Annotated in this window: 341 protein-coding genes, 2 tRNA genes, 1 other RNA gene, 6 pseudogenes and 2 riboswitches (1 of these 352 running past the window's edge); of the genes and pseudogenes, 190 read left to right on the top strand and 160 right to left on the bottom strand. The window is 67.1% G+C overall.

Translation table 11 applies throughout. The features are described from left to right. Window positions 1-869, bottom strand: partial view of an ABC transporter permease gene (locus ACLNGM_RS20660; RefSeq protein WP_416356398.1) — the start only. Its footprint begins 1,696 nt before the window's first position; 869 of the gene's 2,565 nt are visible here — the first part of the coding sequence; the start codon lies at window positions 867-869; the stop codon falls past the left edge of the window. After that, on the bottom strand, window positions 866-1,579 hold the full coding sequence (locus ACLNGM_RS20665; protein ID WP_090961571.1) for an ABC transporter ATP-binding protein: 714 nt from the start codon (window positions 1,577-1,579) through the stop codon (window positions 866-868). The genes ACLNGM_RS20660 and ACLNGM_RS20665 overlap by 4 nt, the downstream gene beginning before the upstream one ends. 95 nt (window positions 1,580-1,674) lie before the next feature. Here ACLNGM_RS20665 and ACLNGM_RS20670 point away from each other — a divergent pair, with 95 nt between their 5' ends. The 8 genes from ACLNGM_RS20670 to ACLNGM_RS20705 all read left to right on the top strand — a co-directional run bounded on the left by ACLNGM_RS20670 (window position 1,675) and on the right by ACLNGM_RS20705 (window position 7,231). Next, the gene (locus tag ACLNGM_RS20670) at window positions 1,675-2,328 is read left to right on the top strand and encodes an arylesterase (RefSeq protein WP_416356399.1); all 654 of its coding nucleotides are present in this window, start codon (window positions 1,675-1,677) and stop codon (window positions 2,326-2,328) included. Window positions 2,329-2,515: 187 nt separating this feature from the next. Beyond that, a complete protein-coding gene (thpR, locus tag ACLNGM_RS20675) occupies window positions 2,516-3,097 on the top strand; it encodes an RNA 2',3'-cyclic phosphodiesterase (protein WP_416356400.1) in 582 nt (193 codons plus the stop codon). An 83-nt stretch (window positions 3,098-3,180) separates the two neighbouring features. Next, window positions 3,181-3,642, top strand: coding sequence for a YkvA family protein (locus tag ACLNGM_RS20680; protein ID WP_416356401.1), 462 nt, complete (start codon window positions 3,181-3,183; stop codon window positions 3,640-3,642). Between the two features lie 258 nt (window positions 3,643-3,900). Beyond that, the gene (locus tag ACLNGM_RS20685) at window positions 3,901-4,401 is read left to right on the top strand and encodes an invasion associated locus B family protein (RefSeq protein ID WP_175526792.1); all 501 of its coding nucleotides are present in this window, start codon (window positions 3,901-3,903) and stop codon (window positions 4,399-4,401) included. Window positions 4,402-4,656: 255 nt separating this feature from the next. Next, on the top strand, window positions 4,657-5,823 hold the full coding sequence (gene rlmN / locus ACLNGM_RS20690) for a 23S rRNA (adenine(2503)-C(2))-methyltransferase RlmN (RefSeq protein WP_416358509.1): 1,167 nt from the start codon (window positions 4,657-4,659) through the stop codon (window positions 5,821-5,823). 31 nt (window positions 5,824-5,854) lie between these two features. Continuing rightward, complete coding sequence (locus ACLNGM_RS20695) at window positions 5,855-6,292, top strand: hypothetical protein (RefSeq protein ID WP_416356402.1); 438 nt, start codon at window positions 5,855-5,857, stop codon at window positions 6,290-6,292. 11 nt (window positions 6,293-6,303) lie between these two features. Further along, window positions 6,304-6,525, top strand: a complete 222-nt coding sequence (locus ACLNGM_RS20700; RefSeq protein ID WP_416356403.1) for a BrnA antitoxin family protein — start codon at window positions 6,304-6,306, stop codon at window positions 6,523-6,525. 46 nt (window positions 6,526-6,571) lie between these two features. Next, window positions 6,572-7,231, top strand: coding sequence for a glutathione S-transferase family protein (locus ACLNGM_RS20705; protein ID WP_416356404.1), 660 nt, complete (start codon window positions 6,572-6,574; stop codon window positions 7,229-7,231). Between the two features lie 6 nt (window positions 7,232-7,237). Here the strand turns inward: ACLNGM_RS20705 and ACLNGM_RS20710 are convergent, their stop codons facing one another. Together ACLNGM_RS20710 and ACLNGM_RS20715 are read right to left on the bottom strand one after the other, a co-directional pair. After that, a complete protein-coding gene (locus tag ACLNGM_RS20710) occupies window positions 7,238-7,657 on the bottom strand; it encodes an EamA family transporter (RefSeq protein WP_090961590.1) in 420 nt (139 codons plus the stop codon). After that, window positions 7,657-8,295 carry a LysE family translocator gene (locus ACLNGM_RS20715; RefSeq protein WP_090961593.1) on the bottom strand — a complete coding sequence of 213 codons (639 nt, stop codon included), beginning with the start codon at window positions 8,293-8,295 and terminating at the stop codon, window positions 7,657-7,659. Before ACLNGM_RS20715 ends, ACLNGM_RS20710 begins: the two co-directional genes overlap by 1 nt. Window positions 8,296-8,444: 149 nt before the next feature. Here ACLNGM_RS20715 and ACLNGM_RS20720 point away from each other — a divergent pair, with 149 nt between their 5' ends. Further along, a complete protein-coding gene (locus ACLNGM_RS20720) occupies window positions 8,445-9,665 on the top strand; it encodes an argininosuccinate synthase (protein WP_416356405.1) in 1,221 nt (406 codons plus the stop codon). Between the two features lie 136 nt (window positions 9,666-9,801). Next, window positions 9,802-10,818 carry an LLM class flavin-dependent oxidoreductase gene (locus tag ACLNGM_RS20725; RefSeq protein WP_416356406.1) on the top strand — a complete coding sequence of 339 codons (1,017 nt, stop codon included), beginning with the start codon at window positions 9,802-9,804 and terminating at the stop codon, window positions 10,816-10,818. Between the two features lie 4 nt (window positions 10,819-10,822). On the opposite strand, the gene ACLNGM_RS20730 is transcribed toward ACLNGM_RS20725, so the two are convergent. Beyond that, the gene (locus ACLNGM_RS20730; RefSeq protein ID WP_294641937.1) at window positions 10,823-11,311 is read right to left on the bottom strand and encodes a MarR family winged helix-turn-helix transcriptional regulator; all 489 of its coding nucleotides are present in this window, start codon (window positions 11,309-11,311) and stop codon (window positions 10,823-10,825) included. Window positions 11,312-11,460: 149 nt separating this feature from the next. Here ACLNGM_RS20730 and ACLNGM_RS20735 point away from each other — a divergent pair, with 149 nt between their 5' ends. The 3 genes from ACLNGM_RS20735 (at window position 11,461) to ACLNGM_RS20745 (ending at window position 15,815) form a co-directional block, all read left to right on the top strand. Further along, window positions 11,461-13,509, top strand: a complete 2,049-nt coding sequence (locus ACLNGM_RS20735; protein ID WP_416356407.1) for a M3 family metallopeptidase — start codon at window positions 11,461-11,463, stop codon at window positions 13,507-13,509. Window positions 13,510-13,634: 125 nt separating this feature from the next. After that, the gene (typA, locus tag ACLNGM_RS20740) at window positions 13,635-15,464 is read left to right on the top strand and encodes a translational GTPase TypA (protein ID WP_090961604.1); all 1,830 of its coding nucleotides are present in this window, start codon (window positions 13,635-13,637) and stop codon (window positions 15,462-15,464) included. A gap of 159 nt (window positions 15,465-15,623) precedes the next feature. Further along, entirely contained in the window at window positions 15,624-15,815 is a 192-nt protein-coding gene (locus ACLNGM_RS20745; RefSeq protein WP_416356408.1) for a hypothetical protein, read from the top strand. A gap of 113 nt (window positions 15,816-15,928) precedes the next feature. Here ACLNGM_RS20745 and ACLNGM_RS20750 read toward each other — a convergent pair whose 3' ends face one another. Then, the gene (locus ACLNGM_RS20750) at window positions 15,929-17,368 is read right to left on the bottom strand and encodes an Nramp family divalent metal transporter (protein ID WP_416356409.1); all 1,440 of its coding nucleotides are present in this window, start codon (window positions 17,366-17,368) and stop codon (window positions 15,929-15,931) included. Window positions 17,369-17,530: 162 nt separating this feature from the next. Between ACLNGM_RS20750 and ACLNGM_RS20755 the strand changes: the two genes are divergently transcribed. From ACLNGM_RS20755 to ppa, 4 genes are all read left to right on the top strand, one after another. Further along, complete coding sequence (locus ACLNGM_RS20755) at window positions 17,531-18,562, top strand: zinc-binding alcohol dehydrogenase family protein (protein WP_416356410.1); 1,032 nt, start codon at window positions 17,531-17,533, stop codon at window positions 18,560-18,562. Next, complete coding sequence (locus ACLNGM_RS20760; RefSeq protein WP_090961615.1) at window positions 18,562-18,945, top strand: PH domain-containing protein; 384 nt, start codon at window positions 18,562-18,564, stop codon at window positions 18,943-18,945. The genes ACLNGM_RS20755 and ACLNGM_RS20760 overlap by 1 nt, the downstream gene beginning before the upstream one ends. Window positions 18,946-19,102: 157 nt before the next feature. After that, the gene (locus ACLNGM_RS20765; RefSeq protein ID WP_416356411.1) at window positions 19,103-19,609 is read left to right on the top strand and encodes a GNAT family N-acetyltransferase; all 507 of its coding nucleotides are present in this window, start codon (window positions 19,103-19,105) and stop codon (window positions 19,607-19,609) included. Between the two features lie 104 nt (window positions 19,610-19,713). Continuing rightward, on the top strand, window positions 19,714-20,289 hold the full coding sequence (gene ppa, locus ACLNGM_RS20770) for an inorganic diphosphatase (RefSeq protein ID WP_055893033.1): 576 nt from the start codon (window positions 19,714-19,716) through the stop codon (window positions 20,287-20,289). 61 nt (window positions 20,290-20,350) lie between these two features. On the opposite strand, the gene ACLNGM_RS20775 is transcribed toward ppa, so the two are convergent. The 5 genes from ACLNGM_RS20775 to ffs all read right to left on the bottom strand — a co-directional run bounded on the left by ACLNGM_RS20775 (window position 20,351) and on the right by ffs (window position 24,910). Beyond that, window positions 20,351-21,574, bottom strand: a complete 1,224-nt coding sequence (locus tag ACLNGM_RS20775) for a lytic murein transglycosylase (RefSeq protein WP_416356412.1) — start codon at window positions 21,572-21,574, stop codon at window positions 20,351-20,353. A 77-nt stretch (window positions 21,575-21,651) separates the two neighbouring features. Continuing rightward, a complete protein-coding gene (gene recR, locus ACLNGM_RS20780; protein WP_055892726.1) occupies window positions 21,652-22,257 on the bottom strand; it encodes a recombination mediator RecR in 606 nt (201 codons plus the stop codon). A gap of 67 nt (window positions 22,258-22,324) precedes the next feature. Then, the gene (locus ACLNGM_RS20785; protein ID WP_090961625.1) at window positions 22,325-22,648 is read right to left on the bottom strand and encodes a YbaB/EbfC family nucleoid-associated protein; all 324 of its coding nucleotides are present in this window, start codon (window positions 22,646-22,648) and stop codon (window positions 22,325-22,327) included. Between the two features lie 25 nt (window positions 22,649-22,673). Further along, complete coding sequence (locus ACLNGM_RS20790) at window positions 22,674-24,605, bottom strand: DNA polymerase III subunit gamma/tau (protein WP_416356413.1); 1,932 nt, start codon at window positions 24,603-24,605, stop codon at window positions 22,674-22,676. A gap of 208 nt (window positions 24,606-24,813) precedes the next feature. Beyond that, an RNA gene (gene ffs, locus ACLNGM_RS20795) (signal recognition particle sRNA small type) lies at window positions 24,814-24,910 on the bottom strand. Window positions 24,911-24,940: 30 nt separating this feature from the next. Here ffs and ACLNGM_RS20800 point away from each other — a divergent pair. From ACLNGM_RS20800 to ACLNGM_RS20810, 3 genes are all read left to right on the top strand, one after another. Then, complete coding sequence (locus ACLNGM_RS20800; protein ID WP_416356414.1) at window positions 24,941-25,360, top strand: HIT domain-containing protein; 420 nt, start codon at window positions 24,941-24,943, stop codon at window positions 25,358-25,360. Beyond that, window positions 25,360-26,280 (top strand): NAD(+) diphosphatase, encoded by a 921-nt coding sequence (gene nudC, locus ACLNGM_RS20805; RefSeq protein WP_416356415.1) that lies wholly within the window; start codon window positions 25,360-25,362, stop codon window positions 26,278-26,280. Before ACLNGM_RS20800 ends, nudC begins: the two co-directional genes overlap by 1 nt. Window positions 26,281-26,423: 143 nt before the next feature. Next, window positions 26,424-26,570 (top strand): DUF1127 domain-containing protein, encoded by a 147-nt coding sequence (locus ACLNGM_RS20810; protein ID WP_082505848.1) that lies wholly within the window; start codon window positions 26,424-26,426, stop codon window positions 26,568-26,570. Window positions 26,571-26,634: 64 nt separating this feature from the next. Here ACLNGM_RS20810 and ACLNGM_RS20815 read toward each other — a convergent pair whose 3' ends face one another. Together ACLNGM_RS20815 and ACLNGM_RS20820 are read right to left on the bottom strand one after the other, a co-directional pair. After that, window positions 26,635-27,549, bottom strand: coding sequence for a prephenate dehydratase (locus tag ACLNGM_RS20815; RefSeq protein ID WP_416358510.1), 915 nt, complete (start codon window positions 27,547-27,549; stop codon window positions 26,635-26,637). A gap of 21 nt (window positions 27,550-27,570) precedes the next feature. After that, window positions 27,571-28,233, bottom strand: a pseudogene (locus ACLNGM_RS20820) (3-deoxy-manno-octulosonate cytidylyltransferase); the annotation flags it as partial. A 212-nt stretch (window positions 28,234-28,445) separates the two neighbouring features. On the opposite strand from ACLNGM_RS20820, the gene ACLNGM_RS20825 reads away from it, so the two are divergent. From ACLNGM_RS20825 to ACLNGM_RS20865, 9 genes are all read left to right on the top strand, one after another. Next, window positions 28,446-29,423: a c-type cytochrome gene (locus tag ACLNGM_RS20825; protein WP_416356416.1), complete on the top strand. Its 978-nt coding sequence runs from the start codon at window positions 28,446-28,448 to the stop codon at window positions 29,421-29,423. A gap of 205 nt (window positions 29,424-29,628) precedes the next feature. Next, window positions 29,629-31,620, top strand: coding sequence for an extracellular solute-binding protein (locus ACLNGM_RS20830; protein WP_416356417.1), 1,992 nt, complete (start codon window positions 29,629-29,631; stop codon window positions 31,618-31,620). A 10-nt stretch (window positions 31,621-31,630) separates the two neighbouring features. Continuing rightward, window positions 31,631-33,511, top strand: a complete 1,881-nt coding sequence (locus tag ACLNGM_RS20835; protein WP_416356418.1) for an extracellular solute-binding protein — start codon at window positions 31,631-31,633, stop codon at window positions 33,509-33,511. 38 nt (window positions 33,512-33,549) lie between these two features. After that, the gene (locus ACLNGM_RS20840) at window positions 33,550-34,635 is read left to right on the top strand and encodes a microcin C ABC transporter permease YejB (protein WP_090961640.1); all 1,086 of its coding nucleotides are present in this window, start codon (window positions 33,550-33,552) and stop codon (window positions 34,633-34,635) included. Between the two features lie 4 nt (window positions 34,636-34,639). Further along, window positions 34,640-35,863 carry an ABC transporter permease gene (locus tag ACLNGM_RS20845; RefSeq protein ID WP_416356419.1) on the top strand — a complete coding sequence of 408 codons (1,224 nt, stop codon included), beginning with the start codon at window positions 34,640-34,642 and terminating at the stop codon, window positions 35,861-35,863. Window positions 35,864-35,870: 7 nt separating this feature from the next. Further along, entirely contained in the window at window positions 35,871-36,929 is a 1,059-nt protein-coding gene (locus ACLNGM_RS20850; protein ID WP_416356420.1) for a cation diffusion facilitator family transporter, read from the top strand. 15 nt (window positions 36,930-36,944) lie between these two features. Continuing rightward, window positions 36,945-38,600, top strand: a complete 1,656-nt coding sequence (locus ACLNGM_RS20855) for an ABC transporter ATP-binding protein (RefSeq protein ID WP_416356421.1) — start codon at window positions 36,945-36,947, stop codon at window positions 38,598-38,600. Continuing rightward, complete coding sequence (locus tag ACLNGM_RS20860) at window positions 38,597-39,247, top strand: NUDIX domain-containing protein (protein WP_416356422.1); 651 nt, start codon at window positions 38,597-38,599, stop codon at window positions 39,245-39,247. The genes ACLNGM_RS20855 and ACLNGM_RS20860 overlap by 4 nt, the downstream gene beginning before the upstream one ends. Before the next feature lie 5 nt (window positions 39,248-39,252). After that, a complete protein-coding gene (locus ACLNGM_RS20865) occupies window positions 39,253-40,194 on the top strand; it encodes a 2-hydroxyacid dehydrogenase (protein ID WP_416356423.1) in 942 nt (313 codons plus the stop codon). On the opposite strand, the gene ACLNGM_RS20870 is transcribed toward ACLNGM_RS20865, so the two are convergent. The 3 genes from ACLNGM_RS20870 to ACLNGM_RS20880 form a co-directional block, all read right to left on the bottom strand. Then, entirely contained in the window at window positions 40,195-41,058 is an 864-nt protein-coding gene (locus tag ACLNGM_RS20870) for an NlpC/P60 family protein (protein ID WP_416356424.1), read from the bottom strand. Beyond that, complete coding sequence (locus ACLNGM_RS20875) at window positions 41,055-41,405, bottom strand: MarR family transcriptional regulator (RefSeq protein ID WP_090961655.1); 351 nt, start codon at window positions 41,403-41,405, stop codon at window positions 41,055-41,057. The genes ACLNGM_RS20870 and ACLNGM_RS20875 overlap by 4 nt, the downstream gene beginning before the upstream one ends. A gap of 73 nt (window positions 41,406-41,478) precedes the next feature. Beyond that, on the bottom strand, window positions 41,479-42,861 hold the full coding sequence (locus tag ACLNGM_RS20880) for a leucyl aminopeptidase family protein (RefSeq protein ID WP_416356425.1): 1,383 nt from the start codon (window positions 42,859-42,861) through the stop codon (window positions 41,479-41,481). Between the two features lie 98 nt (window positions 42,862-42,959). On the opposite strand from ACLNGM_RS20880, the gene ACLNGM_RS20885 reads away from it, so the two are divergent. After that, the gene (locus ACLNGM_RS20885; protein ID WP_416356426.1) at window positions 42,960-43,841 is read left to right on the top strand and encodes a tetratricopeptide repeat protein; all 882 of its coding nucleotides are present in this window, start codon (window positions 42,960-42,962) and stop codon (window positions 43,839-43,841) included. A gap of 77 nt (window positions 43,842-43,918) precedes the next feature. On the opposite strand, the gene ACLNGM_RS20890 is transcribed toward ACLNGM_RS20885, so the two are convergent. The 9 genes from ACLNGM_RS20890 to ACLNGM_RS20930 all read right to left on the bottom strand — a co-directional run bounded on the left by ACLNGM_RS20890 (window position 43,919) and on the right by ACLNGM_RS20930 (window position 52,702). Next, window positions 43,919-44,908, bottom strand: a complete 990-nt coding sequence (locus ACLNGM_RS20890; protein ID WP_090961663.1) for a type II secretion system F family protein — start codon at window positions 44,906-44,908, stop codon at window positions 43,919-43,921. Between the two features lie 65 nt (window positions 44,909-44,973). Further along, the gene (locus ACLNGM_RS20895; protein WP_090961666.1) at window positions 44,974-45,975 is read right to left on the bottom strand and encodes a type II secretion system F family protein; all 1,002 of its coding nucleotides are present in this window, start codon (window positions 45,973-45,975) and stop codon (window positions 44,974-44,976) included. After that, complete coding sequence (locus ACLNGM_RS20900) at window positions 45,972-47,435, bottom strand: CpaF family protein (protein ID WP_416356427.1); 1,464 nt, start codon at window positions 47,433-47,435, stop codon at window positions 45,972-45,974. The genes ACLNGM_RS20895 and ACLNGM_RS20900 overlap by 4 nt, the downstream gene beginning before the upstream one ends. Window positions 47,436-47,448: 13 nt before the next feature. Beyond that, window positions 47,449-48,723: an AAA family ATPase gene (locus ACLNGM_RS20905; RefSeq protein ID WP_416356428.1), complete on the bottom strand. Its 1,275-nt coding sequence runs from the start codon at window positions 48,721-48,723 to the stop codon at window positions 47,449-47,451. Between the two features lie 15 nt (window positions 48,724-48,738). Further along, on the bottom strand, window positions 48,739-49,446 hold the full coding sequence (locus ACLNGM_RS20910; protein ID WP_416356429.1) for a CpaD family pilus assembly protein: 708 nt from the start codon (window positions 49,444-49,446) through the stop codon (window positions 48,739-48,741). Further along, the gene (locus tag ACLNGM_RS20915) at window positions 49,443-51,020 is read right to left on the bottom strand and encodes a type II and III secretion system protein family protein (RefSeq protein ID WP_416356430.1); all 1,578 of its coding nucleotides are present in this window, start codon (window positions 51,018-51,020) and stop codon (window positions 49,443-49,445) included. Before ACLNGM_RS20915 ends, ACLNGM_RS20910 begins: the two co-directional genes overlap by 4 nt. A 2-nt stretch (window positions 51,021-51,022) precedes the next feature. Continuing rightward, complete coding sequence (cpaB, locus tag ACLNGM_RS20920; RefSeq protein ID WP_090961678.1) at window positions 51,023-51,844, bottom strand: Flp pilus assembly protein CpaB; 822 nt, start codon at window positions 51,842-51,844, stop codon at window positions 51,023-51,025. 129 nt (window positions 51,845-51,973) lie between these two features. Continuing rightward, window positions 51,974-52,465: an A24 family peptidase gene (locus ACLNGM_RS20925; protein WP_416356431.1), complete on the bottom strand. Its 492-nt coding sequence runs from the start codon at window positions 52,463-52,465 to the stop codon at window positions 51,974-51,976. 60 nt (window positions 52,466-52,525) lie between these two features. Beyond that, on the bottom strand, window positions 52,526-52,702 hold the full coding sequence (locus tag ACLNGM_RS20930; protein ID WP_090961680.1) for a Flp family type IVb pilin: 177 nt from the start codon (window positions 52,700-52,702) through the stop codon (window positions 52,526-52,528). A gap of 241 nt (window positions 52,703-52,943) precedes the next feature. Between ACLNGM_RS20930 and ACLNGM_RS20935 the strand changes: the two genes are divergently transcribed. The 6 genes from ACLNGM_RS20935 (at window position 52,944) to ACLNGM_RS20960 (ending at window position 57,804) form a co-directional block, all read left to right on the top strand. Beyond that, window positions 52,944-53,390: a pilus assembly protein N-terminal domain-containing protein gene (locus tag ACLNGM_RS20935; protein WP_090961683.1), complete on the top strand. Its 447-nt coding sequence runs from the start codon at window positions 52,944-52,946 to the stop codon at window positions 53,388-53,390. A gap of 72 nt (window positions 53,391-53,462) precedes the next feature. Further along, a complete protein-coding gene (locus ACLNGM_RS20940; RefSeq protein ID WP_416356432.1) occupies window positions 53,463-54,656 on the top strand; it encodes a phosphopentomutase in 1,194 nt (397 codons plus the stop codon). Window positions 54,657-54,737: 81 nt separating this feature from the next. Then, window positions 54,738-55,367, top strand: a complete 630-nt coding sequence (gene upp, locus ACLNGM_RS20945) for a uracil phosphoribosyltransferase (protein ID WP_416356433.1) — start codon at window positions 54,738-54,740, stop codon at window positions 55,365-55,367. Window positions 55,368-55,451: 84 nt separating this feature from the next. Continuing rightward, window positions 55,452-55,634 carry a hypothetical protein gene (locus ACLNGM_RS20950; RefSeq protein ID WP_090961691.1) on the top strand — a complete coding sequence of 61 codons (183 nt, stop codon included), beginning with the start codon at window positions 55,452-55,454 and terminating at the stop codon, window positions 55,632-55,634. Between the two features lie 339 nt (window positions 55,635-55,973). Beyond that, a complete protein-coding gene (locus tag ACLNGM_RS20955) occupies window positions 55,974-56,504 on the top strand; it encodes a retropepsin-like aspartic protease family protein (RefSeq protein WP_416356434.1) in 531 nt (176 codons plus the stop codon). A gap of 76 nt (window positions 56,505-56,580) precedes the next feature. Then, window positions 56,581-57,804, top strand: a complete 1,224-nt coding sequence (locus tag ACLNGM_RS20960; RefSeq protein ID WP_416356435.1) for a serine hydrolase domain-containing protein — start codon at window positions 56,581-56,583, stop codon at window positions 57,802-57,804. Here ACLNGM_RS20960 and ACLNGM_RS20965 read toward each other — a convergent pair. The 4 genes from ACLNGM_RS20965 to ACLNGM_RS20980 form a co-directional block, all read right to left on the bottom strand. Next, window positions 57,801-59,207, bottom strand: a complete 1,407-nt coding sequence (locus tag ACLNGM_RS20965) for an FAD-binding oxidoreductase (RefSeq protein WP_416356436.1) — start codon at window positions 59,205-59,207, stop codon at window positions 57,801-57,803. The genes ACLNGM_RS20960 and ACLNGM_RS20965 overlap by 4 nt on opposite strands. A 67-nt stretch (window positions 59,208-59,274) precedes the next feature. Continuing rightward, window positions 59,275-60,474: a mannonate dehydratase gene (gene uxuA / locus ACLNGM_RS20970; protein WP_416356437.1), complete on the bottom strand. Its 1,200-nt coding sequence runs from the start codon at window positions 60,472-60,474 to the stop codon at window positions 59,275-59,277. A gap of 37 nt (window positions 60,475-60,511) precedes the next feature. Continuing rightward, window positions 60,512-61,231 carry a GntR family transcriptional regulator gene (locus ACLNGM_RS20975; RefSeq protein WP_416356438.1) on the bottom strand — a complete coding sequence of 240 codons (720 nt, stop codon included), beginning with the start codon at window positions 61,229-61,231 and terminating at the stop codon, window positions 60,512-60,514. A gap of 89 nt (window positions 61,232-61,320) precedes the next feature. After that, window positions 61,321-62,013: a glutathione S-transferase family protein gene (locus ACLNGM_RS20980; RefSeq protein ID WP_416356439.1), complete on the bottom strand. Its 693-nt coding sequence runs from the start codon at window positions 62,011-62,013 to the stop codon at window positions 61,321-61,323. Window positions 62,014-62,118: 105 nt separating this feature from the next. Between ACLNGM_RS20980 and ACLNGM_RS20985 the strand changes: the two genes are divergently transcribed. Beyond that, complete coding sequence (locus tag ACLNGM_RS20985) at window positions 62,119-62,274, top strand: hypothetical protein (protein ID WP_175526795.1); 156 nt, start codon at window positions 62,119-62,121, stop codon at window positions 62,272-62,274. Window positions 62,275-62,287: 13 nt separating this feature from the next. Here ACLNGM_RS20985 and ACLNGM_RS20990 read toward each other — a convergent pair whose 3' ends face one another. From ACLNGM_RS20990 to ACLNGM_RS21000, 3 genes are read right to left on the bottom strand one after another with little or no spacing between them, the layout of a single operon-like run. After that, the gene (locus ACLNGM_RS20990; protein WP_416356440.1) at window positions 62,288-63,286 is read right to left on the bottom strand and encodes an Hsp33 family molecular chaperone; all 999 of its coding nucleotides are present in this window, start codon (window positions 63,284-63,286) and stop codon (window positions 62,288-62,290) included. Beyond that, entirely contained in the window at window positions 63,279-64,214 is a 936-nt protein-coding gene (argF, locus tag ACLNGM_RS20995; protein ID WP_416356441.1) for an ornithine carbamoyltransferase, read from the bottom strand. Before argF ends, ACLNGM_RS20990 begins: the two co-directional genes overlap by 8 nt. Beyond that, window positions 64,211-65,416, bottom strand: a complete 1,206-nt coding sequence (locus ACLNGM_RS21000) for an aspartate aminotransferase family protein (RefSeq protein ID WP_090961718.1) — start codon at window positions 65,414-65,416, stop codon at window positions 64,211-64,213. Before ACLNGM_RS21000 ends, argF begins: the two co-directional genes overlap by 4 nt. Before the next feature lie 400 nt (window positions 65,417-65,816). Between ACLNGM_RS21000 and ACLNGM_RS21005 the strand changes: the two genes are divergently transcribed. Further along, entirely contained in the window at window positions 65,817-66,416 is a 600-nt protein-coding gene (locus tag ACLNGM_RS21005; RefSeq protein ID WP_416356442.1) for a GcrA family cell cycle regulator, read from the top strand. 123 nt (window positions 66,417-66,539) lie between these two features. Next, window positions 66,540-66,788, top strand: coding sequence for a DUF3297 family protein (locus tag ACLNGM_RS21010; protein ID WP_090961724.1), 249 nt, complete (start codon window positions 66,540-66,542; stop codon window positions 66,786-66,788). A gap of 57 nt (window positions 66,789-66,845) precedes the next feature. Here the strand turns inward: ACLNGM_RS21010 and phoB are convergent, their stop codons facing one another. From phoB to ACLNGM_RS21050, 8 genes are all read right to left on the bottom strand, one after another. Further along, on the bottom strand, window positions 66,846-67,580 hold the full coding sequence (gene phoB / locus ACLNGM_RS21015) for a phosphate regulon transcriptional regulator PhoB (RefSeq protein ID WP_416356443.1): 735 nt from the start codon (window positions 67,578-67,580) through the stop codon (window positions 66,846-66,848). Window positions 67,581-67,582: 2 nt separating this feature from the next. Next, a complete protein-coding gene (phoU, locus tag ACLNGM_RS21020) occupies window positions 67,583-68,305 on the bottom strand; it encodes a phosphate signaling complex protein PhoU (protein WP_090961730.1) in 723 nt (240 codons plus the stop codon). Between the two features lie 53 nt (window positions 68,306-68,358). Beyond that, on the bottom strand, window positions 68,359-69,168 hold the full coding sequence (gene pstB, locus ACLNGM_RS21025) for a phosphate ABC transporter ATP-binding protein PstB (RefSeq protein WP_416358511.1): 810 nt from the start codon (window positions 69,166-69,168) through the stop codon (window positions 68,359-68,361). A 14-nt stretch (window positions 69,169-69,182) separates the two neighbouring features. Further along, window positions 69,183-70,511, bottom strand: a complete 1,329-nt coding sequence (gene pstA, locus ACLNGM_RS21030; protein WP_416356444.1) for a phosphate ABC transporter permease PstA — start codon at window positions 70,509-70,511, stop codon at window positions 69,183-69,185. Then, window positions 70,511-71,989, bottom strand: a complete 1,479-nt coding sequence (gene pstC / locus ACLNGM_RS21035) for a phosphate ABC transporter permease subunit PstC (RefSeq protein WP_416356445.1) — start codon at window positions 71,987-71,989, stop codon at window positions 70,511-70,513. Before pstC ends, pstA begins: the two co-directional genes overlap by 1 nt. A 103-nt stretch (window positions 71,990-72,092) precedes the next feature. Continuing rightward, window positions 72,093-73,136, bottom strand: a complete 1,044-nt coding sequence (locus ACLNGM_RS21040) for a PstS family phosphate ABC transporter substrate-binding protein (RefSeq protein WP_416358512.1) — start codon at window positions 73,134-73,136, stop codon at window positions 72,093-72,095. A 146-nt stretch (window positions 73,137-73,282) separates the two neighbouring features. Beyond that, entirely contained in the window at window positions 73,283-74,566 is a 1,284-nt protein-coding gene (locus tag ACLNGM_RS21045) for an ATP-binding protein (RefSeq protein ID WP_416356446.1), read from the bottom strand. 29 nt (window positions 74,567-74,595) lie between these two features. Beyond that, entirely contained in the window at window positions 74,596-75,579 is a 984-nt protein-coding gene (locus ACLNGM_RS21050; protein WP_416356447.1) for a hypothetical protein, read from the bottom strand. A gap of 206 nt (window positions 75,580-75,785) precedes the next feature. On the opposite strand from ACLNGM_RS21050, the gene ACLNGM_RS21055 reads away from it, so the two are divergent. Both ACLNGM_RS21055 and ACLNGM_RS21060 read left to right on the top strand, forming a co-directional pair. Continuing rightward, on the top strand, window positions 75,786-77,654 hold the full coding sequence (locus ACLNGM_RS21055) for a glycoside hydrolase family 15 protein (RefSeq protein ID WP_416356448.1): 1,869 nt from the start codon (window positions 75,786-75,788) through the stop codon (window positions 77,652-77,654). Beyond that, window positions 77,641-78,456 (top strand): SDR family oxidoreductase, encoded by an 816-nt coding sequence (locus tag ACLNGM_RS21060; RefSeq protein WP_416356449.1) that lies wholly within the window; start codon window positions 77,641-77,643, stop codon window positions 78,454-78,456. Before ACLNGM_RS21055 ends, ACLNGM_RS21060 begins: the two co-directional genes overlap by 14 nt. Before the next feature lie 58 nt (window positions 78,457-78,514). Here the strand turns inward: ACLNGM_RS21060 and ACLNGM_RS21065 are convergent, their stop codons facing one another. Together ACLNGM_RS21065 and ACLNGM_RS21070 are read right to left on the bottom strand one after the other, a co-directional pair. Beyond that, on the bottom strand, window positions 78,515-79,216 hold the full coding sequence (locus ACLNGM_RS21065) for a DUF1013 domain-containing protein (RefSeq protein WP_090961751.1): 702 nt from the start codon (window positions 79,214-79,216) through the stop codon (window positions 78,515-78,517). A 145-nt stretch (window positions 79,217-79,361) separates the two neighbouring features. Next, the gene (locus tag ACLNGM_RS21070) at window positions 79,362-80,363 is read right to left on the bottom strand and encodes an NAD(P)H-quinone oxidoreductase (protein ID WP_416356450.1); all 1,002 of its coding nucleotides are present in this window, start codon (window positions 80,361-80,363) and stop codon (window positions 79,362-79,364) included. Window positions 80,364-80,716: 353 nt separating this feature from the next. Here ACLNGM_RS21070 and ACLNGM_RS21075 point away from each other — a divergent pair, with 353 nt between their 5' ends. Beyond that, complete coding sequence (locus tag ACLNGM_RS21075; protein ID WP_090961754.1) at window positions 80,717-81,238, top strand: DUF1465 family protein; 522 nt, start codon at window positions 80,717-80,719, stop codon at window positions 81,236-81,238. Between the two features lie 130 nt (window positions 81,239-81,368). Here ACLNGM_RS21075 and rpmE read toward each other — a convergent pair whose 3' ends face one another. Beyond that, window positions 81,369-81,590, bottom strand: a complete 222-nt coding sequence (rpmE, locus tag ACLNGM_RS21080; protein WP_055892581.1) for a 50S ribosomal protein L31 — start codon at window positions 81,588-81,590, stop codon at window positions 81,369-81,371. A gap of 274 nt (window positions 81,591-81,864) precedes the next feature. Between rpmE and ACLNGM_RS21085 the strand changes: the two genes are divergently transcribed. Then, window positions 81,865-83,595, top strand: a complete 1,731-nt coding sequence (locus ACLNGM_RS21085; protein WP_416358513.1) for an ABC transporter transmembrane domain-containing protein — start codon at window positions 81,865-81,867, stop codon at window positions 83,593-83,595. 78 nt (window positions 83,596-83,673) lie between these two features. Beyond that, complete coding sequence (locus ACLNGM_RS21090) at window positions 83,674-84,897, top strand: PLP-dependent aminotransferase family protein (protein WP_416356451.1); 1,224 nt, start codon at window positions 83,674-83,676, stop codon at window positions 84,895-84,897. 38 nt (window positions 84,898-84,935) lie between these two features. Here ACLNGM_RS21090 and ACLNGM_RS21095 read toward each other — a convergent pair whose 3' ends face one another. From ACLNGM_RS21095 to ACLNGM_RS21130, 8 genes are all read right to left on the bottom strand, one after another. Next, window positions 84,936-85,304, bottom strand: a complete 369-nt coding sequence (locus ACLNGM_RS21095; protein WP_416356452.1) for a drug:proton antiporter — start codon at window positions 85,302-85,304, stop codon at window positions 84,936-84,938. 48 nt (window positions 85,305-85,352) lie between these two features. Beyond that, complete coding sequence (locus ACLNGM_RS21100) at window positions 85,353-86,045, bottom strand: helix-turn-helix transcriptional regulator (RefSeq protein WP_416356453.1); 693 nt, start codon at window positions 86,043-86,045, stop codon at window positions 85,353-85,355. Next, window positions 86,042-87,076: a peptidoglycan -binding protein gene (locus tag ACLNGM_RS21105; protein WP_416356454.1), complete on the bottom strand. Its 1,035-nt coding sequence runs from the start codon at window positions 87,074-87,076 to the stop codon at window positions 86,042-86,044. The genes ACLNGM_RS21100 and ACLNGM_RS21105 overlap by 4 nt, the downstream gene beginning before the upstream one ends. A gap of 4 nt (window positions 87,077-87,080) precedes the next feature. Beyond that, window positions 87,081-88,127 (bottom strand): flagellar motor protein MotA, encoded by a 1,047-nt coding sequence (locus ACLNGM_RS21110; protein ID WP_416356455.1) that lies wholly within the window; start codon window positions 88,125-88,127, stop codon window positions 87,081-87,083. A gap of 147 nt (window positions 88,128-88,274) precedes the next feature. Next, on the bottom strand, window positions 88,275-89,129 hold the full coding sequence (locus tag ACLNGM_RS21115; RefSeq protein WP_416356456.1) for an inositol monophosphatase family protein: 855 nt from the start codon (window positions 89,127-89,129) through the stop codon (window positions 88,275-88,277). A gap of 147 nt (window positions 89,130-89,276) precedes the next feature. Then, entirely contained in the window at window positions 89,277-90,311 is a 1,035-nt protein-coding gene (locus tag ACLNGM_RS21120) for a tetratricopeptide repeat protein (protein ID WP_416356457.1), read from the bottom strand. Further along, entirely contained in the window at window positions 90,308-90,967 is a 660-nt protein-coding gene (locus tag ACLNGM_RS21125; protein WP_416356458.1) for a thiamine phosphate synthase, read from the bottom strand. The genes ACLNGM_RS21120 and ACLNGM_RS21125 overlap by 4 nt, the downstream gene beginning before the upstream one ends. Before the next feature lie 160 nt (window positions 90,968-91,127). Then, window positions 91,128-91,301, bottom strand: a complete 174-nt coding sequence (locus tag ACLNGM_RS21130) for a YdcH family protein (protein WP_082505842.1) — start codon at window positions 91,299-91,301, stop codon at window positions 91,128-91,130. A 290-nt stretch (window positions 91,302-91,591) separates the two neighbouring features. Here ACLNGM_RS21130 and ACLNGM_RS21135 point away from each other — a divergent pair, with 290 nt between their 5' ends. The 5 genes from ACLNGM_RS21135 (at window position 91,592) to ACLNGM_RS21155 (ending at window position 94,409) form a co-directional block, all read left to right on the top strand. Next, the gene (locus ACLNGM_RS21135) at window positions 91,592-91,795 is read left to right on the top strand and encodes a YdcH family protein (RefSeq protein WP_055893011.1); all 204 of its coding nucleotides are present in this window, start codon (window positions 91,592-91,594) and stop codon (window positions 91,793-91,795) included. Further along, window positions 91,792-92,295: a 5-(carboxyamino)imidazole ribonucleotide mutase gene (gene purE, locus ACLNGM_RS21140; RefSeq protein WP_416356459.1), complete on the top strand. Its 504-nt coding sequence runs from the start codon at window positions 91,792-91,794 to the stop codon at window positions 92,293-92,295. The genes ACLNGM_RS21135 and purE overlap by 4 nt, the downstream gene beginning before the upstream one ends. A 25-nt stretch (window positions 92,296-92,320) precedes the next feature. After that, complete coding sequence (locus ACLNGM_RS21145; RefSeq protein ID WP_416356460.1) at window positions 92,321-93,403, top strand: 5-(carboxyamino)imidazole ribonucleotide synthase; 1,083 nt, start codon at window positions 92,321-92,323, stop codon at window positions 93,401-93,403. 152 nt (window positions 93,404-93,555) lie between these two features. After that, a complete protein-coding gene (ykgO, locus tag ACLNGM_RS21150) occupies window positions 93,556-93,681 on the top strand; it encodes a type B 50S ribosomal protein L36 (RefSeq protein WP_019998227.1) in 126 nt (41 codons plus the stop codon). A gap of 71 nt (window positions 93,682-93,752) precedes the next feature. Beyond that, the gene (locus tag ACLNGM_RS21155) at window positions 93,753-94,409 is read left to right on the top strand and encodes a tetratricopeptide repeat protein (protein ID WP_416356461.1); all 657 of its coding nucleotides are present in this window, start codon (window positions 93,753-93,755) and stop codon (window positions 94,407-94,409) included. 4 nt (window positions 94,410-94,413) lie between these two features. Here the strand turns inward: ACLNGM_RS21155 and pyk are convergent, their stop codons facing one another. Beyond that, a complete protein-coding gene (gene pyk, locus ACLNGM_RS21160) occupies window positions 94,414-95,850 on the bottom strand; it encodes a pyruvate kinase (protein ID WP_416356462.1) in 1,437 nt (478 codons plus the stop codon). Next, window positions 95,847-96,317, bottom strand: coding sequence for a DUF1036 domain-containing protein (locus tag ACLNGM_RS21165; RefSeq protein ID WP_090961782.1), 471 nt, complete (start codon window positions 96,315-96,317; stop codon window positions 95,847-95,849). The genes pyk and ACLNGM_RS21165 overlap by 4 nt, the downstream gene beginning before the upstream one ends. Window positions 96,318-96,504: 187 nt before the next feature. On the opposite strand from ACLNGM_RS21165, the gene ACLNGM_RS21170 reads away from it, so the two are divergent. Beyond that, the gene (locus ACLNGM_RS21170; RefSeq protein ID WP_090961784.1) at window positions 96,505-96,804 is read left to right on the top strand and encodes a DUF1244 domain-containing protein; all 300 of its coding nucleotides are present in this window, start codon (window positions 96,505-96,507) and stop codon (window positions 96,802-96,804) included. Between the two features lie 100 nt (window positions 96,805-96,904). Then, window positions 96,905-97,165: a DUF2312 domain-containing protein gene (locus tag ACLNGM_RS21175; protein ID WP_055892534.1), complete on the top strand. Its 261-nt coding sequence runs from the start codon at window positions 96,905-96,907 to the stop codon at window positions 97,163-97,165. A gap of 86 nt (window positions 97,166-97,251) precedes the next feature. Here the strand turns inward: ACLNGM_RS21175 and ACLNGM_RS21180 are convergent, their stop codons facing one another. After that, on the bottom strand, window positions 97,252-97,677 hold the full coding sequence (locus ACLNGM_RS21180) for a MucR family transcriptional regulator (protein WP_090961786.1): 426 nt from the start codon (window positions 97,675-97,677) through the stop codon (window positions 97,252-97,254). Between the two features lie 348 nt (window positions 97,678-98,025). Then, on the bottom strand, window positions 98,026-99,777 hold the full coding sequence (locus ACLNGM_RS21185; RefSeq protein WP_416356463.1) for a DUF882 domain-containing protein: 1,752 nt from the start codon (window positions 99,775-99,777) through the stop codon (window positions 98,026-98,028). 315 nt (window positions 99,778-100,092) lie between these two features. Between ACLNGM_RS21185 and ACLNGM_RS21190 the strand changes: the two genes are divergently transcribed. Next, a complete protein-coding gene (locus tag ACLNGM_RS21190; protein ID WP_416356464.1) occupies window positions 100,093-101,922 on the top strand; it encodes a M3 family oligoendopeptidase in 1,830 nt (609 codons plus the stop codon). A gap of 4 nt (window positions 101,923-101,926) precedes the next feature. Here the strand turns inward: ACLNGM_RS21190 and ACLNGM_RS21195 are convergent, their stop codons facing one another. Next, window positions 101,927-102,898, bottom strand: a complete 972-nt coding sequence (locus ACLNGM_RS21195) for a small ribosomal subunit Rsm22 family protein (RefSeq protein WP_416356465.1) — start codon at window positions 102,896-102,898, stop codon at window positions 101,927-101,929. 126 nt (window positions 102,899-103,024) lie between these two features. Between ACLNGM_RS21195 and ACLNGM_RS21200 the strand changes: the two genes are divergently transcribed. From ACLNGM_RS21200 to hemH, 4 genes are all read left to right on the top strand, one after another. Next, on the top strand, window positions 103,025-104,470 hold the full coding sequence (locus ACLNGM_RS21200) for a homospermidine synthase (RefSeq protein ID WP_416356466.1): 1,446 nt from the start codon (window positions 103,025-103,027) through the stop codon (window positions 104,468-104,470). Window positions 104,471-104,600: 130 nt separating this feature from the next. After that, window positions 104,601-105,077 (top strand): nuclear transport factor 2 family protein, encoded by a 477-nt coding sequence (locus ACLNGM_RS21205; RefSeq protein ID WP_090961797.1) that lies wholly within the window; start codon window positions 104,601-104,603, stop codon window positions 105,075-105,077. Window positions 105,078-105,164: 87 nt separating this feature from the next. Further along, window positions 105,165-105,542, top strand: a complete 378-nt coding sequence (locus ACLNGM_RS21210) for a hypothetical protein (RefSeq protein ID WP_090961799.1) — start codon at window positions 105,165-105,167, stop codon at window positions 105,540-105,542. Between the two features lie 132 nt (window positions 105,543-105,674). Beyond that, window positions 105,675-106,739 carry a ferrochelatase gene (gene hemH, locus ACLNGM_RS21215; RefSeq protein WP_416356467.1) on the top strand — a complete coding sequence of 355 codons (1,065 nt, stop codon included), beginning with the start codon at window positions 105,675-105,677 and terminating at the stop codon, window positions 106,737-106,739. A 37-nt stretch (window positions 106,740-106,776) separates the two neighbouring features. On the opposite strand, the gene ACLNGM_RS21220 is transcribed toward hemH, so the two are convergent. After that, window positions 106,777-107,775 carry a KpsF/GutQ family sugar-phosphate isomerase gene (locus ACLNGM_RS21220; protein ID WP_416356468.1) on the bottom strand — a complete coding sequence of 333 codons (999 nt, stop codon included), beginning with the start codon at window positions 107,773-107,775 and terminating at the stop codon, window positions 106,777-106,779. A 149-nt stretch (window positions 107,776-107,924) separates the two neighbouring features. On the opposite strand from ACLNGM_RS21220, the gene ACLNGM_RS21225 reads away from it, so the two are divergent. Beyond that, the gene (locus ACLNGM_RS21225) at window positions 107,925-109,679 is read left to right on the top strand and encodes an outer membrane beta-barrel protein (protein ID WP_416356469.1); all 1,755 of its coding nucleotides are present in this window, start codon (window positions 107,925-107,927) and stop codon (window positions 109,677-109,679) included. Between the two features lie 65 nt (window positions 109,680-109,744). Here ACLNGM_RS21225 and galU read toward each other — a convergent pair whose 3' ends face one another. Then, window positions 109,745-110,662, bottom strand: a complete 918-nt coding sequence (galU, locus tag ACLNGM_RS21230; RefSeq protein WP_416356470.1) for a UTP--glucose-1-phosphate uridylyltransferase GalU — start codon at window positions 110,660-110,662, stop codon at window positions 109,745-109,747. 228 nt (window positions 110,663-110,890) lie between these two features. Between galU and ACLNGM_RS21235 the strand changes: the two genes are divergently transcribed. Beyond that, window positions 110,891-112,114: a lytic murein transglycosylase gene (locus ACLNGM_RS21235; RefSeq protein WP_416356471.1), complete on the top strand. Its 1,224-nt coding sequence runs from the start codon at window positions 110,891-110,893 to the stop codon at window positions 112,112-112,114. A 5-nt stretch (window positions 112,115-112,119) separates the two neighbouring features. Beyond that, complete coding sequence (locus ACLNGM_RS21240; protein ID WP_416356472.1) at window positions 112,120-113,508, top strand: DUF459 domain-containing protein; 1,389 nt, start codon at window positions 112,120-112,122, stop codon at window positions 113,506-113,508. A gap of 4 nt (window positions 113,509-113,512) precedes the next feature. Here ACLNGM_RS21240 and ACLNGM_RS21245 read toward each other — a convergent pair whose 3' ends face one another. Both ACLNGM_RS21245 and ACLNGM_RS21250 read right to left on the bottom strand, forming a co-directional pair. Then, the gene (locus ACLNGM_RS21245) at window positions 113,513-113,977 is read right to left on the bottom strand and encodes a YqaA family protein (RefSeq protein ID WP_416356473.1); all 465 of its coding nucleotides are present in this window, start codon (window positions 113,975-113,977) and stop codon (window positions 113,513-113,515) included. Window positions 113,978-113,985: 8 nt separating this feature from the next. Further along, window positions 113,986-116,163, bottom strand: a complete 2,178-nt coding sequence (locus ACLNGM_RS21250; RefSeq protein WP_416356474.1) for a malate synthase G — start codon at window positions 116,161-116,163, stop codon at window positions 113,986-113,988. 173 nt (window positions 116,164-116,336) lie between these two features. Between ACLNGM_RS21250 and ACLNGM_RS21255 the strand changes: the two genes are divergently transcribed. Then, the gene (locus ACLNGM_RS21255; protein WP_416356475.1) at window positions 116,337-117,944 is read left to right on the top strand and encodes a bifunctional metallophosphatase/5'-nucleotidase; all 1,608 of its coding nucleotides are present in this window, start codon (window positions 116,337-116,339) and stop codon (window positions 117,942-117,944) included. Window positions 117,945-117,977: 33 nt separating this feature from the next. Here the strand turns inward: ACLNGM_RS21255 and ACLNGM_RS21260 are convergent, their stop codons facing one another. Next, a complete protein-coding gene (locus tag ACLNGM_RS21260) occupies window positions 117,978-119,216 on the bottom strand; it encodes an ROK family transcriptional regulator (protein WP_416356476.1) in 1,239 nt (412 codons plus the stop codon). Between the two features lie 209 nt (window positions 119,217-119,425). Here ACLNGM_RS21260 and ACLNGM_RS21265 point away from each other — a divergent pair, with 209 nt between their 5' ends. From ACLNGM_RS21265 to ACLNGM_RS21280, 4 genes are all read left to right on the top strand, one after another. Then, window positions 119,426-120,451, top strand: coding sequence for a sugar ABC transporter substrate-binding protein (locus ACLNGM_RS21265; protein ID WP_416358514.1), 1,026 nt, complete (start codon window positions 119,426-119,428; stop codon window positions 120,449-120,451). Between the two features lie 165 nt (window positions 120,452-120,616). Beyond that, on the top strand, window positions 120,617-121,693 hold the full coding sequence (locus ACLNGM_RS21270; RefSeq protein WP_416356477.1) for an ABC transporter permease: 1,077 nt from the start codon (window positions 120,617-120,619) through the stop codon (window positions 121,691-121,693). Further along, window positions 121,693-122,484 (top strand): ATP-binding cassette domain-containing protein, encoded by a 792-nt coding sequence (locus tag ACLNGM_RS21275; RefSeq protein WP_416356478.1) that lies wholly within the window; start codon window positions 121,693-121,695, stop codon window positions 122,482-122,484. Before ACLNGM_RS21270 ends, ACLNGM_RS21275 begins: the two co-directional genes overlap by 1 nt. A 130-nt stretch (window positions 122,485-122,614) precedes the next feature. Then, window positions 122,615-123,346, top strand: coding sequence for a glutathione S-transferase (locus ACLNGM_RS21280; protein ID WP_416356479.1), 732 nt, complete (start codon window positions 122,615-122,617; stop codon window positions 123,344-123,346). A gap of 99 nt (window positions 123,347-123,445) precedes the next feature. On the opposite strand, the gene ACLNGM_RS21285 is transcribed toward ACLNGM_RS21280, so the two are convergent. Further along, complete coding sequence (locus ACLNGM_RS21285; protein ID WP_090961825.1) at window positions 123,446-124,261, bottom strand: lytic murein transglycosylase; 816 nt, start codon at window positions 124,259-124,261, stop codon at window positions 123,446-123,448. 292 nt (window positions 124,262-124,553) lie between these two features. Between ACLNGM_RS21285 and ACLNGM_RS21290 the strand changes: the two genes are divergently transcribed. Continuing rightward, on the top strand, window positions 124,554-124,883 hold the full coding sequence (locus tag ACLNGM_RS21290) for an antibiotic biosynthesis monooxygenase family protein (protein WP_416356480.1): 330 nt from the start codon (window positions 124,554-124,556) through the stop codon (window positions 124,881-124,883). A gap of 16 nt (window positions 124,884-124,899) precedes the next feature. Here the strand turns inward: ACLNGM_RS21290 and ACLNGM_RS21295 are convergent, their stop codons facing one another. Next, window positions 124,900-126,078, bottom strand: a complete 1,179-nt coding sequence (locus ACLNGM_RS21295; protein ID WP_090961829.1) for an NAD-dependent epimerase/dehydratase family protein — start codon at window positions 126,076-126,078, stop codon at window positions 124,900-124,902. A 119-nt stretch (window positions 126,079-126,197) separates the two neighbouring features. Between ACLNGM_RS21295 and ACLNGM_RS21300 the strand changes: the two genes are divergently transcribed. Next, window positions 126,198-127,259: a glycosyltransferase family 4 protein gene (locus ACLNGM_RS21300; protein ID WP_416356481.1), complete on the top strand. Its 1,062-nt coding sequence runs from the start codon at window positions 126,198-126,200 to the stop codon at window positions 127,257-127,259. A gap of 72 nt (window positions 127,260-127,331) precedes the next feature. On the opposite strand, the gene ACLNGM_RS21305 is transcribed toward ACLNGM_RS21300, so the two are convergent. Together ACLNGM_RS21305 and ACLNGM_RS21310 are read right to left on the bottom strand one after the other, a co-directional pair. After that, window positions 127,332-127,574: a hypothetical protein gene (locus ACLNGM_RS21305; protein WP_090961832.1), complete on the bottom strand. Its 243-nt coding sequence runs from the start codon at window positions 127,572-127,574 to the stop codon at window positions 127,332-127,334. A gap of 143 nt (window positions 127,575-127,717) precedes the next feature. After that, window positions 127,718-129,628 (bottom strand): potassium transporter Kup, encoded by a 1,911-nt coding sequence (locus ACLNGM_RS21310; RefSeq protein ID WP_090961834.1) that lies wholly within the window; start codon window positions 129,626-129,628, stop codon window positions 127,718-127,720. A gap of 374 nt (window positions 129,629-130,002) precedes the next feature. Between ACLNGM_RS21310 and ACLNGM_RS21315 the strand changes: the two genes are divergently transcribed. From ACLNGM_RS21315 to tenA, 7 genes are all read left to right on the top strand, one after another. After that, complete coding sequence (locus ACLNGM_RS21315) at window positions 130,003-130,173, top strand: DUF2934 domain-containing protein (RefSeq protein ID WP_090961835.1); 171 nt, start codon at window positions 130,003-130,005, stop codon at window positions 130,171-130,173. Between the two features lie 34 nt (window positions 130,174-130,207). Next, window positions 130,208-130,459, top strand: a complete 252-nt coding sequence (locus ACLNGM_RS21320) for a DUF2171 domain-containing protein (RefSeq protein WP_090961837.1) — start codon at window positions 130,208-130,210, stop codon at window positions 130,457-130,459. A gap of 102 nt (window positions 130,460-130,561) precedes the next feature. Beyond that, window positions 130,562-130,666, top strand: a riboswitch (TPP riboswitch). Window positions 130,667-130,804: 138 nt separating this feature from the next. Continuing rightward, the gene (locus ACLNGM_RS21325; RefSeq protein ID WP_416356482.1) at window positions 130,805-131,596 is read left to right on the top strand and encodes an ABC transporter permease; all 792 of its coding nucleotides are present in this window, start codon (window positions 130,805-130,807) and stop codon (window positions 131,594-131,596) included. Window positions 131,597-131,598: 2 nt separating this feature from the next. After that, the gene (locus tag ACLNGM_RS21330; RefSeq protein WP_416358515.1) at window positions 131,599-132,546 is read left to right on the top strand and encodes an ABC transporter substrate-binding protein; all 948 of its coding nucleotides are present in this window, start codon (window positions 131,599-131,601) and stop codon (window positions 132,544-132,546) included. After that, a complete protein-coding gene (thiD, locus tag ACLNGM_RS21335; protein ID WP_090961844.1) occupies window positions 132,543-133,364 on the top strand; it encodes a bifunctional hydroxymethylpyrimidine kinase/phosphomethylpyrimidine kinase in 822 nt (273 codons plus the stop codon). Before ACLNGM_RS21330 ends, thiD begins: the two co-directional genes overlap by 4 nt. After that, entirely contained in the window at window positions 133,361-134,002 is a 642-nt protein-coding gene (locus tag ACLNGM_RS21340) for a TenA family protein (RefSeq protein ID WP_416356483.1), read from the top strand. Before thiD ends, ACLNGM_RS21340 begins: the two co-directional genes overlap by 4 nt. 2 nt (window positions 134,003-134,004) lie before the next feature. Continuing rightward, a complete protein-coding gene (gene tenA, locus ACLNGM_RS21345; protein ID WP_416356484.1) occupies window positions 134,005-134,670 on the top strand; it encodes a thiaminase II in 666 nt (221 codons plus the stop codon). 64 nt (window positions 134,671-134,734) lie between these two features. On the opposite strand, the gene ACLNGM_RS21350 is transcribed toward tenA, so the two are convergent. After that, window positions 134,735-134,810: transfer RNA gene (locus ACLNGM_RS21350), tRNA-Phe, on the bottom strand. A 163-nt stretch (window positions 134,811-134,973) separates the two neighbouring features. Between ACLNGM_RS21350 and ACLNGM_RS21355 the strand changes: the two genes are divergently transcribed. Beyond that, window positions 134,974-135,048: transfer RNA gene (locus tag ACLNGM_RS21355), tRNA-Thr, on the top strand. A gap of 171 nt (window positions 135,049-135,219) precedes the next feature. Here ACLNGM_RS21355 and ACLNGM_RS21360 read toward each other — a convergent pair. From ACLNGM_RS21360 to ACLNGM_RS21370, 3 genes are all read right to left on the bottom strand, one after another. Continuing rightward, complete coding sequence (locus ACLNGM_RS21360; RefSeq protein WP_416356485.1) at window positions 135,220-135,669, bottom strand: DUF4126 domain-containing protein; 450 nt, start codon at window positions 135,667-135,669, stop codon at window positions 135,220-135,222. A 372-nt stretch (window positions 135,670-136,041) separates the two neighbouring features. Beyond that, a complete protein-coding gene (locus ACLNGM_RS21365) occupies window positions 136,042-136,917 on the bottom strand; it encodes an SDR family oxidoreductase (protein ID WP_416356486.1) in 876 nt (291 codons plus the stop codon). A gap of 82 nt (window positions 136,918-136,999) precedes the next feature. Then, window positions 137,000-138,130 (bottom strand): L-dopachrome tautomerase-related protein, encoded by a 1,131-nt coding sequence (locus tag ACLNGM_RS21370; protein ID WP_416356487.1) that lies wholly within the window; start codon window positions 138,128-138,130, stop codon window positions 137,000-137,002. A 312-nt stretch (window positions 138,131-138,442) separates the two neighbouring features. Between ACLNGM_RS21370 and ACLNGM_RS21375 the strand changes: the two genes are divergently transcribed. Further along, a complete protein-coding gene (locus ACLNGM_RS21375; RefSeq protein WP_090966472.1) occupies window positions 138,443-139,231 on the top strand; it encodes a hypothetical protein in 789 nt (262 codons plus the stop codon). A gap of 213 nt (window positions 139,232-139,444) precedes the next feature. Here ACLNGM_RS21375 and rfbA read toward each other — a convergent pair whose 3' ends face one another. Continuing rightward, window positions 139,445-140,320, bottom strand: a complete 876-nt coding sequence (rfbA, locus tag ACLNGM_RS21380) for a glucose-1-phosphate thymidylyltransferase RfbA (RefSeq protein WP_416355161.1) — start codon at window positions 140,318-140,320, stop codon at window positions 139,445-139,447. A gap of 165 nt (window positions 140,321-140,485) precedes the next feature. On the opposite strand from rfbA, the gene rfbC reads away from it, so the two are divergent. The 3 genes from rfbC to ACLNGM_RS21395 all read left to right on the top strand — a co-directional run bounded on the left by rfbC (window position 140,486) and on the right by ACLNGM_RS21395 (window position 142,525). Beyond that, a complete protein-coding gene (rfbC, locus tag ACLNGM_RS21385) occupies window positions 140,486-141,061 on the top strand; it encodes a dTDP-4-dehydrorhamnose 3,5-epimerase (protein ID WP_416355162.1) in 576 nt (191 codons plus the stop codon). Beyond that, complete coding sequence (gene rfbB / locus ACLNGM_RS21390; protein ID WP_090966019.1) at window positions 141,058-142,119, top strand: dTDP-glucose 4,6-dehydratase; 1,062 nt, start codon at window positions 141,058-141,060, stop codon at window positions 142,117-142,119. Before rfbC ends, rfbB begins: the two co-directional genes overlap by 4 nt. A 97-nt stretch (window positions 142,120-142,216) precedes the next feature. Then, on the top strand, window positions 142,217-142,525 hold the full coding sequence (locus ACLNGM_RS21395) for a hypothetical protein (protein ID WP_416356488.1): 309 nt from the start codon (window positions 142,217-142,219) through the stop codon (window positions 142,523-142,525). 145 nt (window positions 142,526-142,670) lie between these two features. On the opposite strand, the gene ACLNGM_RS21400 is transcribed toward ACLNGM_RS21395, so the two are convergent. Then, a complete protein-coding gene (locus ACLNGM_RS21400; protein ID WP_416356489.1) occupies window positions 142,671-144,146 on the bottom strand; it encodes an oligosaccharide flippase family protein in 1,476 nt (491 codons plus the stop codon). Further along, entirely contained in the window at window positions 144,143-144,865 is a 723-nt protein-coding gene (locus ACLNGM_RS21405; protein WP_416356490.1) for a hypothetical protein, read from the bottom strand. The genes ACLNGM_RS21400 and ACLNGM_RS21405 overlap by 4 nt, the downstream gene beginning before the upstream one ends. A gap of 939 nt (window positions 144,866-145,804) precedes the next feature. Between ACLNGM_RS21405 and ACLNGM_RS21410 the strand changes: the two genes are divergently transcribed. Continuing rightward, window positions 145,805-146,203 (top strand): DUF1761 domain-containing protein, encoded by a 399-nt coding sequence (locus ACLNGM_RS21410; protein ID WP_090965602.1) that lies wholly within the window; start codon window positions 145,805-145,807, stop codon window positions 146,201-146,203. 21 nt (window positions 146,204-146,224) lie between these two features. Here the strand turns inward: ACLNGM_RS21410 and ACLNGM_RS21415 are convergent, their stop codons facing one another. Continuing rightward, window positions 146,225-147,196 (bottom strand): DUF808 domain-containing protein, encoded by a 972-nt coding sequence (locus ACLNGM_RS21415; protein WP_416356491.1) that lies wholly within the window; start codon window positions 147,194-147,196, stop codon window positions 146,225-146,227. Window positions 147,197-147,329: 133 nt separating this feature from the next. On the opposite strand from ACLNGM_RS21415, the gene ACLNGM_RS21420 reads away from it, so the two are divergent. Then, window positions 147,330-147,767: a pyridoxamine 5'-phosphate oxidase family protein gene (locus ACLNGM_RS21420; protein WP_416356492.1), complete on the top strand. Its 438-nt coding sequence runs from the start codon at window positions 147,330-147,332 to the stop codon at window positions 147,765-147,767. A gap of 70 nt (window positions 147,768-147,837) precedes the next feature. Here the strand turns inward: ACLNGM_RS21420 and ACLNGM_RS21425 are convergent, their stop codons facing one another. The 4 genes from ACLNGM_RS21425 to ACLNGM_RS21440 form a co-directional block, all read right to left on the bottom strand. Beyond that, window positions 147,838-147,981, bottom strand: coding sequence for a hypothetical protein (locus ACLNGM_RS21425; protein ID WP_175526908.1), 144 nt, complete (start codon window positions 147,979-147,981; stop codon window positions 147,838-147,840). A 210-nt stretch (window positions 147,982-148,191) separates the two neighbouring features. Beyond that, window positions 148,192-148,440, bottom strand: a complete 249-nt coding sequence (locus ACLNGM_RS21430; protein WP_139224697.1) for a hypothetical protein — start codon at window positions 148,438-148,440, stop codon at window positions 148,192-148,194. Between the two features lie 82 nt (window positions 148,441-148,522). Further along, window positions 148,523-149,188: a helix-turn-helix transcriptional regulator gene (locus ACLNGM_RS21435; protein WP_416356493.1), complete on the bottom strand. Its 666-nt coding sequence runs from the start codon at window positions 149,186-149,188 to the stop codon at window positions 148,523-148,525. A gap of 85 nt (window positions 149,189-149,273) precedes the next feature. Then, entirely contained in the window at window positions 149,274-151,325 is a 2,052-nt protein-coding gene (locus ACLNGM_RS21440) for a PAS domain-containing protein (RefSeq protein WP_416356494.1), read from the bottom strand. A 269-nt stretch (window positions 151,326-151,594) separates the two neighbouring features. On the opposite strand from ACLNGM_RS21440, the gene ACLNGM_RS21445 reads away from it, so the two are divergent. Next, window positions 151,595-151,801, top strand: coding sequence for a hypothetical protein (locus ACLNGM_RS21445; protein WP_416356495.1), 207 nt, complete (start codon window positions 151,595-151,597; stop codon window positions 151,799-151,801). Window positions 151,802-151,869: 68 nt separating this feature from the next. Here the strand turns inward: ACLNGM_RS21445 and ACLNGM_RS21450 are convergent, their stop codons facing one another. Continuing rightward, a complete protein-coding gene (locus ACLNGM_RS21450; RefSeq protein ID WP_090965589.1) occupies window positions 151,870-152,274 on the bottom strand; it encodes a host attachment family protein in 405 nt (134 codons plus the stop codon). 384 nt (window positions 152,275-152,658) lie between these two features. Then, on the bottom strand, window positions 152,659-152,952 hold the full coding sequence (locus tag ACLNGM_RS21455) for a hypothetical protein (RefSeq protein ID WP_090965587.1): 294 nt from the start codon (window positions 152,950-152,952) through the stop codon (window positions 152,659-152,661). Between the two features lie 296 nt (window positions 152,953-153,248). Between ACLNGM_RS21455 and ACLNGM_RS21460 the strand changes: the two genes are divergently transcribed. The 8 genes from ACLNGM_RS21460 (at window position 153,249) to ACLNGM_RS21495 (ending at window position 159,348) form a co-directional block, all read left to right on the top strand. Beyond that, window positions 153,249-153,683 carry a curlin gene (locus ACLNGM_RS21460; protein ID WP_294642095.1) on the top strand — a complete coding sequence of 145 codons (435 nt, stop codon included), beginning with the start codon at window positions 153,249-153,251 and terminating at the stop codon, window positions 153,681-153,683. Between the two features lie 49 nt (window positions 153,684-153,732). Continuing rightward, the gene (gene csgH / locus ACLNGM_RS21465; RefSeq protein ID WP_416356496.1) at window positions 153,733-154,122 is read left to right on the top strand and encodes a curli-like amyloid fiber formation chaperone CsgH; all 390 of its coding nucleotides are present in this window, start codon (window positions 153,733-153,735) and stop codon (window positions 154,120-154,122) included. Between the two features lie 64 nt (window positions 154,123-154,186). Beyond that, entirely contained in the window at window positions 154,187-154,600 is a 414-nt protein-coding gene (locus ACLNGM_RS21470) for a curlin (protein WP_416356497.1), read from the top strand. 203 nt (window positions 154,601-154,803) lie between these two features. Continuing rightward, the gene (locus ACLNGM_RS21475) at window positions 154,804-155,583 is read left to right on the top strand and encodes a DUF1796 family putative cysteine peptidase (RefSeq protein ID WP_090965581.1); all 780 of its coding nucleotides are present in this window, start codon (window positions 154,804-154,806) and stop codon (window positions 155,581-155,583) included. A 110-nt stretch (window positions 155,584-155,693) separates the two neighbouring features. Beyond that, complete coding sequence (locus ACLNGM_RS21480; protein ID WP_416356498.1) at window positions 155,694-156,017, top strand: HNH endonuclease; 324 nt, start codon at window positions 155,694-155,696, stop codon at window positions 156,015-156,017. A 67-nt stretch (window positions 156,018-156,084) separates the two neighbouring features. Continuing rightward, entirely contained in the window at window positions 156,085-156,549 is a 465-nt protein-coding gene (locus tag ACLNGM_RS21485) for a MarR family winged helix-turn-helix transcriptional regulator (protein ID WP_416356499.1), read from the top strand. A 113-nt stretch (window positions 156,550-156,662) separates the two neighbouring features. Continuing rightward, a complete protein-coding gene (locus tag ACLNGM_RS21490; RefSeq protein ID WP_175526909.1) occupies window positions 156,663-158,258 on the top strand; it encodes an MFS transporter in 1,596 nt (531 codons plus the stop codon). A gap of 34 nt (window positions 158,259-158,292) precedes the next feature. After that, the gene (locus ACLNGM_RS21495) at window positions 158,293-159,348 is read left to right on the top strand and encodes an HlyD family secretion protein (RefSeq protein ID WP_090965573.1); all 1,056 of its coding nucleotides are present in this window, start codon (window positions 158,293-158,295) and stop codon (window positions 159,346-159,348) included. A 28-nt stretch (window positions 159,349-159,376) separates the two neighbouring features. Here ACLNGM_RS21495 and ACLNGM_RS21500 read toward each other — a convergent pair whose 3' ends face one another. Next, a complete protein-coding gene (locus ACLNGM_RS21500) occupies window positions 159,377-160,492 on the bottom strand; it encodes a matrixin family metalloprotease (protein WP_416356500.1) in 1,116 nt (371 codons plus the stop codon). Window positions 160,493-160,711: 219 nt separating this feature from the next. On the opposite strand from ACLNGM_RS21500, the gene ACLNGM_RS21505 reads away from it, so the two are divergent. Next, on the top strand, window positions 160,712-160,906 hold the full coding sequence (locus tag ACLNGM_RS21505; RefSeq protein WP_055892390.1) for a hypothetical protein: 195 nt from the start codon (window positions 160,712-160,714) through the stop codon (window positions 160,904-160,906). 10 nt (window positions 160,907-160,916) lie between these two features. Here ACLNGM_RS21505 and ACLNGM_RS21510 read toward each other — a convergent pair whose 3' ends face one another. Next, window positions 160,917-163,586 carry a GNAT family N-acetyltransferase gene (locus ACLNGM_RS21510; RefSeq protein ID WP_416356501.1) on the bottom strand — a complete coding sequence of 890 codons (2,670 nt, stop codon included), beginning with the start codon at window positions 163,584-163,586 and terminating at the stop codon, window positions 160,917-160,919. A 174-nt stretch (window positions 163,587-163,760) separates the two neighbouring features. Here ACLNGM_RS21510 and ACLNGM_RS21515 point away from each other — a divergent pair, with 174 nt between their 5' ends. Further along, window positions 163,761-165,770 carry a diguanylate cyclase gene (locus ACLNGM_RS21515; RefSeq protein WP_416356502.1) on the top strand — a complete coding sequence of 670 codons (2,010 nt, stop codon included), beginning with the start codon at window positions 163,761-163,763 and terminating at the stop codon, window positions 165,768-165,770. Window positions 165,771-165,841: 71 nt separating this feature from the next. Here ACLNGM_RS21515 and ACLNGM_RS21520 read toward each other — a convergent pair whose 3' ends face one another. From ACLNGM_RS21520 to ACLNGM_RS21540, 5 genes are read right to left on the bottom strand one after another with little or no spacing between them, the layout of a single operon-like run. Further along, window positions 165,842-166,756 (bottom strand): branched-chain amino acid ABC transporter permease, encoded by a 915-nt coding sequence (locus ACLNGM_RS21520; protein WP_416358516.1) that lies wholly within the window; start codon window positions 166,754-166,756, stop codon window positions 165,842-165,844. 52 nt (window positions 166,757-166,808) lie between these two features. Continuing rightward, window positions 166,809-167,696, bottom strand: a complete 888-nt coding sequence (locus ACLNGM_RS21525; RefSeq protein ID WP_416356503.1) for a branched-chain amino acid ABC transporter permease — start codon at window positions 167,694-167,696, stop codon at window positions 166,809-166,811. Between the two features lie 4 nt (window positions 167,697-167,700). Continuing rightward, window positions 167,701-168,405 (bottom strand): ABC transporter ATP-binding protein, encoded by a 705-nt coding sequence (locus ACLNGM_RS21530; RefSeq protein ID WP_416356504.1) that lies wholly within the window; start codon window positions 168,403-168,405, stop codon window positions 167,701-167,703. Next, window positions 168,398-169,219: an ABC transporter ATP-binding protein gene (locus ACLNGM_RS21535; protein ID WP_090965562.1), complete on the bottom strand. Its 822-nt coding sequence runs from the start codon at window positions 169,217-169,219 to the stop codon at window positions 168,398-168,400. The genes ACLNGM_RS21530 and ACLNGM_RS21535 overlap by 8 nt, the downstream gene beginning before the upstream one ends. A 14-nt stretch (window positions 169,220-169,233) precedes the next feature. Next, window positions 169,234-170,442 carry an ABC transporter substrate-binding protein gene (locus ACLNGM_RS21540; protein WP_055892378.1) on the bottom strand — a complete coding sequence of 403 codons (1,209 nt, stop codon included), beginning with the start codon at window positions 170,440-170,442 and terminating at the stop codon, window positions 169,234-169,236. 258 nt (window positions 170,443-170,700) lie between these two features. On the opposite strand from ACLNGM_RS21540, the gene ACLNGM_RS21545 reads away from it, so the two are divergent. Beyond that, window positions 170,701-171,612: a LysR family transcriptional regulator gene (locus ACLNGM_RS21545; RefSeq protein ID WP_416356505.1), complete on the top strand. Its 912-nt coding sequence runs from the start codon at window positions 170,701-170,703 to the stop codon at window positions 171,610-171,612. A gap of 43 nt (window positions 171,613-171,655) precedes the next feature. On the opposite strand, the gene ACLNGM_RS21550 is transcribed toward ACLNGM_RS21545, so the two are convergent. Beyond that, window positions 171,656-173,239: an aldehyde dehydrogenase (NADP(+)) gene (locus tag ACLNGM_RS21550; RefSeq protein WP_416356506.1), complete on the bottom strand. Its 1,584-nt coding sequence runs from the start codon at window positions 173,237-173,239 to the stop codon at window positions 171,656-171,658. Window positions 173,240-173,495: 256 nt separating this feature from the next. On the opposite strand from ACLNGM_RS21550, the gene ACLNGM_RS21555 reads away from it, so the two are divergent. From ACLNGM_RS21555 to yjfF, 6 genes are all read left to right on the top strand, one after another. Continuing rightward, window positions 173,496-173,936, top strand: a complete 441-nt coding sequence (locus ACLNGM_RS21555) for a MarR family winged helix-turn-helix transcriptional regulator (RefSeq protein ID WP_416356507.1) — start codon at window positions 173,496-173,498, stop codon at window positions 173,934-173,936. A gap of 96 nt (window positions 173,937-174,032) precedes the next feature. Continuing rightward, complete coding sequence (locus tag ACLNGM_RS21560; RefSeq protein ID WP_416356508.1) at window positions 174,033-175,505, top strand: mannitol dehydrogenase family protein; 1,473 nt, start codon at window positions 174,033-174,035, stop codon at window positions 175,503-175,505. A 507-nt stretch (window positions 175,506-176,012) separates the two neighbouring features. Next, window positions 176,013-176,981, top strand: coding sequence for a galactofuranose ABC transporter, galactofuranose-binding protein YtfQ (gene ytfQ, locus ACLNGM_RS21565; protein ID WP_416356509.1), 969 nt, complete (start codon window positions 176,013-176,015; stop codon window positions 176,979-176,981). A 156-nt stretch (window positions 176,982-177,137) separates the two neighbouring features. Further along, entirely contained in the window at window positions 177,138-178,652 is a 1,515-nt protein-coding gene (locus ACLNGM_RS21570; protein WP_416356510.1) for a sugar ABC transporter ATP-binding protein, read from the top strand. After that, entirely contained in the window at window positions 178,649-179,683 is a 1,035-nt protein-coding gene (locus ACLNGM_RS21575; protein WP_416356511.1) for an ABC transporter permease, read from the top strand. The genes ACLNGM_RS21570 and ACLNGM_RS21575 overlap by 4 nt, the downstream gene beginning before the upstream one ends. 5 nt (window positions 179,684-179,688) lie before the next feature. Next, the gene (yjfF, locus tag ACLNGM_RS21580; RefSeq protein ID WP_416356512.1) at window positions 179,689-180,651 is read left to right on the top strand and encodes a galactofuranose ABC transporter, permease protein YjfF; all 963 of its coding nucleotides are present in this window, start codon (window positions 179,689-179,691) and stop codon (window positions 180,649-180,651) included. Between the two features lie 191 nt (window positions 180,652-180,842). On the opposite strand, the gene ACLNGM_RS21585 is transcribed toward yjfF, so the two are convergent. From ACLNGM_RS21585 to metH, 3 genes are all read right to left on the bottom strand, one after another. Continuing rightward, window positions 180,843-183,122, bottom strand: a complete 2,280-nt coding sequence (locus tag ACLNGM_RS21585) for an NADP-dependent malic enzyme (protein ID WP_416356513.1) — start codon at window positions 183,120-183,122, stop codon at window positions 180,843-180,845. Window positions 183,123-183,401: 279 nt separating this feature from the next. Further along, window positions 183,402-184,652: a porin gene (locus ACLNGM_RS21590; protein ID WP_090965546.1), complete on the bottom strand. Its 1,251-nt coding sequence runs from the start codon at window positions 184,650-184,652 to the stop codon at window positions 183,402-183,404. Between the two features lie 349 nt (window positions 184,653-185,001). Continuing rightward, window positions 185,002-188,766, bottom strand: coding sequence for a methionine synthase (gene metH, locus ACLNGM_RS21595; protein ID WP_416356514.1), 3,765 nt, complete (start codon window positions 188,764-188,766; stop codon window positions 185,002-185,004). A gap of 272 nt (window positions 188,767-189,038) precedes the next feature. On the opposite strand from metH, the gene efeU reads away from it, so the two are divergent. Genes efeU through efeO (ACLNGM_RS21615) form a run of 4 tightly spaced genes read left to right on the top strand, consistent with a single transcriptional unit; the run spans window position 189,039 to window position 193,221 of the window. Beyond that, a complete protein-coding gene (efeU, locus tag ACLNGM_RS21600) occupies window positions 189,039-189,884 on the top strand; it encodes an iron uptake transporter permease EfeU (protein WP_416356515.1) in 846 nt (281 codons plus the stop codon). A 10-nt stretch (window positions 189,885-189,894) separates the two neighbouring features. Beyond that, entirely contained in the window at window positions 189,895-191,085 is a 1,191-nt protein-coding gene (gene efeO, locus ACLNGM_RS21605) for an iron uptake system protein EfeO (RefSeq protein ID WP_416356516.1), read from the top strand. Next, a complete protein-coding gene (gene efeB / locus ACLNGM_RS21610) occupies window positions 191,082-192,383 on the top strand; it encodes an iron uptake transporter deferrochelatase/peroxidase subunit (RefSeq protein WP_416356517.1) in 1,302 nt (433 codons plus the stop codon). The genes efeO (ACLNGM_RS21605) and efeB overlap by 4 nt, the downstream gene beginning before the upstream one ends. Before the next feature lie 16 nt (window positions 192,384-192,399). Further along, window positions 192,400-193,221 (top strand): iron uptake system protein EfeO, encoded by an 822-nt coding sequence (efeO, locus tag ACLNGM_RS21615; RefSeq protein ID WP_416356518.1) that lies wholly within the window; start codon window positions 192,400-192,402, stop codon window positions 193,219-193,221. 208 nt (window positions 193,222-193,429) lie between these two features. Here the strand turns inward: efeO (ACLNGM_RS21615) and ACLNGM_RS21620 are convergent, their stop codons facing one another. The 9 genes from ACLNGM_RS21620 to ACLNGM_RS21660 all read right to left on the bottom strand — a co-directional run bounded on the left by ACLNGM_RS21620 (window position 193,430) and on the right by ACLNGM_RS21660 (window position 206,890). Continuing rightward, a complete protein-coding gene (locus tag ACLNGM_RS21620; protein ID WP_416356519.1) occupies window positions 193,430-194,218 on the bottom strand; it encodes an ABC transporter ATP-binding protein in 789 nt (262 codons plus the stop codon). Beyond that, entirely contained in the window at window positions 194,215-195,261 is a 1,047-nt protein-coding gene (locus ACLNGM_RS21625; protein WP_416356520.1) for a FecCD family ABC transporter permease, read from the bottom strand. Before ACLNGM_RS21625 ends, ACLNGM_RS21620 begins: the two co-directional genes overlap by 4 nt. Then, window positions 195,258-196,277 (bottom strand): ABC transporter substrate-binding protein, encoded by a 1,020-nt coding sequence (locus tag ACLNGM_RS21630; protein WP_416356521.1) that lies wholly within the window; start codon window positions 196,275-196,277, stop codon window positions 195,258-195,260. The genes ACLNGM_RS21625 and ACLNGM_RS21630 overlap by 4 nt, the downstream gene beginning before the upstream one ends. A 204-nt stretch (window positions 196,278-196,481) precedes the next feature. Beyond that, window positions 196,482-196,758, bottom strand: a riboswitch (cobalamin riboswitch). Between the two features lie 544 nt (window positions 196,759-197,302). Next, window positions 197,303-199,651 carry a transposase gene (locus ACLNGM_RS21635; RefSeq protein WP_416356522.1) on the bottom strand — a complete coding sequence of 783 codons (2,349 nt, stop codon included), beginning with the start codon at window positions 199,649-199,651 and terminating at the stop codon, window positions 197,303-197,305. A 219-nt stretch (window positions 199,652-199,870) separates the two neighbouring features. Next, window positions 199,871-201,649 (bottom strand): TniQ family protein, encoded by a 1,779-nt coding sequence (locus tag ACLNGM_RS21640; RefSeq protein ID WP_416358517.1) that lies wholly within the window; start codon window positions 201,647-201,649, stop codon window positions 199,871-199,873. A gap of 79 nt (window positions 201,650-201,728) precedes the next feature. Further along, entirely contained in the window at window positions 201,729-202,901 is a 1,173-nt protein-coding gene (locus ACLNGM_RS21645) for a TniB family NTP-binding protein (RefSeq protein ID WP_416356523.1), read from the bottom strand. After that, a complete protein-coding gene (locus tag ACLNGM_RS21650; protein ID WP_416356524.1) occupies window positions 202,898-205,264 on the bottom strand; it encodes an integrase catalytic domain-containing protein in 2,367 nt (788 codons plus the stop codon). Before ACLNGM_RS21650 ends, ACLNGM_RS21645 begins: the two co-directional genes overlap by 4 nt. Continuing rightward, window positions 205,264-205,812 (bottom strand): hypothetical protein, encoded by a 549-nt coding sequence (locus ACLNGM_RS21655; RefSeq protein ID WP_416356525.1) that lies wholly within the window; start codon window positions 205,810-205,812, stop codon window positions 205,264-205,266. Before ACLNGM_RS21655 ends, ACLNGM_RS21650 begins: the two co-directional genes overlap by 1 nt. Before the next feature lie 778 nt (window positions 205,813-206,590). Further along, window positions 206,591-206,890, bottom strand: a complete 300-nt coding sequence (locus tag ACLNGM_RS21660) for a helix-turn-helix transcriptional regulator (protein WP_416356526.1) — start codon at window positions 206,888-206,890, stop codon at window positions 206,591-206,593. Window positions 206,891-207,298: 408 nt separating this feature from the next. Here ACLNGM_RS21660 and ACLNGM_RS21665 point away from each other — a divergent pair, with 408 nt between their 5' ends. From ACLNGM_RS21665 to ACLNGM_RS21715, 11 genes are all read left to right on the top strand, one after another. Beyond that, a complete protein-coding gene (locus ACLNGM_RS21665) occupies window positions 207,299-207,739 on the top strand; it encodes a hypothetical protein (RefSeq protein ID WP_416356527.1) in 441 nt (146 codons plus the stop codon). Window positions 207,740-207,850: 111 nt separating this feature from the next. Further along, window positions 207,851-208,552: a TnsA endonuclease N-terminal domain-containing protein gene (locus ACLNGM_RS21670; RefSeq protein ID WP_416356528.1), complete on the top strand. Its 702-nt coding sequence runs from the start codon at window positions 207,851-207,853 to the stop codon at window positions 208,550-208,552. Between the two features lie 200 nt (window positions 208,553-208,752). Continuing rightward, on the top strand, window positions 208,753-209,049 hold the full coding sequence (locus ACLNGM_RS21675) for a hypothetical protein (protein ID WP_416356529.1): 297 nt from the start codon (window positions 208,753-208,755) through the stop codon (window positions 209,047-209,049). Window positions 209,050-209,283: 234 nt separating this feature from the next. Then, window positions 209,284-209,841 (top strand): MucR family transcriptional regulator, encoded by a 558-nt coding sequence (locus ACLNGM_RS21680; RefSeq protein WP_416356530.1) that lies wholly within the window; start codon window positions 209,284-209,286, stop codon window positions 209,839-209,841. Between the two features lie 1,186 nt (window positions 209,842-211,027). Next, the gene (locus ACLNGM_RS21685) at window positions 211,028-212,866 is read left to right on the top strand and encodes a dipeptide ABC transporter ATP-binding protein (RefSeq protein ID WP_416356531.1); all 1,839 of its coding nucleotides are present in this window, start codon (window positions 211,028-211,030) and stop codon (window positions 212,864-212,866) included. A 35-nt stretch (window positions 212,867-212,901) separates the two neighbouring features. Next, window positions 212,902-214,434: an ABC transporter substrate-binding protein gene (locus tag ACLNGM_RS21690; RefSeq protein ID WP_416356532.1), complete on the top strand. Its 1,533-nt coding sequence runs from the start codon at window positions 212,902-212,904 to the stop codon at window positions 214,432-214,434. A 104-nt stretch (window positions 214,435-214,538) separates the two neighbouring features. Continuing rightward, window positions 214,539-215,462, top strand: coding sequence for an ABC transporter permease (locus ACLNGM_RS21695; RefSeq protein ID WP_416356533.1), 924 nt, complete (start codon window positions 214,539-214,541; stop codon window positions 215,460-215,462). A gap of 5 nt (window positions 215,463-215,467) precedes the next feature. Beyond that, entirely contained in the window at window positions 215,468-216,304 is an 837-nt protein-coding gene (locus ACLNGM_RS21700; protein ID WP_416356534.1) for an ABC transporter permease, read from the top strand. Window positions 216,305-216,307: 3 nt separating this feature from the next. After that, entirely contained in the window at window positions 216,308-218,053 is a 1,746-nt protein-coding gene (locus ACLNGM_RS21705) for a M14 family metallopeptidase (protein WP_416356535.1), read from the top strand. 216 nt (window positions 218,054-218,269) lie between these two features. Then, a complete protein-coding gene (locus ACLNGM_RS21710; RefSeq protein ID WP_416356536.1) occupies window positions 218,270-218,782 on the top strand; it encodes a hypothetical protein in 513 nt (170 codons plus the stop codon). Next, window positions 218,779-219,393, top strand: coding sequence for a hypothetical protein (locus tag ACLNGM_RS21715; RefSeq protein ID WP_416356537.1), 615 nt, complete (start codon window positions 218,779-218,781; stop codon window positions 219,391-219,393). Before ACLNGM_RS21710 ends, ACLNGM_RS21715 begins: the two co-directional genes overlap by 4 nt. Here the strand turns inward: ACLNGM_RS21715 and ACLNGM_RS21720 are convergent. The 3 genes from ACLNGM_RS21720 to ACLNGM_RS21730 form a co-directional block, all read right to left on the bottom strand. After that, complete coding sequence (locus ACLNGM_RS21720; protein ID WP_416356538.1) at window positions 219,375-220,241, bottom strand: hypothetical protein; 867 nt, start codon at window positions 220,239-220,241, stop codon at window positions 219,375-219,377. The genes ACLNGM_RS21715 and ACLNGM_RS21720 overlap by 19 nt on opposite strands. Before the next feature lie 86 nt (window positions 220,242-220,327). Continuing rightward, the gene (locus ACLNGM_RS21725; RefSeq protein ID WP_416356539.1) at window positions 220,328-221,257 is read right to left on the bottom strand and encodes a hypothetical protein; all 930 of its coding nucleotides are present in this window, start codon (window positions 221,255-221,257) and stop codon (window positions 220,328-220,330) included. 284 nt (window positions 221,258-221,541) lie between these two features. After that, a complete protein-coding gene (locus ACLNGM_RS21730) occupies window positions 221,542-221,973 on the bottom strand; it encodes a winged helix-turn-helix transcriptional regulator (RefSeq protein WP_416356540.1) in 432 nt (143 codons plus the stop codon). 109 nt (window positions 221,974-222,082) lie between these two features. Here ACLNGM_RS21730 and ACLNGM_RS21735 point away from each other — a divergent pair, with 109 nt between their 5' ends. From ACLNGM_RS21735 to ACLNGM_RS21750, 4 genes are all read left to right on the top strand, one after another. Continuing rightward, a complete protein-coding gene (locus tag ACLNGM_RS21735; protein WP_416356541.1) occupies window positions 222,083-222,847 on the top strand; it encodes an SDR family oxidoreductase in 765 nt (254 codons plus the stop codon). Between the two features lie 338 nt (window positions 222,848-223,185). After that, entirely contained in the window at window positions 223,186-223,617 is a 432-nt protein-coding gene (locus ACLNGM_RS21740) for a DUF930 domain-containing protein (protein WP_416356542.1), read from the top strand. A 97-nt stretch (window positions 223,618-223,714) separates the two neighbouring features. Further along, window positions 223,715-224,404 carry an MgtC/SapB family protein gene (locus tag ACLNGM_RS21745; RefSeq protein ID WP_416356543.1) on the top strand — a complete coding sequence of 230 codons (690 nt, stop codon included), beginning with the start codon at window positions 223,715-223,717 and terminating at the stop codon, window positions 224,402-224,404. Window positions 224,405-224,436: 32 nt separating this feature from the next. Further along, window positions 224,437-224,694, top strand: a complete 258-nt coding sequence (locus ACLNGM_RS21750) for a PepSY domain-containing protein (protein ID WP_416356544.1) — start codon at window positions 224,437-224,439, stop codon at window positions 224,692-224,694. A 417-nt stretch (window positions 224,695-225,111) separates the two neighbouring features. Here the strand turns inward: ACLNGM_RS21750 and ACLNGM_RS21755 are convergent, their stop codons facing one another. Next, a complete protein-coding gene (locus tag ACLNGM_RS21755; protein ID WP_416356545.1) occupies window positions 225,112-225,981 on the bottom strand; it encodes an alpha/beta hydrolase in 870 nt (289 codons plus the stop codon). 179 nt (window positions 225,982-226,160) lie between these two features. On the opposite strand from ACLNGM_RS21755, the gene ACLNGM_RS21760 reads away from it, so the two are divergent. Then, the gene (locus ACLNGM_RS21760; RefSeq protein ID WP_416356546.1) at window positions 226,161-228,341 is read left to right on the top strand and encodes a TonB-dependent siderophore receptor; all 2,181 of its coding nucleotides are present in this window, start codon (window positions 226,161-226,163) and stop codon (window positions 228,339-228,341) included. Window positions 228,342-228,687: 346 nt separating this feature from the next. After that, window positions 228,688-229,056, top strand: coding sequence for a hypothetical protein (locus ACLNGM_RS21765; RefSeq protein WP_416356547.1), 369 nt, complete (start codon window positions 228,688-228,690; stop codon window positions 229,054-229,056). A gap of 28 nt (window positions 229,057-229,084) precedes the next feature. On the opposite strand, the gene ACLNGM_RS21770 is transcribed toward ACLNGM_RS21765, so the two are convergent. Continuing rightward, on the bottom strand, window positions 229,085-231,613 hold the full coding sequence (locus ACLNGM_RS21770) for an EAL domain-containing protein (RefSeq protein WP_416356548.1): 2,529 nt from the start codon (window positions 231,611-231,613) through the stop codon (window positions 229,085-229,087). A 581-nt stretch (window positions 231,614-232,194) separates the two neighbouring features. On the opposite strand from ACLNGM_RS21770, the gene ACLNGM_RS21775 reads away from it, so the two are divergent. Both ACLNGM_RS21775 and ACLNGM_RS21780 read left to right on the top strand, forming a co-directional pair. Further along, window positions 232,195-233,202: an RCC1 domain-containing protein gene (locus ACLNGM_RS21775; RefSeq protein WP_416356549.1), complete on the top strand. Its 1,008-nt coding sequence runs from the start codon at window positions 232,195-232,197 to the stop codon at window positions 233,200-233,202. A gap of 6 nt (window positions 233,203-233,208) precedes the next feature. Then, window positions 233,209-233,655, top strand: coding sequence for an RCC1 domain-containing protein (locus ACLNGM_RS21780; protein ID WP_416356550.1), 447 nt, complete (start codon window positions 233,209-233,211; stop codon window positions 233,653-233,655). A 123-nt stretch (window positions 233,656-233,778) separates the two neighbouring features. Here ACLNGM_RS21780 and ACLNGM_RS21785 read toward each other — a convergent pair whose 3' ends face one another. Then, window positions 233,779-238,656, bottom strand: coding sequence for a putative Ig domain-containing protein (locus ACLNGM_RS21785; protein WP_416356551.1), 4,878 nt, complete (start codon window positions 238,654-238,656; stop codon window positions 233,779-233,781). 363 nt (window positions 238,657-239,019) lie between these two features. Here ACLNGM_RS21785 and ACLNGM_RS21790 point away from each other — a divergent pair, with 363 nt between their 5' ends. Beyond that, window positions 239,020-239,547 carry a hypothetical protein gene (locus tag ACLNGM_RS21790; protein WP_416356552.1) on the top strand — a complete coding sequence of 176 codons (528 nt, stop codon included), beginning with the start codon at window positions 239,020-239,022 and terminating at the stop codon, window positions 239,545-239,547. Between the two features lie 589 nt (window positions 239,548-240,136). On the opposite strand, the gene ACLNGM_RS21795 is transcribed toward ACLNGM_RS21790, so the two are convergent. Both ACLNGM_RS21795 and ACLNGM_RS21800 read right to left on the bottom strand, forming a co-directional pair. Beyond that, window positions 240,137-240,499 (bottom strand): hypothetical protein, encoded by a 363-nt coding sequence (locus ACLNGM_RS21795; protein ID WP_416356553.1) that lies wholly within the window; start codon window positions 240,497-240,499, stop codon window positions 240,137-240,139. A 350-nt stretch (window positions 240,500-240,849) separates the two neighbouring features. Next, window positions 240,850-241,212, bottom strand: coding sequence for a hypothetical protein (locus ACLNGM_RS21800; RefSeq protein ID WP_416356554.1), 363 nt, complete (start codon window positions 241,210-241,212; stop codon window positions 240,850-240,852). Window positions 241,213-241,453: 241 nt separating this feature from the next. On the opposite strand from ACLNGM_RS21800, the gene ACLNGM_RS21805 reads away from it, so the two are divergent. From ACLNGM_RS21805 to ACLNGM_RS21830, 6 genes are all read left to right on the top strand, one after another. Beyond that, a complete protein-coding gene (locus ACLNGM_RS21805) occupies window positions 241,454-242,902 on the top strand; it encodes a sensor histidine kinase (RefSeq protein WP_416356555.1) in 1,449 nt (482 codons plus the stop codon). 11 nt (window positions 242,903-242,913) lie between these two features. Then, the gene (locus ACLNGM_RS21810) at window positions 242,914-243,276 is read left to right on the top strand and encodes a response regulator (protein ID WP_416356556.1); all 363 of its coding nucleotides are present in this window, start codon (window positions 242,914-242,916) and stop codon (window positions 243,274-243,276) included. Window positions 243,277-243,562: 286 nt separating this feature from the next. Beyond that, entirely contained in the window at window positions 243,563-244,066 is a 504-nt protein-coding gene (locus ACLNGM_RS21815; protein ID WP_416356557.1) for a MarR family winged helix-turn-helix transcriptional regulator, read from the top strand. Window positions 244,067-244,186: 120 nt separating this feature from the next. Next, the gene (locus tag ACLNGM_RS21820; protein ID WP_416356558.1) at window positions 244,187-244,843 is read left to right on the top strand and encodes an SOS response-associated peptidase; all 657 of its coding nucleotides are present in this window, start codon (window positions 244,187-244,189) and stop codon (window positions 244,841-244,843) included. Window positions 244,844-244,956: 113 nt separating this feature from the next. Next, window positions 244,957-245,079, top strand: a complete 123-nt coding sequence (locus tag ACLNGM_RS21825; RefSeq protein ID WP_416356559.1) for a hypothetical protein — start codon at window positions 244,957-244,959, stop codon at window positions 245,077-245,079. 352 nt (window positions 245,080-245,431) lie between these two features. Then, entirely contained in the window at window positions 245,432-247,216 is a 1,785-nt protein-coding gene (locus ACLNGM_RS21830; RefSeq protein ID WP_416356560.1) for a PAS domain S-box protein, read from the top strand. 623 nt (window positions 247,217-247,839) lie between these two features. Here ACLNGM_RS21830 and ACLNGM_RS21835 read toward each other — a convergent pair. After that, complete coding sequence (locus ACLNGM_RS21835; protein ID WP_416356561.1) at window positions 247,840-248,721, bottom strand: oxidoreductase; 882 nt, start codon at window positions 248,719-248,721, stop codon at window positions 247,840-247,842. A gap of 83 nt (window positions 248,722-248,804) precedes the next feature. On the opposite strand from ACLNGM_RS21835, the gene ACLNGM_RS21840 reads away from it, so the two are divergent. Beyond that, the gene (locus ACLNGM_RS21840; protein WP_416356562.1) at window positions 248,805-249,737 is read left to right on the top strand and encodes a LysR family transcriptional regulator; all 933 of its coding nucleotides are present in this window, start codon (window positions 248,805-248,807) and stop codon (window positions 249,735-249,737) included. A 113-nt stretch (window positions 249,738-249,850) separates the two neighbouring features. On the opposite strand, the gene ACLNGM_RS21845 is transcribed toward ACLNGM_RS21840, so the two are convergent. Both ACLNGM_RS21845 and ACLNGM_RS21850 read right to left on the bottom strand, forming a co-directional pair. Further along, on the bottom strand, window positions 249,851-250,744 hold the full coding sequence (locus tag ACLNGM_RS21845) for an alpha/beta fold hydrolase (protein ID WP_416356563.1): 894 nt from the start codon (window positions 250,742-250,744) through the stop codon (window positions 249,851-249,853). Next, on the bottom strand, window positions 250,741-251,382 hold the full coding sequence (locus ACLNGM_RS21850; protein ID WP_416356564.1) for a pyridoxamine 5'-phosphate oxidase family protein: 642 nt from the start codon (window positions 251,380-251,382) through the stop codon (window positions 250,741-250,743). The genes ACLNGM_RS21845 and ACLNGM_RS21850 overlap by 4 nt, the downstream gene beginning before the upstream one ends. Before the next feature lie 118 nt (window positions 251,383-251,500). Here ACLNGM_RS21850 and ACLNGM_RS21855 point away from each other — a divergent pair, with 118 nt between their 5' ends. Continuing rightward, the gene (locus tag ACLNGM_RS21855; protein WP_416356565.1) at window positions 251,501-252,454 is read left to right on the top strand and encodes a LysR family transcriptional regulator; all 954 of its coding nucleotides are present in this window, start codon (window positions 251,501-251,503) and stop codon (window positions 252,452-252,454) included. On the opposite strand, the gene ACLNGM_RS21860 is transcribed toward ACLNGM_RS21855, so the two are convergent. The 4 genes from ACLNGM_RS21860 to ACLNGM_RS21875 all read right to left on the bottom strand — a co-directional run bounded on the left by ACLNGM_RS21860 (window position 252,441) and on the right by ACLNGM_RS21875 (window position 256,114). After that, on the bottom strand, window positions 252,441-253,700 hold the full coding sequence (locus ACLNGM_RS21860) for a TRAP transporter large permease subunit (protein WP_416356566.1): 1,260 nt from the start codon (window positions 253,698-253,700) through the stop codon (window positions 252,441-252,443). The genes ACLNGM_RS21855 and ACLNGM_RS21860 overlap by 14 nt on opposite strands. Beyond that, entirely contained in the window at window positions 253,697-254,278 is a 582-nt protein-coding gene (locus tag ACLNGM_RS21865) for a TRAP transporter small permease (protein ID WP_416356567.1), read from the bottom strand. Before ACLNGM_RS21865 ends, ACLNGM_RS21860 begins: the two co-directional genes overlap by 4 nt. Further along, on the bottom strand, window positions 254,275-255,279 hold the full coding sequence (locus tag ACLNGM_RS21870; protein ID WP_416356568.1) for a TRAP transporter substrate-binding protein: 1,005 nt from the start codon (window positions 255,277-255,279) through the stop codon (window positions 254,275-254,277). The genes ACLNGM_RS21865 and ACLNGM_RS21870 overlap by 4 nt, the downstream gene beginning before the upstream one ends. 82 nt (window positions 255,280-255,361) lie before the next feature. Continuing rightward, a complete protein-coding gene (locus ACLNGM_RS21875) occupies window positions 255,362-256,114 on the bottom strand; it encodes an SDR family NAD(P)-dependent oxidoreductase (RefSeq protein WP_416356569.1) in 753 nt (250 codons plus the stop codon). Window positions 256,115-256,303: 189 nt separating this feature from the next. Here ACLNGM_RS21875 and ACLNGM_RS21880 point away from each other — a divergent pair, with 189 nt between their 5' ends. From ACLNGM_RS21880 to ACLNGM_RS21895, 4 genes are all read left to right on the top strand, one after another. Continuing rightward, complete coding sequence (locus ACLNGM_RS21880) at window positions 256,304-257,227, top strand: LysR substrate-binding domain-containing protein (RefSeq protein WP_416358518.1); 924 nt, start codon at window positions 256,304-256,306, stop codon at window positions 257,225-257,227. Window positions 257,228-257,355: 128 nt separating this feature from the next. Then, entirely contained in the window at window positions 257,356-258,243 is an 888-nt protein-coding gene (locus ACLNGM_RS21885) for a sugar phosphate isomerase/epimerase family protein (RefSeq protein ID WP_416356570.1), read from the top strand. Between the two features lie 98 nt (window positions 258,244-258,341). Next, window positions 258,342-259,199: a transketolase gene (locus tag ACLNGM_RS21890; protein WP_416356571.1), complete on the top strand. Its 858-nt coding sequence runs from the start codon at window positions 258,342-258,344 to the stop codon at window positions 259,197-259,199. After that, entirely contained in the window at window positions 259,196-260,233 is a 1,038-nt protein-coding gene (locus tag ACLNGM_RS21895; protein WP_416356572.1) for a transketolase family protein, read from the top strand. The genes ACLNGM_RS21890 and ACLNGM_RS21895 overlap by 4 nt, the downstream gene beginning before the upstream one ends. 9 nt (window positions 260,234-260,242) lie before the next feature. Here ACLNGM_RS21895 and ACLNGM_RS21900 read toward each other — a convergent pair whose 3' ends face one another. Further along, window positions 260,243-261,208: a LysR substrate-binding domain-containing protein gene (locus ACLNGM_RS21900; RefSeq protein ID WP_416356573.1), complete on the bottom strand. Its 966-nt coding sequence runs from the start codon at window positions 261,206-261,208 to the stop codon at window positions 260,243-260,245. A 186-nt stretch (window positions 261,209-261,394) separates the two neighbouring features. Between ACLNGM_RS21900 and ACLNGM_RS21905 the strand changes: the two genes are divergently transcribed. The 4 genes from ACLNGM_RS21905 to ACLNGM_RS21920 are packed head-to-tail and all read left to right on the top strand — an operon-like array spanning window position 261,395 to window position 265,854. Further along, a complete protein-coding gene (locus ACLNGM_RS21905) occupies window positions 261,395-262,882 on the top strand; it encodes an ATP-binding cassette domain-containing protein (RefSeq protein WP_416356574.1) in 1,488 nt (495 codons plus the stop codon). An 11-nt stretch (window positions 262,883-262,893) separates the two neighbouring features. After that, window positions 262,894-263,883 (top strand): ABC transporter permease, encoded by a 990-nt coding sequence (locus tag ACLNGM_RS21910; protein WP_416358519.1) that lies wholly within the window; start codon window positions 262,894-262,896, stop codon window positions 263,881-263,883. A gap of 23 nt (window positions 263,884-263,906) precedes the next feature. Further along, complete coding sequence (locus ACLNGM_RS21915) at window positions 263,907-264,872, top strand: substrate-binding domain-containing protein (RefSeq protein WP_416356575.1); 966 nt, start codon at window positions 263,907-263,909, stop codon at window positions 264,870-264,872. 19 nt (window positions 264,873-264,891) lie between these two features. Further along, window positions 264,892-265,854, top strand: a complete 963-nt coding sequence (locus ACLNGM_RS21920; protein ID WP_416356576.1) for an SMP-30/gluconolactonase/LRE family protein — start codon at window positions 264,892-264,894, stop codon at window positions 265,852-265,854. 396 nt (window positions 265,855-266,250) lie between these two features. On the opposite strand, the gene ACLNGM_RS21925 is transcribed toward ACLNGM_RS21920, so the two are convergent. Then, entirely contained in the window at window positions 266,251-266,748 is a 498-nt protein-coding gene (locus tag ACLNGM_RS21925) for an alpha/beta hydrolase family protein (protein WP_416356577.1), read from the bottom strand. A gap of 238 nt (window positions 266,749-266,986) precedes the next feature. Here ACLNGM_RS21925 and ACLNGM_RS21930 point away from each other — a divergent pair, with 238 nt between their 5' ends. From ACLNGM_RS21930 to ACLNGM_RS21940, 3 genes are read left to right on the top strand one after another with little or no spacing between them, the layout of a single operon-like run. Then, window positions 266,987-267,580 (top strand): hypothetical protein, encoded by a 594-nt coding sequence (locus ACLNGM_RS21930; protein ID WP_090964271.1) that lies wholly within the window; start codon window positions 266,987-266,989, stop codon window positions 267,578-267,580. Window positions 267,581-267,639: 59 nt separating this feature from the next. Beyond that, on the top strand, window positions 267,640-267,975 hold the full coding sequence (locus tag ACLNGM_RS21935) for a hypothetical protein (protein WP_416356578.1): 336 nt from the start codon (window positions 267,640-267,642) through the stop codon (window positions 267,973-267,975). After that, window positions 267,968-269,914 carry an AAA family ATPase gene (locus ACLNGM_RS21940; protein ID WP_416356579.1) on the top strand — a complete coding sequence of 649 codons (1,947 nt, stop codon included), beginning with the start codon at window positions 267,968-267,970 and terminating at the stop codon, window positions 269,912-269,914. The genes ACLNGM_RS21935 and ACLNGM_RS21940 overlap by 8 nt, the downstream gene beginning before the upstream one ends. Window positions 269,915-270,096: 182 nt before the next feature. Here ACLNGM_RS21940 and ACLNGM_RS21945 read toward each other — a convergent pair whose 3' ends face one another. The 3 genes from ACLNGM_RS21945 to ACLNGM_RS21955 form a co-directional block, all read right to left on the bottom strand. Then, window positions 270,097-271,320, bottom strand: a complete 1,224-nt coding sequence (locus ACLNGM_RS21945; RefSeq protein ID WP_416358520.1) for a glycerate kinase type-2 family protein — start codon at window positions 271,318-271,320, stop codon at window positions 270,097-270,099. Between the two features lie 77 nt (window positions 271,321-271,397). Further along, entirely contained in the window at window positions 271,398-272,477 is a 1,080-nt protein-coding gene (locus ACLNGM_RS21950; RefSeq protein WP_416356580.1) for a tartrate dehydrogenase, read from the bottom strand. Between the two features lie 69 nt (window positions 272,478-272,546). Beyond that, complete coding sequence (locus tag ACLNGM_RS21955; RefSeq protein WP_090964280.1) at window positions 272,547-273,518, bottom strand: tripartite tricarboxylate transporter substrate-binding protein; 972 nt, start codon at window positions 273,516-273,518, stop codon at window positions 272,547-272,549. Window positions 273,519-273,831: 313 nt separating this feature from the next. On the opposite strand from ACLNGM_RS21955, the gene ACLNGM_RS21960 reads away from it, so the two are divergent. Continuing rightward, entirely contained in the window at window positions 273,832-274,746 is a 915-nt protein-coding gene (locus tag ACLNGM_RS21960) for a LysR family transcriptional regulator (protein ID WP_416356581.1), read from the top strand. 373 nt (window positions 274,747-275,119) lie between these two features. Beyond that, the gene (locus ACLNGM_RS21965; protein ID WP_416356582.1) at window positions 275,120-277,153 is read left to right on the top strand and encodes a DNA cytosine methyltransferase; all 2,034 of its coding nucleotides are present in this window, start codon (window positions 275,120-275,122) and stop codon (window positions 277,151-277,153) included. 281 nt (window positions 277,154-277,434) lie between these two features. Here ACLNGM_RS21965 and ACLNGM_RS21970 read toward each other — a convergent pair whose 3' ends face one another. Beyond that, a complete protein-coding gene (locus tag ACLNGM_RS21970) occupies window positions 277,435-278,283 on the bottom strand; it encodes a GGDEF domain-containing protein (protein WP_416356583.1) in 849 nt (282 codons plus the stop codon). A gap of 688 nt (window positions 278,284-278,971) precedes the next feature. Beyond that, the gene (locus tag ACLNGM_RS21975; protein WP_416356584.1) at window positions 278,972-280,009 is read right to left on the bottom strand and encodes an IS110 family transposase; all 1,038 of its coding nucleotides are present in this window, start codon (window positions 280,007-280,009) and stop codon (window positions 278,972-278,974) included. Window positions 280,010-280,158: 149 nt separating this feature from the next. Between ACLNGM_RS21975 and ACLNGM_RS21980 the strand changes: the two are divergent. Both ACLNGM_RS21980 and ACLNGM_RS21985 read left to right on the top strand, forming a co-directional pair. Then, window positions 280,159-281,369 (top strand): annotated as a pseudogene (locus ACLNGM_RS21980) (IS3 family transposase). An 82-nt stretch (window positions 281,370-281,451) separates the two neighbouring features. Then, window positions 281,452-282,273 (top strand): metallophosphoesterase family protein, encoded by an 822-nt coding sequence (locus ACLNGM_RS21985; RefSeq protein ID WP_416356585.1) that lies wholly within the window; start codon window positions 281,452-281,454, stop codon window positions 282,271-282,273. A gap of 237 nt (window positions 282,274-282,510) precedes the next feature. On the opposite strand, the gene ACLNGM_RS21990 is transcribed toward ACLNGM_RS21985, so the two are convergent. The 3 genes from ACLNGM_RS21990 to ACLNGM_RS22000 all read right to left on the bottom strand — a co-directional run bounded on the left by ACLNGM_RS21990 (window position 282,511) and on the right by ACLNGM_RS22000 (window position 285,468). Further along, complete coding sequence (locus ACLNGM_RS21990) at window positions 282,511-283,512, bottom strand: TRAP transporter substrate-binding protein (RefSeq protein WP_416356586.1); 1,002 nt, start codon at window positions 283,510-283,512, stop codon at window positions 282,511-282,513. A gap of 70 nt (window positions 283,513-283,582) precedes the next feature. After that, window positions 283,583-284,908, bottom strand: coding sequence for a TRAP transporter large permease subunit (locus ACLNGM_RS21995; RefSeq protein WP_416356587.1), 1,326 nt, complete (start codon window positions 284,906-284,908; stop codon window positions 283,583-283,585). Then, on the bottom strand, window positions 284,905-285,468 hold the full coding sequence (locus tag ACLNGM_RS22000) for a TRAP transporter small permease (protein ID WP_416356588.1): 564 nt from the start codon (window positions 285,466-285,468) through the stop codon (window positions 284,905-284,907). The genes ACLNGM_RS21995 and ACLNGM_RS22000 overlap by 4 nt, the downstream gene beginning before the upstream one ends. A gap of 171 nt (window positions 285,469-285,639) precedes the next feature. Between ACLNGM_RS22000 and ACLNGM_RS22005 the strand changes: the two genes are divergently transcribed. The 3 genes from ACLNGM_RS22005 to ACLNGM_RS22015 are packed head-to-tail and all read left to right on the top strand — an operon-like array spanning window position 285,640 to window position 288,716. Next, window positions 285,640-286,332 (top strand): GntR family transcriptional regulator, encoded by a 693-nt coding sequence (locus tag ACLNGM_RS22005; protein WP_416356589.1) that lies wholly within the window; start codon window positions 285,640-285,642, stop codon window positions 286,330-286,332. Window positions 286,333-286,386: 54 nt separating this feature from the next. Then, window positions 286,387-287,538, top strand: a complete 1,152-nt coding sequence (locus tag ACLNGM_RS22010; RefSeq protein ID WP_416356590.1) for a mandelate racemase/muconate lactonizing enzyme family protein — start codon at window positions 286,387-286,389, stop codon at window positions 287,536-287,538. Between the two features lie 23 nt (window positions 287,539-287,561). After that, window positions 287,562-288,716: a mandelate racemase/muconate lactonizing enzyme family protein gene (locus ACLNGM_RS22015; protein ID WP_416356591.1), complete on the top strand. Its 1,155-nt coding sequence runs from the start codon at window positions 287,562-287,564 to the stop codon at window positions 288,714-288,716. Window positions 288,717-288,946: 230 nt separating this feature from the next. Here ACLNGM_RS22015 and ACLNGM_RS22020 read toward each other — a convergent pair whose 3' ends face one another. Both ACLNGM_RS22020 and ACLNGM_RS22025 read right to left on the bottom strand, forming a co-directional pair. Next, complete coding sequence (locus ACLNGM_RS22020) at window positions 288,947-290,032, bottom strand: tartrate dehydrogenase (RefSeq protein ID WP_416356592.1); 1,086 nt, start codon at window positions 290,030-290,032, stop codon at window positions 288,947-288,949. 67 nt (window positions 290,033-290,099) lie between these two features. Then, a complete protein-coding gene (locus ACLNGM_RS22025) occupies window positions 290,100-291,068 on the bottom strand; it encodes a tripartite tricarboxylate transporter substrate-binding protein (RefSeq protein WP_416356593.1) in 969 nt (322 codons plus the stop codon). Window positions 291,069-291,205: 137 nt separating this feature from the next. Here ACLNGM_RS22025 and ACLNGM_RS22030 point away from each other — a divergent pair, with 137 nt between their 5' ends. Further along, window positions 291,206-292,108, top strand: coding sequence for a LysR substrate-binding domain-containing protein (locus ACLNGM_RS22030; RefSeq protein WP_416356594.1), 903 nt, complete (start codon window positions 291,206-291,208; stop codon window positions 292,106-292,108). Window positions 292,109-292,157: 49 nt separating this feature from the next. Here ACLNGM_RS22030 and ACLNGM_RS22035 read toward each other — a convergent pair whose 3' ends face one another. After that, on the bottom strand, window positions 292,158-293,321 hold the full coding sequence (locus ACLNGM_RS22035; protein ID WP_416356595.1) for a mandelate racemase/muconate lactonizing enzyme family protein: 1,164 nt from the start codon (window positions 293,319-293,321) through the stop codon (window positions 292,158-292,160). A gap of 206 nt (window positions 293,322-293,527) precedes the next feature. Between ACLNGM_RS22035 and ACLNGM_RS22040 the strand changes: the two genes are divergently transcribed. Continuing rightward, window positions 293,528-294,415, top strand: a complete 888-nt coding sequence (locus ACLNGM_RS22040) for a LysR family transcriptional regulator (RefSeq protein ID WP_416356596.1) — start codon at window positions 293,528-293,530, stop codon at window positions 294,413-294,415. A gap of 20 nt (window positions 294,416-294,435) precedes the next feature. On the opposite strand, the pseudogene ACLNGM_RS22045 reads toward ACLNGM_RS22040, so the two are convergent. From ACLNGM_RS22045 to ACLNGM_RS22055, 3 genes and pseudogenes are all read right to left on the bottom strand, one after another. Continuing rightward, a pseudogene (locus tag ACLNGM_RS22045) lies at window positions 294,436-294,600 on the bottom strand (IS481 family transposase); the annotation flags it as partial. Between the two features lie 124 nt (window positions 294,601-294,724). Continuing rightward, window positions 294,725-295,183: pseudogene (locus ACLNGM_RS22050) on the bottom strand (ATP-binding protein); the annotation flags it as partial. A gap of 141 nt (window positions 295,184-295,324) precedes the next feature. Beyond that, window positions 295,325-296,950, bottom strand: coding sequence for an FAD-binding protein (locus tag ACLNGM_RS22055; protein WP_416356597.1), 1,626 nt, complete (start codon window positions 296,948-296,950; stop codon window positions 295,325-295,327). Between ACLNGM_RS22055 and ACLNGM_RS22060 the strand changes: the two genes are divergently transcribed. Then, window positions 296,855-300,325, top strand: coding sequence for a beta strand repeat-containing protein (locus ACLNGM_RS22060; RefSeq protein WP_416356598.1), 3,471 nt, complete (start codon window positions 296,855-296,857; stop codon window positions 300,323-300,325). The two genes, ACLNGM_RS22055 and ACLNGM_RS22060, sit on opposite strands and share 96 nt — an antisense overlap. Before the next feature lie 143 nt (window positions 300,326-300,468). On the opposite strand, the gene ACLNGM_RS22065 is transcribed toward ACLNGM_RS22060, so the two are convergent. Both ACLNGM_RS22065 and ACLNGM_RS22070 read right to left on the bottom strand, forming a co-directional pair. After that, complete coding sequence (locus ACLNGM_RS22065) at window positions 300,469-300,804, bottom strand: hypothetical protein (RefSeq protein WP_416356599.1); 336 nt, start codon at window positions 300,802-300,804, stop codon at window positions 300,469-300,471. Between the two features lie 228 nt (window positions 300,805-301,032). Next, a pseudogene (locus tag ACLNGM_RS22070) lies at window positions 301,033-302,099 on the bottom strand (spore photoproduct lyase family protein). Window positions 302,100-302,456: 357 nt separating this feature from the next. Between ACLNGM_RS22070 and ACLNGM_RS22075 the strand changes: the two are divergent. The 6 genes from ACLNGM_RS22075 (at window position 302,457) to ACLNGM_RS22100 (ending at window position 308,175) form a co-directional block, all read left to right on the top strand. After that, window positions 302,457-303,944 carry an ABC transporter substrate-binding protein gene (locus ACLNGM_RS22075; RefSeq protein ID WP_416356600.1) on the top strand — a complete coding sequence of 496 codons (1,488 nt, stop codon included), beginning with the start codon at window positions 302,457-302,459 and terminating at the stop codon, window positions 303,942-303,944. Window positions 303,945-304,033: 89 nt separating this feature from the next. After that, complete coding sequence (locus ACLNGM_RS22080; protein ID WP_416358521.1) at window positions 304,034-304,975, top strand: ABC transporter permease; 942 nt, start codon at window positions 304,034-304,036, stop codon at window positions 304,973-304,975. After that, a complete protein-coding gene (locus tag ACLNGM_RS22085) occupies window positions 304,972-305,814 on the top strand; it encodes an ABC transporter permease (RefSeq protein ID WP_416356601.1) in 843 nt (280 codons plus the stop codon). The genes ACLNGM_RS22080 and ACLNGM_RS22085 overlap by 4 nt, the downstream gene beginning before the upstream one ends. Continuing rightward, window positions 305,811-306,620, top strand: coding sequence for an ATP-binding cassette domain-containing protein (locus ACLNGM_RS22090; RefSeq protein WP_416356602.1), 810 nt, complete (start codon window positions 305,811-305,813; stop codon window positions 306,618-306,620). The genes ACLNGM_RS22085 and ACLNGM_RS22090 overlap by 4 nt, the downstream gene beginning before the upstream one ends. Continuing rightward, window positions 306,617-307,378 carry an ABC transporter ATP-binding protein gene (locus ACLNGM_RS22095; protein WP_416356603.1) on the top strand — a complete coding sequence of 254 codons (762 nt, stop codon included), beginning with the start codon at window positions 306,617-306,619 and terminating at the stop codon, window positions 307,376-307,378. The genes ACLNGM_RS22090 and ACLNGM_RS22095 overlap by 4 nt, the downstream gene beginning before the upstream one ends. Then, window positions 307,375-308,175: a DUF1684 domain-containing protein gene (locus ACLNGM_RS22100; RefSeq protein WP_416356604.1), complete on the top strand. Its 801-nt coding sequence runs from the start codon at window positions 307,375-307,377 to the stop codon at window positions 308,173-308,175. Before ACLNGM_RS22095 ends, ACLNGM_RS22100 begins: the two co-directional genes overlap by 4 nt. A 139-nt stretch (window positions 308,176-308,314) precedes the next feature. Here ACLNGM_RS22100 and ACLNGM_RS22105 read toward each other — a convergent pair whose 3' ends face one another. The 4 genes from ACLNGM_RS22105 to ACLNGM_RS22120 form a co-directional block, all read right to left on the bottom strand. Beyond that, window positions 308,315-309,601: a four-carbon acid sugar kinase family protein gene (locus tag ACLNGM_RS22105; protein ID WP_416356605.1), complete on the bottom strand. Its 1,287-nt coding sequence runs from the start codon at window positions 309,599-309,601 to the stop codon at window positions 308,315-308,317. Next, on the bottom strand, window positions 309,601-310,866 hold the full coding sequence (locus ACLNGM_RS22110) for a ribulose-bisphosphate carboxylase large subunit family protein (protein WP_416356606.1): 1,266 nt from the start codon (window positions 310,864-310,866) through the stop codon (window positions 309,601-309,603). The genes ACLNGM_RS22105 and ACLNGM_RS22110 overlap by 1 nt, the downstream gene beginning before the upstream one ends. A gap of 5 nt (window positions 310,867-310,871) precedes the next feature. Further along, entirely contained in the window at window positions 310,872-311,411 is a 540-nt protein-coding gene (locus ACLNGM_RS22115; protein ID WP_416356607.1) for a VOC family protein, read from the bottom strand. 87 nt (window positions 311,412-311,498) lie between these two features. Further along, window positions 311,499-312,515, bottom strand: coding sequence for a TRAP transporter substrate-binding protein (locus ACLNGM_RS22120; protein WP_416356608.1), 1,017 nt, complete (start codon window positions 312,513-312,515; stop codon window positions 311,499-311,501). A gap of 104 nt (window positions 312,516-312,619) precedes the next feature. On the opposite strand from ACLNGM_RS22120, the gene ACLNGM_RS22125 reads away from it, so the two are divergent. The 8 genes from ACLNGM_RS22125 (at window position 312,620) to ACLNGM_RS22160 (ending at window position 322,772) form a co-directional block, all read left to right on the top strand. Further along, window positions 312,620-313,672 carry a LacI family DNA-binding transcriptional regulator gene (locus tag ACLNGM_RS22125; protein ID WP_416356609.1) on the top strand — a complete coding sequence of 351 codons (1,053 nt, stop codon included), beginning with the start codon at window positions 312,620-312,622 and terminating at the stop codon, window positions 313,670-313,672. An 88-nt stretch (window positions 313,673-313,760) separates the two neighbouring features. After that, window positions 313,761-315,632 (top strand): TRAP transporter large permease subunit, encoded by a 1,872-nt coding sequence (locus ACLNGM_RS22130; protein WP_416356610.1) that lies wholly within the window; start codon window positions 313,761-313,763, stop codon window positions 315,630-315,632. Between the two features lie 274 nt (window positions 315,633-315,906). Further along, window positions 315,907-316,665, top strand: a complete 759-nt coding sequence (locus tag ACLNGM_RS22135; protein ID WP_416356611.1) for a FadR/GntR family transcriptional regulator — start codon at window positions 315,907-315,909, stop codon at window positions 316,663-316,665. A gap of 56 nt (window positions 316,666-316,721) precedes the next feature. Continuing rightward, window positions 316,722-317,624, top strand: a complete 903-nt coding sequence (kdgD, locus tag ACLNGM_RS22140; RefSeq protein WP_416356612.1) for a 5-dehydro-4-deoxyglucarate dehydratase — start codon at window positions 316,722-316,724, stop codon at window positions 317,622-317,624. 65 nt (window positions 317,625-317,689) lie between these two features. Then, entirely contained in the window at window positions 317,690-319,198 is a 1,509-nt protein-coding gene (locus ACLNGM_RS22145) for an ABC transporter substrate-binding protein (RefSeq protein WP_416356613.1), read from the top strand. Window positions 319,199-319,271: 73 nt separating this feature from the next. Continuing rightward, on the top strand, window positions 319,272-320,186 hold the full coding sequence (locus tag ACLNGM_RS22150) for an ABC transporter permease (protein ID WP_416356614.1): 915 nt from the start codon (window positions 319,272-319,274) through the stop codon (window positions 320,184-320,186). A gap of 4 nt (window positions 320,187-320,190) precedes the next feature. Further along, window positions 320,191-321,117, top strand: a complete 927-nt coding sequence (locus ACLNGM_RS22155; protein ID WP_416356615.1) for an ABC transporter permease — start codon at window positions 320,191-320,193, stop codon at window positions 321,115-321,117. Then, the gene (locus ACLNGM_RS22160) at window positions 321,114-322,772 is read left to right on the top strand and encodes an ABC transporter ATP-binding protein (protein WP_416356616.1); all 1,659 of its coding nucleotides are present in this window, start codon (window positions 321,114-321,116) and stop codon (window positions 322,770-322,772) included. Before ACLNGM_RS22155 ends, ACLNGM_RS22160 begins: the two co-directional genes overlap by 4 nt. 358 nt (window positions 322,773-323,130) lie before the next feature. Here the strand turns inward: ACLNGM_RS22160 and ACLNGM_RS22165 are convergent, their stop codons facing one another. From ACLNGM_RS22165 to ACLNGM_RS22180, 4 genes are read right to left on the bottom strand one after another with little or no spacing between them, the layout of a single operon-like run. Beyond that, entirely contained in the window at window positions 323,131-324,396 is a 1,266-nt protein-coding gene (locus ACLNGM_RS22165; RefSeq protein ID WP_416356617.1) for an aspartate aminotransferase family protein, read from the bottom strand. Between the two features lie 5 nt (window positions 324,397-324,401). Then, window positions 324,402-325,688, bottom strand: coding sequence for a TRAP transporter large permease (locus tag ACLNGM_RS22170; protein ID WP_416356618.1), 1,287 nt, complete (start codon window positions 325,686-325,688; stop codon window positions 324,402-324,404). Then, window positions 325,685-326,206 carry a TRAP transporter small permease gene (locus ACLNGM_RS22175; RefSeq protein WP_416356619.1) on the bottom strand — a complete coding sequence of 174 codons (522 nt, stop codon included), beginning with the start codon at window positions 326,204-326,206 and terminating at the stop codon, window positions 325,685-325,687. The genes ACLNGM_RS22170 and ACLNGM_RS22175 overlap by 4 nt, the downstream gene beginning before the upstream one ends. Window positions 326,207-326,210: 4 nt before the next feature. Further along, the gene (locus tag ACLNGM_RS22180) at window positions 326,211-327,200 is read right to left on the bottom strand and encodes a TRAP transporter substrate-binding protein (RefSeq protein ID WP_416356620.1); all 990 of its coding nucleotides are present in this window, start codon (window positions 327,198-327,200) and stop codon (window positions 326,211-326,213) included. Window positions 327,201-327,427: 227 nt separating this feature from the next. Here ACLNGM_RS22180 and ACLNGM_RS22185 point away from each other — a divergent pair, with 227 nt between their 5' ends. Further along, window positions 327,428-328,312, top strand: a complete 885-nt coding sequence (locus ACLNGM_RS22185; RefSeq protein ID WP_416356621.1) for a LysR family transcriptional regulator — start codon at window positions 327,428-327,430, stop codon at window positions 328,310-328,312. A gap of 416 nt (window positions 328,313-328,728) precedes the next feature. Here the strand turns inward: ACLNGM_RS22185 and ACLNGM_RS22190 are convergent, their stop codons facing one another. Next, window positions 328,729-329,352 carry a hypothetical protein gene (locus ACLNGM_RS22190; protein WP_416356622.1) on the bottom strand — a complete coding sequence of 208 codons (624 nt, stop codon included), beginning with the start codon at window positions 329,350-329,352 and terminating at the stop codon, window positions 328,729-328,731. 190 nt (window positions 329,353-329,542) lie between these two features. On the opposite strand from ACLNGM_RS22190, the gene ACLNGM_RS22195 reads away from it, so the two are divergent. The 8 genes from ACLNGM_RS22195 to ACLNGM_RS22230 all read left to right on the top strand — a co-directional run bounded on the left by ACLNGM_RS22195 (window position 329,543) and on the right by ACLNGM_RS22230 (window position 336,667). Further along, window positions 329,543-329,731, top strand: a complete 189-nt coding sequence (locus ACLNGM_RS22195; protein ID WP_416356623.1) for a hypothetical protein — start codon at window positions 329,543-329,545, stop codon at window positions 329,729-329,731. Between the two features lie 188 nt (window positions 329,732-329,919). Next, window positions 329,920-331,008 (top strand): catalase family protein, encoded by a 1,089-nt coding sequence (locus ACLNGM_RS22200; protein ID WP_416356624.1) that lies wholly within the window; start codon window positions 329,920-329,922, stop codon window positions 331,006-331,008. Window positions 331,009-331,179: 171 nt separating this feature from the next. Further along, window positions 331,180-331,749, top strand: a complete 570-nt coding sequence (locus ACLNGM_RS22205; RefSeq protein WP_416356625.1) for a type 1 glutamine amidotransferase domain-containing protein — start codon at window positions 331,180-331,182, stop codon at window positions 331,747-331,749. Further along, entirely contained in the window at window positions 331,749-332,522 is a 774-nt protein-coding gene (locus ACLNGM_RS22210; protein ID WP_416356626.1) for an SDR family NAD(P)-dependent oxidoreductase, read from the top strand. The genes ACLNGM_RS22205 and ACLNGM_RS22210 overlap by 1 nt, the downstream gene beginning before the upstream one ends. Window positions 332,523-332,668: 146 nt before the next feature. Beyond that, the gene (locus ACLNGM_RS22215; protein WP_416356627.1) at window positions 332,669-333,757 is read left to right on the top strand and encodes a catalase family protein; all 1,089 of its coding nucleotides are present in this window, start codon (window positions 332,669-332,671) and stop codon (window positions 333,755-333,757) included. Then, window positions 333,754-334,215 carry a hypothetical protein gene (locus ACLNGM_RS22220; protein ID WP_416356628.1) on the top strand — a complete coding sequence of 154 codons (462 nt, stop codon included), beginning with the start codon at window positions 333,754-333,756 and terminating at the stop codon, window positions 334,213-334,215. Before ACLNGM_RS22215 ends, ACLNGM_RS22220 begins: the two co-directional genes overlap by 4 nt. A gap of 50 nt (window positions 334,216-334,265) precedes the next feature. Further along, on the top strand, window positions 334,266-335,414 hold the full coding sequence (locus tag ACLNGM_RS22225) for an epoxide hydrolase family protein (RefSeq protein ID WP_416356629.1): 1,149 nt from the start codon (window positions 334,266-334,268) through the stop codon (window positions 335,412-335,414). 167 nt (window positions 335,415-335,581) lie between these two features. Further along, window positions 335,582-336,667: an alpha/beta hydrolase gene (locus ACLNGM_RS22230; protein WP_416356630.1), complete on the top strand. Its 1,086-nt coding sequence runs from the start codon at window positions 335,582-335,584 to the stop codon at window positions 336,665-336,667. A gap of 189 nt (window positions 336,668-336,856) precedes the next feature. Here ACLNGM_RS22230 and ACLNGM_RS22235 read toward each other — a convergent pair whose 3' ends face one another. Beyond that, complete coding sequence (locus ACLNGM_RS22235) at window positions 336,857-337,831, bottom strand: GlxA family transcriptional regulator (protein WP_416356631.1); 975 nt, start codon at window positions 337,829-337,831, stop codon at window positions 336,857-336,859. Between the two features lie 123 nt (window positions 337,832-337,954). Here ACLNGM_RS22235 and ACLNGM_RS22240 point away from each other — a divergent pair, with 123 nt between their 5' ends. After that, the gene (locus ACLNGM_RS22240) at window positions 337,955-338,713 is read left to right on the top strand and encodes an alpha/beta hydrolase (protein WP_416356632.1); all 759 of its coding nucleotides are present in this window, start codon (window positions 337,955-337,957) and stop codon (window positions 338,711-338,713) included. 580 nt (window positions 338,714-339,293) lie between these two features. Next, on the top strand, window positions 339,294-340,244 hold the full coding sequence (locus ACLNGM_RS22245) for an SMP-30/gluconolactonase/LRE family protein (protein WP_416356633.1): 951 nt from the start codon (window positions 339,294-339,296) through the stop codon (window positions 340,242-340,244). A 163-nt stretch (window positions 340,245-340,407) separates the two neighbouring features. Here the strand turns inward: ACLNGM_RS22245 and ACLNGM_RS22250 are convergent, their stop codons facing one another. Further along, entirely contained in the window at window positions 340,408-340,854 is a 447-nt protein-coding gene (locus ACLNGM_RS22250; protein WP_416356634.1) for a winged helix-turn-helix transcriptional regulator, read from the bottom strand. 170 nt (window positions 340,855-341,024) lie between these two features. Here ACLNGM_RS22250 and ACLNGM_RS22255 point away from each other — a divergent pair, with 170 nt between their 5' ends. Genes ACLNGM_RS22255 through ACLNGM_RS22270 form a run of 4 tightly spaced genes read left to right on the top strand, consistent with a single transcriptional unit; the run spans window position 341,025 to window position 344,805 of the window. After that, window positions 341,025-342,044 carry a zinc-dependent alcohol dehydrogenase family protein gene (locus ACLNGM_RS22255; protein WP_416356635.1) on the top strand — a complete coding sequence of 340 codons (1,020 nt, stop codon included), beginning with the start codon at window positions 341,025-341,027 and terminating at the stop codon, window positions 342,042-342,044. Further along, window positions 342,041-343,021, top strand: coding sequence for an LLM class flavin-dependent oxidoreductase (locus ACLNGM_RS22260; protein ID WP_416356636.1), 981 nt, complete (start codon window positions 342,041-342,043; stop codon window positions 343,019-343,021). Before ACLNGM_RS22255 ends, ACLNGM_RS22260 begins: the two co-directional genes overlap by 4 nt. Window positions 343,022-343,036: 15 nt before the next feature. Continuing rightward, window positions 343,037-343,537, top strand: a complete 501-nt coding sequence (locus ACLNGM_RS22265; RefSeq protein WP_416356637.1) for a DUF1993 domain-containing protein — start codon at window positions 343,037-343,039, stop codon at window positions 343,535-343,537. Between the two features lie 50 nt (window positions 343,538-343,587). After that, entirely contained in the window at window positions 343,588-344,805 is a 1,218-nt protein-coding gene (locus ACLNGM_RS22270; RefSeq protein ID WP_416356638.1) for a multidrug effflux MFS transporter, read from the top strand. A 364-nt stretch (window positions 344,806-345,169) separates the two neighbouring features. Here ACLNGM_RS22270 and ACLNGM_RS22275 read toward each other — a convergent pair whose 3' ends face one another. The 7 genes and pseudogenes from ACLNGM_RS22275 to ACLNGM_RS22305 all read right to left on the bottom strand — a co-directional run bounded on the left by ACLNGM_RS22275 (window position 345,170) and on the right by ACLNGM_RS22305 (window position 353,234). Next, window positions 345,170-345,559, bottom strand: a complete 390-nt coding sequence (locus ACLNGM_RS22275) for a response regulator (protein WP_416356639.1) — start codon at window positions 345,557-345,559, stop codon at window positions 345,170-345,172. 17 nt (window positions 345,560-345,576) lie between these two features. Beyond that, complete coding sequence (locus ACLNGM_RS22280) at window positions 345,577-348,777, bottom strand: PAS domain S-box protein (protein WP_416356640.1); 3,201 nt, start codon at window positions 348,775-348,777, stop codon at window positions 345,577-345,579. Between the two features lie 335 nt (window positions 348,778-349,112). Further along, window positions 349,113-349,511, bottom strand: a pseudogene (locus tag ACLNGM_RS22285) (tyrosine-type recombinase/integrase); the annotation flags it as partial. 98 nt (window positions 349,512-349,609) lie between these two features. Further along, window positions 349,610-350,709, bottom strand: a protein-coding gene (locus ACLNGM_RS22290; protein ID WP_416356641.1) for an IS3 family transposase whose coding sequence is annotated in 2 segments (ribosomal slippage) — window positions 349,610-350,448 and window positions 350,448-350,709 — 1,101 coding nt in all. Because the reading frame shifts where the segments join, the coding sequence is not laid out codon by codon here. Window positions 350,710-350,976: 267 nt separating this feature from the next. After that, a complete protein-coding gene (locus ACLNGM_RS22295; protein WP_416356642.1) occupies window positions 350,977-351,612 on the bottom strand; it encodes a hypothetical protein in 636 nt (211 codons plus the stop codon). A gap of 211 nt (window positions 351,613-351,823) precedes the next feature. After that, window positions 351,824-352,195 (bottom strand): hypothetical protein, encoded by a 372-nt coding sequence (locus ACLNGM_RS22300; RefSeq protein ID WP_416356643.1) that lies wholly within the window; start codon window positions 352,193-352,195, stop codon window positions 351,824-351,826. Window positions 352,196-352,757: 562 nt separating this feature from the next. Beyond that, window positions 352,758-353,234 (bottom strand): hypothetical protein, encoded by a 477-nt coding sequence (locus ACLNGM_RS22305; protein ID WP_416356644.1) that lies wholly within the window; start codon window positions 353,232-353,234, stop codon window positions 352,758-352,760. Between the two features lie 510 nt (window positions 353,235-353,744). Here ACLNGM_RS22305 and ACLNGM_RS22310 point away from each other — a divergent pair. Both ACLNGM_RS22310 and ACLNGM_RS22315 read left to right on the top strand, forming a co-directional pair. Beyond that, window positions 353,745-353,966 (top strand): hypothetical protein, encoded by a 222-nt coding sequence (locus ACLNGM_RS22310; RefSeq protein WP_416356645.1) that lies wholly within the window; start codon window positions 353,745-353,747, stop codon window positions 353,964-353,966. Beyond that, on the top strand, window positions 353,966-354,436 hold the full coding sequence (locus tag ACLNGM_RS22315) for a hypothetical protein (protein WP_416356646.1): 471 nt from the start codon (window positions 353,966-353,968) through the stop codon (window positions 354,434-354,436). Before ACLNGM_RS22310 ends, ACLNGM_RS22315 begins: the two co-directional genes overlap by 1 nt. Before the next feature lie 421 nt (window positions 354,437-354,857). Here ACLNGM_RS22315 and gyrB read toward each other — a convergent pair whose 3' ends face one another. Beyond that, window positions 354,858-357,308, bottom strand: a complete 2,451-nt coding sequence (gene gyrB, locus ACLNGM_RS22320) for a DNA topoisomerase (ATP-hydrolyzing) subunit B (RefSeq protein WP_416356647.1) — start codon at window positions 357,306-357,308, stop codon at window positions 354,858-354,860. Between the two features lie 198 nt (window positions 357,309-357,506). Between gyrB and ACLNGM_RS22325 the strand changes: the two genes are divergently transcribed. Beyond that, window positions 357,507-358,886 carry a cytochrome P450 gene (locus ACLNGM_RS22325; protein ID WP_416356648.1) on the top strand — a complete coding sequence of 460 codons (1,380 nt, stop codon included), beginning with the start codon at window positions 357,507-357,509 and terminating at the stop codon, window positions 358,884-358,886. A gap of 233 nt (window positions 358,887-359,119) precedes the next feature. Next, window positions 359,120-359,374, top strand: coding sequence for a 30S ribosomal protein S21 (gene rpsU / locus ACLNGM_RS22330; RefSeq protein ID WP_055893455.1), 255 nt, complete (start codon window positions 359,120-359,122; stop codon window positions 359,372-359,374). 74 nt (window positions 359,375-359,448) lie between these two features. On the opposite strand, the gene ACLNGM_RS22335 is transcribed toward rpsU, so the two are convergent. Both ACLNGM_RS22335 and cysK read right to left on the bottom strand, forming a co-directional pair. After that, window positions 359,449-360,399, bottom strand: a complete 951-nt coding sequence (locus ACLNGM_RS22335; RefSeq protein WP_416356649.1) for a mechanosensitive ion channel family protein — start codon at window positions 360,397-360,399, stop codon at window positions 359,449-359,451. A 131-nt stretch (window positions 360,400-360,530) separates the two neighbouring features. Then, a complete protein-coding gene (cysK, locus tag ACLNGM_RS22340) occupies window positions 360,531-361,559 on the bottom strand; it encodes a cysteine synthase A (RefSeq protein ID WP_416356650.1) in 1,029 nt (342 codons plus the stop codon). A gap of 272 nt (window positions 361,560-361,831) precedes the next feature. Here cysK and ACLNGM_RS22345 point away from each other — a divergent pair, with 272 nt between their 5' ends. Beyond that, entirely contained in the window at window positions 361,832-362,671 is an 840-nt protein-coding gene (locus ACLNGM_RS22345) for a GGDEF domain-containing protein (RefSeq protein ID WP_416356651.1), read from the top strand. An 11-nt stretch (window positions 362,672-362,682) separates the two neighbouring features. Here the strand turns inward: ACLNGM_RS22345 and ACLNGM_RS22350 are convergent, their stop codons facing one another. The 7 genes from ACLNGM_RS22350 to ubiE form a co-directional block, all read right to left on the bottom strand. After that, window positions 362,683-363,300: a LysE family translocator gene (locus ACLNGM_RS22350; RefSeq protein WP_416356652.1), complete on the bottom strand. Its 618-nt coding sequence runs from the start codon at window positions 363,298-363,300 to the stop codon at window positions 362,683-362,685. 6 nt (window positions 363,301-363,306) lie between these two features. Further along, window positions 363,307-363,762 (bottom strand): dUTP diphosphatase, encoded by a 456-nt coding sequence (gene dut, locus ACLNGM_RS22355; RefSeq protein ID WP_416356653.1) that lies wholly within the window; start codon window positions 363,760-363,762, stop codon window positions 363,307-363,309. Then, the gene (coaBC, locus tag ACLNGM_RS22360; protein WP_416356654.1) at window positions 363,759-364,970 is read right to left on the bottom strand and encodes a bifunctional phosphopantothenoylcysteine decarboxylase/phosphopantothenate--cysteine ligase CoaBC; all 1,212 of its coding nucleotides are present in this window, start codon (window positions 364,968-364,970) and stop codon (window positions 363,759-363,761) included. The genes dut and coaBC overlap by 4 nt, the downstream gene beginning before the upstream one ends. Then, the gene (locus ACLNGM_RS22365) at window positions 364,967-365,374 is read right to left on the bottom strand and encodes a type II toxin-antitoxin system VapC family toxin (protein WP_416356655.1); all 408 of its coding nucleotides are present in this window, start codon (window positions 365,372-365,374) and stop codon (window positions 364,967-364,969) included. Before ACLNGM_RS22365 ends, coaBC begins: the two co-directional genes overlap by 4 nt. Then, entirely contained in the window at window positions 365,371-365,631 is a 261-nt protein-coding gene (locus tag ACLNGM_RS22370) for a FitA-like ribbon-helix-helix domain-containing protein (RefSeq protein ID WP_416356656.1), read from the bottom strand. Before ACLNGM_RS22370 ends, ACLNGM_RS22365 begins: the two co-directional genes overlap by 4 nt. Before the next feature lie 73 nt (window positions 365,632-365,704). Then, window positions 365,705-367,291: a 2-polyprenylphenol 6-hydroxylase gene (ubiB, locus tag ACLNGM_RS22375; RefSeq protein WP_416356657.1), complete on the bottom strand. Its 1,587-nt coding sequence runs from the start codon at window positions 367,289-367,291 to the stop codon at window positions 365,705-365,707. A gap of 3 nt (window positions 367,292-367,294) precedes the next feature. Next, window positions 367,295-368,074, bottom strand: a complete 780-nt coding sequence (gene ubiE, locus ACLNGM_RS22380; protein ID WP_416356658.1) for a bifunctional demethylmenaquinone methyltransferase/2-methoxy-6-polyprenyl-1,4-benzoquinol methylase UbiE — start codon at window positions 368,072-368,074, stop codon at window positions 367,295-367,297. Between the two features lie 140 nt (window positions 368,075-368,214). Here ubiE and mutM point away from each other — a divergent pair, with 140 nt between their 5' ends. The 5 genes from mutM (at window position 368,215) to ACLNGM_RS22405 (ending at window position 371,866) form a co-directional block, all read left to right on the top strand. Next, the gene (gene mutM / locus ACLNGM_RS22385) at window positions 368,215-369,114 is read left to right on the top strand and encodes a bifunctional DNA-formamidopyrimidine glycosylase/DNA-(apurinic or apyrimidinic site) lyase (protein ID WP_416356659.1); all 900 of its coding nucleotides are present in this window, start codon (window positions 368,215-368,217) and stop codon (window positions 369,112-369,114) included. Beyond that, the gene (locus tag ACLNGM_RS22390; protein ID WP_416356660.1) at window positions 369,111-369,449 is read left to right on the top strand and encodes a hypothetical protein; all 339 of its coding nucleotides are present in this window, start codon (window positions 369,111-369,113) and stop codon (window positions 369,447-369,449) included. The genes mutM and ACLNGM_RS22390 overlap by 4 nt, the downstream gene beginning before the upstream one ends. Window positions 369,450-369,507: 58 nt before the next feature. Next, the gene (locus ACLNGM_RS22395) at window positions 369,508-370,281 is read left to right on the top strand and encodes an enoyl-CoA hydratase (RefSeq protein ID WP_416356661.1); all 774 of its coding nucleotides are present in this window, start codon (window positions 369,508-369,510) and stop codon (window positions 370,279-370,281) included. 204 nt (window positions 370,282-370,485) lie between these two features. Then, complete coding sequence (rpsT, locus tag ACLNGM_RS22400; RefSeq protein WP_055893495.1) at window positions 370,486-370,755, top strand: 30S ribosomal protein S20; 270 nt, start codon at window positions 370,486-370,488, stop codon at window positions 370,753-370,755. 676 nt (window positions 370,756-371,431) lie between these two features. Then, entirely contained in the window at window positions 371,432-371,866 is a 435-nt protein-coding gene (locus tag ACLNGM_RS22405; RefSeq protein WP_416356662.1) for a rhodanese-like domain-containing protein, read from the top strand. Window positions 371,867-371,982: the final 116 nt, after the last annotated feature.

Raw genomic sequence — 371,982 nt, forward strand, 5'->3', positions numbered from 1 at the left:
TTGGCGATGCCGACGCCGCCGACCACCAGCGCGGTGAGGCCGACAAGCGTCAGGAACTGCGAGAAGCGCTCGATGTTGCGCTGGAGCGAGGGTGCGGCCTCGCTGGCGTCGCGGATGCTCCAGCCGGCCTGCGGAAAGCGCTGGTTGGCCTCGGCCTTCACGGCGTTCGGGTCGGTCGCCAGGTCGGTGAAGCGGAGCTTGTAGTCGTATTCGACGAGCGACCCCGGCTGGACGAGGCCGGACGAGGCCAGCGCATCCAGAGAGACCAGAAGGCGCGGGGCGAAGTTGAAGCCGTCGGACAGAACGTCCGGCTCGCCCGTCAGGACGCCGCTCAGCTCGATCTCGATGTTGCCGAGCCGGATCGTCGCGCCGGGGGCGATGCCGAGGCGATCGAAGAACTCGGGTGCCGCGAGCGCGCCGAAGCGGCCGTTCCGCTCGGCGAGGAGATCCGGCAGCGGCGTGGCCGGCTCCGAGCCGATCGCACCGTAGAGCGGGTAGAGCCCGTCCACCGCCTTGACCTCGCTCAGCGTCTGGTTGGAGCCGTCGGGCAGGCGCGCCATCGAGCGCAGCGAGCCGATCTCGGTGACGGTGCCGTAGCCGGCGATCCAGGCCCGCTCCTCCGGGCTCGCCTGGCGCTGGTTCAGGCCGAAGCGCATGTCGCCGCCCAGGATCGTGCGGCCCTCACGCTGGATGCCGGTCGTCATCATCTCGGACACGGAATTCACCGCGGCGATCGAGGCGACGCCGAGCGTCAGGCAGGCGAGGAAGATGACGAAGCCGCGCAGGCCGCCGCGCATCTCGCGCAGGGCGAAGCGGAGCGCGAGCGCGACACCGGCCCGTGAGCGCGCGGAGGGCGCGGCTGCACTCACTGCGCGGCTTCCGCGAAGGCTGCGGCGGCGGGGGCCGACCCGCGCTCGATCACGCCGGACCGCACGGCGACCTCGCGTCCGCAGCGCGCGGCGAGCGTCTTGTCGTGGGTGACGAGGATCAACGTCATGCCGCGCCGGGCCTGCTCGGAGAACAGGAGATCGGCGACCTGACCGCCCGTCTCGCCGTCGAGATTTCCGGTCGGCTCGTCGGCGATCAGGATGTCGGGCTCGGGCGCGAGGGCCCGGGCGAGCGCCACGCGCTGCTGCTCGCCGCCCGAGAGTTCGCCGGGATAGTGGGTGACGCGCTGGCCGAGACCGACGGCGGCGAGCTCCCGCTCGGCCCGCGCGAAGGCGTCGGGAACACCGGCAAGCTCGAGCGGCACGGCGACGTTCTCGAGCGCCGTCATGTTGGGGATGAGGTGGAACGACTGAAAGACGATGCCGACATGGCGCCCGCGGAAGGCGGCGAGCTGGTCCTCGCTCATCGGCCCGAGCGCCTGGCCCGCGATCTCGACGAGGCCGTCGTCCGCGCGCTCGAGGCCCGCCAAAACCATCAGGAGCGTCGACTTGCCGGAGCCCGAGGGGCCGACGATGCCGACAGACTCGCCCCGCGCGACGTCGAGGTCGATGCCTTTCAGGACATGCACCGCGCTGCGGCCCGTTCCCAGCGTCAGTTGAACATTTCGTAACCGGACCGCTGCTTCAGCCAAGGCGACGTCCTTCCTATATCGTGCTCGGACACGCGTCTCGGGCCCTCATTCGGGCGAGCGGGGCGTCGTGCCGCAACGCGGAATATGGGTGGCCCATGCAGCGCTTCCAATCGCTTCTCGCCTTCGTGACGATCGGTCTCGGCCTGGCGCTCTGCGCGCCGGCGCGGGCGCAGGAGACCGCACCGCAGGTGGTGGCCTTCGGCGACAGCCTGTCGGCCGGTTACGGCGTCGGGCCCGGCGAATCCTTTCCCGACCAGCTCCAGGCAGCGCTGAACGCTGCCGGGCATCCCGCCCGCGTCGTCAACGCGGGTGTGTCGGGCGACACCACGACCGGGGGCCTTGCCCGGCTCGACTGGTCGGTGCCGGCGGACGCTCAAGTCGTGATCGTGGAGCTCGGGGCGAACGACGCCCTGCGCGGCGTCAGCCCGGACGTCACCCGCAACAATCTCGACGCCATCCTGACCAAGCTGAAGGCGCGGCCGAACACGCAGGTGCTTCTCGCCGGCATGATCAGCCCGCCCAACATGGGTCCGGACTACGCCGCGAAGTTTAACCCGATCTACGGCGAGCTCGCGGCCAAGCATGGTGTGCCGCTCTATCCGTTCTTTCTCGAGGGTGTCGCAGGCAACGGCAGCCTGAACCAGGCCGACTACATGCACCCGAACGCGCAGGGCGTGGCCGTGATCGTCAAGGGCATTCTGCCGCAGGTGATCGAGGCGCTGAAGGCGAGCGCCCGCGCGCAGGGCTGACGCCGCCGTCCCCCACGGCGCGGTGCATCGCAGCAACGCCGGGACCGCTTCTGTGCAGAAGCCTCGGCCAAGCCTTGAAGTCCACGATCCGTGATGAAAGTTTCGATCGGGTAAGGCACTTGGTCGCGTTTGCGTGACAGGCAGGCGCCTGGTCTCGAGCGTGGCCCCGAACGGGAAGGATCGTCCAATGCCGAGACTGTTCACCGCCCTCGAAATTCCGCGTGACGCCGCAATGTCCCTGTCCTTCCTGCGCGGCGGCCTGCCTTCCGCCCGCTGGATCGACGCCGAGAACTATCATCTGACGCTGCGCTTCATCGGCGACATCGAGGCGCGTCTCGCCGACGAGATCGTCGCCGCGCTCGACCGCGTCTCGCGCGCGCCCTTCCCGGTGACGCTGCGCGGTCTCGGCGCCTTCGGCGGCAAAAAGCCCCATTCGGTCTATGCCGATGTCGAGCCGTCCCAGCCGCTCGACCTCCTGCAGGGCGAGATCGACCGCATCCTGCAGCGCCTCGGCGTTCCCGCCGACCCCCGCCGCTTCACGCCCCACGTCACGCTGGCGCGCCTGCGAAACGGCAAGAGCGAGGAGGTCGCGCACTATCTCGCGCTGCGCGGCGGCTTTCGCGCGCCGACCTTCCAGGCCTCGCGCTTCGTGCTCTTTTCATCGAAGGAGTCGGTCGGCGGTGGGCCTTACGTGATGGAAGAGGCCTTCCCGCTCGACGCCCTGCCCAGCCAGCGCGACACGGGCACCTTGGCGATGGCCGCCCGCTGACGGCCGACCCGGCCGGTTTGAAACCCGGCCGGGACCGCGCCATATCGGCGGGCGCGGAGGCCATCGATTTCGAGGAGACGGGCATGACGAGCGAAGGCGGGCCGATCGCCGGCAACACGACGAGCGAGACCGGCACAACGACCCTCGGTGCCCCGGACAAGGTGCTGGTCGGCGAAATCCTCCTGCCCGGCGACGAGGCCGAACAGGCCCGGCAGGAGCGGCGCGTCCGCAAGGGCTTCTTTTCGACGCTCAAGCGCGCCGCCCGGCACATCCCCTTCATGGAGGACGTCGTCGCCTCGTATCACTGCGCGCTCGACCCGCAGACCCCGGCGGCCTCGCGCGGCATTCTTCTGGCGGCCCTCGCCTATTTCGTCCTGCCGTTCGACGTCGTGCCGGACTTCATCGTCGGCCTCGGCTTCACCGACGATGCCGCGGTTCTCCTCGCCGCCTTCACGGCCGTGCAGAAGAACATCCGGCCCGAGCATTACGAGCGCGCCCGCGACACGTTGCGCGACGAGGGCGACGAGGCGACGCGCTCGGCCTGAGGCTTGGGCCGGCCAGCCCCGGCGTCCCACTATCGCCCCATTCGTTCCGTCCACGTCGCGATGGTCGCTCGTGAGCGGGCCGCAGCCGCGCACGGTCGTTTGCCGGGACGCGATGAAGTTTCGAATGCCCGTTCGGAACTTTCCGGTTCGTTTACCCTGTGGAAAGGCTTATCGCCCAACCTGCGGCCACGAGCGCGTTCGGCCTCTCGAAGGTCGTGCGTCCAATGGCATTCCGGACCAAGCGGGGACACGAACTCCATGAAACATGCTCTGACGGCAGCGGTGGCGATGGTGGCGCTCTCCAGCGTGGCGTCTGCCGCCCAGACCCCGACCCGCGTGAACCAGTTCAACGACTGGGGCAGCTACTCCTACGACTCCAGCGGCTCCAAAGTCTGCTACATTCTCTCGACGCCGAAGACGAAGCAGCCGGCGAGCGTCGATCACGGCGACATCTTCTTCCTCGTCTCCCAGAAGCCGAGCAACAAGAAGGCCTACGAGCCGCAGGTCGTCATGGGCTATCCGATGAAGGACGGCTCCAAGGTCATGGTCGACATCGACGGCAAGAAGTTCACGCTATTCACGCGCGGCGAGAGCGCCTGGGTCGAGAACGCCGCCGAGGAGCCGCAGCTGGTCGCCGCCCTGAAGTCCGGCAAGGCGATGAAGGTGGATGCGGTGTCGCAGCGCGGCACGCAGACCAACTACACCTATTCGCTTTCTGGCGTGACGGCCGCGATCAACTCGCTGGCGAACTGCAAGTAAGCCATCGGCCGCGACGGCCCGAAACGATCCGAGGCGCCGGGCTGACCGGCGCCTTTTTCGTGTCCGCGCATGGCTGCATGGCAGGCAATCGCGCCCAAGCTCTTGCGAAACCGCGCGTTTCGGATCATTTGAAACCGATCCAGACGAAACGCAGAACGAAAAGCGGGGCCGATCGCAGCCTCGCGCGGGCAAGGTGCATCCATGAGCGTGTCGATCGATCTCACGACCTCGGCGCAGGCCGTCCGCCCGAGCGCGATGCCGGCCCCCGCCCCCGCCAAGCGTTCCCTTCTCGGCCTGTCGCGCGAGGACATGGGCGTGGCGCTGATCGAAGCCGGCATCCCCGCCAAGCAGGCCCGGATGCGCGTCCAGCAGCTCTGGCACTGGCTCTATGTCCGCGGGGTCAAGGACTTCGACGAGATGCGCAACGTCTCGAAGGACCTGCGTGCGACGCTGGACCAGCATTTCGAGATCGCGCGGCCGGAGATCGTCGAGGAGCAGATTTCCGTCGACGGCACGCGCAAGTGGCTGTTCCGCTTCCCCTCGCGCGGCGCCGGACGCCCGGTCGAGATCGAGACCGTCTATATCCCCGAGGAAGGCCGCGGCACGCTCTGCGTCTCCAGCCAAGTCGGCTGCACCCTCACCTGCACCTTCTGCCACACCGGGACGCAGCGCCTCGTGCGCAACCTCGAGCCGTCCGAGATCGTCGGCCAGGTGCTGACGGCGCGCGAGCGGCTCGGCGACTTCCCCGACGCCTCGACGCCGCAGGGCGCGATCGTGCCCTCCGAGGGGCGCCTCGTGTCCAACGTCGTGATGATGGGTATGGGCGAGCCGCTCTACAACTACGACAACGTGAAGTCGGCGCTGGCCGTGGTGTCGGACGGCGACGGTCTGGCGCTCTCCAAGCGCCGCATCACCCTGTCGACGTCCGGCGTCGTGCCGATGATCGAGAAGACCGGCGAGGAGATGGGCGTGATGCTCGCCATCTCGCTCCATGCGGTGACGGACGAGCTACGCGACGTGCTCGTGCCGATCAACAAGAAGTACCCGATCAAGGACCTGATGGACGCTTGCCGCGCCTATCCCGGCCTCTCCAACGCCCGTCGCATCACCTTCGAATACGTTATGCTAAAGGGCGTCAACGACAGCCTTGCCGATGCGCGCGAACTCGTGCGGCTGCTGAAGGGCATCCCGGCCAAGATCAACCTGATCCCCTTCAACCCTTGGCCGGGCAGCCCCTACGAGTGCTCGGACTGGGACCAGATCGAGCGCTTCGCCGATCTCGTGAACCAGGCCGGCTACGCCTCGCCGATCCGCACGCCGCGCGGGCGCGACATCTTCGCCGCCTGCGGCCAGCTGAAGTCGGAGTCGGAGCGCATGAGGCGCGGCGATAGGCTGGCGCTGGAGGCGGCGGTCGCAGGGTGACGTCCTGCTCGGCCGGCTCGACGCGTCTCCGGTGATCCAGGTCCTGCGCTTCCTGTTCCTGATCCCGACCGGCTTCGTGCTGGCGTGCTTTGCTGCGAGCTTCGCGCTCCTGTGGCCGTTCATCGATCTGCCGGCGTCCGCGAGCGTCGATCCGTTCGTCTGGACGGAACTGGTCTTCGGCTTCTTCGCGCAGGCCGCGCAGGTGGGCACGCTGGCGCTGATCCCCTGGGGCCTTTTCATGGTACTGACCGAGGCGCTCGGGCAGCGCTCGCTGATCCTGCATGCGGCGGCGGGGCTGGCCGGCGGCTTTGCCGCTGCGCGTATTCCGCCGGGCGCAGGGAGCGCGGCGCTCGAAACCGCCATGATCGTCGCAGGCCTTGCCTTCGGCCTCGTCTACTGGATCGTCGCCGGGCATGGCGCAGGCCGCTGGCGTCGGCGCGACACCCCTTCCCTTCCCCCGCAGACGTGAGAGCTCGCCGCATGGCCCGACGCCCGACCAATCCCCGCGATGCCGCCGAGGCCGCCTTCAAGGCCGCGACCACCAAGGCGCCCGAGCGCGTGCGCGAAGCGGTCGCCATTCCCGGACGGCGCGAGCAGGTGACGCTGCGCGTCGATTCCGAGGTGCTGGAGTGGTTCCAGGAGGAGGGTCCCGGCTGGCAGGACCGCATGGCCGACGCCCTGCGCAAGGCGGCCGGCAAATAGACCCGCCGACCTTGGCAAAGGGGGCGATCGTGCCAGTTCGCCGGGCATGATCACCATCCATCACCTGAACAACTCGCGCTCGCAGCGCGTCCTGTGGCTCCTCGAGGAGCTAGGCGTACCCTACGAGGTCAAGCGCTACGAGCGGCTGAAGAGCCTTCTTGCGCCGCCCGAACTGAAGCGGGTCCACCCGCTCGGCAAATCGCCCGTCCTGACCGAGGGCGAGCTGACGCTGGCCGAGACCGGCGCCATCGTCACCTACGTCGCCGAGACCCATGGCGGCAGCCGGTTCCAGCCCGAGCGTGGCTCGGCCGACTGGTGGCGGATGCAGCACTTCCTCCATCACGCGGAGGGCTCGGCCATGCCGCCGCTCTTCATGAAACTCGTCTTCGCGCGCATTCCCGGCCAGGCGCCGTTCATCGTCCGGCCCGTGGCCAAGGCGCTGATGAAGGGCGTCGACACCCACCTTCTCGCCCCGCGCCTCGCCGATCTTCTCGACAACTGGGACGCGTCGCTCGCCGAGACCGGCTGGTTCGCCGGCCCGGAGCCGACGCTCGCCGACGTCATGATGAGCTTTCCGCTCGAGGCGGCCGGCGCGCGCATCGGTTTCGGACAGCGCCGGCATCTGGCCGCCTTCGTGGAGCGGGTCCACGCGCGACCGGCCTTCCGGGCTGCGCTGGAGCGCGGCGGCCCCTACGCCTATGCGTGAGGCGCATCAGCGCCAGGCGACGAGGATCGTCCCGCCCGCGATCAGGGCGATGCCGGCCCAATTGGCGGCGCTCAGCCGCTCCTGAAGAAAGGCGACGCCGAAGACGGCGACCAGCACGACCGACAGCTTGTCGATCGGCGCGACCTGCGCCGCCTGTCCGAGTTGCAGCGCGCGGTAGTAGCAGAGCCACGACGCCCCGGTCGCCAGCCCCGACAGCCCCAGGAACACGAGCGAGCGGCCGGGAAGATCAGCGGGCGAGCGCCAATGGCCGCCCGCCGTCACCATCGCCGCGATCAGCGCGACGATGACGAGCGTTCGAAGGAAGGTCGCGTAGTCCGACTGGACGCCGGCGACGCCGACCTTGCCGAACACCGCCGTGAGGGCCGCGAAGGCCGCCGAGGCCAACGCCCAGCCGAGCCAGCCCATCAGGCGCGGGCAAGGAGGATGTGGATCGCGAAGGCGGAGAAGACCGAGGCGAACAGCCAGTCGATGAAGCGCATCACCGCGGGCTTGCCCTTCAGGGTCGCGGCGATCCGGTCGGCCGCGAAGATCATCGCGACCGTGATCGGCGTCGCGACAAGGATGAAGTAGACGCCGAGGAAGAAGAGCTTCGAGCCCGCATGCGGGTCGCCGACGGCGACGAACTGCGGCAGGAACGTCACGAAGAACAGGATGATCTTGGGGTTCAGGAGATTGATCCCGATCCCCGTCGCCCAGTTGGCCGCAAAGGACTGCGGCGGCGCCTTGGCGCGCTCGACGGAGAGCGACGAGCCGTGGCGGATCGCCTGCACCGCGAGCCAGACGAGATAGGCCGCGCCGACGACCTTCAGCGCCAGGAACGCCTCCGGCGATGCGGCGATGAGCGCCGACAGGCCGACCGCGGCGAGCGTCGTGTGGATGAGCGAGCCGGTGCAGGCGCCGCAATAGGCCGCAAAGCCGGCGGTGCGCCCTTGCGCCAGCGTTCGCCCGAGAAACAGCGTCATGTCGGGGCCGGGCGTGATCGTCAGCACGACGGCGGCCACCGTGAAGGCGAGAAGGGCGGACAAGTCCGGCAGGAACGTCATTGGCTCTCGAACCCGTGAGCGGCGGATGCTTCTCCATACCGCCGAACGGGAGGAACGGCCAGACGGCCGGCGCGCAATCCGCGCTTGCGCCTGCGGCCAAGTTCCGTCAGATCGGCCGCAACGGCATCCGAACTGGGATCACGATCAGCATGGCTCTTCCGCGCGACGTTAAGAAGGTGGTTCTCGCCTATTCCGGCGGTCTCGACACCTCGATCATCCTGAAGTGGCTCCAGACGGAGCTCGGCGCGGAGGTCGTGACCTTCACGGCCGACCTCGGCCAGGGCGAGGAACTGGAGCCGGCACGTCGCAAGGCCGAGATGCTCGGCATCAAGGAGATCTTCATCGAGGACGTGCGCGAGGAGTTCGTGCGCGACTTCGTGTTCCCGATGTTCCGCGCCAACGCGGTCTACGAGGGCGTCTATCTGCTGGGCACCTCGATCGCCCGGCCGCTGATCTCCAAGCACCTGATCGACATCGCCCGGAAGACCGGCGCCGACGCCATCGCCCACGGCGCGACCGGCAAGGGCAACGATCAGGTCCGCTTCGAGCTGTCGGCCTATGCGCTGAACCCCGACATCAAGATCATCGCCCCGTGGCGCGACTGGGCGTTCAAGTCTCGCACCGACCTTCTCGACTTCGCCGAGAAGAACCAGATCCCGGTCGCCAAGGACAAGAAGGGCGAGGCGCCCTTCTCCGTCGACGCCAACCTCCTGCACTCGTCCTCGGAGGGCAAGGTGCTGGAGGACCCGAGCGTCGAGGCGCCGGAATACGTGCACATGCGCACGATCTCGCCCGAGGCCGCGCCCGACAAGGCAACAGTCATCACCGTCGGCTTCGAGAAGGGCGATGCGGTGTCGATCAACGGCGAGCGGCTGTCGCCGGCCACGTTGCTGGCCAAGCTCAACGATTATGGCCGCGACAACGGCATCGGCCGCCTCGACCTCGTCGAGAACCGGTTCGTCGGCATGAAGTCGCGCGGCGTCTACGAGACGCCGGGCGGCACGATCCTGCTGGCCGCGCACCGCGCGATCGAGAGCATCACGCTCGACCGGGGGGCCGCGCACCTCAAGGACGAGCTGATGCCGCGCTACGCCGAACTCATCTACTACGGCTTCTGGTTCTCGCCGGAGCGCGAGATGCTGCAGGCCCTGATCGACCGGAGCCAGGAACACGTCGAGGGCGAGGTGACGCTGAAGCTCTACAAGGGCAACGTCATGGTCACCGGCCGCACCAGCCCGAAGTCGCTCTATTCCGACAAGCTCGTCACCTTCGAGGACGATCAGGGCGCCTACGACCAGAAGGACGCCGCCGGCTTCATTAAGCTGAACGCCCTGCGCCTGCGCACGCTCGCCAAGCGCAACGGCCTCTGAGCCGCGCCGGACAGACATGAGGAGGGCCGGCGGAGCGATCCGCCGGCCTTTTTCGTTGCGGCCCGTTCCGGCCGCCGCCCCTTTCCATCGGCCCGGCGCACCCCCACCTTGGGGAAAATCATATGGAAGGCGAACGATGATCCCCTATTCCGTTCTCGACCTGTCGCCCATTCCCGAAGGCGGCACGGCAGCCGATGCGCTGGCGAACTCGCTGGATCTCGCGCGCCACGCCGAACGGCTCGGGTACGACCGCTACTGGCTGGCCGAGCATCACAACATGACGGGCATCGCGAGCGCCGCGACGGCGGTGGTGATCGGCCATGTCGCGGCCGGCACGAAGACCATCCGCGTCGGGTCGGGCGGCATCATGCTGCCGAACCATGCGCCGCTGGTGATCGCCGAGCAGTTCGGCACGCTGGCGACGCTCTATCCCGGCCGGATCGACCTCGGGCTCGGCCGCGCGCCCGGCACTGACATGATGACGGCGCGCGCCCTGCGCCGGAACCTCGAGAGCGCCGACAACTTCCCGCAGGACGTCCTGGAGCTGATGGCCTATTTCGCCGATGCCGAGCCGAACCAGCGGCTGCGCGCGGTGCCGGGCGCGGGGACCCATGTGCCGGTCTGGATTCTCGGCTCCAGCCTCTACGGCGCGCAGCTCGCCGCCCATCTCGGCCTGCCCTACGCCTTCGCCTCGCACTTCGCCCCGCAGGCGCTGGACGATGCGGCGGAGGTCTATCGCCAGACGTTCCGCCCGTCCGAGGAACTCGACAAGCCGCACTTCATGCTGGCGATCAACGTGTTCGCGGCCGACACGGACGCCGAAGGGCGACGTCTCCAGTCCTCGATGCAGCAGGCCTTCGCGCGGCTGCGCTCGGGCCAGCCGGGGCCGCTGCCGCGGCCGGTGGACGATATCGATGCGGTGCTGGAGCCCGGTGCGCGGGCGATGGTCGACGAGGCTCTGCGGGTGTCGGTCGTCGGCGGGCCGGATCGCGTACGCGACGGACTGAAGCAGCTGGTCGACCGCTATAGGCCGGACGAGGTGATCCTGACCGGCCAGATCCACGATCACACGTCGCGGGTGCGCTCCTTCGCACTGGCCGCCGAGGCGATGCAGGCGATCGGCAGCCGGCCGCTGGCTGCGGCCGCCGAATAGGCGATCAGGCGGCGGCGTCGGGCTTCGGCGCCGTCGTGCACAGGAGGTTGATCGGCTCTTCCAGCTGGGGGTCGTTGCTGAGGTTGGCGCGGATCGCCCGCAGCACCTCGCCGGCCACCTGGATCTGGTCGGGCGACAGCCCCTGCATCGCGGAGCCGTAGATCTGGTCAAACAGCGGGTCGAGCTCGCGCATGATGCGGAACGCCTCGTCGGTCGGCTCGATCAGCTTGGCCCGGCGGTCGTTCGGGTCCATGGCGCGGCGGATCAGCTGGCGCGCCTCGAGGCGATCGAGATAGGCCGAGAGGGTCATCGGCTCGACGCCCATGCGCTCGGCGAGGATCGCCTGGCGCGAGCCGCGGAAGCGGATCACGTGGCCGAGGGCGCGGATTTCACCGGGCGTGAGACCAAGGCCGTTTTCCGCGATGGTCTTTTCGAAATATTGTCGAAAGAGTCGCGACGTGTCGCCGAGAAGAAACCCGAACGCATTTCCCATCGTCAAGTCTGGCACTGACCGCCGCCTTCTTCATAACCCAACGTCCGGCCCTGCTTTTGCCGGGGCGGGAAGTCCTTGTATCTCTTGAGACCGTGTCCTTCATTCGATGGCTACGGGCAAGGGACGATTCTTCTAAAATGGTTCTAACAATGACAGAATCCCAGATTGAAGCGTTCGATTCCCGCTTCGTTTTCCCGGGCGACCACAGACTTCCGGACTTCGACGCCCTCTCGCCACAAGATTTTGCCACATCATTCGATCGCGCGATGGAATCGCATGCGAGCGAAATCGATGCAATCGCCGAAGACCCGGCGAGCCCGACTTTCGACAACACGATCCTCGCTCTGGAGCGCGCCGGACGCCCGCTCTCGCGCGTCGCCAGTCTGTTCTTCACGCTCGCCGGCGCCAATACCAACGAGGGCATCCAGCAGGTCGAGCGCGAGGTCTCGCCGAAGCTCTCCCGCCATGGCTCGCGCATCTCGCTGAACGCCAGGCTGTTCGCGCGCATCGACGACCTCTACGAGCGTCACCATGACTTGGGTCTCGACGCGGAGGCCCTGCGCCTTCTGGAGCGCACCCATGCCGGCTTCGTGCGCTCGGGCGCGAGGCTCGAAGGCGAGGATCGCCAGCGGTTCGCCGACATCAACGCCCGGCTCGCCGAACTCGGCACGCGCTTCTCGCAGAACGTGCTGGCCGACGAGAGCGCCTATGCCCGGCCCGTCGCGGAGAGCGACCTCGCCGGCCTGCCGCCGTTCCTCGTCTCGGCGATGGCGGACGCGGCGGAGGAGCGCGGGCTCGGTGGACATGTCGTCACCTTGTCGCGCTCGATCGTCGTGCCGTTCCTGACCTACTGCCCGGACCGCGCGCTGCGCGAGGAGGTGTTCTCGGCCTGGACGCGGCGAGGCGAGCGCGAGGGGGCGACCGACAACCGGCCGGTGCTTGCCGAGATCCTCGCGCTGCGGGCCGAGAAGGCGAAGCTCCTAGGGTTCGCGTCGTTTGCGGACTACAAGCTCGACGACACGATGGCCAAGACCCCCGACGCCGTGGAAGCGCTGCTGCGCCGGGTCTGGGACAAGGCGCGCGAGCGCGCGACGGGCGATGCGCAGACGCTGGCGGCGCTTGCTGCCGGCGAGGGCGACAACGCGCCGCTCGCCGCCTCCGACTGGCGCTACTATGCCGAGAAGCGGCGGCAGGCCGAGTTCGCGATCGACGAGGGCGCGCTGAAGAGCTTCTTCCAGCTCGACCGGATGATCGATGCCGCCTTCGACGTCGCGGGACGCCTCTTCGGCCTCACCTTCGAGCCGCTGCCGGACGCTCGCGCTTGGCACCCGGACGCGCGCGTCTGGCTGGTGCACGACCGGGACGGCGCGGAGCGCGGCCTCTTCATCGGCGACTATTTCGCCCGCACCTCCAAGCGCTCGGGCGCCTGGATGAGCGCGCTTCGCTCGCAGCACAAGATCGACGGCGGCCAGACACCGGTGATCTACAACGTGTGCAACTTCGCCAAGCCCGCCCGGGGCCAGCCGGCGCTCCTGTCGGTGGACGACGCGCGCACCCTGTTCCACGAGTTCGGCCACGCGCTGCACGGGCTCCTGTCGGACGTCACCTACCCCTCGCTCGCCGGGACGGCGGTGGCTCGCGACTTCGTCGAGCTGCCCTCGCAACTCTTTGAGCATTGGCTGGCGGTGCCCGCGATCCTCGAGCGCCACGCGCTGCATGCCGAGACCGGCCAGCCGCTGCCGACCGAAGAGGTGAAGAAGCTCGAGGCCGCGCGCACCTTCGATGCCGGGTTCGACACGGTGGAGTTCACGGCCTCTGCGCTCGTCGATCTCCTGTTCCACCGGGAGGGCGAGGCGCCCACCGATCCGATGGCGCGCGAGGCCGAGATCCTCGACGGGCTCGGCATGCCCCGGCAGATCGTCATGCGCCACCGCTCGCCGCACTTCGCCCATATCTTCTCGGGCGACGGCTATTCGGCGGGCTACTACTCCTACATGTGGTCGGAGGTTCTCGACGCCGACGCGTTCGAGGCGTTCGGCGAGGCCGGCGATCCGTTCCATGGTGAGACCGCGCGTCGCCTGCGCGAAAATGTTTACGCCGCCGGCAATTCGGACGACCCGGCCGCGCTCTACGAGCGTTTCCGGGGCCGTGGGCCGGACCCGGACGCCCTGATGCGAAAGCGCGGTTTCGCCGCCTGACAAGGGGCACCTTTCGCAATCGCGAAAAATTCGTTATGGACGGCCCAATGACCGCGACGTCCTTGGGCCGTTTCTTTCGAGACGCGCCTCCAAACGCGTTTCAACCCCTTTCGGTGACCTGACACATGAAGCTCCGCAACATCGCGATCATCGCGCACGTTGACCATGGCAAAACGACCCTGGTCGACAAGCTCCTCGCCCAGTCGGGTTCGTTCCGCGAGAACCAGCGCACCGAAGAGCGCGCGATGGACTCCAACGACCTCGAAAAGGAGCGCGGGATCACGATCCTCGCCAAGGCCACCTCGGTGGAGTGGAAGGACACGCGGATCAATATCGTCGACACCCCGGGCCACGCCGACTTCGGCGGCGAGGTGGAGCGCATCCTGAACATGGTGGACGGCGCGGTGATCCTCGTCGACGCCTCGGAAGGCCCGATGCCGCAGACGAAGTTCGTGCTCGGCAAGGCGCTGAAGGTCGGCCTGAAGCCGATCGTCGCGATCAACAAGATCGACCGTCCGGACGAGCGCCACGAGGAAGTGCTGAACGAGATCTTCGATCTCTTCGTCAACCTCGACGCCACCGACGAGCAGCTCGACTTCCCGGTCCTCTACGGCTCGGGCCGCGGCGGCTGGATGGCGGAAGCCCCGGACGGCCCGCAGGACAAGGGCCTCGAGCCCCTCTTCGACCTCATCGTCAAGCACGTTCCCGAGCCGGACACCGCCGGCAAGGACGAGCCTTTCAAGATGATCGGCACGATCCTCGAGGCCAACCCGTTCCTCGGCCGCCTCATCACGGGCCGCATTCAGTCCGGCTCGATCAAGCCGAACCAGACCATCAAGGTCCTGAACGGCGAAAGCCAGCAGCTGGAAACCGGCCGCATCTCCAAGATCCTCGCCTTCCGCGGTCTCGAGCGCACGCCGATCGACTACGCCGAGGCCGGCGACATCGTGGCCATCGCGGGCCTGCAGAAGGGCACCGTCGCCGACACGTTCTGCGATCCGTCGGTGACGGAAGCGCTGAAGGCGCAGCCGATCGACCCGCCGACCGTGACCATGAGCTTCATCGTCAACGATAGCCCGCTTGCGGGCACCGAGGGCGACAAGGTGACGAGCCGCGTGATCCGCGACCGTCTCCTCAAGGAAGCCGAGGGCAACGTCGCGCTTAAGATCGAGGAATCGGAGGACAAGGACTCCTTCTTCGTGTCGGGCCGCGGCGAACTGCAGCTCGCCGTCCTGATCGAGACCATGCGCCGCGAGGGCTTCGAGATCGGCGTCTCGCGCCCGCGCGTCGTGATGCAGAAGAACGAGGAGACCGGCGAGACGCTGGAGCCGATCGAAGAGGTCGTGATCGACGTCGACGAGGAGCATTCGGGCGTCGTCGTGCAGAAGATGAGCGAGCGCAAGGGCGAGATGAAGGAGCTGCGCCCGTCGGGCGGCGGTCGCCAGCGTCTCGTGTTCCACGCGCCGACGCGCGGCCTGATCGGCTATCAGTCGGAACTCCTGACCGATACGCGCGGCACGGCGATCATGAACCGCCTGTTCCACTCCTACGCTCCCTACAAGGGCGCGCTGGCGGGCCGCACCAACGGTGTTCTCATCGCCAATGCATCCGGCGAGGCTGTGGCCTACGCGATGTTCAACCTCGAGGACCGCGGCCCAATGATCATCGATCCGGGCGTGAAGGTCTACGAAGGCATGATCATCGGCATCCACAGCCGTGACAACGACCTCGAGGTGAACGTCCTCAAGGGCAAGCAGCTCACCAACATCCGCGCCGCCGGCAAGGACGAGGCGGTGAAGCTGACGACCCCGATCCGCATGACGCTCGACCGCGCCCTCTCCTGGATCCAGGACGACGAGCTGGTCGAGGTCACGCCGAAGAACATCCGCCTGCGCAAGCTCTATCTCGACCCGAACGAGCGCAAGCGCTTCGAGAAGAGCCGCAAGGTCGCCTGACCGGCGGACGAACGAGACGGACAAATTCGAAGGGGACGCGGGCGACCGCGTCCCCTTTGTCGTGATGGCTGTTCACGACTTCATCATTTTGATGATTCCTTCATCATTTCGCGGAACGGCGACTGCTGCCTTCCGTTCTTGCGACAAGGAGGAAGCGCCATGTCGTACCTGTCGCCCGAAGGCCGCGAGATCACCGCCAGCAACGACCGCCAACCCACGGACATGAACCGTGACGCCTGGACCTCGATGCTCAACACGCACGGGTCCGATCCGTCCCTCCATCCGACGCAGGGCATGCCCTGGCTCTTCCGCCAGCCGCCGCGCCTGCGCCACCCACACGCCAAGCTGTGAGCGCGCAGCCTCTGCGGCCGGCCGATAGCACGAGCTGATCATCGCCCGCAGCGCACGAGTGCGGGAGGCCTTATGAAGGGCGGAGCCGGAACCGGCGCCGCCCTTTTGTCATGTCAGCCGGCGCCCCAGAGCTTCGGGATCTGCTGGCCGAGCGTCAGGATCGACAGGAAGCCGAACAGGAGAAAGCCCCAGGCGAGCGCCGCGATGCGGCCGACGCCGGGACGAAGCTCCGGGACCAGAAGCCTCCGGTTGAGGAGGATCAGGAGGCCCGAGTAGATGAACATCATCAGGCCGCCCGTGCAGGCCGAGATGACGAGCAGCACCAGCGGCTGCGTCAGCCCGAAGAGCAGCACCGCGACGCCGATCGCGACGAGACCCCACACGATCCAGAAGTAGAGACGGCTCTCGTTCGCACCACGCACGTACGTTGTGCGCAGAACGTCGGCGGCGAGGCGCGCCGTGTAGTCGACGATGCCGGTCGCCGCCCCGAAGAGCGAGAAGGCGCCGATGAACCAGAACAGCGCGCCGAACCAGCCGCCGACCTTGTCGGCGAGCACGAGCCCCTCGCTTTGCACGAACGCCACCGAGTTCGGAAGACCCTCCTGCCCGTAGACCGTGGCGTAGGCGAGAAGCGAGGTGAAGGTGATCGTGATGAAGGTGATCAGCACGAAGGTGACGAGCTGCTCGACATTGGCAAAGCCCCACCAGCGTTGCCAGCGCGCCATGTTCTCAGGGGTCGGCTCGAACACGAAGCCGGTCGAGGGGGCAGCTTCCGGCTGACCGGTGACCGGGCTCATGATGCGCGGCACGTACTTGCCCATGCCGAAGCCCTTGTCGCGGATCCAGTTGGACTGGCAGAGGTTCTGCCCGCCGCCTGCGCCCGCAAAGGCCAGCGCGCCGAGAAGAAGCGCGAAGCCGAGTTCGGTCGGGATCGTCGCGGTGGTCACGATCTGCGGCAACGCCGCCCAGTCCTCCGCCGTGATCACGAAGAAGGCGGCGATCAGGATCAGGACGCCGACGGCGGCGACCTTCACCATCTGCAGCCGCTCGAGCATGACATAGACGACAGGCGCGAGCGTCAGGATGAGGCCGATGGAGGCGAGCATGCAGATCGCGATCCAGCGCGGCTCGCCCCCGACGATGTAGGACAGCATGGTCGCCGAGCTCGTCGCCCAGCCCGGCCAGAGGTTGGCGAAACAGGTCATCAGCGCGAACACGAGACCCCAGTGCCGCCAGAAGCGGCTGAAGCCGGTGAGCACCGTCTCGCCGGTCGCCAGCGTGTAGCGCTCGATCTCCATGTTCAGGAAGAACTGCGTCATGACGCCGACGAGCGCCGCCCAGACGAAGGCCATGCCGACCTGGCTGGCGATGTAGGGGTAGAGGATGAACTCGCCCGACGACAGGCCGACGCCCGCGGCTACGATGCCCGGCCCGATGAGCTTGGCGGTGTTGGCGGGCGCAGGCGGCAGTTCGCGCACCTCCGGCCGGCCCAGCACATGGGTCGGGAAGAGATCGGCTGCGGAGCCGTGCCCTCCCCTTTTGAGATCGCTCATTGTCCCTCCTGCTTGCGTATCCTCGCCGCGTGTGCGGCAGACGGTCCCCACCGTCAACACGAGGGACATAGGGCGCCGCGCGCCGGAGGCCGGTCTCTCGCGATCTTGATGCCGGCGGCCGATGCCTTAGGTCAGCCGGGCACAACGGGGCGGAGGTGATCCATGAGAGCGGTGGGATACGCGGCATCGCCTCCCGACAAGTCGGTGGACCATCTCGTCGACCTCGACCTGCCCCGCCCGAGGCCCGCCGGGCGCGACATCCTGGTGCGCGTCGAGGCGGTGTCGGTCAATCCGGTGGATACGAAGCAGCGCGGCCCGGTGGCCGACCCCGCTCGCATTCCGCGCGTCCTCGGATTCGACGCAGCGGGCACCGTCGAGGCGGTGGGCGAGGACGCCACGCTGTTCCGGCCGGGCGACGCGGTGTTCTATGCCGGCGCGGTGGACCGGCCGGGCTCGAACCAAGAATACCAGCTGGTCGACGAGCGGCTGGTGGCGCGCAAGCCGGCGAGCCTCGACTTCGCTGATGCCGCCGCCCTGCCGCTGACGGCGATCACGGCCTGGGAGACGCTGTTCGATCGCTTCCGCATCCAGCCGGACCGCAGCGAGAAGGGCACGCTGCTGGTCATCGGCGCGGCGGGCGGCGTCGGGTCGATCGCCACGCAGCTCGCGCGCGAGCTGACCGGCCTGACGGTGGTGGGCACCGCCTCGCGCGAGGAGACGCGCGCGTTTGCGCTCGATCACGGCTGCCACCACGTCGTCGACCATGCGCAACCGATGGCGCCGCAAATCGAGGCGCTCGGCCTCGGGCCGGTCGACTACGTCTTCGGCGTCACCCAGACCCCGAGCCACATGGCTGACATCGGCGTTATGATCCGGCCGTTCGGTCATCTCTGCGTGATCGACAGCGCCGACCTCGAGCTCGCGCCGATCCGCACGAAATCCGTCTCGCTGCATTTCGAGTACATGTTCACGCGGCCGGTGTTCCAGACGGCCGACATGATCGAGCAGCATCGCCTGCTCGCCGAGGTCTCGCGCCTCGTCGACGCCGGGCGCATCCGCACGACGCGCACACGCACCCTCCGGCCGATCTCGGCCGAAACTGTGCGCGAGGCGCATCGCCTGGTCGAAACCGGGCGCACGCTCGGCAAGACCATCATCGCCGGCTGGCCGGCCACGCCTGAAGGAGCCTCATGATGGGACTGTTGTCCGGACTTCTCGGCCTTGCCAGCGACCTCGACGTCGGCGCGCTCGCGCGCGAACTCGACCCTGTGCTCCTGCCGGACGAGACGATCGAGGTCGCCTTCCAGATCCTGCGCGACCAGATGGTCTTCACCGACCGCCGCATCATCCTCGTCGACAAGCAGGGCATGACGGGGCGCAAGCGCGCCTACCATTCCATTCCCTTCCGCGCGATCACGATGTTCTCGGTCGAGACCGCCGGCTCCTTCGACACCGACGCGGAGTTGCGCATCTGGGTCTCCGGGCAACCGCAGCCCTTCCTGCAGAACCTGTCGCGCGGCACCAACCTTGCCGGCATCCAGAAGGCGCTTGCGCTCGGCGTCCTCGGGCGGGGGTGATCCCGCCTGTGAATGGAGCCGTCGAAATGCGCGGCGGGCATTGAGGGTCTCCGCCCCCTCGGGTTACGACCCGCCGCATGGCATGGCATCGACACATCCGGTCCACATTTTCGTCGCCTTCGATGGATCGTCCCGCAGCGTTTATAGTTAACGCGATATGAAGACGATCGCCGCAGATGTCCGACTTGCCGAGGCCGCCGATGCCGGCGCGCTGTCGATCGTCCACGCCGCCGCCTGGACGGCGGCCTATCGGGGGCTGATCCCCCACAAGGCCCTGTCCGCCATGGTGGAGCGCCGGGGACCGGACTGGTGGTCGCGGGCGATCGCCAACCGGGCGACGATCCTGGTCATGGAATATGGCGGCGAGATCGTCGGCTACGCGACGGTCGGGCGCAACCGCACCCGAGGCCTGAGCGTCGACGGCGAGATCTACGAGATCTACCTCAAGCCCGAGTTCCAGGGGGTCGGCTTCGGCCGCCGCCTGTTCGACGCCTGCCGCACGCTCTTGCGTGCCCGCGGGCTGAAGGGCGTCGCGGTCTGGTCGCTTGCCGACAACGAGAACGCGGTGCGCTTCTACGAGGCATCCGGGGGCGTCGACGTGGCGACGGGTTCGGAGACCTTCGAGGGCGTCGCCCTTCACAAGGTGGCTTACTGCTTCATGTGAAGCGACGCGAACGATCGAACACGGCGTTCACCGTTCCGCCTGACCTCGATTGCCTCTCGCGCGACGATTGGCTAGGAACCGCCGAGTTCAACTCGGAGATCCCCATGCGCATCGACGCCATCGCTCGCGGCAAGAACCCGCCCGAGGACATCAACGTCATCATCGAGGTGCCGGTCGGGGGCCATCCGATCAAGTACGAGATGGACAAGGATTCCGGCGCGCTCTTCGTCGACCGCTTCCTCTACACGCCGATGACCTATCCCGGGAACTACGGCTTCGTGCCGCACACGCTCTCGGACGACGGCGACCCGATCGACGTGCTGGTCTGCTCGACCCGCCCGCTCTTCCCCGGCTGCGTGATCAACTGCCGCCCGATCGGCGTCCTCAAGATGGAGGACAACAAGGGCCTCGACGAGAAGGTGATCGCGGTCCCCTCGCCCGAGCTGACGCAGCGCTACACCAAGGTCTTCGAGCACACCGACCTGCCGGAGATCACGCTGAAGCAGATCGAGCACTTCTTCGAGCACTACAAGGATCTGGAGCCCGGCAAGTGGGTGAAGATCGGCGGCTGGGCCGGCTCAGCCGAGGCCAAGCAGATGATCCGTGAGGCGGTCGAGCGCTACGACAACGCCAAGGAGTCGGAGAAGAACCCGACGCCGGTCGGCCAGGAAAACGCCTGAGCCATCGCGCTCCGACAAGATGACGAAAGGGGGCCTCGCGGCCCCCTTTTCCGTTTGCGCCTCAGCGGATGCTGGCCGCGAGCTCTTTAGTCGGCCAGCAGGTCGCCGGCTGGCCTGCCTTTTCCTGGACCGCGCCGATCGAGCGACGCGTCTTGAAGCCCGCCAGCCCGTCCGGCCGGCCGACGTCGTAGCCGCGCGCGACAAGCTTTTCCTGAAGCCGGGCGACGTCGCCGCGCGTCAGCCCGGAGACCTTGCGCCAGTCGCCAGAAAACGGACCCGCGCCGCCCATCCGGTCGGCGAGATGGCCGATGAACAGGGCGTAGAGGTCGGAGTTGTTGTATTCCTTGATGACGTAGAAGTTCGGCGTCGCGATGAACGCCGGCCCGAAACGGCCGGCAGGCATCAGGAGATGGCCGGTGGCGCGCGTCTCGCCCGCCGGAAAGGCGCGGCCGGAAGCGCGTGTCACGCCGGCCTTGGCGAAATCGGCGATCGGGCGCCCCTGATCCGGCCCCTCCAGCGTGCATGAGACGGACGCGGGGACGCTCGCCTCGTATCCCCAGTCGCGGCCCGGCTGCCAGCCGGACTGGCGGAGGTAGTTCGCGATCGACGCCAGCGTGTCCGGCACCGAGTTCCAGATGTCGCGGCGGCCATCGCCGTCGAAGTCGACCGCCAGTTTCCGGAACTTCGTCGGCATGAACTGCGGCTGCCCGAGCGCACCGGCCCAGGACGACTTCATCTCTTGCGGCGTGAGATCCCCATCCTCGACGATCTGGAGGGCCGCGATCAGCTCGGCGCGGAACATCTCATTGCGACGCGCGAGATAGGCCTTGGTGCCGAGCACCTCGAAGGCGTCGTAGGGGATCTTGGCCGCTCCATAGCCCGACTCACGCCCCCACACGGCGACGAGGATCGGCCCCGGCACGCCGTAGCGCGCCTCGATCCGCTTGATGGGGCCGGCATACTGCTGGAGCATCGCGCGGCCCTTGGCGGCGGTCGCGGCCATCTTGGCCTCGTCGAAATAGGCGGTCGGGCTCTGGAACTCGGCCTGCCGGTTCACCTCCTCGACCTTGGCCTTGTCGCCGGGAAGCTGGAGGTCCGGGAGCTTGGTGTTGGCCTTCACGCCGTCGAAGGCGGCGTCGAAGGTCTGGCGCGAGACGCCGGCAGCGCGTGCTTCCGGCCAGATGTCGTTCTGGAGAAACGCGCGGAAGCCGGCCTGCACGTCCTGCGCCTGCGCCAGGCCGCTGCCGGCCACGAGCGCCGCCAGCGCCCACGTGATCGTCTTCATCTTCCGCACCCCCGGCAGATCTCGTCCTGCCGGAAGGCTATAGGAGCGACCTTGCGCCGATCTCGTGGCGGGAGCGGTCAGATCTTCGTGCGCGAGCGCATGGCGGCCGACAGGGTGCCCTCGTCGAGATAGTCGAGTTCGCCCCCGACCGGCACGCCGTGAGCGAGACGGGTCACCGACACGTCGAAATCGGCGAGCTGGTCGATGATGTAATGGGCGGTCGTCTGTCCCTCGACCGTGGCGTTCACGGCGATCACCAGCTCGCGGATCGTCCCTTCCGCCACGCGCTCGACGAGGCGGCGGATCGTGAGGTCGTCGGGACCGACGCCCTCCAGCGGCGACAGGACGCCGCCGAGGACGTGATAGGCGGCGTTCAGCGCCTTCGCCCGCTCCAGCGCCCAGAGGTCGGACACGTCCTCGACCACGATCACCGTCGTCTGGTCTCGGGCCGGATCGCAACAGATCGTGCAAGGGTCGCGAGTGTCGATGTTGCCGCAGTTCGAGCAGATGCGCACCTTCTCGGCCGCTTCCGCCATTGCGTCGCCCAAGGGGCGGAGGATCTGCTCGCGCCGCTTGACGAGATGGAGCGCCGCGCGCCGGGCCGAGCGGGGCCCCAGCCCCGGCAGCTTCGACAGGAGCTGGATCAGCCGCTCGATCTCGGGGCCGGCGATGGTCTTGGACATGGAAGGCGGCCTCGGGGCAAGCGGGACCGGGCGCAGGGCGCCCGGCCTTTCGGAACGGCAGGAAGGTCTAGAACGGCAGCTTCATGCCGGGAGGCAGCGGCAGGCCGGCGGTGAGGGCCTGCGTCTTGTCCTGGATCACGGCGTCGAGCTTGCGCTTGGCATCGGCATGGGCAGCGACGAGGAGGTCTTCCAGAATGTCCTTCTCGTCGGCCTTCAGGAGCGAAGGATCGAGCTCGACGGCGACAAGCTCGCCCGTGCCCTTCAGCGTGACGGACACGACGCCGCCGCCGGCCTGGCCGCTCGCCGTCGTCTCGGCGATCTCGGCCTGCAGCCCCTGCATCTTCTCCTGCATGGCCTTGGCCTGCTTCATCATGCCCATGATGTCTTTCACGCGCGCGGTCCTTCAGCTGTTGCGATCAATCGTCGTCGGGTTCGGCGTCGGCATCGAAGGCGACGCCCTCCTCCATGTCGTCATCCTCGCCGCCAAAGCCAAGGTCGGACGGGTCGATGTCGATGCGCTCCGGCAGGCCGTCGTCCTCGGCGAGCGGCGGGCCGTCGTCGTCCGCCGCCTCGGGCTCGGGCTCGCCGCGAAGGCGCACCTCGCGGACCTTGGCGCCCGGCAGCGCGGCGAGGATCGCGGCGACCTCGGGATCGGCCTCGGCCTCGGCGATCAGCTGCGCCCGGCGCGCGGCATCGACCTCCTCCAGCGTCTGCCCGCCGCCCTTGCCGGCGACCGTGACCACCCAGCGCAGCCCGGTCCAGTCGAAGAGCTTCTTGGTGAGTTCGCCCGACAGCGTGACCGGCGCGCCGCCGGCCAGTTCGATCTCGATGCGGCCGGGCTCCATGCGCACGAGGCGGAGGTAGCGGCGGATCCAGGCCTTCATGCGCGAATCGCGACGCTCGCCCGCGAGCTTCTCGAGATCGCGCAAGGACGCCGGCATCGCGTCCGCCTCGATCGTCGGCGCGGGTGCGGCGGTCGGGGCCATCGGCTGCGGTGAGGATGCCACCATGCGGGCGGCGAGCGACGGGCCGGAGGAGCGCATCTGCGGGACGCCGGCGGCCGGAACGGCGGACGCCATGACCGGCGGCGGCGAAGGCGCAGCGCCGGACGGCGCATCGCCGCGCGAGGACATCGCCGATCCGTTCGGCGGCGGCGCCGAGGGGAGCCCGCCCGCTCCGGCCAGAAGACGCGCGAGGTCCTCCGGCGAGGGCATCGTCGCGGCGTAGGCGATGCGGATCAGCGCCATCTCGGCGGCCTGCCGCGGCGAGGCGGCCGCGCGGGTCTCCTCGATCGCCTTCAGGAGCATCTGCCAGACCTCCGACAGCGTCTTCACCGACAGGCGCTCGGCGAACTCGCGCCCGCGCTCGACCTCGACCGGCGAGAGCGACGCGTCGCCCGCCGTCTCCGGCACGAAGCGCAGGGAGGTCACGAGGTGGGTGAAGTCGGCGAGGTCCGTCAGCACCACAAGCGGATCGGCGCCGAAGTCGTACTGCCCGGCGAACTCGCGCAGCGCCGCCGCCCCGTCGCCGCGCATCAGGAGCTCGAACAGGGTGACGATGCGGGCTCGGTCGGCGAGCCCCAGCATGTCGCGCACCGTCCCTGCGTCGACATGGCCCGCACCATGGGCGATCGCCTGGTCGGTCAGTGACAGCGCGTCGCGCACCGAGCCCTCGGAGGCGCGAGCGAGGAGGCGCAGCGCGTCGTCGTCGGCCTCGACATGCTCGGCACCGAGCACGCGGCGCAGATGTGCGATCATGGTCGAGGGATCGACGCGGCGCAGGTCGAAGCGCTGGCAGCGCGACAGGACCGTGATCGGGACCTTCCGGATTTCGGTGGTCGCAAACACGAATTTCACGTGCTCGGGCGGTTCCTCCAGCGTCTTCAGCAGGCCGTTGAAGGCCTGCGTCGACAACATGTGGACCTCGTCGATGATGTAGACCTTGTAGCGCGCCGAGACCGGCCGGTAGCGCACCTGCGCGATGATCTCGCGGATGTCGTCGATGCCGGTGTGCGAGGCGGCGTCCATTTCGACAACGTCGACATGCCGCCCTTCCATGATCGCCTGATCGTGGATGCCGGGCTCGATCATGTGGATCGTCGGCTGGTGGATCGTGTCGGTCTCGTAGTTCAGGGCGCGCGCCAGGATGCGGGCGGTCGTCGTCTTGCCGACGCCGCGCACCCCCGTCAGCATCCAGGCCTGCGCGATGCGGCCGGCCTCGAAGGCGTTGGTCAGCGTGCGCACCATCGGCTCCTGGCCGATCAGGTCGTCGAAGGAACGGGGACGATACTTGCGCGCGAGGACCCGGTAGGGCGTCGCGGCGGTCTGGGGATGGGGGTCCTCGGCCATCGGCTCCATTCGAATGCGGGGCGCGGAGATCCGGGCCACCGGGCGCGCCGGCGCGACCCTACGCGGCTTTTCGCTGAATGCAATCGGCGGGGAGCCCCGGAGAGTCGATGTCGCAGCGCTTAGGCGAAGGCTTGGAGACCTCGCAGCCGGGCGGCGCATCGCCTATGACAGGCGAATCGCTATCAAGCACCGGAGACGGGACGAAAGGGTGGGAGGCTGGCACGATGACCCGTGCCGGATTCGTTGGGGCTGCTTCCTTCCGGACCTGACCCGGTTGGCGAGCGGCTCGTCCACCACCAACCTCCCGCAGTCCATATCGTGGAGAACGCATCGAAATGCAAGCCGAACCGTCCGCCTTCGTGCTCGATCCCCGCCTGGAAGCGGACACGACACCGGTCTGCGATCTCGCGCTGTGCCGGCTCCTCCTGATGCGCGACGCGCGCTGGCCCTGGCTGATCCTCGTGCCGCAGCGCGCCGGTCTTGTGGAGCTCTTCGATCTGGACGACGCCGACCGCCGGCAGCTCCTCGACGAGGCGAACGCGGTGGCCAGGGCGCTCGATGCCGCGACGCGCCCGGAGAAAATCAACATCGGCGCCCTCGGCAACGTGGTGCGGCAGTTCCATCTGCATGTCGTCGCGCGCTCGTCCGGCGATCCCAACTGGCCAAGGCCGGTCTGGGGCTTCGAGAGCGCCCTCCCCTATGGCTCCGGCGCCGACGAGGCGCTGATCCGCTCCGTCAAGCAAGGCCTCCGCTGATGTCCGACGCCCCCATCCGCCTCGGGTTTGCCGCCAACGCGCTGCGCCGCGACGGCGAGTTGCGCACCGACGCCTCGCTCGAGGAGGCGCTCGACCACCCGCAGGCGCGCGTCTATCTGGCCTCCAAGGGTCAGTGGCTGTGCCGCGGCGGCGACGCCCCCAATCCAGTCTTCGGCGTCGCGGAGGCGCAGGCGCTTCTCGCGTCCTCGCCGATCGAGATCCTTCTCGGCCACGACGAAGCCGGCGTGCCGAGGCTGGCGGCCGGCATCGATGCGCCCGAGCCGCCGGAGGGGATCGCCCTGTGGGACCTGCGCACGCTCGCCATGCGCGAGCTTCTGCGCCCCGACATGGAGGGCGAACTCGCGCAGGGCGCCCATCTTCTGAACTGGCATGCCTCCGCCCGCTTCTGCGGCCGGTGCGGCACCCCGACCGTGTCCGAGGCCGCCGGTTTCCGCCGCCGCTGCACGGGCTGCGGGCATGTCGTGTTCCCCCGCACCGATCCCGTCTCGATCATGCTCGTGCACGACGGCGAGGGGCGCTGCGTGCTCGGTCGCCAGCCGCATTTCGCGCCGGGCATGTGGTCGTGCCTTGCCGGTTTCATCGAGGCCGGCGAGACGCTGGAGGATGCCGTGCGCCGCGAGACGCTGGAGGAAGCCGGCCTCGTGGTCGGCGCGGTGCGCTACCACTCCTCGCAGCCCTGGCCGTTCCCCGGCTCGCTGATGATCGGCTGCATGGCGGAGGCTCCTCAGGCGCCGATCACCTTCGATGCGGCCGAGCTCGAGGCCTGCCGCTGGTTCGACCGGACCGAGGTTCAGGCGATGCTGGAGCACCGGCATCCCGACGGCCTCGTCGCGCCTGCCCGTTTTGCGATCGCCCACCATCTTCTGGCTGCCTTCGCAAGCGGCAGAGAGCTGCCCTGAACCGAGGCATTAAAATTTCATGAACGACAAATTGGCTGAGTTATGCACGCGTTGCACAACAGGCGTGCTAAACCTGCTCTCCTTTTAGGCACCTGCGAGGCGTATATCGGGGTCAACGAATTCTGTTGTTCTCCGAGGCTCCCATGCTTAACTCCATCGCCAAACGCTTTCAGTCCTTCCGCTCGCACCGCCGCACCGTCATCGAACTCAACAGCATGGACGACCGCATGCTGAGCGACATCGGCGTGATGCGCGGCGACATCGAGCGCATGGTTCGCATCGGTCGCTGAACCGAGACACCGCACCGGACATGAAAAAGGCCCCGCTCTCGCGAGGCCTTTTTTCATTGGCAGCCTACTCCGCGGCGCCGGGATGCGTCGGTCGGTCGGGCGAGGCGGGATAGACGCCCATGATCGAGACGCGCTTGGAGAAGAAGCGCAACTCGTCGAGCGCACGGGCGACGCCGGGGTCGCTCGGATGCCCCTCGATATCGGCGAAGAACTGCGTCGCCACGAACTTGCCCTCGAGCTGATAGCTTTCGAGCTTGGTCATGTTGATGCCGTTGGTGGCGAAGCCGCCGAGCGCCTTGTAGAGCGCGGCCGGCAGGTTTCGGACCTCGAAGACGAAGGTGGTGACCACCATCTCGCCGGACCGCGGCGCCCAGAGCTCCTCGCCGCGGCCGGGCCGCGACAGGACCACGAAACGCGTCGTGTTGTGCTCGGCGTCCTCGACGTTCTCGGCGAGGATGTCGAGGCCGTAGAGCTCGGCGGCCAGCCGGGGCGCCAGCGCTGCGACGTCGCGCTCGGCCATCTGCGAGATGATGCGCGCCGCACCCGCCGTATCGCCGGAGATGATCGGCTTCCAGCCGTTGCGCCGGAGGATCCCGCGGCACTGGCCGAGCGCGTGGATGTGGCTGTGCACCTCGCGGATGTCGGCAAGGCCCGTGCCGGGCTTGGCCATCAGCTGGAAGCGGATCGGCAGGAAGAACTCGCCGACGATCTGGAGGCCCGAGACCGGGAGGAGATGATGGATGTCGGCGACGCGCCCGGCGATCGTGTTCTCGATCGGGATCATCGCAAGGTCCGCCTCGCCGCGCGTGACGGCCGCCAGCGCATCCTCGAAGGTCGGGCAGGGCAGCGGCTCGAGGCCGGGATACATCGTGCGGCAGGCCGTGTCGGAGTTGGCGCCGGGCTCGCCCTGGAACGAGATGCAGTTCGAGCGCGTCACGGGCTCGAAGAAGCGGCGGGCCTCCTCCAGCTGGTGGGGCATGTCGACGCCGAGCGGCACGGCCTCGACGATCTCCGCGTCGATCCGCATGCCGGCCTCGAGCGCGCGCAGCTGCTCGAGCTTCTCGCGCGTCTCCAGCGGCGACGGCGGCAGCGCCACGAAACGCGCGAGCGCCGTGCGGCGATAGGCGTAGATGCCGACATGGTGATAGAGCGGCCCGTCGCCCGTCGGGGCGGTCGCGCGCGTGAAGTAGAGCGCGTTCAGCCGGTTCTCGGCGAGCGGCGTGCCGATCAGCTTGACGACGCTCGGATCGGCCCGGTCGGCGGGGTTCTCGATCTCGACGGCAACGGTCGCGATCTCGCAGGCGGGATCGGCGAAGGGCCGCAGCACGGCCCGGATCGTCTCCGGCTCGATCGTCGGCAGATCGCCTTGCAGGTTGATGATCGTCTCCACCTCGCCGGCGGGATCGAGGGCTTCCAGCGCCTCGAAGATGCGGTCGGACCCGGACTGGTGGTGCGAGCCCGTCATCACCGCCTCGAACCCCGCAGCCGTGACCGCATCGCGAATCGCGGCGTCGTCGCACGCCACCACGACGCGACCGATCCCGGCATCACGGGCCCGCTCGGCCACGCGCACGATCATCGGACGTCCGCCGATGTCGGCCAGGGGCTTCATGGGAAGCCGGGTCGAGGCCAGCCGGGACGGGATCAGGATTAGGGTGGACATGGGTCGGAACTCTGGTGCGGCCGCAGGAAATTTAGGCGAAGCTGTGACAGGAGGGCGCTTGATCGATTCCGATCGGAATGTCAGAACGCTTCCAATTGACGGGCTTGAGCCAGGCTGCCGGGAACCGGCGGGTCGCGCTCCGTGTCCGTGGAACGTCGAAAGCGCGTGTCGTCGGCCCCTTGCGCCGGCTGCAGAGGGAGCCGCCCTTTATCATGAATTCGTTCGAGGCCAACAAGATCTTCGGTGCCCTCCTCGGCACCGTGTTCGTTCTGTTCGGCGGCAGCCTTCTGGCCGAAGGCATCTTCCATGCCGAGGCGCCCGAGCAGCCCGGCTTCGCGATCGCCGTGCCCGATGCTCCCGCCGGCGGGGGTGCCGCGCCCGCAGCCAACGAGGTGACGCCGGTCGGCCAGCTGATGCAGAACGCCAATGCCGAGGCGGGCGCCGCGATCTTCAAGCGCTGCCAGGCGTGCCATTCCGGTGAGAAGGGCGGACCCAACAAGGTCGGTCCCGATCTGTGGGACATTGTGAACCGCCCGATCGCCTCGCACGAGGGCTTCAGCTACTCGGCCGCGATGACCGAGTTCTCGCAGGGCAAGACGGTGGTCTGGGACTGGGATCACCTCAACCACTTCCTGCATGGGCCCAAGCAGTACATCAAGGGCACGGCGATGGGCTTTGCCGGCATCGCGAAGGATCAGGAGCGCGCCGACCTCCTCGCCTATCTCGGCACCCTGTCGGACAACCCGCCCGCACCGCCCGCACCGGACGCCGGCGCGCCGGCCGGCGGCGAAGCGGCGGCGGCTCCGGCCGAGACCGCCCCGAACGCCACGACCAACGCCAACGCCCTGCCGAACGACGCGGTGACGCAGCCCCAGGGCGCCGGCACGACCGACCAGACCACCGGCGGCGCGCCGACCGCGCCGGCTTCCGGCACGGTTCCGGCCACCGGTACCAACGCCGAGAACCGCCCCGCCGGCGCGCCCGTGCCGCCGACCGAGCCCGGACAGGCCGCGCCCTCGCAGCCCGGCACGCAGGCTCCGCAGGAGAACCCGGCGCCTTCCACCCCTCCCGCCACGGCGCCGGCTGCACCCGCTCCGGCCGAGCCCGCAGCTCCGGCTCCGGCTCCGGCCGCTCCCGCCCCGGCCGCTCCGGCGAACAACGCGGCTCCAGCGCCGGCACCGGCCCAGTAAGGCCGTCCGAGACCGCAACCCTTCGTGAAAGCCGGGCCGCAAGGTCCGGCTTTCGTCGTTCCGGGCCCTGCGAACGCGGCCGCATCTCTGGACAGGGGCGAGGCGAAGCTTACACTTTCGTCACCACGGCCTTTTGCCCGAGGAAGGCCACAAAGCTCGGGCGGGGTCCGGGCATCCGGTGCACGCGCCGCGCCGGCCCTGCCAGATGGAGATCGATTTGCCGCCAGTCTCGCGCGCCCTGTCCGCCCTGACCCTGACCGCTCTCCTGGCCGTCGGCATTCCGTTCGCAGCGGCGCAGGACCAAACCGCCCCAGCCGCTCCCGCTGGCGCGGCGGCACCGGCCGGGATGGAAGCAGGGGAATGGCGCACCTGGTCGTCGCTGATCCGGCCCTCGAAATACGGCAACGACTTCCGGCACTATGATTTCGTGAACCCGGATGCCCCGAAGGGCGGCCGCCTCAATCTGCAGGCGGCGGGCACGTTCGACAGCTTCAATCCGTTCCCCGTGCGCGGCACGCCAGCTGCGGGCTTTGCCGCATTCGGCGGCGGCATCGCCTACGATACCCTGATGGATCAGGCACTGGACGAGCCGGGCGTCAGCCACGGGCTGATCGCCGAGGCGATGCGCTATCCCGCCGACTTCTCGTCCGTGACCTTCCGCCTCGACCCGGCAGCCAAGTTCCACGACGGCCAGCCGATCACCGCCGAGGACGTCGTCTGGACCTTCCAGACCGTGACGCGGCTGTCGCCCCTCTATGCCAACTACTATCACAACGTGACGGGCGCCGAGGTCACCGGCGAGCGCGAGGTGACCTTCCGCTTCAACCAGACGGGAAACCGCGAACTGCCCAACATCATGGGCGATCTCGTGGTGCTGCCCAAGCATTTCTGGGAGGGCACGGACGCGCAGGGCGCCAAGCGCGACATCGACAATCCGACGCTGGAGATCCCGGTCGGGTCCGGCCCCTACCGTGTGAAGGCCTACCAGCCGGGCTCAACCATCACCTGGGAGCGGGTGCCGGACTACTGGGCCGCATCCAAGGGTCCGCGCGTCGGGCGCTATAACTACGACGAGATCCGCTACACCTACTTCCGCGACCAGAGCGCGGGCTGGGAAGCCTTCAAGCGCGGGGGCTTTGCCGACTACCGCTCCGAGAACAGCGCCGGTCGCTGGGCGCAGGGCTACGACTTTCCCGCCTTTCGCGACGGCCGGGTGAAGAAGGAGGCCTTCCCGTCCGAGACCGGCGAGCCGATGCAGGGCTTCGTGATGAACACGCGGCGCGACAAGTTCGCCGACCCGCGCACGCGCCAGGCCCTGACGCTCGCCTACAATTTCGAGGAGATGAACCGGTCGCTGTTCTACGGCCAGTACAAGCGCACCACGAGCTACTTCCAGGGCACCGAGCTCGCCTCGTCGGGCCTGCCGAGCGAGGCGGAGCTGAAGATCCTTGAGCCGCTGCGCGGCGAGGTCCCGCCCGAGGTCTTCACGACGCCCTTCACCCTGCCGGACTATTCGGACCCGGCCGCCGAGCGCACGTATCTCCGGCAGGCCTTCGAGCTCCTGACGCAGGCCGGCTGGAAGCGACAGGGCTCGCAGCTGGTGAATGCCAAGGGCGAGCCGTTCCGGATCGAGTTCCTGGCGGCCGACCCCTCGTCGAGCCGCGTCATCGACCCGTTCGCCAACCAGCTGAAGCGCCTGGGCATCGAGACCTCGACGCGCATCGTCGACGCCTCGCAGTATCAGGCGCTGACCAACAACTTCGAGTACGACATCGTCACCGACGTGATGGCGCAGTCGCTCTCGCCGGGCAACGAGCAGCGCGACTTCTGGTCGAGCGCGGCGGCGAACCAGCCGGGCAGCCGCAACGCGGCCGGCATCCGCAACCCGGCGGTGGACGCGATCATCGAGAAGATCATCTACGCGCCCGACCGCAACAGCCTCGTCGCCGCGACCCATGCGCTCGACCGGGTGCTGCTCTGGAACTTCTACGTCGTGCCGCAGTACCACAACCCGTCGATCTGGCTGGCCTGGTGGGACAAGTTCGGCATGCCCGCGACGCGCCCGGCCTATGCAGGCATCGATCCGTTCTCGTGGTGGGTGAAGGGCGAGGTCGCCGTGAACACGCCGGAGGACCAGGCGGCCGCGGGCGCGCCCGACCCGGCCACGGCCCCTGCCATTCTGCCGCAGCGGCCGTGAGGCGCCGCGCGTGACCGAAAGCTTCATCCGCATCAGCCGCCGACATTTCGGCAAGCTGGCGCTCGGCGCGGCGGCCAGCGCCGCCCTGCCCCGCCTGTCCTTCGCCGACAACCCGGCCGACACACCGCTCTACGGTCTTTCGGCGTTCGGCGACCTGAAATACCCGGCCGGCTACACGCAGTTTGACTATGCGACACCGGACGCGCCGGTGGGCGGGCGGTTCACCTTCACCGTGCCATCCTGGTACTTCAACCAGTCGCCCGACACGTTCGACACGTTCAACACGCTCGTCCTGCAGGGCAACGCTCCGCCGCGCATGGAAATGCTCTACGAGGGCCTGATGCTCTCGACGCTCGACGAGCCCGACAGCCTCTACGGCCTCCTCGCTGAAAGCGTGTCGATCTCGCCCGACGGCAACCGCTTCACCTTCCGGCTGCGTCCCGAAGCCCGCTTTTCGACCGGCGCGCCGGTCACCGCGGCCGACGTCGTGTTCTCCTACGAGACGCTGAAGCGGGAGGGCCATCCGAGCCTCGCGATCCAGCTTCTGGAGGTGCGAGAGGTCGTGGCCGAGGACGAGCGCACGGTGCGGATCGTCTTTTCCGGGCGCCAGACCGTGCCGACCGCGCTCGCCACCTTCTCGATGCCGATCGTCCCCGCCGCGTTCTTCCAGAACCGCCCGTTCGGTCAGGGCGGCTTCGACGTGATCCCCGGCTCGGGTGCCTGGGGCGTCGGGCGCTATGCCGCCGGCCGCTACATCGAATACGAGAAGCGCGCGGACTACTGGGGCCGCGATATGCCGTTCGCCAAGGGGCTCGGCCATTTCCAGACGATCCGCGTCGAGTGCTTCCGCGATCGGCAGGCCTCGCTCGAGGCCTTCAAGAAGGGCGACGTCACCTATCGCGAGGAGTTCACGACGAGAGCCTGGGCGAGCGAGTACAACTTCCCCGCCATCCAGGACGGCCGGGTGAAGCGCGACACGTTCCCGGAAGAGAAGTGGCCGAACTTCCAGTGCTGGGCGCTGAACCAGCGCCGCGCGCAGTTTTCCGACGCGCGGGTGCGCCGCGCGATCAACCTGTGCTTCGACTTCGAGTGGACCAACGCCAATCTCCTGTTCGGCCTGCGGCTGCACTCGCAGTCCCCGTTCGAACTGTCGGACTATGTCGCGACCGGCGCGCCCTCTCCTGAAGAGCTCGCCGTGCTGGAGCCGCTGCGCGCCGACCTGCCGCCGGAGGTCTTCGGCGAGGTCTGGACGCAACCCGTCACCGATGCGTCGGGGCGCGACCGGCGCATCCTGCGCGAAGCCTCCGAGCTCTTCGCCGCTGCCGGCTGGACGCGCCGGGGCTCGGCGCTCGTCGACGCCGCCGGCCAGCCGTTCCGGCTCGAATACCTCCTGAACGACCCCGAGCAGGGCCGCGTCTACGGCAAGATGGTCGAGAACATGAAGCTATTGGGCGTCGACGCCTCGATGCGCGTCGTCGATGCCGCCCAGTACCAGGACCGCCTCAGCCGCTTCGACTTCGACATGATCCTCTGCCGCTTCGGCCTCAACGGCACCCCGACGCGCGAGAGCCTGACGAGCTTCTTCGGCTCCACGTCCCGCGACCGGCCGGGGTCCTACAACTATCCCGGCATGGCGAGCCCGGCGGTGGACGCGCTTCTCGATCGCATCGGCGAGGCGAAGACGCGCGACGAGTTGACCGTCCTGATGCGCGCGCTCGACCGCGTGCTGCGCTGGCGGCTCGACTGGATCCCCAACCTTCACGCCCGAGGCCACAACGTCGCCTGGTGGGACATGTTCGGCATGCCGGCCACCAAGCCCGATTACGGCTTCCCGGTAGAACAGCTCTGGTGGTACGACGAATCCAAGGCCAAGGCGGCCGGGCGGGCCTGACCGCGCCCACCGACGCTTTCGCACAACGGGACCGCTGAATGGCAGCCTACATCCTCCGACGTCTGCTCCTGATGATCCCGACCCTGCTCGGCATCATGGCCGTGTCCTTCGTGGTCATTCAGTTCGCACCGGGCGGGCCGGTGGAGCAGATCGTGGCCGGGCTGCAGGGTCAGGGCGGCGGCGCGGCCGATCGCCTCGGCGGCGGCGGCGGCGACATGGCCGCGCAGGGCGGCGACACGTCGGGCTATCGCGGGGCGCAGGGGCTGGACCCCGAGTTCATCCAGCGGCTCAACGAGCAATTCGGCTTCGACAAGCCGGCCTGGCAGCGCTTCGGCGAGATGATCTGGAACTACGCCCGCTTCGACTTCGGCACGAGCTTCTTCTCGAACGCCACGGTCGTCGACCTCATCATCCAGAAGCTGCCGGTCTCGATCTCGCTCGGCCTTTGGATCACGCTCCTGTCCTACGCGATCTCGATTCCGCTCGGGATCCGCAAGGCACTCCACGAGGGCTCTCGCTTCGACACCTGGACGAGCGCCGTCATCATCGTCGCCTATGCCATCCCCGGCTTCCTCTTCGCGGTGCTCCTGATCGTCCTCTTCGCGGGCGGCTCGTTCCTCGACTGGTTCCCGTTGCGCGGGCTCACCTCCGACAACTGGGCGCAGCTCTCCTGGCCGGAGCGCATCGTCGACTACTTCTGGCACCTGACGCTGCCGCTGATCGCGCTGTCGCTCTCGGCCTTCGCCACGACGACACTACTGACGAAGAACTCGTTCCTCGACGAGATCCGCAAGCAGTACGTGACGACCGCGCGCGCCAAGGGGCTGACCGAGCGCCGCGTCCTCTACGGCCACGTCTTCCGCAACGCGATGCTGATCATCGTCGCGGGCTTTCCCGGCGCCTTCATCTCGGCCTTCTTCGCCGGCTCGCTGCTGATCGAGACCATCTTCTCGCTCGACGGGCTCGGCCTCCTCTCCTTCGAGAGCATCTACAAGCGGGACTATCCGGTGGTCTTCGCCACGCTCTACATCTTCTCGCTGATCGGGCTGCTGACGACGCTGATCTCCGACCTCACCTACACCTGGATCGATCCGCGCATCGACTTCGAGCGGCGGGAGGTCTGATCCGATGACCGACACGATCGAGGATCGCAACGCGAAGGATCGCCCGCCCGAGCCCGCGACGCTGCGCGAGGCGCAAGGGGGCGCGAGCGGCGTGGCCCAGAACGCGCCGCCGGTCGTCGCCCTCGGCACGCCCTCCCGCCTGTCGCCGCTCAACCAGCGCCGCTGGCAGAACTTCAAGGCCAACCGGCGCGGCTGGTGGTCGCTCTGGATCTTCGCGATCCTCTTCGTCGTGACGCTGTTCGCCGAGTTCGTCGCCAACGACAAGCCGATCCTGATCTCCTACAAGAACGAGTACTACGCGCCGATCTTCACCGACTATCCGGAGGAGGTCTTCGGCGGGTTCCTGCCGGTGACGAACTACCGCGACCCGTTCATCCAGGACGAGATCGCCGCCAACGGCTGGATGATCTGGCCGCCGATCCGCTACTCCTACCAGAGCGTCAACAACGAAATCCCGACGCCCGCCCCGTCGCCGCCATCCTGGACCTTCTCCGAGGAGGAGCGCTGCGCGCGCTACAGCCAAGGCGTCAACGACCCCAACTGCACGGTCGGCAACTGGAACTGGCTTGGCACCGACGACCAGGCGCGCGACGTCCTCGCTCGCCTGATCTACGGTTTCCGCATCTCGGTCCTGTTCGGCCTGATCCTGACCGCCGCCTCGGCGGTGATCGGGGTCTTCGCGGGTGCCGTGCAGGGCTATTTCGGCGGCTGGGTGGACCTTCTCTTTCAGCGCTTCATCGAGATCTGGTCCTCGATCCCGGTCCTCTACCTCCTCCTCATCGTCGCCGCGATCCTGCCGCCGGGCTTCTGGATCCTCCTCGGCATCATGCTCCTGTTCTCGTGGGTCGCCTTCGTCGGCGTGGTGCGGGCCGAGTTCCTGCGCGCGCGCAACTTCGAATACGTCAACGCCGCGCGGGCGCTCGGCGTCGGCGACTGGACGATCATGGGCCGACACCTCCTGCCCAACGCGATGGTCGCGACCTTGACCTTCCTGCCGTTCATCCTGAACGGCTCGATCACGACGCTGACCTCGCTCGACTTCCTCGGCTTCGGCCTGCCGCCGGGCTCGCCGTCCCTCGGCGAACTCCTGGCGCAGGGGCGCAACAACCTGCAGGCGCCCTGGCTCGGCATCTCCGGCTTCGTGGTCCTGTCCTTGATGCTCTCGCTTCTCGTTTTCGTGGGAGAGGCGGTGCGCGATGCGTTCGACCCCCGCAAGAGCTTCCGGTGACCGCGTCATGAGCGACCATCACGGCCATTCGCACGATCACGGCGACCACGATCACCACGACCATGCCGCGCATGCGAGCCATAAGCGGCTCGGTATCGCCGCGGCCCTCACCGGCCTTTTCATGCTGGCGGAGATCGCGGGCGGCCTGATCTCCGGCTCGCTCGCGCTACTGGCCGACGCCGGGCACATGTTCGTAGACTTCGCCGGCCTCGTGCTCGCCTTTGCCGCCGCGCGCCTCGCGCTTCGGCCGGCCGACGCCAAGCGGTCCTACGGCTACGACCGGTTCCAGATCCTCGTCGCCTATTCCAACGGCCTCGTGCTCTTCGGCATCACCGCCGTGATCGTCTACGAAGCGTGGCGGCGGTTCACGGAGCCCGTCGAGATCCTCGCCGGCCCGATGCTGGTCGTCGCTGTCGCCGGTCTCCTCGTCAACATCGCGGCCTTCTTCGTGCTCCACGGGGGCGACAAGGAAGACCTCAACATGCGCGGCGCGCTGCTGCATGTCCTGGGCGACCTTCTCGGCTCGGTCGCCGCGATCGTCGCCTCGCTGGTGATTCTGGCCACCGGCTGGACGCAGATCGATCCGATCCTCTCCGTTCTCGTCTGCCTGCTGATCCTCACCAACGCCTGGCGGCTGGTTCGCGAATCCGCGCACGTCCTCCTGGAAGGCGCACCGGCCGGCGTCGACGGCCAGGAGGTCGGTCGGCATCTACGTGCCGCAATTCCCGGCATCGAGGACGTCCACCACGTCCATGTCTGGATGATCACGCCGCGCCGGCGCGCCGCGACGCTGCATGTCTGCGTGCCCGAGGGCGCCGACGGGACGGCCGTGGTGCGCCGCGTGAAGGCGATGCTGAGCGCCGATTTCCGGATCGAGCACGCGACGGTGGAACTCGAGCATGGGCACTGCGCCGATGCCGGAAGCGCCTGCGGCGGCGACCACGTCCATGACCACGCGGGTCATGACCACGCGCACCATCACCACGCCCATGACCACGGACATCGTCACGACCATGGGCATCACGGGCACGACCACGCCCATGGCACCCTGCCCCGTCCGGCCTGAGAGGATGAGAGCCGCTTGAGCCAGATCGCTCCCCGCCCCGACGCCAGCGCACCGCTTCTCGACGTACGCGACCTGAAGGTCGCCTTCCACCAGAACGGCGAGACGAGCCTTGCCGTCAAAGGCGTGTCCTTCGCGATCCACAAGGGCGAGACGGTGGCGCTCGTCGGCGAGTCCGGGTCTGGCAAGTCCGTCTCGGCGCTGTCGATCCTGAAGCTCCTTCCCTATCCGTCCGCCAGCCATCCCGGCGGCGCGGTGGTCTTCGAGGGGCAGGATCTCATCGCCGCCGACGACAAGGCGCTGCGCGGCGTTCGCGGCAACAAGATCTCGATGATCTTCCAGGAGCCGATGAGCTCGCTCAATCCGCTTCACACGATCGAGCGCCAGATCGGCGAGGTGATGAAGATCCACCGCGGACTGTCCGACCGGGCCGCGCGCGAGCGCACGCTGGAGCTTCTTCATCAGGTCGGCATCCGCGAGCCCGAAAAGCGGCTCGGCTCCTACCCCCACCAGCTGTCGGGCGGCCAGCGCCAGCGCGTGATGATCGCGATGGCGCTCGCCAACGAGCCGGACCTTCTCATCGCCGACGAGCCGACGACGGCGCTCGACGTGACGGTGCAGGCGCAGATCCTGGAGCTCCTGAAGCGGCTGCAGGCCGAGCGGGACATGGGCCTCCTCTTCATCACCCACGACCTCGGCATCGTCCGGCGCATCGCCGACCGCGTCTGCGTGATGTATCGTGGCGAGATCGTCGAGACCGGACCGACGGCCGAAATCTTCGCCAACCCGCAGCACGCCTACACTAGGCACCTTCTGGCGGCCGAGCCGAAGGGCCGCCCGCCCGCCGCCAACGCCAATGCGCCGCTCGTCACGGAAGGCAAAGGCGTGAGGGTCTGGTTCCCGGTGCGCACCGGCTTGATGCGGCGCGTCACCGATCATGTGAAGGCGGTGAACGGCATCGACATCGCCGTGCGCGCCGGGCAGACGGTCGGCGTCGTCGGCGAATCCGGGTCGGGCAAGACGACGCTCGGCCTCGCGCTCTGCCGGATGATCGCGAGCGAGGGCGAGATCCGCTTCGACGGGACACGGATCGACACCAAGTCGTCGCGCGAGATGCGCGACTGGCGCGACCGCATCCAGATCGTGTTCCAGGACCCCTACGGCTCGCTTAGCCCCCGCATGCCCATCGCCGACATCGTGGCGGAAGGCCTGCAGGTGCACCAACCGAAACTGTCGAAGGCGGAGCGCGACGCGCGCGTCGTCTCGGCGCTGGAGGAAGTGGGTCTCGACCCCGCGACGCGCTTCCGCTACCCGCACGAGTTCTCCGGCGGCCAGCGCCAGCGCGTCGCCATCGCCCGCGCCATGGTGCTCAATCCGCGCTTCGTGATGCTGGACGAGCCGACCTCGGCGCTCGACATGAGCGTGCAGGCGCAGGTCGTCGACCTCCTGCGTGACCTCCAGCGGAAGCACGACCTCGCCTATCTCTTCATCAGCCACGACCTCAAGGTCGTGCGCGCGCTCGCCAACGAGGTGATCGTGATGCGGGGCGGCGAGGTGGTGGAGCGGGGGCCTTCGGAAGAGATCTTCGAGCGACCGAAGACCGACTACACCAAGGCCTTGATGGCTGCCGCCTTCCGCATCGAGACGGCTGCCGGCGAGGACGTCGCTCAGTGAGCGCGCCGACCTACCGCTCCCGCCTGGAGGACCAGGCGCTGGACTTCACCGTCAGCGAGGAACGGCGCGTCTTCGACGGTTTCCGGCCGCTCGACGTCCTGACGCTCAGCCACGAGCCGCTCGGCGACGCGCAAGGCGCCCGCGTGCGACGCGAACTCGTGCGCGGCGGGCGCTGTGCGGTGGTCATCCCCTACGATCCTGCGCGCGACGCGATCGTGGTCATTCGCCAGTTCCGCATCGGCGCGGCGCTCGCCACCCCGCATGCCGCGCCGCTGGAACTGCCGGCCGGCGGCATCGACGAGGGCGAGGACCCGTCGAGCGGCGCGGCCCGCGAGCTGACGGAGGAAACGGGGCTGGTGCCGCGCGCGGTCGCCCATTGCTTCTCGATCCTCTCGACGCCCGGCCTCACCGACGAACTCGCCATGATCTTCCTTGCGATCGTCGATACCGGACAACTCTCCGGCCGCGGCGGCAAGGCCGATGAGGACGAGGACATCCTCGCCATAGCCGCCCCCTTCGAGGACCTCCTGGCCGCGGTCGACCGCGGCGCCGTGCAGAACGGGTTCCTCGTCGCAGCGACACATTGGTTCGCGCGCCACGGCCGCGCCCATGCGAAGCTCCTCGCCGATTCGACGCAAACGGACTGAGACACGTGAGCATCCTTCTTTCCGTCACCGGTTTCGATCCCTCGCGCTGGACGGAGGCGTTGCTCGCCGCCGCGCCCGACGAGACGATCGTGCTGCGCCCCGCGAGCGCGGCGGACGACAGCATCGACTACGCCGTCGTCTGGAAGCAGCCGCCGGGCGTCCTGTCGAACCTGCCCAACCTTCGCGCCGTCTTCTCGCTTGGCGCAGGCGTCGACCACATCCTGCGCGACAAGACCCTGCCGGACGTTCCGATCCTGCGCATCGTGGCGGACGACCTCACCGCGCGCATGAGCGAATACGTCGTCTGGCGCGTCCTCGACCATCATCGCCGCGGGATGACCTACCGCGCGCAGCAGGCGGTCCGGATCTGGAACGAGCGGCGCCAACCGGCGGCGTCCGAGATCGAGGTCGGTATCCTCGGGCTCGGCGAACTCGGGCGCGACGCGGCCGAGAAGCTGAAGGCGCTGGGCTTTCGGGTCTCGGGCTGGAGCCGTCGGCCGAAGACGATCGAGGGGGTCGAGTGCTTCGACGGCGACGCGGGCCTCGATACGATCCTCTCGCGCGCCGACATCCTCGTCGTGCTTCTGCCCCTGACGCCGGACACGACAGGCTTGATCGACGACGGCTTCCTGTCGAAGCTGAAGCGCGAGACGCCGCTCGGTACGCCCTCGCTGATCAATGCCGGTCGCGGCGGCCTTCAGAAGGATTCCGCGATCCTGCGCGCCCTCAACGACGGGCGGCTGATGGAAGCCTCGCTCGACGTCTTCGAGCGCGAGCCGCTGGCGTCCGACTGCCCGCTCTGGCGCCACCCGCGCGTGTTCGTGACGCCGCATGCGGCGGCCTCCTCCGACCCGGCGGCGCTGGCGCCGATCATCATGGCCCAGATCGCCGCGCACCGGCGCGGCGAGAGCCTTCACAACATCGTGGACCGCAGCGCGGGCTACTGATCAGCCGAGACGCCGCCGGACAGTGACGGGCGAGCCCTTGGCGAGCGCCCGCGCCTCGGCCGACGCCAACGGCTCGGCGGCCGTCATCATGTGATGGGCGTTGGCGTGAAGCAGCGTTTCCGCATCCACCATGATGCCGACATGGCCGCGCCAGAACATGAGGTCGCCGCGGCGCAGAGACTCGTCGGGGCCGAGCGCCTGCCCGAGCGATGTCGCCTGGAGATCGGTGTCGCGGGGCGCCTCGATCCCCGACAGCTGGAGCGAGAGCTGTACGAGAGCGGAGCAGTCGATGCCGGACGGCGACTTGCCGCCCCATAGATAGGGCACCCGCAGAAACCCTTCCGCCACCGAAACGAAGTCGGGCGCGACGGCGTCGATCGGCTCAAGATGCTGCGAGACGATCGCGCCGAACGGTGCGATCAGCGTGTAGATGGCGTTGGGGTCGGTCGCTTGGCCCTGCGCGGCGACGCTCGCGCCGAGCATCAGCTCGCGCATCGGCGGGCGCTTGATGTCCGGTCCCGGAAACACGAAGGTGCGGGGCACGCAGACGCGATGGGTCGCATCACGCGCCGGGCCGGAGAGGATCGCGGCGGTCGGCATCCAGCCGACATAGCGGTCGCGCTCCAGCTGGACCCAGCACCAGCCCTCCGGCGTCTCCTCGAAGATCATCACCGCCTCGCCGTGCAGCGCCTGCGTCTCGAGCGGCGCGTCGGGCGAAGGATAGCGGCGCAGGTCGGCGAGCGGGGCATCGACATGAGCCGGTTCGCCCGCCACGAAGCGGTCGGCCTCGACGCGCCCGCGCAGGCGTTCGTCGGCAAGGTCCGGCCGTGCCGCGTGGAGGCGCCGATCGAGAGCCACGGTCATCGCGCCAGTCCTCCGGCCTCGTCGACCAGCCGGTCGGCCATCTGCGATACGAACAGGCTGCCCTTCACCGTCCGACGCACGAGGACGTTGCGAAGATCGGCCGGGTCGCGGCGGCGCTCCAGAAGTTCGAGGCGCCCCATCGTGTCGAGCGCGCGCGTGACGACCGGCTTCGTCACCTTCAACCGGTCGGCAAGACCGCGCACCGTGTGCGGGGGCGGTTCGAGATAGACGGTGAGGAGAATGGCGGTCTGCCGCGTCGTGAGGTCAGGCCCCGCGTCGCGCGCCTGCTTCAATGCGTTGCCATGCAACAGCCGAAGCGCCTGCGCCGGCCGGATTTCGATGCCCATTCTCGGTCCCCACCCCGAACCGGCCCTCGTTTCGGAGCCGGTTCGGTCACAGGACAGAGGAATTGAGGCCGTTTCAAGAGGACGGAAAGCGCTCGCGCAGAACTTTCGCGAGCGCGCGGATCGCCTGCGCCTCGCCGCCCGCCGGTCCCGTCGGCCCGGCCTGCGGGCGCCAGCCGAAGACGTCGAAATGCACCCAGGATTTCGCCTGCGAGACGAAGCCCTGGAGGAACAGGGCGGCGGTGACGGAACCGGCGAACCCGTCGGTGGTGACATTGTTGATGTCGGCGATCTTGGAGGCGAGGTTCTTCGTGTAGGGCTTCCAGAGCGGCAGGCGCCAGAGCGGATCGTGCACAGCGGCGCTGGCATCGGCGATCGCAGCGGCCAGCGCCTTGTCGTCGGTATAGAAGGGCGGCAGGTCCGGCCCGAGCGCGACGCGTGCGGCCCCTGTCAGCGTCGCCATGTCGATCAGAACCTCGGGCGCCTCCTCGTCGGCGAGCGACAGGGCGTCGGCCAGAATCAGCCGCCCCTCCGCGTCCGTGTTGCCGATCTCGACCGTCTTGCCGTTGCGCGAGCGCAGGATGTCGCCGGGACGGAAGGCGTTGCCGGCGATCGCGTTCTCGACGGCGGGGATCAGGACGCGAAGGTTGACGCGCAGTTTCTCGCCCATCACGATGCGCGCGAGGCCGAGGACGTTCGCCGCGCCGCCCATGTCCTTCTTCATCAGAAGCATGCCGGACGCCGGCTTGATGTCGAGCCCGCCCGTATCGAAGGCAACGCCCTTGCCGACCAGCGTCACGCGTGGGCCGTCGGTCGGGCCCCAAGTCATGTCGATGAGGCGCGGGGCGACGGCGCTCGCGCGGCCGACCGCATGGATCATCGGGAAGTTCTCGGCCAGCAGCGCATCGCCGGTGATCACCGACACCGCGGCGCCGAACTCCTCGGCCAGCGCGCGTGCGGCCGCCTCGATCCCGTCGGGTCCGAGATCGTTGGTCGGGGTGTTGATGAGGTCGCGCACCATCGCAACGGCGTCGGCATGCAGGCGCACCCGCGCCTCGTCGGCGCCTTGGGGCAGCGCCAGACGCGCGCCCTCTTCGCCGGCCTTGGAACGGTAACGATCGAAGCGATAGGCGCCCATCAGGAAACCCAGAGCGGCAAGGTCCGGGTCGAGCCCGTGCCCGTCGGCGAGCGCCCAGTCGCCGGCCGGCAGCGCGTTCGCGAGCGCGCCCACGAGAAGCGCACGCTCGGCCGGGCTCGCGCCCGCACCGCCGAGGCCGAGCGCGGCGGAGCCGGGTACACCCTCAGCGCCCGGAGCCACGAGGACGCCGCCCGCGCCCCCCTTCCAGCCCATCGCCTGCGCCCAGGACCCGAGCGGCGCGGGCAGGCTGCCGAGGTCGCCCTCCCCCACCGGATGGACGGGGCGGGGGTCGTGAGCGGCGGACAGGAGGCGATCGGTCATCTCACACGGTTCCTCGCGTGCGCTCCAGAGGATTAAGGGAGCGGTAAGGTTAACGATTTATGGCTTTGACGACAGACAGCACAGCCGGATCGGGACCCATGCGCGCCTTCGAACCTTCCAACCGGTCCGCCGCCTCGCTCGAGGCTGGGGCCTACGCCCGCTCCGGCACTCGCGCAAGGCGTCTGGCGCTGGCAGGCTGTTTCCTGACGCTGGCGCTCCTTGCCGGATGCAACCAGACGTCGCGCATGCACACGGGCTCGATCGGCCCATCGACTGCCTCCAGCACCACCACCGCGCCGCGCGGCGAACCGGCCCTGTCGGAAATGACGACCGACCAGTTGGCGAATGCGGTGCGCGCCTATGGCGCACGCTACGAGGGCAATCCGAAGGACAAGGCGAACGGCCTCGCCTTCGCCTCGGCGCTGCAGATGACCGGGCGCAACGAGCAGTCGCTGGCCGTGATGCGCCAAGTGGCGATCGCCCATCCCGACGATCGCGACGTGCTTGCGGCCTACGGCAAGGCCTTGGCGGCGGCCGGCGACCTGCCGAAGGCGTTGGAAACCGTCCGCCGGGCCCAGACGCCGGACCGTCCGGACTGGCGCCTCATGTCGACGGAAGGCGCGGTCCTCGACCAGCTCGGCCAGCCGGAGAAGGCGCGGGTCCTCTACGAGCGAGCCCTTGTGCTTCAGCCGAACGAACCCTCGATCCTCTCCAACCTCGGCATGTCCTACCTCCTGTCGAAGGACCTGCCGAAGTCCGAGACCTATCTCGCACGCGCCGTGAAGCTGCCGGGCGCGGATGCACGCGTGCGCCAGAACCTGGCGCTCGTGATGGGTCTGCAGGGTCGCTTCGACGAAGCCGAGCGCACGGCGTCGGCCGTGCTCAGCCCGGACGAGGCGAAGGCCAACGTCGCCTATCTCCGCCAGATGCTGTCGCAGAAGAACACGTGGTCGGAACTGGCTGCCGAGGATCGCGGCTAGGCGGTCGACCAAACGAATTGAAGGCGAGGTGAAGAGGCCCACGCTCCGCAAGGAGGCGGGCCTTTCGTCGTTCGGCTTCAACGCTGCATGATCTGGATCACGGCGGGGCCGATGATCACGGCAAAGAGCACCGGCAGGAAGAACAGGATCATCGGGACGGTGAGCTTGGGTGGCAGGGCCGCCGCCTTCTTCTCGGCGGCCATCATGCGCATGTCGCGGCTTTCCTGCGACATGGTGCGCAACGCGACGCCGAGCGGCGTGCCGTAGCGCTCGGCCTGGATCAGCGCGGTCGAGACCGAGCGCACCGATTCCATGCCGGTGCGCGAGACGAGGTTCTCGTAGGCCTGCCGGCGCTCCGGCAGATAGGACAGCTCGGCGCAGACCAGCACCAGTTCCTCGGCGAGCTCGATCGACTGGATGCCGATCTCGTCGGCGACGCGACGGAATGCGGCCTCGATGGAGTTGCCCGATTCGACGCAGATCAGGAGAAGGTCGAGCGCATCCGGCCAGGCGCGGCCGATCGACTGCCCGCGCTTGGCTGCCCGGTTCTTCACATAGAAATTCGGTGCGTAGAAACCGGCATAGGCCGCCGAGATGCAGGCGAAGATGCGGGCCGGCAGCTTGTAGCCGTCCATCAGCCCAAGGCCGAAGATGTAGAAGGCGGCCAGAAGGCCGAAGACCAGCGGCAGCGCCACGCGGCAGAACAGGAAGAGCGTGGTGGCGCGCTGCGTGCGAAGGCCCGCGACCTTGAGCTTCGTGAGCATCGCGTCGTCGAGCAGCGCGTTGCGCAGCTCGAGCTTCTCGACGACGCGCGCGGCGAAGGAGCGGTCCTGCTCCTTGCGAAGCCCCTTGCCCCGCCCGGCATCGCGCTCGCTCGCCATGCGCGCGCGCTCGCGGGCGCGCAGCTCGTCCCGCTCCAGCGCCACCGATCGCATGCGCGTCTTCATCTCGCGCCCGCTCATCAGGGGAAGGGCGATCGACAGGAAGGTCGCGAACACGGCGACCGCGACGAGGAGCCCGAGCGCTGCCTCCGGCGAGAGACCGAAAAGTTTCAGGACTGCGTCCATGGGCGCTGCACCTTGCGGGAAAACGGAGCGTCGCGCAGCGCCGCGAGCGGCGCCGGGTGCGAGCGTCAGAAGTCGAAGTTGATCATGTTGCGCATGACCATGACGCCGATCGACATCCAGAAGCCGGCACATGCGAGGACGACGTTGCCCATCGAGGTCGTGAACAGGATCGAGATGTAGTCGGGCGACGTCAGGTAGACGAGGAAGCCGACGATGAACGGCAGGGCGCCGATGATCGCGCCGGACGCCTTGGCCTCCATCGACATCGCCTGGATCTTGCCCTTCATGCGCTTGCGCTCGCGAAGAACGCGCGACAGGTTGGACAGCGCCTCGCCGAGATTGCCGCCCGCCTGGCTCTGGATCGAGACCACGATGGCGAAGAAGTTCGTCTCGGGCAGCGGCATGTTTTGGTAGAGCCGCTCCACCGCCTCGGTCATCGACAGGCCCATCTGCAGACCTTCCACGACACGGGCGAACTCGGAACGGACGGGCTCGGGCGTCTCGAAGGCGACCATGCGCAGCGTGTCGTTCAAAGGCAGACCGGATCGGATGCCGCGCACCACGACGTCCACGGCGTTGGCGAACTCCTCGGTGAACTTCTTCTGCCGGCGCTTGCGCAGGAACGTCAGGGCCCATCGCGGCACGCCGAAGCCGCCGACGAAGCCGAGGCCGACGGCCAGAAGAAGCGGTGCGCCCATGATGAGCGTGACCAGCATCATGACGAAGCCGAGCCCGATGCTGGCCAGGACGAAGCTGCGCATCGACAGCTTCAGGCCGGCCTGCGTCATGCGTCGCTCGATCGACAGGTTCCGGGTGTGGCGGTTGCGGGCCCGCTGCTTGCCGTCAAGCTCGTCGAGCGAGCTCTGGATCGACTTGCGGCGCTTGGCTACTTCCTGGAGGCGATCACGCGCGACGCGCTTGGCGTTCGCCTCGCTTTCGCTTTGCTTGTAGAGACCGAGACGGCTGCGGGCGTTCTTCTCGGTCTGAAGCCTCGGCTCCAGGATCGCATAGGTCAGGGCACCGAGCGAGACGGCGACGAGAAGCGCGAAGAGAAGGCCGACGATCATTGCGGCCCCGCGCCCTTGACCTCGGCAGCGTCGAGCGCGCGGGCCAGCCTCTGCTCCTCGCCGTAATAGCGCGCGCGGTCCCAAAAGGCGGGACGGCCGACGCCGGTCGAGCGGTGCCGGCCGAGAAGCTTGCCGCGCGAGTCCTCGCCGAGGATGTCGTAGACGAAGAGGTCCTGCGTGGTGATGACGTCGCCTTCCATGCCCAGCACCTCGGTGATGTGGGTGATGCGGCGCGAGCCGTCGCGCAGGCGCGCGGCCTGGACGATGATGTCGATCGAGCCGGTCACGATCTCCTTCACCGTGCGCGAGGGGAGCGAAAAGCCGCCCATGGCGATCATGGATTCGATACGGTTGAGGCACTCGCGCGGCGAGTTGGAGTGGATCGTGCCCATCGATCCGTCATGGCCGGTGTTCATGGCCTGCAGGAGATCGAAGACCTCCGGGCCGCGCACCTCGCCGACGATGATCCGCTCGGGGCGCATGCGCAGACAGTTCTTGACGAGGTCGCGCATCGTGATCTCGCCCTCGCCCTCGATGTTGGGCGGGCGGGTTTCGAGGCGCACGACATGGGGCTGCTGCAGCTGGAGTTCTGCCGAGTCCTCGCAGGTGATGATGCGCTCGTCCTCGTCGATATAGCGCGTCAGGCAGTTGAGGAGCGTCGTCTTGCCCGAGCCCGTACCGCCGGAGATCACGACGTTGCAGCGCACGCGGCCGATGATCTGGAGGATCTCCGCGCCCTCCGGCGAGATCGCGCCGAAGCCGACCAGCTGGTCGAGGGTGAGCTTGTCCTTCTTGAACTTGCGGATGGTGAGCACCGTGCCGTCGATCGCGAGCGGCGGCGCGATGACGTTGACGCGGGAGCCGTCCGGCAGGCGCGCGTCGCAGATCGGCGAGGACTCGTCGACGCGGCGCCCGACCTGGGATACGATGCGCTGGCAGATGTTGAGGAGCTGCTGGTTGTCGCGGAAGCGCACGCCGGCTTCCTGCACCTTGCCGTTGACTTCGATGAAGGTCTGACGGGCGCCGTTGACCATGATGTCGGCGATGTCGTCGCGCGCCAGAAGCGGCTCCAGCGGGCCGTAGCCGAGGACGTCGTTGCAGATATCGGCGAGCAGGTCCTCCTGCTCGGCGATCGTCATCGCGAAGTTCTTGATCGCGATGATGTCGTTGACGATGTCGCGGATTTCCTCGCGCGCCGCCTCGGTCTCGAGGCGCGCGAGCTGGCTGAGATCGATCGTGTCGATCAGCGCCGCGAAGACCTTGCTCTTCGTCTCGTAGTAGCTGTCGGGCCGAACCTTGGCGGCCGGCGCCGGCGCGGGCGCCGCCTCCGGTGCGCGTCGCATGGGAGCGGGCGCGGCGGCAGGGGGTGTCGGCGCCGCGGCCGGCGCGCGAACGGCTGCGAGCGCGACGGCCGGCGCGGGAGCCTTGGCCGGTGTATCGGGTCCGCGCTTTCCGAACATGTTCCCTCCGGGACTAACGGCGGCGCATCAGGCCGAACAGGCCCGACCGCACGGACTTCGGGGCGCGCTTTGCGGACGCGCGTCCCGTCACGGCATGGGCGATGGCGGCAAAGGCTTCGACCGACGGGTGCTTGGGCTCGGCCTCGCAGACCATCCGGCCCGTGTTGGCGGCGGCGCCGAACACGGCGGGGTCGAAGGCGATCGTCGCGAGCGGCGTGAGGCCCAGCGGTTCGGAGAACTCGGCGATGTCGATCTCGGGACGCTTGGGCATCGCCGTCTGATTGAGCACCAGCCGCGGCGGCCCATCGTTGGGGCGCAACCGCTTCAGCGTCTCGACGAGGTTCTTCGCGTTGCGAAGGTTCGCCAGATCCGGCGTCGCCACGAGCACGATCTCGTCGATCCGCTGCAGCACGTCGCGCGTCCAGTCGTTCCATGTATGCGGCAGGTCGAGCACCACGGAGGGCGTCACCCGCTGGGCGGCCTCGATCAGCGGCGTGAAGGCCTCCGCCGAGAAGTCGTAGGTCCGCTCGAGCGTCGACGGCGCGGCCAGGAGCGACAGATGGTCGGCGCATTTCGCCAGAAGGCGGTCGAGAAACACGTCGTCGAGCCGGTCGGCCGAGAACACGGCCTCGGCGATGCCCTGCGGCGGGTCCTTGTCGAAGTTGATGTTGGCTGTGCCGAAGGCCAGGTCGAAGTCCGCGAGGATCACGTCGGAGGAAAACAGCTTGCCGATGGACCAGGCGACGTTGTGGGCGATCGTGGAGGCACCGACGCCGCCCTTGGCGCCGACGAAGCCGACGGACCGGCCAAGCGGGGCGGCATCGGGCGCGGCAAAGAGCTGGGAAACGAGGCCGATGAACTCGGACAGGGTCAGCGGTGCCAGAACGTATTCCGAGATCCCGCGCCGCGTCAGCTCGCGGTAGAGAGACACGTCGTTGCAGTGGCCGACCACCACGACCTTGGAACCGGGATCGCAGACGTCCGCCAGCGTGTCGAGTTCCGCCAGAAGCTCGGTCGGCGTCAACTGCGATTCCAGGATCACGAGATTGGGCGTCGGAGCCGAAGCGTAGTGCTCGGCAGCCGCGCGGATGCCGCCGGTGTGGACGCGCAGGTGCGCCTTGGCCATACGCCGATCGGAGCCTGCCGCCTCGATCGCACCCGCAACCTCGGGCGTTTCGCAGAAGGCCTGGATCGAAATGCGCGGGATCGGCCGCAAGGCCTCGAGCCGTTCGCGCAGCGTCTCGTCGTCGAGGTGGTAGGTCGTCTCGGATGGGGCGAGGAGCGACATGGCGTCTTGGCCTTCCTACCAGTTGTAGCTGGATTCGGTGGTGGTGCTGTCGGAGGCCGTCGACCGGCCCTGCCGGTAGTCGTTGATCACCGTCGTGCGGCGCTCGGCGTCGATCTCGCTCATGCCACGGGGCCCAAGGAGGTCACGCGGGTCCGAGATCTGCGCGGCGAGGTTCGCCTGCGTCGCGCAGCCGAAGTTCTCGTAATTGCGGTTCTGGTACGTGTCGCCCAGATCGCTCGGCCACTGCCCGCACGGATGGTCGAGACCGGCGGCAAGGCCGGTATAGGACAGCCGGATCGGGTAGGCGTCGTCGCCGCCCGCGACCTCGTAGGAGGAGAAGACGATGCGCGAGCGCGGCACGCCCTCGCGATGGAGGACGCGCAGCGTGTCCTTGGCCACGAGGCTGGCGGCGGCGGCATTGCGGGTGCGCACCGGCACCTGGACGCTGATCGCGGCGGCGCGCGACGCCCGGAAGCGCGCCGCGAAGCTTTCTACGCGCGTCGTGTCGGCATGGGTCAGCCGCGTTTCGGACGAGGACGGGAGGATGTCGAGGTCCTGCGTCGCGTCGGCCACGATGATCGGGTGGCGCGCCCGGTAGTCGTCGGGCACGAAGTTCAGCCTGGCGTCCGGACGCTCCGCGCAGCCGGCAAAGCCGAGGGTCGCCAGGATCAGGCCGGCCGTGACGAAGCGGCGGGCGGCGGGGGCATTCGCGAGCGCGCTCATTTGTAGATATATCCAACGGTGCCGTGATAGCGGCCGGACGGAAGGGCGGATTCGGACTGGCCGTAGACGCGGTTTATCCGGCCGAGGAGGTTGCCGGAGCCATCGGAGGTGAAGGCGAGATTGTCGTCGGGCCGGGCGAGGTCCTGCCGCGCCACGGGCCGCACGAGGTAGGGCGTGACGATCACGACAAGCTCGGTCTCGTAGCGCTGGAAGTCGCGCGAGCGGAACAGCGTGCCGAGCACCGGGATTTTCGAGAGGCCGGGATAACCGGAGATCACCTGACGCATCTCGTCGCGCACGAGCCCGGCGATCACCATCGAGCCGCCGGAGGGAAGCTCGACGGTCGTGTCGGCGAGGCGCTTGCGGATGCCGGTGAGATTGATGCCGGGCGCGACGCCCGCAGGAATGGAATAGGGCGACTCGAATGTCGGCTCCGACACCGCGGTGCGGATTTTCAGGCTGATGCGACCCGGCGAGAGGACGACCGGCGTAAAGTCGAGACCGATGCCGTAGTCGATTTCCTTGTGTTCGTAATCGACCGACGCAGGAGTGTTGTCGAAGCCGACAATCGCGCCGTTCGGCCCAAGAATGGGTGTGCGTTTCGCAGGCGTTTCCGACTTGCCACTCGCGACAGAGAATTCGCCGCCCACCTTGAATGAGGCGCTTTCGCCCGAGATCGCGGTCAGGCTGGGTTCGGCCAGCGTCCGCATGACGCCGGCCTGCTCCATCGCGCGCAACTGCGCGGAAATGCCGTTCTCGCTGTTGCCACCATTGAAGAGATCGGCGCCCGCAGACGAGATCGCCTTGCCAAGGCCAAACGGGTTGGAACTGGCCGCAGCGAACGCGATGCCATCGGACGACGCAACGCCTATGCCGTCGATGCCGAGTTGCTTGACGACCGAGCGCTGGACCTCGGCGACCGTCACCTTGAGCGTGACCTGATCCTCGCCCTGGATCTGCAGGAGATTGACGATCTGACTGCGCTGCAGCGAGGGGCTGATCTGCGAGACGGCAGATGAGGAAACGCTGCCGGCCGACTGCGAGGTCGTTGCCGTCCGCACGAACTGACCGGTCGTCGCCTCGCCGCCGCGCGTGTAGATCGTTGCGAGATCGACGGCGCGGGCCGCGTCCTGGGCATTCTCCACCGTGCCGGTCAGGATCACGTTGTCGTTCAGCATCTCCGCCTTCACGTCGGCGGTCGGGATGAAACGGCGGATGGTGGCTGCGAGGCCGGCGATGTCGCGTTCGATCCGCAGGTCGAGGACCGCGATCTCGCGCCCTGCCGCGTCGAAGACGAAGATGTTGGTTTGCCCGACCCGCTTGCCGAAGAGATAGATGCGCCGCGCGGTCCGCGTCACCGCATCGGCGACCGAAGGATCGGCGACGACGATGTCATGGGCGTCGCGCGGCAGGTCGATGACCTTGGACTTGTTCAACCCGAGCGGGACCGACTGATTGAGGCGGGTGACCGAAATGATCGCGTCGTTCGAAGCAGCGACTGCCATCTCGGGCAGCCCCGCGGCGGTGACGGCCAGCGCGAGATGGGCCAGGGGGCGCAGGATGCGTGTCGCCATGGTCAGTTCCCCGCGGTCAGATTGGTCGTCTTGCCGTAGCGGACGAGGCGGATTTCGGTGTTCGTGGTTCGCTTCTGCTGCTCGAGGAGGAAGGCCGCGTAGCCCGGCGAGCCGGGTACGGAATCGGCGAGCGAACGGAGCGACAGGACCAGCCGATCGGCCATGCGCTGTGCGGCCGTCAGCGCCTCGGCCTGTGCCGCGTCGACTTCGAGCGTCGCGGTCGTGCCCACGACGACGCGCTCGCCCTCCTTCTCCTCCACCGACTGGTCGATGGCGAGGACGCGCAGGTTCTTGAGGACGGTCTGCGTGTCGTAGGTCACCGCCTGCCCTTCGACCGGCGGCCGGGCACGCGTCATGATGACGTCGACATGGTCGTTCGGAAGGATAAAGCCGCCGGCCGATGTATCAGGTGCAATCTGGACCGCGACCGCGCGGCTGCCCGATGGCAGGATGGCCGACATGAATCCGCGATCGGAGCGGATCAGCTTGGCCTCGCGGATCGGCTCGCCGGCAAAGAAGCTCTGGCGAGCGATGGTGCCCTTCAATTCTGCGATGGCGTCGGGGCGCTGGTCGCGGCGGATCAGCGTCGCTGAAACGCCGTCCTCGGGCCACTTCATCCAGTCGAGGCCACCTTCGGTGCCCGCGCCCATGCCGATGTCGTGCGAGGCGACGAGCACCTCGACGAGCTTGATCGGAGGTTGCACAGGCTGGGCGGAGATGATGATCGGCTCGGACGCAGGCCCGCCCAAATGCAGCGCGAGGAAGCCGGCACCCACTGCTGCCACGGCTGCGACGCCGAAGATCGCCAAGCGCGAAGCCTGCATCCTCTCAACTCCTCCTGCGGTCCTTTGGAAATCGACCGATGAGGCGTTATGGAGGATAAATCCTCAAGGCATGGTTAACGGTTTCCTGCCGAGGGCTTCCCGTGCGTCAGAATCCGGAAACCATCGCTGTCAGGCTGTCATGGACGCGATGAGGGCTGGCGTGATGGCGAGGCCCGCAAGGCCGATCGCGACGCCGTAAGGAATGCCCGTGGAAGGCTCGAGCAGGCGATCGACCGCCGGACGGCCGGTGGTGGGAGAAAGGCAAGTGCGCGCCAGAAGAAACATGAGCGTCAGCGCGCCGCCGAAGATCGACGTCCAAACGACGAAGGTCAGGAGAAGGGGCGTGGGTCCGAGCCACAGGCTCGCTGCCGCCAGGAGCTTGGCATCGCCGCCCCCCATCCAGCCGGCGGCAAAGCACCCGAAGGTGATCGCGAGAACGGCCAATCCGGCCGCCCCATGGAGCGCGATCGCACCAGGGGGCATGCCGGCGGCGAAGGCGAAGAGCGGAAAGACCGCGGAAAGAAGCACGACCAGCCGGTTGGAGATCGTCATCGACGCAAGGTCGCTCGCCGCAGCGGCGACCATGGCCAGCGGGAACGCGAGAAGGAGGACCATCGCCATGGAACCGATCCCCCTTCGCCGCGAGCCGATTTCCGGGTTTCCGCAGACTACGAACCTGCTTTACTTGGTAGCGTCCTTCAACTCGCCGGAAATGAAGTTGAAGGTCGAGCCGAGCTGCGTGCCGAGGGCCGACGCGCCGGTGATGATGGCGATGCCGACGAGAGCGGCGATCAGGCCGTACTCGATCGCGGTCGCGCCGGACTCGTTCTTGCGAAAACGCTTGATGAGCTTGAACATGGAAACTCCTGCCCGTTCGATGGAAACCCGTCCCGACGACCCGACATCGTCCGTCGTTCGGTGGTCTTCAAATTACAGAGGAGCGTTTGCCGGCGGCTTAAGGAACAGCCCTAACGATCGATTAAGTCGGCGACATCCAACTTAGGGTGAATGCATTGCAAACAGGAACCGGCAACTTTCCTTTAAGCATCCGCAAATTAAGAATGGCGGCCGGCTGCGTGGTTCCGGCGGAGTTCTTTCGATGCGTCACCTCGTTCTTGCCTCGATCCTGGCTCTCGGCTCCCCGTCCCTTGCCTTGGCAGACAGCGCCGATCCTCTGACCGTCCCGATCGATCAGGCTCGCATCCTGCGCATCCCGCGGCAGGCCGGAAGCGTCATCATCGGCAATCCCTCGATCGCCGACATCACGATCCATGACGCGCGGACGCTGGTGCTGACCGGTCGCTCGTACGGCCTGACCAACCTTGTCGTTCTCGACACGAATGGCGATGTGGTGCTCGACGACAGCGTCATGGTCTCGACGGTCGAGGACCATTCGCTTCGGGTCTATCGTCAGGGATCGCGCCAGACCTTCGCCTGCGCCCCGACCTGCGAGCCGAAGGTGACGATCGGCGATGATCCGATTACGTTTGAAAGCACCACTTTGCAGGTGCAGAGGCACGACGCGCTCTCTCAGTCCAGCAACTGACAGCTACGACGCCCCTCCTCCCGCTCGCCGCCTTTTCGTGACAGAAAGGGCTGCGTCCAGAGGAGAACATGCTTGCCCCGCGCCATCCTGATCGTGCTCGACAGCTTCGGAATCGGCGGCGCGCCGGATGCGGCAGCCTATGGTGACGAGGGGGCCGACACGTTCGGGCACATCCGCGGGGCCGCATCGATCGGACACGCCGATCGCGCCGGGCTGCGGCAGGGTCCTCTCCGCATCCCGTTTCTGGAAGGCCTCGGGCTTCTGGCCGTGGCCGGCATTACCGGTGGGCCTGATCCGCGCGGCCTGTTCGGATCGGCCGAGGAGACCAGCCGCGGCAAGGACACCCCGTCGGGACACTGGGAGATCGCGGGCGTTCCGGTCCCGTTCGACTGGGGCTACTTCCCGCGCACGCAGCCCTGCTTTCCCGCCGAACTCATCGCTGCCATCGTCGAGGAGGCGGGCCTCCCCGGCATCCTCGGCGACCGCCATGCCTCCGGCACCGAGATCATCGAGGCCGAAGGCGAGGCGAGCATCCGGACCGGCCGGCCGATCTTTTACACCTCGGCCGACAGCGTCCTCCAGATCGCCGCGCACGAGGATGCGTTCGGCCTCGACCGCCTCTACGCCCTTTGCGAGATCGCCCGGCGCCATGTCGATGCGCTCGCCATCGGCCGCGTCATCGCGCGGCCCTTCGTCGGCCGCGACGCCGCAAGCTTCCGGCGCACGGCCAACCGGCGCGACTACGCCGTGCCGCCGCCCGAACCGACCGTCCTCGACCGGACGATCGACGCCGGCGGCCGCGTCATCGCGGTCGGCAAGATCGGCGACATCTTCGCCCATCGCGGCATCACCGAGGTGCGCAAGGGCGACGGCAACATGGCGCTGTTCGACAAGCTCCTCGGCGCGGTCGAGGATGCCCGCGACGGCGATCTCGTATTCGCGAACTTCGTCGATTTCGACACGCTGCACGGCCATCGGCGCGACGTCGCGGGTTACGCGGCCGAGCTCGAAGCCTTCGACGCGCGCCTGCCAGAACTTGCCGCGTGCCTCAAGCCCGGCGACCTCGTGATCCTCACCGCCGACCACGGCTGCGACCCGACCTTCCCCGGCACCGACCACACGCGCGAGCGCGTGCCCGTCCTCGGCTTCGGCCCCGGCATCGCCCCCTCGGCGATCGGCCTGCGCCCGACCTTCGCCGACATCGGGGAAAGCGTCGCGGCCCATCTCGGGCTCGCGCCCGGCCCGCACGGAACGAGCTTTCTCTAAGGCTTCTCGCCCGTGATCTTGGCGGCGGCGTCGCCAGGCACTACACGCTCTGCCACGACATCAGCCGAAGGAACTGCCCGCATGGACGGCGTCACCGTGATCGATCATCCGCTGGTCCAGCACAAGCTGACCCTGATGCGAAAGCAGGAGACCTCGACGGCGAGCTTCCGCCGCCTCCTGCGCGAGATCTCGACGCTCCTCTGCTACGAGGTGACGCGCGATCTCGACATCACGACGATCGACATCGAGACGCCGATGGGGCCGATGTCGGCACCGATCCTCGAGGGCAAGAAGCTCGTCTTCGCCTCGATCCTGCGCGCCGGCAACGGGCTACTGGAGGGCATGCTCGACCTTGTGCCGGCGGCGCGCGTCGCCCATGTCGGCCTCTATCGCGACCACGAGACGCTGCAGCCGGTGGAATACTACTTCAAGGCGCCGGAAGACCTCGAGAACCGCCTCATCATCGTGGTCGACCCGATGCTGGCGACGGCCAATTCGGCCGTCGCCGCGATGGACATGCTGAAGAGCCGCGGCGCGCGCAACATCCGCTTCCTGTGCCTCCTCGCCGCCCCGGAAGGTATCCGGCGCTTCCGCGAGGCCCATCCCGACATTCCCGTCTTTACCGCCTCGATCGACCAGGGGCTGAACGAGAAGGGCTACATCATCCCCGGCCTCGGCGACGCGGGCGACCGCATGTACGGCACCAAATAGCCGTCCATCCAAGCCGTCTCTACGCCGAGGAACCGGCCGATTCCGCACGGGTTCACCTCTCGACACCCCATCGAGGAGAGACCCATGAGTGCCAAGGCACCCCCCGTCCCGGCCGAGAACCGCAGCCCAAAAGGCACCGGCGAACCCGCCGTTGCCGACATGTCGCAGGTCTCGGCCGGAGGCGTTCCCGGCAATCTCGACGAGCAGGACCGACAGGGCAACATCAAGCAGAACACGACGCATCAGGGCTTTCAGCAGGATCGGTGAGCGCCATGTCGAGTTCATCCAAGATCGAGGAAACCAACCGCCATCACGGCGGCCCCGGCTCCAGCCATCAGCGAGCCGACCGGCCCGACCCGACCCGACCCGACCGAAGGCCGCGGACCGAAACCCGGCCAGCCGACCAACGGCCAGCAGGCCCGCGTGTCGGGTGGCGGCGGTGAGCAGGACAGCCACCACACCCACGATCCGCGCGGCAAGTAGCCGTTTCCGAACCCCGCCCTGGCGGGGTTCTTTCGTTTTCCACTCTTCAACCCTTTCGCAACCCGGCTCCGTCAGGCTGTTTCCGGCGCCTCGTCCCGTCGCGCTCCTTCCGGATGCCGGCCGATGACGAAGCTCCTTCCCCTCCTGATTGGCGCAACGGCCGTCGCGCTCGTCTTCCCCTCCGCCTTCGAGCGCTACCGGGCGAGCCTCGTGTCCGAGGGCGAGGTTGAGCGCCTGGAGCCGCCGGTCGCAGTGGTGGAGGCCGCCGTTCCCCGACCGAGCGGCCGGATGGTCCGGCTTCACGCCGGCGGCGACGGTCATTTTCGCGTCGAGGCACGGTTCGACGGACGGAACGAGGAGGTCATGGTCGACACGGGAGCGACCTATGTCGCGCTCGGGCAGGAAACCGCGCGCCGGCTCGGCGTCCGCGTCGACCCGTCTGACTTCGTGCATCGCGCCCAGACCGCGCAAGGGACCGTGCGCGCCGCGCTCGCCAAGGTCCGCCGCCTGTCGATCGGCCCGGTCGAGGCCGCCGATGTCGACGTCATGGTCCTTGAGGGCCAGGGTCCCGGCGTGACGCTTCTCGGCATGAGCTTCCTGACGCGCCTGTCGCGGTTCGAGGTCTCCGACGGCCGGCTGACGCTGGTCCAATAGCCAAATCGCCATCGGACGGGTTGCCCCGCCGGTCCTCTCGCGAAACACTCCCCCGACTGATTTGGGGAGACGTTCCATGACGAAACGGTTTGCAACGACGGGCATTGCCTTTGCCGCGGTCTCGGCCTTGATGGCCGCCCTGCCGGCCGACGCCGCCGACAATCCTCACGGCGGCGAGCGCATCGGGACCGTCTCGCAGATCTACGACGGCAAGCTCCTGCCCGATGACGCGGTCTCGACCTTTCGCAACATCGACCGCCTCTTCCCGACGCGCACGATCCGGGCCGGCGGTACGGTGCGCGAGCTGCGGCCGGCGGACAAACCGCTCGGCGAGGTCAGCTTCCGCTTAGGCGAGGAAACCTTTGACCTTTACGACGTCATGGCGCTCGACAGCTTCACCGCGATGATCGTCCTGAAGGACGGCAAGGTCGCCTACGAGACCTACCAGCGCGGCAACACGCCGGAAACGCGCTGGATGTCGATGTCGGTCGCCAAGTCGATCACCTCGACGCTCGCCGCGATCGCCATCAAGGAGGGCAAGCTCTCGGGCCTCGACGCGCCGGTTACCCAATATGTCGAGGCGCTGAAGGGCAGCGCCTACGAGGGCGTCACCTTGCGCGACATCCTGATGATGAGCTCAGGCGTGCGCTGGAACGAGACCTACACCGACCCCGCCTCCGACCGGCGCGCTCTTCTGAAGGCGCAGATCTCGCAGGAGCCGGGCTCGGCGATGAAGCTGATGGCGAGCCTGCCGCGCGCCGCCGAGCCCGGCACGGTCAACAACTACTCGACCGGCGAGACGCAGGTGCTCGGTGAGATCGTGCGCGGCGCGGTCGGCAAGCCGCTCGCCGAATACCTCTCAGAGACGATCTGGGTGCCCTACGGCATGGAGGCCGACGCCAACTGGTGGCTGGATTCGCCGGACGGCCACGAGATCGGCGGCTCCGGCCTGTCGGCGACACTGCGTGACTTCGCGCGCTTCGGCCAGTTCTTCCTGGAGAACGGGGTGATCGGCGGCGTCTCCATCCTGCCGGACGGCTGGGTCCGGCAAGCGGCCGGCCCGACGACGCTGAAGGACGGCTCGAAGCTCGACTACGGCTACATGTGGTGGACCGGCTGGACCGAGCCCTCGATCGCCGACGGGGCGTTCGCCGCGATCGGCATCCAGGGCCAGAACATCTACATCAACCCGAAGCGCAACGTCGTCATCGTCACCTTCGGCGCGCAGCCCAAGCCCACCGGCAAGGAGCCGGTGGACCCGCTGGTCTTCTTCGACGCGGTCGCTGCCGCGCTCGACTAGTCGCGCGCCGGCACCACGGCCCATGGATTCAGGACGGCCGCCGGGTCGAGCGCCCGGCGGATCGAGCGCATGAGCTGGCGCTCGACGGGCGAGCGAAGCGCGTCGGCAAGCGCGATCTTGGCCTGCCCGAGACCATGCTCGGCGGCGAAGCTGCCGCCCATCTCGGTCGCGAGGCCGGCGATGGCCAGCCCGAGCTCCTGCGCCTTGCCGCCAAAGTCGGCGACCTCCTCCGGCGGCGACAGGTTGTAATGGATATTGCCGTCGGCGAGATGCCCGAACGGGTTGATCCGCACGCCGGGCAGGATCGCCTCGCAGCGGGCACCGGCCGCCGCGACGAACTCGGCGATCCGGCCGGGCGGCACGGCGACGTCGTGCTTGAGCTGCGCGCCCTCGAGCCGCTGGCCCTCCGGCTGCTCCTCGCGCAGCCGCCAGAAGGCGCCGCGCTGCGCGTCCGAGGCCGCGATCGTTCCGTCCAGAACGAGGCCCTCCTCCATGCCCCATTCGAGCGTCGCGGTAAGGATGTCCTCCAACGGCATCCGCTCCGAGGCGCTGGCGATCTCGACGAGGAGATAGGTGCCGCCGCGCGTCTCGAGCGGATAGTCGAGCGAGGTCACGTGACGCAGCGCGAGGTCGAGGCCGAGTTCGCAGAAGAATTCGAGCCCCGTGAGCACCTCGCCGGCCTCGGCGCGAAGCCGTGTGCCGAAGGCGACGGCCGCCGCCTCGTCCGGCAGGACGAGGAGCGCGGTGGCGCGCTGGCGGGGCGCGGGATGAAGCTTCAGGACGGCCCGCGTGACGATGCCGAGCGTGCCTTCCGAGCCGCAGAAGAGACGGCGGAGCTGGTAGCCCGCATTGTCCTTCTGGACCGCGCGCATGCCGTTCCAGACCGTGCCGTCGGCCAGCACCACTTCGAGGCCGAGCACCAGATCCTGCATCATGCCGAAGCGGAAGGCGTGACTGCCCCCGGCGTTGGTGCCGATCAGCCCGCCCACCTGCGCGCTGCCTTCGGCGCCGAGATGCATCGGGAACATCAGGCCGGACCCGTCGAGACGATCGTGCAGCACCTGCAGCACCAGCCCCGCCTCGACCTCGATGGAACCCGAGGCTGCGTCGGGCACGCCGCAGGCGTTCATGCGCCCGAGCGATAGGATTACGCCGCCGGGGCTGCCCAGCACAGCGCCGCCGCAAAGGCCCGTATTGCCCCCTTGCGGGACGACGGCGACGCCGGCGGCATGCGCCGCCGCCAGAACCGCCGAGACCTCGGCGGTGGAGGCGGGCCGCGCGACGCCGAGCGGCGGCGCCCCGTAGCGATCCAGCCAGTCCCGCTGAAAGGGCCCGGCCTCGGCCGCCGGCATCCAGCCCTTGGGCCCAAGGATATCCGACAGCCGCTCCGCCAATTCCGTCATGCCCGTCCCGCTCCTCTCATCGATCCGACGACGTGTAGAGGCTGGCGGGGCCCGAGCACAACCGGGCTTAGGCGGCAGGGCGCTCCGGCGGATGGCCGAGGGCGTGAAGAATGCCTCGCAGTTCGGCAAGGCCCCGCATCCGCCCCGTCGCGGGATAACCGGGCGTTACGTCCTTGCGCAGGTCGTCCAGCATCCGGTGCCCGTGGTCGGACCGGAACACGATCGTCGCGCCCTTGTCGCGGCGCCGGTCTTCGGCGACGAGTTCCCTGAGGACGGCGACCATGTCGACGTCGCCTTCGAGATGGGCCGATTCGTGGAACGTGCGCGGGTCCGCCTCGCGCTTGGTGGCCCGCAGATGGGCGAAGTGGATGCGCGACGCGAAACGGCGGGCGATCGCCGGCAGATCGTTGTCGGCGCGCACCCCAAGGCTTCCCGTGCAGTAGCACATGCCGTTGGCGGCGGACGGTACGGCGTCGAAAAGAGCCGCATAGTCGCTCTCCGTCGAGGCGACGCGCGGCAGGCCGAAGAGCGGGCGCGGCGGATCGTCGGGATGCAGCGTGAGCTTGACCTTGAGGGCTTCGGCCGCGGGCGTCACCGCCTCCAGGAACTCGACGAGGTGACGGCGCAGGCGTGCGGCGTCGACGTCCCGGTACTGGTCGAGCTTGTCGCGGAAAGCCGGGATGGTCATCGGCTCGGTGGTCGAGCCCGGCAGAGCGCTCGCGATGTTGCGCGTGAGATCGGCGACCTCGCCCTCGCCCATCGCCTCAAAGCGTGTGCGGGCCCGCGCCTGCTCCTCCGCCGTGTAGTCGCGCTCGGCGCCCTGCCGCTGAAGGATATGCAGCTCGAACGCCGCAAAGGTCTCGAAGTCGAAACGCATCGCCGTCGCGCCGGTGTCGGTCACGAAATCGAGGTCGGTGCGGCACCAGTCCACCACCGGCATGAAGTTGTAGCAGACGATGCCGATGCCCGCCTTGGCAACGCTCTCGAGGCTGGCGATCCAGGCCTCGATCTCGGGTTTCGCAGCGCCTCCGGTGCGCTTGACGGCATCGGGGATCGGGATGCTCTCGACCACCGACCACGAGAGCGGCGCACGGCCGGCAGGCGTCGTCTCGATCATGTCGCGGCGTGCCTCGACGGCCTCGCGCGTCCAGACCGCGCCGATCGGCACCTCGTGCAGGGCGGAAACGATGTCGGTCGCCCCCACCTGCCGCACCTCGTCCAGCGTCACGTTGGCCCGTGGTCCGAACCATCTCCAGCCCTGGCGCATCGATACTCCCCCTTGCCCGGCGCGATGCCGGCAGTCCTCAGATGAAAAAGTCGGGATGGCGGCTGCGTATCTCGGCGACATCCGGAATGACGGCGCCGAGATGCCCCTCCATCGCGCTCCGCGCGCCCGCCGCATCGCCGGCCGCGATCCGTGCAAGGATCGCCTCGTGCTCGACGATCACCTGCTCGGCCCTGCCGAGGATCGGCAGCGTCAGGCGGCGAGCGCGGTCGAGCTGGATCTTGGCCTGCGTCACCAGCGCCCAGATGCCCGGATGCCCCGCGAGATCGGCGATCGCCGCGTGGAAGGCTTCGTCGGCCTCGTGGAATCCGTCGTTGTCGCCGACCGCGGCACAGGCTTTCTGGCGGCGGATCGCGTGCTCGAGGGTATCGAGGCGCCCGGTACCCGCCCGCTCGGCCGCCTTCTCTACTGTCACGCCCTCCAGCGCCTTGCGGATCAGCACCGCTTCGGGAATCGCCGAAACCGCGATGCGCGACACGAAGGTTCCGAACTGCGGCCGCACGTCGACCAGTCCGATCTCGGCCAGACGGATCAGCGCCTCGCGCACCGGCGTGCGGCTGACGCCGAAGCGCTCGACGAGGCCGCGGTCTGCGAGCGGCGTTCCCGGCGGCAGCCGTGCGGCGACAATCTCCGCCCGCAGCGTCTCGAAGACCTGCGTCGCCGATGTGACCCGTCGCGCCGGCCGCGATGCAACTGCGGTGCTTTCATTCAACGGAGAGAAGGGAAGATCGGGCGCCATCAGACAGCAACAGTAGAACAGGTATCTGGCATACTAGTATGCCAGTGGATCCCCTTTGCCAATGGTGCTCTTGCCTGCGAGCGAGCCACCTATGGTTTTGGTCGGCGATAGCGGTCCGCATGGCGTTCGAACGTTTCAAGCTGCGAAGCGAGCGCCCGCTGGAACGCCGGGCGTTCCTCGTGCCGTGCGACATAGGCGGCGAGCCGCGGAAACGGGTCGAGGCCTTCGGCTTCCGCATCGCGCAGCACAGAGGTCATCATCAGGTCGGCAACCGTGAAGCGGTCGGCGACGAGATGTGGAGCGTCGCCCAGCGCGTCCGACAAGCGACCCATCCGCTCATGGAGAAGCGCCTGGATGTCGGGTTCGACGCCCGCGGCGGCCGCCTTGTCCGTCGTGAAGAAGCGCAGCATCGCCAGCATGGCGATCGGCTTCTCGACCGTATCGGTCGCGGCGAAGACCCAGGCGAGGCAGTCGTCGCGGTCGCCGGGCGCCTGAGGCAGAAGGGCGTCGCTCGCCGCCGCGATGCGCCAGACGCAGGCGCCGGTCTCGAACAGGGTGTCGGCGCCGATGATGAGGGTCGGAACCTGGCCGAAGGGCTGACGGGCGAGGTTCTCGGCCTGCCGCTGGCTGCCCTGCGCCACGAGATCCACCTCGTAAGGCAGCCCGGTCTCCTCGAGCGCCCAGCGCAGCCGAAGGTCGCGTACATGACCTTGCGCGAAGCGCGGGACCCAATCGAAGGCGGTGAGACGGATCGGTCGCCCGCGCAAGGTGTCGGCATCCATGCGTTGATCCCTCGGATGGTGCGATCACGCAAGGATGATGCGAAGCGCCCACATCGGCAAGGCGATCGGCCGGAACCGGCCGGCCGCTTCGATCGTAACTCCGGCATGACGGACGAGACCCGCACCACCCCGGAAGAAAGCCCGCGCGACCGCCTCACCACGGCATTTCTGCTGACGGCGATGGTGGTAGGCGGCGGATTTGCGACAATCGCGCTTGCGATCGGGGCGTGGGACCTTCTGCAGCGCTACGGCGGGCTCTAGCCCGCCGATCCCGTCAGGCCTGCGGCTCGAACTCGTCGGGCGAGAACTCGTAGGCCTCGCCGCAGAACTCGCACGTCACCTGGATGCGGCCGTCCTGCGTGCTGTGGGCAAGGTCATCGGCCGAGAAGCCCTGCAGCACGCCGCGGATCTTCTCGCGGTTGCACGAGCAGTCGTCACGGACCGGCGTCGCCGGGAAGACCCGTACGCCCCGCTCGTGGAACAGGCGGAACAGGAGACGCTCGACCCCGACATCGGGATCGGCGAGTTCCGAGGGCTCGACGGTGCCGACGAGCGCCTGCACCTCCGTCCAGGCATCGTCCTCGGCATAGGCCTCGACCTCGGCGCCTTCCGGCGCATCGCCGCCCGGCAGGTCCGCCATGCGCATGCGCTCCGGGGCCTCGGGCAGGAACTGCGCGATGAGGCCGCCGGCGCGCCAGCCCTGCGAGAAGCCGCCGCCGTCCTGCCGGCGCGCGATGCGCGCGACCGCCAGACGAACCGTGGTCGGGATCTGCTCGGACTGGCGGAAATAGGTCTCCGCCACCGCCTCCAGCGAGGCGCCGGACAGTTCCACGATGCCCTGGTAGCGCTGCATGTGGGGGCCCTGGTCGATCGTCAGCGCGAGAACGCCGTTGCCGAGCAACTCGGCGGATTCGACCCGCTTCGCCTCGATCGCCTGCGCGAGGCGATCGGCGTCGAAGCGCGCATAGGCCCGCACGCTCGACGGCATGGTGAAATCGACCACGAGGAGGTCGACCGGCCCGTCGGTCTGCGTCTGCGCGATGAACTTGCCGTCGAACTTCAGCGAGGTGCCGAGAAGAACGGTCAGGACGATCATCTCGGCCAGCAGCCGGGCGACCGGCTCGGGATAGTCGTGACGCGCCAGGATCGCCTCGACCATCGAGCCGAGCTGCACGGCACGCCCGCGCGCATCGAGCGCCTCGACCGCGAACGGCACAACCGCATCGTCGCCGGCAAAGCCGAATTCGCCGAGTTCGGGGCTATGGTCAGCCATGCGCGGCCACCTCGCCGAAGGCCCAGGCCAGGATCGACTTCTGGGCGTGGAGGCGGTTCTCGGCCTCGTCGAACACCACCGACTGCGGTCCGTCGATCACCTCGTCGGTCACCTCCTCGCCGCGATGGGCGGGCAGGCAGTGCATGAAGAGCGCCTGCGGGTTGGCGCGGCTCATCAGCGCCGCGTTGACCTGATAGGGCATGAAGACGTTGTGCCCGCGCGCCTCGGCCTCGCGGCCCATCGAGACCCAGGTGTCGGTGACGACGCAGTCGGCGCCCGACACGGCGTCCTCGGGGTCGCGCGTCAGATGCAGGCGCGTGCCGGCGGCGCGCGCACGCTCGACATAGCGCGGATCGGGGTCGGAGCCCTCGGGGGTCGCGATGCGCAGCGAGAAATCGAAGGCGCCCGCCGCCTCGATCAGCGAGTTGAGGACGTTGTTGCCGTCGCCGGTCCAGGCGAAGGTCCGGCCCTTCACCGGCCCGCGATGCTCCTCGAAGGTGAGGAGGTCGGCCATGATCTGGCAGGGATGCGTGTCGTCGGTCAGAGCGTTGATCACCGGCACGGTCGCCGCCTCGGCCATTTCCAGAAGGCGGGCGTGCTCGGTGGTGCGGATCATGATCGCGTCGACATAGCGCGACAGGACGCGCGCCGTGTCGGCGATCGTCTCGGCGCGGCCGAGCTGCATTTCCGATCCCGAGAGGAACAGCGTCTCGCCGCCGAGCTGGCGCATGGCGACGTCGAACGACACGCGGGTGCGCGTCGAGGGCTTCTCGAAGATCATGGCGAGCACCCGCCCGTCGAGCGGCTTCGGCCCGGCGCGGCCGAGCGCCTTGCGTTCGCCCGCATCATCGAGGATGGCGCGCAGATCGCCCGCCGACATGGCCGACAGGTCGAGGAAGTGCCGGGGCGACTGGATCAGGGCGCTCATGCCGCGGAGCTTTCGCTGGAGCCGGCCGACAGTTCGGCGCAGGCCGCCTCGATCCGGTTCATCGCCTCGCGCACCTCGTCCGCGCTGACGACCAGCGGCGGCAGGAAACGCACGACGTTGTCGCCGGCGGGGGCCGCCAGCATCTGATGGCGGCGCAGCGTCTCGACGAACTGGCCGTTCGGCACGCGGGGCTTGAGGCCGATGAGAAGCCCCTCGCCGCGCACCTCCTCGACGATATCGGGGAAGCGATCCTTCAGCGAGGCGAGGCTCTGCTTGAAGAGGAGCGCCGTATGGCGCACCTCGTCGAGGAAGCCGTCGGCAAGGATGACGTCGAGCACGGCATTGCCGACCGCCATGCCGAGCGGGTTGCCGCCGAACGTGGTGCCGTGGGTGCCGGCCGTCATGCCCTTGGCGGCTTCCGCCGTGGCAAGGCACGCGCCAAGCGGAAAGCCGCCGCCGATGCCCTTGGCCGAGGCCAGGATGTCGGGCTCGACCCCTGCGTTCTCGTAGGCGAAGAAGCGGCCGGTGCGCCCGACGCCGGTCTGCACCTCGTCGAAGATCAGCATCAGGCCCTGCTCGTCGCAGAGCGCGCGAAGCTGGCGGAGGAACTCCGGCGCAGCGGACCGCACGCCGCCCTCGCCCTGGATCGGCTCGATCAGGATGCCGGCCGTCTCCGGCCCGACGGCGGCGCGCACCAGCTCGATGTCGCCGAAGGCCACCTGGTCGAAGCCCTCGACCTTCGGGCCGAAGCCCTCGAGATACTTCTTCTGGCCGCCGGCCGCGATGGTCGCGAGCGTCCGGCCGTGAAAGGCGCCCTCGAAGGTCACGATGCGGAAGCGCTCGGGATGCCCCGAGACGTACTGGTAGCGCCGCGCGGTCTTGATGGCGCACTCCAGCGCCTCGGCGCCCGAGTTGGTGAAGAACACCTTATCGGCGAAGGACGCCTCGACGAGACGCGCGGCCAAACGCTCCTGCCCCGGGATCTGGAAGAGGTTCGAGACGTGCCAGAGCCGGGCGGCCTGCTCGCTCAAGGCGGCCACGAGGTGCGGGTGCGCATGGCCCAGCGAATTGACGGCGATGCCGCCGGTGAAGTCGAGGAACCGCCGGCCGTCCTCGGTCACGAGCCACACGCCCTCACCTCGCTCGACGCGCAGGTCCGCACGGGCGAAGGTGGCGAAAAGCGGGTTGTCGTGCTCGGACATGGGGCTGACTTCTTCGGTTTTCCCGGAATGGGTTCGGGGCGACGGCACATGGCGGCCCGCATGGGGGCTTGCCGCCGTGCCGCCCTCACGGTGGACGGGCCCTCGGCAGCGGCCCGCTATACCATGTCGCAACGCGGGATTGTCAATCGAAACCCCGGATTTGCGGCCGTTTCGCCCGCTCGCGCCGATGCATTGACCTGTTGAAAAACCGCAAAAGCGATTCGTGCAACACTGTGCGCACCTTGCCACAGCGCCCCGCCACGCGTTAAATTGGGTCTGGACACCATATTTCGTGCGACGAGACCGGCTGTCTACCAGATCTGGTGGTTCGAGGATCGTCCTCTGTCATGCTGCGTGGATCGGTGGCGCGTCGCATGGGTCAAGAATTAGGAGTCAGTTCATGAGCTGGACCGACGAGCGGATCGATCTTCTCAAGCAACTGTGGGGCGATGGCCTGAGCGCCAGCCAGATCGCCGCGCAACTGGGCGGCGTCACCCGCAACGCCGTGATCGGCAAGGTCCATCGCCTGAAGCTCGACAGCCGCCTCAAGGCCTCTGCGCCGCTCGAGGCGGTGGTCGCCCCGCGCGCCGTCCGGCCGGTTCTCGTCGAGACGATGCCGGACGAGGTGCCGGCGCCGCGCGTCCTGCCGGTGCAGGCCCCGACGGTCGCCGTGATCACGCCGGCCGTCGCCGCGGCTCCGCGCCCCGTCCGGCCTGCGACGCTCGGCGCGACCGCGCTGAAGATCGAGGTCGAGCCGGAAGAGCAGGAGGAGATCGTCGGCCGCGCCACGGTGCCCCACGGTCCCGGCGAGGTGGTGCCGATCTCGCGCAACCTGACGCTCGTCCAGCTGTCGGACCGCACCTGCAAGTGGCCGCTCGGCGACCCGCTGTCGGACGAGTTCCGCTTCTGCGGCAACAACGCGCCGGACGCCTCGCCTTACTGCCAGTATCACGCGCGCATCGCCTTCCAGCCGGTCTCGGAGCGCCGCCGCGTCCGCTGACGGGTTCGCCGTCCACGAAAAAGGCCCCGCCATCGCGCGGGGCCTTTTCGTTTTCAGGGAACCCTTGAGTCATTCATGGCCGCGGACTGGCATGGGCCGGGCGCTTGCGCTATGGGGGCGCCCATGACCCAGGACACTCTCCCCGACCGCCTCGCCATCGATCCCGACAGCCCGTTCCACAACGAGGAACTCCTGTCGCAGGGCATCGGTATCCGCTTCAACGGCTCCGAGAAGACCAATGTCGAGGAGTATTGCGTCAGCGAAGGCTGGATCAAGGTCGCGGCCGGCACGGCGCGCGACCGCAAGGGCAAGCCGATCCTCCTCAAGTTGAAAGGGACCGTGGAGCCCTTCCTGAAGGGCGACGCCGCCTGACGATCCGATGCGGGACGGCCGGAACCCGGCCGCCCGCCGAACTGCCTCGTCAGGCCGTCAGACGGCTTCCGGGCGAACGCTCGACGCGCGCGGCGCGGCGGCCGTGAACGTCTCGTCCAGCGCATAGCCCGCGCCGCGGACGGTGCGGATCGGATCGCGCTGGCGACCGCGGTTCACGGCCTTGCGCAGGCGTCCGACATGGACGTCCACGGTGCGCTCGTCGACATAGATGTCGCGGCCCCAGACGCCGTCGAGCAGCTGCTCGCGCGAGAACACGCGGCCCGGCGACTGCATCAGGAATTCCAGAAGCTTGAACTCCGTCGGCCCGAGCTTCAGCTCGCGGCCCGCCCGGCGAACGCGATGCGTCTCGCGGTCGAGGTCGATGTCACCGGCGACGAGCTGCGAGGAGATCCGCTCCGGCTTCACCCGGCGAAGCATGGCGCGCACGCGGGCCATCAGCTCCGGCGTCGAGAAGGGCTTCACGACATAGTCGTCGGCACCGGTCGACAGGCCGCGCACGCGCTCGGACTCTTCGCCCCGCGCCGTCAGCATGATGATCGGCAGCCGTTCGGTCTCGGGCCGCGCGCGCAGGCGCCGGCAGAGCTCGACGCCCGAGAGGCCCGGCAGCATCCAGTCGAGGAGGAGGAGGTCGGGCACCTGCTCCTTGAGCCGGAGGTCCGCCTCGTCGCCGCGCGCGATCGTGTCGACGGCATATCCCTCGGATTCCAGGTTGTAGCGCAGGAGGATCGAGAGCGCCTCCTCGTCCTCCACCACCGTGATGCGCGGCGCCATGGTCAGGCGCCCCGCAGGCCGACCGGCGCGACCAGGGTCGGGGTCGAGTCGCCCTTGGGACGCTCGATCTCCATCTGGCTGCCGGTCTTGATGTAGAAGATCGTCTCCGCGATGTTGGTCGCGTGGTCGCCGATGCGCTCGATGTTCTTGGCCGAGAAAAGCAGATGGGTGCAGGCGGTGATGTTGCGCGGATCCTCCATCATGTAGGTCAGGAGTTCGCGGAAGATCGAGGTGTAGAGCGCGTCGATCTCCTGGTCGCCCCGGCGGATCGCCTCGGCGCGCAGATGGTCGCGCGTCGCATAGGCGTCGAGCACCTCCTTCAGCTGGCCGAGCGCCAGTTCGGACATGTGCTCGATGCCGCGCACGAGCTGCACCGGCTGGGTGTGCTCCTGCGTGGCGAGGACACGCTTGGCGATGTTCTTGCCGAGATCGCCGATGCGCTCGAGATCGTTCGAGATGCGGATCGCGCCGACGATCTCGCGCAGGTCGTGGGCCATCGGCTGGCGCTTGCCGATGGTCATGATCGCGTGCTCGTCGATCTCGCGCTGGGCGGCATCGAGGAGGACGTCGTCGGCGACCACCGACTGGGCGAGCCCGGCGTCCGAGCGGATCAGCGCCGAGACGGCCTGCTCCACCATGCGCTCCGCCTGGCCGCCCATCTCGGAGATGCGGCGCAGAATGAACTTCAGTTCCTCGTCGTAGGACGTGACGATATGGTGTTCCATGACGCGTCTCCCTTCATGGATTGGGGCCGCCGCCCGGTTGTGCCTCGATCCGGTCAGCCGAAGCGGCCGGTGATGTAGTCCTGAGTCCGCTTGTCGTCCGGATTCTGGAACATCTTCTCGGTCGGGCCGACCTCGACGATCTTGCCCAGGTGGAACATCGCGGTGCGCTGCGAGACGCGGGCCGCCTGCTGCATCGAGTGCGTGACGATCACGATCGTGTAGTTCTGGCGCAGCTCGTCGATCAGCTCCTCGACGGTCGCGGTGGCGATCGGGTCGAGCGCCGAACAGGGCTCGTCCATGAGGATGACCTCGGGGCTCACGGCGATCGCGCGGGCGATGCACAGGCGCTGCTGCTGGCCGCCCGACAGGCCCGTGCCGGGATCGTGGAGCCGGTCCTTCACCTCCTCGAAAAGGCCCGCCTTGCGAAGCGAAGTGACGACGATTTCCTCGAGGTCCGTCTTGGACTTGGCAAGACCGTGGATCTTCGGGCCGTAGGAGATGTTCTCGAAGATCGACTTCGGGAACGGGTTCGGCTTCTGGAACACCATGCCGACGCGGGCGCGGAGCTCGACGACGTCGATGCCCGAATTGTAGATGTCCTCGCCGTCGAGCGCCACGAGGCCCTCGACGCGGGCGCCGTCGACCGTGTCGTTCATGCGGTTGAGCGTGCGCAGGAAGGTCGACTTGCCACAGCCGGACGGGCCGATCAGCGCGGTCACCTGCCGATCGTAGACATCGAGATCGACCGAGAAGAGCGCCTGCTTGGGGCCGTAGAAGACCGAGACGCCCTTGCCGCGCATCTTGGCGGCGGGGGTCTTGCCCGCGGCCGCCGGGGCGGCCGCCTTGATCGGAAGCTGTTCCATCATGAGTTTCGCCTCTACCAGCGCCGCTCGAAGCGGCGGCGAAGAATGATCGCCGTGATGTTCATCACGGCCAGGAAAAGGAGCAGCACGATGATCGCGCCGGAGGTGCGCTCAACGAAGGCGCGCTCGGCCTCGTTCGCCCACATGTAGATCTGAACGGGCAGCGCGGTGGCCGGGTCCATCGGCGTCGCCGGATAGTTGGCGACGAAGGCCACCATGCCGATCAGGAGAAGCGGCGCGGTCTCGCCGAGCGCGTGGGCAAGGCCGATGATCGTGCCGGTGAGAATGCCGGGCATCGCGAGCGGCAAGACATGGTGGAACACCATCTGCATCTTCGAGGCGCCGAGGCCGAGCGCCGCGGCGCGGATCGAGGGCGGCACCGCCTTGAGCGCCGCGCGTGTCGCGATGATGATCGTCGGCAGCGTCATCAGGGTCAGCACCAGGCCGCCGACCAGCGAGGCCGATCGCGGCAGGCCCATGTAGTTGACGAAGATCGCAAGGCCGAGGAGGCCGTAGACGATCGAAGGCACGGCCGCGAGGTTGTTGATGTTCACCTCGATGAAGTCTGTGAAGCGGTTCTTCGGCGCGAACTCCTCGAGGTAGATCGAGGCGGCGACGCCGATCGGCAGCGCCAGCGCCAAGACGATCGCCATCATGTAGAGCGAGCCGATGATCGCCACGCCGACACCAGCCGTCTCGGCCCGCGACGAGGCGCCGAAGGTGAAGAGGCCGGTGTTGAAGCGCTGCTCGAGATCGCCCGACTGCTCGAGCGTGCGGATCCATTCGAGCTGCTTGTCCTTGATCGGACGGCGCTCCTCGGGGATCGACAGGTCGAACTGGCCCTTCACGGCCGAATCCACGGTCGAGTTGGCGTAGAGCCAGACGTCCTGCGTGGTGCCGATGACGGACAGATCCTCCATTACCATGCCGCCGAGCTGCGTGCGCACACCCTGCGAGACAAGCTGGGTCGCGGCCGCGACGTCGGCGCGGTTGTTCGGGTCGATGCCGAGACGCTGGACCAGCGCGTCCTGAACGAGCTTGGGATAGTTGGCGAGGCGCAGGGCCTGCATGTCCTTGCCGCCCGTGTTCTTCGGGTCGATCACGCTTGCCGAGAAGGTGATCGGCAGGCGGATCTGCGTCTGCCAGAAGGCCGTGTAGCCCTGGCTGATCACCGTATAGAGCAGCGTCGCGAGGAAGATCATGCCGATCGCGATCGCCGAGATGCCGTAGGCCTTGAAGCGACGCTCGGCGGCGTAGCGCTTTTTCAGGCCGATGTCGCGGCGCGGCGGCGCCTTGGCGTCGGCGACCGCACGGCCGCCGGTGGGGAAGGTCGCGTCGCTCATCAGTCGTACTGCTCCCGATACTTGCGCACGATCGCCAGCGCGATGACGTTGAGGACGAGGGTGATCGCGAACAGCGTAATGCCGAGCGCGAAGGCGACGAGGCTCTGCGGCGAGGTGAAGTCGAGATCGCCGGTCAGCTGCGAGACGATCTTGATGGTGACCGTCGTCATCGCCTCGAACGGGTTGGCGGTGATGTTGGCGGCGATGCCCGCAGCCAGCACCACGATCATGGTCTCGCCGATGGCGCGCGAGGCGGTGAGGAGGAGCGCCGAGACGATGCCCGGAAGCGCCGCCGGAAGCACCACTTTTTTCACCGTCTCGGACGGCGTCGCGCCGAGGCCCAGCGAGCCGTCGCGGAGCGAGCGCGGCACGGCGGTGATGATGTCGTCCGACAGCGACGACACGAAGGGGATCAGCATGATGCCCATCACGAGGCCGGCGGTCAGGATCGACTGGGCCTGGATGAAGCTCGAATAGTCGCCCGTCAGGAGGCCGTTGATGTCGGCCGAGAGGTCGCGCAGGAACGGACCGACCGTGATCAGGGCGAAGAAGCCGTAGACGATGGTCGGGATGCCCGCGAGGACCTCTAGGAGCGGCTTCACCACCGACCGCACGCGGTTCGAGGCGTATTCCGCCATGTAGATCGCGGCGAACAGGCCAACCGGCACCGCGAAGAGCATCGCGACGAAGGCGATGTAGAGAGTGCCGAGAAGAAGCGGGATGAGGCCGAACTGGCCGGTCGCGGTCGACCCGGCGGCCGCGAAGCGCGGCTCCCAGACGGTGCCGAAGAAGAAGCTCGACGGCGGCACGCGGCTGAAGAAGTCGATCGATTCGAACAGCATCGAACAGACGATGCCGACCGTCGTCAGGATCGCGATCGAGGAGCAGAGGACGAGGAACGACTTGACCACCCGCTCGACCTGGTTGCGGGCGCGAAGGCGCACGGCGACGCGCCGCAGCGCGAAGACGAGGCCGGCGACGGCGACCGCCAGGACGAGAACCGTCATCGCGAGGCGGCTCGTGTCTTCCAGCCGATTGCGCTCGAGCGCCTGGCGGATCATCGAGTCGGTCGCCTCGGTCGGCACCGGAATGCCGCGCCGGGCGAGCATCGGGCGAAGGTCCGCGACGTTGATCTGGTCGAGGTTCTCGCGCTCCTCGGGCGGAAGGAGGCGGATGCCCTCCCCGATCGAGCGCACGAGGCTCGCGCGGAGCGTTGGCGCCAGGTTCGTCTCGGTCGCGGTCGCGTCCGGCACGACGACGAGGCTCGTCACCACGACGGGCGAGACGGCGAGCCAGATCGCCATCAGGAGGAGCGCCGGGATCGTCGTCGCCATGGCGGCGTAGACCCCGTGATAGATCGAGCGGGAATGCAGCTTGTCGGTGGACGCGGCGGCGAGCATGGCGCTTCGTCGGCGTGCCAACACGAAACCGACGGCGCCCAGCGCCAGCACGGTCAGAACGATTGCAAGGATGGACACCGTCCCGCGTCTCCCGACAGGATGAACGAACGAAACGGCCCGGAAGTCCGGGCCGCCGAGAAGAACGACGCGGCCCGCATGAGGCCGCGTCGCGAAAGTCCGGTCAGCCGCCGATCGTGGTGCCGGCCGCGAACTTCTGGCGGGCTTCCTCGCGCTGGGCGTCCGGCGCCGGGACGAGGCCGTACTGGGCGAGCGGGCCGTCCGGGCCGATCATCTGCTCGGACAGGAAGAAGTCGACGAACTCGGACAGGCCCGGAACGACGCCGATATGCGCCTTCTTCACGTAGAAGAAGAGCGGGCGCGACACGGGGTACTCGCCCGAGGCGACGGTGGCGACCGAAGGGGTCACGCCGGCGACGGTCGCGACCTTCAGCTTGTCTTGGTTCTGCTCGTAGAAGGCGAGGCCGAACACGCCCATGCCCTGCGGGTTGGCGGCGATGCGGGCCAGGGTCTCGGTGTAGTCGCCCGCGATGTCGGTCGCCTTGCCGTCGTTTCGGACCTGGTGGCACTGCGCGGCGGCCGCCTTGTCGTCCATGCCGGCGGCCTTGAAGGCCTCCAGGGCGCCCGAGGCCTTGCAGCCGGCGTCGAGGACCTTCTGGTCGAAGACTTCGCGCGTACCGTGGTTCTCGGCCGGGATGAAGGCGGCGATCGGCTGGCTCGGCAGCGACGCGTCGGCCTCGTTCCAGGCGGCGTTCGTGTTGTCGACGACCTTGCCGTCCTTGACGATCTTGGCGGCGAGCGCGTTGAAGACCGCGGTCGGGGTCAGCGCGAAGCCCGGGCCCTGGGCGGCCGAGGCGAAGACGATGCCGTCATAGCCGAAGCGCACTTCCTGGATGTCGTTGACGCCGCCGTCCATGCAGGCCTTCTTCTCGGAGTCCGAGATCGGGCGCGAGGCGTTGGCGATGTCGACGGTCGCCGGGCCGACGCCCTGGCAGAACTGGCGGAAGCCGCCCGAGGTACCACCCGACTCGACCACCGGGGTCGGGAAGTCGGGATAGACCTCGCCGAAGTTCTCGGCGACGATCTGCGCATAGGGCAGAACCGTCGAGGAGCCGGCGGCCTGCACGGGCTCGGCGGACTGCGCGAAGGCCTGGCTGGAAAGGGCGAAGGCAGCGCCGAGCGCGAGGCCGGCAAGCGTCTTGTTCAACACGAGGTTGTCTCCGTCATGGAGTTTCAAAAGCGAACCGCCCGACTTCGTCGAGTCTGCGGTACCGGTTCGCCGCTTGGTCTATCGACCCCGCGCAACTCCTATATGACAACAGCATATGCAATTTATGACAGTGCAACCCGCTGTTATCGCTCGGGTTTATCGAACGCATCCAGAAAACGGACGAAACGGACCGAGAAGGTCGCGCCCTTTCCGGGCTCCGAGGTGATGGCGAGCCGCGTGCGGTGCCGGGTGAGGACATGCCGCACGATCGACAGTCCGAGACCGGTGCCCGGCTTCCCGGTACTCCCCTCCTCCACGCGGTAGAAGCGCTCGGTGAGGCGCGGCACGTGCTCGGCCTTGATGCCCTTGCCGAAGTCCCGGACATAGGCCTCGACGCCTTCGCCGTCGCGCCGCAGGCCGATCTCGACGCGTCCGCCGTCGCTGCCGTACTTGCAGGCGTTCTCCATGAGGTTGGCGAAGACCTGGATCAGCTCGTCCCGGTCGCCATTGACGAGCACGCCGTCGCCGTCGAGCCCGACGAGCTGGATCGCCAAACCGCTCTCAGTGGCCTGAGGCCCCAGCTGCCGCGCGACGGTGCGCAGGACATCGGCGATGTCGGCCGCCTCGTTGGCCCGCAGGCGCCGCCGCGTCTCGATGCGCGACAGGGACAGGAGGTCGTCGATCAGCCGCGACATGCGCCGCGCCTGATCCTGCATGATATCGAGAAAGCGGGCGCGCGCGGCGGCGTCGTCGCGAGCCGGCCCCTTCAGCGTCTCGATGAAGCCGGTGAGCGAGGCGAGCGGCGTGCGCAGCTCATGGCTGGCGTTGGCCACGAAGTCGGTGCGCATTCGTTCCAGCCGCCGCGCCTGCGTGAGGTCGCGCAGGAGGAGCAGGAAGAACGGCGGACGCGCCTCGCCGGCAAGGCGCAGCGGCAGGATGTCGATGCCCCAGGACCGGTCGGTTGGCAGGCGCTCGGTCAGTTCCTCCTGCTCGGCTTCGTCGTTCTCGACCGCCCGCTCCAGGGCGGCCAGAAGATCGGGCGCGCGAAACCGCATGGCGATCGGATCGCCGAGCACCAGCGGCCCGAAGGCGCGTATCGCGCCGGCATTGGCATAGCGCAGCGCCAGCGTGCGATCGACGACGAGGGCCGGCTCGCGGACCGCCTCGACGACGCTCTTGACGCTCGCGTCCGGCCAGTGCGGCTGGCGCCGCGTGCGCGCGCCTTGGGTGCCCTTCGGCAACGTCCGGTTCGCGCTACGCAGGAGAAGATGGAATACGAGACCCGCGACGACGAAGACGATCGCCATCGGTCGCACCGCGGGCGTGGTGACGGCCGCCGCCACGAGGCCGGCCGCCCAGATCAGCGCCGGCGCGTATCGCAGCCAGCGCCGCGCGGTGTCCCTGGCGGAGCGTCCCGTCTCGTCCACGCGTCACCTTGTGCGTTTGAAAGGGAGAATCAGCCGACGCGGCGAAGGCGCAGCGAGAAGACGTCGACGTCGTTGGTGGTGCCGTTGACGCCCGGCTCGATGGCGATCGAGGCCGGCGAGCGGGCATCGGCCGGCACGGGAACGTCGAAGATGAAGGCTTCCTCGGTCATCGTCGTGGAGAAGCTCTGGCGCTCGCAGAGGCTCGTGCCGCCGAAGAGGCAGCGCACCGAGAACTCGCGCGGCGAGCCGTCGGGCGAACCGGCCGTCACCTCGATGCGGACGTTCGAGCCCGCGATCTCGCCGACGACGCCGGGACCGATCGCCATCAGGACCTCGCCCTCGCCGGTCGTCGGCCCGGAGACGCGCACGGCGTCGCGCCCGCCCGAGCGGGGCGCCGCCTCGATGCGACCGCCTTCCGGTGTCGACAGGCTTTCGAGGTCGTCGCCGTCGAACACGGTGATCCATGACAGGGCCGACGTCTCGGGGGACGCCGAGGACGTCTCCGGACCGGAGCCACGGATCATGCCGCCGACGAGATAGGCAAGAAGCGCCAGCACCACCGCGAACGCGACCGCCGCCACCAGCACGGACCGGGCGGAGCGCACAGGCCTTGCGGGTTCCTGCAGCGGCCGATCGCCGCCCGGCGTCCAGGCGCCCTCGCCCGCTTCGGCGTCGGATCGTGCGGGGTCGAAGGCCCGTGGGTCGCGAGGTCCATCGCCGAACGCGGCCTCGTCGTGCGTGGATGGGGGCATGGGCGGGATGAAGCCCGGATCGGCCTCGGCTTCCGCGATGGCCGACGTCGACGGCCAGTCGGCATAGTCGGCCTCGACGCGGTCGATCGTCTCGGCGAGCTTGGCGCGCTGGGCGCCCGCTTCCTCCTCGCTGCCGCCGCGCGTTTCCAGCATCCGCTCCAGCGCGCGCTCGGAGGCGGCATAAATGCTTTCCCGGAAGGCCGGATCGCTCGCGTCGCCACCCGCGAGGGCGCGTCGCAGGCTGTCTTCCATTGCGCTCATGACATCTCCCGGCCGATCGAGGCGACACCGTCGCGACGGTGCCTCGGCATCGCATCTGGATAGCGAATGCGGCGGAATGGAGCAATCGCATGCCGCGGGGCGCTCCGGTGCGGCGCAAGGCCCCGGACCGCTTCGGCCTTTCCTTTCCGCCGGCGCGCCCGACCTTTTGCCGACGAACCAGCCAACAGCGTGCGAAATCGACCCTCATGCCGCCCTCGAACGCCACGCCCAACCCGATCGGCCAACATGGCGTGATCGGCGACCTGAAGACGCTCGCGCTGGTGGCGCCCGACGGGCGCATCGACTTCCTGTGCCATCCCAACGTCGATTCGCCGACGCTCTTCGCCAGCCTGCTCGACCCCGAGAACGGCGGCGAGTTCCGGCTCTGGGCGATGGCCGAGGGCATGGGCCAGAAGCAGATCTACCTGCCCGACACCAACATCCTGCTCACGCGGTTTCTCGGGCCGAACGGCATCGGCGAGATCTCGGACTTCATGCCGCTCGACGGATCGGGGCGCATCGTGCGCCGGGCGAAGGCGATCATGGGCCGCGTCACCTTCGCGCTGCGCCTCGACCCGCGGCCGGAATATGCGAGCCTGCGACCGGCCATGTCGATCGACGACGGCACGGCGCGGATCGCCTGGTCGCGCGACGACGGGACGCCCCAGACCATGTGGCTCCACACCTCGCTTCCCCTGCGGATCGAGGACAACACGATCGTCGGCGAGATCACGCTGAAAGAAGGCGAGACCGTCTTTGCCATCCTCTGCCCGGGCCACGAAGGCTGGGACGCGCCCGACATGGACTACGTGCGCGCCTCGTTCCGTGAGACGCGGGCCTACTGGCACGACTGGGTGTCGCGCGGACAGTATCCGACCTTCTGGCGCGAACTCGTGGTGCGCTCGGCGCTGACGCTGAAGCTTCTCACCTCGGCGGAGCACGGCTCGATCGCGGCCGCCGCGACCTTCGGCCTTCCCGAGGTCGTCGGCGGCGAGCGCAACTGGGACTACCGCTTCTGCTGGGTTCGTGACTCCGCCTTCACGCTCTATGCCCTGTCGCGCCTCAACTACTACGACGAAGCGGAGGCCTTCATCCACTTCCTGATGGAGCGGGTGACGGTCAGCGACGGCGACCGGTCGGGCCTGCAGATCATGTACGGCATGGACGGGCGCGCCGAGATACCGGAGGCGGAACTCCCGCACCTGTCCGGCTACGGCGGCTCGAAGCCGGTGCGCGTCGGCAACGGCGCCTTCGACCAGCGCCAGATGGACATCTTCGGTGAGTTCATGGACGCGGTCTACATCGCGACGCGCGCGCGGGGTAAGCCGAGCTATTCGGTCTGGGCGAAGCTCGAGGGCCTGATCGACTGGCTCTGCGTCAACTGGCGCCTGCCCGACCGCGGCATCTGGGAAAGCCGCGGCGAGGACAAGGAATATCTGTCGTCGCGCCTGATGTGCTGGGTGGCGATCGACCGCGCCATCCGCATCGCCACGCGCGAGTCGATGCCGGCCGATCTCGTCGCCTGGCGCCAGCAGCGCGACGCGATCCAGAGGACCATCGTCGAGGAGTTCTGGAACCCAGAGATCGGCGCGTTCACGCAGTTCCGGGGCGGCGACACTTTGGACGCCGTCGTGCTCCTGATGCCGCTCGTGCGCTTCATCAACCCGCGCGATCCGATGTGGGTGTCGACCTTGAAGGCGGTGCGCGAGAACCTCGTCCACGACTGCCTCGTGAAGCGCTACGTCAACGGCCCGGAGAACGACGACGGGCTGGAGGGCGAGGAAGGCTTCTTCTCGATCTGCTCGTTCTGGTACGTCGAGGCGCTGGCACGCACCGGCTACGTCGCGGAGGCGCGGCTCCTGTTCGAGAAGCTGCATTCCTACGCCAACCATCTCGGCCTCTACGCCGAGGAACTGTCCACCGACGGGCAGCATCTCGGCAACTTCCCGCAGGCGCTCACCCACCTGTCGCTGATTTCGGCCGCCATCTGGTTGAACCGGGCGCTGACGGCCGACAGATCGGACCCCCACCATGCCGGCTTCCAGATGATCGAGGACCCCGATGGCATCTTCTGACCTTCTTTCGCTCGCCGGCCAGGTGGCCGTCGTCACGGGCGCTTCGGCCGGCATCGGCCAGGCCTGCGCGGTCGAACTGGCGCGCGCGGGCGCCGACGTCGCGGTGAACTACCACGGCTCGCGCGAGGGCGCCGAGGAGACGGTCGCCCTGATCGAGGCGCTCGGGCGACGCGCGATCCCGGTGCAGGGGGATGTCGGCACGGAGGGCGACGTCGCGCGCCTCTTCGACGAGGCGGAACGGCAGTTCGGACCGGTCGACATCGCCGTGTCCAACGCCGGGCGCCAGAAGGACGCCGCCCTCACCGACATGACGCTCGACGACTGGAACGCGGTGATCGGCACCAACCTTACCGGCGGCTTCCTGATGGCGCGCGAGGCCGTGCGCCGGTTTCGCGCCAAGGGACGCCGCCCGGAGGTCAGCCGCGCGCTCGGCAAGCTGATCTTCGATTCCTCCGTGCATCAGCGCATTCCCTGGGCGTTCCACGTCAACTACGCGGCGTCCAAGGGCGGGCTGAAGCTCCTGATGGAATCGGTCGCCCAGGAGGTCGCCTCCGAGGGCATCCGCGTCAACGCGGTCGCGCCCGGCGCCATCGCCACCGCGATCAACCAGTCGGAGCGCGAGAAGGCGGGAGGCATGGACGCGATGCTGAAGCTCATCCCCTACGGGCGGGTCGGCGATCCCGAGGATGTCGGACGCGTCGTCGCGTTTCTCGCCTCCGATGCCGCGGACTACATCACCGGGCAGACGCTGTTCGTCGACGGCGGCATGGCGCTCTATCCCGGCTTCAAGGGCAACGGCTGACACGAAAAAGGGCGGCTCAGGGCCGCCCTTCACATCGCTCGAACGAGGGGACCTGCGTTCAGCGCAGTTCGTCCTCTTCCTCGTTCTCCTCCGGCTCGGTGCGGCGCATCGAGGTGAGCTTGGCGAACACCGCGGCAGCATCGAGCTCGCCGTCCTCGCGCGCGCCGGAGCGGTAGTTCTGGGTCTGCGCGGCCGACAGCAGGCGCTCCTCCTCGGCCACCTCCTCCGGACGCGGCATGCCGCGCGAGGCCTTCTCGACCTCGAGGTCGAGATCGATCTGCGAGCAGAGGCCGAGCGTCACCGGGTCCATCGGCTGGAGGTTGGCCGAGTTCCAGTGGGTGCGCTCGCGGATCTGCTCGATCGTGTGCTTGGTGGTGCCGACGAGCCGCGAGATCGCCGGGTCCTTCAGCTCGGGATGGTTGCGCACCAGCCAGAGGATGGCGTTCGGGCGATCCTGGCGCTTGGAAACCGGCGTGTAGCGCGGCCCCTTGCGCTTGGCTTCCGGCACGCGCACCTTCGGCGGCGCGAGCTTCAGGCGGTACTTCTCGTCCTTCTCCGCCCTGACGATCTCGTCGCGCGTGAGCTGGCCCGTGATGATCGGATCCATGCCCTTGATGCCCTGCGCCGCTTCGCCGTCCGCGATCGCCTTCACCTCCAGGGGGTGCAGGGTGCAGAACTCGGCGATCTGGTCGAAGGACAGGGACGTGTTGTCGACGAGCCAGACGGCCGTGGCCTTGGGCATCAGAAGCTGCTGAGCCATGGATATAGGTCTCCTGTAGGCCGGCCCCGGTCAGGCAGGCTGTGGTCACGCCACGAATTCCGGAAATCGACGCTGACTATAGGCATGCGCCGCGCGCTTCGCAAGGAACGATGCGCGGTACCAGGGCCAGCGGTCGTTGTCCGCCCTACTCGGGCGACGCGACGAGGACGATCTTGCCGATATGGTCGACGTCCATATGGGCATGCGCTTCCGACGCCTTCTCCAGCGGATAGGTCGTGTCGATCAGCGGCTTCACGCGCCCCTCCGACAGGAGCGGCCAGACCTTCGCCTCGAGCTCGGCGGCGAGCGCCGCCTTGAACGCCTTGTCGCGCGCGCGCAGCGTCGAGCCGGTCAAGGTCAGGCGCTTGCGCATGATGGCGAAGAGATCGACCTCGCCCTTGCGCCCGTTCAGATGGGCGATCTGGACGATGCGGCCGTTGACCGCCGCCACCTCGATGTTGCGGGGCAGGTAGTCGCCGCCGATCATGTCGAGCGTGAGGTCGATGCCGCGCCCGTCCTGCCAGTCCTTCAAGGCGGTCGCGAAATCCTCCTGCCGATAGTTTACCGCGCGGTCGGCCCCGAGGCGACGCGCGGCCTCGGCCTTATCGTCGCTGCCGACCGTCGTCGCGACGTGGGCGCCGAAGGCGTGGGCGAGCTGGATCGCCACCGTGCCGATGCCCGACGTGCCGCCGTGGACGAGGAACGTCTCGCCGGCCTTCAGCGCGCCGCGCTGGAAGACGTTGTGCCAGACCGTGAGGAAGGTCTCGGGGATCGCCGCCGCCTCGACGAAGCCGATGCCGCCCGGAATCGACAGCACGGCCCCCTCGTCCGCCAGGGCGAACTCGGCGTAGCCGCCGCCGGACAGGAGCGCCATCACCCGGTCGCCCTCGCGCCAGCGCGACACGCCCGGCCCGACCGCCGCCACCGTGCCGGCGACCTCGAGGCCCGGCCAGTCCGGCGCGCCGGGCGGCGGCGGGTAGGCGCCCATCCGCTGGAGAACGTCCGGCCGATTGACCCCGGCCGCCCGAACCGCGATCAGCACCTCGCCTGCGCCGGGTTGCGGCACTGAGGCACGGCGGGGTTTCAGGACCTCGGGACCGCCGTGGCCGTCGAGGGCAACGATCGTCATGTCGGTTTGGGTCGTCATCGGGCGTGTCTCCTTCAACGGGCACGACACTTAACGCGGCGTTGGCAAATGTCTGTCCCCGGTTAACCCCTCGTTCACCATTCCGGCGCATAGTCGGGGCAGTCCAGATTGCTTTGGATGGCGACCTTGCCGGTTGTCGAATCTCCCTGTTGAACTTCAAGAGCCGCCCCGTGCGGCTCTCTTTTTGTCCGCATCGTGGACTTTCCACATGCTTTCCGGCCGTTAACTATCCTGAGGCAGCGCGGCTTGCGGAAGGGAGCCGGGCAGTGGATTCTAGCGGTAACAGGGCAGCGACGCGCGTTCGGACGAAGCGTCGCCTGCAACGATTCGCTTCCAGATCGGTTTTCCCGCGCATGACACATTCAGTTCTCGATCACAGCGATTCAGCCCGGACGATCAAGCTGGCGGAGCGGCTTGCGTTCTCCTCCAACTTCCAGCCGATCTTCGACGAGGGCATGACGCTGGTCGACGAGACCGCGGCCTATCTCGACGGCGACGGACGGCGCGACGCGCGCACGATCTCGCGCGGCGCCTCGACGCTCTATGCCGCCGAATCCATGCGCCTTACGACACGGCTGATGCAGGTGGCGTCGTGGCTTCTCCTGCAGCGCGCCGCCAACCAGGGGGACATGTCGCGTGCGCAGGTCGAGGCCGAGAAGGTCAAGGTGCGGCTCGACGGGATCGGCGGCGGCGCCGACTCGCCCTTCTACGACGAACTGCCCGAAGCGTTCCGCGACCTCGTCGAGCGCGCGGTGATGCTGGAGCGCCGCGTCGCGATCCTCGACCGAGAGATTTACGGCGAGCCGCAGCCCGAGGCCTCGAGCAACCCCGTGGGCGAGCAGATGCACCTCCTGCGGACGGCCTTCGCCGTCTGAGCCCCTTTCCCCGCGAGATACGCGAGGGCGCGTCGGATCACGGTCCGGCGCGCCCTTTTCGTTTGCGCTGCGGGCAACAAAAAACCCGGCCGGAGCCGGGTCTTTCGAGAACTCGCAGACAGGTCGGCAATCAGATGCCGAGGCCCTCGTAGCGCTTCTTGAAGCGCGACACGCGGCCGCCGCGGTCCAGCATCTGCTGGTTGCCGCCGGTCCAGGCCGGGTGGCTCATCGGGTCGATGTCGAGGTTGAGCTTGTCGCCCTCGGCGCCCCAGGTCGAGCGGGTCTGGTACTCGGTGCCGTTGGTCATCACGACCGTGATCGTGTGGTAGTCGGGGTGGATGTTCTGCTTCATCTCTTTGTTCCCAGCTTCACGCGCTCGCACCCACTGAGGTCCCAAGTGATTGCCGCCGGCGGGGTGCCGGGTGGACATTTCGACCAAGGACCGGAATGAGGAGCGCGATCGCTTTCAAATTCAAGGGCGAGCCTATACATCAGGGCCCGATAGCGCACAAGGGCCGCGCAGGCGGTCGCAAGGGACAGCCGATTTGCGAAACGGAACCGCCGAGAAAGCCGGCAGCGGGGCGTCCCGCCGCACGCTGAAGCCGCTGGCGCGCCTGTGGCCCTACATGATGGAGCACCAGGGCCATGTGGCCGCCGCGCTCTTCTTCCTGGCGCTCGCCTCGGTCACCACCCTGTCCCTGCCATTGGCCGTGCGCCGCGTGGTGGACCACGGCTTCGCCTCCGCCGACGCCGGCTTCGTAAATACCTATTTCGGCATGCTCGGCGTTCTGGCGCTCGTCCTCGCGCTGGCGAGCGCCGGGCGCTACTACTTCGTCATCACGATCGGCGAGCGGGTGGTCGCGGCGCTCCGCAAGGACGTGTTCGCCCATGTCCTGACGCTGTCGCCTGCCTTCTACGACAAGAACCTGTCGGGCGAGATCGTCTCGCGCCTCACCGCCGACACGACGCAGATCAAGTCCGCGGTCGGCGCCACCGCCTCGCTCGCGCTGCGCAACTCGATCCTCTTCATCGGCGCCGCCGCCATGATGGTGGTGACGAGCCCCGGCCTGTCGGCCATCGTGCTCGGCGCCATTCCGCTCATCGTCCTGCCGCTCGTCGCCTTCGGCCGTCAGGTGCGGGCCCGCTCGCGCGCCGCGCAGGACGTTCTTGCCGGCGCCAGCGCCTATGCCGGCGAAGCGATCGGCTCCGTGCGCGCCGTGCAGGCCTTTACTGCCGAGGGCGAGGCGCGCGGCCGGTTCGATGCGGCCGTCGACGACGCCTTCGAGGCGGCCCGCCGCTCGGTCTCGGCGCGCGCCGCGCTGACGGCCTTTGCGATCTTCCTCGTCACCGCCTCGATCGTCGCCGTGCTCTGGGTGGGCGCGCAACAGGTGATCGGCGGCACGATGACGCCGGGCACGCTCGGGCAGTTCCTGCTCTACGCCGTCTTTGCCGCGTCCAGCCTCGGCCAGCTGTCGGAGGTTTGGGGCGAGCTGACGGCGGCGGCAGGCGCCACCGAGCGCCTGTCAGAGCTTCTGGAGGACCGGCCGGAGATCGCCGATCCCACGGCGCCCCTCCCCCTCCCCGCGCGCGCGCTCGGCGCTGTGCGCTTCGAGGACGTCGCCTTCCACTATCCGACCAGCCCCGGCCGCGAGACGCTGCGCGGCCTGTCCTTCGATGTGCGGCCCGGCGAGACCGTGGCGCTGGTGGGCGCCTCGGGTGCTGGCAAGTCGACGATCTTCTCCCTGCTCGAGCGCTTCTACGATCCGACCGCCGGCCGCATCACGGTCGACGGGATCGACATCCGCCTTGTCGGGCTCGAAGCGCTCCGTCGCCGCATGGCGCTGGTGCCGCAGGACGTGACGGTGTTTGCGGGAACGCTCGCCTCCAACATCGCCTTCGGCCGGCCGGAGGCGAGCCGCGCCGAGATTGAGGCGGCGGCCGACGCCGCGCTCGTGACGCCCTTCGTGCGCCACCTGCCGGACGGCTTCGACACGGCGGTCGGCGAGCGCGGCATCACCCTGTCGGGCGGCCAGCGCCAGCGCGTGGCGATCGCCCGCGCGATTCTGCGCGATGCGCCGATCCTCCTCCTCGACGAGGCGACCTCCGCGCTCGATGCCGAAAGCGAAGGCCTCGTCCAGAAGGCGCTGGACCGGCTGATGCAGGGCCGCACGACCCTCGTGATCGCCCATCGCCTCGCGACCATCCTGAAGGCCGACCGCATCCTCGTGGTGGATGCCGGGCGGATCGTCGAGGAGGGAACGCATGCCAGCCTGATCCAGGCGGGCGGCGCCTATGCCCGCCTCGCGCGCCTCCAGTTCGGCGCGGCGGAAGCCGCGCTGCGAGGGGCCGCCGAATAAGGTCCCGTCCGAGAAAAATAGGTCAGCATTATTGACATATTTTCTCGCCGGGTGTGAAGCAGGGTCAGGAGGACAGACATGACCCTGACCGATCTCTTCGCCACCCGCTCCAGCCGCATGAAGGCGTCCGAAATCCGGGAGTTGCTGAAGCTCCTCGACCAGCCGGACATCATCTCCTTCGCTGGCGGCATTCCCGACCCGTCGCTGTTCCCCCACGATGCGTTCCGCCGGGCCTACGCCGAGGTTCTCGGCGGCGCCGCGGCCAACGCGGCACTGCAGTATCAGGTGAGCGAAGGCTATCTGCCGCTGCGCCGCTGGCTGGCCGCTCACATGACCGATCTCGGCGTGCCGTGCGACGAGGGCAACATCTTCATCACCTCCGGCTCGCAGCAGGGGCTCGACTATCTCGGCAAGCTGATGCTGTCGCCCGCCGATACGGCGCTGGTGACCTGGCCGACCTATCTCGGCGCGCTGCAGGCGTTCAACGCCTACGAGCCCACCTATGCGCGCCTCCAGCCGAATGGCGGCAACACGACGCCGGCCGAGTACGCAGAGGCCGCCGCCGCGGCTGGCGGCCGCGTCAAGTTCGCCTATCTCGTGCCCGACTTCGCCAACCCGACCGGCGAGACGCTGACCCGTGCGCAGCGCGAGGGGGTGCTCGACCTCGCCGCCGAGCTCGATTGCGCCGTGATCGAGGACGCCGCCTATCAGGCGCTGCGCTACGACGGCGAGCCCGTGCCGCCGATCATCGCGCTCGACTGCGCCCGCTCCGGCGGTCTCGACGCCGCGCGCACCATCTATTGCGGCTCCTTCTCCAAGATCCTCGCGCCCGGCCTTCGGATGGGCTGGATCTGCGCGCCGCGCCGCATCGTGGAAAAGCTCGTCCTGATGAAGCAGGCGGCCGACCTCCACAGCCCCTCGATCAACCAGATGGCGATCCTGCACGTCGCCGAGACAAGCTACGCCGCGCAGGTCGAGACGGTCCGCCGCATCTACGGCGAGCGGCGGAACGCCATTCTCGCCGCGCTTGAGGCGGCGATGCCCGTCGGCGTCGAGTGGAGCCGGCCGGAGGGCGGCATGTTCATCTGGGTGACGCTGCCGGACGGCATCGACACGACGGCGCTTCTGGCGCGCGCAGTGGCGGAGGAGCGCGTCGCCTTCGTGCCGGGCAGCGCCTTCTTCGCCGACGGCTCCGGCCGCAACACGCTCCGCCTGTCATTCACGCTGGCGGACGAGCGCGCGGTGACGGAAGGCATCCCCCGCCTCGGCCGCCTGATCCGCGACGAGCTGGCGCGTCGCTGAGGCCGCGCCAGGCCCCGACGACGCCCCAGTCCGCCCCATCAGCCCGACATCTCGCCGGGCCGGAACACGCGCAGGCGGAACGGACCGGGCAGCGAGGCGACGGCGGTGTAGCCGAAGTCCATCTCGGTCGGCGCCTGAAGGACGGCAAGCCCCTTCTCCTGCCAGCCGGCATGGTGTTGGTCGACCGCCTCGCGCGTGTCGACGCTGATCGACAGCTCGCTGTTCTCGCCGCGCGGCTGCGGTGCCGGCTCCACGCCGTCGGCGCGCCAGAAGCCGAGGCGCATGCCGTCCAGCACGAAGAGGACGAAGGTCGGCGACCGCTCGACGGGCGCGAGGTCGAAGAGGGCTTCGATCGCTCGGGCCGAGTCGGCAGGATTTTCGACGTAGAAGAGGAGGTAGGGGGTCATGACGGGCTCCGTTCGGGTTGAACGTCCCCTGCCTAGACCGTCCTCCTGTCAGCCCATGTCAGCAGCACAGCGCTCGGCGTCGCGCATCAGGCGCCAGTCGGCCAAGAGCACGCGGTGGCGCCGGCCCATGCGACGCCCGGCCGACACGGCGTCGGCGATCCGGTCGAGGCGGAAATGGCGAAAATCGCCGCGCATCTCGCACCACGCGGCGAGCACCTCCGCCTGGTCGAAGAAGCCCACGATGATCGGCCAGACGACGCGGTGCGATGCGGCGCCCGCCTTGTCCGTGTAGCGGATCGCGAGCGCGTCCTCCGCCCGGATCGCCTCGCGGATCGTCCCGAGACAGGCGAACTCCTCGGCCGCCGCGCCGCCTGCGAAGAGTTGCACCGCTTCGGCCGAACGGTTCGCGGGCAGGACCGCCTCGATCTTGGCGAGCGCACCGGCCGCGCCCGGCCCGAGCGTCTCGGGAAGACGCCGCGTGACGAGGCGCAGGCCGAGCACCAGCGCGTCGATCTCGTCCTCGTCGAACATAAGGGGCGGGAGCGTGAGGCCGGGACGCAGGACGTAACCGAGGCCTGCCGCGCCCTCGACCGGCACGCCCTGCCCCTGAAGCACGGCGATGTCGCGGTAGAGCGTCCGGAGACTGATGCCGAGTTCGGCGGCGAGCGTCTCGCCCGCCACCGCGCGCCTGTGACGACGCAGAAGCTCCACGAGATCGAGGAGCCGTGCGGCGCGCGTCATCGCTCGGTGAGCTTCAGCTCGATGCGCCGGTTGCGGGCGCGCGCGTCCGGCGTGTCGCCCGCGACCAGCGGCTGGAACTCGCCAAAGCCGGTCGCGGCGAGGCGGTTGGCCGGAACGCCGGCGCCGACGAGGAAGCGCACCACGGCAGCCGCGCGGGCGGTGGAGAGCTGCCAGTTGTCGGCGAACCGCCCGCCGGTGATCGGCACGTTGTCGGTGTGGCCGTCGACACGGATGATCCAGTTGATGTCGGAGGGGATCTCGCGGTTCAGCTGGATGATCGCCTCGGCGAGCTTTTCCATCTCGTCGCGCCCCGCCGGCTGAAGCACGTCGGCGCCCGACGAGAACAGGACCTCCGACTGGAACACGAAGCGGTCGCCGACGATGCGGATATTGTCGCGGTCGGCCAGAATCTCGCGCAGGCGGCCAAAGAAGTCCGAGCGGTAGCGCGCGAGTTCCTGCACGCGCTGGGCAAGCGCGACGTTGAGCCGGCGACCGAGATCGGCGATCTGCGTCTGCGATTCGCGGTCGCGGCTCTCGGAGGCACCGAGCGCGTCCTCAAGCGCTGCGATCTGCTGGCGGAGTGCGGAAAGCTGCTGGTTCAGGAGGTCGATCTGGGTGCGCGCCTGCGCCGACACCTGCCGCTCGGAAGCGACCTGCGCCTGCAGCGTGCCGATCTGCGAGCCGGCGTCGCCAGCACCGGGGCCCGAGCGCGTCCCGTCGAGCGCCGCTTGGAGCCGCGTGCGCTCGGTCTCGGCGCCGGCAAGCGAGGCCTGCAGCGCCGAGATCTGGTCTTGGAAATCGGTCGAGTTGGAACGCTCCAGCGCGAGCAACTGGTTGAGCTCTGCGATCTGCGAGTTCAGGCGGTCGAGCACCGTGTCGCGACCCGACAGGTCGCGGCTGAGCAGGAACTGCGCGATCACGAAGACCGACAGAAGGAACATGATGGCCAGAAGGAGCGTCGACAGGGCGTCCACGAAGCCCGGCCAGTAGTCGACCTCGCGCCGCAGCCGGCGTCCGCGCCCGAGCGCCATCGCGTCAGTTCCGCTCGATCTCGGTCAGCGACCGGTTCAGCCGCTCCAGAACGCGCCGCATCTCGCGCTGCTCGCCGGCCTGCGCCTCGACGAAATCGCGCAGCGTCTGCTGCTCGCCGCGCATGTGCTGGACGAGGCCCTGGATGCTTTCGGCAAGGTTCGCCATCGCCGCCGAGGTGCGCGGGCTGGTGGAGTGCTCCAGAACCAGCCGGTTGATCCGGTCCGACAGGAGGCGGAATTCCTCGCCGCTGGAGCCGACGGCCGCCCCGTCGGGCGCGGCGACGGTCGCCGGCACGGCTTGGCCCGCCTCGACCGCGACGGTCGAGAGCCAGTCCTCGAGCTCGGTGTAGAAGCGGTTCTGCGCACGCCCGACCTGAAGGTCGAGGAAGCCGAGCACAAGCGAGCCGGACAGGCCGAACAGCGAGGACGAAAAGGCCGTTCCCATGCCCGACAGCGGGGCGGACAGGCCGTTCTTGACGGAATCGAGCACGGTCGCCGCGTCGCCCGCCGCCGGGTCGAGCGACTGGATCGTCGCCGAGATCGAGCCGATCGTGGTGAGAAGGCCCCAGAACGTGCCGAGAAGGCCGAGGAAGACGAGGAGGCCGACGAGATAGCGCGACACGTCACGCTGCTCGTCGAGGCGCCCGCCGACGGAATCGAGGATGGCGCGCACCGAGGGCGCGGGGAGCGTGCGCGGCATCGCGCCGTGGCCGATCATCGCCTCCATCGGCGCGAGCAGTACCGGCGAGCGCGCGCGGCGCTCGCGGTCGTTGTCGCGAAGCGCGTTCAGCCAGCGCACTTCGCGCGCCAGCCGCGCGATCTGCAGGACCGCCATCAGGATGCCGACGGCAAGGACGCCGAGGATCAGGCCGTTGAGGCCGGGATTGGTCGAGAAGGCCTGAATGACCTGCCGGCCGAGGATCATCGCCACAAACCCGGCGAGCGCCAGAAAGACGAGCATCGCCCACAGGAAGACCAGCGGGCTGGAGAACCGTTCCGGCCCCCCGTGCGGGAGGGGGCGGCCGTCGGGAGGAGAACTCGAAACCTGCATCGATACGGCACCCGCTTGGCGAAGTCGCTGGCTGGCCGCGAAGCTAGCTGAGCGGGCGCGCGCTGCAAACCGGTTTTTCGGCAAAAGCGCGCGGCTCACAAGGCTTTGGCGGCCCGGAACCGGACCACCGGACGACGCCTTCCGGCGTTACGACGCCGCTTCGGTCGCGTCGGCGCCCTCGGCTTTCGGCTTCGGCGTCCCGCGCATGGCGGTCGCCGCCTTCTTCAGCTCGCCCACCAGCGCCCGGTGGATGATCTCGTTGCCGCAGGCGATGTCGCCCTCCACGAACTCGAACTTCGAGCCGTCGGAATGGGTGACGAAGCCGCCGGCCTCGCGTACCAGCATCGAGCCGGCCGCGACGTCCCACGGCTGGAGCGAGTGCTCCCAGAAGCCGTCGATGCGGCCCGCCGCGACATAGGCAAGGTTCAGCGACGCCGAGCCGAAGGCGCGGATGCCGGCCGCCTCGCCCATCATCTTGCGGGCCTCGAAGAGGTAGCGCGCGTGGTCGGCATGGCCGAGATGGGGAATGCCGGTCGCCACGACGCACTCGGCAAGTTTGGTGCGCGCGGCGACGCGGATGCGCCGATCGTTCAGGAAGGCGCCGCCGCCCTTTTCGGCCGAGTAGAGCTCGTCCGTCGCGGGGTTGAAGATCACGCCGGCGACGATCTGGCCGTCGCGCTCCAGACCGATCGAGATCGCGAAATGCGGGATGCCGTGCAGGAAGTTGGTGGTGCCGTCGAGCGGATCGACGATCCAGCGGTGCTGGGGATCGCGGCCTTCGATCGCGCCGCGCTCCTCCATCAGGAAGCCCCAGTCGGGCCGCGCGCGCGACAGTTCCTGGAAGACGATCTCCTCGGCCTTGCGGTCGGCGTGCGACACGAAGTCGGCCGGCCCCTTCATCGAGACCTGGAGGTTCTGCACCTCGCCGAAATCGCGCGTGAGCGAGCGCCCCGCCTTCATGGCGGCCTGCGTCATCACGTTCATCAGCGCCGAACGGGCCATGGCTTCAACTTTCCTGACAACAATCGAAAGAACGGGCAGAGGCCGCCGGGGCGGACACCGCACTCCCGCAGCCGGATACGGCGCAGGACGAAATGGGGAACGGGGGCCTTGGAACCACAAAACGCCGGTCGGTTCAAGTCCGGCGCGTCAGCTGGCGCGGAAGCGGTTGGCGGCTTCGAGCGCCCCCTTCTGGTCGGCGTCGGGCAGGGTGCGGAACCAACCGTCCAAAGTCGCATCGGAGTTGGAGGCGCGCCGCGCGAGCACCGTCCACATCGCCGCCTGGGCCCGGTCGCGCGGGGTGCCGACGCCGTCCTTGTAGAGATGGGCCATGCGGTTGACGGCGATCGGATTGCCGCGCTCGGCCGCGCCCTTCAGCCAGCGGAAGCCTTCCACCGGGTCCGGCGCCCCGCCCCGGCCGTTGATCAGCCAGATGCCGAGCTCGATCTGCGCGGTGTCGCTGCCGCCCTTGGCGGCTTCGGCCAGCCAGCGGCGCGCCTCCGCGTCGTCGGCCTTCTCGACGCCCTTGCCGTAGGCGTAGAGCTGGGAGAGCGCGTACTGCGCGTCGGGCAGGCCGGATTCGGCCGCCTTGCGGAAATAGCCGGCGGCATCGCCGAAGCCGCCGGTCGGCGCGGCGCGGATCAGCATCTGGCCGTAGTTGTAGGCCGCGAGCGGGTTGCCGGCATCGGCCGCCGCCTTCATCAGATCGCGGGCCATGGCGTCGTCGTGCACGACGGCGCGCCCCTCGATCAGGAGCATCGCGTAGCGGAACTGGGCTTCCGGCACGCCGGCCTTGGCCGCGACGCCGTACCAGCGCGCCGCCTCGGTCTCGTCGCGCGGCACGCCGAGCCCGCGCCCGTAGATCTCGCCGAGCAGCGTCTGCGCGGCCGGATCGCCGAGATTTGCGAGCGGCTCGGCGATCCGGAGCGCCGAAAGGTAGTAGCCGCGCTGGAAGGCGCCGTAGGCCTGTGCACTGGCCGAGGTGCCGTCAGCAGCACCGGGGTCGTCGGTCGCATTGGCGACCGGCGTCGGCAGGAGGTTCGATGACAGCGCCGGCGCCGGTGGCGTGCCGGCGGATGGCGCGGCGGTCACAGCGTTGGGTGCCGGGGGCGCCGGGGCGGCCGCATCCTGCGCGACGGCCGGCGAGCCGAGGAGAAGCGTGGCGAGGAGCGCGGCGCGCTTCATGCCGTAGCCTCCTCCATCGCCCGGTCGATCATCCGGTTGGCCGCCTCGACCTGCACCGCCGCGGCGCCGAGATCGGCAAAGACGGCACTCGACACGGCAATGAACTCGGCGCGCGTCTCGATGGCGCTGCCGAGCGTCGCCAGATCCGATCCGCCCTGCACGATGCAGGGGATCTCGACGATCGAGGCCCACCATTCGGCGAGTTCCAGATTGCGTCGCAGCGGCTCGGCCGCGCCGTCGGCGCCGAGCTTGCCGAAGAACATGTAGTCCGGCATGCACTCGCCCGCCTCCAGCGCGTCGTGGCGCGTCGTGAAGCCGGAGCCGCCGACGATGAGGCGCGGCGAGAAGCGGCCCACCGCCTCGCGCAACGCGGCGACGCTGCCGGAGGCGTCGTGGAAGCCGTCGGCGCGCACGCGGCCGGCGCAGCGCGTGTCCTCGGCGACGATCGCGGCCGCCCCCGCTTCCTGGATCAACGGCACCAGACGCTCGGCGAAATCCTGGAACGGGCCGGGCTGGCGGCCGGCCGGATCGATCAGCACCGAAGCGACGTCGCCCGCGCCGAGCGCGGCCCTCAAGGCAACCTCGCCGGCATCGCCATCCGGAAGGAGGGTCGTCGCCAGGACAAGTCGGGGGCGGATACGGTCGTCTTCGGTCATGAGAAACATCTGCGCAGCGGGCGCCGGAGGCGCCGGATCGGGGCCGGATCGGCCGGCGGGCTGCTGTAGATACCGATTGCGGCGAGACTACAAGGGTCGCGGCGGGATCGGAAAGGACGCGGCCCCTCGTGAGGCCGCGCCCAAGAATGTTGATTGGCGGTCAGTGGGTCGATTGACGCAAACGCTCGATCTCGTCCTTCAGCTGCAGCTTGCGCCGCTTCAGGTCCTGTATTTCCGCATCGCTCATGGCAGGCTTGGTGTGGGCCGTGGCGATTTCCTCGTTCAGGGCCGAATGGCGCTGCTCCAGGGTCGCGAGATGGGCATCCAAGGACATTCTTGAGCTCCTTCTGGGTCTCTAGTCTCCCTCCATCGACGCCCGGACGACCGAAGCGCCGTGGACGACATGAAGGTGTCACATAAGTTTTGGCCTGTCGAATGCGGATCAAGACCCGGGTTTTTAAATTCCCTCCATCCTGATAACGAGGAGGTGGGGTCGGAGCGTCCGGGGTCAGGGTTTGCGCGGGTTTCGCGCAAGTCCAAGGGCGCGGGGTCGATTTTTTGTGATGCCGCGGCCCGTCGACCGGGCGCCGGGGCACGACGGGTATCGCGTTCGAGGGGACCTTGGTGGCGGATCAGGAACAGGCCGAACTCAGGCTGCAGCTCGCCAGGCTGCGCCAGGAACACGCGGATTTCGATGCCGCGATCGAGGCGATGGAGACGACCGGCTGCGACCGGCTTCAGATCCAGCGCATGAAGAAGAAGAAGCTCCTGATCAAGGACCGTCTCCAGGACCTCGAGGATCAGGTCCTGCCGGATATCATCGCATGACGGTGCCGCCCGTCGCCGTCATCATGGGCAGCCAGTCGGACTGGGCCACCATGAAGCACGCGGTCGAGACGCTGGACGCGCTCGGCATCGCGCACGAGGCGCTGATCGTCTCGGCCCACCGCACTCCCGACCGGCTCGTCGAGTTCGCCAAGGGCGCGCGCGACAAGGGCTTCAAGGTGGTGATCGCAGGCGCCGGGGGGGCCGCCCACCTGCCGGGCATGACGGCCTCGATGACGCCGCTGCCGGTCTTCGGCGTGCCGGTGGAAAGCCGGGCGCTGTCCGGTCAGGACAGCCTCCTGTCGATCGTGCAGATGCCCGCCGGCATTCCCGTCGGCACGCTCGCCATCGGCCGGGCGGGCGCGGTCAACGCCGCGCTTCTCGCCGCCAGCGTCCTCGCCCTCACCGACGCCGGCCTCGCCGGGCGTCTCGACGCCTGGCGTCAGCGCCAGAGCGAAGCCGTCGCCGAGCGCCCGGTCGACGACGCGGCGCCCGCGCATTGACCCTCCCCCTATCGAGGCGGACCGTATGACAGCCCCCCTCCCCTTCGGCTCCACCATCGGCATCATCGGCGGCGGCCAGCTCGGCCGCATGCTGGCCTCGAGCGCCGCGCGTCTCGGCTTTCGCACGCTGGTGCTCGACCCGGACGCGGACTGCCCGGCGGCGCAGGTCGCGAACGACCTGATCCGCGGCGCCTACGACGACGCGGCCGCTCTCCGCCAGCTTGCCGACCGCAGCGACGTCGTCACCTACGAGTTCGAGAACGTGCCCGTCGCGCCGTTGCGCGCGCTGGGTGGGCCCAAGCCGATCCATCCGCCGATCGAGGGGCTGGAGGTCGCGCAGGACCGGGTGGTCGAGAAGGCCTTCCTCAACGGCATCGGCATCGCCACGGCGCCCTGGCGGGCGGTGGACGACCCGCAGGAGCTCGACCACGCGCTGCTCGATCTTCGCGGCGACTGCATCCTGAAGACGCGCCGCCTCGGCTACGACGGCAAGGGCCAGGCGACGATCGCCGAAGGCGGCCCGCACGACGACGTGTTCGAGAGCCTCGGCTCGGTGCCGGCGATCCTCGAGAAGAAGGTGCCGTTCGAGCGCGAGATCTCGGTGATCTCGGCGCGGGGGCAGGACGGCTCCTTCGTCGCCTTCGATCCGGCCGAGAACGTCCACCGCATGGGCATCCTCAGCCGCTCCACGGTGCCGGCGGAGGTACCGCAGGAGATCGCCGAACGGGCGGTCGAGACCGCGCGCGCGATCATGGACAAGCTCGGCTATGTCGGCGTCATCGGCGTCGAGTTCTTCGTGGGCGCGGACGGCACGCTGCTGGTCAACGAGATCGCGCCGCGTGTCCACAATTCGGGCCACTGGACCGAGGCGGCGTGCACGATCTCGCAGTTCGAGCAGCATATCCGCGCGGTCGCAGGCCACACGCTGGGGGCCGCCAACCGCCATTCCGACTGCGTGATGGAGAACCTCATCGGCCACGACGTCGAGCGGGCCGAGGCGCTGCTCGCCGAACCGGACACGCTGGTCACCCTCTACGGCAAGCGCGAGGCAAGGCCCGGCCGAAAGATGGGGCACGTCACCCGGCTGAGCCCGCGAAAGGCCATCTGAAAGGGCGGGCGGGGCGCCGTCACATGGTTGACATCGCACCCCGCCTGCCGTTATTGCCACCCTCAGGTCGACGCGCCCCCACGGCGCGTTTTTCATTATGCGGCGGAATGGGACTAGGCCCGATCGTCGCCTCGCAATCGACGGTCGAAGTCATGAAGATCAAGAACTCGCTGAAGTCCCTCAAAGGCCGCCACCGCGCCAACCGCCTGGTTCGCCGCAAGGGCCGCATCTACATCATTAACAAGCTGGCCCCGCGCTACAAGGCGCGTCAGGGCTGACGCTTCGGGCCGCTACGGCGGCTCATCGGAAATTGTTTGGAAGGCGCGCTGGGACGACGTAAGTTCGTCTCATGCGCGCCTTTTCCCGTTTCAAGACCACCCTTCTCGCCGCCGCTCTCGTCTCCGCCGCAGTAGTTGCGCCCTCGATGGCGCAGGATGCAGCGGCGCCCGGCGCGCCTCCGGCCCCCGAGACACCGGCCGCAGCGGCGGACAAGGCTCCTGCCGCGCCGCCTGTCGCCGAGACGCGCGAGGCTCGTCTCGACGGTCTGTTCGAACGGCTGAAGCGCGAGCCGGACGCCGAGAAGGCGACCGGGATCGCCAACGAGATCCAGTCCGTCTGGCTGGAAAGCGGCAGTGCGACTGTCGACCTCCTCATGCTGCGCGCGACGCAGGCCATCGCCCGCAAGGATGCGGCGGCGGCGCTGGACTTCACCGACCAGGCGATCGTCCTCGATCCCGACTACGCGGAAGCCTACAACCGACGCGCGACGCTGCACTACACGCAGAATCGCTACGCGCTTTCGATGGCCGACGTCGAGGAGGTGCTGAAGCGCGAGCCGCGCCATTTCGGCGCGCTGACGGGGCTTGGCGCCATGCTGGAAGAGCTGGGCCGCGACCGGGAGGCGCTGGACGCCTACAGCCGCGCGCTCGCCATCTATCCGACACTGAAGGCCGCGCAGGACGCGGCGGGCCGGCTGGCCGAGGAACTCTCTGGCCAGCCGGCCTGATCCGTCAGATGGCCGAGAGGCCGTCCGAACCGATATAGGCGATGCGGATCATGTTGGTGGCGCCGGGCGTGCGCAGCGGCACGCCGGCGGTCACGATCACGCGCTCGCCGACCCGCGCATAGCCCTGCTGGACCGCGAGGCGACAGGCGCGGTTGACCATGTCCTCCATGTCGGAGGCGTCGTCCGTCACCACGCAGTGAAGGCCCCAGACGAGGCTGAGGCGACGCGCGGTCGCCTCGATCGGCGAGAGCGCGAGGATCGGGATCTGCGGGCGCTCGCGCGCCGTGCGGATGCCCGTCGTGCCGGTCGAGGTGTAGGTGACGATCGTCGCGACCTGCAGCGTCTCGGCGATCTGGCGCGCGGCCAGCGACACGGCATCGGCGCCGGTCGCCTCGGCGGCGGGGCGCTGCGCGAAGATGATGCCGGGATAGAGCGGGTCCTTCTCCACCTCGACCGCGATGCGGTCCATGGTCTGCACCGCCTCGACCGGATAGGCGCCCGCCGCCGACTCGGCCGACAGCATGATCGCGTCGGCACCCTCGAAGACGGCGATCGACACGTCCGACACCTCGGCGCGTGTCGGCACCGGCGCGGTGATCATCGATTCCAGCATCTGCGTGGCGACCACCACGGGCTTGCCGGCGCGGCGGGCGGCACGGGTGATGCGCTTCTGGATGCCCGGCACCTGCTCCAGCGGCATCTCGACACCGAGGTCGCCGCGCGCCACCATGATCGCGTCGGAGAGCTCGATGATCTCGTCGAGGCGCTCGACGGCTTGCGGCTTCTCGATCTTCGACAGGAGGCCGGCGCGCCCGCGCGAGAGCTTGCGGGCCTCGGCGAGGTCCTCCGGGCGCTGGATGAAGGACAGGGCGAGCCAGTCGACCTCGGCCTCCAGCACCGCGTCGAGGTCGCGCCGGTCCTTGTCGGTCAAGGCGCCGCTCGTCAGCAGCGTGTCGGGAAGGCTGACGCCCTTCTTGTCGGAGATGCGCGTGCCCGCGACGACCTCGCAGCGGATCGCAGTGCCGGTGGTCGAGAGGGCGCGAAGCTGCAGCTTGCCGTCGTCGATCAGGAGGCGATGGCCGGGCTGGACGGTCTCGAGGATTTCGGGATGGGGCAGGTAGACGCGCGTCGCGTCGCCCGGCTCGGGATTGTTGTCGAGCGTGATGATGTCGCCCGGCTTGAGGTCGACCTTGCCTTCCGCGAACTTGCCGACGCGAAGCTTCGGTCCCTGCAGGTCGGCCAGGATGCCGATCGGCCGGTCGACGGCGGCTTCCACGCGACGGATGCGGGCGACGAGCTCGCGCATCGAATCGTGGTCGGTATGGCTCATGTTGATGCGGAAGACGTCTGCGCCCGCTTCGTGCAGCTTGCGGATCATCGCCTCGTCCGACGAGGCCGGCCCGAGCGTTGCAAGAATCTTCACGCGGCGATTGCGTTTCATGGCTGGTCGGTCCCTTCGCGTGCCGCTTCCGTCAGCTGGACCATCCAGCTGCCTTGCCCGCCGGTGTCGTACTCCCGAAAGCCCATCTTCTGGTACCCTCGGGCGAAGCAGTCCTTGACCCCGACGATTTTGAACTCGTTCTCGGCGATGCACATGTCGATGTCGCCCGCCCACCGACCGACACCCTCGGCGTCCTCGGCGTAGATGTAGTAGTAGCGCGACTGAAGCTCACCCTCGATGACAGAGCGGCAGGTCGTCGCCGGAATGCGCCACCAGCCCTCGCTGACCCACCCTTCCGCCGTTCGCTGGCCGACCGCGACGCCGACCAGCGCCTGCGTGCCGTTGCACACCCGGAAATCGGCATGGGCGGCGGCAGCGAACAGGGGCAGCGACAGGACGGAAAGACCAAGGGTCAGAACGGCGGCGGCGATCGGGGAACGAAGCCCCAGGATCGGGCGAGACGGCATGGGCGACCCTTTGGATAAGGACAGCGGCGGGCCCTTCTCGCATAGTCGGTAAAACTGTCAAAGACGCGGCGGGCCGGATGGCCCATTCTTTTTATTAAATCGATACGATCGCACACGTGAGCCCGCTTGCGGCGCGCGGCGCCGGGCCCGATATCGATGCCGAACGCCTGATGAAGGGACCTCGCGAATGGACCGCGCACCGACCACCACCGAACTGGAAGCCGCCGCCTTCCGGCGACTTCGCGACCACCTGCGCGAGCGCACCGACGTGCAGAACATCGACCTGATGAATCTCGCGGGCTTCTGCCGGAACTGCCTGTCCAACTGGTATGCGGAAGCCTCCGCCGAGGCCGGTCGGCCAATCGGCAAGGAGGAAGCGCGCGAGATCGTCTACGGCATGCCCTACGACGAGTGGCGCGCGCGCCACCAGCGCGAGGCGAGCGCCGAGGCGCAGGCTACGTTCGACGCATCCAAGCCGCACGATTGAGGCCGGCGTAACGCTCGGGTAACCATTCGGCGTCATCGAAGAGGGGAAAGCGGTCGCCGGTTCCGGCGCCCTGCCCCAGTCGTCCGTTACGAGGTTCCCCATGTCCAACGCCACCGAGGAAGTCGCCCAGGATCAGCTCCGCTCTTTCGTCGAGCGCATCGAACGCCTCGAGGAGGAGAAGAAGCAGATTTCCGACGACATCAAGGACGTCTATGCCGAAGCCAAGGGCAATGGCTTCGACGTCAAGGTGCTGCGCAAGGTGATCTCACTGCGCAAGCAGGACGCCAACGAGCGCGCCGAGATGGACGCGATCCTCGACCTCTACCTTCAGGCGCTGGGAATGATGCCGTCCGGCGAGTAAGCCGCCCCCCCCGAACAGCCTATCGAAACGCAGAACGCCTCCGGCTCGCGCCGGAGGCGTTCTGCATTCGGCTGGCGTCCGAAGCTTCAGCGGCCGCGACGGCGCTTGTGGCCGAGACCCATCTGCTTGGCGAGGCGCGAGCGCGCCGCGGCGTAGCTCGGCGCCACCATCGGATAGTCCGCCGGCAGGTCCCACTTCTCGCGGTATTCCTCGGGCGACAGGTTGTAGTGCGTCATCAGGTGACGCTTCAGCGACTTGAACTTCTTGCCGTCCTCGAGACACACGATGTACTCGTCGGTGACCGACTTCTTCACGGAAACAGCGGGCTTGGGCTTCTCGGCCGGAGGCGGCTCCGGCTGCGCGCCGGTCATGCCGAGGGCGCCATGGACATCCGCGATCAGGGCGGGCAGGTCGGCAACCGGCATGGAATGATTGCTGACATAGGCCGCGACGACATCCGCCGTCAGCTCCATCAGATCATCATTGTCATCCGGCAGGTTCAACTCGTCCATGTCTTTTCCGATCCGATCGTCAGGCGCGACAGTTGGCAAAGTCCCTTGCGCCCGGCGATTGCGACAAATCGCGAATCGTCTTCCGGGCCCAGCGAAGCAACTATGCACCATCGTTGATTCAAACGGTATCTGAGAAACCATCTGATTTTTGTCAAGCTCGGATCGGTGTACGGCAAGTTCAGTGCGCCGACGTCCCGCGACCTCTGCCGCATTCAACTTGAGATGTGGGCATGGGACCCGACACAACCGGCCGCGAAAACTTGGGCCTTCGGGCCTGATGGCGCCTCGACTGCACAAACGCGAACGCCCGCACCGAGGGTGCGGGCGTCGAGTGATCGAAGCGTCCGGTCAGTTGATCTTGCGGACCGGCATGAAGTTGACGGCCTTGCCCTCGAAGCGGCCCGCGGCCGACGGGGAGCCGGTCTTGCGCGAGAAGCCATGCGCGAACACCGTGTCCGGCACGTTGCCGATCAGGCTGTGGGCGACGGGACGCTGGAGGTCGGCCTCCAATGCGCGGCGCTCAGGATTGGCGATCAGCGCGGCCACCTCGACGCGCTCGGCGATGATGCGCGCCGACGGCTGCGCGGCGCGGCGGGCGGCGGCCATCGCCGCCTCGTCGCCGACGACGCGCCCGCCCTTGGCGGACACGGCCGGCCGGGCAGCGGACTTCGACACCGCCGGCGTGGCCAGTGACGCGACGCGGACCGGCTGTGACGAAGCCGGGATCGGCGCTGCGGCGGCAAGGGCGGCGATCGCCGTCGCTTCCACCGGACGATGCGACGGCGTGACGGCAGGACGCGCAGCCGGCTCTGCACCGGCGGCGGCCACGGTGCTCTCGGCCATGGCGGCGGCGATGATGGATTCGGGCGTCAGTTCGGGCTCGGCGCCGATCATGCGAGGTGTCGGCAGGGCGGCCTGGTCGGCGCGCAGCACCGCCTCGAACGGCGGCCGGGCACGGGGCATCGGCACGGCATAGGCGAGCTGGGCGGGAGCGCCGGGCGCGACTTCGGCCTCGGCTTCCAGCGCGGCGACGAGGGTCGTCGCGGGATCGACGGCATCCGGGCGGACCGGCGCACTGGTGGGCAGCGGCACGCGGGCCGGAACCAGGGCGGCGACCGCGGTCTCAGCCGCGGGGATGCCGGCGGGCGGGGCCGTGCGAGCCGGGCTCGACCCGTCGAACGTGTCGCGCTCGGGCATGGCGACGCCGGCGGGCAGCGCGGCAGGCGGCAGAGCGCGCGCCGGGCGGACCGCAGCGACCTGGACCTCGGGCTCGGGCGCCGTCCGCGCCGGACGCGCGGCCGGGGTGCGGCCGACGGGTGCAGCCGTGGCCTCGGCCTCGTCCTCAGCCTCGTCCGCGCCGCCGCCAAAGATCGCCGCCAGAAGCGAACGGCCGCCGCCGCTACGCGACGAGGACGCTATCTGCACGTCGTTCGCGCCCTTGCGCTTGTTGTAGGAGGCGAGAGCCGTCTCATAGCCGGCCAGCGGCTTTCCGTCGGAAGGCACGTGGATCGTGTTGCCCTTCGGGAAGATGCTGGCGAGCTCGCTGCGGCTCATGCGCGGCCAGTAGCGGCCCTTTCCGGTGTCGAAATGGACGAAGGGCGAGCCGGAACGCGGATAGTAGCCGACGCCGCCGAGCTGCATGCGAAGGCCGATATCGCGCACCTTCTTCAGCGGCACGTCGGGCAGGAAGAAGTCCACCGCCTTGCCGGACATGTGGAGGCTGGAGCCGGCGACGCCGCTGGAGCGCGACCGCAGCATCTTGTTGGTGCCGGGCGAACGGTAGCCGCCGATGACGTGGATATAGCCGCGCGAGCCGGACTGCTTGTGCGCCTCGTAGAGAAGGTCGAGGAGCTTCGGGTCCATCGTCGTCGGCTTGTTCTCGCGCCAGTCGCGCAGCGCCCAGTTGGCCTTCTTCAGGCCATCGGGCAGGAACTTGCCGTCACGCTTGTAGACGATCTCGGACTTTTCCTTGAGATGGACGTGATAGAGCTTGAGGGTCCGCGTCTCGGCCTCAGCCGCCGTTGCGGCCAGTAGGCCCATCAGGACGACCGCCGCACGCTTGAAGGCGCGTGGCGATACGCATTCGGTCCATCCGAACATGCGGTATTTCCCCCGGTGCGTCGTCCCGCTGATGGATGTCCCCACCAGATTTCTATGGCCCCCGATCAGGCTGACAAGCCTCATCGGGAAAGAGTGCGGCACGAAAATGACACTTGGTCCATTGTTTCGCCAATACACAGGATTTTGGTTAACGGCGAGTGAAAACCGGGTCGATCTCGCTGCCTGCCTCCGGACCGTCTTCCGACGCATGCCCAAGCGCGAAGGATGCGCCGACGCTGCAGGCGTCCTATATGGCCGGTCGAGCCGGCCTTCCCGAAGGTTTGGCCTTGCGTCGTTCCCCGGAGTGTCCCGCCCATGAGCCCAGCGTCGCCGTCCCCGTCCAGCCCCTCGGCCGTCGAGGGAGCCGCGCTTCCCGAGTGGAACCTGTCCGATCTCTACGCGGGCATCGATGCGCCCGAGATCAAGCGCGACCTTGACGAGGCAAGCCGCCGCGCCGCCGCGTTCCAGGTACGCTGGAAGGGACGCCTCGGTGAAGCGGCCGACCTGACCGGCGAGAACGGCCTCGGGGCGGCGATCGCCGAGTTCGAGGCGCTGGAGGAACTCCTCGGCCGCCTGATCTCCTATGCCGGCCTCGTCTATTCCGGCGACACCGCCTCGTCCGCCAACGCCAAGTTCTATGGCGACATGCAGGCGCGCGTCACCGACATCTCGTCGCTCCTCCTGTTCTTCACGCTGGAGCTTAACCGCATCGACGAGCCGGCGATGGACGCCGCGATGGAGCGCGACGCGCAGCTGGCGCACTACCGTCCGTGGGTCGTCGATCTGCGCCAGGACAAGCCCTTCCAGCTCGAAGACCGGGTGGAGGAGCTGTTCCTCGAGAAGTCGGTGACCGGCCACGGCGCCTGGAACCGCCTCTTCGACGAGACGATGACGGCGCTGCGCTTCACGGTGGACGGCAAGGAACTGGCGCTGGAAGAGGTGCTGAACCTCCTGCAGGACCCCGACCGCGCCCGGCGCGCCAAGGCCGGGGCGGCGCTCGCCGAGGTGTTCCGCCGCAACCTGCGCACCTTCGCACTGGTCACCAACACGCTTGCCAAGGACAAGGAAATCTCCGACCGCTGGCGCGGGTTCGAGGATGTTGCGGACTCGCGCCACCTCGCCAATCGCGTCGAGCGCGAGGTGGTCGACGCGCTCGCCAAAGCGGTGTCCGAGGCCTATCCCTCGATCGCCCATCGCTACTACGCCCTGAAGGCGAAGTGGCTCGGCCTCGACGCGCTGGAATTCTATGACCGCAACGCGCCGCTGCCGGGCGCCGCCAAGTGTGACATCGGCTGGGACGAGGCGCGCGAGACGGTGCTGTCGGCCTATCGCGACTTCGCACCCGACATGGCCGAGATCGCCGGCCGCTTCTTCGAGCGCAACTGGATCGATGCCGCGGTGCGCCCCGGCAAGGCGCCGGGCGCCTTCGCGCATCCGACGGTGCCGAGCGTGCACCCGTACGTGCTCGTCAACTATCTCGGCAAGCCGCGGGACGTGATGACGCTCGCGCACGAGCTCGGCCACGGCGTCCATCAGGTGCTGGCGGGCGACCAGGGCGCGCTGATGGCCTCGACGCCCCTGACGCTCGCCGAGACGGCCTCGGTGTTCGGCGAGATGCTGACCTTCCGCTCGCTGCTCCAGCGCGCGACCTCGCTGCCCGAGCGGCGCACCCTGATCGCCTCGAAGGTCGAGGACATGATCAACACGGTGATCCGCCAGATCGCCTTCTACGAGTTCGAGCGCGAGATCCATATCGAGCGCCGGAAGGGCGAGCTGACGGCCGAGCGGATCGGCGAGATCTGGATCACGGTGCAGCGGCGGAGCCTTGGTCCCGCGGTGAACCTCGGCGAGGGATACGAGACCTTCTGGACCTACATCCCGCACTTCATCCATTCGCCCTTCTACGTCTACGCCTATGCGTTCGGCGACTGCCTCGTGAACTCGCTCTACGCGGTCTACCAGAATGCGGAAGAGGGCTTCCAGGACCGGTATTTCGCGATGCTGCGGGCGGGCGGCACCAAGCACCATTCGGAGCTTCTCGCCCCGTTCGGGCTCGATGCGACCGATCCCGCCTTCTGGCGTCAGGGTCTGTCGATGATCTCGGGGCTCATCGACGAACTGGAGGCGATGGACAAGGCGGACTGACAGCTCACCCTTCGAGGCGGTCGCCCCAGTCGGCCCGCCTCGCCTCCCGGAAACGATCCCCATCGCGCTTGGTCACCAGCGCGTCGGCGATCGTGCCGTCGGGGCGGCAGAGCTTGAGGCGCACCTTGCCGCTGCCCGCGCGCGGCGGGGCGAGGACGCGCTGATAGCTCGGCCTCGCCGGCGCGTCGCGCGCGAGGGCGACATAGGCGAACTTCTCGTCCTCGTAGGGCACCTCGGCCTCCTTGGCGCGCAGGTGAAGGCGCGAGCGCGGCAGGCGCTGGGCGAAATGGCACCAGTCGGGCGCGACGATCGGACAAGAATGAGCGTGCGGACAGGGCGCCACGACGCAAGCGCCAACCGCGATCAGACGGTCCCGCACCGCGAGGACGCGGGCCCAACCGGCGGGGGTCCCCGGTTCGACGACGAGGAGGACGCCGTCGGTCTTCGACCAGAGCGTGTCGGCGAGCGGCGCGATCTCGGCCGGCGCGATCTCGTCGAGGACATAGGAAAGGGTCACGAGATCGGCGCGGGGCATGGCGGCAAGATCGGACGCGAGGTCGCCCGCCCGCCAGTCCGGCGTGAACGCGAAGGCGCCCACGCCCAGCCGATGCCCCAGCCGGCGGATCGGTGCGGAGGCTTCGAGCAGCGTCGCGCCGATGAGCGTGGGAAACGCGTCCGCGGCGGCCCACATCACGGTGCCGGGGCCGGCGCCGACATCGAGAAGCGTTGCCGGCGCGAAGTCGGGGCGCCCCTCGACCAGCGAAGCGAGGGCGGCGCGAAGGGCGGCATAGGTCGCCGGCAGGCGCGCGGCCGCATAGGCCTTGGCGAACAGGTCGTCGGACAGGTGCATGCGACCGTCCCGGGTCTCGGCGCGGTATCGCCCGGACAGCACCTCGCCGGCCCGTCGAAGGTCCGCGAGCGGGGTGCCGGCGATCTCCGCCTCGATCGCGGCACGCAAGGGGGTCGGCAGGTCCATGGATCGATGCGCGGGCGTCCCACGGTCCAGCGCTTCCGCCGACCTCCGAACGCCAAGCCCCTTTTATTTGACAGCGTTCTGCTCTAGCCCGGCGCTTCCAGACACGTCCAGACCGAAAGGGACCCCATGGCAGACGAGAACTTCCCGATCCATGCCGAGATCACCGGCCCGATCGTGATGATCGGCTTCGGCTCCATCGGGCGCGGCACGCTGCCGCTGATCGAGCGCCACTTCAAGTTCGACAAGTCGCGTTTCACCGTGATCGACCCGCGCGACACCAGCCGTCACCTCCTCGACGAACGCGGCATCCGCTTCATCCAGGAAGGCGTGACGCGGCAGAACTACCGCGATCTGCTGACGCCCCTCCTGACGGACGGCGGCGGCCAGGGCTTCCTCGTCAACCTGTCGGTCGACACCGGTTCGGTCGATCTCATGCGCATGTGCCGCGAGCTCGGCGTCCTCTACATCGACACGGTGGTCGAGCCCTGGCTCGGCTTCTACTTCGACGACACGATGTCGAACGCCGACCGCACGAACTATGCGCTGCGCGAGACGCTGCGCAAGGAGAAGCGCAAGCATCCGGGCGGCACCACGGCGGTCTCCACCTGCGGCGCCAATCCGGGCATGGTCTCCTGGTTCGTCAAGCAGGCGCTCGTCGACATCGCGCGCGACACCAACCTCGACTTCGAGGAGCCGGGCCCGGACGACCGCGAGGGCTGGGCGAAGCTGATGAAGAAGGTCGGCGTCAAGGGCGTCCACATCGCCGAGCGCGACACGCAGGTCGCCGCCAAGCCGAAGCCGCGCAACGTGTTCTGGAACACGTGGTCGGTCGAGGGCTTCCTCTCGGAGGGCATGCAGCCGGCCGAGCTCGGCTGGGGCACGCACGAGAAGTGGATGCCCAAGAACGGCAAGACTCACAAGAAGGGCTGCCAGGCCGCCATCTATCTCGAGCAGCCCGGCGCCAACACGCGCGTGCGCACCTGGTGCCCGACGCCGGGCTCGCAATACGGCTTCCTCGTCACGCACAACGAGTCCATCTCGATCGCGGACTACTTCACCCATCGCAACAAGGAGGACGAGGTCACCTATCGGCCGACCGTCCACTACGCCTACCACCCGGCGAACGATGCGGTGCTGTCGCTGCACGAGCTGTTCGGCGCGGCCGGCAAGATCCAGCCGGAACACCACGTCCTCGACGAGAACGAGCTGGTGGAAGGCATCGACGAGCTTGGCGTCCTCCTCTACGGGCACGAGAAGAATGCCTACTGGTACGGCTCGCAGCTGTCGCTCGAGGAAACGCGCCGCATCGCACCCTACCAGAACGCGACCGGCCTGCAGGTCACCTCGGCGGTGCTCGCCGGCATGGTCTGGGCGCTCGAGAACCCGGAAGCCGGCATCGTCGAGGCCGACGAGATGGACTATCGCCGCTGCCTCGAGGTGCAGCGCCCGTATCTCGGACCGGTGAAGGGCTACTACACCGACTGGACGCCGCTGACCGACCGTCCGGGCCTTTTTCCCGAGGATCTCGACGAGAAGGACCCCTGGCAGTTCCGGAACATCCTCGTCCGATAAAGTCGGATAACCAAAATCAACAGTGGAAAAGCCGCAGGTCATCCTGCGGCTTTTTCGTTATAGTCTGGCGCATCGGTTCGCCCGCCCTAACATTCAGCCCCAAGTGCTTGATGCGCTTGAGGAGTGTCTGATGGGCGAGTTCTTGTCCGAAGCCCAGCGTAAGCGCAGTATCATCCGCGAAATCATGGACGCGGCCATGTCCGGCTCGCCTGGTTCGATCGCGCGCCACTTCGCGCCCGGCGCCATGTTCTCCAACCGGAACAATGCCGGCATCATCGACGCGCCCTGGTTCAACCGGATGGAGGGCGAGTATCGCCTGCAGGGCGAGGAGGAGGCGAAGTCCTTCCTGAACGAGCTCCTGCGCCGCGCGACCTACATTTCCTACAAGCCGCGCGGCATCGTGGTCGAGGACGACGAGGGCGCGAGCCGCTGCGACTGGACGCGGCAGGACGAGACGAACGGCTCGCTCGTCACCGGCAGCACGATGTACTGGTTCTCCTTCACCACGGACGGGCGCATCCGCTCGATCGAGACGATCGGCACGATCCATTCGGTGATTTCGCCGAAGCGCGAGGAAGCGTTCGCGGGATCCGGCACACGCGGCTGAGGATAGCGCGACGGGCGCCCATGACTCCGGGCGGCATCTGCCTTAAACTTCTTTCAACTTTCATCGTTTGCCCCTCCGGAGTCGTCGATGCGTTCCTTCACCCGCGCCTTGCCCGTCCTTGCCGCCGCGCTCGCCCTGTCGGCCTGCGAGACCATGGCGCCGCCGCAGCAGATGGCGGTCGCCCCGCGCCCTGCGGGTCTCGAAGGCGAGTGGTCGTCGGTCGGGGGCCCGGTCGCCTATACCGCGACCTTCGCGGGCGGGCGCTTCACCTCAAAGGAAGCGGCGACCGGGGCCGTTCTCGCCGAGGGCAACTACACCAAGACGGGTCAGGCGCAGGCCAGCATCATTTACACCTCGCGCTCGCGCAACCAGCAGGTCTCGGTGAACTGCGCGCAGATGTCGGCCGACCGGCTGGCTTGCGTCAACGCAGACGGCAGCCGCTTTGAGTTCAGCCGCAAGGCCTGACCGGGTCCTGAGCGGGGCGGACGCTTTGTCCGCTTGCCCGCACGCCCTCCCCTGTCCATATCCGACCGCGGCGGCGGCCCCAAGCGGCCCGTCGCCGCAGTCGTTTCCGGTTCCTTGCAAGCGAACGCGCCCATGCTGACCAGCCCCCATCCCGCCGCGTCCTCGACCGCGATCGGCCCGCTGCCGCCGGGCCATCCACCGGTGAAGCCGAAGAAGGTGGGCGTGCTCCTCGTCAATCTCGGCACGCCCGACGGGACCGATTACAAGCCGATGCGGCGCTATCTCAAGGAATTCCTGTCCGACAAGCGCGTCATCGAATGGCCGCGTGCTGCGTGGTTCCCGATCCTCTACGGCATCGTCCTCAACACGCGGCCAAAGAAGTCCGGCCACGCCTACGAGCAGATCTGGAACAAGGAGCGCAACGAGAGCCCGCTACGCACCTTCACCCGCTCGCAGGGCGAGAAGCTCGCACAACGCATGTCGGGCGAGCGCAACGTCGTCGTGGACTGGGGCATGCGCTACGGCAATCCGTCGATCGCGACCCGCGTCGAGGCGCTTCGGGCCGAGGGGTGCGAGCGCATCCTCTGCTTCCCGCTCTACCCGCAATATTCGGCCTCGACCACGGCGACGGTGAACGACAAGTTCTTCGAGCACCTCATGGCGCAGCGCTGGATGCCGGCCGTGCGCACGGTGCCCGCCTATCACGACGAGCCCGTCTACATCGAGGCGCTCGCGCGCTCGATCGAGACACATCTCGCCTCGCTCCCCTTCGAGCCCGAGCGCGTCATCGCCTCCTATCACGGCATTCCACAGAGCTACTTCCGCAAGGGCGACCCGTATCACTGCCACTGCCAGAAGACCTCGCGCCTCGTCGAGGAGCGCCTCGGCTGGGAGAAGGGCCGCTTCATGACCACCTTCCAGTCCCGTTTTGGGCCGGAAGAGTGGCTGCAGCCCTATACCGACAAGACCGTCGAAGCGCTCGCCAAGCAGGGCATCAAGCGCATCGCCGTCCTCAACCCCGGCTTCGTCTCGGACTGCCTGGAAACGCTCGAGGAGATCGCGGGCGAGGCCGGCGAGATCTTCCGCGAGCACGGCGGCGAGCACTTCAGCCACATCCCATGCCTTAACGATTCCGAGGACGGGATGGACGTGATCGAGCACATGGTCCGCCGCGAGCTGCGCGGCTGGGTGGACTGACGCGGAGCGCTCGCCCGGCGGCAGACCGCCGCCGCCCTCAGGCGACGCCGATGCGCAGGAGGTCGTGGAGGTGGATGATGCCCACCGGCCTCTCGTTCTCCACCACCATCAGCGCCGTGATGTTGGCACCGTTGATGATGTCGAGTGCCTTGGCCGCCAGCGTGTCGGGCCGGATGGTCTTGGGCGAGGGCGTCATCACCTCGTCCACCGTGCGCGACAGGAGGTCGGAGGCGAGGTGACGGCGTAGGTCGCCGTCGGTGACGATGCCGAGCAGCCGCCCGGCCTCGTCCACCACCGCGACGCAGCCGAAGCCCTTGCGCGAGATGGCGAGGATCGCCTCGCCCATCTTCGTGCCGCTCGCCACCAGCGGCAGCGCCTCGCCCTTGTGCATGACGTCGCCGACATGGCGAAGGCTCGCGCCGAGCTGCCCGCCGGGATGGAAGACGCGGAAGTCGCTGGGGCTGAAGCCCCGGCGCTCCAGAAGCGCGACGGCCAGCGCGTCGCCGAGCGCCAGCTGCAGCGTCGTCGACGTCGTCGGCGCGAGGCCGTGCGGGCAGGCCTCGGTGACGCGCGGCAGCACGAGGCGCTCGTCGGCGGCCGAGCCGAGCGCCGAGGTCTCGCGCGAGGTGATGGCGATCAGCGGGATCCGGAAGCGCCGGGTGTAGGAGACGATGCCGGTGAGTTCGGCCGACTCGCCCGACCACGACATGGCGAGTACCGCGTCGTCGCGCCCGATCATGCCGAGATCGCCGTGATTGGCCTCGACCGGATGGACGAAGAAGGCCGGCGTGCCGGTGGAAGCGAAGGTCGCGGCGATCTTCGAGGCGACATGGCCGCTCTTGCCGATGCCGGTAACGACGAGCCGTCCGCGCACGCCGGCGATGAGGTCGAGGCTGCGCTCGAAGGCGGCGCCAAGATCGCCCGCCAGCGCGTCGGCCAGAAGCGACAGGCCCTCGGCCTCGGTGCGGACGGTGCGGATCGCCGATCGGGTACCGGAGGCGGGGTCGGCGGCGAGCGGAAGAGCGTTCAGGGTCATTCGCTTCCCTTACTCCCGCGGCGCGATGCGCGCCAGCGCCCCCGCCCCACGTGCCGTTCGGTCAGCCCGGCTCCATGATGGGCGCCTACGAATCGAGACATCGATGCCCTCCGGCCGGCCGACGCGCTGCGCCCATCACCCGATCGGACATGACGCCCCTCCTTCGCCCCCTCCTCGCCTCGCTGCTCCTGAGCGCCGGACCGGTCGCAGGACTTGCGCTGGCGCAGGATGCCGGCGACGTGCCCCCGATCCGCGGGCGTGCCGACGAGATGCGCCTGTCCGACACGGTGGACCTTCGCACGCAGACGCAGGATTCCCGAGAGCGCGAGGCGGTGCAGCCGCTCGATCCCGCGCAGCGCGAGCTGTCGAACGACCTTGACACGCCCCTCGCCGACCCGGCCGAAGCGCAGCCGCCCGCCCGGCCGGACGCCGACGCCGCCGATCCCGCCGAGGCGCTCGACCTCTTCGCCGGCCCGCCGGAGCCGCGCCGCGAGAACCTGCCGCATTCGACGCGGCAGGCCGCTCCGGCCCAACCGGTCGATGCCGGCGTCCGGCCGGCGCGCGCCTCGCGCACGGGCGCCGCAGCCGCGCTCGACGGGATCGCTTCCGCCGACGCCGAGTTGGCCGCGGATGAAACGGAACTGCGCCCTGCCGCCGCCGACCTGCCGCCCGATCTGTTCCGCGCCGTCGGCCCTGTGCGCAGCCCGACGCAGGACACGCAGCTCGGCCGCCAGGGCGGTGCGGGCCTCGACGACCTCCGCCGCGCCCTGCCCCGGACGCAGGACGACCCGTTCGCGCCGCTCGGCCTGCGGCTCGGCTCCTTCACGCTCTATTCCGCGCTGGCGCAGAGCTTTGGCACGTCCGACAACCTGACCAACACGCTCGACGGGGTGCGAGGCGCGTTTTCCGAGACCTCCGGCTCGGTCCGCCTCCTCTCGAACTGGGATCGCCACGAGGCGGAGATCAACGCGCTCGCAAGCTTCCGCCGCAACGATTCCGGGCCCTTGCAGGACGTTCCGCGGATCGACGTCGACGCGCGCCTTCGCCTCGACATGAGCCGCGACTGGACGGCGACGCTGCGGGGCGCGCTGCGCTTCGACCGCGACGATCCCCTGGTGAGCGGCCCGGCCACCGCGGAAGCCTCGACGCGCGACATTCTCGCCTATTCCGCCGGCGCGACGCTCGCGCGCGATGTCGGCCGCCTCCACAACCAGCTCGACCTGTCGGCGGTGCGCGAGGACCGCGACGACGGGCTGTTCGACGGCGCCGTGCGCCGCCTCGACGACAGCTTCACCACCTGGAGCGCGGGCCTGCGGACCGGCTACGACGTGACGCCCGCGCTGCGCCCCTTCGTGTCGGCGAGCGTCGGACGACGGCTGTTCGACGAGACCCTTCTCGGCTCGCCCTCGCGCGACAGCGTCATCCCGGCGCTTCGCGGCGGGGTTGGCTTCGACTGGGGCGAGAAGCTGTCGGGCGACGTCGCGGTCGGCTACGCCTGGAACGTGCCGGACGACGACCGGCTCGGCACGGAGGCGAGCCCGACCATCGACGCAAGGGTGAACTGGTCGCCTCGACGCGGCACCGATGTCCTTCTGCAGGCCGAGACGTTCTTTGAACCGGACACGTCGGGTCTGGCAACTTCGACGCTCTACCAGGCTTCGCTCGGCCTTCGCCATCGCGCGACGGCGCGGATCGATCTCGAAGGGCGCCTGATCGCCGGCCTTCGCGACGGAGCTGTGGCGGGCGACGAGAACCTCTATGCGGCCGAAACGGGCCTCACCTACTGGCTGAGCCGATACCTCGCGGTGACCGCGCGCTACCGCTACGACCGGTTCGATTCGCCGCTGCCGGGGCTCGACTACGACGCCAACACGTTCCGGCTCGGGGTGCGGCTCCAGCGCTGAGCACCGAATATGAGAAAGGGGCGCCCTGCGGCGCCCCTTTCTCATATTCGGTGCTCGTGGAGCCCTTACTCGGCCGCCGTGCGCGGCGCAGCGCGGCGCTCTTCCGGCTCCACCGTGCGCATCAGCTCCTCGAGGTCGTCGAAGACCTTGTGGCGGATGTCGTGGCGCCAGAGGGCGAAGGCGACGTTGGCCTGGATGAAGCCTTCCTTGGAGCCGCAGTCGAAGGTGCGGCCGGCGAACGGGTAGGCGAAGAAATCCTGCTGCTTGGCAAGCTTCAGCATGCCGTCGGTCAGCTGGATCTCGTTGCCGGCGCCCTTCTCCTGCGTCGACAGGATGTCGAAGATCTCGGGCTGCAGGATGTAGCGGCCGGAGATGAAGAAGTTCGAGGGCGCCTCGTCGGCCTTCGGCTTCTCGACCATGCCGTCGATGCGGAAGCCCGAACCGACCTCGGCGCCCTTGCCGACGATGCCGTACTTGTGGGTCTCGGCCGGATCGCACTGCTCCACCGAGATGACGTTGCCGCCGGTCTCCTCGTAGAGTTCGACCATCTTCTTCAGGCAGCCTTGCGTGTCCTGCATGATCATGTCGGGCAGGAGGAGGGCGAAGGGCTCGGGGCCGACGAGGTCGCGCGCGCACCAGACCGCGTGGCCGAGGCCGAGCGGGGCCTGCTGTCGCGTGAAGCTCGCGGTGCCGGGCGTCGGCTGCAGGCTGTCGAGGAGCTTCAGCTCGGTCTGCTTGTTGCGGTCGGTCAGCGTGTTCACGAGCTCGACCTGGATGTCGAAGTAGTCCTCGATCACGCCCTTGTTACGGCCCGTGACGAAGATCAGGTGCTCGATGCCCGCCTCGCGGGCCTCGTCCACGACGTACTGGATCACGGGGCGGTCGACGACCGTCAGCATCTCCTTGGGGATTGCCTTGGTGGCCGGCAGGAACCTCGTTCCAAGACCCGCCACCGGGAAGACGGCCTTCCTGACCTTGCGCATTCGTGATCCTTCCTGCCGGTTACGAGATCGTGACTATATGCCCGATCGAAACGCCGCGTCGAGCGAATCGCCCGCGAGCGCCGTGATTTCGCCCAAGAAGATGCTGATTAGATGACACCTCACACATCGAAAAGCTTTTCGTGTCCGGACGTGGTAAAGGAAGCGTTCACATCCGCCCTCTAGACTCGAGGCCCTCGCTAACGTTCTGTCCTTCCAAGGAGTAGACCCATGCCTGGACCGATCCACAAGCGCCTCCTCAGCCTGTCCGCGGGCTGCCTCGCGCTCTTGGTCGCCACGGCCTCGACGCCCGCTCTCGCCGACGCCGGTTTCCGCAGCTGGATCTCCGGCTTCGAGAAGACGGCGGTGGCGAACGGCATCAGCCGCAACACCTATCGCGCCGTGTTCGCGGGCGTCAGCGAGCCCGATCACGACGTGATCGAGAAGGCGCGCTTCCAGCCCGAGTTCCAGGACAAGATCTGGGACTATCTCGACAACCGCGTGAACGACGAGTCGGTCGCCGAGGGGCGCCGGATGCTGGTCGAGTACAAGCCCTGGCTCGACCGGATCGAGAAGCGCTTCGGCGTCGACCGGCACATCCTCCTCGCCATCTGGTCGATGGAATCGAACTACGGCCGCATCCTCGAGCGCGACGACGTGATGAAGAGCGTGCCGCAGGCGCTGGCGACGCTCGCCTACATGGATCCCAAGCGCGCCAAGTTCGCCCGCACGCAGCTTCTGGCGGCGCTGAAGATCGTGCAGGACGGCCACGTGACGCCTAAGGGCCTCACCGGCTCCTGGGCCGGCGCGATGGGCCACACACAGTTCATCCCGACGAGCTACCAGGCCTATGCCGTGGATATGGACGGCAACGGCCATCCCGACATCTGGAACTCGATCCCCGACGCGCTGGCGACCGCGGCCAACCTGCTCGCCAAGAACGGCTGGCAGACCGGCAAGAGCTGGGGCTACGAGGTCGTGGCGCCCGGCGGCTCGGCCGACATGCGCGGCTCCAACCGCAAGCTGTCGCAGTGGGCCGCGAGCGGGTTCAAGCGCGTCAGCGGTCGCGCCTTCCCGAACCCGGGCGACAACGCCAACCTCCTGATGCCGGCGGGAGCCTCGGGCCCGGCGTTCCTGATGACCAAGAACTTCTTCGTCATCAAGCGCTACAACAACGCCGACAAGTACGCGCTCGCCGTCGGCCACCTCGCCGACCGGATCGCCGGCTACGGCGACTTCGCGCGGCCCTGGCCGCGCGGCTACACGCCCCTCTCGATGGAGGAGCGCTACGAGGTTCAGCAGCGGCTGACCAACCACGGCCTCTACGACGGCAAGATCGACGGCAAGATCGGCTCGGGCTCGAAGGCCTCGATCACGGCCTACCAGCGCCGGGCGGGCGTCGCCGAGGACGGCAACGCCTCGAAGGCCCTCCTCGACCTCCTGCGGAAGCACTGAGCATCATGGCGGACACGATCCACGCGCGGGCGTCCCGCGCCTTCCTGTCCGCCATCCTGGCCCTTTGCGTCGTGGGCGCCGAGGCCTCGCACGCGCCGAGCGCCGAAGCCCAGCAGCGGCGCGGCCTCCTCGACATGCTGTTCGGCGGCGGGCGCACGGAAACGCGCCAGTCGCCGCAGCGCGTCGAGCAGCCGCCACAGCGTCGGCAGGTGAAGAAGGTCCGCAAGGCGAGGAACCCCGGCGCGTCGGTCCAGCGGCCGAAGGCCGGCAAGGCGCTCGCCGCCGCGGGCGGCGCCGCAGCCGCCGCGGCCGTCACCACCGCGCCGGTCGAGAAGAGCGAGACGGCGCGCACCGTTCTCGTCGTCGGCGACTTCATGGCCGGTTCGCTCGCCAAGGGGCTGGAAGAGGCCGTCTCGCAGAACCGCGAGATCCGCGTCGTCTCCAAGGTTGACGGCTCCTCCGGCCTCGTTCGCGAGGATCACTTCAACTGGCCCGCCGAGATCGGCAAGACCATCGCCGAGACCAAGCCGTCGGTCGTGGTGGTCATGCTGGGAGCCAACGACCGGCAGGCGATCCGCGAGGCCGGGTCCTCGCTCGGACTGCGCACCGCCGAGTGGAGCGACCGGTACACGGCACGCGTCGAGGCGCTGGCCTCGGCCGTGCGCGCCGCTGGCGCCTCGCTGGTCTGGGTCGGCGCCCTGCCCTTCGACATCGATCGCGCCAGCGAAGACATGGTCTACTTCAACGACCTCTACCGGACGGCGGCGCTGAAGGCCGGCGGCGAGTTCGTCGACGTCTGGGGCGGCTTCACCGACGCCAACGGCGCCTTCGTCGCGTCCGGGCCCGACATGGCTGGCCAGACGGCGCGGCTGCGCAACTCCGACGGCATCACCCTGACCGGCGCGGGCTCGGACAAGCTCGCCTACTTCGTCGAGAAGCCGGTCACGCGCATCTTGGGTCTCAGCGTCGACGATCTCGTGGCGAGCCTCGGATCGCAGCAGATGTCGGCTGCCGACCTGCCTTCGGCGGGCGACCTCGCCTCGGCCACGACCACCCCGCCCGTCAGCTTCTCCGACCCCAGCCTCGACGGCGGCGACAATCTCCTCGGCGGCGCGGTGGCACCGGGCGTCAAGCCGCATGGCGACGCCAGCCCGCGCGCCAAGCTCGTCGTCGCCGGCGCGCCGATGGACCCGACCGAAGGTCGCGCCGATCACTTCAACTGGACAGGTCGCAGCGGCGCGGTATCGCCGACGACGCAGGGCAATGCGATCGTCTTCCGCGGGTCGACGACGCTGGACGAGTTGCGCCGTCAGGCGAAGGATGCCGGCGCACCGGAAACCGAGGGCGCAGCGGATGCCGCCGCGCGCGGCCTGCCCGATCCCACCCGGCCCTGAACCGTCAGAGCGATAGGACGCCGAGCGCCGTCGCGGCCACCACGCCGTAACGCGCGAGCTTGCCGAGCCCGACGAGGGCGAGGAACGGCGCCCAGCGCACGCCGAGAAGACCCGCGACGAGCGTCAACGCATCGCCCACCACCGGCACCCAGGCGAGAAGCAGCGACGGCAGCCCGAAGCGCTGGAACCAGCGACGGGACCGGGCGAGATGCCGTTCCGAGACAGGGAACCAGCGCGCGTCGCTCCGGTGCATCAGCCAGCGCCCGCAGGCCCAGTTGAAGAGGCTGCCGAGCGTGTTGCCTACGGTGGCGATCAACACCAGGAGCATAGGATCGAGGCCGCCCTTCAGGATCAGGGCGACGAGCAGCGCCTCCGACGAGCCCGGCAGCAGCGTCGCCGACAGGAAGGCGGAGACGAAAAGGGCCCCATGGACGACCAGGGGACCCGCATCCGGCAGAAGGTCGCTCAATCCGAGGCTCAGGCGGCGCGCGCCGCCGCCTTTTTCTCCAGCCGGCGACGGTGGAGGACCGGCTCGGTGTAGCCGTTCGGCTGCTCGCGGCCCTTCAGGACGAGTTCTAGCGCCGCCTGGAAGGCGATCGAACGGTCGGGATCGGTCGCCATCGGCTCGTAGGCAGGGTCGCCGGCGTTCTGCTTGTCGACCACGGCCGCCATGCGCTTCATCGTCTCGACGACCTGCGCCTCTGTCACCACACCGTGGCGCAGCCAGTTGGCGATGTGCTGGGACGAGATGCGGCAGGTGGCGCGGTCCTCCATCAGGCCGACATCGTGGATGTCGGGCACCTTGGAGCAGCCGACGCCCTGGTCGACCCAGCGCACGACGTAGCCGAGGATGCCTTGCGCATTGTTGTCGAGTTCGGCCTGCACGTCCTCCGGCGTCCAGTTCGGGCGAACGGCGACGGGGATCGTCAGGATGTCCGCGAGCTCCGTGCGCGGATGGCCTTCGAGGCCGGCCTGCACCTTGGCGACCGAGATCTCGTGGTAGTGCGTCGCGTGGAGCGTGGCGGCCGTCGGCGAAGGCACCCAGGCCGTGTTGGCGCCGGCCTTCGGGTGGCCGACCTTCTGCTCCAGCATCGCGGCCATCTTGTCGGGCATCGCCCACATGCCCTTGCCGATCTGGGCATGGCCCTTGAGACCGCAGGCGAGCCCGGTGTCGACGTTGCGGTCCTCGTAGGCCTTGATCCAGGTGGACGCCTTCATGTCGCCCTTGCGGATCATCGGTCCGAGTTCCATCGAGGTGTGCATCTCGTCGCCGGTTCGGTCGAGGAAGCCGGTGTTGATGAACACGACGCGTCGGCGTGCCCGGCGGATGCATTCCTTGAGGTTGACGGTGGTGCGCCGCTCCTCGTCCATGATGCCCATCTTCAGGGTGTCGGGCGCGAGGCCGAGCGCCGTCTCGACGCGAGAGAAGATCTCGTCGGCGAACTCCACCTCGTCCGGCCCGTGCATCTTCGGCTTCACGATGTAGACCGAGCCGGCGCGGCTGTTGCGCGGCCCGTCCGTCTTCTTGAGATCGTGCATCGCGATCAGCGAGGTGAACATCGCGTCGAGGATGCCCTCCGGCGCCTCGCGGCCGTCGGGCAGAAGAACGGCCGGGTTGGTCATGAGATGCCCGACATTGCGCACGAGCATCAGCGAACGGCCGGGCAAGGTCAGCGCCCTGCCGTCGGGCGTCGTGTAGTCGCGGTCGGGGTTGAGGCGGCGCGTCATCGCGCGCCCACCCTTCTCGAAGGTCTCGGCGAGGTCGCCCTTCATCAGGCCGAGCCAGTTGCGGTAGACGGCGACCTTGTCCTCGGCGTCGACGGCGGCGACCGAATCCTCGCAGTCCTGGATCGTGGTGACGGCGCTCTCCAGCACCACGTCGGAAATGCCGGCGCGGTCGATCTTGCCGATCGGCGTCGAGGGATCGATCACCACTTCTGCGTGGAGGCCGTTGGTCGCAAGAAGGATCGCCTGCGGAGCGTCCGCCGCGCCGCGATAGCCCGCGAACTGCTCCGGCTTCGCCAGCGCGGTCTCGCGGCCGTCGAGGCGCACGACGAGCCGGCCGGCCGTCACGGCAAAGCCGGTGGTTTCGCTCCAGGACGCGCCGTCGAGCGGCGCCGAGCGATCGAGGAAGTCGCGCACCCAGGCGACGACCTTGGCGCCGCGCGCCGGGTTGTAGTCCCGGCCCCGCGTCGCGCCCCCGTCCTCGGAGATCGCGTCCGTGCCGTAGAGGGCGTCGTAGAGCGAGCCCCAGCGCGCGTTCGCCGCATTCAGGGCGAAGCGGGCGTTGAGGACGGGCACGACGAGCTGCGGCCCGGCGATCGTCGCGATCTCGGGATCGACGTTGGCGGTCTCGACTGAGAACGCCTCGCCCTCCGGCACGATGTAGCCGATCTCGCGCAGGAAGGCTTCGGCCTCCGCGCCGTCCACCGCCCGCCCCTGCCGCTCGGCGCACCAGCGGTCGATCCGCCCCTGCATCTCGTCGCGCACTGTCAGAAGCTCGCGGTTGCGCGGCGCGAGATCGGCGAGGATCTCGGCCAGCGAGCGCCAGAACGCATCGGCCTCGACACCCGTGCCCGGCAGAGCCTCGGTCTCGACGAAGCTCTTCAGCGCGGAGGCGACCTTCAGGCCGTGAATCTCGAGGGTTTCGGTCATGGCGCGGGGCTCCTCCTGTCAAGCGATGGTGTGTCTGGGTTTGGGGGATGGAAATACCCCTGTCAAACGGGATCGGTAGGGAGAGGGCTGCCGGGGTTGCCAAAGCCGCCCCGTGCCCGGACACTCCAGCCCATGGCGAAGCGCCAGCCCGTTTTAGAGCGAAGGAGCCCTTGATGCGATCCGCCCTCCTCGGCCTCGTTGCCTGCGTTTCCGTCGGCATCGCCCTGCCTGCCCGCGCGTTCGACCTCACGATCCTGCACATCAACGACTTCCACAGCCGCGTGGAGCCGATCTCGAAGTCGGACGGGCCCTGCTCGCAGAAGGACGCGGCCGAGAACGCGTGCTTCGGCGGCGTCGCGCGGATCGCGAGCGCCGTGAAGGCCGAGCGCGCGGCGGCCGGGAGCACGCCGACGCTCCTCCTCGATGCGGGCGACCAGAGCCAGGGTTCGCTCTTCTACACGCGCTACCGCAACGACGACGCGGCCGAGTTCATGAACACGATCGGCTTCGAGGCGATGGCGGTCGGCAACCACGAGTTCGACGACGGCGTGCCGGTGATCGAGAAGTTCGCGGGCGCGGTGCGCTTCCCCATGCTGATGGCGAATGCCGATCTCGTGCGCGAGCCGGGGCTGGCCAAGGTGATCCGAGCCTCGACCGTGATCGAGAAGGACGGCGAGCGCATCGGGGTGATCGGCCTGACGCCGCAGGACAACCAGGAACTGACGGCCGCCGGCAAGTCGATCACCTTCACCGACCCGGTGGAGGCCGCCCGGCGCGAGGCCGAGACGCTGACCGCGGACGGCGTCACCAAGATCATCCTTCTTAGCCATTCCGGCTACGAGGTGGACAAGCGCCTCGCGGCCGAGGTGCCCGCGATCGACGTCATCGTCGGCGGCCACTCGCACACGCTTCTCTCCTCCACCGACCCGAAGGCGGCGGGGCCCTATCCAACGCTGGTGAAGGGACCGGACGGGCGCGACGTGCCGATCGTCCAGGCCTATGCCTATTCGAAATATCTCGGCAAGCTCACCGTCTCCTTCGACGACGAGGGGCGCGTGACGAAGGCGGAAGGGGCGCCGATCCTTCTCGACGCCTCGGTGCCGGAGGACGCGGCGATCAAGGCGCGCGTCGCCGAGCTTGCCAAGCCGCTGGAGGAGATCAAGGCCAAGGTCGTCGCCGAAGCCGCCGCCCCGATCGACGGCCAGCGCGACACGTGCCGCGTCGCGGAATGCCAGATGGGCAACCTCGTCGCCGACGCGATCCTCGACCGCACCAATGACCAGGGCACCACGATCGCGATCGGCAATGGCGGCAACGTGCGCGCCTCGATCGACCAGGGGCCGATCACGATGGGCGAGGTGCTGACGGTTCTCCCCTTCCAGAACACGCTGGCGACGTTCCAACTGACCGGGGCCGACATCAAGGCGGCGCTGGAAAATGGCGTCAGCCAGGTCGAGGAGGGTGCCGGCCGCTTCCCGCAGGTGGCGGGTCTTCAGTTCGACTGGTCGCGGAAGGGCACGCCGGGCGTCGATCGCGTGAAGGCTGTGCGCGTGAAGTCGGCCACCGGCGACTGGCAGCCGATCGACCCGGCCGCGACCTACACGGTCGTCTCCAACAACTTCCTGCGGCAGGGCGGCGACGGCTACTCGGTGTTCGCCACCAAGGCCGAGAACGCCTACGACTTCGGGCCCAACATGGAGGACGCCGTGGTCGCCTATCTCCAGGATGGCCGCTCGCCCTACACCGCCTCGACCGACGGGCGCATTCGCGAGATCGAATAGCCGTTGACCGGCGCGGCCCGTGGCGCTGCGTTGTCAGCGGTCGGCGAGCAGCACGCGGTGGTCGAGAAAGAACTTGGCGAAGAAGGGCAGGCTCGCCGAGCCGACCTCGCGGGCCGCACGGCCGATCGTGCCCTCGACGACGGTGACGGGCGGCAGGCCCTGCAGATCGATCCGACCGAGCGCCTGGCGCGTCGCCTCCGTCAGGCGTGCGCGCACCGAGGCGGGAAAACTGCCGTCGATCACCGCCTTCTCGAAGTCGTAGACCGAAACGGCCGAGGCGATCGCATGGGCGAGTCCCTCCGCAGCTTCCGCGATCCAGGCTTCGAGGAGATCCCCAAGCCCGGTCCAGTCGGCGTCCTTGCGCCAGAGCTCGACCGCCGAGCGACCGGCTTCCTCGACCCGGCGCTCGAGGACGTGGATCGAGGCGGCGTGGATCAGCTGGTGGCGACCGCCGCCCGGCGCGGGCACCGGCATCGAACCGAGCGCACCGGCATTGCCGGTGCGCCCCGACACCAGCGTCCCGTCGATCACGATGCCCCCGCCGACGAAGGCGCCGACGAAGAAATAGATGTAGTCGGCCGAATCGATCGTGCCGAACGCCTGCTCGGCACCGCAGGCGGCCGTCACGTCGTTGGCGATGTAGACCACCTCGCCGGTGAGCGTCTCCAGCTCGGCCGCCATGTCGAGGTGGCGCCACTCCTCCATCTCGCCGCTCGGCGCGCCGTTGGCCTCGCCCCAGGACCAGAGCTCGAACGGCATGCCGACCCCGAGCCCGGCGATACGCCGGCGAAGGGCCGGCGGCAGGCTGGCGCGCAGGTCCGCCACGCCCTCCTCCACGAAGGACTGGATCTCCGAGCGGCGGGGAAACCGGTAGAGGACGTCGCGCGAATCGCGCACCTGCCCCACGAAGTCCATCAGGACGATCTCGCTGGTGCGCCGCCCGAGCTTCAAGCCGAAGGCGAAGGCGCCGTCCGGGTTGAGGCGCATCGGCACTGAGGGCTGGCCGACGCGGCCGCGTCGCGGCTCGCCCGCCAGCACCAGACCCTCCGCCTCCAGCGAGCGCATGATGACGGACGCCGTCTGCGGCGACAGGCCGGACAGGCGCGCGATCTGCGACTTGGCGAGTTCGCCGTGCCGGCGGATCAGCGACAGCACCGCCCGCTCGTTGTGCGCCCGCAGGCCCGCCTGATTCGAGCCGCGCAGGCGCTCGTCGGTTGCTTCGCGAACGGAGCCAGCCGGCGACTCGAGGCCGGGCAGGTTCGCATCGTTCATGGATGTGGTCCCCTGGCCGCCAGACCGGGCGGCGATAGATCAACCTTCACCAACCTGAAAAACCTGTCAATAAATAAATCTTCGTGAGTTATCGATTGACAGGCCCGACCCGAGGCTGTTGGATGCCCCTCGTTCGGCGCGGACGTGGAGAGCCGCCCGACGGACGCCATGACGGGCGTCGCATCAGTTTCGGGAGATCGTCCTTGGCCATTCGTCGTTTTCTTGCAACCGCCACGATCGGCGCCCTCGGCCTCGCCGCCATGACGGCCGGCGCTTCCGCCCAGTCGCCGATGACCGTCTGCCTCATCACAAAGACGGACACGAACCCGTTCTTCGTGAAGATGAAGGAAGGCGCCGAGGCCAAGGCCAAGGAACTCGGGATCAACCTGCAGTCCTACGCGGGCCGCGTCGACGGCGACCATGACAGCCAGGTCCAGGCGATCGAGAGCTGCATCGCGGCCGGCGCCAAGGGCATCCTGATCGCCGCCTCCGACACGAAGGCGATCGCCTCCTCGACCCAGAAGGCGCGCGACGCCGGCCTGATCGTGATCGCGCTCGACACGCCGCTCGAGCCGCTCACCGCCGCCGACGCGACGTTTGCGACCGACAACTTCGAGGCGGGCGTCCTGATCGGCCAGTGGGCCAAGGCCAAGATGGGCGCGGACGCCGAGAACGCGAAGATCGCCTTCCTCGACCTCACCCCGCAGCAGCCGTCCGTCGCCGTCCTGCGCGACCAGGGCTTCATGCAGGGTTTCGGCATCGACTTGAAGAACAAGGACGTCGTCGGCGACGAGGACGACAAGCGCATCGTCGGCCATGACGTGACCAACGGCAACGAGGAAGGCGGCCGTCAGGCCATGGAGAACCTTCTCCAGAAGGACCCGACGATCAACCTCGTCTACACGATCAACGAACCGGCGGCGGCCGGCGCCTACGAGGCGCTGAAAGGCCTCGGCCTCGCCGACAAGGTGACGATCGTCTCCGTCGACGGCGGCTGCCCGGGCGTCGCCAACGTCAAGGACGGCGTGATCGGCGCGACCTCGATGCAGTATCCGCTGAAGATGGCGTCGATGGGCGTCGAGGCGGTGAAGACCTATGCCGAAAGCGGCAAGAAGCCGGAGGCTTCGGCCGGCCTCGAGATCACCAACACCGGCGTCGACCTCGTCACCGACCAGCCGGCCGAGGGCGTGAAGTCGATGGACACCACGGCCGCCGCCAAGGCCTGCTGGGGCTGATCGGTCCTTGAGAACGCGGGAAGCCTTCGGGCTTCCCGTTTTGACGTCGAGCGACCACACACCCACCGCTTTCTCGTCCCGACGGGCCACCCGCGTCGCTCAAGGGATCCACCAGGCGCACGCCGGCGCCAGAACCGGCCATCAGCCCCCGGGAGGCCTCGTTCCATGAGCGACACCACGTCCACGAAGGGTAGCGACTTCGAATCCGGCCTCGCCAAGAGCGATACGCGCGTCGCCGACTTCTCCAGCCACGGCCGGACGCCGCTGCAGCATCTCCAGCATTTCCTGCACGCCAACCCGACGATGGTGCCGATCATCGTCCTCCTCTTCGGCATCATGGTGTTCGGCCTTCTGATCGGCCAGCGCTTCTTCAACGCCTTCACGATGACGCTGATCCTCCAGCAGGTCGCGATCGTGGGCATCGTCGGCGTCGCGCAGACGCTGATCATCCTGACCGCCGGCATCGACCTGTCGGTCGGCGCGATCATGGTCCTGTCCTCGGTGATCATGGGCAACCTTGCGGTTGGTATGGGCGTGCCCGCCCCGATCGCGATCCTCGTCGGCTTCGCGGTCGGCACGCTCTGCGGCGCGATCAACGGCATTCTCGTCGCCAAGGTGAAGCTGCCGCCCTTCATCGTCACGCTCGGCATGTGGTTCGTCTACGAGGCGATCAACTTCATCTACACCCAAAATGCGACGATCCGGGCGCAGGACGTGACGGCGGAAGCCCCGCTCCTCCAGTTCCTCGGCAACACGTTCCAGATCGGCGGCGCGGTCTTCACTTATGCGGTGGTCAGCGTCCTCGTCCTCGTCGCGCTGTTCTACTACATCCTGAACTACACCTCCTGGGGCCGCCACGTTTACGCGATCGGCGACGACGAGGACGCGGCGCGCCTGTCGGGCATCCGCTCCAACAAGGTGCTGATCTCGGTCTACGCCGTGTCGGGCCTCATCTGCGCCTTCGCCGGCTGGGCGCTGATCGGACGCATCGGCTCGGTCTCGCCGACCTCGGGCTACGAGGCCAATATCCAGGCGATCACCGCGGTGGTGATCGGCGGCACCTCGCTCTTCGGCGGTCGCGGCTCCGTGCTCGGCACGCTGGTCGGCGCGCTCATCGTCGGCGTCTTCGCCATGGGACTGCGCATCTACGGCACCGATCCTCAGTGGACACGCCTCACCGTCGGTGCTCTCATCATCCTGGCCGTGGCGGCCGACCAGTGGATCAGAAAGGTCTCGGCGTAATGGCTCAGTACGGCACCCAACCCGTTCTCCAGGCGCGCGGCCTGAACAAGCGCTACGGCCGCGTGGTGGCGATCGACAACGCCGACTTCGACCTCTATCCCGGCGAGATCCTCGCCGTGATCGGCGACAACGGCGCCGGCAAGTCGACCCTCATCAAGGCCCTGTCGGGCGCGGTGACGCCCGATGCCGGCGAGATCCGCCTCGACGGCAAGCCCGTCACCTTCGCCAACCCGCAGGCCGCACGCGACGCCGGTATCGAGACGGTCTACCAGCAACTGGCGCTCTCGCCCGCCCTGTCGATCGCCGACAACATGTTCCTCGGCCGCGAGCTGCGGCGTCCGGGGCCGCTCGGCTCCTACCTGCGCATGCTCGACAAGCCGCGCATGCGCAAGATCGCTCGCGAGAAGCTGTCCGAACTCGGGCTGATGACGATCCAGAACATCGACCAGGCGGTGGAAACGCTGTCGGGCGGCCAGCGGCAGGGCGTCGCAGTCGCACGCGCGGCGGCCTTCGGCTCCAAGGTCCTGATCCTCGACGAGCCGACCGCGGCGCTCGGCGTCAAGGAATCGCGCAAGGTTCTCGACCTCATCCTCGAGGTGCGCGCGCGCGGCCTGCCGATCGTCCTGATCTCGCACAACATGCCGCATGTCTTCGAGATTGCCGACCGCATCCACATCCATCGCCTGTCGAAGCGCCTGTGCGTGGTGGACCCGAAGTCGATCACGATGTCGGATGCCGTGGCGCTGATGACGGGCGCCAAGGCACCGGAGCCGGAGATCCTCGCGGCCTGACCAGCCCCGCCCACGCAAGTTCCGAAGCCGGCCTCCGAGCCGGCTTCGTCTGTTTCCGGGTGCCTCTCGTCTTGACCTGCAGCCGGAACGGGCGAGCTTTCAGAGCGATCCGCCGCCGGAGACCGAGACCATGAGCGAACGCTACGACCTCTATTATTGGCCCGGCATCCAGGGCCGTGGCGAGTTCCCACGTCTGGTGCTGGAAGCGGCCGAAGCGCCCTATCGCGACATGGCGCGCCTCGACGAGGCGCAGGGCGGCGGCGTTCCCGCGATGATGCGCGTGCTGGAAACCGGCATCGGACACCACATCCCCTTCGCCCCGCCCTTCCTGGTCGTCGGCAACCGGCTCGTCGCGCAGTCGGCCGAGATCTCCGCCTATCTCGGCGAGCGGCTCGGCTTGGCGCCCGATACGGAAGCCGATCGCCTCTTCGCGCGCACCATCGCGCTGACGACGGCCGATCTCGTGACGGAAGCGCACGACACACACCATCCCGTCGCGACGAGCCTCTATTACGCCGACCAGCAGCCGGAAGCCCTGCGCCGCGCGCAAGAGTTCCGGGGCGAGCGCATGCCGAAGTTCCTCGGCTGGTACGAGTGGCTTCTCGAGATGAACGACCATGGCGTCCTCGTCGGGGATCGCCTGACCTATGCCGATCTCGGCCTGTTCCAGGTGGTGGAAGGCCTGCGCTACGCCTTCCCGCGCCGGATGGGTTCGATCGAAGGCCGGTACCCCCGTGTCATCGCGCTCCACGACGCCGTCGCGCAGCATCCGGCGGTCGCACGCTACCTCGCGAGCCCCCGCCGCCTTCCATTCAACGAGGACGGGATCTTCCGGCACTATCCCGAACTCGACGGAGAGTGAGCGGGATCGCCGCGCGGCCCGGCCTCATGAAAAAGGGGCGGCGGCATCGCTGCCGCCGCCCCTTGTTCTCGGTTGGACTACCGCCGCGACGGTGCTCGGTCAGTTCGCGAGCTTTGAGGCGAAGAGCGCGAGACCCTGCTGGTAGACCGTCGCCCGGTTCCAGTCGACGAGGCGCGCGAAGTTCGGCTCACCCGGGCCGTAGCCGGCGCCCGCGATCCAGCCGTGCTGCTTGAGGAAGTTGGCCGTGGAGGCAAGGACGTCCGCCTTGGAGCGGATGAGGTCGCGGCGGCCGTCGCCGTCGAAGTCTACGGCATAGCGTAGGTAGTTCTTGGCGAGGAACTGCGTCTGGCCGATCTCGCCGGCCCAGGCGCCCTTCATGTCGGCGGCGCGTTTGTCGCCACGGTTGACGATCTGGAGTGCGGCCATCAGCTCTTCGGTGAAGAAGTCCGAGCGGCGGCAGTCGTAGGAGAGGGTCGCCAGCGAGCGGAAGATGTTCATGTTGCCGGAGTTGGCGCCGAAGCCGGTCTCCATGCCCCAGATCGCGACGAGGATCTCCTTCTGGACGCCGTAGCGCTGCTCGATGCGGTTCAGGAGGTCGCGGTTCTGCGCGATGATCCCCTTGCCCTTCTTGACGAAGGATGCGGGCGCGCGGCGCTCCATGAAGGCGTCGAGCGACAGCTTGAAGCTCTTCTGATTGCGATCGAGGCTGATGACCTTGGGATCGTAGGTGACGTTGCCGAGCGCGGTCTGCAGCGTTTCCTGCGAGATGCCGCTGGCCGCCGCCTGCGCCTTGAAGCTCTCGAGCCAGGGCTGGAAGCCTGCCGAGGAGTTGCCGCAGCTCTGGGCGAGCGCGGGCGCCGCGAAGCTGACGGCGGCGGCGGCAAGGGCCGCCCGGAACAGCGGAAGTGTCTTCATGCGTTGGTCCCCTTGTAGTCTGGCCCGCCGCCGCGATCCCCCTCGAAGGCCCGGTCGGCGCTGGTTCATGTGAATGGGTGAAGTGGGTGCAGATGCACCACCGTCGATTGATTCTTCGGCCTTAAACAACAAGAAAGCGTTTGCGAAGTGGCGAGCGGACCGGCTTTGCGTCGCATGCAGCCGCGCCGCGCCGTCACGCTTTCGCGAGCCCCGGTCGACACGAGAGGGCTGGAAAGGCGAGATCGAGGCTCCAACTCCCGCCCATACGACCCACGTGATCGAAAGTCCGCCGATGTTCATTGCCATGAACCGCTTCAAGGTCCTGCCCGACGCCGCGCAGGAATTCGAGGAACTGTGGGCCAACCGCGAGACGCATCTCCACACGGTGCCGGGCTTTCGCGAGTTCCACATGCTGAAGGGGCCAGAGCGCGACGATCACCGTCTCTACGCCTCGCACACGATCTGGGCGAGCCGCGAGGCATTCGAGGGGTGGACGCGATCGGAGGCCTTCCGCGCCGCCCATCGCGGCGCGGGCGGCACGCGCCCGCTCTATCTCGGCCATCCCGAATTCGAGGGTTTCGAGGTGATCCAGACCGTGGACGCGGACGGCCGCCGCAGCTGACGGCGCGCTCCGCCCGCTACTCGGCCGCGATCGGTCGCACCCAGAGCGAGGAGCAGACGATGCGGCTCGTGTCGCACCGGTCCTTGTGACGCCCCGCGATCTCGACGACCTCCTCCATCAGCCCGTCCGACAGGCGGGTCGGCTCGAGACCGAGATTGATCAGCGAATCGTTGGCGACCACGAGATCGTTCTCGGCCATCTCCTTGCGGGGATTGTCGAGATGCTCGACCGGCACGCCGGTCATCCGCGATACCATCTGGGCGAGATCCCCCACCCGGTGCGTCTCGGTCATCTGGTTCATGATCTTGACGCGGTCGCCGCGCTTGGGCGCCGACTGGATGGCAAGCGCGATGCAGCGCACCGTGTCGCGGATGTGGATGAAGGCACGGGTCTGGCCGCCCGTGCCGTGGACGGTCAGCGGATGGCCGATCGCGGCCTGCGCCAGGAAGCGGTTCAGCACCGTGCCGTAGTCGCCGTCGTAGTCGAAGCGGTTGACGAGGCGCTCGTCGAGGTCGGTCTCAGGCGTCGAGGTGCCCCAGACGATGCCCTGATGCAGATCGGTGATCTTCAAACCGTCATTCTTGGCGTAGTACAGGAAGAGGAGCTGATCGAGGGTCTTCGTCATATGGTAGATCGAACCGGGATCCACCGGGTACAGGATCTCCACGGTCGCCTCCGCGCCCGCCGAGCGCAGGGTCGCGTCGATATAGCCTTCCGGGATCGTCATCCCCTTGGTCTTGCCGTAGCCGTAGACGCCCATCGTCCCGAGATGGACGAGATGCGCGTCCGGGCACGCCTCCACCATGGCGCACAGGACCGACGATGTCGCGTTGACGTTGTTGTCGACCGTGTAGCGTTTGTGCCACGGCGATTTCATCGAATAGGGCGCGGCGCGCTGCTCGGCGAAATGCACGATGGCGTCCGGGGCGACTTGGCGGAACAGCGCTTCCAGCCGGTCGTAGTCCTTGGCGACGTCGAGTTCGACGAAGTCGATCGGCGTGTTGCGCGTCTCGCGCCAGGCCTGCAGACGCTCCTCGATGGAGCGTATCGGCGTCAGGCTGGAGACGCCGAGTTCCTCGTCGGTCCGGCGGCGAACCAGGTTGTCGACGATCGTGACATGGTGCCCTTCGGCCGACAGGTGGAGGGAGGTGGCCCATCCGCAGAACCCGTCGCCACCCAGAACAATCACCTTCATGCGGACATCACTTTCGTCTCGTGGCGCGCCCCGGCGCACTCGGTCAGCGCAAGCTCTATCATTGCAAAAAGCATTCGGAAACGGACCTTCCGTTTCCCGGCATCGGGGGACTGTGAAACATGCGCATCCTGATCGGATCGGACGCGGCCGCGCCGCAGGTGAACGGCGTCGTCCGGGTTCTGGAAACCACGGCCGGCTGGCTCCGGCGGTTCGGCCATGAGGTCCAGCTTTTCGGACCGGACGACTGTCCGCACTCGATCCCGGCGCCGGGCTACCCGGAGGTGCGCCTCGCGGTCGCCCCGGGGCGCACGATCGCCAGCCGCATCGAGGCCTTCCGGCCCGACTCGATCCACATTCCGGTGGAGGGCACGATCGGCCTGTCGATGCGCCGCTTCTGCCGGACGCGCAACATCCCGTTCACGACCTCCTTCCACACGCGCTTCGGCGACTACTTCGACCGCAAGTTCGGCTTCGGCTCGGCCGCGGCCTATGCCGCGCAGCGCTGGTTCCACAACGGCGGGGCTGGCATGATGGTGCAGACCGACACGCTGGAGCAGGAGCTGTCGGCGCGCGGCTTTCGCAACATCTCGCGCTGGGGACGGGCGGTCGACACCGAACTCTTCCATCCCTGCCGCGGCGAGGCCGGCTTCAACGTGGACTTCCTGAACCTGCCGCGCCCGATCTTCTTGTATCTCGGCCGCGTCTCGGACGAGAAGAACCTGCCGGCCTTCCTCGGTCTCGACCTGCCGGGATCCAAGGTCGTCGTCGGCGATGGCCCGGCCAAGGCGCGGCTGGCAACCGACCACCCGGACGCGCATTTCCTCGGCTACCGCCACGGCGCGGATCTCGCACGTCATCTCTCGGCGGCCGACGTCTTCGTGTTTCCCTCGCGCTTCGAGACCTTCGGGCTCGTGGTGCTGGAATCGCTCGCCTGCGGCACGCCGGTCGCCGCGCTTCCCGTTCCCGGCCCGCGCGACATCGTCGGCGGCACGCCGCATGCCGTCCTGTCGGAGGACCTGCGCGCGGCCGCGCTCGGCGCCCTGTCGATCGACCGGGACGGGTGCCGACGGTTTGCGGAAGGGTTTTCATGGGAGCGCTGTTCGCGCGAGTTCGAGGCGAACCTCGTGCCGATCCCGCAGGTACTCTGGTCCTCGTCGGGGCAACTGGCCGAAGCGGCCTGAAACGCAAGCGCGTTTGCGTCTCTGTGAAGTCCGGCGGGTCGCATTCGACCCACCGGAACGATCTGCGGTTGGTCAGACCGCCTTGGCGGCGGCCTTGCGGGTCCGCTTCACCGGCTTGGCCGCGACGATCGCCGCCGCCGCCACGGCTTCCTCGGCCTCGCGCGCCAGGCGCAGCGCGCGCAGGCGGGTGGTCTTGTCGTTAGTCGCCTTGGCCTCGGCGCTGATCATGCGCATCGCCGATCCCTTTTCGGCGCGATTGGCGATGTCGCCGAGCTCGCTCGAGCGCGGCGTCTCGCTCCTGACTGGCATATCCATGATGCATGTCCTTCCCGGCCGGGACCTTGATCCGGCGGCACGGGACAAAGCCCCCGCGCGCGGAAAACCCGGCATGGCGGCCGGAGCGACCGCCTGAGGGAAGAACTAGAGCGCGAACGCCGGTTTGCGAGGGCGACGGGCCTTTACAGGGTGACGTAGGTGCCCAGTTCCACCACGCGGTTGGCGGGGATCTTGTAGTAGTCGATCATGTCGTAGGAGTGCCGCGCCATCTTGATGAAGAGCTGGCTCTGCCAGCGCGGCATGTCGGATCGGACCGCCGAGCGGATGCGCCGGCGTCCGACGAAGAACGTCGTCGACATCACGTCGAACTTGATGCCCTTCTCGCGCAGTTGGATGAGCGCCTGCACGAGGTTCGGCTCCTCCAGGAAGCCGTAGTGCAGCTCGATCCGGGCAAAGCCCGGCGCCAGCTCGCGGTAGTCGATGCGCTCGGCGAGCGGCACATAGGGCGTGTTCACCGTGCGGATGGTGACGATGACGTTGCGCTCGTGCAGCACGCGGTTGTGCTTGAGATTGTGCAGGAGCGCGGAGGGCACCGTCTCCGGCGTCGAGGTGAGGTAGAGGGCCGTACCCGGCACGCGCGAGACCGACGAGGTCTCCATCGCCTTGATGAAGGTCTCGAGCGACAGGTTCTGCTGCGCCGCCTTCGAGTTGAGAAGGCGAACGCCCCGCACCCACACGGCCATCAGCACGACGATGCAGCCGCCGATCACGAGCGGCAGGTAGCCGCCGTCGGCCAGCTTCAGGAGGTTGGCGGCGAGATAGGCCATGTCGATCATCAGGAACGGCGTGACCACCGCAATCGCAAGGCCAAGGCCCCACTTCCAGCCATAGGCGAAGACGACGACCGCCAGAAGGCTCGTCACCACCATCGTGCCGGTCACGGCGATGCCGTAGGCGGCGGCCAGGGAGGACGAATCCTGGAAGAAGAGGACGAGCAGCACGACGCCGATCAGCATCAGCCAGTTGACGGTCGGCAGGTAGATCTGTCCCTGCTCGGTCTCGGACGTGTACTCGATCTGCAGCCGCGGCAGGAGGCCGAGCTGGATCGCCTGCTGGGTCAGCGAGAAGGCACCGGTGATCACCGCCTGGCCCGCGATGATCGTCGCCATCGTGGCGAGGATCACGAGCGGAAGGCGCGCCCATTCGGGCGCCGACAGGAAGAAGAGGTTCGGCAGCACCGCCGGGTCGTGCAGCGCGTAGGCGCCCTGCCCGAGATAGTTGAGAAGCAGCGCCGGGCCGACGAAGCCGAGCCAGGCGATCTGGATCGGCCTCTTGCCGAAATGGCCCATGTCCGCATAGAGCGCCTCGGCACCCGTTACCGCCAGGAACACCGAGCCGAGCACGGTAAAGCCGATGATGCCATGGCTGGTCATGAACCAGAACCCATTGATCGGGTTCAGGGCATGCAGGATCTGCGGGGCGTCGCCGATATGCGAGATGCCGATCAGGGCCAAGGTGACGAACCAGATCGCCATGATCGGGCCGAAGAACCGCGCCACCTGCGATGTACCAAAGGACTGCACCGCATAGAGGCCGATGATGATCACCAGCGCGATGGGGACGATGTAGGGATCGAGCCCCGGCGCGGTGACTTTCAGACCTTCCACCGCCGACAGAACCGAGACGGCCGGCGTCAGGATCGCGTCGCCGTAGAACAGCGCGGCACCGACGATGCCAAGGCCGAGGATCACCTTGTTGGGCTTGGCGAGCGCCTTTTGCGCAAGCGCCATGAGGGACAGCGGACCGCCCTCGCCCTGGTTGTCGGCCCGCAGGATCAGCATCACGTATTTCACCGTGACGACGAAGATTAGCGACCAGACCAGCAGCGACACGATGCCGATGATCTCGCTTGCCGACGGCACGCCGCCGACATGAAGGAGCGATTCCTTCATGGCGTAGAGCGGGCTGGTCCCGATATCGCCATAGACGACGCCGATACTTCCAAGGATCAGAGGTCCAAGGCTCTTGGCGTGCGGGTTCTCGCGCGTCTGGATCTGCGTCTCGGCCGCTGGGGCCGCCTGACCGCTGGTCATTCCTCGAACGAGGCCTCCGGGATGGATCGGAACGGTGGGGTCAAGAGGCTCGACGCCTTCGCCTCTGTCTTGCGGCGCGCCCGGACGGAGCGGTACCACGGGGAATGATCGTCGCCCGCCCGCCGGAAAGCGCGCGGCACGTGCGGCAGCGGCCATAGCATGGAAACACGGTCCGGCAAATGACGCCGGTCGACGCATCGCCAAACCGGCGATGTCCAGCCAAAATTTGCCCTCGCCGCACCTGTGCCGACGCCTTCCCGGCGGGACGGGCCGTCATATGTACCCGGAACAAAAGGTCGAACTCCGGTCGGCCGGCGGGCAGAAGGCGCCGGTTCACGCAAACGGAGGACCGGAACGCGTGCGAGGAGACCGCGATGACGTCGGACAGGGATCAGGAAATCCGGAACCTGGCCTATTTCCTCTGGGAAAAGGCCGGCCGCCCGGCTGGGCACGAGCATGATTTCTGGGCCGCCGCCGCCCGCGAAGTCGAGGGCGACCAGCGCAAGGACGACGGCACGCACGAGAACCGCTTCGTCGCGCGCTGACGACGTAAAACTTCGCCAGGACGGGAGAAGCACCATGCGGCAGGACATCGCAGAACATATGGACGTGATCGGCGCCGACGGCGTGCATGTCGGCACGGTCGACCGCGTCGAGGAGCACCGGATCAAGCTGACGCGCCGAGACAGCGGCGAAGGCGATCACAAGGGCCACCATCACTACGTGCCGATCGGCCTCGTCGCCGAGGTCGAGGGCCAGACGGTGCGCCTATCGGCCAATGCCGACGTCGCCGTCTCGATGGAGGAAGAGGAGGACGGCTCGCCGGCCTGACCGACCGCCAGTCCGTGCGGCAGGCGGCGTCGCCGGCCGCCATCAGACGAGTGCCGGGTCTTCCGGCCTCGTTGACTCCGCAGCCCGGCTGCGCAATCATTTCGACATTCCGAGGGGTGCACCACACAGGTGCTGAGATGGCCGGCCGGCCGAACCCTTGAACCTGATCCGGGTCATACCGGCGTAGGAACGGGAATGGGCGTCACCGCCTTCGTTGTCTCCGCTCGAAATCCGGATCTCTTGTGGCCGCAGCCCGGCCGGGGAGATCGCATGCGCCGTTTCCACGTTCCAGACCGTCATCGATCCCCATCGAAGAGCCTGCGACCGCGCGCCTGACGCTCTCGCATGCGCGCGTTTCGCACCGTCGTAATGGGGCTCATCGCCGGGCTTCTCGCCTGGCAGGCGATCGTGCTTCTTCTCGAGCCGCCGCGCTACATGCTGCCGGCGCCCTGGGAAGTCGGTCGCACGCTCGTCGCGCAGTCAGGCCGGCTGGCGCGTGAATCGCTCGTCACCTTCACGGAAGTGGCGCTCGGGCTGATCCTCGGTGTCGCCACCGGCGCGGTCACCGGGCTCACCGCCGTCGCCTTCCCGCGTTTCGGGGCCATCCTCTGGCCGCAGGTCCTGATCCTTCAGGCGATGCCGGTCTTCGCCCTCGCCCCGCTTCTCGTTCTCTGGTTCGGCTTCGGCCTGGCCTCGAAGGTGGTTATGGCGGCCCTCATCATCTTCTTTCCCGTCGCCTCGGCCTTTGCCGACGGCCTTCGGCGCACCGACCCCGAGCTTCTCGATGCGACGGCGATGACCGAGGCGAGCCATTTCCAGGCGCTGCGGCACGTGCGCATTCCCCTTGCCATGCCCGCCCTCGTCAGCGGTCTGCGCGTCGCAGCCCCCCTCGCCCCGCTCGGGGCGGTGATCGGCGAATGGGTGGGCGCGTCGGGCGGACTCGGCTTCCTGATGATCCAGGCGAACGCGCGGATGCAGACCGACCTCCTGTTCGCAGCCTTGGCGATCCTCGCAGCCCTGACGCTGTCGCTGCGCGCCCTCGTCGACCAGATCGCGCCCCGCCTCTCGCCGTGGGCGTTCGAAGACCAGCCCCCGCCCTTCCTGAAACGACCGCCCCTCTCGAGGACCTCGACCTGATGATCCTTCGCCCGCTTCTTGCCGCCATCGGTTTCGCGCTCGCAGCGCTCGGCCCGGCCCCTGCGCTTGCAGCCGACAAGCTGACCGTCCTCCTCGAATGGTTCGTCAACCCGGATCATGTGCCGCTCGTCGTCGCGCGCGAGAAGGGGTTCTTCGCAGCGCGCGGGCTCGACGTCGACCTCGTCCCGCCGGCCGATCCGTCCGCGCCTCCGCGGCTCCTTGCTGCCGGCGAGGCCGACGTCGCCGTCCACTACCAGCCCAACCTGATGCTCGACGTGAAGGCCGGCCTGCCACTGGTGCGCTTCGGCACGCTGGTCGAGACCCCGCTCAACACCGTGATGGTGCGTGCCGACGGACCGGTGAAGACGCTCGTCGACCTCAAGGGTCGCAAGATCGGCTATTCCGTCGCCGGCATCGAGGAAGCCGTGCTCTCGGCGATGCTCGGCTCCGCCGGCCTCTCGCTCTCCGACGTCGAACTCGTGAACGTGAATTTCGCGCTGACGCCCTCACTTCTGTCGGGAAACGTCGATGCCACGATCGGCGCCTACCGGAACTTCGAACTCACGCAGATCCGCCTCGAGGGCCACGAGGGCCGGGCATTCTTTCCCGAGGAGAACGGCGTCCCCGCCTATGACGAACTGATCCTCGTCACCAGCCGTGACAAGCTCGGCGATCCGCGCCTGCCGCGGTTCCTGGCCGCCGTGGAAGAGGCGGCGATCTTTGCGACCAATCATCCGGACGAGGCGCTCGCTCTGTTCCTCAAGGCTTATCCCGATCTCGACGACGAGTTGAACCGGCGCGCCTTCGCCGACACCCTCCCGCGCTTCGCCAAGCGCCCCTTCGCGCTCGACGCCGGCCGCTACGCGCGCTTTGCCACGTTCATGAAAGACAAGGGCCTTCTCGATGCCGCGCCTCCGCTGGCCGACTATGCCGTGGAGCTGACCCCGTGACCGTGATCGCGCTCACGATCGCAGGCTCCGACTCGGGCGGCGGGGCCGGCATCCAGGCCGACCTCAAGACCTTTTCGGCGCTCGGCGTTTTTGGCGCCAGCGTCGTCACCGCCGTCACCGCTCAGAATACGCGCGGCGTGACCGCGATCGAGGACCTGTCGCCCGGCATCGTCGCAGCGCAGATCGACGCGGTCCTGTCGGACCTTGCCGTCGGTGCGATCAAGATCGGCATGGTGTCGCGCACCGAGACGATCCGCGCGATTGCCGAGCGCCTGCGCGCGCATGGACGGTGCGCCGTCGTCGATCCCGTGATGGTCGCAACCTCCGGGGATCGCCTCATGCGAGAGGAGGCGATCGAGGCGCTGCGCTCCGAACTCCTGCCGCTCGCCGACGTCGCGACGCCCAATCTTCACGAAGCTGCGCTTCTGATCGATCGGCCGATGGCTTCGGGCGAAGCCGAGATGGAACAGCAGGGCCGCGCGATCCTCGACTTCGGCGCACGCGCCGTTCTCGTGAAGGGCGGGCACGGAACGGGCTCGGACAGCGTCGATCTTCTCGTCCGACCGGAACGCGTCGAGCGCCTGTCGGCGCCGCGCGTCGCAACGCGCCACGATCACGGCACGGGCTGCACGCTCGCGGCTGCCATCACCGCCGAACTGGCGCGAGGATCGGAACTTCGGGACGCGACCGTCCGGGCCAAGGCCTACCTCACCGACGCCCTCGAAGCCGGCATGACGCTCGGCGTGGGCTCCGGCCGCGGTCCCGTCCACCATTTCCATCGCTGGTGGCCTGCTTCGATGCTTGGAGACGCTCCTTGAACCCCCGCTTCTCCGATGCGCTGCGCGAGGCCAGCGAACCCGACTGGAGCGCCGGCGTCGCGCATCGCTTCGTGCGCGAACTCGGCGACGGTTCGGTCGCGCCGGGCGTGATGGCGTCCTACCTCGTTCAGGACCATCGCTTCCTCGACGACTTCCTGGGGCTTCTCGGCGCGGCTATCGCCTCCGCCGACACGTTCGACGCCCGCCTGCGGCTCGCCCGCTTTGCCGGGACGATCGCGGGCGAGGAGAACACCTATTTCCTGCGCGCCTTCGAGGCGCTCGGGATCGACGTCGAACGGCGGATCGGCGATCCGGACAAGGCTGCGACCCGCGGCTTCCGCGCCCTGATGCGCGAGGCGGCGCAGGCCGGCTCCTATCCGTGCGCCATCGCGGTCCTGACGGTCGCCGAATGGCTGTATCTCGAATGGGCCCGACGCTGTCCTTATCCCCGGCCGCCGCATTTCCTGCATGCCGAGTGGATCACGCTGCACGACAATGCCGAGTTCGGCGAGTTCGTCTCGTTCCTGCGTGCCGAGCTCGATCGCGTCGGCCCGTCGCAAGCCGTGCGCGTCGGCGGGTTTTTCACCCGCGCCGTCCGGCTTGAACGCGCCTTCTTCGATGCCGCCTACGAGGGTTGACGATGGATCTCTTCGACCACCTGACCGCGACTGCCGGCTCGCACTGGACCGGTTACATCGACCACGAGTTCGTCCGGCGGATGGGCGACGGCAGCCTGCCCGCGCCGGCGTTCCGCCGCTATCTCGAGCAGGACTACCTCTTCCTGATCCAGTTCGCCCGCGCCAACGCGCTGGCCGTTTACAAGAGCCGGACGCTCGACGACATGCGCGCCGCACACAAGGCGCTCGGTGCGATCCTCGACGTCGAGCTGTCGCTGCATGTCAGGCTTTGCGCCGAATGGGGGCTGAGCCCGGCGGCGCTCGAGGCGGCGGAGGAGCACCCTGCGACGCTTGCCTACACGCGCTACGTCCTCGACTGCGGCCAGGGCGGCGACCTCCTCGACCTTCATGTCGCGCTGGCCCCATGCGTCATCGGCTATGCGGTGATCGCCCGTCGCCTCACGCCCTCGTGTGGCGCCCCGCACCCCTATCGAGACTGGATCATGGAATACGCGGGCGACGCCTACCAGGGCGTCGCGATGCGCGCGCGCTCGCATCTGGACCGGCTCGCACAGCGACATCTCACACAAAAACGCGCGGGCGAACTCGAAAAGATTTTTGCCACCGCCTGCCGGCTGGAGAGCGACTTCTGGCAGATGGGCCTCAACGAACCCGCGTCCCACGCCTGAGCGAAGGTCAGGCGATGTGAAACGTGCCGTAGGACGCTGATCGAGATTTAGAGACCGAGGGAAGTGGTGCCCAAGGGCGGAATCGAACCACCGACACTGCGATTTTCAGTCGCATGCTCTACCAACTGAGCTACTTGGGCGCCGTTCGGGAGCCGGCCCAGGCGGGTCGTTCCGTTCGGTCCGCGCCTTATAGTCAGGCCCTATCCGCCTGTCCACCCCCCTCAAAGCCCCCGTCGAAAAAACCGTCACACGACACGCCTTGCGCTCCCCGCCAGCCTATGGCAATAGAGCCGCCGTCGGCTTGCTGCGGTAGCTCAGTGGTAGAGCACTCCATTGGTAATGGAGAGGTCGAGAGTTCAATCCTCTCTCGCAGCACCATTTTCCTGGGCCGACGGCCGGGTCGGGCGACACCACTCCTTCGAAGCCTCTGAAGCGACGAGCCGTCTCCGGCACGGATCGATGATGGTGACCTACGTCCGCTTTCTGCGCGACGTTTCCGCTGCAATGGACGAGCCGAAACGTCCGGGATTGGATCGTCCGCGATGATCTTCACGTCTTGCGGGAGACGATCGCCCGCGCGAGCGCGGCGACGGCGGCGTCTTCGACAAGCCCCGTGCGCGTCTGACCGAAGCGGGCCATGGCTCGCTTTCGAATCGCGAGGCCGAGGAACGAGCTGCCGACCGCAGCGGCGACGGCGATCGCGGCACCTTCCGCGCGGCGGCCGGGTTCTGCAAGGACTGCGCCGGCAAATGCTGCCGTCATGCTGCGGGCGAGGAGGCCGGCGGCGACGGTGCGGTCCGGTGCGGTCCGCATCTTGTCGCCCGCCATCTCACCGCCGGCCAGCGCCATCGCGCCGGTCGCGACCAGCGGTACGGAGAGAAGCCGGACGCCGGGAACCGACGTCGGAAGAGCCCCGCGTCGCGCCGCCGCGGCGAGAACGGCAAGGGGCGTCATGGCGCGCTGTCCGGCCACGAGGCCGATGAGAAGAGGGGCGAGCATAGGGACCTCGAAAGCGGTAAGCAGGTCTTTCTCCAACTCCTCCAGCCTGCGGTTGGGTTCCGGTGATTGCGGATTTTCGAGATGGGCAATGGGCTTGTCGTGCCCTCCCCGCCGGGTTTCTGCCCCTATTGCGTCCCCTACGCCCGAATCTATCGGGAATGCGGGTCGGCCGACGCGCCATCCGCTGCGATTCGATGACGCAAATCGCTTGCCGATGCGGCACGCAAAGGCCCGTTCGATCCGATGACCGTAGAGACGCTTGCGCCCTGCCGTCTCCCTTGGCGATGCGATCGAGCCTCGTGGCGCTCTTCGATCGCAGGAGCATCACGGCGGAGCGACCGAAGCTCCCCCGTGATGCATCGTTACGTCGTGTCAGTACATCGGCATCCCGCCGGTGATCGGGATCACCGCACCGGACATGTAGCTGCCTTCGCGCGAGGCGAGGAGGACATAGGCGGCAGCCAGTTCCCCGGGCTGCCCGGCGCGACCGAGCGGCGTGTTCTGGCCGAGCGTCTCCAGCGTCTCCGCATCCTTGGCGATCGGCTGGATGGGCGTCCAGACCGGACCGGGTGCGACCGCGTTCACGCGGATGCCCTGTGGCGCGAGGAGGTTGGAGAGCCCGATCGTCAAGCTGGAGATCGCGCCTTTGGTCGCCGCGTAGACGATCATCTTTTCGGTCGCGACCTTTGCCTGCACGCTCGTCGTGTTCACGATGGACGAGCCGGGCTGCATGTGCGGAACGGCCGCCTTGGCGAGGCGGATCATCGCGAACACATTGGCCTGGAAGGCCGCTTGCATCTCATCGTCGTCGATGTCGGCAAGGTCCTCGTTGGTGGTCTGGGCCGCCGCGTTGTTGACGAGGATGTCGATGCCGCCAAACTCTTCGACGGTCCGTCCGACAAGCGACGCGCAGAGATCGCGATCGCGGATGTCGCCCGGCAGCAGCAGGCAGCGTCGGCCTGCCTTCTCGACGAGAGACCTAGTCTCGTCGGCATCGGCCTGCTCGTCCGCAAGATAGGACACGGCAACGTTCGCTCCCTCGCGGGCATAGGCGATCGCGACCGCCTTGCCGATACCGGAGTCCCCGCCGGTGATCAGGGCGACTTTCCCCTCGAGCAGCCCCTTACCGATATAGGTCTCCTCGCCGTGATCCGGCTTGGTGCGCATCTCGGTCTCGAAGCCGGGCTTTGGCTGGGGTTTTTCGCCGGGAAAGCTCGTCGGCTGGCTGGTGCGCGGATCATCGTTCATGCGGGAAGTCTCTCGGTTCGGATTGCGGGAGAAGAACGGGGCTTGCGCGGGATCGATCCGCACACGCACGTGATGCGTCGTCTCAGCGCACGATGCGCCAGAGCTGCGTCGGCAGCGCGGCCGGCGCGGCCGGCTTGAAGAAGGCGCTGTCCTGGATCCGAGAGGTCGTGACATAGACCGTACCGTCCGGTCCCTCGGACAAGGTATCCGGCCAACGCAGGCGCTCGTCCTCCACGAGGATGCGGGGCTCGCCAGACGCTCCGGCCGAAAGATCGCGGATCTTGACCGCATCGTCCTGCGGGGCGGTGACATACATGTCGCCGCTGTCGCGCCCGATCAGGAGGCCGTCGGCAACGCCGTTCCGGCCGAAAGCCTCGACCTTCTGCGCAAGATCCACGGTCCCATCCAAGGCCGCCACCAGCGCCGCCGTTTCGATCCGGTACAGCGTGTCGCCCTTGATGGCCTGCCAATAGAGGTGCCGACCATCTTTCGACAGCGCGATGCCGTCGGCCGAGAACTCGACGCCGCGCCCGTCGGGTCGACGCAGCGGCCTGCCGTCCGCTTCCACGACAAGGCCCTTCTTGACCTGTGTCGAGGGATCGCCGTCGAGGACGCGCACCGCCTTCCCGCTTTCGAGGTCGACCACGACGAGCGCGCCCTTTGCCCCGCTATCGGTGATGAAGGCGTGGCGTCCGTCGGACGAGAAGCGGACGTCGTTGAGATAGGAGCCCTGAGGGGCGACGCTCTCGTCGAAGGCGATGGTCCTCGTCGCGGTATCGGAGGCGAGGTCGAGGCGCACGAGCTTGGGCGCGCCGGGCACAAGGAGGCTCTGCGCCGGGGCACCGGCATCCAGCGCCCAGATCGCGCCGCGCCCGTCGGCGACGACGCTCTGGACGCAGACGAAGTGGTCCCCGGCGGACAACTCGTCCTTGCGCGCGTTGCGCCAGGCATTCCACTCGTCGTTCGGATAGGGCCTGATCGAGCCGTCCTTGCCGACCTCGGCGACGGAAACCGGCGAGTCCTCCGTCCAGCGCGGGAAGTTGACGAAGATGCGCCCATCCTGCGCGACGGTGACCCCGGTCACCTGGTGGGGAAAGTCGGCGACCTTTTCGATTCGCGCTTTCGCGTCCTGCGCAAGCGATATCGCCGGGACAAGGAGCAGGACGGAGGCGGACAGCGCGGAAGCTGCAAGACGCGACAGGAAAGCTGGCATGGGAATCTCGGGGTCGAGGCCGGATCGCCGGCCGTGAATCTTGATCCCCGAACGCGCGACCCGCGGAAACCGACCGATCGAGAGGCTGTCGGCGGTCGTTCTTTCATCAGCCGGCTGACGACCGGCGCCGCACCGCCTCGCCCAACGCAAGGCGTGGATCGTTCGGCGCTTACCGTTCACAAGCCGGGCTTCGCGTCGCCCCTGAGGCCGAATGCCGCTGGACGCACGGTGGCAGGCGCGAAGGCGCGCGGCGTCTGCTACCGGGGCGGTCGGGGTTCGTCTGGCGACGTCCCGCATCCAAGGGGAAGAGCTATGTCGATCGTCTCGCCGGACTGGATGCAACCGGCGCCGGGCCTGCGGCTCCTCAAACGCACGGCAGGTGCGATCCGCCACATCCAGATCTTCGGCCAGCGCTGCTCCGGAACGCACGCGATCGTCCGGACGATCGAGGCGAACTTCGGCATCGAGGCGCGAACCGAAGCCTACGGGTTCAAGCACTGGTTCGTGCCGGATCAGGTCCTGTTCAGGGACGATGTCCTGGTGCTGGTCATCGCCCGCAACGCCTTTGATTGGGTCCGCAGCCTGCACCGGCAGCCATGGCACGCGCATCCCGACATGAAGTCGCTCGCCTTCTCGGACTTCGTGCGCTCGCCCTGGCATTCCTACTGGGACGACGAGTTCTGGGGCATCACGGAACGCCATCCGCTTCGTGGGCAGGAGATGATGCACGAGCGCGATCCCGCAACCGGCCTGCGCTTTTCCAGCCCGATCGCCAAGCGGACCGCCAAACTGCGCCATTGGGCGGAGTTGCATTCGCGGGCGCCGAACCTCGCCCTTCTCTCGCACGACCTTCTGCAGAGCGACGCGCGGCGCGTCGTCGAGGTGCTTGCCGCCGCGACCGGCCTGCCGACCTCGCCGGACTTCAATCCGGTCTGGTCCTACAAGGGCAACGGCAACCGGGTCTTCGAGCCGACTCGCTACGACGCGCTCTCCCCGGAGGATGCGCAGTGGATCGCTGGCGAAATCGACCCGGACGTGGAAGCGCTCTACGGGCTTCCGACCACGGCCGGCGAAGTGGCGGAGGCCGCAAGAGCGGCATGACCTGTCGTGGCGCAGGGACCGGATTCGGGTTCATTCCCGTCGGTTCAGCCCCAAGCGGTTGGGGTGGCGCTCGGCGGCCGTTGCGCCGCTCTACGGTTCATCCAAGCGAGAGGGGCCAGCCCGCGCGCGCGTTCTCAAGCAATACCCGGCCCTGTCTTGCGGCCGGTCCTGATACCTTGCGGGCGTGCCGGCGCACAAGCCGGGTGGTGTCGGTCAGTCGCGGGACTGCCGGGCGATCTTCTGGAGGTAGATGCCGTAGGTGCTCTTGCCGAGTTCCCGGCCGAGGCGCTCCAGCTGGTCGGCGTCGATGAAGCCGAGGTTGAAGGCGATCTCCTCGGGGCAGGCGATCTTGAAGCCCTGGCGGTGCTCCAGCGTGCGCACGAACTCGGCCGCCTCCAGAAGCGAGTCCGGTGTGCCGGTGTCGAGCCAGGCAAAGCCCCGCCCCATGCACTGGACGCTGAGCGAGCCCTCTTCGAGATAGAGCCGGTTGAGGTCGGTGATCTCGAGCTCGCCGCGCGGCGAGGGCCTGAGGCCGCGCGCCAGCTCCGACGCCCGCCCGTCGTAGAAATAGAGGCCGGTGACGGCCCAGTTCGAGGCGGGGTTCTGGGGCTTCTCCTCGATCGTGGTGGCGCGGCCCGCCTTGTCGAAGGCGACGACGCCGTAACGCTCGGGATCGTTGACGTGGTAGGCGAAGACGCTGGCGCCCTGGCTCTTGCCCGCCGCCGCGCGCAGGAGTTCGGGCAGGCCGTGGCCGTAGAAGAGGTTGTCGCCGAGAACCAGGGCCGACGGCTCGCCGCCGACGAACTCTTCGCCGATGAGATAGGCCTGCGCCAGGCCGTCCGGGCTCGGCTGCTCGGCATAGGTGAAGCGCACGCCCCAGCGCTCGCCCGAACCCAGCAGCGCCTCGAAGCGCGGCAGGTCGTGCGGCGTCGAGATGATCAGGATGTCGCGGATGCCCGCCAGCAGGAGCGTCGACAGCGGATAGTAGATCATCGGCTTGTCGTAGACGGGCAGGAGCTGCTTGGAGGCCGTCAGCGTCATCGGGTGCAGCCGCGTGCCGCTGCCCCCTGCCAGGATGATACCCTTCATCGCTCTCCGCCTTCCTCGATACGCCACGCCCCAGGTCGTGCCGTTCTCTATCGCGCAAGGGCGGAACTTGCCAGATCGTTCTTGGCGGCGGGCCGGCCTCCCTTGCGGGCGGCCCGGCGATGACGCAAAAGCGTGGCCATCTCATCGATGCCGCAAGGGTGGCCCATGCTCGACGTCCGAAAGCTGGACATTCCGGAGATCCTGGAGATCGTGCCGCGCCGGTTCGGCGACGACCGGGGCTTCTTCTCCGAGACCTTCAACCGGGCGCGGCTCGGCGAGAACGGCATCGAGATCGACTGGATGCAGGACAACCAGTCCTACTCGGCCGAGGCCTTCACGCTGCGCGGCCTGCACTACCAGGAGCCGCCGTTCGCGCAGGACAAGCTCGTGCGCGTGCTGCGCGGGCGCATCCTCGACGTCGCGGTCGACATTCGCGAGGGGTCGCCGACCTTTGCCCGATGGGTCGCGCTGGAGCTGTCGGCGGACGCCTTCAACCAGATCCTGGTCCCAGCGGGCTTTGCCCACGGCTTCCTGACGCTCGAGCCCGACACCGAGGTCTTCTACAAGGTGTCGGCGCCCTACAGCGGCGCGCACGACCGCTCGATCCGCTTCGACGACCCGGACATCGCGATCAGCTGGCCGCTCAGGGGCCGGCACCCGGTCCTCTCCGCCAAGGACGAGGCCGCACCGCGCCTTGCCGACATCAGGACGCCCTTCCGCTTCGGGGAGAACGCAAAATGAAGATCCTCGTCACCGGCGGCGCCGGCTTCATCGGCTCGGCGGTCTGCCGCCACCTGATCCGCGACACCGACCACAGCGTCGTCAACCTCGACAAGCTGACCTACGCCGCGAGCCTGTCGTCGCTAGCCGAGATCGAGAACGACCGGCGCTACCGCTTCGTGAAGGGTGACATCGGCGACCGCGCCTTCGTCGCCGATCTCCTTGCTGAGGAGCAGGTCGACGCGATCATGCATCTGGCGGCCGAAAGCCATGTCGACCGCTCGATCGACGGGCCGGGCGACTTCATCCAGACCAACATCGTCGGCACCTACGAGCTTCTGGAAGCCGCGCGCGCCTACTGGATGCAGCTGCCGGCCGACCGGCGGGAAGCCTTCCGCTTTCACCACGTCTCGACCGACGAGGTCTACGGCGACCTGCCGCTCGACGACAGCCTCTTCACCGAGGACACGCCCTACGCGCCGTCCTCGCCCTACTCGGCCTCGAAGGCGGCGTCCGACCACCTGGCGATGGCCTGGTTCCACACCTACCACATGCCCGTGGTGCTCTCGAACTGCTCGAACAACTACGGTCCCTACCACTTCCCCGAGAAGCTGATCCCGCTCGTCATCCTGAACGGGCTGGAGGGCCAGCGCCTGCCGGTCTACGGCCGGGGCGAGAACGTGCGCGACTGGCTCTATGTCGACGACCACGCCCGCGCCCTGGCGCTCGTCGTCACCCGGGGCGAGCCCGGCCGGTCCTACAACATCGGCGGGCGCAACGAGCGCTCCAACCTTGCCGTCGTCGAGACGATCTGCGACACGCTCGACCGCCTGTCGCCACTCCCCAATGGCGAGCCGCGGCGCGAATTGATCGACTTCGTCACCGACCGTCCGGGACACGACCTTCGCTATGCGATCGACGCCAGCCGGATCGAGAACGAACTCGGCTGGCGCGCCGAGGAAACCTTCGAGACCGGCCTCGAGAAGACCATCCGCTGGTATCTCGACCATCCCGACTGGTGGCGCCCGATCCGCCAGAAGCGATACGCCGGCCAGCGCCTCGGGACGGCCAAGGCTTGATCGCCACCTCACCCCACAGGCCGTCGCCGCGAGGCCGGCAATGACGGGTGCGGCAGCCTGTGACGGGACTTAGCGCAAGACGGGCTCCAGGCTGCACTTGGCGATCGACACGCGCGGCCACCGTCTGGCCCTTCTTGTCACGCCGATAAACGTCGAGGATCGCGGCGAGATCGAGCGGCTGGCCAAGGTGGTGCAGGCGTCACGGGGGCAGAGCGTGGATTTCGCCCCTGTCGAGCGGGGCCAAGGCAATGCGCGAGCCGCTTCGGCGGCAAAGGCGCAAGGCATCGATCCGGAGGTCGCGAAGCTACCAGAGGCCGACCGCGGCTTCGCTCTCCAAGCTGCCGCTCGGATCCGGATGAACTGGACGCCGATCGGCCTCTCAGCGCCGTCTCGCACCGCAGTCTAACCGAGGCGATGGGTGCACGCGGTGTTCCGATCGATGCACGGCCGCGCCGGTGGCCTCCCCCCCCCCGACGCGCCATCCGCGCCATCGAACGCCGAGGCGTATTGACGGGTCCGCACCGGCATCCTCCGGGTCCTGGGGATGCGCCCTACCCGGTCGCTGCGAGCACCGGGGAGGCCTTGACGCTCTGAAAGGTGCTGAAGGCGCCAAGTCCCGAGACGACCAGCGCCGCGAGCACAAAACCAACGTCGACCCATGCCGAGACATCGACGGTCAGATGGTAGAGCACCTGAAGCCAGATCAGGCAGAACGGCAGGGCGAGGGTCTTCGCCACGGACTTCGCCATCCCTGCAAGGTAGAACATCAGGATCGCATCGATCGTCACCCGCAGGCTCCATGCGATAGCGGCTCCCTCGACCCCGATGACGGAGACGCAGAGCCAGAGCACCGCGATGAACGGCACGAGTTCGGCGAAATGGAGCTTGGCGATCCAGCTCGTCTGCCCTCGAGCCATAAGGATGTTGACCGCGACATAGGCAGAGGAATTGATCCAGACGCCGGCCAGGAGGAGTTGCGCCGTCGCCGAGGCTTCCACGGCGAACTCGGCCGAAATCCAGTGCGTAAAGAAGGGAGAGGCCCCTGCGATAGCGACCGACACCAGCGGAAACAGCATCCAGGCCGTCGCGCGCACGGACATGTTCGCCAGCTGGTCGAGATTCTCCGGCGATGCGGCAACCATGCGGGGAAAGGTCACCTTGGCGAGCGCACCCGGGAGAAGGAGCAGCTTGCTCGCGAGGTTGAAGCCGAGATTGTAGAAGGCGACGCTCTTCGGCCCCGCAACATATCCCAAGACAAACTGATCGGCGCTGACCAACAGGGGGCTGGCGATGTTGGAGACGGACACCCAGGCCCCGTATCGCAGAAGATTGCCGGCCTCCTGGCGGGAGAAGCGGCGCCTGGATTCCACGTGCCAGTCATGCACGACGTGGACGATCAGGAAGGCCGCGACGTTGATCGACCGGGCGGCGACGATGCCGTAGACCGCGGTCGCGATGCTGACGCCGAACAGGTGCACGAAGATGATCGGGGCGACTTGGACCAGCACGGCGCCGGGAAGACCTATCGCCGCCAAGGTCGCGAACCTTTGCTCAGCCTCCAGCCGACCGATGCAGGCGTTCGAGGCGAGCGTGAAGGGAAAAAGAATGGCGATGGGCACGATGGCATCCGCCATTTCCGACACGAACCATTGCCCGGTGTCGCGGTAGCGGAGAAACACCTCGGCACCGAAATAGAAGAGCGAGCCCAGCACCATGCCCAGAGCCAGGTTGAGCGCGATGGACGTGCGATAGACCGCGAGATAGTCGGCGCGATCGGCCGACTGCAGTTGCGACAGCCGGAACGTCGTCGCCCGCGACAACCCGAGATCGAGAAGGCCGAGATAACCGAAGAGAAGCAGGAGAAGCGCGATGACGCCGTACCGCTCGGTGCCGATCGCACTGATGTAGATCGGAACCGTCACCAGCGTGGTGATGAGCGGCAGACCCGAGGTCAGCAGGGTGATGAGGAAGTTGGTCGACATTCCCCGTTTGAGGAACATACGCAGCGGCCGCCGGAACATGTTCATCTGACGATCCTGGAACGGACTTTACCCAAACCTTCTTCCATCTGGTCGGCGATCTGGCCGATGGGCGAAACATAGGTGTGGAGGAACGACACTTTCGCATCGGCCAATAGCATCGACACGTAGCGCTCCTGCAGGATGGACCGCGCCTTCAGTGCCATGAACCGCCAGTTCTCATCGGTCAGCGGACGCGAACCGTACCACGCATCCGGATCACCCGAGAATAGCCACCATTCGAGGAAAGCCACGGCGACCGGATCCAGCGATGGGTCGAAGAACGTCCCTGACCCCGGATCGTCGCTGACCAGCTCGTCGATTTCCGGATAGTACAGTCTGCCGTCGACGGCCTCGAGCGCAACGCGATCGATAAAGAAGAGATTGGAGCGGATCCAATGCGAGGCATGTCGATCCTTCAGGACGATGCTCTGCTCGCCGCATTGAACATGACCAGCCACGACGCCGTTCTGGCGATGGTTGGCGACGACCCGGGCGAAGCATCTCAACTTGTTTCGACCCCAGTGGTCATGGGAACCGAGGGTGTCGTTCATGATGAGCACGTCGTCGGGGCCATGGGCTGCAACGCGATCCAGGCCAGCCTGATACCCCCCGAACTCCATTCCGGAATTATCGTGCGCAACGAAACTGAAGTCGCCGGGAACGAACCGCCTCACGTCGTCTTCCGACAGGGCGCCGTTGTTGCTGACAACGACAATACCGGTCAATCTTTCAGAAAATCTTTGCCTGATGCCGCTGAGTATTCTAGCCGTAGCCTTCATTCTGGCGGGCGAGTACACGAGGCAGATCAGCTTCACTTTGAACCTATCAGTGAACAGACGGAATTTTTATTGGTCGACAGGCGTACCAAGAACGATTGCGAGATAGCAGAGTGACCGCTTCACGTCTCGCTGCGGTTCGACCTGGGTCCACCCAGAATCCGCCCCCTCGAGATTTCGCCCGGCGGCTTTGGCTGCAGGATGGAAGAGGTGGTCCATGCCGGACAGCATCGCCTAGCTCCTTCTTACCGCATGGATAGCCGATCCGCGCCGAGATAGATGCGTCGGGCATCGGCATCCGAAGCTCCCGCGAACAATCGGTCGCCGCCAAAACGATCACAGCGCCCGGCGGTGCGAAACGAGGTTGACACACGCATTGTCCCGTCGACCTCTTTCCGATCGCCGCAGGAGATATCCTATAAATGAAAATTTGCAAATGAGCGGGGCGTCCCATTCGGATCGTCGGTGCGCGGCAAGGCCGCCGCCTGAAGAAAGGATCCGCGCCGCACTGTCGGCTCGATAATGTGGCGACCATTTCCAGCCTTCAAGGAGGGGCTCGTATGACTTCTCCGCCTTTGCGGACGGATGTCGCTGCTGAATGAATTTCAAGACCCGGTCGGCTACGCGGCGGACAAGCGTCTGCGCACCAGTTGTTTCCTTCGGTCGAGGCTTCCCCAAAGGATCGAGGCCTTCCTGACGCTCCACATCGAGCGCACCTCCGCCGGGCCAACGGGTGCTCTCGGTCCGGACAGGGTTCAAAGCCGGCCATTCAGGATCCAGCTTGGGCTGCCGAGTCTCCGGCAACCGACCATGTGCAAGATCGTGCCGATCGCACCGAGGGATCGCTTGGCTTCCCAACGCAGTTTCCACGCATTAAGGGAGCGCCCGATGGTCTATATCCTGCAGAACCTCTTCCCCATCCTCGCCGCTGCCGTCGCCGGGTTGCTGTTGGGCCTCGTCTGGTGGAAGGCGACCGATGGTTCGGCGGCCAGCGGGAGGCCATCCGGACGCTTCCTTGCCGTCGCCTTCGTGGCCGAGTTCTGGCTGGCCTGCATCCTGGCGGGCGCGCTGATTCTCGCACCGCCGGAGGCCGGAACCTGGGTGATGGCGATCGGCACGCCGATCGTGATCTGGGTCGGCTTCGTGCTCCCCGCGCTGGTCGTCAGCTTCGGGCGGCGCGCCGTGCCGGGACGAACGATCGCGGCCGAAGGCGGGCACTGGCTCGCCGTCATGGTGCTGCAGGCCGTCGTCCTCCAAGCGATCGGCCTCACGCCGCCGCCGACCTGACAGCGACCGTCAGGCGCCTGGCTAGGAAGCGCGCCGGTTTCTGACCGCGGACCAGAGCGGCGCGACGACCTTTCCGACGATCGGGATCAGCGCGAAGCCGAAGACGAGACCGACGATCCCCGACCCGACGGCGGTGACGATCCACTGCATCGCGCCGGCCGCCGCAGGGACGGCGTTGCCGACCGCGACCGCGGCGTCGTGGACGAGATGCTCCGGGGCTGCGAAGCCGAAGGTCGCGAGGCTGTGGACGATGATCCCGCCGCCGACCCAGACCATCGCAGCCGTTCCCACGACCGCCAGCGCCTTGAGAAACCCCGGCATGCCGCGCACGAGACCGCGCCCCATTGCCGCGAGCAGGCCGGTTCCGCGCCGGGCGAGTGCCAGTCCGGCATCGTCCGCCTTCACGATCAGCGCCACGGCCCCATAGACCGCTGCCGTGATGCAGACGGCGACCAGCGCCATGATCACCGCCTGCATCCAGAACGTCGTCGCTTCGAGGCTCGAGAGGGTGATCGCCATGATCTCGGCGGACAGGATGAAGTCTGTCCGGATGGCGCCGGCGACGCGCTCGTTCTCGAGCGTCACGGGGTCGACGGCGGTGGCAGTCGACGACGCCTCGTGGGCGTGCGCCTCATGCGGCACGACCATCTCGTAGATCTTTTCGGCGCCCTCATAGGCGAGATAGAGGCCGCCGACGAAGAGAAGCGGCGTGATCGCCCACGGGGCGAAGGCCTGCAGCAGGAGGGCGATCGGCAAGAGGATCACCAGCTTGTTGAACAGGGACCCGCGCGCGATGCGCCAGACGATCGGAAGCTCGCGGTCGGGCTTGAAGCCGACGACATATCGCGGTGTGACCGCCGCATCGTCGATCACCACGCCGGCCGCCTTGGTGCCGGCCTTGGCGGTCAGGGCGGCGACGTCGTCGAGGGACGCGGCCGCGACCTTCGTCAGGGCAACGACGTCATCGAGAAGGGCAAGAAGGCCGACGCTCACGTGCGCTCGCTCCGGTTGTCGTGTCCGGCGGGCATATGGGGCCGGACCGCGCGCAAGGAAGCCGTCGAGAACCCGATCGGCGGAGCCAGGTGGCCGGTCGTGCGTTGCCCTCGTCTCAACAGGGGAGACCAAGATGGCCGACATGACGCTCAAGGACATTTCCGACGCAATGGCCGACATCGACTTCTGCATGCTGTCGACCCGCACCGAGAGCGGCGACATTGCAGCGCGTCCGATGTCCAACAACGGCGACGTGGCCTATGAGGGCGACTCGTATTTCTTCACCTACGAGGAAGCCCGGACGGTGTCCGATATCGAGCGCGACCCGAAGGTCGGCCTCGGCTTCCAGGGCAAGAAGGGGCTCCTCGGCAAGCCACCGCTCTTCATCTCGGTGGAGGGTCGCGCCGAACTGATCCGCGATAAGGCCGCTTTCGAGGCACACTGGACCAAGGATCTGGAATACTGGTTCAAGGATGGGGTCGATACGCCGAACCTCGTGCTGATCAAGGTCCACGCGACGCGCATCCACTTCTGGAACGGCCAGGACGAAGGCGAGGTACCCATGCGCTAAACACGATGCCGGGGCGTTGCCGGAACCATCCGGCGCGCCGAGGGCGCCGCCGGATGGTCGATCCCGAGAGTTACTCGGGCGTCTGCGCCGGCACGATGCCGCCGGACGGGGTCGAGTTCTTGCCGGTCGGCGCCACGCGCCCGGGGCTGGCTGACTGGCAGCCTGCCACGGCGAGGGCCGAAATCAGCAGCGCGGTGATGGTGAAGGCTTTCATGGTCGTCTCCGTCATGTCCCGACGCTGCAAAGGCCCGGAAATGAGCGCTTCATGCCTTGCGGGTCCGTAGCCCCTCAAAGGTCTTCGCCGTCCGCTGGTTCCCAAGAACGGCTGGACGTCCGCGGGACAGGGGGACGCCGGGATCGAGCACACGCGGTGTCAGCCGATCGCCCGCACGCCGGCGGGGTCGATCACGGGCGCGGATGACCGCTAGTGCCGGACCTGCCCGAGCATGGAATGCAGAATGAGCTCGGCCGAATTCCGAACGTCGGGGAACTCGTGGATCACGCTGATCCTCAGGATTTCGAGAGCGAGTTCGCAGACGTCGACAGCCGCATCCCCGCTCTGGACCCGCGGGCGAGCGACGGTGCGCGGCATGGTCCCGGGTTCCGCCAGCCGAAGCGACTGGATGCTGGTCAGGTCGGGGCTCATGTAGCGGCAGCTGCGCCGATGTCGCATGGATCGTCCTTCGCGTTGTCCACCGACGTTCTTCGACCGGAACGCGGGTGTTTGAAAAGCCCGATCCGGCCTTTGCGTATTTCTACGTGCCGCCTCGCCCGCCGCCGGCCGCCCGGCCCAGGCGCCCGCCGTCCGTCCGCGTCAGGCGCCTCGCCGTACCGATGGCGGCCGCGTGCGCCGTGTTGCGCGCGCCGATCTTCTCGCGAAGCTGCGCGATCTGCGTCTCGATCGTGCGGAACGAGACCTTGGTCAGAAGGCCGATTTCCTTGGCGGAGTAGCCGGACGCCAGGAGATCGAGAAGCTGTTCCTCACGAGGGGCGAGTTGTTCTTCCGTGAACACGCGAAGCACCAGATAGGCTTGAACGAGGGTGACGTTGAGGGAGCCGACCTGGATGATCAGCTTGTCGTAGACGGCGACATGATCCTGGATCGTCGCCTTGAGGTGGAACACGGTCGGCGTGCGGCTCGCCATCACATCCAGCATCGGACGGATCACATCCCGCGCGATGAAGGGCTGGTCGGGATAATCCCGCAGGCGCTCCAGACTTCCACGCACGTTCATCGTCTCGATCGAGCCGAGCGAGCGAAAATCGAGGGGATCGGCCGGCGACGTGTCGGTGATCCACAAGTTGTGGTGCGCGCTCTCCTCGAGGGCGAGTTTCGATCCGATCCGCTGGATGTTCGCCAGAGAATCAAGTTGCCCGGCGGCGTGCTCTTGCAGAAGGAGCGGGATCAGGTTCTTTCGCACCCCGGCACTTTATCCGAGCACGATGATGCACGCTAGAGTTTAGCGGCTGGGGCGCCGTCACCTCGTGGCTTGATAAGAAAACGCTTCAATCGCCGACCATGCCCTGGATGCGGTTCGACAGGCCAGTCATGTCGAAGGGCTTGGTGACGACCTGCATGCCGGGATCGAGATGGCCATCGTTGAGAACGGCGTTCTCGGCATACCCGGTGACGAACAGCACCTTGAGACCGGGGCGCAATTCCCGTGCGGCGTCGGCGACCTGACGCCCGTTCATGCCATTCGGCAGGCCGACATCGGTGACGAGAAGGTCGATCGAAGCGCCCGAGCGAAGCGCCTCCAGCGCCTCGACCCCGTCCTCGGCTTCGATGGCGGAAAACCCGAGGTCCTCCACGGCGTCGACCACCAGCATGCGCACCAGCGGCTCGTCGTCGACGACGAGGACGGTCCGGCCGGCATTGTCGCCACGGTGCAGGGTGATCGGGGCGACCGCCTCGATCGCCTCCTCCTCGTCATGGCGCGGGAGATAGATGCAGACGGCGGTTCCGACGCCCACATCGGAGCGGATGCGGACCTGCCCGCCGGACTGGCGGGTGAAGCCGTAGATCATCGACAGGCCGAGCCCGGTTCCGACGCCGATCGGCTTGGTGGTGAAGAACGGGTCGAAGGCGCGCTCGACGACGTCGGCCGTCATGCCGGTGCCCGTATCGGTCACGCACAGTGCGAGATAGTCGCCGCGCGAAAGGTCGGTCTCGAGCGCCGCCTGTTCGTCGAGACGATGGTTGGCGGTCTCGATCTGGATGCGCCCGCCGTCGGGCATCGCGTCGCGCGCGTTGATGCACAGGTTGAGGAGCGCGTTCTCGAGCTGGTTGGGATCGACGAGCGCTGGCCAGAGCTGGGGCTCAGGCCGCGTCTCCACCGCGATCTGGGGACCAACGGTCCGGCGAACGAGATCCTCCATGCCCGCGACGAGCCGGTTCACGTTGGTGGGCTTGGGCTCCAGCGTCTGGCGCCGCGAGAAGGCGAGGAGGCGGTGCGTCAGGGCGGCCGCACGGCGCGCCGCCCCTTGCGCCCCGACGACATAGCGGTCGAGCTCGCCGACGCGGCCCTCGCGGATGCGCGTCTGGATCATGTCGAGCGAGCCGGAAATCCCGGCCAGGAGATTGTTGAAGTCGTGCGCGAGACCACCGGTCAGCTGACCGACGGCTTCCATCTTCTGGCTCTGCCGCAGCGCCTCCTCGGCGAGGCGAAGCGCCTCCGCGCGCTCCCTCTCCTCGGTCACGTCCCGCCCGAAGGCGTAGGTCACGTCGCCGTTCGGGATCGCCACCCAGGCGATCGAGCGGACCGATCCGTCCTTGTGACGGTAGCGGTTGACGATCCGCGGCGTGCCGCCCTTCGCCGCCAGCAGATAGGCGTCGACCGTCTCCTGATGGTCGCCGGCCAGCACGAACTCGTTGACGTGGCGGCCGACGAGCTCGTCCGGCTCGTAGCCGAGAAGCTGCGTCCAGGCCGGGTTCGCGCGGTGGAAGACGCCCTTGGCGTCGATCACCACCATCAGGTCCGGCGAGGCGGTCCACATCAGGTCGCGCTCGGTGGTCCGCGCCTCGACGAGCCGCTCCAGCGTCTCGTTGGCCGTCCGCAACTGGCTCTGGCTTTCGAGGAGCGCTTGGTCGGCAAGCACACGCGCCGTCGTCTCGTTGGTGAAGATGAAAAGTCCGGCGACCTCGCCCCGCGCATCGAGGACGCGCGAATAGGAGAACGACCACCACGTGTCGCGCACGCCGCGGTCGGTGTCGAGGGTCCAGGGCAGGTCGACGAAGCGCTGGCTGCGCCCCTCGAAGGCCGCGTCGATGATCGGCTTCGCCTGCGCCCAGGCGTCCGCCCACACCTTGTCGAAACGCTCGCCCATCGCCCAGGGCAGTCGCGGTCCGAGGAGCGGGAAATAGGTCTCGTTGAAGAAGAAGCTGAGATCTGGCCCCCAGGCGAGGATCATGGATTCCGGCGAATTGAGGATGAGGCTCAGCGCGGCGCGCAACTCGCTCGGCCAGCCCGCGATCGGCCCGAGCGGATGGTCGGACCAGTCGCGCTCGAGGATCATGCGCGAGGCGGCGCCGCCGCCGGCCAGGAATGCATCGGACATGCTCAAGTCGTTGGTCCATGAAGGTGACGGCGCCGCACGCCATCGCGCCGCCCTGCCGATCGAGCCGGTCGGAACGAACGGCACTGCCCGAAGGCTTAGCCGAACTCGTACGCGGCGAACAGCATGGCTTTGGCCTGTCTCGAGCCGGCCAAGGAAGGAAACACCGGTCGCTGCCGCACGCGTCCTCGGCCGCGATGGCCGCGGACTTCATGACCGGAACCAACGGTCGCTGCGATCGTCCTTCTCGGGAGCCATTCAAGGAGCCGACCATGTCGAACACGATCAATCAGCCCGGTCAGGATCTGCCGGCGCCCAACCTGCCCGGTCAGGGAGACCGCGACGTCGTCGGGCGCCCGGATGTGAGCCCCGGTTTCGGCAACGACCTGCCGACGAAGCCCGTCAGCCCCAATCCCGCGGGCGAGCCCGATCCGACGCGGCCGGGACCCTCGGTTCCCGGCATGCCCGGCAGCATCTGATCCCCGAGCGGACATCGGAGCCGGTGCGCAAGCCCGGCCCCGATGCGTATCCGAACAAACGCCAGCGATCAGGCCGACGCGATCGCCTTCTCGATGTCGGCCGAGGTCTGGCCCGTCAGGTCCTTCGACAGTTCGCCGACAAGGGCCTCCTTCAGCTTCACGTGGTAGTGCTTGCGCATCTCGCCGAGCGCGCGCGGCGCGGCGACGATAATGATGTCGGAAATCTTGCCGGCGATCGCCCGCTTGTTGAGGACGTCGACGACGCCCGCCACGAAGCCGTCCTCGTCCTGCGTATCGTCGTCGGGATTGGCCGCGCTGCTCGTGTGGCCGCTGCCGCCGCTCTTGTTGTCGGTGTTGATGTCACCCATCGGCAGGGCGTTCAGCTTGGGCGACGCCGCGTCCCCGCCGTTCTCGAACAGGCTGAGCTTCTGTCCGTCGACCACCGCGACCGTCGCGCCCTTGGGAATCTGCATCACTGTCTCCGTTCGTCGCAGCGGACGATCCGCTGCCTTTGGAGGATCGCAACGCTCGAACGTCGGGGAAGGCTCCCGGCGTCGACGGCACGAAAGCCCTTATCCCCGGATCACCGTGCGGCCGCGACGGATCTGCCACCAGAGCAGTGGAACGTACCTGAACTGCGACGTCGTGATCGACATCATGACCACGATGGAAAACCCATCCTGCGGCTAGCGCTCGAGGCCATCTCCAAAGTCGACCGCCCCCCGTCCGCTGCAGCTCCCACCACTTTTAGACGCCGAAGACGTGAAGGGCGAGCATCACCGCGCCTGAGAGGATCAGCCGGGTGATGCTGACGACCGCGATCCCGTCGCGCCCTGCATTCGTCATGCCGCCTCCCCTCACCCCGCCCCCCGCTTCATCCAGGGCGGCGGCTTCCATTGCGCCAGGTCCTGCCGGTCCATCTTCTCGATCATGACATATCTGGCGCTCTCGGCAGGCGTCCGGCACCAGGCACAGCGCCATCGCAGGGTCTCGATCTCGGCGGACGGCGCGATGTAGCCGACGAAGTCCTGGGCGCGATAGGTGACGCGCTTCCCGCAGGACCGGCATTCGATCACGATCCCGAGGCGCCGCCGGCACCCTTCGTCGAAGCTGCGGATCGGCTGGACCACGGCGTCAGCCGGCCGGCCCATGGCGCGCCCGCTCCGGCCGGGCGTGCGGACCGTCCTCCGCCCCGACTGGTTCCTCGTCCCCCGCACCATTCCACGAGCGTCCGCACGTCGCCGGCATTCCATCGCCTCCGGAATCGATTCCCACAATTGGAACAAAATAGGAACGAGTGCGCCACCGCAAGCGCCGATGCGAGACGCTCTCGGATGGCTCCCTGAAGGCGTGATGAATGCGCCCTTCAGAGTGGGTTCCGGCGGCGGGGCGCACAAAGGGGGCGTCGATACCCCGAGCCCCCTGGGCTCCTACCGGAGACGTTCCCATGGTCCGCCAGTCCCTCGCCGCCGCGCTTCTCGCCCTTGCCGGCCTCGCCGCGGTCGCCCCCGCCCACGCCAACGACGTGCGCATCGACCAGTACGGCTGGTCGAACGCGGCCGGCGGTGCGCAGACGGGCTTTCGCAACCGCATCCGCGTCCAGCAGGACGGCGTCTCCAACCGCATCGGCGCCCACCAGCGCGGCGACCGCAACCTTGCGGCCATCGGTCAGGACGGGCGCTACAACGACGCCGCCACCTACCAGCGCGGCAACGGCAACGCGGCCGGCATCGGCCAGTTCGGCTCGCACCACACCTCGATCCTGACGCAGGACGGCAACGGCAACATTGCGGCCGGTGTGCAGGTCGGTCGCGGCTGCGAGGCGAACGTCGCCCAAGGGGGCAGCGGCAACGTCGCGGCCTTCGTCCAGGCCTGCGACTGACCGCCATCCACGCCCCGTCACGAACCCGCCGCCGAACAGGAGCTACGCCATGCCGTCGATCCCATCCGCCACGCGCCGCGCCGGCGCGCTCCTGCTGGCCGCCGTCGCCTCCTTGGCGGCGGCGGGGCTGACCACGGCGGCCCCGCGCGAAGCCGGGCCCGCGCGCTGCGAGATCCGGCTCGATCGCACCGGCGGATCGGTGACGCTCACCGCGCTCGCCCATGCCGACAAGCGCGTGGCCGGTCGATACAGCCTCCGGGTGTCGGGAGCCGGCACCGACATCCGGCAAGGCGGTCCGTTCGAGGCCGCACCCGGCCGAACGACGACGCTCGGCACCGTCTCGCTCAGCCTCTCCGGCGGCAGCGCACGCGCCGATCTCGATCTCGATGTCGGGGGCGAGACGCTGTCCTGCTCGCAACGCATCGGCGACGGGATCTGATGCCCGCGCACGTCCCGTCCAACCCTGCTATCTGCCCGCGACAGGCGGGCCACCGGAGGTCGCCATGACCCGCCCTAAACTGCCCATCATCGCCATCGCCCTTGCGCTCGGGCTTGCTGCGGTCGGGCCCCTCGCCTCGCCGGCCGAAGCCGGCGGCCGCGTGTCCTGGACCTATGCGCCGTCCGGCCGCGAGGCCGGCGGGGCACTCGCAACGGGGCTTCGCCTCTATTCGATCTACAACGACGTGCGCGACGGCTCGATCCGCCAGACCGGCCGCGACAACGTCGCCGGCCTCGTGCAGCGCGGGCGCGGCAATCTCGGCCTCGTCGAGCAGCGCGGTACTGGCCATTCCGGCACCTTGGAGCAGGACGGCAACCGCAATGCCTACGGCCTCTTCCAGTTCGGACGGGGCACCGACGACCACATCGTCCAGCGCGGCAACGGCGGCAGCGGCGCGACCTTCAGCTACGGCTGGTGATGGCTGTTCGCTTCGGTGGCGTCCCGGGGCGAAGAGTTGTCGGCAGTCTAGCGTCCATTCGAGGCGGACGACGGCGGGGCTATGCGCGAATACACACCACAACCTGAAGGTTTGCGCACAACTTTCTGTCCGAATGCACGGTGCGGGTCTTCTTTCGACCCGAGAACGCAGTTAGCGTCGAGAGGTCAAACGAAAGTCATACCTTGTCCTTCGACGCGCATCGTTTCGAGAGCCTCGGCGCCAACTGCGAGTTCGGCTTCTTTCTGCAGGATCATGGAAACCACGAGACCTCCCTGTTCAAATGGGCGGAGGTGATCGGCATCGACGGGCTGACCCGCCTCCTGCGGAACGACTTCGAAGCGATGTTCGCCTATGAGAACGTGGTGCCGTTCAACGCCAGTATGGTGTTCGATCGCTCCTACTGGATCGCCTGGCATTCCAAGATGCAGGCGGAAGCCGCCGATCCCACGAAGCCGCTGAGCCGGATGAACGCAAGGTTTTCGACACCCGAGCCCGAACGTCGAAAGCTCTGGAATGACCAAAACGCCAAACTCCAGCACTTCGTCGGCAAGCTGAGGCAGGGACTTCGCACGGGCGAGCGCATCTTCGTCTACAAGCCCCGGCTGCAGGATGCCGTGACGGAAGAGGAGATCGTCACGCTCGGCAGAACCTTGCGGTCCTTTGGCAGCAACACCCTTCTTGTGGTGACGCTTGCTGAGCGTCCGGATGACGTGGGAACCGTCCGCAGGATCGAAGCCGGCCTTCTGCGCGGGTTCATTGACCGTTTTGCGCCGGGAGACCGGGCAAATGACTATTCCGGCGAGGTCTGGCTGCGGCTGTGTCGAGCGGCGCTCGAAGATGTCGATCGAGGTGCGGCCACCGAACCAGCGCCCAGCGTCACGGCATCCATTCCAGGCAAGGCGAAAAGTTCCGCCGTCGCAAAGGCGCTAGCCCGTCTCCGTCGCTGGACCGGATTGCGCTAGAACGGCTCGGCGAACCGGCGCTGCCAATCGCGGCCTGCGTCCGCTCGCCCCATTGAAGGGCTCGTCCACCGCCGCATCTCGCACGGAAGAACGGCGAGGATGGATCGACGGTGGCGAGGAAACGGCGGGACGAGGAGGTTGTCGAGCCACCGGCGGACTTGGCTCCGCAGGCCTGCTGGCTCTGCGGCCGGCCGCTCGGCGCCCGGGTCGAATGGCATCATCCGGTCCCGAAAAGCCGTGGCGGGCGCGAGACCGTGCCGGTCCATCCGATCTGCCACCGGACGCTCCACGCCTATTTTACGAACACCGATCTCGAGCGGCACGCCGAAGGCGGCATCCCGCTCGTGTCCAACCCAGACCTTGCCCGCTTCCTGAAATGGATCGGCAACAAACCGCCTGACTTCCATGCGCCGACGCGCAAGGCGCGCGCCTGACACCAGATACCGGCACGGCAGAGACGGGAAACGATCTCTTGCTTATTGGTAGGGTGCTATCTATATTATGTCGATGACGTCGATCGACCCCGATCTGAAGGCGGACTTCGCCGAAACCCTCGTGAAGAACGGGCGCAAGCTGCGCACGCGCTTCAATGCCGAGGTCGTGCGGCACGGGTTGACCTATCCGCGCGCGCGGGTCCTTGCCGTCCTCGCCGAGCGCCAGCCGCTGCGCCAGACGGAACTTGCGGCCGATCTCGAACTTGAGGGACCGACCGTGGTTCGCCTGCTCGACGGCATGGAGGCGCTGGGACTGATCGTGCGCCGCGCCGTACCGGGCGACCGGCGCGCCAAGCACGTCGAGCTGACGGAACACGGCTCGAGGCAGGCGGAGGTCGTGGCCGCGATCTCGGCGCGCCTGCGCGACACGATCCTGTCGACCTGCGAGGCGGCCGACGTGGCAACCGCGCTGAAGGTCCTGCGCAACATCGCCTCGGTTCTGGACGCGCCAGCGGAAGGGGATGGAGCATGAGCGACGACGCCAGCGCCCTGCGGGCGACCGCGCAGGTCGGCGGCCCTGCACCCGCCGACATCATGCCGGATGGATCGGCGGCGGCCGTCGCTCCGCGCCGCCGCGGCCAGCCGATGCCGGCGCCCGCGCCCTTCGTGCCCAAGCCAGCCTGGCTCGCGGCCCTCTACATCCTCGCCTCGACCCTGATCGCGATGACGCAAGGGCTCGGCCTCAACCTCGTGACGGCCAACCTCTACCAGATCCAGGGGCCACTCGGCGCCTCGCTCAACGAGACCGTGTGGCTCTCGGCGGCCTATCTCGCACCCAATGTCAGCCTGACGCTACTGCTCACCAAGATGCGCGCGCAGTTCGGCCTGCGCATCTTCGCGACCTATGCGATCGTCGCCTTCGTCGCGGTCGCCTCGCTGCATCTCGTCGTGGACGACATCCAGTCGGCGATCGTCGTGCGCTTCTTTGCGGGCGTCGCCGCCTCGCCGATGTCCTCGCTCGCCTTCCTCTATATGCTGGAGTCCTTCCCCCCGGAGCGGAAGATGACGATCGGCGTCAGCCTGGCCATGACCAACCTTTCGATCGCCGCCCCGCTCGCGCGGGTCGTCTCGCCGACGCTTCTCGATCTCGGCGGCTGGAACGGGCTGTTCCTGCTCGAGACCGCGCTAGCCCTCGTCAGCTTCGCCTTCATCCGTCTCCTGCCGCTCAACTCGCCGCCGAAGACGCCGGTGATCGAGCCGATGGACGTGGTGAACTACCTCTTCATCGCCGTCGGCCTCGGCTCGCTCGCCGTGGTCGCGACGGTCGGCCCATTCTACTGGTGGTTCGAGGCCCCCTGGATCGGCGGCCTGCTGGCGCTCGGTCTCGCCAGCCTGACGGTCGCCGTCGTGGTCGAGCTCAACCGCTCGAATCCCTTGATCGACATCCGCTGGATCACCTCGAAGGAGATCCTGCATTTCGCCGGCACGCTCCTCCTCTTCCGCCTTCTCCTGTCGGAGCAGGCGAGCGGGGCCACCGGCTTCTTCCAGGTGCTCGGCCTCAAGAACGAGCAGATGACGGTGCTCTATCTCGTGATGATCGGCGCGGCGATCGCGGCCGGCCTCCTGTGCACCGTGATCGTGCGTCCCGGCCGGGCGCCCTACATCCATATAGCGGCGCTGTCCTGCCTGATCGTCGGCTCGTATCTCGACTCCCGCGCGACCGTCCTGACGGGTCCGGAACAGATGTATCTCAGCCAGGGGCTGATCTCGGCGGCAGGCGTCCTCTTCCTGCCGCCGGCGCTCGCCGTCGGCTTCGGCTCGGCGATGAAGCGCGGGATGAACTACATCCTGTCCTTCCTGATCGTCTTCCTGACGACGCAGTCGCTCGGCGGCGCCATTGGTTCGGCCCTCTTTCGCACCTTCGTGACGATCCGCGAGAAGTTCCATTCGAGCCAGCTCGCGGAGAACATCGTCCTGTCCGACCCGATCGTCGCCGCGCGCATCACGCAGACCGGCGCGGCCTATGCCCGCGTCCTGCCGGACGCCGCCCTCCGGCAGGCCGAGGGACTGGCGACGCTCGGCACGCAGGCGACGCGGCAGGCCAATATCCTCGCCTACAACGACGCCTTCCTGGCCGTCTCGATCCTCGCCTCGGTGGGGCTCGCCGTCCTTCTCGTGCATCTTGCCGTCATCCACCTCAAGCGCTGGCGCGCCGGCCCGGCCGACGCGCAGACCGCCTGATCCGACCGTTTCCCGTTCTTCCGAAGCCCGATCGATGAAACTCCGCTCCCTGTCCACCCTCTTCGCCATCACGGTCGGCCTCGCTGGCGTCGCGCTGGTCCTCTACGCCTGGCGCCTGCCGCCCTTCGCCACCAGCATCGAGACGACCGACGATGCATATGTCCGGGGCCAGGTGACAGTGATCGCACCGCAGCTCGCCGGCACCATCGTGGAAGTCGCGGTGCAGGATTACGAGAGCGTGACCGAGGGGCAGCTCATCGCGCGGATCGACGACCGCATCTTCTCGCAAAGGGTGGCGCAGGCGCGCGCGACGCTGGCGGGCCAGAAGGCGCAGCTCGCCAATTCGCAGCAGGGCCGGCGGTCGGCTGAGGCCAAGGTCGCGGCAAGCGAGGCGGCGGTCGCGAGCGCGCAATCCGCTTTCGACACGGCGACCGCCAACTTCGCCCGCATCGCGCCGCTGGCGAACCAGGGCTACGTGCCCGGCAGCGACCTCGACGTGGCGACGCGCACGCGCGACCAGGCCGCGGCCGCGCTCGACCAGAGCAAGGCTTCGCTCGAAGTGTCGCGGCAGGACCTGCAGACCGTGATCGTGGCGCGCCAGTCGCTGGAAGCCGCCGTGGAGGGGGCGGAAGCCGCCGTGCGGCTGGCCGAGATCGACCTCGCCAACACTCGCATCCTCGCGCCCAAGGCCGGCCGCCTCGGCGAGGTCGGCGTCAAGCTCGGCCAGTTCGTGCAGGCGGGTACCCAGCTGACGAGCCTCGTGCCCGCGGCGGTCTGGGTGGTCGCGAACTTCAAGGAAACGCAGTTGCCGGGCATGACTGTAGGACAGCCCGTCCACTTCACGGTGGACGCGCTTCAGGGCACGCGCCTGTCCGGCCGCGTCGAGCGCTTCGCGCCGGCCACCGGCTCGGAATTTGCCGTGCTCCGTCCCGACAACGCGACCGGCAACTTCACCAAGGTGGCGCAGCGCCTGCCGGTGCGCATCGCCATCGACCCCGGCCAGCCGGCGGCGGAGAACCTCGTGCCGGGCATGTCGGTGGTGGTGCGGCTCGACACGGCGGCCGAGGCCGCGGTGCCGAGCCCGAACTGACGAAAGCGCAAAGGCTCGCGCGCGGCGCTCAGGCGAGCGCGGCGACGTCCAGGGGAGCGGTGCCGACGCCGAGGAGCGTGATCGTGCCCCCGCCCGACAGGGTGAGCACCTCCGAGCCGTTGACCTGCGCTGTCGTGTAGGTTTGGCCGGACAGGACCAGCCGGTCGCCTTCCGCCGCATTGAAGTCGACGATCACGTCGTCGCCCTGTCCGGCTTCGAAACTGAAGACGTCCGCGCCGGCCCGGCCCGCGAGCCAGTCGTTTCCGAAGCCACCGACCAGCGTGTCGTTGCCGAGGTCGCCCGAGACGAGGTCGTCGCCCCGGCCGCCATAGACGAGATCGTCGCCTTGTCCGCCATAGACGGTGTCGTTGCCGAGATCGCCGTAGACCGTATCGTTGCCGAGGTTCCCCGCGACGGTGTCCTGGTCGCGGCCGCCATAGACGACGTCGTTGCCCTGCCCGCCGAAGATCTGATCGTTGCCCTGGTTGCCAGAGATCAGATCATTGCCGGCATAGCCGAAGAGATTGTCCGCGCCCTCGTAACCGTAGACCGTGTCGTTGCCCGACGCGCCCATGAGAAGATCGGAAGCCGAGGTCCCGTAGACGAGGCGACCCACTTCCGGGGCGGGCCCGTACAGCGCCTGGATCGCAGCCAGATCCGCGTTGGAGAACGACATGTAGGCGCTGGCGATCGGATACATGATCGAGGCCGGATCGTCGGAGTGCTCCAGCCCGATCGTGTGGCCGATCTCGTGCACCATCATGCCATAGAAATTGGATCCGCCGGGAACGAACGGGCTCCAGGTCTCCGCACTGTCGACGGCGATCTCAGCGTGGGTAGTCACCGACCCTTGGTAATACCAGACGGCCTGACCAATAGTGCCGCCGCGCCCGTCGATAGCGTCCAACCCGACCTGAATGTCCGCAGGGCCGCTTCCGACCTCGACGAAGTCGATCGAGGCAACCTTCTCCCAGGCATCGAACGCCAGACGCACAAGGCTGCGATAGGCCTCGGACGCGATGATGTCGTCATAGGCGTAGTATCGCGACCCGGTGACGTCGAAACTCCAGGTCACGGTGCCGGCCGGCGTTCCCGCCACGCCGGAGTCACCCCATTTCGTTCCGGTCAAGGGAGTGGCGGCCATCGTCGGATCCTCGTTGCTTCGGCAACCTTCCCCAACGGAAGGTGGGGGACGTTTCTGGGATGCTCTGTATCAGACGACTTCCATATGACTCCATGAAATCGTGCCCGATCCTTGTGATGCCATAAATGTGAACGGCGGCGACGAATCGGTGGAAAGGGGGTCGAAGCCGGTTTCCCCCCTGCGGTCCGAGCGGCATCCTTCCACGATCGGGAATCGGGAATGCGCATCATGATCAACGCCGCCGTACGCCACGACGAACTCGACGCCGCCGTGGACGAGGCCGTGGCCCAGGCCGGGGGCGATCTCCTCGCCGCCATCCGCAACCTCGCCCGCCGTCAGCACGAGCTCGAGCACCGCTTCCAGGCGGACGTCTCGGCCGGCTTCGTGCGCCGGGGTCTCAAGCCCGCGCGCTGAGGCGGAAGCCTCAGGAACTGTTCACGGCGAGGTCGTATTCGAGGATCCGCAGCCCCGGATCCTCGGCATGGACCCGCTGGCGGAAGCCGATGCGGCGCGCCATCGCCAGCATAGCGGCGTTCTCGGCGAGCACCTCGCCGTAGACCATTCGCATGCCCTGCCCGCGCGCATAGCCGAGGATGGCGTCCATCAGGATGCGGCCGAGCCCCCGGCCCTTCTGGTCGGAGCGGACCATGATGCCGAACTCGGCGCGATCGCCGTCAGGATCGGCGATGAGGCGCACGACGCCGAGGATCGTCCCCGGCTCCGCGGCCGAGGCGTCCTCGGCGACGAGCGCCATCTCGCGCGAATAGTCGATCTGGGTGAGGCGCGCGGCGAAGGCGTGGCCGATGCGGCGCATCGGCGCGAAGAAGCGCAGGCGCACGTCCTCCGGATCGCTCGCCTCGACCATACGCACCAGGGCTGGCTCGTCCTCCGGCCGGATCGGCCGGAGCCGGAAGCGCGCCTTGCGCGAGGCGACCTCGGTCTCGAGATCCTCCGGGTAGGGCAGGATCGCAAAACGGGCTTCGCCCGCCCCCGCTTCGCCGCGCAGGACGATGCGCGCATCGAGCGCCAGGACGCCGTCGCTGTCGGCCAGAAGCGGATTGATGTCGAGTTCGGCAACCGCCTCGAGGTCGGCCGCCATCCGCGAGAGGGTGACGAGCGTCGCCACCACCGCCTCGAGATCGGCGGGTGGGCGGTCGCTGTAGCCCATGAGAAGACGCGACACCTTGGTCCGGTCGATCATGTCGCGGGCGAGCACCGCGTTCAGCGGCGGCAGGCCGACGGCCCGGTCGTCGAGAATGTCGGAGGCCGTACCGCCCTGCCCGAAGCGGACGATCGGGCCGAACACCGGATCGGTGGATATTCCGAGCCTCAGTTCGATCGCGTTGGCGCGCCGGATCATTGCCTGGACCGTGAAGCCCTCGATACGGGCGCCCGGCTGGCGTTCCGCCACCGTGCGGATCATGTGCGCGGCCGCCTCGCGCACCATGGCGGCATCGTCGAGCTGGAGGCGCACGCCCCCGACGTCGCTCTTGTGGTCGATGTCGGGCGACAGGATCTTGAGCGCCACGGGAAAGCCGATCCGTCCGGCGAGCCCTGCGGCCTCGGCCGGGTCGGCGGCGATCTCGGTCGGCACCGAGGCGATGCCGTAGGCCGCAAGAAGCGCCTTCGATTCGGGCTCGCTGAGCGCCGTGCGTCCCTCGGCGAGCGCCCCGCCGACGAGCCGGTCGACCGTTTCCCGATCGACGCCGAACGGGGCGACGACGGCGGGCGTCTGCATCAGGAGATCTTGGTTGCGCCGGTAGGTGACGAGCTGCATGAAGGCGCGCACGGTCTCGTCCGGCGTCTGGTAGGTCGGCACGTTGCTGGCGGCGAACACGCGCCGCGCCGTGCGCGCCGCGCGCTCGCCGAGCCAGCAGGTGAGGACCGGCGTGCGGCGGGCCTTGCGCGCGCCCTCGACCGTCGCATGAGCGGCCTGCGTGCCGTCGGCGATCGCCTGCGGGCAGTTCATCACGAGGACCGCGTCCTGGTCGCCCGCCTCGAGGATCGCCGCCAGCGCGTCGGAATAGGCGCTCGCCGAGGCGTCGGGCGCGAGCTTGACGAGCCCGAGCGGCGAGGGCGAGCCGGGCAGGACGGGTCGCAGCCGCTCCCACACCCCGTCGGAGAACCGTGCGAGCCGCCCGCCGAAGGCGCTGAGCGCGTCGAGCGCGAGGGTGCCGGCGGCGTCGCTGTTGGTGAGGATCGCCAGCCGGTCGCCGCTCGGCCGCAGACCCGTGGCGAGCGTCGCGACGGCTTCGAAGAGTTCGCGCAGCGTCTCGACCCGCAACATGCCGGCGCGCCGGAAGGCGGCGTCGTAGACGTCGTCGGCGCCCCGCCCGCCGCCGATCTCCGGCCGCAGCTCCGCCTGCAGCCCGGCATTGCGGCCCGCCTTGATCACGACCACCGGCTTCGTGCGCGCCGCGATGCGGGCGGCGGTCATGAACTTTCGCGCGTCGGTGATGGTCTCGAAGTAGAGGAGGATCGCCCGCGCCCGCGCGTCCAGCGCCAGATGGTCGAGAAGGTCGCCTATATCGACGTCGCTCATGTCGCCCGTCGCGACCACGTGCGAGAAGCCGATCTCGCGCACGTCGGCCCAGTCGAGCACCGTGGTCGCCATGGCGGCCGACTGGCTGACGAAAGCGAGATCCCCCTTGCGGGGCGTCAGGTGGGCGAAGCTCGCGTTCAGGGAGGACGGCGGCGACAGGACGCCGAGGCAGTTCGGCCCGACGACGCGCAGGAGGTGGGGCCGAGCGGCCTCGAGAAGCGCGCGCCGCCCGTCGGCGTCGAAACCGGACGAGATCACCACGGCGGCCCGGCAGCCCCGCTGCCCGAGGTCGGAGACGAGCGCCGGGACACCCGCGGCCGGCGTCGCGATCAGGGCGAGGTCGGGCACCATCGGCAGGGCATCGAGCGAGGGATAGCAGACCACGGACCGGATCGAGGTCTCGCGCGGATTGACCGGCATCACCGGCCCGTTGAACCCCGATCCGAACAGGTTGCGCGCGAGAACCGCGCCGACCGAACCGGCGCGGTTGCTGGCCCCGATCAGGGCGATGGAGCGAGGCTCGAACAGGGCATCGAGGTTTCGGATCGACATCGCCCATCCTTGGCGCGGGAACCGATCGCGGGCAAGGCCGGGGTGGGCGACTGTCGCGAACCTGAGAAAGCACGGGATCCGCCATCCGAATTGTTAAGCGGCGACAGGCTAGAACCCATGAACGAGGGCGCGGCGACGTTGCGTCAGCCAGAGCTTGGGACCGATCGAAAGGCCATGATGAACGTCCTCCGCAACATTGGCGTGCGCGCTCGCCTCTTGTTGTTGATCGCGGCAGCCATGCTGCCGCTGATCGGACTGATCGTGACCGGCCTCGTCATCTCCTATCGCGACACCGAATACGAGGCGCACCGGAACGTCGCCAACGAAGCACGCCTCGGCGCTTCCAAGATCGCCCATATCTTCGACGATGCCCAGGAGTTCCTGGCGACGCTGCGACACATGCCGCAGGTTCTCGAGGCCCAGCAGCCGACCTGCAACACGCTTCTGGCGGGCCTCAAGGCCGAACGCGCGCAGCTCCTGTCGATCGGGGTGATCGCGCCGGACCGGACGATCCTGTGCCACAGCCGCGGGGTTACGGGGTCGCTCTTCCACGACGAGGACCTGTTCGAGCAGACGATCAACTCGCGCGGCAACCGCTTCGTGGTCGGCGACTTCCTCGTCAGCCCGATCACCGGCCGCCCGACGATTGCGGTCGCGATGCGCCTTCCCCCGACCGCGGGCCGCGCTTCGGGCGGCGTCATCTTCGCCTCACTCAACCTGCCGATGGTCGAGCGCGACGTTCAGCTGCTCGCGGAGGAGAGCGGTCATTCATGGATGATCGTCCAGCCTCGCGCCTCGCGCATCATCCTCGGCTGGCCACACGCTGTCGAATTCGGCACCGTCACGCCCGGTTTCGAGCTGTTCCCAGTGATGCGCGCCGGCCGCACGGGCCGCACCGCGGCGGTTCGGGACCTCGGCGGACAGTCGATGATCTACGGCTTCGAGCCGATCCCGAACGCCAGCACCGGCGATCTCTGGCTGGCGGTCGGCATTCCGCCCTCCGAGGTCTTCGCCAAGGTGGAGCGCCGCCTCAACTGGACGCTGCTCGCCAGCGCCGGCGCCCTGATCCTGGCGCTCGGCGGCACCGCGCTGATCGCCTACTGGATGCAGCTGCGCCCGATCGCGCTTCTGTCGCGCTCGGCGCAACGCATCGGCGCCGGCAATTTCGACGTGCGCACCGGCATGGGCCAGTGGCAGGCACCCGAGTTCCGCCGTTTGGGACAGCTCGTGGACCGCGCCGCGCTGACGCTGGCGCAGGCCAAGGCCGCAGAAGAGGCCGTCGCAGCCGGCCAGCGTCGCTTCCAGCTGGTGGCGGACAACACGGTCGACATGATCACCTGTGTGAATGCCGAGGGCAAAAGAACCCTCGTCACCGGCGCGAGCCGTCGCCTCCTTGGCTACGAGCCGTCCGAACTGATGGGCCTCAGCCCCATAGAACTGGCCGTCGAGGACGATCGCGCGATCGTCCGTTCGCTGCTCGACACCTGTCGTTTGGGCGGCGAGGTCAGCGGGGCGAGATACCGCGTGCGCCGCAAGGACGGCGTGGTGATCTGGGTCGAGCTTTCGGGACGGCCGATCGACGAGATCGGCGGCTGCGTCGTTTCCATGCGCGACGTCGATCAGCGTCAACGCACCGAGGAAGCGCTGGCGGAGGCGACCCGCCAGCTGGAACTCCTGGCGGCGACCGACGAGCTGACGCGCCTTGCCAATCGGCGCACCTTCAACCGCCGGCTGGAAGAGGCGTTCGCGCAGACAGGCGACGGTGGGGACTTCAGCCTGCTCCTCTTGGACGTCGACCACTTCAAGGCCTTCAACGACCGTTACGGCCATCCCGCCGGCGATCGGTGCCTGAAGGCCGTCTCCGAGACCTTGGCCGCCTGCGTTCGCAGGGATGACGAGATCGGCGCGCGCTATGGCGGCGAGGAACTCGCCCTGATTCTGCCCGGCGTCGGCCCGTCCGAAGCGCTCCAGCGTGCCGATGCGATCCGCCGCGCGATCGCCGCGCTCGCGATCCCGCACAAGGACGCGGCGGGCGGGACATTGACGGTGAGCATCGGCGTCGCCTCGCGCTCGGAACTCCGTACCGGCCATCCGGGTCCGACCGAGATCATCCAGAAGGCCGACGAAGCCCTCTATGCGGCGAAGGCCGGCGGCCGGAACCAGGTCAGGGCGCTGGCCGCCTGAACGCTTGCCCAAGCGACAAGTCGAAACGTCCCGCGCTCTCGCCGTGTCCGCTGAAAGGCGGACGTGATCGTCTAGCCCCGCCGCCGGAGCCGGTGGGCGATCTCGCCGACGATGCCGCGGCGGAAGAGGAGCACGCAGACCATGAAGGTCAGACCCGTGATCACCGTCACCGGGAAGGCCGAGGTCGCGAGATAGTTCTGCAGCGAGACGACGAGCGCGGCGCCGACGAGCGGCCCCGCCACGGTGCCGATGCCCCCTAACAGCGTCATCAGGATGACTTCGCCTGACATCTGCCAGGACACGTCGGTGAGCGTGGCGAACTGGAAGACCAGCGCCTTGAGACCGCCCGCAAGCCCGGCGAGCCCCGCCGACATGACGAAGGCGGCGAGCTTGTAGGAGCCGACCGACAGGCCGAGCGAGGTCGCCCGCGTCTCGTTCTCGCGGATCGACTTCAGGATCATGCCGAAGGGCGAATGGACGATGCGCCAGATCGCGAACAGCCCGATCAGGACGACGGCGAGCACGTAGAAGTAGATCGCGAGCGGCTGGGAGAGGTCGAAGACACCAAGTCCGAACCCGCGCGGCACGCCCTGCAGCCCGTCCTCGCCCCCGGTGAAGGGGGCCTGAAGGCAGAAGAAGAAGAACATCTGCGAGAGCGCGAGCGTGATCATCGAGAAGTAGATGCCCTGCCGCCGGATCGCGAGAAAGCCGATCACGAGGCCGAGCAGCGCGCCCGCCGCGACACCTGCGAGAAGGCCGAGTTCGGGCGGCAGGCCCCAGACCTTGACCGCGTGGGCGGTGGCGTAGGCCGCTCCGCCGAAGAAGGCGGCGTGGCCGAAGGACAGGAGGCCGGTATAGCCGAGAAGGAGGTTGAAGCTCGCGGCGAACAGCGCGAAGCACAGGACCTTCATCAGGAAGATGGGATAGACGAGGAAGGGCGCGACGACGAGCGCGGCGAGGACGATCGCCGCCAGCGCGAAGCCCATCGCCTTGGCGGCCGGGCGTTCGCGCGGCAGGGACATGGTGGTTTGCGTCATCTCAAGCCGCCCTTCCGAACAGTCCGGCCGGGCGCACGAGAAGCACGATGGCCATGATGACGAAGATCACGATGGAGGAGGCCTCGGGGTAGAAGACCTTGGTCAGGCCCTCGAAGAGGCCGAGCATGTAACCCGTCAGGATCGCGCCGCCGATCGATCCCATGCCGCCGACCACCACCACCGCGAAGACCACGATGATGATGTTGGAGCCCATCAGTGGCGAGACCTGGTAGACGGGCGCCGCCATGATGCCGGCAAGCCCCGCCAGCGCCGAGCCGAGCCCGTAGGTGAAGGTGAGGAGGAGCGGCACGTTGATGCCGAAGGCGCGCACCATCACCGGGTTCTCGGTCGCCGCGCGCAAGGTCGCGCCGAGCCGCGTCTTCTCGATGAGCGCCCAGGTGCCGATGCAGACGACGAGCGAGGCCACGACGATGAAGGCGCGGTAGTTCGGCAGGAACATGAAGCCGAGATTGGTGCCGCCGGTGAGCGCGGCCGGGGGTGCGTAGGGCTGGCCCGAGGCGCCGTAGAGATAGCGGAACGTGCCCTCGATCACGAGCGCGAGGCCGAAGGTGAAGAGAAGGCCGTAGAGGTGGTCGAGGTCGTAGAGGCGCGAGAGGGCGAGGCGCTCGATCGCCGCCCCGATGATGCCGACGACGAGTGGCGCCAGGATCAGCGAGAACCAGAAGCCGATGCCGAGATTGGTCAGGAGCAGGTAGCCCACGAAGGCGCCCAGCATGTACTGCGCGCCGTGGGCGAAGTTGATGATGCGCAGGAGCCCGAAGATGATCGCCAGCCCCAGCGAGAGCATCGCGTAGAACGAGCCGTTGATGAGGCCGACGAGAAGCTGGCCGAGCAGCGCCTGAATCGGAATGCCGAAGACCATGGTCATGCGGTCAGACTCCGAGGGTTTCGGTGAGCTGGGCCATGCGGGCGGGAAGCTCGGAGACGGGGAAGCCGTCGAGCACCTGTCCGTGGTCCATGAGATAGAAGCGGTCGGCGACCTTGGCGGCGAAGCGGAAGTTCTGCTCGACGAGAAGCACCGTCATGCCTCTGGCCTTCAGCGTCGTCAGGATTTCGCCGATGCGCTGGACGATGACGGGCGCGAGGCCCTCGGTCGGCTCGTCGAGAAGCATGAGCTTGACGCCTGAGCGCAGGATGCGGGCGATCGCCAGCATCTGCTGCTCGCCGCCCGAGAGCTTCGTGCCGGGCGAGGCCCGGCGTTCCTCGAGATTAGGGAAGAGGCGATAGATCTCCGCGATCTCCATGCCGCCCGGTGCCACGACGGGGGGCAGGAGGAGGTTCTCCTCCACGGTCAGGCTGGAGAAGATCGCGCGCTCCTCCGGCACGAAGCCGATCCCATGATGGGCCGTACGGTGGAGCGGTACGCGGATCATGTCGCGGCCGTCGAAGCGGATCTCGCCGGTGCGCTTCGGGATGATGCCCATGATGGCACGCAGCGTCGTGGTCTTGCCGACGCCGTTGCGCCCGACCAGCGTTACCGTCTCGCCGGGCAGGATGTCGAGGTCGACGCCGTGCAGCGCGTGGCTTTCGCCGTACCAGGCATTGAGGCCGCGCACGCGCAGGAGGGGCTCAGCCATGGTCGGTCCCCATGTAGGCGGTGCGCACGCGCTCGTCGGTGGAGACGGTGGCATAGTCGCCCGCCGCCAGGATCTCGCCGCGCTGGAGCACCGTCACGCGGTCGCAGAGATCGGCGACCACCTTCAGGTTGTGCTCCACCATCAGGACGGCGCGCGTCTCGGCGACGCGCTTGATGATGGCGGCGACTGTGCCGACGTCCTCGTGCCCCATGCCGGCCATCGGCTCGTCGAGGAGGAGAACCTTGGGGTCGAGCGCAAGCGTCGTCGCGAGTTCGAGGACACGCTTTCGGCCATAGGACAGGTCGGCCGCCTGCAGGTGGCGGGCGTCCTCCAGCCCGACCTCGCGCAGGAGTTCCATCGCCCGCGCATCGAGGCGGTCGAGGGCGGACAGGCTGCGCCAGAACTGCGTGGCGAGCCCGGCCGGGCGCTGGAGCGCGACGCGCACGTTCTCCAGGACGCTCATATGGGGAAAGGTCGCCGAGATCTGGAACGAGCGCACGAGGCCCATGCGCGCGACCTTGGACGGCGAGGTCTTCGTGATGTCCTCGCCCATCAGCGTGATGGTGCCGGCGGTCGGCTGGAGGAACTTCGTCAGGAGGTTGAAGACCGTGGTCTTGCCCGCCCCGTTCGGTCCGATCAGCGCGTGGACCTCGGCATGGCGGACGTCGAGATCGACGTCCTTGACCGCGGTGAAGCCGCCGAAGTCGCGCCGGAGCCCCCGGCAGGCGAGCACGACCTCGCCTTTGGCTGCGATCGGGGAGGCGCCGGCCGGGACAGCGCCCGGCCGGTCGATGCGCGCCGTCGCGCCCGCCATCTCGGCCCCGCCCTTTACTGCGCCGCGACCAGCGGGCAGCCGCTCTTCGCCGGATCGATATAGGCCTCCGAGCCCGGCACGGTGGCGAGCACCTTGTAGTAGTCCCAGGGCTTGGTGCTCTCGGCCGGCGTCTTCACCTCCATGAGATACATATCGTAGATCATGCGGCCGTTGGCGCCGACCTTGCCGCCGCGCGCGAAGACGTCCTCGACGGGCATCTCGTGCAGCGCCTTGGAGACGGCCTCCGTCTCGTCGGTGCCGGCCTTCTGAATAGCCTTCAGATACTGCGTCACGGCCGAGTAGGTGCCGGCCTGGATCATGTTGGGCATGCGCTGCGTGCGATCGAAGAACTTCTGGGAGAAGGCGCGCGATTCGTCGTCGCGGTCCCAATAGAAGCCTTCGGTCAGCGACAGGCCCTGCGCCGCTTCGAGTCCGAGGCCGTGCACCTCGGCGAGCGTGAAGAGGAGCGCGGCCAGCCGCTGGCCGCCCTGCACGATGCCGAACTCGGCCGCCTGCTTCACCGCGTTGGCGGTGTCGAGGCCGGCATTCGCCATGCCGATCACCTTGGCGCCGGACGACTGGGCCTGAAGCAGGAACGAGGAATAGTCGGTGGTCGAGAGCGGATGGCGGACCGAGCCCAGCACCTGACCGCCATTGGCCTTCACGAAGTTGGAGGTCTGCTCTTCCAGCGAATAGCCGAAGGCGTAGTCGGCGGTCAGGAAGAACCACGTGTCGCCACCCTGCTTCACCAGCGCGCCGCCGGTGCCGACCGCGAGGGCATGCGTGTCGTAGGCCCAGTGGAAGCCGTAGGGGCTGCACTGCTTGCCGGTGAGTTCCACCGTCGCGGCGCCCGTCGTGATCGTGACCTTCTTCTTCTCCTTCGACAGGCCCTGTACGGCGAGCGCGACCGAGGAGGTCGTCAGCTCCATGATCGAATCGACCTGCTCCGTGTCATACCACTGGCGTGCGATGTTGGAGGCGACGTCGGGCTTGTTCTGGTGGTCGGCCGTGACGACCTCGATCGGCGCATCGAGGACCTTCCCGCCGAAGTCCTCCACCGCCATCTTCGCGGCCTCGAAGCTCCAGCGCCCGCCGAAGTCGGCATAGACGCCGGACTGGTCGTTGAGGATGCCGATCTTGACCTTGCCGTCCGAGACCTGGGCGGCGGCCGGCAGGACCGTGGCGGCGAGAAGAAGCGTCGAAAGCGCGGCAAGTCGGGTCATCAGGTGTCCTCCCAGGTTGCGACGAACGTCGGGAAGACGGCACGTTCGCCAGGGTGGATCTCGCCCGCCCCGGCTCTCGCCAACCTCCCCGTCCGTCCCGCGTCCTTCGATCGCGCGGGTTCGGACCATTCGCCTGCAGCACCCGGGGTCTCCCGCCCCGCGATGCTGCCGATAGGGGAACGCTAGCATCGCCTCGCCGGCAGATGAATGTTCATTTCCGAAAATGATCTGTACAAAAACGTACAGACGGAGACGAGAATGGCCGAATATTCCTGGGACGACCTGCCGTTTTTCCTCGCCGTCGCACGGACCGGCCAGCTGTCGGCCGCGGCGCGCGAGCTGCGCACCAATCACGTCACCGTGTCCCGCCGGCTCGATCGGCTGGAGAGCGACCTTGGCGTCCGCCTCTTCGAGCGCTCGCCACGCGGCTACCGGCTGACCGCGCTCGGCGAACGGCTGGTCGAGCGGGCCGGCGCGATGGAGCGCGATGCGGCTGTCTTTGCGGAAGCGGCGACCGAGGGCCCCGCGACGCCGCGCGGCACGGTGCGGCTGGCGACGCCGGAAGGGTTCGGCAATTTTTTCCTCGCCGACCACCTGCCCGCGCTCGCCCGCAGCCATCCCGCGCTCCTCATCGAGCTCGTGCCGATCCAGCAGATCATGTCGCTGTCGCGGCGCGAGGCGGACCTGTCGGTGGCGCTGCATTCGCCGTCGAGCGGGCCATACCGGCGCGAGCGCATCCTGCCGTATCGCCTCTTCGTCTATGCCTCGCGCGGCTATCTCGACGCGCATGGCCCGATCCGGCACGCAGGCCAATTCGCGGCCCATCCGGTCATCGGCTACATCGAGGACATGATCTTCACGCCGGGGCTCGACTATCTTCGCGAGATCCTGCCCGGCACGCGCGCGAGCTACCAGAGCTCCAGCATCCAGGCGCAGCTCGCTGCGACGCGCGCCGGCTTCGGGCTCGGGGTCCTGCCCTTCTTCATCGCCAGCCGCCATCCCGACCTCGTGCCGGTCCTGCCGCGCGAGGTGCATATCGAGCGGGCCTACTGGCTGATCTGCCACGACGATCTCGTCGCCGCACCGCGCATCCGCCTTCTGTCGGACTTCATCCGCGACGCCGCGCAGTCGGCGGCGGACACCTTCGCGGGCGCGCCGCTCCTCTCGTGAAAAAGGCCGCCCGGAGGCGGCCTTCTCATATGCGTCAGGCCGTTCAGGCCTTCGGTGCGGTCATCTTGCCGTCCATCCGGCGCCAGAGCCCGAGCGGGTTGGCGTCCTTCAGGGCGTCCGGCAGGAGGCCGTCCGGCAGATCCTGGTAGCAGACCGGACGCAGGAAGCGGTCGATCGCCTTCGAGCCGACCGAGGTCGAGCGGCCGTCGGCCGTGGACGGATAGGGACCGCCGTGGACCATGGCATGCGCCACCTCGACGCCCGTGCCGAAGCCGTTGACGAGGATGCGGCCGGCCTTGCGCTCCAGAAGCGGGAGCACGGCACGCGCCGCCTCGTGATCGCCTTCCGTGATGTGGATCGCCGCGGTGAGCTGACCCTCCAGCGCCGATACCACCGACTTCATCTCAGCGGCGTCCCGGCAGACGACGACGATCGAGGCCGAGCCGAACATCTCGTCCTGCAATTCGGCCGACTTGACGAAGTCGGAGGCCGAAACGCGGAAGAGCGCCGCCTGGCCGCGCAGCGTCTCGCCCGCCTGCCCCTTGGCGACCACCGACACGGAGGCGTGGCCCTCGACCGCCGCGACGCCCTTGGCATAGGCCGAGCAGATGCCCGGCGTCAGCATGACCGCGGCGGGCGCGGCGACGAGCGCTTCCTCGGCGCCCTTCAGGAAGGCGTCGAGCCCCTCGCCCTCGACCGCGATGATGAGGCCGGGATTGGTGCAGAACTGGCCGGCGCCGAGCGTCAGCGAACCGACGAAGGCCTTGCCGATCGCAGCGCCACGCTCCTTCAGCGCGCCCGGGAAGAGCAGCACCGGATTGATCGAGCTCATCTCGGCATAGACCGGGATCGGCTCCGACCGGTTCGCTGCGATCTTCATCAGCGCCGTGCCGCCGGTGCGCGAGCCGGTGAAGCCGACCGCCTTGATGCGGTGGTCGGCGACGAGGCCCTCGCCGATGGCGCGCTCGGCCGCGAACAGGAGCGAGAAGGTGCCTTCCGGCATGCCGCATTTCTCGACCGCCGCGTGCACCGCGCGACCGACGAGCTCGGACGTGCCGGGATGGGCCGAGTGCGCCTTGACGACGACCGGGCAACCTGCGGCGAGCGCCGAGGCCGTATCGCCGCCGGCGACCGAGAAGGCGAGCGGGAAGTTGGAGGCGCCGAATACGGCGACTGGGCCGACCGGCACGTTGCGAAGACGCAGGTCCGGGCGCGGCAGGGGCTGGCGGTCGGGCATCGCCGGGTCGATGCGCGCATCGAGATAGCCGCCGTCGCGCAGGACGCCGGCGAAGAGGCGCAGCTGGCCCATGGTACGGCCGCGCTCGCCCTCGATGCGCGGACGCGGCAGGCCGCTCTCCGCCATGCAGCGCTCGACGAGCTCGTCGCCGAGGGCCAGGATCTCGTCGGCGATCGTCTCCAGGAACCGGGCCCGGTCCTCGAGGCTGGTCTCGCGATAGGTGTCGAACGCGGCGTCCGCGAGCGCACAGGCCCGGTCGAGGTCGGCCTTGCTGGCACCGCCGAAGGCCGGCTCGAGCTTTTCGCCCGTCGCCGCTGCGATACCGTAGACCGTGCCCTGCCCCCCCTTGGAGATGGCCTGGCCGATGATCTGCTCGCCTTGAATGGTCATGATAGGTCTCCGTCGTGTCCCGACCCGGTGCGGCGCGCCCGCCGCTTCGCGCTCCGATTACAGCCTAGAGCCGGCGGAGGGAACCTCGCGAAGCCCGTTCGGGACGGTTTCCTCGGACAAATAGGGGCGCGAACATGCAAACGGCAGGGGGTCTTTGATGCCGCTGCATCAGATACGACAACCTAAGTGTTGCGTACGAAGACACATTGCGGCATGTGAGATTGGTATTCCTTTGTAAGAAGTGGCGGCAGCACCGATGAGCAAGGACCTTCTCCTCGACGAGCAGCTGTGCTTTGCGATCTATTCCGCGACTCACGCCTTCAACCGCTTCTACAAGCCGAAGCTCGATCGGCTCGGCCTCACCTATCCGCAGTACCTCGTCATGATGGTGCTCTGGGAGGAGGAGCCGCAGACGGTCGGCAGCATCGGCGAGCGGCTGCTCCTCGATTCGAGCACCCTGACGCCGCTCCTGAAGCGGCTGGAAGCGGCCGGCTACGTCAGCCGCAACCGCTCGCTGCGCGACGAGCGCGTGGTGGAGGTGACGCTGACGCCCGTCGGGCGCGCGCTGCGCGAGGACGCCTGCCCGCTGCCTGAGGCGGCGAAGGCTGCGAGCGGCTCGACCATGGCCGAGTTGAACGACCTGCGGCACCAGCTCGTGTCGATCCGCGACGCCCTCAATACGGCCGATCCGGCCTGACCCGACGCGCCCACTGGTGCGGAGCGGCGACTTATCCGCTATGAGATCGCCCGACTGCGGCGGCCGAGGACGGCGCCGCGCGAGGGAGGATCGACGATGGTGGCGCTCGGCAACGGCAATCTGGCGGAAATCTCGAAGACGGCCGACGTGCCGGCCTATGACCGCGGCGCGCTGACGCCCGGCATCGCGCATTTCGGCGTCGGCAATTTCCACCGCGCCCATCAGTGCGTCTATCTCGACGACCTGTTCGCGACCGGCGCGGACCACGACTTCGCCGTCATCGGCCTCGGCGTGCGCCCCGAGGAGAAGGCGGCCTTCGCCGACCTCACGGCGCAGGACGGCCTCTACACCGTGACCGAGGTCGACGAGGGCGTGCGGCGCACGCGCGTGATCGGCTCGGTGGTCCGCCTCGTCGAGCCGGGCGACCGCGCCGCCACGATGTCGGTCCTCACCGACCCCGCGATCCGCATCGTCACGCTGACGATCACCGAGGGCGGCTACTACCTGTCCGGCGACAAGCCGAACCTCGACCATCCCGACCTTGCTGCCGACGCCGCCGACCTATCCGCTTCGCGCACCGTCTTCGGCCTGATCGTCTCGGCGCTCGCCGAGCGGCACCGGGCCGGCATCGCACCCTTTACGGTGCTCTGCTGCGACAACCTCCCCCACAACGGCGACCTGACGCGCAAGCTCGTGACCGGCCTCGCCCGCAAGGCCGACCCGGCGCTCGCCGACCACATCGAGACGGCCGTCGCCTTCCCGAACTCGATGGTGGACCGCATCACGCCCGCCACGACCCCGGTGCAGGCCCAGTCGCTGCGCGACGAGACCGGCATCGAGGACAAGCGCCCGGTCTTCTGCGAGCCCTTCATCCAGTGGGTCATCGAGGAGAACTTCTGCAACGGCCGCCCGGCCCTCGAGACCGTGGGCGTCACCTTCGTCGAGGACGTCACGCCCTACGAGCTGATGAAGCTGCGCATCCTGAACGCGGGCCATGCGACCATCGCCTATCCGGCGGCGCTCCTCGGCCTGACCTATGCCCACGACGCCATGCGCGACGACCTCGTCCTGCGCTTCTTCCGCGATGTCGAGGAGAACGAACTTCTGCCGACGGCGCCTGGCATCGAGGGCGTCAGCCGCGAGGACTATCTCGCCACCGTGACGTCGCGCTTTGCCAATCCGGCGATCGCCGACACGCTGCGGCGCCTCGCCCTCGACGGGTCCAACCGCCAGCCGAAGTTCATTCTGCCCTCGGTGCGCGAGCGGCTGGCTCGCGGCGAGGACATCTCGGGGCTCGCGCTCGTCGGCGCCCTGTGGTGCCGCTACTGCTACGGCACGCTGGAGGACGGCACCGACATCGAGCCGAACGATCCGAACTGGGACGCGCTGCAAGCGGCTGCGCGCGCCGCCAGGGACGAGCCCCGGCGCTTCCTGGAACAGCGCGACATCTTCGGGGATCTGGCCGAGAACCCCGTCTATGCCGAGGCCTTCTCCGGCCACCTGAAGGCGCTGTGGCGCGACGGCGTGCGCCCGGTTCTGGAAGGATACCTCGCCCGCCGCGCAGGCTGATGCTCGGGCCGAAAGGCCCGTTTCAGCCGCGGAATCCGAAGGGCCGGACCTCATGGAGGTCCGGCCCTTCGTCGTTTCGGTTGGTCGCCAGCCCGATCGGCCGACGGAGCGGTCAGGGGAAGAGGATGGCGACGGCCAGCGTCGTGCCCGCGGCCAGCATGGCCAGCGCGGTCAGGTTCACGAAAACGGACACCATGGTCTCGATGCGCACCGGAATCTCTCCTCGTAGTCGGCAATTCGATCCTACAACGGCCTTGTTTCGGCCCGGTTTCATCAAATTGCTGAATTCGCCATTCCCCTCGAAATCCACAGGGAAACGGCAGCCGGACGCATCAACACGGGCGTGTGAGAAATCGAGTTGACAGACGCCCGGGTTTCGAACTTGTATGAGTTATTGCGGATCAGACGACCGCAAGGGCGGTTTCCGGCACGGCCGGACCCGCTCGCCGGCTCGGGAGGCCGGTTCGGATTCAGGCCGGCAGCGGTCCGGCTTCAGGGAGGAAGAACATGGGTAAGTTGGGCAAGCTGGCTGCGGCCTTGGCTTTGGCGACCGTGATGGGCGCGCCCGCCTTCGCGCAGGGCGGCATGGTGGTCGGCTTCTCGCAGGTCGGCTCCGAATCGGGCTGGCGCGCGGCCGAGACCGCGGTCACCAAGCAGGAAGCCGAGAAGCGCGGCATCGATCTGAAGTTCGCAGACGCCCAGCAGAAGCAGGAGAACCAGATCAAGGCGATCCGCTCCTTCGTGGCGCAGGGCGTCGACGCGATCCTGCTCGCCCCGGTGGTCGCGACCGGCTGGGATGACGTCCTCGAGGAAGCCAAGGAAGCCGAGATTCCGGTCATTCTTCTCGACCGCAACATCGAGACCACCGACGATTCGCTCTACCTCACCGCCGTGACCTCGGATCAGGTCCACGAGGGCAAGGTCGCCGGCGACTATCTCGTCGGTCAGGTCGGCTCCAAGCCCTGCAACGTCGTCGAGCTCCAGGGCACCACGGGCTCCTCGCCCGCGATCGCCCGCAAGAAGGGCTTCGAGGAGGCTCTCAAGGGCCACGACAACATCAAGCTCACCCGCTCGCAGACCGGCGACTTCACCCGCACCAAGGGCAAGGAAGTCATGGAAAGCTTCATCAAGGCCGAGAACGGCGGCAAGGACATCTGCGCTGTCTACGCCCACAACGACGACATGGCGGTGGGCGCGATCCAGGCGATCAAGGAAGCCGGCCTGAAGCCCGGCTCCGACATCATGGTCGTCTCGATCGACGCCGTGCCCGACATCTTCGCCGCCATGGCGGCCGGCGAGGCGAACGCCACGGTCGAGCTGACGCCCAACATGGCCGGCCCCGCCTTCGACGCGCTGGAAGCCTACAAGAAGGACGGCACCGAGCCGAAGAAGTGGATCCAGACCGAATCGAAGCTCTATACGCAGGCCGACGATCCGAAGGCCGTGATGGAATCGAAGAAGGGCCTCGGCTACTGAGCCGATCCGCCTGACGGGCTTCGTCCCGTCCGTTCGATCAGCCGCGCCGTCGCCTCCAGGGGCCGACGGCGCGGTCCTTTCGGGGCGAGACGGCCGCCGCGCGTTTGGCGCCGGCGGGAACGGACCGCCCCCGGCTCCCCCGATCCGAGCGACGCCATGCCCCACGACCTTCTGGCCATCCGCGGCCTCACCAAGACCTTTGCCGGAATGACGGCGCTCGACGGGGTCGACCTGACGCTGCGCGCGGGCGAGATCCACGCGCTTCTCGGCGAGAACGGCGCGGGCAAGTCCACCCTCATCAAGACGCTGACCGGCGTCTATCGCCGCGACGGGGGGCGCATCCTTCTTGACGGCGCCGAGATCCACCCGGCCGACAGCCGGCAGGCGCAGGCTCTGGGCATCGGCACCGTCTATCAGGAGGTCAACCTCCTGCCCAACCTGTCGGTCGCCGAGAACCTGTTCCTCGGACGCCAGCCCACCCGCTTCGGCTTCACCGACGGGCGCGCCATGCGCCGCCGCACCGCCGAGCTCCTGCGAGCCTATGGGCTCGAGGTCGACCCGTCCGCCACGCTCGGGCAGCTCTCGGTCGCCGTGCAGCAGCTCGTCGCGATCATCCGCGCCGTCGACATTTCCGGCAAGGTTCTGATCCTCGACGAGCCGACGGCCAGCCTCGACGCGGCCGAGGTCGAGCTCCTGTTCTCCGCCATGCGACGCCTGCGCGACCAAGGCATGGCGATCGTCTTCGTCACCCATTTTCTCGACCAGGTCTTTGCCGTCTGCGACCGTGCGACGGTGCTGCGCAACGGCCGCCTCGTCGGCGAGCGCGCGATCGCCGAGACCTCGCGCATGGACATCGTCACCATGATGCTCGGCCGCGAACTTGGCGAGGCCGTGCACCACGCCCCGCCCGCACGGGAGGCGGCCGGCGAGCCGCGCGTCGCCTTCCGCAATTTCGGCCGCCGCCGCAGCGTCGAGCCGTTCGACCTCGCGATCCGCCCAGGCGAAGCGGTGGGTGTCGCCGGCCTTCTCGGCTCGGGTCGCACCGAGACCGCGCGCCTTGTCTTCGGCGCCGACCGCGCCGACACGGGCGAGGCGATCGTCGACGGCAAGCCGGTGCGGCTCGTCAATCCGCGCGCCGCGATCCGCGCGGGCTTCGGCTACTGCCCGGAGGAGCGCAAGGTCGAGGGCATCGTCGGCGACCTGTCGGTGCGCGAGAACATCATCCTCGCCCTCCAGGCGCGGCGCGGATGGGCAAAACCACTGTCGATGCGCGAGCAGGTGCGCATCGCCGACCGCTTCGTGAAGGCGCTCGATATCCGCACCACCGACATCGAGAAGCCGATCCGCCTCCTGTCCGGCGGCAACCAGCAGAAGGCGATCCTCGCCCGCTGGCTCGCCACCGAGCCGCGCTTCCTGATCCTCGACGAGCCGACCCGCGGTATCGACGTCGGCGCCCATGCCGAGATCGTCCGCCTCATCGAGAAGCTCTGCGAGGACGGCATGGCGATGCTCGTCATTTCCTCCGAACTCGATGAGATCACGACCTACGCCTCGCGCGTGCGCGTCCTGCGCGACCGTCGCCACCTCGGCGACCTGACCGGCGAGGACGTCTCGCCGGGCGCGATCATGCGCACCATCGCCGGAACGCCGTCCGAGGAGATGCGCCCGTGACCCTCGCCCGCCTCCGCTCCGCCCTGCCGCAGCTTCTCGCCCTCGCTTTGGTGCTCGGCGTCAACGCCCTGGTGTTTCCCTCCTTCTTCGACCTTACGGTGCGCAACGAGCGCCTTTACGGCCCGCTGATCGACGTCCTCAACCGCGGCGCACCGGTGATGCTGCTCGCGATCGGCATGACGCTCGTCATCGCCACCAAGGGCGTCGATCTCTCGGTCGGCGCCATCATGGCGATCTCGGGCGCCGTGGCCGCGACGCTGACGGTCGCGGGCGTGCCGGTTCCACTGGTGATCCTCGCCTCGCTCGGCGTCGGCCTCGTCTGCGGCCTGTGGAACGGCATCCTCGTCGCCGTCCTCGACATCCAGCCGATCATCGCGACCCTGATCCTGATGGTCGCCGGGCGCGGCATCGCGCAGCTCGTCACCTCGGGCTTCATCGTCACCTTCAACGACCCGACGCTCTTCTTCATCGGCTCGGGGTCCTTCCTGTTCCTGCCGATGCCGGTGGTGATCGCGCTGGTGATGGCGGCGCTGGTCATCCTTCTCGTCCGGCGCACCGCGCTCGGCCTCCTGATCGAGGCGACCGGCATCAACCGCCGCGCCTCCGCGCTAGCCGGCATCGACGCCAAGGCCGTCCTGATCGCGGCCTACATGACCTCCGGCCTCTGCGCCTCCGTCGCGGGCATCATCGCGGCGGCCGACATTCGGGGCGCCGACGCCAACAATGCCGGCCTCTGGCTCGAACTCGACGCGATCCTCGCCGTCGTCATCGGCGGCACGTCCCTGATGGGCGGACGCTTCTCGATCCCGCTGGCCCTCGTCGGTGCGCTCATCATCCAGGCGATGAACACCGGCATCCTCCTGTCGGGCTTCCCGCCGGAGATGAACCTCATCCTGAAGGCGGTCCTGATCGCGCTGATCCTCGTCCTGCAGTCGCCGGCCATGGCGCGCTTTACCAGCCTCCTGACGGCCCGCCGCGCCTCGGCGCCCGGTCCGGCCGCGCCGACGGGCGCCAATCCCCGCAAGGTCTGATGCCGATGAACGCGCGCTTCCTGCCCCTCGCCATCACGATCGCCGTCTTCGCCGTCGCCTTCGCCCTGTCGACGGTCCAGTTCCCGGCGATGCTCTCGACTCGCGTCGTCGCCAATCTCCTGACCGACAACGCCTTCCTCGGCATCGTCGCGGTGGGCATGACCTTCGTCATCCTGTCCGGCGGCATCGACCTGTCGGTCGGCTCGGTGATCGCCTTCACCGGCGTCTTCCTCGCCGTCACCATCCGCGATGGCTACCACCCCTATCCGATGATCGCCGCGATCCTCGTCATATCGGCCCTCTTCGGGGCGCTGATGGGGGCGATGATCCACTATCTCGAGACGCCGCCCTTCATCGTCACGCTCGCCGGCATGTTCCTCGCGCGCGGCGGCTGCTATCTCCTCACCACCGAATCCGTGCCGATCGACCACCCGGCCTTCGACGCGCTGAAGCGCATCTACTGGACGATCCCGACCGGTGGTCGCCTCAGCTTCGTCGCCATGGTCATGCTCGGCGTCTTCGCCGTCGGCATGCTGATCGCCCACAAGACGCGCTTCGGCACCTATGTCTACGCGCTCGGCGGTGACCGAACCTCTTCGGAACTCATGGGCGTGCCGGTCGCCCGCGTCACCATCGGCATCTACGCCCTGTCGAGCCTCCTTGCCGGCGTCGCGGGCGTCGTCTTCGCGCTCTACACCTCGTCCGGCTATTCGCTCGCGACCGTCGGCGTCGAGCTCGACGCGATCGCCGCGGTCGTCATCGGCGGCACGCTTCTGACCGGCGGCGTCGGCTTCATCGCCGGTACCTTCGTCGGCATCCTGATCTCGGGCCTCATCCAGACCTATATCGTCTTCGACGGCACGCTCTCGTCCTGGTGGACCAAGATCGCCATCGGCATCCTCCTCTTCGCCTTCATCACCCTCCAGCGCGGCCTGACGAAACGCACCAGCTTGGCCGCCGCAGCATGAGGGGATGGCAGGGGCGCCGCCCCTGCACCCCGCCAGGGGACATGATGTCCCCTGGACCCCTCCTCACTCGAAGAGTGTCCAAAGACAAAGGGGGCCGCCGGCCCCCTTTGTCTTTGGAAAGATCGTCAAATGAAAAGAAGGGTTCGGGAATTCTTTTCCGAGCGGGGACCGGGGCGGCAGCCCCGCTATCCCTACCCCTCCGCCGAGAACGCCGCGAAGGCGGCCATGTTGACGATGTCGATATCGGTCGCGCCGAGCTTGACGATCTGCACCGGCTTCTCGAGGCCGACGAGGACGGGGCCGAGCACCGTCGCCTCGCCGAGTTCCTGCACCATGCGGGTCGAGATCGAGGCCGAATGGAAGGCGGGCATGACGAGGACGTTGGCGGGCCCGGTGAGACGGCAGAACGGGTAGAGCGCCATCAGCTCGGGGTTGAGGGCGACATCGGCGCCCATCTCGCCGTCGAACTCGAAGTCGACGCTGTTCTGCGCGAGCAGCGCGACGGCCTCGCGCACGCGCTCGGACCGCTCCGACGCCGGATGGCCGAAGGTCGAGTGCGCAAGGAAGGCGACGCGGGGGTCGTGGCCGAGCTTGCGGGCGAAGCGCGCAGCCTCCGTCGCGATGCGCGCGAGCTGCGGCGCGGTCGGCATGTCATGGACGGCTGTGTCGGCGACGAAGGTCGTGCGCCCTTTTGAGATCACGATCGAGATGCCGATCACGGCGCGGTTCGGCTTGGGGTCGATGACGTGGCGCACGTCGTCGAGCACCACCGAATAGTTGCGCGTGAGGCCCGACACCATCGCGTCGGCGTCGCCGAGCGCCACCATAGCGGCCGCGAAGTGGTTGCGGTCGGTGTTGATCAGGCGGTGGCAGTCGCGCTGCAGGTAGCCGTGGCGCTGGAGCCGGCCGTAGAGATGCTCGGAATAGGCGCTGGTGCGCTCCGAAAGCCGGGCATTGTTGATCGAGATCCCGTCCTTCAGCTCGACGCCGGCAAAGCGCGCCGTCTCGCGGATGCGGTCCTCGCGGCCGACGAGCACGGCCTGACCGAGCCCCTGCGTGACGTAGTTCGTCGCCGCCCGGATGACCTGCTCCTCCTCGCCTTCCGCGAAGACGACCTTGCGCGGACGCTGGCGGAGCGTGGCGAAGATGTTCTGGAAGGTGCCGGCGGTCGGGTCGCGGCGCGAGGCGAGCTGGTTGCGATAGGCGGTCCAGTCCGCGATGTCCTTGCGTGCGGCGCCCGATTCCATCGCCGCGCGCGCCACGGCTTCCGGGATGTGGGTGATGAGGCGCGGGTCGAAGGGCGCGGGGATGATGTAGTCGCGGCCGAACTTCGGCCGGCCGGAGCCCTTGTAGGCCGAGGCGACGGCATCGGGGACGTCCTCGCGCGCGAGCGCCGCAAGAGCCTCGGCCGCCGCGATCTTCATCGCGTCGTTGATCTGCGTCGCGCGCACGTCGAGCGCGCCGCGGAAGATGTAAGGAAAGCCAAGGACGTTGTTGACCTGGTTCGGGTAGTCCGAGCGCCCGGTCGCCACGATCGCATCGTCGCGGATGGCATGTGCTTCCTCCGGCGTGATCTCGGGGTCGGGATTGGCCATGGCGAAGATGATCGGATTGTCGGCCATTGAGCGGACCATCTCGGCCGTCAGCGCGCCCTTGGCCGACACGCCGAAGAACACGTCGGCGCCGCGCATCGCCTCCTCCAGCGTGCGCGCGTCGGTGTGGGCGGCGTGCGCCGACTTCCACTGGTTCATGCCGTCGGTGCGGCCCTGGTAGATCACGCCCTTGGTGTCGCACAGGATGACGCTGTCGTGCGGCACGCCCATCGCCTTGACGAGCTCGACGCAGGCGATGCCCGCCGCTCCCGCACCGTTGCAGACGAGCTTGATGTCCTTCATCTCGCGCCCCGTGAGGTGCAGCGCGTTGATGATGCCGGCGGCCGCGATGATCGCGGTGCCGTGCTGGTCGTCGTGGAAGACGGGAATGTCCATCAGCTCGCGCAGGCGCTGCTCGATGATGAAGCACTCGGGAGCCTTGATGTCCTCGAGATTGATGCCGCCAAACGACGGGCCGAGGTAGCGCACGGCGTTGACGAAGGTCTCCGGATCCTCGGTGTCGACCTCGAGGTCGATCGAATCGACATCGGCGAAGCGCTTGAAGAGGACCGCCTTGCCTTCCATCACCGGCTTGGAGGCGAGCGGCCCGAGATTGCCGAGCCCGAGGATCGCGGTGCCGTTCGAGATGACGGCGACCATGTTGCCGCGCGTCGTATAGTCGAAGGCGCGAGCCGGGTCCTCGGCGATCGCCTTCACGGGCACGGCGACGCCCGGCGAGTAGGCGAGACTGAGGTCGCGCTGGGTCGCCATCGGCTTCGTCGGCGCGATCTCGAGCTTGCCCGGCCGACCGTCGGCGTGGAAGGCGAGCGCTTCCGCCTCGGTGGTGCGGATGCCGCTGCGTCGCGTCGTTTCGGCCATGGGGAACCCTCGCTGGATGGGCCGGCTCAGCCTGCCGACCGGGGGGCCGTTGTTTCGCGTCGGCCCGGCCGCGTCAACGGGTCCGGCATGCGGCAGTGCAGCGAATCCCCGTCGGCGCAGGGCTTTGCGGAAGGGCCGTGCACGACGCTGGGGTAAGGCGAGCCGGAGCCGCCGAACCTGTCGCCAAAACGAAAAGGGAGAGACCTGGGACGACAGGTCTCTCCCCGAAACTGGAGGCAGGTGCGAAGGGGCCGAAGCCCCTTCGGTCTTGCGATCGGATTAGAAGTTGCGCTGGAAGCGCAGGAAGCCGTTGACCTGGTCGGTGTCACCGATCGGGCCGCCGAAGTCGACGTTCCGGTAGGAGACTTCGGCCAGCGTCGCGAAGTTGTTCGTGATCTGGTAGCCGACGTTGCCGACGAACGAGTAGTACTCGCCGGAGAGATCGACCGGGATGACGGTGCCGATCGGGCTGAGGGCGAAGAAGCGGGTGTCGAAGGTCTCACCGTACTGACCGGAGACCGCGAGACCAAGCTTGCCGAACGCCTGGGCGTAACCGGCGCCAGCGGCCCACTCGAGGAAGATCGGCAGCGAGCCCGGGGTCGGGTTCAGGATGTTCGGGTTGTTCGCGGCGAAGGTGTTGACCGTCGCGAGGCCCGAGATCGACGAGTAGACCGTCGGGTCGAAGGCGTAGTGACCTTCGATCTTCAGCTGCGAGCCAGCCGCGATCAGGTCCTTCAGGAGCACGCCGCCCTTCAGAGCGAAGGCGTCGTTGTTGCCGTCCTCGAGGAGCGTCGGGAAGTTGCCCGCGAGCGTCACGAAGTTGAAGTTGTTGCCGAAGGCGGTGCGGAGATCTTCGCGGTTGAAGGTCTCGTCGTAGACGGCCGAGATGTAGGCACCACCGAACGCGCCCGAGTAGACGAGCTTGCCGTGGATGTCCGGAACCACGTCGCCGGTGCCGTCGTCCTCGAGGCCGATCGAGGCCGAGAAGCCGGCGAGGGCGAAGGTGTAGGACACCTGGTTGGTGTTGAAGTCGCCGACCACGAGGTCGGTATCGGTCAGAAGGCCGTCCTCGATGCCGCCGATGTTCGACGACCACATCGTGTCACGGTAGCCCATGAGCAGGCCGCCGAGCTGGATGTAGGCCTGGTCCATCGCCACGCCGTTGTTGGCGCCCGAGGTGTTGGTCGCCTGGAGACGGGCGAAGGCGCGCAGGGTGCCGAGCTCGGTCTCTTCGCGAGCGTCGAAGTTCAGACGGGCGCGGACGCGGCTGGCGAGCTGGTAGTCGTCGCCTTCGAGGTTGACGGCCGGGTCACCGGCGACGTTCACCTGGAAGCGGACGTAACCGCCGACCGAAAGGCAGGTCTCGGTGCCCGGGATGTAGTAGAAGCCCTTGCCGTAGACGTCGCAAACGCGGACGTAGTCGACCGGCTCCGGCTCGACGGCCACGATGGCGTCGGCAGCGCGAGCGCCGGAAACAGCGACGAGAGCCGCAGCGGAGCCAAGAAGTACTTGGTGGAAAACGTTTTTCATTGTCCCGGACAAATCCTGGTTGAAGGCTAGGCAGCCCTTGCGGCGGCTACGCCTCACGAATGGCACCGAAGATGTTTGGACACAATTTAAAAACGCCAAGACCCCTTCCCGGATAGACGCTCAGACACATCGTTGTGCCGTTTTAGCCACATTTCGACTGCAGATATGGCTATTACTACTTACAGTAAGGACGTCTTACCATATTGCGCCGCGGTATATTCTTCGAGTAGCGGGCGATGCACCATCAGTTCGTGACAGCCGCCGCAACGAGAGACGCCGGCCGCATGTCGCGGCCGGCGTTCCGATCTGCGTCGATGTAGAGTGTCCGGGACGGACTGCCGATGAGGGCTCAGTCCCGCGTCGGCACGTAGTTGAGAACCGGCCCGAGCCAGCGCTCGACCTCGGCCGTCGCCATCCCCTTGCGGCCGGCATAGTCCTCGACCTGATCGCGCTCCACCTTGGCGACGCCGAAGTAAAAACTGTCCGGGTGCGCGAAATAGAGGCCGGAGACCGAGGATCCCGGCCACATGGCATAGCTCTCGGTGAGCGTGACGCCGGTCTGGACTTCCGCGTCGAGCAGGTTGAACAGCGTCACCTTCTCGGTGTGGTCGGGCTGGGCGGGATAGCCCGGCGCCGGGCGGATGCCGGCATAGGGCTCGCCGATCAGATCCTCGGGGGCGAAGGCCTCGTCCGGCGCATAGGCCCAGAGTTCACGCCGCACCACCTCGTGCATGCGCTCGGCGAAGGCCTCCGCGAAGCGATCGGCCAATGCCTTCACCATGATGGCCGAGTAGTCGTCGTTGGCCTTGGCGAAGCGGTCGGCGATCGCCTCCTCCTCGATGCCGGCGGTGACGACGAAACCACCGAGATAGTCGGAAAGGCCCGTCTCCTTCGGCGCGACGAAGTCGGCCAGCGCCACGTTCGGCCGCTCGCCGCGCTTGGCGAGTTGCTGGCGCAGCGTGAAGAAGGTCGCGAGCTCCGTGTTGCGCGCCTCGTCGGTAAAAAGGCGCACGTCGTCGCCGATCGCGTTCGCCGGCCAGAAGCCGACCACCGCGCGCGGCCGGAACCAGCCTTCCGCAACGATCTGCGACAGCATGCCTTGCGCGTCGTCGAAGAGCTGGCGCGCGGCCGCGCCCTGCGTCTCGTCGTCGAGGATCGCGGGATAGCGCCCCTTCAGCTCCCAGGTCTGGAAGAACGGCGTCCAGTCGATATAGCGGGCGAGATCGGCAAGATCCCAGGTGTCGAAGGTGCGCGTGCCGAGGAACGAGGGCCTCACCGGCCGGAAGCCCGCCCAGTCGATCGGCTGGCGGTTGGCGCGCGCCTTTTCGAGCGGCAGGCGTTGCTTCTCCGCCTCGGCCTCGGCGTGCTTCACCGCCACGCGCTCGTATTCGGCGCGCACGCCGGAGGCATAGGCATCGCGCCCCTCGGGCGACAGGAGGCTCGAGACGACGCCGACCGCGCGGCTGGCGTCGGTCACGTAGACCGTCTGCCCCTTGCGGTAGCGCGGGTCGATCTTGACCGCGGTGTGGACACGGCTCGTCGTCGCCCCGCCGATCAGGAGCGGCACGTCGAAGCCCTCGCGCTCCATCTCGCTCGCGACATGCACCATCTCGTCGAGCGAGGGCGTGATCAGGCCGGACAGGCCGATGACGTCGACCTTTTCCGTCCTGGCGGTCTCGAGAATCTTGGCGGCCGGCACCATCACGCCGAGGTCGATCACCTCGTAGTTGTTGCAGGCGAGCACGACGCCGACGATGTTCTTGCCGATATCGTGGACGTCGCCCTTCACGGTCGCCATCAGGATCTTGCCGGCGTTCTTGCGTTCGCCCCCGCCCGACAGGCGCTTCTCCTCCTCCATGTAGGGAAGGAGATGCGCGACGGCCTGCTTCATCACGCGCGCGGATTTGACAACCTGCGGCAGGAACATCTTGCCGGCGCCGAAGAGGTCGCCGACCGTGTTCATGCCGGCCATCAGCGGCCCCTCGATCACATGGAGCGGCCGCTCGGCCTTCTGCCGCGCCTCTTCCGTGTCTGCGTCGATGAACTCGGTGATGCCGTTGACGAGCGCGTGAGCCAGCCGCTCCTCGACCGTGCCCTCGCGCCAGGACAGGTCCTTGGCCTTCGCCTCCTTGCCGGCGGTGCCGCGATAGCGCTCGGCGATCTCGAGCAGCCGCTCGGTCGGGTTCTTGCCGTCCCGCCCCGGCCGGTCGAGCACCACGTCCTCGCAGGCGTCGCGAAGGTCGGGGTCGATGGAATCGTAGACCGCGAGTTGGCCCGCGTTGACGATGCCCATGTCCATCCCGGCCTGAATGGCATGGTAGAGGAAGACCGCGTGCATCGCCTCGCGCACCGGCTCGTTGCCGCGGAACGAGAAGGAGAGGTTCGACACGCCGCCCGAGATATGGGCGTGCGGCAGCGTTTCCCGGATCGTGCGCGTCGCCTCGATGAAGGCGACGCCGTAGCCGTCGTGCTCCTCGATGCCGGTCGCGACCGCGAAGACGTTGGGGTCGAAGACGATGTCCTCCGGCGGAAAGCCGTTCTCGGTGAGGAGCTTGTAGGCTCTTGAGCAGATCTCGACCTTCCGGGCGAGCGTATCCGCCTGCCCCTCTTCGTCGAAGGCCATGACGACCACGGCCGCGCCATAGAGGCGGCAAAGGCGTGCGTGATGCAGGAAGGCCTCCTCGCCCTCCTTCATCGAGATCGAGTTGACGATCGGCTTGCCTTGCACGCACTGCAGCCCGGCCTCGATCACCTCCCACTTGGAACTGTCGATCATCACCGGCACGCGGGCGATGTCGGGCTCCGAGGCCACGAGGTTGAGGAACTCGACCATCGCGGCCTTCGAGTCGATCAGGCCCTCGTCCATGTTGACGTCGATGATCTGCGCGCCGTTCGCCACCTGGTCGCGCGCGACGTCGAGCGCGGCCGCGTAGTCGCCCGCGGTGATGAGCTTGCGGAACTTCGCCGAGCCCGTGACATTGGTGCGCTCGCCGACGTTCACGAAGGGAATGTCCTTCGTCAGCGTGAAGGGCTCGAGGCCCGACAGGCGCATCATCGGGGTGGACTTCGGAAGGCCGCGCGGCTTGAGGCCCGCGACCGCGTCGGCGATGGCGCGGATGTGCTCAGGCGTCGAGCCGCAGCATCCGCCGACGACGTTGATCAGCCCTTCCTCGGCAAAGCCGCGCACCTGTCGCGCCATCGCGTCGGGCGTCTCGTCGTACTGGCCGAACTCGTTGGGGAGGCCGGCATTCGGATAGGCGCAGACGAAGGTGTCCGCGACGCCCGAGATCTCGGCGAGATGCGGGCGCATCGCCTCGGCGCCGAGCGCGCAGTTGAGGCCGATGGTGAAGGGCTTGGCGTGGCGCACCGAATGCCAGAAGGCCGTCGGCGTCTGGCCGGACAGGGTGCGCCCCGACAGGTCGGTGATGGTGCCGGAGATCATCACCGGGAGGTAGACGCCGGCCTCCGCGAACACTTCCTCGGCCGCGAAGATCGCCGCCTTGGCGTTCAAGGTGTCGAAGATCGTCTCGATGAGGATGATGTCGGAGCCGCCGTCGAGGAGACCGCGCACCTGCTGGGCGTAGGCGATGCGAAGTTCGTCGAACGTGACGGCGCGGTAGCCGGGATTGTTGACGTCGGGCGAGATCGAGGCGGTGCGGTTGGTCGGGCCGATCGCGCCCGCCACGAAGCGCCGGCGCCCGTCCGCCTCCTCGGCGCGCATGGCCGCGCGGCGCGCCACGGCGGCGCCCTCGCGGTTCAGCTCGTAGACCACCGCCTCCATCTCGTAGTCGGCCTGCGCGATCGTGGTGCCTGAGAACGTGTTGGTCTCGACGATGTCGGCGCCGGCCATCAGGTAGGCGAAGTGGATGTCCTCGATGGCCTTCGGCTGCGTCAGCACCAGGAGGTCGTTGTTGCCCTGGAGGTGGCAGCGGCAGTCGTGGAAGCGATCGCCGCGGAAATCGTCCTCCTGCAGGCCGAGCCCCTGGATCTGCGTTCCCATCGCGCCGTCGAGGATCAAAATGCGCTCGGAGGCCGCCTTGCGCAGCGCCGTCCAGACGTCGTCGCGCGGCTGCGTGACGCGGGAGGCGAAGAGCGTGTCGAGGGTGGAACTCATGGGAAGCACCTCAAGGCCGGGGCGCGGCCGCACCACATATAAGGATGTCCTTATATGATTTGACCGGCCGTGGCGAGGCATCGCCGTCGCCGGTCTTCCCAGGCTCGATCGGCGGCCCGCGCCGATGGGACGACACCCCGCAAACCGTTGTGCGGCAGGGGTTAGGCTGGAACAATTCCAAAACAAAACATTTGCTGACTTTTTCGTGAAGGATTATGGGGAGCCATCGGGCGAGGCCCGGCGCATTCATCGAACACCGCTGGGGTCCGACCATGCTCGTCCCGTTCCTCATCATGCTCCGCGAGGGGCTGGAGGCCGCCCTGATCGTCGGCATCGTCGCCGGCTACATTTCGCGCAGCGGCCGCGGCGCCTGGATGCCGGCGGTCTGGTCGGGCATCTTCCTTGCCGTCGCGCTGTCGCTGTTCGTCGGGGCCGGGCTGCAGCTGGCGAGCGCGGAGTTCCCCCAGCGCACGCAGGAGCTTTTCGAGGCTGTCGTCGGTTTCGTCGCCGTCGCGATCCTCACCTCGATGGTGCTGTGGATGCGCAAGGCGGCGCGTTCGCTCAAGACCGAACTCCAGGGCTCGATCGAACAGGCGCTCGGCGGCACGCGCGCGCAAGGGCTGGCGCTCGTCGGCCTCGTGTTCTTCGCCGTCGCGCGCGAAGGCCTCGAGTCGGTCTTCTTCCTTCTCGCCCTCTTCCAGCAGAGCCCCGGCGCCTCGGCTCCGCTCGGCGCACTTCTCGGCGTCGTCGTCTCCGCCCTTCTTGGTTACGCCATCTATGCCGGCGGCGTACGCCTCGATCTCTCGCGCTTCTTCCGCTGGACCGGCGTCTTCATCCTCGTGGTCGCGGCCGGTCTCCTCGCGGGCTCCCTGCGCCATCTCCACGAGGCCGGCATCTGGAACGCGCTGCAGACGACGGTCTTCGACCTGACGCCCGTCCTGCCGGTCGACAGCGCGCTCGGCAGCGTCCTGTCGGGTCTCTTCGGCTACATGGCCGATCCCAATGTGGGCGAGCTTCTGGCCTACGTCGCCTATCTCGCTGTCGCGTTGCGGCTGTTCCTCCGCCCGGCCGGGGTGCCCGTGCAGGCGTCCGCCCGCCCCGCCGCCGCGCTGCGCTGAGGTCAGTCCGATGACCGCCGTTTCCCCCGCCCCCGCCTCTCGCCGCGCCCTTCGCTGGGGAGCCGTCGCGTCCGCCGGCCTGATGGTCGCGGGCCTCGGGGCCTTCGCCTATGCCTCGCAGGTGGCCGCCCGCCGGGCGCCCGGCGGCGACGCCGTGACGGTGACGCTGCGCGGCGACGCCTGCCAGCCGAACGCCCTGACGGTTACGGCCGGTCGCGTGAGCTTCCGGATCGTCAACGAGACCGAGCGCGCCGTGGAATGGGAGATCCTCGACGGCGTGATGGTGGTGGAGGAGCGCGAGAACATCGCGCCCGGCCTGTCGCAGACGCTCGGCGCACGCCTGAAGCCCGGCGAATACGCGATCACCTGCGGCCTCCTGTCCAACCCGCGCGGGCGCCTCGTGGTCCTGCCGTCCGGGAACGGCGCACCAGTCGAGGCACCGCGCCTCGTCGCCTTCGTGGGGCCGCTCGCCGAGTATCAGGTCTTCACGCAGATGCAGGCGCGCGACCTCCAGCGCGCCGTGGCAGCGCTCGACGCGGCGGTGCAGGCCGGCGATCTCGCCAAGGCTCGCGAGCTTTATTCGCAGGCGCGCGCGCCCTTCGAGCGCATCGCGCCGGTGGCGGAACGGATCGGGGATCTCGCCGACCGGATCGATCCCGTCGCCGCCTATCTGGCCGCGCGCGAGGCGGACGGAGGCTTCACCGGCTTCCACCGCCTGGAATACGGCCTGTTCGCCAAGAACTCGCTCGCTGGCCTCGAACCGGTGTCGAAGCAACTCGTTGCCGACGTCGGCGCCCTGCGCGAGCGGCTGCGCGCCCTGAAGACCGGCCCTGCCGACATGACCGACGGCGCCGCGCGCGCGTTGCGCTCGCTGGCCGACACCACGGACGGCGGCGGCGAGAACGTCTACGCCCGCACCGATGTCGCCGATATCGCGGCCCGCGTCGCGGGCGTCGAGAAGATCGCAGCGCTCCTGAAGCCCGTCGCGGTGGATGCGGCCCCCGCGCCCTTCGGCGCCGTGGAAGCGCAACTCCAAACGTTGAAGACCGATGTCGCGGCGATCGCCGGCACGGGTGCCGCGCCCTCCTTCGACGCCGTGCCGGCGGCGGCGCTTGCCAAGCTGGCGACGGATGCGCGGGCCCTTGCGGAGGCGATCGAAACCCTTGGTGGTGCCATCGGCCTCGGGCAGGACGACGCATGAGCGACGCCGGCAAGGGCGGCTGCCCCGCCTTCGTCACCGACCGGCGCCGCCTGCTGAGGGGCCTTGCCGGGGGAGCCGCCGCCTCGATTGCCGGCATCGGCGCTGCGCGCGCGTCGGAGGCCGAGGTCGCCGACGCACCGCACAGCGAGGCGGCACGCCGGAGCCAGCCGTTCCACGGCCCGCATCAGAGCGGCATCGTCACGCCCCGTCCGGCAGCCGGCATGGTGGTCGCCTTCGACACGCTGGCTGAGACGCCGGACGAGGTCGAGCGCCTGTTTCGCACGCTCACCGAGCGCTTCCGCTTCCTGATGGCGGGCGGCCCGGTGCCGGAACTCGACCCGAAACTTCCGCCCGCCGATTCCGGCATCCTCGGCCCCGTGATCGCGCCCGACAACCTGACGATGACCCTGTCGCTCGGGCACAGCTTCTTCGAGGACCGCCCGTGGCTGCGGCCGCTGCGGCCGCGATGCCTCCAGCGCATGACGCGGTTTCCCAACGACGCGCTCGACCCGGCGCTGTGCCACGGCGACCTGTCGATCCAGATTTGCGCCAACACGCCCGACGCGACGATCCACGCGCTGCGCGACATCATCAAGACGCTGCCCGACCTTCTCGTGATCCGCTGGAAGCAGGAGGGCTCGGTGCCGATCCTGCCGCCAAGCCCGGACGGGCGCGAGGAAAGCGCCCGCAACTTCCTCGGCTTCCGCGACGGCTCGGCCAACCCGGATTCGCGCGATGCGAGCCTGATGGACGCGCTCGTCTGGGTGGGCACGGGAGCCGACGAGCCGGCCTGGGCAGAGGCAGGCACCTATCAGGCCGTGCGCATCATCCGCAATTTCGTGGAGCGCTGGGACCGCACGCCGCTCAGCGAGCAGGAGGCGATCATCGGCCGGCAGAAGCCGAACGGCGCGCCGCTTGGCCATCCCGGCACGGAAGCCGACGTGCCGGACTTCGCATCCGACCCGGACGGTACGATCACGCCGTTGGACGCCCATATCCGGCTTGCCAATCCGCGCCGGGCGGACACCGAGAAGAGCCGCATCCTGCGACGCCCGTTCAACTATTCGAACGGCATCACCCGGAACGGCCAGCTCGACCAGGGCCTCCTGTTCATCGCCTACCAGGCCGACCTCGACGAGGGCTTCATCGCCGTCCAGCGCCGCCTCGATGGCGAGCCGCTGGAGGAATACATCAAGCCCGTCGGCGGCGGCTACTTCTTCACCCTGCCCGGCGTGCGGGACGAGGACGATTTCCTCGGCCGCCCCCTGCTCCGGGCGGCATCCGACCTGAAAGCCTGACGACGGAGACCCCTTGATGACCCGTAAGACGCCCGCCCTCGCCCTTGCGGCCGCCCTCCTGTGCGGCGCGACGCCGACGCTTGCCGAGGTGTCGCCGCTCGATCTCGTCCAGCCGGTGGCCGAGTACAAGCTCTACGTCTCGGACAAGCTGGAAACGCTGGTGACCGACACGAAGGCCTTCACCGACGCCATCAAGGCAGGCGACGTGGCGCGTGCCAAGGCGCTGTTTGCGCCGACCCGCATGAGCTACGAGGCGGTCGAGCCGATCGCCGAGCTGTTCTCCGACCTCGACGCGTCGATCGATTCGCGCGCCGACGACCACGAGAAGCGCGAGGAGGACGAGGGGTTCACCGGCTTCCACCGCCTGGAATACGGCCTCTTCGCGAAGAACTCGACCGAGGGCCTCGCGCCCTTCGCCGACCGGCTGATGGCCGACGTCACCGATCTCGAGCAGCGCATCGCCGACCTCGCCCTGCCGCCCGAGAAGGTCGTCGGCGGCGCGGCCGCGCTGATGGAAGAGGTCGCCGCGACCAAGATCTCGGGCGAGGAGGACCGCTACAGCGGCACCGACCTTTGGGACTTCCGCGGCAATTTCGACGGCTCGCGCAAGATCTTCGACCTCGTCCAGCCGCTGATCGAGACGCAGGACGCCCCCTTCGTCGCCAAGGTCAACAAGAGCTTCGGCATCGTCGACACGACGCTCGACAAGTACCGCGAGGGCGACGGCTACACTCATTACGAAAAGCTCACCGACGCGGACCGCCGCGTTCTCGCCGCCAACGTCAACACGCTGGCCGAGGACCTCTCCACGCTGCGCGGCAAGCTCGGCCTGAACTGACCCGCGCCATACCGAGCAACGGCCGCACCGGAGGTTGGACACCTCCAGGGCGGCCGTTTTCGTCTCCGCCGGCTTCGTCCCCGATCGTCAGCACAACGCCCTCGGAGGCACGCGACAGACCGAGTGGATTGCGGATCGAAGGTGGCTCGAAGCAACCCGTGCGACCGGGCGCGCTTCGCATCCGGCCGGTCAAGGATGGGAGGCGTCTTCAAGCCCATCCGTCGCATCGCGGCATGGCGGGCGGGGCGAAGCGGATGAAGGGACGGCCGTCCGCTCCGATCTCGACGCTGGCGGCCACCTTGAAGACGGCGCCGATCAGCTCGGGCGTCAGCACGTCCGACGGCAGGCCCGCGGCGGCGAGCCGACCGCCCTCCATCACCGCGATCCGGTCGGCGAACATGGCGGCGTGGTTGAGGTCATGGAGCGCGGCGAGCACGGTGCCGCCGCGCCGCCGCACCAGCGCGAGGAGGCCGAGCTGGTGCTCGACGTCGAGGTGGTTGGTCGGCTCGTCGAGGACGAGCACCTTCGGCTCCTGCGCAAGCGCGCGGGCGATGTGGAGCCGCTGCCGCTCGCCGCCCGACAGCGAGTGCCAGAGACGGTCGCCCAAGGGCGCCATGTCGACGGCCTCGAGCGCGTCGGCGACGATCGCGTCGTCGCGTGTCCCCCAGGGCGACAGCGCGCCGAGATGGGGCGCGCGCCCAAGCTCCACTGCCTGGCGCGCGGTGAGCCGCTCCGTCGTCTCGGCCTGCTGTTCGACGAGGGCGAGGACGCGCGCGAGATCACGACGCGGCATCCGTGCGACCGATCGCCCGTCCAGCGTCGCCGCTCCGCCATGCGGGCGTTTCAGACCCGCCAGCATCGCGATCAGCGTCGTCTTGCCCGATCCGTTGGGGCCGACGAGGGCGAGGAATTCGCCGGGCCGCGCCTCCAGCGACACGCCGTCGACGATCGCACGCCCGCCTGCGCGGAATGTCAGGTCGTTTGCCGCCAGCCTCATCGCCCTCCCGCCCCGTTCGCGACCGGACGGTGGATGAGGATCAGCGCGAAGGCCGGCGCACCGACGAGCGCCGTCATCACCCCAATCGGCAGGACCTGGCCGGGGATGGCTGTGCGCGACAGGACGTCGGCGGCGATCATGAAAACGGCGCCGATCAAGGCGCTGGCGGGCAGGAGCGCGCCGTGGCGCACGCCGACGACGAGCCGCGCGGCGTGCGGGATGACGAGGCCCACGAAGCCGATCGAGCCGACGATCGAGACCATGACCGCCGTCATCAGCGCGGTCGCCCCGATCAGCACCGCCCGCACCCGGCGAACGGGTATGCCGAGCGCGGCGGCCGAGGCGGTGCCGAAGGCGAAGGCGTCGAGCGACCGAGCATGGAGGAGACAGACGGCGAGGCCGGTGAGCGCCACGGGAACGGCGAGCGCCGCGTCCGGCCAGCGCACGCCCGACAGGTTGCCAAGGAGCCAGAACATGATGCCCCGCGCCTGGTCGGCGGTGGCCGACTTGGTGACCACGAACGAGGTCAGCGCGTTGAAGAGCTGCGATCCCGCGATCCCGGCGAGGATGATCGCCGCCGGCCCGCGGCCCGCCAGAAGCGCGAGCCCCGACACGAGCGCGAAGGCAAGGAGCGCCCCTGCGAGCGCGCCGAGCGGCAAGGACAGGAGGCCGCCGCCGAGCCCAAGGATTGCGACCGCCACCGCCCCCGACGAGGCACCGGCCGAGATTCCGAGAAGGTAGGGGTCCGCCAGCGGATTGCGCAGCAGAGACTGGAGGACGGCCCCGGAGACGGCGAGCGCCGCGCCGCATGCGCTTGCTACCACCGCGCGTGACAGGCGGTAGTTCCAGACGATGCCCTCGTCGATCGGGTCGAGGACGTGGCCGCCGTGCCAGAGGCGGTTGGCGAGCGTCTTCGCCACCGTGTCGAACGGGATGCGCGTCTCCCCCACCGCCGCCCCGAACAGGAGAGCAGCGAGGAGGAGCGCGAGCGCACCGAGCGCGAAGCCGGCGGCGCGTGCCGAATGGGCGGCGGCTCGGCTCACCGGGCGAGGCCGGCCTTCGCGAGGGCGTCGGCCAGCACCTCGATGCCATCGATGGTGCGGATCGTCGGGTTCATCGTCTGCGCGTCCATCTCGACGACGCGGCCGTCCCTCACCGCGGGCATCAGGCTGGCGACCGGGTCGGTCTTCAGGAACTGGAGCTTCACCACGATGTCGTCGGCCGGAAAGCGGCGACGGTCCATCTCACCCGCCACGATCACCGTCGGGTTGGCGCGGGCGATCGTCTCCCAGCCGACCGTCGGCCACTCCTCCTGGCTGTCGATGACGTTCCGCACCCCGAGGAGGGACATGATGTAGCCCGGCGCGCCGCCCTGCCCGGCGACGTAAGGGTCGATGTCGAGTTCGGCGGAGGAGAACCAGAACACCGCCGAGGTGCCCTGCTTCAGGCCGGCAATCTTCGCCTTGGCCGTAGTCTCGCGCGCCTTCAGCTCAGTGACGAGTTCGGCGCCCTTGTCCTGGACGTCGAAGATGCGGGCGAGGTCCTCGACCTCCTGGTAGACGAGGTCCATGGTGAAGCGCGCCGTGCGGGTGCCGTCGCCGCCGCCCGAGTTGTCCTTGCCCTTGCAGTCGGCGGGCGAGGTGTAGACGGGAATGCCGAGTTCCTCGAACTGCTCGGGCGTCGCGACCACGCCCTGCGGACCCACCTGCCATTCGAACTGGGTTGTCACGAGGTCCGGCCGCTCGGCGACGACGCTCTCGAAGCTCGGGTCGTTGTCGGCAAGGCGCTTCACCGTCGCGTTCGCTTCTTCGTACCCCGGCAGGACGGGACCGACCCAGACGGCCGTCCCGGCAACGCGGTCAGCGAGGCCGAGGAGATAGAGGATCTCGGTGGTGGACTGGCCGATCGAGACCACGCGCGAGGGTGCCTTCTCGAAGCGTAGCGTGCGGCCGCAGTTCTCCAACTCCAGCGGATACTGCGTCGGGGCGGCGATGGCCGAGCCTGCGGAGAGGACGACAGCGAGGAGGCCAAGGGCGGCGGGGCAGCGGTAGGATGTCATCGACGGGTTCCTGATGGGAATGGGCGCGGCTTCGCCATGCCGCGGCGTGCGGCCTGGGTCGCCCGGATGGGAGAACGGGACGAGCGCGGCGCCTCAGCGGCGCGCGGACGCTCGCGGGCGGAAGCAGAAAGGGGGAGTGTGGGCGCGAACGCGCCGAGGGTGAGCCGTCATGGGCATCCTTTCCGGGCATCCCCGCCCGAACGTCATGGATCTATCGCTGACGGCAGGTCTCCTGGCTCGCGGAGGTCGCACCGATCATCTGCCTTCCCGCTTCGGCCCGTGGGCGCTTCGCAGTGGCATGGCGCCGGGGCGACCCGGCGGCCCGCCGCGCCCGTCCGAGGACCAGCGCGGGGATGATCGGCATCCGCTTACAGTTGCGGGGGCAGCCACGGTTTCGGCCCCGATTGGGTCGTCCTCACCGTGTTCCCTTTTAATCCCCCGGGCTCGTCGCCGCGGGGAAACCGTCGAAGCCTGCTTACGCGGCGCACGTCGGCAGCGTCAACGGCATGGGAGGTGGAGAAGTTCGATACCGCCACGCGGTCGGGATGACGGAGATACTCGATGCGAACGAGGCACAGCCCCAATAGCCGCTGGGAACGGCAGACCGGCGACGAACCGACGCCGAGGCCACCCGCGCCGAGGATATGGCGCCTCCTCGTTCTCGTGTCGGCGCCCCCATAAATCCCGCAGAGCAAACGCATTAATCAATAGGTTAGTGGCAACTTCGACCCATAAGTCCCGCAGAGCCACCCCATAAATCCCGCATTGACGTAGTCTTCCGACCCATAAATCCCGCAGCGTGTTCTAGCAGTGTCCAATGAGGCCGCTCGCCAGATCCCAGGGGATCGTACGAGCAGGCCTTCAACGACCCTGTCGCCGTCCATTCATCGGGACCAAACTGACAACCAGTGGCGATGGGAAATACAGCCGGCCCGAGGCAACGCCGCATGCCACGACGAGCGGCCCCGACGTTCGATCGACGACATTCGCCGCACGTCCGCGACGCCGCCCAAACGACCCACCGGCTATCCACGAGCCGGAGGCGTCCACCACGCGACGACCCTCAGGTCAGACCGGCTTCCCGTCCGAACGCCGCCCCACATCAGAACTCCGGGCCGTTCTATTGGAAGGAATCGGTCTGCCAGAGCGGCGGCCATCGCAGCGAGCACTCCGTTCCAAACTCCGGCGCGGTCCCATTTCGTCAGGCGGGCACGGACCGTGGAATGAGGGCCATACCTGTCGGGGAGATCGGACCAAGGCAGACCGGTCCTCAAGTGCCACAGGATGCCGTCGACGGTGCGCCGGTCGTTCAAGCGGGCGTAGCCCTGAACCGCGGTCGGCAGAAGGGGGGAGATGACGGACCATTCCTCGTCCCCCATGTCATCGTAAGCGGTGGACTTCCCGGCGTCCGGACTTCCAGAAGGCACCCGGTCGACAAGGCCATCCGACAGGACCCTCTGGACATCGCCGCGCTGGACCACGAACAGGTCGGCAAATCCGGCGACGGCATGCACCAGGCAACCACGAGCCTCGAGATCGGACCGCAGGCTTTCGCTCCAGGGCATCCCGTACTCCGACCTCAGACGGTTAGAGAGGACGTAACGTGCCGCGAACTCGTCGACATCCTTCTCCAGAAACCCCGACTTGATGCGCTTACCGTCTGACGCGCTTTGAAGAAGCCCTCCCTGGACGAGACCGATCAAGCTTGCCCAGGCCGTCCCGAGTCGGTTTGTGGTCGCGTGTGAGCTGAGAAGCTTCGGCTTGCTCTCGATCTCCCTCGCGCGCTGAGTTCGCATTTGCGTTTGACGTCTCTTCTCGCGCAGCTCCTTTGGGAGCTTGAGGTAGTCGCCTTTCTCCAGATCGCTTCGATCCAAGACGACCGACTTGAGGTCGCCAACCCTCGATGCTCCGAGCGGTACGAGGGTGCCGCCGACGATTGCCTGCAGGGCGAGCCAGGTATCGACCTCACCCGCGAACAGACGCAAGTGATCGCGCTCGTTCACCGTGACGAGCGGAGCGTCCAAGCGTACGAGGCTTGCGAAGCGCTCGACGTCCTCGACCCTCACGTACCTATGTTCCGCTGGTGGAGGCCCGATGACAACCGGTAGCATTTCGAGTTCGAAGATCCTGTTCAGGTGCTTCTTCGTAACTCCCAACCGCTTGCTGACTTTTCCCATAGGAAGGCGGTCCGTGCGGATCGACGTTATCTTTGGTATGTCGCCACGGAGGAATCTACCGAGCGAGACGTCTCGCTCTGTGATCATCCCGGCGTCCAGTGCCCGCCTGACGAATGTTCGGTACTGTGTCCCAGCCGCGAGCGACGCGGACTTGATGGACACGTAGCGGCTGCTGGTGCAGTCCTCGCGGAAGAGCGTGTCCGTCGTCATCATCGGAATTTCGGACATCGCATGGGTCCGCACGATCCCCCTGAGGGTCTCGACGTGCTTGGGCGTGTTGTCGTCATATCGGGGAGTGTCGAGCCATTTGAACAGCATGCCGTACGACTTCGTGGGGCCGTTGATGGAACCAGCCGATCGGTCGAAGAGGCTCTGGAGGAGGCGCTCGACTCCCTGCTTTCCTTCGAGGCAGACGGCAAACCCTCGGGAAGCCAGCCGACAGAAGTCCGCAGGCGCCAACGTCTCCACGAAGCGGTTCACGCGCTCGGTGCCCATCTCCGCAACGATGCCCAGCCGCCACATCGTCTCGTCCGCCTGATGCAGGCTCATCTGGTCCAGGAATGGCACGGACATGCGCTCGCGGATGCCCAGGCGTCCCTGGACGTAAGCCTCGGCAGCCATGTCCCCCTCGGACAATGCCGTCCGTGTCTTGGCGGCGAACGGCGCGCGGCAGACCATGCAGCGATGTGACGGGACATGCGAATGCTTCACGATCGCCCGGCATTGGGGCCGCGGACAGCGCGTCTCCAGAAGGATTCGATGTCGCGAGCAGGCGCGGACGAAGCGCAGGTCCCACCATGCACGGACATACGCACGCTGCTCTGGCGGTCCGCCCTCCCCGTCCGACGCGTCCTCCTCAAGGCATTCGGCGCAGTAGCGCCGACCCGCCTCGGCAAAATCCATGCAGCACCACTCGGACTTCATCCGAAGGGTCTCGCCCGCCAGCACGACGGTGGATTCGGACACCTGGTCGACGGACCATTCCGCGATGCCCGCTTCCGGCAGGCCGGAGAGGATCGACAGTTCCGCGGTATGATGGCCCCGCGACACGGCAACGGGATCGAGGCCCACCGAGCGGGCGAACCGCGCCGGATCGTCGGCCCCCCGACGCGAGGCCAGGCGGCCCAGCAGGCTCAGCGGCGTCTCGCCGATCCGTGGCCGGACTCGAAGGGGAAGCAGCGCGAGATTGTCTGGCATGACCGTTTCCGACAGGAATCGGCCGAGCTTCGGCGACGGTGCAATAAGATCGCGTTAGGATCGGATGCCAGAACACCGCCTTCGGCAACCTGAGTCCTTTTGAAGCTCTCGAACCCGGTTCCGCGATCCCTCACGAATTCCTGCGAATTGCGTCGTTGGCGCGCCGAGGGGCGCCGACGCATTGCGTCAACCCCCGACCAAGTTGCCCTGCCCCCGACGCTAGCGGCCCGATCGGCTCGATCGCATGGCTGGCCGCCTGCCGGACAGTTGCGCGTCACCGGCGCCGCGAAGGTAGACGACCTGGCGGCAGGCGGGCGGACCGATCACCGGATGCACGCCGACCCTCGCGAGACGGTTGATGAGCGCCCTGGGCGCCAGTTCCTGGCGGACGGCGAGCTTTGCCCCCGTGACGAACCGTTCCTCGAAGCGCGCGACCTCGGACCGCGGTATCATCCACGACGCTCCGGCGCGCCTCGCCGAGATCATCCCCTCGCGCAGCATCGTCGACACCGCCTCCGGATGCATCTCGATGGCTCCCGCGAACTGCTGGAGGTTCAGCGTCTCCGTGTCCTCAGCCGCACGCGGGACGAGATCGCTCTCCCGCAGAAGGCATGCGCCGAGACCTCGTCCACCGGGTAGCCGAGCCGCGGGACGGAGGCGCCCGGCCGCCAGTTCGGCGACGAGCGCCGTGGTGTCTGTCCTTGCCGACCGCGTGGCGCCGGCGAGCCGCACCAGGCCGCTTCCTTCCTCGGCCTCCCCCACGTCGCGTAGGATCCTCTCGACGAAGCCGTCCAGCCTCTCGCCGTCGAAGACCTTCTTTCCGTTCCCTTCGCCGAGCAGGCAGCCGTCGAGGACGCCGGAGGAGACCAGCGAGCGGACCTGCGGACGACCGATCCCCAGTCGCTGTGCGGCCGTGGCGACGCCGATCCTGCGGCGCCGATCCGAGGCGAGCGCCGTGACGGCCGCGGGGTCGACGGTACTCGACACGCCCCGTCTCGACCCGCGCGGCATGCGGCCCGCTGCGACCAGCAGGCTCCTCGTCCGGGCGACGTCGCTCCCGATCGCCCTCGAAGCGCCGACGAGGGTGAGACCCCGGGCCACCTTTTTCCCAAGCATGGCCTCTCCGTCGGCCATCACGCCGTTGGCGACGGCATGGCGCCGAAGTTCGGAGCGAAGGCGGTCGCCGACGGGTCCGTCGGGATAGGTAGACACGAACTGCTCGTAGACCCAGCCGTAGGTCGCAAGCACACCTCCCGAACGCTTGCCGCCCCGATCAAGAGCCGCCTTTCGGTCGAGCACCTCACGGAAGGAGTGGGGCCAACCTTCCAGGCAGGCCATTCCCGCGTCCCGGAGGTCGCCGTCCGCTTCGGTTCCCGCATCCGGCCAACGGGCGTGCCAGTCCGCACACTCGACGAGCCCCAAGAGCCGGGCAAGGGGAATGAGTTCGGCGACCACCAAGTCGTCCACGTTCGGCGAGGCGTGGCGCGGCAAACCGAGGAGCCGATCGTGGAGGTAGCGGGAGAATGCCCCGACGGGCTGCGGGCGCCCCTCCCCGTTCAGCTTCGCGCCGCACCGACAGGAGTGCAACGGCGCATGGTCCCAATTCGCCCGGGCGCCACACCGACGGCAGGCATGTTCGATACGGCAGCCGTGACGCGGACATGTCTCGATGGCGGCCACGTCCCACCAGAAGCGGTGACGGGCCATCGCAGCCCCTGACGACGACAGGTCGAGGTCTTCCGAAAGGCAGGCCGGACACCAGCGCCGCGACGCCACCGAGTGGTCGATCGTGCGAAGGGTCTCCCCGCGCAGTTTCACGATGCGCCGACGGATGTCGTGGGCCGGCGTCGAGAACCGGAGCACCTCATCATCCACCAAGGCGGCGGACGCGAGGTTGGATACGCCCCCGCCGGCGAGCAGTGACCTCAGCGGCAGCCCGCAGGACGAGGCAAACCCCCTGACGTCCAAGCGCCCGTGGCGCCAGGCGAGACGTGCCATCAAGCCGTAGGAGGGCTCGTCCGGTGCAAGCGGGACACGCAGCGCGAACCGACGGATGGGCGCCGGAGCCCTTCTCCGCTCAACGCCGTCCATCTGCTGCCTTGGGGCCGCGGAACGTGCCCTTGCGCTGCCCCTCGCGCTTCCTCGGCTTATAATCATTCTTTGTGGCGTCCGGCTTTGCAGGGGCAGCCTCGGTTTCCTCGTCGCCCGAGCCATCCTCTCCGACCGCGAGCCACGAGTTCCACATCCTGCGAAACTCGTCGACCTCCACGAGGAATGGGTTCCCCGCAACCGGGACGGTGCGGACGGCGGCCGCGACGGGAGGCGCGTCGAATTCGACCGGCGCGATGGCTGGCATCGGCTTGGGCCGGAACTCGTCGAAGATGACGCCCAGGTCGTAAGGGGTGATCTTTTCCAACTCACCATGCAGGACCTTGTCCAAGGCCGCGCTCATGTATTTCGAGACGAGGCCGATCCTTCCCTTGGTTGCGTAGTACATCCTAGCCTGCAGGACCGGATCGTCGAGCAGGGAGGGGACGAACGGCACGCCCACTTTGGCCTCCAATTCGACGAGAAGGGTCGCGAACTCTACACGACCCTCTTCCGTACCCCAGTCATAGGGAGCCAGGTAAAAAACAGGGGCCATGCGTCGTCCGACCTGTTCCTCAGGCTGGAGATCCAACACGCCCGGAAGCCCGGCCAGGACGAACTGGACCCCGGTTTGGTTCAGCAGCGACTTGACGAACTCTTGGATCACCTCGACCCGCTTGCCACCGCCTTTCGTCAACTCGTGGGCCTCGTCCAAGAGGATCACCTGTACGCCCATACGCCTGCAGAGATCACCGATCTCGAGGACGATGGCGGTGGAGTCGACGTCGGCTTGCGCCTTATAGCCCAAGGCTCCGACAATGGCCGACACGAACTGCCTTTTCTGCGCCGAGCTCGGCACTTGCAGTCGGACCACCGGCCGCACGTCGCCGTCCTGGTCACTCCGGAACGCTCCCGGCTTCATTCTCTCGTTGCGTTCGTACTGAGCGAGCAAGGTGCTCTTGCCCGCACCGGCGTAGCCGACGACGAAAAGCGCCCTTGCTTCGAGCGTCGTCTCGGGATTGGGAGTGTACCGCTTCCGCAGCCTGTCGATCGCCCCCAACGCCTTGTCGAGTTGCATGTGGTCGAGACACTCGCCCTCGAGTTGGAACAGCATCGCCTGGTGTTCCGCGGGCGACAGTTCGCTCTTCGGTACTTCGCTCATGACGCGCTCGCCCTCATGGCTGCCTTCTCACGCACGCGTCTCATGACGGTCTCCTTGTAGTCGGCGGCCACGTTCGGAACAGGTTGCACGATCTCGGGAGCTTCCATCTGAGGAGTCGGAGGATCTCGCACCTCGATGGCGGCAGGAGCTTCCGGCTCGGGCGCCGCATCCGGCAGGCGAGCCACGACACCGCTGTCGCCGGCGACCGGAGTGAGGAACTCGCCGTTCGCCAGACGGAACCTCGCTTCCGGCGCCGCGCCCCCCTTCCGCTTCTTGCCGGCAAGCCTTTCGTCCGCCCGGCGCTCGGATTCCAACATGAGTTCGGCCACCTGTTCGGGGGTGACCTTCCTGCCGTAACGCTTTCTCGCCTGCCGCCTGGCCTGAACCGCGTGACGGAAGCTGACCCCGACGCAAAGACGGGGATGCTTGGCGGGGATCACCACCGGCTGGCGTGCGCCGGGCGGGAAAAGCCAGATCTGCCCCGCGTCGAAGGGATCGGCCGACGCATGATACAGATGGCCGGGGCCATGGATGTTCTGCAACCTCTGAAGCTGGGGACCGGTGAAGAGCAGGCCTTCCACGCTGATGCCATCTCGACCGATCGGCACCAAGTACGCCTTGCCGAGCATGGAGTGCTTGTACCGGGCGTCAGGAGCGGGTTGGACGAACTTCTGGGCGGCCTTCTCATGCCATACGACAAGGGGGATACCGGACAGACCGTCATGCAAGGACGGATGATAATCGTCGACCACCCACTTCAGGAGCTTCCACTTCAGGTCGCGTAGAGTGAGTTTCGACTCCTTGTACGAATCGTATTCGTGACGTTGCACGTAAGACGAGAACGTCTTCCCTTCCTCGTAGGAGTAGACCTTCGCGTGCATGGTTCCGAAGAACCGTTCGATCTTCCCTTTCAGGTGCGGGCTACGCGCCGGCAGCGGCAAGATCCGAATGCGCAGGGACCAGCCGACCCTGTCGAGTGGGATCGAGAGGAACTCCTTGCCACGGTCCGTATAGATGACCTCGGGGATGCCATGGCACGGCCACGTGTGGAGAAGTTCGCGCTCGGGATCGAATTCGGGATGACCGGGCTTCCAGCGCCGAAGGTCCTTCGGCCAGAACGCGTGCATCAGGCAGCGCTGGACGGCGGCGTAGCCCGGGACCTCGAAGGACACGTGCATGCCGACGATCATCCGCGAGCAACGGTCCAGCACGACCGTTATCCATGGTCGTCCCAGGATGTCGCCGTTTTCGTCGCGGACAATGATGTCAGCGAGGCAGTGGTCGATCTCCACCTCGTCCATGACGTATTCGGGATCGGGATGCGCCTGAGAGACGCGATGGTTGTTCTTCGCCGTCCAAGCGCCGTATTGCCGTTTCTGGCGTTCGTACGATTCCGGGTAGAGTTTTTCGAGAAGCCGACCCAGCGGTTTCGCCGTCGTGAAGTAACTTTCGAATTCGGGATGCTGCAGCTTGATTGCGTCCCAGACCTGCCCGACGGACACCCTCTTTTTGTTTACGTTGAGCTTCCCGAGGAATTCCCCCATGACCTCGTAGATATCCTGCGCACCCTCCTTCGTCGTGACCAGCGCATGCACACGCTTGGTGCGGTTGCCCTTGTGCTTGTCGTCGGGCTGCAGGATTCCCTCGCTCCTGTTCGTCCGCAACCAGAGTTCGTGCCAATCCGAAACCGTTCGCCAGTGTGGGGGGCGGAGGAACCAAGGCATCTTCTTGAAGTCGTAATAGGTGTCGTCGTCTTCGTCGGGATCTTCGGGCGCCGTTTCCGGCAGTGCGCGGGAGGTTCTTTTTGCATCTTCCACAATCTCGATCTTCCTGAGCCGCTTGCGCCAGCCCCGGTAGTTCGCCGAGTGAACGCTGCGCTCCGTGGCCCCCTCGATCGGCACGCCGTCGTCGCCAACCCGCCCCAGTGATGCTTGGTCAGCTTGGTCGATCCCGGTAGTTCCACCCTCCCTGCTCGCGGGCACGACGGCGGCGCGACAGATCTCCTCCTTCGTCCGCCCTTTCCCGAGACGCTCATCGACGAAGCGGCAATAGGCGAGCTTCACGTCGACGACGAGCTCGACCCGTGCCGGCCAAAAGGCCCTGGGCGTAACCATCAGGTCCATCTGGCGTTCGGACACGAGCGCGGCGTTGGCCGGATAGTGGTGCAGGCGGCTGTCGAACCCCAGGAGTTCGATCATGACGTCGGAGAACGGAAGCACCTTCCCCGTCGCCGTCTCCTTCAGCTTCCACCCGCGGTCTGCCCGTTCTTGGACGGACCACAGGGTTTTCGCGCCTCCTTCGTCGATGATCTCGACATGCTCTCCCGGGTTCCAGCGGAGCGGTGATGCTTCGGGAAGCGACATCAGAAGCCGAACTCGTTGGGTACGGGACCGTTTGGACGGGGTTCGACATCCACCCAGACCTCGAACCGCGCCCCTCGGTGGCGGCATTCCTCGGCGATCGCGTCACGGCGACCGCGCAGGGTGGGGTCACGCAGCCAGACCCCACGCGGTTTCACCTCCCGGTAGGCCAGTCCGCCATCGGTCCCGAACACGGCGAAGTCTGGCGTGTAGCATCGACGGCGAGCGTGTTCCGACCAGATGAACGTGACGGGTTGCGGCCGGAAGTTCGCGACGTCGTCGTCCGCTTCCATCTGGTCCGCCATTGCGAGTTCCAGAAGACTCTCGACCGTGATCCGTCCGAAGGCCTTCTCGAAGTTGGCTCTCGGCGTGAAGGTTCGCTTGCCGCCGATCGCGAGCCGCCGGGCGGGTCCGACGCGGCGCGCGGCAGGCGAAGTGTCCGCCCTCCGGCGGCCTTCGAGCGGAACGTCGGGCAGCGCCCTGCGCGAGTTGCCGCGTGCGACGTCGCCATCCCCGTACGAGACGAAGACCCGATGAAGTTTGCTCGACATGCCGTCCCCGTCTTACTGCGTTGAATTCTCATTCGGCGGAGACGATCGTTCGATCGGTCATTCCGCCGTCACGACGGACTGCGCGAGACGCGCGAGCATCGTCCGGTGTGTTCGACCGTTCTGTTTCGACCGGATGCACGAACGCCCCCCCGATCGTTGCAAACGGTTGTCGGCGCTTCGTCTCCGCGCTGGGATCGTCGCGCGGAACTGCCCCGCCCCGCGCCAACCAAGCCCCTCGCCCCGTCTTCCCATCTCCGTCAGTCATCGCCGCTATCCCCCGACGGCTTGGTTCGAAGCATCCATAGGGACGCTTTCGATCGAACTGCGAATTTCCACACGATGCCCGGCGGAACTTCAGCAATCGTATCGATGGTGGGGAAACCAGATGATGATGGGACGACTTAGTCTACGAACCGTTTACGCGGATCGCGGAAGTCGAAACATCGAGATGGGATCGAAAATATTACGTTTGACTGACATTCAGGCCAACATGGAGCACGACGTCGGCGTCCCGAACGCCGGACCTCTTCGTCTGTCCTGATGTGCAGTTCGAAGGTTGCCGGACGACGGAGGCGTCTCAGCCTACGAATTCTGGAAATGCCGCCCGGCGTCCTGTTGGCGCCATCGACTGCAACCCACTTGCCCCGGGGACGGAGAACGTACGTCGCCGGACGCTTTCGACGCGGGTCTCGTGCCCAAGGACGGCTTGGCGGGACCGGAGGGACGGGGCCGACGAATGGTGGGGCCCGTGTAGATACCGGGGACGGTCCCCAAAAAGCTAGGACCCTCCCAACGATCTAGCCCTCGGCGTCCGCTTCGACGCCACCTCTGGATCGACGCCGACGGCCACCCTGCCCCGGCACTCCATGAACAACGCCCCGAGTTCCTCGAGCGCCTCGCGGATGCGCACGGCGTTGCCGACCCGGGGCACGCGCACCCCGTTCTCAAAATCGTTCAGGAGGTTCCTCCCGCAGTCGGCGGCTTCGGCCAGCGCGAGTTGCGAGACGCCCAGCATCGCACGGGCGCCGCGGCAGGCGACGCCATCGATCGGCAGCCCCGGGGAAAGCGGGACCGCCACCGAAGCGTCATCCCCACCCTCGCCATTCGATCGAATCGTCGTTGACTCTAGTCGGGCTTCATGTTTCATTTGGTCAACCGCAGAAGGGCTCGACCCACAACAAAGATGCGGGGGCCAGGGAGGCCCGGCACCAGTCGATCGATCGCTCGCTCTAACAGTGGATCCATCGCCTTGCCCACGTTCAAGTTCTATTGCGACCGGGACGTTCCCGGCACGTCCTGCATACCCATGCTCGCCGCGCTCGGCGCCGCGTCCCTGGGATTCGAGGTGTCTTACGGAAGGACGGATCCCGATCCGCCGACCCCGGGGCCGTCCGGCATGATGCCGGACTTCCTTGCGGGTGTCGACGTCGTACGGCCGTCCCATGAAACCGAAGCCTCGGATCCACCCGGCCGTCGCGGGACGCGCATGGTGAAAGGACTCGAGGACGGACGTGTCCTGCGAATCCTCGACGTGCCGCTGGCGGCACGGGACGGGCGCCGGCGCGGCGGCGCCGATGTCGACTGCCTCGTGGCAAGGTCGCTCCTGCTGTCTCGGCTCGAGCGCGATCCCGCGCCGATCCGGATCGCCTGCGACGCGATCGGCCGCAACGGCCTTTGCCGGACCTGGGACATCGCCTCCTCGAGTTGGCGCCTTGACGTCCCTGCCCTCACCAAGGCCGAGATGGCCTCGCTCCTGCGGGGCGTGCCGATGCCGAGGCCCCTGGCAACGGCCGGCGAACTCGCCCGCATGATCCTCGGCTCCGCAGGGATGCGGCATCCGGCGGCGCCCGCCCACGGATGGCCGATGGCGCTCCGCCGCCCGGCACAGGCCCGCAACAGGCCGATGGCCGCACACGCGGCCCGCTAGACCGCTTCCCCTGACCTTCGAACGCGCCGACGCCCGCCCCCCTTCGGCGGGGCAGCGATCTCGCGCGCCCGCATCCCCCTCATCAACCAAGCAATCACGAAAGGAACGCCCATGCACTTTGTCCGCCAACGCCCGGCCATCCGGACCGCCAAACGCTCCGCTCCCGACCGCGGAAGCGGCCGTCCCCGAAGGGGTTTCATCCCGACCCCCAAGGGAGGCGGCCTTGTACCGTTCGAGAGTTCGCTCGGAGCGGACCTCCTCAAGAGCATGGCCGCCGACCCGTTCGTCGCGTCCATACGCGCGCAGCCGGAGACCTTCGTCTGGCGTGACGCCGTCGACGGACGCCGCCACCGTTACACGCCGGACCTCCTCGCAGTCATGACCGACGGATCGAAGGTCTACCGATCCGTTCGGCCCAACGCCTTGCTGCTTCGCGACACCGAGCTCCGCGGGAGACGGACGAGGATCGAGCTGGAATGCGCGCTGAGGGGCGCGGCGTTCGAGATCTGGACGGAGCGCGAGATTCGCGAAGCCACGTGCGGCTGGCCGCTGCTGCGGGTCGCGACCGGTGCGGAGGCTTCGCTCTTGGCGAACCTGCCTCTGGAAGTGGACAGCGAGGCGTCGCCGGCGGCGCCGCCGAAGTTGGTGTTGCGAATAGCCGACAGGCTGGGCCTTCGCGGTCCCCTGCAAGCTGGCGACGTGTTCTTCGCCCGCTCGATGCTGACGGGCATCCTGATGGCGTTCCGGTGCAGGCTTGTCAGGGACCCGGTCACCGGACTGTTGGTCTGGAAGCCCGAACCTCGCGAAACTTGAGCGGAGCGCCCCTCGATCGCCTGCAAGGGTCGGCGGCACCCCCAAGGATCCGCCGACATTCCTCACACCCTCACCAATGCCGCGTGCTGTTCACCTCGAAAGGCAAGAAGATGCGCTCCATCCTACGTTCCTCCGCCTGTATGCCACTCTCCCACTCGGGTGATCGACACACTCCCAGTCCAAGCTTGGTCGACAGGTCCTTGGTCGACGACCGCACCGGGCTCATCGCAGCTCGCGCGTCCATCCGCGTCGATGTCTGTCCCCTCACGAAGACCATCGTCGGGTTCGCATTCACTTCGAAGCCGTTTTCCTCGGCACGGCCAGCAACGGTCGCCGTGCGCAATCTTGCGCGGAAGGCAAAAGCGGCGCCACGCAACGCAGGCGCTTGGTCGATGCCCGGGTATCCGAAAATCGTGGTGGTCGACTGCCCCGAGTTCGCGGCACCGACGCTGCGCAACTCGCGATCAGACCTACCTGCTTCCTCCGCCGACGACTGATTGAGAGACGGTCCGACGCGATGTCCAACATCTGTATCACGTCGAGCGTCTCGGTTCGGTCAGTCTCTCTCGATGGACAGTACCACTGCGCCTTCGAGCGGGACGTATTGAAATCTTCAACTACGATGTAACCACTGGCGAGGAACTCCGACCATAGACTATTGATGGTTTCACGAGTGCGGAATTCCGAATCATGGAGTTCCACTGCACTGATGTCGAAAACGGAGACGCGTAGTGGACGAGAAATCGAATGCGGTTGAACTGGCGGTTGAGATCACAACCGCGTGGCTCAGCAATCCGAATACCCGGGTCGCACCCGAGGACGTCCATACCTTCCTGAAGAACAGCCATGCCGCTCTTGTGGGCATGATCGACCCGCCGGCCGGTGAAGCGCAGGCGACTGCGGCGACACCGGAAGAATACCAGGGTGCGGTGACCGTCCGGAAAAGCCTTGCGGACCCCGAGGTCATCATCAGCATGATCGATGGAAAGCCCTACAAGGCGCTTCGTCGTCACCTTGCGACGCACGGCCTGACGCCGGAGACCTATCGCGAGCGCTACGGGCTAAAGTCGGATTACCCAATGGTCGCCCCGAACTATTCGAAGCGCCGTGCCGAGGTCGCCAAGCAGCTGGGGCTCGGGAGGAAGCGCCCGGTTGCTGCGGACGCCACGCCTGACGAAGCCGTCACATCGGAAGCGACGCCTGAATCTGCTTCGGCATCCGAGCCCACCCCGGCGAGCAAGCCGAAAGCCAAGCGGTCCGCAAAGGGCTCCGCGAAGGCGAACGCCTAAGGAGGCTCCCCGAGCCCGTCCTGCACAGGGACTTCCCACCGTGCAGGCGACGGGGGGCCGCTGCGTGCGGCCCCCGTCAGTCATCGGATCCGCCCACCAGATCCAGCCTCCGCGCTGCCGAACCCGCGGTTGGTTCGAAATCACGTGCACGGCGCGTTCGGTCGGGCCGCCCGCCGCATCTTCCCAAAGCATCTCAATGCCGAAGAACGCGCGGACGAAACCTCGACCGAACGTGGAGGCGAGCTTTCGCTTCGAGGCGGCTCCATCGGTCGCCTGCCCTCAGCCAGCATGGAGCGCGAAGCTCACCGCCCCCAGCATCGAGGTATCGGAAAACTTTTCGCTTCCGCTCCGGATCGAAGCCGCCTGACGACGGCGACCGCAGGCGGCCGCCCCCCTTCGCCGATATCGCGAAGAGGAGGATCGGCACCCCGACGCCACACCAGTCCGAAACCTGACGGCGCGCGTCGATCGAACAGCGGTCCCATCCAACCTCATGCCACGCCCTCCAGCCACCGGCATCCTTTGTGCATAAAGCACGTCAACGCGAAGCGTCTTGTTCAACAATATGGACGCGACTGTCGGTCATCGCTAACGTAGCCTTATCGAATGCAGGGCGCATACCGAGGGGGCCATCATCAACGGAGACGATTGGAGAAGCTTTGGACCTCGTACGCTGAGCGACGGAGGCCTCGTGCTCCCTACCCTGATTCCTGACGCTGCCGACAATCTTGGGGAGCGCGAACGGATGCGACCCTCCTCTCCACGCTTCCGACGCATGAGATCCAAGTCGTCTTGGAATGCATCGCTTCGACTGATGGTCGCTCCTCGTAACACGCTCCCAGGCAGGCTGGTAACAAGCACTTGCGCGGCTCTCCACGCTTGATGTCTCCCTCGACCCGATCGTTTGTGAGACGCTTTGCGTGAAGCATTTCCGCAATGGACGCGCGAGGGGCACCGCCCTCGAACGATCCGTCATCAGCACGATGGACCCTGCCAGCGCCCCCCGGCGGCAGTTGGGATCGGACGCCTTTCCCCGCGTGCGGACTGACCATGGCGACGATGAGTGAACGAAGATGGAAAACACGGTCGCCGTACCGCTCAGCGGCAACTTCATTCGGTTGACGAAACCAACGGCCCTCCAGGCGGCGGGTACGATCGTTGTCCGCATTCACACGGAGACGCTGGCATGACCGATCGAGGCAAGCCGCCATTGCCCGTTCTGAGGATTGAGAACCTTGGGGTCCGGTTCGGCACGACATCCGTCATCGAGGATCTCAGCTTCGCGGTGCCGGCCGGAAAGACCGTCGCGGTGGTCGGCGAATCCGGTTCGGGCAAGTCGGTGACGTCGCTCTCGGTCATGCGCCTCGCCGACATCGCGGGCGCGACCTTCCCCGCTGGGCGCATCCTCTTCGACGGCCCGAGCGGCGAGATCGACCTCCTGAAGGCCTCGCAGAAGGCGATGCGAGCCATCCGCGGCAAGGAGATCGCCATGATCTTCCAAGAGCCGATGACCTCGCTGAACCCGGTCTACAGGATAGGCGACCAGATCGGCGAGGTCCTGACGCTGCACGAGGGGATGACGAAGGCGGCGGCACTAGCCGAGGCGCGGCGCCTGCTCGACATGGTGCGCCTGCCCGACTCGGCCGACCTCCTGATGCGGTTTCCCCACCAGCTCTCCGGAGGCATGCGCCAGCGCGTGATGATCGCCATGGCGCTGGCCTGCCGCCCCCGGCTCCTGATCGCGGACGAGCCGACCACCGCGCTCGACGTGACGATCCAGGCTCAGATCCTGACGATCATGCGGGACCTGCAGCGGGACCTCGGCATGGCGATGGTCTTCATCACCCACGACATGGGCGTTGTCGCCGAGATGGCGGACGAGGTCGTGGTGATGTGGAAGGGCCGGAAGGTCGAGGAAGGCCCGGTGCGCCAGATCTTCGCCGCCCCGAGCCACGCCTACACACGCACGCTTCTCGCCGCCGTTCCGGCGCTCGGCAGGATGACAGGCGAGGACTTGCCGAAGCGGACGCCGCTGACCGTCCTCCAAGACGGCGAGCCGACGTTGGTCGGCACCGAGCGGGTGCAGGACACAGCGCGCTACGATGGCGCGCCGCTCCTCTCCGTCCAAGACCTCGTGGTCCGCTTCGACGTCAGAAAGACATTCCTAGGCCGGGTCACCCATCGCGTCCATGCGGTGGAGAACGTGTCCTTCGACATCCATCCTGGTGAGACGCTCGCGCTGGTTGGCGAGTCGGGATCCGGTAAGTCCACGATCGGGCGCACGATCCAGCAGCTCCAGGCTGCGACGTCCGGCAGTATTGCGTTCGGGGGCAAGCCGCTCGATCAAATGACCGCGGCCGAACGCCATCGGCTGCGCCAGGATGTCCAGTACATCTTCCAGGATCCGTTCGCCTCGCTCGACCCGCGCAAGACAGTGGGCTTCTCGATCGCCGAGCCGATCCGCACGCACGGGCTTCTTTCGTCGAGCCGCGAGATCGAAGCGCGCGTCCATGGCCTCCTCGAACGGGTCGGGCTCGGGTCCGAGCATGCCAAGCGCTACCCCCACGAGTTCTCGGGCGGCCAGCGGCAGCGCGTCTGCATCGCACGTGCTTTGGCCTGTGACCCGAAGCTGATCATTGCCGACGAGGCGCTGTCGGCGCTCGATGTTTCGATCCAGGCGCAGATCATCAACCTGTTCATGGATCTCCAAGCGGAGCGCGGACTCGCCTACCTCTTCATCAGCCACGACATGGCGGTGGTGGAGAAGATGAGCCATCGGGTGGCGGTTCTCTATCTCGGGCAGGTGATGGAACTCGGCAGCCGACGCCAGGTCTTCGAGACGCCGAGCCACGCCTATACGCGCAAGCTCCTGTCCGCCGTTCCCGTCGCCGATCCCACGAGGGCGCGCGACGCGTCCCTGATGGAGGGCGAGATCCCCAGCCCCGTGCGCGCCGTCGGCAATGAGCCGGCCATCCTGGCGCGGCGCGAAATCACGCCCGGCCATTTCGTGGCCGTAGGCGCCTGACGCGCTCCGAAGACCCAACGAGAAGGACCCAAGTTATGACGACACCGAAGACGATCCGTACTGCCTTCCTAAGCCTTGCGATGGCGGGCGTCGCTTTCGCCGCGGCGCCGGCGATGGCCGAGGGCAAGCTCACCGTGTCCTCGCCGCAGGATCCCGGCAGCTGGGACCCGGTCGACACGTTTCTTGTCAATTGGGCGGCCGTCGCCACCAACATCTTCGACGGCCTTACCTATCGCGGGCCGGACCTGAAGCTCGTGCCGGGACTGGCCGAGTCCTGGGAGGAGTTGGACGAGGGCAAGCGCATCCGCTTCAAGCTGCGGCAGGGCGTAACCTTCCACGACGGCGAGCCGTTCAACGCGGCGGCGGTCAAGTTCACGTTCGAGCGCCTCCTCGGCGAGCAGGGCTCCAAAGGGCCGCAGCGCTCTAACTACACGGCGATCGAAAGCGTCGAGATCATCGACGACTACACCGTGGACATGAAGCTGAAGTCGCCCGATCCGGTGCTCCTGACCAAGCTGGCCGGCTATGGCGCCATGATCGTGCCGCCGAAATACATCGCGGAGCACGGCGAAGACCATTTCAACACGAACCCGATCGGCACGGGCGCCTTCAAGTTCGTCTCCTACGCACCCAAGGTCGACATCAAGCTCGCGGCCAACCCGGACTACTGGGGCGGAGCGCCGAAACTGTCAGAACTCGAATACCGCTTCATCACGGAGCCGGCGACCGCCGTCGCCGAGCTCCAGGCGGGCCACGTCGACGTCGTGCTGCCGCCAACCATCCCCATCGGCATGATCGACGTGATCCGCAACGATCCCAAGCTCGAGCTGGTCTCGGTCCCCGGACCGACGGTGGATGCGCTCCGCTTCAACACGCGCGACGGCATCACCAAGGACGTCAACGTGCGCAAGGCGCTCATCATGGCGGTGGATCGCAAGACCATCGTCGAGCAGATCCTTGCCGGGCAGGCGACGGAGATCGCCTCCTTCCAGAGCGCGCTTTCCTTCGGGGACAACCCTGCCCTCAAGCCTCTTCCCTACGACCCGGAAGCCGCCAAGAAGCTCCTTGCCGACGCGGGCGTCCAGGAAGGTGCAAGCGTCCAGATCGACGTACGCGGAAACGACCAGACCATGAACGAGGTCGCGCAGGTCATCGCGAGCTACCTGCAGATGGTTGGCGTCACCGCGTCCATCAAACCCTACGAGACCAATGTCCTCCTCAACGACATCATCCCGCAGGGCAAGACCGGGGCGATGTTCCAGCAGAAGTGGGGCGGCTGGACCTTTGACTACGACAACACCGCCTATGCGATGTACCACTCGGGTGAGAAGTGGAACCCATACGAGAGCGATCCGGAGCTCGACAAGCTCCTCGAGTCGCAGCGCTCGTTGACCGACCGCGCCGAGCGCGAGCGGATCCTGCGGGAGATCGCCGCCACCGTCGCCGACCGGGCGCTTGAGATCCCGCTCTACAATTCGAACGCGATCTATGGCGTCAACAAGCGGGTAAAGGACTTTTTCGCGGCGCCCGACAACCGCACGAAGTTCGACACCGTGTCCGTCGAGTAGCACCGCTGCTTGAGGCCGCCCTCAGGGGCGGTCTCCTTCCGCGCTCGTCCGCGCAGGCCGCATCGCGCCAAGCGCATGCGCCCACGCTTCCGGAGAACGATCCCTTGGCCGGCTTTCTGATCAAACGCGTGTTTCAGGCGATCTTCGTCGTGATCGCCGTCACCCTCCTCGTGTCCTTCGCGATCCGCCTCACCGGCGACCCGGCGGTGACGATGTTCCAGGGTGGCGGGTCGATGACGGAGGAGGACCTGGCGCGCATCCGCCAGGCGCTCGGCGTCGACAAGCCGTTCCTCACCCAGTACCTCCTGTTCCTGAAGGGACTGCTGACGCTGGACTTCGGCCGCTCGTTCGCCGGGGGAGCGCCCGTTTCGACCCTTCTCGCCCAGGCGATGGGGCCGACGCTCCTTCTAGCCTTCCTGTCCATCGCCCTGTCGATCGTCGTGTCCATCCCACTCGGCATCAAGGCCGCGACCTCGCGCGGCCGGTGGAGCGACCAGATGATCCGCATCTTCTCGCTGATCGGCCTGTCCTTCCCGAACTTCTGGCTCGCGACCATGCTGGTGCTGCTCTTCGCCATCACCCTCGGCTGGCTCCCGCCTAGCGGCATGAGCACCTGGCAGAGCTACGTGATGCCTGCCTTCACGATGGGCCTGATCCTAACAGCGACCAATGTGCGCCTCGTCCGCACGACCATGCTCGAAACGCTGGGGTCGCAGTACGTCATGGTGGCTCGGGCCAAGGGCCTCAGCGAGCGTAAGGTCCTCTACAAGCACGCGCTGCGGAACTGCGCGATCCCGCTCATCACCTATTTCGGCATCCAGTTCGGCGGCCTTCTCGGCGGCATCGTCGTGGTGGAGCGCGTCTTCAACTGGCCGGGCCTCGGCACGCTCGCCTTCGATGCCGTTGCGGCGCGCGACTACCCGCTCCTTCAGGGCGTCATCACGGTGCTCTCGCTCCTGATCGTCGCCGTCAATCTTCTCGTCGACATCGCCTACGGTCTCGTCGATCCGCGCGTGCGTACGGAGTAGCCGCAGTGACCTCCCTCACCCGACGCTTTGCCAATCTCGAGTTCGTCCTCGGCGCGCTTCTCACCGGCGGCATCTGCCTGGCCGTCTTGTTTTCCGATTTCCTGTTTCCGGACGGAGGCTCCAAGATCAACCTGACGGCGCGTCTCGTGGCGCCCTTCAGCAATCCCGCCTTTCCGCTCGGCACGGATCCCCTAGGCCGCGACGTGCTCGCCCGCGTGGTGCAGGGCGGCAAGATCTCCCTCACCGTCGGCATTTTGTCGGTGGCCGGCTCGGTGGTCATCGGGGTCTTCATGGGTCTCGTCGCCGGCTATTATCGCGGCGTCTGGGACATGGTGGTGATGCGCTTCGCCGACGTGCAGCTCGCCATGCCCTTCATCCTCCTGGCGATCACCTTCATCGCGATCGTCGGCGGCAGCCTCACCAACACGATCATTCTCCTGATCGTCTCGCAATGGGTGCAGTACGCCCGCCTTGTGCGCGGCTCCGTCCTGTCGTTGCGAGAAAGGGAGTTCGTCCTGTCGGCCCGCGCCATCGGCGTGCGCGACCGCAACATCATCCTGCAGCACCTCCTGCCGAACTCGGTCGGTCCGGTGATCGTCCTCATGACGCTCAACATCGCCACCAACATCCTGCTCGAATCCTCGTTGACCTTCCTCGGCCTCGGGGTCGACCCGACCATCCCGAGCTGGGGCGGCATGCTAGCCGATGGACGGACCTACCTGCAGCTCGCCTGGTGGGTGTCGGTGTTCCCGGGACTGGCGATCCTCCTCACCGTGCTTGGCCTGAACCTGCTTGGCGACTGGCTGCGCGACACGCTCGACCCTACAGGACGGACGCGCTGAGCCATGACCGACATCTTCCATAGGACCTACCGCAGCACTCTCGATGCGCTGGTGGAGGACGCCATCCCCGGCCGCGCCTTCGAAGCATGGACCTTCGACGACCCCACGCGCCGCCGCGCCGCCGAAAGCCGTCTCCGGGACAAGGGCGTGTCCGCCCGCATCCACAGCGCCTACAAGCCGCTCGTGTTCGCCTTCCTCGAGGACATCGACCTCGACGGGGTCACGGCAATCGAGGTGCGCTATCCCGTCCACGAAAGCGCGCCGGCCAACCGTTTCCGCCTGGAGGCCTATCCCCTCGCCGCGCTTGTCGGCGACCGGCGGATCGACTTCGTCGCGCGTGAGGATGGCGCGTTCCAGTACGACGTCCTGCCGACACGAGGCGACACGACGGAAGCCTTGGTCGTCCCCGCACCCAACCGCGTCCATGCCGATCTGGTCGGGCAAACCAGTCTCTCCCCGACCGGCTGGTATCGGGTTGCGGGCGATGACGTTGGACAACGGCTCGAGACCGACTACGAGCGTCTCTTCCATGAGACGATGAAGGCCATCGCCGCGCACGACTGGGGTCGGGACGAGCCCTATTTCGAGGAGCTCAACATCGCCGTCGCCCTTCCGGCGGCGGACGTGCCGTTGCTCGTGGGCGACGAGGTCGTGAGCTTGCGCGAGGCCCTGCACGAAGATTTCTACTTCAGCCTCCTCGAGGTCTTCCAACACCGGTCAGCCCGCCCGCTCGGCGACCGGAGCCTGCGCCCCGGCCAGATCGTCCCCGAGATCGTGGCGAGCGACGGCGCCGTGTCGGTCCGCGTCGAGACGCGCCCGCTCACGGACGGCTTCCTCGACGCGCCGGATCAGGACCTCGGCACGGCGGGCGAGCCGATCGGCGTCGGGCAGGTCCAGCGGCTCCTTGCCGACTTCGGTGGCGAAATGTTCGCCGCGCGCTCGCGTGCGGGCCGACACGTGCAGGCCGTGCATGTGACAGGGCGAGACGCTCCGGTCATGGTCAGCGGCGGCCAGCACCCCAACGAGCCGACCGGCATCGTCGGCGCGCTGCGAGCGGCCGTACGGCTGGCGCAGCGGGAAGGCGCCCATTTCGTGGTCTCGCCGCTGGAGAACCCGGACGGCTACGCGCTCAGCCAGCGTCTCCGCCGCGACAACCCACGCCATATGCATCACGCTGCCCGCTACACCGCGCTCGGCGACGACCTAGAGTACCGCACGCGCGAGAACGCAGGCGCGGACCTTGGCGAGAAAGACATCCATCTCCAGGCCGAGGCGCGGGCCCAGGCCCGGCTGCACGTCAACCTCCACGGTTACCCTTCGCACGAATGGACGCGGCCCCTCTCGGGCTACCTGCCGCGCCACTTCGCCATGTGGACGCTGCCCAAGGGCTTCTTCCTGATCGTCCGCCATCATGAGGGTTGGGGGGACGCCGCCGAGCAGCTGCTCGATCACGTGACGCGCCGCCTTGCAGCCATCCCGGGACTTCTCGAGGCCAACCGGTCCCAGATCGCACTGTATGAGATCCACGCGGGCGAAACGGGTTTCCGCTTGATCAACGGCTTCCCCTGCCTCTCGTCTGTCGACGACCGGCACATCGCGCCAGTCACGCTGATCACGGAGTACCCCGACGAGACGATATACGGTGCGGCCTACGTTGCCGGGCATTCGGCGCAGATGGAGACGGTTCTCGCCGCGTACGACGCCTGGCAGACGATCGGAGGCTCAACAAGCGTCGTCGCTGGCGTCTAGGCTAGGATCGGTACAGGCAGGCGGCGCGTTCGATATCGACCGTTCCCGAGGCTCGCGCGTCGTGTTTCGGGGAGAACGACACCGTTCTCCAGCTCGGTGTCGTCTGGTATCGCGTCGCTCGAGAAGACGTGAGCGGAAACCCTTGATCTTCGAGGTCTCGAAGCGACATCGCTTTCACGCGTTGGAGGTGCCAACCGCAAAATGCCGAGGCTACGCATGTTCAACCGCACCATCCACTTCGGTTTGGTAGCTGCAGTCCTGCTCCTGCATTTTCCGCACCCGGCCCTCGCGCAGGATCCTGTCTTCCCGCCGGGTGCCGAGACGGCAGGCACCGCGCCGCCTAGCGAGATCATGCTGCGTGCGGCACCCTTGATGAAGGCGGGCAAGGGCGACGAGGCGACGTTCTGGTTTTATGCCGGACAACTTCGGTGGCGCTCGCGCCTGAACGCCAACCCGGATCAGGACCCGACCGGCGAACCCGCCCTGTTCTCGTCGCTGTTCGAAACGCTCGGGCCGTCTGTCAACGGCTGGGCATTCGGCGACATCCCCAAGCTCCAGCGCACGATCGACGCGGTGCTCCTTTGGGACGCGCGCTATCCTGACCCCTCGCTGGATCCCGCCGTACACCGGCGGATGCGGGCAGGACTCACAAACCTTCGCGACCAGATCGGTCGTGAGGCGGACACGATCCGGGCAGAGCGCGCCTCACGGGGGCTCGAGAATCGATGAGGCCACGTTCACGGTACTGCATCGACACAAAGCGCCTTTGCCACCTGCTGCTCGCATTCTGGATGCTGCTCGCGATCTCCGGTTCAGCATCGGCGCAGGATGGGCCTGTCGGAGACCCGCTGCGCAGTGGCTTGGAAGGCGCGCTGCGCGGATGCGAGATCTGGGTCCTCGACCCGTCGAGCTGGCTGGATGATCCGACGCGTTTCCTGGCGGCCGTCGATCTTGGCGGCGCGGTGTCCGAGACCGAGAGCCTGCCCGAGCCGCTTCTCCCGCCCGAGCCCTTCCGACGCGGCAACCGCTACTGGCGGATCAATGCGGGCCCCAGCGAGGGTTACGCGCTGGTGGTCTCTCGCGACATTCCGATGTGCCACATCACCGGCGGCGGCGAGGTGGACCTCCAGCCGGCGGCCGAAGCCGTTGTCGCCTCGCCGGATTTCGCCGAGCGCTGGGAGCGCATTGGTGAAGAGCGCCGGGACGGCATGGTCTCGACCTTCTTCAAACTGCGCGAGGAGCCCAAGCTCTCGCTGGTCATCAGCCGTGCCGACGCACCGGGTGCACGACGCGACCGCGCCCAAGTAATTGCGACGGCGACCTACGACCTCGGTCGCTGAGGCGGCGCAAGTTCGTCCGGCCAGCGTGGCGGAAATGGCTGCACGAGAACGGCACCGCCCGGCGGGATCGGTCCCAAATGGCGCAGGACACGGTCATAGTCCGGGTGGCTCGGGGGGTAGCGCAACTCGCCATGTCCGACAACGGACCCGTCTTCGCTTTCGGCTCGAAGCCATAGGACCAACGTGCCGTCGGGCTCGCGATGCGCCGAGCCGATCGGCGCCGGTGCGGAGGGAGGAGCCGGCGCACGCTCCTGCAAACGGGCCCGCCTCTCTGCGGACGCCGCCAACGCTTCCAGCAACGCGACGAAGCGTGGCCTCGGACAATCGGAGCCGACCTCGTGCAGGACATCGTCGCCATCGAACAGCGCGACGCTGCACAGGCGGTCCGTCGGCTCACCGAGCGCTGGCGGATCGAAATCCGGCATGCTCCAGACTTCGTTCGCAGACGCGATCACGTCGCGCCACTCATCATCCAGGATGGCGTCGGTGCGCTCGCTTTCGATCTCCACCGGCCCTCCCCGAACGGCCAGACGGGTCGTTGCCTGCCGGATTGCCATGAGGTCGAGATCGATGACGATCCAGCGAGCCAGCGGCGACAGGACGTTGCCGGTCGCAACCAGCATCCCGCGATGCGGCCACTCGTCGGGTGGCAGGGCAAGATGGACGCTTGCCCGGCTCGTGCGCGCGGCGGAGCCGACCTTCTCGCTCGCATAACCAGGGACGTGCGGTTCCGCTAGAACCGGGACGCTGAGCAGGAGCACAAGAACTGCGGACGGGCCTGTCGGTCGCAACGGGGCAAGCACCGCCCGTTTGCGCACGGTTTCGGCCGCTACGCGCCAGTTACGCATCCTGCCTCCTGTCGGGGCCGAACTCATCTCCGCCGATCACCTCCCCAATGCCATCGCCGCCGGCTTCAGCCCTCATCCGTACGCAGTCAGCAATCCGGGGCGTAGGGGCTGACCTTGACCGAACAACCGAGCCGCTCCCCAAGATCTTGCCCGAGTGCCGTCATGCCATCGGGATCGGCATGCTGCGCGAGGAAGATCGACTGGTCGTCGGCGCCAAGTGCGAGAGTGCGGCAGTGGGCGTGGATCGATGAGCCGCCGCCGCCCTTGGCCGGCGTCAAGCGGATCACCTCAAAACACAGGATCTCGATGCGGGGTATGACGTAGAGCTGATCGGACACCACGATCAGCGCCTCCCCGTCCGCAGACAGCCCGAGCATCCGTTGCCGGTCCTCGACCAGGTCTTCCGGATCGCGCACGTATTCTAGTTCCGTCTCGCCCGGCGCAAAGCGGCCGGCCCCTGCCATGCGCGCCGTCCCGACATGCCCGTCGATCGCAAGGAGCCGGAACCCTCGCACCCAATCCCGCTCTTTTTCGCTGAGAGGAAGGCGGAAGCCCGTCCTCAGGGTCACATGGCAGGCCGTCTTCAAGCGCGGCTCGCGATCTTCGGACGGATTTTGAAGACCGTGCGACTGCCAGCTCGGCGGCCATGCCACCAGCGACACCTCGGCCAGCCCCGAGCGCCACGCTGCGGCGACGGTGTTCCACCGCCGACCGACAGTCGCGGGCCCGAGGGATGCCGTCAGATGGTCGGCGACGCGCCGGAGGTTGGCATGTGCGTCGTCCTCGAACCACACAAGGGCAGTGAAGCGGGTGATCGGGAACTGGGATGGGATGCGCTCGGACGCACTGGCCGTCCAGGGCGCCAACGCACCCGGCAGGGGTTCCGCATCGGTCAGAACGAGCGCGGGCCATCGGTAGATCGGGTCTGGCCGAACGCCGCAGCGTGCCTCGACAACCACGCGCGTTTCCTGACGGGGTAGGCGCCACGCGTCCGCAAGGCGCAGGATCGGGTTCATGCCATCGGGACTTGACGGGACCTCTGTCGGTGCGGGGCCATCGGACGTGGAAGTCCGCGGGACCAAGGCAGCCTGTGGGCGACGGAAGAAACGGTCAAGGAATCTTATCGCACCCTCCACCCATGCTCGGTGGCCAGCGACAGATCCAAGCGGGACACAGGACATGCCCTGCCGCCGTCGGTGTCCCGACATCTTGCCCGTGGGCAGACCGAAAACTTTTCCGATCCGGAGGAAGGGCGCTCACGAAACGGATGAGACCGCTTTCGCCGCTCCCACCTCCCGACTTACCGCACAGCCGACTGATCGAACGCCTCCCGTGCGGCTTCGACACGGCGCAGGTTCTCCTCCGCCCAGATCCAGACGCCGCAGAAGGCCGCCCCAAGGCTCAGTCCGAGTTCCGTCAACCGGTAGTCGACCCGCGGCGGCACCACCGCGTGGACGGTGCGCGTCACCATCCCGTCGCGTTCCATCTGGCGCAACGTCTGCGTCAGCATCTTCTGACTGATCGTGCCGACATGGCGCGAAAGCTGCGTGAAGCGCAACTCGCCATGCTCGCTCAAAACCTCCAGAACGATCATCGTCCACTTGTCTGCCACGCGACCGATCAGGTCGTTCACCAGCGCCTCGACCTTGGGATCGCTCTCGGCAGGAGGCGGAGTTTCAGCGACGCGCCGAGCGCGGCTGAGGGTCGTGTCGTCGAACGGCAGACCGGACATGAGCCACACTCTCCTTTGGGTGCGTATGGATATTTCGGGTGCCTTCTTCCTATCACATCGCCGGTCAGCCAGTTGAGGTGCACAGACCCCAACGAGAAGGCTGCATCCCATGAAGCAAACCGGAAACACCATCCTCATCACGGGCGGTGGCTCGGGCATCGGCGAGGCACTCGCTCATCGTTTCCATGACCAAGGCAACACGGTGATCGTTGCCGGGCGTCGGCTTGACGCGCTGGAGCGTGCCTGCGCGGGCCGCGAGCGTATGCACGCCATCGTGTTGGACGTGGAAAGTGCCGCGGCCATCGATGACTTCGCTGGTCGCCTGCTCGCTGCCCACCCGGAGATCAACGTCCTCGTCAACAATGCGGGCATCATGCGCTACGAGGCGCTGGATCAGCGCCGCGACCTCGGCGATGCAGAGGCGACGATCACCACCAATCTGCTCGGGCCGATCCGGCTGACCAATGCCCTGATCGAACATCTCGGCGGCCAAGCCGACGCCGCGATCGTCAACGTCACCTCAGGCCTCGCCTTCGTACCCCTGATCTTCACGCCGACCTACAACGCCATTAAGGCCGCGATCCATTCCTACACTATCTCGTTGCGCGAGGTGCTACGCGGACGTGTCGAGGTGATCGAGCTCGCTCCGCCCGCCGTTCAGACCGAGCTGACGCCGGGCCAATCGACTCGCGCCGCCTATTTGCCGCTCGCCGAATTCACGGACGAGGTCATGGCCTTGTTCGCGCAGGAGCCGACGCCGAGTGAGATCTTGGTCGAGCGCGTCGGCTTTCAACGTTTCGCCGAGGCCGAGGGACGCTTCGACGAAACGCTGCAGAAACTGAACGAGATGGCTGCGAAGGCAAGGCAGGGCTGAACTTGTTGCTACGGTCCTGACGCTAATGTCCGCTTCCGCGCTTATGCGGTTGGAAGCGGACAGACCGGTTTCTACCCAGCCGGGTCGATCGGCGCTAGGAGAGAGAACACCCGAAAAAGGTCATTCTGCTTGCGAGCCCAGCCGGCCTTTCGTGAGCTAGTTACCATCACCGTATGGCGACATGTCGGATGGGGTGACGAGCAGTTCTCGGCAGCGGCCGAGAAGACCGCTCGGGTTGATCACGGCTCCGGGGTTTGCGGACATCCTAAGCGTTCAGCCGATCTCAAATGCCGGGTTGCGGGGTTGCTGGCAGCGGTTCGTCTGGCTTATCAACCCGGATGATCCAATACCGTCATGCCCTTACCCGGTCGACAATCTCGACCCTGGTGGTCGCCACCCTTTGCAGCATTTTTATCGTCGACAGTGCCCGTGCTCTATCGGCACGCGAGGCCGCTGAGTTCAAACAGCTCATGCCGACCGACAGGATGATACAGGTCTGCTCGCTGAAGCTGGAAAATCGCATCTCGAAGGAAACGCGATACCGCCATGTTGATCGCGTCGTACTCGATGCCTTCTCGCATGCGCGCCTCGCCGATCGAACCATACGCGCCAAAGGGGCGGCTTTCCGCAACGACGGTAAATGGTTCAAGCTTCAATTTAGGTGTGCCGTCACCGGGGACCGCCTTCACGTGGAGGCCATGGAGTACGAAATCGTCTCCACGAAGCCCGTTCCGCAGAAGGACTGGGAAGCTCATTGGCTGTTCCCGTAGGACGAGTTACTCGGCCTCTGGGCCGAGCCAAACGTCCCTTCAACCAGCCAAGCGAAAGCATTGAGCAACTTCACGCCGCCGTGATCGTTAGCCGTGAATGATTACGAACACCGATATCGTGGCGCGGCTCCTGACCGCGGCGGCTCTTGGCAGCCTTATTGGGCTTGAACGGGAGCGGCTGCTCTGGACTGCCGGCATCCGTACGCACATGCTGGTCTGCGTCGGCGCCTGCCTCTTCATGATCGTTTCGGCTTACGGCTTCCACAATGCGACGCAGATGGAGCACGTCGTGCTCGACCCGTCGCGCATCGCCGCCCAAGTCGTATCCGGCGTCGGGTTCCTTGGTGCTGGTGCGATCCTTTTGAAAGGGAATGTCGTGCGTGGGCTGACGACGGCTGCCAGCATCTGGGCGGTCGCGGCGCTCGGGCTTGCGGCGGGTGGTGGCCTCTATTTCGCTGCCGGAACGGCCACCCTGGTCATTCTCGTCATCCTCGCCGGCATTAAGCCGCTCGAAGACATGTATCGCAACCGGCTGCAATCCTGCGTCGTGCGCATAGGTCTCGGCGCCTATTCCCTCTCGTTCTCCGAGATCAAGACGGCTCTGCGGCTGCGCAGTGGACAGATCAAACGCGTCACGGAGACGATCGGACCGAACGGCGACATTGCTCTCGTCCTGCATCTCGTCCGCGTTGCACCCCAAAGCATCCGCAGCCGCACGGTTCGCCTGGCCGCACGCCCCGGCATCCGTTCGACAACCGTCGAACGCGAGAGCGGCCAGACAGGCTGAACAACTTGGTCACACGCAAAAGGAGAAAAGCGATGAAACGCATGGTGACGCTGGCAGGCCTGATCGCGGCCTCGACGACCGGTATGGCTCTGGCCGACACCCCGGGAGCAGACTGGATCGGTCGGGATCGCGTGGCGAGCATCCTGTCCCAGCAAGGCTACCAGATGACCAAGGTCGAGGCCGACGATGGTCATTGGGAAGGCGAAGCGACGCGCGACGGGGTGACGTATGAGTTCCATGTCGACCCGCGCTCCGGACAGGTCACCAAGATGGAACGCGACAAAGACTAGGGGGACGCGGTGGCGGCCATGAGGATGAGTTCGCCACCGTTCACTCACGACCGAGAGCCTGCAGGTACCCAGCGAACCTGATGGGGCCGTCGAGACCGGTTTGCCCGAAAGCGACCGCCGGGTTGTGCCCCGATCATGGGATCAAACAGGAACCTCCATCAAGTAGCAGCTCTTCCTGTTCGCCTAGATGAGAAGCGTCGTGCCCAAGTCTGCCTCGTGACGTCGCGCAGCACGGGACGGTGGATCCTTCCCGAGGGCTGGGCGATGAAAGGAGTGACTGGCGCGGAGGCCGCAGGGATCGAGCCGACGGAGGAGGCCGGACTTGTTGGTGCGGTCACGTCTTCTGTCCCACTACATAGCATCCCTGGCCTTACTGCCTGAAGCAGACGAACGATGCCCGCCGTACACAGGTCGCCCTTACCCTTCAACGGTATGGATCTCGAACGCTGTTCGGACCGCCCGCGAGACGGCGATCGGCAACATCGTCATGTGAGTTTCGCCCGGGTGGACCTCGAAAGACACTTGGGCACGAGGGAGCGCGGAGAGGCGCCCCGCCATCTCCCGCGTGAGTTCGAGCGTGCGGGCCGTCAGCGCATTGGCGAGACGCTTCTCCGTGTCCTCGCGTCCATACTGGAAAGGCGCGAGGGCTCCTCCCTCGTACTCGCCCGCAGAGAGATGAAGCACGATATCGCAGTCTCGCGGCAGGGCCGTGAAGCGCCGCTCGCTGTCGAGGAGGCCCGCGTCTTCCCAGTGGATGGTGGGACTGGCTGCGACGAAGCGCGAGAACGCTTCCGATCCTGAAAACAGGGTGTGCAGGGCGAAGAGCCCTCCGAAGGAATGACCAAACAGAGTGCGTCGTGTCGGATCGATCGCTGCGACGCCGTCCAGGAAGGGAAGCGCCTCGCCTTCGAGGAACTGGAGAAACCGATGCGCGCCTCCGGTGAGAACCTCCGCTCCGCCTTCTAAGAACGGCGGGTAGGAGCGTCCCGGAGGCGGCGACAGGTCGAAGGAGCGGCGCAACGGGTCGTAGGCGTCCCCCGTCGGATAGCCGATCGCTGCGATAACGCCCGGTCCAACATTGGTGCTCGCGGGGTAGCTCGACTGGACGCGCAATGCGTCGACCGCCGTTGCGATCATCGCGTTCCCATCGGTGATGACGAGAAGTGGCCATCCGCCAGGCGGCGGTTCGTCGAGGGGGACGTAGATGAAGACGCGCCAAACCTGTCCATCTCGCTCGCTCTTCAAATCCAGGAAACGAGTTTGGGCCAGACCGGCTGGGTGAAGCATAGATTGGAAGCTGTCCAAAACCCGTGTCCTTTATGCTGCAATTCGCCCACGCCGAGCGCCATCGACGGAAAGGATGGCGACCCACATGTGAATCCGTCGAATCGTAATGTTGACTCCCTTTGTCAACATTCCTTACGCGTGTGTGGCGGTCGCTTCCTTGAACCGTCGGATTCTTGTTCATGCCCTCCCGGTCCCTCGCCTCTGCCTTCCATCTCGGCCTCGTCGGCGCTTCGTTCGTTTCTCTTAGTGCCGGGTTGCCGGCATATGCGCAGGACGCCATCACGCTCGATACCATCGTCGTGGAAGGCTCAGGTGAGATGGCGGGGGAAGCGGCCGGGTCGAGCGGTGAAGGGGGGCTTCGCTCGGACGGCTATGTCGGAACCGAGGCTCGTGTAGGCACCAAGACCGACACGGATCTGCGCAAGGTGCCCCAAAGTGTCGCCGTCGTGTCGAAGAAGGAACTGGAGGATCGCAAGGCCCAGACGCTGGTCGAGGCCGCGCGCTACACGGCGGGCGTCCGGGCCGGCACGTTCGGCTACGATCCGGGTTTCGACACGTTGTACATCCGCGGTTTCAACGTGGCCGACACGGGTTACTACCGGGATGGCCTTCGTAGCCTCGGCGGTGTGTTCTCCGTGTATCGCAACGAGCCCTATGGCCTCGAGGGCGTGACGATCCTGAAGGGACCGAGTTCGGTCTTATACGGCTCGTCCGCGCCTGGCGGCCTCATCAACCTCGTTTCGAAGCGGCCAACCGATGCGCCGTTCCGCGAGATCGAGACGCAGATCGGCTCGCACAACCGGGCCCAGGTGGCCTTCGACGCATCCGGTCCGCTCGCGGGCAACGACAACGTCCTGTACCGCATCACCGGGCTCAAGCGCTCTGCCGACACCGAGCTCGTCGGCTCGCGGGACGACCGCGACATGATCGCGCCGGCGCTGACCCTTCGGTCCGACGACCGCAACACGCAGATCACGGTCCTTGGCGAGTTCGTCGACGTCACTACGGGCGGCGCCCGTGGCTATGTCTCGTTGACCGATCCCTTGACGGGCTTCGCCGTGCCGAGCGGCCTCCAGCAGGGCGACCCGAACCTGCGTCCCTTCGACAACCAGCAGGGTCGCATCGGCTACGAGGCTAGACACCGCTTCAACGAGACCGTCGAAGTGCGCCAGAACCTGCGCTACCAGCGGGGTCAGGTGGACACGAGCTACGTCTCGACGGGTGGCCTCAGTCCTGACGGCCGTCAGATCCTGCGATCGACCGGGCAGATCGTCGACGAGGGCGATGGCTTCGCGGTCGACAATCAGGTCCAGGTCAACCTGGACACGGGACCGCTGGCGCATACGATCTTGGGCGGCCTCGACTATGCGCAAGCCGACACGCGTTTGGCGTTCCGCTTCGGTACCGCGCCAAGCCTCGACGCCGCCAACGTGATCTACGGCTCGCTGCCCGTTCCCGGTCCGACCGGGCCCTTCTTCTCCGACACGGACTCGAGCCTCGAGCAGACCGGGATCTATCTCCAGGACCAGATCGAGTACCAGAAGGTCGTGCTGACCCTTGGAGGCCGTTACGACTGGCTCGACACCGACAGCCAAAGCAACCTTTCGCCCTTCACCGTGACCGAGCAGAGCGACGAGAACTTCTCGGGTCGGGTCGGGCTGTCCTACCTCTTCGACAATGGGCTGACGCCGTACGTCAGCTACTCGACGTCCTTCGCGCCGACCTCCGGTCTGTCGGCGGCAGGTTTGCCCTTTAATCCCACAGAGGGCGAACAGACCGAAATCGGCTTGAAGTACGCGCCTGCGGGACTGCCTCTCACGGTCGATGCTGCGATGTTCCGCATCCGGCAGTCTGGGCTGCTCGGCCAGGATCCGAACAACATCAACTTCCAGGTTCAGTCCGGTGAGGTGGAGTCGGAAGGCTTCGAGGTCCAAGCGACGGCCTCGATCGTGGACGGCCTCAACCTTGTCGCTTCCTACACCTACCTCGATCTGACGTTCCTCGAAGGAGACAACGAGGGCAACATCGTCACCGGCATTCCCCGTCACCAGTTCTCGCTCTGGGGGAACTACGAAGCGGTATCGGGTCCACTTGATGGGCTGGGGCTTGGGCTGGGCGCACGCTTCCTCGGCGTCACAGAGGGCAACGACGCCAATACGCAGCCGGAGAACAAGTCACGCATCCTGATCGACGCGTCGGCCTCCTACGACTTCGGAGCCGCGGACCAGCGGCTCGAAGGGGTACGCGCCCAGGTCAACGTCAACAACCTGTTCGACAAGCGCGACGCCCTTTGCAACAACGGCTGCTTCTATCGGGAACAAGGCCGTCAGGTCATCGGCTCGCTACGCTACCGCTTCTGATCGGGAGGACTAGGTGGGCAAAGCTCCCACCCGCCCCAGGACGGTAGTCGCAACAACCGGTTTGTGGTCTGTCGCGCGGCGTTCCCGATGCGACGCGACATGGCGAGATGATTAGGCCTCGAAGCGTATGGATCGGCGCCTCTCGTGGATCCGGTTCATAGGCAGGTTTCGACCCTTTCCCGACGCCCCACGACTGTCGGCCGTCTGCGAAAGGCGGACATTCAAGAACGGGTGAGCGCGCATCAAGCGTGGGAACAGGACCACATGCCACCTTGCAGCATGCACGCCTCTCACGATCCTGGGCTGGTGCGAACATTCTTGTGACGCTCAATCGAGGCAGAAGACCATGATCCCGCGCTGTTTCATCGCCTTGGCTGTCATATCGACAACGGCGTGTCCTGCTTTCGCTCAGGACTACCGATCGCTTTCCGGCGCCGAGATCGCCAAGATCATCGCCGGGAACACGGTACAGGGGACGATGGCGTCCGGCGGTCCGTATCGCGAGTTCTATCTTCCCGACGGCACCTTGCGGGGCTCGAACTACGACGGCCGCTGGAGCGTGGTCGGCGACACGCTGTGCTTCAGCTACGACCCGAAGACCGAGGCGCAGTGCTGGGGGGCCAGGATCTCGCGATCGGGCGAGATTTCATGGTTGAAGAACGACGTCGTGGACGGCAACGGCGTCGTCGAACCCGGCAATCCCGGCAACTTCTGACGCCGCCAGGGATCGGGACCGCCGAGGATCAAGCGACCTCGTCGGCTCGGGACGGGCGCTTGGCGCCGAGAAGCGCGGCCATCTCGGCAAGCGGCAGCGGGTGGCTGTAGAAGTAGCCTTGCACCTGTTGGCATCCTTCCCGGCGCAGGAACCGCGCCTGGTCGGCGGTTTCCACGCCCTCCGCGGTAGTCACCATCTTGAGGCTCTGCCCGAGACCGATCACCGACCGCACGATCGCGTTCGACTTCTCGACCGTGAGGTCCGCGATGAAGGACTTGTCGATCTTGATCTTGTCGAACGGGAAGGAGTTGAGGTAGCCGAGCGAGGAATAGCCGGTCCCGAAGTCGTCCATGGCGATGCGCACGCCGAGCGCCTTCAGCCGCACGAGGATGTCGCGCGCGGCGGCGCCGTCGTGGAGCAGGACGCCTTCCGTGATCTCGAGTTCGAGCCGCGCCGGCGGAAGGCCGGTCTCCTCCAGGATCCCCGCGACCACGGCTACGAGATCCCGGTGCTTGAACTGCATCGGCGACAGATTGACCGCGATCGTCAGGCCCGGCCACCGCGCGGCCTGGCTGCAGGCCGTCCGCAGCACCCATTCGCCGATCGGAAGGATTAATCCCGTCTCCTCCGCAAGGGGGATGAAGTCACCGGGTGGCACCAAGCCCCGGTCCGGGTGGCGCCAACGCACCAATGCCTCGGCGCCGATGATGCGATCGTCCTCCAGCGAGACGAGCGGTTGGTAGTGTACCTCGAACTGCTGGCCGGCCAATGCCTGCTTCAGGTCCTGCTCCAGCGACAGGCGCGCCTGCCGTTCCATGCCCATGAAGGCTTCGAAGACGCGTGCGACGCCGCGGCCAGCATCCTTGGCGCCGTAGAGGGCGATGTCGGCATTCTTCAGGATGCGGTTCGGCGTCTCGCCGTCCTCGTCCGGGAAGGCGATGCCGACGCTCGCTCCGATCGAGGTCTCGCGTCCGTCCACCATGAAGGGAGAAGCCAGATCGGTGATGATCCTGCGGGCGAGAGCCAGCGCATCGAGCGGCTGGTTCAGCCCGGACTGGACGACGGCGAACTCGTCGCCTCCGAGGCGGGCCGCGACATCGCCGCTTCCCAGACATGCGCGCAGGCGCTCGGCGACCTCCGTCAGCACCGCATCGCCCGCCGCGTGCCCGAACGTGTCGTTGATGTCCTTGAAATGGTCGAGGTCGATGCAGAGGACGGCGAGGCGCGTTTGCCCGAGGCAGTCCTCCTCGAAGGCGCCCCGGAGGCGGGTCTGGAACTGGACCCGGTTCGGCAGCCCCGTCAGGGCATCATGCAGGGAAAGATGGATCGCCTGCGCCTGCGCCTCGATCTCGCGGGTGATGTCGGTCGCGGTGCCGCGATAGCCGATCCAGGCCTCGTCCTCGCCCTGCACCGGCCGTGCCGAAAGCCGTGCGATGCGGCGACGGCCGTCGGCATCCTGATAGGTGCAGCGCAACTCGCGGATCGCCGGCGCGTCGTTTTCGGCAACAGTCGGGAACAACGCGTCGCCGCCATCCTCGGCGCGGAAGACGTCATTCAACGTCGCGCCGATGACGTCCGCTTCGTCCAGGCCCGTGACCTCGGCGAAACGCGCGGAAACGAAGGTGAGCCGCATGTCCCGGTCGCTTTCCCAGATCCAGTCCGAGGACGCCTCGGCAATATCCCGGAAGCGCGCCTCGCTCTGCCGAAGCGTGTCGGCATAACCGTCGATCGTCCGCGCCGCGGCATGCAGCTTGCCGTTCGAGCGCCGGAACGAGCGCAGGGCCAGCATGCCCATGATACCAAAGACAGCGAAGATGCCGATCATCACGGGCATGACCGCATGCAGGCTCTCGCTGCCCGGACGCTCCGGGATCCAGGTGACCTTGCCAATCACGTCCCCGAGCGGTGACCGGAGCGGCAGCGATGCGCCAAGGTCTACGTCTCCGTCCCTGATGAGGCGAAAGCGGTTCAGGAGATAGTCGCTCCCGAGCCTTGCCAGCAGCCGAGCGTCGATCCGCTTGGAAAAGACGAGGACGGACGGCGGCGCGTCCAAGCCCTCCGCTTCCTGCCCGCGACCCGCTTCCATCGCTCCGACGGCCACAAGGAGGACATCGTCGTTGGCCCGAAGGAGGCCGACGGCGGGATGGGAGTGGGCGGCGGCCCGCTTCACGAGGTGCCGCAGGCCTTCGGAGACGACGGCGAATGCGTCGACGGAAACGTTCCTGCCATCGATCATCGCATCGCGCGTGATCAGGTCCGGCGATATGACGAACGCCATCTCGTAGCCGAGGCTGGCGAAGATGTTCGGGCCGAGGATCGATCCTGCCGGGGGCGCCGCGCCGGCCGAGCGCTGGGCGAGATAGGCGCGAACGTCGGCCCGTTCGGTGTAGTCCTTCAGGTTGCGGGCGATTTCCCGCTGCTTCACCTGCAGGGCGGTCTCGGCAAGCTTCTTGGAGGCGGCGACCGCGAGCCGATCCTGATCGCGCGCATTGAACAGCACGAAGGCGACGACCAGCACCCCGACAGCGAGAAGCATCGCGACAAGCGCGGCGATCACACGCCGGTTCGGTCCCTTCCCTAGGGACTCGCTGGCTGACTGGCGCATGCGATTGAACATCTCCCCAATGCGGATGACACTCTCACACAAGCCAATGAAGCAATCATGATCAGCGATACTTTCTGAACACATAAGCGGGCGAAAATGACTGTCGCATTCTCCAGGCTGTAGGCGGGTTGGAACGCGCCCATGAAAATGCATCGCCTATAGCCAGAAGGAACCCGATACAAAGAGAGGTGCACGTAGAATTCAGGAGCCGCAAATCGAAGCTGCGGATTCCGGGCGCCGGGGTCAGCGAATTGCACAAGCGTCGATGATGCAACGTCCGCAGCTCAAAATGTCGACTATCATGAGAAGTCCGTGCAAAGCGGAACGACAGCTAACCGCCCGACGTAGCCGTTCATAATTGAATAAGCGGACTTCGGGCGGGTTAGACCGTCGTCGAAACTTGAATCGGTTTCGGCCTTCGGCGACAGCCAGCAGCGTACCTGAACCGAAGGGTTCGATCCCGCACCTCGTCGGTTGCGCCGTTCCCGCCGGCGCCTCACGCTTTCCTCTCAGTCCTGGGAGGTCCGGCGGAAATGACACGACACACGAGCAGCATACTGGCCGCCATCGCGCTGGCCTCGACGACAGGGACCGCCCTGTCGGCGGACGGCTACTTCTTCCGGGCGCGTCCGGCCACGTTCGGCACGGCAACGAAGCCCGCCCCTTCGCTTCAGCTCGGGCAAGCCGTCCTTCCCCCGGCGCGGGCCAACCAGCCCTGGACCTACGACTTCAACTCGGCGGCCACGCGCGCGAATTTGGGAACAGAATCGGTCACGTGGTCCGGCCGCGGCTTGCCGTCCTGGATGACGATCTCGCCCGCGACCGGGGTCGCGTCGGGAACGCCGACTGCGACGGGCGGCATGTCATTCGAGATCACGGCGTCCCACCCGGCCGTCAACGCGCGGCAGACGTACCGGATCGAGGTCGCGGAGAACGTCCTCGAGGTCACACGAATAGCCGTTGGTCAGGGCCAGACATGCGCCTTGGTCCAAGACGGTGCCGTCAAATGCTGGGGGCAGAACAACCTCGGCCAGCTCGGTGTCGGAAACACCGTGAACACGTCCTCGCCCGGCGTGGCAGCGGTGGCCTCTGGAGCGACCGCCGTCAGCCCGGGCTGGTTCCATACCTGTGCGCTGGCGTCCGGCGGCGCGGTCAGGTGCTGGGGAAACAATCAATTCGGGGCACTCGGCACCGGCGACACCGTGAACACGTCGGTCGCGGGCGTAGCAGCGATCGCCTCGGGCGCCGCCTCGGTCGCCGCCGGGTCCCAACACACCTGCGCCCTGCTCTCAGGCGGCGCCGTGAAGTGTTGGGGGCGCAACGACAGCGGCCAACTCGGGATCGGCGACACGACGAACACGACCGTCCCAGGGACCGCCGCGATCCCGTCGGGCGCGACGGCGGTCGCCGCGGGTGCCAGCCATACCTGCGCATTGCTCTCGGGGGGGCAGGTCAAGTGCTGGGGCCTCGACTCCTTCGGGCAACTGGGCGTCGGCAGCACAACGAACACGACGGCTTCGGGCGCAGCCGCGATAGCCTAGGGCGCGGTGGCCATCGCGGCGGGCGGCAACCACGTCTGTGCCCCGTTGTCCAACGGCGCCGTGCAATGCTGGGGCAACAACTCCTACGGGCAGCTCGGCGTCGGCGACACAACGGACCGGACCGCTCCCGGTCAGTTCGCGATCGCATCGGGTGCGACCGCGGTCTCGGCGGGCCTGACCCATACCTGCGCGCTGCTCGCCGACGGCGAGGTCAAGTGCTGGGGAAGGAACAACTCAAGCCAGCTCGGCGTCGGGGACACGACGCAAAGGACGGCTCCCGCCACGTCGGCGGTGGCCTCGGGCGCAACCGGCGTTGTAGCGGGAGCAGGCCATACCTGCGTGCGGATGTCCGACGGCACGGCAAAGTGCTGGGGCCTCAACGTCAACGGACAGCTCGGCGACAGGACGACCGCGACGCGCTCGACGCCGGTCGCCGTCCAGCCGCCCATGTGAAGCTGTCGAGGAAAACGGCTCCAGTTCGAATTTGTCCGGAAGGAACGGTCCAACCTACGTTCCCCTCAGACATCGCGATGCGCCCTGTCGCCTCTTGTCGGCTCGCGCCCGCCGGAACTTCCGTCAGAACCGCGTGCCGACCTTGAGTCCGAACGCATGGTTCTGCGTCTCCCGTCCGAAAGACGTGCGGTAGTCCAGCCCGGCCGACCAACGGGACGCGAAGTCCGCATCGAGCGACAGCCCGAGCGTAACGTAGTCCTGCTCGCTGGCGTCGGTTCGCACCGTGTAGGGGCTCGCGCCGATGTCCGCGTAGCCCAGAGCCACCTCGCTGTCGCCGGCGAAGTCGTGCGTGTACTCGGCACGGAAGCCCGGCTTCAGGACGCCCCAGTCCATATCGACGGAGTAGGAGCCGCGGACACCCAGTACGCCCGCGACGGTGTCGACCGACTGCTCGCCGTAAGTGAGGTTGAGCGCGCTCGGTCCGGCTTCCGTGAACTCGTCGAGCCACGAACGGGCGACCTCCACCCGTCCGTAGGGGGACAGGAGCCAGTTGTCGCGACGCCGCTCGTACGATGCCGTCAGGGATCCGAAGACCTGCCGCCCCTCGCGGGTGCCCGCGGCCAAGGCTCCCTCCCCGGTCACGAAGCGCAGGCTGTCGAAGTCGAGGCGGCTGCCGCCGAGGAGACCGTCGAGATAAAGCCCCTCGAGCGGCGTCCACGAGCCATACACCGCCGCGCTGTAGCTGTTGCCTCGGCTTTCCGTGCCCCGGTCGCCGACATCGGTCGCGTCCCGACCGTAGCCGACGCCGAAGCCAGCCACGAGCCCCGGCGAGAAGCGGTAGTCGATGCCGCCCGAGACGCCAACTGTGGTGTAGTCGAAATCGAGTCCCGCCTTGTCGCGGTCGCCGAAGTTCACGTAGCCGCCCGACCAGACCGCGAAGCGTCCAAGGTTCACCACGGGTGTCGATGGTTCGCTTGTCCCGCGGGCCGCCGCCTTCGGATCGCGTGGATCGCCCGCGACGGCATCAAGGCGCGAGCGGGGCCGCGGACCCTTGCCGTCCTCGGGACCGTATCCGGAGAGAAGGCCGGGCAAGGCCTCGTTCATCCGCCGGGCCTGTTCGGCATCGAGACGGCGCAGCGCGTCGACGCTCTGCTGGCCGACGCCCTGCGGTTCCTCGTCGGGTTGGTAGCCGAGCCGGACGTCCATCGAGCTATGGCGGCGATCGCCCTCGTCGTGGAGCTGCTCGAGGCGGTTGTTGAAGTTGCGGGTCTGGTCCTTGGCGAAGCGCCGGGCGGCGTCGACCTGGGCCGTGAGGAGACCCAGTACCTCGGAATCCCTCGAGGGGTCGGCGCGCGGCGCGACGAGGAAGGCGATCGTGGCAGGCGCCGAGGTGCCGACGGCGTTCGAGAGGGTGTAGGTGGCGACCGCCCGCCCCGCGAAGGATGGGTCGGGGGTGAACTTGAGGGTGTAGCGACGCTCCTTGATCACTTCCGCGAAGCTCGCGTCGTCGGCTGCGGCCGTCTCGCCGAGGATGATGACGGCGGTGCCCGCGTTCGGCGGGACGAGCGAGACGAGGCGCGCGTCGGTGAACGGACCGCCTGTCGCCCCGGCGGTGAGGTCCACCGTCGTCGTGCTTCCGGCCTCGATCGTCTCCGACCGCGAGACGGCGACGACGGGAGCCGCCTTCACGACCAGCCTGTAGGCGGATGTCCCGATAGCTCCCGAAGCGTCTGTCACGGCGATCGTGAAGTTCGCCTCCCCTGCCGCTGTCGGCGTGCCGGCGATGGTGCCCCGAGTGGGGTCGAGTGCAAGACCTGCGGGCAAGGATCCGGAAGTCAGGGCGAAAGCGTATGGAGCCGTGCCGCCGGACGGCGTCAGGACCAGGCTGTATGGCAAGCCGACGCCGATGTCCGGCAGTGGCCCTGCAGCCGGCGAAAGCGCGATCGAGGATCCTGCGCGCGTGACGGTCACGACGTAGCTGCGCGTCGTCGTGCCGTCCGCCGCGGTCACCAGGACGGTCAGCGTGTTGGTCCCGACCGCAAGCGCCACGGGTGCGATCGGGGCGCCGTTCACCGTGACCGTTGCCGAAGCGTCCGTCGGCGAGGGCGAAAGACGGAGCGTCGCGACCTCGTTGGGAACGGAGACCGCGTAGTTCGTGGTGCCGGGTGCGAAGGCGGGCGACAGGACGCCGGTGCTGACTCCAAGGCTGGCCAGCGAGGCATCGGCGGATGCCGTCCGGGTCACGGCGACGGTGTAGGTCTGGGTGGAAGACCCGTCCGCGGCCGTCACCACGACGGAGACCGTGGTCGTGCCGACGGGGACTGCGATAGCGGAGGAGGCTCCACCGGAGGCGACCGCGGCCCCGTTCACGCTGACCGTCGCCCCCGCGTCGGACAGGGTCGGGGTGAACGAGATCGACGTCTGCCCCGCCGGCAGCGCGAGCGTGTAGCTTGCCGTGCCGCTGGCGAAGGCCGCGTTGAGGCTGCCCGCGCTCGGCACGAGGTTCGCGAGCGTCGCCACAGATGATGCCGCGCGGGTGACCGTGACCGTGTAGGTGTTCGTGGAACCGTTCTGAGCGGTTACGACGACCGGAAGCGAAGTCGCTCCCACGGCCAGCGGGATCGCGGAGGACACGGAACCGGAGGCAACCGGGGTGCCGTTGACGGTCACGGTCGCGCCGGGGTCGGCCACGGTGGGCGTAAGCTCGATCGTGGCCTGCGCGTTGGGGACCGCGACGGCGTAGGCGTTGGTGCCGGGCGTGAAGACGGGCGAGAGCGTGCCGACACTGGGCACGAGGCCAGCCAGGTTGGCGTCCGTCGCGGGCGCGACCGTCACGCTGACGGTAGCGGGCGCGCTCGTCCCGGACGCGTTCGTGGCTGTGTAGGTGAAGCTGTCGGCGCCTGCGAAACCTGGATTCGGCGTGTAGGAGATCGCAATACCGGACGCCGTGGCGGTTCCGTTCGCGGCTTGGGCCGCTACCTGGACCGACGTCGCCGCACCGCCCGACAGTGTCAGCGGCACCGCGTTGGCGGACGAGTTCGCCGCGACGCCCAACGTGACGTTGGAAGCGATCGGCGGCGCGAGGACGGCATCGAGCGTGTACGTTCGGACGCCCGTAAAGCCGTTGGCGTCGGTCGTCGTGACGGTGAAGGTCAGGCTCCCCGCGGCCGTGGCGGTTCCGGCCAAGACGCCGCTTGAACTCAACGTCAGTCCGGACGGCAGCGCGCCAGCCGTAACGGTGAAGGTGTACGGGGCCGAGCCGCCCGACGCCGTGACGGTCTGGCTGTACGCTTGGCCAACGGTGGCGTCGGGCAACGCCGCGGGCGCGACGGTCACCGTCGGGGCGGCGACGGTGACGGTGTAGATGGCGCTGCCCGAACTGCCGTTGGCGTCGGTTGCAGTGACGTTGAAGTTCGAGGTTCCCGGGACCGTGGCCGTTCCACTGAGCGTGCCGCTCGAATCCAGCGTCAACCCGGCCGGCAGCGCGCCGGCCGTGACGGCGAACGTGTAGGGCGCGGAGCCGCCCGAGGCCGAGAGGGACTGGCTGTAGGGCAGACCCGCCGTGCTGCCGGGGAGCGTCCCGGGCGCCAACGTGATGGAGGGCGCCCCGACGCTGATGCTGTACCCACGGCTGCCGGTGTTGCCGTTGCCGTCCGTCGCGCTGACAATGAAGTTGAAGGTCCCGGCGCTCGTAGCCGTGCCGACGAGGGTGCCACCCGAACTGAGCGTCAGTCCCGTTGGGAGCGCCCCGGCAGTCACGGCGAAGCTGTACGGAGCGGTACCTCCCGTTGCAGTCAGGGACTGGCTGTATGCCGTACCTGCCGTGGTGTTGGGCAAAGACCCCGGCGCAAGCGTGATGGAAGGCGCGACAACGGAAATGGTGTATCCGCGGGAGCCGGTGTTGCCGAAGGCGTCCGTTGCGGTGACCGTGAGGACGAACGTTCCCGCGACTGTCGCCGTGCCGCTCAAGGTACTGCCGCCGCCCAACGAGAGCCCCGCTGGCAGCGCCCCGGCGGTTACGGCATACGTGTACGGTGCCGTCCCCCCCGAGGCGGCGAGCGTCTGGTTGTAGGCTTGGCCGACCGTCGCATCGGAAAGGGTCGTGGGCGAGAGGGCGATCGCCGGGACCGCGACGTTGAGGGTATACGAGCGTGATCCGGAATAGGGCGCTCCCGTTCCTGTCGACGCATCGACCGCATTGACGGTGAAAGTGTAGGATCCGGCGCTCGTGGCCGTGCCACTCAAGATGCCGCTCGAACTCAGCGTGAGTCCCGAAGGAAGCGCGCCTGCCGTTACGCTGAACGAATACGGGGCGGTACCGCCCGAAGCCGAAAGGGACTGGCTGTAAGCCTGCCCTCTCATCGCACCCGGTAACGAGGCAGGGCTCACGAAGATGGTGGGTGCGGCGATGTTCCAGCCGAGCGCCCTCGTCGCTGTCCTGTTGGCCGAGTCCGTCACGGCGAACACGGGATTGAACGATCCGGCCGCCGTCGGGCTGCCGCTAAGAAAACCTGAGGAAGACAGGGTCATGCCTGCCGGGAGCGCGCCTCCGGCGAGCGACCAGGTATACGGCGACGTGCCGCCGTTGGCCGCGAGGTTCAGACTATAGGCAACTCCGACCGTCCCTCCGGGGAGGGCCGGCGTCGTGACGCTCGGACCTGCGGGGACGATCGTCACGGTGAACGGGACGAAAGAAAGATCGTCGGCGTCCTGAACGGAAAAGCTGTCGCTCGTCGCGCCGTCACCGTTGTTCACGTAATAGACGGAGGTGTCGAATTGTGTGTTCCGGTTGTCGTAGGGGCCGTGCAACGGGCGGGTGCCGTAGTCGTAGAAGCCAGTAAGGCTGCAACTGCTTAGGTCCGTAATTACGGTGCCACCCGACGGCACGGTGATGCTTTGGGGCGGGCAATTGAAGGCTTGCGCCGCCCCGCCGGATCCGAGGAGCCCAGCCGCGACGAATGCGCAGGCCAGGAAGGCCCGCAGAGTACCCAGGCACGCCATGTCCGCCCCCAACGCGGGTCGGCGATCGCCGAGGATTCGCCCCTACCCAGCCTGAACTTGAAATTGCGCCGGCATCCCCTACCGACACGTGTGGCTATCCACTCAACATGGTCCCGGCCTGATGTCGATCGGTCTCGCCTGACGTTCGGGCATGGGACAGAAGATTTTCAATGCTGTTGCCCGATGGACATCCTGCCGCGGCGACGACTGGGGCCGCCGACATGCCTCCATCCAGGTTTCGCTTGAGAAGGATTGAAGGAATCGATCCTTGTGAGATGCGTCGCATCCGGCGACCATGATCCTGCAAGCTCTCGGATTGGCGCTACGCCGACCGTAGCGGCCAGTTGATGACGGGATCGGTACGTGCAGGCATCGGATCGCAGTTCAGTGGTGAAGGAAGATCAGACACGGGGGGTCGGTGCGGATGCCGGCGACCTTCGCCTGATTGCGCTGATCCTGCGCCACGACAGGGACCTCGAGGGGTCTGTGTCGCTCCTCCGCCGCGATCGGCTTTCGCGTGAGGCTCGCGTTCGAGTCCCCGAATGCGCCGAGCTGCCTCGCTTCGTGTCCTGCACCAACTGGGATCACCAGTTTCGCGAAGGCGAGCGGGAGGTGAAGACCAGGTGGGCCTTCGATCGGCGCCTCTGGTCGGTCGTCGTGCTGCACGTGCAGGAAGCGGACGGAGCTTGGCGGGACGGTGTCCCGAACGAGATGCTCGACGTCACCGAGAGCTTGGCCCTCGCCAACAGCGACGCGCTTCTCGATGTTGAAGGGTGGGGGTGCGTCGAAGGACTGACGCTGCCACTCTGGGCCAACGAGGCAGGAGTTCTGTGGAGCGCGTTTCCCCTGGGGATTGATCAGGGGAACGGCATGCCAACCGGAGGACGATAAACGACGAGCCCCTCGGAGCGCTGGTCGTTCCGGGCGAGATGCTCCATCCGGTTGGTCGGTCGGAAAAGTTTTCCGGTGCGTAAGGGACGCACCTCACCTTTCGCCGCTTTTAATTTCCCGATGCATACGCGCGGGGGAAAATCGAATCCATCAGAATGCCGGATCAATGGTGCCGATCGCGAAATGACCTGTCCGAGCGCATCGTCCGAGGGAGAACGCGACCTCTTTCGCCTCCGCATCGGACATGAGCGCGGGTTGCAAACTGATCGCCGACCGGGGTACAGCGACAAGAGGGTCAGGGCAGGATTGATAAGAGGCTTGGACTTCGAATCCTAGGCAGTCAGGCTATCGTCTTCGGGACGGACGACTTCGGGGCCGCGCTCGTTCCTGAAGTCGGTCCGGAAGGCTACGACCGGCTGCACGAGCTTGCCCGTCAGCGCCGGGAAGCGCGGGGCTACCGCACCGACGCGCTGCGGGAGGGGCTGCGCCCCCTCCTCGAAGCCTTGCGGTCGGGACCAGAGATCCCGTCGCTAAAAGGGTATGTTGTGATGGAAGTCAGCCTGCCGTTGAAAGACGCCGGGCTCTACCTCTACGACCCGAGCGGCACCCAAATCGCAGGCCCCTTCCCCGATGCCGAGGGCATTATCGCCGCGTCGGCCCGCCAGTCCGCATAGAACTTCGCCTTCGTCTCGCGGAACGCCTTTGCTGCCTCGACTTCCCGTTCGGTGAGGACTTGCCTGTTCCGTATCAGCGTTGCAACGTCCTGATGTTCGAGGTTCAACAAGGCACCCTTGCCGTAGCGGGATTCAAGGTCGCGAGCTTCGAAATAGCGCGACCTCAGATGCGAGAACGTCGCGAACTCTCCGACGCCATCGTCGGAGCCGGACTTCGGCGCCGGGAATGCGTGCTTGTGCACCCGGAGCAGGTGACCAAGACCGTCGTACATGCCCATCTGGTCGCACCGGACCATTCCTCCCATGACCAGCGTAGCAGCCGGAGTGATGGTTGGTACCGCGGTCGGGGGAAGCAATTCGAGAAAAGCTTGGGTCATCGTGGGTACAGCGAATGGAACAGTCGCTCGATCCATACACGATTGTCGAAAGTCCCGGAGCCCCGGACGTGAGACGTCGGGTGGAGAAGCCAGCGAAGTGCGCATCCGCACTCGACCGAAATGGGCGAACCACGCATCCAGAACATCCGATCTGAAGCGATCCCGATGGTGATCGACTGGTACCGGATGCCTCCAAGTCCGCCGGATCGCGGGGGTTCAGCGTTTCGTCGCGCTCCTCCTTGGGGCTTCCATCAATCCGCAGACCAAAACTCGATCCCCGTCGCCTGCCGGATCATGTCGAGCGCGGCCATGGTGTCGAGCGTTGCCTGAAGGGGCCGATACGGCGTTTCGAGACGCCCCTCCCCTATGCAGCGCGCAACCTCCGCCGCTTCGAAGCACAACCCTTCGAAATGGCGGCCCGGCGACTCCTCATAGGCGAGGCGCCGCCGGCCATCAGCGGAGAGCAGCTCGAACGGCCCCGGCAAGTTGAACTCGCTGCCAAACCGCAGCGTCGCCTCCGTTCCTACCACCGCGGCGTTGGTCGGAGTGAAACCGTAGAGCGTCGTTGCCATCGTCGCCAGGGCGCCGCCCTGGCCGGCGAGGGCGACCGCCAATTGACCGTGGACACCGGACGGATCGGGCTGCGCGAGACCGACGACCCTTGCGGGAGCCCCGATCAGCTTGGCGATGAAGGAGACCGGGTAGGTGCCGAGATCGAGCAGCGGGCCCCAGACCCCGTCGCGTCGCTTGAATCAGTTGTCCGCGACCATCGACACTCATTGAACCGTGTGCTTGGACGGCACCGGGCGATTGCTGAATGCTGGCAGTCCGACACGCGAAGGGGTGCCGCAACAGATGACCGCGACTTACGTCGGCGCCGACCATGCCGCGATCCTGGCGGGCATTCCGCAGCCCTACCTCGTGCTCGATGCCAATCTGACCATCGTCGCCGCGACGGACGCCTATCTCCGAACCACGGACCGAACGCGCGAGGACATAGTCGGCCGGCACATTCTCGAAGCGTTTCCCGAGAACCCCGAAGCGGCCGGGACCGTCGAGCAAGGGCCCCTGGAGGTGTCGCTCCGTCACGTTCTGAGGACCGGCGAGCCGCATGAGATGGCGGTCATCCAGTACGACATTCCGCGCCCCGCAAGCGAAGGCGGCGGCTTCTACCAGCGGTTCTGGACCCCAGTTCATACGCCCGTGAAGGACGCTGACGGATCTGTCCGCTACATCGTCCAAAACCCGATGGACGTGACGGAGAGCGTCAGGCGAACGCGAGAAGCCGACGCTCGCCTCCGGGTCGCTCTTCATGCAGCCGACCTTGGGTCGTGGGAGTACGAACCGGACACCGACATCTGGCGGCGCAGCGCGACGGTCGATGCGATCTTCGGCTTTGGCCCCGGCGAGGGCGGACCTGTTGCCTCTCCCTTCTTCGCCAAGATGCATCCCGACGACCTGCCGAAGGTCCTGAGTGCCGTGCAGGGCGCGCTCCAGAGCCCCGACCAGACGGTGCTCAACTTCGACTACCGGATCGTCGATCCCGCGACCGGCGCCATCCGGTACATCACGTCTCGTGGCGAGGTTCTTCGGACGTCTACGGGCAAGCCGCGGCTGATCGGCGTGATGATGGATGTCTCTACCGACCGCCTCCGCGAGGCAGCGCTATCCGACGCTCTGAAGGCGCAGGAGAGCCTTCTCGCGCAGAAGGATGTGCTGCTCGCTGAGGTAAATCACCGGGTCAAGAACAGCCTTCAGCTCGTGGTCAGCGCTCTCAGCCTACAGGCCCGGCGTCTGACGGATCCCTCGACGAAGGAAGCGTTCGAACAGGCAATCTCGCGGGTCCGCGCCATCACGTCGGTTCACGAGCGCCTCTACCGGACCGACAACCCGCTCGTCGTGGAAATGGGCGACTACCTCGCGGGCCTCTGCGCTGATCTCGCCGTGAACTCGGAACTTCGCGACCTCCTTCAAGTTGACGTCGAGCCTCTTCTTCTGAAGACGGAACGGGCGATACCGATTGCCCTCATCGTCAACGAGCTCGTGACCAACGCCATGAAGTATGCCTATCCGGAGGGGACTTCCGGCCCGATCGTCCTGTCGTTGAAGAAGGTCGCGGGCGGCATGCTGGAACTCAGCGTCGCCGACGAAGGCGTCGGCGTCTCCAGCGAGACGACGGCGCAGGGACTGGGCACGCGGCTGGTGAAGACGATGGCCTCACAGATCGGTGGCCGAGTCGAGACCTTGCCGTCAGAACGCGGTTACCGATCGGCGGTGATCTTTCCGGGTGAAGCCGCAGCATGAGCCTCTGCATCATGATCGTCGAGGACGAGATGCTGCTCGCGCTGGATCTCGAGGACATCCTGTTGGAGGCCGGACACACCGTCGCCGGCCAGGCCTCGGACATGAGCGAGGCGCTTCTTCTTGCGGAGCGTTCCGGCGGGCGGATCGATGTCGCCATCATGGACGTCAACCTCGCCCGCGGGTCCAACGGGGTTGAGACGGCCGCGGCGCTGCGCCGGCAATGGAACATTCCATCGCTCTTCGTCAGCGGGAACCTCGACGAGAAGACCCGGGCCATGGCGCTCGAGTGGAAGCCGATAGGTTTCGTCGGCAAGCCGTACTCGGAAAGGGAGGTGCTTGCCGCCATCTCCTCCATTACCAGAGCCACTGCCTGAACGATGACGCAGGCAAACTCCGGATCATAGAAGGCGACGGTCGCGATGAGCCATTCCACGGGACAGCCCCTCGATCACCCGATTGAGCCGTCTGGCGCCACAAAAGCGGATGGCCAGTAGCGGCAAATCCGCTTTCATCCCGACAAGCGGTCTTCAATCATACCAGGGAGCGGACGCGCCTCCCCAGGCGATGTAATCGCGCACGGCAGATAGTTAGACAGTTAAATACTGGATGGCAAATCGTCGCTCCCCGCACATGTTGTTCAAAGCAACTGGGAGTTTGCTCATGGAACATGCCACGCAACAAAAGGCGATCCATACTTCGCCTTTGCCACACCAGCAGAGTGCGAACGAGAGCGAGACGTCGCTTCTGAACGCTGCGATGTCGTCCGCACAGGCGCTACGAGCCTTGCTTGGTCTGAAACTTGCGCCGCTCGGGCTGGCGGCAGGACAGGACCGCCTATTGCTTGCCCTCGAGGAACATGGGCGAACAAGTGTCACAATACTTGCTGACGTCCTGAACGTACGCCCATCGACCGTCTCGAAGATGCTGGATCGGCTGGCGGAACGATCCCTGACGGTTCGGTCAGGTGACGACAACGACGCCCGCCGGACGAACGTCGAACTCACGGACGAGGGCAGAGCCCTTTGCCGAAAGCTCCGGGTGCTGTTCGAGAACCTCGAGGTCGACCTTCAGTCCGATGCTACGGACGAGGAAGCCAAGTGCATGAAGGAAGGAGCTGCCCTGCTCAACGAGGCCGTTGGGCGCCGTCTCCGCCGGCTCCGCTAACTTATCGGGTGCAAGGATACAAGGCGGGGGAGGAACAGGTCTCATGCCGCCGTTGCGCGGGTTAGTGGCCACACCTACCCGTTGTAGTTACGCTTCGTCCGCGACGAGTGACCCACCGACATGTGCAATCTCTACTCCCTGACGAAGGGCCAGGCCGCCATCGTGGCCTTCACCTGGGCGATGCGCGACAGGACGGGCAACCTCCCGCCCATGCCCAGTATCTTCCCCAACGCCGCGGCACCGATCGTGCGCGCCGTAGACGGCGAGCGCGAACTCACGCTAGCGCGCTGGGGCATGCCGTCTCCGCAGTTCGCCCTGAAGGGCCGCACGACCGATCCAGGTGTCACGAACGTCCGCAACACCAGGAGCCCGCACTGGCGCCGCTGGCTCGGGCCAGCGCATCGGTGCCTCGTGCCGTTCACGTCCTTCTCCGAGTACGACACGGTGGACGGCAAGAAGCTGCCCGTCTGGTTCGCGGCCGACGAGGACCGTCCACTGATGGCCTTCGCCGGGATCTGGACGGAGTGGACGTCGACGCGGAAGAAGTCCGAGGGCGAGATCACGACCGACGCCTACGGATTCCTCACGACGGACGCCAACGGCGTCGTCGGGCCGATCCATCCGAAGGCCATGCCCGTGATCCTGACGGAGCCCGAGGAGTTCGACGTTTGGATGCGGGCGGACTGGTCCGAGGCGTCCAAGCTTCAGCGGCCCCTGCCCGACGAAACCTTGAGAATCGTTGCACGCGGTCGCAGGAGCGATGGTGAAGCGGACTGAAGCAGTCTTAGTGGCTTGTCTGGGTTCGACGATCGATCGCCGGAACGACATCATTGCCGAAACGGCCCAGCTGCGCTCAGGGTTTACGACCAACCTGTGTTCGGAGCCCTACTATGCAGAGCCTGCGTGTCCTCATCATCGAGGACGAGATGCTGATTGCGGTGGATCTCAGGCAAAATCTCGAGGATGCGGGAGATACCGCCGTCGGGATTCCGGGTTCACTGAAAAAAGCCTAGTCGACGGCCGTGGACGCGACGCCGTTCGATCTGGCCATCTTCGACATCGACATCGCAGGAGCCGGCGATGGCATCGAGACTGGCGCGCGGCCCAGGTCGCAGCATCGGATGGAAGCTCTCTTCGTCTAGGCGCGGAACGACGAAATGGATCGAGCCTTGAACCTTGGTTGGGGGCCGGTTGGGTTTGTTGGGATGCCTTGCCTCATGAAACAGGTGCTGAGTGCGATCGAGCGGTTGGCCGAGAAATGACCTTTTCTGACGTTCTTCCCTTGCTCGTCAAAAACGAACTGCGCAAAGGTTGGATTTGATCAGTCGCTCGCGAAGGGTCGATCTGCGACCTTTGGTGCCTGCCATGAAACTCGACGAACCTCGACACAGTCCAACTCGCGACCGCCAGATTATCGAGAGCATCACCGAGTTCGCAATCATCGTGACGGATCGCGAGGGTATCGTCACGGATTGGAATGCGGGTGCCGAGCATATCCTCGGATGGTCCGCACGGGAGATGATCGGTCGCTCAGCGGAACTGTTCTTCACTCCGGAGGACCGCGAGATCGGACGGTGCCGCCGAGAGATGCGGACTTCGCTGGAGGCGGGCCGCGCCATCGACGAACGCTGGCATCTGAAGCGAGATGGCAGCCGCTTCTGGGCAAGCGGAGAGATGATGCCGTTGCGCGACGAGAACGATCGGCACGCGGGTTTCGTGAAGGTGCTGCGCGACCGGACCGAGCAATCGGTCGCCCAGCGGGCGAGCCGCGACAATCAGGAGCAGCTCGAAGCGATCTTCTCGCAGTCCCCGTCTTTCATGGCGCTGCTGCGCGGGCCCGAGCATCGGTTCGAGCGAGTGAACCCTGGCTACGTCAGGCTTGTCGGCGGACGAGACGTGGTGGGTCGAACCGTGGCGGAAGTTCTGCCGGAAACCTCAAGCCAGGGCTTCATAGACCTGCTTGACGATGTCTATCATCGTGGCGAGGCGCACCACTCCATCGATACGCCTATCACCCTTCAGTCGGGACCCGACGCCGAGCCTCAGCGATTGTTCCTGGATTTCGTCTACCAACCCATCCGCGACGCGGACGGGAACGTTGTCGGCGTCTTCGTCGAGGGGGTCGACGTGACACAGCGGATCATGTCTGCTCGTCGCCTGCGCGAGGCCGAGGATCGGTATCGGGCTCTCGCCGAGAACGTGAACGTCGGCATGTGTGTCGTTGAGATGAAGTTCGACGAGGATGGGAAAGCCATCGACTATCGGATCATCGACGGCAATCCAGCTTACGAGCGTCACACAGGGCTCTACGGATCGGTCGGCAAGTGGGTCAGCGAGATCGCGCCGGGACTGGAGCGTCACTGGTTCGACACCTATGGCAAGGTGGCCCTCACAGGCGAACCCGCTCGCTTGGAGCTAGGGGCCGCGGGGCTCGGCAACCGCACGTTCGAAATCGAGGCCTACCGTGTCGGCGATCCGGACCGCCGCCATGTTGCGATCCTCTTCACCGACATTACGCAGCGGCGCCAGGCGGAGGAGCGACGGAGTCTCCTGAACCATGAACTGGCGCATCGGCTGAAGAACACGTTGGCGGTCGTCCAATCGATCGCAACCCAGACGTTGCGTACCGCGCCTGATCTCGTGACGGCCCGAAGCACGCTCGCGAGCCGAGTTCAGGCTCTCGCGAAGGCGCACGACATCCTCCTGACGGGACAGCAAGATGCCGGGTCCGTCGAAGCACTCATTCATGGTGCTGTATCGCTGCACGACCCAGAGGGACGCATCGCGCTTCGTGGACCCAACCTCTACGTCGGACCGAAGGCTGCTCTGACGCTTTCGCTGATCATGCACGAGCTATCCACGAACGCCGCCAAGTATGGCGCGCTGTCCGTGCCGGACGGCAAGATCAATGTCGACTGGGTCGTGGACGTCGAGGAGACGACCCGCCTGCCGACACTGGCGCTCTCTTGGCGAGAAACGGACGGGCCGCCTGCTGCCGCACCTCAGAGGAAGGGCTTCGGGACACGCTTGATCGAAATGGGCCTGTCCGGTTCCTCCGGCGGTTCGGTGGAACTTGACTACGCCGAGGACGGCCTGAAGTGCAGGATCGTTGCCCCCCTGACCGAGTTGCAAGCCAACGACGAACTATGAGTGCCGACATCTTCATCGACCCGAGGAGGAGCGTCGCCCACCAAGTTTGCCGTACCTCGCTTGGCTTCATACCGATCGTTCGGCAGGAAGCTCCATCCGGTTCGAGAGAGCGCATTCGACGTTCATAGCCTCCCGCCAAATCGCTCGATCTCCGACTTCGCGCTCGGCTTCGGGGTCCTGCGCAACGCCGATGGGAACTTCGCGGTACATCCGCCTGGCACGCGCTTAAGATGGTGCGAGCAAGCCCGTCAGTTGAAAGCGGGCCTGCGGAGCGTTCCGGCGATCCGGCATCATGAGCTTTTGCAATACCTTGGTGGGCGCGCCGAAGACGTAGTTGCCGAGGTAGAGCTCTGGTAGGACGGACTTTGATCCCGTGCTTCGTCGCGCGCCTGCGGCGCGGACAGCAGCTTTTAGGCTGTCACTGCAGGAAGCAGACAGACCGCCCTCCGCCTCGCCCTGTCTCAAGGGGCTGGGAGAGCAGACGCTTGGAAGCGGTCCATCCGCTATAGACCCTTTCGGGAAACTCGACCGCTTCCGGAACTTCTTCCGAAGCGGCCATTCACGTCATCGAAGTTGACGCCTTGGAACGAAAGCCTCACATCCGCGACACGACTCGCGCGCCTTCAACCTGCGTCGAGAAGCCCATCCAGCTGGCGGACTTGTTCCGCCGACAGCTGCAACGATGCCGCCGCGACATTTGCATGGAGATGGGCACGGCGCGATGTGCCGGGGATGACGAGAATGTTGGGGCTGCGCTGGAGAAGCCAAGCCAAGGCGACCGCCTGCGATGTCTCGCTGATCGAGGCGGCGACCGCCGTCAGACGATCCGTCTGAAGCGGCGTGAAACCGCCGAGCGGGAAGTAGGGGACATAGGCGATCCCGTCCGCAGCCAGTGCGTCGATCATCGCATCGTCGGTGCGGTGGACGAGGTTGTAGTGGTTCTGCACGCAGACGATCGGCGCGATCTCGCGGGCGATGGCAAGCTGACGCTCGTCCACCGTGCTGATGCCGATATGCTCCAGCAACCCCTCCTCCTGCATCCGGCGCATGGCCTCCATCGGAGCGGCCACGTCGTCTTCGGGGGCGCCCATGCGCAGATTGACGACCGCCATCCGGTCCAGACCGAGGTTGCGCAGGTTGTCCTCGAACGAGCGCCGAAGGAAATCGGCATCACGCTGGAGGATCCACCCGCCCGTCTCGTCGCGATAGGCGCCGACCTTGGTGACGATCGCCAGATCGGCGTCGTAGGGATGCAGCGCTTCGCGGATGAGGCGGTTGGTGACGTGCGGCCCATAGAAGTCGCTGGTATCGATGTGGTCGATGCCGAGCCGGCGCGCTTCCTGAAGGACAGCCCTCGCCTCTTCGGGATCGCGCGGCTCACCGAAGACATGCGGTCCGGCAAGCTGCATGGCGCCGTAGCCCATGCGGTTCACCGAGATCGACGTGCCGGGAAAGGTGAAGCGGCCGGCGGCTGCTGCATTCGGTCGGGTCGTGGCATCGGACATGACAGGTCTCCTTGCTGATGGGCGCAAGGTGCCTGTTCGGCGAGGATTTGATAATCGACGTCCGGGCGAATAGCCTGTTCGCCATGCCGATCAGTGAACGCTCCGCCTCCTTCGACGATCTCCATGTGTTTCTCGCCGTCGTCGAGGCTGCGGGCTTTCGCGTCGCGGCGAGGCGCCTTGGCCTGTCGCCGTCCACGGTCAGCGAGACCATTTCGCGGCTCGAGGCCCAGGTCGGCGTCCCGCTCCTGACGCGAACCACGCGCAGCGTGGTGCCGACCGAGGCGGGCTCGGCCTTCGCGGCGCGGCTGGCGCCGCTCTTCGGCGAGACCCTTGCGGCCATGCGGGACGTCGCCAGTTCGAAGGATACCGTGCGCGGCCGGCTGAAGCTCAACGTTCCGGGCGCCGTGATGCGGGATATCCTGCCTCCGCTGATCGACCGGTTCCTGGAGCGCCATCCGGAGGTCCAAGTGGAAATCGTGGTGGAGGACCGATTGGTCGACATCACGGCCGCCGGCTGCGATGCCGGCATCCGCTACGGGGAACACCTCGAACAGGATATGATCGCCGTACCGATCGGGCTCCGGCAACAGGAAAGCGGCCTTGCGGCTGCCCCCTCCTACCTCGCGCGGCATCCCGTCCCGAAGCATCCGCGCGACCTGCTCGACCACGCCTGCTTGCGCATCCGCTTCGCGGGGGCGGCACTGAACGCCTGGGAGTTCGAGAGGGGGGACGAGACCATCCGCGTCGATCCGCCCGCGCGGATCATCCTCGGGACGGCCGGCGTCGAGGCCCTCATCCACCATGCGCTGACGGGCCAGGGCGTCCTCTATTCGTTCCGCAACTGGCTCGACCCGCATCTTGCGTCCGGGGCGCTTGTGCCCCTTCTCCGCGACTGGTGGCCGAGATACGACGGGCCGCGTCTCTACTTCTCCAGCCGCTTCATGCCCGCGCCCCTCCGGGCGTTTGTAGATTTGCTCAGAGAACAGTCTGAACCGCGTCACGCTCCAGAACCTTGAACGGCAACCTCTGCCCGGTCTGTGCACGAAGTCGACATTCCGCTCTCGCCGTATGCGGCTATCCGGACTGGCATTGGGATCTGCCCCACCACCCACCCTGCCCCTCCTTGAGCTCAGACTCCATGCATGCCTCGATGCGATCCATCGTTCGCAACACGGTCTATGAAGCGCGCTACGAGATCGGCGATCTCCGCGGCGTGGGTCTCCAGCGCGAAATGGCCGGCATCGAAGAGGTGGATCTCGGCCTCCGGCAGATCGCGGCGATAGGCCTCGGCCCCGGCGGGAAGGAAGGCCGGGTCATGCCGCCCCCATACAGCCAGGAACGGCGGCCGATGCGTCCGGAAATAGTCCTGGAAGGCTGGATAGAGGGCGACGTTGGACTTGTAGTCGCCGATCAGGTCGAGTTGGATGTCGTCGGCGCCCGGGCGCGCCATGTAGGCGATGTCGAGCTCATAGCCGTCCGGAGACAGGCGGCTTGGATCGGATCCCGTGCCGTACTGCCAGTCGCGGATCGCCTCACGCGACAGCGACGGACGGCACGCCTCGCGGTTGGGCTCGCTCGGATCACGCCAATAGGCCTGCCATGCGCCCCACTCATCGCTGAAGCCTTCGACATAGGCGTTGCCGTTCTGCGAGACGATCGCCGACACGCGCTCGGGATGGCGCAGGGCCAGGCGAAGGCCGACGGGCGCGCCGTAGTCGAAGATGTAGAGCGCGTAGCGCTCGAGCCGCAGGGCTTCGGTGAAGCCCGCGATCACCTCGGCGATGCTGTCGAACGTGTAGTCGAACCTGCCGCGCGGCGGGGCCTTGGTCTGCCCGAACCCCGGAAGATCGGGAGCGACGACGTGGAAGCGGTCCGCCAGCAAGGGGATCAGGTCGCGGAACATGTGGCTCGACGTCGGGAAGCCGTGGAGCAGGAGGACCGTCGGCTTCGAGCGATCTCCGGCCTCGCGGTAGAAGACGGCGCAGTCGCCGATCGCGATGGTCCGGTAGCTGATGGGCGTCATGGGCGTTCTCCTTGTGAAGGGGCATGGGCCAGCTGTGCCCGCAGGCTCGCGGTCTCGGCCTCGAGCGTCGCGATGCGCTCGCGCACCGGCTGGACCGCCTCGGCGATCTCGGCTTCCGTGAAGCGGGGGGTGATGTGCTGCGGGCAGTTCCAGTCGAAGGCTGCGAGCCGCACGCGGACGATCCGCTCGATCCGCGCCCGGTAGGAGGGAACGGTGACCTGTTCCAGAAGCTGCGGATCCGCCTCGGGGGCGACGATCTCGACATGCCCGTAGATCTTCAGCCGCGCCCGGCGGGCGTAATCCATCAGGAACAGGCAGGCGCGGTCGTCCGCGTTGAAGTTCCCGAGGCTGATATACTGCCGGTTGCCGCTGTAGTCGGCGAAGGCGCGCGAGGCGTCGTCGGCGACCTTGAGGAAGCCGCGCGGGCCGCCGCGATGCTGGACATAGGGCCACCCCGTGTCGGAAGCGCTCGCGATGTAGAAGCTGTCGCGCGCGCCGATGAAGGCGGCCTCGTCCGCGGTGAAGCGATCGAAGCAGCGCTCGCCCTTGAAGGCTTGCCAGTGCTGCTCGACGCCCATCTCGGTTTGGGCGGCCCGAACGCTCGGCGTCGCGGCAATGTCCATGAAGCCGTAGGGCATGGCGACCATCCTAGCTGCACAGGCCGCTCGGGCCCGCCGACCCGAAAGATGCGTCTTTTCATCCGGTGGCTGAATACGGCATGATCGCAAATCACCTTTCCACTTTTCGGAAGAACCCATGGATCGCCTGGAAGCCATGTCCCTTCTGCGGGAGGCGGTGGACCGCGGCAGCCTGTCGGCCGCCAGTCGCGCCCTGCGCATGCCCGTGCCGACGCTGAGCCGGAAGATCTCGGACCTCGAGGCGCGGATCGGAACCCGGCTTCTCGTGCGCACGACCCGCAGCCTCGCGCTGACCGATGCGGGCATCGCCTATCTCGCCGCGGCCCGGCGCATCCTCCACGATGTCGAGACTGCGGAGCGCGAAGCGGCCGGCGAATATGCCGAACCAAAGGGCCAGCTCGTCCTGACCGCACCGATCCAGTTCGGGCGGCTCCATGTCCTGCCGACGGTCGCCGACTTCCTGACGGCGTTCCCCGAGATCAGCGTCCGACTGCTCCTGAACGATCGCAACGTCCATCTGGTCGAGGACGAGATCGACATGGCGGTGCGGATCGGGCCTCTGGTGGACAGTTCGATGGTCGCGACGAAGGTCGGCACAATGCGCGTCGTCGCCGCCGCGAGCCCCGCCTTCCTCGCCAGGTACGGCGCCCCGGCGACACCGGACGACCTGCGCGATCGTCCCGTCGTCGCCGTGGAGGGCCCGATGGTGGAAACGAGCTGGCGCTTCGCACCCACGGCGCGCACGGCGCCGATCGACATCCCGCTGCGGCCTCGCCTCGCGGTAACCACCACCGAGGCGGCGGTCGATGCGGCGGTTCTCGGCACCGGGATCATCCGCCTCCTGCACTATCAGGTGAGCGAGGCGGTCGAGACCGGCCGCTTGAGTCTCGTCCTGGAGGACGCCGAACCGGAGCCCGTGCCTGTCCATCTCGTGCATGCGACCCGCGGGCAGATGCCGCTGAAACTGCGCCGTTTCCTCGACTTCGCCGCCGAACGCCTTCGCTCCAGGCTCCACGAGTTGCCCCGAAATCCGAGCTCCCGCGCTACGGCCCCGGGCCTCAATAAAGGGTGAGCGCCGGGATGTAGCTGACGGCAAGCAGCAGGAGCATGGCCATGGCGAAGAACGGCCAGAGCTCCCGCGTCGTCGCGCCCAGCGACGTCTTGGCGATCGACGACGAAATGAACAGCGTCGTTCCGATCGGCGGCGTGTAGAGGCCAATGCCAAGGTTGATCACCATGATCAGGCCGAGTTGCACAGGATCGAGCCCGATTGTGGCGGCCAGCGGCACGAAGATCGGCCCGAGCAGCAGGATCGACGGCGGCAGGTCCAGCGGCATGCCGACGATCAGCATCAGGACGTTCATCATCAGGATGACGAGGATCGGATTGGACACGTTGGCCGACACCCAGGCCGCGAAGGTCTGCGGCACCTGGTCGAAGGTCAGGATCCAGCCGACGGCCGCCGAGCCCATGATCACCAGCATCACGACGCCCGTCGCGACGCCGGCCTCCACCATGTTGTCGCAGAACCGCTTGAGCGTCAGGTCGCGATAGAAGGCGAGGCTGAGCACCAGAGAGTAGACGACCGACAGGACCGCCACTTCCGTCGGCGTCGCGAAGCCGAAGCGCAGGCCGAGGATGATGAGGATGGGCAGCAAAATCGCCGGAAAGCTCTTGATGCCGAGGCGCGCCAGCTCGCGCTTGCGGATGCTGCTAGGGTTCACCGCGTAGCCGCGGCGCCAGGACACGAACCAACAGACGCCGACGAAGCTCGCCGCCATGATGATGCCGGGCAGGATGCCGGCGACGAAGAGATCGGCCACCGACACGCCGCTGACCAGCGCGTAGAGGATCATCGGGATCGAGGGCGGGATCAGGACGTCGATCACCGCCGAGGTGGCGTTGTTGGCCGCGCAGAGCGGTGCCGGGTAGCCTTGGCGCTTCTGCCAGGGGATCAGCACCGAGCCGAGCGCCGAGGCGTTGGCGACCGCCGAGCCCGACACGCCGCCGAACACGACGGACGAGACGACCGTGGTCGACAGGGCACCGCCCCGCCAGCGCTGCATGACGTGGCTGGCGAGTTCGAGGAGCTGGTTGCCGAGCTTGCCGCCGAGCATCAGGGTGCCCGCCAGCATGAAGAAGGGCAGCGCCAGCATCGGAAAGGACTGGGTCTGGTCGTAGACCTGCTGGGCGACGATCGAGAGCGGCAGGAAGCCGTGCGACAGGATCGCGACGCCCGCCGCGATGATCAGCCCGTAGCCGACGGGGATGGCGAGCAACATCGTGACGAGGAAGACGCCGATCATGATGAGGGTCATAGCGGCAGCTCCTCGGCGCTCGTCTGCGGGCGGGCGTCCCAGCCGCGCCGGGCGACGCGGAAGGTGGCTGTGGCAGTGACGACGGCGACCAAAACCGCCCCGACGGAGACCACGTGGTAGCCGATGCTGTTGGGCAGGCCGAGGATGGGGCTATGCTCGACGCCGGCGATCGCGGCGACGACGCGCGCCTGCCAGGCGAGGACCAGAAAACTCGCGATGACGCACAGATGGCTGAACACGAAGAGCATCGCCTTGCCGCGCGCGGCGAAGCGGTCATAAAGCCACTCCACCGCCATGTGCAGCCCGCCCTGCGCCGCCAGCGTGATGCCGGCGACGATGAAGAACGGGAAGAGGAGCGTCGGCAACTCCTGCGCGAAGCGGAAGCCACCGGACGACAGGGCGTAGCGCGCCAACACGTTCGCCGTCATCACGGTGGTGAGCGCGACGCCCGAGCCGATCACGACGAGGCGGCAGAACAAGCCGACCGCCCTGTCGATCCCGTCGGCGACGGCGAATGCGGTGCCGGATGGGCGCGGCGGCCCACCCGGCAGGGCGCCCGGATCCGGGAGGGAGGTCATCCGCGCGCCGCTTCCTGGACTTGGGACACGAAGTCCAGGAAGTCCTTCTGCTTCCAGGCTTCCGCCACCGGCTTCGTCGCCTCGACGAAAGCGGCGCGGTCGACCTCGGTGACAGTGATCGCGCCGTCGGCCCGGAACTTCGCCAGCGTCTCATCGGCGGTCTTGGCCGACAGCTCGCGCTGCATCTGGCCGGCCTCGGTGGCCGCAGCCTTGACCGCGTCGAGATCGCCGCCGATGCGGGCCATGGCGATCTGCGACATCAGGAAGGGTGTCGACTCCCACTTGTGGGCGGTCAGCGCGATGAACTTGTTGACCTCGTAGAGCTTGGAGCTCGCGATGTTGGCGAGCGGGTTCTCCTGCCCGTCCACCACGCCCTGCTGGAGCGCCACGTAGAGCTCGCCGAAGGCGATCTGCTCGGTCGAGGCGCCGAGCGCCTGGAAGATGTCGATGGTCATCGGGTCGGCGGGCGTGCGCACCTTCAGGCCCGACACGTCGCCCGGCGCCTTCACCTCGCGCTTGGAATTCGACAGGTGGCGGATGCCGTTGTCCCAGTAGCCGAGCGGCACGATGCCGACCGCCTGGAACTTGGCGGCCAGCGCCTCGCCGACCGGCCCGTCCAGCATGGCGATCGCCTTCGACGCGTCGGTGAACAGGAAGGGCAGGCCAAGAACCGCGATCTCCGGCACGATCGCCGAGACCGGCCCCTGGCTGTTGGCGGTGAGGTCGAGCGCGCCGGTGCGAAGACTGGTCAGCATCGCCGCGTCGGAGCCGAGCGTTTCCGAGCCCGCGACGTTGATCGTGATGCGCCCCTCGGTCTTCTCCTTCACCAGCTCGGAGAAGCGGGCGGCGGCGAGCGTGCGCGGGTTGCCGGGCGCCGCGCCGTGGCCGAGCGTCAGGACCGTGGCGGCGCGCGCCCGGGTCGGGAAGCTCAGGACCGCCGGGGCGGTGAGAGCGGTGCCGAGGCCCGCAAGCATGGCACGGCGCGTCAGTTGGATGGTCATGGAAGTCCTCCCGTTGTTCGTGTCGCGATCCGGGGCGGACGGCTCCTCTTCCGTCCGCACCCCGCGATGGATGGTCCAATGGTCAGTGGATGAGCATGCCGCCGTTGACGTCGATCGTGGCGCCCGTGACGTAGGACGACAGGTCGGAGGCGAGGAAGAGGTAGATCTTCGCCACGTCGGCCGCGTCGCCGAGGCGGTTGAGGGGGATGCCCTTCAGGATGTCGGTGCGCATCTCGTCGGTGAGCTTGCCGCCGGTGATGTCGGTCTGGATGAGGCCGGGCGTCACCGAGTTGACGCGGATGCCGGCCGGGCCGAACTCGCGCGCCATCGCCTTGGCGAGGCCCAGCACGCCGGCCTTGGCGGCCGAATAGTGCGGACCGCCGAAGATGCCGCCGCCCCGCTGCGCCGAGACCGACGACATGCAGGCGATGGAGCCGCCGCCCTTTTCCTTCATGTGCGGCACGAAGGCCTGGCTGAGCAGGAGGACGCCGGTGAGGTTGACGTCGATCACGCGGCCCCAGTTCTCGAGCGAGATGTCGAGCGTCTTCAGCGGTTGAGTGATGCCGGCGTTGTTGATCAGGATGTCGACGCGCCCGAAGGCCTCGATCGCCGACGCCGCCGCCGCCTCGCAGGAGGCCTTGTCAGTGACGTCGCATGCGATGCCGACATGGCCGGAGCCGGGCAGCGACTTGGCGGCGTCCGCGCTGGCGCCCGCATCGAGGTCGAGGATCGCCACGCGCGCCCCGTGCTCGGCGAAGAGTTCGGCGGTTGCCCGACCGATGCCCCGCTGGCTTGCCGCTCCCGAAATGACGGCGGTCTTGTCCTTGAGCAACATGTATTCTGCTTTCTCCCAGGAAGCGGGGTCGGGAGGGCGATGTCGCCGCTCCGATGCCAGACCCCTTGCTTCGTCTCCCCACCCGACGGTTCGCAGACCGTCATGGCGTCCTTCCCGGAATAGAGGCGCCCACCTCCGAGGTCGCAAACGCGAAGTTTACACGATGGGATGAATCTGGTTCAACATGCCATGCTGAACGGCGTTTCCCTTTCGTCCATCCGCACGTTCGAGGCCGCTGCGCGCCACGGCACCTTCCGGGCTGCCGCCAGCGAGCTGAACCTTTCGCCCAGTGCGGTCAGCCACGCGATCGTGAAACTGGAGCGCGACCTCGGCACGCCGTTGTTCGATCGGTCCGCCCGAACCATACGGCTGACGAGCGACGGCGAGATCCTGATGCGGCACGTGTCCGCCGCCTTCGAGGAGTTGCGGCGCGGCGTCGAGAGCGTGTCGGCCCGGCGGTCGCGCCTCCTCAGGCTGCACAGCGCGCCGAGCTTCGCGGCACAGATCCTGTCGCCGCGCCTGCCGACCTTTCTGGCCGCCCATCCGGGACTGGAGGTGCGTCTCGCGGCCTCGACCGAGTATGCCCGTTTCACCGATGGCGAGTTCGACGCCGACATCGTCTACGGCAAGCCCGTCGGCGAACACCTGACGGTGGAACCGCTGGGCGAGGAACTGGTCACCCCGCTTTGCTCCCCGGAGGTGGCTGAGGGCATTCGCGTGCCGTCCGATCTCCTTCAGCGCATCCTCATCCGCAGCGACAACAAGCGCCTGCGCTGGCCGGACTGGTTCGTGGCCAACGGCCTGACTGCGCCGTCCACCCAGGCGATGAGCTTCGATCGCTCGTTCCTCGCCATCGCCGCGGCCGCCGACGGGCTCGGCGTTGCATTGGAATCAACCCGTCTGGCGCAGCGCGAGATCCTGGCCGGCAAGTTGGTCGCGCCTCTTGCCGGACGGACCCGTGACCTTCGGTATGTCGGTCATTACCTGTGCTACCCGAAATCCGGATCTCAAAGACGGCTTGTCGGCGCCTTCGCGGAATGGCTGCGCGAGGAACTGAATGCGCCTGCCCCGTTCATCGACGATACCGATGAATTCGTTTCATCACACGGTTAGATATTCGCGTTTGCCGCGGTGTCCGTCGCCGCCGCATGGTGCCGCCATTCGAGGGAACGATCCGGGGCCGGGAGGGCACCGGCCGCCCTCGTAGCGGCGTCCGTCGCCGCGCCGGAACGGGATTCACCATGGAACGGAGCGACGCAGGGAGGGACACGGCAGTCAATGCCCGGCGCATCGTGTCGGTCTCGGCAGCTCCTTACGACGGATACGAGCCCGCGGAAGCCTTCGACAGTCTGGCGCGCTTGGGTGCGACGCATGTCGAACCCGCTTTCATTGTCGGCTACACCGAGCCGTTCGACGAGGCGGTTTTCACCGACGGGAGAGCGGGTGCGTATCGACGGTTGATCGAGGCGAGCGGCCTCGATTGTTTCGCCATGTCTTCGCATATCGATCTCGGACTGCCGGACGCCGTCGACGTCTTCAGCGGCCGCATGCGCTTCGCCCGGGCGATAGGGGCACGGATCGTAGCCACCAACGCGGCAGCACGCGCGCACGAGCTGGCGTTCCTGCGCAACATGGAGAGCCTCCTCCGCCTCGCGGACGAACTCGACGTCGCGATCGCGCTGGAGAACCCCGGCGACGGCAGCGACAACCTCCTGAACACGGCGGCCGACGGTCTCGCTCTCGTACGCCGCTTCGGCCGCGAGCGGCTGGGCCTGAACTACGACGCAGCCAATACCGCATCCCACCGTCCAGCCCTCGAGGACTTCGCCGCGGACGCGATCGAGGCGATGCCGGCCTGCATCCACATCCACGTCAAGGATCTCGTGCGGGACGACAACGGCTGGCATTTCACTGCCATCGGCGAGGGCACGATCGGCTGCGGACGCATCCTTGACGCTTGCCGCGAGCGGCCCGCCCTGCCTGTCAGCCTCGAATTGCCTCTGCGCCTCCATCGGCGCCCCGACGCGCAGCCCGTGCGGCGCAGCGAGCCTGTTCCCCTGCCCGAGATCGAGACGGCGCTTGCCCGGTCGTTGACCTTCGTACGGGACAAGCTGCATGCCTCGATCTGAAGCTCAGCTAAACTGACGGACCCTCGCTAACGGACGACGTCCCTCGTCGAAGCGCCGGCCGGCCGCGCCCATCCACCATCCGCCGAACTGGAGGATCCATGCCCGAAGACCAACGCCCCCCATCCGCCCTGTCCAACGTTTCCCTCGCCCGCCGCGCCTGGAACATCCGGCGCAAGGCGCTCCTGATGGGCGAGGTTCAAGGCCAAGGCTATATCGGGCAGGCGCTCGGCATCGCCGACGTTCTCGCCGCCTCCTACTTCCACGCGCTGCGCTATGACCCGGCCCATCCCGAATGGGAAGGGCGCGACCGTTTCCTCCTGTCGATCGGCCACTATGCCATCGCGCTCTATGCAGTCCTGATGGAAGCCGGCATCCTGCCCGAGGAGGAGCTCGAGACCTACGGCATGGACGACAGCCGCATGCCGATGTCGGGCATGGCCTCCTACACGCCGGGCATGGAGATCACCGGCGGTTCGCTCGGCCACGGGCTCGGCATCGCCGTCGGCATGGCGATGGGCCTGAAGCGCAAGGGAAGCGACCGCTTCGTCTACAACCTCATGTCTGACGGCGAACTCGGCGAGGGCTCGACCTGGGAGGCGGCCATGGCCGGCGCCCACCACAGGCTGGGCAACCTGATCTGCCTGATCGACTTCAACGACCAGCAGGCGGACGGCAAGTCGACGCAGATGCTCTCGGCCGAGCCCCTCCTCGACAAGTGGACGGCCTTCGGCTGGCATGCCCAGCGCGTCGACGGCAACGACCTCGATGCCGTGGTGGCGGCCTTCGACGCCGCGCGCGGCCACCCGGGCGACCAGCCCCGCGCCATCGTCTTCGACACGCTGATGTGTAAGGGCGTGCCGTTCCTGGAGACCCGCGAGATCACTCATTTCGTCCGCGTCGAAAAGGACGAGTGGGCGAAGGCCCTGGCCGTTCTGGAGGAAGGCAAGCCCGCATGACCCACGCATCTCTCGCCCGCAAGTACCAGCCCCGCCGCGTGATCCCCGGGGGCGAGCGCGTCGCCACCTCCGCGATGATCGCCTCGCTGGCCGCGGAAGGCTATGAGACGGAGAACGCCCCCTTTGGCCACGCGCTGGTGGAGCTCGCCAAGTCCGACGAGCACGTCGTAGGCCTGTCGGCGGACCTCGCGAAGTACACCGACCTCCACATCCTCGCGCAGGCGATGCCGGAGCGCTTCTACCAGATGGGCATGGCCGAGCAGGTCATGGTCTCGGCGGCCGCCGGGCTGGCGCGCGAGGGCTTCCTGCCGTTCGCCACCACCTACGCCGTCTTCGCCTCGCGCCGCGCCTACGACTTCATCGCCATGGCGATCGCGGAGGAGAACCTCCCCGTCAAGATCGTCTGCGCCCTGCCGGGTCTGACCACCGGCTACGGCCCGAGCCACCAGGCGACGGAGGATCTGGCGATCTTCCGGGGCTTGCCGAACATGACGATCATCGACCCGTGCGACGCGGTCGACATCCGCCAGTCCGTAGCCGCGATGGCTGCCCATCCCGGCCCGATCTACTCCCGCCTCCTGCGCGGCAAGGTGCCGGCGGTGCTGAGCCGATGGAAGCCGGACTACCAGTTCGAGATCGGCAAGGCCCAGGTGATCCGGGAGGGCAAGGACGTCCTTGTCATCTCGTCGGGCTTCATGACCATGCGCGCGCTCGATGCCGCCGAGCAGCTTTCGAAGGACGGCGTCGACGTGGCGGTGCTCCACTCTCCGACCATCAAGCCGCTGGACACGCAGACGATCCTGCGAGAGGCCGGGCATGGTGGGCGCCTTGTCGTCACGGCCGAGAACCACACGGTGATCGGCGGCCTCGGGGAAGCGGTGGCGTCGACGCTCCTGCGAGCCGGCGTGACCCCGACCTTCCGCATGATCGGCCTGCCCGACGAGTTCCTGGAGGCCGGCGCGTTGCCGACGCTACATGACATGTACGGCATCTCCGTCGCCAAGATCGCCGAGCAGATCAAGGGCTGGCTCTGACGCCGGACCTCAGGCGCCCGGCAAGAGGTGCGGGCGGGGATCGAGGCAGAAGCGGAAGCCCAGATCGGTCAGGAAGCGCCGCGCGCGCGCCGTGTGTTCCTGGCCGGTCTCTGCGACCCATTCCGTGAACAGGCGCACCGAACGCCGGCTGACGTGACGGTGCGGGCACACCATCCAGTAGGCCGGGAACTCGATCGCCTCGAAGCTCGGTGACAGGGGGACGAGTTGCCCCGACAGGAGCGCGTCGAGGGCGATGGTGGTGCTTTCCAGTGCCACGCCCGCTCCTTCGATCGCCAGTCTCATCGACATGGACGAGCGGTCGAAGCGGTAGGGAAAGCCAGGCTTCGACGGCGCCACACCATGTCGCGGCAACCATGTGTTCCAGCGGAAATACGCCTTTGCGCTGTCGATCAACCGCGCCTGGTGCAGTTGTTCGCGCGGATCCTGCGAGATCGCCCGGAGCTCGGCGAGGTAACCTGGCGAGCACATCGGCAGGATCAGGTCGTTGACGACACAGCTCGAATGCAGGCCTGCCCAGCTCCCGTCGCCGTAGCGCAGATCGAGATCGATCACCTCGGTCGCGAAGTCCGAGAAGTTGGGCGTCGCGTCCACCCGGATCTCCCAACGGGGATTGTGCCGGATGAAGTCGGCCAAACGCGGGGCGAGCCAGCAGTCCCCGAAGGATGGGCTCACGCGCACGCTCAAGTGAAAGCTCTCGCGCTGCCGCATGATGGCGTTGCGCACGTCCCGGATGGATTCGAATGCCGTGGTCGTTGTCTGGAACAGGCGCTCGCCGTCGATGGTCAGCGCCAGCCGTCGCTTCTCCCGATGGAACAGGCTGACGCCGAGCTGTTGCTCCAGCTGGCGGAGCTGCTGGCTGACCGCCGAGACCGACACCTGCATCTCGTCGGCAGCCTTGGCGACACCGCCCAGCCGAACCACGGCCTCGAAATACGACATGGAATTCAGGTTCACGGGATCACTTCGCGCAACGTCAGTGAAGTTCACCTTCACTAAAGCAGATGAAAACCAAATTGAAAACAGCACCCTGATCCCGCCATCATCAGCAGGACACGGGGGGAGGAAACCCGATGACTTGGGAGACGGCCCGCAAGGCGGGCGGACGGCTGCGTGCGGCCGTGATCATCGAACGCGGGCGCCATGACGGCTGAGCGGTTCGAAGTGTCGCCGCTCTTGGAAGCGACCCACATCGAGAAGAGCTATGGCGCCACGCATGTCCTGAAGGGAACGAACTTTCGGCTGCGTCGTGGAGAGATCCACGCCCTGCTCGGTGGCAACGGTGCCGGCAAATCGACGTTGATCCGCATCGTCACCGGGCTTGCGGCCGCCGATGCCGGGAGGATTCAGCTCCACTCGGTGCGGGAGGACGGAAAGCCACCCGTGATCGCGGTGGTCCACCAGGAGCTCGCGCTGCTGCCCGAACTCACCGTCGCCGAGAACATCGGGATCGCTCACGCGACGTCCGCCTTCTCGCTTGCGCGACGTGGGCATACACGGTCGATCGCGGCCCAGGCGCTGCGCCTCATCGATCCGGCCTTGGCCGAACGGATCCTCGACATTCCCGCCCGCACGCTCTCGCTCCACGAGGGACAGGTCGTCGAGATCGCCCGCGCCCTTTCGATCGGCGCCGAGATCCTACTCCTCGACGAGCCGACGGCCAACCTGACGGCGGGCGAGACGGAGAAACTTTTCTCGCTCCTGAGAAGGCTGGCGCGAGAGAAGGCGATCGGAATCGTTTTCGTTTCGCACCGGATGAAGGAGATCCGGGCGCTCTGCGACACCTGCTCGATCCTGCGCGACGGGCGGACGGTGGTGGACGCCGCGCCGATGACGGAACTCGCCGACGCGGACATCGTGGCCCACATGGGCCAGCCCGCCCATCGGGCGGCGGTCAGCCGCAAGCGAGTGACGGGAAGCGGCGATCAGAAGGGGGCCCTGAGGCTCGATGGGCCGGCGGCCACGCGGCTCGACATACAGCCCGGCACCATTCTCGGTCTCGCAGGTGCGCCTTCGGGTCCCAGCGCACTCATCGCGATGCTCGTCGGTGCAAGGACATCGTCGCCGTGGCGTCTCAGCGGCGACGGCATCGCAGCCCCGTTCCGTTCACCCCGCGAGGCGATCCGCGCCGGCGTCGGCTTCGTGCCGGGAGACCGGGCGGGCAAGGGCGTCCTTTCGAAGCTGCCGATCCTCGACAACGTGGTGGCAGCACGGCGCGTACGGGACGGTCGTGGGTTCGTCAGGCGGGGCGAACGCGACGAATGCTCATCGCTCGTCGCCGCCCTCCAGCTCAAGGCCGGCTCGATCTGGGACCTGCCGGGCTCGCTGTCCGGCGGCAACCAGCAGAAGCTCCTGGTCGCCCGCTGGCTCGATTTGCCCCTGCGCATGGTGGTCCTGGAAGAGCCGACGCGCGGCGTGGATATAGGCACCAAACGGGACATCTACGCCCTGATCCGCCGGATGGCGGAGGCGGGCGCCATCATTGTCTGGTGGTCAACGGAAAACGTCGAGCTCCTCGAGCTCTGCGACGCGATTTTCGCGTTCGATACAGACGGGACACCGAAGGGCTTTCTCGCAGGCGAGCGCTTCGACGAGGACGGGCTCGCCGAGCTAACCGGAATGGCCGCATGAGCGAGGCATCCATGACACTACCCCCCTCCCCTGCAACGCCTGTCGTCCAGAGCCGCGCCCCGGGGCTGCTTCAGTCCTACCGTACCGAGATCGCCATCGCGGTCGCCATCGTCATGCTGCTCCTGGCCGTCGGCTCGTTCGTGCCCTCGGCCCTGAGCATGGGCAACATGCGCAACATCGCGCAGGCCGCCGCACCCTTGGTCATCATGGCGCTCGGTGTCTTCCTGGTGGTCGTGACGGGGGGCATCGACCTGTCGGTCGGCTCGGTCTTCTCCTTGACCGGCATGGTCACGGCGCTGGCAATGTCGAGCGGATACGGCAACGTCAGCGCGAGCCTTGCGGGCCTTTGCGTCGGCCTCGCTTTCGGGGCGATCAACGGCTTCCTTGTCACCGTCGTGCGCCTCGCGCCCTTCGTCGTGACCCTCATTACCTTCGCGGTGGCGGGAAGCCTTGCCTTCATCGTCACCAACGGTCGCTCGATGCCCATCGCCGACCCCGACTTCTGGCTGTTCAATTCGGGCGAGTTGGTTCCGGGCTTGCCGAACCATCTCCTGTTCTGCCTCGTCTTCATGGTCGCGATTCAGTTCCTGCTGCAGAAAATCGTCGTGGGGCGCTGGCTGTACGCGGTCGGCACCTCGGCGAATGCGGCGCGGCTTATCGGCATCCCGGTGAAGCGCGTGACCTTCGCGGCCTACGTGGCCTCGGGCCTCCTCGCCTCCTTCTCCGGCATCATGACCGCTAGCTACATCCTGAACGCGGAGGCGACGGCGGGGTCCAGCCTGATGCTGCAGGCGATCGCGGCCGTGGTGATCGGCGGGGCAAGCCTTGCGGGCGGCACGGGAAGCGCGGTCGGCGCGGTGCTCGGGGCGCTCATGATCACCTGCATCCAGAACGGCGTGAACCTCATCGGTGTGAACAGCTTCTGGCAGGGCTCCGTCACAGGGGTCGCCATCCTGCTCGCCGTGCTTATCGACCGCTTCAGCAACAGCGGCCGCATCTGACGTCATCAACGGGAGGAACCAACATGACGATCCTGAAGACCCTTTGTGCCGCCGCGCTTGCCGCAACGGCCCTGGCCGCGCCCGCGCTTGCGCAGGAGAAGAGGACGGTCGCCTACATCGCGCCCTCGCTCGACATCTCCTACTGGCAGTGGGTCGGCTACGGCGTGAAGCAGAAGGCCGAGGAACTCGGCATGGACTATGTCGAGTACACGTCCGAGAACTCGCCCGCCAAGCAGATGGACAACGCCCGCGTCGCCGTCACCAAGGGCGTCGACGCCATCGTGATCGGACCAGTCAGCTCCACCTCCACCCCGCCGCTCCTCAACTACCTCGCGAACGAGAAGATCCCCGTCGCCTTCGCTGGCATCGGGCCGCAGCCTGGCCTCACCAACTTCACCTCCGCCGTCACCGCCAACAACTACGAGACGGGCAAGGCGCAGGGAAAGTTCACCTGCGACCTCGCCAAGGAGCGCGGCGGCAAGGAAGTCGGCGTCCTGTCTCTGCCGCAGGACCGCGAGAACGCTCAGAAGTATCTGAAGGGCGCCGAGGAAGCCTTCGCAGCCGAGGGATGCACGCTCGCCCAGATGCTGGAAACGCGAGGCCTCACCGTCAACGAGGCGGTCACGCAGGCCAACGACATGCTGACAGCCCATCCCGACATCAAGGCGATCTACGGCATGTACGACGAGGCGGGCACGGGTTCCGCCAAGGTCCTTGCGACGCGTGGGTTGACGGGCAAGGTCGGCGTCTCCGTCGCCGACGGCTCCCCGACGACCATCGGGCTCCTGAAGCAGGGCGCGATCCAGGGCATCTTCTTCCAGGAGGCGGTCGGCCAGGGCATCGACGGCACGCAGCAGGTGTACAATGCCCTGACCGGAGGCGAGGTCACGCAGAACCTCGCCCTCGTGATGCCGCTCGTGACCGCCGACAAGGTGGAGACGCCGGAAGCCCAGAAGGTGATCGCGCGCGTCTTCCCGCCCAGCAACTGACACAAGAAGGGAAGCCAGCATGGCTTCCCTTCCCCTCCTGTGGCTGAAACTGCACGGCCCGATCACGTTTCCAAGGGAGTTCCAGGCGTTGAGCCAGTCCACATTCTTCGCGACCGGCGTCGGCGCCCCCGAGGGCCCCGTCGCCCTGCCCGACGGCTCGCTCTACGTCACCGAGATGTCCGCGGGTACGCTTCAGGTCACTCATCTCGGGCCGGGGAACAGTCGGCGCGTCGTCCTGCGCACCTGGGGACGGCCGAACGGCTTGGCGATCGACGGCGACGGCATGATCTGGATCGCGGAGGCGGGCCTGCGCGCCCTCATCCGCATCGCGCCGGACGGGCAAGAGCTCCTGCGGATCGAGGGAGACGGGTCGGAGCGCTTCCGCTTTCCCAACGACCTCGCCTTCGGCCCCGACGGGCATCTCTACATGACCGACTCCGGCTTGGCGCTCGACGACTTCCTCGACGGCCAGGACTTCGCCGAGGGGTTCATGGACCTCGACTGGGACGGTCGCGTCTACGAGATCGACCCGAAGGCCGGAAAGGTGGTGCGCGTCATCGACCGGGGCATCCGTTTCACCAACGGCATCGCCTTCGACGCCGAGGGGCGGCTCTACGCCAACGCCTCGTTCCCGGGCGACGTCTACCGCTATGAGGTCCTCGGCGCCGTCGAACCGAAGCGCGAATATTTCGGCAACGTCCTGCAGCCTGACGAGCAGACGGGATTCAAGGGTCCGGACGGGATGAAGTTCGGCTCCGACGGACGCCTCTACTGCACCGTCTACGGCCAGCGGAACGTGACCGTGCTGGCCCGGGACGGTTCCGTCGACGAGCGGCTGATGCTGCAGGGAGAAGCCCCCACCAACTGCGCATTCGCCCGCGACGGACAAACCCTCCTCGTCACCGAAGTCAGCGCCGGACGGGTCGAGGCACTTTCGGTTCCCTGCCGCGGCCTGCCCCTCCATTACCCGACGATCGATTGAGTACGGCGCGTCGGCATGAGCGATGACCCTCGACAAGGCGGACGCGCGAATGTGCGGGCGAATGGAGGGACGACGGCTCCAGTCCGCACGCTGGAAGATTGATCTGCCGCGCGGTGTCAGGCCGAGGGCTGAGACCGTGTCGGCGTTCTTTTCGACGTCGAAACCGTGGTCGACGGGTCGGTCCCATGGTACGTGACGACCGCGGTGATATGAGAGGAAGGCTTCGGCGGACTCCGGTTGTGGATTGACAATGGCGTCCTCCGTACCGACCGCCAGGAGAAGCGGACCCTCATAAAGGTTGATCTCGCCCGTTGGGACGACGCCGTAGAGGCTTCGGAAAGCGTCTCCCTTCAACCTGACCTTCGTTCCATTCGCCATCGTCGCTGCGACCGGCGCCTATGTCGCCACCAGTCTCCTGCGCATGCCCCCGAGCCCGAAAATGGTGTCGAAGGCTGCGGGAGCGTTGATTCCCCGGTTCCATAGGACGACGGGTTTCAGGCCGTTGCCCGCCCGGCCCGCGACGGCCGACGAGACGATGCCGCCAAGGCTCTTGCCGGGGACAGCGATCCTTCGACCGTCGACGTCGGCGTTCTCCTTCAGGCAAGCCAGCGCGCCGAGCGCGTCGTCGATGTCGCTCTCGACGGTCATGTCTTCGAACTGGCCTCCGCTGGTTCCGCTTCCGCGGAAATCGATGCGGAGGGCCGCGATGCCCCGTTCCGCCAGGATGTCGGCGGCTTGCGATGAAGCCGCTTCCGCAGATCGCAGCCATCTCGCGGCAAGATGGCTGACCTTCCGGGATGCCGGTCGCCGCGCGAGGCGGCATCGACCCAGACGCATGCGAGGACGTCCATTCTCCCGGCTCTGCGAGAACGGGGTCAGTCGACGATCCGGCATCACGAATGGGTCGGCACCTTCGACGACGACGTCAAGCCAACATCATGTTGACTTTCGTGACGCTGTACGCTTATACTGTGGCCATGCGAACGACTTCGACCAGAACGGGGGAAGCTTGGTACGCCTTGGGCGTCGCGTCCGCGTGGATCGATTTCGCCCTTCCTCCGATACGCTGAACGCAGGCCCCCAACGAGGCTGAAGGACGAGAGGCGACGCCCCGTCCGTGCGGAGCGATCTCATGTTCCAAGATAAATTTGCCGGCGTTTCCGTTCCGACGTTCAAGCGCGGGTCTGACGGCCCGCGCGGTGACGGAACGGGCTATCGCCCCATCCGCTGCCGCGGCGAGGTCACGATGGCATCGGGTCTTGCGGCCGACGTCGCACGCCTTCTCGACGTCGATCCCGAGGTGGACTACTGGCGATGCCGGGTGGCCGTGGACGGATGCACGCACCCGGCCGATTTCTCTTCTCACGGCGATCGCGGCGTCGAGTACCTGTTCCTCCAACCTGCGGGGCAGCCCCATCCGGCGTCGGAGAACCTGCCGCCGGCCGCCCGCATCGTGACGCCGATCGACGTAGATCAAGTGCGGCTCGAGAACGCGAAGCTGATCCTCCCCTTCGCCCGCTGGCGCGTGACCATCGACGACAGGATCAGATTGCTGGCTGCGCTCGACGAGGATGGCTCCGTCACCCTTGCCGACTGTCTGGCGATCATGCGGCATGCGTCGCGCCCCGTTGCGGCCGTCGCTGCGTTGGCGCTGGCCCGGGTCGTCGACCTCGACCTCGACACCCCGCTCGGTTCCCGGACGAGGGTGATACGCCGCGCCGACTGACTCCGCCCTCCCCCGTCAGTCCTGCGTCGCCCGTTGCGCGACCGTTCGAAGGCAGCCCCATGCCCGTTTTTCTCACCCCGACCACACGGGTGGAGGCGCTCGACCACGAGATCGAGACCGCCGCCGCCCTCCTGCGCGACCTTCGTTACCTGCGCGATCACCACGCGCCGTCCGCCGACATGCTTGCAGGCGCTCCCGTCCTAGCAGGGTGGTCCAACGCGGTGCGCTTGGTTCCCTGCCTCCGGGGAAAGCCCGTCGGACACCCGACCGTTCGCGACGGAAGGGATGCCGTCACGTCGCCCCTGCGCGTGGTTTCCCTTGGCGCCGGGTACGTCCGTACCGAGAGCCGCTTTTGGTTGCTCGGCTCTCCCGCGACGGGGGTCGGACATGCGTGATCGCTTGGATTTCGAAGACATGCCGAAGTCGCTCGCCGGACGGCTCACGCCCTCCGCAAGGGTTGCGGACGCGCTCGTGCGGCAAACGCTCCGCGACGGCGGTTTGGACCGCTTTCTTGAGGGTGGTCCGTGTCTCGTGGTGATCCGCGGCGTTCGGCCGGACGACGCCGCCGTCCTGTGCGAAGCGGTCCACGACCTCGTGGGCGGCATCGGGAAGAGCATCGTCCAGCTCAACGCGTCCGCCAGCAACTGGACCGACCCATCCGGACAGCGCTCCCAATACATCGAACGCCTGCTCGTCGAGGCGAGCATGTCGACCCATCCCAAAGTCGTCCTCTGCCACAGGCGGACGGAAGTGCCGACTGTCGTTGGCGCGGTGGCCGACGCCGTCGTTCCACTCGTCTGCAGCCGGGAAGCGATCACCGCGATCGTGAGGGAGCACACGGGCTTCCGACCGGATGAGCGGCTCGTATCCCGCCTTGCCCGGCTGCCACTGCCCTTCCTGAACCTCGCGATCCGGCCCGGAATGACCGCCGACCGCATGTGGCTCATCGCAGGGCGATTGGCCAAGCACCGTCTCGATACGCAACGAGAGCCCCGCCCTGCCAAGCTGAGGGAGAAGAAAGCCGAAGTGCCTGCCCGGTCCGCAGCCGAAGGCTCGCGCGCTGTGCCGGAGCGTCTCGAGGACCTTCCCGGCATGGGCGAAGCACATTCCTGGGGCTTGAACCTCGCCCGCGACCTCGAAGAGTATCGATCAGGCAGGCTGCAGTGGTCGGACATCGAGAGCGGCATGCTGCTTCACGGACCGCCCGGAACGGGGAAAACCTTGTTCGCAAGGGCGCTCGCAGGATCCTGCGGAGTCCCGCTGCACGCGCATTCCATCGCCGCGTGGCAGGCCCGCGGCCATCTGGGTGATTTGCTGAAAGCCATGCGGGCCGCGTTCGACGAAGCCCGCAAGACAAGCCCTTGCATCCTCTATCTCGACGAGCTGGATTCGGTGGGATCGAGGGACGAGCCCCTGGGCGACAATGCGTCGTACCAACGCCAGGTGGTCAATGGCCTTCTTGAATGCCTCGACGGCGCGGCCCAACGTGCCGGGGTCGTGGTGGTCGGTGCGACCAACAAGCCCGAGGTCGTCGATCCGGCCGTGCTACGGCCAGGCCGCCTCGGGAAGCACATTGAGGTCCGACATCCCGATCTTCCGGGAAGGATCGGGATCTTGAGGCATCACCTCAGGGGAGAGCTCCCCGAAATCGATCTGGCGCCGATCGCGGATGAACTTGGGGAAGCGTCCGGCGCCGTTTTGGCACAGCTCGTGCGCGACGCCCGTGGGGCCGCGCGCAGGCATAGGCGTCCGCTGGCTGAAGCCGACCTTTGGACAGCCCTGCCGCCCGGGGTGCTGCTGTCGGACGCGGCCTACAGACGGACGTGCGTCCATGAGGCCGGTCACGTCGTGGTCGGGCGGGAACTGGCGGAGGTCTCGGGTCTGGTGCCGACGAGAGTCAGGGTCAGGCGCCGTGTCCGTGACGGTGGCGCGAACCTGACGAACTTCGACGTCGCCGAGGGTACGGACCAATCGCGGGAGTGCCTGGAAGCCCAGCTCATCGTCATGTTGGCGGGACTGGCTGCGGAGGAAGTCCTTCTCGGTTCGCGGAGCAGCCTCTCCGGAGGGACGAGCGACGCCGATCTCGTGCGCGCGACGAGGTTGGCAGCGAGCATCGAGTTCAGCCTCGGTTTGGGCAGCGGTCTGCACTCCCTTCCGAACGCTGCGGTGGCAAGGGCGGGGGTGACCCGTGACGGACCGCTCGCACTCGATCGGATCGAACGGTTGCTGGCGAACTGCCTCCGCGAAGCGAGGATCATCGTCGAGCGCCGGCACGACGATGTGGAGGCGCTGTCTTCGCGGCTGGCCAAGACCCAAGACGTCGCACTCGCCTGAACCCGAACGCTCGCTGGGTTTCCCGGCGGTACTCGACGCGAAGGTGCGCGACCGTCCGTTCGCAAGCGGGACTGCGTCGCCATCGGAAAGGAGACGCCTGCGCGCAGCCGTGCTTGGCCACAAGGCTGCTGCGCTTGCCGTCGGGAATGTCCGGCGACGTCGATCTGGAACGGGCAACGCCGTCACGGCAGGACGAGCAGGGCGCGAAAGTCGTTGACGTTCGTGAGCGTCGGCCCCGTCACGACGAGGTCGCCGAGGCGCGAGAACAGGCTGTAGCTGTCGTGGCCACGCAGAAGGGCCTCAGGATCGAGCCCCGCGGCACGCGCTCGCGTGATCGTGTCCGGGGTCACGACGGCGCCGGCAGCATCCTCGGTCCCGTCGATTCCGTCGGTATCGGCCGAAATGCCGAAGACTTCCGGCTCGCCGCGAAGGGCGATCGCGAGCGAAAGTAGGAATTCCGTGTTGCGCCCTCCCCGCCCCGCCCGCGCGGAGTGGACGGAGACGGTCGTCTCGCCGCCCGACAGGACGACGGCCGGGGCGGGCAACGGATACCCATGGCGCCGGATGGAGCGAGCGATGCCCGACATCAGGATCCCGACCTCCCGTGCCTCCCCTTCGAGAGCGTCCCCGAGAAGAAGGGGCGCGACCCCGTGCCTGCGAGCGGCCTCGGCCGCCGCTTGCAGCGCCATCTGCGGCGTCGCGATCATGCGGTAATCGGTCTCGAAGGATGGTCGTGGCTGGATCGGCGCGACCAGCAGGCGACGGGCGGCTTCGGGAAGGTCGGGACCCAATCGCTCCGCAACCGTCGCCAGATCGACCGGGGCGTCGGGATCGTGCACGGTCGGCCCCGAAGCGATCGACCGCGGATCGTCGCCCGGCACGTCCGAGATGGCGAGTGTCACCAAGCGTGCCGGCCGAACCGCTTCGGCGAGTCGTCCGCCCTTTATGCCCGATAGGCGCCGTCGCACCGCGTTCATCTCGTTGATGCCGAGCCCGGAGGCGAGCAGCAGTCGATTGACATGTTGCTTGTGCTCCAACGAAAGCCCGTCCGCAGGCAGGACCATGAGAGAGGAGCCGCCGCCCGAAATGAGCGCCAGCACGAGGTCTTGGGGACCAAGCCCATCCACTGCCGCTATGATCCGCCGCGCGGCGTGTTCGCTCGCGGCGTCAGGCACGGGATGGGCAGCTTCCAGGACCTCGATCCGGTCCGTCGCGACGGCGTGACCGTATCGGGTCACGACGACGCCGGACAGGTCGACGTCCGGCCATGCCGCCTCAACGGCCCGGGCCATGACGGCCGCGGACTTTCCGGCGCCGACGACGACGCAGCGGCCAGGCGGTTTTTCGGGCAAGGCGGGCGCTACGACCCGCATCGGGTCAGCCGCGCCCACCGCTGCCGCGAACATGTCGGACAGGACACGACGGGCCCAAGCTTCGTTCGACCCGTCGCCAGCCACAGCGCACCCCACGTCCGGGTTCTCGCTCAGAGAACGATGTTCGAGCCGCGTATGGCTTCGCAGACGGCATCCGTCACCTGCTGGGTGTTGGCCGTACCCCCGACGTCGGGCGTGGTCACGCCGCTTCCGGTCACGGTCTCGACCGCATGCATCAGGCGCTCCGCGGCCTTCGGCTGACCGAGGTGCTCCAGCATCTGCGCCGCCGTCCAGAAGGTCGCGACCGGATTGGCGATGCCCTTGCCCGTGATGTCGAAGGCCGAGCCGTGGATCGGCTCGAACATGGAAGGAAAGCGACGCTCGGGATCGATGTTGGCCGTCGGCGCGACGCCGAGGCTGCCCGCCAGCGCCCCGGCGAGATCCGACAGGATGTCGGCGTGGAGGTTGGTCGCGACGATCGTGTCGAGGCTCTGCGGCTTCAAGGTCATGCGGACCGTCATCGCATCGACCAGCATCTTGTCCCAGGTCACGTCCGGAAACTCGGCCGAGACCTCAGCCGCGATCTCGTCCCACATCACCATGCCGAAGCGCTGGGCGTTGGACTTGGTGACGACAGTCAGAAACTTGCGCGGGCGCGACTGCGCGAGGCGGAAGGCATAGCGCATGATCCGGGTGACACCGACGCGCGTGAAGATCGCGACCTCCGTGCCGACCTCCTCAGGAAGGCCCCGATGGGCCCGGCCGCCGTGGCCGGAATACTCCCCTTCCGAGTTCTCGCGCACGATCACCCAGTCGAGGTCGCCGGGCTTGACGCCCGCCAGCGGCGAGACGATGCCGGGCAGGATCTTTGTCGGGCGCACGTTGGCATACTGGTCGAAGCCCTGGCAGATCGGCAGGCGAAGGCCCCAGAGCGTGATGTGGTCCGGCACGTCCGGCGCGCCGACGGCGCCGAAGAAGATCGCGTCGAAGCCCTTCAGCTGCTGCGTGCCGTCCGCCGGCATCATCGCGCCGGTCCGCTTGTAGTAGTCCGAGCCCCAGTCGAAATGCGTCACGTCGAGCTTGAACGTGCCCTCGCGCCGCTCAAGCGCCTCCAGCGCCTGGAGGCCGGCGGCGATCACTTCGGGGCCGATGCCGTCGGCGGGAATTGCGGCGATCTTGTAGGTCTGCATGACCGAGGTCCTCATCGGGCAAGATGGAAGGCCGGACGGGTCCGCCCGTCCGGCATCGAAGATGTCGACTTACTTTTCCCCGGCGTCGGCGAGGAGCTTGCTCCAGCGCTCGATCTCGGACTGGAAGCGTTCGTCCAGCGCAGCCGGGGTGGCTTGGGCGGCAGCCACGGGAACGGTACCGAGACCCGCGAACCGCTCGATGACGACCGGATCGGTCAATGCCTTCTGCAGCGATGCGGAAAGACGCTGGCGGATCGGTTCCGGCGTGCCGGTCGGCGCCCAGATCGCGTGCCAGGCCGTGATCTCGAAACCATCAAGACCGCTGGACGCGAGCGTCGGCACGTCGGGAAGGATCGCGATGGGCTCCTTCGTCGTGACGCCGTAGGGCTTGATCTCGCCGGCCTTGATCTGGTTCGCGGTGTTGGTGGTTTGGTCGCACATGAGGTCGATCTGGCCGCCGACGAGGTCGGTCATCGCCGGCCCGGTGCCCTTGTAGGGGACGACTGTCAGCTCGACGCCGGACGCCTCGGTCAACAACCGTCCGCAAAGGTCGGAGACCGCGCCGACGCCCGCCGTTCCGAACGTCGCGCCGGCTCCGTCGCCCTTCAGCCAAGTCATGAGCGCGCCGATGTCCGCAGGCTCGAGGTCCTTGCGCCCGACGAGGGTCATCGGCACGTCGGTGACGAGACCGACGGAGGAGAAGGCCTCGCCGGGCTTGTAGGCAAGTTCGGGGTAAAGGGCGCCGAAGGTCGAGGTGGCGACGTGGTAGAGGAGAAGCGTATAACCGTCGGGCGTCGCCTGCGCGACCTGACCGGCGCCGAGCGAGCCGCCCGCACCCCCGACGTTCTCGATCAGCACCTGCTGCCCGAGGTCCCGCGTCATCGCCTCGGCGACCAGGCGCGCGACCGTGTCGCTCGGGCCACCGGCCGCCGCTGGAACGAGGATCGTCACCGGCTTTGAAGGATAGGCATCCTGTGCGAATGCCGGCGCGGCGAATGCGACGGCCGCGGACGCGAGCGCCGCGTTCAGAATCTTCCTCATGTCTTCCTCCCTGTTGTGCAGGCGAGCCGGAACTCCCGAACTCCGTCACCCGCCTGTCGTGAATTTTCGAGCGAACCGTTTTCCGCCACCCGCCCGGCAGTTCGCCTTCGGCCGGCATGTCGCGTCGGCACGTGGACGTTCTCCTGCGCGTTGCGGGCACTTCCAAAGAAGCCCGACGAGGAGACCGATCCCGTGACGTCCTCCAGAGAAACTCGCCGATGCCACTCCGAAGGCATCGGTGATCCACCATTAGACGGCGGCCGAGATGATCCCTATAAGCAACCGATTATATTCTCTCGTGGCATAGTCGGTCATGGACCTGAAGCAGATCAGATGCGTGCTGGCGGCTGCCGAGGAGATGCATTTCGGACGCGCCGCACGCAGTCTGGACATGCTGCCAGCGGGCCTGGGGCGTCAGATCCGCCTGCTTGAAGAGGAACTGGGGATCGCCCTGTTCGCACGAACCACCCGCTCCGTCGTCCTCACCGACGCCGGACGCGACTTCGTTCGCGACGCCCGACCCTTGGTCGACGCGGCCGACGGGATGGTGGAACGCTTCCGCGACCGCGGACGCACGGTGAGCCGCGTGATCCGGCTCGGGGCGATCGACAGCGCCGCGGCCGGCTTGGTGCCCGCGCTGATCCACGACCTTCACGCGATCGACCCGGGGCTCACGATCCAGCTTACGGAGGAGAAGTCGATCCGTCTCGTGCCCAAGCTCCTTTCGGGACGACTTGATCTCGCGATCATCCGTCCGGGAGCGAAGCCGGTCCCGGGCCTTTGCACGCGCTTCCTCCTCCACGAAACGGCTGTGGTCGCGCTTCCCGCGAGTCATGCCCTCGGCAACGGGGCCGTCGTCTCGATTTCCGCACTTGCCGACGCCGCGATGATCATACCCGAGCGCCGCTCCAGGCCGCACAGTCACGACCTGACCATGAAGCTGTTCGAGGAGGAAGGACTGGCGCCGAGGATCGCGCAGGTCGCCGAGGAGAAACAGACGATCCTCAACATGGTGTCGGCTGGCATCGGGGCAGCCATCGTCCCGATGTGGTCGACGCGGCTGGGGGTAACCAACGTCGTCTTCCGACGGCTGGAGGGTCACCCGATGAGGGGCGCCGAGCGGCTGCCCCTGGCCGTCGCATGGCAGGCGCACGTGCGCGATGCCAACCGAGACCTTCTTCTCGGCCTTCTGCAGACCAATCTCGATCGATACGCCGTGCAGGGTTGATCCAAAGCCGAGGCCGCCCTGTCGCGTTCGATTGGCTGAGCCATCGCCGATGGGCTGGCCGACGGGATGCGGTCGAGCGGCCGACTTCCGGAATGGGGGGGGGGAAGCGACCAACCCGACCCACCGCGAAGATATGCGCCCGCTCCCTTCTTCAGCGCACGGATCCCCTTCGCGAGAAGGTCGGCTTGGCGCCCGGACGGCGTCGTGCGGACTGCCTAAAGCTTTAACGGCGGGGGTCCCCAGCCTTTAGCGATTGACGGCTAACTTTCCGCTCCGGCCCAGGGAGCGAATCGCAATGGTGACTAAGTCGATCGAGGAGAAGCTCGCGGAGGACCGCCGGGTCGCTAAGCGCCTTCGCAAGCTGAAGGACACGGTGGGCTCGCTCGGCAAGCGCGGCCTGGAGGACATATTCGTCGCCGGGGAGGCGCTCGAGGAGGCAGCGGCCCTGCTTCGGGGCGGCTTCTCGGGATGGGTTCGCAACGAATGCGGCATCGACCCGCGGACGGCACTCAACTTTCGGAAAACGTTTCGCGTCCTCGGCGACCGGAAGGACTGGCTGATCGAGAAGGGCGTCGCGCCCAGTGTCGCCGTCACGCTCGCGTCCGCGCCGCCGGAGGGCCGCGAACGTGCCCTGGCCGAGATCGAGGGGGGTCGCAGGCTCACCGCAGCCGACGCCAAGCTTCTCGTCCGGGTCACCACGGAATTGTCCGCGACACCTTTTTCCGACCTGAAACCCCTGGGTCGCGCGGCCCGGGCATACTGTGCCCATGTCGTCGGCGAGGCACGCAGGATCGTTGGGTTGGCCTCCGAGGCGGGAGACATGGACGGGGCGGCGCTGCACGCGCTCGCTGTCGCGGCACGGGGCCTCCGTCCCCTCGTGACCGTCCTCGACGGCGTGGGCTCGGAAGCGAGCCTTAGCGATTTCTTTGCAGCACTGGCCGCGGTGGCTTCCGCCGATGATCCGGACGGCATCCGCTTGGCGGCGGCCGATCTGGTACGGACCGCCACGTTCGCGCCGCCGATCCGGGCGGCGGATACCCGTGCCGACGCGGCGCTCCCCGTCGTTCGAGCACGGGACCGCGCCGCGTCGCCGCGGTCCGGCACGCGTTTGGTGTCGTCCGCGTTCAAGCACGGCCTGACGGCGTTCGAGCTGTGCGCCGGCGGCGGCGGACAGGCGGCGGGCCTGGCCAAGGCCGGGTTCCGCCATGTCGGCCTGCTCGAGCGTGAGAAGGCACCCTGCGAAACGCTGCGTGCCGCTTTCGGTGAGGAGCACGTCATCGAGGCCAGCCTGGTTGGGTACGAGCCGGGCGACGTCGGGCCGGTCGACCTCCTCGCGGGAGGGGTGCCCTGCCAGCCGTTCTTGCAGGCCGGCCGGCAGAATGGGGAGCATGACGACCGCGACCTCTTCCCCGAGGCACTCCGGCTGGTGAAGCGGCTTCGTCCCCGTGCCGTCATGCTCGAGAACGTCAGGGGCATCATGTTCTCGGTGAACGACGGTTACCGTGCCCGGATCCTCTCCGAGTTGTCGCGCATGGGGTACCGGTGGGACTGGTGGGAACTGAACTGTGCCGATTTCGGCGTGCCGCAACGGCGCAATCGAGCGATCCTCGTCGCCTTCCGGGAACCTGAAGCTTGGGCCCGCTTCCGGCGGCTGAAATCCGTCGACAACTTCGCCGAGGAACCCGTAACGATGGCGGTGGCGCTCGAGTCCTACCTTCGCTCGCGCGGCTTCGATCCGACGCCGGAGCTGCTCGAGCGGATGCAACGCGTCGCGCCCACGGTGATCGGCGGCAGCCTCCAAAAGCAGAGTTCCGACCTCGGGCAGGAGAAAACCCGGAAGGAGTGGATCGAGATGGGCTTCGTCGGGAAGCGTTGGGGCGTCGCCGCTCCCGGCCACGAACACGTCGGCGACGTCATGCCGACGAACGAGATGATGGCGTTGTTGCAGACCTTCCCGCCCGGCTGGCCGTTCCGGGGCAAGCCGCGCGACGTCAACCGCCAGATCGCCAACGCTTTCCCCACGCCAGTCGCCTTCCGGCTCGGCCTCGCCGTCGCCGAAGCGCTGACCGGCGAGACGTTCGATCCGATCGACCAGGTATGTCACGAGGCGATGCGGTGGAACCATGTCGCCAACGCCCCGGCTAGGTCGTCGCCGCCGGTACGAAACGCGTCACCTTCGGCCGTCCCGTCGGAGGGTTCACGCTCGACCATCCCGCTCGCGAAGCTACGCGCGGCGTCGTCGATCGGGATGCCCGAGGGCACGGGCGACGTTGGGGAGGACCACGACATCGACTACGACCTCCTCGGCCTTCGGTTCGGGCCTTGGCCCAAAGACCTTTGGGAGCATCAGCGGAAGCACGGCCTCCTTGGACGTTCGGCATCCGACCAGCCGCTCAACTGGACTTAGACTTGGTGCGACGGATCATTCTCGGGGAGGCGACATCGACGATGTCCCTCCCGCTTGATTCCGGCGTGAAGACGATCGTCCGTGCGGGTGCCGATGGCATCGCGACGAGAAGATGGACCGACCCGCGGGTATCGAACGTTTGCGAGTTCATGCCTCTGACGAGGAAGGGCCGACTTCTACGCCGTCGCCTAGACGGTCATCGCGCTTGAGCCCGCCGCTCCGTCTGAAGGACGCGCATACGGTTGGCGAAACGCCGAACGTCTCGATCTGTGATCTAAGCCTCAAGCCGCACGGTCGCGCTTCGCACCGTACATGGCAGCGTCTGCCGCGGCCCGAAGAGCCTCTGCCGTCATGCTCGGCTGCCACAGCGCAGCGCCCACACTGACCCCGATCCGGATGCAGACTTGCCCGACTTCGATTGGCTCGGCGAACTGTCGACTGATCCGATCCAGGGCAACGGCGACGGCGCCATCCGTTGCAGATGACAGGATGGCAGCGAACTCGTCACCTCCTACCCTCGCAATCCTGTCCTTCTCACGAACGCCAGAACGCAGACGCAGTGCGGCATGGCGAAGGATCTCGTCACCCACCCCGTGCCCGTAGGTGTCGTTGACCGCCTTGAACCGATCGAGGTCCGCCAGCACGAGCGTGAACGGCGTTCCGGAGTCCATCGACCTGGTCATCGCCGCGGCAAGGTCCAGGTCGAACCGGCGTCGGTTGGAGATACCCGTCACCGCGTCGATGAAGACGGCGCTCTGCAATTCGCTTTCCTTGCGCTTCCGGTCGTTGATGTCGGCGGCGAGGCCCAGAAGCTGGATGATCTTTCCCTTCTCGTCGACGACGGGTGAGAGGATCGTGCGCCACCAACGAAGACCCGATGGGGTCTCGGCCAGTTCTTCGTACTCGTCCATCACGCCGGACGCGAGGCAGCGGCGATAGTTCGCCTCCCAAGCCTGCGCACCCTCGAAGGACATGAACTCGGCCGCGGTCTTGCCGATGAACATGGCCTTGGTCAGTCCCGAGATCTGACACAGGATATCGTTGATGCCGTCGTAGCGGAGAATGCCGTCGTCGGTAATGGCGACCGAAAAGGCCGGAACCGCTAGGGAATCAACGTTGATCTTCGACACTGGCGCTGCCCCGTTCCGCAGCGTCAGACTGAGGCATCGGAGTAAAGATCATCTGAAAATTAATTGTATGAGTATCTGGCCCTTCGATGACGGCTCGTTCCTGTCGCGATCAGGCGCGCCAGTGCGCGTTGCGATCACGGCGTCCGCGATTCCGTAACAGGAGCTTCCGATACGCGACGTCGTGCTTCCCTCTTCCGTTCGGAATTGTTGCTGAACCATCTTCGCGCTGGCGCCTTCCATGTTGAACGGTAGATCGAAGGCCAGGCCCTTCGCTCCTGTGTCCCTGCCCGCTTCGCCGCCGGACATCCAGTCCCAAGCCGAGGCATCGAACGCCCGCCGCAGGACGGCTCGTCGGCCGACCTCGGCGCTCCGCTGGACCGATCAACGGCGACGGCCAGACGGGTGACCCTGGCGCCGACGGCTTTCGCAGCGGTTAGGTCTGCCCCCTGAAAAGTTCTCTAATCGCATTCGTCAAGCTGGGTGACTGAGGTCTGCGCACACGCCGGGTTCATGGTTCTCTCCGCGGTCGGTCTCGATGGGCCGCCGCATGTTGGCGTCAGATGGGTGGATCAACCGAAGTGGTCCTCGCGGTTGCCGATGGCACCGCATTTTCAGGGACGGCCTGATCCGCGCCATACGTCCCGGCGGGGACGCATCCGTTGTCGTCAGTGGAGCGGCACGGTGACGGTTAGGCTGCTGCCTCCTGGCTCCAACGGAATGGGGTGTTGGTCTTCCACATGGCATGCAGGATCACGGCCATCTTCCGGGCTACGGCGATCCTCGCCTTCTTGAACCCGGACGCCTTTGCCAGCTTCAGGCCCCATGCCTTGAGCGTGGAGAAGCGCAGGTTGCGCGTCAGAAGTGTCGTGGCTGCTTCGTAGAGGTGCTTCCTGGTCATCAGGCTCCCCTGCTTGGAGATGCGTCCGTTGCGGCTCGTCTCACCGGACTCGTATCGTCGCGGTGTGAGGCCGAGATAGGCGCCAGCGCTTGATGATCGTTGGAAGCGCGAGGCGTCGTCGAAGGACGAGGCGACGGAAAGGGCGGTGATGACGCCAACGCCCGGCACGGTCATGAACAGGCGCGCTGTGGGGTTTGCCTTTGCAACCGCCATGAGGCGGCGGTCCAGAACCTTGATCTGATCAAGGATCGAGGCTCTCGCCTTCATCAGCGTCTCGGCAATCAGCCGCATCTCCGGGGACGCATCGAGTTCGCCGGCGATCGTCTCATCGGCTCGTCCGGTGAACCCTCCGACACGCTTGCCGAACAGAACGCCGAAGGTGCGCAGGAGGCCTCGGATCTCGTTCTCGATCTTGACGCGGATCCGCACCAGCATCTCGCGAGCGACCAGAAGGGAGCGGACCTGGTAGCTGTCGCGGCTCTTGATGCGCACCTCCTTGAACCAGCCGGTCCGCATGATCTGCGCCAGACCAGCCGCGTCGTTGCGGTCCGTCTTCACGGGTCTCATCTTCAGAGCCGCGTTGGCATGTCGGGCATCGATGCACAGGATCGGAAGACGGCGTGCAGCGAGCTCGTTCCAGAGCCACACGGCCAGCGGTCCCGTCTCGAGCCCGACCCGGACAAGGTCCGGCGCCTTTTGCATTAGGTAGCTGGCGATCATGTCCGGGCAGGTTGCGACCTTCTTCTCGGCGAGGATCCGACCGGCCTCGTCGACGACGCAGATCGCCGTCGTCTCCTGCGACACATCCAAAGCTGCATAGGAGGGCATCGTGGTTCTCCTTTCCTCGTCGGCCACGCCGATCGTTGCTGGATGACCAGCTTGGGGAACCGCTTCGCCCTCGGCGAGAGGTGCCACCTGCGATTACGCTAAGTGGTCCTCCCTGAAGTAGGCTTTCGAGCCTTTGGAGGATGCCGAGAATGCCCAGGAAGAAGCCGAGCCCGGAAGAGATTGTCGCCAAGCTGCGGCAGGTAGATGTTCTCGTTTCGCAGGGGCGCCCCGTTGCTGAAGCGGTGCGCACGATCAGCGTGACGCCGCTCACGTACTACCGGTGGCGCAAGGAGTATGGTGGGCTGAAGGTTGATCAGGTGAAGCGGCTGAAGGAGTTGGAGAAGGAGAACGAGCGCCTGCGCAAGGCGGTCTCCGATCTGACGCTGGAGAAGCTGACCCTCAAGGAGGCCGCTATCTAAGAAACTGGTGAGCCCCGCCCGCCGTCGCCAATGCATCGAGCATGTCATGAAGAAGCATGGCGTGAAGGAGCGTTTGGCGTGCCGGGTCCTGGGGCAGCACCGATCGACGCAGCGCAGGGCGCCCAAAGGGCGAGCCGACGATGCGGCGCTGACGGCCGACATCATCGAGCTCGCGACGAGGTATGGACGCTATGGGTATCCCCCTGGCCGGCAAGCGATTGCTCGCAATCGCTGATAGGCGCCGGATCACGGCCCTGCTGCGGGATGCTGGCTGGCTTGTGAACGTGAAGCGGGTGGAGCGCATCTGGCAGGAGGAAGGTCTGAAGGTCCCCGCTCGCCAGCCCAAGCGCGGTCGGCTCTGGCTGAACGACGGCTCGTGCGTTCGGCTTCGGCCCGAGCGGCCCAATCATGTCTGGTCCTATGACTTTGTGGAGGACCGAACCCACAACGGCCGCAAGTTCCGGATGCTGAACGTGATCGACGAGTTCACCCGCGAGTGCCTCGCCATCCGGAGCGACCGGAAGTTGAAGTCCGCGGATGTCATCGACGTCCTGTCGGACCTCTTCATCCTGCGCGGCGTGCTCGGTTACATCCGTTCCGACAATGGTCCGGAGTTCATCGCCAAGGCGGTTCGCGACTGGATCACGGCGGTCGGCGCCAGGACCGCATTCATCGAGCCTGGCAGCCCATGGGAGAATGGATACTGTGAGAGCTTCAACTCGAAACTCCGCGATGAACTCCTGAACGGCGAGATCTTCTATAGCCTCGCAGAGGCCCGGATCGTCATCGAGAGCTAACGGCACCACTACAACACCAAGCGTCCACACTCGAGCCTGGGCTACCGTCCACCCGCTCCTGCCGCCGTGCCGTGGCCGGCTGAGCTACCCCAACCCGCTTCGCCGCCCAGCTCAACCATCGCCAGCAAGCCCACCATGCATTAGTTTTACACCGGGCCACTTAACGGGGGCAGGCCAAGGCTCTTCGAAGTTGCACCGCGGGAAGGCCGCCTGTAGAGCGGCACGCATGCGTACTGTCACATATGCGATCGGCGACATTCACGGCCGCCTTGATCTTCTTGAAACCCTCCTTGCCAAGGTCGAAGACGACGCTGAGACCCGTGATGCTCACGCCAAGATCGTCTTCACAGGGGATTACGTCGACCGCGGCGCTGATTCCCGCGGGGTCATCGAGCGCCTGATCGCAGGTCCGAAACGCCCGCATGACCAGTTCGTCTGCTTGCGCGGAAATCACGACGATCTATTCGTCCGCGCCGTCACGCTGGGCCAAGGGCTGCCGGAATGGGCATGGGTTCTCTACTGGCACACCGTGGTCAGCTATGGGCTTGATCGTGACTCAGCAATCAATCCCAATTCATCGCTAAGTCATCATGCGAACTACCTCGCAGGATTACCGTTGACGCACGACGACGGAACACATCTTTTCGTACACGCGGGCATCCGGCCGGGGGTAGCGATCGAGCTCCAGACCGAAGAGGACCTTCTGTGGATACGACAGGAGTTCCTCGACTTCGAGGGACCATTGCCGCGCCGGGTGGTGCACGGTCACACGATAATCGGCGATTTGCCCGTTCTGACTGCGAACCGCATCTCGATCGACACTGGCGCTTTTCAATCGGGTATCCTGACGGCTGCCGTGATCGATGGGCCCGAGGTAAGCTTTCTGCAGGCAGTCGGCGAGCCGGACCGCAGTGCTGTCGTTAGGGAGTTCGAGCTGCGGGCACTTGTGCACGGTCGGGTGGTGCTGCCGCCTGAAAGGCAGGCGCAGTCTGACTATTTGGAAGGCCGCATCGGTTTAGCGGAGCTCCAGCACCTTAGCGGCGAATGAATAGGAAGCGGTTCGTTGGCGAACCGGAAACACCTGCCGTAGCTCATCCCTATTGGTAACTGCATTCGGTTGTAGGTTTTGAGCCTAAGCCACTCGAGACTTTCTAAAGGGTGGCAGGGCAACACGTCAGAGATCGGAGCCGAAAGCGGCATGGCCGCCTTCGGCAGATATGCTCACATGTATGACTTCGAGGACCCTCGAAGATCACATCGTCAATAGCGTGAGGCTATGTCACGCCTAGGGATTACGTTTTTGAGCGATGGCCGCCTGGGCACGGTCGATCACGTCCTGACCGATTTCAGCGGCATGACGCTCGTAGACGGGCCTGACCATCTCACGCATGCGCGCCTGTTCGGAGGGGTCGAGGACGGTCAGTTCCATGCCCTCCTCCTTCAGCTTCTCGACGGATGCCGCCGACTGCTTGCGCGAGACCGAGCGCTGGGTGTCGCGTCCGACCTTCGCGCATTCGGTGAGCGCCGCCTGCTCTTCCGCCGACAACTGGTCGAAGAGCTGCTTGGAATAAAGCACCAGGAACGGCGTGTAGGCGTGCTTGGTCTCCGTAATGTATTCCTGCACCTCGTACATGCGGGACGTCTCGATGTTGACGTAGGGGTTCTCGTGGCCGTCGATCGCGCGCGTCTCGAGAGCGGTGAACACCTCGGGGCCGGGCATCGGCACCGCGTTCGCGCCGATGGTCTTGAACGTGTCGAGGAAGATGTTGTTCTGCATCACCCGGATCTTCAGGCCGCTGAGATCCTCCAGCTTGGCGACCGGTTTGCGCGAGTTGGTGAGGTGGCGGAAGCCGTTCTCCCAGTAGGCGAGGTTGACGACGCCCGCGGCCGGCATCAGCGACGACAGATAGTCGCCGAACTCCCCGTCGAGGACGGCATCGGCCTCGGCCTCGTCGTTGAACAGGAAGGGCAGATCGAGGACGCCGAGGGCGGGAAGGATGCCGACCAGCGGCGAGCTGGAGGTGATGACCATCTCCAGCGTGCCCGAGCGCACGGACTGCGTCGCCTGCAGGTCGCCACCCAGTGTGCCGCCCCAGAAGGCCTGCAGCTTCATCGCCCCGCCCGACTTCTCCGCCGCGCAGGTCGCCATCGCCTTGACGCCGGCCGAGGCCGGATGCTCCTCCTGGACGCCGTTGGACACGCGGATCGTACGGTCCTGGAACTGGGCCGCGGCCGGCCCGGCGGCGAGAAGCGCGGCGACTGACGCCAGAAGTGCGGTCTTGAGCATGGTTTCCTCCCTGTGGTCCTTGAAGAAGGGCCGGAGGACCGTCCGGCCGGATGCGTCGTCGGAGCGCCCGTCAGAAGAACGGGAACATGGCCTGGATCATCTCACCGAAGCTTGAGCGTCCGCGCAGCCACTGGAGCGGCGCGATCACCCATTGCGGCAGGAGGACGAGCAGGAAGAGCACCGATGTCTGCGCGACGAAGAACGGCGCCACGCCGCGGATCACCCGTCCCATGGAGACGCGGGCGACCCCCGACACGACGTTCAGCACGATGCCCACCGGCGGCGTGATGAGGCCGATGGCGTTGTTCATGATGAAGAGGACGCCGAAATAGACCTCGTTGATGCCGGCCGCCCGCACGAGCGGCATCAGGATCGGCGTCAGGATGAGGACGGTCGGCGCGAAGTCGAGCGCCGTTCCGACCAGCACCACCAGCGCCATCATGATGACGAGGAGGAGCGTCGGGTTGTCCTTCAGCCCTTCGAGAAGGGCGCCCATCTCGGCGGGGATGTTGGCCTGCGTAATCAGCCATGCCGAGATCAAGGCGGCCGCGACGAGGAACATCACGACGGCTGTGGTCTTGGCCGCCATCAGGAAGACGCCGTAGAGCTGCGAGGGCTTCAGCTCGCGGTAGATCACCATGCCGCAGAAGAGCGCGTAGGCCGCGGCGAAGACGGCGGCTTCCGTCGGCGTCGCCCAGCCGAACTTGATGCAGCCGAGGATGATGGCGGGCATGACGAGGGCGAAGAAGCCGTCGCGGAACGCCTTGACGCGCTCGACGCCCGTGGCGCGCGGCATCGTCGCCACCTTGTCGTGACGGGCGACGATCGCCCAGGCGATCACGAGCGACAGTCCCATCAGGATGCCGGGGAAGATGCCGGCGAGGAAGAGCTGCGTGATCGAGACGTTGGCCGCGACGCCGAAGATGATGTAGCCGCCCGACGGGGGGATGACCGGAGCGATGATGCCGCCCGAGGCGATCAGGCCGGCCGAACGCGGCATGTCGTAGTTCGCCTTTCGCATCATCGGGATGAGGATGGAGGCAAGGGCCGCCGTGTCGGCGGCTGCCGAGCCGGAGATCGAGGCGAGGATCAGCGCCGCCAGGATCACGACATAGCCGAGGCCGCCGGGGAAGTGCCCGACCAGCGAGATGGCGAAGTTGATGATGCGCCGCGACAGGCCGCCCGCGTTCATCAGCTCGCCCGCCAGGAGGAAGAAGGGCAGCGCCAGGAGCTGGTAGTTGTCGGCGCCCTCGATCAGCTTGAGGGCGACGATCTGGGAATCGAAGATGCCCATGTAGAGCATCAGGGCGAGGCCGCAGAGAACCAGCGAGAACGCAACCGGCACGCCGATCGCCATGGCGCCGCAGAGCGACAGGAGGAAGACCGCGACGGTCATTCGGCGCGTCCCTTCGGCGTTTCGGCGAGGTCGTCCTCGAACTCGCCGGCGAACTTTCGGACTTCCGCCTCGGATATGCGTCCGGTGGCGATCCGCAGCGCCTGCGCGGCGGCGACAAGGCCCATGCCGACGCTCGCCACGAACCCGACGCCGTAGACCCAGATCATCGAGATGCCGGTGATCGGCGCGTAGTTGCCACTGTGGATGGGCGTCTGCCGCCAGGTGCCCCAGAAGAAGACAGCGCAGCAGATGACGATCAGGACATTGGTCGCCAGCATCAGCACCTTGCGGCCGCCCGGACCAAATCGCGCGACGAAGGTCTCGACGCCCATGTGCGAGCCGTCCCTCGCGACGACCACCGCACCCACGAAGGTCAGCCACACGAAGAAGATGCGCGACACCTCCTCCGACACGGTGATGCCGCCGCCGAATAGGACCAGGCCGTAGTCGGACAGCTTCCGCAACACGGCGTTGCCGAAGACCATGACCACCATGCCGGCCAGGCAGACGACCATCAGCGCCTCAAACAGCTTGAATAGAACGTCGATGGCCTTGTGCAACCGCGCCTCCCCGGTCTGCCGTGCCCTGCAAATCGGACAAATTACGGCACGGCTCTCCCAAACCGTCCACAATCGAAACCATATCGCACACAATCAGTCAAACATTATGTGCGTTCTTGATCCTTGGTCGGGTCCGTGCCAAAAACCTCTGAGGTGGTTGGGAGAGCGACGGTGGATACGATCGGGCGGAGCGGGCGGGATGGCGCCGAGGACGGCGAGGTGCAGGCCTCGTCGGAACGGCTGCACGACCTGATCCGCGAGGACATCGTCGAGGGTCGTCTGGAGCCGGGATCCCGGCTCAAGACGGCCGAGCTCGCCGCGCGCTACGGCACAAGCGTCAATCCGGTCCGCGAGGCGCTCCACCACCTCCAGGGCGAGGGCATCGTCGTGATCGAGCCGAACCGGGGCGCCCGGGTGCGCACGATCGGCGCGGACTACGCGCGCAACGTCTACGACATCCGCGCCCTTTTGGAGCCCTATCTCACGCGCTGGTTCGTCTCCACCGCGACCGCCGAGCAGATCGCGACGCTGGAGGAGCTCCAGACGCGGATGGAGAATCCGGACAATTCCTACGAGGAGCACCGGGCGCTCAACGATCGCTTCCACACGACCATGTTCCGTGGCCACTACAACCACGAGGCGGTGACGCTGGAGGTGCGCCAGCGCAAGGTTCTCGACTTGATGAACCGGCGCTTCGACATCGCGCCCGCACGGCGGCGCAAGGTCCATGTGGAGCACCGCGCGATCATCGAGGCAATCCGCAGCGGCGACGGCGAACAGGCCGCACGCGTCGCGGAAGAGCACGTCCGGGGCGCCTCGCAGTATCTGGTGGACCGGTTGCGCTCGGCTGGCATGACGAGCTGACATGGCCGGCCGACCGTCCGCCGCGCCGCCCTTTCCCGCACAGGATCGTCTCGCGTGAAGATCACCGACATTCGCTGCTATCCCGTCTGGGTCGGGCTCCGGAACCAGCTTCTGGTCAAGGTCGAGACCGACGCAGGGATCGATGGCTGGGGAGAATCCGGCCTGTCCTCACGCGAGCGCGCCGTTATGGGCGCTATCGATCATTTCCGCGAGTTTCTGATCGGACGCGATCCATCGCGGATCAGCGCTCTCTGGCAGGAGATGTACCGCTCGCAGTATTTCGAGGGCGGGCGAGTCCTTTCGGCCGCGATCTCGGCTCTCGACATCGCCTTCCACGACATCGCCGGAAAGGCGCTCGGCGTACCCGTCTACGAGCTTTTGGGCGGACGGCAGCGCGACGTCGTACCGGCGTTCGCTACGGTTCCTTCCGAACCCGGACCGCGCATGGTCGAAGAGGCGCTGCACCTACAATCACTTGGTTGGGACTGCATACGCTTCGTGCCCGCCGGGCAGCATGCAAGCGACCGGATGGATCCCCACGCCTCGATCGGACCGACTGCCAAGTGGCTGGTGACAGCGCGCGAGGCGCTCGGTTCGGCGACCGTGCTAGGCATCGACTATCACCACCGCCTCAGCGTCGCCGAGGCCGCAACGTTCTGCCAGCGCCTCCCAAGCGGCACGCTCGACTTCCTCGAGGAACCGATAAGGGCCGAGACGCCGGGCGCCTACGTGGCCCTGCGCACGATGACCGACATCCCATTTGCAATCGGCGAGGAGTTCTCGTCGAAATGGCAGTTCTTGCCCTACATCGAAGGCGATATCGCCCAGTTCAACCGACTCGACATCTGCAATGTCGGGGGCTTCACGGAGGCGATGAAGATCGCCGGGTGGAGCGAGGCGCACTACGTCGACCTGATGCCGCACAACCCGCTGGGACCGATCTGCACCGCGGCAAGTGTACATCTGGCCGCGGCGGTTCCGAACTTCGCCTGGCTCGAATGCCGATCCTCGCCCGTGGAGCAGCTTGGCTTCGACGCTCGCGAGGTCTTTCCGGTCCAGATCGAGCTTGCGGGCACAGTCTATCCCGTTCCGGATCGGCCGGGCCTCGGCGTCGAGGTGAACGAGGACCTTGTGCGCGACCAGGCCTTCCGTTTCAGCGAGCCCCCGCATCTTCGCCGCTCCGACGGCGGATTCACGAACTGGTAGCCGCCCCCCGGAAAGGATGAGCGATGAAAATTACGGCTGTCCGGACGTTTCCGGTCTGGATCGGCGACCGGAACCAGCTCTTGGTGAAGGTCGAGACTGACGCAGGGATCAGCGGCTGGGGCGAGTCCGGCTTGTCGTCGCGCGAACTCGCCGTTGCTGCCGCGATCCGGCACTATACCGAATTCCTCATCGGTCAGGATGCCCGTCGTATCGGACGGATCTGGCAGGAGATGTACCGCTCGCAGTATTTTGAGGGAGGGCGCGTCCTGACCGCCGCGATCTCGGCTATCGACATCGCGCTTTACGATATCAAGGGCAAGGCGCTGGGCGTCCCAGTGCACAAGCTCTTGGGCGGTCGCCAGCGTGACTTCGTCCCTACCTTTGGCTGCGTGCGCGCCGACGGTCCCGACGCGCTGATCGCGGCGGCGCGCCGGGCGATCGATGCCGGGTGGGAGGCCCTGCGGCTTGGCTGGCGGTCCGATGAGCGCTCGCCCTATGAACCCCGCCAGCACATCGCCGAGATCGCCGACTGGCTAGTCTCAGCGCGTTGGGAACTTGGCGAGCGCGTCGTGCTGGGCGTCGACTATCATCATCGGCTGAGCGTGGCAGAGGCTGCGTCCTTCTGCCAGCGTCTGCCTGAAGGAACGCTCGATTTCCTTGAGGAGCCGATCCGGGACGAGACGCCACAAGCCTATGCTGCCCTGCGGCGAATGACGCGCATGCCCTTCGCGATCGGAGAGGAGTTCTCGTCCAAGTGGCAGTTCCTGCCTTATGTCGAGGGCGGCTTCATGCAGTATGCGCGCCTCGACATCTGCAATGTCGGGGGCTTCACCGAGGCGATGAAGGTCGCGGGCTGGTGCGAGGCGCACTACGTCGACCTGATGCCGCACAACCCGCTCGGGCCGATCTGCACAGCTGCGACGGTGCATCTGTGCGCCGCGATTTCCAATATGTCCTATCTCGAATGCTGGGAAACGCCGGGTGAGGACAACAGCGCGCGCCAGGACTCGCCTGTGTTCCGATCTCGCATACGCCTTCAGGGAGCAAGCTTTCCGGTTCCGGACGCGCCCGGGCTCGGCATCGAGATCGACGAAGACGCACTGGCCGATGCCGAGCCGTTTAGGTTTTCCGAAATGCCACATCTCGTCAGAAAGGATGGCTCGGTCACAAACTGGTAGATCAGGGCCGAAAGCGAACAGGCAGGTTTCGGATCGGTTGTGCGGAGAGCTGCCATTTCGCAAACGAACCATTGAGGCCGCTACAATGCTCAAGCTTGTTCCGCAGTGGTCATTGTGATCTCGGAAGATTTTCACGTTCTGAGCGCAAGGAAAGCAAGAGGACCCAACGGCTCAAGGATCCTCTCGCCATGCCTTTACTGACCCATTCCCTTTTTTCTGGAGGGGAGCTGCTATGCCGAGATCAATTCAGTCAACGCCGCCGCCACAGCTTCGCCGGACGTTGTTGTATCTGCGGTGCCGCCGAGGTCTCGGGTCCGCGTTTCGGGCCGCAGGAGGCTGCGTTCGATGGCCGACAGAATTGCCGCTGCGGCTTCCGTCTCGCCGAGGTGTTCCAGCATCATCGCGCCGGCCCAGATCTGGCCGATGGGGTTGGCGACGTTCATGCCCGCGATGTCCGGTGCCGTCCCGTGAACGGGCTCGAAGAGCGAAGGGAATTTCCGTTCGGGATTGATGTTGCCCGAGGGCGCGATGCCGATCGTGCCCGTGCAGGCGGGCCCGAGGTCCGAGAGGATGTCGCCGAAGAGGTTGGAGCCGACGACCACGTCAAACCGGTCCGGGTTCAAGACGAAATGGGCGGTCAGGATGTCAATGTGGTACTTGTCCCAGCGAACGTCGGGGTAATTCGCGGCCATCGCCTCCACCCGCTCGTCCCAGTACGGCATCGTCACCGAGATGCCGTTGGACTTCGTGGCTGAGGTGAGGTGTTTGCCGCGGGAGGCGGCGAGGTCGAAGGCGTACTTAAGGATGCGGTCGACGCCGATCCTCGTCATCACCGTCTCCTGGAGGACGGTCTCGCGCTCGGTCCCCGGGAATATGCGGCCGCCGATCGACGAGTACTCGCCCTCGGTGTTCTCGCGAACGACGACGAAGTCGATGTCGCCGGGCTTCCGGCCGGCCAGCGGCGAGGGAACGCCCGGCATCAGGCGGACGGGCCGCAGGCTAACATACTGGTCGAACTCGCGCCGGAACTGGATCAGCGAGCCCCAAAGGGAGATGTGGTCGGGAACCCTCTCCGGCCATCCGACGGCCCCGAAGAAGATGGCGTCGTGTCCGCCGATCCGCTCCTTCCAGTCGTCCGGCATCATTTGGCCGTGAAGCTCGTAGTAGTCGCAGGATGCGAAGTCGAAGTGGTCGGAGCGAACCTCGAACCCATAGCGCCGGCCCGCGGCCTCGAGCACGCGAAGCCCTTCGGGGACGACTTCCTTGCCTATGCCGTCACCGGGGATCACGGCGATGCGGTGGACGCGGTTGGTCATGGGGATACCCTTAATGTCTCGTTGGGCGGCCGGGGCGGACGCCTCGCCCGCCCCTACGTGTCGTTCATCAGTCGGCGAACTGGCCTGCCGCTTCGATCAGCGGCTTCCAGCGCGCGATCTCGCTCGAAAGCCGCTCCTTCAGCGCTGCGGGCGTCGCCTGATCCTTCGTGGCGGGCAATGTCGCGATGTCGTTCAGGCGCTTGCCCATCGCCTCGTCCTCGACGGCCGCTTGGAGACTCGCCGTCAGCTTGGCGAGCACCGCATCCGGCGTTCCGGCGGGCGCGTACACGCCGTGCCATACGCTGAGCTCGAAGTTCGGAAGGCCCGCCTCGGCAGTCGTCGGCAGTTCGGGGATCGCCGCCTGCCGCTCGGCTGCCGTCACGGCATAGCCCTTGATCTGTTTCTCCCGGAGCGCGCCGGCTGTATTCGTCGCCTGATCGCAGGTCATGTCGATCTGGCTTCCCATGAGGTCCGTCATGATCGGCCCGTTGCCCTTATAGGGCACGGTCGTCATCTGGGCGCCGACCGTCGACATGAACAGCATCCCGCAGAGATGCGAGGCCGCGCCGATGCCGGCGTTGGCGTAGGTGATGGCCTCGCTGTCGGCCTTGATCGTCTGAATGAGCTCGGCGAGCGTCGACGCCTCGAAGTCGGGCCGGGCCACGATGGTCATCGGAGCCTCCGTCACGAGTCCGATGGGCGCGAAGGCCGTCACCGGGTCAAAGCGGAGTTGGCGGTAGAGCGTCGGGGCCGTCGACATGCCGATATGGTGGACAAGAATGGTATAGCCGTCGGGTGCGGATTCGGCGGCCCGCCCGGCCGCGATCGTTCCGCCCGCGCCGGGAAGGTTCTCGACTAGGATGTTCTGTCCCAGTGTCTTCGACATCGCCTCGGCCGTCAGGCGCGCGACCGTATCGGTCGGGCCGCCGGCGGCGAACGGCACCAGCATCGTGATGGGCTTCGTCGGGTATTCCTGTGCGATCGCGGCGGTCGTGGTGGCCAACGCGACGACAAGGCTTGCGATGAGTCGGTTCATGCGGTCCTCCCGGATGTTGCGAGGCCCGACCGACGGCGTGCCGTCGCTCCCTGCCTTGCCTCGCCGCGCATTTCCCGCGATCGTGCCGGAGGCGTCCAATGCCTATTCTGCCTAGATCTATGCCGGGGACCGAGGCCGTGGAACTATCCTGGTTCGAAGACCTCGTCGCGCTTTCGAAGGTTTTGAACTTCTCGCGTGCGGCCGAGACGAGGAACGTCACGCAACCCGCCTTCAGCCGGCGTATCCGGGCGTTCGAGGAATGGGTGGGCGAGCCGCTCGTCGATCGGTCGAGCCACCGGCTCGAGCTGACCGCCGCCGGACGGGTGATGCTGGAATTGGCCGACCAGGTCAGGCGGTCGCTCGATGCCGGGCGCAGGAGCGCCCGGGCCGCGATGCAGGATCGCCCGACGCTGCGCTTCGCCTCCACGCACGCGCTGTCGCTGACGGCGTTCCCCCGGATGCTGAAGGCGCTGGAGCCGACCCTCGCCGCGGCGCCAGTTCATCTCTACGCCGACAACATGGTCGCCTGCGAACGGCTCATGGCGGAGGGCACGGCGGACTTCCTGCTGTGTCACCACCATCCCGCAGCGCCGGCTCGGCTCGACCCCGCGGCCTTCTCCTGGAAGGTGATCGGCAGCGACAGGCTTGTTCCCGTCTGCAAGCGCGACGGGCGGGGAGAAGCCATGTTCTCGTTTCCCGGAAACCTGGCCGACCCGACGCCTCTCCTTGCCTTCGACGGCAATTCGGGCATGGGACGCATCATCGAGGCGAGTTCCCATGCCAAGCCGGAGGGCATGAGCACGATCTTCACGTCTCACTTGGCGATCGCGTTGAAGGCGATGGCCATGGAGGGCCGGGGCGTCGCTTGGCTCCCCCTCAGCCTCGTCGACGACGAACTCGGCGGCGACGGCTGTCTCGTCGAACTAGGCGGCGGTGACGGGGTCGAGGTGGACATCGTCCTCCTGAGGCCCGACAGGAACCTCGGCCCTTGGGCGGAGGCCCTCTGGGATGTCCTCGGGAAGCACCTGCCGGTCTCTTGAAGCGCGATCGCACGTCGAGGCGGGCGTAGGTTCCCGCCCCGACGACGCTTCACTCCGCGAGTTCGCGCATGACCTTGATGAGGTCGGACTTGCCCTCGAAGCCGATGCCCGGCAGGTCGGGCATCACGATGTGCCCGTCCTCGACCTTTACGCCATCCGGGAACCCGCCATAGGGCTGGAAGAGGTCGGGATAGCTTTCGTTGCCGCCGAGCCCAAGGCCGGCCGCGATGTTGAGCGACATCTGATGGCCGCCATGGGGAACGCAGCGCTCCGGCGACCAGCCGAACTGGCGCAGGACGTCGAGGGTCCGCAGGTACTCCACGAGGCCGTAGGACAGGGCGCAATCGAACTGGAGGTAGTCGCGGTCGGCGCGCATGCCGCCGTAGCGCAGGAGGTTGCGGGCGTCCTGGTGCGAGAAGAGGTTCTCGCCCGTCGCCATCGGCGCGTCGTAGAACTCGGAGATCGCGGCCTGGAGCGCGTAGTCCAGCGGGTCGCCGATCTCCTCGTACCAGAAGAGCGGGTAGTCCCGGAGCATCTTGGCATAGGCGATGCCGGTCTCGAGGTCGAAGCGGCCGTTCGCATCGACGGCAAGGCGCGCCTGCGACCCGATCTCCTCCAGGACCGCCTCGATCCGACGCCGGTCCTCGTCGAGCGAGGCGCCGCCGATTTTCATCTTCACGACGTTGTAGCCCCGGTCGAGGTAGCCGCGCATCTCCCTGCGCAGCGCGGAGTCGTCCTTGCCGGGATAGTAGTAGCCGCCCGCGGCGTAGACGAAGACCCTCGGGTTCGCCTCGCGGCCCTTCATCTCGGCCAGGAGCCGGAAGAGCGGCTTGCCCTCGATCTTGGCGACCGCGTCCCAGACCGCCATGTCGATGGTGCCGACGGCGACCGAGCGCTCGCCATGGCCGCCCGGCTTCTCGTTCGTCATCATCTTGGCCCAGATGCGATGGGGGTCGAGGTTCGCACCGGCGTCGTTCAGGAGGGTTTGCGGATCGGCCTCGAGGATCCGATCCCGGAAGCGCTCGCGGATCAGTCCGCCTTGGCCGTAGCGGCCGTTCGAGTTGAAGCCGTAGCCGACGACGCGGCGACCGTCGCGCACGACGTCCGTTACGACCGCCACAAGGCTCGCGGTCATCTTGGAGAAGTCGATATAGGCGTTGCGGATGGGCGAGGCGATGGGCTTGGTGACATCGACGACGTCGACAATACGCATGATGAAGCCTTGGTTCGAAGGGAACGGATGAGAACGGGCGCGTCACCATGATCGGGCTGCCTAGCCTGGATCATGATGCCGCGTCGGCTTTGCCCCAGATCGTCGGACGAGCGCCGCCGCCGCATGGATCGGTTCCGGGATAGCGCTGGAGCTCACCCGACGCCAATGCTAAGGCCGTTGCAGTTCATACCGAAAGAGCATCACCGATGGACGCGATTTGGTTGGATGACTATCTGGCGCTCGCCGTCACGCTGAACTTTTCGCGCGCGGCCGAGCGTCGCAACGTGACGCAGCCCGCCTTCTCCCGGCGCATCCGGGCGCTGGAGCGATGGGTGGGGACGGACCTCTTCGTACGCACGACCCATTCGGTCGCCATGACCGCCGCCGGCGCCAAGTTCCGCGACCAGGCCGAGATGCTCGCAAGGACAATCCAGCAGGTGCGGCGGGATACGCTGGCCGTTGCCGAGCGCCAGACCCACGCGCTGACGGTCGCGGCAACCCACGTCCTTTCGTTCACCTTCTTTCCCGCCTGGATCCGTCGCAACGACGACCTGTTCGGCCGCGGGCATTTGAAACTGATCTCCGACACCATGGCGGCCTGCGAGGATATCCTGGCGCGCGGCGACGCGCAGTTCCTTCTCTGCCACCATCATCCCGACGCACCCGTCCACTTCGACGCCTCGCGGTTTCGAAGCGCTCTCGTCGGCGACGATACGCTGATTGCGGTCAGCGCGCCGGACAGCGACGGCCTGCCGGTCTGGGCGATCGGCGGAAAGGCGCCAATCGACTATCTCGAATACGGCGAAACTTCGGGACTTGGCCGGATCATCAGCTCGGCGATGCGGGACACGGCGCTTTCCCGACGGTTCCGGCCTGTGTTCACGTCTCATCTGGCGGCCACGCTCCTGACGATGGCCCGGTCCGGAGCCGGGCTGGCCTGGCTTCCCATGACGCTGGCGGCGGACGACCTCCGCGACGGCCGCCTCGTGCGCGCAGGTGGAGCCTCGTGCGAGATCCCCCTGCAGATTCGGCTCTTCCGCCCCCTGGCCCGCCAGAGCGATGCGGCGGAAGGCGTCTGGTCGGCGATCGCTTGAGAGCCAAAGCGCCTAAGCGCTTAGGTGTTCAGTCCCGGCATTTGGTGGATCGGATTGACGATGGACCGGTCTGGCTCTGAGGTTCAGATCCTCGCTACATATTTGCAGGGAGTGAGACCACCGATCGCCTTGAGCCGGCGGCCGAAGTTGGAGGCCGCCGCGAAGTCGGCGAGATGCGTTCGAATGTCAACGGCGGAGAAATTCCAGGCCAGTGCGGCGGTGTGAAAGCAGGCCACGTTGCCGGGAGGGCGCGACAGAGGAAAGGGCTCGATCGGGCCCGTTCCTGTGTCGCTGCGAACGACTCGAGGATCAGGGTCTGATGATCTCGCCCGTGTCGGGATCGACGGCGTCGGCGGTGGCTTGATTTTGCTTCGCCTTGGCGGCGGCGCGGCGTCGCCCGGCGGATTGCTTAAGGCGATAGCTGTCGCCGTTCATCGTCAGGATATGGACGTGGTGCGTCAGGCGATTGAACAGCGCGCCGGTCAGCCGCTCGGACCCAAGGAGGCTCGTCCAGTCCTGGAAGGGGAAATCCAACGTGATGATGGTCGAGCCGCGCTTGAAGCGCTGCGAGAACACCTCGAACAGAAGCTTGGCTCCAGTCGCCGACAAAGGCACGTAGCCGAGCTCGTCGACGATCAAGAGATCGACCGCTTGAAGATCGTGCCGCTGCTTCAGAAGGCGGCGCTCCTCGCGGGCTTCCTTGAGCTGATGGACGAGCGCCGCGGCGTTCGTGAACGCGACGGTGAAGCACTTCTGGCAGGCACCCAACTGGCGACGCTATCCGCAAGGAACGGTCCCTGACACAACATGCAAATCAAAGTCGTATCCGAGGGACGTCGAATGGCACCGTCCGCAAAGACGGTGCCCTCGCATCCACTCGCAACAGGCTCTCGACGCGACCGTCAGCCGTCAGTTCGACTTGCGGGCAATATCCTCGATCGCCCGGTACGCGAAGGCGATGCCGGGACCGATCGTGATTCCCGCTCCCGGATAGATGCCCCGCATCGGCGACGTCATGTCGTTGCCGCAGGCATAGAGCCCCGGAATGCCGTTGCCGTCCGGCCCGAGCACTTCTCCGGAGGTGCCGGTGGAAAGGCCAGCCGACGTTCCGAGCGTCGCGGGCACGATCCGCAACGCATAGAACGGACCTTCGGAGATCGAACCGAGGTTCGGGTTGAGCTTCCCGACCGCCGGATCCCCGAGCATACGGTTGAAGGCGGACTCGCCACGGCCGAAGAGAGGATCGATGCCCTCGACGGCATGCGCGTTGTGCTCGCGCACCGTGGCCTCGAGCCCGGCGGGATCGAGCCCGATCTTCTCGGCCAGCTCGCCGATCGTCCGTCCCGAGGACAGGTAGCCGAGCTTCTCGTACTTCTCGGCGTTCCGGGTCCAGGGATACGGCAGGAGATGACCCATGTCGCGCTTCTTTAGGAAGACCCCGTCGCAGATGAAGAAGAAGCGACGATCGGTAGGGTAGCCGCTGTCGAACATGGCCAGACAGATGTCGTGGTAGGAGTTGGACTCGTTGACGAAGCGCTTCGCGTCGGGCCCGACGGCGATGACGCCGGGGCGGCCCCGGTCGAGCCAGCCGTAGGGCACGGACTTCACCGGGCTCTTGCCGTCGTTCAGAAGTGAGATCGGCGTCCAGAAGCCCGCGCTCGCTCCCTCTGTGTCGACGGTCGCGCCGGCGCGGCGAGCCGCGCTGATGCCGTCGCCGGTGACGTCCGGGTGAGCGAGGGTGTGGTCATGCTGATGCGCGCCGCTCATCTCGCTCCGGAGTTCGGCGCTGCGTGCGAAGCCGCCCGTCGCAAGGACGACGGCACGTTTCGCGCCGACACGGAGCGTCTTGCCCCCTTCCCGGATCTCAGCTCCGATCACGCGACCATCGGGTGAACGGACGAGGTCGACCAAAGTCGCGCCGACGGTCACCGGGACCTTGCGCTTGCGCAAGCTCGTGAGCAGGCGGGCGATGAGCGCGTTGCCACCGCTGAGTTCAGTGCCTCTCGGATGCTTCACGCGATCCTTTGCGTAACGTGACACCCTGCCCAGCACGTGCTTCAGGGCTGCCGCGGACTGGAAAGGATTGAGGAACTTGCCGACTTCGCCCGACGAGATCATCATCCCGCCGAGGACCACTCGAATCGGGTCCCCGATCAGCTTGAAGTCGTCGCCCAGAAGTCTTCCGTCGAACGGAGCCGGGCTCAGGGCTCGCCCGCTGTCGACGCCACCCACGCGATCGAGACCGGGTTCGTCGGGAACCCTGAATTCTCCGAAATCGCGACGATCCTCGAAACGGTGACCTTCACCGCGGCGGAACTGAACAGCGGCTCGGGCAACTTCAACCGCGTCGTCGGCGGGCAGTCCTTCGGCTTTTCCGGAAAGGACGGATATTTCTTCGACAACGGCTACGACCAGCGTGTCCCGTACCACGGCTATCTGGTGTCCTCCGACATGGGCGTCGGGCCGGACGCAACGAGCTTCACGATCGCCGCACCGATCGGATACACCTTCGACCTTGGTGGCTTCGCCTACCACACCGCGGTGGTCGACACCGTGACGGTGCGCGTCGAGTATGCCAACGGCTCGTTTGCCACCGGGACGTTCTCTGCGTCGCCGAACGGCGATCGGACCGTGTCAACCTTCGGTGGATTGGCGGCCATCGATGACGTGACGAAAGTGACCGTCTCCTCCCAGAACGGCACCCATTCGGCCGACTTCGGCACCAACGACTACGTCTTCGACGACATCAGGGCCATCGCCGCTACCGACACCGCGCCGCCGTCGGTCAGCAGCATCGCCTACACTGGTCCGGCCGCCGCGAACGCCTCGGTCATCACCTATCGCGTCGTCTTCGACGAGGCCGTCCGGAACCTCACCGCCGACGATTTCAGCCTCGTTGCCACCGGCACGGCCAACGGTACGATCTCCGGACTCGCCCCGGCGGGAGGAAGCGGCGGTACGACCTACGACGTCACCGTCACAGCCGTCGCGGGCACCGGGACCCTCCGTGTCGACCTGAACGCGCTCACCGACGTCACGGACGCCACGGGCAACGGCGACGGCACCAACGGACACGTTTCCGCCTACACGGCCGGCGGCACGCATGCCGTGGACCGCGACACCCCTGCCCAGCCCGCGGCGTCGCTCGCTCTCGACACGGGCAGCAGCGGAGCCGACGGCATCACCAACGTCGGCATCGTGAACGTCGGGGGCCTCGAGACCAACGCAACCTGGCAATACTCGGTGAACGGCGGGGCCACGTTTGTTCCGGGATCCGGTTCGACCTTTACCCTCGCAAGCGGAAGTTACGCCGCCGGCGACGTCCAGGTGCGCCAAACAGACCAGGCGGGCAACGTTGGCCCTTCGGTCTCGCTGTCCGCCGTCACGGTCGATGCGACTGCGCCTGGTGCCCCGACTGCTTTGGCCTTGGCTGCCGGGAGCGACAGCGGTGCGTCGGCCACGGACGGCGTGACGGCCGTCAGGACGCCCACGGTCGGCGGACACGCCGAGGCGGGCGCCATCGTCCGGTTGCTCGACCTCGACCGCGGCACGACGCTCGGCACGACGACCGCTGACGGCAACGGCGACTGGTCGCTGGCGACGTCTAGCCTTGGCGACGGTACCTACCGCTTGGTCGCGACGGCACAGGACAGCGCCGGAAACACGAGCACCTCCGCCGTCCCGACGTCCGTCACGGTCGATGCCACCGGACCGTCCGTGGCATCCGTCGCCGTTCCCGCAAACGGGACCTACGGTGCCGGGCAACAGCTCGAGTTCACTGTCGACTTCGACGAGGCCGTGTTCGTCGACACGGTCACCGGGACTCCGCGCCTCGGCATGGTCCTGAATTCGGGCGGTGCCGTCTCGGCGGATTATGTTTCCGGCTCCGGCAGCGGCAGCCTGCTCTTCCGTTACACGGTCGCGGCCGGGAATGCGGACCCCGATGGCATCGCCATCGGCTCCTTCGCCGTCAACGGCGGCACGATTCAGGACGTTGCGGGCAACGACGCCGTCCTCACCCTCAACAACGTCGGCTCGACCTCCGGCGTTCTGGTCGATACGGGCGCGCCATCCGTGATGGCCCTGACCGCCGTGACGCCGAGCGGCACCTACGCCGCGGGGAGCGCGATCGACATCCGCGTCACCTTCTCGAAGGCGGTGGACGTGGCAGGGGTGCCGCGCCTCGCGCTGGAGACGGGTACGACCGATCGGTTCGCGGAGTATGTCAGCGGCGCCGGCACGGATACGATCGTCTTCCGTTACGACGTCCAACCGGGAGACGTTGCGGCCGACCTCGACACGGTCGGCACCTCAGCGTTCGACCTGAACGGCGGGACCATTCGGGACACGTCGGGCAACGACGCCGCGCTCGCGCTGCCCGCCCCGGGCGCCCCGGGCTCGCTCGGCGCCAACGCAGCCATCGTCGTGGACGCCGTCGCGCCGGTCCTCTCCTCGGCGACCGTGAACGGATCCGCGCTGGTGTTGTCCTTCGCCGAGGCGCTGGACACCGCCTCGGCGCTGCCGGGCGCCTTCGCCGTCAAGGCGAACGGCATGCCCGTCTCCGTGAGCGCGGTATCGGCCTCTGGCTCCGCAGCGACATTGACGCTGGCCTCGGCCGTCGCGTCGGGGGCCGCCGTCACGGTCGCCTACGCCGACCCGACACCGGGCGATGACGCAAACGCCGTTCAGGATGTCGCGGGCAACGACTTCGCGTCCCTGGCTGCCACCAACGTCACGAACACGACCGCGGCCCCTCCTTCCACGCCCTCCCCCACACCGCCGACGCCATCTCCTTCCGGACCGACCCCTTGGCCCGACCGTCTCGTGGGAACCGCTGCGTCCGAGACAATCGACGGCCTGGGTGGCGACGACACGATCGTCGGCGGTTCGGGCAATGACACGCTCCTCGGCGGGGCGGGGTCGGATCAGATCATGGCCACGCCGATCCTCGGGCAAATTGCCTACGTCTACGGCGGGACCGGGCCGAACAACCCCGACGACGGGGCGGATCTCCTGACGATCTCCGGCCGGGGGGCTGCTTCGGTGTGGGGCAACGGCGGTGACGACGTCGTCTCCTACGCCGCCGATGGCGCGGCCACCATTTACGCCGGGGTCGGCGCCGACACGGTCGAGGTCGCCAACGACGCCGCCAACATCATGATCGGCGGAAGCGGCGTGGGCGACGTGTTGACGGCGCGGGGCGACGGGGCCAACACCGTGTTCGGAGGTTCGTCGAACGTCGATCCCCTGGACGGCGCCGACCGCATCCTCGTGGTCGGCAACGGTGCCAACGCCCTGTTCGGCAACGGCGGCGACGACCGGATCGAGGTTCAGGGATCCGGCGCCAACCTTGTCTATGCGGGCGTCGGTGCAGACGAGGTGGTCATTAACGGGTCGGGGTCGAACACCGTGTACGGCGGCACCGGTGCGGGCGACGTCGTCACCATCCGCGGCGACGGCAACAACGTTGTCTATGGCGGTTCGTTCAATGGCGACGCCGCCGACGGGGCGGACGTGGTCCGCATCGAGGGCGACGGGGCCAACGTGGTCTACGCCAATGGCGGGGACGATCTCGTCGTCATCGCTGGCAGCGGAACCAACACGGTTTTCGGCGGCTACGGCAACGACACGATCGTCGGCAGCTCGGGTGCGGACCACATCGTCGGTGGCCCCGGGGCGAACGTCATGAGCGGCGGCAACGGAGCGGACCGCTTTGTCGTGAACGCGGGCGGGGTCGACCTCGTCACCGACTTCAACCTGCTCGAGGGCGACCGCATCGAGACTGGAGGTCAGGCCTACACGGTGTCGCAGACGGCGGAAGGCTACGCCGGCATTGCGTTCGCCGATGGGTCGTACATCGTCCTCCAAGGCGTGGTTGCGAACTGCGTGACGGGAGACTTTTTTGCGTGATCCGTCGGCGAGGGTGGAGGCCGGGCTGTCTGCCTTCCGTTCCCCGGTTCGGACGAAAGCACGCTGACGCGACCCCCAACCCGTCTGCGGAGACCCTCCCTTCGGCTGCATGCGGGAGCGGTCCCTTCCGTTGACCCGAATGCCTACAGACTGGGGGACGCGAGTTGGTCCCGGTCCATGCCGTATCCACCCACTGGGAGGTCGGGATCGAGATCCGCGTCCGCGTCAAACCGCAAGAGCCAGCAGTTGCGCTCTCCGGCGAGCTTGGCCGCCGCGATGAACTCGGTTGAGAGACCGGACCCGCTCAGGTCCCGGACGCTGCCGTCGCGTAGGGGACCGGCGATCAGCTTGGCGGTCGAAACCACCCAGCCGTAGTCGTAGCGCATCACGTCGAACGGCAGTTCGGCTCCGTCCAAGAGCGCGACGTCCTCCGCCGTCAGGTGCCCTGTCGAGATGTCCATGAACGCGTAGATTGCCATGCCTCACCCACTCCCGTGACGAACGGAGGATCGGTCGCCGTCGTGCAAGCCACCATGGGCACGACGATGGACGATCTGAGCAGTTCGACACGTGGGCAACGTGCAGAAGACGCCGCTGGTTCGCCCGACGGGCAACTCAGCCATACGAGGCCCCCCACTCGGAAATAGGCTGATGGCGCTGAAGCGGTCATTGTGCAGCGCGCGCGAACGCGCGCCGGCGTCCGGACATCAGAACGCGTATCGCACCCCGCAGTAGGGCATGGCCTCGCCGATCCAACCGAGGAGCTGATCGAGCCACTGGCGCTTCCAGCCGTGCCTGTAGCGGACGTTCGTCATGCCGTTCTGGCTGACCTTATCCTCTTGCAGGTCGGGCCGCCAGAGGAAGTTCTCCGCCTTCGGGTGCCACGACATGTTCAGGTCGTGCAGCCGCTCGTTGTGGGTCAGCATGATGACCTCGCACTTGAGCTGGGCCTTCGCCGCGGGCGTCAGCACGTCGTCGATCTCCCGGAACAAACGCTGCCACTCGGCCTGCCAACCCTCGTGGACGACTACGGGGCTGAAGTTGGCGTGGACCTCGTAGCCCGCCTCCACGAAGTCGTTGATCGCCCGGATGCGCTCGGCCATCGGGGAAGTCCGAATGTCGACGACCTTGGCCATCTCGGCGGGCATCAACGAGAAACGGACGCGCGTCCTCCCCTGCGGCTCGTAGTCGAGGAGGTCGCGGTTCACGAATTTCGTGGCGAACGAACCCTTCGAGTGAGGAAGCTTTCGGAACGCCGCCACGAGGTCGCGGACGTTGTCCGAGACGAGAGCGTCCACCGAGAGGTCGCCGTTCTCGCCCAGGTCGTAGACCCACGTGTACGGGTCGACCTGGTTCGGCTCGGTCTTCGGTCCGGTCGCCTCCGCGTGCTTGCGGATCGCCGCCGCCACCTGTTCGACGTTCACGAACACGCTGATCGGGTTCGCGTAACCCTTGCGCCTCGGAACGTAGCAGTAAGAGCACGCCATGGCGCAGCCGTTGGACGACGACGGCGCGATGAAGTCGGCGCTCCGGCCGTTCGGGCGCATCTGGAGACCCTTCTTGACCCGAGGACGAGGACCTCGCGCTTCAGGCGCAGCCAGTCCTCGGCCGAGGCGCTGTCGCCGTAGAGCTGGGGGATCTTGGTGTGGCTCTTCACCTCGACGCGCTCGGCGTCGGGAAACCGCGCGAGGATCTCGCGGCCGCGCTCGTAGCCGAGGATGGAAGGCTCGAGGTAGATGAGCTTCGGGTCGAGGAGCGCGGAAGGATTGGGCATCCTCACTATGTGGGCCACGCTCCCACACCCTGCCATACGATCGCAGCTCATGGACCCGGCGTCGTTTGCGTTGGTCGCGAAGCGATCGCCGTTCAACGTAGGCATTGGGCACAAAGCTCAGAGCGCCGTTCGCATTGAAGACGGCAAAATTTCTCGGACAACTCGGCAGTCGCCGACATGGGACACCCAGCCGAGCAGAGAACGAAGCGTTCGCCTGCTGGTGTAGTAGGTTGCCCTATCATTTGAGACCGCTGGAGAATTTTTGTTCTCCCGGACATCCAAGTCGCAGCGTCCGGTACGTGGGCAAGGTGAGGCGCAGAGCCTATCGTCTGACAAATCCTCGAATCGGATCCTGCCATGACGTTTCCGAAGTCCGCCGTCCTTCTTCTCCTGTCGTCGATCGCGCTCGGCGCCGTCCCGGCCGCAGCGCAGGATGTCGATCCCGACGCCACGATCCGGGTCGGCTCGCTCTACGAGCCGCAAAACCTCGACAACACGGCTGGCGCCGGCCAGGGCATCAACGAGGCCTTCAACGGCAATGTCTACGAGGCACTCTACCGCCTGACGGATGCGGGCACCGTGGAGCCGGTCCTGGCCGAGAACCATACCGTCAGCGACGACGGCCTGACGCACACGTTCACCCTGCGCCAGGGCGTGCGTTTCCATTCGGGCGATCCGCTGACGGCAGCCGACGTGAAGGCCTCGATCGAGCGCGTGACGGCGGAGACATCGAAGAGCTCGCGCAAGAAGAGCCTGTCGACGATCGCCTCGATCGAGACACCCGACGACCGGACGGTCGTGGTCAAGCTTTCCACGCGGTCGATCTCTCTTCCCTACAACCTGTCCTACGTGTGGGTCGTCAACGACACGGCCGGGGATATCACGGCAAAGGAGGACGGGACCGGCCCCTACACGCTGGAGGACTGGCGCCGCGGCTCGGCGCTGGCGATCGGTCGCTTCGACGGCTACTGGGGCGACAAGCCGAAGAACGGCGAGGTCGTGTTCCAGTATTTCACCGACGCGACCGCGCTCGGCAATGCCCTCCTGACCGACGCCGTGGACGTCGTCACTTCGGTCCAGAGCCCGGACGCGCTCGCGCAGTTCCGGGACAACCCGGCCTTCACAGTGTCGGAGGGGGCCTCCACCACCAAGGAGCTTCTCGCCTACAACGATCGCGTGGCGCCCTTCAACGACGTGCGTGTTCGCAAGGCGCTCGCCCGGGCGGTGGACAAGAAGCGGCTCCTGAACGCGATCTGGGGTGACTACGGCACGCTGATCGGTTCTTTCGTGCCGCCGACCGACCCGTGGTACGAGGACCTCACGGGCGTCGACGCCTACGATCCGGCCAGCGCTAAAGCCCTCCTGGCGGAAGCCGGCCTCCCCGAGGGCTTCACCTTCACGCTCGACACGCCCGACTACGATCCCCATCCGATCGTCGCGCAGTTCCTGCAGAGCGAGTACGCCAAGATCGGTGTGACTGTGAACATCAACACCATCACCGCCAACGAGTGGTACACGAAGATCTACCAGAAGCACGATTTCCAGGCGACGCTGCAGGAGCACGTCAACCACCGCGACATCGTGTTCTATGGCAACCCGGACTTCTACTGGGGCTACAACAATCCCGAGGTGGTGACGCTCATTGCCGACGCCGAAAAGGAGGCGACGGAAGCCGGGCAGACCGAGAAGTTGAGGCAGGCCAACCGGCTGATCGCCGAGGACGCGGCCAGCAACTGGCTCTATCTCTACCCGCAGATCGTGGTGGCCAGCGCCAATGTCACCGGCTATCCGGTCAACGGCCTGAACTCGCAATTTTACGCCGCCAACATCACCAAGGCCGACTGACCGGCTGAGGTCAGACTCAAGAGACTGCCGGCGCTTGTCGCCCGGCGGTCCTCAGCATTCCGGGGGCTCGACCCATTCTCGCCTACGCGATACGCCGCACCCTAATCCTTTTCGTCTCGCTTCTGGCAGCGGCGCTGCTCCTCTTCGTCCTCCTGCGCCTACTGCCGGGCGACCCGGCCAATGCGCTGGTCGGCGTCGGTGCGACGCCGGATCAGGTCGCGGCGGCGCGTGCGGAGGTCGGATCGGACCAGCCGCTTGCCACGCAGTTCGCACGCTATCTCGCCGATCTCTCGCGCCTCGACTTCGGCACCTCGTTCGTCAGCCGCGCCGACGTTTCGCAGGAGATTTCGGACAGGCTCTCAGTCACGCTGCCCCTTACCCTTGCCGGGTTCCTGATCGCGCTGCTTCTAGCCGTGCCGTTAGGTGTCCTGTCGGCTCTGCGAGCGGATCGCCCGTCCGGCGCGGCGATCTCGGTCGTCTCTCAGCTCGGCGTCGCGGTACCCGTCTTCTGGGTCGGCATCCTTCTCGTGACGCTCTTCGCGGTGAACCTGCGCTGGCTGCCGTCGGGCAGCTTTCCCCGGCGTGGCTGGAGCGATTTCGGCGGAGCGCTGCAGGCCATGGTGCTCCCTGCGCTGACGATCGGCCTCGTGATGGGCGCCTCGCTGCTGCGCTACGTCCGCGCGGCGACGCAAGGGGTGCTCGAAGCGGACTACCTGCGCACCGCTCGCGCCATGGGGGCTGGGCGGCGCGAGGCGCTGCTGCGCCATGGCGTCCGCAACGGCGCGATCCCCGTCATCTCCGTGCTCGGCATCGAACTCGCCAGCACCTTCCTCGGCGCGGTCGTCGTGGAGCGCGTGTTCAGCCTGCCCGGCCTCGGCTCGATGCTGCTTCTCGCCATCCAGCAGCGCGACTATCCGAGCGTCCAGGGTGTTCTCTTCGTTTCGACGCTTCTGGTGCTCCTCGTCGGCTTCGCCGCCGATCTCACCCAGCGTCTGCTCGACCCGCGCTTGCGCGACAGAGCGACCTCGTGATCGACCTCGCCGCTGCCCCGCAAAGAGCCCAGCGTTCCTGGACGCTCACCGTCGGACTGCTGCTCGTCGGGCTGCATCTCATCATCGGCATCGCGACGTTGTTCTGGACGCCCTATGACCCCACCGATCTCGTGGGCCGCCGGTTGGAGGCGCCGAGCCTCACGCATCTCGCCGGCACGGACAGGCTGGGGCGCGATCTCTTCACGCAGATGATGGTCGGCAGCCGGATCGCGCTCCTCGTCGGCACGGGGGCTGTCGCGGTCGGGGCGCTCGTCGGCGTCACGCTCGGCATCCTCGCCGCATTCGCATCGCGCTGGCTGGATGATGCGCTGGCCGCCGCGCTCGACATCCTGATCGCCTTTCCGACGCTCCTTATCGCCATGCTGGTCGTGGCCGTCAGCGAGAGCCCCAGCCTCGGTACGGCGATCCTCGCGCTGGGGCTCGGCCTCTCGGCGATCTTCGCGCGGTTGACCCGGATCCTCGCCAAACGGGTGCTTGTGCTCGACCTCATCACAGCGGCGAGGACTTGCGGTACGAGCTGGCCCGGCATCGTCTTTGCCCATGTGCTGCCGAACATCTGGCCGTCGCTTTCGGTCGCCTTCGCGCTCCAGTTCGGCCTCGCTGTCATCGCGGAGGCCTCGCTTTCCTATCTCGGCCTCGGCGCGCCGCCGCCCAACGCCTCCTGGGGGCGTCTGCTGCAGGAAGCGCAAGGCACCGTCTTCACCGCGCCGCTCGGCGCCGTGCTGCCGGGCCTCGCGCTGGTCTCGCTCGTCATCGGCATCAACCTTCTGGCCGACGGGCTTCGCGAGCGCGGCGACCCGCGAAGGGCGACGCGATGAGCTTGCTTCTCTCCATTCGGGACCTTTCGATCGAGGCCGGCAGCGCCCGCCTCGTCGACGGTCTGTCGCTCGACGTCGCCGCGCACGAGCGCGTCGGCCTGATCGGGGAGTCCGGGTCGGGCAAGTCGATCACGGGCCTTGCCGTCGCCGGTCTCCTGCCGAGGGGTCTGAGTGCCGGCGGCTCCGTTCGCCTCGCCGGCAAGGAGGTTGTGGGCGCCCCGGAACGGGTTCTCGATGGATTGCGAGGGCGGGCGGTCGCGATCGTCTTCCAGGAACCGTTGACGGCGCTCGACCCCTTGATGCGCGTCGGCCGTCAGGTCGCCCTGCCGCTGGCACGACGCGCCAAGCGTGACCGCGCTTCCTTGAGCCGGCGCGCGCTGGATGGCGCGGTCGAGGACCTGCTTGCCGAAGTGGCCCTGCCGGAGCCGCGGCGAATTGCACGATCCTACCCGCACGAGCTTTCCGGCGGCCAGCGCCAACGCGTCGCCATCGCCATGGCGTTGGCCTGCCGCCCCGATCTCCTGATCGCGGACGAGCCGACCACCGCGCTCGACGTGACGACACAGGGCGAAGTTCTCGCGCTCCTGAACCGGCTGGTGGCCGAGCGGGGCATGGCGCTCCTCTTCATCGGGCACGACCTCGCCGTCGTCTCGCAGGCGGTGGACCGTCTCGTCGTGCTTCAGCGCGGCATCGTCACCGAAACCGGGCCGACGGCCGAGGTGCTCGGTGCGCCCCGCCATCCCTATACGCAAAGCCTCGTCGCGGCGGCCCGCCGCTTCGATGCCGCTCTCGGCTGGCCCGCATGACGATCCTTGCCATCGACGACGCGAGCTATGCCTACGACCGCCGGCGCACCGTGCTGCACGGCGCCTCGCTGGCCATCGGCGAAGGCGAGGCCGTCGGGCTCGTCGGCGAGTCCGGTTCGGGCAAGACCACGCTCCTGCGATTGGCGCTCGGTCTCGCCACGCCGACGACCGGCACCGTCCGCTTCGAGGGCGATGTCCTGGCGACGGGCGACCGGAGCCAGATGCGCCGATTCCGCCGAAGCGTCCAAGCGGTGTTCCAGGACCCCTATGCCTCGCTCGACCCGCGCCAGCGCGTCGGTGCCATCGTCGCGGAACCTCTACGTTCGCTGCGGATCGATGGCGACCACGCTGTCATGGTAGCCGAGGCGTTGGAAGCCGTCGGGCTCGGCCGGGACGTCGTCTCCCGCTTTCCTCACCAGTTCTCAGGCGGCCAGCGGCAGCGCATTGCCATCGCGCGGGCCATCGTGTGCTCGCCAAGGCTTCTTCTCGCCGACGAGGCCCTGAGTGCCCTCGACCTCACCACTCGCGTACGGATCCTTGATCTTCTGGCCGAACTCGGGCAGCGCATGGCCATCCTGTTCGTGTCGCACGATCTCGGGGCGGTGGCCGCCCTCTGCCAGCGGGTCGTGATCTTGGAGCGCGGCCGCGTCGTGGAAACGGGACCGACCGCCGAGGTTCTCGCCCGTCCGTCCCATCCCTACACGCAGCGCCTCCTCGCCAGCGTTCCCCGCCTCGCCCCGGAAGGATCCAAGCCATGAACGAAACCGCCTCGCACCCAGAAGCCGATTTCGAAACGTGGCGGAAGCAGCGCCTCGCCGCCCTTGCCGCCCCCGACGGATGGCTCAACATCATCGGGCGCTGGCCACTCGAGAACGGCACGGTCAGCGTCGGCAGCGCACCCGGCAACGACATCGTGCTGCCCACCGGGCCAGCGAGCGTCGGCACGCTGACGCAGGACGACACTGGCCTCGTGTTCCGGCCAGCCGACGGCGGCGAGGAGCAGCGGCTTGCTCTTTCGAAGTCGGCGCCGCCACGCTTCTCGAGCGGCCACCTTCTTCTCGAGGTCACGACCCTGAACGGTGAGAACGCGCTTCGCGTGCGCGACACGACGCCGCTCGAAGTCGAGCGCTTGCCGCATCTGACGGCGTTTCCCTATGATCCGTCCTGGCGGATCGTCGCCCGGTGGGAGCGGCTAGACGCGCCGCATTCGGTCGAGATCGACACGAGCCGCAATATCCGCACCGAGGTCGAGGCGACGCACCGCGCCGTGTTCGAGCGGGACGGACAGCGATACGAGCTCCTGGCAACCCACGGCACGCCGGAGAGACCGCAGTTCGTCTTCCGCGACGCGACGGCGAGGACTGGCGAGACCTATCCAGCCGCGCGCTTCCTGTTCGGCGAGGAGGTGACGGCCGACACCATCGTCCTCGACTTCAACCACGCCGTCAGCCCGCCATGCGCCTTCACCGACTTCGCGGTGTGCCCCCTGCCGCCGCCTGGGAACATGCTGCCGATGCGCGTAGAGGCCGGAGAGCACGCGCCGCCTGCGCACTGACCTCTAACGGTTCCTCACGCGATGGATACGAGCGGTTGAGCAGGTAATGTCAGGAATGCGCATGGCAGTTGCTCGGAACTGCTGACGCCGAGGCGTCGGTTTTGAACCGTGGCACCCGATCGGGGGCGGACCAAGCTATTCAGCTTAGGTGCTCGACATCGACCGAACCGGCGAACCGGTCCAAGAGGTCGGGTTCCCCCATCTGACCTCCCTTGAGGATCAGCAGCATACCGTCGCGGTCGGTCCGGTCAGACCGTGCCCTAGACATCGCGACGCCCTTGTCGGCGCGCCCCGCGAAACCAATCCCCCAAATGCCGAGCGCCTGAGCGAGATGGCTGGAAGTATCTCCGCCGGCAGCGATCATGCGACGGACCGGATACTGGTCGAGGATCGCGCCGACGAGCCTCGCCCCTTCCACAGCGAGCGAGGTGTCGGCAGCCTCTGGCGTCGGACCATCCAGCGACATTGTGTGAAGGAGGAGGTTGTCGCCGGTTCGCAGGATTTTCATCGCATCCGCGAGGACGTCGTCCCGATACGCGCTGCTGGCGATGAGGGCCACGGGGTCGATTCGGAGCCGCCGGTAGAGCCGTGACGTAAGGACTTGCTCACGGGTGGTCGGCGACAGGGAACCAGCTATGGCCAGCACCTGCGAAACCTCCAGATTGCTGGTTGCCGCGACTGTTTGCGCTTGGCGAGCCTCAAAGAATGCTTCGGCGACGCCACTCGCCCCCACAGCCAGAACGGAACCGTTTTCGGCTATCCGTCTCAAGGCTGCGCCAGCCATGGACACATGCTCCTGCGTCAATGCATCCAAAAGGACGGCTTCGTCTTCCGACGAGGCAAGTCGATCTATGAAATGCGCTCCGTCATCCAGAGATCGGTAATGAATCCCCTCGACCGATTCGAGACCAAGCGTTGCCAGATGCCGTCTTAGGTCGGCTTCTCCCATTGGCGTCGCGGGATGTCGGCTCATCGTAGGATGCCGGTCGAGGCGGTGGGTCTCGTCGCCTGCGGCGGCGAAAAGGTTGGAGAAAGCGCAATAGCGGCCGAGCGAGGGCTGGCCGCCCAAGATCACCGCGGTCGGATGGTCGACGAAAGGGCGCAGCGTCTCGATCGCGACCGCAAGGTTCCCGACCTCCGGCGCGCTGTCGAAGGTCGAGCAGCATTTGTAGTGGACGAGTCGGACCCCAAGCGCGCGGAAGAAGTTGCCCGCCGGCTCCACCGCGGTGCGCAGTTCGCTCGATCCCATCGACCGTGTGGCGCTGGCGATGCCAACCGCATCGAGCGGCCCCGCCGCGCTTAGACGTGCAGCGTCGGGAACTCCGAGGAACAGGAAGGCGCGGAGTCCCCTTTCGCTGATCGTCGCCAGCGTATCCGTCGCACCCGTGAAGTCGTCGCCGAACCAGCCGTAGCGTGGCGCGTCCATCAGCGTGCGCCGAAAAAGTCGAGCGCCTGCGCCAGAGCGCGATCGGTGCGTGCCGCTTCGCCGAGATCGACTCCGTTTTCTGCCGCAGCCCAAGCTGCCCGGATGCTGGCAACTCCCTCCGCCGGTCCGCCGGGGTGGGCCATGATGCCTCCGCCCGCCATGAACAGGAGGTCGCTGGTGCCGACGGCCGCATAGGTCGGCTTCACGGTTCCTGCCCACTGGCCTGAGGAGAAAGCTGGCAGGACACGGTCATCGTCCTCAGCCAAGGGCGTCAGGCAGGCGCGAGCGCTGTCCACTACTTCTGTATCCTCCTGCGCGAACTTTCCTGAAAGACCATGGACATGCATGTGGTCGACGCCGGCGAGCCGCCACAGTGTCTGATAGGCGCGAAAGCCGATACCCAACGCCTCATGCCGTGAGAAAGCGCCGTAGCCGTTGCGATGCCCGTGCAGCACGAGGTCGGTGTGGCGGCGCAGCGTTTCCACCGCGGAGAAGCCGCACCAGTTGAGACTGACCATCGCGCAGGTGCCGCCCTCGCGGGCGATCAGGTCGGCATGCCGGCGCATGGCGTCGGTCTCGTCGGTGATGTTGAAGGCGACCATCACGGACTTGCCCGTGCGGTCCTCGTGCGCCCTGACCGCCCGCATCACCGCTGGAATGCGCTCGGCGAGCGGCGCATGGTCGGGATCGGCGGCGATCTCGTCGTCCTTGATGAAATCGAGCCCGGCGGCGCACAGGCGCGCCACGAGCTCGCCCGTCTCGGAAGCGGACAAGCCGACATTGGGCTTGATGATCGAGCCGACCATCGCCCCCCGGGGCACGCCGGTCAGTCGCCGGGTGCCAGCAACACCGTGACGCGGCATGGGAAAGCGACGGCGGTAGGTGGTGGGAACCCGGACATCTTCCAGGCGCAGTCCGGTCGTCTCGCCGAGGTCGAAGAGGTTGCCGGCGACAGTTGCAGCCAACGTGGAGAGGTTCGCGCCGACATTCGCTACGGGAAACCGGATAACCACCCGGCCCCGACGCGAGACGCGCGTCTCGCCACGTCGCCGCAGCCATGCGCTCGGCACGGAGGGCTGGGCTGCCTCGCCAAGATCCTCGACCGAGACGACGATCGCCCGGGCGCGCTCGCGTAACGCGTCGGTCTCGCCCTCGACGCGGGTGAAGGTACCGCATGACTGCTCGCCCGCCATGATCTCCGCAACTTTCTCCAGCGGCAGGGGCGTTTCGACGAGATAGGTCGCCTCGAAGGTCTCGGAACTCATGGCCCTCAGACCGTCGCTAGGTCGGGGAACGGACGCACCGGATCCCGGCCGTCCCAGCTCACCGACGCCGCACGGATCATGTCGAACATGCGCCCCTTCGGGCCTGCCACCTCGGACAATTCGATCACTGTGCCCGGATGGAACTCGGTGTCGAAGTAGACGAAGCGGCCGCGCTCGCCGACCTCGCCGCTCATGACGGGCTCGAACCCTTCCGCGATCAGGCGCGCGAGATCGGTGTCGTAATCCTGCGTCCAGTAGGCGACATGCTGGAGACCGCGATGGCCAGCCTGTTTGAAGTCGCGATACATGGAAGGCGCGTCGTTACGGGTCTGGATGAGCTCGATCTGCAAGGGGCCGGAATTGGCCAGGGCCACCGAGTTGTGCGGCGTGTGGCTTGTCCCCCGGTACTGATAGTTCTCGATGGGCACACGCTCCTTGTAGAAGAACGGCCCGACGCCGAGGACCCGCGACCAGTGGTCCATCGCCGCCTCAATGTCGTCGACGACATAGCCGGCCTGTCTGATTTCACCGAAAAATCGGCTCATGGATCGTCCTTCTGCAAAGGAGGTGCAAGCCGTCGCGGCCTGCCGGAAATGGGCAGCGGGCGGACCGCATGGGCCGCCCTCGCCGAATCAGGCGAGCGTGCCGACGGCGCTTTCGAGGTGGCCCCAAGCTTCCTCGCCGAATTTCCCCTTCCACTCGGCGTAGAAGCCGGCTTCCCGCAGCTTGGCGCGGAAGCTCTCGGTGTCCGCTTCGTTGAAGGTGAGCCCCTTGGCCGAAAGGTCTGCCTCGACGGAGGCGTTCAGTGCCTTGATGTCGGCGCGTTGCTGGAGACCCGCCTCGTTGATGGCGCGCGAGACGATCTCCTTCACGTCGTCGGGCATGCCCGACCACTGCCGACCGTTGGCGATGAACCAGTAGCCGTCCCAGATGTGGTTGGTGCGCGCGCAGGACTGCTGCACTTCGTAGAGCTTGGCGACCTGGATGATCGGCAGCGGGTTCTCCTGCGCGTCCACGACCTTGGTCTGGAGCGCGGTGTAGACCTCGGAGAACTGGAGGCTGGCAGGTGCGGCGCCCAGGCCCGAGAACATAGAGATGCTGATCGGCGAGACCGGCACTCGGATCTTGAGGCCGGCGAGCGAGGCGGCGGACGTGATCGGCTCACCGCTCGTGGTCATCTGACGGAACCCGTTGTCCCACATGGTCTCCAACGCATGGAGGCGGGAGCCCTCGATCGCCTTGCGCACATGGGCGCCGACCGGACCATCCATCGCGGCCCAGACCTGGTCGTAGTCGGAGAAGGCAAAGCCGACCGCATTGATCGCAGCCACCGGGACCAAGGTCGCGATCACCAGCGCCGAAGGCGTAAAAAAGGTGAGCGCTCCGTTGCGGACCTGGGACAGCATGTCCGTGTCGCCGCCAAGCTGGTTCGCCGGGAAGATCTGCATTTCGACGCGGCCGTCGCTCTCTTTGGCAATGCGCTCGGCGGCTTCCTTCGCGCGGATGTTGAGCGGGTGGCTGAGCGGGAGGTTGTTGCCGTAGCGCAGCGTGATCTCGGCGGCGTGCGCGTAGCGCGGAATGGTGAAGAGCGTGGCGGCCGCGGGCGCGGCGATCAGGCCCTGCAGAAGCGTGCGTCGGGTGAGCGTCATGTCGGTTTTCCTCCCCAGGTTCGATTTGGGCTTCCCTCCATGCAAAATCGATCATAAGAATGATTGGGTCAAATCATGTTTTTGATGTGAAATGATGTAATGGAATGAGCGCTACTGACGAAGCCATCCTCCGGCGGCGAGCCACGATCACCGACGTTGCGCGACTGGCCGATGTCTCGACGGCCACCGTCGACCGGGTTCTGAACGGGCGGGCGGGCGTCAAGGCGCTGACGACCCGCCGCGTCATGCAGGCGGCGGCGGAACTCGGCTATGTCGACGAGAGCGACGAGCGCGCCCGGGAGGTGGTGCCCAAGGGACAGATCGTTTTCCTCCTGCCGGAAGGCACCAACCGCTACCTGACGCAGCTCGGCCGCCAGATAACCGAGATGGCGCCCCACTTCGAGCGTCAGTCGCTTCGCCCGACCGTCGAACACATCCGCTCCTTCAACCCCGAGCTTCTAGGCAAGGCGCTCCAGAAGCACGCCAAGTCCGCTGCCGGCATCGCCTTCATGGGCATCGAGCATCCTGTCGTGCGCGAGGCGGTGACGCGTATCGGCGCGGCTGGCGTGCCGGTGATCACGCTGATCTCCGACGTTGCGAGCCCCGGCCGGACCGCCTACCTCGGCCTCGACAACCGGGCGGCCGGACGGATGGCCGCCTATCTCCTCGCCCGCTTCATCACACGGCGCCCCGCCAAGGTCGCGATGATCGCCGGCAGCCTCGGCTACCGCGCCCACGGCGAGCGCGAGATGGGCTTTCTCGACCTTCTGCAGGAAGAGCATCCGGGCATCGAGGTCGTCGGGCTGCGCGAAGGGCACGACGACGAGGCGCTGAACCATCGGCAGATGCGTATGCTCCTGTCGCAGCACCCGGACCTCGCGGGCATCTACAACATCGGCGGCGGCGCATCCGGCGTCGGACGCGCGCTGAAAGACGCGCGGCGCGAACGCGAGATCGTCTTCGTCGGCCACGGTCTGACGCCCGATACGCGCGAATACCTCGTGGACGGGACGATGGACGCCGTGATCACCCAGAGCGCGGAGGACACCGTGCGCCGATGCTTGACGATCTTCGCCGACTTACGAGCAGGTCGCCCGGTCGAGGCCGCCGCCGCGACCATGCGCATCGAGGTGGTGTTCCGCGAGAACCTGCCTTGAGGGTGCCGGGGCGTCGGAGGACCGCCCCGGCACTGACGGCTAGCCACGCGGCTGACAGGCCGCGCCAATGAATGGGGAGGAGGCCGCGATGTCGCTGGCGCAGACGAACGATACGACCTACGAGGCCCTAGCCGAGGAGATGCTGGAGGTGCGCTCCGGCTCCCCGCTGATGAGGCCAGTCGAAGTGGTCGCAGCCCTGCTGCTCGTCGCAATCATCGGGCTTCTCCTGATGGGCGTCGTGTCGCGCTACTTCTTCTCCATCCCTGTCGTCTGGATCGACGAGGCGGCCTCGATCGCCTTCCTGTGGCTGGCGATGCTGGGCGCCGCCATCGCGATCGACCGGGCCGAGCACCTGCGTCTGACCATCTTCCTGAACATGTTGCCCGAGCGGTTGCGTGGGCTGGCTTCGACGCTCGGCCTGCTCCTTGTCGCGACCTTTTTGGTCGCGCTGCTGGAGCCGGCCGTAGAGTATGTCGTGGAGGAATCCTACCTCACCTCAGCCGCGCTCAACATTCCCATGAGCTGGCGGGTCGCCGGGTTGCCCGTCGGCATTGGCCTGATGCTCCTCCTCGTCCTGCGGGATGCGTTCCGCTCCGGCACGCTGGCCCAGTTCGCCGGCTGCGTCGCCGCCATCGGCCTTGCAGCGGCCGCCCTCTGGTTCCTGTCGCCTGGCCTCTCGTCGCTCGGGTACGGCAACATCCTCGTCTTTCTCGTCGGCTTCGTCGCCTTCTTCCTGGCGATCGGCGTGCCCATCGCGTTCTGCTTCGGCCTCGGCGCTCTTGCCTTTCTGACCTTCACAACGTCGGTCCCGACCATGGTCATGATCGGCCGCATGGACGAGGGCATGTCGGCGCTGATCCTGATCTCGGTGCCGATCTTCGTCCTCCTCGGCTGCATTCTCGACGCCACCGGCATGGGCAAGGCGATCGTGGAATTCCTTGCCTCGATGCTCGGCCACGTGAAGGCCGGCATGAGCTACGTCCTTCTCGGATCGCTCTTCCTCGTGTCGGGCATCTCCGGCTCAAAGGTCTCGGACATGGCGACCGTCGCCCCTGCCCTCTTCCCCGAGATGAAGCGTCGCGGCCACAAGCCCAAGGAGATGATCGCGCTTCTGGCCACCGGCGCGGCCATGGCCGACACGGTGCCGCCATCCATCGTCCTGATCGTGCTCGGATCGGTCGCGGGCGTCTCCATTGCGGGCCTGTTCACGTCCGGCTTCGTGATCGCGATGGTGCTGCTGGCCGTGCTCGCCGTTCTCGCGCGCTGGAAGGCGCGGGGCGAGGCGATGGAGGGCATTCGCCGCGCGCCGATGAAGGCGATCGGCAAGGCCGCCCTGATCGCCGGGCCCGCGCTCGTGCTCCCCTTCCTGATCCGCTCGGCGGTGGGCAGCGGCGTTGCCACCGCGACGGAGGTCTCGACCATCGCCGTCCTCTACGCGCTGGTGATCGGGGCTGTCCTCTACGGAGGCATCCGCCCTCGGAAGATGTACGCCATGCTGGTCGAGACTGCGGCCTTGTCGGGCGCGATCCTCCTGATCCTCGGTACCGCCTCGGCCATGGCTTGGACCTTGACGCAGACGGGCTTCGCCTTCCACATGGCAGCGCTCGTTACCGACCTGCCGGGCGGATGGGTCACCTACATGCTCGTGACGACCGGGGTCTTCATGCTGCTGGGCTGCGTGCTGGAGGGACTGCCCGCGCTCGTGTTGATGGCGCCCATCATGTTTCCGATCGCCAAGAACCTCGGCATCCACGACATCCACTACTCGATGGTGGTAGTGACCGCCATGAACATCGGCCTCATGGCACCGCCCATCGGCGTCGGCTTCTACATCGCCTGCAAGATCGGCAGCGTTTCCCCGGACGAGGCGATGGGAGCGATCTGGCCCTACATCGCGGCGCTCTTCGTTGGCCTACTCCTTATCGCCGTAGTGCCTGCGTTCTCGATTGGATACCTTTGAGAGCCGCAAGCTGACAGCCGACTTTCGGATTTGTCCGACGGAAAGCCGTCGCTCCGCTGTAGCCCCGGCCAGAACGTCGATCGGCGAGGCTGCAGACGTGGAACAATGATTCAATCGCCGCGCAGCTTTAATGGCCCGCAGCGTCCAAAGGCAGCCGACTACGTTGTTTCCCAACGCTCCCACAATCTTCGCACGGCGATAGACACGAACCAATGCCAGTCATATGATGACGTGCGGGCCTCCGTGGTAGCTCGCTCATGGAGGCCGCCGCGTCATGGCGGAAGCGCATTTGGCTCGAGCACGTGTCGCAACTCAGTCCCGCCCCCTGCGGGAGATCGTCACCGAGGTCTTGCGTCAGCAGATCGAGGATGGCGATTATGCACCGGGTGATCAACTGCCCACTGAGCCGGTGCTCGTGTCCCGCTTCGGCTACAGCCGGACGGTGATCCGGGAAGCGATCGCGGCGCTTCGGGCCGACGGCTTAGTCGACTCACGGCACGGCGTTGGCGTCTTCGTAATCGGCCCAAAGCGGCCGAGCGCGGAGTTGGAGCTCTTCCGACAGGCGACCGACAAGATCTCGGACATCATCGAGGAACTGGAACTCCGGATCGGGGTCGAGGTCGAGGCAGCCGGCCTAGCCGCCATGCGCGCGTCGCCCGCGCAAGAGGCCGAGATTTTGTCGCTCGTCGACGAGTTCAGGGAACGGGTGGAACGTGGCGAGCCGACCGACGAGGCCGACTTCGCGTTCCACATGGCGATCGCCAAGGCGACGAACAACACGCGCTTCCAGACCTTTCTGGAGCACATCGGCAAGCGGATCATCCCACGCGTCAAATTTCGGACGGTGATGGGCGGCTTTGACCCCCTTCCCAATCGCGATCGCATCATCCTGAAGGAACACGAGGCGGTCGGTGATGCGATCTCGGGACGCGATCCCGAGGGTGCAAGGGAAGCGATGCGTCATCATCTCCAAGGCGGTATCAAGCGCTACCGCGCGCTGACCCGGGCCCGTCCTTCCGAAAAGATCGATTGACCTCGACGCTTCGTCATCATACGACTACCCCATCGAGTCGTATGATGTGAGCTGCAATGTCTCCCGATGACCTCAAGGTCGCCCTTTCCTCCGGCCTCCTGTCCTTCCCCGTCACCCACTTCGACGCCGACGGGGCACTCAGCCTCGACACCTATCGGCGCCACGTCGAATGGCTTTCGGGCTTCGAGGCCAGCGTGCTGTTCGCCGCCGGAGGAACAGGCGAGTTCTTCTCGCTGTCGCCCGAGGAGGTCGGCAGCGTCACGCGCGCGGCGAAGGACGCCGCCGGGCCGGTGCCGATCGTCACGGGCTGCGGCTACGGCACTGAACTGGCCAAGGACGTCGCCCGGCGGGCCGCGGCGGCGGGCGCGGACGGCCTTCTTCTCCTTCCGCACTACCTCATCGGCGCGCCGCAGGAAGGACTCTTCCGGCATATCAAGGCGGTGTGCCAGGCGACGGACCTCGGCGTCGTCGTCTACAACCGTTCCAACTCCGTCGTGAACGCCGACACGCTGGCGCGCCTTGCCGACGCCTGCCCGAACCTCATCGGCTTCAAGGACGGCACGGGCCAGATCTCGCTGGTGCGCGAGATCTCCGCCAAGCTCGGTGACCGTCTCTGCTACATCGGCGGCATGCCGACGCACGAGCTCTTCGCCGAAGCCTTCAACGCGGCGGGCGTGACGACCTATTCTTCGGCCGTCTTCAATTTCGTGCCGGCGCTCGCCGTGCGCTTCTTCAAGGCGATGCGCGCGAACGACCGCGCCACGATGGAAGCGACCCTGAAGGACTTCTTCTACCCCTTCGCCGCCATCCGCGACCGCCAGACAGGCTATGCCGTCTCGATCATCAAGGCGGGCGCCGCCATCGTCGGCCAGGCGCCCGGCCCGGTGCGCCCGCCGCTGACCGACCTCACCGACGAGGAGCGCGGCATGCTGGCCGCCCTGATCGAGCGGAATGCCTGAACCTGAGCGGCCGCGCGGGAGGCGCTGGCCGTCCTGAACCTGACGACACGAACGGGAGGATCATCATGAGGACAACCACGATCGCCGGGATGGCCCTTGCGGCCCTGGCCGGCATGGTCGCGCAGCCCGCCCTCGCGCAAGGAGCGGCCGGCGAGATCACCATCGTCCTGCCGGAGCAGCCGAGTAACCTCGAGCCCTGCGGCTCGATCCTGACCGATGTCGGGCAGGTGCTCAGCCAGAACATCACCGAGACCCTGACGGTGGTGGATCCAGCGGACGGCTCGGTGGACCCGAAGCTCGCGACGTCCTGGGAACAGGTCGAACCGCTGACCTGGCGTTTCAAGCTGCGCGAGGGCGTCAAGTTCGGGGACGGCGAGACCTTCGACGCCGAGGCGGTCAAGTTCTCGATCGACCGCATGACGTCCAAGGCTTTCACCTGCAACAACCTCGCCAAGTTCGGCAGCGACACGATCACCGTCGAGGTGGTCGATCCCACCACGGTCGACGTGAAGTCCACGCAGCCGCAGCCGATCCTGCCGACGCTCATCTCGGTGGCAATGATCGTCTCGCCCAAGACCTCGGCGGCGCAGGCGACCAACGCGCCGGTTGGCACTGGACCCTATGCGCTGAAGGAGGCAAGCCCCGAGCGCATCGTCCTCGAGCGCTCCGACAGCTATTGGGGCGAGGCGCCGGCGGTGACGAAGGCCACCTATGTCTGGCGCGGCGAGTCCTCGCTGCGGATCGCGATGATCCAGACCGGCGAGGCCGACCTGACGCCGACGATCGCGCTCCAGGACGCGACCGACCCCGCCCGCGACGTCTCCTACCTCAACTCGGAGACGACGGCGGTCCGCATTGACATGGACTATCCCCCGCTCGACGACGTGCGCGTGCGCAAGGCGCTCAACATGGCGATCGACTGGGACGGGATGGCAGGCCTCTTCGGTGACGAGGCGTTGCGCGCCTCGCAGATGGTGCCGCCGGGCATCAACGGCCATGACAAGGACCTGAAGCCCTGGGCCTTCGATCCCGACGGTGCGGCCAAGCTTCTGGAGGAAGCCCGTGCGGCAGGCGTTCCGGTCGACACCGAGATCAACCTCGTCGGGCGCAACGGCATCTATCCCAACGGCACCGAAGCCATGGAAGCCATGATGGCCATGTGGAACGATGCCGGCTTCAACGTGAAGCTGACCATGCTCGACGTGGCCGACTGGACCCGCTACCTCCAGAAGCCGTTTCCGGCCGAGCGCGGCCCGACGCTTCTCCAGATCCAGCACGACAACAACAAGGGGGACGCCGCCTTCACCGTGCCGCTGCTCTACCGCTCGTCGGGCAGCTACTCGACGCTGGACAATCCGGCGATGGACGCCGAGATCGACACGGCGCTGGCGGCGACCGGCGACGAGCGCGGACAGAAGTTCCGCGCGGTCTTTGGCAAGGTCCACGACGAGATCGCCGCCGACGTGCCGATGTTCCACATGATCGGCTTTACGGCCGTCGGCCCTCGCATCGACTGGCGTCCGAGCCTCGCCACCAACAGCGAGATCCCGCTCGCGCAGATCCGCTTCAAATAGCTGTAGGTCCCGTGCCGGGGGGCGGCTTTCCGTCCTCCGGTTGACCGTCGCATTTTCAGGACGGACGCATCCCATGCTCGGCTTCATCGGCAAGCGCGCTTTCAACAGCGCGGTCTCCATCCTCGGTCTCCTGATCCTCGTTTTCGTGCTGACGCGCCTGACGGGCGATCCGGCGGCCCTGTTCCTGCCGCTCGACTCCTCGCAGGAGGCGCGCCAGGAGTTCAATCGCCTGAACGGCTTCGACCAGCCCGTGGTCTCCCAGTTCTTCGCCTATCTCGGCGATCTCCTCCGCCTCGATTTCGGCATGTCGCTCCGGCAGAACCGACCGGCAATGGAGGTGGCGCTGGAATCCTTCCCGCGCACGCTCCAACTCGCGTTCTTCGCCATTCTCTTGTCCTTCTCGCTGGCTCTCGTAGTGGGCGCGCTCGCCGCGGCCCGGCCCGGCGGTTGGTTCGATCGCCTGTCGAGCTTCGTCTCGCTGGCGGGCGCCAGCGCCCCGGACTTCTGGGTGGCGATCGTCGGCGTCCTCGTCTTCTCGGTCGGCCTCGGGCTCCTGCCGACGTCCGGCATCGGGGGTCTCGCGTACTGGATCCTTCCGGTGGCCGTCCTTACGCTGCGCCCCTTCGGCCTCCTGGTCCAGGTCGTGCGCGGGACGATGATCGGCGTGCTCGCGCAGCCGCACGTAAAAACCGCCAAGGCCAAGGGGCTAGCACCTCGCTCGATCCTCCTGCGACACGGGTTGCGCAACTCGATGCTCCCGGTGGTCACGGTGGCGGGAGATCTCGCCGCAAGCCTCGTCAACGGGGCGGTGGTGGTGGAGACGATCTTCGGCTGGCCCGGCATCGGCAAGCTGATGATCGATTCCATCGTCCAGCGCGACTTCGCCGTGGTCCAGAGCACGATCCTCGTCACCGCCTGCGCGATCTTCCTCCTGAACATCCTGATCGACCTCCTTTACGCCGCGCTCGACCCGCGCATCCGGTACTGACCCCATGAGCGAGATCACCACCACCCTCGATCGGCCGGCGTCCCACACGGCGCGGCTTGGCACCTGGGTCGCATGGCTGTGGCGCGACAAGCTGGCCTTCGTCGCCGTCCTGTTCCTACTCGTGCTGGCGGTCGCCGCCGCGTTGTCGCCGTTCCTTCTCGACGCGGCGGCCACGCGGCCTGGGCTGCGCCAGCGCAACCTCGCGCCCTTCACGCTCAGTGCCGGCTGGCTTTACGTGCTCGGCGCCGACACGCTCGGCCGCCCAATGCTGGCTCGCCTCCTCGTCGGCGCCGGCACGACGCTCGGCATCGCGGCGGCGGCAGTCCTTGGCTCGATGGTGCTGGGCGGCTGCCTCGGGCTCGTGGCGGGCTATTCGCGGCGCTGGTTCGCTCAAGGCATCATGCGCGTCGCCGACGTCATCATGAGTTTCCCGTCGCTGCTCCTCGCGCTGATCGTCCTCTATCTCCTGGGTCCGAGCGTCACCAACCTCATCATCGTCCTCGCCGTCACGCGGGTGCCGATCTACCTGCGCACGACGCGGGCGGAGGTGCTGGAGCTGCGCGAGCGCATGTTCGTGCAGGCAGCGCGCTCGATGGGCGCCGGACACGGACGCATCCTGTTCCGCCACATCGCCCCGCTCACCATCCCGACGCTCGTCACCATCGGTGCAATCGACTTCGCGGCCGTCATCCTAGCGGAATCGGCACTGAGCTTCCTCGGCCTTGGCATTCAGCCCCCGGCTTTCACCTGGGGCGCGATGGTGGCGACGGGGCGCGGCTACCTGCAGACCGCGTGGTGGATCGCCTTCTGGCCGGGCCTCCTGATCATGCTGACGACGCTCTCGCTCAACATCGTCGCGAGCTGGGCGCGCGTCGCCTCCGATCCCCACCAGCACTGGCGGCTCCAGTCGCTGAGGAGAGCGCCGAAATGACTGCGATCGATCCTCCCATTCTCGAGATCCGCGACCTCACGGTCGACTTCCTATCCGACGAGGCGCCGGTGCGCGCGGTGGACGGCGTCAGCCTCCGGGTGCGACGGGGCGAGACCTTGTGCATCCTGGGCGAGAGCGGCTCGGGCAAGAGCGTCAGCTCCTCGACCGTGCTCGACATCCTCGACACGCCGCCAGCCGAGATCGTCTCCGGGCAGATCCTCTTCGAGGGCCGCGACCTCGCAGGCATGACGCCCGAGGAGCGGCGGCGAATCAACGGTCGGAAGATCGCGATGATCTTCCAGGATCCCCTCGCCCATCTCAACCCGGTCTACACGGTCGGTGCGCAGATCTGCGAGGTGTTCCGCGCTCATAGCGTCTGCGCCGGCGCCGAGGCGCGCAGGCGTGGCATCGAGCTTCTCGGCCGCGTCGGCATCCCCGAACCCGAGGCGCGCTTCGACCGCTATCCCCACGAGTTCTCCGGCGGCCAGCGCCAGCGCGTCATGATCGCCATGGCGATCGCCCTCGGCCCATCCCTCCTGATCGCCGACGAGCCGACCACCGCGCTCGACGTTTCCGTCCAAGCGCAGATCCTCGACCTCCTCGCCGATCTCCAGCGCGAGTTCGGCATGGCGCTGGTGATGATCACCCACGATCTCGAAGTCGCCGCCTCGATGGCCGATCGCGTCATCGTCATGCGGCGCGGGCGCATCGTCGAGGAGGGCGAGGCGCGCGCCGTCTTCACTCAGCCCGGCGACGACTACACGCGCCGACTGATGGCCGCGATCCCCTCCCACGACGGCGAAGGAGCCCGCCGTTCCAAGGCGCCAGCCACGGAGCCGCTTCTCGACGTTCAGGGGCTCACCAAGGTCTATCAGGTCACCAGCGGGCTGTTCTCCTCCCCGCGCAGCGTGGCGGCGGTGGAGGGCGTGTCGTTCCGGGTCGGACGCGGCGAGACGCTCGGCATCGTCGGCGAGTCCGGATCGGGCAAGTCCAGCGTCGCCAAGATGTTGCTGAGGCTCGTCGAGCCGACCGCCGGCCGGGCGCTCTTCCGTGGCACGGACATTTACGGCTTGGAACGGGGGGAGCTCTTGCGCTTCCGCCGCAAGGTGCAGATGGTCTTCCAGGACCCCTACGGCTCGATGAACCCGCGCATGACGGTCGAGGCGATCATCTCGGAGCCTTGGCGCATTCACGGCGACATCCTGCCGAGGGCGCAGTGGCGCGCCCGTGTGCGAGAGCTTCTCGACCTCGTCGGCTTGAACCCGGATTGGGCGAGCCGCCATCCGCACCAGTTCTCCGGCGGACAGCGCCAGCGCATCGCGATCGCCCGGGCGCTCGCCTGCGACCCCGAACTCATCGTCTGCGACGAGGCGGTGTCCGCTCTCGATGTGTCCGTTCAGATGCAGGTGATCGACCTCCTCGCCGATCTTCGCGACCGCCTCGGCCTCGCCTACGTCTTCATCACCCACGACCTGCCGGTGGTCCGGAACTTCGCCGACCGCATCATTGTCATGCGGGGCGGCAAGGTCGTCGAGGAGGCGGATACCGAAACCCTGTTCGCGGTTCCCCGCCACGAGTACACTCGGACGCTTCTGTCGTCTTCGCCCAGGCCAAAATGGGAAACGGCAGGAGTGGATGCTTCACGCAGCCATTGATTCAGCCCGCCACTGTGGTCGGCCATGGAACCGCGGAAGGCTGCGGTTGGCCCGCAAGGCAGCGGTTCGAATGAAATGGGACAGCTTGCTGCGAGACCCGGATGCAAATCGGCAGTTGACCGCTGGTTGGCTTGCGTGATTCCGGCGCTGCCGTAACATGCGGTTCGTCAGCTTCCGCCTCAGACCACCGCCATGGGACTGTCACCTCTTTACCCGGCTTTGCTGCAACAGCACAGCGCGACCGGGCCGTCAGCGGTCCGTCCGCTTTAGAGGTGATCTGGCAGATAGCGGCCGTTCCATTCACGAACGGCATAGCCCTTTGGTTTCACTTCCATCACCTCCCACAGCGGATACGACATCATTTCGAGCGGTAGACCGGTCCAATGTCGTGTCTGTTGGAAAGTTCTCTCGCTGCATGTCGAAAGGCATCTCGTAACAAATCCAATGCCTCGCGATCGTGTGCCGCCGAGAGATAGTGGCGACCGAAAGCGGCGGGCATTGAGATGACGCCGTGTCGGCGCAGAGCCAGATGCAGCGCGAGAGTCAATTCTGGATCTACGGACGCGCTCGCCTGAACATATGTGTGGGGCGGTGTTGGCGTGAACCAGGGGGTGAAAACGCTTCCATAGCCGCTGGTGGACACCGGACGCCACAGACGCGCGACGTCCTTCTCGATCTCAGTGCGCAGATCGTCTCCCTTCGACAGGAAGGCGCCATAGTCGAGCGTCGAGAGAATGCCCATCGTTGCCGCCACTGCGGCGCAAGCCACCGGGTTTCCGTTGTAGGTGCCGGCCTGCCTCAGGCGCCCGTCCCGGAACACGGCCGTCGCCTCGCGCGTGCCGACGAGCGCGGCGACGGCAAAGCCGTTGCCGATCGCCTTGCCGAGCGTCGCCAGGTCGGGATCGAGGCCGAAGCCGTGGCCGGAAAGACCCTGTCGAACGCGAAACCCCATGAGCACTTCGTCGGCGATCACCATGACGCCGGCCTCGCGAGCGAGGCGCGAGAGGTTCGCGAGATAGTCGGGATCCGGAGGCAGGCAGCCGGCATTGGCCATCATCGGCTCAACGATGATCGCGGCAAGATTCGGCTCCTCGGCGAGGAGTGCGCGCAAATCCTCGATGTCGTTGAAGCGCGTGAGCACGGTGTCCCCTTGGCGAGGCCGGCTGTTGGAGCGCATCCCGGCGGCCTCGGATCCGGCATTGCCGAAGGCGACGTCCGAGAACCAGCCGTCGTAGCCCGCCGCAAGCTTGGCGACGACGCGCCGTCCGGTGGCGGCCCGCGCAACGCGGCAGGCGAGATGCACCGCTTCGCTGCCCGAGTTGAGGAACACCACCTGGTCAAGGGAGCCGGTATGGGTGGCAAGCGCACTCGCCGCCTCTTCTTCCAGGGCATGCGCATAGGCCGGCATCGAGCCGTTGGCTACCGCGCGGGACACGGCGTCGACGACGGCAGGATGGCTGTGGCCGAGGAGCGTCGCGCCGAAACCCATCGCCGTATCGACATAGCGCCGACCGCGATCGTCGAAGACATAGGGGCCTTCGGCGCGGGAGACAAGGAAACGCCGGCCTTCGACGTCGGGCACGGCGCGCCCGGCGCTGGAAATTCCCGAAACGAGATGGGACATCGACTTCAGATTCCGAACAGGGAGGGCAGCCACTCCGTCATGCCTGGGACGAGGGCGATGCCGGCGATGCAGACGAGGCTGGCGATCCAGTAGGGCATCAGCCACTTCGACACAGCGTACATGTCGAGCTTGGCGATGTTGCAGACCACCGTGATGTTGGTGCCGACCGGCGGCGTGAAAAGGCCGGCGCCGAGCGTGATGGTGAAGAGGACCCCGATCTGGAAGGGCTGGAGGCCAGCGTCGCGCGCGATGGGCACTAGGATCGGCGTCATGATTACGAGGGAGGGGCCGAGGTCCAGCCAGAAGCCGACCGCCGACAGGACCAGGAGGATCAAGAGGACGGTCACGACGGGGCCGGACGAGAAGCCGGAGATCCAGTCGGCCGCCAGCGTCGGGATTTGCTCGACGGTGAGGATCCAGGAGAAGGGCGTGGCGAGCGCCATGATCATCATGATGACGCCGGTCGTCGTCACCGCGCCCACCACGGCCGGATAGATGTCGCGCCAGGACAGTTCGCGATAGACCAGCGTGCCGACAAGGAACGAATAGACGACGGCGATCGCCGAGGCCTCGGTGGCGGTCGCAAAGCCCCCGACGATCGTCGACAGGACGATGAGCGGCATGGCGAGTGCGGGCAGCGAAAAGGCGGTGTCGCGGGCAACCTCGCGCGCGTCGAAGCGCGTCTCCAGGCGCGGGAAGTTGTGGCGGCGCGCCACGATCCAGGTGGTCGCCATCATCACGGCGGCGACGAAGATCGAGGGCAGAATACCGGCGAGCAGCAGGCCGCCGATCGAGGTGTTGGTGAGCGCGCCGTAGAGGATCAGAATGACGCTCTGTGGCCCGATGATGCCGAGCGTGCCGGCCGCGGCCGTGACGGCGGCGGCGAAGGCCTTGGGGTAGCCGCGCTCCGTCATCGCGGGGATCATGATCGAACCGACGGCCCCAGTATCGGCCGTGGCCGAGCCGCTGATGCCGCCGTAGACGAGCGCGGTCGCGACATTGACGAGACCCAGTCCGCCGCGGATGCGGCCGAGCAGGTGCTCGGCGACGTTGACGATGCGGCGCGTGAGCCCGCCTCGGTTCATCAGCTCGCCTGCAAAGAGGAAGAGCGGAATGGCAGCGAGTGTGATCTCGTCAGCGCCGCGGATCGTCTGCTGCGCGAACCAGGCAGCCGGCACGCCGAGATCGCCGGTCACGATGGCCAGCAGGCTCGACAGGCCCATGGCCCAGGAAATGGGGACGCCGGCGAAGAGCAGGATCGTAAAGGACAGGATCAGGACGGCGAGCGTCATGCGGCAGGCTCCCGCTCTGGGTACGGATCCTGCCCGCGCAGCACCCGGACGACGCGCGCGGCTCCAAGGCCGGCCAGCGCCAGCCCCAGTACTAGGATCGAGGCGATGGTCACGCCCTGCGGCAGGCGTAGGACCGGGGTCGGCACGAAGGCGAAGCGCTGCCAGACGGCCCAGCCGCTCCACAGGAAGACGAGGCCTAGGATGACGACGCAGACCGCGATCCCGCCGTCGATGCCGCGGCGGATCGAGGGGCAAAACCATTCCTTGATCGGGTCGAACGACACGTTCTCGCCCCGGATCTCGCCGACCACGATGCCGAGAAACGTCACCCACACAAAGGCGATAGCCGCGACCTCGAAGGTCCATTCGAAATGTGGGAGCGCGAAGAGGCGCGCGATCACGCTGAGAAGGGTCGAGACGAAGAGGATGGCGAAGGCGACGGCCCCCGCCAGGGCGAAGGCTCGCTGCCCGCGCCCCTTCAAGGGAGTGGGCTGTGATAGGAACGGGGGCTGTTCCACCGGCTTACTCGCTAGCCGCCTTGCGCACCTTCCGGACAAGATCCTCGCCCCATTCGGCGCCGAACTCGTCGTAGACCGGCGTCACCGCCGTGCGAAACGGCGCGGGGTCAACCGTGGAGACCTCGACGCCCTTCGCCTTCAGCTCGTCGAGGATGCGCGCGTAGGTCGAATCTAACTGGCCGCGATACCAAACGACGGTCTCGGTCGCTGCTTCCTTCAGCGCCGCCTGCTGGTTGGGCGGCAGGGCGTCCATCTTGTCCTTGTTCATGAACCACCAGTTGGCGGTCCAGATATAGTTGGCGATCGAGAGCTTGCCGGCGACCTCGTACCACTTGGAATCGTAGTAGTCGCGGATCTCGGGCTCGACCGCGCTGACGACATTGGCCTGGAGCGAGGTGTAAACCTGACCGAAGGGGATCGCCTCAGCCAGCGCGCCGAGCTGGCGCATGGTCGCGAGGATCACCGGGTTGGGCGGCGTGCGGATCTTCAGGCCTGAGAGATCGGCGGGTGTAGTGATCGCCGTCTTCTCGGAGGCGAACTGGCGGAAGCCGGAGTCCAGAGCGCCGAGGAGGACATAGCCGCGGTCCTGCCCGAAGCCAAGCATTTCCTGGCCGACCGGACCATCGAGGAAGCCGTGGATGGCCGCGTTGTTCTGGAACAGGAACGGCAGGGAGACGACATTCAAACGCGGCTCAATCGCGTCCACCGAGCCGCCAAGGCCGATGTCGATGGAGCCTGTGCCGACGCCTTCAACGATCGGATCCTCGTCGCCAAGCTGGCCGTCGGGGAAGACGACGATCTCCAGCTCGCCGTTGGTCTTCTCCTTGACCTTACGCTGGAACTCGAGCGCCGCCTTGTTGATGAGGCTGTCGTTGGACGAGGCGTGCGCCAGGCGGAGCTTGGCGGCCTCGGCCGCCTGCGGCAGGCCGAGCGGCGACAAGGCCGTGCCGACGAGAGCGACCATCAAGAAGCGGCGTGTCATTCTGTCAAGCATGGCGAACCTCGAACCGGTGGCGATGACGAGCAGGTTCGCAGGGACGCCGATGGGCGTAAACGGTTGTTTACACGCTATTTTGAAGTTTTATGACGGGATAAGCGCGGCTTATGCGATCGCTCGCCGACGCCTTCCGCACTTCCACGAGACGACCGCTGCACAGACAGTGGGCTTGACGCGCGATTAGGCATAGCGCTTTGTGGAGGCGTCAACCAGAGGATCCGAGAATGCGTCATCTCGACAGCGATGCCCTGTTGGCCTTCGTCGCGGTCGCGGAGGCCGGTTCCTTCACGGTGGCAGCCCAGCGCATCAACAAGTCGCAAGCCGCCGTCTCCATCGCCGTCGCGCGGTTGGAGGAGCGGCTCGGGCGGAAGCTATTCGACCGGCTGCCGCGCCGCGTCGCGTTGACCAGCGCGGGCGAGCGGCTGCACCACTACGCCCAGAAGATCCTCAGCCTGGAGGACGAGGCGATCGCCTCCCTGTCGGATGCCGCGCACGAAACGCGCGTGCGCCTCGGCATGCCGGACGACTATCTGGCCCTGTTCGGGGGCGCCCTGGTGGAGGCCTTCGCACCGCGCTTTCCGCTCGTCGGGATCGATCTGCGCTGCGGCTTCTCCTGCCAGCTGGAGTCGATGGTCGAGGCGCGCGAGCTCGACATGGCGATCATCACGCAGAACTCGGCGGAGCCAAAGGGCGAGGTGCTGCGCACGGAGCGGCAGGTCTGGTGTGCCGGCCCCAGCCGGTCGCCGGAAACGGCGCCCGTCCTAAGGCTGGCCCTGTTTCCCGACGGCTGCCGCTCCAAGCCTCTCGTGCTCCGTTCGCTCGACAAGGCGGGGCGCCCCTGGAAGATCGGCTACTCATCGTCGTCGATCCAAGGGCTCCAACTGGCTGTCGCCTCCGGTGATATGATAACGGTCCTGCCCGAGTCCGCCGTGCCACCTGATTGGCGTCGCCTCGGCGAGGAGGACGGCCTGCCGCCGATCCCGTCCCTGGCTCTGGCGATCTACACGTTCCAGCAATCGCGGCTTGCCGTCCGGCAGGTAACGAGTTTCATGCGCACGTGCTTCTCCGATGCCGGTGGTACTGTCGTCGAGAAAGCGCTTTGCCTGTAATCTAATCGGGATGTAGTTCTGGTTGGGTGACGTTCCGAATTTTCTGTTGAATAGCATATAAAGGCGAAAAACGCCCGCTGCTCGATCATATACCGGTTATATTTGTCAGCATCGTAGGCAGAAGCGCTCCGCCGGGAACTCAGTGCAATCTACCTTGACCTTAGCATTGGGATTGGTCTGATACGGGCCGTTAGCGGTCGGTCCGCTTATTGGAATTAGCGCGCAAAAGCGGACCTTCAGCACTCGACCCCTTTGCGTCGTTCCGCTCACTATAGGGCCTTCCTGAAAGGCGACATTCATCACTGTCGATGGCGAGGCGAGCGACCTGGAACCTCGAACACAACGCCAGTCGGACTGAAGGTCTCGAACGCTGTGTACGCTTCGTCGTAACGGCGGTCGTAGGAGGTCATGTTGATTCACAGCTTGCCACGATACCATACGCGGTTGGCTCGGGAGATCAGCCTCCTCCAGCGCCCTCTTGGATAGAGATTTTGGAAGATGCTCCCGTCGCGCAGTTGCAGGACAAACCAACGGCTTTGATCCTTATCGCGCACTGCGACGCGGGTGATCTCGGACCAAGGAATAACTTCCTCTGCCCAATCGCTCCAATAGACACCCTGCGGACCAATATTCAGCTCCCTGGGCGGTCGAAACATCTCCACGAAACAGACCAGTCCGCTTCCTCCGAATATGAGCGCGCCGACCGTGATCACGCCTCTTTCGAGAACGTCCTGTGGCGCTTCAGCAAATGGGATCGGGCCAAAGGCACCAAGCCAATGCAGACAAACACCACAGCAGAGAAACACGGCTGCCATGCAGAACAGCAAGATTCCACGTGATCCGCGTGCAACGAAGTCTGCCTTGGCTTCCACCAAATGTTCCATAATCGGTGAGTAACATGAAAGCGCGCCTAGGTCCGGGTTTGGTTCTACGCCCTTTGAAACGGACGGTCCGCAAACCACCCAGCCCAGCCGCTCGACGCCAAGGAACCGGACGCCCGGAAGAGGTCCATCCGCTTTCGACCCTTCTACGTCATACATGTCAGTCCGATCGCTCCTCAGGAGCGGACATTGTTGCCACGAGTTTGCTACGGCTCGGTGTTTACATGAACACCCAGATGGCCGGGGCGTGCCTCTTAGTCTTGGAAGCGGAGGTGGCAATCACGTAATAGCGCCCCAACTATATCGTATGCCAGATATTCGCCCTGTAACGGATCAAGTCCGATCCGAGTTGGTCCGCATCAAGCACGGGACAGACGCCCATGTCGCCAAGTGCGATGTCTGCCTTGACCATTCGCCGACCGTCGCCGTGATCCGCCTGGTGGGCGGATATGAGGTCGACATCTGCGAGCAATGCTTGCGCGTTGCCCATGGCAAACTGCGCGCCGATGCTGAACTGAATGACTGCGGCGTTCCATAGTCTCGGTGCTTGGCCTCGCCGTCGGATCTCCTCATCCGAGTTCGAAGCGCCCTCTCTCGCGTGACCGGCCATCTCGTGCGCGGGCTTTGGTTCCCGAGCTTCTTGGAACCCTTCCGAGTACTTGCCCTTATCGCTCCAGCAGGCCGCGCCGCACAGAGCGTCGGCGGCGCAAAACCGGAGATGACGCGATGGTCCATCCGCCCCTTCCCTTCAGCCCCGACGTCGAGCAGCCGAGCGAGGGCGAGCAGAAGACGATCGACGGCATTATCCGGGGAATGACGGAGCAGTCCGAGACGGTGGAGAAGCGCGAGCACCATGCCGTGCGCGCCAGCCATGCGAAGTCGACCGCCCTTGCCGTGGGAATGCTGGAGATCCCAGAGGGGCTGCCTGCCGAACTGGCACAAGGGCTCTTCGCCCGCCCCGGAGTCCATCCCGTCGCGGTCCGCTTCGCGCAAGGGCCCGGCGAGCGGCTAGGCGACCGAGTGTCCACCCACCGCGGCTTGTCGATCAAGGTCTTCGACGTGCCCGGCGAGAAGCTGCCGGGCCACGCCACGGACACGCAGGACTTCGTGCTCGCCAGCGGCCCGACCTTTCCCTCCGGCACCGCGGAGGGCTTCCTGCGCGACGGCACGGTGATTGGCAAGGCGACAGGGTTGCCGGAGGGCGCCAAAAGCGCCGTTGCCTCGCTGGCCCGCAACTTCAACCGCGTGCTGCACGCCTTCGGCACCGAAAGCCCGAAGGCCGACTTCTTCGGCCACCCGTTCTCACATCCGCTCGCCGAGCCCTACTACAGCCAGGCGCCGATCCGCTTCGGCGACTATGTTGCCAAGCTCGGCGCCTTTCCGGTCTCGCTGGCGCAGGACGCCCTGAAGGAATGGCGGCTCGACCCGAAGGAGGACGAGGACGGCTTCCGCCATGCGACGGTTGCCCACTTCCGGGCCAACGAGGTCGTGTTCGAATTGCGAGCCCAGCTATGGCGCGACGCGGACAGCCAGCCGATCGAGGATGCCTCGGTGGAATGGCCTGAGAACGTCAGCCCGTTTGTCACCGTCGCCAAGATTCGCCTACCTGCGCAGGATGCCTACAGCGCGGCCCGTCAGCGGTACTTCGACGAGGTGATGACGTTCCGCCCGGCGCACAGTCTCGCCGCCCACCGCCCGCTCGGCTCGGTGATGCGGGCTCGGCTCCAGGTCTACCAAGCGCTGTCCGAGTTCCGGCACCGCGAGAACGGCATTCCGGAGGAGAACCCGGCGACGATCGAGGCGGTCCCCGCCTGACGGTATCAGATCGTTGGCGCCGCCGTTCCTTTCGAATGGCGTCGCCATCATCGCCCGGCATTCCTGCGACAACGCCTCACAGCCCGGAACCTGCCCAGATACGCATCGTTCATCGGGTCCGTGCGCCTCTCACATCCGTGTCAGTGCCGCAAAGCCCCCACAGGACCATCGATGACCCTATCCAATCGCAGGATCGCCATCCTTATATCGCCGCGTGGAACCGAGGATCCCGAGTTCGCCAAGCCCAAGTCGGCCGTGGAAGCCGCAGGCGCGACCGTCACGGTCATCAGCCTGAAGAAGGACGATGCTCGGACTGTGAACAACGACCTGGACCCAGGCTCGAGCTACACCGTCGACAAGACGATCGACGAGGTTTCGGCGGCCGACTTCGACGGGCTGGTCGTACCCGGCGGTTGCGTCGGCGCGGACACGCTGCGCGGTGACGCGAAGGTCGTTTCGTTCGTCCGGGATTTCTTCGGGGCTGGCAAGCCAGTCGGCGTCATCTGCCACGGACCGTGGGTCCTGGTAGAGGCCGGCGTCGTCAAGGGCCGAACGCTAACTGCGTACCCGACGCTGAAGACCGACATCGAGAACGCGGGCGGCACGTTCGTCGACCAGGAGGTTGTCACCGACCAGGGTCTCGTGACCAGCCGCAATCCCAACGACCTACCCGCCTTCTGCGCCAAGATCGTCGAGGAGTTCGAGGAAGGCCGTCACTCGGCCCAAACGAGGAGCGCTTGATGGCCGGCACCATGTCGAGGTTCGAGGGCAAGGTCGTGGTCGTGACGGGCGCCGCATCCGGCATCGGCGAGGCAGCGGCCAAGCGCTTCGCGTCCGAGGGGGCGTCCGTCGTGCTCGCCGACAAGGATGCCGACGGCCTGAAGCGGGTGGCAGGCGAGATCGGCGAACGCGCCGTGCCCCACAAGACCGACGTCTCGAACGGCGCTGCCTGCGAGGCACTCGTCGCCATCACGGTGGAGCGGTTCGGTCGGATCGACGTCCTCGTCAACGACGCCGGGGTCGACCACCTCAGTCGGATCGACGAGGGTCCGTTCTCGGACTTCACCAAGGTGATCGAGACCGATCTCTATGGTGTCGTCCATATGAGCCGGGCCGCGATCGTCGAACTCCGGAAGACGAAAGGCGCGGTGATCAACGTGTCCTCCGCGTCCGGTCTCGGGGGCGACTGGAACCACGCCGCCTACTGCGCAGCCAAGGGCGCCGTCACGAACTTCACGCGGGCGTTCGCGATGGACGAGGCCAAGAACGGCGTGCGGGTGAACGCGGTGAACCCATCGCTGACCTACACCCCGTTCACCGCTGGGATGAAGGACCAGCCGGACCTCATCGCGAAGTTCGAGGAGCGCATCCCGATGGGCCGGGGTGCCGAGGTCGACGACATCTCGGGCGTGATCGCGTTCCTTGCAACGGAGGACGCACGTTACGTGACGGGCGTGAACCTTCCGGTCGACGGGGGACTGTCGGCATCGAACGGCCAGCCGGCGCTGAGCTGACATGCTGAGTTGGGCGGGGGCCGGCACTTGCCAGCTCCCGCCCTCCATCGAACTCAACGGATAACGGCCGCACAAATCATTTGTGCATCCAGGAACCTGGGAGATAGCCAATCCTTCTTCCTCTTGAATTAGAGAGGTTCCAAACCATGACACTCGCTGCGCCCGTTCGCTTTTCCCCGTCCGTCGAAGACATCCAGCCTGACGAGCAGGAGACGATCGCCGGACTGAACGACACGTTCGATACGATCCTGGAGACGACGGCAAAGGACTACGGTCATGCGGTCCGTTCGGTTCATGCGAAGGCGCACGGGATCCTTGAAGGGAAGCTCCGGATCGCGGATGGCCTCCCGCCTGAGCTCGCGCAGGGGCTGTTCGCCAAGCCCGGTGAGCACACGGTCTACATGCGGCTCTCCACCAACGCCGGGGACATCCTGCCGGACGCGATCTCGCTACCTCGTGGGCTTGCCATGAAGGTTCTTGACGTCGAGGGCGAGCGCCTTCCGGGCGCCGAGGGAACAACGCAGGACTTCATCATGGTCAACGGCCCGGTGTTCCAGGCCAAGACCGCAGCCGACTTCCATGGCAGCCTGAAGATGCTGGCCAAGACCACCGACAGGCTGGAAGGCACGAAGACGGTCATGTCCTCGGTCCTGCGCGGCGTGAACAAAGCGTTGGAAGCCGTCGGCGTCGAGAGCCCAACGCTTCAGTCCATGGGTGGCGCGCCCAACGTAGATCCGCTCGGCGAGACCTACTACAGCGTCACGCCGTTCCGATACGGCGACTACATCTCCAAGTTCTCGCTGGCCCCGGTGTCGCCGGACCTCACCGAGCTGACAGGTCGCGAGATCGACGCCAGCGACAACGAGACCGCCATCCGCGACACCGTCCGGGCCGAGATGGGGACCATCCGCGGTCGCTGGGAGTTGCGCGTCCAGCTTTGCCGCGACCTCGACAAGCAGCCCGTCGAGGATCCGACGGTCGAATGGAAGGAGGACGAGGCGCCCTTCCAGACCGTGGCGACGATCACGGTCGAGCCGCAGGACAGTTGGGCTTCCGAGCGCGTCCAGGCGGTCGACGAGGAGATGCGCTTCGGCATCTGGACCGGGCTTGCGGCCCATCAGCCGCTTGGCAACATCAATCGCGCCCGTAAGGCTCCCTACGAACACTCCGCGAAGTTCCGCGAGCGGTTCAATGGCTGCCCCATCCATGAGCCGTCGACGAGGACGGCCGCATGAGCGGTTCGCGCCTCTTCGGCGCCATCGCAGGCGGTTTGACCGCCGGGATCGGCATCACGGCACTGCTGGTGGCAGGCGAGCGCAAGAGCGGCCGGCCGTCCGAGCTGGCCGACCTGGAACGCGCCGCCGAAGCCCGGCTTGGTTTGCGGGTTCGCGACCACGGTGCGCTTCCGGGTCCTGGCGAACAGGCGGTGATCCAGGGAGGTCACCTCCTCCTTTCTGCCGTTGCGGGCGCGACCTATGCGGCCGTCACCGACGAGGACTCAGGTGTCCTGTCCTCTGGGATCCTGTTCGGCCTGTCCTTCTACGCCGCCATGCACTGGATCGTCGGCCCGCTTCTCGGGGTGAAGAAGCCGGAATGGCAGGCTGATCCCGCGACGATCGGCATGCACACGGCGAACCATCTCCTGTTCGGTCTCGCGACCGCGGCGGGCGCCAGGCTCTTCAGTCGTCGCTGACGCCTGTCGCCGTTTCGCGAGCACCCTCCTGAAGCGCAAGGAATAGACCCATGAAGCCGTTCGAGGTGAACTGGTCGGAAGCGGACATCGAAGCGGTGCTGGAGCGCGTACGTGCCTATCGCTTCCCCCCGGTTCCAGAAGGCGAGGGTTGGCGGTACGGCTGCGATGTCACCTACCTGCAAGACTTCTGCGGCTACTGGACCGAAGCCTACGACTGGCGGTCCGCCGTCGAGCGGCTCAACCGTTTTCCCCAGTTCATCGCGGAGATCGACGGTGTCGACATCCACTTCGTCCATGTCGTCGGCGAGGCGGAGGGGAAGCGCCCCCTTCTCCTGTCACACGGTTGGCCTGGTTCGCATCGCGAGTTCTGGAAGGTGATCGAGCCGTTGGCCTTCCCGTCGCGTTTTGGTGGACGGGCAGAGGATGCCTTCGACCTCGTCGTGCCGTCGCTTCCGAACTTCGGGTTCTCCGGAAAGCCTATGAAGACCATCGACCAGCGCGAGACCGCGCGTATCTTCGATCGCCTGATGCGCGAAGTTCTCGGCTACACGCGGTACCACGCCCATGGCGGCGACTGGGGCGCGCTGGTCACGGGCCTCCTAGCGTTGGAGCGGCCCTCGAGCCTGCACGCCATCCATCTCACCATGATGTTCCCTGCTCCATCCGCAGAGCCGAACACACCGGAGGAGCAGGCCTGGGCGAAGGAGATGGCGGCGATCGAGAAGGAGAAGGGCGGCTACCGACATCTCCAGGGCTCCAAACCGCAAAGCCTGTCATGGGCGGTCGGCGCCGATCCCGTTGCGCAGGCGGCCTGGATCCTCGAGCGCTACCACGACTGGTCCGACCGCCGGGATCGCCGCTTCGAGGACGTGTTCGACCGGGACGAACTCCTCGACACGATCATGATTTACGTGATGACCGGGGCGTTCCACTCCTCGATCCGCTACTACTCGGCGGCGCAGGAGGCGAAGTTGCGGAACCTGCCGGAGGGGCTGCGGATCGAGGTGCCGACGGCGTTCGCCCGGTTCCCCGATCCGCTGCATCCTTGGCCGCCCCGCTCCCTGGCCGAGAAGGGCTACGCCAAGATCACGCGCTGGACCGAGATGCCCCGCGGAGGCCACTTCGCCGCGCTCGAGGCACCCAATCTCCTCATCGACGACCTTCGGGCTTGGACGAAAGTGTCCAGTCAGCGCGACTGACAGGACCGTTCAGCCTCGCAGGCCTCGTGGTCAGCCGTAAGCGAAGGGCAGATCGGCAATCCCTTTGGCAACCGATCGCGGATCGGGATAATCGGGAACGTCTATATCGCGTCGGAACATTCGTGGACTCCCGGCACTTCCATGATCTCTCCCTTGAAGGAATGATCATGAAGTTCGCCATTGCCCTGACCGCGAGCCTTGCCGCCGCGACCGCCCTGTCGACCGCAGCCCTCGCTCAGACAGCAACCCCCACTCCCTCGCCCGCCGCCGAGACCGCCAAACCTGCCATGGCTCAGCCCGCTCCAGAGATGAAGGCGGTTCTCGACAAGCTCCAGGAGCTCGGCGCCAAGCCGATCGGCACCCAATCCGTCGAGGAAACCCGCAAGGGCCCGACCCCCGCCGACGCCGCCATGGCTGTTATGAAGGAGAAGGGCATCCAGCCCGATGCCGCCGTCGCGGCCGTGAAGACCAAGGACATGATGATCCCGGGCGCGGCAGGCGAGATCCCGATCCGGATCTACACTCCAGAGGGAACGGGTCCCTTCCCGGTCGTCGTCTACTTCCACGGGGGCGGCTGGGTCATCGCGGACATCGACACCTACGACGCATCGGCTCGTGGCATCGCGGCTGGAGCCGAGGCCATCGTTGTCTCCGCCGACTACCGTCATGCGCCCGAGCACAAGTTCCCGGCCGCGCACGAGGACGCCAACGCAGCCTATAAGTGGGTCGTTGAGAACTCCGGCTCGTTCAACGGCGACGCCACGAAGATCGCCCTCATCGGCGAGAGCGCGGGCGGCAATCTGGCGGCCAACGTGGCGATCACCGCACGCGACCAGAAGCTGACGGCGCCGCTTGCCGAGGTGCTCGTCTACCCCGTCGCCGGCAAGGACATGACGACGCCGTCCTATGTCGAGAATGCGGACGCCATGCCGCTGTCGAAGCAGGCGATGGAATGGTTCGTCGCCAATGTCTTCGAGAGCAAGGCGCAGGCGGCCGACCCGCGCCTCGACCTCGTCAACCGGACCGATCTCGCCGGCCTGCCCCCCACCACGATCATCAATGCGCAGATCGACCCGCTGCGCTCGGAAGGCGAGATGCTGGCCGAGAAGCTAACGGCGGCGGGCGTCACGACCGAGCAGAAGACGTACGACGGTGTGACGCACGAGTTCTTCGGAATGGCGGCGGTCGTCCCGCAGGCCAAGGAGGCGACGGACATGGCGGTCGCGGCGCTGACCAAAGCGTTCGGCAATTGAGCTACGGCATCTTGTAGAAGGGAAAGCCGTCGGTGCCAGCTGGGCCCGACGGCTTTCGACCCGATCCGGCCATGATCTGTCGCGCAACGTCCTCCGCATAGCGGACACGTGAAACCTAGCGTTGGATACATCGGCAGCGAAGGGTAAGCTCCTTGATCGATATGTCTACGGATGTTGGTCGTCGTTGCGTCAGCCGACGAAGAAGCGGCGGCGATACTCGGTCGGGCCAAGGCCGGTCAGGCGTACAAAAAGCTTACGGAAAGCCGAAGGGTCGCCGTAGCCGACATCCCAAGCTATCTGGTCGATCGGCCGACGAGTGTGCTCCAGCTCCTCACGCGCCTTGGCGATGCGTACGCTTTGCGCGTATTCAGTAGGCCGAAGTCCCGTCGCCCTCTTGAAGTGTCGCAGAAATGTCCGTTCTTCCAGCCCTGCCCGCTCGGCGAGGCCAGGAAGGGCATGATCGCGAGCATGGGTCGCGTGAAGCCAATGCTGCACCTTGAGGATTGCGGTATCCCCGTGGTCGAGGCGCGGCACGAAGCGTCCAAACGGCTTCTGTTCACGTCTCGGTGGATCGATCAGAAGAAAGCGCGCTGTCTCCAGCATAGCCGAGGGACCAAGCAGCCGCTCGACCAGCGTCAGTCCGAGATCGGTCCACGCGAGAATGCCGCCGGCGGTGATTATATCGCCCTCGTCGATCACCATACGGTCGGCATCAACGCGCACTGTCGGAAAATGTGCGGCCAGAGCGGCGGCGAAGTACCAGTGCGTCGTTGCGCGTCGCCCGTCCATGAGCCCGGTGCGGCCTAGCACGAAGGCTCCTGCGCATACAGAGCACAACGTTGCCCCTTCGGCGTGCAAGCCTGAGAGCCAGCGGGCTGAGGCATCCAGCGCCTGAATCTCGCTAGGCACGACGAGGCTAGGTGGGACGATGACATGCGATAGACGGTGCGCCGACCCAGGATGGGTGTCGAAGACGCAGACTGGCTCGCTGTCGCCCTCACCTCGCCAGTGCGTGACGCGGACGTTCGGTGGCTCCGTAGCGCTGCCTGCCACCATCAGTCCGGCAATATGAAAAAGGTCCGTCAGCCCATGCACAGCCCCAAGCTGGACGTCAGGATAAAGGAGAATACCAATCTCAGAGACGATCCGCGTGGGCGACGTCATTTGTCAGTTCCGGCTTGCTCGATGTCATCATTGCCAAGTTCAGCCGAAAAATAGGCAGGCTATCTCCTCTTGCAGCGGGCAATGACCTTATCGCCCAGCGCGAACCATAAACGGAACTGAACCATGACAAAGCTCCGAAACGCCAGCCTCGCCGTCGCCGCGGTTTTCCTTTCGTCAGCGGCTTTTACCGCACCGGTCCTAGCTGAGGCCAAGAATGTCGTCCTCGTCCACGGCGCACTCGTCGACGGCTCTGGTTGGCGCAAGGTCTACGATATTCTGACGAAGGACGGCTACAACGTGTCGATCGTCCAGCAGCCGCTGACCGGTCTCGATCAGGATGTCGCCGCGACCAAGCGTGTCCTTGCGCAGCAGACCGGCGACACGGTGCTTGTCGGCCATTCCTACGGCGGAACAGTGATTACCGCCGCGGGCGACGACCCGAAGGTTAAGGCACTAGTCTACGTCGCTGCGCTCCAACCGGAGAAGGGCGAGACGACCGGCGGACTGATCGGCACGATGCCGTCGCCATCGAACGACATCAAGCCGACGGACGACGGCTTCCTCTTCCTCGACTCTGCGAAGTTCGCCGCCGACTTCGGCGCCGATCTGCCGAAGGACGAGGCCGAATTCATGGCCCGCTCGCAGATGCCAGTAGCGGTGACCGCGTTCCAAGCCACCGTGCCGACGGCCGCCTGGCACGGCCGCCCGAGCTACGGCATCGTGGCGAAGGAAGACAAGGCGCTTAGCCCCGAACTCCAGCGCTTTATGTACAAGCGCTCGGGTGCCAACGTGACGGAGATCGACGGTAGCCACGCCCTTTACATCTCGCAGGCCGAGGCTGTCGCCAAGGTGATCGAAAAGGCCGCCAAAGCCGCGAAGTAGGACCGAAGAGAGGTAGCCGCCACCGGCTACCCCTCACTGCCAAACGAAGCGCTCCACTCCGTAGCCACGCTGAAGACGTGATCGCTGAGGTGAAGCTCTGGTAGGACGCTTCCGGTTTTATGCTTTAGCGCCGGCGCTCGACGGGAATGGCGGTTCACCGAAGATTCCATCCAGAAGCAGACAGGCCGCTTTCCACCCAGCCGAGCCGATCGGCGCTAGGAAAGCGGACGCCCGGAAACGGTCCATCCGCAATCGACCCGTCTAGGTCGTACAACGACGTTATCGGTTCACCCAAAAGCGGACGGTCCTCAGTCTCACCCAACGTGTCTGCCGCCAACCATGTCGAGATCGCGCAGGGGTCTTTCGACCATCGGTGCCAATTCGGCACGTCCGACCTTGACCGGCATCGTAATAGCGAACTCGCTGCCCAGGAGAGTGTTGGTTGGGAGCCTCATCCAACTAGTCCCGCCAAACCTAACTTACCTTCTGGTGGGTATTGAACGAAAAAGTGGGTTCTTGCTGCATAGAATAGTTCCCCCTAGTTTCGCGATCCGACAACGCAAGACTGGAGAAAACGGTAATGATGCTCACAAGTCGCGGCCCCAATATACCGATATGGGAAAAGAGCCTGCCAACGATCGTCGCCGAAACATGGTTCACTGTCACGAAGGATCTGGCTCCCCTCGGCGGGGTCAAAGATCGGGTTATTCTCGAAGGGCCACGGTTTGATAAGCCGGGCAACCTGATCTTCGTTGACTGCATGACCGGGCGCGTCCTGCAGCTTTCCCCGGACCGTGAATTGACCGCCGTTCTGACCGAAAATACAGCCGGAGCCGCCGGCCTCGATTTCGACGGGGACGGTCGTATCGTTGTCGCCGGTTTCACGACCATTCACAGCGGCGGCACGGTGTTCGCGATCAAGCCGGACGGCTCGGACAAGCAGATCATCATCGACCCCCAGCTCGGCCACGTCCCGGACGACCTCGTCTACGACAAGCGTGGCGGCTTCTACTTCACCGACATGCAGGGCAACAATGCCAACCCCACGGGTGGGGTTTTCTATGTCGCCCCGGACCTGAAGACGATCACGCCGATCCTTCCGAACCTGTCCCTACCCAACGGGATCGGGCTCAGCCCGGATGAGAAGATCTTGTGGGCCACCGAGACCGGACGAGGGTTGCTCCACCGGATCGAACTCGCCGGACCGACGACGATCGCCGACTATGGACTGACGATCGCGTACAGGTTCACGGGCGCGAAGGTGGACTCGCTGCGCACGGACGCGAATGGCAACGTCTACGTCGCGCTCTATACCGAAGGGCGGTTGCTGGTGTTCGATTGGCGCGGTGTCCCAATCGCGCAGGTCTTGATCCCGGAACGGGAGCAGGGAGGGTTTCTCGGGACCACCAGTCTCGCGGTGCATCCCGATACGGGTGAAATCTTCATCACGACCAACGATGACATAGGGGGCACGGCCGCGATTTACCGCGCCGAAGCGCTCAGCGCGAAGGTCCTCGAGACCGCGGCTTGATCGTCGCACGATCAACGAGCTGCAATCGCGCCTCGTCTGAGCGCCGACTTTTCTCCGTCTGGGAGCAAAGCCTGCGCTCGGTTCGATGCCCATGGCCGGCATGCTGGCAAAAGCTGGTTTGGGGGGAAATCCCCTCAGACCGGCTTGCCGATTGGCCCGGTTCTCACTTCGGCCGGGGTTCGAGTGTTTCCGTTGGAGGTGAAAGCCGCCGTCCCACGACGGCCCCGGTGGCGGCATCAACCTGCTGCGGCGTTCCCCCGCTCATTTCGCACTTGAGGAAGGCCCAGTTGATCAGCGTTTCGATGGCAGGACCGAGCGCGCGACCCAGATCGGTCAGGGCATATTCCACCTTCGGCGGGACCTGCGGGTAGACCGTCCGCGCGACAATTCCGTCCTTTTCCAGCTCCTTGAGCTGCTGGATCAGCATCTTCTGGTTCACGCCCACGACCCGCTTCTCAAGCTCCGAGAAGCGCACAGGCGCCTTGGCCGCGAACAGCTGGACGATGATGACGATCTTCCACTTCCCTTCCAGCACCCGCAGGGTTTCGCAGGTTGCCGTCGCCCAGAACAGCTGCTGTTCGGGATCCCCGTTTCGCCAGTCTCGTTTCATCTAACTTACCTTTTGGTGTGTACCACACCGGAAGGTGTGTTCTTGCGCTGATTAATAGCTACCGCTAATTTCGGGTTCACGCAAATATTCGGTGCGACGCGCGCTCGGCCAACGATCCTGTTGGTTGCGGGAACGACGCCGCCATGCCGATCAAAAGGAAGACTGAGACAATGAAGACTGTGCGGTGGACGTCCGGGGACAAGCCAGGCCTCGCGTTGCATGACGAGGCGATGCCGAACCCCGGCCCGCACGAGGTCGTGGTCAGGGTTCATGCGATGTCCCTGAACTTCCGCGACCAGGCGATCCTTGATGGTGCGTATGGCGGCCCGACCAAGCCCAATGGCGTGCCTTTGTCGGACGGGGCCGGTGAAGTGATCGCGGTCGGTCGCAGCGTCAAACGCGCGAAGGTTGGTGACCGCGTGTCGGCATCCTGCTGCCAGCACTGGATCGGCGGCCCCAACCGTCCGGAGTATCATGCCGACAGTCTGGGCATGACGACCGACGGATGGCTGGCCGAGACCATCCTGCTGCACGAGAACGCCATCGTGCACCTGCCGGACTACATCACCTACGCCGAGGCGGCGTCCCTGCCGTGTGCCGCCGTCACGGCCTGGACGGGTCTGAACCTGTCGTCGCCCCTTCAGGCGGGCGAGACCGTCCTGGTTCAGGGCACGGGTGGTGTCGCGCTGTTCTCCCTCCAGATCGCGAAGATGTTCGGCGCGAAGGTTCTGGCGATCACCTCGTCGGACGAGAAGGCGGAGCGCCTCCTGGCGTTGGGCGCCGCGTCCGTCGTCAACTATCGGTCCCATCCCGACTGGGACAAGGAGATCCAGGCCCTCACCGACGGACGCGGAGTCGACAAGACCATCGACATCGCAGGCGAGAAGACGATCGTGAAGTCGGCGGCCGCGACCCGGATCGGGGGCGACATCTCGCTCGTCGGGTTCACCAGCGGCTTTGGGGGCGGGCTGCCGCCGATCGACATCCTCTCCAGGTCGCTCCACGTCGCCGGCACGTCGATCGGACCGCGGGCGAGCTTCGAGGCGCTGTTGCGCGCTATGGCCCTGCACGAGGTGCATCCCGTCCTCGACCAGATCTTCCCGTTCGTGGACTACGAGGCCGCCTATCAGCGCCTCAAGAGCGGCAACCACGTCGGCAAGGTCGTCATCGAGGGGGTCCCCGCACGATGATACCCCTGTCCGTTCTGGAACTGGGACGCGTCCGCCAAGGGTCCGATCGCCGTAAGGCGCTCGACCACGCCCGCGCGCTCGCCCAGCATGCCGAGCGGCTTAGTTTTCAACGTATCTGGGTCGCGGAGCATCATAACTCGCCGGCAGTCACCACGGCAGCGACGTCGGTCGTGGTGGCGCATATCGCGGCCGGCACGACGACGATCCGCGTGGGCGCTGGTGGCGTCATGCTGCCCAACCACGCCCCGTACGTTATCGCCGAACAGTTCGGCACGCTGGAAACCCTCTATCCCGGCCGTATCGACCTGGGGCTCGGGCGCGCCCCCGGTACCGACCAGAGGACCTTGCGGGCGCTGCGGCGAGATCCCGGCAACGCGGAAAACTTTCCCCAGGACGTCCAGGAGCTGCAGGCGTTTCTCGCCCCCAAGGGCGAAGGGCAGCGGATTGAGGCGGTTCCGGGCTCCGGGACCAACGTACCGTTGTGGATCCTCGGATCCAGTCTTTTCGGGGCGCATCTCGCCGCCGCGCTTGGCCTTCCCTATGCCTTCGGGTCCCAGTTTTCCCCGCAGGCGCTGCATCAGGCGCTGGACGTCTACCGCGCCAATTTCCAGCCTTCGGAGCAGCTGCAGCAGCCCTACACGATGATCGGGGTCAACGTGATCGCCGCGGAAACGGACGCCGAGGCCCGCATGCTGGCGACCTCCCAGCAGATGACCTTCGCCGACATGTTCCGGGGCATGCCAAGCCTGCTCAAGCCGCCCGTGGACGACATCGAGGCCTACTGGACGCCGCAGGAGAAGGCGCAAACCGAGCAGATGCTGAGCTGCAGCGTGGTGGGCAGCGCGGAGACGGTCCGCGACGGGCTCAACCAGCTCGTCGCCGACACCAAGGCCGACGAGCTGATGATCGTCACCGACATCTTCGACTTCAGCCAGCGCGTGCGCTCGCTCGAGATCACCGCACAGGCGGCAACCTAACGGAAGACCCTCACAATGTACGCGCAGATCACGCAATTCACCAAGATGCTCCGCACCCTTTCCCGGCTTCTGGATAAGGCGCAGCAGCACGCCGCGGCGAACAACCTGGCGCCGGACGCGCTGCTAGACGCCCGTCTGGCACCTGATATGCGCCCGCTGACGAGCCAGGTTCAGATGGCGTGTGACACGGCCAGGCTCGCAGCCTCGGTCCTGAGCGGCAAACCGATCCCGGTTTATAAGGACACCGAGAAGACGATCCCGGAACTCAAGGCCCTGATCGAGAAGACGGTCGCGTATGTCGCATCGATCGAGAAAAGCGGCTTCGCCGGCTGGGAAGACCGGACCGTGGCGCCTCCAGGCTGGTCCGGCGCCTTTCTCGGAAAGGATTACTTCTACCAGCACGGCGTCCCGAACTTCTACTTCCACACGGTCACGGCCTACGACATCCTGCGCCACAAGGGCGTCCGGATCGGAAAGATGGACTACATCGGCCAGCTGCCGTTCCTGCAACGATAGTCGAACACGCGCGGTCGCCACCCTCCCCATTCCATATGAAATCATCCGAGATGACATCCCGAGCCAACGCGCATGGCGAAAGTCCCACGTCGTTCAGAAAGGAGGCGCTGATACTGGGACTGGTGTCGCTTGCGGGCCCTCTCGCGATGAATATGTACGTTCCCGCCTTTCCCGAAATGGCCAGGGCGTTGGGAACGACCAGCGCCACAATCCAACTCAGCCTGACGAGCTATCTGGCGGCCCTTGCGGTCGGACAGAACATCTTCGGTCCGGTCTCCGACCGGTTCGGGAGAAAGCCGGCGCTCTACGCGGGACTGCTGCTTTTCATCGTCTCGTCGATCGGGGCAAGTCTGGCCGCCGCCGCTGGGCAATTGATCGTATGGCGGTTCCTGCAAGGGATCGGGGCCTGCGCCGCCATGGCCGTACCACGGGCGCTGATCAGGGACCGCTACACCGGGTCGACGGCCGCACGGATGATGTCGCTTATGGTCCTCGTCATCTCGATCGGGCCCCTGATCTCGCCGCTGGCAGGCACGGCTCTGGTCGAGGTCTACGGATGGACATCGATCTTCTGGTTCCTGACGGTCGCAGGCGTGGTCGCGCTCGCGCTCGTCGTCACGCAGGTTCCGGAAACGCTCCCGGTGGCCAGCCGCGTCTCGGGAATGGCCACCCTGCGGGGCTACGGCTTGCTTCTACGGGATCGAAGCTTCATCTGCGCCGCGTTGATGATCGGCTTGGCCCAGGCCACGTTCTTCGCATACGTTTCGGGGGCACAGTTCGTCTTCATGACGATCTATGAACTGACCCCGCTGCAATTCAGCATGGTCTTCGGATTTTCGGCCGTCATGTGGTCCAGTTCGGCACAGTTGTCCGGTCCGTTCATGGACCGGTTCGGGCCCGTGCGCCTGCTTGGCTACTGCGTCGGCGCAAATGCCGTTCTGACGTCCGCGCTTCTTGTCGTGGGGCTTCTCGACCTTGGTGGCATGCTGGTGCTGATCCTCGGCGTCGCCATGGTCTTGTTCTCGATGGGCATCTTGGTGCCTGTCGGCACCGTCATGGCCCTCCACGCCCACGGCGCTGCCGCAGGCTCTGCCTCCGCGATCCTGGGAACGGCAGGGTTCGCGGCTGGCGCCCTCGCAAGCTTCGCGGTGGCCGCAACCGCAGACGGCACCGCTCTTCCCATGCTTGGAACCATGACAGCCTGCGCGCTGCTCTCAGCCGCGGCGGCCTTCGTTGCCTTAAGATCCCGTCCCGCCGATCTCGGATGACCGGCGGCTGGCCCCTCCAGCCTCACAGCAGCGTTTGAAGGGCCGTCCGGTTCGGAAGCAGCGGACACCCGAAGCCGGACGTTGCCTGCTGGGCGGAATTGGAGCTACCAGCCGTCTTTGATCGAAATCGGTCGGCTGTGGGGGAAGGTTGCTGCTCGGAAGGTGACGGCGAGTCAGCTCTCCGGCTTATTTCCCTAGAAGCAGACGATCCGGTTTCCACCCAACCGAGCCGATCGGCGCCGCGGAAGCCGACGCCTGAAAGCGGCCCATCCGCTTTCGACCCAACACTGCTGTTACAGGGGCACTCGCCCCAACCCGAAAGCGGACGAACTTGAACGCGACTGGTTCAGTCAGGGAGCGGGGCTTAGGACTGGATCTGCGCGGCGATGTCGTTGAGCGCTTTGATGATGCCTCGCGGCGGATAGGGCTTGGCGAAGAACAGTCCATTCTCGGGCATGTCGTCCTTCCCGACTTGGACGCGCCCCGACGTCACCATGATCGTCACCGGTGGCCAGCGATCACGCACGGCGTGGGCAAGCTTGAGCCCGTCCATCGTTCCGGGCATCTCGACGTCCGTGAACAGCACGCGGATGTCGGAATGACGCTCCAACATCCGAATGGCCTGATCGGCGTTTTTGGCCTCGTAGGTCGTGAAGCCTGCCTCTTCGCAAAGATCGACGGCTTCGGCACGGACGAGGGCATCGTCCTCTACGACGAGTACGGCGTAGCGATTCGGATTGAAGGATTGAGCCATGGGATGCGGTTCGATTTCTATGCAACGTGTGCGGCGCGAGACGGCGCACCGATCAGCGTGAAGCGAATGCCGGCAGGATCGAAGTCGATGCGTCCCTCACCGTCGAAGTAGCTGGCCACGATGCGCTCGATCAACTTGGAGCCGAACCCGCGTCGTTGAGGAGCAGTAACTAGAGGCCCCCCGCTTTCGATCCAGTTGAACTGGAAGCTTCCATCAGCCTCGCCCCAGGACATGGCGACGCGGCCCGCCTCGTTCGAGAGCGCACCGTACTTGGCGGCATTCGTCGCAAGCTCGTGGATCGCGAGGCTGAGACCAAGCGCCTGCTGCGCCGTCAGGCCGACGCGTGGGCCGTCGGCATCGATCCGTTTGTCCGCGGTCTGGTGTGGGGCGATGGCAGCCTCGACGATCTCCCCGACGTCGGCCTCGTCGAAGCTGGACCGCACGAGGATGTCCTGCGCCCGGGCAAGAGCCGAGATGCGGGTGAACACGGCCTCGCGCCCCTCGTCCATGCTGGTCGCCTGCCGCAGGGTCTGGGCGGTGATCGCCTGGACCATGGCAAGCAGGTTCTTCATCCGGTGGGAGAGTTCCTGGTTGAGGACGGTTCGGGCTTCCTCGGAAGCCTTCAGCGCGGTGATGTCTCTCGATACCGACAGGATACGCTCGGGCTTGCCGTCCGGCCCGAAGATCGGCGACACCTGAACGTCCCAGTAGCGCCGCCGGCCCTTCATGGTGTCGGCGTAACCCTGGAAAGCCGATGGTACCCCCGCCTGTGCCGAGGCGATCGCTTCCTTGGCAGCGAGGTTGCCCTCGCCCAGCCAGAAGTCGGGCCAAGGGCATCCGACGATTGCGTTGAAGTCGGATACCTCCATGACCTTCTTGCCGCCTTCGCTCATGAAGACGAGCTTGGCGTCGAGATCGAGCACCTTGATGCAGTCGTTCGACGAGGCAAGCACGCTGCTCAGGAAGGCTTCGCGCTCCCGGAGCGTGGCGTTGGCGCGATCGCGTTCCGCCTCGACGGCGCGACGCTCTTCGATGTCGATCAAAACGCCCGGGAAGACCGTCGGTGTGCCATCTGGAGCATGATCGACCCGTCCATTGGCCTCAAGCCAATAGTAGTTCCCGTCCGCACGCCGTGTCCGGTATTGGTGAGCATAAGCACCACCGCGGGCGACCGCCTCGTTGATCGCCGCGGCCAAGCCTTCCTGATCCGCGGGGTGAACGGTCGCGACGATCTGCGCGAGCGGTATGCCTTTGCGGCCAAGCGCCGGATCCAGCCCGAACGCCTCGGCGAAGGGTTCGTCGATCGTGAACTGGTCCTTGATCATGTCCCAGTTCCACGTGCCGATGATGGCCCCCGCGGCCAAGGCGAGCTGCACGCGGTCGATGTTCTCACGGGTCAGCGCTTCGCTGGCCTTCAACGCTGCTTCTGCCTTCTTGCGCGCCGTCACGTCGCTGAAGAAGATCGCGATCTGGCGATCTCTCGGATCCCCCACTCGCACCGCCTTGACGTCGAAGCAGCGCTCGAACGCCTCGGCATAGTTCTCGAAACTCGTCGGCTCGCCCGTCTTGGCCACATGTCCGTAGGTCTCGAACCAGAACTGCTCGAGATCCGGGGCAAACTCGGTCACCCACTTACCGCGCAGGTTCACGCCGGCTTGGCGCTCGAAAGCCGGGTTGGCCTCCACGAAGCGGTAGTTTACCGGACGATCGTTGGCGTCGAACGCCACCTCGACGATGGCGAATGCCGCCTCGACGGTGTTGACGATGGTGCGGAAGCGCTCCTCGTTGGCGCGCAGCGCCTCCTGCGCCATCCGGCGCAGGGTGATGTCCTGAACGGTGCCGAACAAGCGGACCGTCTTGCCGGCCTCGTCCCGGACGAAGCGACCCAGGCGCGCAATCCAGCGAAGCGCACCGTCACCAGCGCGGCGAATCCGGTACTCGACCTCCGTCGGCGCCGAGCCCTCGCGCAGTGTCGCCTCCGTCATGGCAACCGACCGGTCTTCCGGGATGACGAGATCGATGAAGTCCCTCGCCAAGTGTGTCTCGGCCTCGGGCAGACCGAAGATGCGGCATGCTTCGCTCGAGGCTCTCGCGATGCCGTTCTCGATATCGATCTCGAACGTCCCGATCGACCCGGCTTCCTGCGCCAGGCGGGCGCGCTCGTTGGTCTCTTCGAGCGCCCGCCCGACGTCGATCCGCTCGTAGACGGCCGACATCATTCGGGCGAGCGTTTCGAAGAAGCTGAGCGCTTCGGCATCGAAGGCTGTGGCTTGCGTCGAGGCGAAGGAGATCACGCCGCGCAGGATCCCGCGGCTAATGATCGGGAAGCCCGCATAGACCCCGAACCCCAGGCTGCGTGCCGTCGCGAACGCCGGATCGCTACCGGCCTGCATATTCTCGAGGATAAGTGGTTGCAGCCTGTCGGCAACGATACCGCAGACCGGCGCACCGAACGGCAATCTGCCGAGGTGATCCTTCACCTCGGCTGTTGCGTTCAGCGAGTGCGTCAGGCGAAGGTGCTGGCTCCCTGGCCATATGTCGTAGGTGTAGCTCCGGTCGAAGCCGAGCATCTCGGCGTTCGCCGACAGGATGGGCTCCAGAATGGCACCGGGGTCGGATGCGGATAGGAGGGCTTCGGACGCCTTGGCGAGCAACTCGACGTATCGGGCCTGACGCAATTCGATGCGCTGGCCGTCCAGGGTCTCTTCGCGGCTCCTGACGGTACGGCGCATATCCAGAAGGGCGGAAACCTGGCGAGAGAGGGCGCGCAGGTCACTCTTCTGGTCCGCAGTCAGGCCGCCGGCCCGCGGCGCGATGTCGAAGACGCAAAGCGTGCCGACGACCTGACGATCCTCAAGCCGCAGCGGTGCTCCGGCGTAGAAGCGGATGTGCGGTTCGCCCGTGACAAGAGGATTGGCTGCGGTGCGAGGATCGGTGGCGAGGTCCTCGATGACGAGCGTGTCCGGCTCCTCCAGGACATAGCGGCAGATCGACGAGTTCAGTTCGCCCTGGCAATCCGGGAAGCCGACATGTGCCTTGAACCACTGCCGATCCGCCGCCACCAAGCTGACCAGCGCGACGGGTGTTGCGCAGAGTCGCGAAGCGAGATGGGCCACGTCATCGAAGCCTTGCTCGGCCGGCGTATCGAGGATGCCAAGAGAGTCGAGAGCGGCGAGCCGCGCCGGATCGGTAATGATCCGCTGCTGCGGGTCTTGCATAGCCGCAACCTCCGGCGTTGGACCCGTGTCAGAGCTGATGGGCATCGCGGTCGATCAAGGAAGCGGGCATTGCTATTCCGCAGGGAGGGCAAGTTGCGAAAAGCTGTAGTGCCTTCACTAGTCCGAAGGCAACATTCGCAGCCACGATCAATCGTGCAAAAACAATTGGTGGTCGTCCTGTCGAGCTAAGTGCGTCGAAGATCGACTGTCCGACCTCGGGTGTTTGCGCCCGAAAGCGGACCAGCCGCTTACCACCCCACGTCGCTATCGGAACGGTCGCAAACGAGGCTCGTAAGCGGCCGTCCCAGGTTAAGATGCTGCGATCCGAGGGGGTCTTAGACCTCGGTTCCCTCTGCAAGGGTCAGGGCATCCTCGACATCGACACCGAGGTAACGCACCGTGCTTTCGATCTTGGTATGACCAAGCAGGATCTGAACAGCGCGAAGGTTGCCGGTCGCGCGGTATATGATCGAAGCCTTCGTCCGCCGCAGCGAATGCGTGCCGTAGTCCTCCTTTCGCAGACCGATCGCCGTCACCCACTCATCCACGAGACGAGCATACTGTCGAGTGCTGAGGTGGGTGGAGTGATCGATGCGGCTCGGAAAGGCGTAATCATCGACCGTTCCGCCGCGTCGCTCCAGCCATGCCAGCAGGCTCGTGCGTGCTGCTTCCATGAGTTCGAACTGTACTGGCCGCTTCGTCTTACGCTGCACCACGATGGCGCGTGACGTGACCCCCGTTTTTCATCCAGCGGGAGCGAGAGTCCTGTCGTGATCTTGACGTGCCCCCTGTTTTTGGACCGCCCGGCTGGAGTATTTCCGGGGGTGATTGCTCAGGCGGGCGGGCTGCCTTCCGAGCGTTTCATCATCTCGATCGGGGTCTTGTGGCCGATCGAGCTGTGAGGGCGGACTTCGTTGTAGTCTCTACGCCAAGCCTCCATCTTGGCCTTCGCGTCGTCAAGGCTCATGAACCAGTGGGTGTTCAGGCACTCAGCTCGGAACTTCCCGTTGAAGCTTTCGATGAACGCGTTGTCGGTCGGCTTGCCGGGCCGCGAGAAGTCGAGAACGACGTCTTTCTGATACGCCCAGAGATCGAGGTCTCGCGAGATGAACTCCGATCCCTGGTCGACCCGGATGGCCTTGGGGTAGCCAACCTCGCCACAGATGCGCTCCAGCGCCCGGACCACATCCTCGCCACGGTAGCTGAAGCGCGGATCGATCGCCGGTGAGAACCGCGAGAAGGTGTCGACGACCGTCAGGATGCGCAGCTTGCGGCCCGTTGCGAGCTGGTCGTGAACGAAGTCCATCGCCCATGTCTGGTTCACATGGGTCGCCACCGTCCGGTCGTCCCGCAGCTTGGCCTTCACGCGCCGCTTCGGCACCTTGTTCCGAAGCTGCAGGTCCATCTCCTTGTAAAGACGGTAGATCCGCTTCGGGTTCACGGCCCATCCTTCCCGTCGTAGCAGCACGTGGACACGACGGTACCCATATCGCACCCGCGTCCGCGTGATCTCTTGGATTCGGGTCTTCAGATCGGCCTGATCGCCGCGCCGGGACTTGTAGGTGTAGAGCGAGCGCCCGACCTTCAGGGCCGAGCAGGCCCGTCTGATCGACACCTTCCAGGACGCTCGAACCTCGTCCACCAACTGGCGTCGGCGAGCAGGCCTCAGAGCTTTTTTGAAAGCACAGCCTGCAGCATGGCCTTGTCCAGAGACAGGTCCGCGACGAGCCGCTTCAGCTTGGCGTTCTCCTCCTCGATCTGGCGCAGCTTCCTCACCTCGGACGGCATCATCCCGCCGTACCGCTTGCGCCAGTTGTAGAACGTCGCCTCCGAGATCCCGGCCTTCCGGCAGACCTCCGCAACCGCCGTTCCCTCGTCAGCCTGCTTCAGGACGAACGCGACCTGCGCCTCGGTGAACTTCGACTTCTTCATGGAATTCTCCTCGTCCCGCTCACGGGATCATAAGTGGAAAATTCCAGCTCAAAACGGTCCGTTTTTCAGGAGGCACGTCACCCGGTCGGGGGTAGGTGCGGGCCGGTCAGCGGGCGCGGTTGGTCAGCGTCCGAATGAATTTGGGACCCTGCGTGACCGGCCGCCGCCACCTGTTCTCGGTCATGATACCGCTCGGATGATCGCGAGCGGCTGCCGAGACATCGGATCGATGGATCGTCATGGCAGGTTCGCTTGCCGCGCCGCGTGTCAGGCGGCCATCGCTCCGCAGGAATGCCGATACTTGCCGCATTCGACGCCGAACCGCTGGACGAGCGGCCAGTCCCCTGGAAGGTAGACGAACGAAGGCATCCTGTACGCCGTGAGAATGCCATAGCCGGACGCCGCCGCAGGCGCGGGTTCCACGTTGACGCTACCGCCGTAGACCTTCGACAGGTTCTTGGAGACACGCCACAGTTCGTCGTCGAGCCCGAAAGGGGCGTTCATCGGTACGAAGACCTGTGTCAGGACCAGACCGCCCGCCAACGTGAAGACGACTTCCGGGTTGCGGTCGGACCGCAGCGTCTCGTCGACGACCTGCCTGATCGCAAAGTACGGCATCGAGTCGCTGATGCGCATTTTGTCGGACAGCGAACGCTGCTCTTCGAGGTTGGCGAGTCCGCGTATGTCCAAGGGACGGTTCCTCACCATCTCGCAAAGCGCCCGGCGTAGCTCCTCCGTCGCGTCGATCGTGCCCGTCACACGGTTCTCCAGTTTCTTACGTGCGAGTTCCTGCCGCGCTTGCCTCGGCAGGCCGTCATCGACGACAGCGCGGCGCCGAACGGCAACCCCCGTCTTCGGAATGCGGCTCTGATCCTCTGCCAACTTCCCCTCCCCTGCGTTCATGGTCCACTGCACGCCTTTCCCGCCTCGAACCGATGACGGTTTGAGAACATTTGACGCGAACCGGATGGTCCGCTCTTCGTAGCGGAAGGCGAATTGGGCTTCGAATGGCGGCGCACGGCCGAGCGATCGGACTGCGATGCCGTTTTGGTCAAACGCTCACTGACCGGGCGGTCCGGTGAGGCGGTTCCGCCGGGACGGGACGCCTTTACGGCTAAGCCGCCATGGGCCTCGGGAAGCGCTCTTTCCAGCCGATGGATCTCATCAGGTTCCCGATCACCCACATCAGCATGGCCAAGCGGGACGGGACCTCGCCGGTCCACGTGGCCCAGTCAGGCGGCACGTTTTCGTAGACTGCGAGCAGGGACGAAATGGTCGTGAAGGTTCCGGTCTCCGGATCCGGCGTGAGAAAGCTGAAGTCTTCGTCGTTGACGATAATGGCGACGTCCTCGTTCGCGGGATCGGCGAGGTCGAGGCCCAGCCGTTCCCCCAGGACCCTCGCCACCCCAACCCAGGGGTCCTTGCGCCCTGCCGCCAAGTAGGCCCCCCTGGCCGCGAACATGGCTTCCCTAGTCTCCTCGTCCAACGTCAGCTCGTGCAGGCGCATTCGTCTGTTCGGCACGTGCGGCTCCTTGCGACTTCGATCACTGCAAAAATGGTTCCCCGGGTTGGGGGCGGGCGCAAGTATGTGGACAGGAATTTTTTCCGGGCGGATCGATGGAGGCGGTCGTTTGCCCCCGTCAGGAGCTTGATGCCGCGACCGCCGGTTGGGGGATTTCCTTCCATCCAGGGATGGCGCGCATGCCCGGCAGGCTGAGCGTCATCTTCCCGTGACCAGCTTCGGCCAGAGGATTCAGCCGTCCGGCTAGGGTGCCGTCGATCGGAATTGTTTTCCGTACCAGGCAACGCCCACGAGTTCCTTTCAGTCGATCGAGAGAGGCTAAGCTAGGCGTTCAGTCCTTACGCCTCGCGGACCGAACTGGACGCCGCCGACATGCGGTCGCTCAGCATTCGCGCGAGTTCGCAAACCTGCGCTTCGGATGGCTGCCATCCCCCCTCCCGCAGCATGTCGCCCAGCCGTCGGAAGGCGTCGATCCCATCATCCGACCGATCGCTCCTGCCGACTGGCTCGCATTCCGTCTCGGGCGTCAAGCCGCCACCCGTTCCCGGGACTGCTGGAACTTGCCGCACTCGACGCCGAAGCGTTCGATCAGCGGCCAGTCGTTCGGTCCGTAATACCCTGGAGGCATTCGGAAGGCCTCGAGGATGCCGAAGCCGTAGGCGCTGGAGGGCGCCGGCGTCAGCCAGACCTTCCCGCCGTGGAGGACGGACGCGTCGCCTGCCACCTTCCAGAGCTCGTCTTCGATGGTAAGGTCGCCATCCGCCAGCACGTGGATCTGCCCCAACACCTGCCCGCCGCCCAGGATGAAGACGACCTCCGGCTTGTCGCCCGAACGCAGCACGGCGCAGATCGCATTGTGGATCTCGAGGTTCGAGATCGACGCGGCGAGATCGAACTTTTTGTGCACGTGCCGGACCTCGTAGTGCACGTTGAAATTCCCCGCTTTCAATGCGGCGGCAAGCGCTTCGCGGAGTTCGTCGATCGTTTCGATCTTGTCTGCCATGGGTCTCCCTCGGTCGGTTTCCGACGGTCGATCGGGACCGCCGAAAAATGGTGAGGACAAAAAATCGGGAGCGCAAGCGGGTGGACGAACCGTGAACGGTTCTGAGGAAATCGAGAGCGGCCCACCCGTCGTGCTCCGGGGCATGGAGGCGTTGGCGGCGCTGCGCGCGCCGCCTTTTCGTCCGGCCAAGCGCTCGCATCGGAAGGTTTAAGCAGAGGCGGCCGATCTGGACGCGAGCGCGGTCGGAGGAACGGTTTCGTAGTCCGATCGCGTCAGCTGGGGCTTGCGGGCTCATCCGATCCGGGGGACCGTTTCGATGTCGCGCTGGGAAGCGCTCGGGAGGAGGTACAAGGAATGGCCGAAAGGTCTCGCAACGGCGCTGAAGGATCCAGCCACCATGCCGATGACGGTCGCCGACGCGCTTGGTTCGCCTCCAGCGAGGACTGGAGGCGCGATCTTGCTGGCATCGGACCGGATACCGCCGTCAGGTGGGTGCTGGACCGGGACAAGATGGCGATCATCTGGCTCAATTTGCGTGAGGTCGAAGACGGCCCTTGGGTTCTGCGCACGGTGGCCGAAGAGGAGGATTTCGAGCGGAAGCTGCTGCGGGATCACCTCGGGCTACTCGACCGCGACGAGTGCCCTGGCGTTACGATGAGCGACACGTTTCCCGCTTGGGCGCACGCGGTCCACGACCTGCGTGACGACGGCCGATGGGAGTTCGTGCGCTGATGGTCGTCATTCCGTTCAATGGGTCGGCGACGTTGCCCCTCGAGGTGGAAGAGAGCGACGTCGAGGGTCGCTTCGTTTTCGTCGCCAAGTGGCAGCATTTCTTCGACGGCCGGCCGACCTGGTCCGAAATCCGATGGGTATTCGATCGTGAGGACTGGTCCGTCACGTTCCTGGAGATCATGAACCCGGCCACCCTGAGATGGGTCCGCGGCACCCGGGAGGAGGCATCGAGCGTAGAGTTCGACCTGACCGAGAACGACTCGCGCTTCCTGAGCGACCTCGAAGAATGGGGGCTGTCCCAATCCGACGAGATGCCGGATTGGGCGTGTATGGGAGCGGAATTGGTAGCGCGCGCCGAACTCGTGGAGATCGAGCGGCTGGAAGAAAGCAGGCGTCGCAACGCGGTTCGGCTTCGGCTTCCGGAGGGCCCGGAGGTGCGGACGGTAAGCATCCGGTTCGTTGGCCCCTGACGAGGTCTGGACGAAGCGCAGGCTGTCGGCGCTGGCCATTCGGATCGTGATTGGGGACGGAGCTGAATGCCTCGCGGTCGTCTCCAGCTTGCGTCGGCCGATTACCATAGGTGTCGCCCGCCGCACCGCCACTGTTCGTATAAGGGGCCGCCGACAACGGAAGGTTGAGGTGTCCCCACCCGCATCTGCAGGCGACTTTCGGGTGGTTCGTCGTCGGAAAATCCCGGGAGTTCGGCTCTCGGCCGATCCACTCCAGGCGCTCTTGAGTGCCTTTTACCCATAAATCCCGCAGAGCAAAATGCGGGATTTATGGGTATTTGGCAGCCGAAAACGCGCAAATGCGGGATTTATGGGGGTGCTCTGCGGGCTTTATGGGGGTAAATGCGGGATTTATGGGGTAGGCGACACCACCGACCGCCCGTTAGATGTCGAGGTTGGCGACCTGCAGCGCGTTTTCCTGGATGAACTCGCGGCGCGGCTCGACCTCGTCGCCCATCAGGCGGGAGAAGAGCTGATCGGCGTCGGTGGCGTCGGCGATCTTCACCTGGAGGAGCGAGCGGACCTCGGGGTCGAGCGTCGTCTCCCATAGCTGCTCGGGGTCCATCTCGCCGAGGCCCTTGTAGCGCTGGAGGGACAGGCCCTTGCGGCCGACCTCGAAGACGGCGTTGAGAAGGTCGAGCGGCCCCGTCAGGGCGCGCTCGGTCTCCTTGCGCTTCAGGACCGGCGGCGTCTCGTAGATCTCGCCGAGACGGCCCGCCAGGCGATGCAGCGCGATCGCGTCGGCCGACTGGACGAGGCCGGCATCCAGCGCCTGCACCTCGAGCACGCCGCGCACGGTGCGCTGGAAGCGGTAGCCGCCCTCGCCGTCCGCCTCGCCGATCCAGCCGCGTTCGGTCTCCTCGGCGACGGCATCGAGCGCCTTGGCGATCCGGTCGGCCATCACTTCGGCCTCGCCGCGGTTCTCTGCGACCGAGGGGCTGAGCGCGCCGGCGATCGCGGCCTGCTCGACCACGGGCCGCGCATAGCGGGAATGAAGGCCGGAGAGGATCTGGCGCACCTGGAGCGCGTCGTCGACGGCCGCACGCAGATCGCGGCCCCGGCGCGCCTCACCGTTGGCGAGCGTCAGGACGGCGTCTTCGAGGCCGCCGTCGATCAGGTAGTTCTCGAGCGCCTTCTCGTTCTTCAGGTACTGGCTCTGCTTGCCGCGTGTCACCTTATAGAGCGGCGGCTGGGCGATGTAGACGTAGCCGCGCTCGATGAGCTCGGGCATCTGCCGGAAGAAGAAGGTGAGGAGCAGCGTGCGGATGTGGGCGCCGTCGACGTCGGCGTCCGTCATGATGATGATCTTGTGGTAGCGCAGCTTGTCGGCATCGAACCCGTAGGTCGAGCCCTCGAAGGTGCCGATGCCGGTCCCGAGCGCGGTGATCAGCGTGCCGATCTGGTCCGACGAGATCATCCGGTCGAAGCGCACGCGCTCGACATTGAGGATCTTGCCGCGAAGCGGCAGGATGGCCTGGTTCTGGCGCGAACGCGCGCCCTTGGCCGAGCCGCCGGCCGAATCGCCCTCGACGATGAAGATCTCGCTCTTCGCCGGGTCCTTCTCCTGGCAGTCGGCGAGCTTGCCGGGCAGGGTCGAGACGCTCATCACGTCCTTGCGCACGGTCTCGCGCGCCTTGCGCGCGGCCTCGCGCGCGGCGGCCGCCTGCACCATCTTGCCGACCACGGTACGCGCGTCGGACGGGTGTTCCTCGAACCAGGAGCCGAGCGCCTCGTTCATCGCGCTTTCCACCACGGGCCGCACCTCGGACGAGACGAGCTTGCCCTTGGTCTGGGACGAGAACTTCGGATCGGGCACCTTGACCGAGAGGACGCAGGTCAGCCCCTCGCGGCAATCGTCGCCGGTCGGCTGCACCTTCTCCTTCTTGAGCTGGCCGGAGCTTTCGGCATAGCCGATGACCTGCCGGGTCAGGGCGCCGCGAAAGCCCGCCATGTGCGTGCCGCCGTCGCGCTGGGGAATGTTGTTGGTGAAGCACAGGACGTTGTCCTGGTAGCTGTCGTTCCACCAGAGCGCGGCTTCCACCGTGATGCCGTCGCGCTCGGTCTTCACGGTGATCGGCTCGGCGATCAGCGGCTTGCGGGCGCGGTCGAGGTATCGCACGAAGGCCTCGAGGCCGCCCTCGTAGAACAGCTCGTTGCGCTTCTCGTCGGCATGGCGCTTGTCGGCGAGCACGATGCGCACGCCCGAGTTCAGGAAGGCGAGCTCGCGCAGGCGATGCTCCAGCGTGCCGTAGTCGAAGGTCGTCACGCCCTTGAAGGTGTCGGTCGAGGGCAGGAAGGTGATCGCGGTGCCCGTCTCGTCGCCCGCCTCGCCCGTCACCTCCAGCGGCGCATCGGCGACGCCGTGGGTGAAGCTCATCTCGTGGATCTTGCCCTTGCGGCGGATCTTCATCTTCAGCCACACCGACAAGGCGTTGACGACCGAGACGCCGACGCCGTGAAGACCGCCCGAGACCTTGTAGGAGTTCTGGTCGAACTTACCGCCGGCGTGGAGCTGGGTCATGATGACCTCGGCCGCCGAGACGCCTTCGGAGGAATGGATGTCGGTCGGAATGCCGCGACCGTTGTCGGTCACGGTGCAGGAACCGTCGGCGTTGAGCGTGACGGTGACGAGCGTCGCGTGGCCGGCGAGCGCCTCGTCGATCGCGTTGTCGACCACCTCGTAGACCATGTGATGGAGGCCGGACCCGTCGTCCGTGTCGCCGATATACATGCCGGGACGCTTGCGGACCGCGTCGAGACCCTTCAGCACCTTGATGGAATCGGCGCCGTACTCGGCGGGCACGCCGGGGTTCGTCTCGAAGGCTTCTGACATGATGTTCCTGTGGTGACGCGGAAGGGAGCCGAAAAACGCTCCGCCCGCCCTGCAGTCGTGCCCGTCGGGGCCTTCCGGATATAATGGTTTCCGCCCCCGAATCCAAGCTTTTCAGCGCTTTCGCTGATCCCGGCGGCCTTACATCGACGCCGCAGGGTTCCCATCTCAGCCCTTCCGATCCACCGGAGCATCGTCCTGATGTCCGCGCTTTCCGACCCCTTCCTCGCGCCCGCCCCGCGCCCCCAGCCGCGACCGCTCTCGACGCCCGCCTTCATCTGGACGGCGATGCGCAACCCGATCGAGATCTGGGGCGAGCGGGCCTATTGCGAGAGGGTCCTGCGCAACGACTGGCTGCGCGTGCCCACCGTCATCGTCAACGACCCGGCCGCGATCCGGCACTGCCTCGTCGACAACGCGGCGAACTATGCCATGCAGCCGCTGCGCCAGCGCGTGCTGCGGCCGATGCTGCGCGACGGGCTTCTCACCGCCGAGGGCGAGCTCTGGCGCCGCACGCGCCGGGCGATGGCGCCGGTCTTCACGCCGCGCAATGTCGGCGGGCTCGCCGCCATCATGGCCACGCGCTCGCAGGCCTTCGCCGAAGCACTCGGGCAAAGCGAAGCGGATACACCGCGCGACGTCGCGAACGAGATGACGCTTCTCACCTACGACATCCTGCAGGCGACGCTCTTCACCGATGCGATCGCCGGCGAGCCGGCCGAGTTCGCGCGCGCAATGGACGACTTCCTCCACCGGATGGGACGGATCGACCCGCTCGACCTTCTCGACGCGCCGGCCTTCCTGCCGCGGGTCGGCCGCCTCCTCGGCCACCGCTCGATGACCTATTTCCGGCGCTTGATCACCGAGACGGCCGAGCGCCGCCGCGCCCTGATCGCCGCCGATCCGACATCCGCGCCGCGCGATCTCCTGACGCTTCTGCTTCAGACCGAGGGCCTGTCGGCCTCCGAGGTCGAGGACAACATCATCACCTTCATCGGGGCGGGCCACGAGACCACGGCGCGCGCGCTCGGCTGGACGCTCTACCTCCTCGCCAGTGCCCCCATCGAGCGCGACAAGGTCGAGCGGGAGCTCGACGAGCAGTTGCCGGGCCTGCCCGATCCGCGCGAATGGGCCGACGCCCTGCCCCGGACGCGCGCCGCGCTGGAGGAGGCCATGCGCCTCTATCCGCCCGCGCCCTCGCTCAATCGCATGGCGATCGAGGCCGACACGGTGGCGGGCATGGAGGTGCCGGCCGGCGCCTCCCTCCTCGTGATGCCCTGGCTCGTCCACCGGCACGAGGCGCTGTGGGAGCGGCCCGGCCATTTCCTCCCCGACCGCTTCGCGCCGGAGAATCGCGGGCGGATCGACCGCTACCAGTACATTCCCTTCGGCGTCGGCCCGCGCGTGTGCATCGGCGCCTCGTTCGCCCTTCAGGAAGGCGTGATCGCGCTCGCCTGCCTGATGCGGACGTTGCGCTTCGAATACGTCGGCGCCCGGCCGCCCCACCCCGTGCAGAAGATCACCGTGCAGCCGCGCGGCGGACTACCGATGCGGGTGACGCGGCGTCGAAAGTCGCTTTGACGCGGCGCAATCGATGATCGCCGTGCGGGTGGACCTTGATTTTGGCGGCGAAAGGGGCCATTGACACGCGATCGTTTGCCTGCCGACCGCGACGGACGTGGCTTCTCCTTTCGGGGAAGAGCCCCGAGCCTTTCGGCTCCGCCGCCGACGGACGAATGAATGTAGAACCGCCGGGCCAGCCCGGACATCAACCCACGGGGTCTCGCACCCCGGCCCGTATCGAAAGGATGCCCATGAAGGTCGACGTTCGCGACAACAATGTGGAACAGGCGCTGCGCGCTCTGAAGAAGAAGCTCCAGCGTGAGGGCGTCTTCCGCGAAATGAAGGAGCGCCGGGCTTACGAGAAGCCGTCCGAGCGTCGCGTTCGCGAGAAGCAGGATGCCATCCGCCGCACCCGCAAGGCCGCTCGCAAGCAGGCCCAGCGCGAGGGTCTGCTGCCGGCGCCGAAGAAGGCCGTCCGTCCGGGCGCTCCGTCCCGCGGGGCCTGAAGCCTGATCGATCGAATGGGAAAAGGGCGGCGGATCGCAGGATCCGCCGCCCTTTTCGTTTGATCCCAAGGCCCTCAGCCCTTTGCGGTGGTGACGACGCCTTGGCTCGGCTCTTCCGGCCGGTCGTTGACGAGCGTGGGATTGGCGGCCGGCGCCTCGTCCTGCCCGAGATAGCGCGAGGGATCGTTGTCGGCCGGCACGATGCGCTGGATCGCCCTCGGCTCCTGCCCTTCGCCGAACCGCTCGAGAAACCGGGTGCGGATCGCCTCGGCGATGCGCCGCTGGGCGGTGGCCGTCTCGCCTTCCGTGACGCGCCCGCGCAGCACCAGGATCTGCGCATCCGCCGTCAGCTGGTCGAGAAAGGCGACGGGCTCGCTGAGCCGCCCGTCCGCGCCCTCCTGTTGCCACGCCTCGATCAGCACCTGGCGCGCCGCCTCGAACGGCATGTCGCGCGGCACGGTCACCGCCCAGGCGAGGAGCCGCGAGGCGGCGCGCGAATGGTTGCGCATCCAGACGTTCCAGAGCGTTGAGTTCGGGGCGAACACGAAGAGGCCGTCGAAGGTCTCGAGATGCGAGACGAACAGGCCGATCTCGTGGACGCGCCCCGCGAAGGTCTGCGTCTCGATATAGTCGCCGACACGGAACGGGCGCAGCCACAGGAGCATGATGCCGGCCGCGATGTTGGTGAGCGTTCCCTGGAGGGCTAGGCCGACGGCAAGGCCCGCGGCGCCCAGCACCGCGAGCAGCGAGGTCATCTGCACCCCGACCTGCCCCAGCGCGATGATCAGCGTCAGGATGATGACGACATAGCGCACGATCGCCACGAGCGGCTCGCGCACGGTCTGGTCGATCTTGGCCGACACGCCGAAGGCGCGGGTGACGAGATTGGCGAGCCGCCCGGCGAGAAAGAAGCCGACCGCAAGGATCAGGATCGCGGCGATGAGATTGGGCAAGAAGGCGGCGGCCTCGGAGGCGAGGCGCGCCAGGAAGGTGTGCGAGGTCTCGAGCGTTTCCTGGATGGGCATTCCGGTCGGTCCATTTCGGCTGGGTCGCAGCGGGCGCGCTCCCTCCCGAAGCACCCGTCCCTAGAGAGGACGCACGGCCGAAAAGAAAAGGGCCGCCCGGCGGCGACCCCTCACACGTCGGTCACGAAGCGTCAGATCGACGGTGTGCCGCGCGGCGGCTCCTTCGGCTCTCCCTCGTCCACCAGTCCCTCGAAAAGGGCGGTCGAAAGGTAGCGCTCGGCAAAGGACGGAATGATCACGACGATCGTCTTGCCGGCGTTCTCCTCTCGCTGGCCGACCCGGATCGCGGCGGCGAGCGCCGCCCCCGACGAAATGCCGACCGGCACGCCTTCCAGACGCGCCACGAGCCGCGCGGTCTCGAACGAGTCCTCGTTGGAGATGGTCACGACCTCGTCGTAGATCTCGCGGTCGAGGATCGGCGGCGCGAAGCCCGCACCGATGCCCTGGATCTTGTGCGGTCCCGGCGAGCCGCCCGACAGGACGGGCGAGGCCTCGGGCTCGACAGCCACCACCTGCAGGCCGGGCTTGCGGCTCTTCAGGACCTGCCCCGTGCCGGTGATCGTGCCGCCCGTGCCGATGCCGGAGACGAAGATGTCGACGTTGCCCGCCGTGTCGTTCCAGATCTCCTCGGCGGTCGTGACGCGATGGATCTGTGGGTTGGCGGGGTTCTCGAACTGCTGCGGAATCACCGCGTTAGGGATCTCGGCCTTCAGCTCCTCGGCCTTGGCGATCGCGCCCTTCATGCCGCGCGCGCCCTCCGTGAGGACGAGCTCGGCACCGAGCAGGCGCAGCATCTTGCGGCGCTCGATCGACATCGTGTCGGGCATGGTCAGGATCAGCTGGTAGCCCTTGGCGGCGGCCGCGAAGGCCAGCGCGATGCCCGTGTTGCCCGAGGTCGGCTCGATCAGGGTGTTGCGGCCGGGCTGGATGGTGCCGGCCGCCTCCAGCGCCTCCAGCATGGCGACGCCGATGCGGTCCTTCACGGACGCGATCGGATTGAAGAACTCGAGCTTGGCGACGAGATGCGCCTTCACGCCCTTCTCGCGCGCCAGCTTGTCGAGACGCACCAGCGGCGTGTCGCCGATCGTGTCGAGGATGGAATCGTAGACCCGGCCCCGGCCATGGGTGCGCGCGGTGCTCTCGCTCGTCGGATTGTCCATGGGATGCGCGTCCTTTTCTCAAGTCGCCCTGCGCCCTGTGCGCATTCGGGGGCAGTGTAGGACGATCCGCGCGCGCGACACAGCCTGCCCCACCCGCGCATCCGGCCCTCGCGGGCAATATTGTGCCCCGGCCGCCGCACGTCGAGGAATGATCTTCGCCCACGGGATAACAACGGCTTGAAATCGCTTCGATTCAATTCGACGCGCCGGCTTCACGCCCCTGCAAGGCGAAGGCGTCAGGCTAGGGGCCAAGACCGCTGCTAGGGCATGCCATGCGACAGACCTCGATCGATGATCTCGTCCGCTTCTCGATGGAGCTTCTCGGCCTCACGCTGACCATGGGCGCGATCATGGTGATCGCCGCCTTCTATGCCTTCGACGGGTTCGGCCTGCCGGCCACGCGCTCGACGCTCCTGTTCTGCCTGCTGGCCCTCTTCGGCTGCGCCCTGCCGCTGCAAATCTATGCCGCCGCACGCATCGCGGGCCTGCGACGGCAGAACGAGCGGCTGCACCTTGCTGCGACGCGCGACGGGCTGACGCAGGTCCTCAACCGCACGGCCTTCAAGCGCGCAGCCGAGGCCGAGATCGGCGCGACCGGCCGCCGGCGCGCGCGCGACGCCGTCCACCATACGCTGCTGATCATCGATGCCGACCACTTCAAGAAGATCAACGACCGGCTCGGGCACCATGTCGGCGACGAGGCGCTGACGGCGATCGCCGCCACGCTGCGCCGCTCGGTGCGCCAGGACGATCTCGTCGGGCGGCTCGGCGGCGAGGAGTTCGCGATCCTCCTGAGGGACGCAGGGCTGGAGGAGGCGCGAATCGTCGCCGAGCGCCTGCGCCGTGCGATCGAACGACTGGAGGTCGGCCCGGCCGACCAGCGCACGCGCCTGTCGGTCTCGGCCGGGGGTGTCGCGTTTCGCGGCCCTGTCGCCTTCCAGGCGCTCTACAAGATGGCGGACGCCAACCTCTACCAGGCCAAGCGGACCGGCCGGAACCGCGTGGAGCTCACGCGTCTCGGCGCGCTGGCGCGTGGGGCCACGATCGAGGGCAAGCCGGTGGAGCGGCATCTGCGCGAGGCGAAGGACGCACGCCGCATCTCGGCACGCTGATCGCCGGCCGATCAGGCCCGGCGCGCGAGCGTCCAGACCGCGGCCCCGGCCAGAAACAGGGCGGCGCTGCGGTTCAGCCGCGCCAGCATGGCGGGCCGCCTGAGGAAGCTACGGGCTCGGGCGGCGAGCGCCGCATAGGGCGTCATCACCATGACGAGCACCGCGGTCGTCATGAGCGCCAGCACGAGATAGTCGGACAGGGTGACGTGCCGAAGGTCGACCAGCGTCGGCACGAGGGCCAGGTAGAAGACGATCGTCTTCGGGTTTCCGAGCGTCACCACGAGACCAGCCAGGAAGCTGCGCGAGGCGCGCTCGTCGGTCAGCGCGGACACCTGCGTCCCGTCGCCGGCCGAGCGCCACAGGCGGCAGGCGAGCCACAGGAGATAGGCCGCACCGCCGTATCGCACGAGCACAAAGAGGCTTCCGAGCATGTCGGCCACGAGCGCCAGCCCGAACACCGCCGCCGACAAGTAGACGAGATCGCCGATCACAAGACCGGCGGCAAAGGCCATGCCATGGCGAAAGCCGGCGCCGAGCGCTCGCGCCACCAGCGCGACGACGCCGGGACCGGGCACCGCCGCCGCGATGCCGAGCGCCAGGGCATAGGCGAGAAATCCGGCCAGCGTCATCGCACCCTACCTCCCCGTCGATCCGAAGCCGCCGGCCCCGCGCGCCGAAGCCGACACCGTTTCCACCACCTCGAACCCGGCCTGCACCACCGGGGCGACCACGATCTGCGCGATGCGCTCGCCGCGCGTGATGGTGAAGGGCTCGGCCCCGAGATTGACAAGGATCGCCATCACCTCGCCCCGGTAATCGCTGTCGACCGTGCCGGGGCTGTTGAGGACGGTGACGCCGTGGCGCGCGGCGAGCCCGGAGCGCGGGCGCACCTGCACCTCCCAGCCGTCCGGAATGTCCATCACGAGGCCCGTCGGCACCAGGGCGCGACCCTGCGGCTCCAGCACCAGGGGCTCCGCGAGCGCGGCGCGGATGTCGGCGCCGGCCGCGCCCGCCGACTGGTAGGCCGGCAGGTCGAGGCCTTCGGCATGGGGCAGGCGGCGGATGCCGATCCGGGGTCGCGTGGTGCTCATGGTCTGCCGGTTTCCGCCAATCGCCGCGCGATGTCCAGCGCCAGCCGGTCGGCGACCTCACCCTTCGGCATCCTCGGCCATTCCTCGACGCCATCGCGCGAGACGAGCCGCACCGTGTTCGCCTCGCCGCCCATGACATCGCCCGACACGTCGTTGGCGACGATGAGGTCGGCGCCCTTGCGCTCGAGCTTGGCAGTCGCATTCTCGAGGAGATCGCGCGTCTCGGCGGCAAACCCGACGACCAGCGCCGGACGACGCGGCCCGGTGCCGACCGTGCGCAGGATGTCGGGGTTCTCGACGAGATGCAGCGACGGTGGCCCTTCAGGGCCCTTCTTGATCTTGTGGGCGGCGTCGCCCTCCATGCGCCAGTCGGCGACGGCCGCCACGAACACCGCGGCATCGGCCGGGAGCGCTACCTCGACCGCCGCCAGCATCTCGCGCGCCGTCTCGACATGGACGGTCGACACATCCGGCGGATCGGCGAGCGCCACGGGCCCCGACACCAGCGTCACGCGCGCGCCGAGCCGCGCAAGGCTCGCCGCGATCGCATGTCCCTGCCGCCCGGACGAGCGGTTGGCGATGTAGCGGACGGGATCGATCGGCTCGTGGGTGGGGCCGGAGGTCACGAGGATGTGCCGGCCGGCGAGCGGTCCAGCACCGGTCCCGAGGATCGCCTCGGCGGCGGCCACGATCTCCAGCGGCTCGGCCATTCGCCCCTCACCGCTCTCGCCGCTCTCGGCCATCTCGCCGCGGTTCGGCCCAACGAAATGGAGGCCGTCGCCTTTCAGCGTCTCAAGGCTCCGCCGGGTCGCAGGATGGGTCCACATGGCCGGGTTCATGGCGGGCGCCAGCAGCACCGGCGCGCGGGTCGCGAGCAGGATCGCGCCGGCGAGATCGTCCCCGATCCCGGCCGCCATCTTGCCCATGCGCGTCGCACTCGCCGGTGCGAGGATCACGAGGTCGGCACCGCGCGCGAGGCGGATATGGCCGACGTCCTGCTCGTCGTCGCGATCGAACAGCTCGCCGTAGACCTTGGTGCCGGCCAGCGCGCCGACCGACAGGGGCGTCACGAACTCGGCTGCCGCCCGCGTCATCACCGGTGTCACCTTCGCCCCCCGCTCGCGCAGGCGCCGGATGAGGTCGAGCCCCTTGTAGGCCGCGATGCCGCCGCCGATGATGAGAAGGATGCGCTTGTCGGCAAGGATCATGGCGGGCTCGCGAGGGCGGAGCGGACACCGGTATGGATGAAGTCGTCGCCCTTGAAGAGCAGCGGCGCGTCGAGCGCGCGCGCGAGCGCATACGAGAAGCAGTCGCCGAAGTTCAGGCGGGCGGGATGGCCGGAGCCGCGGCCGTAGCGGGCGTAGGCTTCGGCCGCCACTCGCCTCTGTCCTTCATCGAACGGTTCGATCCGGACCGCCGCCTTCTCGAGAAGCGCGCTCATTCGGACGCTGCCGGCCTGTCCCCATCTGCCGCGAGCGACGATGTCCGCTTCGAACGCCGTCCCGGCAGACAAGGACACTTCTCTCTGTTCGCTCAGAAGGGCGCTGAATGCGTCGGCCTCCGGCTCGTCCGCCAGGATTGCGATGAGAGCGGAGGTGTCGAGGACGATCACGGAAGGTAGTCGTAGAGTTCGTCCGAAACTGCCTTCTGGTCGATGGGCTCGAGCGGGGGCTGCCGCAGTGCACGGAGTTGCTCGTAGATGACCCTGGCCTCGGCCTCGCTCCGCAGTCGTGGCTTTCGCTCCTCCGCCACGAGGTTCTGCAGTGCCAGCCGCAGGTCCTGCTCCATCGATCGTCCGTTGCGCGCCGCGCGGGTCTGAAGCTTGCGCTTCAGGTCGTCGTCGATGTTTCGGATGGTCAGGCTCGCCATCGCCCTGTCTCCTGTTACGAGCTGCAGGCTAGATAGTGATTGATGGCAATGCAATCACCCGCCTCGCTACCCCCTACCCGAACGTCAGCTGCCAGGCGATCACCACCAGTGCGATGGCGGAGGCTACCTGCGCAATGTGGCTGATGATGAGGCCGGTGCGCGATTCCTTGGCGAGCTCCATCAGGTCGTCGTCGTTGATGTGGATGCCGTTCTCGATGAGGTCGGGCATGTTGATGGCGAAGACCTCGAGGCCGGCCGCAAAGTCGGGGAAGCGGTGGATCACCCGGCCGATCGCCTCCAGACCCTTCTTGGCGTCGCGCAGCTTGGCCGCGGGCCCGAGTTCGGAGACGATGTAGTCGGTCACCACCGGCTCGGCCGCTTCCCACATGTTGAAGCGCGGGTCGTAGGAGCGCGCGACGCCCTCCACCACCACCATCGTCTTCTGCAGGAGCACGAGCTCGGGCCGCGTCTGCATGTCGAAGAGTTCCGTCACCTCGAAGAGGAGGGTGAGGAGATGGGCCATGGAGATGGTCTCGGCCGGCTGGCCGTGGATCGGCTCGCCGATCGCGCGCAGCGCCTGCGCGAAGGACAGGACGTCCTGCGTGCGCGGCACGTAGCCCGCCTCGAAATGCACCTCGGCGACGCGCTGGTAGTCGCGGCGGATGAAGCCGTAGAGGATTTCGGCGAGGAATCGCCGGGAATCGGCGGTCAGGCGGCCGACGATGCCGAGATCCACCGCCACGATCGTCCCGTCCGGCACCACGAAGAGGTTTCCGGGATGCATGTCGGCGTGGAAAAAGCCGTCGCGCATCGAATGGCGCAGGAACGACTGGACGAGGTCGACGCCGAGGCGCGGCAGGTCATGCCCCGCCGCACGGACGGCCGCCACGTCGTTCATCTTGATGCCGTCGATCCACTCCATCGTCAGCACGTCGCGGCCCGTGCGCTCCCAGTCGATGCCGGGCACGCGGAAATGCGGATCGTTCGCGACGTTGTCGGCCATTTCCGACGAGGCGGCCGCCTCGAGACGCAGGTCCATCTCGATGCGGGTCGACTGGGCGAGCGTCTCGACCACCGCGACGGGACGTAAGCGACGCGACGATCGCACGAAGGTCTCGAGGACGCGGGCGATGAAGGCGAAGGCCTCCAGTTCGCGCCGGAAGCGCAGGCGCACGCCCGGCCGGATGACCTTGACCGCGACGTCGCGATACGCGCCGTCCCGCGTCAGGACGCGCGCCTTGTGGACCTGCGCGATCGAGGCGGCGCCCACCACGTCGCCGAACTCGACGAAGAGGTCGTCGATGCGCCGGCCGAGCGTCACTTCGATGTCGCGGATCGCCTGCTCGCGCGGGAACGGCGGCACCTTGTCCTGCAGCTGGCTGAGCTCCAGCGCAATCTCGGTGCCGACGATGTCGGGGCGCGTCGCCAGGAACTGGCCGAGCTTGACGTAGGAGGGGCCCAGCCGGTTCAGCGCCTGACTGAGGCGCTCCGAGCGCGCCGCGCGCCGGGCCGAACGCCGCGCCATCAGGCCGGCCAGACGATGGGCGAGCGCGGCCATCGGCGGCAGGCCCTCGGCCGGCAGGGCCGAGAACACGCCTTCGCGCACCAGGATGTAGACCGCCCGCAGGAGGGCGAAGGTGCCGGTGATGGGGTTGCTCAAAGCCTAGAGCTTCCAGCCCGAATGGATCGCCGCGATGCCGCCCGTCAGATTGCGGTGCGTCACGCGCTCGAAGCCGGCGCGCCGGATCGCGGCCTCGAAGTTCATCTGGTTGGGGAAGCGGCGGATCGATTCCACGAGATACTCGTAGGACGCCCGGTCCTTGGCGACGGCGCCGCCGATCGCGGGGATCGCCTTGAAGCTCCACAGGTCGTAGACCTTGTCGAGGACCGGCAGGTCGACCTCGGAGAACTCGAGGCACAGGAAGCGCCCGCCCGGCTTCAGCACGCGATAGGCCTCCGCGAGCGCCAGATCGATGCGCGGCACGTTCCGGATGCCGAAAGCGATCGTGTAGGCGTCGAAGCTGTCGTCCGGGAGCTTGAGGTCCTCGGCATTGCCCTCGACGAAGGCGAGGTTGCCGGCGAGGCCGCGCTTCTCCGCGCGTTCGGCGCCGACCTGAAGCATCGAGGCGTTGATGTCGAGGACGGTGCCCTCGGCCGCGCCGCGCGAGGCTTCCACGATGCGGAAGGCGATGTCGCCGGTGCCGCCCGCAACATCGAGGAAGCGCCAGCCGGGTCGGCGCGAGGGCGCGAGCCACTGCACCATGGCGTCCTTCCAGACGCGGTGGAGGCCGGCCGACATGAGATCGTTCATCAGGTCGTAGTTCGAGGCGACGCGATGGAACACCTCGTTCACGCGGGCCTGCTTCTCCTCGCGGCCCGAGACCGTCTCGAAACCGTAGGAGGTTTCCATGCCCTCCGTTGCGCCGACGCGGGTTCGCGACATGCTGATCGACCTCTCGAGTATTTGGGCACCCTGGCGGCGTCGCCCACGGGCGGACCCATAGCGGAACGGGCGCAGGCACGCCATGTCTTGTGGCGCGCCCGCATCCGGGGCGCATCCCATGCCGGAGATGATAAGCAGCGATGCCCGAATTGCCAGAGGTCGAGACCGTCCGCCGCGGGCTGGCGCCGGTGATGGAGGGGGCGCGGATCGCCCGCGTCGAGACGCGGCGAGAGGCCCTGCGCTTTCCCCTCCCCGACCGTTTCGCCGCCCGCCTCGAGGGCCGGCGCATCCTCTCGCTCGGGCGGCGGGCGAAATATCTCCTCGCCGAGATCGAGGGGGACCTCCTTCTGGCCATGCATCTCGGCATGTCCGGCTCGTTTCGGATCGAAGGCATCGACGGGACGGACGGGGCCGAGCCGGTGGCGGGCGCGGCCTTCCATCTCGCGCGCTCGGAGGACCGGCTGCACGACCACGTCCTCTTCCATCTCGACACGCCCGCCGCGCGCATCGTCTTCAACGACCCGCGGCGCTTCGGCTACATGAGCCTGATCGAGGCGGCAGCACGCGACACGCATCCGCATTTCCGGGCGCTCGGCATCGAGCCGACCGGCAACGCTTTGTCCGGCGAGGCACTGGCGCCGCGCCTGAAAGGCAAGGCGGCGCCATTGAAGGCCGCACTTCTCGACCAGACGATCATCGCGGGCCTCGGCAATATCTATGTCTGCGAAGCCCTGTGGCGCGCCCGCCTGTCGCCGCGCCGCCTCGCCGGCTCGCTGGTCAAAGTCGACGGCCGGCCGACCCGCCGCCTCGACGAGCTGGCGCTCCATATCCGCGAGACGATCCGCGACGCGATCGAGGCCGGCGGGTCGACCTTGCGCGACTATCGCCAGGCGGACGGGGCGCTCGGCTATTTCCAGCATCGCTTCTCGGTCTACGACCGCGAGGGCGAGCCCTGCCGGCGCGAGGGCTGCCGGGGCATCGTCCAGCGGATCGTGCAGTCCGGTCGCTCGACCTTCTTCTGTCCGGTCTGCCAGCGGTGACGGACCGCTATCCGCGCACGCCGGACGGGCGCTACTTCGTCGCCCGCGGCCGGCTCTGGCGTTCGTCCGACCCCCGCCTTCCCGAAGCCGAACGGGAGGCGGCCGTCCACGACCTGATGGATGCCCGTCGCGCCGTGCGCGATGCGGCAGACGACGAAGCGCGGCGGGCCGCACGCCGCCGCGTCGATGCCGCCAAGCGCGCGCTCGGCGAGCGCGGCCCCGTCTGGTGGGCGGACGGCGCGCGCGACTGGACGCGCTTTGCGCCGAAGAACACGCCCTATGCCGAATGGTTTTCAGGGCTCGCCGCTGCCGAGCGTGAGGCGGCCGGCGGCTGAGACGCTTGGCGGCATCGCCGCCCGCCCCTATCCTTGGCCGGACAACGGGAGGTCGAGCATGGACTACACGAGCATCAAGGTGGAGCGCCGCGGCCGGGTCGGCTGGATGACGATCGATCGCCCCAAGGCGCTGAACGCCCTCAATACCCAGGTCCTGACCGAGCTTCTCCAAGCCTCCGACGCCTTCGCGGCCGATGCCGAGGTCGGCGCCGTGGTGCTGACCGGCTCCGAGCGGGCCTTCGCCGCCGGGGCCGACATCAAGGAGATGCAGCCCTTCGGCTTCGCGGAGGCCTACCTTTCCGACTTCGCCAGCGGCTGGGACCGCTTCGCCAACGCCCGCAAGCCGATGATCGCGGCGGTCGCGGGCTATGCGCTCGGCGGCGGCTGCGAGGTCGCCATGATGTGCGATTTCATCATCGCGGCCGAATCGGCAAAGTTCGGCCAGCCAGAGATCACGCTTGGCGTCCTGCCCGGCATGGGCGGCACGCAGCGCATGGCGCGCGCCATCGGCAAGGCGAAGACCATGGATCTCTGCCTCACCGGCCGGATGATGGACGCCGGGGAAGCCGAGCGGTCCGGCCTCGTCGCGCGCGTCGTGCCCGATGCCGAACTCCTCACGGAAGCGCAGAAGGCAGCCGAGACGATCGCCGGCTTCTCGCTGCCCGCCGCGATGATGGCGAAGGAGGCGATCACCAGAGCCTTCGACACGACGCTGACGGAAGGCCTTCGCGCCGAGCGCCGCCTCTTCGCCGCCGCCTTCTCGCTGGAGGACCAGAAAGAGGGCATGGGGGCGTTCGTCGAGAAGCGGAAGCCGAACTTCCGGCATCGCTGACGGGTCTCGCCCGCCGACCGTTGACGAGGCGGGCGCTTGGTCCTATAAGCGCGCCAGATTTCAGGCGGCACCCACGGTGCGGCCTTTCGCGCCTTGCCGCTCGGGTTCTCGTTCGGCTCGGCGGCTTCACGCTGAAACCATTCGCGCGGAGACAGGCGGCCCGGTTGGCCGTTCGGTTCCGCGTCAAGCCGAGAGAGACTGAACATGGCCAATACGCCGTCGGCCAAGAAGGCCGCCCGCAAGATCGCCCGCCGCACCGCGATCAACCGCGACCGCCGTTCGCGCGTCCGCACCTTCCTGCGCAAGGTCGAGGAAGCGATCCTGTCGGGCGACAAGGCTGCTGCTCAGGCCGCCTTCAAGCTGGCCGAGCCGGAGCTGGCGCGTGCAGCCTCCAAGGGCGTGATGCATCGCAACACGGTCTCCCGCAAGATCTCGCGCCTGTCGAGCCGCGTGAAGGCCGTCGGCGCGGCCTGATCGGCTCCACGATATCGCTGACAGGAGGAAAGGCCCGGAGCACCCGCTCCGGGCCTTTTCCGATTCTTCAATCCTTCCCGATCGATGGTTGGGAACCGACAATTTCACCCGTCACCCACTTGTCATGGAAGCGGAACGCGATACTCCCGATCGACTTTGCGAGAGTCAGCTTTCCATCAATCATTTCAATGCCTTGGGCGAGGGTCCGCGACGCGGGCAACCGGCCCGGTCGCGGCTTGGCCGAGTCGCTTGAGTCAAGCCGGAGTCTGAAAAAGAATCCCGGCTTTAGACCTGCGACCAAATCGCGGCCGAACCGTGCCGTGAATCTCCCTGTGAATCAGGCGATTGCCGTTTGACGCCCGAAAACGGGCATGTCCGACTCGCCACAGTTCGGCCTTGGTCAGGTCGCGAGCGCCGATTCAAAGCTTGCCCGAAGCTGGGCTGTTCCGTAGCTTTTGCCTCACGACAAGAGCGCCGGACGACGAAGGCTGGGGACAAGGGGCGTTTTCCAGAACTTAACGGGGGACCCGCCACAGGCCGGGTCGTCTAGGCGCTTTCCGTTAATCGATGAGTATCACCCGGTCGCTCGTGCATGGCATGGGCGCGGCAGGGTGAATTTCGTTCCGCGTTTCGCTGCGTCCGGCTGTTTCCGGCGCGGCGTGTTGGGAGTTCGTAGATGAGCCGTTCCTACAAGGGCGACGTGTCGGCCGAGGCGTGCTGGTCGGCGCTTCAGTCCGATCCCCAGAGCTTCCTGATCGATGTCCGCACGTCGGCCGAGTGGAATTTCGTGGGCTTTCCGATGGTGCCCGAAAATGGCCAGGACGCGCTGTTCGCGGAATGGCAGACCTATCCGACGATGGCCGTCGATCCGCGCTTTGCCGAGCGCGTCGGCGCGGCCGTTCGCGGCGCCGGCGGTTCGGAGGACTCCAAGCTCTACTTCCTCTGCCGCTCGGGCGCCCGCTCCATGTCGAGCGCCGCGGCGATGACGGCAGCCGGCTTCACCGACTGCTTCAACGTTCTCGACGGTTTCGAGGGACCGCCCGATGCCGACGGCCATCGCGGCCAGGTCGCGGGATGGAAGGCGGCCGGCCTGCCCTGGAGGCAGAAATGACCGCCCTTCACACCGGCGGCCGCCCCGTCCCTCCCGTTGCCGGCGCCCGCACGCGCGCCTTTCCTTCCACACCCAGCCGTGCGGCTTCCGCCGCACCCGCGAATGGCGAGACTTCC

Origin of the sequence: Aureimonas phyllosphaerae (assembly GCF_047943035.1) — a bacterium.
Classification (GTDB): domain Bacteria; phylum Pseudomonadota; class Alphaproteobacteria; order Rhizobiales; family Rhizobiaceae; genus Aureimonas; species Aureimonas phyllosphaerae.

Coding starts and splice junctions, on each gene's coding strand:
- dut (WP_416356653.1), bottom strand. CDS start 363,762: ATGAGCACCACGCGACCCCGGATCGGCATCCGCCGCCTGCCCCATGCC.
- gyrB (WP_416356647.1), bottom strand. CDS start 357,308: ATGTCAGAAGCCTTCGAGACGAACCCCGGCGTGCCCGCCGAGTACGGC.
- ACLNGM_RS22075 (WP_416356600.1), top strand. CDS start 302,457: ATGACGTTTCCGAAGTCCGCCGTCCTTCTTCTCCTGTCGTCGATCGCG.
- ACLNGM_RS20825 (WP_416356416.1), top strand. CDS start 28,446: ATGAATTCGTTCGAGGCCAACAAGATCTTCGGTGCCCTCCTCGGCACC.
- ACLNGM_RS22270 (WP_416356638.1), top strand. CDS start 343,588: ATGACATCCCGAGCCAACGCGCATGGCGAAAGTCCCACGTCGTTCAGA.
- ACLNGM_RS22335 (WP_416356649.1), bottom strand. CDS start 360,399: ATGCCCATCCAGGAAACGCTCGAGACCTCGCACACCTTCCTGGCGCGC.
- ACLNGM_RS22135 (WP_416356611.1), top strand. CDS start 315,907: ATGGCGGAAGCGCATTTGGCTCGAGCACGTGTCGCAACTCAGTCCCGC.
- ACLNGM_RS21870 (WP_416356568.1), bottom strand. CDS start 255,279: ATGACCATCCAACTGACGCGCCGTGCCATGCTTGCGGGCCTCGGCACC.
- csgH (WP_416356496.1), top strand. CDS start 153,733: ATGCCGTCGATCCCATCCGCCACGCGCCGCGCCGGCGCGCTCCTGCTG.
- argF (WP_416356441.1), bottom strand. CDS start 64,214: ATGAGCGCCCTGATCCAGTCGCCCCGGCACTTCCTCGACCTGTCGGCC.
- ACLNGM_RS22185 (WP_416356621.1), top strand. CDS start 327,428: ATGCGTCATCTCGACAGCGATGCCCTGTTGGCCTTCGTCGCGGTCGCG.
- ACLNGM_RS20890 (WP_090961663.1), bottom strand. CDS start 44,908: ATGGACGCAGTCCTGAAACTTTTCGGTCTCTCGCCGGAGGCAGCGCTC.
- ACLNGM_RS21300 (WP_416356481.1), top strand. CDS start 126,198: ATGCGCATCCTGATCGGATCGGACGCGGCCGCGCCGCAGGTGAACGGC.
- ACLNGM_RS20680 (WP_416356401.1), top strand. CDS start 3,181: ATGACGAGCGAAGGCGGGCCGATCGCCGGCAACACGACGAGCGAGACC.
- ACLNGM_RS21840 (WP_416356562.1), top strand. CDS start 248,805: ATGCCGATCAGTGAACGCTCCGCCTCCTTCGACGATCTCCATGTGTTT.
- ACLNGM_RS21365 (WP_416356486.1), bottom strand. CDS start 136,917: ATGAACGATGATCCGCGCACCAGCCAGCCGACGAGCTTTCCCGGCGAA.
- pstB (WP_416358511.1), bottom strand. CDS start 69,168: ATGGAACAGCTTCCGATCAAGGCGGCCGCCCCGGCGGCCGCGGGCAAG.
- thpR (WP_416356400.1), top strand. CDS start 2,516: ATGCCGAGACTGTTCACCGCCCTCGAAATTCCGCGTGACGCCGCAATG.
- ACLNGM_RS21690 (WP_416356532.1), top strand. CDS start 212,902: ATGACGACACCGAAGACGATCCGTACTGCCTTCCTAAGCCTTGCGATG.
- ACLNGM_RS21735 (WP_416356541.1), top strand. CDS start 222,083: ATGAAGCAAACCGGAAACACCATCCTCATCACGGGCGGTGGCTCGGGC.
- ACLNGM_RS21320 (WP_090961837.1), top strand. CDS start 130,208: ATGCGGCAGGACATCGCAGAACATATGGACGTGATCGGCGCCGACGGC.
- ACLNGM_RS21180 (WP_090961786.1), bottom strand. CDS start 97,677: ATGGACGAGTTGAACCTGCCGGATGACAATGATGATCTGATGGAGCTG.
- ACLNGM_RS22255 (WP_416356635.1), top strand. CDS start 341,025: ATGAAGACTGTGCGGTGGACGTCCGGGGACAAGCCAGGCCTCGCGTTG.
- ACLNGM_RS21685 (WP_416356531.1), top strand. CDS start 211,028: ATGACCGATCGAGGCAAGCCGCCATTGCCCGTTCTGAGGATTGAGAAC.
- ACLNGM_RS20725 (WP_416356406.1), top strand. CDS start 9,802: ATGATCCCCTATTCCGTTCTCGACCTGTCGCCCATTCCCGAAGGCGGC.
- ACLNGM_RS21455 (WP_090965587.1), bottom strand. CDS start 152,952: ATGGGCCGGCCGGCTGACGCCGTGGTCCAGCCGATCCGCAGCTTCGAC.
- ACLNGM_RS21290 (WP_416356480.1), top strand. CDS start 124,554: ATGTTCATTGCCATGAACCGCTTCAAGGTCCTGCCCGACGCCGCGCAG.
- ACLNGM_RS22100 (WP_416356604.1), top strand. CDS start 307,375: ATGAACGAAACCGCCTCGCACCCAGAAGCCGATTTCGAAACGTGGCGG.
- ACLNGM_RS21400 (WP_416356489.1), bottom strand. CDS start 144,146: ATGAACATGTTCCGGCGGCCGCTGCGTATGTTCCTCAAACGGGGAATG.
- ACLNGM_RS21260 (WP_416356476.1), bottom strand. CDS start 119,216: ATGAACGATGCGAACCTGCCCGGCCTCGAGTCGCCGGCTGGCTCCGTT.
- ACLNGM_RS21745 (WP_416356543.1), top strand. CDS start 223,715: ATGATTACGAACACCGATATCGTGGCGCGGCTCCTGACCGCGGCGGCT.
- efeO (WP_416356516.1), top strand. CDS start 189,895: ATGACCGCCGTTTCCCCCGCCCCCGCCTCTCGCCGCGCCCTTCGCTGG.
- pyk (WP_416356462.1), bottom strand. CDS start 95,850: ATGAAACGCAATCGCCGCGTGAAGATTCTTGCAACGCTCGGGCCGGCC.
- ACLNGM_RS21370 (WP_416356487.1), bottom strand. CDS start 138,130: ATGCCAGCTTTCCTGTCGCGTCTTGCAGCTTCCGCGCTGTCCGCCTCC.
- ACLNGM_RS20935 (WP_090961683.1), top strand. CDS start 52,944: ATGCGTCACCTCGTTCTTGCCTCGATCCTGGCTCTCGGCTCCCCGTCC.
- ACLNGM_RS22305 (WP_416356644.1), bottom strand. CDS start 353,234: ATGGCAGACAAGATCGAAACGATCGACGAACTCCGCGAAGCGCTTGCC.
- ACLNGM_RS22245 (WP_416356633.1), top strand. CDS start 339,294: ATGATGCTCACAAGTCGCGGCCCCAATATACCGATATGGGAAAAGAGC.
- ACLNGM_RS21775 (WP_416356549.1), top strand. CDS start 232,195: ATGACACGACACACGAGCAGCATACTGGCCGCCATCGCGCTGGCCTCG.
- ACLNGM_RS21765 (WP_416356547.1), top strand. CDS start 228,688: ATGATCCCGCGCTGTTTCATCGCCTTGGCTGTCATATCGACAACGGCG.
- ACLNGM_RS21805 (WP_416356555.1), top strand. CDS start 241,454: ATGACCGCGACTTACGTCGGCGCCGACCATGCCGCGATCCTGGCGGGC.
- ACLNGM_RS22155 (WP_416356615.1), top strand. CDS start 320,191: ATGAGCGAGATCACCACCACCCTCGATCGGCCGGCGTCCCACACGGCG.
- ACLNGM_RS20730 (WP_294641937.1), bottom strand. CDS start 11,311: ATGGGAAATGCGTTCGGGTTTCTTCTCGGCGACACGTCGCGACTCTTT.
- ACLNGM_RS21875 (WP_416356569.1), bottom strand. CDS start 256,114: ATGTTGCTCAAGGACAAGACCGCCGTCATTTCGGGAGCGGCAAGCCAG.
- ACLNGM_RS21665 (WP_416356527.1), top strand. CDS start 207,299: ATGGTGAAAGGACTCGAGGACGGACGTGTCCTGCGAATCCTCGACGTG.
- ACLNGM_RS22265 (WP_416356637.1), top strand. CDS start 343,037: ATGTACGCGCAGATCACGCAATTCACCAAGATGCTCCGCACCCTTTCC.
- ACLNGM_RS22180 (WP_416356620.1), bottom strand. CDS start 327,200: ATGCTTGACAGAATGACACGCCGCTTCTTGATGGTCGCTCTCGTCGGC.
- ACLNGM_RS21570 (WP_416356510.1), top strand. CDS start 177,138: ATGCCCCACGACCTTCTGGCCATCCGCGGCCTCACCAAGACCTTTGCC.
- efeB (WP_416356517.1), top strand. CDS start 191,082: ATGAGCGACGCCGGCAAGGGCGGCTGCCCCGCCTTCGTCACCGACCGG.
- ACLNGM_RS21895 (WP_416356572.1), top strand. CDS start 259,196: ATGACCCACGCATCTCTCGCCCGCAAGTACCAGCCCCGCCGCGTGATC.
- efeU (WP_416356515.1), top strand. CDS start 189,039: ATGCTCGTCCCGTTCCTCATCATGCTCCGCGAGGGGCTGGAGGCCGCC.
- ACLNGM_RS21505 (WP_055892390.1), top strand. CDS start 160,712: ATGCGCATCATGATCAACGCCGCCGTACGCCACGACGAACTCGACGCC.
- ACLNGM_RS22210 (WP_416356626.1), top strand. CDS start 331,749: ATGGCCGGCACCATGTCGAGGTTCGAGGGCAAGGTCGTGGTCGTGACG.
- ACLNGM_RS21725 (WP_416356539.1), bottom strand. CDS start 221,257: ATGAACCCGATCCTGCGCCTTGCGGACGCGTGGCGCCTACCCCGTCAG.
- rlmN (WP_416358509.1), top strand. CDS start 4,657: ATGCCGGCCCCCGCCCCCGCCAAGCGTTCCCTTCTCGGCCTGTCGCGC.
- ACLNGM_RS21880 (WP_416358518.1), top strand. CDS start 256,304: ATGCTGAACGGCGTTTCCCTTTCGTCCATCCGCACGTTCGAGGCCGCT.
- ACLNGM_RS21115 (WP_416356456.1), bottom strand. CDS start 89,129: ATGGCCCGTTCGGCGCTGATGAACGTGATGACGCAGGCCGCCATGAAG.
- ACLNGM_RS22090 (WP_416356602.1), top strand. CDS start 305,811: ATGAGCTTGCTTCTCTCCATTCGGGACCTTTCGATCGAGGCCGGCAGC.
- ACLNGM_RS20885 (WP_416356426.1), top strand. CDS start 42,960: ATGCGCGCCTTCGAACCTTCCAACCGGTCCGCCGCCTCGCTCGAGGCT.
- ACLNGM_RS21250 (WP_416356474.1), bottom strand. CDS start 116,163: ATGACCGAAACCCTCGAGATTCACGGCCTGAAGGTCGCCTCCGCGCTG.
- ACLNGM_RS22040 (WP_416356596.1), top strand. CDS start 293,528: ATGGACGCGATTTGGTTGGATGACTATCTGGCGCTCGCCGTCACGCTG.
- ACLNGM_RS22160 (WP_416356616.1), top strand. CDS start 321,114: ATGACTGCGATCGATCCTCCCATTCTCGAGATCCGCGACCTCACGGTC.
- ACLNGM_RS21910 (WP_416358519.1), top strand. CDS start 262,894: ATGACACTACCCCCCTCCCCTGCAACGCCTGTCGTCCAGAGCCGCGCC.
- ACLNGM_RS20810 (WP_082505848.1), top strand. CDS start 26,424: ATGCTTAACTCCATCGCCAAACGCTTTCAGTCCTTCCGCTCGCACCGC.
- ACLNGM_RS21185 (WP_416356463.1), bottom strand. CDS start 99,777: ATGTTCGGATGGACCGAATGCGTATCGCCACGCGCCTTCAAGCGTGCG.
- ACLNGM_RS21050 (WP_416356447.1), bottom strand. CDS start 75,579: ATGAGCGCAATGGAAGACAGCCTGCGACGCGCCCTCGCGGGTGGCGAC.
- ACLNGM_RS21755 (WP_416356545.1), bottom strand. CDS start 225,981: ATGCTTCACCCAGCCGGTCTGGCCCAAACTCGTTTCCTGGATTTGAAG.
- ACLNGM_RS22325 (WP_416356648.1), top strand. CDS start 357,507: ATGTCCGCGCTTTCCGACCCCTTCCTCGCGCCCGCCCCGCGCCCCCAG.
- ACLNGM_RS21125 (WP_416356458.1), bottom strand. CDS start 90,967: ATGACCGAAGACGACCGTATCCGCCCCCGACTTGTCCTGGCGACGACC.
- ACLNGM_RS20925 (WP_416356431.1), bottom strand. CDS start 52,465: ATGGCGATGGTCCTCCTTCTCGCGTTCCCGCTGGCCATGGTCGCCGCT.
- ACLNGM_RS22235 (WP_416356631.1), bottom strand. CDS start 337,831: ATGACGTCGCCCACGCGGATCGTCTCTGAGATTGGTATTCTCCTTTAT.
- ACLNGM_RS20955 (WP_416356434.1), top strand. CDS start 55,974: ATGACGAAGCTCCTTCCCCTCCTGATTGGCGCAACGGCCGTCGCGCTC.
- ACLNGM_RS22370 (WP_416356656.1), bottom strand. CDS start 365,631: ATGGCGAGCCTGACCATCCGAAACATCGACGACGACCTGAAGCGCAAG.
- ACLNGM_RS21070 (WP_416356450.1), bottom strand. CDS start 80,363: ATGACGACCCAAACCGACATGACGATCGTTGCCCTCGACGGCCACGGC.
- ACLNGM_RS22280 (WP_416356640.1), bottom strand. CDS start 348,777: ATGCAAGACCCGCAGCAGCGGATCATTACCGATCCGGCGCGGCTCGCC.
- ACLNGM_RS21640 (WP_416358517.1), bottom strand. CDS start 201,649: ATGGCACGTCTCGCCTGGCGCCACGGGCGCTTGGACGTCAGGGGGTTT.
- yjfF (WP_416356512.1), top strand. CDS start 179,689: ATGAACGCGCGCTTCCTGCCCCTCGCCATCACGATCGCCGTCTTCGCC.
- ACLNGM_RS21860 (WP_416356566.1), bottom strand. CDS start 253,700: ATGACCCTCATCATGATCGGCGTCTTCCTCGTCACGATGTTGCTCGCC.
- ACLNGM_RS21540 (WP_055892378.1), bottom strand. CDS start 170,442: ATGACCCGACTTGCCGCGCTTTCGACGCTTCTTCTCGCCGCCACGGTC.
- ACLNGM_RS21130 (WP_082505842.1), bottom strand. CDS start 91,301: ATGTCCTTGGATGCCCATCTCGCGACCCTGGAGCAGCGCCATTCGGCC.
- ACLNGM_RS21485 (WP_416356499.1), top strand. CDS start 156,085: ATGTCGATGACGTCGATCGACCCCGATCTGAAGGCGGACTTCGCCGAA.
- ACLNGM_RS21060 (WP_416356449.1), top strand. CDS start 77,641: ATGGCATCTTCTGACCTTCTTTCGCTCGCCGGCCAGGTGGCCGTCGTC.
- ACLNGM_RS21195 (WP_416356465.1), bottom strand. CDS start 102,898: ATGGACCTGCCGACCCCCTTGCGTGCCGCGATCGAGGCGGAGATCGCC.
- cpaB (WP_090961678.1), bottom strand. CDS start 51,844: ATGCAGGCTTCGCGCTTGGCGATCTTCGGCGTCGCAGCCGTGGCAGCA.
- ACLNGM_RS21090 (WP_416356451.1), top strand. CDS start 83,674: ATGACCCTGACCGATCTCTTCGCCACCCGCTCCAGCCGCATGAAGGCG.
- rfbC (WP_416355162.1), top strand. CDS start 140,486: ATGCTCGACGTCCGAAAGCTGGACATTCCGGAGATCCTGGAGATCGTG.
- ACLNGM_RS21705 (WP_416356535.1), top strand. CDS start 216,308: ATGACCGACATCTTCCATAGGACCTACCGCAGCACTCTCGATGCGCTG.
- ACLNGM_RS22310 (WP_416356645.1), top strand. CDS start 353,745: ATGGCGATCATCTGGCTCAATTTGCGTGAGGTCGAAGACGGCCCTTGG.
- ACLNGM_RS21165 (WP_090961782.1), bottom strand. CDS start 96,317: ATGCCGTCTCGCCCGATCCTGGGGCTTCGTTCCCCGATCGCCGCCGCC.
- hemH (WP_416356467.1), top strand. CDS start 105,675: ATGCTGACCAGCCCCCATCCCGCCGCGTCCTCGACCGCGATCGGCCCG.
- ACLNGM_RS22170 (WP_416356618.1), bottom strand. CDS start 325,688: ATGACGCTCGCCGTCCTGATCCTGTCCTTTACGATCCTGCTCTTCGCC.
- ACLNGM_RS21210 (WP_090961799.1), top strand. CDS start 105,165: ATGCGTTCCTTCACCCGCGCCTTGCCCGTCCTTGCCGCCGCGCTCGCC.
- ACLNGM_RS21190 (WP_416356464.1), top strand. CDS start 100,093: ATGAGCCCAGCGTCGCCGTCCCCGTCCAGCCCCTCGGCCGTCGAGGGA.
- ACLNGM_RS21495 (WP_090965573.1), top strand. CDS start 158,293: ATGAAACTCCGCTCCCTGTCCACCCTCTTCGCCATCACGGTCGGCCTC.
- ACLNGM_RS20745 (WP_416356408.1), top strand. CDS start 15,624: ATGTCGTACCTGTCGCCCGAAGGCCGCGAGATCACCGCCAGCAACGAC.
- ACLNGM_RS21785 (WP_416356551.1), bottom strand. CDS start 238,656: ATGGCGTGCCTGGGTACTCTGCGGGCCTTCCTGGCCTGCGCATTCGTC.
- ACLNGM_RS21945 (WP_416358520.1), bottom strand. CDS start 271,320: ATGTTCGCGGCAGCGGTGGGCGCGGCTGACCCGATGCGGGTCGTAGCG.
- ACLNGM_RS21325 (WP_416356482.1), top strand. CDS start 130,805: ATGCGCGCGTTTCGCACCGTCGTAATGGGGCTCATCGCCGGGCTTCTC.
- ACLNGM_RS22315 (WP_416356646.1), top strand. CDS start 353,966: ATGGTCGTCATTCCGTTCAATGGGTCGGCGACGTTGCCCCTCGAGGTG.
- ACLNGM_RS21270 (WP_416356477.1), top strand. CDS start 120,617: ATGAGCGACACCACGTCCACGAAGGGTAGCGACTTCGAATCCGGCCTC.
- ACLNGM_RS20895 (WP_090961666.1), bottom strand. CDS start 45,975: ATGATCGTCGGCCTTCTCTTCGCGCTTCTCGTCGCCGTCTCGCTCGGT.
- ACLNGM_RS22020 (WP_416356592.1), bottom strand. CDS start 290,032: ATGACCAACCGCGTCCACCGCATCGCCGTGATCCCCGGTGACGGCATA.
- ACLNGM_RS21730 (WP_416356540.1), bottom strand. CDS start 221,973: ATGTCCGGTCTGCCGTTCGACGACACGACCCTCAGCCGCGCTCGGCGC.
- ACLNGM_RS21795 (WP_416356553.1), bottom strand. CDS start 240,499: ATGGGCATGTACGACGGTCTTGGTCACCTGCTCCGGGTGCACAAGCAC.
- ACLNGM_RS21280 (WP_416356479.1), top strand. CDS start 122,615: ATGAGCGAACGCTACGACCTCTATTATTGGCCCGGCATCCAGGGCCGT.
- ACLNGM_RS21935 (WP_416356578.1), top strand. CDS start 267,640: ATGCCCGTTTTTCTCACCCCGACCACACGGGTGGAGGCGCTCGACCAC.
- ACLNGM_RS21915 (WP_416356575.1), top strand. CDS start 263,907: ATGACGATCCTGAAGACCCTTTGTGCCGCCGCGCTTGCCGCAACGGCC.
- coaBC (WP_416356654.1), bottom strand. CDS start 364,970: ATGATCCTTGCCGACAAGCGCATCCTTCTCATCATCGGCGGCGGCATC.
- ACLNGM_RS21420 (WP_416356492.1), top strand. CDS start 147,330: ATGGCCGACATGACGCTCAAGGACATTTCCGACGCAATGGCCGACATC.
- ACLNGM_RS21240 (WP_416356472.1), top strand. CDS start 112,120: ATGGCGGACACGATCCACGCGCGGGCGTCCCGCGCCTTCCTGTCCGCC.
- ACLNGM_RS20715 (WP_090961593.1), bottom strand. CDS start 8,295: ATGACGTTCCTGCCGGACTTGTCCGCCCTTCTCGCCTTCACGGTGGCC.
- ACLNGM_RS21720 (WP_416356538.1), bottom strand. CDS start 220,241: ATGCGTAACTGGCGCGTAGCGGCCGAAACCGTGCGCAAACGGGCGGTG.
- ACLNGM_RS20910 (WP_416356429.1), bottom strand. CDS start 49,446: ATGAGCGCGCTCGCGAATGCCCCCGCCGCCCGCCGCTTCGTCACGGCC.
- ACLNGM_RS22165 (WP_416356617.1), bottom strand. CDS start 324,396: ATGTCCCATCTCGTTTCGGGAATTTCCAGCGCCGGGCGCGCCGTGCCC.
- ACLNGM_RS21645 (WP_416356523.1), bottom strand. CDS start 202,901: ATGAGCGAAGTACCGAAGAGCGAACTGTCGCCCGCGGAACACCAGGCG.
- ACLNGM_RS21905 (WP_416356574.1), top strand. CDS start 261,395: ATGACGGCTGAGCGGTTCGAAGTGTCGCCGCTCTTGGAAGCGACCCAC.
- ACLNGM_RS21760 (WP_416356546.1), top strand. CDS start 226,161: ATGCCCTCCCGGTCCCTCGCCTCTGCCTTCCATCTCGGCCTCGTCGGC.
- ACLNGM_RS21430 (WP_139224697.1), bottom strand. CDS start 148,440: ATGCGACATCGGCGCAGCTGCCGCTACATGAGCCCCGACCTGACCAGC.
- ACLNGM_RS21825 (WP_416356559.1), top strand. CDS start 244,957: ATGCAGAGCCTGCGTGTCCTCATCATCGAGGACGAGATGCTGATTGCG.
- ACLNGM_RS21555 (WP_416356507.1), top strand. CDS start 173,496: ATGAGCAAGGACCTTCTCCTCGACGAGCAGCTGTGCTTTGCGATCTAT.
- ACLNGM_RS21995 (WP_416356587.1), bottom strand. CDS start 284,908: ATGACCGTCGCGGTCTTCCTCCTGTCGCTCTGCGGCGCCATGGCGATC.
- ACLNGM_RS21175 (WP_055892534.1), top strand. CDS start 96,905: ATGTCCAACGCCACCGAGGAAGTCGCCCAGGATCAGCTCCGCTCTTTC.
- ACLNGM_RS21820 (WP_416356558.1), top strand. CDS start 244,187: ATGTGCAATCTCTACTCCCTGACGAAGGGCCAGGCCGCCATCGTGGCC.
- ACLNGM_RS20720 (WP_416356405.1), top strand. CDS start 8,445: ATGGCTCTTCCGCGCGACGTTAAGAAGGTGGTTCTCGCCTATTCCGGC.
- ACLNGM_RS20845 (WP_416356419.1), top strand. CDS start 34,640: ATGACCGACACGATCGAGGATCGCAACGCGAAGGATCGCCCGCCCGAG.
- ACLNGM_RS20790 (WP_416356413.1), bottom strand. CDS start 24,605: ATGGCCGAGGACCCCCATCCCCAGACCGCCGCGACGCCCTACCGGGTC.
- ACLNGM_RS21585 (WP_416356513.1), bottom strand. CDS start 183,122: ATGGCCGAAACGACGCGACGCAGCGGCATCCGCACCACCGAGGCGGAA.
- ACLNGM_RS21925 (WP_416356577.1), bottom strand. CDS start 266,748: ATGCCGGATCGTCGACTGACCCCGTTCTCGCAGAGCCGGGAGAATGGA.
- ACLNGM_RS20850 (WP_416356420.1), top strand. CDS start 35,871: ATGAGCGACCATCACGGCCATTCGCACGATCACGGCGACCACGATCAC.
- ACLNGM_RS22065 (WP_416356599.1), bottom strand. CDS start 300,804: ATGGCAATCTACGCGTTCATGGACATCTCGACAGGGCACCTGACGGCG.
- ACLNGM_RS21285 (WP_090961825.1), bottom strand. CDS start 124,261: ATGAAGACACTTCCGCTGTTCCGGGCGGCCCTTGCCGCCGCCGCCGTC.
- ACLNGM_RS21170 (WP_090961784.1), top strand. CDS start 96,505: ATGGACCGCGCACCGACCACCACCGAACTGGAAGCCGCCGCCTTCCGG.
- ACLNGM_RS21220 (WP_416356468.1), bottom strand. CDS start 107,775: ATGACCCTGAACGCTCTTCCGCTCGCCGCCGACCCCGCCTCCGGTACC.
- ACLNGM_RS20880 (WP_416356425.1), bottom strand. CDS start 42,861: ATGACCGATCGCCTCCTGTCCGCCGCTCACGACCCCCGCCCCGTCCAT.
- ACLNGM_RS21010 (WP_090961724.1), top strand. CDS start 66,540: ATGACCCAGGACACTCTCCCCGACCGCCTCGCCATCGATCCCGACAGC.
- ACLNGM_RS21315 (WP_090961835.1), top strand. CDS start 130,003: ATGACGTCGGACAGGGATCAGGAAATCCGGAACCTGGCCTATTTCCTC.
- ACLNGM_RS21670 (WP_416356528.1), top strand. CDS start 207,851: ATGCACTTTGTCCGCCAACGCCCGGCCATCCGGACCGCCAAACGCTCC.
- ACLNGM_RS21470 (WP_416356497.1), top strand. CDS start 154,187: ATGACCCGCCCTAAACTGCCCATCATCGCCATCGCCCTTGCGCTCGGG.
- ACLNGM_RS21885 (WP_416356570.1), top strand. CDS start 257,356: ATGGAACGGAGCGACGCAGGGAGGGACACGGCAGTCAATGCCCGGCGC.
- ACLNGM_RS22115 (WP_416356607.1), bottom strand. CDS start 311,411: ATGAGCCGATTTTTCGGTGAAATCAGACAGGCCGGCTATGTCGTCGAC.
- ACLNGM_RS22145 (WP_416356613.1), top strand. CDS start 317,690: ATGAGGACAACCACGATCGCCGGGATGGCCCTTGCGGCCCTGGCCGGC.
- ACLNGM_RS20735 (WP_416356407.1), top strand. CDS start 11,461: ATGACAGAATCCCAGATTGAAGCGTTCGATTCCCGCTTCGTTTTCCCG.
- upp (WP_416356433.1), top strand. CDS start 54,738: ATGGACGGCGTCACCGTGATCGATCATCCGCTGGTCCAGCACAAGCTG.
- ACLNGM_RS21890 (WP_416356571.1), top strand. CDS start 258,342: ATGCCCGAAGACCAACGCCCCCCATCCGCCCTGTCCAACGTTTCCCTC.
- ACLNGM_RS22345 (WP_416356651.1), top strand. CDS start 361,832: ATGCGACAGACCTCGATCGATGATCTCGTCCGCTTCTCGATGGAGCTT.
- ACLNGM_RS21525 (WP_416356503.1), bottom strand. CDS start 167,696: ATGACCATGGTCTTCGGCATTCCGATTCAGGCGCTGCTCGGCCAGCTT.
- ACLNGM_RS22215 (WP_416356627.1), top strand. CDS start 332,669: ATGACACTCGCTGCGCCCGTTCGCTTTTCCCCGTCCGTCGAAGACATC.
- ACLNGM_RS21490 (WP_175526909.1), top strand. CDS start 156,663: ATGCCGGCGCCCGCGCCCTTCGTGCCCAAGCCAGCCTGGCTCGCGGCC.
- ACLNGM_RS21715 (WP_416356537.1), top strand. CDS start 218,779: ATGAGGCCACGTTCACGGTACTGCATCGACACAAAGCGCCTTTGCCAC.
- ACLNGM_RS21000 (WP_090961718.1), bottom strand. CDS start 65,416: ATGTCCGAGCACGACAACCCGCTTTTCGCCACCTTCGCCCGTGCGGAC.
- rpmE (WP_055892581.1), bottom strand. CDS start 81,590: ATGAAGCAGAACATCCACCCCGACTACCACACGATCACGGTCGTGATG.
- ACLNGM_RS21515 (WP_416356502.1), top strand. CDS start 163,761: ATGATGAACGTCCTCCGCAACATTGGCGTGCGCGCTCGCCTCTTGTTG.
- ACLNGM_RS21635 (WP_416356522.1), bottom strand. CDS start 199,651: ATGCCAGACAATCTCGCGCTGCTTCCCCTTCGAGTCCGGCCACGGATC.
- ACLNGM_RS21225 (WP_416356469.1), top strand. CDS start 107,925: ATGACGCCCCTCCTTCGCCCCCTCCTCGCCTCGCTGCTCCTGAGCGCC.
- ACLNGM_RS22225 (WP_416356629.1), top strand. CDS start 334,266: ATGAAGCCGTTCGAGGTGAACTGGTCGGAAGCGGACATCGAAGCGGTG.
- ACLNGM_RS20915 (WP_416356430.1), bottom strand. CDS start 51,020: ATGGCGACACGCATCCTGCGCCCCCTGGCCCATCTCGCGCTGGCCGTC.
- ykgO (WP_019998227.1), top strand. CDS start 93,556: ATGAAGATCAAGAACTCGCTGAAGTCCCTCAAAGGCCGCCACCGCGCC.
- ACLNGM_RS22295 (WP_416356642.1), bottom strand. CDS start 351,612: ATGAACGCAGGGGAGGGGAAGTTGGCAGAGGATCAGAGCCGCATTCCG.
- rfbB (WP_090966019.1), top strand. CDS start 141,058: ATGAAGATCCTCGTCACCGGCGGCGCCGGCTTCATCGGCTCGGCGGTC.
- ACLNGM_RS21650 (WP_416356524.1), bottom strand. CDS start 205,264: ATGTCGCTTCCCGAAGCATCACCGCTCCGCTGGAACCCGGGAGAGCAT.
- ACLNGM_RS21930 (WP_090964271.1), top strand. CDS start 266,987: ATGTTCCAAGATAAATTTGCCGGCGTTTCCGTTCCGACGTTCAAGCGC.
- ACLNGM_RS21105 (WP_416356454.1), bottom strand. CDS start 87,076: ATGGCGCTCGGGCGCGGACGCCGGCTGCGGCGCGAGGTCGACTACTGG.
- ACLNGM_RS21460 (WP_294642095.1), top strand. CDS start 153,249: ATGGTCCGCCAGTCCCTCGCCGCCGCGCTTCTCGCCCTTGCCGGCCTC.
- ACLNGM_RS22035 (WP_416356595.1), bottom strand. CDS start 293,321: ATGCGTATTGTCGACGTCGTCGATGTCACCAAGCCCATCGCCTCGCCC.
- ACLNGM_RS21855 (WP_416356565.1), top strand. CDS start 251,501: ATGGATCGCCTGGAAGCCATGTCCCTTCTGCGGGAGGCGGTGGACCGC.
- ACLNGM_RS20765 (WP_416356411.1), top strand. CDS start 19,103: ATGAAGACGATCGCCGCAGATGTCCGACTTGCCGAGGCCGCCGATGCC.
- ACLNGM_RS20830 (WP_416356417.1), top strand. CDS start 29,629: ATGGAGATCGATTTGCCGCCAGTCTCGCGCGCCCTGTCCGCCCTGACC.
- ACLNGM_RS22150 (WP_416356614.1), top strand. CDS start 319,272: ATGCTCGGCTTCATCGGCAAGCGCGCTTTCAACAGCGCGGTCTCCATC.
- ACLNGM_RS22095 (WP_416356603.1), top strand. CDS start 306,617: ATGACGATCCTTGCCATCGACGACGCGAGCTATGCCTACGACCGCCGG.
- ACLNGM_RS21545 (WP_416356505.1), top strand. CDS start 170,701: ATGGCCGAATATTCCTGGGACGACCTGCCGTTTTTCCTCGCCGTCGCA.
- mutM (WP_416356659.1), top strand. CDS start 368,215: ATGCCCGAATTGCCAGAGGTCGAGACCGTCCGCCGCGGGCTGGCGCCG.
- ACLNGM_RS21960 (WP_416356581.1), top strand. CDS start 273,832: ATGGACCTGAAGCAGATCAGATGCGTGCTGGCGGCTGCCGAGGAGATG.
- typA (WP_090961604.1), top strand. CDS start 13,635: ATGAAGCTCCGCAACATCGCGATCATCGCGCACGTTGACCATGGCAAA.
- cysK (WP_416356650.1), bottom strand. CDS start 361,559: ATGGACAATCCGACGAGCGAGAGCACCGCGCGCACCCATGGCCGGGGC.
- ACLNGM_RS21850 (WP_416356564.1), bottom strand. CDS start 251,382: ATGCCCTACGGCTTCATGGACATTGCCGCGACGCCGAGCGTTCGGGCC.
- recR (WP_055892726.1), bottom strand. CDS start 22,257: ATGTCCAAGACCATCGCCGGCCCCGAGATCGAGCGGCTGATCCAGCTC.
- ACLNGM_RS21155 (WP_416356461.1), top strand. CDS start 93,753: ATGCGCGCCTTTTCCCGTTTCAAGACCACCCTTCTCGCCGCCGCTCTC.
- efeO (WP_416356518.1), top strand. CDS start 192,400: ATGACCCGTAAGACGCCCGCCCTCGCCCTTGCGGCCGCCCTCCTGTGC.
- ACLNGM_RS20800 (WP_416356414.1), top strand. CDS start 24,941: ATGCAAGCCGAACCGTCCGCCTTCGTGCTCGATCCCCGCCTGGAAGCG.
- tenA (WP_416356484.1), top strand. CDS start 134,005: ATGGATCTCTTCGACCACCTGACCGCGACTGCCGGCTCGCACTGGACC.
- purE (WP_416356459.1), top strand. CDS start 91,792: ATGACGGTGCCGCCCGTCGCCGTCATCATGGGCAGCCAGTCGGACTGG.
- ACLNGM_RS20950 (WP_090961691.1), top strand. CDS start 55,452: ATGAGTGCCAAGGCACCCCCCGTCCCGGCCGAGAACCGCAGCCCAAAA.
- ACLNGM_RS21305 (WP_090961832.1), bottom strand. CDS start 127,574: ATGGATATGCCAGTCAGGAGCGAGACGCCGCGCTCGAGCGAGCTCGGC.
- ACLNGM_RS20670 (WP_416356399.1), top strand. CDS start 1,675: ATGCAGCGCTTCCAATCGCTTCTCGCCTTCGTGACGATCGGTCTCGGC.
- ACLNGM_RS21205 (WP_090961797.1), top strand. CDS start 104,601: ATGGGCGAGTTCTTGTCCGAAGCCCAGCGTAAGCGCAGTATCATCCGC.
- ACLNGM_RS21830 (WP_416356560.1), top strand. CDS start 245,432: ATGAAACTCGACGAACCTCGACACAGTCCAACTCGCGACCGCCAGATT.
- ACLNGM_RS21100 (WP_416356453.1), bottom strand. CDS start 86,045: ATGACGCGCGCCGCACGGCTCCTCGATCTCGTGGAGCTTCTGCGTCGT.
- ACLNGM_RS22190 (WP_416356622.1), bottom strand. CDS start 329,352: ATGTATGACGTAGAAGGGTCGAAAGCGGATGGACCTCTTCCGGGCGTC.
- ACLNGM_RS21440 (WP_416356494.1), bottom strand. CDS start 151,325: ATGTCCGATGCATTCCTGGCCGGCGGCGGCGCCGCCTCGCGCATGATC.
- ACLNGM_RS20965 (WP_416356436.1), bottom strand. CDS start 59,207: ATGACGGAATTGGCGGAGCGGCTGTCGGATATCCTTGGGCCCAAGGGC.
- ACLNGM_RS21810 (WP_416356556.1), top strand. CDS start 242,914: ATGATCGTCGAGGACGAGATGCTGCTCGCGCTGGATCTCGAGGACATC.
- ACLNGM_RS22125 (WP_416356609.1), top strand. CDS start 312,620: ATGAGCGCTACTGACGAAGCCATCCTCCGGCGGCGAGCCACGATCACC.
- ACLNGM_RS21410 (WP_090965602.1), top strand. CDS start 145,805: ATGGTCTATATCCTGCAGAACCTCTTCCCCATCCTCGCCGCTGCCGTC.
- ACLNGM_RS22205 (WP_416356625.1), top strand. CDS start 331,180: ATGACCCTATCCAATCGCAGGATCGCCATCCTTATATCGCCGCGTGGA.
- ACLNGM_RS22130 (WP_416356610.1), top strand. CDS start 313,761: ATGTCGCTGGCGCAGACGAACGATACGACCTACGAGGCCCTAGCCGAG.
- ACLNGM_RS22395 (WP_416356661.1), top strand. CDS start 369,508: ATGGACTACACGAGCATCAAGGTGGAGCGCCGCGGCCGGGTCGGCTGG.
- ACLNGM_RS21200 (WP_416356466.1), top strand. CDS start 103,025: ATGGCAGACGAGAACTTCCCGATCCATGCCGAGATCACCGGCCCGATC.
- ACLNGM_RS20705 (WP_416356404.1), top strand. CDS start 6,572: ATGATCACCATCCATCACCTGAACAACTCGCGCTCGCAGCGCGTCCTG.
- ACLNGM_RS21310 (WP_090961834.1), bottom strand. CDS start 129,628: ATGACCAGCGGTCAGGCGGCCCCAGCGGCCGAGACGCAGATCCAGACG.
- rfbA (WP_416355161.1), bottom strand. CDS start 140,320: ATGAAGGGTATCATCCTGGCAGGGGGCAGCGGCACGCGGCTGCACCCG.
- ACLNGM_RS21530 (WP_416356504.1), bottom strand. CDS start 168,405: ATGGCTGAGCCCCTCCTGCGCGTGCGCGGCCTCAATGCCTGGTACGGC.
- ACLNGM_RS21500 (WP_416356500.1), bottom strand. CDS start 160,492: ATGGCCGCCACTCCCTTGACCGGAACGAAATGGGGTGACTCCGGCGTG.
- ACLNGM_RS20840 (WP_090961640.1), top strand. CDS start 33,550: ATGGCAGCCTACATCCTCCGACGTCTGCTCCTGATGATCCCGACCCTG.
- ACLNGM_RS21740 (WP_416356542.1), top strand. CDS start 223,186: ATGATCCAATACCGTCATGCCCTTACCCGGTCGACAATCTCGACCCTG.
- ACLNGM_RS21590 (WP_090965546.1), bottom strand. CDS start 184,652: ATGAAAAACGTTTTCCACCAAGTACTTCTTGGCTCCGCTGCGGCTCTC.
- ACLNGM_RS21255 (WP_416356475.1), top strand. CDS start 116,337: ATGCGATCCGCCCTCCTCGGCCTCGTTGCCTGCGTTTCCGTCGGCATC.
- ACLNGM_RS20870 (WP_416356424.1), bottom strand. CDS start 41,058: ATGACCGTGGCTCTCGATCGGCGCCTCCACGCGGCACGGCCGGACCTT.
- ACLNGM_RS20990 (WP_416356440.1), bottom strand. CDS start 63,286: ATGGCTGACCATAGCCCCGAACTCGGCGAATTCGGCTTTGCCGGCGAC.
- ACLNGM_RS21055 (WP_416356448.1), top strand. CDS start 75,786: ATGCCGCCCTCGAACGCCACGCCCAACCCGATCGGCCAACATGGCGTG.
- ACLNGM_RS20750 (WP_416356409.1), bottom strand. CDS start 17,368: ATGAGCGATCTCAAAAGGGGAGGGCACGGCTCCGCAGCCGATCTCTTC.
- ACLNGM_RS21375 (WP_090966472.1), top strand. CDS start 138,443: ATGTCGATCGTCTCGCCGGACTGGATGCAACCGGCGCCGGGCCTGCGG.
- ACLNGM_RS21535 (WP_090965562.1), bottom strand. CDS start 169,219: ATGGCGGGCGCGACGGCGCGCATCGACCGGCCGGGCGCTGTCCCGGCC.
- ACLNGM_RS21845 (WP_416356563.1), bottom strand. CDS start 250,744: ATGACGCCCATCAGCTACCGGACCATCGCGATCGGCGACTGCGCCGTC.
- ACLNGM_RS21110 (WP_416356455.1), bottom strand. CDS start 88,127: ATGCAGGTTTCGAGTTCTCCTCCCGACGGCCGCCCCCTCCCGCACGGG.
- ACLNGM_RS20975 (WP_416356438.1), bottom strand. CDS start 61,231: ATGGCGCCCGATCTTCCCTTCTCTCCGTTGAATGAAAGCACCGCAGTT.
- phoB (WP_416356443.1), bottom strand. CDS start 67,580: ATGGCGCCGCGCATCACGGTGGTGGAGGACGAGGAGGCGCTCTCGATC.
- ACLNGM_RS20685 (WP_175526792.1), top strand. CDS start 3,901: ATGAAACATGCTCTGACGGCAGCGGTGGCGATGGTGGCGCTCTCCAGC.
- galU (WP_416356470.1), bottom strand. CDS start 110,662: ATGCGCAAGGTCAGGAAGGCCGTCTTCCCGGTGGCGGGTCTTGGAACG.
- ACLNGM_RS20710 (WP_090961590.1), bottom strand. CDS start 7,657: ATGGGCTGGCTCGGCTGGGCGTTGGCCTCGGCGGCCTTCGCGGCCCTC.
- ACLNGM_RS20700 (WP_416356403.1), top strand. CDS start 6,304: ATGGCCCGACGCCCGACCAATCCCCGCGATGCCGCCGAGGCCGCCTTC.
- ACLNGM_RS22260 (WP_416356636.1), top strand. CDS start 342,041: ATGATACCCCTGTCCGTTCTGGAACTGGGACGCGTCCGCCAAGGGTCC.
- ACLNGM_RS22015 (WP_416356591.1), top strand. CDS start 287,562: ATGAAAATTACGGCTGTCCGGACGTTTCCGGTCTGGATCGGCGACCGG.
- ACLNGM_RS21815 (WP_416356557.1), top strand. CDS start 243,563: ATGGAACATGCCACGCAACAAAAGGCGATCCATACTTCGCCTTTGCCA.
- ACLNGM_RS22200 (WP_416356624.1), top strand. CDS start 329,920: ATGGTCCATCCGCCCCTTCCCTTCAGCCCCGACGTCGAGCAGCCGAGC.
- rpsU (WP_055893455.1), top strand. CDS start 359,120: ATGAAGGTCGACGTTCGCGACAACAATGTGGAACAGGCGCTGCGCGCT.
- ACLNGM_RS21235 (WP_416356471.1), top strand. CDS start 110,891: ATGCCTGGACCGATCCACAAGCGCCTCCTCAGCCTGTCCGCGGGCTGC.
- ACLNGM_RS22250 (WP_416356634.1), bottom strand. CDS start 340,854: ATGAAACGAGACTGGCGAAACGGGGATCCCGAACAGCAGCTGTTCTGG.
- ACLNGM_RS21750 (WP_416356544.1), top strand. CDS start 224,437: ATGAAACGCATGGTGACGCTGGCAGGCCTGATCGCGGCCTCGACGACC.
- ACLNGM_RS21065 (WP_090961751.1), bottom strand. CDS start 79,216: ATGGCTCAGCAGCTTCTGATGCCCAAGGCCACGGCCGTCTGGCTCGTC.
- ACLNGM_RS21985 (WP_416356585.1), top strand. CDS start 281,452: ATGCGTACTGTCACATATGCGATCGGCGACATTCACGGCCGCCTTGAT.
- ACLNGM_RS20900 (WP_416356427.1), bottom strand. CDS start 47,435: ATGTTCGGAAAGCGCGGACCCGATACACCGGCCAAGGCTCCCGCGCCG.
- ACLNGM_RS20905 (WP_416356428.1), bottom strand. CDS start 48,723: ATGTCGCTCCTCGCCCCATCCGAGACGACCTACCACCTCGACGACGAG.
- ACLNGM_RS21360 (WP_416356485.1), bottom strand. CDS start 135,669: ATGCTCGCCCCTCTTCTCATCGGCCTCGTGGCCGGACAGCGCGCCATG.
- ACLNGM_RS21520 (WP_416358516.1), bottom strand. CDS start 166,756: ATGGGCTTCGCGCTGGCGGCGATCGTCCTCGCCGCGCTCGTCGTCGCG.
- ACLNGM_RS21005 (WP_416356442.1), top strand. CDS start 65,817: ATGAGCTGGACCGACGAGCGGATCGATCTTCTCAAGCAACTGTGGGGC.
- kdgD (WP_416356612.1), top strand. CDS start 316,722: ATGTCTCCCGATGACCTCAAGGTCGCCCTTTCCTCCGGCCTCCTGTCC.
- ACLNGM_RS22120 (WP_416356608.1), bottom strand. CDS start 312,515: ATGACGCTCACCCGACGCACGCTTCTGCAGGGCCTGATCGCCGCGCCC.
- ytfQ (WP_416356509.1), top strand. CDS start 176,013: ATGGGTAAGTTGGGCAAGCTGGCTGCGGCCTTGGCTTTGGCGACCGTG.
- nudC (WP_416356415.1), top strand. CDS start 25,360: ATGTCCGACGCCCCCATCCGCCTCGGGTTTGCCGCCAACGCGCTGCGC.
- ACLNGM_RS21865 (WP_416356567.1), bottom strand. CDS start 254,278: ATGACCTCCCTCCCGGATCCGGGCGCCCTGCCGGGTGGGCCGCCGCGC.
- ACLNGM_RS22240 (WP_416356632.1), top strand. CDS start 337,955: ATGACAAAGCTCCGAAACGCCAGCCTCGCCGTCGCCGCGGTTTTCCTT.
- ACLNGM_RS21835 (WP_416356561.1), bottom strand. CDS start 248,721: ATGTCCGATGCCACGACCCGACCGAATGCAGCAGCCGCCGGCCGCTTC.
- ACLNGM_RS21950 (WP_416356580.1), bottom strand. CDS start 272,477: ATGCAGACCTACAAGATCGCCGCAATTCCCGCCGACGGCATCGGCCCC.
- ACLNGM_RS21550 (WP_416356506.1), bottom strand. CDS start 173,239: ATGACCATTCAAGGCGAGCAGATCATCGGCCAGGCCATCTCCAAGGGG.
- ubiE (WP_416356658.1), bottom strand. CDS start 368,074: ATGTCGCGAACCCGCGTCGGCGCAACGGAGGGCATGGAAACCTCCTAC.
- ACLNGM_RS22220 (WP_416356628.1), top strand. CDS start 333,754: ATGAGCGGTTCGCGCCTCTTCGGCGCCATCGCAGGCGGTTTGACCGCC.
- pstA (WP_416356444.1), bottom strand. CDS start 70,511: ATGAGCGACGCGACCTTCCCCACCGGCGGCCGTGCGGTCGCCGACGCC.
- ACLNGM_RS21560 (WP_416356508.1), top strand. CDS start 174,033: ATGGTGGCGCTCGGCAACGGCAATCTGGCGGAAATCTCGAAGACGGCC.
- ACLNGM_RS21710 (WP_416356536.1), top strand. CDS start 218,270: ATGTTCAACCGCACCATCCACTTCGGTTTGGTAGCTGCAGTCCTGCTC.
- ACLNGM_RS20775 (WP_416356412.1), bottom strand. CDS start 21,574: ATGAAGACGATCACGTGGGCGCTGGCGGCGCTCGTGGCCGGCAGCGGC.
- ACLNGM_RS22405 (WP_416356662.1), top strand. CDS start 371,432: ATGAGCCGTTCCTACAAGGGCGACGTGTCGGCCGAGGCGTGCTGGTCG.
- rpsT (WP_055893495.1), top strand. CDS start 370,486: ATGGCCAATACGCCGTCGGCCAAGAAGGCCGCCCGCAAGATCGCCCGC.
- ACLNGM_RS21145 (WP_416356460.1), top strand. CDS start 92,321: ATGACAGCCCCCCTCCCCTTCGGCTCCACCATCGGCATCATCGGCGGC.
- ACLNGM_RS20760 (WP_090961615.1), top strand. CDS start 18,562: ATGGGACTGTTGTCCGGACTTCTCGGCCTTGCCAGCGACCTCGACGTC.
- ACLNGM_RS21450 (WP_090965589.1), bottom strand. CDS start 152,274: ATGCAGATTCCCAAGGGCGCGACGGTCGCGGTGGTCGACGGACAGAAG.
- ACLNGM_RS21075 (WP_090961754.1), top strand. CDS start 80,717: ATGACACATTCAGTTCTCGATCACAGCGATTCAGCCCGGACGATCAAG.
- ACLNGM_RS21095 (WP_416356452.1), bottom strand. CDS start 85,304: ATGACCCCCTACCTCCTCTTCTACGTCGAAAATCCTGCCGACTCGGCC.
- ACLNGM_RS20960 (WP_416356435.1), top strand. CDS start 56,581: ATGACGAAACGGTTTGCAACGACGGGCATTGCCTTTGCCGCGGTCTCG.
- uxuA (WP_416356437.1), bottom strand. CDS start 60,474: ATGCGCCAGGGCTGGAGATGGTTCGGACCACGGGCCAACGTGACGCTG.
- ACLNGM_RS22025 (WP_416356593.1), bottom strand. CDS start 291,068: ATGAACCGACTCATCGCAAGCCTTGTCGTCGCGTTGGCCACCACGACC.
- ACLNGM_RS20985 (WP_175526795.1), top strand. CDS start 62,119: ATGACGGACGAGACCCGCACCACCCCGGAAGAAAGCCCGCGCGACCGC.
- ACLNGM_RS21990 (WP_416356586.1), bottom strand. CDS start 283,512: ATGCTCAAGACCGCACTTCTGGCGTCAGTCGCCGCGCTTCTCGCCGCC.
- ACLNGM_RS21295 (WP_090961829.1), bottom strand. CDS start 126,078: ATGAAGGTGATTGTTCTGGGTGGCGACGGGTTCTGCGGATGGGCCACC.
- ACLNGM_RS21630 (WP_416356521.1), bottom strand. CDS start 196,277: ATGACATCCTACCGCTGCCCCGCCGCCCTTGGCCTCCTCGCTGTCGTC.
- ACLNGM_RS21510 (WP_416356501.1), bottom strand. CDS start 163,586: ATGTCGATCCGAAACCTCGATGCCCTGTTCGAGCCTCGCTCCATCGCC.
- ACLNGM_RS22105 (WP_416356605.1), bottom strand. CDS start 309,601: ATGGACGCGCCACGCTACGGCTGGTTCGGCGACGACTTCACGGGTGCG.
- ACLNGM_RS21655 (WP_416356525.1), bottom strand. CDS start 205,812: ATGTCGAGCAAACTTCATCGGGTCTTCGTCTCGTACGGGGATGGCGAC.
- ACLNGM_RS20980 (WP_416356439.1), bottom strand. CDS start 62,013: ATGGATGCCGACACCTTGCGCGGGCGACCGATCCGTCTCACCGCCTTC.
- phoU (WP_090961730.1), bottom strand. CDS start 68,305: ATGGAACACCATATCGTCACGTCCTACGACGAGGAACTGAAGTTCATT.
- ACLNGM_RS20930 (WP_090961680.1), bottom strand. CDS start 52,702: ATGTTCAAGCTCATCAAGCGTTTTCGCAAGAACGAGTCCGGCGCGACC.
- ACLNGM_RS21275 (WP_416356478.1), top strand. CDS start 121,693: ATGGCTCAGTACGGCACCCAACCCGTTCTCCAGGCGCGCGGCCTGAAC.
- ACLNGM_RS20875 (WP_090961655.1), bottom strand. CDS start 41,405: ATGGGCATCGAAATCCGGCCGGCGCAGGCGCTTCGGCTGTTGCATGGC.
- ACLNGM_RS22350 (WP_416356652.1), bottom strand. CDS start 363,300: ATGACGCTGGCCGGATTTCTCGCCTATGCCCTGGCGCTCGGCATCGCG.
- ACLNGM_RS21940 (WP_416356579.1), top strand. CDS start 267,968: ATGCGTGATCGCTTGGATTTCGAAGACATGCCGAAGTCGCTCGCCGGA.
- ACLNGM_RS21975 (WP_416356584.1), bottom strand. CDS start 280,009: ATGCCCTCCTATGCAGCTTTGGATGTGTCGCAGGAGACGACGGCGATC.
- metH (WP_416356514.1), bottom strand. CDS start 188,766: ATGAGTTCCACCCTCGACACGCTCTTCGCCTCCCGCGTCACGCAGCCG.
- ACLNGM_RS21920 (WP_416356576.1), top strand. CDS start 264,892: ATGGCTTCCCTTCCCCTCCTGTGGCTGAAACTGCACGGCCCGATCACG.
- ACLNGM_RS21425 (WP_175526908.1), bottom strand. CDS start 147,981: ATGAAAGCCTTCACCATCACCGCGCTGCTGATTTCGGCCCTCGCCGTG.
- ACLNGM_RS22230 (WP_416356630.1), top strand. CDS start 335,582: ATGAAGTTCGCCATTGCCCTGACCGCGAGCCTTGCCGCCGCGACCGCC.
- ACLNGM_RS22275 (WP_416356639.1), bottom strand. CDS start 345,559: ATGGCTCAATCCTTCAATCCGAATCGCTACGCCGTACTCGTCGTAGAG.
- ACLNGM_RS20815 (WP_416358510.1), bottom strand. CDS start 27,549: ATGCCCCACCAGCTGGAGGAGGCCCGCCGCTTCTTCGAGCCCGTGACG.
- ppa (WP_055893033.1), top strand. CDS start 19,714: ATGCGCATCGACGCCATCGCTCGCGGCAAGAACCCGCCCGAGGACATC.
- ACLNGM_RS21445 (WP_416356495.1), top strand. CDS start 151,595: ATGTCGAACACGATCAATCAGCCCGGTCAGGATCTGCCGGCGCCCAAC.
- ACLNGM_RS21620 (WP_416356519.1), bottom strand. CDS start 194,218: ATGAGGCTGGCGGCAAACGACCTGACATTCCGCGCAGGCGGGCGTGCG.
- ACLNGM_RS20755 (WP_416356410.1), top strand. CDS start 17,531: ATGAGAGCGGTGGGATACGCGGCATCGCCTCCCGACAAGTCGGTGGAC.
- ACLNGM_RS22110 (WP_416356606.1), bottom strand. CDS start 310,866: ATGAGTTCCGAGACCTTCGAGGCGACCTATCTCGTCGAAACGCCCCTG.
- ACLNGM_RS21120 (WP_416356457.1), bottom strand. CDS start 90,311: ATGAAGCGCGCCGCGCTCCTCGCCACGCTTCTCCTCGGCTCGCCGGCC.
- ACLNGM_RS21085 (WP_416358513.1), top strand. CDS start 81,865: ATGATGGAGCACCAGGGCCATGTGGCCGCCGCGCTCTTCTTCCTGGCG.
- ACLNGM_RS21955 (WP_090964280.1), bottom strand. CDS start 273,518: ATGAGGAAGATTCTGAACGCGGCGCTCGCGTCCGCGGCCGTCGCATTC.